The sequence below is a fragment of the Vibrio sp. SCSIO 43133 genome (assembly GCF_023716845.1).
Taxonomy (GTDB): Bacteria; Pseudomonadota; Gammaproteobacteria; order Enterobacterales; family Vibrionaceae; genus Vibrio; species Vibrio mediterranei.
In genome coordinates, this window is the sequence record NZ_CP068024.1 from 288,358 (window position 1) to 749,730 (window position 461,373).

The 461,373-nt window shown below is 44.7% G+C and carries 432 protein-coding genes, 11 tRNA genes, 1 other RNA gene, 1 pseudogene and 1 riboswitch (2 of these 446 cut by a window edge); of the genes and pseudogenes, 286 read left to right on the top strand and 159 right to left on the bottom strand.

The annotated features are described in order from the left end of the window. From hflX to rlmB, 8 genes are all read left to right on the top strand, one after another. Positions 1–158, top strand: partial view of a ribosome rescue GTPase HflX gene (gene hflX / locus JKJ11_RS01450; protein WP_006075247.1) — the 3' end only. It extends 1,132 nt beyond the left edge of the window; the window shows 158 of its 1,290 coding nt (coding positions 1,133–1,290); its start codon lies beyond the left edge, outside the window; its stop codon occupies positions 156–158. A gap of 45 nt (positions 159–203) precedes the next feature. Beyond that, positions 204–1,406: an FtsH protease activity modulator HflK gene (hflK, locus tag JKJ11_RS01455; protein ID WP_031493407.1), complete on the top strand. Its 1,203-nt coding sequence runs from the start codon at positions 204–206 to the stop codon at positions 1,404–1,406. 2 nt (positions 1,407–1,408) lie between these two features. After that, the gene (gene hflC / locus JKJ11_RS01460) at positions 1,409–2,389 is read left to right on the top strand and encodes a protease modulator HflC (protein ID WP_006075245.1); all 981 of its coding nucleotides are present in this window, start codon (positions 1,409–1,411) and stop codon (positions 2,387–2,389) included. A gap of 59 nt (positions 2,390–2,448) precedes the next feature. After that, on the top strand, positions 2,449–2,637 hold the full coding sequence (locus JKJ11_RS01465) for a DUF2065 domain-containing protein (protein ID WP_031493408.1): 189 nt from the start codon (positions 2,449–2,451) through the stop codon (positions 2,635–2,637). A 133-nt stretch (positions 2,638–2,770) separates the two neighbouring features. Next, a complete protein-coding gene (locus JKJ11_RS01470; RefSeq protein WP_006075243.1) occupies positions 2,771–4,087 on the top strand; it encodes an adenylosuccinate synthase in 1,317 nt (438 codons plus the stop codon). Between the two features lie 277 nt (positions 4,088–4,364). Then, positions 4,365–4,967, top strand: coding sequence for a flagellar protein MotX (gene motX / locus JKJ11_RS01475; protein WP_503060907.1), 603 nt, complete (start codon positions 4,365–4,367; stop codon positions 4,965–4,967). Positions 4,968–5,061: 94 nt separating this feature from the next. Then, entirely contained in the window at positions 5,062–7,533 is a 2,472-nt protein-coding gene (gene rnr, locus JKJ11_RS01480; RefSeq protein ID WP_038224554.1) for a ribonuclease R, read from the top strand. 16 nt (positions 7,534–7,549) lie between these two features. After that, positions 7,550–8,287, top strand: a complete 738-nt coding sequence (gene rlmB / locus JKJ11_RS01485) for a 23S rRNA (guanosine(2251)-2'-O)-methyltransferase RlmB (RefSeq protein ID WP_006075240.1) — start codon at positions 7,550–7,552, stop codon at positions 8,285–8,287. Between the two features lie 70 nt (positions 8,288–8,357). Here the strand turns inward: rlmB and JKJ11_RS01490 are convergent, their stop codons facing one another. Both JKJ11_RS01490 and JKJ11_RS01495 read right to left on the bottom strand, forming a co-directional pair. After that, positions 8,358–8,585 carry a SlyX family protein gene (locus JKJ11_RS01490; protein WP_006075239.1) on the bottom strand — a complete coding sequence of 76 codons (228 nt, stop codon included), beginning with the start codon at positions 8,583–8,585 and terminating at the stop codon, positions 8,358–8,360. 5 nt (positions 8,586–8,590) lie between these two features. Next, a complete protein-coding gene (locus JKJ11_RS01495) occupies positions 8,591–9,571 on the bottom strand; it encodes a WD40 repeat domain-containing protein (protein WP_038223262.1) in 981 nt (326 codons plus the stop codon). Positions 9,572–9,731: 160 nt separating this feature from the next. Between JKJ11_RS01495 and fkpA the strand changes: the two genes are divergently transcribed. The 39 genes from fkpA (at position 9,732) to rplQ (ending at position 32,007) form a co-directional block, all read left to right on the top strand. Next, complete coding sequence (gene fkpA, locus JKJ11_RS01500) at positions 9,732–10,517, top strand: FKBP-type peptidyl-prolyl cis-trans isomerase (RefSeq protein WP_038224550.1); 786 nt, start codon at positions 9,732–9,734, stop codon at positions 10,515–10,517. Positions 10,518–10,740: 223 nt separating this feature from the next. After that, positions 10,741–11,415, top strand: a complete 675-nt coding sequence (locus tag JKJ11_RS01505) for a helix-turn-helix transcriptional regulator (protein WP_051647237.1) — start codon at positions 10,741–10,743, stop codon at positions 11,413–11,415. A 1-nt stretch (position 11,416) separates the two neighbouring features. Next, positions 11,417–11,812, top strand: coding sequence for a sulfurtransferase complex subunit TusD (gene tusD, locus JKJ11_RS01510; protein WP_252038666.1), 396 nt, complete (start codon positions 11,417–11,419; stop codon positions 11,810–11,812). Then, complete coding sequence (gene tusC / locus JKJ11_RS01515; RefSeq protein WP_252038667.1) at positions 11,809–12,165, top strand: sulfurtransferase complex subunit TusC; 357 nt, start codon at positions 11,809–11,811, stop codon at positions 12,163–12,165. Before tusD ends, tusC begins: the two co-directional genes overlap by 4 nt. A gap of 10 nt (positions 12,166–12,175) precedes the next feature. Beyond that, the gene (tusB, locus tag JKJ11_RS01520) at positions 12,176–12,439 is read left to right on the top strand and encodes a sulfurtransferase complex subunit TusB (RefSeq protein ID WP_038224546.1); all 264 of its coding nucleotides are present in this window, start codon (positions 12,176–12,178) and stop codon (positions 12,437–12,439) included. A 175-nt stretch (positions 12,440–12,614) separates the two neighbouring features. Beyond that, the gene (rpsL, locus tag JKJ11_RS01525) at positions 12,615–12,989 is read left to right on the top strand and encodes a 30S ribosomal protein S12 (RefSeq protein WP_004399892.1); all 375 of its coding nucleotides are present in this window, start codon (positions 12,615–12,617) and stop codon (positions 12,987–12,989) included. Between the two features lie 97 nt (positions 12,990–13,086). After that, a complete protein-coding gene (gene rpsG, locus JKJ11_RS01530; RefSeq protein ID WP_031493416.1) occupies positions 13,087–13,557 on the top strand; it encodes a 30S ribosomal protein S7 in 471 nt (156 codons plus the stop codon). A 77-nt stretch (positions 13,558–13,634) separates the two neighbouring features. Beyond that, positions 13,635–15,731 carry an elongation factor G gene (gene fusA / locus JKJ11_RS01535; RefSeq protein WP_038224544.1) on the top strand — a complete coding sequence of 699 codons (2,097 nt, stop codon included), beginning with the start codon at positions 13,635–13,637 and terminating at the stop codon, positions 15,729–15,731. A gap of 123 nt (positions 15,732–15,854) precedes the next feature. Next, on the top strand, positions 15,855–17,039 hold the full coding sequence (gene tuf, locus JKJ11_RS01540; protein WP_062462317.1) for an elongation factor Tu: 1,185 nt from the start codon (positions 15,855–15,857) through the stop codon (positions 17,037–17,039). A 183-nt stretch (positions 17,040–17,222) separates the two neighbouring features. Further along, positions 17,223–17,411 (top strand): (2Fe-2S)-binding protein, encoded by a 189-nt coding sequence (locus JKJ11_RS01545; RefSeq protein ID WP_062462315.1) that lies wholly within the window; start codon positions 17,223–17,225, stop codon positions 17,409–17,411. An 82-nt stretch (positions 17,412–17,493) separates the two neighbouring features. Further along, positions 17,494–17,970: a bacterioferritin gene (gene bfr / locus JKJ11_RS01550; protein WP_038228832.1), complete on the top strand. Its 477-nt coding sequence runs from the start codon at positions 17,494–17,496 to the stop codon at positions 17,968–17,970. A gap of 382 nt (positions 17,971–18,352) precedes the next feature. Beyond that, a complete protein-coding gene (gene rpsJ / locus JKJ11_RS01555; RefSeq protein ID WP_031495630.1) occupies positions 18,353–18,664 on the top strand; it encodes a 30S ribosomal protein S10 in 312 nt (103 codons plus the stop codon). Between the two features lie 14 nt (positions 18,665–18,678). After that, entirely contained in the window at positions 18,679–19,308 is a 630-nt protein-coding gene (gene rplC / locus JKJ11_RS01560) for a 50S ribosomal protein L3 (protein WP_006075756.1), read from the top strand. A 16-nt stretch (positions 19,309–19,324) separates the two neighbouring features. Beyond that, positions 19,325–19,927, top strand: coding sequence for a 50S ribosomal protein L4 (gene rplD / locus JKJ11_RS01565; RefSeq protein ID WP_038228833.1), 603 nt, complete (start codon positions 19,325–19,327; stop codon positions 19,925–19,927). After that, positions 19,924–20,226 carry a 50S ribosomal protein L23 gene (rplW, locus tag JKJ11_RS01570; RefSeq protein WP_031495626.1) on the top strand — a complete coding sequence of 101 codons (303 nt, stop codon included), beginning with the start codon at positions 19,924–19,926 and terminating at the stop codon, positions 20,224–20,226. The genes rplD and rplW overlap by 4 nt, the downstream gene beginning before the upstream one ends. Positions 20,227–20,242: 16 nt before the next feature. Further along, entirely contained in the window at positions 20,243–21,067 is an 825-nt protein-coding gene (gene rplB / locus JKJ11_RS01575) for a 50S ribosomal protein L2 (RefSeq protein ID WP_031495624.1), read from the top strand. A 19-nt stretch (positions 21,068–21,086) separates the two neighbouring features. Further along, a complete protein-coding gene (gene rpsS, locus JKJ11_RS01580) occupies positions 21,087–21,365 on the top strand; it encodes a 30S ribosomal protein S19 (protein ID WP_031495622.1) in 279 nt (92 codons plus the stop codon). Between the two features lie 10 nt (positions 21,366–21,375). Further along, complete coding sequence (gene rplV / locus JKJ11_RS01585; protein ID WP_031495620.1) at positions 21,376–21,708, top strand: 50S ribosomal protein L22; 333 nt, start codon at positions 21,376–21,378, stop codon at positions 21,706–21,708. Positions 21,709–21,724: 16 nt separating this feature from the next. Then, the gene (gene rpsC, locus JKJ11_RS01590) at positions 21,725–22,423 is read left to right on the top strand and encodes a 30S ribosomal protein S3 (protein WP_006075724.1); all 699 of its coding nucleotides are present in this window, start codon (positions 21,725–21,727) and stop codon (positions 22,421–22,423) included. 11 nt (positions 22,424–22,434) lie between these two features. Further along, complete coding sequence (gene rplP, locus JKJ11_RS01595; RefSeq protein ID WP_006075723.1) at positions 22,435–22,845, top strand: 50S ribosomal protein L16; 411 nt, start codon at positions 22,435–22,437, stop codon at positions 22,843–22,845. Then, the gene (gene rpmC, locus JKJ11_RS01600; protein ID WP_004736737.1) at positions 22,845–23,036 is read left to right on the top strand and encodes a 50S ribosomal protein L29; all 192 of its coding nucleotides are present in this window, start codon (positions 22,845–22,847) and stop codon (positions 23,034–23,036) included. Before rplP ends, rpmC begins: the two co-directional genes overlap by 1 nt. Next, positions 23,036–23,290, top strand: a complete 255-nt coding sequence (rpsQ, locus tag JKJ11_RS01605; protein WP_006075722.1) for a 30S ribosomal protein S17 — start codon at positions 23,036–23,038, stop codon at positions 23,288–23,290. The genes rpmC and rpsQ overlap by 1 nt, the downstream gene beginning before the upstream one ends. Before the next feature lie 159 nt (positions 23,291–23,449). Next, positions 23,450–23,821, top strand: coding sequence for a 50S ribosomal protein L14 (gene rplN / locus JKJ11_RS01610; RefSeq protein WP_006075569.1), 372 nt, complete (start codon positions 23,450–23,452; stop codon positions 23,819–23,821). 11 nt (positions 23,822–23,832) lie between these two features. Next, positions 23,833–24,150, top strand: a complete 318-nt coding sequence (gene rplX / locus JKJ11_RS01615; RefSeq protein WP_096994896.1) for a 50S ribosomal protein L24 — start codon at positions 23,833–23,835, stop codon at positions 24,148–24,150. A 25-nt stretch (positions 24,151–24,175) separates the two neighbouring features. Further along, entirely contained in the window at positions 24,176–24,715 is a 540-nt protein-coding gene (gene rplE / locus JKJ11_RS01620) for a 50S ribosomal protein L5 (protein ID WP_006075572.1), read from the top strand. A gap of 17 nt (positions 24,716–24,732) precedes the next feature. Further along, entirely contained in the window at positions 24,733–25,038 is a 306-nt protein-coding gene (gene rpsN / locus JKJ11_RS01625) for a 30S ribosomal protein S14 (RefSeq protein ID WP_006075573.1), read from the top strand. Positions 25,039–25,067: 29 nt separating this feature from the next. After that, positions 25,068–25,460, top strand: a complete 393-nt coding sequence (gene rpsH / locus JKJ11_RS01630) for a 30S ribosomal protein S8 (protein ID WP_006075574.1) — start codon at positions 25,068–25,070, stop codon at positions 25,458–25,460. Between the two features lie 12 nt (positions 25,461–25,472). Further along, positions 25,473–26,006 carry a 50S ribosomal protein L6 gene (rplF, locus tag JKJ11_RS01635; protein ID WP_031496829.1) on the top strand — a complete coding sequence of 178 codons (534 nt, stop codon included), beginning with the start codon at positions 25,473–25,475 and terminating at the stop codon, positions 26,004–26,006. Positions 26,007–26,015: 9 nt separating this feature from the next. Beyond that, positions 26,016–26,369 carry a 50S ribosomal protein L18 gene (gene rplR, locus JKJ11_RS01640; RefSeq protein WP_006075576.1) on the top strand — a complete coding sequence of 118 codons (354 nt, stop codon included), beginning with the start codon at positions 26,016–26,018 and terminating at the stop codon, positions 26,367–26,369. 14 nt (positions 26,370–26,383) lie between these two features. Next, complete coding sequence (rpsE, locus tag JKJ11_RS01645) at positions 26,384–26,884, top strand: 30S ribosomal protein S5 (RefSeq protein WP_006075577.1); 501 nt, start codon at positions 26,384–26,386, stop codon at positions 26,882–26,884. A gap of 7 nt (positions 26,885–26,891) precedes the next feature. After that, positions 26,892–27,068: a 50S ribosomal protein L30 gene (gene rpmD / locus JKJ11_RS01650; RefSeq protein ID WP_004410429.1), complete on the top strand. Its 177-nt coding sequence runs from the start codon at positions 26,892–26,894 to the stop codon at positions 27,066–27,068. A gap of 5 nt (positions 27,069–27,073) precedes the next feature. Continuing rightward, entirely contained in the window at positions 27,074–27,508 is a 435-nt protein-coding gene (gene rplO / locus JKJ11_RS01655) for a 50S ribosomal protein L15 (RefSeq protein ID WP_006075578.1), read from the top strand. A 20-nt stretch (positions 27,509–27,528) separates the two neighbouring features. Then, entirely contained in the window at positions 27,529–28,863 is a 1,335-nt protein-coding gene (gene secY, locus JKJ11_RS01660) for a preprotein translocase subunit SecY (protein ID WP_006075579.1), read from the top strand. A 39-nt stretch (positions 28,864–28,902) separates the two neighbouring features. Next, the gene (gene rpmJ / locus JKJ11_RS01665; RefSeq protein WP_000868186.1) at positions 28,903–29,016 is read left to right on the top strand and encodes a 50S ribosomal protein L36; all 114 of its coding nucleotides are present in this window, start codon (positions 28,903–28,905) and stop codon (positions 29,014–29,016) included. 148 nt (positions 29,017–29,164) lie between these two features. Further along, positions 29,165–29,521 (top strand): 30S ribosomal protein S13, encoded by a 357-nt coding sequence (gene rpsM / locus JKJ11_RS01670; protein WP_005450559.1) that lies wholly within the window; start codon positions 29,165–29,167, stop codon positions 29,519–29,521. 18 nt (positions 29,522–29,539) lie between these two features. Next, on the top strand, positions 29,540–29,929 hold the full coding sequence (rpsK, locus tag JKJ11_RS01675; protein ID WP_001118870.1) for a 30S ribosomal protein S11: 390 nt from the start codon (positions 29,540–29,542) through the stop codon (positions 29,927–29,929). Positions 29,930–29,956: 27 nt separating this feature from the next. Next, complete coding sequence (rpsD, locus tag JKJ11_RS01680; protein ID WP_031493229.1) at positions 29,957–30,577, top strand: 30S ribosomal protein S4; 621 nt, start codon at positions 29,957–29,959, stop codon at positions 30,575–30,577. 24 nt (positions 30,578–30,601) lie between these two features. Continuing rightward, on the top strand, positions 30,602–31,594 hold the full coding sequence (locus JKJ11_RS01685; RefSeq protein ID WP_038228852.1) for a DNA-directed RNA polymerase subunit alpha: 993 nt from the start codon (positions 30,602–30,604) through the stop codon (positions 31,592–31,594). A 26-nt stretch (positions 31,595–31,620) separates the two neighbouring features. Further along, entirely contained in the window at positions 31,621–32,007 is a 387-nt protein-coding gene (rplQ, locus tag JKJ11_RS01690) for a 50S ribosomal protein L17 (RefSeq protein WP_031493230.1), read from the top strand. A gap of 98 nt (positions 32,008–32,105) precedes the next feature. Here the strand turns inward: rplQ and JKJ11_RS01695 are convergent, their stop codons facing one another. Together JKJ11_RS01695 and bamJ are read right to left on the bottom strand one after the other, a co-directional pair. Further along, a complete protein-coding gene (locus JKJ11_RS01695) occupies positions 32,106–32,579 on the bottom strand; it encodes a DUF2780 domain-containing protein (protein ID WP_252038668.1) in 474 nt (157 codons plus the stop codon). A 91-nt stretch (positions 32,580–32,670) separates the two neighbouring features. Beyond that, on the bottom strand, positions 32,671–33,294 hold the full coding sequence (bamJ, locus tag JKJ11_RS01700) for a BamJ family beta-barrel-assembly machinery protein (RefSeq protein ID WP_062462312.1): 624 nt from the start codon (positions 33,292–33,294) through the stop codon (positions 32,671–32,673). A gap of 211 nt (positions 33,295–33,505) precedes the next feature. On the opposite strand from bamJ, the gene JKJ11_RS01705 reads away from it, so the two are divergent. Continuing rightward, the gene (locus tag JKJ11_RS01705) at positions 33,506–34,102 is read left to right on the top strand and encodes a LysM-like peptidoglycan-binding domain-containing protein (RefSeq protein WP_252038669.1); all 597 of its coding nucleotides are present in this window, start codon (positions 33,506–33,508) and stop codon (positions 34,100–34,102) included. Between the two features lie 57 nt (positions 34,103–34,159). Here the strand turns inward: JKJ11_RS01705 and JKJ11_RS01710 are convergent, their stop codons facing one another. Beyond that, the gene (locus JKJ11_RS01710) at positions 34,160–34,612 is read right to left on the bottom strand and encodes a GNAT family N-acetyltransferase (protein ID WP_252038670.1); all 453 of its coding nucleotides are present in this window, start codon (positions 34,610–34,612) and stop codon (positions 34,160–34,162) included. 90 nt (positions 34,613–34,702) lie between these two features. Beyond that, entirely contained in the window at positions 34,703–36,664 is a 1,962-nt protein-coding gene (gene cpdB / locus JKJ11_RS01715) for a 2',3'-cyclic-nucleotide 2'-phosphodiesterase (RefSeq protein ID WP_006073211.1), read from the bottom strand. Positions 36,665–36,982: 318 nt separating this feature from the next. On the opposite strand from cpdB, the gene cobA reads away from it, so the two are divergent. From cobA to cysC, 5 genes are all read left to right on the top strand, one after another. Further along, complete coding sequence (gene cobA, locus JKJ11_RS01720) at positions 36,983–37,858, top strand: uroporphyrinogen-III C-methyltransferase (protein ID WP_252038671.1); 876 nt, start codon at positions 36,983–36,985, stop codon at positions 37,856–37,858. Positions 37,859–37,928: 70 nt separating this feature from the next. Continuing rightward, positions 37,929–38,837, top strand: coding sequence for a sulfate adenylyltransferase subunit CysD (cysD, locus tag JKJ11_RS01725; RefSeq protein WP_006073216.1), 909 nt, complete (start codon positions 37,929–37,931; stop codon positions 38,835–38,837). A gap of 18 nt (positions 38,838–38,855) precedes the next feature. Then, positions 38,856–40,268 (top strand): sulfate adenylyltransferase subunit CysN, encoded by a 1,413-nt coding sequence (cysN, locus tag JKJ11_RS01730; protein WP_088876604.1) that lies wholly within the window; start codon positions 38,856–38,858, stop codon positions 40,266–40,268. A gap of 71 nt (positions 40,269–40,339) precedes the next feature. Further along, positions 40,340–42,064 carry an SLC13 family permease gene (locus JKJ11_RS01735; RefSeq protein ID WP_038228867.1) on the top strand — a complete coding sequence of 575 codons (1,725 nt, stop codon included), beginning with the start codon at positions 40,340–40,342 and terminating at the stop codon, positions 42,062–42,064. Between the two features lie 21 nt (positions 42,065–42,085). After that, positions 42,086–42,718, top strand: coding sequence for an adenylyl-sulfate kinase (cysC, locus tag JKJ11_RS01740; protein WP_252038672.1), 633 nt, complete (start codon positions 42,086–42,088; stop codon positions 42,716–42,718). On the opposite strand, the gene JKJ11_RS01745 is transcribed toward cysC, so the two are convergent. From JKJ11_RS01745 to JKJ11_RS01775, 7 genes are all read right to left on the bottom strand, one after another. Further along, the gene (locus JKJ11_RS01745) at positions 42,715–43,617 is read right to left on the bottom strand and encodes a TIGR03899 family protein (protein WP_252038673.1); all 903 of its coding nucleotides are present in this window, start codon (positions 43,615–43,617) and stop codon (positions 42,715–42,717) included. The genes cysC and JKJ11_RS01745 overlap by 4 nt on opposite strands. A gap of 379 nt (positions 43,618–43,996) precedes the next feature. Continuing rightward, a complete protein-coding gene (locus tag JKJ11_RS01750) occupies positions 43,997–44,461 on the bottom strand; it encodes a DUF3299 domain-containing protein (protein ID WP_503060910.1) in 465 nt (154 codons plus the stop codon). A gap of 58 nt (positions 44,462–44,519) precedes the next feature. Beyond that, positions 44,520–45,779: an ABC transporter permease gene (locus JKJ11_RS01755; RefSeq protein ID WP_006073230.1), complete on the bottom strand. Its 1,260-nt coding sequence runs from the start codon at positions 45,777–45,779 to the stop codon at positions 44,520–44,522. Beyond that, positions 45,776–46,465: an ABC transporter ATP-binding protein gene (locus JKJ11_RS01760; RefSeq protein ID WP_062462302.1), complete on the bottom strand. Its 690-nt coding sequence runs from the start codon at positions 46,463–46,465 to the stop codon at positions 45,776–45,778. Before JKJ11_RS01760 ends, JKJ11_RS01755 begins: the two co-directional genes overlap by 4 nt. Before the next feature lie 61 nt (positions 46,466–46,526). Next, on the bottom strand, positions 46,527–47,267 hold the full coding sequence (gene zrgA / locus JKJ11_RS01765) for a zinc uptake protein ZrgA (RefSeq protein ID WP_252038675.1): 741 nt from the start codon (positions 47,265–47,267) through the stop codon (positions 46,527–46,529). Positions 47,268–47,318: 51 nt separating this feature from the next. Then, positions 47,319–47,612 carry a DUF2607 family protein gene (locus JKJ11_RS01770; RefSeq protein ID WP_081411570.1) on the bottom strand — a complete coding sequence of 98 codons (294 nt, stop codon included), beginning with the start codon at positions 47,610–47,612 and terminating at the stop codon, positions 47,319–47,321. 148 nt (positions 47,613–47,760) lie between these two features. After that, the gene (locus tag JKJ11_RS01775) at positions 47,761–48,312 is read right to left on the bottom strand and encodes a YtfJ family protein (protein WP_006073234.1); all 552 of its coding nucleotides are present in this window, start codon (positions 48,310–48,312) and stop codon (positions 47,761–47,763) included. Between the two features lie 279 nt (positions 48,313–48,591). Between JKJ11_RS01775 and JKJ11_RS01780 the strand changes: the two genes are divergently transcribed. After that, positions 48,592–48,792, top strand: a complete 201-nt coding sequence (locus tag JKJ11_RS01780) for a DUF1107 family protein (protein ID WP_006073236.1) — start codon at positions 48,592–48,594, stop codon at positions 48,790–48,792. 75 nt (positions 48,793–48,867) lie between these two features. Here the strand turns inward: JKJ11_RS01780 and msrA are convergent, their stop codons facing one another. After that, the gene (msrA, locus tag JKJ11_RS01785) at positions 48,868–49,488 is read right to left on the bottom strand and encodes a peptide-methionine (S)-S-oxide reductase MsrA (RefSeq protein WP_252038676.1); all 621 of its coding nucleotides are present in this window, start codon (positions 49,486–49,488) and stop codon (positions 48,868–48,870) included. A gap of 166 nt (positions 49,489–49,654) precedes the next feature. On the opposite strand from msrA, the gene tamA reads away from it, so the two are divergent. The 4 genes from tamA (at position 49,655) to JKJ11_RS01805 (ending at position 55,949) form a co-directional block, all read left to right on the top strand. Next, on the top strand, positions 49,655–51,370 hold the full coding sequence (gene tamA, locus JKJ11_RS01790) for an autotransporter assembly complex protein TamA (RefSeq protein WP_031494086.1): 1,716 nt from the start codon (positions 49,655–49,657) through the stop codon (positions 51,368–51,370). After that, the gene (gene tamB / locus JKJ11_RS01795) at positions 51,367–55,128 is read left to right on the top strand and encodes an autotransporter assembly complex protein TamB (protein WP_503060144.1); all 3,762 of its coding nucleotides are present in this window, start codon (positions 51,367–51,369) and stop codon (positions 55,126–55,128) included. Before tamA ends, tamB begins: the two co-directional genes overlap by 4 nt. Positions 55,129–55,219: 91 nt before the next feature. Beyond that, positions 55,220–55,570: a DUF2799 domain-containing protein gene (locus JKJ11_RS01800; protein ID WP_006073240.1), complete on the top strand. Its 351-nt coding sequence runs from the start codon at positions 55,220–55,222 to the stop codon at positions 55,568–55,570. Between the two features lie 22 nt (positions 55,571–55,592). Next, positions 55,593–55,949 carry a DUF2799 domain-containing protein gene (locus JKJ11_RS01805; protein ID WP_252038677.1) on the top strand — a complete coding sequence of 119 codons (357 nt, stop codon included), beginning with the start codon at positions 55,593–55,595 and terminating at the stop codon, positions 55,947–55,949. Between the two features lie 68 nt (positions 55,950–56,017). On the opposite strand, the gene ppa is transcribed toward JKJ11_RS01805, so the two are convergent. Further along, positions 56,018–56,548, bottom strand: coding sequence for an inorganic diphosphatase (gene ppa / locus JKJ11_RS01810; protein WP_006073242.1), 531 nt, complete (start codon positions 56,546–56,548; stop codon positions 56,018–56,020). 131 nt (positions 56,549–56,679) lie between these two features. Beyond that, positions 56,680–57,693, bottom strand: a complete 1,014-nt coding sequence (fbp, locus tag JKJ11_RS01815; RefSeq protein ID WP_006073244.1) for a class 1 fructose-bisphosphatase — start codon at positions 57,691–57,693, stop codon at positions 56,680–56,682. A 282-nt stretch (positions 57,694–57,975) separates the two neighbouring features. Here fbp and mpl point away from each other — a divergent pair, with 282 nt between their 5' ends. From mpl to thiQ, 5 genes are all read left to right on the top strand, one after another. After that, positions 57,976–59,325 (top strand): UDP-N-acetylmuramate:L-alanyl-gamma-D-glutamyl-meso-diaminopimelate ligase, encoded by a 1,350-nt coding sequence (gene mpl, locus JKJ11_RS01820; protein ID WP_124940557.1) that lies wholly within the window; start codon positions 57,976–57,978, stop codon positions 59,323–59,325. Continuing rightward, positions 59,325–59,945 (top strand): flavin prenyltransferase UbiX, encoded by a 621-nt coding sequence (locus JKJ11_RS01825; RefSeq protein ID WP_063604622.1) that lies wholly within the window; start codon positions 59,325–59,327, stop codon positions 59,943–59,945. The genes mpl and JKJ11_RS01825 overlap by 1 nt, the downstream gene beginning before the upstream one ends. 77 nt (positions 59,946–60,022) lie before the next feature. Further along, a riboswitch (TPP riboswitch) is annotated at positions 60,023–60,129 on the top strand. A gap of 84 nt (positions 60,130–60,213) precedes the next feature. Then, positions 60,214–61,182, top strand: a complete 969-nt coding sequence (gene thiB / locus JKJ11_RS01830; RefSeq protein ID WP_252039085.1) for a thiamine ABC transporter substrate binding subunit — start codon at positions 60,214–60,216, stop codon at positions 61,180–61,182. Positions 61,183–61,305: 123 nt separating this feature from the next. Further along, complete coding sequence (gene thiP, locus JKJ11_RS01835; RefSeq protein ID WP_252038678.1) at positions 61,306–62,904, top strand: thiamine/thiamine pyrophosphate ABC transporter permease; 1,599 nt, start codon at positions 61,306–61,308, stop codon at positions 62,902–62,904. Next, positions 62,904–63,608: a thiamine ABC transporter ATP-binding protein gene (thiQ, locus tag JKJ11_RS01840; RefSeq protein ID WP_252038679.1), complete on the top strand. Its 705-nt coding sequence runs from the start codon at positions 62,904–62,906 to the stop codon at positions 63,606–63,608. The genes thiP and thiQ overlap by 1 nt, the downstream gene beginning before the upstream one ends. 63 nt (positions 63,609–63,671) lie before the next feature. Here thiQ and yjgA read toward each other — a convergent pair whose 3' ends face one another. Next, complete coding sequence (yjgA, locus tag JKJ11_RS01845) at positions 63,672–64,199, bottom strand: ribosome biogenesis factor YjgA (RefSeq protein WP_006073257.1); 528 nt, start codon at positions 64,197–64,199, stop codon at positions 63,672–63,674. A gap of 118 nt (positions 64,200–64,317) precedes the next feature. Here yjgA and pmbA point away from each other — a divergent pair, with 118 nt between their 5' ends. Next, a complete protein-coding gene (gene pmbA, locus JKJ11_RS01850) occupies positions 64,318–65,661 on the top strand; it encodes a metalloprotease PmbA (protein ID WP_006073258.1) in 1,344 nt (447 codons plus the stop codon). 57 nt (positions 65,662–65,718) lie between these two features. On the opposite strand, the gene mgtE is transcribed toward pmbA, so the two are convergent. The 12 genes from mgtE to JKJ11_RS01910 all read right to left on the bottom strand — a co-directional run bounded on the left by mgtE (position 65,719) and on the right by JKJ11_RS01910 (position 74,921). Then, the gene (mgtE, locus tag JKJ11_RS01855; protein ID WP_124940562.1) at positions 65,719–67,077 is read right to left on the bottom strand and encodes a magnesium transporter; all 1,359 of its coding nucleotides are present in this window, start codon (positions 67,075–67,077) and stop codon (positions 65,719–65,721) included. A 125-nt stretch (positions 67,078–67,202) separates the two neighbouring features. Continuing rightward, positions 67,203–67,478, bottom strand: a complete 276-nt coding sequence (locus tag JKJ11_RS01860; protein WP_006073260.1) for an HPr family phosphocarrier protein — start codon at positions 67,476–67,478, stop codon at positions 67,203–67,205. Positions 67,479–67,489: 11 nt separating this feature from the next. After that, positions 67,490–68,347 carry an RNase adapter RapZ gene (gene rapZ, locus JKJ11_RS01865; protein WP_124940563.1) on the bottom strand — a complete coding sequence of 286 codons (858 nt, stop codon included), beginning with the start codon at positions 68,345–68,347 and terminating at the stop codon, positions 67,490–67,492. 16 nt (positions 68,348–68,363) lie between these two features. Next, positions 68,364–68,810, bottom strand: a complete 447-nt coding sequence (ptsN, locus tag JKJ11_RS01870; RefSeq protein WP_006073263.1) for a PTS IIA-like nitrogen regulatory protein PtsN — start codon at positions 68,808–68,810, stop codon at positions 68,364–68,366. 1 nt (position 68,811) lies between these two features. After that, positions 68,812–69,099, bottom strand: a complete 288-nt coding sequence (gene hpf, locus JKJ11_RS01875) for a ribosome hibernation promoting factor (RefSeq protein ID WP_006073271.1) — start codon at positions 69,097–69,099, stop codon at positions 68,812–68,814. A 25-nt stretch (positions 69,100–69,124) separates the two neighbouring features. Beyond that, positions 69,125–70,594, bottom strand: coding sequence for an RNA polymerase factor sigma-54 (locus JKJ11_RS01880; protein WP_006073273.1), 1,470 nt, complete (start codon positions 70,592–70,594; stop codon positions 69,125–69,127). A 46-nt stretch (positions 70,595–70,640) separates the two neighbouring features. Further along, the gene (lptB, locus tag JKJ11_RS01885) at positions 70,641–71,366 is read right to left on the bottom strand and encodes an LPS export ABC transporter ATP-binding protein (protein WP_006073275.1); all 726 of its coding nucleotides are present in this window, start codon (positions 71,364–71,366) and stop codon (positions 70,641–70,643) included. Between the two features lie 8 nt (positions 71,367–71,374). Further along, positions 71,375–71,872 (bottom strand): lipopolysaccharide transport periplasmic protein LptA, encoded by a 498-nt coding sequence (gene lptA / locus JKJ11_RS01890; RefSeq protein WP_006073277.1) that lies wholly within the window; start codon positions 71,870–71,872, stop codon positions 71,375–71,377. Beyond that, a complete protein-coding gene (lptC, locus tag JKJ11_RS01895) occupies positions 71,853–72,416 on the bottom strand; it encodes an LPS export ABC transporter periplasmic protein LptC (RefSeq protein ID WP_006073281.1) in 564 nt (187 codons plus the stop codon). The genes lptA and lptC overlap by 20 nt, the downstream gene beginning before the upstream one ends. Further along, a complete protein-coding gene (gene kdsC, locus JKJ11_RS01900) occupies positions 72,413–72,970 on the bottom strand; it encodes a 3-deoxy-manno-octulosonate-8-phosphatase KdsC (protein WP_006073282.1) in 558 nt (185 codons plus the stop codon). Before kdsC ends, lptC begins: the two co-directional genes overlap by 4 nt. Beyond that, on the bottom strand, positions 72,970–73,941 hold the full coding sequence (locus JKJ11_RS01905; RefSeq protein ID WP_086027636.1) for a KpsF/GutQ family sugar-phosphate isomerase: 972 nt from the start codon (positions 73,939–73,941) through the stop codon (positions 72,970–72,972). Before JKJ11_RS01905 ends, kdsC begins: the two co-directional genes overlap by 1 nt. A gap of 8 nt (positions 73,942–73,949) precedes the next feature. After that, positions 73,950–74,921 (bottom strand): calcium/sodium antiporter, encoded by a 972-nt coding sequence (locus JKJ11_RS01910; RefSeq protein ID WP_006073285.1) that lies wholly within the window; start codon positions 74,919–74,921, stop codon positions 73,950–73,952. A gap of 292 nt (positions 74,922–75,213) precedes the next feature. Here JKJ11_RS01910 and mlaF point away from each other — a divergent pair, with 292 nt between their 5' ends. From mlaF to JKJ11_RS01950, 8 genes are all read left to right on the top strand, one after another. After that, complete coding sequence (mlaF, locus tag JKJ11_RS01915; protein ID WP_124940565.1) at positions 75,214–76,008, top strand: phospholipid ABC transporter ATP-binding protein MlaF; 795 nt, start codon at positions 75,214–75,216, stop codon at positions 76,006–76,008. 1 nt (position 76,009) lies between these two features. Next, entirely contained in the window at positions 76,010–76,798 is a 789-nt protein-coding gene (mlaE, locus tag JKJ11_RS01920; RefSeq protein WP_006073293.1) for a lipid asymmetry maintenance ABC transporter permease subunit MlaE, read from the top strand. Between the two features lie 17 nt (positions 76,799–76,815). Beyond that, positions 76,816–77,298, top strand: a complete 483-nt coding sequence (mlaD, locus tag JKJ11_RS01925; protein WP_006073296.1) for an outer membrane lipid asymmetry maintenance protein MlaD — start codon at positions 76,816–76,818, stop codon at positions 77,296–77,298. A 4-nt stretch (positions 77,299–77,302) separates the two neighbouring features. Beyond that, complete coding sequence (gene mlaC, locus JKJ11_RS01930; protein ID WP_006073300.1) at positions 77,303–77,944, top strand: phospholipid-binding protein MlaC; 642 nt, start codon at positions 77,303–77,305, stop codon at positions 77,942–77,944. Then, positions 77,941–78,243 carry an STAS domain-containing protein gene (locus tag JKJ11_RS01935; RefSeq protein WP_420883067.1) on the top strand — a complete coding sequence of 101 codons (303 nt, stop codon included), beginning with the start codon at positions 77,941–77,943 and terminating at the stop codon, positions 78,241–78,243. The genes mlaC and JKJ11_RS01935 overlap by 4 nt, the downstream gene beginning before the upstream one ends. 9 nt (positions 78,244–78,252) lie before the next feature. Further along, positions 78,253–78,507, top strand: coding sequence for a BolA family iron metabolism protein IbaG (ibaG, locus tag JKJ11_RS01940; RefSeq protein WP_006073308.1), 255 nt, complete (start codon positions 78,253–78,255; stop codon positions 78,505–78,507). Positions 78,508–78,516: 9 nt separating this feature from the next. Continuing rightward, complete coding sequence (gene murA / locus JKJ11_RS01945; protein ID WP_006073309.1) at positions 78,517–79,785, top strand: UDP-N-acetylglucosamine 1-carboxyvinyltransferase; 1,269 nt, start codon at positions 78,517–78,519, stop codon at positions 79,783–79,785. A gap of 71 nt (positions 79,786–79,856) precedes the next feature. Beyond that, a complete protein-coding gene (locus JKJ11_RS01950; RefSeq protein ID WP_006073311.1) occupies positions 79,857–80,585 on the top strand; it encodes a 1-acylglycerol-3-phosphate O-acyltransferase in 729 nt (242 codons plus the stop codon). Positions 80,586–80,634: 49 nt separating this feature from the next. Here JKJ11_RS01950 and JKJ11_RS01955 read toward each other — a convergent pair whose 3' ends face one another. From JKJ11_RS01955 to arcA, 5 genes are all read right to left on the bottom strand, one after another. Beyond that, complete coding sequence (locus JKJ11_RS01955; RefSeq protein ID WP_038228906.1) at positions 80,635–81,024, bottom strand: RidA family protein; 390 nt, start codon at positions 81,022–81,024, stop codon at positions 80,635–80,637. Between the two features lie 105 nt (positions 81,025–81,129). Continuing rightward, positions 81,130–81,591, bottom strand: a complete 462-nt coding sequence (pyrI, locus tag JKJ11_RS01960) for an aspartate carbamoyltransferase regulatory subunit (RefSeq protein ID WP_006073314.1) — start codon at positions 81,589–81,591, stop codon at positions 81,130–81,132. Positions 81,592–81,603: 12 nt separating this feature from the next. Then, positions 81,604–82,533 carry an aspartate carbamoyltransferase gene (gene pyrB / locus JKJ11_RS01965; RefSeq protein WP_006073315.1) on the bottom strand — a complete coding sequence of 310 codons (930 nt, stop codon included), beginning with the start codon at positions 82,531–82,533 and terminating at the stop codon, positions 81,604–81,606. A 300-nt stretch (positions 82,534–82,833) separates the two neighbouring features. After that, the gene (argF, locus tag JKJ11_RS01970) at positions 82,834–83,838 is read right to left on the bottom strand and encodes an ornithine carbamoyltransferase (protein ID WP_006073317.1); all 1,005 of its coding nucleotides are present in this window, start codon (positions 83,836–83,838) and stop codon (positions 82,834–82,836) included. Between the two features lie 123 nt (positions 83,839–83,961). After that, positions 83,962–85,182, bottom strand: coding sequence for an arginine deiminase (arcA, locus tag JKJ11_RS01975; protein WP_006073318.1), 1,221 nt, complete (start codon positions 85,180–85,182; stop codon positions 83,962–83,964). Positions 85,183–85,745: 563 nt separating this feature from the next. Here arcA and rraB point away from each other — a divergent pair. Further along, positions 85,746–86,162 (top strand): ribonuclease E inhibitor RraB, encoded by a 417-nt coding sequence (rraB, locus tag JKJ11_RS01980; RefSeq protein ID WP_038228909.1) that lies wholly within the window; start codon positions 85,746–85,748, stop codon positions 86,160–86,162. Positions 86,163–86,282: 120 nt separating this feature from the next. Continuing rightward, positions 86,283–87,083, top strand: coding sequence for a glycosyl hydrolase 2 galactose-binding domain-containing protein (locus JKJ11_RS01985; protein WP_252038680.1), 801 nt, complete (start codon positions 86,283–86,285; stop codon positions 87,081–87,083). A gap of 139 nt (positions 87,084–87,222) precedes the next feature. On the opposite strand, the gene mutS is transcribed toward JKJ11_RS01985, so the two are convergent. Further along, positions 87,223–89,784: a DNA mismatch repair protein MutS gene (gene mutS, locus JKJ11_RS01990; protein WP_252038681.1), complete on the bottom strand. Its 2,562-nt coding sequence runs from the start codon at positions 89,782–89,784 to the stop codon at positions 87,223–87,225. 135 nt (positions 89,785–89,919) lie between these two features. On the opposite strand from mutS, the gene pncC reads away from it, so the two are divergent. The 22 genes from pncC to luxS all read left to right on the top strand — a co-directional run bounded on the left by pncC (position 89,920) and on the right by luxS (position 108,344). After that, positions 89,920–90,420 (top strand): nicotinamide-nucleotide amidase, encoded by a 501-nt coding sequence (gene pncC / locus JKJ11_RS01995; protein ID WP_006073327.1) that lies wholly within the window; start codon positions 89,920–89,922, stop codon positions 90,418–90,420. Between the two features lie 197 nt (positions 90,421–90,617). Further along, positions 90,618–91,655, top strand: coding sequence for a recombinase RecA (recA, locus tag JKJ11_RS02000; RefSeq protein ID WP_006073329.1), 1,038 nt, complete (start codon positions 90,618–90,620; stop codon positions 91,653–91,655). A 75-nt stretch (positions 91,656–91,730) separates the two neighbouring features. Next, positions 91,731–92,195 (top strand): recombination regulator RecX, encoded by a 465-nt coding sequence (recX, locus tag JKJ11_RS02005; protein WP_038228916.1) that lies wholly within the window; start codon positions 91,731–91,733, stop codon positions 92,193–92,195. Between the two features lie 147 nt (positions 92,196–92,342). Next, positions 92,343–94,928, top strand: coding sequence for an alanine--tRNA ligase (alaS, locus tag JKJ11_RS02010; protein ID WP_124940572.1), 2,586 nt, complete (start codon positions 92,343–92,345; stop codon positions 94,926–94,928). Between the two features lie 217 nt (positions 94,929–95,145). Then, entirely contained in the window at positions 95,146–96,333 is a 1,188-nt protein-coding gene (locus JKJ11_RS02015; RefSeq protein ID WP_252038682.1) for an aspartate kinase, read from the top strand. A 92-nt stretch (positions 96,334–96,425) separates the two neighbouring features. After that, on the top strand, positions 96,426–96,623 hold the full coding sequence (gene csrA / locus JKJ11_RS02020) for a carbon storage regulator CsrA (RefSeq protein ID WP_004415691.1): 198 nt from the start codon (positions 96,426–96,428) through the stop codon (positions 96,621–96,623). Positions 96,624–96,832: 209 nt separating this feature from the next. Beyond that, positions 96,833–96,925 (top strand) — tRNA-Ser (locus tag JKJ11_RS02025). A 45-nt stretch (positions 96,926–96,970) separates the two neighbouring features. Then, positions 96,971–97,047, top strand: a tRNA-Arg gene (locus JKJ11_RS02030). A gap of 26 nt (positions 97,048–97,073) precedes the next feature. Further along, positions 97,074–97,166 (top strand) — tRNA-Ser (locus tag JKJ11_RS02035). Positions 97,167–97,235: 69 nt separating this feature from the next. Next, positions 97,236–97,312: transfer RNA gene (locus JKJ11_RS02040), tRNA-Arg, on the top strand. 88 nt (positions 97,313–97,400) lie between these two features. After that, positions 97,401–97,477 (top strand) — tRNA-Arg (locus JKJ11_RS02045). 76 nt (positions 97,478–97,553) lie between these two features. Further along, positions 97,554–97,630, top strand: a tRNA-Arg gene (locus JKJ11_RS02050). Between the two features lie 76 nt (positions 97,631–97,706). Continuing rightward, positions 97,707–97,783 (top strand) — tRNA-Arg (locus tag JKJ11_RS02055). A gap of 76 nt (positions 97,784–97,859) precedes the next feature. Further along, positions 97,860–97,936 (top strand) — tRNA-Arg (locus tag JKJ11_RS02060). A 411-nt stretch (positions 97,937–98,347) separates the two neighbouring features. Further along, positions 98,348–98,605, top strand: a complete 258-nt coding sequence (locus JKJ11_RS02065) for an oxaloacetate decarboxylase subunit gamma (protein WP_006075158.1) — start codon at positions 98,348–98,350, stop codon at positions 98,603–98,605. A gap of 32 nt (positions 98,606–98,637) precedes the next feature. Continuing rightward, positions 98,638–100,425, top strand: a complete 1,788-nt coding sequence (gene oadA / locus JKJ11_RS02070; protein ID WP_252038683.1) for a sodium-extruding oxaloacetate decarboxylase subunit alpha — start codon at positions 98,638–98,640, stop codon at positions 100,423–100,425. A gap of 9 nt (positions 100,426–100,434) precedes the next feature. Further along, positions 100,435–101,565, top strand: a complete 1,131-nt coding sequence (locus JKJ11_RS02075; protein ID WP_006075160.1) for a sodium ion-translocating decarboxylase subunit beta — start codon at positions 100,435–100,437, stop codon at positions 101,563–101,565. A 194-nt stretch (positions 101,566–101,759) separates the two neighbouring features. Continuing rightward, positions 101,760–102,710: an NADP-dependent oxidoreductase gene (locus tag JKJ11_RS02080; RefSeq protein WP_252038684.1), complete on the top strand. Its 951-nt coding sequence runs from the start codon at positions 101,760–101,762 to the stop codon at positions 102,708–102,710. After that, positions 102,704–103,159: a YqaA family protein gene (locus JKJ11_RS02085; RefSeq protein ID WP_031495418.1), complete on the top strand. Its 456-nt coding sequence runs from the start codon at positions 102,704–102,706 to the stop codon at positions 103,157–103,159. The genes JKJ11_RS02080 and JKJ11_RS02085 overlap by 7 nt, the downstream gene beginning before the upstream one ends. 9 nt (positions 103,160–103,168) lie before the next feature. Next, the gene (locus tag JKJ11_RS02090) at positions 103,169–106,027 is read left to right on the top strand and encodes a M16 family metallopeptidase (RefSeq protein ID WP_252038685.1); all 2,859 of its coding nucleotides are present in this window, start codon (positions 103,169–103,171) and stop codon (positions 106,025–106,027) included. 111 nt (positions 106,028–106,138) lie between these two features. Further along, entirely contained in the window at positions 106,139–107,731 is a 1,593-nt protein-coding gene (gene gshA / locus JKJ11_RS02095) for a glutamate--cysteine ligase (protein ID WP_252038686.1), read from the top strand. A 94-nt stretch (positions 107,732–107,825) separates the two neighbouring features. Then, on the top strand, positions 107,826–108,344 hold the full coding sequence (luxS, locus tag JKJ11_RS02100) for an S-ribosylhomocysteine lyase (protein ID WP_031493706.1): 519 nt from the start codon (positions 107,826–107,828) through the stop codon (positions 108,342–108,344). A 90-nt stretch (positions 108,345–108,434) separates the two neighbouring features. Here luxS and ruvX read toward each other — a convergent pair whose 3' ends face one another. The 8 genes from ruvX to metK form a co-directional block, all read right to left on the bottom strand. Beyond that, on the bottom strand, positions 108,435–108,860 hold the full coding sequence (gene ruvX / locus JKJ11_RS02105; protein ID WP_006075166.1) for a Holliday junction resolvase RuvX: 426 nt from the start codon (positions 108,858–108,860) through the stop codon (positions 108,435–108,437). 42 nt (positions 108,861–108,902) lie between these two features. Then, a complete protein-coding gene (locus JKJ11_RS02110) occupies positions 108,903–109,472 on the bottom strand; it encodes a YqgE/AlgH family protein (RefSeq protein ID WP_031493705.1) in 570 nt (189 codons plus the stop codon). 17 nt (positions 109,473–109,489) lie between these two features. After that, positions 109,490–110,437, bottom strand: coding sequence for a glutathione synthase (gene gshB, locus JKJ11_RS02115; protein WP_124940578.1), 948 nt, complete (start codon positions 110,435–110,437; stop codon positions 109,490–109,492). Between the two features lie 13 nt (positions 110,438–110,450). After that, a complete protein-coding gene (gene rsmE / locus JKJ11_RS02120; protein WP_006075169.1) occupies positions 110,451–111,182 on the bottom strand; it encodes a 16S rRNA (uracil(1498)-N(3))-methyltransferase in 732 nt (243 codons plus the stop codon). Between the two features lie 80 nt (positions 111,183–111,262). Beyond that, positions 111,263–111,973 carry an endonuclease gene (locus tag JKJ11_RS02125; RefSeq protein ID WP_031493704.1) on the bottom strand — a complete coding sequence of 237 codons (711 nt, stop codon included), beginning with the start codon at positions 111,971–111,973 and terminating at the stop codon, positions 111,263–111,265. Between the two features lie 97 nt (positions 111,974–112,070). Continuing rightward, positions 112,071–112,580 (bottom strand): SprT family zinc-dependent metalloprotease, encoded by a 510-nt coding sequence (locus JKJ11_RS02130; RefSeq protein WP_006075171.1) that lies wholly within the window; start codon positions 112,578–112,580, stop codon positions 112,071–112,073. An 82-nt stretch (positions 112,581–112,662) separates the two neighbouring features. After that, complete coding sequence (locus JKJ11_RS02135; protein ID WP_006075172.1) at positions 112,663–113,457, bottom strand: DUF2189 domain-containing protein; 795 nt, start codon at positions 113,455–113,457, stop codon at positions 112,663–112,665. Between the two features lie 357 nt (positions 113,458–113,814). After that, entirely contained in the window at positions 113,815–114,966 is a 1,152-nt protein-coding gene (gene metK, locus JKJ11_RS02140) for a methionine adenosyltransferase (RefSeq protein ID WP_236112000.1), read from the bottom strand. A 307-nt stretch (positions 114,967–115,273) separates the two neighbouring features. Between metK and tkt the strand changes: the two are divergent. After that, positions 115,274–117,285 (top strand): annotated as a pseudogene (gene tkt / locus JKJ11_RS02145) (transketolase). A gap of 67 nt (positions 117,286–117,352) precedes the next feature. Here tkt and JKJ11_RS02150 read toward each other — a convergent pair. Continuing rightward, on the bottom strand, positions 117,353–117,583 hold the full coding sequence (locus tag JKJ11_RS02150) for a hypothetical protein (protein WP_063605860.1): 231 nt from the start codon (positions 117,581–117,583) through the stop codon (positions 117,353–117,355). A 189-nt stretch (positions 117,584–117,772) separates the two neighbouring features. Between JKJ11_RS02150 and epd the strand changes: the two genes are divergently transcribed. The 4 genes from epd to mscS all read left to right on the top strand — a co-directional run bounded on the left by epd (position 117,773) and on the right by mscS (position 122,455). Beyond that, positions 117,773–118,798, top strand: a complete 1,026-nt coding sequence (epd, locus tag JKJ11_RS02155; RefSeq protein ID WP_124940581.1) for an erythrose-4-phosphate dehydrogenase — start codon at positions 117,773–117,775, stop codon at positions 118,796–118,798. A gap of 152 nt (positions 118,799–118,950) precedes the next feature. Then, positions 118,951–120,114 carry a phosphoglycerate kinase gene (locus tag JKJ11_RS02160; protein WP_006075685.1) on the top strand — a complete coding sequence of 388 codons (1,164 nt, stop codon included), beginning with the start codon at positions 118,951–118,953 and terminating at the stop codon, positions 120,112–120,114. Positions 120,115–120,250: 136 nt separating this feature from the next. After that, positions 120,251–121,327: a class II fructose-bisphosphate aldolase gene (fbaA, locus tag JKJ11_RS02165; protein ID WP_031494713.1), complete on the top strand. Its 1,077-nt coding sequence runs from the start codon at positions 120,251–120,253 to the stop codon at positions 121,325–121,327. 261 nt (positions 121,328–121,588) lie between these two features. Then, positions 121,589–122,455, top strand: a complete 867-nt coding sequence (mscS, locus tag JKJ11_RS02170) for a small-conductance mechanosensitive channel MscS (protein ID WP_124940583.1) — start codon at positions 121,589–121,591, stop codon at positions 122,453–122,455. A gap of 37 nt (positions 122,456–122,492) precedes the next feature. Here the strand turns inward: mscS and JKJ11_RS02175 are convergent, their stop codons facing one another. Next, positions 122,493–122,996 carry a YbaK/EbsC family protein gene (locus tag JKJ11_RS02175; protein ID WP_006075600.1) on the bottom strand — a complete coding sequence of 168 codons (504 nt, stop codon included), beginning with the start codon at positions 122,994–122,996 and terminating at the stop codon, positions 122,493–122,495. 2 nt (positions 122,997–122,998) lie between these two features. Next, positions 122,999–123,619: a LysE/ArgO family amino acid transporter gene (locus JKJ11_RS02180; RefSeq protein WP_038228950.1), complete on the bottom strand. Its 621-nt coding sequence runs from the start codon at positions 123,617–123,619 to the stop codon at positions 122,999–123,001. Positions 123,620–123,761: 142 nt separating this feature from the next. On the opposite strand from JKJ11_RS02180, the gene JKJ11_RS02185 reads away from it, so the two are divergent. Further along, a complete protein-coding gene (locus JKJ11_RS02185) occupies positions 123,762–124,658 on the top strand; it encodes a LysR family transcriptional regulator ArgP (protein ID WP_006075602.1) in 897 nt (298 codons plus the stop codon). 104 nt (positions 124,659–124,762) lie between these two features. Continuing rightward, positions 124,763–125,458, top strand: a complete 696-nt coding sequence (locus tag JKJ11_RS02190; RefSeq protein ID WP_252038687.1) for an oxidative stress defense protein — start codon at positions 124,763–124,765, stop codon at positions 125,456–125,458. Positions 125,459–125,504: 46 nt separating this feature from the next. Here the strand turns inward: JKJ11_RS02190 and serA are convergent, their stop codons facing one another. The 5 genes from serA to JKJ11_RS02215 form a co-directional block, all read right to left on the bottom strand. Then, on the bottom strand, positions 125,505–126,734 hold the full coding sequence (gene serA, locus JKJ11_RS02195) for a phosphoglycerate dehydrogenase (RefSeq protein ID WP_252038688.1): 1,230 nt from the start codon (positions 126,732–126,734) through the stop codon (positions 125,505–125,507). 291 nt (positions 126,735–127,025) lie between these two features. Beyond that, complete coding sequence (gene rpiA, locus JKJ11_RS02200) at positions 127,026–127,682, bottom strand: ribose-5-phosphate isomerase RpiA (RefSeq protein ID WP_006075606.1); 657 nt, start codon at positions 127,680–127,682, stop codon at positions 127,026–127,028. A gap of 151 nt (positions 127,683–127,833) precedes the next feature. Continuing rightward, a complete protein-coding gene (locus tag JKJ11_RS02205; protein WP_236109194.1) occupies positions 127,834–128,427 on the bottom strand; it encodes a 5-formyltetrahydrofolate cyclo-ligase in 594 nt (197 codons plus the stop codon). A 3-nt stretch (positions 128,428–128,430) separates the two neighbouring features. Further along, positions 128,431–128,614: non-coding RNA, 6S RNA (ssrS, locus tag JKJ11_RS02210), on the bottom strand. A 1-nt stretch (position 128,615) separates the two neighbouring features. Beyond that, positions 128,616–128,927, bottom strand: coding sequence for a cell division protein ZapA (locus JKJ11_RS02215; RefSeq protein ID WP_240206453.1), 312 nt, complete (start codon positions 128,925–128,927; stop codon positions 128,616–128,618). Positions 128,928–129,212: 285 nt separating this feature from the next. Between JKJ11_RS02215 and JKJ11_RS02220 the strand changes: the two genes are divergently transcribed. The 3 genes from JKJ11_RS02220 (at position 129,213) to JKJ11_RS02230 (ending at position 132,250) form a co-directional block, all read left to right on the top strand. Further along, the gene (locus JKJ11_RS02220; RefSeq protein WP_006075507.1) at positions 129,213–129,794 is read left to right on the top strand and encodes a YecA/YgfB family protein; all 582 of its coding nucleotides are present in this window, start codon (positions 129,213–129,215) and stop codon (positions 129,792–129,794) included. A gap of 71 nt (positions 129,795–129,865) precedes the next feature. Next, a complete protein-coding gene (ubiH, locus tag JKJ11_RS02225; RefSeq protein ID WP_242456528.1) occupies positions 129,866–131,020 on the top strand; it encodes a 2-octaprenyl-6-methoxyphenyl hydroxylase in 1,155 nt (384 codons plus the stop codon). 9 nt (positions 131,021–131,029) lie between these two features. Next, entirely contained in the window at positions 131,030–132,250 is a 1,221-nt protein-coding gene (locus JKJ11_RS02230) for an FAD-dependent 2-octaprenylphenol hydroxylase (RefSeq protein ID WP_031494012.1), read from the top strand. Positions 132,251–132,380: 130 nt separating this feature from the next. Here JKJ11_RS02230 and JKJ11_RS02235 read toward each other — a convergent pair whose 3' ends face one another. The 3 genes from JKJ11_RS02235 to ygfZ all read right to left on the bottom strand — a co-directional run bounded on the left by JKJ11_RS02235 (position 132,381) and on the right by ygfZ (position 134,710). Next, the gene (locus JKJ11_RS02235) at positions 132,381–132,587 is read right to left on the bottom strand and encodes a DUF1107 domain-containing protein (RefSeq protein ID WP_006075511.1); all 207 of its coding nucleotides are present in this window, start codon (positions 132,585–132,587) and stop codon (positions 132,381–132,383) included. A 683-nt stretch (positions 132,588–133,270) separates the two neighbouring features. Further along, entirely contained in the window at positions 133,271–133,735 is a 465-nt protein-coding gene (locus JKJ11_RS02240) for an aminoacyl-tRNA deacylase (protein ID WP_006075512.1), read from the bottom strand. Positions 133,736–133,738: 3 nt separating this feature from the next. Next, on the bottom strand, positions 133,739–134,710 hold the full coding sequence (ygfZ, locus tag JKJ11_RS02245) for a tRNA-modifying protein YgfZ (RefSeq protein WP_031494013.1): 972 nt from the start codon (positions 134,708–134,710) through the stop codon (positions 133,739–133,741). A 178-nt stretch (positions 134,711–134,888) separates the two neighbouring features. Here ygfZ and JKJ11_RS02250 point away from each other — a divergent pair, with 178 nt between their 5' ends. Next, entirely contained in the window at positions 134,889–135,149 is a 261-nt protein-coding gene (locus tag JKJ11_RS02250; RefSeq protein WP_006075514.1) for an FAD assembly factor SdhE, read from the top strand. Between the two features lie 440 nt (positions 135,150–135,589). Here JKJ11_RS02250 and nadB read toward each other — a convergent pair whose 3' ends face one another. Next, positions 135,590–137,212: an L-aspartate oxidase gene (gene nadB / locus JKJ11_RS02255; RefSeq protein ID WP_006075515.1), complete on the bottom strand. Its 1,623-nt coding sequence runs from the start codon at positions 137,210–137,212 to the stop codon at positions 135,590–135,592. Between the two features lie 372 nt (positions 137,213–137,584). On the opposite strand from nadB, the gene rpoE reads away from it, so the two are divergent. The 11 genes from rpoE to acpS all read left to right on the top strand — a co-directional run bounded on the left by rpoE (position 137,585) and on the right by acpS (position 146,726). After that, positions 137,585–138,163, top strand: coding sequence for an RNA polymerase sigma factor RpoE (rpoE, locus tag JKJ11_RS02260; RefSeq protein ID WP_038228970.1), 579 nt, complete (start codon positions 137,585–137,587; stop codon positions 138,161–138,163). Between the two features lie 26 nt (positions 138,164–138,189). After that, entirely contained in the window at positions 138,190–138,792 is a 603-nt protein-coding gene (locus tag JKJ11_RS02265) for an RseA family anti-sigma factor (protein ID WP_038228972.1), read from the top strand. Then, positions 138,789–139,769: a sigma-E factor regulatory protein RseB gene (rseB, locus tag JKJ11_RS02270; RefSeq protein ID WP_006075274.1), complete on the top strand. Its 981-nt coding sequence runs from the start codon at positions 138,789–138,791 to the stop codon at positions 139,767–139,769. The genes JKJ11_RS02265 and rseB overlap by 4 nt, the downstream gene beginning before the upstream one ends. Continuing rightward, positions 139,766–140,236: a SoxR reducing system RseC family protein gene (locus tag JKJ11_RS02275; protein WP_252038689.1), complete on the top strand. Its 471-nt coding sequence runs from the start codon at positions 139,766–139,768 to the stop codon at positions 140,234–140,236. Before rseB ends, JKJ11_RS02275 begins: the two co-directional genes overlap by 4 nt. 124 nt (positions 140,237–140,360) lie before the next feature. Then, positions 140,361–142,154: a translation elongation factor 4 gene (gene lepA, locus JKJ11_RS02280; RefSeq protein ID WP_006075276.1), complete on the top strand. Its 1,794-nt coding sequence runs from the start codon at positions 140,361–140,363 to the stop codon at positions 142,152–142,154. Positions 142,155–142,255: 101 nt separating this feature from the next. Next, the gene (gene lepB, locus JKJ11_RS02285) at positions 142,256–143,152 is read left to right on the top strand and encodes a signal peptidase I (RefSeq protein ID WP_031493910.1); all 897 of its coding nucleotides are present in this window, start codon (positions 142,256–142,258) and stop codon (positions 143,150–143,152) included. 10 nt (positions 143,153–143,162) lie between these two features. Next, positions 143,163–143,840 carry a ribonuclease III gene (gene rnc / locus JKJ11_RS02290; protein WP_006075278.1) on the top strand — a complete coding sequence of 226 codons (678 nt, stop codon included), beginning with the start codon at positions 143,163–143,165 and terminating at the stop codon, positions 143,838–143,840. Beyond that, on the top strand, positions 143,833–144,822 hold the full coding sequence (era, locus tag JKJ11_RS02295; protein ID WP_006075279.1) for a GTPase Era: 990 nt from the start codon (positions 143,833–143,835) through the stop codon (positions 144,820–144,822). Before rnc ends, era begins: the two co-directional genes overlap by 8 nt. Before the next feature lie 60 nt (positions 144,823–144,882). Beyond that, a complete protein-coding gene (recO, locus tag JKJ11_RS02300; RefSeq protein ID WP_006075280.1) occupies positions 144,883–145,587 on the top strand; it encodes a DNA repair protein RecO in 705 nt (234 codons plus the stop codon). 17 nt (positions 145,588–145,604) lie between these two features. Continuing rightward, on the top strand, positions 145,605–146,339 hold the full coding sequence (gene pdxJ, locus JKJ11_RS02305) for a pyridoxine 5'-phosphate synthase (RefSeq protein WP_006075281.1): 735 nt from the start codon (positions 145,605–145,607) through the stop codon (positions 146,337–146,339). 6 nt (positions 146,340–146,345) lie between these two features. Then, positions 146,346–146,726 (top strand): holo-ACP synthase, encoded by a 381-nt coding sequence (gene acpS / locus JKJ11_RS02310; protein ID WP_006075282.1) that lies wholly within the window; start codon positions 146,346–146,348, stop codon positions 146,724–146,726. Between the two features lie 15 nt (positions 146,727–146,741). Here the strand turns inward: acpS and barA are convergent, their stop codons facing one another. After that, the gene (gene barA, locus JKJ11_RS02315) at positions 146,742–149,561 is read right to left on the bottom strand and encodes a two-component sensor histidine kinase BarA (protein ID WP_252038690.1); all 2,820 of its coding nucleotides are present in this window, start codon (positions 149,559–149,561) and stop codon (positions 146,742–146,744) included. 197 nt (positions 149,562–149,758) lie between these two features. Between barA and rlmD the strand changes: the two genes are divergently transcribed. From rlmD to JKJ11_RS02345, 6 genes are all read left to right on the top strand, one after another. Beyond that, complete coding sequence (gene rlmD, locus JKJ11_RS02320; RefSeq protein WP_252038691.1) at positions 149,759–151,072, top strand: 23S rRNA (uracil(1939)-C(5))-methyltransferase RlmD; 1,314 nt, start codon at positions 149,759–149,761, stop codon at positions 151,070–151,072. Positions 151,073–151,141: 69 nt separating this feature from the next. Then, entirely contained in the window at positions 151,142–153,364 is a 2,223-nt protein-coding gene (gene relA, locus JKJ11_RS02325; RefSeq protein WP_252038692.1) for a GTP diphosphokinase, read from the top strand. A gap of 95 nt (positions 153,365–153,459) precedes the next feature. Continuing rightward, complete coding sequence (gene mazG / locus JKJ11_RS02330) at positions 153,460–154,266, top strand: nucleoside triphosphate pyrophosphohydrolase (protein ID WP_031493536.1); 807 nt, start codon at positions 153,460–153,462, stop codon at positions 154,264–154,266. Positions 154,267–154,428: 162 nt separating this feature from the next. Then, positions 154,429–156,069: a CTP synthase gene (gene pyrG, locus JKJ11_RS02335; protein WP_038228988.1), complete on the top strand. Its 1,641-nt coding sequence runs from the start codon at positions 154,429–154,431 to the stop codon at positions 156,067–156,069. A 75-nt stretch (positions 156,070–156,144) separates the two neighbouring features. Continuing rightward, positions 156,145–157,446 (top strand): phosphopyruvate hydratase, encoded by a 1,302-nt coding sequence (gene eno / locus JKJ11_RS02340; protein WP_063605881.1) that lies wholly within the window; start codon positions 156,145–156,147, stop codon positions 157,444–157,446. 198 nt (positions 157,447–157,644) lie between these two features. Next, positions 157,645–158,820 carry an Ldh family oxidoreductase gene (locus JKJ11_RS02345; protein ID WP_006075619.1) on the top strand — a complete coding sequence of 392 codons (1,176 nt, stop codon included), beginning with the start codon at positions 157,645–157,647 and terminating at the stop codon, positions 158,818–158,820. Positions 158,821–158,844: 24 nt separating this feature from the next. Here the strand turns inward: JKJ11_RS02345 and JKJ11_RS02350 are convergent, their stop codons facing one another. Beyond that, positions 158,845–159,897, bottom strand: coding sequence for an AraC family transcriptional regulator (locus JKJ11_RS02350; protein ID WP_006075618.1), 1,053 nt, complete (start codon positions 159,895–159,897; stop codon positions 158,845–158,847). Between the two features lie 113 nt (positions 159,898–160,010). Here JKJ11_RS02350 and JKJ11_RS02355 point away from each other — a divergent pair, with 113 nt between their 5' ends. Continuing rightward, complete coding sequence (locus JKJ11_RS02355; protein ID WP_006075617.1) at positions 160,011–161,150, top strand: arginase family protein; 1,140 nt, start codon at positions 160,011–160,013, stop codon at positions 161,148–161,150. An 88-nt stretch (positions 161,151–161,238) separates the two neighbouring features. Here JKJ11_RS02355 and JKJ11_RS02360 read toward each other — a convergent pair whose 3' ends face one another. The 3 genes from JKJ11_RS02360 to JKJ11_RS02370 all read right to left on the bottom strand — a co-directional run bounded on the left by JKJ11_RS02360 (position 161,239) and on the right by JKJ11_RS02370 (position 164,957). After that, complete coding sequence (locus JKJ11_RS02360; RefSeq protein WP_252038693.1) at positions 161,239–162,378, bottom strand: glycerate kinase; 1,140 nt, start codon at positions 162,376–162,378, stop codon at positions 161,239–161,241. A gap of 9 nt (positions 162,379–162,387) precedes the next feature. Then, positions 162,388–163,653 (bottom strand): GntP family permease, encoded by a 1,266-nt coding sequence (locus JKJ11_RS02365; protein WP_031495021.1) that lies wholly within the window; start codon positions 163,651–163,653, stop codon positions 162,388–162,390. Between the two features lie 161 nt (positions 163,654–163,814). Further along, positions 163,815–164,957, bottom strand: a complete 1,143-nt coding sequence (locus JKJ11_RS02370) for a sugar diacid recognition domain-containing protein (protein ID WP_107306340.1) — start codon at positions 164,955–164,957, stop codon at positions 163,815–163,817. 93 nt (positions 164,958–165,050) lie between these two features. Here JKJ11_RS02370 and JKJ11_RS02375 point away from each other — a divergent pair, with 93 nt between their 5' ends. The 6 genes from JKJ11_RS02375 to JKJ11_RS02400 all read left to right on the top strand — a co-directional run bounded on the left by JKJ11_RS02375 (position 165,051) and on the right by JKJ11_RS02400 (position 171,103). Continuing rightward, positions 165,051–165,422 (top strand): YacL family protein, encoded by a 372-nt coding sequence (locus tag JKJ11_RS02375; protein ID WP_031494037.1) that lies wholly within the window; start codon positions 165,051–165,053, stop codon positions 165,420–165,422. Between the two features lie 207 nt (positions 165,423–165,629). Next, positions 165,630–165,968 carry a P-II family nitrogen regulator gene (locus tag JKJ11_RS02380; RefSeq protein ID WP_038229080.1) on the top strand — a complete coding sequence of 113 codons (339 nt, stop codon included), beginning with the start codon at positions 165,630–165,632 and terminating at the stop codon, positions 165,966–165,968. An 18-nt stretch (positions 165,969–165,986) separates the two neighbouring features. Continuing rightward, positions 165,987–167,216: an ammonium transporter AmtB gene (locus tag JKJ11_RS02385; RefSeq protein WP_038229081.1), complete on the top strand. Its 1,230-nt coding sequence runs from the start codon at positions 165,987–165,989 to the stop codon at positions 167,214–167,216. Between the two features lie 136 nt (positions 167,217–167,352). Next, a complete protein-coding gene (locus JKJ11_RS02390; RefSeq protein WP_038229082.1) occupies positions 167,353–168,363 on the top strand; it encodes a Fe(3+) ABC transporter substrate-binding protein in 1,011 nt (336 codons plus the stop codon). An 83-nt stretch (positions 168,364–168,446) separates the two neighbouring features. Then, positions 168,447–170,072 carry an ABC transporter permease gene (locus tag JKJ11_RS02395; RefSeq protein WP_038229083.1) on the top strand — a complete coding sequence of 542 codons (1,626 nt, stop codon included), beginning with the start codon at positions 168,447–168,449 and terminating at the stop codon, positions 170,070–170,072. Next, complete coding sequence (locus tag JKJ11_RS02400; RefSeq protein WP_252038694.1) at positions 170,072–171,103, top strand: ABC transporter ATP-binding protein; 1,032 nt, start codon at positions 170,072–170,074, stop codon at positions 171,101–171,103. Before JKJ11_RS02395 ends, JKJ11_RS02400 begins: the two co-directional genes overlap by 1 nt. A gap of 209 nt (positions 171,104–171,312) precedes the next feature. On the opposite strand, the gene JKJ11_RS02405 is transcribed toward JKJ11_RS02400, so the two are convergent. The 16 genes from JKJ11_RS02405 to rpsU all read right to left on the bottom strand — a co-directional run bounded on the left by JKJ11_RS02405 (position 171,313) and on the right by rpsU (position 192,057). After that, positions 171,313–172,725 carry a phosphoglucomutase/phosphomannomutase family protein gene (locus JKJ11_RS02405; RefSeq protein WP_239920158.1) on the bottom strand — a complete coding sequence of 471 codons (1,413 nt, stop codon included), beginning with the start codon at positions 172,723–172,725 and terminating at the stop codon, positions 171,313–171,315. 60 nt (positions 172,726–172,785) lie between these two features. Then, entirely contained in the window at positions 172,786–175,191 is a 2,406-nt protein-coding gene (locus JKJ11_RS02410) for a glycoside hydrolase family 94 protein (RefSeq protein ID WP_239920159.1), read from the bottom strand. A gap of 21 nt (positions 175,192–175,212) precedes the next feature. Next, positions 175,213–177,183 carry a beta-N-acetylhexosaminidase gene (locus JKJ11_RS02415; protein WP_252038695.1) on the bottom strand — a complete coding sequence of 657 codons (1,971 nt, stop codon included), beginning with the start codon at positions 177,181–177,183 and terminating at the stop codon, positions 175,213–175,215. Positions 177,184–177,192: 9 nt separating this feature from the next. Beyond that, the gene (locus tag JKJ11_RS02420; protein ID WP_198557292.1) at positions 177,193–178,071 is read right to left on the bottom strand and encodes a glucosamine kinase nucleotide-binding domain-containing protein; all 879 of its coding nucleotides are present in this window, start codon (positions 178,069–178,071) and stop codon (positions 177,193–177,195) included. Continuing rightward, positions 178,064–179,785, bottom strand: coding sequence for a glycoside hydrolase family 9 protein (locus tag JKJ11_RS02425; RefSeq protein WP_252038696.1), 1,722 nt, complete (start codon positions 179,783–179,785; stop codon positions 178,064–178,066). Before JKJ11_RS02425 ends, JKJ11_RS02420 begins: the two co-directional genes overlap by 8 nt. Before the next feature lie 53 nt (positions 179,786–179,838). Next, a complete protein-coding gene (locus JKJ11_RS02430; protein ID WP_031494295.1) occupies positions 179,839–180,831 on the bottom strand; it encodes an ABC transporter ATP-binding protein in 993 nt (330 codons plus the stop codon). A gap of 52 nt (positions 180,832–180,883) precedes the next feature. Next, entirely contained in the window at positions 180,884–181,873 is a 990-nt protein-coding gene (locus tag JKJ11_RS02435) for an ABC transporter ATP-binding protein (RefSeq protein ID WP_252038697.1), read from the bottom strand. Between the two features lie 2 nt (positions 181,874–181,875). Further along, entirely contained in the window at positions 181,876–182,901 is a 1,026-nt protein-coding gene (locus tag JKJ11_RS02440) for an ABC transporter permease (protein ID WP_006075061.1), read from the bottom strand. A 2-nt stretch (positions 182,902–182,903) separates the two neighbouring features. Further along, on the bottom strand, positions 182,904–183,890 hold the full coding sequence (locus JKJ11_RS02445) for an ABC transporter permease (protein WP_006075062.1): 987 nt from the start codon (positions 183,888–183,890) through the stop codon (positions 182,904–182,906). A gap of 149 nt (positions 183,891–184,039) precedes the next feature. Then, positions 184,040–185,722: an ABC transporter substrate-binding protein gene (locus tag JKJ11_RS02450; protein WP_252038698.1), complete on the bottom strand. Its 1,683-nt coding sequence runs from the start codon at positions 185,720–185,722 to the stop codon at positions 184,040–184,042. A gap of 696 nt (positions 185,723–186,418) precedes the next feature. After that, entirely contained in the window at positions 186,419–187,114 is a 696-nt protein-coding gene (locus tag JKJ11_RS02455) for a VC0807 family protein (RefSeq protein WP_252038699.1), read from the bottom strand. A 241-nt stretch (positions 187,115–187,355) separates the two neighbouring features. After that, positions 187,356–187,431 (bottom strand) — tRNA-Ile (locus tag JKJ11_RS02460). Between the two features lie 141 nt (positions 187,432–187,572). Continuing rightward, positions 187,573–189,423 carry an RNA polymerase sigma factor RpoD gene (gene rpoD / locus JKJ11_RS02465; RefSeq protein WP_006075065.1) on the bottom strand — a complete coding sequence of 617 codons (1,851 nt, stop codon included), beginning with the start codon at positions 189,421–189,423 and terminating at the stop codon, positions 187,573–187,575. 100 nt (positions 189,424–189,523) lie between these two features. Then, positions 189,524–191,290 carry a DNA primase gene (dnaG, locus tag JKJ11_RS02470; RefSeq protein WP_006075066.1) on the bottom strand — a complete coding sequence of 589 codons (1,767 nt, stop codon included), beginning with the start codon at positions 191,288–191,290 and terminating at the stop codon, positions 189,524–189,526. A gap of 81 nt (positions 191,291–191,371) precedes the next feature. Further along, positions 191,372–191,815 (bottom strand): GatB/YqeY domain-containing protein, encoded by a 444-nt coding sequence (locus JKJ11_RS02475; RefSeq protein WP_006075067.1) that lies wholly within the window; start codon positions 191,813–191,815, stop codon positions 191,372–191,374. Between the two features lie 26 nt (positions 191,816–191,841). After that, positions 191,842–192,057: a 30S ribosomal protein S21 gene (gene rpsU, locus JKJ11_RS02480; RefSeq protein WP_001145625.1), complete on the bottom strand. Its 216-nt coding sequence runs from the start codon at positions 192,055–192,057 to the stop codon at positions 191,842–191,844. Positions 192,058–192,299: 242 nt separating this feature from the next. Between rpsU and tsaD the strand changes: the two genes are divergently transcribed. Together tsaD and JKJ11_RS02490 are read left to right on the top strand one after the other, a co-directional pair. Next, positions 192,300–193,319 (top strand): tRNA (adenosine(37)-N6)-threonylcarbamoyltransferase complex transferase subunit TsaD, encoded by a 1,020-nt coding sequence (tsaD, locus tag JKJ11_RS02485; RefSeq protein ID WP_252038700.1) that lies wholly within the window; start codon positions 192,300–192,302, stop codon positions 193,317–193,319. Positions 193,320–193,430: 111 nt separating this feature from the next. Next, positions 193,431–194,243 (top strand): alpha/beta fold hydrolase, encoded by an 813-nt coding sequence (locus JKJ11_RS02490; protein ID WP_252038701.1) that lies wholly within the window; start codon positions 193,431–193,433, stop codon positions 194,241–194,243. Between the two features lie 78 nt (positions 194,244–194,321). Here JKJ11_RS02490 and plsY read toward each other — a convergent pair whose 3' ends face one another. Next, on the bottom strand, positions 194,322–194,918 hold the full coding sequence (gene plsY, locus JKJ11_RS02495; protein ID WP_038229101.1) for a glycerol-3-phosphate 1-O-acyltransferase PlsY: 597 nt from the start codon (positions 194,916–194,918) through the stop codon (positions 194,322–194,324). Between the two features lie 105 nt (positions 194,919–195,023). Between plsY and folB the strand changes: the two genes are divergently transcribed. The 3 genes from folB to JKJ11_RS02510 are packed head-to-tail and all read left to right on the top strand — an operon-like array spanning position 195,024 to position 196,679. Continuing rightward, a complete protein-coding gene (gene folB, locus JKJ11_RS02500; protein WP_006070968.1) occupies positions 195,024–195,383 on the top strand; it encodes a dihydroneopterin aldolase in 360 nt (119 codons plus the stop codon). Continuing rightward, complete coding sequence (gene folK / locus JKJ11_RS02505) at positions 195,380–195,862, top strand: 2-amino-4-hydroxy-6-hydroxymethyldihydropteridine diphosphokinase (protein ID WP_198557296.1); 483 nt, start codon at positions 195,380–195,382, stop codon at positions 195,860–195,862. Before folB ends, folK begins: the two co-directional genes overlap by 4 nt. 13 nt (positions 195,863–195,875) lie before the next feature. After that, positions 195,876–196,679, top strand: coding sequence for an undecaprenyl-diphosphate phosphatase (locus JKJ11_RS02510; RefSeq protein ID WP_252038702.1), 804 nt, complete (start codon positions 195,876–195,878; stop codon positions 196,677–196,679). A gap of 11 nt (positions 196,680–196,690) precedes the next feature. Here the strand turns inward: JKJ11_RS02510 and JKJ11_RS02515 are convergent, their stop codons facing one another. Beyond that, positions 196,691–197,917, bottom strand: coding sequence for a multifunctional CCA addition/repair protein (locus tag JKJ11_RS02515; RefSeq protein WP_252038703.1), 1,227 nt, complete (start codon positions 197,915–197,917; stop codon positions 196,691–196,693). A gap of 86 nt (positions 197,918–198,003) precedes the next feature. Here JKJ11_RS02515 and JKJ11_RS02520 point away from each other — a divergent pair, with 86 nt between their 5' ends. Beyond that, positions 198,004–199,668, top strand: a complete 1,665-nt coding sequence (locus JKJ11_RS02520) for an AAA family ATPase (RefSeq protein ID WP_124940610.1) — start codon at positions 198,004–198,006, stop codon at positions 199,666–199,668. Next, positions 199,665–200,267 carry a general secretion pathway protein GspB gene (locus tag JKJ11_RS02525; RefSeq protein ID WP_252038704.1) on the top strand — a complete coding sequence of 201 codons (603 nt, stop codon included), beginning with the start codon at positions 199,665–199,667 and terminating at the stop codon, positions 200,265–200,267. Before JKJ11_RS02520 ends, JKJ11_RS02525 begins: the two co-directional genes overlap by 4 nt. A 54-nt stretch (positions 200,268–200,321) precedes the next feature. On the opposite strand, the gene JKJ11_RS02530 is transcribed toward JKJ11_RS02525, so the two are convergent. The 4 genes from JKJ11_RS02530 to JKJ11_RS02545 form a co-directional block, all read right to left on the bottom strand. Beyond that, entirely contained in the window at positions 200,322–202,073 is a 1,752-nt protein-coding gene (locus tag JKJ11_RS02530) for a PglL family O-oligosaccharyltransferase (RefSeq protein WP_286036744.1), read from the bottom strand. 70 nt (positions 202,074–202,143) lie between these two features. Further along, the gene (gene uvrA / locus JKJ11_RS02535) at positions 202,144–204,972 is read right to left on the bottom strand and encodes an excinuclease ABC subunit UvrA (RefSeq protein WP_252038705.1); all 2,829 of its coding nucleotides are present in this window, start codon (positions 204,970–204,972) and stop codon (positions 202,144–202,146) included. Between the two features lie 158 nt (positions 204,973–205,130). Continuing rightward, positions 205,131–206,000 (bottom strand): UTP--glucose-1-phosphate uridylyltransferase GalU, encoded by an 870-nt coding sequence (gene galU / locus JKJ11_RS02540; RefSeq protein ID WP_006070978.1) that lies wholly within the window; start codon positions 205,998–206,000, stop codon positions 205,131–205,133. Positions 206,001–206,175: 175 nt separating this feature from the next. Next, complete coding sequence (locus JKJ11_RS02545; protein ID WP_006070980.1) at positions 206,176–206,826, bottom strand: LuxR C-terminal-related transcriptional regulator; 651 nt, start codon at positions 206,824–206,826, stop codon at positions 206,176–206,178. A 260-nt stretch (positions 206,827–207,086) separates the two neighbouring features. Here JKJ11_RS02545 and JKJ11_RS02550 point away from each other — a divergent pair, with 260 nt between their 5' ends. From JKJ11_RS02550 to tldD, 26 genes are all read left to right on the top strand, one after another. Further along, the gene (locus JKJ11_RS02550; protein ID WP_006070982.1) at positions 207,087–207,638 is read left to right on the top strand and encodes a single-stranded DNA-binding protein; all 552 of its coding nucleotides are present in this window, start codon (positions 207,087–207,089) and stop codon (positions 207,636–207,638) included. Between the two features lie 263 nt (positions 207,639–207,901). Beyond that, entirely contained in the window at positions 207,902–209,893 is a 1,992-nt protein-coding gene (gene csrD, locus JKJ11_RS02555; RefSeq protein ID WP_006070984.1) for an RNase E specificity factor CsrD, read from the top strand. 12 nt (positions 209,894–209,905) lie between these two features. Next, positions 209,906–211,414: an MSHA biogenesis protein MshI gene (locus tag JKJ11_RS02560; RefSeq protein ID WP_124940614.1), complete on the top strand. Its 1,509-nt coding sequence runs from the start codon at positions 209,906–209,908 to the stop codon at positions 211,412–211,414. Then, entirely contained in the window at positions 211,411–212,061 is a 651-nt protein-coding gene (locus tag JKJ11_RS02565; RefSeq protein ID WP_124940615.1) for a type II secretion system protein GspM, read from the top strand. Before JKJ11_RS02560 ends, JKJ11_RS02565 begins: the two co-directional genes overlap by 4 nt. After that, positions 212,054–212,380 (top strand): hypothetical protein, encoded by a 327-nt coding sequence (locus JKJ11_RS02570; RefSeq protein ID WP_038229124.1) that lies wholly within the window; start codon positions 212,054–212,056, stop codon positions 212,378–212,380. The genes JKJ11_RS02565 and JKJ11_RS02570 overlap by 8 nt, the downstream gene beginning before the upstream one ends. 15 nt (positions 212,381–212,395) lie before the next feature. Beyond that, a complete protein-coding gene (mshL, locus tag JKJ11_RS02575; protein WP_252039086.1) occupies positions 212,396–214,075 on the top strand; it encodes a pilus (MSHA type) biogenesis protein MshL in 1,680 nt (559 codons plus the stop codon). 48 nt (positions 214,076–214,123) lie between these two features. After that, positions 214,124–214,963, top strand: a complete 840-nt coding sequence (locus JKJ11_RS02580) for an ExeA family protein (protein ID WP_006070992.1) — start codon at positions 214,124–214,126, stop codon at positions 214,961–214,963. Positions 214,964–214,965: 2 nt separating this feature from the next. Continuing rightward, the gene (locus tag JKJ11_RS02585; protein WP_252038706.1) at positions 214,966–216,039 is read left to right on the top strand and encodes a tetratricopeptide repeat protein; all 1,074 of its coding nucleotides are present in this window, start codon (positions 214,966–214,968) and stop codon (positions 216,037–216,039) included. Then, a complete protein-coding gene (locus tag JKJ11_RS02590) occupies positions 216,029–217,753 on the top strand; it encodes a GspE/PulE family protein (protein WP_031496801.1) in 1,725 nt (574 codons plus the stop codon). Before JKJ11_RS02585 ends, JKJ11_RS02590 begins: the two co-directional genes overlap by 11 nt. A gap of 29 nt (positions 217,754–217,782) precedes the next feature. Beyond that, positions 217,783–219,006: a type II secretion system F family protein gene (locus JKJ11_RS02595; RefSeq protein WP_006070996.1), complete on the top strand. Its 1,224-nt coding sequence runs from the start codon at positions 217,783–217,785 to the stop codon at positions 219,004–219,006. A 6-nt stretch (positions 219,007–219,012) separates the two neighbouring features. Continuing rightward, positions 219,013–219,480, top strand: a complete 468-nt coding sequence (locus tag JKJ11_RS02600) for a hypothetical protein (RefSeq protein ID WP_252038707.1) — start codon at positions 219,013–219,015, stop codon at positions 219,478–219,480. 89 nt (positions 219,481–219,569) lie between these two features. Then, positions 219,570–220,106, top strand: a complete 537-nt coding sequence (locus tag JKJ11_RS02605; protein ID WP_412104842.1) for a prepilin-type N-terminal cleavage/methylation domain-containing protein — start codon at positions 219,570–219,572, stop codon at positions 220,104–220,106. A 17-nt stretch (positions 220,107–220,123) separates the two neighbouring features. Next, a complete protein-coding gene (locus tag JKJ11_RS02610) occupies positions 220,124–220,600 on the top strand; it encodes a type II secretion system protein (RefSeq protein ID WP_006071001.1) in 477 nt (158 codons plus the stop codon). A gap of 147 nt (positions 220,601–220,747) precedes the next feature. Next, positions 220,748–221,221 carry a prepilin-type N-terminal cleavage/methylation domain-containing protein gene (locus JKJ11_RS26010; protein WP_006071003.1) on the top strand — a complete coding sequence of 158 codons (474 nt, stop codon included), beginning with the start codon at positions 220,748–220,750 and terminating at the stop codon, positions 221,219–221,221. Further along, a complete protein-coding gene (locus JKJ11_RS02620) occupies positions 221,211–221,789 on the top strand; it encodes a type IV pilus modification PilV family protein (protein ID WP_006071004.1) in 579 nt (192 codons plus the stop codon). Before JKJ11_RS26010 ends, JKJ11_RS02620 begins: the two co-directional genes overlap by 11 nt. Beyond that, entirely contained in the window at positions 221,789–222,517 is a 729-nt protein-coding gene (locus tag JKJ11_RS02625; protein ID WP_252038708.1) for a PulJ/GspJ family protein, read from the top strand. Before JKJ11_RS02620 ends, JKJ11_RS02625 begins: the two co-directional genes overlap by 1 nt. Next, positions 222,507–222,980 carry a hypothetical protein gene (locus JKJ11_RS02630; RefSeq protein WP_252038709.1) on the top strand — a complete coding sequence of 158 codons (474 nt, stop codon included), beginning with the start codon at positions 222,507–222,509 and terminating at the stop codon, positions 222,978–222,980. Before JKJ11_RS02625 ends, JKJ11_RS02630 begins: the two co-directional genes overlap by 11 nt. Then, the gene (locus JKJ11_RS02635) at positions 222,977–226,951 is read left to right on the top strand and encodes a DUF6701 domain-containing protein (protein ID WP_252038710.1); all 3,975 of its coding nucleotides are present in this window, start codon (positions 222,977–222,979) and stop codon (positions 226,949–226,951) included. Before JKJ11_RS02630 ends, JKJ11_RS02635 begins: the two co-directional genes overlap by 4 nt. Positions 226,952–227,102: 151 nt before the next feature. Further along, entirely contained in the window at positions 227,103–228,146 is a 1,044-nt protein-coding gene (locus JKJ11_RS02640) for a rod shape-determining protein (RefSeq protein WP_006071009.1), read from the top strand. A gap of 61 nt (positions 228,147–228,207) precedes the next feature. Next, positions 228,208–229,071, top strand: coding sequence for a rod shape-determining protein MreC (mreC, locus tag JKJ11_RS02645; protein WP_006071010.1), 864 nt, complete (start codon positions 228,208–228,210; stop codon positions 229,069–229,071). A 17-nt stretch (positions 229,072–229,088) separates the two neighbouring features. Continuing rightward, positions 229,089–229,577, top strand: coding sequence for a rod shape-determining protein MreD (gene mreD / locus JKJ11_RS02650; protein ID WP_006071011.1), 489 nt, complete (start codon positions 229,089–229,091; stop codon positions 229,575–229,577). Positions 229,578–229,581: 4 nt separating this feature from the next. Then, positions 229,582–230,151: a Maf family protein gene (locus JKJ11_RS02655; RefSeq protein WP_252038711.1), complete on the top strand. Its 570-nt coding sequence runs from the start codon at positions 229,582–229,584 to the stop codon at positions 230,149–230,151. A gap of 18 nt (positions 230,152–230,169) precedes the next feature. Then, complete coding sequence (gene rng / locus JKJ11_RS02660) at positions 230,170–231,639, top strand: ribonuclease G (protein ID WP_006071014.1); 1,470 nt, start codon at positions 230,170–230,172, stop codon at positions 231,637–231,639. A 10-nt stretch (positions 231,640–231,649) separates the two neighbouring features. Next, entirely contained in the window at positions 231,650–235,543 is a 3,894-nt protein-coding gene (locus tag JKJ11_RS02665) for a YhdP family protein (protein WP_252038712.1), read from the top strand. Positions 235,544–235,547: 4 nt separating this feature from the next. Further along, the gene (locus tag JKJ11_RS02670) at positions 235,548–236,372 is read left to right on the top strand and encodes a carbon-nitrogen hydrolase family protein (protein WP_006071019.1); all 825 of its coding nucleotides are present in this window, start codon (positions 235,548–235,550) and stop codon (positions 236,370–236,372) included. A 26-nt stretch (positions 236,373–236,398) separates the two neighbouring features. After that, positions 236,399–237,838, top strand: coding sequence for a metalloprotease TldD (gene tldD, locus JKJ11_RS02675; RefSeq protein WP_006071021.1), 1,440 nt, complete (start codon positions 236,399–236,401; stop codon positions 237,836–237,838). Positions 237,839–237,902: 64 nt separating this feature from the next. Here tldD and JKJ11_RS02680 read toward each other — a convergent pair whose 3' ends face one another. Beyond that, entirely contained in the window at positions 237,903–239,279 is a 1,377-nt protein-coding gene (locus JKJ11_RS02680) for a PhoH family protein (RefSeq protein ID WP_038229151.1), read from the bottom strand. Between the two features lie 491 nt (positions 239,280–239,770). Between JKJ11_RS02680 and rapA the strand changes: the two genes are divergently transcribed. The 3 genes from rapA to JKJ11_RS02695 are packed head-to-tail and all read left to right on the top strand — an operon-like array spanning position 239,771 to position 244,472. Further along, positions 239,771–242,680, top strand: coding sequence for an RNA polymerase-associated protein RapA (gene rapA / locus JKJ11_RS02685; protein WP_252038713.1), 2,910 nt, complete (start codon positions 239,771–239,773; stop codon positions 242,678–242,680). A 59-nt stretch (positions 242,681–242,739) separates the two neighbouring features. After that, positions 242,740–243,477: a bifunctional tRNA pseudouridine(32) synthase/23S rRNA pseudouridine(746) synthase RluA gene (rluA, locus tag JKJ11_RS02690; protein ID WP_006072876.1), complete on the top strand. Its 738-nt coding sequence runs from the start codon at positions 242,740–242,742 to the stop codon at positions 243,475–243,477. A gap of 32 nt (positions 243,478–243,509) precedes the next feature. Continuing rightward, entirely contained in the window at positions 243,510–244,472 is a 963-nt protein-coding gene (locus JKJ11_RS02695) for a D-2-hydroxyacid dehydrogenase (protein WP_198557313.1), read from the top strand. Between the two features lie 35 nt (positions 244,473–244,507). Here JKJ11_RS02695 and JKJ11_RS02700 read toward each other — a convergent pair whose 3' ends face one another. From JKJ11_RS02700 to argR, 4 genes are all read right to left on the bottom strand, one after another. Further along, positions 244,508–244,948, bottom strand: coding sequence for a universal stress protein (locus JKJ11_RS02700; RefSeq protein ID WP_006072878.1), 441 nt, complete (start codon positions 244,946–244,948; stop codon positions 244,508–244,510). Between the two features lie 125 nt (positions 244,949–245,073). Then, the gene (locus JKJ11_RS02705) at positions 245,074–247,653 is read right to left on the bottom strand and encodes a TRAP transporter permease (protein ID WP_006072879.1); all 2,580 of its coding nucleotides are present in this window, start codon (positions 247,651–247,653) and stop codon (positions 245,074–245,076) included. A 254-nt stretch (positions 247,654–247,907) separates the two neighbouring features. Continuing rightward, positions 247,908–248,876 (bottom strand): TAXI family TRAP transporter solute-binding subunit, encoded by a 969-nt coding sequence (locus tag JKJ11_RS02710; protein ID WP_006072880.1) that lies wholly within the window; start codon positions 248,874–248,876, stop codon positions 247,908–247,910. Positions 248,877–249,210: 334 nt separating this feature from the next. Beyond that, complete coding sequence (gene argR / locus JKJ11_RS02715; protein WP_006072881.1) at positions 249,211–249,681, bottom strand: transcriptional regulator ArgR; 471 nt, start codon at positions 249,679–249,681, stop codon at positions 249,211–249,213. Between the two features lie 338 nt (positions 249,682–250,019). On the opposite strand from argR, the gene mdh reads away from it, so the two are divergent. Together mdh and JKJ11_RS02725 are read left to right on the top strand one after the other, a co-directional pair. Beyond that, a complete protein-coding gene (mdh, locus tag JKJ11_RS02720) occupies positions 250,020–250,955 on the top strand; it encodes a malate dehydrogenase (RefSeq protein WP_038229161.1) in 936 nt (311 codons plus the stop codon). 105 nt (positions 250,956–251,060) lie between these two features. Then, positions 251,061–251,252, top strand: a complete 192-nt coding sequence (locus tag JKJ11_RS02725; protein WP_031496916.1) for a hypothetical protein — start codon at positions 251,061–251,063, stop codon at positions 251,250–251,252. Positions 251,253–251,308: 56 nt separating this feature from the next. Here the strand turns inward: JKJ11_RS02725 and ispB are convergent, their stop codons facing one another. Next, positions 251,309–252,280: an octaprenyl diphosphate synthase gene (gene ispB, locus JKJ11_RS02730; RefSeq protein ID WP_031496914.1), complete on the bottom strand. Its 972-nt coding sequence runs from the start codon at positions 252,278–252,280 to the stop codon at positions 251,309–251,311. A 272-nt stretch (positions 252,281–252,552) separates the two neighbouring features. On the opposite strand from ispB, the gene rplU reads away from it, so the two are divergent. From rplU to folA, 7 genes are all read left to right on the top strand, one after another. Continuing rightward, the gene (gene rplU / locus JKJ11_RS02735; protein ID WP_006074830.1) at positions 252,553–252,864 is read left to right on the top strand and encodes a 50S ribosomal protein L21; all 312 of its coding nucleotides are present in this window, start codon (positions 252,553–252,555) and stop codon (positions 252,862–252,864) included. 21 nt (positions 252,865–252,885) lie between these two features. Beyond that, the gene (gene rpmA, locus JKJ11_RS02740; protein ID WP_004409945.1) at positions 252,886–253,143 is read left to right on the top strand and encodes a 50S ribosomal protein L27; all 258 of its coding nucleotides are present in this window, start codon (positions 252,886–252,888) and stop codon (positions 253,141–253,143) included. A 268-nt stretch (positions 253,144–253,411) separates the two neighbouring features. Further along, a complete protein-coding gene (gene cgtA, locus JKJ11_RS02745) occupies positions 253,412–254,578 on the top strand; it encodes an Obg family GTPase CgtA (RefSeq protein ID WP_038229165.1) in 1,167 nt (388 codons plus the stop codon). 140 nt (positions 254,579–254,718) lie between these two features. Next, positions 254,719–255,774, top strand: a complete 1,056-nt coding sequence (locus JKJ11_RS02750) for an FUSC family protein (protein WP_006074833.1) — start codon at positions 254,719–254,721, stop codon at positions 255,772–255,774. A 109-nt stretch (positions 255,775–255,883) separates the two neighbouring features. Continuing rightward, a complete protein-coding gene (locus JKJ11_RS02755) occupies positions 255,884–256,651 on the top strand; it encodes a threonine/serine exporter family protein (RefSeq protein WP_031493074.1) in 768 nt (255 codons plus the stop codon). Further along, positions 256,651–257,124, top strand: coding sequence for a threonine/serine exporter family protein (locus tag JKJ11_RS02760; protein ID WP_006074835.1), 474 nt, complete (start codon positions 256,651–256,653; stop codon positions 257,122–257,124). Before JKJ11_RS02755 ends, JKJ11_RS02760 begins: the two co-directional genes overlap by 1 nt. Before the next feature lie 19 nt (positions 257,125–257,143). Beyond that, positions 257,144–257,623: a type 3 dihydrofolate reductase gene (folA, locus tag JKJ11_RS02765; protein WP_088876694.1), complete on the top strand. Its 480-nt coding sequence runs from the start codon at positions 257,144–257,146 to the stop codon at positions 257,621–257,623. 47 nt (positions 257,624–257,670) lie between these two features. On the opposite strand, the gene JKJ11_RS02770 is transcribed toward folA, so the two are convergent. The 6 genes from JKJ11_RS02770 to lptD all read right to left on the bottom strand — a co-directional run bounded on the left by JKJ11_RS02770 (position 257,671) and on the right by lptD (position 264,431). After that, complete coding sequence (locus JKJ11_RS02770) at positions 257,671–258,477, bottom strand: symmetrical bis(5'-nucleosyl)-tetraphosphatase (protein ID WP_252038714.1); 807 nt, start codon at positions 258,475–258,477, stop codon at positions 257,671–257,673. An 8-nt stretch (positions 258,478–258,485) separates the two neighbouring features. Continuing rightward, entirely contained in the window at positions 258,486–258,866 is a 381-nt protein-coding gene (gene apaG / locus JKJ11_RS02775) for a Co2+/Mg2+ efflux facilitator ApaG/CorD (RefSeq protein WP_006074838.1), read from the bottom strand. Between the two features lie 89 nt (positions 258,867–258,955). Then, entirely contained in the window at positions 258,956–259,762 is an 807-nt protein-coding gene (gene rsmA / locus JKJ11_RS02780; RefSeq protein ID WP_006074840.1) for a 16S rRNA (adenine(1518)-N(6)/adenine(1519)-N(6))-dimethyltransferase RsmA, read from the bottom strand. After that, positions 259,759–260,745, bottom strand: coding sequence for a 4-hydroxythreonine-4-phosphate dehydrogenase PdxA (gene pdxA, locus JKJ11_RS02785; protein ID WP_038229171.1), 987 nt, complete (start codon positions 260,743–260,745; stop codon positions 259,759–259,761). The genes rsmA and pdxA overlap by 4 nt, the downstream gene beginning before the upstream one ends. After that, positions 260,735–262,039, bottom strand: coding sequence for a peptidylprolyl isomerase SurA (surA, locus tag JKJ11_RS02790; protein ID WP_038223090.1), 1,305 nt, complete (start codon positions 262,037–262,039; stop codon positions 260,735–260,737). Before surA ends, pdxA begins: the two co-directional genes overlap by 11 nt. A gap of 73 nt (positions 262,040–262,112) precedes the next feature. After that, on the bottom strand, positions 262,113–264,431 hold the full coding sequence (gene lptD, locus JKJ11_RS02795; RefSeq protein ID WP_252038715.1) for an LPS assembly protein LptD: 2,319 nt from the start codon (positions 264,429–264,431) through the stop codon (positions 262,113–262,115). Between the two features lie 159 nt (positions 264,432–264,590). Between lptD and djlA the strand changes: the two genes are divergently transcribed. Continuing rightward, entirely contained in the window at positions 264,591–265,439 is an 849-nt protein-coding gene (gene djlA / locus JKJ11_RS02800; protein ID WP_038229178.1) for a co-chaperone DjlA, read from the top strand. Then, a complete protein-coding gene (locus JKJ11_RS02805; RefSeq protein ID WP_252038716.1) occupies positions 265,439–265,981 on the top strand; it encodes a DUF924 family protein in 543 nt (180 codons plus the stop codon). Before djlA ends, JKJ11_RS02805 begins: the two co-directional genes overlap by 1 nt. Positions 265,982–266,021: 40 nt before the next feature. Here JKJ11_RS02805 and JKJ11_RS02810 read toward each other — a convergent pair whose 3' ends face one another. The 5 genes from JKJ11_RS02810 to leuA form a co-directional block, all read right to left on the bottom strand. Further along, a complete protein-coding gene (locus JKJ11_RS02810) occupies positions 266,022–266,801 on the bottom strand; it encodes a DUF547 domain-containing protein (RefSeq protein ID WP_503060912.1) in 780 nt (259 codons plus the stop codon). Positions 266,802–266,930: 129 nt separating this feature from the next. Continuing rightward, positions 266,931–267,533 carry a 3-isopropylmalate dehydratase small subunit gene (leuD, locus tag JKJ11_RS02815; RefSeq protein ID WP_006074847.1) on the bottom strand — a complete coding sequence of 201 codons (603 nt, stop codon included), beginning with the start codon at positions 267,531–267,533 and terminating at the stop codon, positions 266,931–266,933. 13 nt (positions 267,534–267,546) lie between these two features. After that, positions 267,547–268,947 (bottom strand): 3-isopropylmalate dehydratase large subunit, encoded by a 1,401-nt coding sequence (gene leuC, locus JKJ11_RS02820; RefSeq protein ID WP_252038718.1) that lies wholly within the window; start codon positions 268,945–268,947, stop codon positions 267,547–267,549. Between the two features lie 60 nt (positions 268,948–269,007). Next, positions 269,008–270,096: a 3-isopropylmalate dehydrogenase gene (leuB, locus tag JKJ11_RS02825; RefSeq protein ID WP_252038719.1), complete on the bottom strand. Its 1,089-nt coding sequence runs from the start codon at positions 270,094–270,096 to the stop codon at positions 269,008–269,010. 120 nt (positions 270,097–270,216) lie between these two features. Continuing rightward, the gene (gene leuA / locus JKJ11_RS02830; RefSeq protein ID WP_252038720.1) at positions 270,217–271,764 is read right to left on the bottom strand and encodes a 2-isopropylmalate synthase; all 1,548 of its coding nucleotides are present in this window, start codon (positions 271,762–271,764) and stop codon (positions 270,217–270,219) included. Positions 271,765–272,168: 404 nt separating this feature from the next. Between leuA and JKJ11_RS02835 the strand changes: the two genes are divergently transcribed. The 7 genes from JKJ11_RS02835 (at position 272,169) to JKJ11_RS02865 (ending at position 282,487) form a co-directional block, all read left to right on the top strand. Continuing rightward, a complete protein-coding gene (locus JKJ11_RS02835) occupies positions 272,169–272,825 on the top strand; it encodes a TetR/AcrR family transcriptional regulator (protein WP_006074851.1) in 657 nt (218 codons plus the stop codon). Between the two features lie 15 nt (positions 272,826–272,840). After that, a complete protein-coding gene (locus tag JKJ11_RS02840) occupies positions 272,841–274,142 on the top strand; it encodes an efflux RND transporter periplasmic adaptor subunit (protein ID WP_252038721.1) in 1,302 nt (433 codons plus the stop codon). Continuing rightward, positions 274,139–277,240 carry an efflux RND transporter permease subunit gene (locus JKJ11_RS02845; RefSeq protein WP_252038722.1) on the top strand — a complete coding sequence of 1,034 codons (3,102 nt, stop codon included), beginning with the start codon at positions 274,139–274,141 and terminating at the stop codon, positions 277,238–277,240. The genes JKJ11_RS02840 and JKJ11_RS02845 overlap by 4 nt, the downstream gene beginning before the upstream one ends. Before the next feature lie 160 nt (positions 277,241–277,400). After that, positions 277,401–277,934 carry a phosphatase PAP2 family protein gene (locus JKJ11_RS02850; protein ID WP_038229191.1) on the top strand — a complete coding sequence of 178 codons (534 nt, stop codon included), beginning with the start codon at positions 277,401–277,403 and terminating at the stop codon, positions 277,932–277,934. Between the two features lie 12 nt (positions 277,935–277,946). Continuing rightward, complete coding sequence (locus JKJ11_RS02855) at positions 277,947–278,990, top strand: MJ1255/VC2487 family glycosyltransferase (RefSeq protein WP_252038723.1); 1,044 nt, start codon at positions 277,947–277,949, stop codon at positions 278,988–278,990. A 521-nt stretch (positions 278,991–279,511) separates the two neighbouring features. Further along, positions 279,512–280,471 carry a transcriptional regulator LeuO gene (gene leuO, locus JKJ11_RS02860; RefSeq protein WP_006074856.1) on the top strand — a complete coding sequence of 320 codons (960 nt, stop codon included), beginning with the start codon at positions 279,512–279,514 and terminating at the stop codon, positions 280,469–280,471. A 204-nt stretch (positions 280,472–280,675) separates the two neighbouring features. Then, positions 280,676–282,487 carry an AMP-dependent synthetase/ligase gene (locus JKJ11_RS02865; protein ID WP_038229195.1) on the top strand — a complete coding sequence of 604 codons (1,812 nt, stop codon included), beginning with the start codon at positions 280,676–280,678 and terminating at the stop codon, positions 282,485–282,487. An 84-nt stretch (positions 282,488–282,571) separates the two neighbouring features. Here the strand turns inward: JKJ11_RS02865 and shyC are convergent, their stop codons facing one another. After that, positions 282,572–283,861: a peptidoglycan DD-endopeptidase ShyC gene (gene shyC, locus JKJ11_RS02870; RefSeq protein ID WP_062456770.1), complete on the bottom strand. Its 1,290-nt coding sequence runs from the start codon at positions 283,859–283,861 to the stop codon at positions 282,572–282,574. 129 nt (positions 283,862–283,990) lie between these two features. Between shyC and tyrS the strand changes: the two genes are divergently transcribed. Then, positions 283,991–285,178: a tyrosine--tRNA ligase gene (gene tyrS / locus JKJ11_RS02875; RefSeq protein WP_062456773.1), complete on the top strand. Its 1,188-nt coding sequence runs from the start codon at positions 283,991–283,993 to the stop codon at positions 285,176–285,178. Positions 285,179–285,430: 252 nt separating this feature from the next. Here the strand turns inward: tyrS and grcA are convergent, their stop codons facing one another. Then, positions 285,431–285,808, bottom strand: coding sequence for an autonomous glycyl radical cofactor GrcA (gene grcA / locus JKJ11_RS02880; RefSeq protein WP_031494358.1), 378 nt, complete (start codon positions 285,806–285,808; stop codon positions 285,431–285,433). 372 nt (positions 285,809–286,180) lie between these two features. Between grcA and nfo the strand changes: the two genes are divergently transcribed. From nfo to JKJ11_RS02895, 3 genes are all read left to right on the top strand, one after another. Beyond that, positions 286,181–287,032: a deoxyribonuclease IV gene (gene nfo / locus JKJ11_RS02885; RefSeq protein ID WP_171391490.1), complete on the top strand. Its 852-nt coding sequence runs from the start codon at positions 286,181–286,183 to the stop codon at positions 287,030–287,032. 347 nt (positions 287,033–287,379) lie between these two features. Continuing rightward, positions 287,380–288,054, top strand: a complete 675-nt coding sequence (gene ung, locus JKJ11_RS02890; protein ID WP_096441801.1) for a uracil-DNA glycosylase — start codon at positions 287,380–287,382, stop codon at positions 288,052–288,054. Positions 288,055–288,154: 100 nt separating this feature from the next. Then, on the top strand, positions 288,155–288,706 hold the full coding sequence (locus JKJ11_RS02895) for a hemerythrin domain-containing protein (protein WP_006075429.1): 552 nt from the start codon (positions 288,155–288,157) through the stop codon (positions 288,704–288,706). A 61-nt stretch (positions 288,707–288,767) separates the two neighbouring features. On the opposite strand, the gene JKJ11_RS02900 is transcribed toward JKJ11_RS02895, so the two are convergent. The 10 genes from JKJ11_RS02900 to JKJ11_RS02945 form a co-directional block, all read right to left on the bottom strand. After that, positions 288,768–289,955, bottom strand: a complete 1,188-nt coding sequence (locus JKJ11_RS02900) for a tetratricopeptide repeat protein (RefSeq protein ID WP_124940645.1) — start codon at positions 289,953–289,955, stop codon at positions 288,768–288,770. Then, entirely contained in the window at positions 289,952–290,578 is a 627-nt protein-coding gene (locus JKJ11_RS02905) for an energy transducer TonB (protein WP_063605963.1), read from the bottom strand. Before JKJ11_RS02905 ends, JKJ11_RS02900 begins: the two co-directional genes overlap by 4 nt. Next, complete coding sequence (locus tag JKJ11_RS02910) at positions 290,578–290,982, bottom strand: ExbD/TolR family protein (protein WP_006075432.1); 405 nt, start codon at positions 290,980–290,982, stop codon at positions 290,578–290,580. Before JKJ11_RS02910 ends, JKJ11_RS02905 begins: the two co-directional genes overlap by 1 nt. Beyond that, a complete protein-coding gene (locus JKJ11_RS02915; protein WP_062456778.1) occupies positions 290,979–291,557 on the bottom strand; it encodes a MotA/TolQ/ExbB proton channel family protein in 579 nt (192 codons plus the stop codon). The genes JKJ11_RS02910 and JKJ11_RS02915 overlap by 4 nt, the downstream gene beginning before the upstream one ends. Continuing rightward, entirely contained in the window at positions 291,547–292,890 is a 1,344-nt protein-coding gene (locus tag JKJ11_RS02920) for a MotA/TolQ/ExbB proton channel family protein (protein ID WP_503060913.1), read from the bottom strand. Before JKJ11_RS02920 ends, JKJ11_RS02915 begins: the two co-directional genes overlap by 11 nt. A gap of 14 nt (positions 292,891–292,904) precedes the next feature. After that, positions 292,905–293,687, bottom strand: a complete 783-nt coding sequence (locus JKJ11_RS02925) for a DUF3450 domain-containing protein (protein ID WP_252038724.1) — start codon at positions 293,685–293,687, stop codon at positions 292,905–292,907. 319 nt (positions 293,688–294,006) lie between these two features. Continuing rightward, complete coding sequence (locus JKJ11_RS02930; protein ID WP_038225553.1) at positions 294,007–294,747, bottom strand: siderophore ferric iron reductase; 741 nt, start codon at positions 294,745–294,747, stop codon at positions 294,007–294,009. 6 nt (positions 294,748–294,753) lie between these two features. After that, positions 294,754–296,898 (bottom strand): TonB-dependent siderophore receptor, encoded by a 2,145-nt coding sequence (locus JKJ11_RS02935; RefSeq protein ID WP_206379133.1) that lies wholly within the window; start codon positions 296,896–296,898, stop codon positions 294,754–294,756. Between the two features lie 133 nt (positions 296,899–297,031). Then, positions 297,032–297,949, bottom strand: a complete 918-nt coding sequence (locus JKJ11_RS02940; protein WP_252038725.1) for a helix-turn-helix domain-containing protein — start codon at positions 297,947–297,949, stop codon at positions 297,032–297,034. A gap of 151 nt (positions 297,950–298,100) precedes the next feature. Further along, positions 298,101–298,286 carry a DUF3545 family protein gene (locus JKJ11_RS02945; protein ID WP_006075440.1) on the bottom strand — a complete coding sequence of 62 codons (186 nt, stop codon included), beginning with the start codon at positions 298,284–298,286 and terminating at the stop codon, positions 298,101–298,103. A gap of 704 nt (positions 298,287–298,990) precedes the next feature. On the opposite strand from JKJ11_RS02945, the gene JKJ11_RS02950 reads away from it, so the two are divergent. Both JKJ11_RS02950 and yaaA read left to right on the top strand, forming a co-directional pair. Further along, a complete protein-coding gene (locus JKJ11_RS02950; protein WP_038225549.1) occupies positions 298,991–300,427 on the top strand; it encodes an alanine/glycine:cation symporter family protein in 1,437 nt (478 codons plus the stop codon). A 107-nt stretch (positions 300,428–300,534) separates the two neighbouring features. After that, positions 300,535–301,308 carry a peroxide stress protein YaaA gene (gene yaaA / locus JKJ11_RS02955; protein ID WP_038225586.1) on the top strand — a complete coding sequence of 258 codons (774 nt, stop codon included), beginning with the start codon at positions 300,535–300,537 and terminating at the stop codon, positions 301,306–301,308. Between the two features lie 99 nt (positions 301,309–301,407). Here yaaA and srmB read toward each other — a convergent pair whose 3' ends face one another. Both srmB and JKJ11_RS02965 read right to left on the bottom strand, forming a co-directional pair. Continuing rightward, on the bottom strand, positions 301,408–302,631 hold the full coding sequence (gene srmB, locus JKJ11_RS02960) for an ATP-dependent RNA helicase SrmB (RefSeq protein WP_252038726.1): 1,224 nt from the start codon (positions 302,629–302,631) through the stop codon (positions 301,408–301,410). A gap of 99 nt (positions 302,632–302,730) precedes the next feature. Beyond that, positions 302,731–303,453: a tRNA1(Val) (adenine(37)-N6)-methyltransferase gene (locus JKJ11_RS02965; protein ID WP_252038727.1), complete on the bottom strand. Its 723-nt coding sequence runs from the start codon at positions 303,451–303,453 to the stop codon at positions 302,731–302,733. Between the two features lie 297 nt (positions 303,454–303,750). Between JKJ11_RS02965 and brnQ the strand changes: the two genes are divergently transcribed. Further along, entirely contained in the window at positions 303,751–305,061 is a 1,311-nt protein-coding gene (gene brnQ / locus JKJ11_RS02970; RefSeq protein ID WP_252038728.1) for a branched-chain amino acid transport system II carrier protein, read from the top strand. A 75-nt stretch (positions 305,062–305,136) separates the two neighbouring features. On the opposite strand, the gene fldB is transcribed toward brnQ, so the two are convergent. After that, complete coding sequence (gene fldB / locus JKJ11_RS02975; protein WP_252039089.1) at positions 305,137–305,655, bottom strand: flavodoxin FldB; 519 nt, start codon at positions 305,653–305,655, stop codon at positions 305,137–305,139. 156 nt (positions 305,656–305,811) lie between these two features. Here fldB and xerD point away from each other — a divergent pair, with 156 nt between their 5' ends. The 8 genes from xerD to JKJ11_RS03010 all read left to right on the top strand — a co-directional run bounded on the left by xerD (position 305,812) and on the right by JKJ11_RS03010 (position 314,458). Continuing rightward, a complete protein-coding gene (xerD, locus tag JKJ11_RS02980; RefSeq protein WP_038223315.1) occupies positions 305,812–306,720 on the top strand; it encodes a site-specific tyrosine recombinase XerD in 909 nt (302 codons plus the stop codon). A gap of 29 nt (positions 306,721–306,749) precedes the next feature. Further along, positions 306,750–307,535, top strand: coding sequence for a bifunctional protein-disulfide isomerase/oxidoreductase DsbC (gene dsbC, locus JKJ11_RS02985; RefSeq protein ID WP_038225545.1), 786 nt, complete (start codon positions 306,750–306,752; stop codon positions 307,533–307,535). Between the two features lie 42 nt (positions 307,536–307,577). Then, the gene (gene recJ, locus JKJ11_RS02990; RefSeq protein ID WP_252038729.1) at positions 307,578–309,317 is read left to right on the top strand and encodes a single-stranded-DNA-specific exonuclease RecJ; all 1,740 of its coding nucleotides are present in this window, start codon (positions 307,578–307,580) and stop codon (positions 309,315–309,317) included. Between the two features lie 104 nt (positions 309,318–309,421). Further along, positions 309,422–310,520, top strand: a protein-coding gene (gene prfB, locus JKJ11_RS02995; RefSeq protein WP_252038730.1) for a peptide chain release factor 2 whose coding sequence is annotated in 2 segments (ribosomal slippage) — positions 309,422–309,496 and positions 309,498–310,520 — 1,098 coding nt in all. Because the reading frame shifts where the segments join, the coding sequence is not laid out codon by codon here. Positions 310,521–310,554: 34 nt separating this feature from the next. Next, positions 310,555–312,072 (top strand): lysine--tRNA ligase, encoded by a 1,518-nt coding sequence (gene lysS / locus JKJ11_RS03000; protein ID WP_006075403.1) that lies wholly within the window; start codon positions 310,555–310,557, stop codon positions 312,070–312,072. Between the two features lie 216 nt (positions 312,073–312,288). Then, on the top strand, positions 312,289–313,617 hold the full coding sequence (locus JKJ11_RS03005) for a sigma-54-dependent transcriptional regulator (protein ID WP_006075402.1): 1,329 nt from the start codon (positions 312,289–312,291) through the stop codon (positions 313,615–313,617). 350 nt (positions 313,618–313,967) lie between these two features. Continuing rightward, positions 313,968–314,093: a hypothetical protein gene (locus JKJ11_RS26015; RefSeq protein ID WP_256200709.1), complete on the top strand. Its 126-nt coding sequence runs from the start codon at positions 313,968–313,970 to the stop codon at positions 314,091–314,093. Positions 314,094–314,206: 113 nt separating this feature from the next. Beyond that, entirely contained in the window at positions 314,207–314,458 is a 252-nt protein-coding gene (locus JKJ11_RS03010; RefSeq protein WP_236109133.1) for a DUF1127 domain-containing protein, read from the top strand. A gap of 52 nt (positions 314,459–314,510) precedes the next feature. Here JKJ11_RS03010 and JKJ11_RS03015 read toward each other — a convergent pair whose 3' ends face one another. Continuing rightward, positions 314,511–315,545, bottom strand: a complete 1,035-nt coding sequence (locus JKJ11_RS03015) for an NADP(H)-dependent aldo-keto reductase (protein WP_252038731.1) — start codon at positions 315,543–315,545, stop codon at positions 314,511–314,513. Between the two features lie 146 nt (positions 315,546–315,691). Between JKJ11_RS03015 and JKJ11_RS03020 the strand changes: the two genes are divergently transcribed. Then, positions 315,692–315,997 (top strand): DUF6482 family protein, encoded by a 306-nt coding sequence (locus tag JKJ11_RS03020; RefSeq protein WP_006075661.1) that lies wholly within the window; start codon positions 315,692–315,694, stop codon positions 315,995–315,997. Between the two features lie 20 nt (positions 315,998–316,017). Here the strand turns inward: JKJ11_RS03020 and mutH are convergent, their stop codons facing one another. Beyond that, complete coding sequence (gene mutH / locus JKJ11_RS03025) at positions 316,018–316,683, bottom strand: DNA mismatch repair endonuclease MutH (RefSeq protein ID WP_031493629.1); 666 nt, start codon at positions 316,681–316,683, stop codon at positions 316,018–316,020. A 628-nt stretch (positions 316,684–317,311) separates the two neighbouring features. Between mutH and rppH the strand changes: the two genes are divergently transcribed. The 5 genes from rppH to JKJ11_RS03050 are packed head-to-tail and all read left to right on the top strand — an operon-like array spanning position 317,312 to position 322,607. Beyond that, positions 317,312–317,830, top strand: a complete 519-nt coding sequence (rppH, locus tag JKJ11_RS03030) for an RNA pyrophosphohydrolase (RefSeq protein ID WP_038225527.1) — start codon at positions 317,312–317,314, stop codon at positions 317,828–317,830. 2 nt (positions 317,831–317,832) lie between these two features. Continuing rightward, a complete protein-coding gene (ptsP, locus tag JKJ11_RS03035) occupies positions 317,833–320,082 on the top strand; it encodes a phosphoenolpyruvate--protein phosphotransferase (protein ID WP_124940656.1) in 2,250 nt (749 codons plus the stop codon). A 21-nt stretch (positions 320,083–320,103) separates the two neighbouring features. Further along, entirely contained in the window at positions 320,104–320,895 is a 792-nt protein-coding gene (locus JKJ11_RS03040; protein ID WP_006075641.1) for a sulfite exporter TauE/SafE family protein, read from the top strand. Positions 320,896–320,928: 33 nt separating this feature from the next. Continuing rightward, a complete protein-coding gene (gene lgt / locus JKJ11_RS03045; RefSeq protein WP_006075640.1) occupies positions 320,929–321,744 on the top strand; it encodes a prolipoprotein diacylglyceryl transferase in 816 nt (271 codons plus the stop codon). An 11-nt stretch (positions 321,745–321,755) separates the two neighbouring features. Further along, positions 321,756–322,607 (top strand): thymidylate synthase, encoded by an 852-nt coding sequence (locus JKJ11_RS03050; RefSeq protein WP_006075639.1) that lies wholly within the window; start codon positions 321,756–321,758, stop codon positions 322,605–322,607. A gap of 41 nt (positions 322,608–322,648) precedes the next feature. On the opposite strand, the gene JKJ11_RS03055 is transcribed toward JKJ11_RS03050, so the two are convergent. Together JKJ11_RS03055 and JKJ11_RS03060 are read right to left on the bottom strand one after the other, a co-directional pair. Continuing rightward, positions 322,649–323,389: an SDR family NAD(P)-dependent oxidoreductase gene (locus tag JKJ11_RS03055; protein WP_252038732.1), complete on the bottom strand. Its 741-nt coding sequence runs from the start codon at positions 323,387–323,389 to the stop codon at positions 322,649–322,651. A gap of 113 nt (positions 323,390–323,502) precedes the next feature. Continuing rightward, entirely contained in the window at positions 323,503–323,826 is a 324-nt protein-coding gene (locus JKJ11_RS03060) for a YMGG-like glycine zipper-containing protein (RefSeq protein WP_006075637.1), read from the bottom strand. 245 nt (positions 323,827–324,071) lie between these two features. Between JKJ11_RS03060 and JKJ11_RS03065 the strand changes: the two genes are divergently transcribed. Beyond that, positions 324,072–324,641 (top strand): Slp family lipoprotein, encoded by a 570-nt coding sequence (locus JKJ11_RS03065; RefSeq protein WP_252038733.1) that lies wholly within the window; start codon positions 324,072–324,074, stop codon positions 324,639–324,641. Between the two features lie 68 nt (positions 324,642–324,709). Here JKJ11_RS03065 and JKJ11_RS03070 read toward each other — a convergent pair whose 3' ends face one another. Continuing rightward, positions 324,710–325,855, bottom strand: a complete 1,146-nt coding sequence (locus tag JKJ11_RS03070; RefSeq protein ID WP_031493676.1) for a Na/Pi symporter — start codon at positions 325,853–325,855, stop codon at positions 324,710–324,712. A 406-nt stretch (positions 325,856–326,261) separates the two neighbouring features. Here JKJ11_RS03070 and nhaR point away from each other — a divergent pair, with 406 nt between their 5' ends. After that, positions 326,262–327,155: a transcriptional activator NhaR gene (gene nhaR / locus JKJ11_RS03075; protein WP_006075376.1), complete on the top strand. Its 894-nt coding sequence runs from the start codon at positions 326,262–326,264 to the stop codon at positions 327,153–327,155. A gap of 177 nt (positions 327,156–327,332) precedes the next feature. Beyond that, complete coding sequence (locus JKJ11_RS03080; protein ID WP_006075375.1) at positions 327,333–327,632, top strand: ArsR/SmtB family transcription factor; 300 nt, start codon at positions 327,333–327,335, stop codon at positions 327,630–327,632. A 64-nt stretch (positions 327,633–327,696) separates the two neighbouring features. Here the strand turns inward: JKJ11_RS03080 and rpsT are convergent, their stop codons facing one another. Then, positions 327,697–327,957 carry a 30S ribosomal protein S20 gene (rpsT, locus tag JKJ11_RS03085; protein WP_031493675.1) on the bottom strand — a complete coding sequence of 87 codons (261 nt, stop codon included), beginning with the start codon at positions 327,955–327,957 and terminating at the stop codon, positions 327,697–327,699. Between the two features lie 258 nt (positions 327,958–328,215). Between rpsT and murJ the strand changes: the two genes are divergently transcribed. The 7 genes from murJ (at position 328,216) to JKJ11_RS03120 (ending at position 337,100) form a co-directional block, all read left to right on the top strand. Then, on the top strand, positions 328,216–329,778 hold the full coding sequence (gene murJ / locus JKJ11_RS03090; RefSeq protein ID WP_006075373.1) for a murein biosynthesis integral membrane protein MurJ: 1,563 nt from the start codon (positions 328,216–328,218) through the stop codon (positions 329,776–329,778). 69 nt (positions 329,779–329,847) lie between these two features. Beyond that, positions 329,848–330,783 carry a bifunctional riboflavin kinase/FAD synthetase gene (ribF, locus tag JKJ11_RS03095; protein WP_006075372.1) on the top strand — a complete coding sequence of 312 codons (936 nt, stop codon included), beginning with the start codon at positions 329,848–329,850 and terminating at the stop codon, positions 330,781–330,783. 62 nt (positions 330,784–330,845) lie between these two features. Next, complete coding sequence (ileS, locus tag JKJ11_RS03100) at positions 330,846–333,674, top strand: isoleucine--tRNA ligase (RefSeq protein WP_006075371.1); 2,829 nt, start codon at positions 330,846–330,848, stop codon at positions 333,672–333,674. 115 nt (positions 333,675–333,789) lie between these two features. Continuing rightward, positions 333,790–334,293 carry a signal peptidase II gene (gene lspA, locus JKJ11_RS03105; RefSeq protein WP_031493672.1) on the top strand — a complete coding sequence of 168 codons (504 nt, stop codon included), beginning with the start codon at positions 333,790–333,792 and terminating at the stop codon, positions 334,291–334,293. A 129-nt stretch (positions 334,294–334,422) separates the two neighbouring features. Then, positions 334,423–334,854, top strand: a complete 432-nt coding sequence (fkpB, locus tag JKJ11_RS03110; RefSeq protein WP_038225509.1) for an FKBP-type peptidyl-prolyl cis-trans isomerase — start codon at positions 334,423–334,425, stop codon at positions 334,852–334,854. 29 nt (positions 334,855–334,883) lie between these two features. Further along, positions 334,884–335,840, top strand: a complete 957-nt coding sequence (ispH, locus tag JKJ11_RS03115) for a 4-hydroxy-3-methylbut-2-enyl diphosphate reductase (protein WP_081836341.1) — start codon at positions 334,884–334,886, stop codon at positions 335,838–335,840. A gap of 414 nt (positions 335,841–336,254) precedes the next feature. Continuing rightward, positions 336,255–337,100: a magnesium transporter gene (locus JKJ11_RS03120; protein ID WP_006075367.1), complete on the top strand. Its 846-nt coding sequence runs from the start codon at positions 336,255–336,257 to the stop codon at positions 337,098–337,100. Positions 337,101–337,133: 33 nt separating this feature from the next. On the opposite strand, the gene dacB is transcribed toward JKJ11_RS03120, so the two are convergent. Further along, positions 337,134–338,573 carry a serine-type D-Ala-D-Ala carboxypeptidase gene (gene dacB, locus JKJ11_RS03125; RefSeq protein ID WP_252038734.1) on the bottom strand — a complete coding sequence of 480 codons (1,440 nt, stop codon included), beginning with the start codon at positions 338,571–338,573 and terminating at the stop codon, positions 337,134–337,136. Between the two features lie 472 nt (positions 338,574–339,045). On the opposite strand from dacB, the gene greA reads away from it, so the two are divergent. Continuing rightward, the gene (gene greA, locus JKJ11_RS03130; RefSeq protein ID WP_006075365.1) at positions 339,046–339,519 is read left to right on the top strand and encodes a transcription elongation factor GreA; all 474 of its coding nucleotides are present in this window, start codon (positions 339,046–339,048) and stop codon (positions 339,517–339,519) included. 147 nt (positions 339,520–339,666) lie between these two features. Here greA and yhbY read toward each other — a convergent pair whose 3' ends face one another. Next, positions 339,667–339,963 (bottom strand): ribosome assembly RNA-binding protein YhbY, encoded by a 297-nt coding sequence (gene yhbY / locus JKJ11_RS03135; RefSeq protein ID WP_038225582.1) that lies wholly within the window; start codon positions 339,961–339,963, stop codon positions 339,667–339,669. A gap of 112 nt (positions 339,964–340,075) precedes the next feature. On the opposite strand from yhbY, the gene rlmE reads away from it, so the two are divergent. From rlmE to JKJ11_RS03220, 17 genes are all read left to right on the top strand, one after another. Then, complete coding sequence (rlmE, locus tag JKJ11_RS03140) at positions 340,076–340,705, top strand: 23S rRNA (uridine(2552)-2'-O)-methyltransferase RlmE (RefSeq protein ID WP_038225504.1); 630 nt, start codon at positions 340,076–340,078, stop codon at positions 340,703–340,705. A gap of 106 nt (positions 340,706–340,811) precedes the next feature. Then, positions 340,812–342,791, top strand: coding sequence for an ATP-dependent zinc metalloprotease FtsH (gene ftsH, locus JKJ11_RS03145; protein ID WP_252038735.1), 1,980 nt, complete (start codon positions 340,812–340,814; stop codon positions 342,789–342,791). Between the two features lie 55 nt (positions 342,792–342,846). Next, positions 342,847–343,677, top strand: a complete 831-nt coding sequence (gene folP, locus JKJ11_RS03150; protein ID WP_252039091.1) for a dihydropteroate synthase — start codon at positions 342,847–342,849, stop codon at positions 343,675–343,677. Positions 343,678–343,698: 21 nt separating this feature from the next. Next, complete coding sequence (glmM, locus tag JKJ11_RS03155) at positions 343,699–345,036, top strand: phosphoglucosamine mutase (protein ID WP_006075645.1); 1,338 nt, start codon at positions 343,699–343,701, stop codon at positions 345,034–345,036. 280 nt (positions 345,037–345,316) lie between these two features. Then, a complete protein-coding gene (gene secG / locus JKJ11_RS03160; protein ID WP_006075643.1) occupies positions 345,317–345,652 on the top strand; it encodes a preprotein translocase subunit SecG in 336 nt (111 codons plus the stop codon). Between the two features lie 34 nt (positions 345,653–345,686). Beyond that, positions 345,687–345,770 (top strand) — tRNA-Leu (locus JKJ11_RS03165). A gap of 55 nt (positions 345,771–345,825) precedes the next feature. After that, positions 345,826–345,902: transfer RNA gene (locus JKJ11_RS03170), tRNA-Met, on the top strand. Positions 345,903–346,136: 234 nt separating this feature from the next. Continuing rightward, entirely contained in the window at positions 346,137–346,592 is a 456-nt protein-coding gene (rimP, locus tag JKJ11_RS03175) for a ribosome maturation factor RimP (RefSeq protein WP_006072042.1), read from the top strand. Between the two features lie 33 nt (positions 346,593–346,625). Beyond that, complete coding sequence (gene nusA / locus JKJ11_RS03180; RefSeq protein ID WP_006072040.1) at positions 346,626–348,113, top strand: transcription termination factor NusA; 1,488 nt, start codon at positions 346,626–346,628, stop codon at positions 348,111–348,113. A gap of 22 nt (positions 348,114–348,135) precedes the next feature. Continuing rightward, positions 348,136–350,853 carry a translation initiation factor IF-2 gene (gene infB / locus JKJ11_RS03185; RefSeq protein ID WP_171388989.1) on the top strand — a complete coding sequence of 906 codons (2,718 nt, stop codon included), beginning with the start codon at positions 348,136–348,138 and terminating at the stop codon, positions 350,851–350,853. A gap of 108 nt (positions 350,854–350,961) precedes the next feature. Beyond that, positions 350,962–351,378 (top strand): 30S ribosome-binding factor RbfA, encoded by a 417-nt coding sequence (gene rbfA / locus JKJ11_RS03190; protein ID WP_006072035.1) that lies wholly within the window; start codon positions 350,962–350,964, stop codon positions 351,376–351,378. After that, the gene (gene truB / locus JKJ11_RS03195; RefSeq protein WP_038225493.1) at positions 351,378–352,331 is read left to right on the top strand and encodes a tRNA pseudouridine(55) synthase TruB; all 954 of its coding nucleotides are present in this window, start codon (positions 351,378–351,380) and stop codon (positions 352,329–352,331) included. The genes rbfA and truB overlap by 1 nt, the downstream gene beginning before the upstream one ends. 118 nt (positions 352,332–352,449) lie before the next feature. After that, positions 352,450–352,719 (top strand): 30S ribosomal protein S15, encoded by a 270-nt coding sequence (rpsO, locus tag JKJ11_RS03200; RefSeq protein ID WP_005380094.1) that lies wholly within the window; start codon positions 352,450–352,452, stop codon positions 352,717–352,719. A 311-nt stretch (positions 352,720–353,030) separates the two neighbouring features. Beyond that, a complete protein-coding gene (pnp, locus tag JKJ11_RS03205; protein WP_006072022.1) occupies positions 353,031–355,172 on the top strand; it encodes a polyribonucleotide nucleotidyltransferase in 2,142 nt (713 codons plus the stop codon). A gap of 176 nt (positions 355,173–355,348) precedes the next feature. Next, positions 355,349–356,284 carry a lipoprotein NlpI gene (gene nlpI, locus JKJ11_RS03210; RefSeq protein ID WP_252038736.1) on the top strand — a complete coding sequence of 312 codons (936 nt, stop codon included), beginning with the start codon at positions 355,349–355,351 and terminating at the stop codon, positions 356,282–356,284. A 121-nt stretch (positions 356,285–356,405) separates the two neighbouring features. Continuing rightward, positions 356,406–356,816, top strand: coding sequence for a MarR family winged helix-turn-helix transcriptional regulator (locus JKJ11_RS03215; protein ID WP_252038737.1), 411 nt, complete (start codon positions 356,406–356,408; stop codon positions 356,814–356,816). Between the two features lie 46 nt (positions 356,817–356,862). Further along, complete coding sequence (locus tag JKJ11_RS03220) at positions 356,863–358,203, top strand: MATE family efflux transporter (RefSeq protein ID WP_252038738.1); 1,341 nt, start codon at positions 356,863–356,865, stop codon at positions 358,201–358,203. 45 nt (positions 358,204–358,248) lie between these two features. Here the strand turns inward: JKJ11_RS03220 and JKJ11_RS03225 are convergent, their stop codons facing one another. The 3 genes from JKJ11_RS03225 to JKJ11_RS03235 form a co-directional block, all read right to left on the bottom strand. After that, on the bottom strand, positions 358,249–359,127 hold the full coding sequence (locus tag JKJ11_RS03225) for a U32 family peptidase (RefSeq protein ID WP_031494832.1): 879 nt from the start codon (positions 359,125–359,127) through the stop codon (positions 358,249–358,251). 10 nt (positions 359,128–359,137) lie between these two features. After that, positions 359,138–360,151 (bottom strand): ubiquinone anaerobic biosynthesis protein UbiU, encoded by a 1,014-nt coding sequence (gene ubiU / locus JKJ11_RS03230; RefSeq protein ID WP_252038739.1) that lies wholly within the window; start codon positions 360,149–360,151, stop codon positions 359,138–359,140. Between the two features lie 126 nt (positions 360,152–360,277). Next, positions 360,278–362,317: a sensor domain-containing protein gene (locus JKJ11_RS03235; protein ID WP_006072012.1), complete on the bottom strand. Its 2,040-nt coding sequence runs from the start codon at positions 362,315–362,317 to the stop codon at positions 360,278–360,280. A 179-nt stretch (positions 362,318–362,496) separates the two neighbouring features. Here JKJ11_RS03235 and ubiT point away from each other — a divergent pair, with 179 nt between their 5' ends. From ubiT to JKJ11_RS03270, 7 genes are all read left to right on the top strand, one after another. Continuing rightward, a complete protein-coding gene (gene ubiT / locus JKJ11_RS03240; protein ID WP_006072010.1) occupies positions 362,497–363,024 on the top strand; it encodes a ubiquinone anaerobic biosynthesis accessory factor UbiT in 528 nt (175 codons plus the stop codon). Beyond that, positions 363,008–363,523 carry a GNAT family N-acetyltransferase gene (locus tag JKJ11_RS03245; RefSeq protein WP_006072009.1) on the top strand — a complete coding sequence of 172 codons (516 nt, stop codon included), beginning with the start codon at positions 363,008–363,010 and terminating at the stop codon, positions 363,521–363,523. Before ubiT ends, JKJ11_RS03245 begins: the two co-directional genes overlap by 17 nt. Positions 363,524–363,669: 146 nt before the next feature. Continuing rightward, positions 363,670–364,101 (top strand): DNA polymerase III subunit psi, encoded by a 432-nt coding sequence (locus JKJ11_RS03250; RefSeq protein WP_124940663.1) that lies wholly within the window; start codon positions 363,670–363,672, stop codon positions 364,099–364,101. Continuing rightward, positions 364,094–364,552 carry a ribosomal protein S18-alanine N-acetyltransferase gene (rimI, locus tag JKJ11_RS03255; protein WP_006072005.1) on the top strand — a complete coding sequence of 153 codons (459 nt, stop codon included), beginning with the start codon at positions 364,094–364,096 and terminating at the stop codon, positions 364,550–364,552. The genes JKJ11_RS03250 and rimI overlap by 8 nt, the downstream gene beginning before the upstream one ends. A 170-nt stretch (positions 364,553–364,722) precedes the next feature. Then, complete coding sequence (locus JKJ11_RS03260; RefSeq protein WP_031494731.1) at positions 364,723–365,514, top strand: hypothetical protein; 792 nt, start codon at positions 364,723–364,725, stop codon at positions 365,512–365,514. Positions 365,515–365,717: 203 nt separating this feature from the next. Then, positions 365,718–366,485, top strand: a complete 768-nt coding sequence (locus JKJ11_RS03265; protein WP_031494732.1) for an SDR family NAD(P)-dependent oxidoreductase — start codon at positions 365,718–365,720, stop codon at positions 366,483–366,485. Between the two features lie 13 nt (positions 366,486–366,498). After that, a complete protein-coding gene (locus JKJ11_RS03270; protein ID WP_038167341.1) occupies positions 366,499–366,888 on the top strand; it encodes a YMGG-like glycine zipper-containing protein in 390 nt (129 codons plus the stop codon). Between the two features lie 54 nt (positions 366,889–366,942). Here JKJ11_RS03270 and JKJ11_RS03275 read toward each other — a convergent pair whose 3' ends face one another. Then, entirely contained in the window at positions 366,943–368,598 is a 1,656-nt protein-coding gene (locus JKJ11_RS03275) for a transmembrane adenylate cyclase (RefSeq protein ID WP_124940665.1), read from the bottom strand. A 271-nt stretch (positions 368,599–368,869) separates the two neighbouring features. Here JKJ11_RS03275 and JKJ11_RS03280 point away from each other — a divergent pair, with 271 nt between their 5' ends. Then, on the top strand, positions 368,870–369,994 hold the full coding sequence (locus JKJ11_RS03280) for a BamA/TamA family outer membrane protein (protein WP_006071997.1): 1,125 nt from the start codon (positions 368,870–368,872) through the stop codon (positions 369,992–369,994). A 52-nt stretch (positions 369,995–370,046) separates the two neighbouring features. Here the strand turns inward: JKJ11_RS03280 and JKJ11_RS03285 are convergent, their stop codons facing one another. Next, positions 370,047–371,225, bottom strand: coding sequence for an MFS transporter (locus JKJ11_RS03285; RefSeq protein WP_252038740.1), 1,179 nt, complete (start codon positions 371,223–371,225; stop codon positions 370,047–370,049). A gap of 336 nt (positions 371,226–371,561) precedes the next feature. On the opposite strand from JKJ11_RS03285, the gene prfC reads away from it, so the two are divergent. Beyond that, positions 371,562–373,151, top strand: a complete 1,590-nt coding sequence (gene prfC / locus JKJ11_RS03290; RefSeq protein ID WP_252038741.1) for a peptide chain release factor 3 — start codon at positions 371,562–371,564, stop codon at positions 373,149–373,151. Positions 373,152–373,227: 76 nt separating this feature from the next. On the opposite strand, the gene JKJ11_RS03295 is transcribed toward prfC, so the two are convergent. The 4 genes from JKJ11_RS03295 to JKJ11_RS03310 all read right to left on the bottom strand — a co-directional run bounded on the left by JKJ11_RS03295 (position 373,228) and on the right by JKJ11_RS03310 (position 378,015). Further along, positions 373,228–374,193 carry an ABC transporter permease gene (locus JKJ11_RS03295; protein ID WP_124940667.1) on the bottom strand — a complete coding sequence of 322 codons (966 nt, stop codon included), beginning with the start codon at positions 374,191–374,193 and terminating at the stop codon, positions 373,228–373,230. 2 nt (positions 374,194–374,195) lie between these two features. Then, positions 374,196–375,326, bottom strand: coding sequence for an ABC transporter permease (locus JKJ11_RS03300; RefSeq protein ID WP_006071990.1), 1,131 nt, complete (start codon positions 375,324–375,326; stop codon positions 374,196–374,198). After that, positions 375,323–376,903, bottom strand: a complete 1,581-nt coding sequence (locus JKJ11_RS03305; RefSeq protein ID WP_124940668.1) for an ABC transporter ATP-binding protein — start codon at positions 376,901–376,903, stop codon at positions 375,323–375,325. Before JKJ11_RS03305 ends, JKJ11_RS03300 begins: the two co-directional genes overlap by 4 nt. Before the next feature lie 116 nt (positions 376,904–377,019). After that, positions 377,020–378,015 (bottom strand): BMP family lipoprotein, encoded by a 996-nt coding sequence (locus JKJ11_RS03310; protein ID WP_006071987.1) that lies wholly within the window; start codon positions 378,013–378,015, stop codon positions 377,020–377,022. A gap of 318 nt (positions 378,016–378,333) precedes the next feature. On the opposite strand from JKJ11_RS03310, the gene JKJ11_RS03315 reads away from it, so the two are divergent. The 7 genes from JKJ11_RS03315 (at position 378,334) to deoD (ending at position 385,401) form a co-directional block, all read left to right on the top strand. After that, positions 378,334–378,456 (top strand): DUF5363 family protein, encoded by a 123-nt coding sequence (locus JKJ11_RS03315; protein ID WP_006071986.1) that lies wholly within the window; start codon positions 378,334–378,336, stop codon positions 378,454–378,456. Then, positions 378,446–379,225 (top strand): TatD family hydrolase, encoded by a 780-nt coding sequence (locus tag JKJ11_RS03320; RefSeq protein WP_124940670.1) that lies wholly within the window; start codon positions 378,446–378,448, stop codon positions 379,223–379,225. The genes JKJ11_RS03315 and JKJ11_RS03320 overlap by 11 nt, the downstream gene beginning before the upstream one ends. A gap of 205 nt (positions 379,226–379,430) precedes the next feature. Next, positions 379,431–380,696 carry a NupC/NupG family nucleoside CNT transporter gene (locus tag JKJ11_RS03325; protein ID WP_006071982.1) on the top strand — a complete coding sequence of 422 codons (1,266 nt, stop codon included), beginning with the start codon at positions 379,431–379,433 and terminating at the stop codon, positions 380,694–380,696. Positions 380,697–381,145: 449 nt separating this feature from the next. Beyond that, positions 381,146–381,922: a deoxyribose-phosphate aldolase gene (gene deoC / locus JKJ11_RS03330; RefSeq protein WP_006071980.1), complete on the top strand. Its 777-nt coding sequence runs from the start codon at positions 381,146–381,148 to the stop codon at positions 381,920–381,922. An 85-nt stretch (positions 381,923–382,007) separates the two neighbouring features. Continuing rightward, on the top strand, positions 382,008–383,342 hold the full coding sequence (gene deoA / locus JKJ11_RS03335) for a thymidine phosphorylase (protein ID WP_124940671.1): 1,335 nt from the start codon (positions 382,008–382,010) through the stop codon (positions 383,340–383,342). Between the two features lie 15 nt (positions 383,343–383,357). Next, entirely contained in the window at positions 383,358–384,578 is a 1,221-nt protein-coding gene (locus JKJ11_RS03340; RefSeq protein WP_038225473.1) for a phosphopentomutase, read from the top strand. A 103-nt stretch (positions 384,579–384,681) separates the two neighbouring features. Continuing rightward, positions 384,682–385,401, top strand: coding sequence for a purine-nucleoside phosphorylase (gene deoD, locus JKJ11_RS03345; RefSeq protein ID WP_006071974.1), 720 nt, complete (start codon positions 384,682–384,684; stop codon positions 385,399–385,401). A gap of 96 nt (positions 385,402–385,497) precedes the next feature. Here deoD and JKJ11_RS03350 read toward each other — a convergent pair whose 3' ends face one another. After that, on the bottom strand, positions 385,498–386,097 hold the full coding sequence (locus JKJ11_RS03350) for a YtjB family periplasmic protein (protein WP_006071972.1): 600 nt from the start codon (positions 386,095–386,097) through the stop codon (positions 385,498–385,500). A 107-nt stretch (positions 386,098–386,204) separates the two neighbouring features. Here JKJ11_RS03350 and serB point away from each other — a divergent pair, with 107 nt between their 5' ends. Continuing rightward, entirely contained in the window at positions 386,205–387,173 is a 969-nt protein-coding gene (gene serB, locus JKJ11_RS03355; protein ID WP_006071971.1) for a phosphoserine phosphatase, read from the top strand. Between the two features lie 51 nt (positions 387,174–387,224). On the opposite strand, the gene JKJ11_RS03360 is transcribed toward serB, so the two are convergent. Beyond that, complete coding sequence (locus JKJ11_RS03360; RefSeq protein ID WP_006071969.1) at positions 387,225–389,570, bottom strand: PilZ domain-containing protein; 2,346 nt, start codon at positions 389,568–389,570, stop codon at positions 387,225–387,227. 262 nt (positions 389,571–389,832) lie between these two features. On the opposite strand from JKJ11_RS03360, the gene radA reads away from it, so the two are divergent. Both radA and fusA (JKJ11_RS03370) read left to right on the top strand, forming a co-directional pair. Then, a complete protein-coding gene (radA, locus tag JKJ11_RS03365) occupies positions 389,833–391,212 on the top strand; it encodes a DNA repair protein RadA (RefSeq protein ID WP_006071967.1) in 1,380 nt (459 codons plus the stop codon). A gap of 293 nt (positions 391,213–391,505) precedes the next feature. Beyond that, positions 391,506–393,587: an elongation factor G gene (fusA, locus tag JKJ11_RS03370; RefSeq protein WP_006071965.1), complete on the top strand. Its 2,082-nt coding sequence runs from the start codon at positions 391,506–391,508 to the stop codon at positions 393,585–393,587. 55 nt (positions 393,588–393,642) lie between these two features. Here fusA (JKJ11_RS03370) and JKJ11_RS03375 read toward each other — a convergent pair whose 3' ends face one another. Continuing rightward, entirely contained in the window at positions 393,643–394,584 is a 942-nt protein-coding gene (locus JKJ11_RS03375) for a LysR substrate-binding domain-containing protein (protein WP_252038742.1), read from the bottom strand. A 91-nt stretch (positions 394,585–394,675) separates the two neighbouring features. Between JKJ11_RS03375 and JKJ11_RS03380 the strand changes: the two genes are divergently transcribed. Then, complete coding sequence (locus JKJ11_RS03380) at positions 394,676–394,891, top strand: DUF1127 domain-containing protein (RefSeq protein WP_006071961.1); 216 nt, start codon at positions 394,676–394,678, stop codon at positions 394,889–394,891. Positions 394,892–394,932: 41 nt separating this feature from the next. On the opposite strand, the gene JKJ11_RS03385 is transcribed toward JKJ11_RS03380, so the two are convergent. The 3 genes from JKJ11_RS03385 to chrA all read right to left on the bottom strand — a co-directional run bounded on the left by JKJ11_RS03385 (position 394,933) and on the right by chrA (position 399,284). Beyond that, positions 394,933–396,618 carry an AMP-binding protein gene (locus tag JKJ11_RS03385; RefSeq protein WP_038222495.1) on the bottom strand — a complete coding sequence of 562 codons (1,686 nt, stop codon included), beginning with the start codon at positions 396,616–396,618 and terminating at the stop codon, positions 394,933–394,935. A 204-nt stretch (positions 396,619–396,822) separates the two neighbouring features. After that, on the bottom strand, positions 396,823–397,956 hold the full coding sequence (locus JKJ11_RS03390; protein ID WP_006071957.1) for an HD domain-containing phosphohydrolase: 1,134 nt from the start codon (positions 397,954–397,956) through the stop codon (positions 396,823–396,825). Positions 397,957–398,126: 170 nt separating this feature from the next. Continuing rightward, the gene (chrA, locus tag JKJ11_RS03395) at positions 398,127–399,284 is read right to left on the bottom strand and encodes a chromate efflux transporter (protein ID WP_252039092.1); all 1,158 of its coding nucleotides are present in this window, start codon (positions 399,282–399,284) and stop codon (positions 398,127–398,129) included. A gap of 148 nt (positions 399,285–399,432) precedes the next feature. Here chrA and JKJ11_RS03400 point away from each other — a divergent pair, with 148 nt between their 5' ends. The 6 genes from JKJ11_RS03400 to JKJ11_RS03425 all read left to right on the top strand — a co-directional run bounded on the left by JKJ11_RS03400 (position 399,433) and on the right by JKJ11_RS03425 (position 407,980). Then, positions 399,433–400,377 (top strand): LysR family transcriptional regulator, encoded by a 945-nt coding sequence (locus JKJ11_RS03400; protein ID WP_252038743.1) that lies wholly within the window; start codon positions 399,433–399,435, stop codon positions 400,375–400,377. Positions 400,378–400,631: 254 nt separating this feature from the next. Further along, the gene (locus tag JKJ11_RS03405) at positions 400,632–401,891 is read left to right on the top strand and encodes an ABC transporter substrate-binding protein (RefSeq protein WP_006071952.1); all 1,260 of its coding nucleotides are present in this window, start codon (positions 400,632–400,634) and stop codon (positions 401,889–401,891) included. A gap of 72 nt (positions 401,892–401,963) precedes the next feature. Continuing rightward, the gene (locus tag JKJ11_RS03410; RefSeq protein ID WP_006071943.1) at positions 401,964–402,881 is read left to right on the top strand and encodes a carbohydrate ABC transporter permease; all 918 of its coding nucleotides are present in this window, start codon (positions 401,964–401,966) and stop codon (positions 402,879–402,881) included. After that, positions 402,881–403,696: a carbohydrate ABC transporter permease gene (locus JKJ11_RS03415; protein ID WP_006071941.1), complete on the top strand. Its 816-nt coding sequence runs from the start codon at positions 402,881–402,883 to the stop codon at positions 403,694–403,696. The genes JKJ11_RS03410 and JKJ11_RS03415 overlap by 1 nt, the downstream gene beginning before the upstream one ends. Before the next feature lie 13 nt (positions 403,697–403,709). Then, positions 403,710–406,814, top strand: coding sequence for a beta-galactosidase (locus JKJ11_RS03420; RefSeq protein ID WP_124940677.1), 3,105 nt, complete (start codon positions 403,710–403,712; stop codon positions 406,812–406,814). Positions 406,815–406,894: 80 nt separating this feature from the next. After that, positions 406,895–407,980, top strand: a complete 1,086-nt coding sequence (locus tag JKJ11_RS03425) for an ABC transporter ATP-binding protein (protein WP_006071937.1) — start codon at positions 406,895–406,897, stop codon at positions 407,978–407,980. A gap of 54 nt (positions 407,981–408,034) precedes the next feature. Here JKJ11_RS03425 and JKJ11_RS03430 read toward each other — a convergent pair whose 3' ends face one another. Further along, on the bottom strand, positions 408,035–409,378 hold the full coding sequence (locus JKJ11_RS03430) for an MATE family efflux transporter (protein WP_006071935.1): 1,344 nt from the start codon (positions 409,376–409,378) through the stop codon (positions 408,035–408,037). A 442-nt stretch (positions 409,379–409,820) separates the two neighbouring features. Here JKJ11_RS03430 and mglB point away from each other — a divergent pair, with 442 nt between their 5' ends. The 7 genes from mglB to galM all read left to right on the top strand — a co-directional run bounded on the left by mglB (position 409,821) and on the right by galM (position 418,186). Next, entirely contained in the window at positions 409,821–410,795 is a 975-nt protein-coding gene (gene mglB / locus JKJ11_RS03435) for a galactose/glucose ABC transporter substrate-binding protein MglB (RefSeq protein WP_006071934.1), read from the top strand. A gap of 135 nt (positions 410,796–410,930) precedes the next feature. Beyond that, positions 410,931–412,439 carry a galactose/methyl galactoside ABC transporter ATP-binding protein MglA gene (gene mglA, locus JKJ11_RS03440; protein WP_006071932.1) on the top strand — a complete coding sequence of 503 codons (1,509 nt, stop codon included), beginning with the start codon at positions 410,931–410,933 and terminating at the stop codon, positions 412,437–412,439. Positions 412,440–412,449: 10 nt separating this feature from the next. Continuing rightward, on the top strand, positions 412,450–413,457 hold the full coding sequence (mglC, locus tag JKJ11_RS03445) for a galactose/methyl galactoside ABC transporter permease MglC (RefSeq protein ID WP_006071930.1): 1,008 nt from the start codon (positions 412,450–412,452) through the stop codon (positions 413,455–413,457). A 299-nt stretch (positions 413,458–413,756) separates the two neighbouring features. After that, positions 413,757–414,776, top strand: a complete 1,020-nt coding sequence (galE, locus tag JKJ11_RS03450; protein WP_006071928.1) for a UDP-glucose 4-epimerase GalE — start codon at positions 413,757–413,759, stop codon at positions 414,774–414,776. Positions 414,777–414,827: 51 nt separating this feature from the next. Next, complete coding sequence (gene galT, locus JKJ11_RS03455; protein WP_252038744.1) at positions 414,828–415,880, top strand: galactose-1-phosphate uridylyltransferase; 1,053 nt, start codon at positions 414,828–414,830, stop codon at positions 415,878–415,880. Positions 415,881–415,958: 78 nt separating this feature from the next. Next, entirely contained in the window at positions 415,959–417,116 is a 1,158-nt protein-coding gene (gene galK, locus JKJ11_RS03460) for a galactokinase (RefSeq protein ID WP_062457044.1), read from the top strand. Next, on the top strand, positions 417,113–418,186 hold the full coding sequence (gene galM / locus JKJ11_RS03465; protein ID WP_252038745.1) for a galactose-1-epimerase: 1,074 nt from the start codon (positions 417,113–417,115) through the stop codon (positions 418,184–418,186). Before galK ends, galM begins: the two co-directional genes overlap by 4 nt. 52 nt (positions 418,187–418,238) lie before the next feature. On the opposite strand, the gene JKJ11_RS03470 is transcribed toward galM, so the two are convergent. Further along, positions 418,239–419,255, bottom strand: a complete 1,017-nt coding sequence (locus JKJ11_RS03470) for a LacI family DNA-binding transcriptional regulator (RefSeq protein WP_252038746.1) — start codon at positions 419,253–419,255, stop codon at positions 418,239–418,241. Positions 419,256–419,473: 218 nt separating this feature from the next. Between JKJ11_RS03470 and JKJ11_RS03475 the strand changes: the two genes are divergently transcribed. Both JKJ11_RS03475 and JKJ11_RS03480 read left to right on the top strand, forming a co-directional pair. Next, positions 419,474–420,544: a cellulase family glycosylhydrolase gene (locus tag JKJ11_RS03475; protein WP_171389014.1), complete on the top strand. Its 1,071-nt coding sequence runs from the start codon at positions 419,474–419,476 to the stop codon at positions 420,542–420,544. A 69-nt stretch (positions 420,545–420,613) separates the two neighbouring features. Next, on the top strand, positions 420,614–421,999 hold the full coding sequence (locus JKJ11_RS03480; protein ID WP_252038747.1) for an MFS transporter: 1,386 nt from the start codon (positions 420,614–420,616) through the stop codon (positions 421,997–421,999). A 65-nt stretch (positions 422,000–422,064) separates the two neighbouring features. Here the strand turns inward: JKJ11_RS03480 and JKJ11_RS03485 are convergent, their stop codons facing one another. Then, on the bottom strand, positions 422,065–423,066 hold the full coding sequence (locus tag JKJ11_RS03485; RefSeq protein WP_006071916.1) for a substrate-binding domain-containing protein: 1,002 nt from the start codon (positions 423,064–423,066) through the stop codon (positions 422,065–422,067). Positions 423,067–423,295: 229 nt separating this feature from the next. After that, on the bottom strand, positions 423,296–425,188 hold the full coding sequence (locus JKJ11_RS03490) for a PTS fructose transporter subunit IIABC (protein WP_038225452.1): 1,893 nt from the start codon (positions 425,186–425,188) through the stop codon (positions 423,296–423,298). A 430-nt stretch (positions 425,189–425,618) separates the two neighbouring features. Between JKJ11_RS03490 and JKJ11_RS03495 the strand changes: the two genes are divergently transcribed. Continuing rightward, entirely contained in the window at positions 425,619–426,449 is an 831-nt protein-coding gene (locus JKJ11_RS03495) for a helix-turn-helix transcriptional regulator (RefSeq protein ID WP_006071913.1), read from the top strand. Here the strand turns inward: JKJ11_RS03495 and JKJ11_RS03500 are convergent. Together JKJ11_RS03500 and JKJ11_RS03505 are read right to left on the bottom strand one after the other, a co-directional pair. Further along, positions 426,444–427,238 carry a PTS sugar transporter subunit IIA gene (locus JKJ11_RS03500; RefSeq protein ID WP_038222491.1) on the bottom strand — a complete coding sequence of 265 codons (795 nt, stop codon included), beginning with the start codon at positions 427,236–427,238 and terminating at the stop codon, positions 426,444–426,446. The two genes, JKJ11_RS03495 and JKJ11_RS03500, sit on opposite strands and share 6 nt — an antisense overlap. Before the next feature lie 2 nt (positions 427,239–427,240). After that, positions 427,241–427,552: a PTS fructose transporter subunit IIB gene (locus tag JKJ11_RS03505; RefSeq protein ID WP_038225448.1), complete on the bottom strand. Its 312-nt coding sequence runs from the start codon at positions 427,550–427,552 to the stop codon at positions 427,241–427,243. Positions 427,553–427,808: 256 nt separating this feature from the next. Here JKJ11_RS03505 and JKJ11_RS03510 point away from each other — a divergent pair, with 256 nt between their 5' ends. Continuing rightward, a complete protein-coding gene (locus JKJ11_RS03510) occupies positions 427,809–428,993 on the top strand; it encodes an NnrS family protein (protein ID WP_198557390.1) in 1,185 nt (394 codons plus the stop codon). A gap of 71 nt (positions 428,994–429,064) precedes the next feature. Here JKJ11_RS03510 and asnB read toward each other — a convergent pair whose 3' ends face one another. The 4 genes from asnB to nagA form a co-directional block, all read right to left on the bottom strand. After that, positions 429,065–430,729, bottom strand: coding sequence for an asparagine synthase B (gene asnB, locus JKJ11_RS03515; protein WP_006071905.1), 1,665 nt, complete (start codon positions 430,727–430,729; stop codon positions 429,065–429,067). Positions 430,730–430,956: 227 nt separating this feature from the next. Next, a complete protein-coding gene (locus JKJ11_RS03520; protein ID WP_038225443.1) occupies positions 430,957–432,537 on the bottom strand; it encodes a cation:proton antiporter domain-containing protein in 1,581 nt (526 codons plus the stop codon). A gap of 101 nt (positions 432,538–432,638) precedes the next feature. Then, entirely contained in the window at positions 432,639–433,853 is a 1,215-nt protein-coding gene (nagC, locus tag JKJ11_RS03525) for a DNA-binding transcriptional regulator NagC (RefSeq protein ID WP_006071900.1), read from the bottom strand. Between the two features lie 2 nt (positions 433,854–433,855). After that, positions 433,856–434,992 carry an N-acetylglucosamine-6-phosphate deacetylase gene (gene nagA / locus JKJ11_RS03530; RefSeq protein ID WP_031494860.1) on the bottom strand — a complete coding sequence of 379 codons (1,137 nt, stop codon included), beginning with the start codon at positions 434,990–434,992 and terminating at the stop codon, positions 433,856–433,858. A 466-nt stretch (positions 434,993–435,458) separates the two neighbouring features. Between nagA and nagE the strand changes: the two genes are divergently transcribed. Together nagE and glnS are read left to right on the top strand one after the other, a co-directional pair. Continuing rightward, positions 435,459–437,027, top strand: coding sequence for an N-acetylglucosamine-specific PTS transporter subunit IIBC (gene nagE, locus JKJ11_RS03535; protein ID WP_038222489.1), 1,569 nt, complete (start codon positions 435,459–435,461; stop codon positions 437,025–437,027). A gap of 203 nt (positions 437,028–437,230) precedes the next feature. After that, positions 437,231–438,898 (top strand): glutamine--tRNA ligase, encoded by a 1,668-nt coding sequence (gene glnS, locus JKJ11_RS03540; RefSeq protein ID WP_006071895.1) that lies wholly within the window; start codon positions 437,231–437,233, stop codon positions 438,896–438,898. A 91-nt stretch (positions 438,899–438,989) separates the two neighbouring features. On the opposite strand, the gene fcrX is transcribed toward glnS, so the two are convergent. Next, positions 438,990–439,436, bottom strand: coding sequence for a ferric iron uptake transcriptional regulator FcrX (gene fcrX / locus JKJ11_RS03545; protein ID WP_006071894.1), 447 nt, complete (start codon positions 439,434–439,436; stop codon positions 438,990–438,992). Between the two features lie 191 nt (positions 439,437–439,627). Here fcrX and JKJ11_RS03550 point away from each other — a divergent pair, with 191 nt between their 5' ends. Both JKJ11_RS03550 and JKJ11_RS03555 read left to right on the top strand, forming a co-directional pair. After that, entirely contained in the window at positions 439,628–440,140 is a 513-nt protein-coding gene (locus JKJ11_RS03550; protein ID WP_252038748.1) for a DUF4442 domain-containing protein, read from the top strand. A gap of 74 nt (positions 440,141–440,214) precedes the next feature. Continuing rightward, positions 440,215–440,622, top strand: coding sequence for a hypothetical protein (locus JKJ11_RS03555; protein WP_124940685.1), 408 nt, complete (start codon positions 440,215–440,217; stop codon positions 440,620–440,622). Positions 440,623–440,670: 48 nt separating this feature from the next. Here JKJ11_RS03555 and fldA read toward each other — a convergent pair whose 3' ends face one another. The 3 genes from fldA to JKJ11_RS03570 all read right to left on the bottom strand — a co-directional run bounded on the left by fldA (position 440,671) and on the right by JKJ11_RS03570 (position 442,331). Beyond that, positions 440,671–441,204, bottom strand: coding sequence for a flavodoxin FldA (gene fldA, locus JKJ11_RS03560; RefSeq protein WP_006075773.1), 534 nt, complete (start codon positions 441,202–441,204; stop codon positions 440,671–440,673). 48 nt (positions 441,205–441,252) lie between these two features. Further along, positions 441,253–441,474: a DUF2788 domain-containing protein gene (locus JKJ11_RS03565; RefSeq protein WP_006075772.1), complete on the bottom strand. Its 222-nt coding sequence runs from the start codon at positions 441,472–441,474 to the stop codon at positions 441,253–441,255. Positions 441,475–441,572: 98 nt separating this feature from the next. Further along, on the bottom strand, positions 441,573–442,331 hold the full coding sequence (locus JKJ11_RS03570) for an alpha/beta fold hydrolase (protein ID WP_252039093.1): 759 nt from the start codon (positions 442,329–442,331) through the stop codon (positions 441,573–441,575). 93 nt (positions 442,332–442,424) lie between these two features. Between JKJ11_RS03570 and seqA the strand changes: the two genes are divergently transcribed. The 6 genes from seqA to rlmM all read left to right on the top strand — a co-directional run bounded on the left by seqA (position 442,425) and on the right by rlmM (position 448,115). Beyond that, a complete protein-coding gene (gene seqA, locus JKJ11_RS03575; protein WP_171389018.1) occupies positions 442,425–442,955 on the top strand; it encodes a replication initiation negative regulator SeqA in 531 nt (176 codons plus the stop codon). Between the two features lie 91 nt (positions 442,956–443,046). Continuing rightward, positions 443,047–444,693, top strand: a complete 1,647-nt coding sequence (gene pgm, locus JKJ11_RS03580; protein ID WP_252038749.1) for a phosphoglucomutase (alpha-D-glucose-1,6-bisphosphate-dependent) — start codon at positions 443,047–443,049, stop codon at positions 444,691–444,693. Between the two features lie 400 nt (positions 444,694–445,093). Beyond that, positions 445,094–446,002, top strand: a complete 909-nt coding sequence (locus JKJ11_RS03585) for a transcriptional regulator GcvA (RefSeq protein ID WP_038225434.1) — start codon at positions 445,094–445,096, stop codon at positions 446,000–446,002. Continuing rightward, a complete protein-coding gene (locus tag JKJ11_RS03590; RefSeq protein WP_198557395.1) occupies positions 445,995–446,618 on the top strand; it encodes an alpha/beta family hydrolase in 624 nt (207 codons plus the stop codon). The genes JKJ11_RS03585 and JKJ11_RS03590 overlap by 8 nt, the downstream gene beginning before the upstream one ends. Continuing rightward, the gene (locus JKJ11_RS03595) at positions 446,611–447,027 is read left to right on the top strand and encodes a DUF423 domain-containing protein (protein ID WP_031493794.1); all 417 of its coding nucleotides are present in this window, start codon (positions 446,611–446,613) and stop codon (positions 447,025–447,027) included. The genes JKJ11_RS03590 and JKJ11_RS03595 overlap by 8 nt, the downstream gene beginning before the upstream one ends. Then, entirely contained in the window at positions 447,024–448,115 is a 1,092-nt protein-coding gene (gene rlmM / locus JKJ11_RS03600) for a 23S rRNA (cytidine(2498)-2'-O)-methyltransferase RlmM (protein WP_124940690.1), read from the top strand. Before JKJ11_RS03595 ends, rlmM begins: the two co-directional genes overlap by 4 nt. Positions 448,116–448,128: 13 nt before the next feature. Here the strand turns inward: rlmM and xni are convergent, their stop codons facing one another. The 5 genes from xni to queF form a co-directional block, all read right to left on the bottom strand. Next, complete coding sequence (gene xni / locus JKJ11_RS03605) at positions 448,129–448,911, bottom strand: flap endonuclease Xni (protein ID WP_006075688.1); 783 nt, start codon at positions 448,909–448,911, stop codon at positions 448,129–448,131. A gap of 63 nt (positions 448,912–448,974) precedes the next feature. Then, positions 448,975–450,336, bottom strand: coding sequence for a nucleotide 5'-monophosphate nucleosidase PpnN (gene ppnN / locus JKJ11_RS03610; RefSeq protein ID WP_031496516.1), 1,362 nt, complete (start codon positions 450,334–450,336; stop codon positions 448,975–448,977). A gap of 290 nt (positions 450,337–450,626) precedes the next feature. Then, positions 450,627–452,195: a GGDEF domain-containing protein gene (locus JKJ11_RS03615; RefSeq protein ID WP_031496518.1), complete on the bottom strand. Its 1,569-nt coding sequence runs from the start codon at positions 452,193–452,195 to the stop codon at positions 450,627–450,629. A gap of 104 nt (positions 452,196–452,299) precedes the next feature. Next, positions 452,300–454,564, bottom strand: a complete 2,265-nt coding sequence (locus tag JKJ11_RS03620; protein WP_006075399.1) for a tetratricopeptide repeat protein — start codon at positions 454,562–454,564, stop codon at positions 452,300–452,302. 30 nt (positions 454,565–454,594) lie between these two features. Continuing rightward, the gene (gene queF / locus JKJ11_RS03625) at positions 454,595–455,440 is read right to left on the bottom strand and encodes an NADPH-dependent 7-cyano-7-deazaguanine reductase QueF (protein WP_252038750.1); all 846 of its coding nucleotides are present in this window, start codon (positions 455,438–455,440) and stop codon (positions 454,595–454,597) included. Positions 455,441–455,550: 110 nt separating this feature from the next. Between queF and syd the strand changes: the two genes are divergently transcribed. Both syd and JKJ11_RS03635 read left to right on the top strand, forming a co-directional pair. Next, a complete protein-coding gene (syd, locus tag JKJ11_RS03630; protein WP_038225426.1) occupies positions 455,551–456,096 on the top strand; it encodes a SecY-interacting protein in 546 nt (181 codons plus the stop codon). A gap of 2 nt (positions 456,097–456,098) precedes the next feature. Then, a complete protein-coding gene (locus tag JKJ11_RS03635; RefSeq protein ID WP_031493175.1) occupies positions 456,099–456,875 on the top strand; it encodes a Zn-ribbon-containing protein in 777 nt (258 codons plus the stop codon). A gap of 86 nt (positions 456,876–456,961) precedes the next feature. On the opposite strand, the gene JKJ11_RS03640 is transcribed toward JKJ11_RS03635, so the two are convergent. The 3 genes from JKJ11_RS03640 to metN are packed head-to-tail and all read right to left on the bottom strand — an operon-like array spanning position 456,962 to position 459,506. Then, the gene (locus JKJ11_RS03640) at positions 456,962–457,771 is read right to left on the bottom strand and encodes a MetQ/NlpA family lipoprotein (protein WP_038225424.1); all 810 of its coding nucleotides are present in this window, start codon (positions 457,769–457,771) and stop codon (positions 456,962–456,964) included. Between the two features lie 33 nt (positions 457,772–457,804). Beyond that, positions 457,805–458,482 carry a methionine ABC transporter permease gene (locus tag JKJ11_RS03645; protein WP_252038751.1) on the bottom strand — a complete coding sequence of 226 codons (678 nt, stop codon included), beginning with the start codon at positions 458,480–458,482 and terminating at the stop codon, positions 457,805–457,807. Beyond that, positions 458,472–459,506, bottom strand: a complete 1,035-nt coding sequence (gene metN / locus JKJ11_RS03650; RefSeq protein WP_252038752.1) for a methionine ABC transporter ATP-binding protein MetN — start codon at positions 459,504–459,506, stop codon at positions 458,472–458,474. Before metN ends, JKJ11_RS03645 begins: the two co-directional genes overlap by 11 nt. Positions 459,507–459,705: 199 nt before the next feature. Here metN and gmhB point away from each other — a divergent pair, with 199 nt between their 5' ends. The 3 genes in view from gmhB to treR are tightly spaced (at most 37 nt apart) and all read left to right on the top strand, a layout consistent with a single transcriptional unit that may run on beyond the window. Then, positions 459,706–460,257, top strand: coding sequence for a D-glycero-beta-D-manno-heptose 1,7-bisphosphate 7-phosphatase (gene gmhB / locus JKJ11_RS03655; protein ID WP_240206546.1), 552 nt, complete (start codon positions 459,706–459,708; stop codon positions 460,255–460,257). A gap of 37 nt (positions 460,258–460,294) precedes the next feature. After that, the gene (locus tag JKJ11_RS03660; protein ID WP_051647164.1) at positions 460,295–460,663 is read left to right on the top strand and encodes an MliC family protein; all 369 of its coding nucleotides are present in this window, start codon (positions 460,295–460,297) and stop codon (positions 460,661–460,663) included. Continuing rightward, on the top strand, positions 460,663–461,373 hold the 5' portion of the coding sequence (gene treR, locus JKJ11_RS03665) for a trehalose operon repressor TreR (protein WP_038225420.1). It continues 234 nt past the right edge of the window; 711 of the gene's 945 nt are visible here — the first part of the coding sequence; its start codon is at positions 460,663–460,665; the stop codon falls past the right edge of the window. Before JKJ11_RS03660 ends, treR begins: the two co-directional genes overlap by 1 nt.

Here is a 461,373-nt window from a genome sequence, read left to right on the forward strand (position 1 = left end):
GGCGATTTCGTAGTACATTTTTCCAGATGAATTGTATTCAACGTGAAGAATACGACGAAGAAGGTAACTTGTTGATTGATATTCGGATGCAACAAGTAGATTGGTCTAGACTTGAAAAAAGAGAAGGGGCAGTTTTGAGTGACTTTATAGTTACTTAAAGGACTGCTACAGTATAACGTCATACTAAATGATGGAGCTTCCTAATGGCGTGGAATGAGCCTGGTAATAACAATGGAAACAACGGCCGCGATAAAGACCCATGGGGTAATAACAATCGTGGTGACCGGAACTCCGGTGGTCGTGATCAAGGACCGCCTGATTTAGATGAAGTCTTTAATAAGCTGAGTCAGAAAATCGGTGGTAAGTTTGGTAAACGTGGTGGTAATGGTGGCCCATCAATTGGCGGTGGTGGTAGTGCAATAGGCTTTGGCGTCATTGCATTAATCGCAGTCGCTATTTGGTTCTTTTCTGGCTTCTATACCATTAGTGAAGGTGAGCGAGGTGTCGTTCTCCGTCTCGGTAAATTCGATCGAATCGTCGACCCAGGTCTGAACTGGCGTCCTCGCTTTATCGACGAATACCAACCTGTTAACGTGCAAGCAATTCGCTCGCTTCGTGCATCAGGTACCATGCTGACAAAAGACGAAAACGTAGTTTCAGTTTCAATGGACGTACAGTACCGCGTCTCTGATCCATACAAGTATCTGTTTGTTGTCACTAACGCTGATGACAGCTTAAGCCAAGCAACTGACTCGGCTCTACGTGCAGTAATCGGTGATTCACTGATGGATAGTATCCTGACCAGTGGTCGTCAACAGATTCGTCAAAGCACTCAAGAAACGCTGAATGAGATCATTGATAACTACGATATGGGTCTGTCCATCGTTGACGTCAACTTCCAGTCAGCTCGTCCACCAGAGCAAGTTAAAGATGCATTTGATGATGCGATCGCTGCTCGAGAGGATGAAGAGCGTTTCATTCGAGAAGCAGAAGCGTACAAAAACGAGATTATTCCTAAAGCGACAGGTCGTTCTGAGCGTTTGAAGAAAGAAGCTCAAGGTTATTCCGAGAGAATAACCAACGAAGCGCTAGGTCAAGTTGCTCAGTTTGAAAAACTACTCCCAGAATATCAAGCGGCGCCTGAGGTTACTCGTAACCGTCTGTACCTAGATACGATGGAAGAAGTGTACTCAAATACATCTAAGGTTCTTATTGACTCTGAATCAAGTGGTAACCTGTTGTACTTGCCTATCGATAAGCTAGCAGGTCAAGAAGGTACATCTAAGTCACGTAAGCCAAAGGAAACATCGGCTTATGAACAGATTCAATTGGATCCGTCGTCCAGCGATACTTCTTCAAGCAACAATACGTCTCGCAATAACTCGACGCGTCAAGGGAGATACTAATAATGCGTAAATTGATGATACCAGTATTAGTCGTTGCCTTAGCATTGATGCTGATGTCTTTGTTCGTCATCCCTGAAGGTGAGCGTGGCATCGTAATTCGATTTGGTCGTGTTCTTACCGATGACAACCAAGTATCTCGCATCTACGAACCTGGTTTGCATTTCAAAATGCCACTGTTCGATCGAGTGAAAACATTGGACGCACGTATCCAGACAATGGATGGCCGCGGTGACCGTTTCGTAACGTCAGAGAAAAAAGACGTCATCATCAACACTTATGTTAAGTGGAAGATTGAAGATTTCCGTCAATACTATCTGGCAACGGGTGGCGGTAATGCTCTTACTGCGCAAGCGCTTTTAGAACGTAAGGTTACCGATGTGCTTCGTTCTGAAATCGGTGCTCGTGAGATCAAACAGATTGTGTCTGGTCCTCGTAACAACGATGTACTTCCTGAAAGTGCAGACAGTGAAGAAGTCACCACTGAAGCGGCTAAGCAAGCTCTAGAGATTGATGGCGAACGCGATAAGATCATGAGCAACGTGCTTCGCGACACCCGTGAAAGCGCGATGAAAGATTTAGGTGTTCGTGTTGTTGACTTCCGTATGAAGAAAATCAACCTTCCTGATGAAATCAGTGAATCGATTTATCGTCGTATGCGTGCTGAGCGTGAGTCAGTAGCTCGTAAGCACCGTTCTCAAGGTCGTGAGAAAGCAGAAGTTATTCGTGCTCAAGCTGAGCTAGAAGTGGCAACACTATTGGCTGAAGCAGACAAAACAGCTCGTGTAACTCGAGGTGGTGCAGACGCAAAAGCAGCAGCTATCTACTCTTCGGCGTATAACAAAGACCCAGAGTTCTTTAGCTTCCTACGTTCACTATCGGCGTATAAGACGTCATTCTCGGACAAGAGCGATATCTTAGTTCTTGATCCTAAGAGTGAGTTCTTCCGTTACATGAACGATATGAACGGCGCTCCAGTTAAATAATCTTAAGCTATACCGTAATAGGGCTCCTCAAGGGAGCCCTATTTTTTGGGAGAAAAACAATGTCACAGTCGTTATGGATTGCCTTGGGTTTAGTGTTAGTTGTCGAAGGGTTAGGGCCCTTATTTGCCCCGCGAGGTTGGCGAAACATGGTTTCTCAATTAGCTCAGCAGCCTGATGAGTATTTAAGAAGAATCGGCGGCTGTCTTGTTGTGGCAGGTGCTGTAATTACCTTCATGATGCTAAACTAGCCACAATATCGTTTTTTTATTAGCCAGCATCAGTCACTTACCACAAAGCGGGATTCTAATGCTTAAAAAATGACTGCAAATTTGTGATTTCGATGCTAGAATCCTTTTTTAACTAGCAATCAGATTTGGAAAGATGGGTAATAACGTAGTCGTTCTGGGCACCCAATGGGGTGACGAAGGTAAAGGTAAAATCGTAGACCTTTTAACTGAAGATGCAAAGTACGTGGTTCGCTACCAAGGCGGTCACAATGCAGGTCACACTCTAGTCATTAACGGTGAAAAAACCGTTCTTCATTTGATTCCATCAGGCATTCTTCGCGATAACATTAAGTGTGTTATTGGTAATGGTGTTGTTCTTTCACCAGAAGCACTTCTTAAAGAAATGAAGCCTCTAGAAGAGCGTGGTATTCCGGTTCGCGAGCGTCTTTTCGTTTCTGAAGCTTGTCCTCTAATTCTTCCTTACCACATTGCTATTGACCAAGCGCGTGAAATCGCTCGTGGTAATAAAGCAATTGGTACAACTGGTCGTGGTATCGGTCCAGCATACGAAGACAAAGTTGCACGTCGCGGTCTACGCGTTGGTGATCTTTTCGATAAAGAAGTCTTCGCTGAGAAGCTAAAAGAAGTCATGGAGTTCCACAACTTCCAACTAGAGCACTTCTACAAAGCAGACACAGTAAGCTATGACGAAGTTCTAGAACAATGCATGGGTTATGCAGACCTTCTAACTTCAATGGTTATTGATGTAACTGATGAACTTGATGCAGCGCGTAAGCGTGGTGACAAGATCATGTTCGAAGGTGCTCAAGGTACGCTTCTAGATATCGACCACGGTACATACCCTTATGTAACGTCTTCAAACACTACCGCTGGCGGCGTTGCTGCAGGTTCAGGTTTTGGTCCTCGTCATATCGGTTACATTCTAGGTATTACTAAAGCTTACTGTACTCGTGTTGGTTCTGGTCCATTCCCAACAGAGCTTTACGATGGCCTAGATAAGCAAGACCCAGTAGGTAAACACCTTGGTGATGTTGGTCACGAGTTCGGTGCTACAACAGGTCGTCTACGTCGTACTGGTTGGTTTGATGCAGTAGCAATGCGTCGAGCAGTACAAATCAACTCTATCTCAGGTTTCTGTCTAACTAAACTAGACGTGCTTGACGGTCTAGAAGAGCTGAAAATCTGTACTGGTTACAAGATGAAAGATGGCTCTATCTTGGAAGTTTCTCCAATGGCTGCTGAAGCTTTTGAAGAAGCAACACCAATTTACGAAACTATGCCTGGTTGGTCTGAAACAACATTTGGTGCAACGTCTATCGAGCAACTTCCTCAAGCCGCTCTAGACTACATCAAGCGTATTGAAGAACTGACAGGCGTACCAGTAGATATTATCTCTACAGGACCAGATCGTAACGAAACGATCATTAAGGTTCAGCCATTCGAGGCTTAATCGATTGAAAGTTCCAAAAAGCCAGCATTTACGCTGGCTTTTTTATTGGTGATGAACATTGAGCAAATGTGATCTTGTGCCAAGGTTTTGACGCCTTTGAGCTTCAGTTATTTAAAAGTGGCAATATATTGCCACTTTTCCTATTTTTTCTCTAAAGCGAGGTGAGTAACTGCCGATAAAAGTTAAACCATCCATAAGCTTTGGTTAGCTTTGGTACTTGCGTATGAGGAGTAGTTACACAGTGATTAAGCGACACAAACTAGCAGCACTTGTTTGCATGGCGCTACTTGGCTCTGTAAAAACACTTCACGCCAAAGAAGTGGGGGCTCCGATCCCTATCTATTCTGAAGATGAACTGATTGGTTTAATTGAAGAAAATCGACATCTAGCTCGAGTCAAAGCAGATAACTGTCAGTTGGTTGAAGATATTATGGCGCGCGCGACCCGCATCAACTTACCTTCCTATGAATTTCTTTATGGCGATATGCTCGCTTGGGGTGTTTGTGTGCCCCAAGATGTTGAGTTGGGTCTGTACTACATGGAAAATGCAGCCCATCAAGGGTTACCGGTAGCGCTTGAACAGCTAGGTCGTTATTACTCTCGTGGTACTTTTGTGCAGCAGGATAAAGAGCGAGCCATTCCCTATTTTAGAGAAGCGGCGTCAATGGGCAATATTGATGCGAGGATTCAACTTGCAGAATTGTTGCTTCGAGATTTTGGTAGCCCTCTGGACTACGAAGATGCATATCGTTGGCTCTACAACTCGGTGACTTCCGATAGTCGTAAGCATAAACGTATCTCTATGTTAAGACGTGGCTTAGAGCAACGTATGCCTGAAAACATTATCGCAAGGGCAAAGCGTCGAACGACGTTCTGGTAATCTTTCAGCAATACGAGAAATTCAAAGCATTTCTGTAGCTTATCTGCTCTGTCAGTTATAATCGACGTATCCCTCCTAAAATATAGGTCAGACTATGTCGAACAAGCCTAGCGATATCAAAGTAGACGACCCTTTTGCAGAAAGAGAGTCCCAAAACTACGACAACCCAATTCCAAGCCGAGAATTCATCACCGATTTCTTAGAAAGCGTCAATGTACCAATGAACAGAAATGATCTGTTTGAAGCATTAGGGCTTGAAGGCGAAGAGCATTATGAAGGGCTGCGTCGTCGTTTACGTGCTATGGAGCGTGATGGCCAGTTGGTCTTCACTCGACGCCAGTGTTATGCCTTACCAGATAAATTAGAAATGATTAAAGGCTATGTCATAGGTCATAAAGATGGACATGGCTGGGTGAGACCTGAAGGAAGCATGAATAAGGACAATGATGTTCTGCTTCCTCATCACCAAATGCGTACACTATTGCATGGCGATTTTGTATTAGTACAGCCATCTGGCACCGATAAACGTGGTCGAAAGGAAGGGCGACTCGTACGTGTGTTGGAAGAGCGCAAGACGCAAGTCGTAGGCCGATTTTTCCTGGAATACGGTTACGCCTATGTCGTTGCTGATGATTCTCGTATTAGCCAAGATATCCTAATCCCGAACGAACACCGAGGCGGTGCCCGAATGGGCAATGTTGTTGTGGTTGAAGTGACTGACCGTGGCAGCCGATCTCGTGGAATGATGGGGCAAGTAGTTGAAGTGCTCGGCGAGAACATGGCGCCTGGCATGGAAACCCAAATAGCAATTCGCACTCATCAAATTCCTCATGAGTGGCCAGCTGAAGTTGAAAAGCAAGTTCAGCAATTTGGCGAATTTGTACCTGAAGAGGCTAAAAAGGGCCGCGTCGATCTACGCGAGTTGCCTCTTGTCACGATTGATGGTGAAGATGCTCGTGACTTTGATGATGCCGTCTACTGTGAACGTAAAAAAAGTGGTGGTTGGCGCTTATGGGTTGCGATCGCAGATGTCAGCTATTATGTTCGTCCGGATTCCCCTCTAGATAAAGAAGCCATCGTACGTGGTAACTCTGTTTATTTCCCATCTCAGGTGGTTCCTATGTTACCTGAGGTATTGTCGAACGGATTGTGTTCGCTTAACCCTCAAGTAGACCGTTTATGTATGGTGTGCGAAATGACCATTTCGGAAACGGGCAAACTTTCAGGTTATAAGCATTACGAAGCCGTGATGAATTCCCATGCTCGTCTGACCTATAACAAAGTGAGTGATATTTTAGAGGGTAACGAAGAGTTACGTGAACGCTATAGTGCGTTAGTGCCGCACTTGCATGAGCTCCACAATATGTATCAAGTGCTGAAAGAAGCACGTGACTATCGTGGTGCAATTGAGTTCGAAACAGTAGAAACCAAGTTTATCTTCAATGCAGAGCGTAAAATTGACCGCATCGAACCTGTGATTCGCAATGATGCCCATAAGATCATCGAAGAATGTATGATATTGGCAAATATTGCTTCCGCTTCTCTGGTTGAGAAAGCCAAAGAGCCGGCCCTGTATCGTATTCACGAGACTCCGGGAGAGGAAAGGCTGCAAGGCTTTAGAGATTTCTTGGGAGAGCTTGGCTTAGATTTATCTGGTGGTTTAGACCCGTCACCAACGGATTACGCTGAGCTGATTCGAAAAATCCAGCAGCGCCAAGACAAAGAGTTGATCCAGACCATGCTATTACGCTCAATGAAGCAAGCGGTGTATAACGCAGATAATGCAGGTCACTTTGGGTTAGCGCTCAAACGCTATGCGCACTTTACTTCTCCAATCCGTCGTTATCCAGACTTGTTGCTGCATCGAGCTATTAAGTATCTAATTGCTAAGCAAGAAGGTCGCAACACCGATCGATGGACACCAACCGGTGGCTACCATTATTCCTTCGATGATATGGACTTCTATGGTGAGCAATGTTCGATGACAGAGCGCCGAGCGGATGATGCGACACGTGATGTGGCAGATTGGCTCAAGTGTGAGTACATGCAAGACCATGTTGGCGAAGTTCTTGATGGTGTTATTGCGAATGTCACCGGTTTTGGGTTCTTTGTACGTTTAACGGAATTGCACATTGATGGTTTGGTACATATTTCCTCACTCGCTAATGACTACTATCAGTTTGATCCAATAGGTCAAAGACTTATCGGTGAAAGCTTTGGTGCGATTTATCGATTAGGTGATGCGGTAAAAGTAAAAGTGCTGGCGGTTAACCTTGATGAGAAGAAAATAGACTTTGAATTAGAGGAAACAAGTCGTAAGCTACGCGGCAAAGGAAAAACGGCTAAAAAACGTGTTGCTGAAGCTGAGAAGAAAAAAGCGAAGGCAAAACAACGTGTCGCAGAAGTAAGAGGTAAGCGAGGCGCAAAGGCTAAGCCTCTTGTCGAAGCAACGAAAAGGCCTGACGGACAAGAAGACGTATTGCCGCATAAGCGCAAAAAGTCCAAAGCCGAAAAAGCTCGCAAGAACAAAGCGCGCAGTAAAGCGGGTCGAGCGAAGAAAAAATAGAATTCAAGGTTAAACCATGAGTAACGAATTTATCTACGGCATTCATGCTGTGAAAGCTGTATTGGAAAGAGATCCAGTACGTTTTATAGAAGCGTACGTATTAAAGGGGCGTCAAGATGAGCGCTTGATGCCAGTGCTGAATGAATTGACTCAAATTGGTGTGTCGATTCAGCAAATGAACCGTAAGACGCTTGATGACAAAGCACGTGGTGCCAATCATCAGGGAATCATTGCGAAAGTAAAACCAGCTAAGCAGCTCAATGAGAATGATCTAGACAGTATTCTAAGCCAGCATGCTCAGCCACTATTGCTAATTCTTGATGGTGTGACTGACCCTCATAATTTGGGTGCTTGTTTACGTAATGCCGATGCGGCAGGTGTTGCTGCTGTTATTGTGCCGAAAGATCGCTCTGCGCCGTTAACGGCCACTGTCAGTAAAGTGGCCTGTGGTGCCGCCGAGACCGTTCCTTTGGTTCGCGTAACTAACCTCGCTCGTACAATGCGATCATTGCAAGAGCAAGGAATCTGGATTGCAGGGACTGCTGGGGAAGCGACTCACGATATCTACCAAGCGAAACTTGATGGACCTTTAGCGATTGTTATGGGTGCGGAAGGTGACGGTATGCGCCGTTTAACTCGTGAGACGTGTGACGATCTGATTAAAATTCCAATGGCGGGCTCGGTATCAAGTTTGAACGTTTCGGTAGCATCGGGGATTTGTTTATTTGAAGCGGTACGCCAACGCGCGCTTTAGTGATTTAGCAGGACTTATAGATAATCCAAAAGCCCCAGCATTACGCAGGGGCTTTCTTATATCTGGACAATCAGTAATGAGGAGGGGGCGTTTCTTCTGAAGGATCGGCAAGGTTGGACGTATCCATATTTTTCACTTTACCAACAACATACTTCATTTGATCTTGCATTTTACTGATCAGTAGCTGCTGTTGAGTTAAGGCGTCATTGAGCTCTTCGATGGTCTGCTCTTGGAATGCCATTTTGCATTCCATATCGTTAATTCTCTCTTCGAGAGCCTGAACTTCTTTATTACTCATAATCTCTACTCACTCAAATTCCAAGCCTGCACAACACCGGCAGAAGAGGCTGAGAGGACGCGTTGGTTGCTCTCAAAAGCGGCATCATACACTACTCCTCGAGGCGGACGAACATCTTTTAACATCTCAACTTCGAAGCCTTCTATCCGTTTACCAGATTGCGTGTCCCAGATGACCATTCTAGAAGAGGGAGAGCCGGTGACTAAACGAGTGCCGTCATCGGAAAAGCGCGCAGAGGAGAAGATAAGCTGTCGAGTCCAGCTGCTTAGCTGACTGACCTCTTTGCCAGTTTTCAGATCCCAAATAATGGCATTATTTCCACTATCTGAAGTGAGGGCGTACAAACCATCGCGTTGTAGTTCCACTGTGCCGACCCGTTGCTCATGTTCAAATTGCTGTAATATTTGACCAGATTCGGTGCTCCAGAAGTAAGCATTATGGTCGTTGCCTCCTGATAGTGCGTATTTTCCATTAGGCGATAGTGAAACAGAATTCACTTTTTCTACATGAGCGAGGAACTCTAGGCGCCTTCCAGTGACTAAATCGATGAATATGGCTTTACCATTACTGAGACCAATAAGCACTTCATCGCCATTATTGCCCAAAGCGATGTCTTGTATGAGTCCGTCAGAGATAGACCAAAGTCCGGTAGATTGAGACCAGGCTAAATCCCAGACGGCGAAGTTGGTTTGTGTGGCAGTGACAGCAAAGCGGCCATTATCGCTAAAACGAATGAGGGAAATAATATTCTGCTCAGGATCTTGAATGCCCAAGCGAGCTAACAGTTTGTTTTGGTTGAGGTCCCATAGCTGAAGGTGCTGCTGCTTGGAGTAAAGCAAGGCGAATCTGGCATCGCGGCTTAACGCAATGGCACTGGTTCCCTCTAGCGCTAGGTCCCATTGTCTCTCTGAATCACTGGAGAAAAAGCAGCCATTTAACAGGCTGATGACAATTAACCACAGCACAGAATGAGATATTATTCGCATCATTAGCGTTATTCCACGTTGAGTCTTGAGTTTAAGCTAGTATATTTAAAGCTTGAGCTATGTAGAAATAGTTACTAGATTGAGATAGTTACGCATGCTGCGCTGAAAGACAAGTTTAATAAGTATGAGTAGGCGTTGAATTCCATAATCGGAGAATTAAATGAAATCACTATTTAAAGTGTCGCTACTTGCTGCGACAGTAATGTTGGCAGTCGGTTGTCAAAAAGAAGAACCAAAAGCAGAGCCAGCGGCGCAAGAGCAAGTTCAAGCGGAGACAGGCAAAGCGGTTCACTTTAAGACAGAAGATGATAAAGCAGCTTACGCAATCGGCGTTTCTTTCGCTAACTACCTAAGCACGAGCATTGAAAAACCGGCTGAGTTTGGCATCGAGCTGAAGAAAGAACTGGTTCTTAAAGGTATAGAACAAGCGTTTGCGGGTAAAGCTGAACTGACAGAAGATGAGATTCGTGCTGCACTGGAAGGTTTAGACAAGCGTGTTGCTGAAACTATGCAGAAGCAATCAGAAGAAAAAGCGGCTGCAGCTAAGAAAGCTGGTGACGATTTCCGTGCTGAATTCGAGAAACAAGATGGTGTGACTAAAACAGACTCTGGCTTACTGTACCAAGTAGAAACAGAAGGTACTGGTGCGCAACCAAAAGAGACTGACACAGTAGAAGTACACTACAAAGGTACTTTGATTGACGGCACTCAATTTGATAGCTCATACGATCGTGGTCAACCAGCGACATTCCCGCTTAACCGTGTTATTCCAGGTTGGACTGAAGGTGTTCAGCTAATGAAAGTGGGTTCTAAATACAAGTTCGTTATCCCACCAGAGTTAGCTTATGGCGAGCAAGACACACCAACGATTCCTGCGAACTCTACCTTGGTATTTGAAGTGGAGCTGCTAAAAATCGATGGCGATGACGCTCAAGCAACTCAATAATTAATGCATTGAACGATAAAGACTCACTACGGTGGGTCTTTTTTTAGTTTGATGAAAGCCACGGTAGATAAAAAACTGCACTTTTTTTGCCCTAAATCACTTGTTAGAGACATACTTAGAGGTCAGCTTCAAATTTTCTGATAAACTTACGGTAATTTTTTTAAGTTATCTCTAGGGTCAAAGTACAGTGACTGAAATTACCAATCCCGATGAGCTGCTTGAAATGGAGTCAGTCGATGTGGCGCCATTTAGCGAGCATGACAAAATCATCCTTAAGTCCTATGAGGCCGTGGTCGATGGATTAGCGAGTTTAATTGGTCCATTTTGTGAAATCGTTTTGCACTCACTGGAGTCGTTAAATACTTCCGCGGTGAAAATTGCCAACGGTGAAAACACAGGGCGTCAAGTTGGCTCACCAATAACCGACCTGGCTCTTAAGATGCTCAAAGATATCGAAGGCTCTGAGCGTAACTTCTCTCGCTCATACTTCACTCGCGCTAAAGGCGGCGTGCTGATGAAGTCGATTACTATTGCGATTCGCAATGGTGATAATCGTGTCATTGGTTTGCTGTGTATTAACGTGAACTTAGATGCGCCATTCTCGCAAATCCTTCAATCTTTTATGCCTACACAAGATGCAAAAGATGCCGCATCTTCAGTAAACTTTGCCAGTGATGTAGAAGAGCTAGTAGACCAAACCGTAGAACGCACTATCGAAGACATCAATGCGGATAAATCGGTATCGAACAATACTAAGAACCGCCAGATTGTTATGGAGCTCTACGACAAAGGTATTTTTGATATTAAAGATGCGATAAATCGTGTCGCAGATCGTCTCAATATCTCAAAACACACCGTTTATCTCTATATCCGTCAGCGTAAGACTGAGGACGAATAACGTGTCTGCGTTAACCTATACATTAGTTATCAATGGATCGGTTTATGGGACTCAGTCTGCACGTAACGCGTTGCTCTTTGCTAAGGCTCTTATTGCTAGAGGACATAAGCTAGTGAGTGTGTTCTTTTATCAGGATGGGATTCACAATGCGTCGCGCCTTGTGGTACCTGCGAATGATGAGCTAGATTTGACAGCTGAGTGGCAGAGTTTGGCACAAGATTATGGTGTACGCTTAGAAACGTGCGTTGCCGCCTCTTTGCGACGTGGTGTCTTGGGTGTTGACGAAGCCTCACAACATACGCGCGATGTCGATAACTTAGCTCCAGGCTTTGAACTCGCTGGGTTGGGGAGCCTCGCCAGCGCTATGTTAACGCAAGACAGGGTGGTGCAGTTTTGACAACACTAGCGTTTGTATTTAACTCATTACCACATTCAACAGCAAAAGGGCGTGAAGGACTAGATGCACTGTTGGCGACATCGGCGTTTACTGAAGACATCAAAGTATTCTTTGTTGGCGCAGGTGTTAATCAGCTCAGACAAAACCAACACAGTGCCGACGTGTTATCACGTGACTACATCAGCGCATTTAAGCTGATGGAGTTGTATGACATTGAAGACGTCTTTGTCTGCGAGCAGAGTATGCTGCAATATCAGCTAGACCCCGAGCAACTGGTTATTGGTGCACAAGTAGTTGAAACGGGTGAAATTGCCAAACAGTTGAGTCTTTGTCATAAAGTATTAACGTTCTAGGTCTCCCTTTATGCTTCATATCATCAAAACCGAAATTGGCTACCAACAAGCACTTCGCTATTTATCGCAAGATGACCAAGTAATTTTGGTCGAAAATGCGTGTTATTTAATCACTGACAAAAACTTAACGTTACCTTCGGCGTGTTTCGTGTTGCAACCGGATCTTAGTGCTAGAGGGTTGATGCCTCTAGTATCAGAATCAACTCAAGTTGTGGATTTTAATGGGTTTGTTGAACTCACCGAACGACATGTTAATAGTACTACTTGGGAGTAGTCGTTTCATATCGCTTGCTGTAAACATGAAAACCCGGCAGTTAATCTAAAAAAGATCTGTATATTTCTTGACACACCTCCCACTGCTGCATAGAATTTTGCGTCCCTAATTGCCATTGGCGGTTAGGGCTAGATTTTTCACAAAGCTTACTTTCAAGTAAATCAGGAGCTAGTTAATGGCAACTATTAACCAGTTGGTACGTAAGCCTCGTGCAAAGCAAGTTGTTAAAAGCAACGTGCCTGCACTAGAAGCGTGCCCACAAAAACGTGGTGTATGTACTCGTGTTTACACTACTACACCTAAAAAACCTAACTCAGCACTTCGTAAAGTATGTCGTGTTCGTCTAACGAACGGCTTCGAAGTGACTTCGTACATCGGCGGTGAAGGTCACAACCTTCAAGAGCACAGTGTTGTTCTAATCCGTGGTGGTCGTGTTAAAGACCTTCCGGGTGTACGTTACCACACTGTTCGCGGCGCACTAGACTGTGCTGGCGTAAATGACCGTAAACAAGGTCGTTCTAAGTACGGTGTGAAGCGTCCTAAGTCTTAATGGATTCCGTTAAGTAAGGCCAAACACTAAATTATTTTTAATTTTTGAAGAAACTGTAAAGTTTTGGATAACCTGAAGAAGACAACGGAGAATATCCATGCCACGTCGTCGCGTAATTGGTCAGCGTAAGATCCTTCCAGATCCTAAGTTCAAATCTGAATTGCTGGCAAAGTTCGTTAACATCCTTATGGTTGACGGAAAGAAATCTACTGCAGAGAAAATTGTTTACACTGCACTAGAAGCTATGGCTGAGAAGTCTGGTAAAGACCACTTAGCTGTATTTGAAGAAGCTCTTGAAAATGTTCGCCCAGCGGTAGAAGTTAAATCTCGCCGTGTAGGTGGTTCAACTTACCAAGTACCTGTAGAAGTTCGTCCGGTTCGCCGTAACGCACTTGCTATGCGTTGGTTGGTTGAAGCTGCGCGTAAGCGTGGTGAAAAATCTATGGCTCAACGCCTAGCTGCTGAAATGCTAGACGCGTCTGAGAACAAAGGTACTGCGGTTAAGAAACGTGAAGACGTTCACCGCATGGCTGACGCTAACAAAGCGTTTGCTCATTACCGCTGGTAATACCTTTTCAGTGCTGCGAGGTTCTCTCGCAGCACTTTTCTATACTCTAAGGTTAACCTTAGTAAGAGGATACAATCGTGGCTCGTAAAACTCCTATTGAGCGCTATCGTAATATCGGTATCGTTGCTCACGTAGATGCAGGTAAAACAACCACAAGTGAGCGTATTCTGTTCTACACTGGCCTTTCTCACAAAATCGGCGAAGTTCACGATGGTGCTGCAACCATGGACTGGATGGAGCAGGAGCAAGAGCGTGGTATCACTATCACATCTGCTGCTACTACTACCTTCTGGCGTGGTATGGAAGCACAATTCCAAGATCATCGCGTAAACATCATTGATACCCCTGGACACGTTGACTTTACTATCGAAGTAGAGCGTTCTTTGCGTGTGCTTGATGGTGCAGTGGTTGTATTCTGTGGCTCATCAGGTGTTGAACCTCAGTCTGAAACTGTATGGCGTCAAGCTGATAAATATCACGTTCCACGTATGGTATTTGTGAACAAGATGGACCGTGCAGGCGCAGACTTCCTACGCGTTGTGGACCAAATTAAAAATCGTCTCGGTGCGAACCCAGTTCCAATCCAATTAAATATTGGTGCAGAAGATGAGTTCAAAGGTGTCATCGACCTTATCAAGATGAAAGCAATCAACTGGAACGATGCCGATCAAGGCATGACCTTCACTTACGAAGAGATTCCAGCAGAACTGCAAGATGAAGCTGAAGAGTGGCGCAACAACATGGTTGAAGCCGCTGCAGAAGCAAGCGAAGAGCTGATGGATAAATACCTTGAAGAAGGCGAACTAACGGAAGCTGAAATCAAGGCGGGTCTGCGTACTCGTACACTAAATAACGAAATTGTACTCGCAACATGTGGTAGTGCATTTAAGAACAAAGGTGTGCAAGCGGTACTAGACGCGGTTATCGAATATCTTCCTTCTCCAGTAGACGTACCTGCGATTAAAGGTATCGACGATGATGAGAACGAAGTAGAGCGTCACGCGGACGACAACGAACCATTCGCTGCACTTGCATTTAAGATTGCAACCGACCCGTTTGTAGGCACTCTAGCGTTTATGCGCGTTTACTCAGGTGTCGTAAACTCGGGTGATGCCGTTTATAACTCAGTGAAGCAAAAGCGTGAACGCTTTGGCCGTATCGTTCAAATGCACTCAAATAAGCGCGAAGAAGTAAAAGAAGTTCGTGCGGGTGACATTGCAGCAGCGATTGGTCTGAAAGACGTGACCACAGGTGACACACTATGCGATCAGAACCACAAAGTGATTCTAGAGCGTATGGAGTTCCCTGAGCCAGTTATTCAGATCGCGGTAGAGCCTCGCTCTCAAGCTGACCAAGAGAAAATGGGTATTGCGCTAGGTAAACTGGCAGCAGAAGACCCGTCGTTCCGTGTGGAAACCGATGACGAAACTGGCCAAACGCTAATTTCAGGTATGGGTGAGCTTCACCTAGACATCATCGTTGACCGTATGAAGCGCGAATTCAGTGTTGATTGCAACGTGGGTAAACCTCAAGTTGCGTACCGCGAAACGATTCGCGGCAGCACAGAAGTTGAAGGCAAATTTGTTCGCCAATCAGGTGGTCGTGGTCAATATGGTCACGTATGGCTTAAGCTTGAGCCATCTGAAGCGGGTGAAGGGTTTGTGTTCGTTGACGAGATCGTGGGTGGTGTGGTTCCTAAGGAATACATCAGCTCGGTATCGAAAGGTATCGAAGAGCAGATGAACAACGGTGTTCTTGCTGGCTATCCTGTACTGGATGTCAAAGCAACACTGTATGATGGCTCTTACCATGATGTCGACTCTAGCGAGATGGCGTTTAAGATCGCCGGCTCGATGGCCTTCAGAAAAGGTGCGCTTGAAGCACAACCTGTTCTGCTTGAGCCAATGATGAAGGTTGAAGTAACGACTCCAGAAGATTGGATGGGTGATGTTGTTGGTGACCTTAACCGTCGCCGCGGCATGATCGAAGGTATGGATGACGGCCACGCTGGCCTTAAGATCATCCGTGCACAAGTACCGCTCTCTGAGATGTTTGGTTACGCAACTGACTTGCGTAGTGCGACCCAAGGTCGTGCGTCATATTCGATGGAATTTAGCGAATACGCTGAGACTCCGAAGAATGTGGCGGATGCGATTATTGCACAGCGCAGCTAATCAGCTATTGTTTAGTAATGAATCTGTTGCGTTGAGTAAAATTGACGCATAAAATAGCAAATTCTGGCGCGCCCCGACAAAATTCGTTCTCGGGGCGAATCATAACTAGGAAGGAACACGATCGTGTCTAAAGAAAAATTTGAACGTACTAAACCGCACGTTAACGTTGGTACTATCGGCCACGTTGACCACGGTAAAACAACTCTAACTGCTGCAATCTGTACTACTCTAGCTAAAGTGTACGGCGGTGAAGCGAAAGACTTCGCATCTATCGATAACGCTCCAGAAGAGCGTGAGCGCGGTATCACAATCGCAACTTCTCACGTTGAGTACGACACTCCAACTCGTCACTACGCACACGTAGACTGCCCAGGACACGCGGATTATGTTAAAAACATGATCACTGGTGCTGCGCAAATGGACGGTGGTATCCTAGTTGTTGCTGCAACTGACGGCCCAATGCCTCAGACTCGTGAGCACATCCTACTAGGCCGTCAGGTTGGTATCCCTTACATCATCGTATTCATGAACAAGTGTGACATGGTTGATGATGAAGAGCTTCTAGAGCTAGTTGAAATGGAAGTTCGTGAACTTCTATCTGAGTATGATTTCCCAGGTGATGACCTACCAGTTATCCAAGGTTCTGCACTAGGCGCACTAAACGGCGAAGAGCAGTGGGAAGCGAAAATCGTTGAGCTTGCAGAAGCACTAGACTCTTACATCCCAGAGCCAGAGCGTGCAGTAGACCAACCGTTCCTACTACCAATCGAAGACGTATTCTCGATCCAAGGTCGTGGTACAGTTGTAACTGGTCGTATCGAGCGCGGTATCCTACGCGTAGGTGACGAAGTAGAAATCGTAGGTATCAAAGAGACTACAACTACTACTTGTACTGGTGTTGAGATGTTCCGTAAGCTTCTTGACGAAGGTCGTGCTGGTGAGAACGTTGGTGCACTTCTACGTGGTACTAAGCGTGACGAAGTTGAGCGTGGTCAAGTTCTTGCAGCTCCTGGCTCAATCAACCCACACACTAAGTTCGAGTCAGAAGTATACGTACTTTCTAAAGATGAAGGCGGCCGTCATACTCCGTTCTTCAAAGGCTACCGTCCACAGTTCTACTTCCGTACAACTGACGTAACTGGTGACATCTCTCTACCAGAAGGCGTAGAAATGGTAATGCCAGGTGACAACATCCAAATGCAAGTTGAGCTAATCGCTCCAATCGCAATGGACGAAGGTCTACGTTTCGCTATCCGTGAAGGTGGCCGTACAGTAGGTGCTGGTGTTGTTGCTAAGATCTTCGACTAATATTTAGTTGATAATCGCAATAAACATAAAAAGAGGAGCTTAGGCTCCTCTTTTTTTTGTGCGACTAAATGTATTTCTTGCTCAGTAGGTTAGCTGATTGCTGCCAGCTCAACCAAAAATAGCACTAGTAATGCTAACAATTCTCGTTTATATTTATATCCGTGAATTGTTTAAGGTTGTATTATGTTTGTTTGTCTTTGCCACGGCATCTCTGATAAAAAACTGCGTAAGCTTGCTATCGAAGAGGGTATCAGCGATATGCGCACCATCAGAAAATGCACTTCTCTTGGCTCTCAATGTGGTAAGTGTGTGAAACAAGCTAAAGAAATCTTGAGCGAAACACAGACGCTTCAGCTTGCAAAAGTAAGCTAACCTCAAGACCTTCGTCTGGTCACTTTGACACCTCCCCAATTGGTTCTACAGTTATTAATGAGCCAAAGAGGAGGGTTTTGTCATGAAAGGCGATCCAATCATAATTCAACATCTCAACAAAATACTGGGCAATGAACTCGTTGCTATCAATCAATACTTCCTTCACGCAAGAATGTACAAAGACTGGGGGCTAAAGCATCTAGCCGATAAGGAATACCATGAATCTATCGATGAGATGAAACACGCTGATCATCTTATTGAACGTATATTATTTTTGGAAGGTCTACCCAACCTCCAGGACTTGGGGAAGCTCATGATCGGAGAAGACACCAAAGAGATGCTCGAGTGCGACCTTAAACTTGAGATGGATGCGATACCAGACTTAAAAGATGCTATTGCTTATGCAGAAGATACGCGCGATTTCGTCTCAAGAGATCTGTTCCAAGATATTCTCGAAGATGAGGAGGAGCATGTCGATTGGCTAGAGACTCAATTGGGACTAATTGAAAAAGTCGGAATAGAAAACTACTTACAAGCACAGTTCGTCGACGAAGAATAATGAGGCTAAATGGTTTCCAAGGGCTTAAGCAACCAGCTTGAGCCCTTTTTAAATGACATTTCTGATTAATTTTCCCTCACCCCTTGCATACCTTTTTGTGATCTGTATAATGCGTCGCACTGGTTAAGCCAGTTGTGAACCAATGAGCAAAGAGGAGTAAGTGGATTACCTCGGTAAATCACTTAGTAACGTAGACTCAGCTTATGTTCGCAGTTAATACAATTAACCCGCTATCATTGATAGTAGGCTAATCGAAAATTAGCTGACAATGCGCTCAATTAGAGTGCTACGGTTTCACATAAATCAATCGGCATTCTCTCGCCTTCGCGAGTATGAGTGGCGATATTGTTTGTGTAATAATTAATTATTGGAGCTCTGTCTCATGCAGAACCAACGTATTCGTATCCGCCTAAAGGCTTTCGATTATAAACTAATCGACCAGTCTACTGCGGAAATCGTTGAAACAGCTAAGCGTACCGGCGCACAGGTTCGTGGTCCAATTCCACTACCTACTCGTAAAGAGCGTTTCACTGTTCTTATCTCTCCACACGTCAACAAAGATGCACGTGACCAGTACGAAATCCGTACTCACAAGCGTTTGATCGACATCGTTGAGCCAACAGACAAAACTGTTGACGCTCTAATGCGTCTTGATCTTGCTGCTGGCGTTGATGTTCAAATCAGCCTAGGTTAAGGGAGATTAGAAGAATGATTGGTCTAGTCGGACGTAAAGTGGGTATGACCCGCATTTTTACCGAAGAAGGCGTTTCTATCCCTGTAACAGTTGTTGAGGTTGAAGCGAACCGTGTAACTCAAGTACGTACACTTGATACTGACGGTTATGCAGCAATCCAGGTAACTGCAGGCGAAAAGAAAGCTAGCCGTGTTTCTAAGCCAGAAGCTGGCCACTTTGCGAAAGCAGGTGTTGAAGCAGGTCGTGGTCTTTGGGAATTCCGTTTGGAAAACGGTGAAGAGTTTGAAGTTGGCGCTGAGCTAAACGTAGAACTTTTCAACGACGTAAAAAAAGTAGACGTTACTGGCACATCTAAGGGTAAAGGTTTCCAAGGCGCTGTTAAGCGTTGGAACTTCGCTACTCAAGATATGACACACGGTAACTCATTGTCTCACCGTGCTCCGGGTTCAATTGGTCAATGCCAAACTCCAGGTCGCGTATTTAAAGGCAAGAAAATGGCAGGTCACATGGGTGCTGAGCGTGTAACGACTCAAAACCTAGAGATCGTACGTGTTGACGCTGAGCGCAATCTGCTTCTTATTAAAGGTGCAGTCCCAGGCGCAACTGGCGGCAACGTGATCGTAAAACCAGCTATTAAAGCTTAACGTCTAGGAGTAAGTAATGGAATTGATGGTTAAAGGTGCTGATGCACTAACTGTTTCCGAGACTACTTTCGGACGTGACTTCAACGAAGCTCTTGTACACCAAGTAGTTGTTGCTTTTGCAGCAGGTGCTCGTCAAGGTACTCGTGCTCAAAAGACTCGTTCTGAAGTATCTGGCGGTGGCGCTAAGCCATGGCGTCAAAAAGGTACTGGCCGTGCTCGTGCTGGTACAATTCGTAGCCCTATCTGGCGTACAGGTGGTGTTACTTTTGCTGCGAAACCACAAGATCACAGCCAAAAAGTAAACAAAAAAATGTACCGCGGTGCTATGAAGAGCATTCTTTCTGAGCTAGTTCGTCAAGAGCGTTTAATCGTTGTTGATAACTTCTCTGTAGAAGCTCCAAAAACCAAAGAGCTTGTAGCTAAGCTAAAAGAGCTTGAGCTAACAGATGCGCTTATCGTGACTAGCGAAGTAGATGAGAATCTATTCCTAGCTGCTCGTAACCTATACAAAGTTGACGCACGTGACGTTGCTGGTATCGACCCAGTTTCACTAATCGCGTTCGACAAAGTTGTAATTACTGCAGAAGCAGTTAAGCAAGTTGAGGAGATGCTAGCATGATCACTGAAGAGCGTATCCTAAAAGTTCTACGTGCTCCTCATATCTCTGAGAAAGCAACTATGGCAGCAGAGAAAGCGAACACTATCGTTTTCAAAGTAGCTAAAGATGCAACTAAGAAAGAGATCAAAGCAGCTGTAGAAAAGCTATTTGAAGTTGAAGTTAAGTCTGTAAATACTCTTATTCTTAAGGGTAAGACTAAACGTCAAGGTCTACGTCAAGGTCGCCGCAGCGACGTTAAGAAGGCGTATGTGACTCTGGCGGAAGGTCAAGATCTTGACTTCGTTGGCGGTGCGGAATAACAGGAGTAGTTAAACAATGGCTATTGTTAAATGTAAGCCGACTTCCCCTGGTCGTCGTCACGTAGTTAAAGTTGTTAACGCTGACCTACACAAAGGTAAGCCTTACGCTCCACTTCTAGAGAAAAACTCTAAGAATGGTGGTCGTAACAACAACGGTCGTATCACAGTACGTCACATCGGTGGTGGTCACAAGCATCACTATCGTTTGATTGATTTCAAACGTACTAAAGATGGCATCCCAGCGAAAGTTGAGCGCCTAGAATACGATCCAAACCGTAGCGCAAACATCGCTCTAGTTCTGTACGCAGACGGTGAGCGTCGCTACATCATTGCACCAAAAGGCATCCAAGCGGGTGACTCTATCCAGTCTGGTGTTGATGCGCCTATCAAAGCAGGTAACACTCTGCCGATGCGCAACATCCCAGTAGGTTCTACAGTACACTGTGTTGAACTGAAACCTGGTAAAGGTGCACAAATTGCTCGTTCTGCAGGTGCATACGCACAAATCATCGCTCGCGATGGTGCATATGTAACTCTACGCCTACGTTCTGGCGAAATGCGCAAAGTACTATCTGAAGGCCGTGCAACAATCGGTGAAGTAGGTAATGCTGAGCACATGCTACGCGAACTAGGTAAAGCTGGTGCTAGCCGCTGGCGCGGTGTTCGTCCAACCGTTCGCGGTGTGGTAATGAACCCGGTAGACCACCCACACGGTGGTGGTGAAGGTCGTACTTCTGGTGGCCGTCACCCAGTATCTCCTTGGGGTCAGCCAACTAAAGGCTTTAAGACTCGTAAGAACAAGCGCACTGACAAGTACATCGTACGTCGTCGTAACAAGTAATCTATAAAGAGGAATCGCCATGCCACGTTCTCTCAAGAAAGGTCCATTTATTGACCTACACTTGCTGAAGAAGGTAGAGAAAGCGGTGGAAAGCGGAGACAAAAAGCCTGTTAAGACTTGGTCCCGTCGTTCAATGATCATTCCATCAATGATTGGTTTGACCATCGCTGTCCATAATGGTCGTCAGCACGTACCAGTATTCGTAACCGAAGAAATGATCGGTCACAAGCTGGGCGAATTTGCACCAACTCGCACTTATCGCGGCCACGCTGCTGATAAGAAAGCTAAGAAGAAATAAGGAGTAGATGATGGAAGCTATCGCTAAACATAACTTTGCTCGTATTTCTCCACAGAAAGCTCGCTTAGTTGCAGACCAAATCCGCGGTAAAAACGTGGATCAAGCTCTTGAACTACTAACTTTCAGCAACAAAAAAGCTGCTGTACTAGTTAAGAAAGTTCTTGAATCAGCAATCGCGAATGCGGAACACAACGAAGGTGCAGATATCGACGATCTATCAGTCGCTAAAATCTTCGTAGATGAAGGCCCAATCATGAAGCGTATTATGCCTCGTGCAAAAGGCCGTGCGGACCGTATCTTGAAGCGTTCTTGCCACATCACTGTTGTTGTTGCAGACGCTTAAGACTAGGAGATAAGCAATGGGTCAGAAAGTACATCCTAATGGTATTCGTCTTGGCATCGTTAAGCCTTGGAATGCTACATGGTTTGCTAACACCAAAGAATTCGCTGACAACCTAGACGGCGACTTCAAGGTACGTCAGTTCCTTACTAAGGAACTAGCAAAAGCGTCTCTTTCACGCATCGTTATCGAGCGTCCAGCTAAGAGCATCCGTGTGACTATTCACACTGCTCGTCCTGGCGTTGTTATCGGTAAGAAAGGCGAAGACGTTGAGAAGCTACGCACTGCTGTAGCTAAAATCGCAGGTGTACCAGCGCAAATTAACATCGCTGAAGTACGTAAGCCTGAGCTAGATGGCCAACTTGTGGCTGATAGCATCGCGTCTCAACTTGAGCGTCGTGTTATGTTCCGTCGTGCTATGAAGCGTGCGGTACAAAATGCTATGCGTCTTGGCGCTAAAGGTATCAAAGTGGAAGTAAGCGGTCGTCTAGGCGGCGCTGAAATCGCACGTTCTGAGTGGTACCGTGAAGGCCGTGTGCCTCTACACACTCTACGTGCTGACATTGATTACGCAACTTCTTCGGCTCACACTCAATACGGTGTGATCGGCATTAAAGTTTGGATCTTCAAAGGTGAGATTCTAGGCGGTATGCCAGCAGCTAACGCTGTAGAGCCAAAAGGCGATAAGCCTAAGAAGCAGCGCAAAGGCCGTAAGTAAGGAGTCGACAGATGCTACAACCTAAACGTACTAAGTTCCGTAAGGTTCAGACTGGTCGCAACCGTGGTCTAGCTAAAGGTACAGACGTAAGCTTCGGCACATTCGGTCTTAAGGCTGTTGGTCGTGGTCGTCTTACTGCTCGTCAGATCGAAGCGGCTCGTCGTGCAATGACGCGTCACGTTAAGCGTCAAGGTAAAATCTGGATTCGTGTATTCCCAGACAAGCCTATCACAGAAAAACCACTAGAAGTTCGTCAAGGTAAGGGTAAAGGTAACGTTGAGTACTGGGTAGCCCAAATCCAACCTGGTAAGGTTATGTACGAAATGGACGGTGTACCTGAAGAGTTGGCACGTGAAGCGTTCCGCCTAGCGGCTCGCAAACTGCCGTTCAAAACTACATTTGTAACTAAGCAGGTGATGTGATGAAAGCACAAGATCTACGCGAAAAAAACGTTGAAGAGCTTAACGCTGAGCTTTTGAATTTGCTACGCGAACAGTTCAACTTGCGCATGCAAGCTGCAACTGGTCAGCTACAGCAAACTCATACTCTGAAAGCTGTACGCCGTGATATCGCACGTGTGAAAACTGTTTTGACTGAGAAGGCAGGCGCATAATGAGCGAACAAATCCGTACTCAACAAGGTCGTGTAATTAGCAACAAAGGCGACAAGTCTATTGTTGTTGCAATCGAACGCATGGTTAAACACCCAATTTACGGTAAATTCGTAAAGCGTACGACTAAACTACACGCACATGACGAAAACAACGAGTGTGGCATTGGCGACACAGTTGAAGTTCGTGAGTGCCGTCCACTGTCTAAGATGAAGTCTTGGACTTTGGTTAGCATTGTAGAAAAAGCGAAGATTTAATCGTTTTTTTTATGAAAATCAAGCGGCTCCAAATTTTTTTTGGGGCCGCTTATTTTTTGTCTACCCAATCACAAAAAAGGGTGGTACAATTCGCGTCCCTTTAAAGAGGCAGCCCGACCCGAGAGGGTCTAGTTTTTAATATTTAGCGGAGCACTAACAATGATCCAAATGCAAAGTACACTTGACGCAGCAGATAACTCTGGCGCGCGCAAGGTAATGTGTATTAAGGTTCTGGGTGGCTCACACCGTCGTTATGCACACATCGGCGACATCATCAAAGTTACTGTGAAAGAAGCAATTCCTCGCGGTAAAGTTAAAAAAGGTGATGTTCTGAAGGCGGTAGTTGTTCGCACCCGTAAAGGCGTTCGTCGTCCAGACGGTTCTGTCATTCGCTTCGACCGTAATGCTTGTGTATTGTTAAACGACACTACTGAGCAACCAGTCGGCACACGTATCTTTGGTCCTGTGACTCGTGAACTTCGTAACGCGAAATTCATGAAAATTGTGTCACTAGCACCTGAAGTTCTGTAAGGAGCGTCAACATGGCAGCTAAAATCCGTCGTAACGACGAAGTAATCGTTCTTGCTGGTAAAGATAAAGGCAAGAAAGGTAAAGTAACTAAGGTTCTAGCAACCGGTAAAGTTATCGTTGAAGGTATCAACCTTGTTAAAAAACACCAAAAGCCTGTACCGGCTCTAGGTCAACAAGGTGGCATCGTTGAACAAGAAGCAGCTATTGATGCTTCTAACGTTGCAATCTTTAACGCGGCTACTGGCAAAGCTGACCGCATCGGTTTCCGTATCGAAGATGGCAAGAAAGTTCGTTTCTTCAAGTCTAACGGTGAAACTGTTTCTAACTAATTAGAAAGTAATTTGGAGTTCTACTATGGCGAAACTGCATGATTACTACAAGTCGTCTGTAGTTGCTGAATTGACCAAACAATTCAACTACTCAAGCGTCATGCAAGTCCCTAGGATTGAGAAAATCACCCTAAACATGGGCGTTGGTGAAGCAATCAACGATAAGAAACTGCTAGAAAACGCAGCAGCTGATATGGCAACGATCTCTGGTCAAAAGCCTCTTATCACTAAAGCGCGTAAATCTGTTGCTGGTTTCAAAATTCGTGAAGGCTACCCAATTGGTTGTAAAGTAACCTTGCGTGGCGAACGTATGTGGGAATTTTTAGAGCGTTTAATCTCTATCGCACTTCCACGTGTACGTGACTTCCGTGGCGTTAGCGCTAAGTCTTTTGACGGACGCGGTAACTACAGCATGGGCGTTCGCGAGCAAATCATCTTCCCGGAAATCGACTACGATAAAGTAGATCGTGTTCGCGGCCTAGACATCACTATTACGACGTCTGCTGCAAACGATGAGGAAGGCCGAGCTCTGCTGGCTGCCTTTAACTTCCCATTCCGTAAGTAAGGTGAAGGGTTACTGTTATGGCTAAACAATCAATGAAAGCGCGCGAAGTAAAACGCGCGAAGCTAGTAGCTAAGTTCGCTGAAAAGCGTGCAGCTCTAAAAGCTATCATCAGCGATGTAAACGCATCTGAAGAAGATCGTTGGAACGCGGTTCTTAAACTGCAGACTCTTCCACGTGATTCAAGTGCATCACGTCAGCGCAACCGTTGCAACCAAACTGGTCGCCCACACGGTTACCTACGTAAGTTCGGTCTAAGCCGTATCAAAGTTCGTGAAGCTTGCATGAAAGGCGAGATTCCTGGACTTCGTAAGGCTAGCTGGTAATTGCCACTTAATCATTTGGAGTAAATCTTATGAGCATGCAAGATCCGATTTCGGATATGCTGACCCGCATTCGTAACGGTCAGGCAGCAAACAAAGTTGCTGTTAAAATGCCTTCTTCAAAGCTTAAAGTTGCAATTGCTGCACTACTGAAAGCTGAAGGTTACATCGTTGACTTCGCTGTTGAAGGCGAAGCAAAACCAGAGCTAGAAGTTACTCTTAAGTACTTCCAAGCGAAACCTGTAATTGAGCAAATCAAACGTGTTTCACGTCCTGGTCTGCGTGTCTACAAAAACAAAGACTCGCTACCAACTGTGATGGGCGGTTTGGGTATTGCTGTTGTTTCTACTTCCAAGGGTCTGATGTCAGACCGCGCTGCGCGTAAAGCAGGTCTTGGCGGTGAAATCATCTGTTACGTAGCTTAATAGGAGTAGATTATGTCTCGTGTTGCTAAGGCACCTGTCGCTATTCCAGCTGGCGTAGAGGTGAAACTTAACGGTCAAGAAATTACCGTTAAAGGCGCTAAAGGCGAACTAACTCGCGTTCTAAACAACGCTGTAGTTATTGCGCAAGAAGAGAACAACCTTACTTTCGGTCCACGCGACGGTGTTGCTAACGCATGGGCACAAGCAGGTACTGCTCGTGCACTAGTAAACAACATGGTTGTTGGTGTTACTGAAGGCTTTACTAAGAAGCTAACTCTTAAAGGTGTAGGTTACCGTGCTGCTATCAAAGGCAACGCTGTAGGTCTAACACTAGGCTTCTCTCACCCAGTTGAGCACGAGTTGCCAGCGGGTATTAAAGCTGAATGTCCAAGCCAAACTGAAATCGTGATCACTGGTTGTGACAAGCAACTTGTTGGTCAAGTAGCGGCTGACATTCGTTCTTACCGTGAGCCTGAGCCTTATAAAGGTAAAGGTGTTCGTTACGCAGATGAAAATGTGCGTACTAAAGAAGCTAAGAAGAAGTAAGGTAACACTATGGATAAGAAAGCATCTCGCATCCGTCGTGCTACACGTGCACGTCGTAAGATTGCAGAACTGGGTGCAACTCGCCTAGTAGTACACCGTACTCCTCGTCACGTTTACGCTCAAGTAATCGCAGCGAACGGCTCTGAAGTAATCGCAGCCGCTTCTACGGTAGAAAAAGCAATTCGTGAAGAAGTTAAGAGTACTGGTAACATCGATGCAGCTAAAGCAGTAGGTAAAGCTATTGCTGAGCGCGCGCTTGAGAAAGGCGTATCTGCTGTTGCATTCGATCGTTCTGGTTTCCAATACCACGGTCGAGTAGCGGCGCTAGCAGAATCTGCTCGCGAAGCTGGTCTGAAATTCTAAGGTAGGGTTGGAAGATGGCTAAAGAACAACAACAAGCTAGTGATTTGCAAGAAAAGCTAATCGCAGTTAACCGTGTTTCTAAGACGGTTAAAGGTGGTCGAATCATGAGCTTCACTGCACTAACAGTAGTTGGTGACGGTAACGGTCGTGTAGGTTTCGGTTACGGTAAAGCCCGTGAAGTTCCTGCTGCGATTCAAAAAGCAATGGAAAAAGCGCGTCGTAACATGGTTACTGTAGCGCTAAACGAAGGCACTCTTCACCACCCGGTGAAAGGTCGCCACTCTGGCTCTAAAGTTTACATGCAGCCAGCAGCAGAAGGTACGGGTGTTATCGCAGGTGGTGCGATGCGTGCAGTACTAGAAGTTGCAGGTGTACACAACGTACTATCTAAAGCATACGGTTCTACGAACCCTATCAACATCGTTCGTGCAACGATCGACGCTCTAGACAGCATGAAGTCACCAGAAATGGTTGCTGCTAAACGTGGTCTAACTGTTGAAGCTATTTCGGAGTAAGAACACCATGGCAACTATCAAAGTAACTCAAACTAAGAGCTCAATTGGTCGCCTACCTAAGCACAAAGCGTGTCTAAAGGGTCTTGGCCTTCGTAAAATCAACCACACAGTAGAACTTGAAGATACTCCGTGCGTACGCGGTATGATCAACAAGGTTTACTACATGGTTAAAGTTGAGGAGTAATCAGAATGCGTTTGAATACTCTATCACCGGCTGCGGGTTCTAAGCCTTCTAAGAAGCGCGTAGGTCGTGGTATCGGTTCTGGCCTAGGTAAAACTGGTGGCCGTGGTCACAAAGGCCAAAAATCACGCTCTGGCGGCAGTGTTCGTCCAGGCTTCGAAGGCGGTCAAATGCCTTTGAAACAGCGTCTACCTAAATTCGGTTTCACTTCTCGTAAGAGCCTAGTGTCTGCTGAAGTTCGTCTAGCTGAGCTAGCGAAAGTAACTGGTGATGTTGTTGACCTAAACAGCCTTAAAGCAGCTAACGTTATCACTAAGAACATCGAATTTGTAAAAGTTGTTCTTTCAGGTGAAATCAACAAAGCTGTGACTGTTAAAGGTCTACGCGTGACTAAAGGCGCTAAAGCTGCAATCGAAGCTGCAGGCGGTAAAATCGAGGATTAATCTCGAGGGACGAGGTACAGATGGCTAAGAAACCAGGACAAGATTTTAGTAGTGCTAAGAGCGGCTTAAACGAACTCAAGTCGCGCCTTTTATTTGTAATTGGTGCACTTTTAGTGTTCCGCGCTGGCTCTTTTGTGCCGATTCCTGGTATTGACGCGGCTGTACTTGCCGATTTGTTCGAACAGCAAAAAGGTACCATCGTAGAAATGTTTAACATGTTCTCCGGTGGTGCATTAGAGCGTGCATCTATTTTAGCACTGGGCATCATGCCGTATATTTCGGCTTCGATTGTTGTCCAGTTGCTAACTGTAGTTCATCCAGCGTTAGCCGAGCTCAAGAAAGAGGGTGAGGCAGGGCGTCGTAAGATTAGCCAATATACGCGTTATGGTACGCTTGTACTTGCAACATTCCAGGCAATAGGTATCGCAACTGGCCTTCCAAACATGGTCAATAATCTGGTTGTTATCAACCAAACCATGTTTACGCTAATTGCTACCGTAAGTTTAGTAACTGGTACCATGTTCTTAATGTGGTTAGGTGAACAAATTACAGAGCGTGGAATCGGTAATGGTATTTCCATTCTGATCTTTGCAGGTATTGTTGCTGGATTGCCTTCGGCAATCGGTCAAACAATCGAGCAAGCGCGTCAAGGTGAACTGCACGTACTTCTTCTGCTGTTGATTGCTGTACTTGCTTTCGCAGTTATTTACTTTGTGGTCTTTATGGAGCGTGGTCAACGTCGTATCGTCGTTAACTATGCAAAACGCCAACAAGGCCGTAAAGTGTTTGCTGCACAAAGCACGCACCTACCGTTGAAAATCAACATGGCAGGTGTTATTCCAGCAATCTTTGCATCAAGTATTATCCTGTTCCCAGGAACATTGGCTCAATGGTTTGGCCAAAATGGTGAGAGCAGCGCGTTCGGTTGGTTAACTGACGTGTCATTGGCTCTTAGCCCAGGTCAACCGTTGTATGTAATGCTTTATGCTGCAGCGATTATATTCTTCTGTTTCTTCTACACGGCGTTGGTATTCAACCCGCGTGAAACAGCAGATAACTTGAAGAAGTCTGGTGCGTTCGTACCCGGCATCCGCCCAGGTGAGCAGACAGCTAAGTATATTGATAAAGTAATGACTAGACTTACCCTTGCAGGTGCTCTATATATTACCTTTATCTGTCTGATTCCCGAGTTCATGATGGTCGCGTGGAACGTTCGTTTCTACTTCGGCGGTACTTCACTACTAATCGTAGTGGTAGTAATTATGGACTTTATGGCACAGGTACAGACTCATCTGATGTCACAACAGTATGATTCTGTGTTGAAAAAAGCAAATCTGAAAGGTTACGGCCGTTAATCCGGCGGTAGTCTCAGATTTCATTTACGGAGTTTAGCAATGAAAGTTCGTGCTTCCGTTAAAAAAATCTGCCGTAACTGCAAAGTTATCAAGCGCAACGGTGTTGTGCGTGTTATCTGCAGTGAGCCAAAGCACAAACAGCGCCAAGGCTAATTAAGCAGAAATTTTTACTTGAAATTAAAGGTATGGTCGAGTATATTCCTCGGCCTACCTTTTGCGTGCAAAAGAAGTAGCACTCCGCAGCGTATCCATAACGGGCTTTGCTGCGGCTATTCTTTTTAAGAAACACTAGGAGTGAATAATGGCCCGTATAGCAGGCATTAACATTCCTGATCAAAAACACGCTGTAATCGCACTAACTGCGATCTACGGCATCGGTAAAACTCGCTCTCAAGCTATCCTAGCTGAAGTGGGTATTGCTGAAGATGTTAAGATCAGTGAACTAACTGAAGAGCAGATCGATCAACTGCGTGATGGTGTAGCTAAGTACACTGTAGAAGGTGATCTACGTCGTGAAGTATCAATGAACATCAAGCGTCTTATGGACCTTGGCTGTTACCGTGGTCTTCGTCATCGTCGCAGTCTACCACTACGTGGACAGCGTACTAAAACCAACGCTCGCACCCGTAAGGGTCCGCGTAAGCCGATCAAGAAATAATCGGGAAGGTAGAGTACAATGGCTAAACAACCAACTCGCGCTCGTAAGCGCGTACGCAAGCAAGTTGCAGATGGCGTTGCGCACATCCATGCTTCTTTCAATAACACAATCGTAACTATCACTGACCGTCAAGGTAACGCTCTAGCATGGGCTACTGCAGGTGGTTCAGGTTTCCGCGGTTCTCGTAAGTCTACTCCGTTCGCTGCACAGGTTGCTGCTGAGCGTTGTGCTGAAATGGCTAAAGAATACGGTCTTAAGAACTTGGAAGTTATGGTTAAGGGTCCAGGTCCAGGTCGTGAATCTACTGTTCGCGCACTGAACGCTGCTGGTTTCCGCATCACGAACATCGTTGACGCGACACCAATCCCTCATAACGGTTGTCGTCCACCTAAGAAACGTCGCGTATAACGTTTCTAGGATAATTGGAGAAGAATCATGGCAAGATATTTGGGTCCTAAGCTGAAGCTTAGCCGTCGCGAAGGTACTGACTTATTCCTTAAGTCTGGTGTACGCGCGATCGATACCAAGTGTAAAATTGATAACGCACCAGGTGTACACGGCGCTCGTCGCGGTCGTCTATCTGAGTATGGCGTTCAGCTTCGTGAGAAGCAAAAAGTTCGTCGTATCTACGGCGTTCTAGAAAAACAATTCCGTAACTACTACAAAGAAGCAGCTCGCCTTAAAGGCAACACTGGTGAAAACCTACTTCAGCTTCTTGAAGGTCGTCTAGATAACGTAGTTTACCGCATGGGCTTTGGCGCAACTCGCGCAGAAGCACGTCAGCTAGTTAGCCACAAAGCTATCCTAGTTAACGGTAAAGTTGTAAACGTTCCTTCTTTCAAAGTTGCGGCTAACGACGTTGTTTCTATCCGCGAGAAAGCTAAACAGCAAGCTCGTATTAAAGCGGCTCTAGAAGTTGCTGAACAACGTGAAAAACCAACTTGGATTGAAGTAGATGCTGGCAAGATGGAAGGTACATTCAAGCGTATGCCTGAGCGTTCAGATCTATCTGCTGACATTAACGAACACTTGATCGTCGAGCTTTACTCTAAGTAAGGTTTAAACTAAAGAGAGGACACAATGCAGGGTTCTGTAACAGAATTTCTTAAGCCACGTCTTGTTGACATCGAACAGATCAGCACGACACACGCAAAAGTAACTCTTGAGCCATTAGAGCGTGGCTTTGGTCACACTCTAGGTAATGCACTTCGCCGTATTTTACTTTCGTCTATGCCAGGTTGTGCAGTGACAGAAGTTGAAATCGAAGGCGTTCTGCACGAGTACAGCACTAAAGAAGGCGTTCAAGAGGATATCCTTGAGATACTTCTAAACTTGAAAGGCCTAGCTGTTCGCGTCGCGGAAGGCAAAGATGAAGTGTTTATTACACTGAACAAATCAGGCTCAGGCCCTGTTGTTGCAGGTGACATCACCCATGATGGTGATGTAGAGATCGCTAACCCAGAACACGTTATTTGTCACCTAACGGATGACAACGCTGAGATTTCTATGCGAATCAAAGTTGAACGTGGTCGTGGTTACGTTCCAGCTTCAGCTCGTATCCATACTGAAGAAGATGAGCGTCCAATCGGTCGTTTGCTTGTTGACGCAACTTACAGCCCAGTAGACAAAATTGCCTACGCTGTAGAAGCGGCACGTGTTGAGCAGCGTACTGACTTAGACAAGCTTGTTATCGATATGGAAACGAACGGTACTCTAGAACCTGAGGAAGCTATCCGTCGCGCAGCTACTATCCTAGCTGAGCAATTGGATGCATTCGTAGATCTTCGTGATGTACGTGTTCCTGAGGAGAAGGAAGAGAAGCCGGAGTTCGATCCTATTCTACTGCGTCCTGTAGACGATCTTGAACTAACAGTTCGCTCTGCTAACTGTCTAAAAGCAGAAGCGATTCACTACATCGGTGATCTTGTACAGCGTACTGAGGTTGAGCTACTTAAAACGCCAAACCTTGGTAAAAAATCTCTTACTGAGATTAAAGACGTACTTGCATCACGTGGTCTTTCTCTGGGCATGCGCCTAGAAAATTGGCCACCAGCGTCTATCGCTGAAGATTAATCGATACTAGTTAGAAGGATTAGGTCATGCGCCATCGTAAGAGTGGTCGTCAACTCAACCGCAACAGCAGCCATCGCAAAGCGATGTTCAGCAATATGGCTAGCTCTCTTGTACGTCATGAAGTAATCAAGACTACATTGCCTAAAGCAAAAGAGCTACGTCGCGTAGTTGAGCCTTTGATTACACTAGCTAAGACTGACAGTGTTGCTAACCGTCGTCTAGCATTTGCACGTACTCGTGATAACGAAGTAGTTGCGAAACTATTCAACGAACTAGGTCCACGTTTTGCTGCTCGTCAGGGCGGTTACACTCGTATCCTAAAAGCTGGCTTCCGTGCTGGTGATAAAGCTCCAATGGCTTACATTGAGCTTGTAGATCGCCCAGAAGCATCTGAAGAAGCTGCTGCTGAGTAATCAGTAGGTTCGTAAGAACTGAAAAGCCGAGCATTTATGCTCGGCTTTTTTGTATCTATAGAATTTGCTATCGATAGAACATCGCGTAGCAATGTTGCCTATTCCTGCCATAAGCCACTCAACGAGTTCATTAAGCCACTGCTCGCGCCTTGTGTGCCCAGATAATCCAATATTACTGGCGTGAATTGGGAGATCAAAGCTGGGTCCAATCCTACTGATGCAAAGGCATTTTTAACACTTTCCATATTCTCTACTGAACTGAGTAAACCACTATTTGTGAGTGAACTTAGCCCTGGAATTAGTGAATTCAATTCACTCCCTTGTCCTGAGCCCAACTGATTTTTAGCTAGAGAAAGCAGCGCACCAGTGCCTGTTGCTGCCTGTTGTGGTGAAATCGACAGCTCTTTAACTAAGTTGTCGACAACTGGTGAGTTAGTTTGAGCCAATTGAGAGGCGCTATTTAATAGACTACTCGCAGAGTCAGAACTAACGCCAGATATATCGAATTCGGCGTAGCTATTGAATGAGAAGGTGGTAGTTATCGCTAAGGTTAAAATCACACTTTTAGTCATGCTTTGTCCTATTAATTACTGATAGTTAAAGCATAGCGTAAAAAAAAGCAGCGCTTAATAGCACTGCTTTAGATTCAATTTAAATGTGACATTACGCCAGAATGTCTAGAAGCTCTACTTCAAATACAAGAGCAGCGAATGGAGGGATAGCAGCACCAGCGCCACGCTCACCATATGCTAGGTCTTGAGGGATGTATAGTTTCCACTTAGAACCTACAGGCATTAGTTGAAGTGCTTCAACCCAACCTTTAATTACGCCAGTCACAGGGAACTCTGCAGGCTGACCGCGAGATACTGAGCTGTCGAAGACAGTACCGTCTGTTAGTTCACCGTGATAGTGAACACGTACTGTGTTCTCTGCCGTTGGTACTGTACCAGTACCTTCAGTAATTACTTCGTATTGAAGACCAGACTCAAGAACAGTTACTTCTGAACGTAGAGCGTTGTCTTTTAGGAAAGCTTCGCCGTCTGCTGCCGCTGCTTTCGCCGCTTCTTGACGAGCTGATTCTGCACGAGTGTGAAGCTCTTGAAGAGCTGCATTGATTGCGTCGATTTCGATTTCTGGCATGTCACCAGTTAGCGCAGTTGCAATGCCTTTAGCGATTGCGTCTACGTTTAGGCCTTCAAGGCCGCTACCTGCAAGTTGTTGGCCCATTTGTAGACCAATACCATAGCTTGCTTTCTGTTCTACAGTTTCTAATTTCACGTCAGACATGACGGTCTCTCTTGCTATTCGAATGAAGGTGAAAGGATACCAGTTCTAGTGTGAAACCGAAACGCTCTAACCAACTTTTACTAATTAATTCGTTTTCGTTGTTAAAGTTGTGACATTTGACTGCTATAAAAGGTAATTCCTGCGATTTTCCTATACTCTAAACGCAGGTTTTTTTAAACTGAAGCGGTTGTTTATTAGGAGACGGAATGTAATGAATCGTCGTCAAAGAAAGAAGCAAAAAGTTGACCACGTTCAAGTGCTAAAGGACAAATGGCAGGCTCTCGACTTTTCGAGCTTAAAGAAAATAAATAAGCCTGATGTTTCACAATGGACGTCAAAAATTAAGGCGTTCTGGATGAGACTTCCACGTCTTCATCGACGTCTATTAAGCGTTCTAATTCCTCTATTGGTGGTATTACTACTCATCCCAACCAAAAAGAACGAACCCGCTCAAGCGACTCAGTCCAATCAGCGAATCGCTGTAAGTGTTAATACCGAGTCTCTTAGCGAACAACCCTCCAGCGTACAGTCTGAGCAGTTAGTAGAAACCAATTGGCGTGAGTATACCGTCAAAAAAGGTGACACACTGGCGCAGGTGTTTCGTAAAAACCAGTTATCTATGGCCGACCTGAATTCGTTAGCAAGAATAGAAGGAAGCGACAAACCGTTAAGTCGTATTAAGCAAGGTCAGTTGATTCGGTTCAAATTCAGCCCAGAAGGTAATCTAGATATTCTACAAATTGAACGTGGCGATCAGTCCATCATGTTCTTTAGACTATCAGATGGAGGCTTCGGTCGTAGTAAGTGACAACGAAGTAATTAAGAGCAATTCAATAAACAAAGGGGCCTATATTGGCCCCTTTGTTTATTTTAGAAGTTTCATATCTATATGGGGGATATCGTCTTCCATATACTCTTCAGAGCAAGCTTCAAAACCGTGTCGCGAATAATATTTTTGTAGATGAGATTGTGCGCCAATCTTTATGGTTTCATTAGGCCAAAGACGCTGGCACTCCTGCTTGGCTTGAACAATGAGATCATGACCAAGTCCGCCACCTCTATGTGACGCTTTAGTTGCGACTCTACCGATACTTACATAGTCGTATGTAGTGCCTTTGGGTAATAGTCTTGCACATGCGACAAGAGTGTCGCCATCATAGCCCATTAAATGATGAACTCCGTTAACTTGGTCATGATTATCCAACTCAGGGTAAGGGCAGGTTTGCTCTACGACAAACACGTCGACTCGAAGCTTCAACAGTTCATACAACTCAAGTGTGGTTAGCTGGGTAAAGGTTTTAGTGTTCCAATTAATCATAGTTCTCACTTGTCACTGTTTTTTCTTAGACTAAACGGACAGCAAAAAAAAAGCCACGCATTATGCGTGGCTTAATATCGATTAACTTAATTATTTTTGTAGATCGATTTGGTAAACCGCGAAACCGACATCATCAGTAGCGACTTTCTTCATTGGATATTGACCTTTGTCCTTGATGAACTGTGCCGCTTTATCCGATGGTGATGTTTCAAAACGAACATCTAATGCAACATCCGCTTTGATCGGAGCAAAACGCCAGTTGTTATCTGCGCTTGGTGTGACTTCACCTTTTTCTTGGCTAACTTTAGAGATGTAGTTGGCCACGATAGTACGGTTTTCATCCGGTGAATCAAACGCAATAAAGTCACTGCCTGTACCTGGGAACTTGTTGCTGTATGCACGGTAGTTATTAGTCGCAATGATAAAGGTTTGTTTCATGTCGATTGGTTTACCTTTGTAGGTAAGATCTACGATTCGCTCACTGTTACCGTCAAGTAGTTTGCAGTTACCATCATAACGAGCAGGCTTACTGACATCGACCTGGTAGTTTACCCCGTCCATAACATCAAAGTTATAAGTGCGGAAACCATCCCAATCGATAAGCGATTGAGGCTGGCTTGATGTCACATCAATTTGCTTGAATTGGCCAGCAGAGCACTCAAGCCACTCTTTGACTTCTTTACCGGTTACTTTCAGAGCAACTAGTGTATTTGGATAGAGATAAAGGTCGGCTGCGTTACGGAATGTAAGCTGACCTGACTCTACTTCAGTGAAGTTTGCTGGGTCATTTTTACGACCACCGGCTTTAAATGGAGCTGCAGCAGAAAGTACCGGTAAACCATCTAGGTCCGGATCACCTTGAATCATGGTCTCTACATAGTCTTTTTGCGCTAAGTTGACGATTTGAACCGTAGGATCATCCTGAACTAGAGCAAGGAAGCTGTACATCACGTCATTCGCTTTACCAATAGGTTGATTAACGAAGTCGCGTGTTGCATTGTGATCTTCTTTGACTGCGCTAACGATGCCTTTATCAGCGTCAACAAGTGGTTTCTTATTGGTAGCGTCGAAAATAGGGCGTGCTTCTGTTTGCGCTTCCGCGACTTTCCAGCTATCGCCATCTTGTTCTAACACAAGATCCATCACACCGACGTGGCTACCCCAACGGCCAGGCATAACCGCTGCAACACCGTTAATTGTACCTTTTTGGTTATCAACGCCTTGAATATTGTCAAAACCTTTACCAGGGAATACGGCATGAGAGTGACCAAATGCAATGGCATCAATACCGTCTACTTCAGATAAGTAATAGGTCGAGTTTTCTGCGCCAGCTTTGTAAGGGTCACTTGATACGCCAGAGTGAGGAATCGCAACAATAATGTCTGCGCCTTCCTTTTTCATTTGAGGGACGAGCTTTTCAGCGGTTTCTTTAATGTCTTTGGCGAAAACTTTACCTTCTAAGTTCTTCTTATCCCATACCATGATTTGTGGTGGAACAAAGCCGATATAACCAACTTTAACTTCGTGAGCATTGCCATCAGTGTCTTTGAAGGTGTGTGTTTTGATTAAATAAGGCTTGAAGTAGTGTTCGCCCGTTTTCTTATCAAATACGTTAGCGCTGACGTACGGGAAGTTAGCACCTTCCAATGTTGTCGCTAAAAACTCTAGACCGTAGTTAAACTCGTGGTTACCGATGTTACCCACATCGTAGTCTAATTGATTCATCGCTTTATAGACTGGATGTGTTTCACCAGGCTTGATGCCCTTAGACGCCATATAATCGCCCATCGGACTACCTTGAATAAGGTCACCGTTATCAACGAGAACACTGTTCGTTACTTCATTACGCGCTTCTTTTACTAGTGTGGCAGCTCGAGCTAAACCAATCTTCTGAGTTGGCTTATCTTTGTAATAGTCATAGTCCATGACATTGGTGTGAATGTCAGTTGTTTCGATAATTCGGAGCTTAATTTCATCTGCCATTGCTGGGCCCGCCATCGCTAGCATGCCACCAAGAACTGCAATTGAAATAGGTTTCACTGCCACTTTCATCTTCATATCCTTTGTAGGGGTAATTGATTTTAAACTTGCTAAGTGTAGCAATTTGTTGTGTAAGAAAGTTTACGTATACATAAAAAGTGTGATCTTAAATGCACGCTCAAGTGCAATCTGATACTCATCTCGCAACTTTTGTTTCAAGCCTAGTTCCATTCGTCAAAACCGGGCGGAAGATGGATCAAAAATTCACATTGTTCTGCGCTAATAAAATCTTCTTAGTGACTTTTGGAATAAAAAATGAAATTTTAGAATTTCAGGTAATATAGAGGAGTGGTCATAATGCCATCATTCGACTAGCGAAGGATTGTTATTATGGATTCGTCTCAACCACTCCCAACGGGCAAGGTAGCCACACCAACTTTGGTGAGCAGTTATCGTAAGCCCAAGTTGCCAAGTTCAATATTACGAGCGGGTGAAGTTGCGCTAATTGGTGCAGGCCCTGGCGATCCTGAACTACTGACCCTGAAGGCTCTCAATCTACTTCAACAAGCGGATGTCGTACTTTACGACTATCTGGTTTCTGATGAAATCATGGAGTTGGTTCCAGAAAGTACCATTTTAGTTTGCGTAGGTAAGCGTGCTGGTCATCACAGTGTTCCGCAAGAGAAGACCAATCAATTATTGGTAGAGTTTGCGCAAAGTGGACATAAGGTCGCACGTATTAAAGGTGGTGACCCCTTCGTATTTGGTCGCGGCGGCGAAGAGCTGCAGGTACTCGCGGCAGCAAGCATCCAATTTCAAGTTATTCCTGGTATCACGGCAGCGGCAGGTGCGACAGCGTATGCAGGCATTCCGCTTACTCATCGCGACTACGCGCAATCTGCATTATTTGTTACAGGACATCTAAAGCCTGACGCTGATGATATGGATTGGTCAACCCTAGCTAGGGGTAACCAAACGCTTGTCATCTATATGGGACTGATGAAGTCCGACTACATACAGCAGCAACTGCTTGCGCACGGTCGTAGTAACGCCGTTCCAGTCGCAATTATTGAACGTGGGACTCAGCGCTCACAAAAAGTGTTGCGTGGCCAGTTATCGAATTTACCTGAGTTAGCGCAACAGGCTGAATCACCGGCACTTATTGTTGTAGGAGAAGTCGTCTCTCTTGCTGACGAGCTATCGTGGTTTGAGCGAGAGCATGATGAGGTTCAGCCAAACCAACGAGTCGCAAGTCAGCGCGCCTAATCACAGTCATTATTGAATCAGTCTTGTGTTGGTCACAGTGTGGCCGACATAGAAAAAGGAAGCACAACACATGGACCAAGAAAGACTCACACACCTAAAACAATTGGAAGCCGAAAGCATCCATATCATCCGAGAAGTGGCTGCCGAATTTGATAATCCAGTCATGATGTACTCCATCGGCAAAGACTCTTCTGTCATGCTGCATTTAGCTCGCAAAGCATTTTATCCCGGAAAAATCCCATTTCCGTTGCTGCATGTTGATACCGATTGGAAATTCAAAGAAATGATCGAATTTCGCGATCGCACTGCAGAGAAATATGGATTTGAGCTTTTGGTTCACAAGAATCCAGAAGGGCTTGCGATGGGGTGCAGTCCATTTGTACACGGATCTTCAAAGCACACCGATATCATGAAAACACAGGGACTTAAGCAAGCGTTAAATAAATATGGTTTTGATGCAGCGTTTGGTGGTGCAAGACGTGATGAGGAGAAATCGCGAGCTAAGGAGCGTGTCTACTCTTTCCGTGACAAAAACCATACTTGGGACCCTAAAAACCAACGACCAGAGCTGTGGAAAACCTATAACGGTCAAATCAATAAAGGGGAAAGCATTCGTGTATTCCCACTATCTAACTGGACTGAGCTTGATATTTGGCAATACATCTACTTAGAGAATATCGAAATCGTTCCACTTTATCTTGCAGCCCCGCGTCCCGTTGTCGAGCGTGATGGCATGCTGATCATGGTTGATGATGATCGCATGGAGATTGGTTCTGATGAGACTGTGGAACATAAGAGCGTACGCTTTAGAACATTGGGTTGCTATCCATTAACGGGGGCCGTTGAATCGGAAGCAAATACACTGACAGGCATCATAGAAGAAATGTTAGTGGCCACATCCAGTGAGCGACAAGGGCGAGCGATCGACCACGATCAGTCAGGATCGATGGAGCTTAAGAAACGTCAAGGCTACTTTTAAGGATCGAAGGAACAGATTATGAATAGCGCAGTAGAAGCACAACTTGCTGAACTAGGTATTGAAGGCTACCTGAATCAGCATCAACACAAATCTTTACTCCGATTCCTGACATGCGGTTCGGTTGATGATGGCAAGAGTACTTTAATTGGCCGTTTACTCCACGACTCTAAGCAAATCTATGAAGATCAATTGGCGGCCGTTCACTCTGATAGTCAACGAGTGGGAACAACGGGTGAGAAGCCTGATTTGGCCTTATTGGTTGATGGTCTGCAAGCAGAGCGCGAACAAGGTATTACCATCGATGTAGCTTACCGTTATTTCTCAACTCAGAAACGAAAATTCATTATTGCCGATACGCCAGGGCACGAACAATACACTCGTAACATGGCGACCGGTGCGTCGACCTGTGATCTTGCAGTTATCTTGATCGATGCTCGAAAAGGAGTATTGGATCAGACGCGTCGTCATTCGTTTATTTCGAGCTTGTTGGGTCTTAAGCACTTTATCGTTGCGGTTAATAAAATGGACCTAGTGGACTTCTCTCAGCAGCGTTACGAAGCAATTCGTGATGAATACCTAACGTTTTCGGAAAACTTAGGCAAAGACATCAATATCCAGATGATTCCTATCTCTGCTCTAGAAGGCGATAACGTGGTCGACTTGAGCAACAACATGGATTGGTATCAAGGAGAGCCACTGCTTGATCTGCTAGAAAAAGTCGATATCGACCAAGAGAAGCAGAATGGAGATTTCCGATTCCCAGTGCAATATGTGAATAGACCTAACCTCGATTTTCGCGGTTTTGCTGGCACCATTGGTTCAGGCGAAATACAGGTTGGCGATGAAATCAAAGCACTACCTTCTGGGAAAACATCACGTGTAGAACGTATTGTGACGTTCGATGGTGATTTGCCTCGCGCATTTGCTGGTCAAGCAGTAACGCTGACTTTAAGTGATGAGATCGATATTAGTCGCGGTGACTTGATTGTAAAACAAGACGCGAAAGTGGTGTCGTCAAATCGTCTGCTTGCTGATGTGGTTTGGATGACTGATGAGCCTTTGGCTGCAGGTAAAAGCTATGACATCAAGATTGCAGGTAAGAAAACTCAGGGCCAGCTAGAAGGTGTTCGTCATCAATATGACATTAATACACTGAAGTCTTTTGATACTGACGCTTTGCCTCTCAACGGTATTGGTTTATGTGAGTGGTCACTTACAGAGTCAGTTGCGGTAGATAGTTATGATGCGGTGCAAGATACCGGTGGTTTTATTGTTATCGACCGACTCACTAATGTCACAGTAGGTGCAGGCTTGGTTCGTGAAGCATTAGCTGAAGAACAACGTTCACCTCAAGAGCGCATGGGGGCATTTGAGAAAGAACTGAAAGCACTCATTATGAAGCACTTCCCTGAGTGGGATGCCAATATCTAACGTCTTAGTTAGTTGGAACCATTGTGACGTGAAATCAATGTAACGTAGCATTAAGCAGTAGGGAGAAGGATATGTGGGAACAAGGAGTAGTGCTAGCATTGTTGATGTCTATCATTGCTTGCTTGATCGCGACCCAGATAAAACCGAGCCTTATCTTTGCTGGTGCTGCGTTTATCGCGTTTATTTCCGGTATGTTAGAGCTCAATGCGATAGCGACCAATTTTACGAATTCGTCGCTATTAACATTGGTGCTACTGATTCTTTCATCCGCCGCGTTAGAAAAAACGCGATTGATCAGTTGGGTCAGTCGTTCCATTGCTACAGGCCGTTTAGGCTCAGTGGTGGCAAAGCTTGGGGTCTCTACGGCTTTGCTCTCTTCTTTTACCAACAATACCGCTGTTGTTGTGTCATTAATTGGCGCTATTAAGCGCAACCAGCGTCATGCCCCTTCAAAGCTGCTTATTCCTTTATCTTATGCGGCTATCCTTGGAGGCACACTGACGCTAATTGGTACTTCTACCAACCTTATAATCAATAGCTTCGTCGAAGATGTGGGCTTACCCAGTTTGGACTTTTTCGCACCAACTTGGATAGGACTTAGTGTCTTAGTCGGTGGAGTATTGGTACTGATTCCATTAAGTTATCTTCTGCCTAATTATGATGATGCGAATCAAGATGATTTGCCCTACTTTTTGGAAGCTCGAGTGGAGCCTGGCTCACCACTAGTGGGACGAAGTATCGCAGAGAACAATCTCAGGGCATTACGAAAGTTGTTTTTGGCCGAAGTGGTACGAGATGGTGAAACTCTGGCTTCAGTTGACCCTAACTTTGTCCTTCAAGCTAAGGATCGTCTGCTGTTTTGTGGTGATGTGGAAAGTGTTGCTACTCTTCAAGAAATTCAGGGTTTGACGTTTTTCGGGCAGCACCATCTCAACGGACAGAACCTATTGGAAGTGGTGGTCAGCTCATCGGCGACCTTCTGTAATAACACGCTTAAATCGAGCCATTTTCGTGACCGTTTTGATGCGGTTGTGGTGGCTATTCGGCGTGGTCATGAACGACTGGAAGGTGGTCTCGGCAATATTATCTTACAGGCCGGAGATACATTGGTGTTGGCGCCTGGTAAAGGGTTCGAACAGGCTCGTCGCCAACATCGAAAAGAGTTTGTGCTGGTCAATGACTTAGATTCCAGTGCCAAACTTGATTTTGCTAAATCGAGTTACGTGCTGCTTGGTTTTGTTGCTGTGATTGCGTTAGCACTCACTCACATTCTCCCCATAATTAAGGGGCTAGCACTGTATCTAATTGCCGTTCTGGCCTTTGGCATCGTTAATATCGGCGAGCTAAGGCGTCGCTTTCCGGTCGACATTGTGGTGATTGTTGGCTCGGCGTTGTCTATCGCGCAGTTGATGATATCTACTGGCCTCTCTGAGCGAATGGGAGCGATGTTTATCGAGCTATTCAATGGTTGGGGAGTATTTGGAGCGTTAGTGGCTACTTACTTGGTGACACTTATCCTAACCGAATTGGTGACCAATAATGCAGCCGCGGCATTGGCGTTTCCCATTGGCTACAGTATGGCGGTCGGCTACGGCGTTGATCCCATGCCTTTCATAATGGCTGTGCTGTTTGGTGCGAGCGCGAGTTTTATCTCTCCTTATGGTTATCAGACTAATCTACTGGTTTATAGCGTTGGTAATTACCAACTGAAAGATTACATGAGAATTGGGATACCTATCTCTATTGTCTATTCCGTTTTGGTATTGGCACTTATTCCCTATTTCTTCCCGTTTTAAGTATTTTTACAAGGACTTACTATGTCAAATAGTGCACTGGCAAGCGCCGAAATAAACAAAGATGAAAACGTTATTTGGCATCAGCACCAGGTAACCAAGTCAGAGCGTGCAACCTTAAAAAATCAGCAGCCAGTAGTGTTGTGGTTTACGGGGCTTTCCGGTGCTGGAAAATCAACGGTGGCAGGCGCTCTGGAAACTGAACTTACGCAACGCGGTTATCACACCTATTTGCTAGATGGCGATAATGTGCGACACGGGCTCTGTCGAGACCTAGGCTTTTCTCAGCAAGATAGACGAGAGAACATTCGAAGAGTTGGTGAGCTAACAAAATTGATGGCGGACGCGGGTCTTATCGTGCTCTCAGCCTTTATCTCTCCTCACCGAGAAGAGCGAGCTTTAGTGCGTGAGCTATTACCTCAAGGCGAATTCTTGGAAGTCTTTGTTGATGCGAGCTTGGCGGTTTGTGAAGCGCGGGATCCTAAAGGGTTATACAAGAAAGCACGAGCGGGAGAAATCAAGAATTTCACCGGGATAGATTCTGAATATGAACAGCCCATCGAACCCGAAATTCATTTAAATGCCGACGCATATAAAGTTGAGGAACTGGTTGAACAGTGTATTCAGGCACTGGCTGAGCGAAGTATCATTCGCTAAACCGTATGATGAAACGAGTTGGCCGTGTCACCCTTCACAATGAACTTTCTATTCAGTAACTCTAGCAGTTTATCGCGGTACTGGTTATTGCTACGGTTTCCAAGCAATTGGCACAACTCGTTACCTGTTGGGGTAAATCGGTAGTAGGTTAACGTGATGCCTTTATGCTTTGGCTGCAACGTCATTTCTTTACCTTGATAACCGAGCTTAAGTGCGGGCTCTTTGGTGATTTCACCAGACTCTAATTCGGTGGCGAGCAGGATGCCGAGCTCAACAAGTAATAACAGGCTGGAATAGGGAAATTGAAATTCACCTAGGCTTAGTTCATCAAGGCTTTCGCGTTTAGAAAAGCTAAATAACCCTGCCTGATGGCGAATACCAAGTAGTAGTTTTCGGCTAGTATCGGTACCAAAACTGCAAGCCAAAGAAGCTGCGCGTTGTAGAGTTTGTGCTTCTTTTGGCGTCATGTCTCTAAGGGTTTTTAGAGCTTTCATTGAAGTTGAACCAGGATTGGTCACCTCCCGTTTTAGCACCTGTGCCCATAGCTTTTGCATTGAGCTGTTGTGAATTTCCTTAGCCATGTCGAAATAACGCACCAGCCAGTCAAAGTCTGGCTCTCCTGCCACTTCATTCTTGCACGATGTCAGCGCGGCTTTCACAATTTGTTCTAAGTTCTTTTGTCGCTGCTCTTTACTCTGCTTTTCGCGCAACATGGCGCGTTCAAATAGGCTTTTACTTGGGGTTTCCTCTGCAATCAATGCGTCCAAACTATGTGCTTGAGCAATAGCACGTATTCTGCTGCCACTGTCCTTCATATGGTGGCTTTTTTTGTGAGCCTGTTCGTTCTGCGTGTTTGGCTCGGTAGTTTGTGATTGCTGATCGACAGGTAATTTGCTCATAAAAACGAATTCAAGATAGGCAGTAAAATTGTACGATTGATCATCAATTTAGCGATATTTTATGGTGCTGACTAGTTCTATTTATGTGAGCTATTTTCCGAATTAACAATAACGGCCATCATATTGTAAAAAATGCTGGGATAAATGATAAATTTTTGTTAAATTTGAGGTGTAACTAAGGAGGGCTTTATGAGTCACTCAGGAGAGAATAGAGTTAAAAAACACGTTTCGGTAGCATTATTGCTATGTGTTTATCTCGGAGTGCTAGCTTATCTATCTACTTTCATCAGCTAAGTAGAAGATTGATTGGCAATATGACAAGCTAGCACTGTTAACGAAATGTTTACTTTTAACGCCTCTACGCTATTCAGCGTGCATTCTAACCATCGTCATAATCTTCAATACGGATTCCATCAATCAGATAGGCAGTTTCAGCGAGCTCAGAATTGATGGTTTCCGTCTTCAATGTTCCTACCACGTAAATAACATCCCACAAACGATGTACAGGTGCACCTTCTTTAAACTTTACATAAATGATTTGGTTTGGTGGCGGTGGTGGTACGTGAATACAGGCGCCAAAGTAAGGAACCAATAGAAATTCAGTCACCATGTCTTCATCGCCTTCAAGTGGAATAACAAAGCCAGGGATCTTGACCATACTGCCATTAAGCTCTTGTCGGACAGAGCCCAATTTTGATTGCTCCATTACACCGCCAGAGTGATCAATGGCAGGCATGCCCATCGCATCAAACTGGTTGCGTTCTTTCTCGGGGATCAAATCGATCCAATCGAGTTTTAATAGATCAGATTCATCCTTTGCTAACGCCATATGTGGCATTAGCATGCTTATCGTTAATAATAGAATGCCAACGAGTTTAGGCAGTATTTTCATGTCAATCTCGCTAAATTCGGATGGTCATGCCATCGCTTAATGATTGTCGGTACGCGCGCAGTGCAGGGAAGAATCCAATGATCATTCCTGCGATTTGAACAAACCCTAGCAACATCCACTCATGAGCAGTAATTGCGGTTAGCGCAATATTGATACCGTAGTTTGCAGTGATGATTGGCGCAGCGACCGCTAGCATGGCATACATGCCACCAATACCGCAAATGATACCGACAGAAGTTAGAACGGTGGCCTCACTGACCAACAAGGTGAACACGTGTCGTGGTCTAGCTCCCATGGCACGTAGTATCGCCATCTCTCTTCGTCTCTCTTGTAAACTAGTCAGTAAGCTTGAGAGCATTCCCATCAAACCTGCGACGACAACAAAAATAGAGACGATAAGCAACGCTTGTTCAGCCACGCTCATCATGCCCCATAATTCATGCAAGGCGACACCTGGAAGAATGGCGCTTAGTGGCTCTTGCTTATAGGTATTAATCTGTCTTTGTAGAGCGAAGGTCTGAATCTTGCTCTTAAGACCTATCAACATGGCCGTGATTTGCTTAGGTTGGAAGTCAATCTGTTCCAGCTGTTCTTTGCTTGGTGTGTTACCCAGATTTGCACCAGATTCCCAACCAACATGTATCGCTTCAATTGCTTCAAGAGAAACATGAACGGTTTTATCGACTGGTGTCCCTGTAGGGGCGAGTATACCGACCACTTTGAAAGGGAGGTTTTCATGACGGCTAAAGCCGACATCGCTGATGCCGTGCGCAATAATGATTTCACTGCCAATATCATAGCCTAGGGATTTGGCAACATCGGAGCCCAGCACGGTTTCAAATAGCCCATTAAATTCATGGCCTGAAGAGAAGCTTAAATGTTGCTTCTGTCCATATTGGTAGTGCTCGAAATAGCTGTGATTAGTTCCCATGACTCGAAAACCTTTGTGTGAGTCTCCAAGAGAAATGGGAATTGCCCAGTCAACAGCGCGATGTTGGCTAAACTCTTCATAGCTTTTCCAATCGATATTATTGGTGGCATTACCAATACGAAAGACAGAGTAGAGCAGCAGGTTCACTTGGCCAGAACGACCACCGACGATGAGGTCTGTGCCTGAAATCGTGTTGGCAAAGCTGCTTTTTGCTTGAGTTCGAATACGTTCAACACCCATGAGAAGAATAACCGAAATCGCCACTGTCATAACGGTTAACAATGCGGTGGTTTTTCGGTTGAGAAGACTTTTCCAAGCTAGTTTCAATGTAATACTCATAATGCTCTCGCTTGGTTGATATCCAGTAAATTTTCGCTTCGCGTAAATAGGGATTCGAGCGTCGGGTCGTGGCTGACAAAGATCAGCGTGGAATGAGCTTGGTTGGCTTGTTCCATAAGTAATTCGATAAAAGCTTCTCGGTTATCGTGATCCAAAGCCGAAGTTGGCTCATCGGCAATAAGAAATTCAGGCTGACCAATTAAGGCACGTGCGGCGGCCACACGTTGTTGTTGACCAATACTGAGCTCAATCACCGGTTTGTTGAGAAGGTGTGAAGGCAGCCTTAAGTGTTCGAGCAGCCGCTTGGCTTCTTGCTCTAAAGGGCCCGCTACCTTGTTTTTTCTGACTTGAGAAAACCGGCAAGGTAAAGTGACGTTATCAATGACAGAGAGATACGGCAGCAGGTTAAACTGTTGGAATATATAGCCTATATGATCCGCCCTAAATTTATCTCTAGCACTGGCAGATAATGATTGTAGTGACTGTCCCAGAGCGACAACATTGCCTGAAGTTGCTGTATTGATACCAGTGAGTAGCCCCAATAAGGTCGATTTCCCGCAGCCACTTGGTCCTTTTAAGAATAGATGTTCACCCTGTTCTATAGTGAGTGAAGGAATATCGAGTGTGGGGGCTTGTTCTGGGTGCCATTTGAAAGTGAGATCGGTGAGTTCGATTACTCTAGCCATAATGTCCTCTTATCCAAGAAGATGCCCTAAGAGAGCAAAGCTACTTCTTAGGGCGAGATGCTTACAGTTTAATGACAGTGTTGCCAGAGGTTAGTTCAGTTGCAGATTGTGCTGTGTCCGTTAACAGGTTAACAGAGACTTTTTCAGTTGCAGGGAAGTAGCTAAACCATTTTGTGTCAATTTGGTTTAACTCACTGAAATCACTACAGGTAAATTGGTATTGCACGTTGAATTCACCATGTCCATCATGATGGTCGTGGTCGTGGTCGTGGTCGTGGTCGTGGTCGTGGTCGTGGTCGTGGTCGTGGTTGTCATGACCTTTGTGATCATCGTGTTCTTTATGGTCATGATGGTCGTCATGACCCTTATGATCATCGTGTCCGTCATGGTCATGGTCATGATCGTGGTGGTCGTCGTGACCTTTATGATCATCATGATCTTTATGGTTGTGATGGTCATCGTGGTCATCATGGCCTTGATGAGACTCTAGCGTGTTATCAATATCCGCATCCACGAGCTGGCATCCAGCAGCCTTTGGTAGGATCAGTAGGTTATTTACGTCGTTGAGTGTCGCTTTGGCTTTGGTAAGCGCCGCTTTTTCTGCGTCAGTTTTCGGGGCATGCTCGAAGCCGACTACATCCGCGCCAGGAGCTGTAATCTCCACCAAAAGGTCTTGTCCATCTTGAGCAATATTGAACTCGACATGGCCGTGAACATGAGCATCGTGTTGTCGGAAGTTTTCTTCTGCCACTGCAAATTGGGAGACTACGAGTCCAGCTAATAGAGTCATCTTGAGTTTCATTGGTATTCCTTAAATTTTAGTCTGTGATAACAATAGATGATTTTAGTGAGTCTAGGTAAGCAAAGGCGGCGAGCGTGCACTGATGCACTCCGGCTTTGAATGGCAGACACTATTATCTATATTGATCAATCTTGAATGAGAAACAACCACTGACGCTGCATGGAAAAGACTGACGGGAAGTGAATGGGTGCCTTTGGTAAATAAAGGGCAATGATGTTCCTGGTGGTCGATGTGAGAATCGTAGCTGTGCTCGATGGATAGGGCATTGAGAGCAAGCAGCAGCAAGCTTAAGCACAATGCAGCTCTTAGCTTAGAACCTGTTTTCATCAGTTGAATCAGCGACATGCGACTTGTTCTCGTTTAATTTTGATTTGTTATGTTATAACAAATCAAAATATTTACCAACGTAAACAATGGTCCGCTTTGGGTTTCTAACAGGAAAAAAACAATGGGAGCGACTTTGCTCCCATTATGATTTCAACATAGCGAGAGGTTATAGGTTATCGCTGATCATCGTCAGCACTTCTTGAACCTCACTATCTGTTAAAGCGCCTTCTTTAACATACAGAATCTTGCCTTGCTTATCTTGAACGATAATTGCTGAATTATCTTCTTTGAGTTGCCATGCGTTGGCGACTAGGCCGTGTTTATCGAGCACCATGGATGACCATGGGAATTCTTGCTTGCTGTCTTCAGCTGAAGATTTGACAAAGGAGCTTGTGCCCCACATTGCATCATCTTGGTTGATGATCGTCGTGGTTTGGTAGCTGTCTTCTGGAAATTTCGCATCCGTAATGGCTTTCATTAGTGGGGCATTCATCTCTTTTGAGCTACTACGGCCAGCGATGGCTTGAATAACTCGTACTTTGCCAAGCATATCGTTACTGCTCCACGCTTGGTAAGTAATTGCGTCATTGTTGAGAATAAGCTCACCATGATCCTTCACAGATATTGAGCGCGCGTTGCCACCAACTTGTAAATTCGTGGCCATAGCAAGAGTGGGTAAACACAGCATTGCTATTGTTAGGAGAGGCTTTAGTTTCATTGTAATTGTTTCCATTACTTTGTGTTGAGCGGCATACCATAGGTTAACCTAGGAATTACCACAATGTTATTGGTGCGATTTGACCAAGAGATGTCCTTTACTTGATAAAATCATACCAAGCATAACAGTAATTTATAGTTTGTTGCAAAGATGTTAATTTATCTTTTGTGAACAAATAAATATGCTGTATACTTGTCACGAGCGCAAAAAATATTGCGACAACACTCGCATAAAGCGGGAACATGATGGTTGTACTCAAACGGATATTGAGGTTAGGTTATGCTGCGAAAGTTTACGGTTTATCGTCCGAGACAAATTGCTAAATTTGTTAAAACGCTTTTTAAGGGACAGTTTTTCATTGCGGGTATCGGGGTGTTTCGGTTCGATAACGGCAAAGTGTTACTACCAGAAGTCGGTGACAAACAAAAGCTCGATGCATTTAAAGAAATTAACATCGAGATCGCTGCGCTAGCGATGTAAAATACAAATATCAATAGAATTTTTAGAAACGCTCTTGGTTTAAAGCCAAGAGCGTTTTTGTTATGTGCCGTCTGGTTATTGAGGAGGAAAACAGACGCCTGTGCCACCAATACCACAATACCCATTGGGGTTCTTAGCGAGATATTGTTGGTGGTATACCTCAGCAAGGTAGTAGTGATTGAGTAAGGCAATTTCCGTTGTGATGGAAGTATCGCCAAGTGCCTGTTGGTATTGCTGCTGAGTCTGTTGCGCCGTCAAAAGCTGTTGCTCATCATCAACATAAATAGCAGAGCGGTACTGAGTACCAATATCGTTCCCTTGACGCATCCCTTGCGTTGGGTCGTGTTTCTCCCAAAAGACTTTGAGTATGTCTGTCAAAGAGATTTCCCGACTGTCGAATACAACACGCACCACTTCAGTATGCCCTGTATTTCCAGAACAAACCTCCTCGTAGGTCGGATTTGGCGTGTAGCCACCTGCATAGCCGACGGAAGTCGAGACAACACCGTCCAGCTGCCAAAACACACGCTCAGCTCCCCAAAAGCAACCAAGGCCGATAACGACAGACTGTTGATGCTCTTGAAGTGAGGCATTGAGGTCAGATTGATTGATGAAGTGTGGCTCCATTTTTGCGATGGCATGGTCACGCCCCGGTAGAGCTTGGTCTGCTGATATCATTTCCGTTTTACGCATCATAGGCTCCTTTTTGGACTATTATTGGGTGTACGAAGTTTCTGAAAACCATCAATAAAATAACGCTAATCTGTCATCATGTGGGTGGTGACTACAGACTTCTAAATTGATCGGGGTTATCATTCCAGTTCAATACAAAAACAACGAATCACAGTCTCAACAATAAAGCATGATAAAGAGAGTATTACCACCGCTAATTCTGTTGCTGTCGTCGAGTTTAGCGATGGCAAAAGATGGTGTGTCATTGGATATTAATGGTTTAAGTGGCGCATTGAAGGATAATGTTGACGCCTACATATCCGCTATTGAGCCCAGTGAATACTCAACTTCACTTCGATTTCAATCTCGCCTTACTAAAGAAATCAATACAGCCTTGAATGCTGTAGGTTATTACAATGCCCGCATTGAGTTCTCTGTGGATAATAAGGACTCTGAATTGATTGTTAACGTCAATGCAGGTGAGCCGACGAGAATCAAATTGGTTGATATTGATATCTCTGGTGAAGCGAAGAGCGATGAAGATTTTCTGCGCCTTATCCGACTAACACCACTTAAAGAAGGTGTCATTTTAAACCACAGCCAATACGATGCGATGAAATCAAGCATTCGTAATCTTGCTTTGCAAAAAGGTTACTTCGATGGCGGATATGTGCTGAGCCGACTCGAAGTGGTCCCTGAACTTAACCAAGCTTTTATTCGATTGCATTACGATAGTGGTATCCGCTATCAATTCGGCAAAACCACTATCACCGGCAGTCAGATCGATATTCAAAAAGTAGAATCATTACAACCATATAAAACGGGTGATGATTATCTTGCCTCTAAAGTCGGTATTCATAACCAGAACTTATCTAATACCGAATGGTTTTCATCGGTATTTGTTGAGCCTGACTTATCGCAAGTAGGTAAAGGGCGAGAGTTACCTATGAAGGTGTCACTGGCCCCGCAAGTAAGAAACCAATTTGAAACGGGTCTTGGTTACTCCACTGACGTGGGGGCAAAAGTTAAGTTCAAGTGGAAAAAACCATGGCTGAACGAACATGGCCACAGCTTTAATACTAGTCTTGATCTCTCTATTCCTGAACAACAGGTGACAGCGAGCTACAAGATCCCTTTGGATGATGTGCTGAAAGATTATTATCTCATTCAATATGGTCTAAAAAACGTAAACCGAAGTGATAAAAAGACTTTGGAATCTAACTTGGCCTTCGAGCGTCATTGGGTGCTCGATAGCGGTTGGCATCGCACAGCTTACTTGCGTTATTTGGTGGAGAACTACGAGTTCAATACGCAAGGCGAGTTAGGTCAGTTCGTCTTACCTGGTCTATCGTATTCACGAGTGGTATCTCGAGGTGGTGTACTGCCGATGAGTGGCAACAAACAGACCATCATGTTTGAAGTCGGCGACGAGCGTGCCCTCTCAGAAACTTCCGTGTTCCGTATGCGTGGAACGTCCACATGGATTTCCAGTATTGGTGAAAATCATCGTGGTATTTTTAAAGTGGATGTTGGTGCCAATATTGCTAGCGACCCTTCTAAATTATCACCGTCACTACGATTCTATGCGGGTGGTGATAACAGCATCCGAGGTTACGACTATGAGAGTATTTCTCCCGAGGATGATGTCGGTAATAAGACCGGTGGCCAATACTTGGCGACCAGTACACTAGAGTATCAATATCGTATTACTGGAAACTGGTGGGCAGCGACGTTTTTCGATGTTGGTGATGCATTTAATGATAGTCCAGAGTGGAAACGTGGTGCCGGTTTCGGTATTCGCTGGGTGTCGCCTGTTGGTCCAGTGAAATTTGATTATGCGAAGGGGTTAGATCAGAAACCGCAAGCAGAATGGCGTATTCACTTTAGTTTAGGGCCAGAATTATGATGTTAAAAGTTTGGCGATTGACCAAGTGGATCTCTATCGGCTTTGCGACGTTGATACTACTTATTGTGGCAACGCTGTCCTTCGCTATGTTCACTAATGCTGGGTTGAACAGCATTCTTTGGGGAGTAAACAAAGCGCTGCCTCAGTTACAGGTGTCGGAAGCCAAGGGCTCACTATTCCCCAGGTTTACCCTTAACCAAGTCAGTTTTGTTGACGAGAGTCTCCATATTGATCTTAACGCTCAGTCATTGACGTTGGCCGTTGATCTTAACTGCTTGAGTGATCCTAGGGTATGTATTAATGAACTGGCGATAACAGGTTTGAACTTTTCGATGCCTGAAGTTGCACCAAGTGAGCCTTCTACCGAGCCAAGTGAGCCGCTAACGTCAATCTCAACACCCATTCCAATTGCGATCGGTAAGGTGAATTTTAGTGATATCAATTTGGATATCTTAGGCACTAAAGTGAATTGGGATGTCTTTTCTACGTCTCTTGCAATGACCGGTTCTAAACTCACGGTCGGTGATACCTTGCTAAAATCACCGAGAGTAGCGTTAGCGCCGTCGGATGAGACCAGTGCAGAACCACAAGAGCCTCAACAGGAGAACAAGCCTCAGGCCATTGAGCTGCCAGAAGTGTTAATTCCGCTCTTCGTTAATATTGCGGGAATCGAAATTCAAGACTTTAAACTTGAGCAAGATGAACCTGTCATTGTCAATAATTTGCAGTTGGTGGGCCGAGCAGGTGAACACGATGTTCATGTAGATAAACTGCAGTTAGACATGCCGCAAGTGGATGCCCTTCTTAATGGAGATATCACCTTAAATCAGGGCTACCCATTAGACCTGTTCCTTACGGCTCATCTCAAACAAACAGATTTGGCGGGTCAGAGGTTACGACTAGAGGCTAAAGGAAGCGTTGAAAAGCTATCTCTAGATAGTCAGTTTTCCGGGCTAATCACTGGTGCTTTAAATGGAGAGTTGCAGCCACTGGAACCAACACTTCCGTTTGATGCCACGATCAGTGATGCAAAAGCGACGTGGCCATTAACCGGTAAAAGTGATTATCAAGTTGCTATTGAAAGCTTGAAAGCGAAAGGCTCATTGGAAGGGTATGACGTTGCTCTAAACGCTCAAGCATCAGGTAAGGACATTCCAGATGTGGCAGTCCAGTTGATTGGTAAGGGTGACTTGAAGCAAATTGACCTAAGTGAGCTCTCTATTGATAGCTTAGGTGGCAACATTACTGGTCAGGTTATGGCGAACTGGGAGTCGCCGATAAACTGGAAAGGGGATATTAACCTTACGCACATTCAACCAGGTCTTCAATGGCCGGAGGCAGAAGGTGACATTAGTGGCCATATTGTCACCAGCGGCCAACTTACAGAAGCTGGTGGCTGGGATGTGTCGGTTCCTACACTCGACATTGTTGGTGTACTTCGTAATTACCCTCTAAATGTTAAAGGGCAGCTAGAAGCTGCAGATACTTCGGGCAAGGGCAAGTATAAAGTTAGAACTGAAGGGCTGTCAGTCGCTCATGGCCCAAACCAACTAAGTGCAAAAGGAACGCTTGATAAGGACTGGAATATGGATGTTCGCATCGATTTTCCTGACTTAGCGAAATCGGTTCCAGATCTCACTGGTCTTCTGAAGGGGACTGTGGGCATTAAAGGGGCGATGCTAGAACCTGATATCGCCACCGACCTAAAAGTAGAAAAGGTAAAATGGAAGCAAGAAGCCAGTATCGATAGCCTATCTTTATCCGGTACTGCGAAACCCTTACCTCTTGAGCAAGCTCAGGCGAAACTCTCTTTAAAGGCTTCTGGGATTACTTATCAAGAACAGGTTGTCGAGAGTGTGGAGCTCGCCTTAAGTGGTACCCAAGCAAGCCATACACTGTCATTGGATCTTGTTTCCAACCTCCTGTCTGCAAAGATTGACTTAGACGGTTCTCTTCAGGATAAGCCAAGTCTTGTTTGGACTGGGAGGCTTGCTGATGTTCATTTAGAGTCAGAACAAGGGCCGCTTGATTTAGTGGATCCTATCGATATCAAAGTGGATATCGATAAACAAGTGGCAGATGTCTCGGCGCACTGTTGGGCGCAAGCTGACTCGAAAGTGTGTTTGGAAAAAGATATCCAAGCTGGGACGTCAGGTGAAGCTTTAGTCACCTTGAAGAATTTCAACTTTAAACAGCTTGATGCTTACATTCCTAAAAATACCAATGTAGAAGGGACCGCCAATGTGACGGTGTGGGCCAAATGGGCACCAGAGGCTGCTCCGCAAGTGAAGCTGGATGTGAGCCTGCCTAAGGGTAAGGTCACGCAAACACTAGAAGCCCCTCTTGTTATAGGTTGGGATAAGGTGAATGTATCGGCGAATTTAGCGGATGATAAGCTCGAAGCTAGTTGGTTAGTGGACGTAACAGATAACGGCGATCTTTCTGGTCAAGTGACCTTACCGGATGTGCTTGCGGACAACAAAAAGATAGAGGGTGAGGTTAACCTTTCTACGTTTAACTTGGACTTCCTGCAGCCTGTTATTGGTGAGTTCAATAAGCTCAAAGCGAACCTTGATTCAAACATCAAAATTAAAGGGGATGCTCTACATCCACAGTTGTTTGGTGACTTTTCCATTTCGGATCTTTCCCTTCAAGGTGACATTTCGCCAATTCAAGTGAAGTCGGGTGGTGTGAACATTGCTTTCAATGGCTATGACGCCAACTTAGATGCGAAAATTCAGACTGATGATGGCGAACTGCAATTATCCGGTGAGGGTAATTGGCAGGATCTCAATGCATGGCGCACCAAATTGAGAGTGTTTGCCGATGAGTTGAATGTCGAAGTGCCACCGATGGTGAAAGTTAAGGTTGTCCCGGATATGACCATCGAGGCCAACCCACAGCTGGCGAAAGTAACGGGTACGATAGGCTTGCCCTGGGGACGAATTTTGGTTGAGGAACTGCCCCAGAGTGCAGTGTCGGTATCCAGTGACCAAGTACTACTCAACCCTGATATGACGCCTATCGACAAAGAAGCAGTGGTTCCTTTCAATATCGAAAGTGATGTTGTGATTAACATCGGTAATGATTTTCGTGTATCTGCATTTGGCTTAAAGGGTGACTTAAGAGGGCGATTACAAGTTTCCCAAAAAGATAAAGGGCCATTTGTTCAAGGTGAAGTCAATATCATCAACGGTTCGTATACTTCATTTGGTCAAGACTTGTTGATTGAAGAAGGTAAAATCCTAATGACTGGGCCTGTTGATCAGCCTTACGTCAATATTACCGCGATACGAAACCCAGAGACCACAGCTGATGATGTTAAAGCTGGGGTAAAAGTAACCGGTTTGGCATCAGAGCCTAAAATCGAGATTTTCTCTGATCCAACTATGCCACAAGCAAATGCCCTTTCTTACTTGTTACGTGGCCAAGATATTGATGGCGAAACAGGTGGTAATGCACTAACCACGACCTTGATTGGTTTGAGTTTAGCTCGCAGTGGTAAAGTGGTCGGCGATATTGGCCAAGCTTTTGGTGTACAAGACTTACAGCTTGATACTGCAGGTAGTGGTAATGACTCTCAAGTAACCGTGAGTGGGTATGTTCTGCCAGGGCTACAAGTGAAATATGGGGTAGGTATTTTTAACTCCCTCGGTGAATTCACCATACGCTATCGAATCATTGAAGACTTTTACGTTGAAGCGGTGTCTGGGCTTTATAGCTCTGTAACCTTCCTGTATCAGTTTGAAGTGGATTAACACGAGCCGCTGCTGCGCCGCCGCACAACGTAATCGATTCGCGCTTTTTCTCGTATACTTATGAAGTAACAAGCGGAATAGAGAGGGTAATATGAGGCCTTGGTTGTTGTTAATAATTGGAGGGCTGTTAGCGGGTTGTGTCCAACTACAGCCTCCCACTGACAAGAGTGATATGAGCTGGCAACAGTTTGGCGAGCAATGGGCGTTGAAGGGCTATATTGTTGAACCAGAAACGAAGCTACGCTCTAAAGTGCCTGACGTCACAGCTAGTCAATACAAAGCGTATCTCAAAGGATATCAAGAAGGTAAGAGTGAATACTGTAAACAAGATCCGTTTGTCTTAGGAAGAAATGGAAAAATCTATTACGGTATTTGTAACGATGTAGACCGAATGTATCTCGATGAGTATTGGCGTGGTAAAAATGCTCGCGCTAAGCGCTAGCAATTAGTGCTGGGGGGATCGTATGAGGCTGTTATTCATCATTGGCTTACTAATCATGTCGGGTTGTGCTCAACAAGTTTCTCTTACTTCTGTTATGCCTCAAGACTGGCAGCAGTACGGTCAGGAGCAAGCTCTTATAGGGTATGAGAAACTGTCAGTTCAACAGTTACAATCTTCGACTACCATAGATTTCACGGAAGATTTATACCAGGCCTATTCTAACGGCTATGAGGAAGGTCGTATCGCATACTGTCAACAAGACCCAAGCATTCTGGGAAAGCGAGGGGAAATGTATCGTGGCATCTGTGATGATATCAAACCAACTTTTCGAACCTGGTATAACAATGGCAAAGCTTCTCGTGGCCGCTACGGCTATTAGCTCCTTTACTCTAAGCCAAAGTAAAAAGCTCTCTAATTTAGAGAGCTTTTTAATGTATTCAGCGAGCGTTATTTTGACTTAGCGCGCTCAAAGGAAGTTTCAATCTCTTCTCTTGCCGCTTGAACATCGGCCCAGCCATCGACTTTGACCCACTTACCCGCTTCGAGTTCTTTATAGCGCTCAAAGAACTGTGTGATCTGAGCTTTGAGTAGCTCTGGGATATCATCTACATCTTGAATGTGGTCGTACTCTTTAGAAAGCTTGCTATGAGGTACGGCAAAGACTTTTGCATCTTCACCAGATTCGTCGGTCATCTTAAGTACGCCTACTGGACGGCAACGAATTACTGAACCAGGCATCAACGGATAAGGTGTCGGTACCAACACGTCAACCGGATCACCGTCAAGAGAAAGCGTTTCGTTTACGTAACCATAGTTACATGGGTAAAACATAGGTGCTGACATAAAGCGATCAACGAAAACAGCACCAGAGTCTTTGTCGACTTCGTACTTAATTGGATCAGCGTTAGCAGGGATTTCAATCACTACATAGATATCATCAGGCAATGATTTACCTGCAGGGACATTGTTCAAGCTCATTTTGACTTTCCTTTTCTTTATTCATTATTCCTTTGAGGAGGGAATAGAGGGCTGAAACACGAATCGTTTACAAAGAGTATACTTGGTTAGTTTTAAAACAAAAAGTGCCTCTATTGAGAGGCACTTCGAAGTTATTGGTCTTTATATTCTTCTAGGAAAGATTCGACCTTTTCAACCATTCGGCTTGAGCCAACGAAGAATGGGACTCGCTGGTGTAGTTCGGTAGGTTTGATGTCCATGATACGCTGAGTACCATCCGATGCTAAGCCGCCTGCTTGCTCCATGATGAAAGCCATTGGGTTGCACTCATACAGTAGGCGCAGTTTACCACTTGGGTGACTTTGCGTGCTTGGGTACAAGTAGATGCCGCCCTTAAGCAGGTTGCGGTGGAAGTCAGATACCAAGGAGCCAATGTAGCGAGAGGTATACGGACGCTTCTCTTCTGGCACATTCTCTTGGCAGTATTTGATGTACTTTTTCACGCCCATAGGGAAGCGAATATAGTTGCCCTCGTTAATAGAATAGATGGTGCCATCTTTAGGGATCATCATATTTTCATGAGATAGGCAGAAGGTACCGATCGATGGGTCGTAAGTAAATCCGTTTACGCCTTTACCCGTGGTATAAACCAACATAGTCGACGAGCCGTACACTACATAGCCCGCTGCAACTTGCTTGTTGCCCGGTTGTAGGAAGTCTTCTTGAGTCGGAGGAGTTCCAACCGGTGAAACGCGACGATAGATAGAGAAGATGGTACCTACTGATACATTGACATCAATGTTCGATGAACCATCAAGTGGGTCCATTAGTACAACGTATTTGGCATTTTTGTTGAGCTCTTTGTTAAAGGCTACTGCCTCATCTTCCTCTTCACTGGCAACGCCACAAACTTGGTCACGCGCTTCCAAAGCGGCTTTAAATTTGTCGTTGGCATAGACATCTAGTTTTTGTTGGGCTTCACCTTGAACGTTTTCAGAACCTACAGAACCAGTAATATCAGCAAGGCCAGCCTTGTTAATTTCTCGGTTTACGATTTTTGCAGCGAGTCGAATCGAAGACAAAAGGGAAGATAAATCACCGCTAGCGTGGGGGAAATCAGTTTGTTTCTCAACAATGAATTCGCCAAGGGTGCGCATTTCAGACATGTTATATCCTTAACTTTTCTGCTTATTTTCTTGGGGGTAGTGTGTGAGAGAAATGTGGCAACCAAACGATTGCGTTTATTGGGGGTATTCATCAACACACATGTGTATTGTAGGTGGCAGAACTTTTTAATGGTAATGAAGTAACCCTGACACGCTCCGTTTTGTATGATGAATGTCACATTTATTTCCCTAACCGCTAACTTTCTCGCTTTTGACGCACGCTTTGGGTATATATAGCGACAATAGCGTAAAATTAGACGCAAAGAGTTAAGAGAGCGAACTATGCACATTCATATTCTGGGTATTTGCGGTACCTTTATGGGAGGCGCTGCGGTATTGGCCCAGCAGTTGGGACACCGAGTTACAGGCAGTGATGCTAACGTTTATCCACCAATGAGCACATTATTGGAGTCGGAAGGCATAGAGATTATCGAAGGGTTTGACCCAGCTCAGCTCGATCCTGCTCCAGACCTTGTCGTCATTGGGAATGCGATGAGTCGTGGCAACCCTTGCGTTGAGTACGTGCTTAACCATAATCTGAAATACACTTCTGGCCCACAGTGGTTACAAGAGTTTCTTTTGCATGATCGCTGGGTGCTGGCTGTTTCAGGGACTCATGGAAAAACTACCACATCCAGTATGTTAAGTTGGATTCTTGAAGATTGTGGTTATCAACCGGGTTTCTTAGTCGGTGGGGTATTAGGCAACTTCGGTCAGTCAGCTCGTTTGGGTGAATCTATGTTTTTCGTGGTGGAAGCGGATGAGTATGACAGTGCTTTTTTTGACAAACGTTCTAAGTTCGTTCACTACCATCCACGCACTCTCATTATGAACAATCTTGAGTTCGATCATGCGGATATTTTTGACGATCTTGAAGCCATCAAACGACAATTTCATCATTTAGTTCGCACTGTTCCTGGAAACGGCCGCATCCTTGCTCCACGTAAAGATAAGGCGTTGGGTGACGTACTAGGAAGAGGGTGTTGGAGTGAAGTGGAACACACGGGAGAGAATGCGGATTGGCATGCTAACAAGTTAAAGCGTGATGGTTCGCATTTTGAAGTGTACCTACATGGCAGCAAAGTCGGGGAAGTTAAGTGGGAGCTAGTGGGGGACCATAATGTCGATAACGCCCTGATGGCTATTGCTGGAGCAAGGCATGTTGGCGTGACTCCGGATCTTGCGTGCGAAGCATTAGGCAAGTTTATCAATACCAAGCGACGCTTGGAGCTGAAGGGCGAAGTGAATCAAGTCACGGTATACGATGATTTTGCCCATCATCCAACGGCAATTGAACTGACTTTAGGCGGTTTACGTAACAAGGTCGGCAAGCAGCGAATCCTAGCTGTTTTAGAGCCACGCAGTGCCACCATGAAACGCGGCGTGCACAAAGAGACATTAGCGCAATCGCTCACTCAAGCCGATGCGGTGTTCTTATTCCAACCCGACAATATTGATTGGTCAGTAGAAGAGATTGCGCACTCATGCTCGCAACCAGCCACAGTCAGTGACTCTATTGATGAACTGGTGCAGGCCATTGTTGAACAGGCTCAACCAGGCGATCAAATTCTGGTGATGAGCAATGGTGGCTTTGGTGGTATTCATCAAAAATTATTAGAGGCATTAGCGTAATGAAACCCGTAGAGAAAGCGATCACGCTGGCATTTACTGGTGCATCTGGCGCTCCTTATGGGATGCGCCTCCTTGAGTGTTTGTTAGCTCAAGATTATACCGTGTACTTATTGATCTCTTCCGCTGCGAGAGTGGTGTTGGCGACTGAACATAATATTAAACTGCCGAGCGGTCCGGATGCCGCGCACAAAGCACTAGTACAAAAACTGAATTGCTCGCCAGATAAGCTGGTGGTGTGTGGTAAAGAAGATTGGTTTTCACCAGTGGCTTCCGGGTCAGCAGCGCCTAAACAGATGATCGTCTGCCCATGCTCGGCTGGTAGTGTGGCTGCGATTGCTCATGGGATGTCTGATAACTTAATTGAGCGTGCTGCTGACGTGGTAATGAAAGAGCGTGGTCAACTTCTCCTAGTGGTACGCGAGACGCCATTTTCAACCATACACCTAGAAAACATGCACAAACTTTCGCAAATGGGCGTGACCATCATGCCAGCTGCGCCTGGCTTTTATCATCAGCCAGAATCTATTGAGGATTTAGTCGACTTTATTGTGGCTCGTGTGCTTGACCATATGGGTATCGACCAAACTCTCGTGCCTCGCTGGGGCTACGATCAGCGATAAATCCACATCAATCAAACGAGTTTAGGGATAGATTTGGCGAATCTGTGACGAAAAGGTTACAATTCGCTTTCTAAAGGTTGTGACTCACGGGGTGCACTAGCAGTGGTGCTGAGAGAAGGTAATACCTGACACCCGTATACCTGATCCAGATAATGCTGGCGTAGGGATGAGAACTCCGTTCTATGGAGGCTTTTTCTGGATCATATAATATAAAAATATATATCTAAGGATAGAACCAGTGAAAGTACATCAACTCGCTAAACTTGCTTTGGCAACGACACTTCTAAGTGCCTCTCAACTCGCTGCGGCGAATACACTTACCGTTTATACCTATGATTCGTTTGCTTCAGATTGGGGCCCTGGTCCAGCGATTGAAAAAGCATTTGAAGCTAAATGTGGATGCGATCTCAATTTTGTTGCACTAGATGATGGTGTCTCGATTCTAAACCGCCTGCGTCTAGAAGGCTCCAGCTCCCAAGCCGATGTCGTACTTGGCCTCGATAATAACTTAATGAGTGAAGCGAAAGCCTCTGGCTTGTTGGCTAAACACAATGCTGATCTTTCTGTGCTTGAGTTACCAAACGGCTGGAGTGACGATGTTTTTGTTCCTTTCGATTACGGTTACTTTGCGTTTGTTTACAACAAAGAAAAGGTAAAGAATCCACCGAAAAGCCTGAAAGAGTTGGTTGAGCAACGTGATGACCTTAAGGTGATTTATCAAGATCCTCGCACTTCAACTCCGGGTCAAGGACTCTTACTTTGGATGAAGTCTGTTTATGGTGATGACTCCAGTGAGGCATGGCAAAAGCTCGCGAAAAAGACCGTAACTGTGACCAAAGGTTGGTCGGAAGCGTACTCTATGTTCCTTGAGGGAGAGTCTGACTTGGTTCTCTCTTACACGACCTCTCCGGCTTACCATATTATTGCCGAGCAAGATAAGCGATTTGCAGCCGCAGACTTTTCGGAAGGCCATTACACTCAGGTGGAAGTGGCGGCTAAAGTGGCTAGCAGTGACAAGCAAAAGTTGGCTGATGAATTTATGCAATTTATCGTCTCAGAAGACTTTCAATCAAAAATCCCAACAGGCAACTGGATGTATCCTGTTGTTGAGAGCAAGCTGCCTGAAGGTTTTGAGAGCTTAACCATTCCAAGTGAGGCGCTGACATTTAGTCCAGATGAAGTGGCGAATAACCGTAAGGCTTGGATTCGCGAGTGGCAGTCTGCGCTGATTAAGTAGTATTGGCATCTAAGAAAATCTACAGATTATCGCCCCTGTACAAGCAGGGGCAAGCCAATACTGCACCAGAGCTTCACTGGTGTGACGAATCGTTATCGTGTCTACTTCTCCATTGAGGTTATTGTGACCCAAATACCAAAATCAGGTTTAGTGATTGCTTTGCTCATTGCCATATATGTGCTGGCTTCGTTGTGGACACTGCTTTCCTACTCGTCAATGACTGATATTGCTCTGCTGTTTACGGACCCATACTATCAGCACGTAGCCAAATTTAGCTTTTGGCAAGCAAGTCTATCAACGTTGCTAAGTGTAGGGCTTGCTATCCCAGTGGCACATGCGTTTTCTCGTCGCCATTTTTGGGGAAGATCATGGTTGCTCAAATTGTTTGCGACCACCTTGGTGATGCCAGTACTGGTCGGTGTGTTTGGCATTGTCGCCATTTATGGCAATCAAGGCGTTATTGCTCAATGGTGGCTCACTTCGAACGATTCTATGCCGTTTTCCCTCTATGGCTTGAACGGTATTTTGCTCGCACACGTATTCTTTAATTTGCCTTTTTCAACCCGTTTGCTTTTAGTGACGATAGAAAGTGTTCCACTAGAGCAGCGCAAGTTAGCACTGCACTTGGGAATGAACAGCTGGCAGTGTTTTAGATTAGTGGAGTGGCCACGACTAAAAGCACATTTACCTCATGTTATTGGCTTAGTCTTCATGTTGTGTTTTACCAGTTTTGCAACCGTCATGGCGTTAGGTGGCGGTCCGAAAGCCACTACGATTGAACTAGCGATTTATCAAGCGATCAAGTTTGATTTTGACCTACAAACCGGAGCGGTTCTGGCATTATGGCAAATGTTAATTTGCGCATTACTGGTGCTGTTTATTGGCAAATTCAGTCGAGACTTGGAGGGTAAAACCAATTATAGCGACATGCCAACCATTCAACCTCAAGACTCATGGTTGAAAAAGTGCTGGGATAGCTTTTGGATCATGGCAACCCTAATGCTGGTCATTCCGCCACTTATTGCCATTGTTGCAAGTGGACTGAATGAGAAATTGTGGTCAGTGCTTGCTGATAGCAAGTTCTGGTCGGCAGTTATGACCTCGTTACAAGTGGCAATCATGGCTGCTAGTATCGCGTTAGTGGTTGGCATTGTGCTATTGAGTAGTTCACGAATGTTACGAATAAAGTCTCACTATGGCCGTGCGGATGGCGTGGAGTTTGTTGGTACGGTTATTTTGGTGACACCCGCGTTGGTATTGAGTACAGCGACTTTTCTAATGCTTCGCGGAATGACCAATGTGTTTAGTCTTGCGTTTGGGATCGTTGTCGTTGTGAATGCTTTGATGGCGCTGCCGTATGTTATCAAAACACTTAATCAGCCAATGTTGAGGTTAGCCAAGCAATATCACCTGCTTTGGCAAAGTTTAGGACTGCATGGCATTCGACGATTTTGGTTAATGGAATGGAGAGCAATCCGCGCACCGATATTGCATGCTTTCTCGATTAGCTTTGTCCTTTCCATGGGCGATCTTACCGTTATCGCGCTATTTGGAAGTCAGAACTTTAATACCTTACCGCTTTACCTCTATCAGCTGATGGGCAGCTATCAACTGCAAGCAGCGGCTGTAGTATCCCTAGTGCTGTTTATTTTGAGTATTGGTGTATTTACCTTAACGGAGTCGTTGTTAGGGCCTGTAGCGAACGAGCGAGAGAAATCATAATGTTAACAATGGATCATGTCGATTATCGCTACCACAGTGATTGGTTTCGGTTTTCTATCTCAGTAGAAAAAGGTGATGTGTTGGCGTTGATTGGCCCCAGTGGTGCAGGTAAATCGACACTGTTGGCGCTTATAGCGGGTTTTTGTCAGCCTGAATCGGGAACGATATCTGTCGATGATGAAGAGATTCAATCTAAGCAGCCGCATCAGCGGCCTTTATCAATGTTGTTTCAAGAGCACAACTTATTCGAGCACCTTTCAGTGTTCGATAATATTGCTCTAGGACTCAATCCAGCCCTAAAACTAACCGCAGAAGATCAACAGCGAGTGCGAGATGCGGCAGACAAGGTGGGTCTTATTGATAAGATTCAACGGTTACCGTCTGAGCTTTCCGGTGGGCAGAGGCAGCGAGTGGCTTTAGCTCGTTGCTTTGTTCAGCCTCACCCGATTTGGCTACTTGACGAGCCGTTTTCGGCGTTAGACCCGGTACTTCGTAAAGAAATGCTGTCGGTTGTTCACTCTCTAGCTCAAGAAAAACAAGCGACAGTTATTATGGTGACGCATCACCTTAGTGATGCCAAAGCCATTGCCAACCGGTTTGCCTACCTTAGTCATGGCATCATCACTGCTGAAGGATACATCTCGGCGTTGACGGCGCAGCATGACAATCAAGAGCTCGCGCGGTTTGTAAAAGCGGCGCATTAGCGTTTTGCGGATATAAAAAAGGCAGCTTACGCTGCCCTTATGGTCTTAAATTGAGCGTTGAAGTTAGAATTCTTGTTCTTCTTCGTGCTTAAGTGCTTGGAAAATTTCACGGAATGCTTTCGCAGGCTTTCCAGCTTTCTTTTCTTTGTTGGCTTGACGAGCAAGTTGGCGTAGACGCTGACGGTCGAGGTTTGGATACAACTCAAGTGCATCCGCGATGGCCTCATCGCCTTGTTCTACAATACGATCACGCAGTTGCTCAAGCTTGTGAAGTGCCGCAGTAGACTGTGAGTGCTTGTTACGTACACGGTCGAGAGCCGCTTGAATTGGCTCTGGGTCTTCGGTACGCATCAGCTTACCAATGTATTGCAGTTGGCGACGTCGAGCTTCGTTCTTGAAGCGCTGGGCATCGGCGACCGCTTCTCTCAGATCTTCACTAAGAGGAAACTTATCCAACACAGCAGGCTTTAGTCCAACTAACTCTTCACCGAGTTTTTGCAACTCTTCCATGTCGTTTTTCATTTCGGTTCTGCTCACCCAAATGATTTCTTCTTCCTCTTCCCAAGGCGCTTTCTGATTTTTGCGGGCCATGTTTACTGCCTATATCACTATCTCATTACGAATATTGGCTATTTTAGCAAGAAATCTGGGGAGAATGCGAAAACCTTGTTATTCTAGTCTCAATTAAACGATAAAAGTTAGATGAATTATGGATGTAAGAGAGCAAGTTGCTCAGCAGCAAGCTGAGCTAGAAGCCGCTGTTGCTAAAGCGCTGGATATGGCTTCAGTAAATTCAGATGCCGCTGAGGTCGCTATTACTAAAAGCACTGGCTTAAGCGTCTCCACGCGCATGTGTGAAGTGGAAAACGTAGAGTTTAATAGTGACGGTGCGCTGGGTATCACGGTATACCGTGGACAGCGTAAGGGCAGTGCTTCAACCTCTGATTTGAGTGAAAAAGCCATTGCACAAACGGTAGCTGCTGCACTGGATATTGCCCAGTACACCTCCGAAGACCCATTTGCAGGGCCAGCTCCAAAAGAGTTGTTGGTAACGAATATCCCAGACCTTGATCTCTTCCATCCAGATGAGCCAAATCCCGATGTAGCTGCGCAAAAAGCGATTGCTGCTGAGAAAGCAGCATTAGCTTACAGTGACAAAATAAAGCAGAGTGATGGTGCTAGTTACGACAGCCACTATGGCGTTAAGGTCTATGGTAACTCTCATGGTCTGTTGGCCGGTTATGCGTCTAGCCGTCATAGCATTAGCTGTAGCGTCATTGGCCAAGGCCAAAATGGCGATATGGAGCGTGATTACAGTTATACCCTTGCTCGTCACCGTGATGATTTGTGGACACCAGAATCGGTTGGAGAAAAGGCTGCTATCAAAACAGTTGAGCGTCTAGACCCTAGAAAAGTCAAAACGGGTCAATACCCAGTGCTTTTTGCTAACGATGTTGCGACTGGCCTCATGGGACACTTAGTAATGGGGATTAGCGGCGGTAATTTATACCGTAAGTCGTCATTCTTGCTAGATAAACTGGGTGAACAGATTCTGCCAGATTGGTTTGCTATTGAAGAAAAACCTCACCTACTTAAAGGCTTAGCATCTAGTCCGTTTGATAACGAAGGTGTGGCAACTCAAGATTTAGATATTATCACTGACGGTAAGTTGGCGACCTACTTACTGACCAGTTACGCTGCGCGCAAACTGAATATGACGCCAACAGGGCATGCTGGAGGTATTCATAACTGGTTTGTTAAGTCGACAGGGCAAGATTTTGATGCCATGTTGAAAACGCTTGGCACTGGCCTGCTGGTAACCGAAGTGATGGGGCAAGGGGTAAATATCGTGACTGGTGATTACTCTCGCGGTGCAGCAGGATTCTGGGTCGAAAATGGAGAAATCCAATACCCAGTCTCGGAAATTACCGTTGCTGGTAATCTGGCGCAAATGTTCAAGCAAATTGTAGCAGTTGGCAGTGATGTTGAAACGCGCTCACAAATTCAAACGGGCTCTATTCTGTTGGAATCAATGAAAGTCGCTGGTGAGTAAATCTCAAATAGAGAAAAAGGGCGTAACCTGCTGGTTACGCCCTTTTTGTATCTAGCATTAGCTGATCATTATGGTAGCTAAGCCTAAGAAGACCGAAAGACCAACAACATCGGTAATGGTCGTAAGAGCCATTCCGCCCGCTAAGGCAGGGTCAATATTCATTTTTTTGAGCAGAATAGGGATGGTAACGCCAGCAATGCCAGCAACCAGTAAATTGGTCATCATGGCGGCAGAGATAATCCCGCCTAACATCCAATCACCTTTCCAAGCTACTACGATACCACCGATAATTAGAGCCCAGAGGACACCATTGAGAAAGCCGATGGCGGCTTCTTTGAGTAGCAGTTCTCGACGGTTACTGTCACCGATATGACCCAAAGCTAAGCCTCGGATTACGAGGGCAACGGTTTGGTTACCTGCAACCCCTCCCATGGAAGGTACAATAGTCATCAAGACTGCTATCGCTGCCATCTGCTCTAATGTGGCCTCAAACATATTGGAGACAGATGCTGCTGCTAAAGCGGCAAGTACGTTGGCGCCTAGCCAAACACTGCGTCGACGAGCAGATTTCACAACCGGCGCAAAGGTATCTTCATCGTCATCCATGCCCGCCATACTCATCATTGAGTGTTCGGCGTCTTCTCGGATAATATCGACCACGTCATCGATGGTGATACGACCGACTAGGTGGTGTTCGCTATCGACAACAGGGGCAGAGACCCAGTCGCGTCGTTCAAATAACGAGGCAACGTCCGAATCGCTAGTTTCAACATGGATTGCCTCATCGGCATCGTCCATGACATCGACGACTTTGACATCGGGCTGAGTGGTTAAAAGTGTGGTCAAAGAAAGGTGACCAATCAGCATGTCTTCTTCGTCTATCACATACAGTGCGTCTGTCGCTTCCGGTAGCTCACCTTTCATGCGCAGGTAACGTAGAACCACATCGACATCGACATCGCCACGAATAGTGATTACATCGGTATTCATGATACCGCCGGCGGTATCTTCTGGGTAAGAAAGGGCGGTCTCGACACGCAAACGGTCTGCGGTGTCCATTTGTGACAGGACTTCGCGCGATACGGTATCAGGCAGACTACGTAGGACATAAGCTACGTCATCGGTGTCCATGCCTTCCGTTGCTTCAGCCAGTTTTTCTGGCGCCATTTTGGAGACTAGACTATCTTTGACGTCCTCATTGAGTTCATCAAGGATTTCACCATAGTCTTCAGGGTCGGTGAGTTGCCACAGGACTTCACGACTTTTACGTGGAGAGGCTTCTAGAAGATGGGCAATATCTTCAGGCTCCATGTCCTGAAGTTGTCTTCTTACGTAAACGAAGCGGCCATTTTCTAGCGCTTCACTAACTTCTTGGAGGGTTTGGTGAGCTTGATCGAATTCTATTTGCTCCGCCATGGATGCCCCCTACACTCAACTGCTTTTTAATGTATTGAATAGTAGCTTAATTTTGGGTTCAAGTAACCTACAGGGCGCGAAGAAGTTATCGGAGAGTGGAAATAAAACAGAAAAGTGTGCGGAATCTATTCGTCTTCGTCAAAACGGTGTTCAACCAACTCGCATACCGCTTGCAGAGCATCCTCAGCCTGGTTTCCTGACGCTTTAATGGTGATGTTCTCACCTTGAGCAGACTCGAGCATAAGAAGACCCATCACGCTATCTGCTGTCGCTTCTTTCTGTTCATGATTACAAATCGTCACGGTTGCCTCGAAGCTCTGTGCTAATTCTACTAACTTGACCGCAGCACGAGCATGCAAACCAAGACGATTTTGAATGAGAACAGTGCGAGATAGTGACATTTGGATTCCTGTTAGTTGTTTTTCTCTAGCGATGCGTGACGAATTTTTACTTGATGGCCGAGCTGAGCAAAATATTCACCAATCTGCTGAGTGATATAAACAGAGCGGTGTTTACCGCCGGTACAACCAATTGCGACTGTTAGATAGCTGCGATTGTTCTTTTCCAGTTGAGGTAGCCAACGTTCAACAAAGCCTTGAATTTGTTGTTTCAACTCGATGACGTCAGGATAAGCTTCTAGGAAAGACTTAATCGGTGCATCTAACCCAGTCATAGGTCTTAATTCTGGCTGCCAATGTGGATTGGGGAGAAAACGAACATCAAATACGTAATCTGCATCACTTGGCATACCGTATTTAAACCCAAACGATTGGAAAACCATGACAAGATCTTTCTTCTCTTGGCCTTCTAATTCAAAACGAATAGCTTCGCTTAAGTCGTGTATGGATTGTTCACTCGAATCAATGATGTAGTCAGCATGCTCTTTGATGGGTTTGAGAAGTGTGTGCTCTACATCAATAGCCTGTTCAAGTGACAGTTTATCTTTACGCTGAGAAAGAGGGTGGATACGACGAGTTTCACTGTAGCGTTTTAACAACACTGGCTTTGACGCATCAAGGAAAAGCACTTTGACGTCATGTTGTTTAGACAATTGTTTCAACTTAGAGGTTAAGTTATTCAGGTTGTCAGGCAGGTTACGAATATCAATACTGACGGCAACACTTTGTTGGGAATCTTTCGATGAATCCACAAAGGCTTCTAGTAAATCGATTGGTAGGTTATCAACGCAGTAGTAACCAGAATCTTCTAGCACTCGCAACGCCACACTTTTACCTGCGCCTGAATGTCCACTTACAACGACTAATCGCATTTTTTCTCAGCTTGTTCTAATGGCTAACAATAATATCGTAAAGCTCTTGATCGGATTGAGCATTACGAAGTTGCTTTAGGACAGTTTTATCATTTAATCGCTCTGCCATACATGACAAAGTCTTTAAATGTTCTTTACACTGCGCATCTGGAACTAGCAGTGCGAACATAAGGTCAACTGGGCGGTTATCAATAGAGTCGAAGTCAACGGGCGCTTGGCACTGAAGTAACACCGCAACCGCTTTATCGCTGTCATGCATTCTAGCATGAGGAATAGCAATACCATTGCCAATACCAGTGCTACCCACTTTTTCACGGCTCAACATGCATTCGAACAGTTCAGTAGAGTTTTGACCAGTATGCTCTGCAGCGATTTCGCTAATAATTTCTAAGGCGCGTTTTTTACTCGTACAAGGGACTGCACTTTTGGTGCAGTCCAGAGTTAATACTTCACTTATTTGCATTTTAGTGATTACTTAATTTTTCTTTATGCTTGTTCAATTGTCTGACGAGCTTATCGACTAGCGCGTCAATGGCAGCATACATACTTTCATCATTTGCCGCCGCATGAATTTCAGCTTGATTAACGTGGAGCGTAGCTTCTGCGATCTGGTTTAATTTTTCAACTTTTAATATGACGTTAATGCTATTTATATGATCGAAAAAACGTTCCAGTTTTTGGAATTTACTCTGAACGTAGTCCTGCATTGACTCAGTGACATCGACGTGGTGGCCTTCAATTTGAATTTGCATAGACTTTCCTTCTTAGTTATTGGCCTTAAAGTAGGCGTTTACGCTGACTGGAAGGGGCGATGCCCAACGACTCACGGTATTTCGCTATTGTTCGTCTAGCAACCTGAATTCCTTGGTCAGCTAGTTGCGCTGCGATTTTACTATCGCTCAATGGCTTGGCTGGATTTTCAGCAGCGACAAGCTTCTTGATTAGTGCTCGAATGGCTGTCGAGGAACACTCGCCGCCATTGTCAGTCGATACGTGGCTTGAGAAGAAATACTTCAGCTCAAAAATGCCGCGTGGGGTATGCATATATTTCTGAGTGGTCACTCGAGAAATCGTCGATTCATGCATGTCTACAGCAAGGGCAACATCGTTGAGAACCATAGGTTTCATTGCCTCTTCACCGTATTCAAAAAAGTCATGCTGATGTTCGACAATGCATTTAGCGACTTTGAGTAAAGTTTCATTGCGACTTTCAAGGCTCTTAATCAACCATTTCGCTTCCTGCAAATTAGAGCGAATATATTGGCTGTCAGCACTGTTGCCTGTACCGAGCTTCGCGTATTGTTGATTCACTTTCAGTCTTGGAACACTGTCCGGGTTAATCTGAACTATCCATTTTCCGCGGTCTTTAAATACGGAGACATCAGGCACTACGTACTCAGTTTCATCAGGTGTTATCTTACTGCCTGGTCTAGGGTCAAGCTGTTGGATTAGCTTCAAAACTTCTCGAAGATCCGCTTCCTTAAGCTTCGTCTCTTTAATCACGAGTTTGTAATCACGGTTACCCAGTTGATCGATATGATCAGACAAGACCAACTTAGCTTCAGCGAGCCATGGAGTGTCTTCAGGGAAAGTCGCGAGTTGCAGTAATAGGCAATCTTGCAGATTAAGAGATGCAACGCCTAGTGGATCGAATTGCTGAACGCGTTTTCTTACCGCTTCAATTTCATCAAGCTCAACATCCTCAATATCGACACTATCGAGAATCTCTTCACAGGACAGGGTCAGATAGCCGTAATCATCGACAGCATCAATGATGGCTAAGGCGATGGCACGATCTGTTTCAGTAAATGGCGTGAGGTCTAATTGCCAAACTAAGTAGTCTTGAAGAGACTGTGTGGTTTCACCTTGATATATTGGCATGTCATCATCAGCGGCAATACCCGTGTTACCGGTATTGGCACTATAGACATCATCCCAAGTGGTATCCATTTCAAGTTCTGTCGATATTTCAGAACTTTCAATTTGCTCAGAGCTATCTTTCGGTTCTGGTTCGCTAACTGGCTCTGCAGATACTTCTTCTTTACTTTCAGGGCTCGACTTTTCCTCATTAGAAGGCGGTGCTTCTTCCGCGGTTTCTTCCACGTCAAGTAATGGGTTTGAGTCTAGGGCCTCTTGAATCTCTTGTTGCAGATCGAGCGTCGACAATTGCAGCAAGCGAATTGCTTGTTGCAACTGGGGCGTCATTGCTAACTGTTGACCTAGCTTGAGTTGTAATGAGGGTTTCATGCAGTATTGCTAGCCTATTATTAAAATTTTATCCAAGCCTATTAAATCATAGTCTGAATTGTTCACCGAGATAAACCTGTTTTACGTGTTCATTATTGAGAACATCTTCAGGACTTCCTTCGGCAATTAGATGACCTTGGCTCACAATGTATGCTTTTTCACACACATCTAAGGTTTCACGAACGTTATGGTCGGTGATAAGAACTCCTAAGCCTCTATCGCGTAAGTGCTCGATGATCTTCTTAATATCAATCACTGAAATTGGGTCGACACCCGCAAACGGCTCATCCAGTAAGATGAATTGTGGGTTAGCGGCTAGAGCCCTAGCAATTTCGACACGTCGACGTTCGCCGCCAGACAACGCCATCCCAGCACTTTTTCGAATGTGCTGAATATTGAACTCATCCAGCAGGTCCTCTAGCTTATCTTGTCGCTCTTCTTGAGTGATCTCATTACGAGTCTCAAGCACTGCCATAATGTTGTTTTCAACACTGAGCTTTCTGAAAATGGAGGCTTCTTGTGGCAGGTAGCCAATGCCCATTTTGGCGCGGCTATGCATTGGGAGAATACTAATATCTTCTCCGTCAATAGTGATGGTGCCTTCATCACGGGCAACCAGACCAACAATCATATAAAACGACGTAGTTTTACCTGCGCCGTTAGGGCCCAGCAATCCCACTATCTGACCAGACTCAACCGAAAGACTAACGTCTGAGACCACTTTACGGTTTTTATAGCTTTTTGCTAAATGTGTCGCTTTCAATAACGCCATAAATACAATTACTTCTCTTGAATCTGTTGTGGTTGAAGCACAGTAGATACTCTTCCTTTCGAGTCGCCATCAGCGATGAGTTTTTGTGATGAGATTCTGTACTTAATGACACTGCCACGAATGATACTGTCGTCTTGAGATAGCATCGCTTTATTTGTCATGGTCAATTGATCGTTTTTCAGTGAGTAATGTAACTGTTTTGCTTCACCATATAAGGTTTTGCCGTCGTCAGTAAGTTGCGAAAATGTCGCTAGATCGCCAAAACCTTCGATAACCTGAATTGTGCCCGTTTCTGCTTCACGTGTAACAATCACTTTATCGGCATTGATGTTAATACTACCTTGTTTAAGCTTTACATCGCCTTCGAAGGTTACTTGGTTGCTTTTCATATCAAGCTGCTGAGAGTCAGAGTCAATATACACCGGTTGCTCTGAGTCTGTTGATAATGCCATTGCTGATATAGGTAAAAGTAAGCAAATACCTAAACTAAGGTGTGAGAGTTTCATATCTACTGTTCACTTTGTTATAAACCTCGGCGATATTGTCTGCGAAATTTCCTTTCATCGCTTCGCCGCGTGTTTCAAATTGAGGGCCGAGCATAATGACTTTGGTATCGGACCAAAAGTCTCTGTTGGTTAGTTTAATGCTCATCTTCTGTGTTGATAGTGTATCAAATCCTGACTCTGGTAATAGATTTTGAGCTAGAACATTGTCGTATAAAGTGAGTACTTCATCCTTGTCTAAAATGGCTTTATCTGCGGAAATTTCCCACTCTTTTGTTGTACCATTCGCGTAAATAGACAATACAGGACTTTCAAAAATAGTATTCCCTTTTTGAGCGAAATGTTCCAGATGTACGGAGTTGATCGTATAGCTTCGAATACCGGTATCAGAGTAAGAAATGTTATGGACATTTATTCCACTGAAAGCTGGCAGTTCAATATCAGGGACAATCTGAATCGTGCTCGATTCATCCTTGGTGTACAAATAAACCGCACACCCAATAGAAATAATGGCAAGTAGACTATAAAGAATACGAGACAAACTCATATACTAAGACCTTTGTGAAGCTCTAGTTCGCCCTTTGATTCTAGGATCAGATCACAAACTTCCCTAACTGCACCGCGTCCACCCGGAATCGTAGTGACGTGATCCGCTTTTCTGGCTAGCAGTGGATGTCCATCCGCCACGCAGATGCTTAAGCCGACCTGCGCCATGACAGGCCAATCAATAAGATCATCACCGATGTAAGCCGTTTTCGATGCTGGGATAGCAAGCTTTTGGCAAATATCTTGGTATGCGGTGACTTTGTCATCTTGCCCTTGGTAAATCAAAGAAATACCCAGTGCGGTCATACGATTTTCAACGATCTGTGAGCGACGGCCTGTAATGATGGCTACTTCTACGCCCGCACTCATTAAAGCTTTAATACCGTAACCGTCACGAGTATGAAAGGTTTTGAGCTCTTCACCTTGGTTGCCCATATAAATCAAGCCATCGGAGAAGACGCCATCCACGTCGCAAATCAGGAGTTTGATGTCTGCTGCTTTATCGTAAGTGGATGAAGCCACCAAACCATAGAGCGTTTCAACTTGTTTAGACACTACATTACTCCTGCTTTTAATAAGTCATGCATATTGAGTGCACCCACGACTTTGTTATCATCGAGTAGTACAAGACCGTTAATATTCTTCGATTGCATTAAGTTTAACCCTTCAGCCGCTAGCATATTAGGCGCAGCAGTGGTTGGGTTAACGGTCATGACCTCGCCAATGGTGGTGTCATGAATATCGACTCGTTTATCAAGAATACGTCGCAAGTCTCCATCGGTAAAGATACCTAGCAAGTTCATATCGTTGTCCACGATAGTTGTCATGCCTAGTCCTTTATCGGAAATTTCTAGTAGTGCGTCGCGTACCAAGGTCTGCGGACCGACGACAGGCAGCGCTTTACCTGAATGCATGATATCACTCAGTTTAAGTAGTAACTTACGACCCAATGCGCCGCCCGGATGAGACAGGGCAAAGTCTTCTTCACCGAAGCCACGAGCTTCTAATAAGGCGATGGCTAATGCATCTCCCATAACCAGAGTTGCCGTCGAGCTAGAAGTAGGTGCTAGGCCAAGTGGGCACGCTTCTTTAGGAACAGTGATTTGCAAATGAAAATCAGAGAGCTTTGCCATGTTAGATTCAGGCTTTCCAGTCATACTTACCGTAGTAATACCAAGGCGCTTAAAGACAGGAAACAAACTAATGATTTCGTGTGACTCACCAGAGTTAGAGATGGCGATAACGAGATCGCGAGCTTCAATCATACCCAAATCGCCGTGAGCAGCTTCTCCTGGGTGGACAAAAAACGCTGATGTGCCAGTGCTAGCAAGCGTAGCCGCAATTTTCTTACCAATGTGTCCTGATTTACCCATCCCCATGACAATAACCTTGCCTTGGTGGTTGAGAATCGCATCACATACCGATTCAAATTGCTCGTCAAAGTAGCGCTCAAGGTGTTGAAGTGCTTGTACTTCGGTATCTAAAACACGCTTTGCCGCGCTAACATAATCAAAACCAGACATGATAACCGCTCCTAAGCTGCCATATTAGCGAATAGATAAACCTGATAACCAAGGAATAGCACGAACAAAATAAAGCCTTCGATTCGATTAATGCTCTTAGATTTGCCCAGTGCCATTACAACCAGTAATAGCGAAACGGCCAGCATAACCCAGAAATCACGGCCCATAGCATGTTCACTGAGTATAGAAGGGTTAATGATACCTGGAATACCCATAACGGCGAGGATGTTGAAGACGTTTGAACCTATGATGTTACCTACCGCCATATCATCTTCGCCTTTTAGAACACCAGCAAGAGAAGCGGCCAGTTCTGGTAGGCTGGTACCAATCGCGATAATTGTTAGACCAATAACAAGGTCGCTCATACCAAAATACTGGGCGATCGTTACGGCGCTATCTACCAGTCTATCTGCTGCGATAGGGAGGATGATTAGGCCAATCACCACCCACATGGCTGCTTTAGCGTTACTCACACCTTCTGGAATTTCGGACTCTTGGTCTTCCAGCATGGCGTCATTGTTACCACTCTCTTTTTCTGCTTTGCTGATACGAAGCATGGCAAGGATAAATGCGCCAAATAAGGCAAACAGAATAATACCTTCATAGAAACCAAGGTGGCTATCCCAAAGAATAAGACCCGCGATAAGCGTTACCGCGATCATTAAAGGTAGCTCGCGTCTCAGAACCGCAGATGAAATAGAAAGAGGCTTAATCATGGCCGTAATACCAAGAATAAGCGCAATATTGGCGATGTTGGAGCCTAGTACGTTACCAACCGCAGTATCCGTTTTCCCTTCTAGGGCGGCGGTGGCCGAAACCATCATTTCTGGCGCTGATGACCCCATAGCAAGAATAGTCATACCGATAACTAGTGGCGAAATACCCACATTGCGTGCCAGTGCCGCGGCGCCGAATACTAATTTATCAGCACTCCAAACGAGAAAAACCAGTCCAATTATCAGAAACACTACGGCTTCAAGCATGTTTTTATCCACTTCTATTTTTCTGAGACATTTGGCGGCTAATTTTGACGGTTTGTCGGCCAAAATGGAAGCTAATCAACAAATAAAATAACAATAGTGCGCCGAAGCTAATACGCTAATAGATAGACTAAGGTTAGGAGCGAAGTCATAAATGCGTGTAATGACGCAAGTTTGTTGTAATGGGGTTTGACTCTGTAATTATCCAACCATTTGGATATAAGGGTTTTAATTGTCCGCTTGTATCATTATTATTGTTTAGCATAGGACTACTGTTAGGATGATAAGGAAATGTATGTCAAACAATGACTTGGTTTCCGTTAAGGGACTGACTTTTGCGCGTGGCTCACACGTCATTTTTGATGACGTCGAGTTGCATGTACCCAAAGGTAAGATAACAGCCATCATGGGACCATCGGGAATTGGTAAAACAACATTACTTCGTCTGATCGGTGGACAAATCTCGCCTGACCATGGGGAGATTTGGTTCGAAGGCGACAATATTCCTACGCTTTCTAGAAAACGTCTTTACCATGTTCGCAAGAAAATGAGCATGCTATTCCAATCGGGTGCACTATTTACCGACCTTAACGTCTTTGACAATGTCGCGTTTCCTTTGCGTGAGCATACAGAACTGAGTGAGTCGATGATTCGTACTTTAGTGCTGCTAAAGTTAGAGGCTGTCGGATTACGTGGGGCATCTCAACTTATGCCAAGTGAACTTTCTGGAGGCATGGCAAGACGTGCGGCGCTCGCAAGAGCTATTGCGCTTGATCCTGAATTAATCATGTACGATGAGCCCTTTGTTGGTCAGGACCCTATAACGATGGGAGTGCTGGTGGAGCTTATTGGCAAGTTGAACAAGGCACTAGACCTTACCTCTATTGTTGTTTCTCATGATGTTCCTGAAGTTATGTCCATCGCAGATTGGGTTTACTTGCTCGCTGATGGAAAAGTTGTTGCTTGTGGTACTCCTGATGAATTGAGAAGTAACCCTGATGCTCGAGTCCAACAGTTCTTGCTCGGCGAAGCCGATGGACCCGTTCCATTTCGTTATCCAGCAAAAGCATTAACTGAGGAGCTGTTCTAATATGTCGTTTCCTTCAGTATGGATTCAAAAAGTCGGTCAGCGAACTTTATCTCTTTGCCAATCATGGGGTAGGGCAACCTTTATGCTATTTGGTGTCCTGTTTTCCAAACCACAGCCCAAAAAGCACTTTCCACTATTAATAAAACAGCTGCATAACGTTGGTGTGCAATCATTGGCCATTATTATGGTATCAGGGCTGTTTATTGGAATGGTCCTCAGCCTGCAAGGGTATGTAGTTCTCGTCGATTATGGGGCGGAAGGCAGTTTAGGACAGATGGTGGCGTTATCGCTATTAAGAGAGTTGGGTCCAGTTGTTACTGCACTATTATTTGCTGGGCGTGCAGGCTCGGCACTAACCGCTGAAATTGGCTTAATGAAAGCCACTGAACAGTTATCGAGCATGGAAATGATGGCCGTTGATCCTCTTAAACGAGTGATCTCGCCTCGTTTTTGGGCCGGGGTTATTTCCATGCCGCTATTGGCTATGATCTTTATGGCGATAGGTATTTGGGGGGGCCAACTGGTTGGTGTGGACTGGAAAGGTATCGATCACGGCAGTTTTTGGTCAGCGATGCAATCGTCCGTAGAGCTGGGTCGAGACATTGGTAATAGCGTCATTAAGTGTTTGGTGTTTGCGATTACGGTGACGTGGATCGCGCTATTTAATGGGTATGATGCCATACCGACTTCGGAAGGTATTAGTCAGGCGACAACGAGAACCGTCGTGCACTCATCTTTGGCGGTATTAGGTTTAGATTTTGTGCTTACAGCACTGATGTTTGGCAATTAAGAGTAAAGGACAATTCAATGCAACAAACCAGAAAGTTAGAATTGTGGGTAGGCAGTTTTGTCATCATCGGACTTTGCGCAATCTTGTTTATGATTTTTCAGGTTGCTGACGTGAAAGGGTTGGGCTCAGGGGATACTTATAAGCTGGAAGCAAGGTTCGATAATATCGGTAGCCTAAAAGTTCGTTCTCCTGTGAAAGTTGGTGGCGTCGTTATTGGCCGAGTCAGTGATATTAGTCTTGATAAGGAGAGCTATTTACCGGTGGTAACCTTATCTATTAGCTCGGACTACCGTTTCCCAGATACCTCGAGTGCACAAGTGCTAACATCAGGGTTGATTGGTGAGCAATATATAGGTCTAGTGCCTGGGTTTATCTTTGATGATGAAGGTTATCTAGCCGATGGTGACAGAATTGAAGACACCAAATCAGCGTTGGTGCTCGAAGATATGATAGGTCAAGTGCTCTATAGCATTGGCGGTTCCGATGAGAAAAAGGAGTAAAGTGATGTTCAACAAATGTTTACTGATATTTAGTGCCTTGATGCTCTCATTTGGTCTACATGCTAATGAGATTGATGCCACCAAGCCCTATGACATGATGCAGAAAGTCGCCGATAAAGCGTTTACTCGTTTAGCGAATGAGCAAGAGCAAATTCAGAAAAATCCTGACTATCTTAAGGTGGTAGTCGAAGAGGAACTAATGCCTTACGTGAACGATCGCTATGCGGCGTTGAAGCTACTGGGTCCTAACTTAAAAGGTGCTAAACGAGAAGATGTGTTAGAGTTTGCCAGAGCATTTCGAGAGTACTTGATTACTTCTTATGCGCAAGTTTTAACCCAATATACTGGACAGGATGTTCAATTTGGTCCAGAACCAAAAATTGATGATAAGACGACCATTATCGGTGTTCGTGTGACAATTATGGACTCACCGAGACCTAATATTAATCTCGAGTTTAAACTCAGAAAGGATAAGAAAACAGGCGAATGGAAGGCCTTTGATATGATTGCAGAAGGCATTAGTTTGCTCTCTAGCAAGCAATCTGAATGGAACAGCAAAATTCGTCAAGATGGCATATTAGCGGTAGCAGAAGAACTTGAGCAGTTGGCACAGGCGCCGATTCGTTTTGAAGGCAGCAAAAAATAATGGACACTAAATTAGTGGTTCGTAACGAAGGTGTATTAGAGCTAATTGGTAACGTTGATCGTGATACTGTACCAGAGCTTTGGAATACTATTCAAAGCGTTAATTTTGATGAGCCTGAGATGGAATTGGCGTTAGATAAAGTAAAACGGTTCGATTCTGCGGGATTGGTGATGCTAATTCACTTATTAGAGCATGCAAAAAATCGAAAGTGTCATATAATGCTCAGCTTCGTGCCCGATGAGCTGAAAATACTGTTTCAGCTGTATAACGTTGAATCAGTTATTGAGAAACACATTTAGGAGTATCTTGTGGATAGCACAAAAGTACAGGAACTATTACAAAACGCATTGAACCTAGAAGAGCTACACGTAAAAGGTGAAGGTAGCCACTACGAAGTGATTGCGGTAGATGCTCAATTTGAAGGCATGAGCCGAGTTAAAAAGCAGCAGATGATCTATGGTCCTCTGATGGATTATATTCAGCGTAATGACATCCACGCAGTTTCAATTAAAGCCTATACTCCAGAAGAGTGGGCTCGTGATAAAAAGCTGATGTCTTTGTAAGGTTTATTAATGGATAAGTTTCGAGTTATTGGATCGGATCAGCCGTTATCTGGCGAAGTGTCGATCTCAGGTGCTAAAAATGCAGCACTGCCTATTTTATTCGCTTCTATTCTGGCTGAGGAGCCTGTAGAAGTGGCCAACGTACCACATCTTCGTGACATTGATACGACTATGAAACTACTTAGCCGTTTAGGTGCCAAAGTGCATCGCAACGGTTCTGTTCATGTTGATGGTAGCCAGATTAACGAGTTGTGTGCACCTTATGACTTGGTGAAAACCATGCGTGCATCGATTTGGGCATTAGGTCCACTGGTTGCTCGTTTTGGCAAAGGACAAGTTTCACTTCCTGGTGGCTGTGCCATTGGTGCGCGTCCGGTAGATTTACATATTCATGGTCTTGAGCAGCTCGGTGCCACCATCACATTAGAAGATGGTTATGTGAAAGCGGAAGTGGAAGGTCGATTGAAGGGTGCTCACATTGTGATGGACAAAGTGAGCGTTGGTGCGACTATCACGATAATGTGTGCTGCAACATTGGCTGAAGGTACTACTGTACTTGATAATGCGGCTCGTGAACCTGAAATCGTCGATACCGCTGATTTCTTGAACAAGCTAGGCGCAAAAATCACTGGAGCAGGTACCGATACTATCACTATCGAAGGTGTAGAACGTCTTGGTGGTGGCAAGCACTCTGTTGTTCCAGATCGCATTGAAACAGGCACTTTCCTAGTAGCGGCAGCGGTATCAGGCGGTAAGATTGTTTGTCGCAATACGCATGCTCATCTATTAGAAGCGGCATTAGCTAAGTTAGAAGAAGCTGGGGCTAAGATCGAGACTGGCGATGACTGGATCTCATTGGATATGACCGATAGAGAGCTTAAAGCGGTTTCAATTCGTACTGCTCCACACCCTGGCTTCCCTACAGATATGCAAGCTCAGTTTACTTTGCTTAATATGATGGCAAAAGGTGGCGGTGTGATTACCGAAACGATTTTTGAAAATCGTTTTATGCACGTTCCTGAGCTAATGCGTATGGGCGCAAAAGCAGAAATTGAAGGCAACACTGTGATTTGTGGTGATGTTGAATCATTGAGTGGTGCACAAGTGATGGCGACTGACCTGCGAGCTTCGGCAAGCTTGGTTATCGCTGGTTGTATTGCGCATGGTGAGACAATTGTAGACCGTATTTATCATATCGATCGTGGTTATGAGCGTATTGAAGATAAGCTGTCTGCACTAGGTGCTAACATCACACGTATCGCGGGTTCTGCTGAATAATAACGATAGATTATAAATAGCCGAAATCTTAAGGTTTCGGCTTTTTTTTGAAGCCATTAGCGGAGACCAAAATGGTTGCTTTCCTACGCTGCATTGCAGTGGCGATATTTGCGGTAATTATGTTCGTATTTGGATGTGGTTACTGTTTACTTAGTCCGAGAAATCCTAAACACGTGTTTACGTTTGGGCGTTATTTTGGCGCTATGTCGAAGATCTTTGGTATTAAACTCGATCTTCGTTTACCTGAAGATGCCTACAAACGCGGTCAACACATCTATATCGCTAATCACCAGAACAACTGGGATTTGTTTACGGTATCTTCTGCCGTTACACCAAATGTGGTAACTGTTGGTAAAAAGAGCCTGCTATGGATGCCATTCTTTGGTCAGCTTTATTATTTAACAGGTAATATTCTGATTGATCGTGCCAACCGCAGTAAAGCGAAAGGTACGATTGACCAAGTTGTTGATAGCATGAAGAAAAGTAACCTTTCAGTTTGGATGTTCCCGGAAGGTACACGCTCTCGTGGACGCGGCTTATTGCCATTTAAAACGGGTGCTTTTCATGCAGCGATTGGGGCTAAGACACCAATCATTCCTATTGTGTGTAGCAGTACGAGCCATCTAAAGCTTAATAAGTGGGATAATGGTCATATCATCGTTGAGATGCTGCCACCTATCTCGATCGAAGGCTACGGCAAAGAAGATGTGAGAAAACTGGCGAATGTATGCCGAGAGCAGATGGCAGAGAAGCTAGAGCAGCTTGATGCTGAAGTTGCTGAGTTAAACAGCAAAAAATAACACTAAAAAGGGTTGTCAATGACAACCCTTTTTTAATACATAGCAGAACTTACTTACGTACTGCGATAGCTTCGATTTCAATCTTCACATCTTTAGGAAGACGAGCAACTTCAACACAAGAACGCGCAGGGTAGTTAGCCACTTGGTGCTCGTCAAAGAACTTACCATACACTTCGTTTACTGTACCAAAGTCGTTGAGATCTTTAACGAAAACCGTCATTTTTACGATGTCTGAAACCGTTAGGCCAGATGCTTCAACAACCGCTTTTACGTTGTCTAGAGACTGACGTGCTTGCTCAGCGATATCTTCTGACACTTCACCCGTTTGCGGATTTACTGGGATCTGACCTGAAGTCAGTACCATGTTACCAAGGTCGACACCTTGTACGTAAGGACCGATTGCTGCTGGTGCAGATTCTGTATGAAGTACTTTTGTCATCGTTTTATCCATTGTTCTGTGAATTCAAAGAGAGTCTAGACTGCCTCTAGGCTCAATAAAAATCAAGCCTACAATGTGTAGGCTTGTTTAATAATCGTGTCATTCTTAGCTTTCAGTAACGATCTCACGCGAATAGACTTTTTCGCAGTATTTGCATTTGAGACGAATGTCTTGATGTTTCTCGAACACCTTAAAGCTACTGTCTACGGGTTCATTGTGAGTAATGCAGTTGCTATTAGGGCACTCGAATACTCCCGTGATTGTTTCTGGCAGTTTTAACGCCAGCTTTTTACACACTTCATAGTTTTCAATTTGGTTGACGGTAGCATGTGGTGCATAGAGTGCCAGCTTGTTCGCTTGTTCTTCAGTGATAAACACGTTCTCTATCTTTAATAGATCCTTACAACCTAATGCTGAAGAAGGAAGGTTTAGACCAATCGTGACACGCTGTTTGGATTGATCCATAGCGAACAGTTTGAGAACTTTGATGCCAATGTTTGCTGGGATATGGTCGATAACCGTGCCGTTTTTAATTGCTTCTACTTGCAACTGGGTTTCTTTAGACATGATCAATCCTCCTTAAAGCGTTTCGTTTAGAACTAGAGCGAGTAGAGCTTCACGGGCGTACACACCGTTTTCAGCTTGTTGGAAATAATACGCATAAGGCGTTTTATCTACGTCGACAGTAATCTCGTCAACTCGTGGCAACGGATGGAGCACTTTTAGGTTATCGCGCGCGCCTTTCAATGTATCAGCAGAGAGAATATAAGCCGATTTAATGTGTGCGTATTCAGACTCATCAAAACGCTCTTTCTGTACTCGCGTCATATATAGAACATCCAGTTCAGATACTACACTTTCCATGTCGGTATGCAGGCTAAATTGGATGCCAGCTTCTTCAAGCTCTTCACAGATATAGTCAGGCATCGCAAGTGCATCGGGAGCGATAAAGAAAAAGCGAACGTTATTGAATTTCGCTAGGGCTTGCGTTAACGAGTGTACCGTGCGGCCGTATTTCAAATCACCAACAAAGGCAACGTTGATATCATCTAAACGACCCTGGGTTTCGTAGATGCTGTATAGGTCTAGCAGTGTTTGTGTTGGATGTTGGTTGGCACCATCACCTGCGTTGATAACTGGTACACCGTTTGAGAATTCAGAAGCCAGACGTGCCGCACCTTCTTGTGGGTGACGCATGACAAACGCATCAACATAAGACGAAATAACCTGAACTGAATCTGCCAGTGTTTCACCTTTTTTAGCAAGCGAGGTATTGCCACCGCTATCGAAACCAATCACGTCTCCGCCGATACGTTGAATGGCGGTTTCAAATGACAGACGCGTACGTGTTGAAGGTTCAAAGAAACAGCTAGCAACAACCTTGTTTTTGATGAGTTCAGGTTGAGGGTTTGATTTTAGTTGACCGGCTGTCTGTACAATGAGTTCTAGCTCGTCACGTGACAACTCTGGAATTGAGATAATGTGCTTTTGAAAGAGCGTATTCGCCATGTTTATCTTCCCTATAGTTAAAACCAGACCAGATGGATATTCCAAGTGCGAAAGGCGTACGCTCAATCACAGCTAGGAATGCAGGCATAAAAAAACCCCCCATAATGGGAGGTTTAGTAATCAACAGGAAATAATAACGGTGCGTGATAAGCAAAAAGCTTATCGAGAGCGTGATGTGTTGTAAAACTCGCTTGCGCCATTGATTGTTCCCCAGACAAATTGCGGAGAATTATACGCCTAAAAATCGTGAGCGCAAGCGATTACATCAAAGGTTTATAGTTAAACTGCAAGTGAATTTGACTAGCTGCCTAATGTGGCGACCATGACGGCTTTGATGGTGTGCATTCGGTTTTCGGCTTCATCGAATACGATGGAGTAATCCGATTCGAATACATCATTTGTGACTTCGAGACCATTCAAGCCATATTTTTCGGCGATTTCTTTACCTATTGTGGTTTGGTCATCATGAAATGCAGGTAAGCAGTGCATAAATTTCACATCTTTGTTATTGGTAGCTTTAATCGTATCCATGTTTACCTGATACGGTTTCATTAAGGCAATACGCTCTTCCCACGCCGAGGCTGACTCGCCCATAGAGACCCAAACGTCCGTATACAAGAAGTCACAATCGGCTACACCTTGTTGTACGTCCTCGGTGAGAGTAATCGAAGCACCTGTTGATAGTGCGATAGTTTGACATTCATCAACGAGGCTTTGCTCTGGCCAAAAAGCTTTTGGCGCAACCAAACGAATATCCATTCCCATTTTTGCGGCACCGACCATTAGAGAGTTCCCCATGTTGTTGCGAGCATCCCCTAAGTAGGCAAATTTAATTTGGTGTAATAACTTGCCTTTGCCGTGCTCTAGCATGGTTAAAAAGTCAGCGAGAATTTGCGTTGGGTGGAATTCATTGGTTAAACCGTTCCAAACAGGTACGCCAGCGTGAGCGCCTAGCTCTTCAACGATATCTTGTCCAAAACCACGATACTCAATGCCATCGTACATACGACCTAGTACACGAGCCGTGTCTTTCATCGATTCCTTATGGCCTATTTGGGAGCCGGAAGGGCCGATGTAAGAGACTTGAGCACCTTGATCAAAAGCGGCAACTTCAAAAGCACATCGGGTACGAGTCGAGGCTTTTTCGAAGATCAGTGCGATGTTTTTCCCTACCAGTTTTTTTTGCTCTGTGCCGGCATATTTAGCGGCTTTAAGATCTTTAGACAGGTCGAGAAGAAACTGAATCTCTTTTGGTGAATAGTCGAGAAGCTTGAGAAAATTCCTATTTCGTAAGTTGTAAGCCATGATTCGTACCCTTTTATTTAGTTTCTTGGTTTATTTATACATAAAAATTCTTTTATTGTGAATAAGTATTTTAATTTAATGCAATAAAAGCCCCTAATAGGGGCTTTTGATAAATAATTATGTTTAAATGCCATCTCGTTCGATTGGACAGCTCATACAACGTGCTCCGCCCCGACCACGTCCTAGCTCATTACCTGGGATGGTTAGGACCTGAATGCCCGCTTTGTCATACTTTTCATTAGTATACACATTTCTCTCGTAACCGATAACGACACCGGGTTTGACGGTGAGCACATTGTTAGCATCATTCCATTGCTCGCGTTCTGCTTCGTAGTTATCACCACCCGTAGTGATGATCTTCAATTGATCAACGTTGAGAGCACTTTCTAGGGCTTTAAGATAGTTAGGTAATTTTTCAACTTGCATTTGGCCTTTGCTGTCGGCGGTTAGACGCCAAGTATCAAGTTTGTCGTTGATGATCTCTGGGTAAACTGAGAAGGTATCCACGTCCATATGAGTCATAACGGTATCAAGATGCATGCAAGAGCGATGTTTCGGAAGGTCAATGGCAATGACCTGAGACGCTTGTCCGGATTTAAATAGATTCGCCGCCAAGTTTTCCACGCCCTGTGGGGTGGTGCGCTCAGAGATACCAATTAATACAGCACCTTTACCAATAACAAGAACGTCACCGCCCTCGATGTTGGCGTTATCATAATGAAGATCTTCATCGCCGAAATATTTAATGAAGTCTTGACCTGCGAAGGTTGGATGCCAGCGATAAATAGCTCTTAGATGATTTGTCTCGCGTTGACGAGCGGGCTTCATCATTGGGTTCAACGATACGCCACCATACACCCAGCAAGAGGTATCACGGGTGAAAAGGTGGTTTGGCAGTGGCTCAATGACAAAATCAAGCGGCTTACTCATCTTTTGTAATATAGAAGGGGTTTTTATTGGTAGCTCAGAGTATGCGAGGCCGCCCAACAAAATAGTTGCTAAGTGCTCATCGTCCATTTCTGTCAGATAGTTACGAAGTTCGTTAGCGAAGATAGGACCATAACGGAAATCAGAAATCTGCGTTTCGAGAAGCCATTCCTTCGCTTCAGGGACGGCAAGAGTCTCTACTAATAAATCGTGAAGCAGCAGTACTTCCACATCTTGGCTGCGTAATGTATTGGCAAAAGCGTCATGCTCTTCACCAGCGGCTTCTACAGCCAGTACATCATCAAACAGTAGTTCATGGCAGTTTGATGGCGTGAGGTGGGTTAGGGCGCGTTCTGGACGGTTTAACAATACACGGCGTAATTGGCCTACTTCCGACCCAACGTACAACTTACTCATTGTGATTCCTTTCAGTTTTGATTGCGCTATTTATGACAAGCTTGTTATCAAGATGCAAGTCAAAATGTCAGTGTTTGTTACTGCAAAATCTTAAAATTGCAGTGATATTGTGGATTTAAGTAGAGAAATGCAGATAAATTTTTTATAAGAGAGTTGTGCTAGTTTCTGTGAATTCTTGCTTGAGTATGCAGGCCTCTTGAGCAGTTTTAATGCAATATTCATGAATGATATGTGCATAAAAAAACGTAAATTTGCAGAAAATACTGGGTATTGTGACTAAAGCAAAACCAGGTCAAAGTTAAGAATAGAGTGTTTGATATGCAAAATTGCCTCATAACCTTTCTGGGCGATTGTTGCTGATTAGCTATGGCTTTTGTCTAAGTTTATGCTGAAATCAGAGGTAAGTAATGAAATGTTAAAATTATGTTTCTGTGATCTCGATCTTGCTCGGTTTGAGTTCGATAACTGAAAAATAGTCAGGAAAGATCTCGGTTTGATCTTTCGATTTCAGCTGACTTCTCGTATCATTCATGCCGATAACCTATTTATAGCTGGAGCACTTTATGTCTCAACAAGATGAGTATATGTCCGTTGAAGATTTGATCGAAATTCAAAAGGAAGAAACTCGCGATATCATTCAGGCCTTAATTGAAGATGGAAGTGATCCAGAGGCATTGTATGAGATCGAACACCACCTGTTTGCTGAAGATTTCGATCGTCTTGAGAAGGCGGTTGTTGAAGCGTTCAAAATGGGCTTCGAAGTGCTAGAAGCGGAAGAGACCGAAGACGAAGACGGTAACAAACTGTTGTGCTGCGACGCGACAATGGAATCGACTCTGAATGCAGAGCAGATTGACGCACAAGTTGAAAAGCTAGTGAACTTAGCTGAGAAGTACGACATCATCTATGACGGTTGGGGTACATACTACGAGGGCGAAGATGCTCTTTATACCGATGAAGATGAAGGCGACGAAGAGTAAGCCTTAATTGTTGTTGAAAGGCCAGCTTAGCTGGCCTTTTTGCTATCTGGTGGGTTCAACTATCTTTCGATAACGGATTTGATTATACTGCGCTAAATATGATCTAGGTCAATTCACACCATGAAAAAGAATTTGGCTGGCCTATGGCAGCTGTCCCCACTTACTGATCTCTCTATACCTCAAGATGATCTCTCTTTCCCAGGCGCTTTAAGTCAGGTCTTACCTTCAGAGCTTACCGAAGAAATGATTGCCAACCAAGAATGGCACCTCATGCATGACTTTGAGTTAACGGAAGAAGAGTTGCAGAATCCGGCGGTCGATTTGGTGATCGGTGGTGTTGAGCATTATGCAGAAATTCGTATTAATGGTCGTGCAGTGTTGGATTGTGATGGCAGTGAAGCGACGTATCGTCGCGAAGTAAGAGCCCATTTACAACAAGGACCCAATCGCATTGAAATCTTGTTCTTAGAGTATGATGAAGAAGACTTGTTGATTGATCTTGATGAAGCGCCGCAGTGTTCTTTATCTGTTACCAAACCTGCAATCGAGACACGTATCGGTGTATGGCAAATGCCTTATTTGCAATTTATTCCACATGTTAGGCTAGACCATGTAGCAATGGAACAGATCTGGCACCATGGTGGTGGCTGTGAGTTTAAAGTCGACCTTCATTATCGTACCTACCGTGCAGGTTTAGTATCAGCGTCAGTCAGATTTAACGGTATGACATTACATTTGCCTATTGATGTTCGAGCACATCATGCATCGGCTCTGTTTCAGGTTGAAGCACCTAAATATGCTGATCCGAGTCAGCCTAATCCAGATGACTTGTACAGTCTGATAGTAAATTTAGATGGGCAAGTGCAGGAATTTGATGTGGCGTTAAGTCAATCACTTTGCGTGACTCATGTAGCTATGTAGCTATGTAGCTATGTAGCTATGTAGCGATATAGTCTTATTTGTTATCTGGCATTCAACATTGCTAGTTATGACAATTATGAGTGCATAATCAAGTTTGCTCTCTTGCTAAAAATCTCAACAAGAGAGCAAGTCGTTACTTCTATAACAAACGTTTCAGACGATATAGCTCCTCCAATGCCTGTCTCGGTGTTAGATCGTCAGGGTCGATTTGTGCCAGAGCTTCTTCCACTTCGCTTGGCTCTGGAATCAAACTCAACTGATTGGCAATGTCGACTTGTGGAGAATCGTTGGTCGTTGGCTTTTGACCTAATTGTTCCAACTGAGTGAGTTTTTGTCTCGCATTCTTTATGACCGCTTTTGGTACACCAGCCAATCCGGCGACAGCAAGGCCGTAGGATTTACTCGCCGCTCCTTCTTGAACCGCGTGCATAAAGGCGATGGAGTCACCATGCTCTACCGCATCAAGGTGAACGTTAGCGAGATGTGGTAGCTGGTTTGGCATTTCTGTCAGTTCAAAATAGTGGGTCGCAAACAAGGTCATAGCGCCAACTTTGGTCGCTAGCCATTCAGCACTTGCCCACGCTAGCGATAGACCGTCATAGGTGCTGGTACCACGGCCGATTTCATCCATTAACACCAAGCTGTTTTCTGTCGCATTGTGTAAGATGTTTGCCGTTTCGGTCATCTCGACCATGAACGTAGAACGACCAGAGGCAAGATCATCGGATGCCCCAATACGCGTAAAGATGCGATCCAGTGAACCGATTTCAGCGGACTCTGCAGGTACATAAGAGCCAATGTGAGCCATCAGTGCAATCAGTGCCGTTTGGCGCATATAGGTCGACTTACCACCCATATTCGGACCGGTAATGATTAACATTTTTCGCTCTGGGTTGAGCGAGATAGGGTTGGCAATGAATGGCTCATCCATCACCTGTTCAACGACAGGGTGGCGGCCACCTTGAATCAGAATACCGGCATTGTCACTGAGGGCTGGGCGACAATAATCGAGACTTTCAGCACGCTCAGCTAGGTTTTGCAAAACGTCTAATTGCGATAGCGCTGAAGCTAGATTTTGCAGTTGTTCCAACTGTGGCAGCAACAAATCAAACAGCTCTTCCCATAGCTTCTTCTCAATTGCCAACGCTTTAGACTTAGAGTTAAGCACTTTATCTTCATGCTCTTTTAACTCTGGAATAATATAGCGTTCGGCATTCTTCAAGGTTTGGCGGCGCACATAGTGCGGTGGTACTAGGTGACTTTGACCGCGACTGACTTGAATGTAGAAGCCGTGTACATTGTTGTAACCAACCTTCAGTGTGTCGATACCGTGGCGATCTCGTTCATCATGCTCCAGTTTCTCAAGGTAAGCCGTCGCACCGTTAGCTAAATCACGCCACTCGTCCAATTCGGCATTGTAGCCATCAGCAATGACGCCACCATCGCGAATTACTACGGGTGGGTTTTCTTTGATAGCGCGCTCAAGCAGTTCTGCCATGCTGTCCATAGGTGCGGAGTATTGAGCCAGTTGCAGCAAGTATGGGTGAGCAACGGTTTCAAGACTTAGTGCCAGCTCGGGCAAGAGGTTCAGAGCACTGCGTAATCGAGCCATATCTCGTGGCCTTGCAGAGCGAAGTGCCAAACGTGCCAAGATACGCTCGATATCACCAATTTGTTTCAACGTAGGCGAAAGCTCGGTATACAACGCATCTTGTTTGAGTTCTGAGATAGCATCAAGGCGATAGTTCAAAGTCTTAATACAGCGCATCGGTTGATGGATCCAGCGCTTCAGCATTCGGCTACCCATTGCTGTTGCGGTGTGATCCAAGACTTCGGCTAACGTGTTGTCTTGTCCGCCCGACAAATTCTGAGTTAGCTCAAGGTTGCGACGCGTGGCTGCATCAAGTACTACAGATTGGTCTTGGCTCACTAGCGTCAATGAACGGATGTGTGGTAGAGCCGTGCGCTGAGTATCTTTAACATACTGAATTAAACAACCTGCAGCGCAGAGTCCAAGTTGGCATTTCTCGACCCCAAACCCAATAAGATCTTTGGTACCAAACTGCTGATTCAGTTGCTGCCTTGCCGTATCAATCTCAAACTCCCAAATTGGACGACGGCGATTACCATTGCGGTTAGCCATCAGTTCAACGGGTTCAAAATCCTCAGGGAATAACAACTCTTTAGGTGCCGTGCGTTGCAGTTCTGCCAACATCGCTTCTTCGGTACTAGGTTCACAAAGTTGAAAGCGACCTGAGGTAATATCTAGCGTGGCATAGCCAAATTTACCGTTTTGGTGGTAGATTGCGGCAATTAGGTTATCCAATCGTTCCGATAGTAAGGCTTCATCTGAAACGGTTCCTGGCGTGACAATTCGAACCACGCGACGCTCTACTGGACCTTTACTGGTAGCAGGGTCGCCAACTTGCTCGCAGATAGCGACAGATTCGCCCAGTTGAACCAGTTTTGCTAAGTAGCCTTCCACGGCATGGAAAGGGACACCGGCCATTGGAATAGGCTCGCCCGCGGATGCGCCCCGTTTGGTTAGAGAAATATCGAGCAGTTGAGACGCACGTTTCGCGTCGTCATAAAAGAGCTCGTAAAAATCACCCATTCGGTAGAAAAGCAGGATATCTGGATTCTCGGCTTTGAGTTTCAGATATTGCTGCATCATTGGCGTATGTTTTTGTTCCGCTTTCACTGTCACATCTTTAGCTGCTTGTTTCAATTGCTGCTTAGGATACGTGAAACCGACGTGAGCGAAAAGGGAATATAAAAAAGTGGCTCTATGGCTTGGGGTCGTTGTCAAACATTGAGTTGTTTAGGAGTTTGCTAGATGAACACTATTGAAGAGTTAAGTTTCAACCTAGGCGCGTTACTCGAACAGAAAGATCATATCCTTGTGACCGCGGAGTCTTGTACTGGTGGCGGTGTGGCGACGGCAATCACTGATATTGCTGGTAGCTCTGCGTGGTTTGATCGAGCATTTGTTACTTACAGCAACGACGCAAAAATCGATATGCTTGGCGTCGCAACTGAAACCCTTGGACAGAATGGAGCGGTGAGTGAAGCCGTTGTTGTTGAAATGGCACAGGGTGCGCTGCAGCATTCTAAAGGGACGCTTAGCGTTGCCATTAGTGGAATTGCTGGTCCTGGAGGGGGGAGTGAAGACAAACCGGTAGGAACCGTTTGCTTTGCGTGGGCTTCACAACAAGGTTGGCTCAAGGTCGAAACCTGTTTGTTTGAAGGTGACCGAGCCGCAGTACGTCAGCAAGCTGTAATGCATGCTCTATTGATATTGTATCGTCACGTATTGGAAGACGAGCCTTACTGTTAACAAAATAACACTCGCGGCATCAACGATTTGCTGTTTGTGTCGGAAAAATTTTCATACAGGTATAGACACTGTATGAATCAACAGTATAATAAAACCATATCGCGATGCTTTTATGCATCGCTCACTAATTAGAAAACTGCCAAAGCAAGTAACTTGCGTAGAGCCTATATCCGTAAAGGATAGTTGTGGAGAAAGTAATGGACGAGAATAAACAAAAGGCGTTAGCCGCTGCATTAGGTCAGATTGAAAAGCAATTTGGTAAAGGCTCGATTATGCGCCTTGGTGATAACCGCACCATGGACGTTGAAACCATTTCAACAGGTTCACTTTCTCTAGATATCGCTCTAGGTGCTGGTGGTCTTCCTATGGGTCGTATCGTAGAAATCTACGGTCCTGAATCATCAGGTAAAACAACGTTAACGCTAGAGTGTATTGCCGCGGCACAGAAGCAAGGTAAAACATGTGCGTTTATCGATGCAGAACATGCCCTAGACCCAATCTACGCGAAGAAGCTTGGTGTTGATATTGATTCGTTACTTGTCTCTCAACCAGATACAGGTGAGCAAGCTCTAGAAATTTGTGATGCACTAGCACGCTCTGGTGCTATTGACGTGATGGTAGTCGACTCTGTTGCGGCTCTAACGCCAAAAGCAGAGATTGAAGGTGAAATGGGCGACAGCCACATGGGTCTTCAAGCGCGTATGCTTTCTCAAGCGATGCGCAAGCTAACTGGTAACCTTAAGCAGTCTAACTGTATGTGTATCTTCATCAACCAAATCCGTATGAAGATTGGTGTGATGTTTGGTAACCCAGAAACGACAACAGGTGGTAACGCACTTAAGTTCTACGCGTCTGTTCGTCTTGATATTCGTCGTACTGGTTCTATCAAAGAAGGTGACGAGGTTGTTGGTAACGAAACTCGCATCAAAGTTGTTAAGAACAAGATTGCAGCACCATTTAAACAAGCTGAGACTCAAATTCTATACGGCCAAGGTTTCAACCGTTATGGCGAGCTTATTGACCTAGGCGTTAAGCATAAGCTTGTTGAAAAAGCGGGTGCATGGTACAGCTACAACGGCGATAAGATTGGTCAAGGTAAAGCGAACGCATGTAAATTCCTTCGCGAAAACCCAGAAGCGGCACAAACGATTGATGCGAAGCTTCGTGAAATGCTACTAACACCAGCACTGGAAGAAGCTCCAGAGCAAGGTGAAGCGCCAGCTGAAGAGTTGTAAGCGTTAACAACCTCATTGAGATAAGCCCTGCAGAGCAGGGCTTTGTTGTATCTGTACTTTGTTCGTCGAGTGACTATGTTTCAACGAAAACCACCATCATTGTCAGCGAAAGAAGCCGCGATTCAATTGTTGAGTCGTCGAGACCATGGTGAGTATGAGCTTTATCAAAAACTTGCTTTTAAAGGCTACGAAGAATCTGAAGTAGAAGCGGCGTTAGATTTTTGTCGTGATTGTCGCTATTTGGATGACTTGCGTTTTGCCAAGAGCCAAATTCGTCAGCATGTATACAAGGGTCATGGTGAGCGTAGAATTCGCCAAGAATTAAACCAAAAGCGCGTCTCAGATTCTGTCGTTGATGAAGCGATGTTAGAGGAGCAAGTGGACTGGTTCGAGTTGGCTAAAACAACAGCGGAGAAAAAGTTTCGACTCGGAAAATCAAAAGATCCGAAAGAATACGCCAAACAAGTGCGTTTTTTGCAGTATCGAGGTTACACATTTGAACAGATTAACTATGCACTAAATGCCCTTGAGAATCCTTAGTTCACCTGCAACCACTTGTCCTAACGCGATTAATCTCTAATTTCTTCCAGTTTCCTGCCTTTTTTACCAGAATACTAGGCGAATCCTTACTCATGGGGTTACAATACGTCCCCAAAATCTAACTCGAATTATTTCAGGAAGAGCTGCATGTACATGAGCACAGATGAGGTTCGCAACGCGTTCCTTAAGTTCTTTGAGAGCAAAGGGCACCAAATCGTAGACAGTTCATCGTTGGTTCCACACGATGACCCAACTCTGCTTTTCACCAACGCCGGTATGAACCAGTTTAAAGACTGTTTCCTTGGCTTAGAAAAGCGTAACTACACTCGTGCCACTACGGCCCAGCGTTGTGTTCGCGCTGGTGGTAAGCACAACGACCTTGAGAACGTTGGCTTCACTGCTCGTCACCATACTTTCTTTGAGATGCTGGGTAACTTCAGCTTTGGTGACTACTTCAAAGAAGATGCTATCAGCTTTGCTTGGGAGTTCTTAACAGAAACGTTGAAACTGCCAAAAGATCGCCTACTTGTAACGGTTTATGAAACCGACGATGAAGCGTTTGAAATCTGGAACAAGCAAATTGGCGTGCCAGCGGATCGCATTGTTCGCATTGGCGACAAGAAAGGCGGCAAGCCATACGAGTCAGACAACTTCTGGCAAATGGGTGATACTGGTCCTTGTGGTCCATGTACAGAAATTTTCTATGATCACGGTGAGCACATCTGGGGTGGTCGTCCTGGTACCCCTGAAGAAGATGGTGACCGATTCATCGAGATCTGGAACAACGTATTTATGCAGTTCAACCGTCATGCAGACGGTACTATGGAACCGCTACCTAAACCATCGGTTGATACTGGTATGGGTATTGAGCGTATTTCTGCCATCATGCAAGGCGTTCACTCAAACTACGAAATCGATGTGTTCCAAACATTGATCAAAGCTGCAGCTGAAGTTATTGGTTACCAAGATTTATCAAACCAATCTCTACGCGTAATTGCAGATCATATCCGTTCATGTTCATTCCTAATCGTTGACGGTGTGATGCCATCTAACGAAGGTCGTGGTTACGTACTACGTCGTATCATTCGCCGTGCAGTTCGTCACGGTAACAAGCTCGGTGCGCAAGGTGCATTCTTCCACAAGCTTGTTGGTACTCTTGCCTCTGTTATGGGGAGTGCGGGCGAAGAACTTAAGAAGCAACAAGCCGTTGTTGAAAAAGTACTTCGCATCGAGGAAGAGAACTTCGGGCGTACTCTTGAACGTGGTATGACAATCCTGACAGAAGCTCTTGATAACCTTGGTGATGAAAAGGTTCTTGATGGCGAGACAGTATTCAAGCTCTATGACACTTACGGCTTCCCAGCAGATCTAACTAACGATGTGGCTCGTGAACGTGAGTTTACTATCGATGAAGAAGGCTTTGAGAAAGCGATGGAAGCACAGCGTCAGCGTGCTCGTGAAGCCGGTCAGTTTGGCACGGACTACAATGCTGCGATTAAAGTCGATACTGACACTGAATTCTGCGGTTACACAGGCACAGAAGGTTCAAGTTCTGTTGCTGCTATGTTTGTTGAAGGCGCAGAAGTTGATGCGCTATCAGCGGGCGACAAAGCAATTGTGGTGCTAGAACAAACGCCGTTCTATGCAGAGTCAGGTGGTCAGTGTGGTGATGCAGGTGTACTGAAAACAGCGGCTGGTCTATTCAAAGTAGAAGATACCCAAAAACTGGGCAACGCGATTGCACACCATGGTGAGCTTGTCGAAGGTGTTCTAGCAAAAGGTGATGAAGTCGATGCGATTGTTGATGCACAGCGTCGTGCTGCTATTTCATTGAATCACTCTGCAACTCACTTGTTGCACGCTGCACTACGCCAAGTACTTGGTGAGCACGTTACACAGAAAGGTTCTTTGGTGAAGCCTGATAACTTACGTTTCGACTTCTCTCACTTAGAAGCGATGACGAAAGCAGAGATCAAAGAAGTTGAACGTCTGGTTAACGCGCAGATTCGCACTAACCACGTTATTGAAACTAACGTGATGGATATCGAATCAGCGAAAGCCAAGGGAGCGATGGCTCTGTTTGGTGAGAAGTACGATGATGAAGTTCGTGTTCTATCTATGGGCGACTTCTCAACGGAGCTTTGTGGTGGTATTCACGCAAGCAATACGGGTGATATTGGTCTGTTCAAGATTACATCGGAAGGTGGTATTGCTGCTGGTATTCGTCGTATCGAAGCCGTCACTGGTGAAGCGGCACTAGACGCTATCGAAGCTCAAGCTTCTCAATATGAAGAGAAACTAACTGATGCGGCAAGTAAAGCTAAGTCATTAGAAAAAGAGATTCAGCAACTGAAAGATAAACTTGCAGCGGTTGAAAGTGCCAACATTATGGGCAAAGTAGAAGAGATTGCGGGTACGCAAGTTCTTGTTGCAGCTCTAGAAGGTGCAGATAGCAAGAACCTTCGTACTATGATGGACAATGCGAAAAACCAAATGGGCAGCGGTATTGCGTTTATTGCGAACGTAGCAGATGGCAAAATTGGTTTGATTGCAGGTGTGACGAAAGACCTTACGGGCAAAGTAAAAGCAGGCGACCTTGTTAAGATGGTTGCCGAGCAAGTTGGCGGTAAGGGCGGCGGTCGTCCTGATATGGCGCAAGCAGGGGGCTCTGATGTTGAAGCGCTACCTGAAGCGTTAAAATCGATTCGTAGCTGGTTAGAAGAGCGTCTATAACTCTTTAATCGACATCATAAAATGCCCAATCAATGTACGTTGATTGGGCATTGTTGCTTTTGGTCTCGGTGCATTTAAAGTACCAATTGCATAATACCTGCTGAAGAGCTGATTTAATAAGTGTGCGTGTGGACGTCGCTTAATATAAGGGAGCGGCTAAATTGGCCGTAATTTCAAAAATCGACAACGTAAAGTTGTCTTGGGAAGGTGAAGACTGGTGAAAAGACCACTAATCGTGCAAAAGTTCGGTGGAACTTCTGTTGGCTCTGTAGAACGCATTCATAATGTTGCAGAGCATGTAATTCGAGCTAAAGCGTCGGGCAAACAAGTTGTTGTTGTCGTATCTGCGATGTCAGGAGAAACCAATCGATTGGTTGATCTGGCTAAACAGATCGACAAAGTACCCAATGTTCGTGAACTGGATGTCTTGTTATCTGCTGGTGAGCAAATTTCTATGGCATTACTATCCATGACGTTAAGTAAACTTGGACACGCAGCGGTTTCTCTTACTGGCGGACAGGCAAGAATTACCACTAACAACAACCACAACAACGCAACGATTAGTAGTATTGATACCAGTGTGATTGATGACTATTTGGCTCAGGACAAAATTGTCATTGTGGCGGGCTTTCAAGGCGTGAATGAAATTGGTGACATTACGACTTTAGGTCGAGGTGGCTCTGATACGACGGCGGTCGCGTTAGCCGGAGCGCTTGTAGCTCAAGAGTGTCAGATATTCACAGACGTTGATGGCGTTTACAGTTGCGACCCAAGAATTGTCAGCAAAGCAGAAAGGCTTGATACCATTGATTTTCCTACCATGCATGAAATGGCACACAAAGGGGCGAAAGTCTTACATTTGCCTTGTGTTGCTTATGCATGGAAACATCAAGTGCCGCTTCGTGTGTTGTCGAGTTTCGAACCGGGCGAAGGGACCTTAGTCGCGGGCATGGAATCGAGGCCTGGAATTAGTGGCTTAGCAATACGAAAACAAATAATGGCTCTATGTATGATGGCAGAGCACGCTGATATCGTTGATAAACAGCGCCAAATGCTAGGGGTTGATGATTGCCATTGGGTGACAGATTCCACCTACAAGCAATTGTTTGTGGGGCAAGAGTGTTGCGATAAGCTTCGACTGGTTATTGATGAGAAAGTGGTAGCGACTAAAGAGGTTGCGTTATTGACGCTTGTTGGCGCCGATGCAAAGGCGCAAGCATCACAATATCAACAACTTCTCAACTTATCAGACATATCTGTTCTACACTTTTGTGAGGATAAGCACTCAATTACGTTAGTAATGGAACCGGGAGCTATCGACAAAGCGGCTAACGTACTGCATGATAACTACATTATCACCAGTGAATCCGTTATGAGAGAAGAAAAACAGGTACATTTGGGGTAAATACTTTTCATAAGATAGTTTACGAAAATATAACTTTTGTTGGATAATAAGTTTCGTAGCAAGATAATTAGAGAATACTCAAGGAGCAAAGAATGCTGATTCTGACTCGCCGTGTTGGCGAAACGTTGATGATTGGTGATGAAGTCACTGTTACTGTACTAGGTGTTAAAGGTAACCAAGTTCGCATTGGTGTTAACGCTCCCAAAGAAGTTTCAGTGCATCGTGAAGAAATTTACATGCGCATTCAGGCGGAAAAAGGAAATGGTAACGTTGCTTCAGGCAACTACTAATCCAAACTGAGAGGGCTGGCATTATGCCGGCCTTTTTGTTGCGCAAAATTCGTCGCTTAATAGAGGCACTAAGTCGGATTTTGTGTAGGAAAGCTACGATTAAATGGTGGTTTGGTTAATTTGCCAACGCTTAGTCTGTTTTTTCCTAATTTTGCCAAGAAAATGTTTGACTTATTTTTGGTAAATCGTAATATGTGCCTCCGCAAGACGGTGAGGTGGCCGAGAGGCTGAAGGCGCTCCCCTGCTAAGGGAGTATACGGTTTGTAGCCGTATCGAGGGTTCGAATCCCTCCCTCACCGCCATTCTTGCGAAGTGTTGTATAACGCTGTTCTAATTGAACATATTGCGCGCTCGTAGCTCAGCTGGATAGAGTACCTGGCTACGAACCAGGCGGTCGAAGGTTCGAATCCTTCCGAGCGCGCCATTTCTCTCTTAGGAAAGAAATACTGCGGTGAGGTGGCCGAGAGGCTGAAGGCGCTCCCCTGCTAAGGGAGTATACGGTTTGTAGCCGTATCGAGGGTTCGAATCCCTCCCTCACCGCCATTTATTGACTGTTTCAGTCAATTTTTTTGTTCAAAAAGAAATTAAATGTGATATGCTTCACAACCTTGCGCGCTCGTAGCTCAGCTGGATAGAGTACCTGGCTACGAACCAGGCGGTCGAAGGTTCGAATCCTTCCGAGCGCGCCATTCTTTTCGAATGATAGGTTAGGTAAAAGATTTAAGTGAGACTTAATTCAACACCTGTTACAGCATAAGCTGTACAAAGACTTGTTGCGCGCTCGTAGCTCAGCTGGATAGAGTACCTGGCTACGAACCAGGCGGTCGAAGGTTCGAATCCTTCCGAGCGCGCCATTTATTTAGGTAAAAGATTTAAGTGAAAACTTAATTCAACACCTGTTATAGCATAAGCTGTACAAAGACTTGTTGCGCGCTCGTAGCTCAGCTGGATAGAGTACCTGGCTACGAACCAGGCGGTCGAAGGTTCGAATCCTTCCGAGCGCGCCATTTATTTAGGTAAAAGATTTAAGTGAAAACTTAATTCAACACCTGTTATAGCATAAGCTGTACAAAGACTTGTTGCGCGCTCGTAGCTCAGCTGGATAGAGTACCTGGCTACGAACCAGGCGGTCGAAGGTTCGAATCCTTCCGAGCGCGCCATTTATTTAGGTAAAAGACTTAAGTGAGAACTTAATTCAACGCCTGTTATAGCATAAGCTGTACAAAGACCTGTTGCGCGCTCGTAGCTCAGCTGGATAGAGTACCTGGCTACGAACCAGGCGGTCGAAGGTTCGAATCCTTCCGAGCGCGCCATTATTTAGAAACCTCGCTTAGGCGGGGTTTTTTATTAACAAAAATTTATCATATCAATAACCTTATGATTACAACGTGATGTTTTTTAAGGATAAATCGCGGTAATTTTAAGCCTGTCTCAGTTTTCCAACCCCAGTTTGTTTATGTTGAAATCTATGGTTGAGTCATAGTATGAAGTTCTGTGTAAGTACAAATACACCATAAATTGTCGTGCTCATCATAGTTTTTCATTTGAATGACGTTTTAATGACGACTGTAGATTAAACAAAATTGACAAACTTTCACCAATCGAGATAATCCTAGACCTCTTGCAATGGATCAATGCAAGAACCATTGCTTGTCAATCTGTGTGCAGTGACGCCACGTTTTATGATTGAGTAACTTGTCAGGATGACAAAGAAAGGACGCAACATGACTAATATTGGAAGCCTGCTAGGAGACGCAGCCGCCCTAATGTTCACGGGTATGGCTGTTGTATTTGTATTCCTAACAATCCTCGTTTATCTCGTTCGGTTAATGTCGAAATTGGTACCAGAAGAAGTGCCCGAACCGATCGCAGTTCCTACAAAAATTAAAACACAACAATCCCCCTCAAATGGTGTTAGCCCAAGTGTTGTTGCAGCGATTTCTGCCGCTGTTCATCAATACCGCACTTCGGCCGCTAAATAGATTGAGTTAAAGCTTAAAAGGAGTTAATGAGCATGTCTAAACCACTAGCTATCACGGACGTGGTACTTCGTGACGCCCACCAGTCTCTGTTCGCAACGCGGATGCGTATTGAAGATATGTTACCTATCGCAGCTGAGCTCGATAAAGTGGGGTATTGGTCTTTAGAAACTTGGGGGGGCGCAACCTTTGATGCGTGTATTCGTTTCTTAGGGGAAGATCCTTGGGAACGCTTACGCGAACTTAAAAAAGCCATGCCAAACACGCCAATGCAGATGCTATTGCGTGGACAAAACCTATTGGGTTACCGCCACTATGCTGATGATGTGGTGGAAAAATTTGTTGAACGTGCCCATGCCAATGGTATGGACGTGTTTCGTATTTTTGACGCGATGAATGATGTACGCAACTTTGAAAAAGCAGTAAAAGCTGCTGTTGATGTTGGTGCTCACGCGCAAGGTACACTGTCTTATACAACAAGCCCTGTACATAATACGGATACATGGGTTGATTTAGCCAAGCGCTTAGAAGACTTAGGTTGCCATTCTTTATGTATTAAAGACATGTCTGGCTTACTTAAACCTTATGAAGCCGAAGAACTTATCTCACGCGTAAAATCATCATGTGAAGTGCCACTTGCGCTGCACTGTCATGCAACAACCGGGCTATCAACGGCAACGGCGGTTAAAGCAGTCGAAGCTGGGATAGATATTCTAGATACGGCTATCTCTTCAATGAGTCAGACTTATGGCCACACGCCTACAGAGACCGTTGTGGCAATGCTGCAAGGCACTGAACGTGATACTAATCTTAAGCTCGAGCAGATTGAACCTATCGCAGCGTATTTCCGTGAAGTTCGTAAGAAGTATGCGAAATGGGAGGGTCAACTGAAAGGTGTTGATTCACGTATCCTTATTGCGCAAGTTCCAGGTGGCATGCTGACCAATATGGAAGGGCAGCTAAAAGAACAAGGTGCAGCGGATCGTATTGATGAAGTTCTCGAAGAAATCCCAAGAGTTCGTGAAGATCTTGGCTTTATTCCTTTGGTGACGCCAACATCACAGATCGTTGGTACTCAAGCGGTGATCAACGTATTAACGGGTGAGCGCTATAAGAGTATTACTAAAGAGACAGCTGGTGTGCTTAAAGGGGAATACGGTAAGGCGCCAGCAGAAGTTAACGCGGAACTTCAAGCAAAAGTGCTCGATGGTGCCCAAGCGATTACCTGTCGTCCAGCTGATTTATTGGAAGCGGAACTCGACACATTGACGGAAGACCTACTGCAAAAAGCAAAATCCGATGGTATTTCCCTTGCCGAAGATACAGTGGATGATGTTCTTACTTATGCGCTCTTCCCTCAAGTAGGGCTTAAGTTCTTGAAAAATCGCCATAACCCTGATGCGTTTGAGCCTGCTCCTGGTAAAGAAGAAGCAAAACCTGCTGCCCCTGTTGCAGCTCCAACAGCAAGTGCCGCGGGAATTGAGTCTTATAGCGTGAAAGTCGATGGTCAGGTTTATGATGTTGAAGTGGGTCCAAAAGGTGAGCTTACTTCAGTGACACCTGCGTCCGTAGCACCTGCCACCACTCCAGCACCTGCTGCTGCAACGAATGTTGAAGCGGTTTCTGCTCCGTTAGCGGGGAATATCTTTAAAGTTAATGTTGCATCTGGTGCTCAAGTTCAAGAAGGTGATGTGCTACTTATCTTAGAAGCGATGAAGATGGAAACAGAAGTGCGTGCTGCGCAAAGCGGCGTGGTTCAAGATGTACACGTGAAAGAAGGTGATGCTGTTGTTGTAGGCGCACCTCTTGTTAGCTTAGCGTAAGGGAGCACCATGGAAGGATTGATGACCTTATGGTCAGAAACAGGGATCGCTAACTTTGAATTCGGCCAAATCTGCATGATCTTGGTCGGATGCACCTTGCTGTTCTTAGCGATTCGTAAGGGCTTTGAACCACTACTACTTTTACCTATTGGCTTTGGCGCTATTTTAGCGAACATTCCAAATGCTGGTTTTACCGAGCCGGGTGGTTTGCTGTACTACGTCTATTATATCGGTATTGAGTCTGGCGTCTTCCCATTACTCATCTTTATGGGTGTCGGAGCAATGACTGACTTTGGAGCATTAATCGCTAATCCGAAAACCTTATGGTTAGGGGCTGCGGCTCAGTTTGGTATCTTCGCCACCTTGTTTGGTGCAATTTTGCTGAACTATGTACCGGGTATGGAGTTCTCGATGCAAGATGCTGCTTCCATTGCCATCATCGGTGGTGCGGATGGCCCAACTGCTATCTTCTTAGCAAGCCGACTTTCGCCGGATCTTCTCGGTGCAATTGCTGTCGCAGCATATAGCTACATGGCATTGGTTCCTATTATTCAGCCACCGATTATGAAAGCACTGACCACGCCAGAAGAGCGTACTATTAAGATGGCGCAACTTCGCCATGTTAGTAAAGGTGAGAAGATCTTATTTCCATTGGCCGTGTTATTGATGACTATCTTGTTCCTCCCTTCAGCAACACCTTTAGTGGGTATGTTCTGTCTGGGTAACTTGATGCGAGAGGCGGGCGTTGTCGATCGATTATCGAAAACGGCACAAAATGAGCTCATCAATATTGTGACGATCTTCTTAGGTCTTGGTGTGGGCTCGAAGCTTCAAGCAGAAGAGTTCCTAAATTTTGAGACCTTGGGTATTCTCGCTCTCGGCGCTGTTGCCTTTAGTATCGGTACCGGGGCTGGGGTGTTAATGGCGAAGCTGCTTAACAAATACTCTAAAGAAGATATTAACCCGTTGATTGGTGCAGCTGGTGTTTCTGCGGTACCTATGGCTGCGCGTGTCGTAAATAAGGTGGGCTTACAAGCTAACCCACAAAACTTCCTTTTGATGCATGCAATGGGTCCTAACGTAGCTGGCGTATTAGGCTCGGCAGTAGCTGCAGGTATCTTGTTAGCTCTGGTAGGCTAAATGCGAATCCATATTGTATTAATCGGGGGAGCTTAGGCTCCCCCTTTTTTTTATCTTTGGTTATCAGGCCAAGATAATGAGTCACAAAAGTGATTGAATTTGTTACATACTGGATGTGGGTTGATGAAAAGATAATCTAGACTCAAACAGGTATTTCGTTACTATGGAATCTCAAATTGGAAGAGGAAGCCGCGATGAAGTGTAAACAAATAGTCATCCCAGAATTTGGTTCAGCAGAAGTATTGGCATTTCAGGAGGTCGATATTCCTCAACCAAAAGCCGGTGAGGTGCTGGTAAAAGTCGCCTATGCTGGCATTAATCCTATTGATGTGAAGACGCGTGCTGGATTGGGGTGGGCGGCAGCTGAAAACAAAGATAACTTACCTTGGGTACCGGGTTATGATATCTCGGGCTCAATTGCTGGTTTAGGTAAAGGCGCACAGGAGTTTGAAGTAGGCCAAGAGGTCGTGGGATTTATTGGGTTTCCTCTTCGTGCGGGTGGTTATAGTCAATATGTGTGTGTACCCGAAACAGAGCTTACTGCGTTGCCTAACACGGTTGCCTTAGAGGCAGCAGCAGCGTTGCCATTGGCTGGGCAAACAGCAGCACAAGCAATTAATAAAGCTCAGGTGCAAGAGGGCGAGCGAGTGTTAATCCTAGCGGGTGCAGGTGGCGTTGGTCACATCGCGGTTCAACTAGCAGTGGCGACTAAAGCAGAGGTGTACACCACTTGCAGTGAGCGCAATCTCGATTATTTGGCTACATTAGGCGCTCATGCTATCAATTATGAATTCGCGCCAGCTTCAGAGCGACTAAGCGATGTCGATGTACTGATTGACCTAGTCGGTGGTGATGTCGCGTTAGATGCACTTAAGTGTCTTAAAGATAATGCTAGAGTTATCACCATTCCGACGATTACGGCAGAGCTAGTATGCGAAAAAGCCAAACTTCTTGGTTTTGAAGCGAGTGGAATGCTAGTGTCTCCCGATACCAAACAAATGGAAACCTTACTGTATATGGTAGGTGTTGGACTGTTAAAAACCGAAATTCAGCACGTTTTCCCTTATTCACAAGTGGTTGAGGCTCACCAACAAGTCGAAACCAGCCGCACTCGCGGCAAAGTCCTACTTGATATGCAATGCTAGAAACATTTTCTCAATACCTAGCGGAGTCATGGTTTGCCGACTCCGCACTCGCGGTTCTTTTTATTTCTGGGTTTTTAAGTGCGACCTTACTTCCAGGTGGCTCAGAAGCCGGGCTAGTGGCAACCTTAAGTTTGCAACAATACACTCCGGCCATGGTGATTTTGGTTGCTACCATAGGTAATACTCTTGGAGGGTTAACCAACTACTGGATTGGTATTTGGTTGCCAAATCGAACTCAGGAAGAGAAACATGGTCATAAAGCCATGGCATGGATACAGAAATATGGTTACTGGACGTTATTATTGAGTTGGTTACCCGTCATTGGCGACCCTTTGTGTTTAGCAGCAGGTTGGCTGCGGATGAAGTTTCTGCCATGTGTTGTGCTTATTGCAATTGGTAAAGCGCTACGTTATATCGCGCTGACCGCTATCTTCTACGGTCTTTTCTAAGGAGCATTTATGAAAAAGATCTGGCTCGGCGTTCTATCGCTGGTCTTTCTATACGGTTGCAGTAGTAACGAACCGTCAAATCAAGCCAGTAGTGCTTTACCTAAAGGTGTCACTCTAATTGAAGAGGCCAAAGCTGACCCAGACAAGGTCATGATTCCTTATTCTAAATACCGTTTGGAAAATGGCCTCACTGTTATCTTAGCGCCCGATGACTCGGATCCTTTAGTACATGTGGATGTCACCTATCATGTGGGATCGGCTCGTGAAGAGGTCGGAAAGTCCGGTTTCGCACACTTCTTTGAACATATGATGTTCCAGGGTTCAGAACACGTCGGTGATCAGCAACATTTTAAGATCATTACCGAAGCGGGTGGCACTTTAAACGGTACGACCACGCGCGATCGCACTAATTATTTTGAAACTGTTCCATCTAACCAATTAGAGAAAATGTTGTGGCTTGAAGCGGATCGTATGGGCTTTTTGCTTGGAGCAGTTTCTCAGAAAAAGTTTGAAATTCAGCGTGATACGGTAAAAAACGAACGTGCTCAAAACTACGATAACCGTCCTTATGGCCTGATATGGGAGAAAATGGGTGAAGCCATGTTCCCTGAAGGGCACCCCTATTCTTGGCAGCCAATTGGGTATGTTGAAGATCTTGATCGTGTTGACGTGAATGATCTTAAAGCATTTTTCCTACGTTGGTATGGACCAAACAATGCCGTGCTCACCATTGGTGGTGACATCGATAAAGCACAAACATTGGCATGGGTAGAAAAATACTTCGGTTCTATTCCGAGAGGACCTGAAGTCGACAAAGCACCAAAACAGCCAGCAGTGCTGCCAAACGATCGTTACGTGACGTTAGAAGATCGTATTCGTCAGCCGATGGTAGTGATTGGTTGGCCTACGACGAGCTATCGAGGCGCAAAAGATCAAGCCGTGCTCGAGGCAATGGCTGACGCCATCGGTGGTGGCACCAATAGCTTGTTGTATCAAAAACTAATCAAGACGCAAAAGGCGCTCGATGCTGGGGCATTCAACGATTGTAATGAGCTAGCTTGTAACTTCTACGTGTACGCTATGGGCGCTTCAACAGATAAAGATGGTCTAAAAGCGCTATACAACGAGTTGTTAGCGACGTTAAATGAGTTTGAAAAACAAGGCATCAGTGAAGAGAGGCTGAAACAGATCACAGGCCTTTCTGAATCAGGCGCTGTTTTCGCACTGCAAAGTGTCAAAGGTAAGGTCTCTCAGTTAGCCTCTAACGAAACCTTCTTTGGGCAACCAGATCGCTTAGAACAGCAATTAAAGCAGATACGTGCGGTTACTCCTCAGGATGTGGCTAATGCTTACGACACCTTCATCAACGATAAGCATAAAGTAACCTTGAGTGTGGTGCCTAAAGGCCGTAAAGATATGGCGGTAGAGCCTGCTAACTTCGTGACTCCGCCTAGAACATTACCGAAATATAGCAAAGTGACGGAAGAGCAATTGGTATTCCGACGACCTGTTGACACCTTTGATCGCAGCGTTATGCCTAAAGTAGCGGAAGGGGTTAAAGCTAAGATGCCAGCACTTTACAGCTTGCAGTTTGATAATGGCAGTGAGCTACTAGGTACAGAAACACGAGAAACACCAACGGTGGAGATTCACTTCCAATTGCCTGCAGGCGATCGCTATGTTGCGAAAGGAAAAGAGGGCTTAGCGGGGCTAACAGCTTCCATGATGGAGGAAGGAACCACAACACGCAGCGTGGAAGAACTGCAAGCAGAGCTCGATCGATTAGGTAGCCGAATTGGGTTTAGCGCAGGAGCTTACACCACACGCGTGTCGGTCTCGGCTCTAGCGAAGAACTTGCCAGAGACCTTAGCGCTGCTCGAGGATGCGCTATTCCACCCTGCCATGAAACAGGAAGACTTTGACCGCTTGAAAGCACAAACGCTAGAAGGCTTGGTTTACCAACATCAGAAACCAAGCTGGATGGCATCACAAGCGACAAGAGAGGTGTTGTTTGGAGACTCTGTATTTGGCCGCTCATCTGATGGTACTGAAACGTCGATTGCTTCAATTACGCTTGATGACGTGAAGCGCTTCTATCGCAAGCACTACACACCACAAGGGGCTCAAATAGTGGTGGTTGGCGATATTTCCCAGAAACAGATCAAGAAGCAATTGGCATTTTGGCAGTCTTGGAACGGAGAAGCGGCACCACTGATTCGTCCGGAAGCAGTAGCGCCTTTAACTGGTCAACATATCTTCTTGGTAGATAAGCCAGCTGCACCACAAAGTATTGTACGTTTGGTGCGCCGAGGGTTGCCGTTTGACGCAACGGGCGAGCTGTATTTGAGTCGACTGGCTAACTTTAATTTGGCGGGTAACTTCAATAGCAGGATCAATCAGAATTTGCGAGAGGACAAAGGTTACACCTATGGTGCGAGTGGTTATTTCGCGAGTAATCGTGAAATTGGAGCGATTGTCTTTAGTGCTCAAGTGAGAGCTAACGCGACGATTCCTTCAATTGAAGAGCTCATTAAAGAGTTAAAAGACTACAGCCAAAATGGTATGACCGATGAAGAACTAAAGTTTATGCGCCTTGCTGTGGGACAACAAGATGCATTGACTTACGAAACACCAAGTCAAAAAGCCAGTTTGTTGTCGTCAATTTTAACCTATAGTTTGGATAAGGATTACCTCCAGCAGCGCAATGACATTGTAGAATCGGTCGACAAATCGGTGCTTAATGAGCTGGCTGCGAAGTGGTTCGATCCAAACCAATACCAAATCATAGTTGTGGGAGACGCGAAGAGTCTAAAACCGCAACTTGAGAAACTGAATATTCCAATTGAAGAACTTGAAATCACACAATAGAGTGACCATATAGAAGGGATGGGTGGCATCGGCTCTTGTTTATTCAATAAGATAGCGTGTATGGTGTCCCCAGTCTTCAATTGGAATAACGAACTATAAGCGAATCGCATTGTGACTAAATTTGCTGCGCGACTGGATCAAGTTGCTAAAGACCAAACCATTTTTAAACAGTTTGGACGAGGTGTGGAAAGGGAATCGTTGCGTTATACCGACGATGGCCACTTAGCGACAACGCCGCATCCAGAGGCGCTAGGCTCAGCCCTAACGAACGAATACATTACGACGGATTTCTCCGAGTCACTACTGGAGTTTATTACACCAGTTTCTCGTGATGTTGATACGCTGATCAATCAGTTATCTGATATCCATCATTTTACTCAGACGAAATTAGGCAACGAGAAATTGTGGCCACTGTCTATGCCTTGCTATGTGGGCAGTGAAGATGATATCGCCTTAGCTCAATATGGCAGCTCGAACTCTGGACGTATGAAGACACTTTATCGTCAAGGACTAAAGCATCGCTACGGTAGCTTAATGCAGATCATTTCCGGCGTGCATTTTAACTTCTCATTTCCTGAGTCATTCTGGGATGCGCTATTTGGTGAGCAAGACGAAAAAGCACGCCAAGATGCGAAATCGGAAGCCTACTTTGGTCTTATCCGAAACTATTACCGTTTTGGCTGGTTAATTCCTTATTTCTTTGGTGCGTCACCGGCCATTTGCGCGTCTTTCCTGCAAGGAAAGGAGACTAAACTGCCATTTGAAAAAGTGGGCGGCACGCTCTATTTGCCAAAAGCAACGTCGCTGAGACTGAGTGATTTGGGTTATACCAATAGCGCTCAGAGTGCACTTAAGATTGGTTTTAACAGCCTTGACCAGTACCTTGAAGGGCTAAACCAAGCGATCCACACTCCTTCTGAAGATTTCGCCAAGATTGGCGTAAAAGTGGATGGTGAGTATCGCCAGCTTAACGACTATGTGTTGCAGATTGAGAATGAGCTGTATGCTCCGATTCGTCCTAAACGTGTTGCTCAAAGCGGTGAAAAACCATCAGAAGCGCTATCACGTGCAGGTGTTGAGTACATTGAAGTTCGCTCTTTAGATGTGAATCCATTTAGTCCAATTGGAATTACTGCGGATCAGATTCGTTTCTTAGATCTCTTCTTAACCTGGTGCGTTTTGAAAGACTCTGAGCCTATGGACAATTGTGAACTTGAATGCTGGCGTGAAAACTGGAACAAAGTGATTGTTGAAGGCCGACAAGTTGGTCTTGAACTGAAAATCGGTTGTGACGGTGAAGTGCTTGATAGCCAATCATGGGTAAAACGTGTGTTTGTGGACCTTCGAGAAATCGCTAAACATATGGATGCTGCTCACGGTGGCAACGAATATCAAAAAGTGTGTGACACACTGGAAGCTTGGAACGACGACCCTGAACTGTCCATTTCTGGCCGTTTACTTGAGAAAACAAAGGCATTAGGTGGTCTAGGTAAAGTGGGTTGCGAGCTTGGTAAAGAATACCGCCAGAAGAACTTAGATCATCAATATAATGCTTATTCGTCTGATCTTATGGAAACGGAAGTGATTCGTTCGGTTGAAGTTCAGAAAGTGATTGAAGCTTCAGACAAAGAAAGTTTCGATGATTTCTTAACGAACTATTTTGCGTATCTCACCCCAGAACGTATGCAGGCGATGAACAAGTAAGTGAGGTTGCACCATACGGTGTAGCCACTTACAATCGAGCCACTAATCACTTACTCACTGCGTTAGCGGTGAGTAACGCTAAGGAGAATGAATCATGCCACTACTGGATAGCTTCACGGTAGACCACACAAAGATGCACGCACCTGCTGTACGTGTAGCGAAAACAATGCAAACCCCAAAAGGCGACACTATCACGGTGTTTGACCTACGTTTCACGGCGCCAAACAAAGATATCCTTTCTGAGAAAGGCATCCACACGCTTGAGCACCTATACGCTGGCTTTATGCGTGCACACCTAAATGGTGATGCTGTTGAAATCATCGATATTTCTCCAATGGGCTGCCGTACAGGTTTCTACATGAGCTTAATCGGTACACCTTCAGAGCAACAAGTAGCGGACGCTTGGTTAAGCGCGATGCAAGACGTTCTGAAAGTAGAAAGCCAGAACAAGATTCCTGAGCTGAATGAGTATCAGTGCGGTACGGCGGCTATGCACTCTTTAGAAGAGGCAAAAGCGATTGCGGAAGCGATTATTGCGGCGGGTATTCAAGTAAACAAAAACGACGAACTGGCTCTGCCAGAGTCAATGCTTCAAGAATTGAAAGTCGATTAATTACGTGTTTAATTAATGACCTTAGTAGGTTGAGTAGACATAATCGATTAAAAAGGATGACTCATTGGTCATCCTTTTTTGTTACTGAACTTAAGCCCATTGCGCTTCAAACCAGCTTTCTAAAATCACTACCGCTGACTGACAGTCAACATTGCCCTTCGATAGAGCTTTATAACCGCCCATCTCAAATAATTCTGCTCGCGCTTCCGCGGTGGATAGACGCTCATCGTGCAACTCTACTTGAAGCCCAAATCGGCCATGAACTCGATTAGCAAACTTTTTCGCTCGTGCGGTAATTTCCTCCAGTGCTTTGCCATGCAGATCCGTCGGTAATCCAACAACGATCAGATCTGGTTGCCACTCTTTGAGCATAGCCTCAATATCATCCCAGTTTGGAATGCCGTCTTTGGCTTTGAAGGCTTTCAGTGGACTTGCGGTGCCAGTGACTTCTTGACCAATGGCGCTACCAATACTCTTGGTTCCATAATCGAAGGCGATAATGGTTCTGGATGTCATAGTGTTTTGTCTCTTACGTCGTACAGTAAACGATTCGGGAGGTTAGGCATGCCCGACTTGCGTGGATAACTGGGCAATATCAATGCCAAGCATAGCAACGGCGGTACTCCATCTTTCTTCGACTGGAGTATCAAAAATGATGCTAGGATCAGCTTCAATGGTTAACCAAGAGTTTTCAGCCAACTCAGATTCAAGTTGGCCGGCACTCCATCCAGAGTAGCCGAGAGCCACCAGATAGTTATCAGGCTGAGCATCAGTACCGAGTACCGCCAGAATATCTTTTGAGGTCGTGACAGAAACCTTGTCCGTGATCTGTATGCTTGATTGATATTTATCTTTGGGTTTATGGAGGATAAAACCTCGATCTTCAGACACTGGGCCTCCATTTAGCACCGGCTCATCGAGGCTCTTGCTGTGAGTGGTTTGAGAGGCAATGGGTAACTCGACCTGCACTTGCTTGAGCATGTTGGCAACGGTGACATCAATAGGGGTATTGATCATAATCCCCATTGCGCCTTCTTCATTATGTTCACACACATAAATGACGCTGCGCTGAAAGTAGGGATCTTGCATCCCCGGCATAGCAACAAGAAAATGGTTGGCTAGGTTCATCATGGCCTCTCCCACGGTTACTTCCCTAAACGGCGCTCGATGGCATCCATCAGCTTGCCAGTAATAGAGATGTCAAAGGCGGCCTCAATCTCACGAATGCAAGTTGGGCTGGTGACATTGATTTCAGTTAGTTTGTCGCCAATCACATCCAGACCTACAAATATTAGGCCTTTCTCTTTTAAAGTTGGAGCAACGGCTTCGGCTATTTGCTTATCTGTCTCACTTAAGGGACGAGCTTCACCACGGCCACCTGCAGCCAGGTTACCACGTGTTTCACCTTTCGCTGGAATACGAGCTAAGCAATATGGCATAGGCTCTCCGTCAACGACGAGGATGCGCTTGTCACCATTGCTGATGTCAGGAACAAAAGTCTGTGCCATTGCGTAATTTTGACCGTGATTAGTCAACGTTTCAATAATAACGGACACGTTAGGGTCATCTTGCTTAACGCGGAAAATGGAGGCACCGCCCATACCATCTAGTGGCTTAAGAATAACGTCACCATGCTGGTCACGGAACTGCTTAATCTTCTCGGCTTTGCGAGTCACAATCGTCGTTGGAGTAAGCTCCGGGAACCAAGCTGTGAACAGCTTTTCGTTGCAGTCACGTAGACTTTGTGGCTTGTTAACGATTAATGTGCCTTTCTCTTCTGCGCGCTCAAGGATATATGTGGCGTAAATATATTCAGTATCAAATGGTGGATCCTTGCGCATCAATACGGCATCAAGTTCTGACAGCTCAATAGTTTGCTCAGAAGTGAATTCATACCAACCAGTCGGGTCTTCTTTCAGCGTGACAATCTTGGTATCGGCAACAGCTGTGCCTTGATCTAAATGCAGATCGTTCATTTCCATATAATGGATTTCATAACCACGACGTTGGGCTTCCAACATCATTGCGAAACTAGAATCTTTTTTAATGTTGATGGATGAAATTGGATCCATCACGATACCGAGTTTGAGCATTATTTTTCTCCCGTTAACCTAAATCGCCAAAGCGTACTTGCAGTGCAGTGATGGCCGTTAATGCCGCCGTTTCTGTTCGCAAAACACGAGGACCAAGCAGGGTTTCTTCGAATTGATATTGTTCTGTCATTTCAATTTCTTGCGCCGATAGACCTCCTTCAGGGCCTATAAGCAAGCGAACCTTAGTTACAGGTTCTGGCAAGGTATTGATTGAATATTTCGCTCTTGGATGTAGGTTGAGCTTAAGGGCTTCCGATGGCTCTGCACACCATTGCTCTAACGACATAATCGGTCGAATTTCAGGAATGGTGTTACGCCCGCATTGTTCGCAAGCACTGATAGCAATTTTCTGCCATTGCTGCAGTTTCTTTTCAAAGCGTTTAGCATCGAGCTTAACGCCGCAGCGCTCTGAGATAAGCGGGGTGATGGTATTGACGCCTAACTCAACCGACTTTTGAATAGTGAACTCCATTTTGTCACCACGAGAAATGACCTGACCTAAATGCAGATCTAAAGGCGATTCTATGCTGGTCGACACTTTTTCTTGTATGTCGACATCCACATTCTTTTTACCAATCTGAGTAATAGTGGCTGGAAATTCATGGCCCGAGCCATCAAACAACAACACTTCTTGACCTTCTTTCATGCGCAATACGCGGCCCACATGGCCAGCGGCATCTTCACTTAGTGCAAGAGTCCCTAAAGCGTGGATTGGTTCAGGGTGATAGATACGAGGTATACGCATAAAAACTTCCAAAGAACAAAACTGTATAGAGGTATAAGATGGATGCCCGACCTCAAAATTACAAGGGCTGGCGTCTCGATTTAGCTAGGATTTTTACAGGCTTCTGCCACAAATGGGTTATCGTTGCCTTGAATGCGCTTGATGCGTTCATTGCGAGTGCACTCCCAAGTGTCGACAGGGTAAGTTTTATTCCAAGCTTGCATTAACTGTGTTTGTTGTTTGGACAGCTTAAACCCGTACTCTTTACTCATATATAAGTAGGTACGGGCGATGGAACCTTTAGCTCGGTCTGGTGGCATGACTTTGCGTTGTTTGAAGTTAACTTGCATCTCGCAGCGGCCATAGCTGACGCCATCAATACCATTCCACTGAGAGAAGTTGTAATTGGAGCGGTCGCCATTGACTTCACCGATAGCTGGTGTGAGATTGTGTAAATCCGCCTCCATTAATTTGAACGCTTTATCGTTTCGAGTGCAGTTCTTCCGGCCACCTTCTTGCCAGCATTGACGCTGGTGGCCAAATTGCCATGCGGGTACGACATGTTCCCATTCAATACGACTTGCACGTTTCTGCTGTTTGCGGACTTGATAACCACAAGATGACAGGTCTGGAACGCCTTTTTTTCCTTGCCATTGAATATCACACCCACAGTAAAAACTGATAGGGTGATCCGCATAGATTTTGACGGCTTCTTTCTTCGCTTTGCTAAAGCTACTAGGTGGGGCACTAAGCACCGAGAATGAGGTTAAACCGATGAATAGCGCCAAGATAAAAGATAAATAACGATTCATTGCAAGTCTTTAAAAAGGTTGAGATAACCTAGTTTAACTCGCAAAAAGTGCCCAATCTACCGATAGATATGTAGATTACTCGGCAAAGATCCTCAATTTAACTGAGTTGTTTGCCCGTGAATTCAATTTGGCTGCCACATTTTCGGCAACGATAACTGGCCTGCTGACGCATCACTTTGTTGTGTCTTCTTATGGATACGGGGAAAGTGTCGCACTGACAGCGGTATTCGAAGGTACGACCTTGAACGGATTGAACATTCATAGAATGTGTGGTCTTGGGTGTTAACGAAAAGACTTGGTTCATAACCATTTGCCACTCCATTCCATGTGGGCGCACTCGACCAAAGCAAGCAAACGTAATGAGGTGAGCGACTTCATGTGGAATCACTTCGTTGATAAAAGCTTGTTGGTTCTCGGCAAACAAGACTGGATTTAAACGTATCTCCCACGCTTGCAAGTAGGCTTTTCCCGCCGCTTTGCCACGAAGTTGGTAGTTGAGCGCGGGCATGCGAAAGTCTCGCTCAAAGTAGTGACGAGCCTTTTCGATACATTGTGCTAGTTTTTTTACTGCGAGGTAGTGCAGTTCTTCGGATGGAGATGATTTCATTTAACTCAATCAAAAAATAACGCCCAAATGAGGGCGTTATTCTAGAGACATTGGTTATGTTTGCAATATATTGCTCGTTGGCTTAAGGATGATGTTTTTTCTTAATGGTTTCGTGATAGGCGTGCCATGTACCATAGCCTAGGATTGGCATAGTAATGATCATTCCAATGCCATAGGTAGCGAAGCCAATCAAGATACCGCCACAGATTACTAAAGCCCATACAATCATGGCTGGAATATTCGATTTGACCGCATTGAAGCTAGTAAACACGGCGGTCATCACATCGACGCGTCTCTCCATCATGAGTGGAATCGAGAACGCTGAAATGCTGAAGATAATCGAAGCAATCACAGCTCCAATAACACTACCCGTAATCAAAAATGGTGCAAAATCTGTCAAGGGTGCGCCTTGAACAGAAGGGTAGAGAGCGTGCAACAAGGCTGCGATTCTCATCCAGAAAATCATCGCTACAGCGAGCAAAACGGCAAATGCCCACTGTGAGGTGGAATTTCTACCGATGGCTTTCATGGAGTGGAACAGACTGGGTTTGTGTCCTTTTTCTCTTTCCCATGCTGCGTCATACAACCCAAGTGCCAAAAATGGCCCTATGAGCATATAAACCACCAAACTCGGCATGATGACTAGGTGGGTTCCTTGCCATTGTACTAATAGCACAATCGCGACAGCGGCAGCCGTAAAGCATAAGCCATAAAACGCGCTGATAATTGGCATTCGAATTAGGTCATGCAAACCAAGCGCTAGCCAGTGAAATGGCGCTGATACACTCAGTTGATTGCAAGGAATAGTTTTAGCGTAATCTTGATCCCTGACTTCGTGTTTCTTGTGGAAGTCGTCGGTATTTACAGTTCGAGGCATATGTCCTCCCTGATTTGACAAACTGGCCTACGTTTCTCAGGGATGGCGCTAACGATGCTGGTTATTCAGCACGAACAGTTATAGCAAAGTGTCGTTGTTTAGCGTCTTCCCCTTATAAGTGCTCTATTTACAGTACGAAACTCAGACCCCAAAAGGTCTGTTTGCAAGGGCACTTTTGATTAACTATTAACCGAGTTGCGAGAAAACACAATTTTCAGAAGGGTATAAATTACGTGCCGCAAAGTTCATTTTTAACAATAATGCAACAAAGTGTTTGAAATGGTTAGTAATAAAAACAAAAAAGCCTTCAAAAAATATTTTGAAGGCTTTTTAGAGTATTAGTTCAGAGTTGGCAGATTATAAACCAGCGAAGTCGCGTAGGATTACTGCTTTGTCTGTCGCTTCCCATGGGAACTCTTCACGACCGAAGTGACCGTATGCTGCTGTCTTCTTATAGATTGGCTGAAGAAGGTTTAGCATCTCTTGTAGACCGTATGGACGCAGGTCGAAGTTTTGACGTACTGCTTCGACGATGATGTCGTGAGATACTTTTTCAGTACCGAATGTTTCCACCATGATAGAGGTTGGATCAGCAACACCGATAGCGTAAGAAAGTTGGATTTCACAGCGATCTGCCATGCCAGCAGCAACAATGTTTTTCGCTACATAACGTGCTGCATATGCTGCAGAACGGTCTACTTTTGATGGATCTTTACCAGAGAATGCACCACCACCGTGACGAGCAGCGCCGCCGTATGTATCAACGATGATCTTACGACCTGTTAGACCACAGTCACCCATTGGACCACCGATTACGAAACGACCGGTTGGGTTGATGAAGAAGTTAGTTTCTTTGTTGATCCACTCTGATGGTAGTACTGGTTTGATGATCTCTTCCATCACTGCTTCGCGTAGGTCTGGTGTAGAAATTGAATCACAGTGCTGAGTTGAAAGAACAACGGCATCGATACCAACGATCTTACCTTGATCGTACTGGAACGTTACCTGAGATTTAGCGTCTGGGCGCAACCAAGGTAGAGTACCGTTCTTACGCACTTCCGCTTGTTTTTGAACAAGACGGTGAGAGTAAGTAATAGGAGCTGGCATTAGGATGTCAGTTTCGTTAGTTGCATAACCGAACATGATGCCTTGGTCACCAGCGCCTTGCTCTTTAGGATCTGCTTTATCAACGCCTTGGTTGATGTCTGGAGACTGTTTACCGATAGTGTTTAGTACCGCACAAGAATCAGCGTCAAAGCCCATATCTGAATGAACGTAACCGATCTCACGAACAGTTTCACGAGTCAATTCTTCGATATCAACCCATGCTGAAGTAGTGATCTCACCGCCTACCATCACCATGCCAGTCTTAACGTACGTTTCACAAGCAACACGTGCTTTTGGGTCTTGTTCAAGGATTGCATCAAGTACCGCATCAGAAATTTGGTCAGCGATTTTATCTGGATGGCCTTCTGATACAGATTCAGAAGTAAATAGGTGCTTAGCCATGAGAGCTCCAATTACATTTTAAAGCGAGCATATCGTACTCACTTATAGAAAATTCAATGATATATTGTAGGTGTATCTACATCTAGACGTCTATTCTATTCATCAATGTGCGATTAGCAAGCGATTTTTGCTTTTAAGTTATAGCCAATCGTTTGCCCATTTTTGTCAAAGAAACGCGCTTTAGTACGACATTATCGCGGCAAAAAGCCAAAAAATGACGGTAAAACGTTTGCAGAGAGTATGGGGCTTTGCGACAATAGCGCCGCTGATTATTCGTTCAGCTTATGAAAAACTTGGAATTCGCTTAATGCACTCAGGAGCCTACATGTCTTCTCGTAAACAACTCGCTAATGCAATCCGCGCGCTAAGCATGGATGGTGTTCAACAAGCTAACTCAGGTCACCCAGGTGCGCCAATGGGTATGGCTGATATCGCTGAAGTTCTTTGGCGTTCTCACCTAAATCACAACCCGTCAAACCCAGAATGGGCTGACCGCGACCGTTTCGTACTATCAAACGGCCACGGCTCAATGCTGATTTACTCTCTGCTTCACCTAAGCGGCTACGAGCTATCAATTGACGATTTGAAAAACTTCCGTCAACTGCACTCAAAAACACCAGGTCACCCAGAGTACGGCTATGCACCAGGTATCGAGACGACGACTGGTCCTCTAGGTCAAGGCATTACCAACGCGGTTGGTATGGCGATTGCTGAGAAATCTCTTGCAGCACAATTCAACAAAGAAGGTCACGACATCGTTGACCACTTCACTTATGTCTTCATGGGTGACGGCTGTCTGATGGAAGGTATCTCTCACGAAGCATGTTCTCTAGCAGGTACGCTAGGTCTAGGTAAGCTGATTGCTTTCTGGGATGACAACGGTATTTCTATCGATGGTGAAGTGGAAGGTTGGTTCTCTGATGACACACCTAAGCGCTTCGAAGCATACGGCTGGCACGTAATTCCTGCAGTAGACGGTCACGATGCTGATGCAATCAATGCAGCGATTGAAGCGGCAAAAGCGGATCCTCGTCCAACACTAATTTGTACTAAAACCATCATCGGTTTTGGTTCACCAAACAAAGCGGGCTCTCACGACTGTCACGGTGCACCACTAGGTCACGACGAAATTGCAGCAGCACGTGAATTCCTGGGTTGGGAACACGGTCCATTCGAAATCCCTGCTGACATCAAAGCAGAGTGGGATGCAAACGAAGCGGGTAGCGCAAAAGAAGCAGCTTGGAACGAGAAGCTAGCGGCTTATGAAGCGGCTTACCCAGAACTAGCAGCTGAGTTTAAGCGTCGTGTGAACGGTGAGCTTCCAGCTCAGTGGGAACAAGAAGCAAGCAAGATCATTGCTGATCTTCAAGCTAACCCAGCAAACATTGCATCTCGTAAAGCGTCTCAAAATGCTCTAGAAGCGTTCGGTAAGATGCTTCCAGAATTCATGGGCGGCTCTGCTGACCTAGCACCATCAAACCTCACCATGTGGTCTGGCTCTCAGTCGCTAACGGCTGACGATGCGTCTGGTAACTACATCCACTACGGTGTACGTGAATTCGGTATGACCGCGATCATCAATGGTATCGCTCTGCATGGTGGTTTCGTCCCTTACGGTGCAACCTTCCTAATGTTCATGGAATACGCTCGTAACGCAATGCGCATGGCTGCACTGATGAAAGTGCAAAACATCCAAGTTTACACTCACGACTCTATCGGTCTGGGTGAAGATGGCCCGACACACCAACCGGTTGAGCAAATCGCATCACTACGCGTAACGCCGAACATGAGCACATGGCGTCCATGTGACCAAGTAGAGTCTGCGGTTGCTTGGAAATACGCGATTGAGCGTAAAGACGGTCCAACATCGCTCATCTTCTCTCGTCAAAATCTTGCACAACAAGATCGTGACGCAGAGCAGCTAGCCAATGTTGCTAAGGGGGGTACATCCTGAAAGACTGTGAAGGTACACCTGAGCTGATCCTTATCGCTACGGGCTCTGAAGTTGAGCTAGCAACAAACGCTTACGCTGAACTGACGGCTGAAGGTAAGAAGGTACGTGTAGTGTCTCTTCCTTCTACTGACGTATTTGATGCGCAAGATGAAGCATACCGTGAAGCGGTTCTTCCTGCGGCAGTGACTAAGCGTATTGCTGTTGAAGCAGGTATTGCGGATTACTGGTACAAGTATGTTGGCTTCGGTGGCAAGATTATCGGCATGACAACATTCGGTGAATCTGCGCCAGCGGGTGAGCTGTTTAAGATGTTTGGCTTCACAACTGAAAACGTTGTAAACACAGCAAAAGAGCTACTTGCTTAATTTAGAAGACTCAATAAGCATCGTTAGTACATGAAAAGCCGAGCCCTAGAGCTCGGCTTTTTTATGACTATTCAAATTCACTACCTTTGTTATCCAACTCGCGTCTGCCACAGGTTTGGCAAGTGACATAGCGGTCCATATCATAGTAGTGCCCGCCATTGATAAACGCGTGCAGCAATAACTTAATTCGACCAAGGATCTTTGGGTCTTTGTCATAGCGACTTGGTTTACGTATCAAGACTTCGTTATGAACAGTTTCTTTATTACATGATTGGCAGTAATGCTGACCAGTAAACATGGGACACCTCCTGTGCAGTGAAAACGAGGTCGTTAAATGGCACGAGAGATGAACCCTTTAACCATGGTAGCAGAGTGAATTTTTAGCGGATGGCGTGTTTTGGAGACTTGCCTCGCAACTGTTAATGCGAAATGACAGTTGATCGGTTACTATGCACACCTTCATAACGTGAACTAAGGATGTAGTGCGATGTTAAAAGTGGCTATTAATGGCTTTGGTCGCATTGGACGAAATGTACTTCGAGCAATCTATGAAAGCGGCAAAAACGATAAAATACAAGTCGTCGCGGTCAACGAGCTTGCTCAACCTGAAGCAATGGCACATTTGCTTCAATACGATACTAGTCATGGTCGATTTGCCAAGAAGATCTCTCACGATCAAGAGCACCTGTATGTTAATCACTGCGATGGCAAGTTCGATACGATTCGAATTTTACACTCTGCTGAGATAAATTTGCTGCCTTGGCGTAATTTGGACGTTGATATCGTCTTGGATTGCACCGGGGTATTTGGTTGTCGTGCCGATGGCCTGGAACATATCGCTGCGGGTGCTAAAAAAGTGCTATTTTCTCACCCTGGTTCACACGATCTTGATAACACTATTATTTATGGTGTGAATCATGACTCCTTGACACAAGAGCAGGTTATTGTTTCTAACGGCTCTTGTACCACTAACTGTATTGTTCCTGTCATTCAAGCGTTAGATGAAGCCTTCGGCATCGATTCCGGTACCATTACCACTATTCACTCGGCGATGAATGACCAACAAGTTATTGATGCCTATCACAGTGACTTACGAAGAACGCGTTCAGCAAGCCATTCTATCATTCCAGTTGATACTAAGTTGCATAAAGGTATTGAACGCATTTTTCCGAAATTTTCTAACAAATTTGAAGCAATTTCTGTCAGAGTGCCAACAATTAATGTCACCGCTATGGATTTAAGTGTAACTATAAATACGAATGTGAAAGTTAATGACGTAAATCAAGTCATTATTAACGCATCTCGGTGTACATTAGACGGCATTGTTGACTATACTGAAGCACCGCTGGTTTCGATAGACTTTAACCATGACCCACACAGTGCCATTGTCGATGGGACACAGACCCGAGTAAGCGATGGTCGCTTGGTCAAGATGTTGGTTTGGTGTGACAACGAGTGGGGCTTTGCTAATCGTATGTTAGACACTGCTTTAGCGATGCAGGCGTCCAAGTAGTATCAAGGGCGCAATTTGGGAAAATATTAATTTTGATGCTTGAAATTAATATTCATAAGCCCAATATAAGTAAGCAGTTGATGAATTCCAAAACTTGGCAAGAAGCCGGGTTTTCAAAAACTTTATTTATTTTTTAGTTGAGAGGACTAAACATGTCTGTAATCAAGATGACTGACCTGGAACTAGCAGGTAAACGCGTATTTATCCGTGCGGATCTGAACGTACCTGTGAAAGACGGTAAAGTAACTTCTGACGCGCGTATCCTAGCGTCTCTACCAACCATCAAGCACTGCCTAGAAGCTGGCGCTAAAGTAATGGTTACGTCTCACCTAGGTCGTCCTACTGAAGGCGAGTACGCAGAAGAGTTCTCTCTACAACCAGTTGTAAACTACCTAAACGACGCTCTTGATTGCGAAGTTAAGCTAGCAAAAGACTACCTAGAAGGCCTTGAGCTAAACACAGGTGAACTTGTTGTTCTTGAAAACGTTCGCTTCAACAAAGGCGAGAAGAAGAACGAAGAAGAGCTATCTAAGAAATACGCAGCACTATGTGACATCTTCGTTATGGATGCATTCGGTACAGCTCACCGTGCACAAGCATCTACTCATGGCGTTGGTATGAACGCACCAGTTGCATGTGCAGGTCCTCTACTAGCTAACGAGCTAGAAGCGTTAGGTAAAGCAATGGATAAGCCAGCTCGTCCAATGGTTGCTATCGTAGGTGGTTCTAAAGTTTCTACTAAGCTAACAGTTCTTGAATCTCTATCTAAAATCGCTGACCAACTTGTTGTTGGTGGTGGTATTGCGAACACGTTCATCGCAGCTGCGGGTCACAACGTAGGTAAGTCTCTTTACGAAGCAGACCTAGTAGACACAGCTAAGAAGCTAATGGATGAGTGTGCAATTCCAGTGGCAACTGACGTTGCATGTGCAAAAGCATTCGACGAGAACGCTGAAGCAGAAATCAAACACGTTTCTGAAGTTCAAGACGACGATATGATTTTCGACCTAGGTCCAGACTCAACTGCTGAACTAGCGAAAATCCTAAAAGATGCTAAAACTATCCTATGGAACGGCCCTGTAGGTGTATTCGAGTTTAAGAACTTCGAAGCAGGTACTGAAGGCATTTCTAAAGCGATCGCTGAATCAGACGGTTTCTCTGTAGCAGGTGGTGGTGACACGCTAGCGGCTATCGACAAGTTCGGTATCAAAGCTGACGTTTCTTACATCTCTACAGGTGGCGGTGCATTCCTTGAGTTCGTTGAAGGTAAAGTACTACCAGCAGTAGCAATGCTTGAAGAGCGTGCTAAAGCATAATCATCTTTATAGAGCGGGCTTATTGGTCCGCTTTTATCTATGCTGCAATGGGTGATTAACTTTGATACAATGCCGCCCATTGTGAGCAAACGATTGCCAATTTTTATTTAAAACGACAGAAAATAGGACTTATTCCATGTCTAAGATCTTCGACTTCGTAAAACCAGGTGTTATCTCTGGCGATGACGTTCAAAAAGTATTTGAAGTTGCTAAAGAGAACAACTTCGCTCTTCCTGCAGTAAACGTAGTTAACACTGACTCTATCAACGGTGTTCTTGAAGCAGCAGCTAAAGTTAAAGCTCCAGTTGTTGTTCAGTTCTCTAACGGCGGTGCTGGCTTCTTCGCTGGTAAAGGCGTTAAGCTTGAAGGTCAAGGCGCGCAAATCCTAGGTGCAGTTGCTGGTGCAAAATACGTTCACGCAGTTGCTGAATCTTACGGTATCCCAGTAATCCTTCACACTGACCACGCTGCTAAGAAACTTCTACCTTGGATCGACGGTCTTCTAGATGCGGGTGAAGAGTTCTTCGCTCAAACTGGTAAGCCACTATTCTCTTCTCACATGATCGACCTTTCTGAAGAGTCTCTAGAAGAGAACATCGAAATCTCTGCTAAGTACCTAGCTCGCATGGCGAAAATGGGTATGACTCTTGAGATCGAACTAGGTTGTACTGGTGGTGAAGAAGATGGCGTTGATAACTCTCACATGGACGCATCTGAGCTATACACTTCTCCAGAAGACGTAGCATACGCATACGAGAAACTACACGCTGTTAGCCCACGTTTCACTATCGCTGCTTCTTTCGGTAACGTACACGGTGTATACAAGCCAGGTAACGTTGTTCTAACTCCAACTATCCTACGTGACTCTCAAGCATACTGTGCAGAGAAGTTCGGTATTGCACCTAACGCTCTAAACTTCGTATTCCACGGTGGTTCTGGTTCTACTGAAGCAGAAATCCAAGAGTCTATCGGCTACGGTGTTATCAAAATGAACATCGATACTGATACACAGTGGGCAACTTGGGACGGTATCCGTTCTTACGAAGCTGAGAACCACGATTACCTACAAGGTCAAATCGGTAACCCAACTGGTGAAGATGCGCCAAACAAGAAGTACTACGACCCACGCGTATGGCTACGTGCTGGTCAATCTTCAATGGTTGCTCGTCTAGAGAAAGCATTCGCTGACCTAAACGCTATCGACGTACTATAAGATTAAATCGTATAAGATTTAACTGATAGTCAGATTAAAAAAGTCGCTCTTTAGAGCGGCTTTTTTTGTGTCTGATGAAAATTATGTGATTGTGCTTAAAAAAACTGGCATAAACGTATATGTTTGCGTAACCTTTTGTTAAGTAATGTGTATTGGTATTCATACTCTCAATACATCTCACCAAGTGCACCTTTGCTAATAGTACAGTGGTATTAGCTAAGGTTCGCTACGCACTATTTATATTTTCAAGAGGTAAACAATATGGCCAATGAGTCAGTTGATATCCAAGCACCTATTGTGGATGGATTGTCGAAAGCGGAGCAGTGGTTAACCAACAACTCCGATTTACTTGTTCAATATGGCGTGAATATCATTTCAGCTATTCTGATTCTGTTTATTGGTAATATCGTTGTAAAAGCGGTGGCTAATAGCGTTTCTAAATTGCTGCATAAGAAGAAAATGGATAAGGCCGTTGTTGAGTTTATCCACGGTATTGTTCGCTACACATTATTCGTTATTGTTTTAATTGCCGCATTAAGCCGAATTGGTGTTCAAACTGCGTCAGTGGTAGCGGTAATTGGTGCCGCTGGTTTAGCCATCGGTCTAGCACTGCAAGGTTCACTATCAAACTTTGCAGCAGGTGTCTTGATTGTGGGTTTCCGTCCTTTCAAATCAGGTGACTATGTTGAGATCGGTGGAGTGGCTGGTTCAGTGGACTCTATTCAAATATTCCAAACAATTCTAACTACTCCAGACAATAAGATGGTTGTTGTGCCTAATGCCTCGGTTATTGGCTCACCGATCACGAACTACTCTCGCCATGCCACGCGTCGTATCGACCATGTTATCGGTGTCTCTTACGGTGCAGATCTGAAGAAGACTCAAGAAGTGATTCGCAAAACCCTTGAAGCGGATGAGCGCATTCTAAAAGAGCCAGGCACTACAATTGGTGTCGTCGCCCTTGCAGATTCTTCAGTGAACTTTGTTGTGCGTCCTTGGGTTCGTACCGAGCAGTACTGGGATGTATATTTTGACTCGCTCCAAGCGATCAAAGAAGCATTAGACGCAGAAGGCATCGAAATTCCATTCCCTCAAATGGATGTTCATTTGAACAAAGTTGAAAGCTAATCCGCGTTTTACTGTCAATAAAGCAAAAGGTGAAGCATTATGCTTCACCTTTTTTCATGTCTAGTTCAATGATGTCATTTGGCAGCAGAAACAGTACTCGTTTTAAATCTGCTCCTGACAAACCGAAAGTCCATTCAGGTAAACCTGGTGTGTATAAGACTTCCTGAGCTGAAAACAGAGCCTTATCGACGACAATCATTATCTCTTCTGGTAACCCAATAGGACAAACCGCTCCTGGTACACAACCTATTTGTTCAGTCATATCTTCGTTGCTGCAAATTGAAGTGCGCTTTCCAACCGCTTGCTTCAATAGAGCTTTGTCGAGTCGGGTATCTTTATCGGTGAGAAAGAGTGCAAACCCGCCTCCTTTCTTCTTCAAAAATAAACTCTTACTATGAGTGCCTGTCCATCCTAACTCTTTGGCAATTCGTTCATCAGTGGCAAAGTCAAGAATAGGCTCGTGTTGCCACTGGTTAAATGAAATAGCATGCTCATTGAGTAGGGCAACATTGGTCAAATATATCTGCTGGGTATTATCCATCGTTAGGCCATCAATCCTTTAGTCAGTAGCAAGGCGATAGTAAACATCATAGCGGCCACTGCCAAGTCGATACCTTTCTTCACCTTTGGTTTAGACAAGGTTGGTCCCAGTTTTGCGGCTCCAAGCGATAAGGAATAAAACCAAACAAACGATGCGAGTACTGTGCCAATTGCAAAAGCGATACGATCGTTTCCTTCAAACTGACCACCAATGGAGCCGAGAATGACCACGGTATCCAGATACAGGTGAGGATTTAATACCGTAACCGCTAATGCTCCTAGAACGACAGTGCGGCGACCGCGAGCTAAGACTTCACCTGAAGACTCTTGAGCCGATGGCTTTTTAAAAGCGCTCTTTAGAGAGAGCAGACCATAGCCAGTTAAAAATGCAATGCCGCCTAACGTTACCCCAGTAAGCAACAGTTCATTTTGCGATAATATCGCACCGCCACCGAAGATCCCCAAAGAGATAAACGTCATATCTAGCAGGCTACAAACCGTTGCCGTCGTAAGATGATGATTACGCTTAATTCCTTGATTTAAAACGTAAGCGTTCTGAGCGCCAATTGGGATAATCATTGTCGCGCCCAATCCGAAACCTTGAAGAAGCACCCAAAAATTCACTTTAATTTCCTCACCGCAGCATAAAAGAGAGCGTGAGAATAGCGATTCGTTTATGATTAGGATAGTTAATAATATTAATGAGAAATAAGTCATACTTATGATGTGTGATTTGTAATCAAAGCGATGAAAAAGAGGGCGATTTATGCGCGGATTAGATTACAAATGGATCGAAGCGTTGGACGCAATTGTTGAGCAACGAAGCTTCGATAAGGCGGCAGAGCACCTGTATATTTCTCAGTCTGCCGTGTCTCAACGAGTTAAGCAATTAGAAAAATGGCTGGCTCAGCCTGTCCTTGTTCGAGAGCAACCACCAAGACCGACCGCTGTAGGGAAAAAGCTCTTAGGTTTATATCGTCGAGTGCGGCTACTTGAGCAAGAACTGGTGCCAGAACTCGCGGCTGACTTGGGGGATAAACCGCTTTCAGTGTCATTAGCAACCAACGCTGATAGCTTAGCGACGTGGCTGCTTCCGAGTTTGTTTCCGCTTTTGGAAGCGAAACGAGTTGAGCTCAATCTCATAGTTGATGATGAAGGTCGCACCATCGAAAAGCTCAAAAACGGTGAAGTAGTCGGCGCAATAAGTTTAGAGTCGCAATCTATCCCTGGGTGTGTGGCTGACTATTTAGGGCGAGTCGATTATCTTTGTGTGGCAAGCCCAAGCTTTATTAAACGCTACTTCAGCCAAGGAGTGAACCGAGAAAGTTTAATTAAAGCGCCAGCAGTGGCTTTTGACCAACATGATAAGATGCATCAGCGATTTGTTAATCAACACTTTAATATTATGCCGGGCAGCATACTCAAACATACGGTGCGCAGCTCAGAAGCCTTTGTGAAGCTTGCGGTCGCGGGTGTGGCTTACTGTCTTATCCCCAAGTTACAAATTCAAGATGAACTGGCATCGGGGGCGTTAATTGAGCTTACGCCTAATATTTTGCTGTCTCATCAAATTTATTGGCACCACTGGCAACTTGAAAGTGGGGTGCTTGGTGAGGTTTCAGACGCCATTATTAGTCACGCGAGACAGTATTTGCCTCAGTAGTGGAACGTCATGTTTGTGTCAGTGTTTACTTTTTAGGGAACCTATATTCTCAACTTATGCCTAATCTTGAGTATAAAGGTTAAAAACAGAACGAGGATTCTTCAATGAAACGCTCATTTGCACTAGGTACAATAGTCGTTGCCCTGTTTGCTACGCCAGTTTTTGCAAGCCAACCAGATTTCCCCCATATCTCAACCACGGGTTATGGTGAGATAGAGGCAACACCAGATATGGCAGAGTTTTCGGTGCGAGTTGTACAGTCTCAAATGAATGCTGACCAAGCGAAACAAGGTGTTGACTCTGTGGTAGACAAGTTTCTTTCTGGCTTGATGTCTGAAGGCATCGAAAAGAAAGATATTCAGAGCTCAAACCTGTACTTATCGCCTCAGTATCATTATCCAGAAAAAGGTAAACCTGAGTTGGTTGGCTATCGTGCATCGCGTACAGTGACTGTTCAGGTGATGGACTTAGAGAATCTTAATAACTATCTCGATCTTGCGCTTGAGTCAGGGATTAACCAAGTTGACAACATTCAACTTAAAGTGAAAGACCAAGGTCAGTACCAAGAAGCGGCACGCATCGCGGCCATTAAAGATGCACAAAGCAAAGCTGCTTCGCTAGCGAAAGGATTTGATCAAAATCTTGGCAAAGTATGGCGTATTGAATATCGTCAGCCGATGAACCAACCCGTAGTGATGCGCAGTATGGCGATGGATAGTAAAATGGAGTCTAATAGCTATCAAGACTCGGTAATTACTATTCGTGACCGAGTGGATGTTACCTATCAAATTGGAAAATAAAAAAACGCCCTGACTAGTCAGGGCGTTTTTTTTAGCTGTTGTTAGCTTAGTGCAGAATACGAGCTCGTAGTGTGCCTTCAATCAACTTTAGCTTAGCCAGCGCTTCTTCAGAGCGTGCTGTTTCGACATCAATAACCACATAACCGATATCTGAAGCTGTCTGCAAATATTGACCTGCGATGTTGATACCTTCATCCGCAAAGATGGTGTTTATCTGAGTTAGAATACCTGGGCGGTTTTTGTGAATGTGCAATAGTCGTGAACACTCGGTGTGCTCTGGCAGTGATACTTCTGGGAAGTTCACACTTGAAAGCGTTGAGCCGTTATCAGAATATTTCGCCAGTTTTCCAGCCACTTCTATACCGATGTTCTCTTGAGCTTCTTGCGTAGAACCACCGACGTGCGGCGTTAGGATCACATTGTCGAATTTCATCAATGGAGACTCAAATGGGTCTGCATTGGTCTTTGGTTCTTCAGGGAATACGTCAATTGCAGCTCCTGCAAGGTGACCTGCTTCGAGGGAATCGCAGAGAGCAGGGATATCCACCACGGTGCCACGGGCAGCGTTAATGAAGATGGCGCCCGGCTTCATTCTTTCAAACTCAGCGGCTCCCATCATATTCTTGGTTCCTGGGGTCTCTGGTACATGCAGAGAGATAACATCACACTTATTTAGTAGCTCAGTCATGGTATGAACCTGAGTTGCATTACCAAGTGATAGTTTGTTCTCAATATCGTAGAAGTACACACGCATACCTAAGTTTTCAGCAATAATGCCAAGCTGGGTACCGATGTGACCGTAGCCAATGATACCGAGTCGCTTACCACGCGCTTCGTATGAGTTATCGGCACTCTTCTTCCAGATTCCACGATGGGCAAGGGCATTTTTCTCAGGGATACCGCGCAGTAGTAACAGGATTTGACCAAGAACCAATTCTGCAACACTTCGCGTGTTAGAAAATGGTGCGTTGAAAACAGGGACGCCACGTTTCGCAGCAGCATCAAGGTCAACCTGGTTGGTACCAATACAGAAACAGCCGATTGCGACTAATTTGTCTGCGGCATTAATCACTTCTTCAGTCAGGTTAGTTCGTGAACGAATCCCGATAAAGTGAACGTCTTTAACGGCTTCAATCAGCTCTTCTTCTGGTAAGGAGCCTTTATGATAGGTGATATTGGTGTATCCAGCCGCTTGCAAAACTTCTACTGAAGATGGATGTAAACCTTCAAGTAGCAGAATCTTTATCTTATCTTTTTCCAGTGAAACTTTGGCCATTTAACTCATCCTTAACATGGGAAATTCGGGCTTAATTAGCGCACATTTGACAGTGAGAATATCGAGGAGGGAGCTTCCAACTGCTTGAGGCAAACGTTTTCCTTGTGCGTCTTGTGACCAATAAAGTAACAAAAAAGTTGTACGTTGGGTAAGAAAATTACGGAATAAGGCATAATTTTCTTATAGAAAAACGAAAAAACGGCACCTAAGGTGCCGTTTGTAGTCTAATGACGTAATCGCGTTTAATATATTGACCAGCTTTGCTAGGTGCTATTAGAACCCGTTTAGTCTTTATTCTTCGATTTTTGCACCTTCTGGAGTGCCAGTAATGATCACATCAGCGCCACGGTGTGCAAATAAACCTACCGTTACCACGCCTGCTAGAGCGTTGATTTTGTCTTCCATATCTTTAGCATCAGTGATTTGCATACCGTGTACGTCTAAAATGACGTTACCGTTGTCTGTAATCACGCCTTCACGGTAAACCGGGTCACCACCAAGTTTCACTAGTTCGCGAGCCACGTAAGAACGTGCCATTGGAATAACTTCTACAGGTAGTGGGAACTGGCCAAGAACATCAACAGCTTTAGTACCATCAACGATACATACAAACTTGTCTGAGATAGCGGCTACGATCTTCTCACGTGTTAGTGCTGCACCACCGCCCTTGATCATGTCACGAGTTGGGTTGATTTCATCTGCGCCATCAACGTAAACATCAAGATAAGCCACATCGTTGCAGTCGAAGACTTCAATGCCTAGCGCTTCTAGCTTCTCTGTTGAAGCAATCGAACTGGATACTGCACCTTTGATATCTTCTTTGATTGTGCCTAGTGCATCAATGAAGTGGTTTACAGTTGAGCCTGTGCCAACACCAACAATGCTATCTTTTTCGACATACTTTAGCGCCGCCCAACCAGCAGCTTTCTTCATCTCGTCTTGAGTCATGGTTGAATCCCAGTTTTGATTTAAGGTGAAAATGCGGGCGAATTATATATCAATTTCGACGACAAATGCGCTGAAAAAATAGTGATATGACAAAAAACTGCGAAAAACAGCAATCGATTGCTCTATTTCTCTTTGGAGGTGAAGTAGGAAGCTATTTGTTCCAGTGCCAGATCTTACTTGGTGTGACTATGGTGGCTAGTGGAATGTCCCATGACTCACTAGGCAGTGTGTCTACTCGTTGGCAATCATGCGCAAGGCCAATAGCAGTCGGCCCTAAATCAGTGTTTTCCCAAGGAGCTAACGTTCGATCATAGTATCCACCTCCCATGCCTAAGCGTTGACCTGAATCATCAAAGGCGACCAAAGGAGTAAAGATAATATCCAACTCGGACACAGGACAAATAGCTCGCTGATCAAGCTTGGGCTCTAAAATCTTATATTGATTGAGGACTAAAGGCGTATCTTGAGCGTAGCGTAGGAAAAGTAACTGACCTTTTGAGAAGGGGTGAATTACTGGCAAATAGGTTTCGATACCCTGTTGCCAAAACCATTGAATGGTCGGTAACGTATCCAGTTCACCATCTGTGGCTAGGTACAAAGCGACTTTTCTGGCAGTACTAAGGACGCTCAATTCGCCAACTCTTGTCATTAAGTTATTGGCGTAGATGGCTTGTAGATCTTGGTTTATCGATTGGCGACGAGAGCGTACAAGAGTACGTATTTGTTGTCTTGTAGAAAGAGACATTAGGAATACCCCAGAGTGCCGTTGAGGATTGTGGCCCTTGAACCAGCTGGTTCAAGGCGGATCAGCAATGTTAACCGTAGGCTTCTCGGTACGAGCCGAGCTTGCTCAATAGTTATCAAATACTAACCCTTTGGTATTGCTTATCGGCTCAGGGACTTAAATCCACTGACGTACACCCCAGGGTAAAATTAGGTTTGCTGTCCTTGCTTTACTTTACTAATTGCATCTTCTAGAGATGCGGTGAGCTGTTCCATACGCTCGTTCATTTGTGCCACTTCTTGTTGTGACTCATCGCTACGATTATTGAGTTCATACGACATGTTCAATGCAGCAATGGTAAGCAGTTTAAGCTCGTTGGTTACTTTAGTCCTTTGGGACATTTCTTGCAATCGATTATCTAGGTCTTGGGCTGCTTTAATCAGGGTTTCTCTCTGATCTGGGGGGCAATTCACCCGTGTCAGTTTTCCCAAGATTTCGACTTCGACAGCTTGATTTTCCATAATGACAAGAACTCTTTTAAGTATCACCACATTAGGTAATGTTGAGGAAGAAACTATAGGTAAACGAGCATTAAGATTCAAGCTTTTCTGTAGTGTCGGTGCCAATTGCGTGGCTAACAACACACGAAATCGACAATTCGCACAAAAGCTACTCAGAAACGTGTGGGATGGCGTTTTCGCCAGAGGTGGGAAGTGATAGCATTGCAGGTCAGATTCAAAAATCTATGTTATGAATAGCGAGCTTATTCATAAACATGGTGCTAATTCATTGAAACGAGTATTGCTATGAGTGAAACAACACTACCTAATTACATTACGATTGCTACTGAGCTGCAGCAGGCAGGGTTGGCAGTATCGCCAGCGGAACTTCATGGCTTGCTTGTGGGTATGGTAAGTGGTGGATTAGGGCTGAGCGATGACAGCTGGCAGCCACTTATTTTCGATTACACCAATGATGGTATGGGTTGGCCGCAATCCAATTTGGCTACGGCGAAATCTCTACTCGCTTTTTCAATCAAAGAACTAACGGCAGAACAGGGTTTTGAGCTTTCATTGCTTATCCCTGGAGAAGAGGTTGAAGCAAGTGTCTTTGAAATTGCCGATGGTTTGAGTGAATGGGTAAACCACTTTATTTCCGGACTGGGCTTAATTAACGCGCCTCTAAAAAAGGCATCTGCTGATGCCAAAGAAGCGCTTGCTGATTTGGAAGAAATAGCAAGACTGGGCATCGATGAAGATGATGATCTAGAAGAACAAGCTCAGCTTTTAGAGCAGGTAATCGAGCACGTAAAAGCGTGTGCATTGACCATTCATGCTGAGTTTGGCGTAAAACCAAGTAAACCGTCAGAAACACCGACCATTCACTAATTAGTTCGTCCGTCTTATAAAGGAGAAAGGCAGTGTCAAATAAGTATGATGTTGTAATTGCAGGAGGAGCAATGGCAGGGGCGACTCTAGCTATGGCTCTCGACTACTGCAGTAATCATGCATTGAAGATTGCTGTTATCGAACCATTTCTTTCGGACAGTCAGTCGCACCCTGGCTTTGACGCTCGCTCGATCGCTCTTTCCCATGGGACCGTAGAGATTCTCAAGCAGTATAAGTTGTGGTCGTTGATTCAAGACCATGCCACACCTATTACTCATATTCATGTCTCAGATCGCGGTCACGCCGCCATGACTGACTTCTACGCGGCGAAAGAAGGGTTAAAGGCAATGGGGTATGTGGTCGAACTTGCGGAGCTAGGGCGCCGATTTAATCAAAGACTCACCAGTAGCTCGAACATTGATTTCCTTTGCCCTTGTTCGGTAGAGGATGTGGCTCAACACCAGCATCATGTTGCCGTCTCAGTCAAAGATGAGTCTGGCAGCGTCAGCCTACTTGAAGCAAAACTTCTTGTGGCTGCTGATGGAGCAGACTCAAAGAGCTGTCAAGCTGTAGGTTTAGAGCAGCTGAGTCATGATTTCGGACAAGTTGCGATCATCGCTAACGTCAAAACCAGTGAAGATCCTAATGGCCGCGCCTTCGAGCGTTTCACTGAACATGGTCCGTTAGCCTTGTTGCCTATGTCTGATGAGCGAAGTTCTTTAGTATGGTGTATGACTCCGGAGCGTGCACAGCAAGTCGTGAACCTTCCTGACACTGACTTCTTGTCCCTTCTTCAACAAGAATTCGGCTGGCGCTTAGGTCGTTTTACTAAGGTAGGGGCGGTTGCCAGTTACCCACTTTTGCTACGTCATCGACCACAAATTGTTAAACATCGAGTCGCTGCTGTCGGTAATGCAGCTCAGACGCTACACCCTATTGCAGGGCAAGGCTTTAACCTTGGGATTCGCGATATTGCGACTTTGGTCGATTCGTTGCTTGAAAGCCTTCAAGATGTAGGTGAATACGCTAATCTAAATAGATTCCAAAGCAATCGCCAGCAAGATCGAGAGCTGACGATCACCATGACGTCTGGGTTAGTACACATATTTTCAAATGACTTTTTTGCCCTTCGATTAGGCCGAAATGTAGGTTTAGGGCTAATGGATAATTTTCCACGGCTCAAGTCGCCGATTTTTAATCGAGCACTTGGGGTTGTGAATAGGTAGTACAGAGATATGCAAAGTTTTGACTTAGCCATCATAGGTGGCGGAATGGTGGGCCTTGCTCTCGCCCGCGCACTGAAAGACACCGATCTGCGAATCGCAGTCGTAGAAGGGAATACTCCAGACAAAGATATTTCAGGAGACCCTGATATTCGTGTCTCAGCCTTAAGCCGTGCCAGTGAGACCATATTGAAAAACCTCGGGGCATGGGATGCAATTCAGAAACATCGCTGTGCTCCTTATTACGCTATGGAAGTTTGGGAGCAGGACAGCTTTGCTCGTATTGAGTTCTCTGCTAGTCAGATGTCTCAACCAGACCTTGGCCATATCGTTGAAAATCGTGTCATTCAGTTGGCCTTGTTAGAGCAAGTTGAAGGACAAAATAACGTGACGCTCTTTATGCCGCATCGTTGCCAGTCAATGGCCGTAGGTGAAAGTGAAGTGTGGATGACGTTAGATAATGGGCAGTCATTTACTAGCAAATTGGTAGTGGGTGCAGACGGTGCCAACTCATGGGTGAGAAAGCAGCAAGATATCCCACTTACTCATTGGGATTATGGACACAGTGCCCTAGTTGCGAATATCTCGGTTGATGACTTTCATGATTGTGTTGCGAGACAAGTGTTTACACCGCAAGGGCCGCTTGCATTTCTACCATTAGATGACCGCAGTCTATGTTCTATCGTTTGGTCAACCGAACCACAACGAGCAGAAAAACTTGCCAAAATGTCGGAAGCGGAGTTCAACAAAGCGCTGACCGCTGAATTTGATAGCCGCTTAGGTCTCTGCCATGTGAAGTCTGAACGACGAGTTTTCCCTTTGAAGATGCGTTATGCGCGTGACTTTGTTACCGAGCGAGTTGCACTTGTTGGTGATGCTGCACACACCATCCATCCACTCGCAGGGCAAGGTGTTAACCTAGGATTGCTTGATGCTGCCAGTCTGTCACAAGAAATATTTAAGTTATGGCGCGCAGGAAAAGATATTGGTCGCAAGCGTAACCTGCGTGAATATGAACGTTGGCGCAAAGCGGAGGCGGCTAAAATGATCGCTGCTATGCAAGGCTTTAAAGACCTGTTTGAAGGAGATAACCCTGCGAAGAAACTTATTCGCGGTATCGGTATGAGCTTGGTAGGACAGTTGCCTGGTGCGAAGCAAGAAATTATGAGCCGTGCTTTGGGAATGAGGGGGCACCTACCAGAACTAGCAAAGACAGAAGTCAGTCAGAGTTAACCACTGAGTTAAATTTAAAAACTAAAAAGGGGCAGCGTGGCTGCCCCTTTTGGATGGTTGTAGTTGTTGCCCATCTTGGTGGGCTTAAGTTTAGCGTAGGGTTGTTATCGTTATTCGATTGTAATGTTCTTTAAGCGTATGCGCAGCGAAGTTTCATAACCTCTTGGTTTATCTCTTTTACCGCTTGGAAATGACGCTTTTCGGCGCGTTCAGGAATGATCAATTTACCATTGTCAAACTCAAATCCGCCTAAACCATAAATATAGATTCTGCCTCTGAATAGTCGACTCACATGTTTAGCAATCATACCTGGTGTATAGCGCTTAAACAGTCTCATTTAGCCTTCCTTATAATGTTACCTAGCGAACGAATTATAGTTAAAACCCTAATCTAAATGTGTGATAGCACGGGCTTTACGAGCGTGCTGATACAACCAAGTGAGCGTTTTGTGGAGCGTTTTGCAATTCCATTGCGATGTCACGATATCTCCGTGATATTTAGCACAAAAGCCTCGATTGGGGTCTTCCATTCTCAATTTTTGCTCTATTTGAATAGCTTAGTATGACACTGGTATGAATCGAGCTTTTTAGTCGCCCTGCAATCATCAACCTGTTTGTTCCATTGGCTATTATTAATAGGTACGTATATGTAGACCGACCAAATCAGAAAAAGTTGTCACGAGGACACACTCTTTTACAAAACCTAGACATAAAGGGGAGAGATCGTGTGGAAGGTAGCAAGGGAACTCGAAAAAAAAGCCCGCATAGCGGGCCAAATGTCACAGATGCATTACACAAAAGTGGAGTTACTGCCTGAGCAGAGATTCACTCTAGTGTTGCCACCAGTAGCCTTGAAGTGCTAACTGGTGACAATATGTACAATACCCCAAAAAAACATCAATGACTATTTATGCTTAAAAAATGTATAAAATCTCATTGCATCTAAGTGTTAAATTAGATCCATTTCACGCTTCTATGATCTAAGACGACATTAATTTGCATCGATTGGTTACGGAAACCGCTACCGAGTGATATCCGACCATTGAGGAGAACAGTGAGCAACGAGATCACTGAGCGCGATCTCAAGACCCGCAATGCGTTGCCCACTGCTGATGGTGACTAAGGTATTTTGCTTTAATTCATTATCAAAAATGATAGGCATGGGGTTTTTTAACAGCAAGGGAGTGACTGTGCCAATAGCAAAACCTGTAAGAGCTTCAACTTGTTCACTGGAAACACAGGTCATTCGACGAGTATTCAATAAAGCGCGTACTTTTTTCGGATCCACTTGTTTGTTGCCCTGACAGCAGGCAAGGACAAGTTGGTTATCCATATCTCGCAGTAACAAGGTTTTGACCATTTTGTGAGTTTCGATACCACGTAATTTGGCAGCATCCTCAATGGACACTGCCTCACGGGATTGCATCAAGACTCTATAGGGAATATCACGTTCATCCAGATAGGCAGTTATGCGTGTATCAATCATCCCTTACTCTTGGTCGAGTGGGTAAGGTGGCAATTCTAGGCTCAAACGACTGTTTGGTTGAGAAGCTAAACGGAACTGAGAATCTTCATCGAGATTGTTGGCAATAACCATAGCGGCAACGAATTCGCCATTGCTGTACTGGTAATGTGCCAGTACCTCTCCGGCCTTACGCCAGTTCTCTCCCACTGAACGCTCGATGTCAATAATGTCGTCATCGCTAAGTGGAGAATCGAGTAGACCTCTCACATTTGCCAGCATGCGTTTGTTGATGCCACGATATTTCGCTCTTGCGACGGTCTCTTGACCTGTGTAGCAGCCTTTATTGAAGCTAATGCCATCTAGTGCTTGTAAATTCAAGGCTTGAGGTATGTGTTGATTTTGCTGCTCTGCTTCTAAGATAGGTAGCCCTTGCTCAATATCGAACTTGGTCCATAGTGATTCCGCGACCCAAAGTAACTCAGAATCAGAAGAAAGTAATGATTGCAGGTCACCATCAACTAACAGCATCCAACGCTCATCATTAATTTGAATAGCGGTGCTGCCTTTGTTTTGGCGCACAGCACCAGAGGTTGGGAATTGTTGATCAATCCATTGCTGAGCGCTTGTTCCCATCACACCGATAAGTGGTTTGGTGCTAATAATGAGTTCTACCTTAGAAAAAACGGCATATTTCTTGAGCTCCGTCAGTTCTTTCTCTAGTGCCGATTGAGGTTGAATCATGGCGTATCCGTTCTCAATGTGACACAGTCTAAAAGCACTCCACACTTTACCTTTAGCGTCACAATGCGCTCCAAAGGTGGATTGATTCTGCTCCAGCGAAACCACATCACAGGTAACTTGACCTTGAAGGTAAGACTTACGATCGTCGCCGGTCATTTCGAGAGCACCCCAACGATTCAGTTTGGTAAACAACAAATCGGGTAGTTCTGTGGTAGGTGTTATTTCAATTGCCTGTGTGTTTGGTTGCCAATCCATAGTTCTTGGTCTCGTTGGTAAACATATCACCCATGTTAATCTTCAGGATGGATTTTGTCAGCTGAATGTTGTTGCACGAAATCTTGTGATGAAAGTAGAGTTTGTGTGATGCAGACAGTGGTGAGCGATAAACTTGCTTGTTACACTCGGCCGATATTAGTTGTAGATGGAGAATGGAATGTACTCTAGTGAAGAAAAAGCTCGAATTAAGTGGGCATGTCGTCGGGGTATGTTAGAACTGGACGTAGTGATTATGCCGTTCTTTGAGGAATGCTTTGACACTCTCAACGATCAAGAACAGAAAGACTTTGTCTCTCTGTTAGAGTGTGACGATCCAGATTTATTTACTTGGGTAATGGGCCATGGTCGTAGTGAAAACTTAGGACACGCCTCTATGGTTGATAAAATCGTTGCTCATAACCTCAGCAAGGTCCGCTAAGCTCTTTTCAAGTCATGCAGGTAAGGCTGCGCTCGATAATGCCTACCTGCAGATTCATCCCTCATGTCTCGCTGCGATTATTAATAGTTCACTTACTATTCTAGTATTGGCAACTTGCATCGCGTCGTCCGCCCCGCTTTTACTCACACTTTACGTCATCGCTATATTCGGTCGGACTTATTGGTTGCATCCTGCCTTAAATGGCCAATTAATCTTGAAGTCATCTTTGGTCACATTAAATAATACCGAGCTTAACTCCCCCCGTTACTTTCTTGCTTTTCGCTACTGGCTTATAGGAATTTATGATCAAGACAATGGCTGGCGCTTAATCTGGCGGGATAGTTGTGATGAGTCAGCGTATCGTCGTTTGATTTTGGTAATAAAAAAGCAGTCACATCAGTGACTGCTTCGATATCATGGTGACGAGATAGGTCCCCAGATCAGACCGTTGGAGCTTGGTCTTGAGGCGATAGTATCGTTGGTCCGCTATTTTCTAACATATCAGGGTAGTCGAGAGTATAGTGCAGTCCGCGACTTTCTTTACGCTGCATTGCGCATCTCACCATCAATTCGGCAACTTGCAGTAAGTTACGCAGTTCAAGTAAGTTATTCGACACTTTGAAATTGCTGTAGTACTCATGTGTTTCTTGTTGCAACATTTGAATACGACGAAGTGCTCGCTCTAGTCGCTTGTCTGTGCGTACGATACCCATGTAATCCCACATAAATAGGCGTAACTCGTGCCAATTATGTTGAATAATGACTTCTTCATCAGAACAGCTAACTTGGCTTTCATCCCAAGCTGGAAGACCATCAACCAGAGCTGCATCGTCGAATTTCTCTAGAATGTCATTGGCTGCAGCCCAAGCATAGACCACACATTCAAGTAGAGAGTTTGATGCCATACGGTTCGCACCGTGAAGTCCGGTATAACTTACTTCACCGATGGCGTACAACTGTTCAAGGTCTGTTTTACCAGACTTATCCACCATGACACCGCCGCAGGTATAGTGAGCGGCCGGAACGATTGGAATTGGCTCCTTCGTCATATCGATGCCAAGGTCTTGAAGGCGCATATGGATGGTTGGGAAGTGTTTAATAATAAACTCTTCAGGCTTATGGCTGATATCCAAATACATGCAATCTGCACCGAGACGCTTCATCTCGAAGTCGATAGCGCGAGCCACAACATCACGAGGAGCAAGTTCTTCACGCTCATCGAAATCGGGCATAAAACGCGTTCCATCAGGGCGTTTTAAGTAAGCGCCTTCGCCACGTAAAGCTTCCGTCAACAGGAAGTTTCGCGCGTCAGGGTGGAATAGACAAGTTGGGTGGAATTGGTTGAATTCTAAGTTAGCAACACGACAGCCTGAGCGCCAAGCCATAGCGATACCGTCACCAGAAGAGACATCAGGGTTAGATGTGTACTGATACACTTTTGATGCACCACCTGTGGCTAAGACAACAAACTTAGCGCGTACCGTTTCAACGTGCTCTTTATTGCGGTTCCAAATATAGGCGCCAACCACTTTGTCTTTATCACCGCCAACCTTGTCTTCAGTAATAAGGTCTAGTGCGTTGTAGCGTTCGAAGATTTCGATATTAGGATGGCTATTAACGTTATCTTGCAGAGTGGTTTGCATTGCCATGCCTGTGGCATCGGCGGCATGCAGAATCCTACGATGGCTATGACCACCTTCACGAGTCAGGTGATAACGAGGTTCTTCGTCTTTGGCGGTTTCTACTTGGTCAAAAGGAACACCACCATCGATTAACCATTGCACGCACTCTTTCGCATTTTCTGCGATAAACTGAACGGTGTCTTGTTCACAAAGCCCGGCTCCAGCGATATTGGTATCGTTAACGTGAGACTCGATGCTGTCTGTCTCATCGAATACCGCAGCAATGCCACCCTGGGCGTAGTAGGTCGCCCCTTCACTTCTTGGGCCTTTACTTAATACGATAACTTTAGCGCGTTCGGCGACTCGTAAAGCCAACGATAAACCTGCGGCGCCACTTCCTATGACTAAAACATCACAAAGATGCTCTCGGTTTGTGTTCATAATTACTTTAAAATCCTGACCTATCGTAGAGTAAAATCACTCTACCTAGATAAAAGTGCGCGATAGGAAGCTGCATAGACAGCTGGCGAAGGGCACTTGCATCAAGGATTACCTACCTGAGATAACACGTTGAAAAATCGATTGTGTTAAGGAGCTAAGTAATCCATTCTTGTAAATTGACAACATTGTAGTTGACGCCAAATCACATTGTGAATGATTAATGACAAAAAAACTGAGAAAGTTTTGAACTTTCCTATCTGCCTAGAGTCACAATAGTGCTCATGTTAGCGGTGGTGTCAAGACTACAATATGCATAATTAATACTCATATCTGTGAAGGTAAGGGTAATAACGAATAGGAGTGAACGCTCGCATGAACGAGCAGCCGACCGATCAGGTGTTGATTGAGCGCGTTCAAAGTGGAGATAAACAAGCATTTAACCTATTGGTTTTGCGCTATCAAAACAAGGTTTGCAATCTCATATCAAGATACGTGAGCAATTCGGGTGATGTAGCGGATATCGCCCAAGAAGCGTTTATAAAGGCGTATCGTGCGATCCCGACGTTTAGAGGTGAGAGTGCCTTCTATACTTGGTTGTATCGCATAGCAGTGAACACCGCAAAGAATCACATTGTGGCTCAGAGCCGTAGGCCGCCAGCCAGCGATGTTGATGCAGAAGATGCCGAATTTTTTGAAGCCGGTAACGCTTTGAAAGAAATTTCGAACCCAGAGAACTTAACGTTGTCGAATGAATTGAAGCGAACTGTTTTCGCTGCAATTGAAGCGTTACCTGAAGATTTGAAGACTGCAATGACGCTTCGAGAGCTTGATGGTTTGAGCTACGAAGAAATTGCAGAAGTAATGGATTGCCCAGTAGGAACGGTACGTTCGCGTATCTTCCGTGCTCGTGAAGCGGTAGAGAAGAAGATTAAGCCTCTTCTTCAACGCTAAAACTAGTTACAACTATGGTGAATATAATGGCTGACAAACAGAAGCTTTCAGCATTCATGGATGGAGACCTGATCGATGACGCGCTTATTGAAGCGTTGGAAAAAGATCAGGAGAGCAAAGAAACTTGGCATAATTATCATCTTATTGGTGATGTCATGCGTGGTGATGAGCCACAAAGTTTAGATTGGAATATTGCTGAAAGTGTGGCGTCTGCGCTCGAAAATGAGCCAGCGCATACGAGTGATATCGTAATGCCTATCGAGTCACAACCTACGCCTTCACAAGCGAAGCGCTTATTACCAGCTTGGATAACACAGTTTGGTCAAGTAGCGGTAGCGGCGTGTGTGTCTTTGGCAGTTATTTTAGGAGTACAGCAGTACTCTGGCCAAGATCCAGCACAGCCTGAAGCTGAGCAATTACCTGTTTTGCAGACTATTCCGTTTGCGGGCAGTGCTGAGCCAGTCAGCTTGACACGTGATTCGGTTGCAAAAAGCTCGAATGAAAGTGTCAACGTGCAAGAACAGCGTCGTCGTATCAACGCATTACTGCAAGATTACGAGTTACAGCTAAGACTAAACAGCGAAGATAATGCTTCGCACTCTGCTGATACAGAATCGGTAATTGAATGAAAAAATTTCTGACCAGTTCATTATTGCTGTTCAGTTTATTTGGTACCCAAGCCTTTGCAGAAGAAGAGTCTTCTGCGGAGGCTTTGTTGCATCAAATGAACGATGCCAGCCAGCAATTGAATTATGAACTGTCCTACATCCTTATCAAAAAGAACAGCATAGAGCCGTTACTTTACCGACACGCGAAAAGCGATACTCAACAATTAGCCCATCTTGTTTATCTAAGTGGTCCAGTAAGAGAAGTCATTCGACGTGGTAATGAAGTTAGTTACATCGAACCGGGTGTCGATCCGTTCACGATTGAATCTGGCAAGATGGTGGCCCCGTTGATGCCTTTACTCAACAGCGATGTAAAGCAGCTGAGTGAATACTATGATTACGTTCGAGTAGGCCGTGCGCGTGAAGCGGGAGCGCCGACACAAGTATTTAGAGTCGTTCCAAAAGATGGACTGCGTTACTCTTATGTATTGTGGGTGGATGAAAAGAGCAAGCTTCCGTTACGTGCTGATCTATTGGATCGTGACGGTGAAATTTTAGAGCAGTATCGTGTGATCTCATATGCGGTGAATGATCATATTGCCACAATGTTGAGCTCGCTTGATGACGTGCAGCTTCCGGCGGTTCTATCACTACCGAAAGGTAATATTGAGCAAACATTTTGGCATGTGGGTTGGGTTCCCAATGGTTTTCAACCTAAAGATCTTAATCGCTACCGTATGCTAGCAACTGAAGATGTGGTTGAGAGCCAAATGTTCACTGATGGTTTGTTCAGCTTTTCGGTCTATATCTCTGATCGTGATAGTAATTCTCTAAAAGGTCAGTTGATCCGCCAAGGCCGACGTACGGTTCATAGCATTGTTCTTAATGACAAACAAATTTCAGTCGTTGGTGATATCCCTCCTGCCACAGCGCAGCGTATTGCACAATCTGTTACACTTAACAAAGTAAATAAGGCAGATGAAGGCATTACCCCATGATGACCGCACTCGCGACGGTGACCTCGGTTGAACCCCAGGGTCACCAGTTCCACGTTGAACTAAGCTGTGATCAGCAAACCAGTTGTAGCTCCTGCCAGTCAAAGAGTAGTTGTGGAACTGGTATTGTTAGTAAAGCAGTGGGTAAGAAGCAACTTCATTGGCAGCTTGCTACGTCTAAACCTGTAAAGGCAGGCGATGTGGTTGAAATTGCGTTTCCGGAAAAGAGCTTACTTCAATCCGCAGCGTTGATTTACCTACTACCGCTACTGTTTTTGTTCATTGGAGCTATTGTGGGTCAATTGTGGTTAGCGCCATTATTAGGTGCTGGCGAGCTGGTGGTCATACTGACTTCTGCGTGTTTTGCTTTTATTGGCTTTAGGTTAGCCAAAAAGTGGGTTACCCCAATGGAGCGAGCTTCTTTCCAGCAAGTGAAGTTGGTCAGAGTGCTTGGTGAGTCGATTCTCTAGCCCATTGTCTAAATAAGGTGCGAACCGCATCGAAATTGGGTAGAATCTGCCAACTTAATTGAAATGCGCGTTTTTTCCGCATTTTCTATTCCTTTTTGTTTAAGAGTTTAGCTACATCAAATCTATGAAGCACATTCGTAACTTTTCGATTATCGCCCACATCGACCATGGTAAATCAACCTTGTCGGACCGTTTGATCCAGGTTTGCGGCGGCTTAAGCGACCGTGAAATGGCGGCCCAGGTTCTTGATTCTATGGACCTAGAGCGTGAGCGCGGTATTACCATCAAAGCTCAGAGTGTTACTCTGGATTACACGGCGAAAGATGGGGAAACCTATCAGCTAAACTTTATCGATACTCCAGGGCACGTAGACTTCTCGTATGAAGTATCTCGTTCTCTAGCGGCTTGTGAAGGTGCGCTTCTTGTTGTTGATGCGGGCCAGGGTGTGGAAGCACAAACACTGGCGAACTGCTACACAGCCATTGAAATGGAGCTGGAAGTTGTTCCAGTATTGAACAAAATCGACTTACCAGCTGCGGAACCAGAGCGTGTAGCTGAAGAGATCGAAGAAATTGTTGGTATCGACGCAATGGAAGCAGTGCGTTGTTCAGCAAAAACAGGCCTTGGTGTTGACGATGTTCTAGAAGAAATCGTCAAAGCGATTCCTGCGCCAGAAGGCGATCCAGAAGCGCCACTTCAAGCACTGATTATTGACTCTTGGTTCGATAACTACCTTGGCGTAGTTTCTTTGGTTCGTATTAAAAACGGTAAACTGAAGAAAAACGACAAGATCAAAGTGATGAGTACTGGTCAAGTTTGGGGTGTAGACCGTTTAGGTATCTTCACACCAAAACAGATTGATACGACAGAGCTCAACACCGGTGAAGTAGGCTGGGTTGTTTGTGGTATTAAAGACATTTTAGGTGCGCCAGTTGGTGATACGCTGACTACCGCGAAAAACGGTTGTGAACAAGCGTTACCTGGTTTCCAAAAAGTGAAACCACAGGTTTATGCAGGTCTGTTCCCAGTCTCCTCTGACGATTATGAGAACTTCCGTGATGCACTTGGTAAGCTAAGTCTAAACGACGCATCTCTATTCTACGAGCCAGAGAGCTCTGCAGCACTTGGTTTTGGTTTCCGTTGTGGCTTCTTGGGTATGCTTCACATGGAAATCATCCAAGAACGTCTAGAGCGTGAATACGATCTGGATCTGATTACAACAGCTCCAACCGTAGTCTACGAAGTAGAGAAAACCGACGGTTCACTTCACTACGTGGATAGCCCAGCTAAGCTACCTGCTACCAATGATATTGAAGAGATTCGTGAGCCAATCGCACGCTGTAATATCTTAGTGCCGTCGGACTACCTAGGTAACGTGATTACATTATGCGTTGAGAAACGTGGTACTCAGGTTGATATGGTTTATCACGGAAACCAAGTTGCGGTGACTTACGATATTCCGATGGCAGAAGTGGTATTGGACTTCTTTGACCGTCTAAAATCAACGTCTCGTGGTTATGCATCACTGGACTACAACTTCCAACGTTTTGAAGCGTCAAACATGGTACGTGTTGACGTGTTGCTGAACGGTGACACAGTTGATGCATTGGCGATCATCACTCACAAAGACCAATCACAAAGTCGTGGTCGTCAGCTAGTTGAGAAGATGAAAGAGTTTATCCCTCGTCAGATGTTTGATATTGCGATTCAAGCGGCAATTGGTAACCACATCATCGCGCGCTCTACCGTTAAGCAGCTACGTAAAAACGTAATTGCAAAGTGTTACGGTGGTGACGTGAGTCGTAAGAAGAAGCTGTTGAAGAAACAGAAAGAAGGTAAGAAACGTATGAAGCAGATCGGTAACGTCGAGCTGCCACAAGAAGCGTTCCTTGCAATTCTGCACGTTGGCAAAGACTAATTCTTTGTTTTACGACGACATAATTTAAGTTTGAAGTGAAAGTGCCGTTGTGGTGCTTTCACTTTCGTTATTTTTATAGATACGAAAATTAAGGGAATGAAATGGCAAATACCTTCTCATTGATCCTCGTCATCGTGACGTTAGTGACAGGTGTCGTTTGGGTGCTGGATAAGCTCGTATTGAGAAAAAAACGTGAGCAAAAGCTCGCGGATATCCAAGCTCAAGCTACCCAAATCGATGAAGCAACCGCAAACAAAGCTGTTGCCCCATCATGGTTTGTTGAGAACAGTGTTTCTATTTTCCCTGTTATCGCCTTTGTTTTGGTATTGCGTTCATTCATTTATGAACCATTCCAAATTCCATCTGGTTCGATGATGCCTACGCTTTTGGTTGGCGACTTCATCTTGGTTGAGAAATATGCTTATGGTCTAAAAGATCCAGTATGGCGTACTCAGCTAGTTGAAACCGGTAAACCAGAGCGTGGCGATATTGTGGTATTTAAATACCCACCTCAGCCAAGCATCGACTACATCAAGCGTGTTGTTGGCTTACCAGGTGATACTGTTCGATATAGCGCGCGTAAGGATATTTGCATCCAAACCAAAGGTACATCGACGTGTAAACCGGTGAAGCTATCCAATGTGGAAGATAGCCCATTTGTACAAAATGGTATCCCTCTGATTCAGATGGACGAAAAGCTGGGTAAAGTGGAACACCAAATCTTGGTTAACCCTTTGCGTCGTGACCGTGTTGACCAGTATCAACCACGTAACGGTGTGAATGAATGGGTGGTTCCAGAAGGCCATTACTTTGTAATGGGTGACAACCGCGATAACAGTGCTGACAGCCGCTACTGGGGATTTGTGCCAGAAGGTAACTTAGTGGGCAAAGCTGTTGGTATCTGGATTAGTTTTGAATTTGAACGTGGCGCAGATAGCATTCTGCCTACATGGATCCCAACCGGTGTAAGATTTAATCGCATCGGTGGAATAGACTGAACGAGAGAGCATGAATTCTTCTATTGAACGATTAGAAAAAAAGCTCGGCTATCATTTCAATGATAGCGAGCTGCTCATGTTGGCGCTGACTCACCGTAGCGCCAATGGTAACCATAATGAACGACTAGAATTTCTGGGCGATTCAATTTTAAGTTTTGTCATCGCTGACGATCTTTATCACCGCTTTCCTAAAGTGAATGAAGGGGATATGAGTCGAATGCGTGCCACCTTAGTGAGAGGGAATACTCTGGCTGAACTAGGGCGCGAGTTTGTCTTGGGAGATTACTTAAAATTAGGTCCAGGCGAATTGAAGAGCGGTGGTTTCCGTCGTGACTCAATTTTAGCGGATGCCGTTGAAGCGATCATTGGCGCGATTTATCTCGACAGCGATGTAGAGATGGTTCGTAAAATTGTATTGAGCTGGTATATGACTCGCTTAGAAGCAATTAAGCCAGGTGTTTCCCAAAAAGATCCAAAAACTCGCTTGCAAGAGTTCTTACAAGGTCGAAGAAAACCACTACCAGTCTATACAGTGACTAATATTAAAGGGGAAGCGCATAACCAAGAGTTTACCGTTTCCTGTGAAGTGGCAGGTGTGGATGAACCTGTTATCGGTCGAGGCACCAGTCGCCGCAAGGCAGAGCAAGCGGCTGCGGAACTGGCTTTAGAGAAAGTGACCAATGTCTGATAAACCTGAGTCTGAACAAGAATTCGATATTGATGCATACTTTGCATCATCTGGCGAAGCGACAACCAGCGCAGAAAACCAACACTGTGGTTTTGTTGCGATTGTTGGTCGTCCAAATGTAGGTAAATCAACGCTGCTAAATCATATTTTAGGGCAAAAGATTTCCATCACATCGCGTAAACCGCAAACTACTCGTCACCGTATTATGGGTGTCGATACCGATGGGGATTACCAAGCGATTTATGTGGATACGCCAGGGCTACATATTGAAGAGAAGCGAGCGATTAACCGTTTGATGAATCGTGCAGCTAATAGCTCATTGAGTGATGTGAACCTAGTGTTATTCCTAGTTGATGGCACTCACTGGACTGACGATGACGAAATGGTGCTTAATAAGCTGCGTAAGTCAGACTTCCCAGTCATCCTTTGTATGAACAAAGTCGATAACGTGAAAGATCGTAACGACGTAATGCTGCATATGCATGAGCTGTCGAAGAAGATGGACTTCGTGGATGTAGTGCCTATTTCTGCCAAACATGGTAAGAACACAGATGTGCTTCGTAAGCATGTACGCGAACATCTACCTGAAGCGGTACATCATTTCCCTGAAGAGTATGTCACGGACCGTTCTCAGCGTTTCATGGCGTCAGAAATCCTGCGTGAGAAACTCATGCGTTTTACGGGTGATGAACTGCCTTATTCAGTGACGGTTGAGATTGAGCGTTTTGATTACAACCCAGACACTGATGGCTTCCATATCAATGCTTTGATTCTTGTTGAGCGTAACGGCCAGAAGAAAATGGTTATTGGTAAAGGCGGCGAAAAGATCAAGACGATTGGTCGTGAGGCTCGTCTAGATATGGAAGAGCTGTTCGATCGTAAGGTTTACCTTGAGACTTGGGTAAAAGTGAAATCGGGCTGGGCTGATGATGAGCGTGCTCTGCGTTCATTGGGCTATATCGACGATATCGAAAACAAATAATACTATTAGGTAGCGAGGACGCTGAGCGTCCTGCTCCGAGACCTTAGACAAGATATAGTTATGGATGGATTACAACGCTGTTTTGTTTTGCATCGAAGACCCTACAGTGAGTCGAGTCTTATTCTTGACGTATTCAGTGAAGAGTATGGTCGAGTTACGCTTTTGTCTAAAGGTGCTAGAAGTAAGCGCTCCAACCTTAAAGGGGCGCTGCAACCTTTTACCCCTCTCCTGTTAAAATGGTCCGGCGGCGGTTCCATGAAGACCCTTCGTCAAGCTGAAGCCATCAGCCTTGGGTTACCTTTATCTGGTATCAACCTTTACTCAGCTATGTATGTGAACGAACTCATTGCCCGTGTTCTCGCCAGTGAAATCCCGTTTCCCGCTTTATTTCATGACTATCTTCAAGCTTTAACAGAACTGGCTCACAATACCAATCCTGAGCCCGCTTTACGGCGATTTGAACTCGCTCTCCTTTCTGCAATGGGATACGGTGTAGACTTCCTTCACTGTGCCGGAACAGGTGAACCTATTGAGCCAACGATGACTTATCGTTATCGAGAGCAGAAGGGGTTCATTGCCAGTGTGCGTAAAGACAATCTCACCTTTCTCGGTGAGGAATTGATTGCCATCAGTGAGCGTCGTTTTAACAGTAAAACACAGTTACAAGCGGCAAAACGCTTTACACGCATAGCATTAAAGCCGTATCTTGGCGGGAAACCATTAAAAAGCAGGGAGTTGTTTCTTCCGAGACTGAAACAGCTCTGACCATGGAGTAAACATCGATGAGTTCTATCCTTTTAGGTATCAATATTGACCATATCGCTACGCTACGTAATGCGCGCGGTACTAAGTATCCAGATCCAGTTCATGCAGCAGAAATTGCAGAGCGTGCTGGCGCTGACGGTATTACTATTCACCTTCGTGAAGACCGTCGCCACATCTTAGATCGTGATGTACGCATTTTGCGCGAAACACTACAGACTCGTATGAACCTAGAGATGGCGGTCACCGATGAGATGATCGATATTGCCCTAAAAACTCAACCTGAGTTTGTTTGCTTAGTACCTGAAAAACGTGAAGAGCTGACGACCGAGGGTGGGTTAGATGTAAAAGGTCAGCTTGAAAAAATCAAAGCGGCAACTGAGAAGTTGTCTGCAGCAGGCATTAAAGTGTCGCTATTTATTGATGCCGATCGTGAGCAGATTGATGCCGCTAAAGCAGCTGGTGCCCCATTCATTGAACTGCATACTGGTCATTATGCGGATGCAGAAACTGAAGAAGATCAGCAAGACGAGCTGAAAAAAATCGCGGCAGGCGCAAGCTACGCTGCAGATATCGGCATCACAGTGAATGCTGGTCATGGTTTGACTTACCACAACGTCGCACCTATTGCGGCATTACCTGAGATTTATGAATTAAACATTGGTCACTCTATCATTGGCCGCGCGGTATTCGATGGCCTACATAAAGCCGTTGCAGATATGAAAGCGGTCATGGAATCGGCTCGTCGAGGTTAATGAATCGTGGCAATTCAAGGTCTAGGTACCGATATCGCAGAAATAGAACGTGTTGAGAAAGCCTTAGCGCGTTCAGGCGAGGCGTTTGCGCAGCGTATTTTGACCGATAATGAGCTGGTTCAGTTTCAGCAATTGAAACAGCAAGGTCGCTTTCTTGCTAAGCGCTTTGCTGTAAAAGAGGCGGCATCAAAGGCATTGGGGACCGGGATTGCTCATGGTGTGACTTTCCAAGATTTTGAAGTCTCTAATGACGAAAACGGCAAGCCAATACTCACCCTGACAAAAAAAGCCGCAGAAATTGCGGCTTCAATGGGTGTGACGTCCAATCATTTGTCTATCTCTGACGAGCGTCACTACGCTGTCGCTACCGTCATCTTCGAAAGCTAAACGATAGAACCTAACCTAGTCGTTAGGTTCTCTATTTCCCTTCAAGTAAAGCTCAGACGTTTTTAGCACTTTTTCCATTTCATCTTGCAGTTCAAAGAGCTCTGGCTCGATATCTTCTAAGCTGTCGCCAGCGCACAAGGCTTTCTCTATGGTCGCGCAGATAGATTTAAGTCTCGGTACGCCGCAATAAGAGCAACTGCCATGCAATTTGTGGATTAGATGGATAACCTGTTCCTTATCATCGAAATCAGTGTCCAACACTTGCTCTGAAAGTGCATACACTTCAGGGATAAAGTCGACTAACATTTGCAGCATATCGACGGCTAAGTCTTCTTTGTTAGCGGCTTGTTTGAGTGCCGCTCCCCAATCGATCACCAAATTAGTTTCCGTTTCCGCTTTAGGCTGAATGCTTGGCTCATCAGATGTTATGTCCACTTCATTTGGAGCAACGAAATCTAAGCTGGCATCAGTGTCATGATTGCGAACTGGTACCCATTTGTTGAGTACTTGCAACAACATTTTTTCATCGATAGGTTTGGTGAGGTAATCGTCCATTCCTTCAGATAAAAGTCGGTCTCGTTCACCCGTCATTGCGTGGGCAGTGACGGCGACGACAGGCGTCTGACTGTTCTGCTGGGTCTCTTTAATTAATTTGCAGGCAGTAACCCCATCCATATGAGGCATTTGAATGTCCATAAATACCATATCAAAGTGCTGCTCTTGGGCTTTCTCAACCGATACTTGGCCGTTGGTGCAAGAGACCACGCTCTCAACACGCTCCGACAATAATGCTGTAATGAGCTTGAGGTTGGCAGGGTTATCATCCACTGCCATTACGGTGAGTGCGCGCTTCTCGGTAGACTCAACTTCCATAACAGGTGCGAGTATTGCTGGCTGTTTTTCCACTAACGATTGCAGTAACTTCTTACGTGATAATGGTTTGGTTAAGCACTGTACTTGATGGGTTTGCATCAAGTAGTCAGATAGGGCGAGCTGGGTGCTGGCAGTACCGATGATGATGTTTGATGTAGCTTCCTGACAACGGGTGATCCAACTTTCAATCACCGTCAATGGCACTTCTTCATTGGTAGGCAAACACAAAATGATGTAGTCGAACGCTTCCACTTTATCTGGCAACGTTGAGCGATAGGTCACCATAACCCCTTCATTAGTAAGGGTCTGTTGTAATACCGATGCCGCTTGCATATTTGGTTCAATCAGTAGTAGTCGCTTGTTATGGATGACCGCAGGATCGATAAGGTCGATCATTGGAATATCTGTAGAGTTCAGTTTAACCGTAAACCAGAATGTTGAACCTTGGTGCAGGCGACTGGTTAAGCTAATTTCACCGCCCATTTGTCCAACTAGCTTTTGGGTAATAACCAAACCAAGTCCAGTACCGCCATAACGTCGAGAGATACTGGCGTCCGCTTGACTGAAGGCTTGGAATAACTGCGCTTGTTGTCGCTCTGAGATACCGATACCGGTATCGCGAACCATAAACTGCAGCTCAACACGGTCTTCTTTCTGAGATTTGAGTTCAACGCTGATATCAATGTTGCCACGCTCAGTAAACTTGATGGAGTTACCCACAAGGTTGGTCAAAATCTGTTGAATACGAAGTGGGTCACCAACAAGGCCGCTTGGAATTTTTGAGTCAACTTTTAAGGTTAGTTCCAAGCCTTTTTCATGGGCACTGGTTGCTTGAAGGGCGACAACTTCCTCAAGACTGTCTTGGAATTCAAATGGAATATTCTCAAGTGCCAGTTTACCAGCTTCGAGTTTGGAGAAGTCTAAAATGTCATTGATGATGTTAAGCAGGTTATTTGCCGATTTCTCAATGGTCTGTAGATAGTCTGTTTGACTGTTGGTCAGCTGAGTTTTCAGCATCTGACGAGTAAAACCAATTACACCATTAAGTGGGGTTCTTAGCTCATGAGACATGTTAGCAAGGAACTCTGACTTCACTCGTGCCGCTTCTTGCGCACGCTTTTTGGCGATATCCAATTCAACGTTTTGAATTTCAAGCTGTTCTAATGTCTCACGTAGATCGGACGTTGCTTGGTCGATACTGTGCTGCATTTCCACATGATATTCGGACAGCGAGACTGCCATGGCATTGATACCATTTTTCAACGAGTCCAGCTCGCCGTGCATTTTGCCTTCGATACGAACATCCAAGTGACCACGACGAATACGGTCTACCATGTTTTTCATGTGAGAAATTGGACGCGTCACATCGTACATCAAACGGTAGGCAAAGATTCCCGATAGGATAAGACCAAGAACAAGGACTAGAATCGCAGAGAAGACTTCCTGATATTGTTGTAAACGCAGTGAAGAAAGGTCGAGCTCTACGGCGATATAACCGAGCGTCTTATTGGTTGAGGTCAATTCTCGCGTATCTGATACCAGCTGACTTTCAGCTAGAATAGGGGCTCTCAAAATTAACGTATTGTCGTGAATTTCGTAGGAGCTTAAAAAAGGAATCGGCTGATCTTTCGGGTAGGTTAACGTATCAAAGTTGGGATGAAAGTTTGAGGTTACAAACAGCTCATGAGAAGCATCGAATACCGCAATACTGCGAACGAATTTAGAATTCTTACGGTGGGCGTAACTAATCAGGCGTCTAACCGATTCACGACTTTGGTTGATAAGACCTTGTTCACTGGCAATCGCCAGCGGTTCAATAATGCTAGAGCCGGCGTTAAGTACTTGTGATTCTAGGTCGTGGTAGCGATTGTAAGAGAAGAAGGCACTCAAAAGGAGACCGATAATTAAGGTCGGTGCCAAAGTCAATGTGATTACGCGAGCGCGCAGGCCGTATCTTGTCATTTTAATTCGAAGTCATTATTTGCCAACAGAGTTACATCTGCTGGGTGGATATGGGACAATAGCCAGTATTGCATCCTCAAGATGACGTAAGCTTAATCAAAGCAGCGCTGTTCGACAATCATTCAAATAAAGAATAGTGAAACTCTAACAAATTTTTATCGAAGCAGCGCATTACGCTCTGCTCACTGGGTACAGTAATGGCACGTTTTTTTAAACCAACAAAGAAAACTTCATTCTCAAAAAAGCACCAAGAGGTGAACATTGAACGCATGGACCATCATGGTGCAGGTATTGGTTACTTAAATAACAAACCGGTATTTGTTGAAGGTGCGCTCACAGATGAGAAGGTGTTGGTGCAGTTAACGGAAAGCAAAGCAAAGTTTGCTAAGGCTACCTTGATCAAAGTGCTAGAAGCTTCTGAGCAACGCGTGAAGCCATTTTGTCCTCATTACCATGAGTGTGGCGGCTGCAATCAGCAGCATGTAGAACGTCAGCAGCAGATTGAAAACAAACAAGTAGCCTTATCACAATTGATGAATAAGTTAGCGGGCCAATCCGTGCCGTTAGCTTCTTCTATTACCGGAGAAGGTCTTGGTTATCGCCGTCGTGCTCGCTTAAGTATTCACCTCGATAAGCAGCGCAACTTAGTCATGGGGTTTCGCCGTAAGCAGAGCAATCACATTGTTGAGATTGACCACTGTCCGGTATTGAATGCGCAATTAAACGCATTGATACCGCCATTACGAGACATATTCGCAGGCTTTAAACAGCAACAGTCACTTGGCCACCTTGAATTGGTCATGGGTGATAATGGACCTGTGGTTGTTGTTAGGCACATCAAACCTTTGACTAATCACGATCAAAAACACTTGGTCGATTTTGCTGACAGTCAGGCACTCACGCTTTACCTGATGCCAGAGTCAGGGCAGTTACAACTAATAACGGGTGAACAGCCTTATTATTCGGAAGTAGGGGTTGAATTACCCTTCCTGCCGACACACTTTATTCAAGTGAACCGCGAGATAAATAGCAAAATGGTCGCTCAAGCACTGGAGTGGCTAGCGCCTAAATCCAGTGACAATGTACTCGATCTTTTTTGCGGCTTGGGTAACTTCACTTTACCTTTGGCGAAACTATGTCAACGTGTCGTAGGTGTTGAAGGTATTCAAGATATGGTGGATTGGGCGCAGCAAAATGCCGCGCTTAATCACCTAACGAATGTTGAATTTTATCAAGCAAATCTCGAGCAAGATCTCTCTGAGATGTCATGGGCAAAACAACAGTTTGATAAAATCCTGCTTGACCCTGCCAGAGCAGGCGCAAGCGGCGTGATAGATCAAGTTTCTGCACTAGGAGCAACGCGAGTGCTTTATGTTTCTTGCAATCCTGCTACCCTTGCCAGAGATACTCAAAGCTTGATTGAGCAGGGCTATAAGTTGGTTCGATTGGGTATGATGGATATGTTCCCTCACACCAGTCATCTAGAATCCATGGCGCTGTTTGAGAAGTAGCTGAATTAAAATGAGAACAAGCTAACTGGGATAGGTTAGTTAACCAATAAAACTAGGAAGAAAAAAGAAATGGTTGCGGTAAGAAGCGCGCATTTGAACCCTAACGAACAGTTCGAGCTAGACAAATGGATTGCTTCTCTAAAGCAAGACAAGAACACCTCGAAAAGGCTTAAAGAAGTTTACCGTCAGTGCGAAGATATTGTCGCTGGCAGTGAACAGGGGTCCTTGTTGTTGTGGCGCGGCAGAGAGATGATTGAGATCCTCATTACCCTTTCGATGGATAAAGCCACGCTGGTGGCTGCTCAGTTGTACCCTGTTGTTTCTAGTGGCATCTACGATAGAGAGCAGCTAGAAGAAAACTATGGCAAAGAAACCATTAAGCTGATTGATGGTGTCGAAGAGATGGCGGCTATTGGTCAACTTAACGTGACGCTAGAAGGCTCAGAGGCGTCGGGTCAAGTCGATAATGTCCGCAGAATGTTGCTGGCGATGGTGGATGATTTCCGTTGTGTGGTCATCAAGCTGGCTGAGCGTATTTGTAACCTTCGTGAAGTCAAAGATGAGTCTGACGAAGTTCGCCGAGCCGCCGCTAAAGAATGCGCCAACATATATGCTCCTCTTGCCAACCGTTTAGGGATTGGTCAGCTAAAATGGGAAATCGAAGATTACGCTTTCCGTTATCAGCAACCAGATACTTATAAACAGATTGCTAAACAATTGTCTGAGCGCCGCATTGTTCGTGAGCAATATATCAAAGACTTTGTGGATGATTTGACGGCTGAAATGAAGGTGTCGAACATCCTTGCTGAAGTCAGTGGTCGCCCTAAGCATATCTACAGCATTTGGCGAAAAATGCAGAAGAAAAGCCTCGATTTTGATGAGCTTTTTGACGTGCGCGCTGTACGCATCATCGCTGAGCGACTGCAAGATTGTTATGCGGCACTCGGTGTTGTTCACACCAAATACAAGCACCTTCCTAGTGAATTTGATGACTATGTGGCGAACCCTAAGCCCAATGGTTATCAGTCTATTCATACCGTTATTCTTGGTCCTGAAGGTAAAACGATAGAGATCCAAATCCGAACTAAGCAAATGCATGAGGATTCGGAGCTAGGTGTTGCTGCACACTGGAAATACAAAGAAGGTGCTAGTGGCGGCCGCAGCGGATACGACGAGAAAATTACCTGGTTGCGTAAGCTACTGGATTGGCAGGAAGAGATGTCAGACTCTGGCGAAATGCTGGATGAACTTCGTAGCCAAGTATTTGATGACCGTGTGTATGCCTTTACGCCTCGTGGCGATGTGGTTGATTTGCCTATGGGGGCAACACCACTGGATTTTGCTTACCACATTCACTCCGAAGTGGGACACCGCTGTATCGGTGCCAAAGTGGCAGGTCGCATTGTTCCATTTACTCATAAGCTATCTATGGGTGATCAGGTTGAGATCATTACTGCCAAAGAGCCAAACCCGTCTCGTGACTGGTTAAACCCATCGCTTGGCTTTGTTCACTCTGGTCGTGCGCGCGCCAAAATTAACGCTTGGTTTAGAAAGCAAAGTCGTGAGAAGAACTTAGAAGCTGGCCGTGAAATTCTTGAAGATGAATTAGCCAAAATCGGTGCAACGATCAAAGACGCTGAACAATATGCCTTGAAGCGTTTTAACGTTAACACTCCAGATGAGCTGTATGTTGGTATTGGTAGTGGTGATTTACGAATAAACCAAATCATTAATCACATCAACGCATTGGTTAATAAGCCAACGGCCGAAGAAGAAGATCAACAAGCGCTTGAGAAACTTCAAGAGTCAGAAGGCAAAGCGCCAGCTCAAAGCCGACCGCATAAAGACGCAGTTGTCGTGGAAGGTGTCGATAACTTGATGACGCATTTGGCACGCTGCTGTCAGCCAATTCCGGGCGATCAAATCAAAGGTTATATTACTCAAGGTCGTGGTATTTCGGTTCACCGAGCTGATTGTGAGCAGCTAGAAGAACTCAGCCATCATGCACCAGAGCGTATTATTGATACCGTTTGGGGTAGTGGCTTTGTTGGCTCTTATATTTTGACTATTCGCGTTGAAGCTATGGAACGTGGCGGATTACTAAAAGACATCACCACACTGCTTACTAACGAAAAGATCAAAGTGACCACTATGAAGAGTCGCAGTGATTACAAGCGTCAGTTATCGATTATGGATTTTGATCTAGAGCTGACGAATATCGAGGTGCTGTCACGCGTGACTAAGCGTATTGAACAAATTAAAGACGTCATGAGTGTGAAGCGCTTGGGTTAAGCAAGACTCAAGTGAGCGTTATACTGACGTAATCACATCATGTTGAACAATAATAAAAGGTTGGTTTTCCAACCTTTTTGTTTAGGAATCTAACTATGTCTCAACCCATTGAACAACTTCTCACTATTATGGCTCAGCTTCGAGATGAGCAGCATGGCTGTCCATGGGATCGCAAACAGACCTTCGAAACCATCGTACCGCACACCATCGAAGAAACGTTTGAAGTGGTCGACGCTATTCATAACCAAGACTGGCAAAATCTAAAAGAAGAGCTGGGCGATCTGTTGTTTCAAGTGATTTTTTATAGCCAGATGGCAAAAGAGCAAGGGTTATTTGACTTCAACGAGGTTGTTGAGGGATTGAATGACAAGCTCACTAGACGTCATCCGCACGTTTTTTCTGATGTGGAATTTGCAGATGAAGCCGCTATCAATGCCAATTGGGAAGCTGAGAAAAAGAAGGAAAAGGCTGAGGTAGGCAAAAACGAAGAAAGTATTCTAGACTCAATACCACAATCGTTACCTGCACTTTCAAAGGCCAATAAAATCCAGAAACGTTGCGCTAAATATGGCTTTGATTGGGATGCGTTAGGACCTGTAGTTGACAAGGTTCAGGAAGAAGTTGAAGAGGTGGTTCAGGAAGCGATTCAGGTTGATGTTGATGAAGAGAAGCTGGAAGAAGAGGTCGGAGATCTATTGTTTGCCGTAGTGAATCTTTCTCGACATTTGAAAAAAGATCCTGAGGTTGCGCTGAGAAAAGCGAACAATAAATTTTCTCGTCGCTTTAAAGGTGTTGAGGCAAGGGCTGGCGAAGATGGTAAATCCCTTACAGACTTTAGCCTTCAAGAGCTTGACCAGTTTTGGAATGACGTAAAAAAACAAGAAAAGTCCTCGGATTTGTGAACCGCTTCTCATTGGTGTAAGTTTCTACAATTGATTTGAAGCAAAAAATAAAAATTTTGAATGTGATAAGTTTCACGTTGTGGCGGTAAAGGGCTTCTGGTATATTTGCATCCCGTCCAGAAGAAATCCATTTTCCCTCATTCAACCAACTTCAGGTTAAACATGACGACAAATTATATTTTTGTTACTGGCGGGGTAGTATCCTCTCTAGGTAAAGGTATTGCAGCAGCATCTCTTGCAGCAATTTTAGAAGCACGTGGTCTTAAAGTGACCATGATGAAGCTTGACCCTTACATCAACGTTGACCCGGGCACAATGAGCCCAACTCAGCACGGTGAAGTGTTCGTCACGGAAGATGGCGCTGAAACTGACCTTGACCTTGGTCACTACGAGCGTTTCATCCGTACCAAGATGACAAAACGCAACAACTTCACTGCTGGTCGTGTTTACGCTGATGTTCTTCGCAAAGAGCGTCGTGGTGACTACCTAGGTGCAACTATTCAGGTAATCCCTCACATTACTAATGCTATTAAAGATCGCGTGATCGCTGGCTCTGAAGGCCACGATGTCGCTATCGTTGAAGTTGGTGGTACAGTTGGTGATATCGAATCACTACCGTTTATGGAAGCCATTCGTCAGTTAGCCGTTGAGCTTGGTCGTGAGCGTGCAATGTTTATGCACCTAACTTTGGTTCCTTACCTAGCAGCAGCTGGTGAAGTGAAAACCAAGCCGACTCAGCACTCTGTAAAAGAGCTACTGTCTATCGGTATCCAACCAGACATTCTTGTTTGCCGTAGTGATCGTATGATCCCTGCAAACGAGCGTAAGAAGATTGCGCTTTTCTGTAACGTTCAAGAAAAAGCGGTAATCTCAATGAAGGACGTAGATTCTATCTACAAGATCCCTCAACTAATTAAAGCGCAAGGTCTAGACGACCTAGTATGTTCACGCTTTGGTATCTCTGCTCCAGAAGCTGATCTTTCTGAGTGGGAACAGGTAATTTACGAAGAAGCTAACCCAACGGCTGAAGTAGTTATCGGTATGGTAGGTAAATACATCGAACTACCAGATGCTTATAAGTCTGTAAACGAAGCGCTAAAACATGCAGGCCTTAAAAACCGCCTGAGTGTGAAGATTAAGTACGTTGATTCACAAGACGTGGAAACAAAAGGCGAAGAAGCGCTAGCTGGTCTAGACGCAATCCTTGTACCTGGTGGCTTCGGTGACCGTGGTGTTGAAGGTAAGATCCTTGCTGCAAAATACGCTCGTGAAAACAAAGTACCTTATCTAGGCATCTGTCTAGGTATGCAAGTGGCACTTATCGAATACGCGCGTAACGTTGCGGGTATGGAAGGTGCACATTCAACAGAATTTAACAAAGAGACTAAATACCCTGTGGTAGGCTTGATCACAGAGTGGGTAGATGGTGAAGGTAAAGTTGAAGAACGTACCGAAACGTCTGATCTTGGCGGTACAATGCGCCTTGGTTCTCAGCTATGTCACCTAGAAAAAGGGACAAAAGCGTACGAACTATATGGCAACGCTAAGATCCATGAACGTCACCGTCACCGTTACGAAGTGAACAACGTACTTCGTCCACAGATTGAAAAAGCAGGTCTTAAAGTTTCTGGTCTGTCAGCAGACAAGAAACTAGTTGAAGTGATTGAGAACCCAGCTCACCCATGGTTTGTAGCTGCGCAGTTCCACCCAGAGTTCACTTCAACGCCTCGCGATGGTCACCCGTTATTTACAGGCTTTGTGAAAGCGGCGGGCGAATTCCAGCGCGGTACTGAAGAAAAGTAAAAGGATACGGGCGGTTGCGAAGGTTGTGCGGCTGCCCTTAATTTTGACATTTATATTCAATGAGAGGAAACATTAATGTCTAAGATCGTTAAAGTTCTAGGTCGTGAAATCATCGACTCACGTGGTAACCCAACTGTAGAAGCTGAAGTACACCTAGAAGGCGGTTTCGTAGGTATGGCGGCAGCTCCATCTGGCGCATCTACTGGTTCTCGTGAAGCTCTTGAGCTACGTGACGGTGACAAAGCACGTTTCCTAGGTAAAGGTGTTCTTAAAGCTGTTGAAGCTGTTAACGGTGCAATCGCTGAAGCTCTAGTTGGTAAAGACGCTAAAGCTCAAGCTGAGATCGACCAAGTGATGATCGACCTTGACGGTACTGAAAACAAGTCTAAGTTCGGTGCGAACGCTATCCTAGCAGTTTCTCTAGCAAACGCTAAAGCAGCAGCTGCTGCTAAAGGCATGCCTCTATTTGAGCACATCGCTGAGCTTAACGGCACTGCTGGCGTATTCTCTATGCCTCTTCCAATGATGAACATCATCAACGGTGGTGAGCACGCAGACAACAACGTTGACATCCAAGAGTTCATGATTCAACCAGTTGGTGCTAAGACTCTTAAAGAAGGTCTACGTATCGGTGCGGAAGTATTCCACAACCTAGCTAAAGTTCTTAAGTCTAAAGGCTACAGCACTGCAGTTGGTGACGAAGGTGGTTTCGCTCCTAACCTTAAGTCTAACGCTGAAGCTCTAGAAGTTATCGCAGAAGCTGTTGCAGCTGCTGGTTACGAACTAGGCAAAGACGTTACTCTAGCTATGGACTGTGCAGCATCTGAGTTCTTCGACAAAGAAGCTGGCATCTACAACATGAAAGGCGAAGGTAAGACTTTCTCTTCTGAAGAGTTCAACCACTACCTAGCTGAGCTAGCTAACCAATTCCCAATCGTTTCTATCGAAGACGGTCTAGACGAGTCTGACTGGGATGGCTTCAAGCACCAAACTGAACTACTAGGTGACAAGCTTCAACTAGTAGGTGACGATCTATTCGTTACTAACACTAAGATCCTTGCTGAAGGTATCGAGAAAGGCGTTGCTAACTCTATCCTTATCAAGTTCAACCAAATCGGTTCTCTAACTGAGACTCTAGCTGCTATCAAGATGGCTAAAGACGCAGGTTACACAGCTGTAATCTCTCACCGTTCTGGCGAAACTGAAGATGCAACTATCGCTGATCTAGCGGTAGGTACTGCTGCAGGTCAAATCAAAACTGGTTCTATGAGCCGTTCTGACCGTGTTGCTAAGTACAACCAGCTAATTCGTATCGAAGAAGCTCTAGGTGAAAAAGCACCTTACAACGGTCTTAAAGAAGTTAAAGGTCAAGCTTAATCGCTGATTTTTAAATAGCTTTTGTAAAGCCGCTCTTTATAGAGCGGCTTTTTTTATGCCTGAATATTATTGAATAGGACATCCAACGGGGTAACGAAGGAGTAACAGTATCCAGTATGTTACTTATGAAATAACTCAGATGCGCTAAAGTGATTACAGTTCAATAAAACGTATCCCTACTTACTAGAGGAAAAGATCATGGCTAAAGTGACCAGCCCTACTACTACGTTTAATAACGAGTATTTTTCATTCATTGTTTCTGAGTCATGGAAACACATCGGTGCTGACCAAACTCACGCTGATATCCTTGCTCACAACCTATTGGTTGGTGGCCTACAAGGTAAACTTCACCAAGGTCTTGGCGTTATCGAAGCAGTAACGATTCCATACGAAGCAGGCATCCTAGATCCTACATCGACGCCAGAGCTAGAGTCTGAAGGTGATACTTGGGCAGTATACAACGGTAAGAAATCTTCTGGTCACTACGTTTGTACGCTAATGGCTCAAACGGCTATTGAGAAAGCACGCAAACACGGTATCTCAATCGTATTTGGTTACGACCACTGTGACGGCGGTAACTTCTCTAACTACACACAGATGGCAATGAAAGAAGGCATGTTTGCGATGTCTTCAAACAACTCTGTACCTCTTAATGCACCATTCGGTGGTATGGATCCAGCAATGTCTTGCCCTCCGTTCGATGCAGCTCTAGTTGGTGGTGAAGAACTACCTCTAGTCACATCTATCATGATCGGTGAAGGTTACGACTCTCACATCTGTGACGCTATCGTAAACGACCGCGACCTACACGTTGCAGCGCTTGTTGACCAAGACACTGGTGAGCTAACAGCTGACGCTCGTAAGTGGGGCTCACTAATCGAAGGTTACGGCCGTGTAGCTGACTGTAAAGCACCGTGGACATTCCTAACACCACGCCTTTACTCTCTAAACATCTGGAATGAAGTGATGACGGCAATCATCAACCCGAAAGGTAAGATTGCTCCTGAGCTTCCAGCAGTGCCAAGTGACTTCTTCACGATGGAAGATGCGCCATGTCCAGTAGGCGGTTCTTACATTCTAGTCATCGACCCAAGCCACTTTGGCCCAATCGAAGAAGTGAAACGTAAGAGCGACATGTTCGTGAAAGCGATTAAAGAAAACCGTCCTCGTGCTGGCTTCAACGAAGTTTACATTCCAGATGAATGGGGCTTAAAAGCACTCTCTACGGCAACCGATGAGCACCAAGTTATGGACGCTCACTGGGTTGGTTTCAAAGACTTCCTAAAACGCTCTGGCACTTCTATCGAAGAGTTGAACGCGAAATGGGAAGCGAAAGTTGGCGCTGAACGCGCAGCTGAAACTATCCGCAAATAATTTTAAAATCAGACGCACTTGATTTTATGCCCAGTCTCCCTCGGACTGGGCTTTTTTCGTTTCTAGCTTGAATTGTGAAGGCGAAACCTGATGATAAGCTTTGAACGCACGAATAAACGGTGGTGCCGAGTGATAGTCGAGGAGGTTGGCAATATCGGATAACGATAATGAAGTCTTCAGTAAATACTCATTGGCCATTTGCATTCGAACGTCGAGCACGAGTTGTTTGTAAGTTTTACCTTCATCATGAAGTCGTCGTCGTAAGGTTCTTGCGGTGAAGCCTAAATCTTCAGCCATTTGTTCCATGGTGGGTACTCCGGAAGAGAGAAGAGCGTACAGGCGCATTCTTATCTGATCGCAACTGGTGCTGGCTCGTGATTGCTGGTTCATCTCCGCACTGTGCTTCGCTGCGATATTGGCGACTAAGGATTCATTCGCAGAGATGGGCATATCGATCCACTCAATGGGGAGCCTAATTTGATTACTCGCTGCGTTGAAGGTCGGCATGATACCTAAATACTGGTGATAGAGGTGTTTATAACTTGGCGCGGCATAACTAAGGGAAATTGAGACTTTATCTTTATCAAATTGCTCTCCCAAGAGCTTTTTTATTCCAAGGTAGTAATGACCAATGCTGTCTTCGATAGTGTAGGGCTGCGGCGTCCAAAATGCGGAACGATCTTCGGCAGTGATATAGGCATATTCTCGGTCGTAGGCAATACGAATATCCACATAGTCACTGGTCATCCAGGGTATATGAATGATCGTTTCTAATAGCTGCTTAAGTGTCTTACAGCCTAGCATGGCAAAGCCCAAAGCTCCGGTGTCTTCAATGGTAAGCCTACTTGCGATGCGTAATCCGATACCATCGATGTTCAACTGTTCCATGGACAATTTCATTAACGTCAGCACTTGTTGAGTCGTCATCAATTCATAATGACCATAGCTAATACGTCTGATTTTAGCGCGGCGAAGAAACGGATCGATAGCCAGTGGCTGTTTCGCCAAATCTCTGAGTAATGATTCCCAGTGGCCAACAATGGCTTGCAAAAACTGCTGCTGATGTAGTGAGCTCATGTTGTTGTCCTGAAATGTAATCTCATTGGCCGGAAATGTAATTATAGTAAGCGAGGTGAGTGGATACAATATAGACATCGCTGAAAAGCAGAAAAAACAATGAGGACAATAATATGTTCAAGCCAAAACGTGTAGAAATTTCAAAAGAGAAACTCGAACTTTACCAAGATATTTATTGGAATAAGTCGGATGCAGACTTTTATATCAATGAAGACATCGCTCCAATGCAGCAGCGTATGGCGGAACAAGGTGTAGAAGCATTCAGTTTACTGGGTAAAGAGCATGTTGGTGCATTTGGCGCACCTTATGTGAACAGCTTTGAAAACGCGGACATTGTTATGTATGGCTTGACCATGGATAAGTGTTCACCAAATGCTGGTGGTCATAAATTTGGTCCTGGTGCGATTCGTGATGCCTCTAAAACTGGTATGGGCCTTATTCACCAAGATGGCACGATGCCATTTGAACTATGTAACATCATCGATTACGGAAACTGGGATGGCCTTGGTCAGTTCAACTTAGATGAAGAAATGCGCAATGCGCAGAAAGTGGTTGATGACATGGTGATCAACCACGGCTGTACTCCATTCTTCTTTGGTGGCGACCATACCGTTGCTTACCCAGGGCCTGCGGCACTTGCGAAAGTGCACGGTCCGGTTTCACTTATTCATATTGATGGTCACTTTGACTTGCTCACTCGCGCAGACTTTGATTACGAGTCATATTCAGGTAACTGGTATTGCCGCCTAGCATCAGAAGGTGCTATCGACCCAACGACCAGTGTCAGCATGGGTATGCGCGGTCGCTGGTGTGCATCTCAACAAGGCAAAGCGAAGGCGATTGGCGGTAACTTCTACTTGGCTGATGAAATTTACGATTTAGGCGTGGATTACATTGTAGAACAGATCCTTGAGAAACAAGGTGACGGTCGTCCGGTGTACCTAACCTTTGACTTAGATGGCCTAGATCTTCTTGATCACAGTGCAAACTCAAGCCCAGATCCATTTGGTGTTTCTGCTCGCATGTATTACGACATCTTCCGTAAACTTCGCGCGACTAAGCGCATTAACTTAGTGGGCGCTGATATTGCCGAGTTTGCGCCTCAGAAAAACTCTGACGAGAAAGATGCGCTGCTTACTGCTGCATTCGGTTGGGAGCTTCTAGTATGGCTAGCTGAATGTCGCCACATCCGCGAAGGTAAGAAAAACCCAACAGAATGGCCAATGAGCTTCGGTCGTAACATCGAGTTCTAATAGCATTTCTTGCGCTTAACGCGAAGGTAGGAATGATAATAAAAAATGCCCACTCAATTGAGTGGGCATTTTGTGTTTCTAAAGCGGATTATTTGCTGAAGTTCATCGCCATTGCCGCTGCAATATTACGAGAGGTCATTTCAACGTTGAACGCCGCTTCTTTTAAGGCGGTTGGTAGGTCAGTCGCACCTAGTACTACGCTGTACGCTGCATCAATACCGTGTTCGTGAACCACTGCGCAGTCTTTTGCTGTGCTACCTGCAATGGCTATCACAGGAATGTCGTATTGCTTCGCAGTACGTGCCACACCGATAGGCGTTTTACCATGAATAGTTTGGCTGTCAATTCGGCCTTCACCTGTAATCACAAGATCGGCGTCTTTTACCACTTCGCTTAGGTTCACCGCATCCATCACAATTTGGATACCTGGACGCAGTGATGCATCAAACAAACCAAGTAGCGCTGCACCGAGGCCACCAGCAGCACCGGCGCCTGCGGTATCAATGACATCACGACCGTTAGTAGCTTTGATGACACTGGCATAATGCGCAAGGTTGCTATCGAGGGTTGCCACGATCTCTGGTGTTGCGCCTTTTTGTGGACCAAACACGTGCGAGGCGCCTTTAGGACCACACAGAGGATTATCAACGTCGCACGCGACTTCCAAGTGGATGTCTTTCAGGCGAGCATCAAGGCCTGATAGGTCAATGCTGGCTAGCTTATTGAGTTCTCCACCGCCAAAGCCAAGTTCATTACCTTGTTGGTCCAGCAATTTAGCACCAAGAGCCTGCGCCATACCTATGCCACCGTCATTGGTAGCGCTGCCGCCAATACCAACAATAATGTGCTTCACACCGTGCTCTAGCGCCGCTTTGATTAATTCGCCAGTTCCATAAGTTGTGGTAACAAGCGGGTTGCGTAGCTCAGGTTCAACCAGATGTAGGCCTGACGCCGCAGCCATTTCAATAATAGCTGTTGAACCATCTCCCATAAGGCCATAGAAGCCTTCAACTTGCTGACCTAAGGGGCCAGTAACTTGGCAAGTAACAATCGATCCTTCAGTAGCATCAACCAATGACTGAACCGTACCTTCACCGCCGTCCGCCATTGGAAGTTTGACGTATTCAGCATCGGCAAAGATTTTCTTAAAACCGGTTTCGATCGCTTCGGCAACTTCCATGGCCGTTAAGCTTTCTTTGTATGAATCTGGAGCAATAATAATTTTCATAATAGGACCTTATACAAATAGACCGAACACACCAAAGATCATTACAGAGACAAAGGCGATCACTAGACCAACCGCAGACTCGTAAGGAATGAGTTTGAGACGCTCGCGAATATCCATATGCACAGCGCCACCAGTGGCGTGGAAGAAACTACCGTGTGGCATGTGATCCAATACGGTAGCACCTGAGTGAATCATGGCTGCACCGGCTAATGCTGGAACACCAAGTTCAAGAATTGTGGAACTAAATACACTAGACGCAACGGCGGTACCGGCTGTAGTAGAAGCGGTAGCAAGCGCCATCATTGCACCTGAAATTGGTGCTAATAGATAAGAAGGAAGGCCCGATGCTGTTAAGGAATCGATAAGTACATCTTTCAGACCAGAGTTAGCAATAATGCCAGCTAAGGTACCGGTACCTAATAACATAACTGCGACAGGTGCCATACGTGATAGACCGGAAACGGCAAAATGGTTAGTGTCAGCAAAACGACCCATGACCACGGCACCAAGTAAACCACCTAATGGAAGCGCGATAAGCGGGTCTACGTTAATACCAGCAATAGGGCGAAGAGAAAGTAGAGCGATCGCCACAAGTGGAGCAACAATCGATGCGCCAAATGACGGTAGTCTAGAGTGATCAACAGCAACCACTTCGCTTTCTGCTACTTTAGAGCCTTTGTTGACGAGCTTTTTCGCGAGGAAGTAAGCGAAGATCATGCCGCAAAGTCCTGGAATCACACCTGCAGCCATCACCGAAGTTAGTGGAACGTTGAAAGCGTCAGCTGCTGCAATTGAGTTTGGGTTAGGTGACATGACGTTACCGGCTTTACCGCCGCCAACCATAGCAAGCAAAATTGCTGTTTTAGAGATGTCCGCGCGGCGAGCAATGGCAAGAGCAATTGGAGAAACGGTAATAACTGCAACATCGACGAATACGCCAACGGCAGTCAGAATCATGGTGGCGATAGCCAGAGCAAGAAGGGCGCGAGTCTCACCGACTTTCTTAACGATGGTCTCTGCGATAGAGGTTGCCGCCCCTGATTCAATTAGAACGCCAGCAAGAACACCAGCAGCAAGAATACGCAATACAGCAGTAACAATGCCTTGTGCACCGCCAATCATTAGAGCAACCGTATCGGTTAATGACACGCCACCTACAACACCGCCGATCAGGGCACCGATGATCATGCCATAAGCTGGTGGAACTTTTTTGAGAATAAGGGCAATGGCAACAACAAGAGCTGCGAGTGCGCCTAAGGTAGAGACTTCAATCATGGTTTAGTTTTCCGCTAATTTAATAATTTTTTTATTGGGTGTTTGCACCCTTTATGAGCGGAAGATTAGCTATTCAGGCGAGGATTTTCTTTATGCGAACTGACGAATTTATCATTGTAGGTAATAGATAACTTGTGCAAATGCACAAATTAACGTAATGTTTACAAACATTTTAACGCAAGATAAAGCTGGATTTTGTCATCTAACTTATTGATATCTAAATTTGTTTCTTGTTGTATTTTGTCTAGGCGGTATCGCAAAGTGTTACGATGAATATGGAGGGATTCACAAGTTTGAGCCAGATCGCAATTTTGAGCAAAAAAGGTGCTCAGGGTTTTCAATAGGACCTGTTTGCTGTCGGCTGCCATTAATTTCTCGATGGGTGCTTTAAGCTGAGTAGCTCGCCATGGGTCTTGTTTGATACTGCTGACCAGTACCGAAAGTTTGCGATCTTGATAGAACATGACAGCATCATCATTACTGGTACTACTCTCTATCGTTGCTTTGGCCGTTTCATATGAGCGCGCAAGGCCGATTAGCCCCGGAAAATAATCACCAATCGCCATTTGAATCGAAAAGTCACACTCATTGTCGATGCGTTTTACCAGTTTAGCGACTCGCTTCTGCTCTTCTTTACGATTCCAAGTGTGATTAACAATAGTCACGGGCTTAAGAACCACGATCTCATTCATAGAAACTGAAGCAATACCGACTATATTGTCGCGCTCCGGGTGTTCCAATAGATGAACCAGTTTCTGTAAGTGTTCTAGTGTGACTGGTTCGCCTGCGCGTGGAATTACTTTAATAACAGTGGCGACTCTTGGCTGGGAAAGATCGAGGTCCAGCCTTTGGGCAATGGAGAGCAACTGGCCATCATTCAAGCTCGAGCCTTCGATAAGTTGTAGCAGCAGCTCTTCCCTATGACGTTTATTCCATTGGACCTGAGACATTAATGCCGCTTGTTCGACGATCAGCTCAGCCGTCATTTTAACCAGTTCACCGTAGCTTCTTACCTCTTCCGGTGTCCCAGAAATACCCACTACGCCAATAACATGTTCGCTGTAAATAATAGGGAGGTTAATACCAGTTTTTACGCCAGAAAGAGTGGAGGCAACAGAGTCATTGATCTCAATCGTGCGGTTATCACGAATGGCCAACAGTGCACCTTCGTGTGTTTGATGCAGTCGACTAGGATCGCTTGAGCCAATGATCACGCCATTTTCATCCATAACGTTAATGGAGTAGGCAATGATCTTTTTTGCACGATCAACAATTTGCTTAGCAATGAGAGAGTTAAGTTGCATTGTATTGGCTCTTCTAAGGAATTGTTGTTGAGTATACCTGATTGCTAGTGATTCTGAGGTATAATCGGCGCGAGTTTACAGAGAGAAAAAGTGATGGAATTCGAGTTTATTAAAAACAGTTTCACTGGTGAATATCTGGTGAAGTGCGAAATGGGTCAAGAAGTGATCGCTAGATTACTTCAAGAAGAAGTTAGTACCGACGACCGCACCATCATGGAAATAAAAGCACTGCTATCGAAAGCGTCACAATTTTCTGGTAATGAACACAAGTGGCAGGGCAAAGAGATTTCTTTGAGTATTCTCGAGTCTGAAGTCCATGTGTATGAAAATACGTTAGCTTTTGAGACGTTAACGGAGTCCGAAGAAGAGTTTTCACTGTATGAAAGTGAAAGCTACAGTGAGTGTGGTTTGGAGGATTTCTTGTCTGTTATCGAGCAGTGGGAGCGCTTTATACATAATCGCTAAGTGGATAATACGGTTATTTTGCACATTCTTAGTGCTAATAACATTTAACGCATTATTTTTGTGAATACCTTGCACCAATAAAGTGCAAGGTATTTTCATTTTTATAACATACAAAACTAGAATTCTTATATTTCAATAGGTTAAAAAGTTGGCACGCACCTTGATTGCTGTTTTAAGCAACAGGGATAAAAAGGCGAAGGGGATGCCATGAAACTTATTAACGCAATCATTAAACCATTCAAGCTGGATGATGTAAGAGAAGCACTTGCAGATGTAGGCATTGAAGGGATGACAGTTTCTGAGGTCAAAGGATTTGGTCGTCAGAAAGGTCACACAGAATTATATCGCGGTGCAGAGTATCAAGTGGACTTTCTACCGAAAGTGAAGCTGGAAATTGCAACGCACGCAGACAACGTAGACCGAGTTATAGAAGCTATCACTAATGCGGCTCAAACCGGCAAGATTGGCGACGGAAAAATATTTGTGTACGACCTAGCCCAAGCAGTACGTATTCGTACGGGCGAAATGGATGCTGAAGCACTTTAAGGGATTGGAGAACATATTATGGAATTAGCAACAACAGTCAGCGAACTGCGTTATGCGCTAGACACTTTTTACTTTCTTATTTCAGGCGCGCTCGTAATGTGGATGGCGGCAGGCTTTGCCATGTTAGAGGCTGGCCTAGTTCGCTCAAAAAACACCACTGAAATTTTAACCAAAAACTTTTGTTTGTACGCTATCGCATGTACTTGTTATCTCATTGTGGGTTACAACATTATGTATGTGGACAATGGCGAAGGTGGCTGGCTACCATCGTTTGGTGCGCTAATCGGTACTCAAGGTGAAGGTGCAGACCACTCTCTAGAGTCGGACTTCTTCTTCCAAGTTGTTTTCGTAGCAACAGCAATGTCAGTGGTATCCGGTGCGGTTGCTGAGCGTATGAAGCTTTGGTCTTTCCTTATCTTCTCTGTCGTACTAACGGCATTTATTTATCCTATGGAAGGTTATTGGACTTGGGGTGGTGGTTTCCTATCAGAAGCAGGCTTTAGTGACTTTGCTGGCTCAGGTATCGTTCATATGGCGGGTGCAGCGGCTGCATTAGCTGGTGTTCTGTTGCTAGGTGCTCGTAAAGGCAAGTACGGCAAGAATGGTGAAATCTACCCAATTCCAGGTTCAAATATGCCTTTAGCTACTCTAGGTACGTTTATCCTATGGTTAGGCTGGTTCGGCTTCAACGGTGGCTCTCAATTAATGGTTTCAGATTTTGAGAACGCGACAGCAGTAGGTCAAATCTTCCTTAACACTAACGCAGCAGCGGCAGCGGGTGCCATTGCAGCAATGCTAGTGTGCAAAACAACGTGGGGTAAAGCTGACTTAACTATGATTCTCAATGGTGCGTTAGCGGGTCTTGTTGCTATCACTGCTGATCCTCTATCTCCTTCACCTGTATACTCAGTAGCTATAGGTGCAGTAGGCGGTGCGCTAGTCGTATTCAGCATCATTGGCCTAGACAAGCTTAAGATTGATGATCCAGTTGGTGCTATCTCTGTTCACGGTGTGTGTGGTTTCTTCGGCCTAATGGTAGTGCCACTGAGCAACGGCGATGCAACGTTTGGTGCTCAGCTTTTAGGCGCAGCAGTTATCTTCGGTTGGGTGTTCGCGGCAAGTCTTGCTGTCTGGGCAGTGCTGAAAGCGACAATCGGTATTCGTGTAACAGAAGAAGAAGAATTAGAGGGTATGGACATGCACGATTGTGGTGTAGGTGCTTATCCTGAGTTTGTTAGTGTTAAGTAATGTTTTGTTACAAACTTAATCAAAACCTGCCTTTTATGGCAGGTTTTTTTATATCAGATCATTGTTTTCAGAATTAATATGAATATAATAACGCAACTGATAAACGTTCTCATTATGAATTAAAGGAACTAAAACGATGAAAAAACTGCTAACTCTTTCAGCAATTGCAGCTAGCTTTGCAGCACCAGCGATGGCCGCTGAAGAAGTCAACGTTTACTCTTACCGCCAACCTTTCCTTGTTGAGCCTATGTTTAACGAGTTCACTAAAGAAACGGGCATTAAAGTAAACGTAAAGTTTGCTAAGAAAGGTCTGGCAGAAAAACTTCAGCAAGAGGGCGAATACAGCCCGGCTGACGTAGTGTTAACAACAGATATTAGCCGTCTAGCGGAATTGACTGACAAGGATGTAGTTCAAGCGGTAGATAGTGACGTAATCAACGCTAACGTTCCTGCTCAGTACCGCGATAAAGAGAATGAGTGGTTTGCATTAACACTGCGTACTCGTAACGTATACTCTTCTCGTGACCGCGTAGGCAAACTAGGTAATGATTTTGATTATATCGACCTAGCAAACGCTGAGTACAAAGGCAAAATCTGTACTCGTAGCGGTAAGCATCCTTACAACGTATCTCTTGTGTCTTCTATGATTGCTCACCACGGTGAAGCGGAGACAAAAGAGTGGCTAGAAGGCGTAAAAGCTAACCTAGCACGCAAACCACAAGGCAATGACCGCGCTCAAGTGAAAGCGATCAGCGAAGGCCTGTGTGACGTATCTCTAGGTAACAGCTACTACCTAGGTAAGATGGTTAATGACAAAGAGCAAAAAGCTTGGGCTGATGCGGTATACATTAACTTCCCGAACCAAAACACAACGGGTACTCACGTAAATATCAGTGGTATGGCGATGGCGAAATACTCGCCAAACAAAGACAACGCATTGAAGCTAATGGAGTTCTTAACAGGCGACAAAGCTCAGCAAATGTATGCAGAAGTTAACTATGAGTACCCAGTAAAAGAAGGCGTTAAGCGTTCTGAGCTTGTGGCATCATGGGGTGATTTCAAAGCAGATAAAATTTCGCTCGATGAGATTGCCGAATATCACAGTGCTGCAATCAAATTGTTAGACGAAGTTAAGTTCGACCTATAATCGATAGAAAGGGGGTATAATACCCCCTTTGTTATTCTGGTTAAGAACTTCCGACTTCGTGTCGCCTGCTGTATGTTTAGGCAATGAAAGAAAAAAATGATGTTTGGAAAACCAGTAGTGGAGTGATAACTCTGCTACTGGTTTTGCCTATTTTAGCGATCTTCTACACGGCACTTGGTGAATCAAGTGATCTCTTCTCACACCTCCTTGCGACGGTGATGCCCACCTACATCTCAAATACGGTCAAATTGGTTGCTGGTGTCTTGGTACTCTCTTTGTTTCTGGGGGTCCCTAGTGCATGGCTGATGGCTATGTGCAAACTGCCAAGTGAAAAAGTGTTGCAGTGGGCTTTAGTGCTACCACTTGCCATGCCAGGGTATATCATTGGCTATATTTTTACCGATTGGTTTGACTTTGCTGGTCCCATCCAAATATGGCTACGAGATGTCTTTAGCTGGCAAGCAGGGGATTACTGGTTTCCTGATATTCGCACCGTTGGAGGTGCTACAGTTGTCTTGTCGCTAGTACTGTATCCTTATGTCTATCTGCTGTGCCGCGCGGCATTTATGGAGCAGAACGTCTCACTGTTGCAATCGGCACGTCTGTTAAAGTGTTCTCCGTTGGCAAGCTTTTGGCGCATTTCATTACCACTTGCTAGACCATCGATCGCCGTTGGTTTGTCATTAGTGGCGATGGAGACCATAGGCGATTTTGGTACCGTGAGCTATTTTGCCGTGAGTACTTTAACCACGGCGGTTTACGATACTTGGTTGGGGTATTCTAATTTAAGTGCTGCTGCGAAGATCTCGGCCATGATGATGGTGGTGATCGTGTTGTTACTCGGCGCTGAACGCTATAGTCGACGTAAGCAAAAGCTATTTCAAAGCCAATACAACAGTCACGAAGATTTTCGCTATGAACTATCGGGCTGGAAAAAATGGTTAGCGCTGTTCTGGTGTTGGGGCTTAGTGTCGATTGCATTTATCTTGCCGCTTGGTCAGTTGATGATTTACGCCTACAAGTATTTTGCGCAAAGCTGGACCGAAGAATTTCAGACCTATGCCATGAATAGCCTTAAAGTGTCATTGATGGCAGCGATTATTGGTGTCTTTGTTGCTATCGTCGTGAACTTCTATCGTAGGCTTGCACCAAATAGAAAAAGTGTGGTCTTTATGCGCGCTTCTTCGCTTGGCTATGCCGTACCGGGAACCGTCTTGGCGATTGGGGTTATGGTCACCGTGTTATTTATGGACCACAGCGTCAACGATTTTGCTAAATGGATGGATTGGCAACGCCCTGGATTGATTTTCTCTGGTTCCATGTTTGCACTTGTTTTTGCAATGGTGGTGCGCTTTTCTGCCGTTGCTATCGGTAGTATTGAAACCAGTTTAAGTAAGGTATCGCCGTCTCTTGATATGGCTTCACGCACTATGGGATGTAAGAAGAACCAAATGTTGCTTCGAGTGCATTTGCCGCTTATCAAACGGGGCGTGTTGATCGCTGGTTTACTGGTGTTTATTGAATCCATGAAAGAACTTAATGCAGCCCTGTTATTGCGTCCTTTCAATTTCGAGACTCTGGCTACTTACGTGTACAACTTTGCTTCTGACGAGCACTTAGAACTTGCCGCGATGCCAGCGGTATTGTTAGTGTTGGTCGGCCTACTACCTCTTATTATTGTTAACCGTTCACTGGAGCAAAATCACTAATGACTACGGCTTTGTCTATCAAAAACCTATCTTGCCAATATGATGGTCAGACGATTTTAGAGTCCTTATCGCTTCAGGTTGAACAAGGTGAAATTGTTTGCTTGTTGGGCGCGAGTGGTTGCGGAAAGACCACGCTACTTAAAGCGGTGGCAGGTTTATTGCCTCTTTCTCAAGGTGTGATGACGCTTGGTGAGCGCGTGATCGACAATGGTGAGACATGGCTAGCGCCAGAGCAGCGTAATATCGGTATGATCTTTCAAGATTATGCGCTATTTCCTCACTTAACCGTAGCTCAAAATGTAGCCTTTGGTCTAAAGGGCATGGCTAAGCAAGAACAAGATGCGATTGTCGAGGAGATGCTGACGTTGGTTCATTTGGATCAGTTTAGTGATCGTTATCCTCATCAACTATCGGGTGGACAACAGCAGCGTGTCGCCATTGCTCGTAGTTTAGCTTATAAACCCGATCTACTTCTGCTCGATGAACCATTTTCTAATATCGATACACAAGTACGACATGAGCTGATTCGAGAGATCCGCAAGATTTTCAAAAAGCAGGGTGTAACAGCCATCTTTGTGACTCACAGTCGAGAAGAAGCGTTTGCGTTTGCCGATAAAATGGCGGTGATGAACCAAGGTGTGATTGAGCAGTACGGTACAGCATCAGAGCTGTATTTCTGTCCATCGAGCAAGTTCGTTGCTGACTTTTTAGGTGGCGGAAGCTATCTAGCCGCAACGTACTTGTCAGGCTCTACATTTAATACGGCCATTGGTCAGATAGAAGCATCGTCATGCACCTTGATTGATCAGGGAGCAAAATGCCAGTTGCTTGTTCGACCGCAGCACGTTCAGTTAAGGGCCTCAGATAGCAGCTCGATCGCTATTCTTGAGCAGCACTTCATGGGTGATCATTGTCGCTATGTGGTAGAAATTGAGGGTACTAAGGTATTGGGTACTTCGATGGAAGCCTTGGATGTCGGCCAGAACGTGGCTGTGAGCGTAGAGTCACAAGGTATTGTGGCTTTTGCCTAATTACTCAAGTGTAGTTCATTTGCTCTGCTCAAATACGCACGAAAGGTCACTCTCTTGCAATAAAGTGGCATCCCCAATGACTAGGTACAAAAAAGCCCGGCGACAGTCACCGGGCAAAATGTTCTTCACCTATAGGGAGCTTCTCACTATTTACTTGGATTGAAAGGTGACTCAACCCAATATACGGTAAGAAGACGCGGACGCAGAGACTATAAAGACAAGAAGTCTTTCATCTGCTGAAGAACATATTCTGCTTGCGCTTTATCTTCCATCTCACAAAAAATACGCAATAGTGGCTCGGTACCAGAAAAGCGAGCAATGACCCAACCACCGTTTTTGAAGTAAACTTTTGCTCCATCGGAGTAGCTGACTTTCTCTACCTCATAATCGAACTCAGGCAGAGACTTTTCGACATAAATCTTATGGTAAAGGCTGTCCTTTTGAGCCGGCTTGAAGGTGCAATCACCTTCTGCCGTGTAGGCATAACCGTATTTGCTATAGATCTCATCAAGTAGTTCAGAGAGCTTTTTGTTGGTGACACTAAGCATCTCCACCAATAAGCTAGAAGCAAACACGCCATCCTTACCTTTGATATGGCCACGAATGGTTAAACCGCCGGAGCTTTCACCGCCGATTAATGAGTCGTCTGCCTCCATTTGGGCACTGATGTGCTTAAAGCCTACGGGAACCTCAAAGCTCTTTTCACCATAACTCTGTGCGATTTTATCGAGTAAGTGGGTTGTGGCGATGTTACGCACTACTGAGCCTTTCCAACCTTTGTATTCAAGAAGGTAGTAATAAAGCAGCATTAAGACTTCATTAGGGTGAATAAAATTACCTTTTTCATCAATAATCCCTAAGCGATCAGCGTCGCCATCAGTACCAATACCAATATCGTACCCTTCTGCTGCCACCAAGTGTTTCAGGCGATATAGGGTTGCAGCACTAGGGGATGGCATAAGCCCACCGAAATCAGGGTTCTTCCCATCGTTAATCACATCGACATCACAGCGACCATTAATCAGTACAGTTTGTAGTGCATTTTTGGCTACGCCAAACATAGGGTCGATCAACACGCGTAGATTAGCTTTTTTAATGGATTCAATATCAATAAGCTCAATGATTGAATCGACAAACTCGTTCATTGGGTTTATTTCGATGATCTGTTGTTTGTCCACGGCGTGCTCGAAGTCGATAGATTTGACCTCCGTAGTAGTTAAGGTCGCGATTTGAGACTCTATCTTTTCAGTAATCACTTCATCGGCATCGCGACCACCTTCAATAAATACTTTAATGCCGTTGTAATCAGCAGGGTTGTGAGATGCGGTGATGCAAGCCGAGTAAGCGCAGTTCATGCTCTTGGCTTTAAACATAACGATAGGCGTTGGCACAAACTTATTGATAAAGTGCACTGGGATTTGGTTCGCGGCTAGCACTTCGGCAAACCAGCGGCCCGCTTTGTCCGATAAAAAACGTCGGTCATAGCCGATGATAAATCCTCGTTCTGCGACGTTTTCATCATTGATGATGTTAGCCAGCGCTTGCGCTACCAGTTTGACGTTATCACGAGTGAACTCTTCACCAATAAAAGCGCGCCACCCGCCTGTTCCAAATTTGATCATACATTGCTCCTTGAGAAGAGCCCCGCAGGGCTCATTATTATGGTCAACTCAGGGTTTTGATTAGCCGAGAACAACGTTGACTTGGTTAACGCTACCCGCAGGTTGTGCAGGAATAGCACCTTCAATATCGTCACCGTTTAAGGTGATACTTGTGACGCCTTTGCTGACATGGTTGGGGTTGGTAACTTTGATATGGTAAGTTGCGCCTTGCCATTCTCGAGTGACGTCAAACTCAGGCCAGCTTGTTGGAATGCATGGGTCAACGATAAGACCGTCAAAGCTTAAGCGAACCCCAAGGATGTAATTAGTCGCGGCAAAGTAAGCCCATCCTGAGGTACCGGTTAACCATGGATGATTGGCGCGGCCATGATCCTGATGGTCACGTCCCATAATAAACTGCACATAGGAGTACGGTTCGGTAACTCGAGTTTCAATCATGTCATTCTGGTTATACGGATTTAGAGCGTCATAGAACTTCATCGCTTGATCACCGCGTCCTAACTTAGCTTCGGCGACCCAAGCCCATGGATTAGGGTGAGAGAATATTGCCCCGTTCTCTTTTACTCCTTGGTAAACCCGAGTAACGAAGCCAATATCGTCGTTCGGAGTGGCGAAAGATGGTGCGTTGAGATGTAAGCCATAATCGGAGTAGAGATATTCATCGACCGCGTCCATGGCTTTCTTACCACGTTCTTCGGAGACAGCACCCGATACTACCGCCCAAGTGTTTGATTCTAAATGAACCTTGCCTTCGGTCTGTTCGTTGGTTCCGACTTTATCGCCATTTTTGGTAATACCACGGATGTACCAACCACCATCCTCATCCCAAAGGTGAGTCTCGCAGGCATCTTGAACTTTTTTCGCCATCTGCCCATAGTGCGCCACATCGTCAAGTTGCCCCAATTTACGAGCTAAGTCGACAAACTCTTGCAGCGCCCAGTAGTGAAGGAATGCCACCATGGAGGATTCTCCTCCGCCTAAGTTGAGGCAGTCGTTCCAATCGGCACGCAGACCTTTTGCAATACCAGTAGCACCAACATGTTTGTCTGTGAAATCAAGCGCTGCCTTCATATGCTCATACACAGTGGCATCACCACCATCTGCGTAAGGTATGACGTCATTGAAGAAGTCCATTTCACCAGTTTCCATCACATAGCGGCAGATAGTTGGCACTAACCATAGGTGGTCATCAGAACAGGTATCTGCGATACCGTGGATCTTATCTTCATCACTAGGTGTTGGTACTACCGTCGGTGATTTAGAAGGTTTAACGTCCGCTTTTTCTGGATCGAACCAATCAGGATCGAACAGGTGCAAGCCATAGCCAGCCTTAACTTGGCCACGAAGCAGATCGACAATGCGTTTTTTAGTCATTTCAGGAGCAGAGTGAGGGACGGCCATAGCGTCTTGAGCCGTATCTCGGTACCCCAAGCCAGTGCGACCTCCCACCTCGATAAATGAAGCAAAGCGAGACCAAACCACACAGGTTTCAGCTTGGTACAGAGTCCAAGTATTCAACATGGTATCTAAGCCTTCATTCGGAGAGCTGACTTGGAATTTCGCGCAGCGTGTCTCCCAGTGAGCCTTGATGGCCTCAAAGGCACTATCCACTTCAGATAGGTTTTGATATTTAGCGCGAAGTCTGGCCCCGTTGCCCTTGCCAATACCTAGAATGTAAGCGAAACGAACCTCTTCTCCTGGCTGAATAGTGAATTGTTTATGCAGGGAACCGCAATGGTTATAACAGGTTTGCGTATGATTCGAACAACGTCCTTGTTCAACGGCAATAGGGTTCGATTCATCTCGGTAAGCACCAAGGAAATTATCTCTTTGACCATCGTAGCTATCGGGTTCAAAGGTTGATGCTAGATAGTAGAAGCCTTCAAAATCGTTGGTGTTGTAGAACAAGTCATACTCAATCACACCATCGTTATAATCGGTGCCTGCTGAGTAAAGTGACATCTGGTGGTTTTGGTTATCAGAGGCGATATGACTGAATGAGAACTCAACAAAAGAAAAGGCACTGATAGTGCGAGGCTTATTACTGGTATTACGAATGACAACATCCCAAATCTCAGCATCTTCACCCTTAGGAACAAACAAGGTTTTGGTTGCCTCTATTCCCGCATAGTCACATTTAAATTTCGAGTAAGAAAGACCGTGACGAACCTCATATTGAGCCTCGTCGAGACTCTTTGCTACAGGCTGCCAAGAGATGGACCAGTAGTCTCCGGTTTCATCATCGCGTAGGTACACATAGTGCCCTGGGCGGTCAAAGCTTGCATTTGGTCTGAATTTGGTGACTCGATTGTATTCTGGTGAGTTGTAGAACGAGTAGCCACCGGCATTATGAGAAATCACAGTACAGAATTTTTCAGTACCAAGGTAATTGGTCCATGGCGCAGGAGCATCGGGACGAGTGATGACGTATTCACGATTCTCGTTGTCAAAGTAGCCGTATTGCATGTCTATATCCTTATGGGGAAATTAAATTCTATCGTTGTTATTGTTGTTCGTCTGGAGATGCGCGTTTTCAGTTTCCTCGATCTGAGTCCAAGGATCGCGATATTGAACACCTTGGCGTTGCAACAAGCTAAGGTGAGCTTTCAGTCTTGCTAAAAATGCGCTGTAGTTTTTTCGATTCTCTGGACACCAAGCAGTCTCTGCTAGAGCGAGTAGTCGGGGGAATATCATGTAATCTAGGCGTTGCTGGTGGCTGACTATTTCAGTCCACAGCGCAGCTTGCATGCCTAGTATCCGTTTTTTGATTGGGTCATCAGAGCTCAGCTCAGAGAGAGGTTCATATAGGTAAGCTTGCTCCAGTGTGATGACGTTTGCCCAATCAACACCAGGCTCTGTTGGGCAGTGATCTTGTGCCATATCCAGATAGGTGGTTTGACCCGGCTGCAGTACGACGTCATAGCCGAGTTTGGCGCAGTTAATAGCTGCTTCTTCGCTTAGCCACGAGTATATGACCGTGTCTTTGCTAACTTTGTGTCCAAAGTGTGCTTCTTCCCAGCCCAGCATGCGTTTACCCAGAGACTTCAGTTTGTCTTCAGCGTAACGGAGTAAATGACCTTGCAGCTCTTTAGAGCTGCTGTAGCCGTGAGTCTCCATTAAAGCTTGGCAACTTGGGCTTTTCTCCCAAACACCCACAGGCACTTCATCTGCACCAATATGAACGTAAGGAGCAGGGAATAGCTCGCTAATCTCTTCTAAGACGATATCAAGAAAGTGATAGGTGCCATCGATACCTGGCGACAGCGTATTGTCGTTGTAATGTTGGACACTGCGGTAGATAGAGCGGTCATCAGGATCAACCAGCATATGTGGCAATGACTTGATGGCGGCACGGCAGTGGCCTGGAATATCGATTTCTGGAATCACTTGGATGCCGCGTTGTGCGGCAAATGCGACGACGTCCCTAATCTCTTCTTGGCTATAAAATCCGCCATAACACTGATTGATATGATGAAACTGAGCCTCAAGGGTTTCACTTGGGCCTCGCCAAGCGCCAATCTCAGTGAGCTCAGGTAGCGCTTTTATTTCAACACGCCACCCTTCATCATCCGTTAAATGCCAATGGAAGGTATTCAATTTATAATGAGCAAACAGATTGATAAGGCGTTTGATGTCTTCAACTGATTGGAAGCTACGCGCACTGTCTATCATCATTCCACGATAAGCAAAACGAGGTTTATCATGAATTTGGCAGAAAGGAATGTAGAGAGTATGGCGCGCCGCATCAAAATCCATCAATTGAATTAAGGTCGCTGCACCATAGATAAAGCCAGACTGACCGGTTGACTCAATGACCACACCGTTATCATTGACGATCAGCTTATATTCTTCAGAATCCAGTACTGGTGAGTGTCTAAAATGAATATCTTGCTGACCAATAGACTTGGATTCGATACTGAACAAGCGAGTTACTTCTTCGGCTAACCAATTGGCAGCAGATTGAAACTCACCATTGTCGACGGTTATCTGACTATAACGAGTTAGCTCATAGACACCATTATTAAAGTTAGCTGACATCGGCTCTGGAATAAGCTTATGTCTTGCTGCTTTGACGCTAGGTACTTCAGTTGGTTGGTCGATCGCTTCTTTCAACACAATAGGTGACACAGATACGGTGCATTGCGTACCGGAATCTGTGGTTAGGTACGCTTCTTTTATGCCATCAGAGAGCAGTTTGAATGGTGATGTAGAAATAGCAAACTCTACGTAGCAGTGGTTGTTGGCATAAAGTGGTGTGTTGTTTATCGATAAAGAGCATAGGCTGCCTACTTGCTTCAGCGTTCCATGAGATAAACTGGTTTTCTCAATATGCCTGTCGAAAGCAAAATTGAGTTGCCAATTAGCCACGCTTTTTTCAGAGAGATTGTGCAGTGTAAGCCCAAAACGGCTGCCTTTGGGTAAGATTTCAATCACTGCTAAGTCGATACGAAAGTCCATAGATATACCTCAATCGTAAAGATTGTGACTTGGCTGTCCTGCCATCATCAACGCACCGTCCATTGCATCTCCTTTTGGAGACACTATCCAACGTTGCGCTGCTGGCGATAACCAATCAAAAATACGTTCGGCAATACTGCCCATTAAACAGATGTTTTCTGCCCCACGTTGATGCAAGGCGGTAAGAAACATCTCAATATCACTGGCGGTTTGCATCAGTAATTTTTTTGCAAGAGGATCATTGAGATAGGCATACTCAAAAATCTGTGGTGAAAACTGACCGTAATCTCTAGGCAAGGCGGTCTTTGACCATTCAACAATATTGTCAATGTCATTGTTAAAATGCGTCATTACGATGTCGGCCAAAGGAGAGGAATCCAAAATACCGTCTTGAATAAGCAACACATCTTGAATCAACCTTAGCCCCATGATAGCGCCGCCTCCTTGGTCAGAAATCGGAAACTCGCGCCCACCAACGACGTGCTGCGTTGTACCTGAAATAAACAGACCAACAGAGCCTGTGCCCGCTATCATGATGGCGCCATCTTTGCCTTCATGAGCGCCCAAACATGCACCGTAGCCGTCGGTATTTAGAGTGATACTGGCAAATGGATGCGGGGCTGATAGTAAAGCGAGGTAACTGGCTTTATGCTCTGCGCCTGCTAGTGCTAGACCCACGTCGACTTGGTTAAAGTAGGAGTTATCCAAACCACCTTGTGTCAGCGCAATGGAGATCGCTTCGATGATTGAGGTTAAAGCAACCTCAGCCCCCAACATGATATTGGCGCTACCACTTTTGCCTTCACCGATAATCGTGCCATCTTTATCTAGAACTCTGGCGCGACACGAGGTGCCGCCCCCGTCGATCCCCGCGATGAATCTAGCCATGATGCTCACCTTTGCTATCGCTATGCTTTAGTGCCACGGCCAACAGATACCATGCAGCATGAGGAATCCACTGCTCACCCCAACGCCAGTTTTGCAGCATGTCGTCTTTTTGATTTCTGGGGTTAAATGCAATATCTCGTTCATCGTCAAAGCCGCCAGTAATGCCGTTACAGATACCGCCATGGGCATTGAAAAATCCTAGCTGCGGTAGATAATCGGGGTTATTAAAACCGTAACCGTCTAACATACACATGTCATAGGGGTTCAACCCTAATATCCAGTCGAGGCAGTGAGTAGCATAGCTCTCTAGCTGTTGCTTTAATGAACTGTCCGAGGCTACGTCCTTGGCAATCAAAGCCATGGATGCGAGAGAAGCAATACGGGCATTTTCACCTTGCCACCAATATCCAGATTCGTTGTTATGTGGAATGAAAAAGGCAGAGCGTTTCGGCTCATCAACACCTTTTACATACTGTCTTGGGTAGCTAAAGGGGTTAAATAGTTCAGCGGTTACTGTTAGTTCAAATTGACAGGCTTGTGTGACTAATTGCGCGAAACGTTGTTGACGTTCAAGGTTAGTTTCAATAGCCAGATATTCTGCTAATGCAATGACAGGTAATCCAGCTTCAGCAGCGTGGTAAAACGGTCGAGAACCATCGCTGTCAATAGACCAGAAAAAGTCGTAGTTGTCGTCGGCTTTGGCTCGCAATGCTAATGAGTCCGCCCAGATTCTCGCTTGATCTAAATAAAGGTCTTCACTACTCGCTTTATAAAGCTCGACCGTTGCCAGCAGTGCACAGTACTCATCAATGATATTAGTAATGCCGTCGTTGAGGTATTGCGTATTATGTTGTTGTAAGTGCCAATAGCCTTTTCGGGCTATCTCAATAAAATGCGTTGCTTGAGAAGAGGTGGCCGACTCAGATTGGCTTGCTTTGGCAAGAGCGGCAATAGCGATGCCAGCACCTTGTCTAAAACCCGCTTGATAGTCTTGTTTCTTGTGACCTAATTGAGTCTCGTAGGCACAGATATCGCGCTGTTCGACATCTTTGCTCCACTTATCAAATACGGTCATGTAAAAGTAACCGTCGCTATGTTGCATGCGAGCAAGAAACTCGGCGCCATAAAGCGCTTCCTCTTGTAAACGTGCACGCACAAAGTGTGGGGCGTCTTGTTGTGCAAGCAGGAGATCGTCCGCTTTCAGCATATTCCAAACCACCATTGGAGTTTGCTGTGGATTGAGGTAATTCGCGTAGGAAAGGTGGCTTAGATATTTACTGACATCTCCAGAAGCATCATACCAACCACCGTGCACATCGGCGGTTTCATCGCTGCCGATAATACGCGCCTGCTTATCGTGTTCATCGAATTGTCCACCGCAGCGTTGAGATTTGAAATAATGAATGACATCTGAAAAACTGCGCGTTAATAGGTTATGTTCTTCAATAACAAAATCATGAGAGCGAACGGACTGGTAGCGAAGGTAGTAACGTCCCGCCTGCTGATACTGACTGAAGTCGATAGTAAAAAACACTCCACAATGCCAGTTGTCGACAGATTGTCCGCCTTCGAGTGTGAGCTCTAGAACGGTGTTTTCAGAATACGCATCAACTAAATATGCAGTCGTCACTGGATGATGTGGATCAGTACACATCAACACTGCGCGTTTCGCATTGTTTACCTGATAGCCAATATGATTAGTGAGCAATTGCATCGTTTTTTCATTCACCTGTCGAGAAGAAGCGCTCCCATTACAGGAGCATTTAATTAGTTTTCGTAGAGATAACAACGTACAAAATGGTTGTCGGCGAGTTTGGTCACCGGCGGCAAGGCTTCCGTACATTTACTGGTTGCGTGTTTGCATCGACCCGCAAATGGGCAACCAACGGAGGCTGGTGTCCAGAGTGGAATCTCGCCTTTATTACCTTCCAACTTCTCATGAATAGATTTCTTCGGATCCGGTACCGCAGAAACAAGAAGTTGGGTGTAGGGATGTTGAGGGTTGGCTATGACCTCATCGGTATCGCCCCATTCCACCATATGGCCGACGTACATCACCGAGATATCTTCTGCGATATAGCGAGCGGTTGCGATATCGTGAGTGATGTAAAGCAATGACATTTGTTTCTCAAACTTCATCTCTTCCATCAGGTTGAGAACGCCAGCGCGAATCGAGACATCGAGCATAGAAGTTGGCTCATCAGCCAGGACAACTTCTGCTCCAACCGCAATATTCCTCGCTAAGTTAACACGCTGCCTTTGACCACCTGAAAGCTGGTGAGGGTATTTGGCTGCGGTTTCTTTAGGTGGAATTAAACCCACTTGATCGAGCAGATCGTATACTCGCTCTTCTAGCTCTTTTTTGTTGCTTTTCGACACCTTGTTATGGATCAGCAATGGACGTGCAATATGATGAAAGATCGTGTGTGTTGGGTTTAATGAACCAAACGGATCTTGCCATACCATCTGCACGCCTTCGCGGTATTTCATCAACTCACTGCGCGCTTTGATCTCTTGAATATCACGGCCGCGATATTTAATTTCACCACCACTTGGGGCATACATTTTGGCGATCATTTTTGCCGTTGTTGATTTGCCAGAGCCTGACTCACCAACCACCGCAAGGCCGCGACTTTTGTACATTTTGAATGAGACGTCATTGATAGCACGCATCATTGGTTGTTTTAGCGTATTACTGTTTATTGCGAAATCTTTGACAACATTTTTGCCTTCAATCAGCAGTTCACCATAGTTGCTCATAATGTTTCTCCAGAAATTCCTTGTATAACTTGCTCAGTTCGTTGCTGGTTGCTTATGACAACTCTTGCGATACAGCGATGGTGTCGCCATATAAGTGGCAGTTAGAAAAACGGTTCGGTTCAATTTGGCGTAACTTCGTTGGCACGCGGGTACATGTTTCATGGACACGATCGCACCGTGCTTGGAAGCGACAACCTTGTGGAATCTCCAACAGGTTTAGTGGATTACCTGGAATGCCCGTTAACTTGGTTTTAGGACCTGTTAAAGGAGGGAATGAACTTCCCAGCCCTTTTGTGTACGGATGGTAAGGTGAATCTAAAATCTGTTGTGAAGGGGCGACTTCAATAAGCTCACCGGAATACATGATCCCAATGCGATCTGAGAACTCCACCATGAGTGAAATGTCGTGAGTGATGAACAAGATCGAAAATCCAAACTCCTCTTTGAGGGCATAGATCTTTTGCAGAATCTCACGCTGTACAACCACATCAAGCGCAGTGGTTGGCTCATCCATGATGATCATTTTCGGGTTGAGGGCGAGAGCAATCGCAATCACTAAGCGCTGACGCATACCACCAGAAAACTGGTGCGGGTAGTCGTTTAGACGGCTTGGATGAATATCAACAATCTCCAATAAGCCTTGAGCACGTCTTACGGCCTGTTCACGAGTCATATTGGTATGGCGCATAATAACGTCACAGAACTGCTCTTCCATGGTCAGTACAGGGTTCAAAGCATTCATGGCGCTTTGGAACACCATAGACATTTGGCTCCAGCGGAAAGTTTGCATACGATCATCACTGTATTGAAGGATATCTTCGCCATTGAAGATCACTTCTCCACCTGAAATAAACGCGGGCGGCTTGTGCAAGCGCATTAGTGAGAAGGCAACGGTTGATTTGCCACAACCAGATTCCCCAGCAAGACCAAACACTTCGCCTTTAGCGATATCGAAACTAACATTGTTGCACGCTCGAACATCGCCTGCCTCAGTGATGTAATCTACGCACAAATTGCGGACTGAAATTAGTGGTTCTGACATGATTAACGATCTCCGCTCCAAAGTGCATTTTGTGGCGCGACTTGTACTTCGCGTTCCTGTTTGTCTTGTTCTGCGATTTTCTTCCAGCGTTTAAGGCCTTTGTGAGAACGAAGTTGCGGGTTGGCAATTTCATCAACGGCAAAGTTAAGCAGTGCTAAGCCGGTAACAAGAAGAGTCAACGCGATACATGGAGCTAGAATTTCCCACCATGCGCCAATCAGCATGGCTGAGGAAGTTTGAACGTTATAAAGCATGATGCCCCAGCTGATGGTGTTTGGATCGCCCATTCCCAAGAAAGAGATAATGGCTTCCATCAAGATGGCGTAAGACACTGAGCCGATGAAACTTGCACCAACAATTGAGATTAGGTTTGGTAGCAGCTCAACAAAAATGATGCGTAGTCGTGATTCACCAAGTACTTCAGCCGCTTTTACAAACTCTTTCTCTCGCAGCGATAAGGTTTGTGCACGAATAACCCTTGCTCCCCATGCCCAAGAGATGGAGGCAATAACGACCGCGATGGTCATTGGCCCCGCCTCACCAACGAAAGCGGCAACAACAAAGAGAAGAGGCCAGGGCGGAATCACCAGCATGATGTTCATTGCCGAGGTCAGTACACTATCAACACGGCCGCCAAAGTAACCCGCGGAAATTCCGATTACCGTGGCTAACACGCATACGATTAGGCCAGCACTAAAACCCACCATCAGTGATACGCGAGCGCCGTAAGCTACTTGAGACCATACATCACGCCCCATACGTGTGGTTCCCAATACATGATCTGCCTTTTTCGACATGAGTAACGTTCTACGATCATCCGCTAGATTTTGCGCTACCCAGCCGTCTGGGTTAGCTTGTGCTAACTTAACCACCGCTGATGGGTATTCGTGAGGGTTACCCGTACGCTTGTCTGGTGCATGTTTGGTGACTAGAGGTGCGGCAATGGCCACAAACATAAATAAGCCGATGATGATAAGTCCGATACGCGCAGTGGTGTTACGCCAAACTAAAGAGAGAAAACCTTTCATGACTATTTGCCTCCTTTGCGTAGACGTGGGTCTAGCACGACATACAACATGTCTGCAGCTAAGTTAAAGAACAGCATAAAGAGCGTCATAATAAGAAGTTGTCCTTGCAGTACTTGGTAGTCACGAGCATGAATCGCATTTAGCATGACACTGCCAAGCCCTGGATAGTTGAAGATTATTTCGACAATTAACTGACCACCAATCGCCATACCTAACGCCATGGAAAGCGCGGTGACACTTGGTAGGAGCGCGTTACGCGCTGCGTAGTTGAATACTACGCGGTTTTCACTTAAGCCCTTACCGCGAGCCATGGTGATGTAGTCTTCTCCCAACAAGTTGATCATGTTGTTACGCATGTTCACTAGAAAGCCGCCGATTTGAATGATTGTGGCGCAGAATAGGGGAAGCGCTGCGTGATAAAGCATATCTTTGATAAATGCCCAGCTTGTCCACTCAGGAATGGTGCCTGGGGTATACGCATAGCCCGTAGGAAACCATTTCAGGCCTATCGCAAAGATGAACATAGCTAACATGGCAATAACCACAGGTGGAATCGCCTGAATAATGAGCATTCCAGGGGTAACGAATGTGTCGAAACGAGAACCGCGCTTCCAAGCTGCGAAAATGCCAAGAACCGAGCCGATAGAGAAAGACATCACGACAGCGGTGCCCGCCAGAAACAGTGACCAACCGAATGCGCCGCCTAACAGCTCACTAACTGTTAATGGGAAGAACTGAACCGAAACACCAAGCTCCCAACTTAAAATGTTCTTCATGTACGTTAGATATTGAACGAATAAATTACCGTCAACAAAGCCCAGCAGCTCTCTCATTGCTGCAATACGCTCCGGTGTAATTTGCACCGTTGTATGGGCGAACATCATAGTGACCGGATCGCCCGGCATCGCCCTTGGAATAATAAAGTTGATAGTAGCCGCAACTAATAGTGCTACTGCATATAATGACAAACGTCTTAAAAAATAACCCATAACTCACACCTTAATTACCCAGCTTTTCCTTGGCTGGCTACGCCGCCTCCAAATTAGAGACGAGCAATCCCCTAACGACGAGCGCCAAACATCAAATAGACATAGAGAGGGGAAGAAAGCGGTACGGATGTACCGCTTTTAGTTTGTGTTTACTTAACTGGTTTTAGGTCCAGTACGTGTAATAGACGCTCTGGAATACCTGCCCAGATATTTGGACGACCTTTAGGATTTTGCTCGTTCCACCAACCCGCAAAACGAGTGGTGTTGTATTGGTACATGTAAGCACCTGACATCACTGGAATAGTGACTTGGTCTTGAGCAATGATCTTCTGGATGCCATGAGCAATTTCTAGCTGCTCATCTTTATCTGCCGTCTTGTAGAAGCTATTTAGCAAGTTATCTAGCTCAGCATTCTTATAGAAGTGCATTGCAAAGCGAGGCATACCGTCACCAGCTTGAAGCGTTGAGTTATAACCAGAGTTCCAATACGTGTATGGATCTGCACCGTGGAAGTAGTTGGTATAAGCGACGTCGTAGTTACCTTCTAACATTGCTTGATTATAAACAGAGAAATCAGGCGTACGAGCTTTGGCTTTGATGCCCGCTTCAGCTAGTTGCTCTACAGCAAGTTGAACCGTGTTGTTAAAGTCTGTCCAGCCGTTAGGTGATTGGATAAAGAGCTCAAATGATTTACCTGATGGAGTGTCTACAAAGCCATCGCCATTCACATCTTTAAAGCCTGCTTTTTCTAGCAATGCTTTTGCACCCTCAACATCGTAGCTATTGTAGCCTTTGTATTTATTGTGAATCGCTTCGTCAGACCAAGTGGCGAATGCGTAGCCAAGGCCAGAAGCGAAGTCATTCACAGTACCGCCGCCATAGAAGGCGATGTCGATGATAGTTTGACGGTCAAGAGCCATTGAGAATGCACGACGGAAGTCGACGTTAGTAAGGGCTTCTTTTTTCGCAGCATCATGGTTTTTGAAGTTAACAACAAATGCTTGTGTACCCGCTGGTGGATACCAGTATTGATGGTTTGGAGAAGCGGCAGCATAAGTGCGGTCGATGTCAGGAATGAACGATGATGTCCAATCCATTTCTGAGTTAACAACTTTGCCTAGGAACTGGTCATTGTTAGCAATTTGTGGAACACGCAGACAATCAACCTCTAGGTTGTCGTTGTCCCAGTAGTTAGGATTACGACATTGAACGTATAGCTGTGGAGTGAATGTATCGATCTCAGTAAATGGACCAGAACCTACAGGATTTTCGTTAGTGAAGGTCGTTGGATCTTTAACGTCTTTCCACACGTGCTCAGGAACCACTGGCACTTTAACTATCTCGTATGGGACGTTAGAGTTTGCTTCTGTTAGATAGAACTTCACTTGGTAGTCATTCAGCTTTTCAACTTTCTCTACCCAAGAGTTGATGCCGCTTTGGTCTAGTGCTGGATTTTGCTGCACTAGATTGAATGAGAATAGAACATCATCTGCGTCGAATGTTTCGCCGTCAGACCATTTCACACCTTTACGGATATCAAAGGTCACTGTTTTTAGGTCATCAGACATTTTGAAGCCTTCAGCCAAACGGAATACTGGTTTGTTGCCATGCATTTCGTTGAAAACAACTAAAGGTTCGAATAGGAAATCTGTCGTAGTATGCAGGTTGGTCGCACCCAGATAAGGGTTAAAGTTGCGTACAAAAGTGTTGAACTCTTTCGGGTGGATGGTCAGTTCGCTGCGTTCCGCTGCGACGGTAACAGAGCTAAAGCCTGTTACTGAGGTTGCGATAATTGCTGTCGCTAGTGCTGTTTTTTTAATATGCGCAAGCATAGCTATTCCTTACTATTTGCTTTTGTTTCACTGGAAGGTAAGCCTACCTTCCTCACATTGTGCTAAAGCCTACCTCTTAACATGTGTCCTAAAGAGTGGCCTGTAGGCCTTAGGCGTTATTAAGAAAACACCTTAAAAGATAATTTATCAATTACTGTTCCCGTTAAAAACGTCAAAATAGTATTTTGACACGTCAAAAACGTCAAAAATCGATGGCAATGAGTGTTTTTTGAACAAATTTGGTGGTGGGTAAACATCACATTTTTAAGTGGTAAAAACAGAGTTTGTTAGTGATTACAAACCAGGTGTATCTTTATTTATAAAGCCTTGAATTCAGTTTTAGATTTGCTGTGACTATGATCACTAGGTGAATTTAAACGTTAATTTTTAATGGAAAATTGAGTGAGCTATTTGTTGTGATTACTATCGCAAATTGATGAATAATCCGTTCTTTTGGCCTCCATTATCGCGACGAATACACTCAATTAGATTTGATTAATGTGTTTTTTAATACTTAATTTACAGCGAGAAAATTAAGTGTTTTGCGTCAAAAGATGCTTTAGATTGAAGTGAGCACTGAAGACTTAAGTAACACTAACAGAGAGAATTTTCGAACAGCAGAGGACAGCTTCTGTATGTGAGGGAAAGTTTGTGTGGATGTGCCTGAGAGAAAAACTGCTCTCAGGCGTTGGAGAATTATTCGCTATGGAAGATCTGCTCGGTTTCTAATGACGTCATTTGTCTGATTTGGCGCCACAGGTAGTAGAAGATGCCAACCATCATCAACATACTTGGAACTGCGATGATAGGGTAGCTATATAGTGTGAGCTTACCAAGCTCCTCGTTAAACGCTGGTGTTCCTGCTGGGCTGGTAACAATCCATGTTGCTAAGAAATAGTTCATCGCTGAGGAAAAAGCAAAAGTACTCGCAAATAAGTAGTTTGAGGAGACTAAGCAACGTTCGAAGCCTTCGGTATTACCATTCTCATTCAAGCGCTGTTTGATTAATGACAGATTAAACACGCTGTCATTCAAAATCATCTTTTGCATGAATGGGTAACGAGTAAATGTTGAGCCTAGTACCGCTAAACCGATTAGGCCAGGTATCAGGGCTTCTTTAAAGGCCAACCAGCGCGTGTCTAGTTCTAATAGGCCTATACCACCGGTCAATAGGACGCTCACGAAGCCTAGCGCAGCGATAAAGTTAAACTTATTGTTGCGGATTAGGTCCATGCCACCGTACACGACAGGGAAGAGTAAAGCGACAACCAACGCCATGGTCGTCCCTAGGTGTTCATCACCGCTAAATTTCATCAAAATGAAGGACGGGATGAAAACGTTAAATAGGATTTCAAATAGGGGATTCGACTTTTTAGCCGTCGCGTTATTCATAATATCTTTCAGACTCTACTTTATTGACTGCTAACTACACGTTGCAAGGCAGTGTTCAACGCCAAGAAGCAAGTGTAAAGCGTTAACTGGTTAAGTTATGTAACGATATATTAACTAGCAGGGTTTCGATGCTCATTTGATAACGTTACTCGCTTAGCGTATTGAGTGCTAGTAGTAATTGTTTAGTACGACTGAAAAACGAAAAAGGCGCATGGATTTCTCCATGCGCCTTCTCTAAATTTGGTGGCCCCTCGCAGACTTGAACTGCGGACCAATCGATTATGAGTCGACTGCTCTAACCACTGAGCTAAGGGGCCGATAGGTGGATGATTATAGGGGAAGGGACGCTGGGTGTCTAGACACAATAAGGGGTAATTGCGCTTGCTTTTTAATCACTTAAACCGCATAAAACAAAAAAGGTGAGCTAGTGCTCACCTTTTTGCTAAATTGCTTACGAATTACTCGTCAAGGAAGCTGCGCAGGGTCTCTGAGCGGCTTGGGTGACGCAGTTTACGTAGTGCTTTCGCTTCGATCTGACGGATACGCTCACGCGTTACGTCGAACTGTTTACCCACTTCTTCTAGAGTGTGGTCAGTGTTCATATCGATACCGAAACGCATGCGTAATACTTTTGCTTCACGAGGAGTAAGACCTGCTAGCACGTCTTTAGTTGCCACTCGTAGGCTAGTCATTGTTGCAGAATCAACAGGCAGCTCTAGAGTAGTATCCTCAATGAAATCACCTAGATGCGAATCTTCGTCGTCACCAATTGGCGTCTCCATAGAGATAGGCTCTTTAGCGATTTTTAGTACTTTACGAATCTTATCTTCCGGCATTTGCATACGTTCTGCCAATTCTTCTGGAAGAGGCTCACGGCCCATTTCTTGAAGCATTTGGCGAGAAATACGGTTCAGCTTGTTGATCGTTTCGATCATATGCACTGGAATACGGATTGTACGCGCTTGGTCTGCGATAGAGCGAGTGATTGCCTGACGGATCCACCATGTCGCATAAGTTGAGAACTTATAACCACGGCGATATTCAAACTTATCTACTGCTTTCATTAGACCGATGTTACCTTCTTGGATCAGATCCAAGAACTGTAGACCGCGGTTGGTGTACTTTTTAGCAATCGAAATTACGAGACGTAAGTTCGCTTCAACCATCTCTTTCTTCGCACGACGAGCTTTCGCTTCACCGATAGACATACGACGACTGATGTCTTTGATGTTTTGAACAGAAAGCGATGTTTCTTCTTCAATGATGTCTAGTTTTTGAATCGAACGACGAATGTCATCTTCGTAACGTTTGATTTTCTCTGCGTAAGGCTTGTCAGAGGCAAGTACTTCATCTAGCCAAGCTTCACTTGACTCATTACCAGTAAAGACAGCAATGAAAGACTTCTTAGGCATCTTGCCGTATTCAACAGCTTGACGCATGATCAGACGCTCTTGAGTACGTACACGATCCATAGAAGTGCGCAATTCGTTCACTAGGTGATCAAATTGTTTTGGTGTCAGACGGAATTCTTTAAAGACTTCTTGGACCAACTCATGTGACTTAGCCACCTGTGGGCTGTCGTAACCATATTCGTTGATAACCAGTTGAAGGTCTTGATAGCTATTGCGAAGCGCTGTGAACTTCTCTAGAGCAAGTTCAGGGTCGATACCTGTATCTTCTTCCTCTTCCTCACTATCGTCATCTTCATCAACGTCTTCGTCGTCTTCATCTTCCAGATCTGCTTCAGAAAGCTCAGAACCGATGTGAGTCGCCGTTGGCGCTGTCGTTTCTTCTTCGTTTGGATCGACGAAGCCTGTGATTACGTCGGTAAGGCGAAGCTCTTCAGCTTGAACCTTGTCAAACTGTTCAAGAATATAAGGGATAGTGCCTGGGTATTCAGCTACAGAGCTTTGAACTTGGTTGATACCGTCTTCAATACGTTTCGCAATGTCGATCTCGCCTTCGCGAGTCAATAGCTCAACGGTACCCATTTCACGCATGTACATGCGCACTGGGTCAGTTGTACGGCCGATTTCACTTTCTACACTTGAAAGTGCCGCTGCAGCAGCTTCGGCAGCATCTTCATCAGTGATGTTGTTGTCATCATTCAGAGCAAGGTCATCAGCATCAGGAGCAGTTTCTACTACCTTAATACCCATGTCATTAATCATCTGAATAATATCTTCTACCTGTTCAGAATCGACGATTTCTTCAGGTAGGTGGTCATTTACTTCTGCGTAGGTCAGATAGCCTTGTTCCTTGCCCTTAATGACAAGTAATTTTAGCTGTGACTGCGGATTTTGGTCCATAGACGATATCCAACTTAAGATCTGGTGAAGGAATTTTAGTATGCGAAATGCAAACCACTAATATTAACAAATTTATTCATTGCTGACTAACTGAATTGGGTTACGCTTTTAAGTCTAGCATCAAGGCTAGCAGCTCCCGTTTTTCTTCGACTGATAAGCCGACACTTCTTTCTTTGGCCTGCAGGTTTTCAATTTGTTTTTCGATGCACTGAGACAATATCTTGTCCAATGAATCGATAAATACGTCTTCTTGATTGTCGTCGTCAAGTGGAATAACCCAACTTGCGAGACGAGACAGAAGTGCCTCATTGTTGCTACCACGCCATTGTTCTAATAACTGGCCTGTAGTCATATGGGGATGCGCTTGACATTTATCAACCACTTCCACGAATAAATTCAACCCCGGTAATGATAAATCTCTTACCGTTGAGAGGTCAGGTACCATTTCAGCATAGCTCGGATTTTGCAAAAGGAGAGCTATCACTTCACGCATTGGTGTGCGTTTAATCTCTTTATGAGGCTGAGCTCGCGTTTCTTGTTGGCCTTGTCGGTCAATTAGTTGCTGAAGCTGCCTTTCATCAACAAGCCCAAGTTTGCGTCCGAGAAGTTCTCTCAAGTATAGACGCAGGGTTCCACCTGGCACTTTATCAATGAGTGGAACGGCTAGCGTACTAAGCTTCGCCATTCCTTCTTTTGTTCGGCTATCTACCTGCTGCATTAGCGAGGAGAACATAAAGTCAGAGAGAGGCATTGCATTTTGTACTTCAGTTTCAAATGCCTCTTTACCGTTTTGACGAATGAAGGAATCGGGATCCTCGCCATCCGGCAAAAACATAAATTTTAGTTGTCGGCCATCGTTTAGATACGGCAAAGCATTTTCCATGGCGCGCCATGCTGCATCTCGTCCCGCTCGGTCACCGTCGTAACAGCACACCACGGTGCTTGTTTGACGAAACAAGACCTGAAGGTGATCGCCTGTGGTCGATGTGCCAAGTGAGGCGACGGAGTAATCAACACCGTATTGAGCTAAGGCAACAACGTCCATATAGCCTTCAACAACCAAGACTTGTGGCGGCTCTCTATACGCCTGCAACACTTCATAAAGGCCGTACAGCTCTTTACCTTTATGGAAAATCGGTGTTTCGGGTGAGTTGAGATACTTAGGCGTGTCGTTACCAAGAACGCGTCCGCCAAACCCAATTACTCTTCCGCGCCTATCGCGGATTGGGAACATGATACGTCCTCTAAATCGGTCGTATCGGTTACCTTTGTCGTTCTCAATTAGCATACCGCCGGACACCAACATGTCTTGGGTAGCTTTCTGTTGACCGAAGTTCTTTCGAACACTGTCCCACTCGTCAGGCACATAACCAATGCCAAACTTTTGGACAATTTCTCCAGAGAGTCCACGACCCTTTAAGTACTCTATAGCGGCTTTATTTGATGAAACTTTAAGCTGATCTCGGTAGTACTGTCCGATCGTACCCATGAGATCGTACAAAGATCGTTTCTGCTCACTATTGGCTGTAGGCCCTTTGGAAAAATTGCCTGAGCTGCCATTACGTTGTTCACGAGGGACATCTAACCCAAGTGAAGCGGCCAGCTCTTCGATCGCCTCAACGAACTCAAGGCGTTCATATTCCATAAGAAAATCAATCGCATTACCGTGTACACCACAGCCAAAACAATGATAGAACTGTTTCTCTTGGCTAACACTAAATGACGGTGTTTTCTCGTTATGGAAAGGGCAGCAAGCACCGTAGTTCTTGCCTTGTTTTTTCAGTTTTACGCGCGCATCAATGATGTCGACTATATCGAGACGAGCCAACAGATCATCAATAAAGCTACGAGGGATAATTCCTGCCATAAAACCTTTTTACGAGAGTGAGATACAAACAAGCCGTGCGTTCCAAAGGATAGCACGGCTTGCTGCAATTTGATTGGGAGATTAAGCGAGTTTAGCGCGAACTAGACCACTTACTTTACCCATATCTGCACGGCCTTGAATTTGTGGCTTAAGCACACCCATTACCTTACCCATGTCTTGCATGCCCGCAGCACCAGATTCGGTAATCGCACTTTCAATCAGTGCAGATACTTCCTCGTCAGTCAGCGGTTGAGGCATAAAGTCCTCAAGTACGGCAATTTCAGCTTGCTCAGCTTCAGCAAGGTCTTGACGACCAGCTGCTTCAAATTGCGTAACAGAGTCGCGACGTTGTTTAACCATTTTAGTCAGCACAGCAAGAATGTCGTCTTCGCCCAGAGTAATCTGTTCGTCAACTTCACGTTGCTTAATGGCGGCTAAAGCTAAACGAATAGTGCCAAGGCGCGGTTTGTCCTTGGCTTTCATCGCTAGTTTTTGCTCGTCTTTGAGTTTATCAATCAGAGCCATAACTTAAATCCTATTGGACCTAGTTATTAGTACAGGCGAACGCGACGAGCGTTTTCGCGAGCTAGCTTCTTAGCGTGACGCTTTTGAGCTGCTGCTTTAGCGCGTTTGCGAACTGTAGTTGGTTTTTCATAGTGCTCACGACGACGCACTTCAGAAAGGATACCTGCTTTTTCGCAAGAGCGCTTGAAACGACGTAGTGCAACGTCGAACGGTTCGTTTTCACGTACTTTAACTACTGGCATATGCCTTTCACCTCAGGGGTTAACTATTCATTAATGCTGGCGCTTGTTTGTTAGGTCTAAGACGTTCCTATCGAAGTTCTTAGTTCTAAGCGATAAACCAGCTAGATCAAAAATGGTGCGGAATTTTAATCCGATCAGATGGGCTTTGTAAAGTACTTTGTCGTCTATCTCTTGTACAAAATTTGTTTGAGAGCCAATGACGAGGTAATATTGCGCCAATTTCGAAATATGTCGAGAACAATATGCGCATTTTAGGTATTGAAACCTCTTGTGATGAAACTGGCATCGCAATCTATGAGGATGAGAAAGGATTGCTTTCGCATCAACTATATAGCCAAGTGAAACTGCACGCCGATTATGGTGGTGTGGTTCCTGAACTGGCGTCTCGTGATCATGTTAAAAAAACGATCCCGTTGATCAAAACTGCATTAGCGGAAGCGAATTTAACGCCAAAAGATATTGATGGTGTCGCGTATACCGCCGGTCCGGGTCTGGTTGGTGCACTGTTAGTGGGTACTACGATTGGTCGAAGCATGGCGTACGCGTGGGGAGTTCCGGCTATTCCTGTACATCATATGGAAGGTCATCTGCTTGCCCCAATGTTAGAGGACAACCCACCGCCATTTCCATTTATTGCGCTTTTGGTCTCTGGTGGCCACAGTATGATCGTTGAAGTAAAAGGCATTGGTGAATATCAGATCCTTGGTGAGTCTATTGACGATGCTGCGGGTGAAGCCTTTGATAAAACCGCTAAATTGATGGGGTTGGATTATCCAGGCGGACCTTTGTTGTCTAAATTAGCTGACAAAGGCACACCGGGTCGATTTAAGTTCCCGCGTCCAATGACGGATCGCCCAGGTTTGGATATGAGTTTCTCTGGTTTGAAGACTTTTGCTGCGAATACAATCGCGGCCAATGATGATAGTGAACAAACCCGTGCAGATATCGCTTATGCATTCCAAGAAGCGGTGTGCGATACATTGGCTATTAAATGTAAGCGTGCTCTAAAACAAACTGGCATGAAGCGCATTGTTATTGCTGGTGGTGTGAGTGCTAACAAATTCTTGCGTCAAGAGCTTGAAACTCTCGCGAACAAAATTGGAGGCGAAGTCTATTATCCTCGTACTGAATTTTGTACCGATAATGGTGCCATGATAGCTTATGCCGGTATGCAGCGACTGAAAAATGGTGAAGCCGCTGAGCTATCAGTAGAGGCTACGCCACGTTGGCCAATTGACCAACTAAAGCCGATTAAAGCATAAAGAAAAGGTCACTTAGGTGGCCTTTTTTAACGACATATTTTAACAAAACAGCGAAAGTCTGTGACTTACTATCTGTGTTAACCTGTTAAAAAACATAGGGAATGAACGAATATGAAACAATTCAAGGTTGATGGCCAAACCATGGCATATCAAGATGTGGGTCAAGGACCAGTAGTTCTTTTTGGTCACAGCTATTTGTGGGACAGTGCGATGTGGCAACCGCAAGTGCAAGCGCTAAGCCAACACTATCGCTGCATTGTTCCAGACCTTTGGGCACATGGCGAGTCCGAGGCAGCGCCAACTTCGATGTTGAATCTTAAAGATTATGCGCAACATCTCTTGGCGTTAATGGATGAGCTTGAAATTGATGAGTTTTCTATCGTTGGTTTGTCCGTTGGCGGGATGTGGGGCGCAGAGCTAACCGCATTAGCACCAGCGAGAGTCAAAAGCTTAGTCCTTATGGACACGTTTGTAGGTCTAGAGCCTGAAGTTGCTCATGCTAAATATTTCGCCATGCTAGCAACGATCACCGAGCTTAAAGCCGTGCCAGCGCCAATTGTTGAAGCAGTGGTGCCACTGTTCTTCGCCAATAATGCCAAACAGGTTAATGCTGATCTTGTTGAAGGTTTTGAAGCTAAGTTGTCTGCGTTAAGCGGTGACAGAGCGGTTGAAGTTGCACGGATTGGTCGTATGGTCTTCGGTCGACGTGATTTGTGCGATGAAATTGAGAAATTCGCGCTACCTTCTCTAGTAGCTGTCGGAGCAGAAGATAAGCCACGTCCGGTACTTGAATCGTATTTGATGAATGATTTGATTTCTGGCAGTGCGATCAACGTGATCCCAGAAGCCGGTCATATTAGTAATTTAGAGCAGCCAGAATACGTGACTGCCATGCTGACAGAGTTCTTAGCTCAGCATAGCTAGTAGTAATAGCTATCCATGCTCGAATAGTATTTAGCGGTGCCAATTGGCGCCGCTTTTTGCTTTTTAGTTAGCTGAAAATTACGAGATTTTTTTCTTACCAAGCTTGGGCTCACTCCCATCAAACAATCGGCGAATGTTTTGGTGATGCCTCAGTAAAATAAGACAGCTCAACATAGCAACAGGAAGCGTAAAGAGTGGTCTTGCCATCCAAGTGTAAACTGGTGCAAGCAAAACAGTGACTATGGCCGCTAAGGACGAATAACGAAAGATCACAGCAACCAGTAGCCAAGTGCCAGTGATAAGTCCGGTGAGATCCCAGCCGATAGGTGCAATTGCACCAAGTGCGGTCGCGACTCCTTTTCCGCCTTTGAAGTGAAAGAAAATAGGGTACATGTGCCCAAGACACGCAGCAATCGCAATGACACCAAGAATGACAGGGTCTATCCCCAGATAGTAGCCACTCCAAACCGGAATTGTACCTTTGAGCATATCGCACAATAGTACACCCACCGCAGCCCCTTTGCCTCCGATACGAAGCACATTGGTAGCGCCTGGGTTATTTGAGCCTACTGTTCTTGGATCGGGTAATCGCAGCAAACGACAGATCAGCACTGCACTTGAGACTGAACCAAGTAAGTAAGCTGCGATGATCATAGCAAACGCTAATGGGGTCATTAGGCACCTTTTCGCAAGAAATTATCTAAGGGGACTGATATCATATCGAAAATAGTACGTTTTTTCCCGACAAATGGGTATCCGACCTCTAATAAAGGACAAATCATGGCATTGGATAAAGTATTTATAGAACAGCTTGAAGTCATTACTACTATTGGTGTTTATGACTGGGAACAAGAAATAAAACAAAAGCTTATATTAGATATTGAGATGGCTCACGACAATGCTCCAGCTGGAAAAAGCGACGATGTCATTGATGCATTAGATTACTCAAAGGTGAGCGAAGCCGTACTCAACCATATTGAAAACGGTCGTTTTCTGCTGGTAGAAAGAGTTGCTGAAGAAATTGCTGAGTTAATTCAAACTCAATTTTCAGTGCCTTGGGTGAAAATTCGTTTAGCGAAACCGGGTGCAGTACCACAGGCCAAAAGTGTTGGTGTTGTCATCGAAAGAGGCGAGGCATGATTACTGCCTTTATTGGTGTGGGCTCTAATGTGGATCGTGAAAAACACATTCGCGCTGCGTGCCAAGAGCTATCGCTCATCGCTAGTAACTTAAAGATGTCACCGGTGTATGCTTGTGAATCTTTTGGTTTCTCTGGTAATGATTTCTACAACATGGTGGTTCGTTTAGATACATCGCTGAACTTGGTTGAGTTTAGTGCAGCTCTGAAAGAGATCGAAGTAAAGTGGGGGCGAGATATTGACGCGGCTAAGTTTCAAAATCGCACCATAGATCTCGATATCCTGTTGTTTGGAAATGAAATCTCACAAAAAAAACCGCTTGTTCCACGTGAAGACATTTTTAAATATTCATTTGTAACACAACCTCTGTATGATCTTGCTCCAGATTTGGTCATTCCAAATGATGAGCGCTCACTCTGTCAGATCTTAGCGGCGATTCCAGCTCCTGTGGCTTTAAGAAGAATCGATTTTCAATTTTAGTTGGTAGTTAATAATGAGTTACTTTGAAGCCTTTATATTGGCGCTAATTCAGGGGCTTACTGAGTTTTTGCCTATCTCAAGTTCGGCTCACCTGATTTTGCCTTCAGCGGTTTTAGGATGGGAAGACCAAGGCTTAGCCTTTGATGTGGCAGTACACGTGGGTACGTTAGCTGCGGTGGTTATCTATTTCCGCAAGGAAGTGGTTACCCTGTTTGGCGCGCTAATCTGCTCTATTTTCAAAGGGGAGCGCAGCAAAGAGGCTAAGTTGGCTTGGATGATTGTCCTAGCTACTATCCCAGCGTGTATCTTTGGTTTGCTGATGAAGGACATCGTGGAACTGTATTTGCGCAGTGCTTATGTGATTGCAACAACGACAATTGTGTTTGGTTTGTTGCTTTGGTGGGTGGATAAAAACTCCAAGTTAGCAGACGATGAATACCAAGCGGGGTGGAAGAAAGCGTTATTTATTGGCTTAGCACAAGCTTTGGCGATCATACCTGGTACTTCTCGCTCTGGTGCAACCATCACCGCGGCGCTGTATCTCGGATTTACTCGCGAAGCGGCAGCGCGTTTCTCTTTTCTGATGTCTATCCCAATCATCACTTTAGCTGGTGCTTACCTTGGTCTAAAACTGGTGACAGGTTCTGAGCCCATTCATGTTGGTTTCCTACTGACTGGCATCATCGTGTCTTTTATTAGCGCCTACATTTGTATTCATTTTTTCCTAAAACTGATTTCAAGAATGGGTATGACACCATTTGTGATCTATCGATTGATTTTAGGTGTAGGCCTATTTGCGTTTCTACTAATGAGCTAAGACGACAAAGCCTAAGTCTTGAGGCTTAGGCTTTGTTCTACGGCTTTAACACGACGCTTATCCAGTTCTTCTTTAATCGCTTGACCTTTAAAACCATCTGCTATGATGTCTTGTACTTCCACACTGATTGCCGCTTGGTAGGCTTGCATGAAACGTTCGGCTTGTGGATACGGGTTACTCTCCAGTCCTTTTCGTCCTTTATGGTCGGCTTCACAGCACATCAAAACTTGCTGTAATTTCTCGGGCTTACGCCAGACATCGAGTTGACCAAAAATCTTAATGAAGGTTGCCGGCCTTAGTTCGGCCGCGCGATGAACGTTGGAGTGCTGAGCACAAACCGCAACAGCTAAATCACGGTACTCATTAGGCACACGTACACGACTACAAAGAGACTTTATAGCTTTTTGCCCAGTGTGTGTATGAAGCTTATGGCTTGGCCACTCTTCTGCTGGCGTTAGAGCTTTTCCGAGGTCATGGACTTGAGCGGCAAAACGGACAATTGGCGATGTGCTTAGCAATGCGGCTTGCTGCGCAACCATCAGCGTGTGTATGCCTGTATCGATCTCAGGATGCCACTTTTCAGGTTGCGGAACACCAAACAGTGCGTCTAATTCTGGCAAAACAACCGCAAGAGCACCGCAGGAACGAAGTACATCTAAAAATACCTCAGGATGACGAGTTGTCAGTGATTTGTGCCACTCTTGCCAGACTCGTTCGGCGGTTAAGTGTTGCAACTCTCCATCGTTAACGATGGATTTCATTAAATCCATGGTTTCTGGAGCGACCGTAAACCCTAGATGTCTAAGCTTGGCGGCGAAACGAGCGACACGTAATACTCTAAGCGGATCTTCAACGAATGCCGGTGATACATGACGTAGTACTTTATCTTTTAAGTCTTGTTGTCCGTTGTAGGGGTCAATAATACGCCCTGAATCATCTTGTGCCATGGCGTTGATGGTAAGGTCACGGCGCATTAAGTCCTGCTCTAGAGTGACATCGGGCGATGAAAAGCATTCGAAACCAGTGTAGCCTTTACCAGCTTTGCGCTCAGTGCGAGCGAGTGCATGCTCCTGTTTCGATTTAGGATGTAAGAAGACGGGAAACTCTTTGCCTACAGCTTGAAAGCCGTCAGCCAACATTTGCTCAGGAGTTGCACCAACCACGACCCAATCTTTGTCGTAGACCTCAAGTTTTAGTAATTGGTCGCGCACTGCGCCCCCAACAAGATAGACTTGCAAATTGGCTCCCCTTTTTCGTACTTAGCCGTTGGCATTCATCTAGCTCAATGGTACTTTGCTTTGACTGATATTGTAAGGTTGAATGGATGTATAAGGATTATTTTGGCTTTTACGAGGTGCCTTTTTCAATAGTACCAAGCTCTCGTTATTTATTCTTGAGTCAGCGACATCGAGAAGCAATGCAGCATCTTCAAGCCGGTCTCGGACAAGGTGGTGGATTTGCCATGTTAACGGGGGAAGTTGGGACGGGAAAAACCACTGTAGCCAAAGCTATGTTAGCGTCACTGGATGATAAAACAGCATCTGGATTGATCCTAAATCCAACCTTTTCGAGTCAAGATCTGCTTGAAGCTATTTGCGATGAGTTTTCTCTTAGTTACCCTGAAAAGGCCTCCTTAAAACAGCTCAGTCAAGCCATATACCAGTATCTTATCGATAATGACCAACAAGGTATTAATACGCTGCTTGTAATCGATGAAGCGCAGCATCTCTCTGCGGAAGTTCTTGAGCAGTTGCGACTGTTGACTAATCTTGAAACGGATGATCATAAGTTACTGAAAGTGTTGTTGATTGGTCAACCTGAGTTGCAAGACAAACTGCGTACAACCCAATTACGTCAATTGGCCCAACGAATCACCGGACGTTATCACTTATTGCCGCTTACGGAAGGGGAGACTCGCCAATATATAGAGTTTCGTTTGTCGACGGCTGGCGGTGACACTTCGCTGTTTTCGAAGGGGGCTATCGCTGTGATGAATAAAGCCAGTCAGGGTATTCCGCGTTTGATTAACCTCATCGGTGATAAAGCGTTGCAGTATGCTTATCACTCAGGCGAGAAACAAGTATCTAAGTCCTTGGCACAAAGCGCTTGTGAGGACATTCTTTCGTTCCAAGCTCCTGGTGTAGGACATTCGGTGCAAAATACAAGTGGTGGTTTGTCAGAGTTATTGTCGACGTATGCAATGCCTGCGCTACTAGGTATTGCGATTGCAGGGGGGCTGTACTGGAAAGGCGCCGAAGGATTAGCGTGGTTGTCATCATTATCAAACCAACAGCTTGTTGCTGAGCCAGTCAGTACCTCAAACACTCCCTCCCAAGAAGTGATATTACCTGTTAACAATGTTGCAGAACCTTATCCTAAAGAGCTACTGCAAGATTTGTTTAAACGAAAAGATAAAATATCGGCGATTCAAGAGCTTTACGCGGTTTGGGGCTATAAAGCAGGCGTACTTGATGGCATGTGCGAAGAGTCACCGAGCAGTAGTTTTGAGTGCCAAAAGTATTTAGGTACCTTGTCTCAGATAGAACAACAGAATCTGCCCGTTGTGATGTCTCTGTATTTGGATGGGCAACAAAGCTATGTGGTGCTGTATCAAGTTTCAGACGACCAAGTGCAAGTACTGAATGGTCAGCAACGTATCTCTTTGCCGAAGTCATGGCTTGAGCAGTTATGGACTGGTGAATACTACTCTATCTGGCAACGTGAACTGCAAACGACGCTCCGATTAAATCAACAGGGAGCGCAAGTTCGGTTATTGGATGAAAAACTGTCAAAAGTGCTTGGAGGTACACCTTCTGGTAGCGATATTTTCGATGAAGCACTAAAGCGCAAAGTGGAAATCTTTCAGCGTTGGCAGAATATTGATGTTGATGGTATAGCTGGGCGTAATACGTTACGTAAATTGGAGCTGTTAACCCAGAATAACCCTCCTACTATCGAAGCTAAACAGAACCAAGAGGGGTCACTATGAAATCTCTAATCTGGAGTAGTTTGGTCCTCGTATCTATCGGTGCAATGGCCTCTCAGAATGCACCTGAGGACTCACAACAACTAAGCAAACCATATTCTATTTTGGCATACCCTGATTTTTCGGAGCTTAAACCGTTGCCGCAAGTACGCGTGCCCGTTACTACGACTCAGGTCACTCAAGTCGTAAACACAACGAGTGCCAGTTCACCTATTGACGTTGTGCCAGATACCAACACAGTTTCAGAAAAGCCTTTTGATTTAGAGAACTTAGATCTGAGTGGTTTAGACCCTGAGATTGCTCGCAAGGTTGCATCTGCCATCAATAAGACAGAACCTTCTTTAATACCAAGTAATTCAGATCATATTGCTCTAGAAGATAATCAAGCTCGTTATCGTGGACGTCTGCCTGCCTTGAACTTACAAACTCATATGTATTCGTCTGACGCTCAGCGACGTTGGGTCAAAATCAACGGTCAGGAGTTAAAAGAGGGGGATAGGCTGAATAACATCCAACTACTCGCTATAGAACCTCAGTTTATTACGATTCGCTTTGATAACGATATCATTGATATTCCTGCTCTATATGAATGGGGTGGATAAAAAACGGGACGCTAAAGTAGCATCCCGTTTTCTTAGTCATTGAGCGTATCTAGTTTATAGCTGAGACTTCGCCTGTACTGGTTCGGTAGCAACTAGCTCAAACTGCTGATAAGGGAACAGATACTCCGCTTCGGTTTTTACTTGCTGAGCTTTACTCGTATCTCCTATCCCTTGGTAAGCCAATATGAGATTACGATAAAAGGCAGGACGTGGCTTGTGACGGATAATATCCACAGACCAGTCAATATAAGGTTGAATAAGCGTTTTATCGCCAGTGCGTAACCCGAGCTTTAGATAAGTGCTATAGACATCCCAGTCATAACGAGCTTGCCATGCCATGGGGTTACTGACTTTCTCTAAGATGGTGGCGTCGACTGGGTCAGATTTTTCAAACCTGTTTAATACATAATTGGTATGTAAAGACGCAACCATATAGGTGGTAACCAAAATTGGTATCAAAAGAGACATCACTCGAGTCAGTGTCTTCGTTACACCGGATAACGAAGCTTGTTTTAATCGAGGCGTACGTTGATCTACCCAGTAAATCAGGATGATAAAGGTAATCCAGTGTATCAATGAATGATAAAACGGATACTCCAATTGACTGTGCAGAACAATGGGTAGGAATAGAGCGAATATAGCCAAGCGTGTCCCAGGTTTAGCGGTGTAAATTCGGCTTAGGACGAAAAGAGCCGCGAGCAAAATGCCTAGAATCGGCAGCAATCCCCCCTCAATTCCCCAAAACAACAATTCGTTCTGTGGGTGATCTAGAGCAGGTACCCCAGCAGCAAAATGGTTGTTGAGCTGGTGCTGTCGAGCCGTATACACTATGTACTCAGGTTCAAATTTTCCTAATCCATAGCCAGTAAATGGCTTCTCGATCAGCATATCTATGGACTGGCTGTAAATCGTTGCACGAATGTCGGTAAAGCTGGCTTTTTGTTCGATAAGGTTTTGGCTACTGGTGTTCCCAAACCCAAGCAAAAGTCCTAATGCTACGCCAGCTAAACTAGCAAAAGTCCAGCCTCGAAAGCGCTTCCTAGTCGAGTGTTGGTACAGATAAGGGATAAGCAGCAATGTTCCGATTAGTGCACCTAGCCAGCCAGTTCTTGAGCCTAAAACGACAATTAGAGGTAAGGTAATTACGGGTGTTAAATATAAGATGGAGACATCGCTGATGTGCCAGTTATATTTATGTCGTTGACGTGCGAGCAGATAACCAGATAGAACCAGAGCGGTAGCGAGAAAGCTTGCCATCACATTAGGCTGTTGGAAGATGCCGTAGGGGCGGTTAATGACTACGTCATATCCCATGAAATTATCATCGGACAGCAAGAAATACTGGCCATAGCCAATCGTAGACTCAATCAGAGCCGCTAGGACAACTAACCACAGAAACCGTTGTTTCTGCTTATTGGTGAACTGAAACTGCTGCAAAACAATGAACAACAACATGCCACTCCACAGAGCAATAAAGCGAGGAGCGACGGAAATTATGTCGGGCTTGCTGTAGAACAGTGGAGTACTTAACAGAATACAAGATAGCAACAAACCAATAGTAAGTTTGCTGTAACGCAATATTTGGTTGCTACCGAGTTGATAAAGCCCAATAGCTAAAGCGACGCTAAATGCAATCCATGCTGTGTTATTGAAGGTAAGTGCAAGCCCTAAGCCGCCTGGATTTGGCCAGAAAACATGTGTCGCGATGAGATAAAGCATCGCCATAGCGGCCATGAATTTTCGATTGAGCGGGGGACGAACTCGGTTTTCAGCCAGTTCTGTACCGTTGGTATGAATAATTGCCATGCTTGCTACTAGTTAATGAACAAGAAAGAGAGTGACGTAACCATACGTCACTCTTCTAAGATGCCCTAATTTAACCTTTTAGCATAGGTTTTAGGAAGCGTGCTGTGTGAGAACCTTCGACTTGAGACACATTTTCTGGGGTGCCTTGAGCGATAATTTCTCCTCCTCCTTGTCCACCTTCTGGCCCTAAATCGATGATCCAGTCAGAAGTTTTAATGACATCAAGGTTGTGCTCGATAACCACGACGGTATTGCCATGGTCACGCAGACGATGAAGAACGGACAAGAGTAGCTCTATATCGTGGAAGTGCAGACCGGTTGTTGGCTCATCTAAAATATAGAGTGTTTTACCCGTATCACGTTTAGAGAGTTCTCTAGCCAGTTTAACCCGCTGAGCTTCACCACCTGAAAGTGTCGTCGCAGCTTGACCGAGACGAATGTACGAAAGACCTACGTCCATTAAGGTTTGTAGTTTTCTAGCAATTACAGGAACCGGATCGAAGAACTCACGAGCATCTTCTACAGTCATTTGTAGCACTTCATCAATGGTCTTGCCTTTGTAGCGAACTTCTAACGTTTCACGGTTATAACGCTTCCCTTTACATACGTCACAAGGCACGTATACATCAGGTAAAAAGTGCATCTCTACTTTGATAACGCCGTCACCTTGACATGCTTCACAGCGGCCGCCGCGAACATTGAAGCTAAAGCGACCAGGTTTGTAGCCACGAGAGCGTGACTCTTGAGTGCCTGCAAACAGTTCGCGAATGGGGGTGAAGATACCAGTATAAGTAGCAGGGTTAGAGCGGGGTGTACGACCTATTGGACTTTGGTCAATATCGATCACTTTATCGAAATGCTCTAAACCTTCAATCTTCTTATAAGGGGATGGTTCGGCAGTTGTTGCTCCATTGAGCTGAGTGTGCGCTATCTTAAAGAAGGTATCATTAATCAGGGTGGATTTACCTGAACCGGAAACACCAGTAATACAGCTAAATAGACCAACTGGAATAGTTAAATCGACATTCTTAAGGTTATTGCCTGTTGCACCTTGCAGCTTCACCATCTTCTTGGCATCCATTGGTGTACGCTGTTGAGGAATCGCAATTTCTCGTTTCCCGCTTAGGTACTGACCGGTTAGTGATTCTTCTGATTGGATAATGTCTTCAATAGTACCTTCAGCTACTACAGAACCACCATGTACGCCTGCACCAGGGCCAATATCAATGACGTGGTCTGCCGTTCGGATAGCGTCTTCGTCGTGTTCAACAACCAATACGGTGTTACCTAGGTCTCTTAAGTGCGTTAGCGTATTGAGAAGACGTTCATTATCGCGCTGGTGGAGACCAATAGAAGGCTCATCGAGAACGTACATTACCCCGACTAGACCCGCTCCAATTTGACTTGCCAAGCGGATACGCTGCGCTTCCCCGCCTGAAAGCGTTTCGGCACTGCGTGACAGGTTTAGGTAGTTAAGGCCGACATTAACGAGGAAGTGCAGACGATCATTGATCTCTTTCATGACCTTCTCTGCTATTTGGGCACGTTGTCCCTCAAGCTCTAATGATCGGAAAAAGTCCATGGCACCACTGATGCTCATTTCGACGATTTCTGGCAATGTGGTATCAGCAATAAAGACATTACGAGCTTCTTCACGCAGACGAGTACCGCCACAAGAACCACAGGATTTTGTCGAGATATACTTCGCGAGGTCTTCACGCACTGAGTTAGATTCAGTATCACGATAACGACGCTCAAGGGTATTTAGGATCCCTTCAAATGGATGGCGTTTCACGCGGATATCACCGCGATCGTTAACGTAGTTAAATTCCACCTCTGTGCGACCTGAGCCTGTAAGTACCACATCTTTGATCTTTTTGGGCAGAGATTTAAAGGGCGCGTATAAGTCAAAGTCGTAGTGCTTGGCCAGTGAGGTCAGCATTTGGAAGTAGTAATAGTTCTTCTGATCCCAACCGCGAATCGCACCTTCAGCAATGCTCAGATCTTCATCCATCACGACTCGTGCTGGATCGAAGTATTGCTGGACTCCTAAACCATCACACGTGTGGCAGGCACCTGCAGGATTGTTAAACGAAAACAGGCGAGGCTCAAGCTCTTGCAAACTATAACCACAGTAAGGGCAAGCAAAATTGGCAGAAAAGATGATGTCCTCTTTTTCTGGTTCATCCATCCAAGCAACACCGACGATGCCACCTGAGAGTTCAAGCGCGGTTTCAAAAGATTCGGCAAGACGCTGCTGTAAGTTATCTCGAACTTTAAAGCGGTCGACAACCACCTCAATGGTGTGCTTTTTATGCAACTCAAGTGTCGGTGGATCTGAAAGATCGCAGGTTTCTCCGTCAATACGGGCGCGAATAAAACCTTGAGCTGAGAGGTTTTCTAGAGTTTTAACATGCTCACCTTTACGCTCCTTAACAATTGGAGCTAGTAACATCATTTTAGAGCCTTCCGGTAGCTCTAGAACTTTATCAACCATTTGGCTAACGGTTTGTGCGGCTAATGGTGTTTTGTGTTCTGGACAGCGTGGCTCGCCCACTCGAGCATACAGCAAGCGCAAGTAGTCATAGACTTCTGTGATGGTACCTACAGTTGAGCGAGGGTTATGCGAGGTGGACTTTTGTTCAATAGATATGGCTGGAGACAAGCCTTCGATGTGGTCAACATCAGGCTTCTCCATCAAGGATAAAAACTGTCTTGCATAAGCGGATAAGGATTCCACATAACGACGTTGCCCCTCTGCGTACAGAGTATCAAAGGCAAGTGAAGACTTACCTGAGCCCGAAAGGCCAGTGATAACGGTCAGTTTGTCGCGAGGAATTGTCAGATTGACGTTTTTTAGGTTATGGGTTCGAGCACCCCTAACTTCGATCTTATCCATTGTTGCCACTCATGTAATACTTAGTGTGACAAGTATTACATAGTGTGAAGTTTGTGCAAAGAAATACTGGATAAAAAAACAGGTCCATAAACGTAAAAAGCGCCACTTCTCGATGAAAGTGGCGCTACGGCTTACCGTTTATTCTTTGAGCTCAAGGCTTACGCTTTCTTCGTAGCGTGTTTGCCAAGCTCTGCAGTTTTCTCATCTTTTAGGTAAAGATTCTCAAAGCAGTAGTTCGTTGCTTCGATATAGCCTTCTACGCTGCCGCAGTCAAAACGTTGACCTTTAAATTTGTAGGCCAAAACGCAGCCAGCTTTTGCTTGTTTAAGCAAGGCGTCAGTGATTTGGATTTCACCACCTTTGCCAGGTTCTGTCTGTTCAATTAGCTCGAAAATATCTGGAGTCAGAATATAACGACCAATGATCGCTAGGTTGCTAGGCGCTGTGCCTTGCTCCGGCTTTTCAACCATATCATCTACACGGAAAAGATCGTCTTTAATCATTTCGCCAGAGATAACACCGTATTTGTGCGTTTCATCTTCAGGAACTTCTTGAACCGCAACGATTGAGCAGCGGAACTGCTTGTAGAGCGCGACCATTTGAGCCAGTACACCTTGATCTTCGTTAACACAAAGGTCGTCCGCTAGAACGACGGCAAATGGTTCGTCACCTACAAGCTCACGACCAGTCAAAATTGCATGGCCGAGGCCCTTCATTTCACGTTGGCGAATGTAGGTGAATTGTGCTGAATCAATGATGTCGCGAATATCAACAAGAAGCTCTTCTTTATTAGTGCCACTAATTTGGTGTTCAAGCTCGTAGTTTTTATCGAAGTGATCCATGATGGAGTGTTTACCACGACCTGTAACAATACACATTCCGTCCATTCCCGCTTGAATGGCTTCTTCCACACCGTATTCAATCAGTGGTTTGTTAACCACTGGCATCATTTCTTTAGGCATAGATTTTGTGGCGGGTAGGAAGCGAGTTCCGTAACCAGCTGCCGGGAATAGGCACTTCTTGATCATGATAAAACCCTTTATCTTTATTCGTTTTAATTTGTTGCCACTGACGGGCGATTGGACCTAAGTCTACATAGTATCGTTAGTTTATGACAGTAGAAATGTGTCAGAGTTCGCTCTGTTTTGCGGTGAAAACTCATAGCGAACTCTCTACTTAGAAGAACGTGTATTGTTTATATTGTTAGGAGAGAAGGTTTTGATTAGCCCAAGCTATCGCTTGTAGGCGGTTTTTTACCGAAAGTTTTCTAAATACCTGATAAAGATGGGATTTTACTGTGGATTCAGTAATAAATAGGTCTTCAGATATTTGTAAGTTGCTGGCTCCCGATTGCAGACACCGCAGAATCTCGATTTCTCTGGCTGTCAAATCCACCACAGTGGGAGAGGTGTTTGCTGAGACCACATGGCGATAGTGATGTAACAGTTGGCTGGTTACCTCTCGAGGTAGCCAGTTTTTGCCGTTAATGATTTCTCCTAAACCAATCACGATTTTCTTAGCGTCTTCGTGGCTGTAAAAGAGCCCTTTGATATGACCATATCTAAGGATCTCCTCGGTCGTTAGCCGATGCGGAACATTGATCAGTACGGTCTCAAAATTTTTGCTTGCTAAAGGCAGGTTTAACACTTGTTGGAAAAGATCTAAGGATTCTTCGTAATCAAAGAGCAAAATACGATTACGAGAACCGGAGGTGGTTGAAAGTAGATCCTGAGGAGTGATGGCTTCAATAGCATTAATACTTAGATGGGATAAGCGCTTTACCCTTTTGGTAACTGAGTCCTCTTGATTAAGAGTGACATGTTGAATGACGCGTTGGTAATTATTTCTTCTCATAGCACACTTTTACTCGTGGTTTTTATGCATATTGACGAGTATGTAGTTTATGTTCTAGTGATAAAAAAGTAGTTTGAGAGTGACTTAAAACTATCTAAGTAATTGATATAAATATAAAGTTTATCATTGTTTGCTTCGCTCGTAATAACGAGGGGAAAGGGGTTATTTTGGTATCCTCAGGATAAGCGCTGTTGCGGTACCAGTGGTTCGTGTTATCCTACTGGGCTAATTTGAAACACACTGTGGTTACGGAGCAAAACATGGCAAGCCGTGGAGTAAACAAAGTCATTCTAGTGGGTAACTTAGGTAACGACCCAGAAATTCGTTACATGCCAAACGGCGGTGCCGTGGCGAATATTACAATCGCAACCTCTGAATCTTGGCGTGATAAAGCGACAGGCGAGCAGCGTGAAAAAACTGAGTGGCACCGCGTTGCTCTGTTTGGCAAGCTAGCGGAAGTTGCTGGTGAATATCTGCGTAAGGGCTCTCAAGTTTATATTGAAGGTCAACTGCAAACCCGTAAGTGGCAAGATCAAAGTGGTCAAGACCGCTACACAACGGAAGTCGTTGTTCAAGGCTTCAACGGCGTGATGCAAATGCTAGGTGGCCGCCAAGGTGGTGGTGCTCCTATGCAGGGTGGTATGCAAGGCGGTATGAACCAAGGTGGTGGCATGCAGCAGCAAGCTCCTCAACAACAGGGTTGGGGACAGCCTCAACAACCTGTACAACAACCAGCTCAGCAAAAACCTGCTCAACAGCAGCCGCAGTACAATGAGCCACCAATGGACTTCGATGACGATATCCCGTTTTAATCAGTGCTGAATATCAAGTCAAATTAAGTTCTATTTGATTATTGCATAGAAAAAGCCGCGATGAATTCGCGGTTTTTTTTGTTTCTTAGAGACAACGCATTGCTTGTTGCTTAACGGGTTATAGTAAATTTGATATAACAAACAGTTAACGCGATAGCTTATTTTATATAATGTACGCATGAATCTCTCTTGTTGCATCAACGAGTTGAGTTCGGACGATAAACGTTAATGACATCATCGGTTCAAAAAGGACTTTAGTACCTATGAGGCAAACTCCCACCCTCAAACTGAGCACTCGCTTAGTGGCTTTTGTGACAGTAATTGTCATGAGTGCCGTATTTATTCTGTTTGTTGGCGGAACACTATCCATTAAAAGGATGGGCCAAGAGTACCTCAATCACCACTTGGCTGGCATTGTTCGAGTTATCGATAAAGAATTAGAAGACCCCGATGCAGCCTATATGATGCAGCGTTGGATGCCTAAGATGCTGCAAGCCAGTAATATCATTGAGATGCAGCTGACCTCTTCAGCTGGTGTGGTATACCGATACAAAAACACCTCTCCAACTATAGATCGCACCATTGTGTATCGAGAAGGTTTTGATTTAGAGCGCAATGATGGCTATCGCGTCGAATTTACCGCGCTGCCCCCTTATTTGGATGTGCGTTATTCCATTGAAGCCATGTGGTCGGTCACTTTAGCTTTTGGGTTGATTGTCTTTTGTCTAATGCAAGGGGTGAAGTGGCTTCGTAAACAGCTAGTTGGCTCAGAGTTATTGGAAGAGCGAGGTCGGATGATCTTAGGCGGTCGCGTAGAGCAGTTTGCTAAAGGAGATGAAAGAGAATGGCCTTATACCGCTAGTGAGGCTTTAGACATTCTAATCGAAGAATTGCAAGATGCTCGCCAAGAGCGCAGTCGATTCGACACCTTTATTCGCACGCAAACCTTCCTTGATCCATTGACCGGTAGTGCAAATCGAATGCTATTTGATAGCAAACTAGAATCTGCGATACATGAAAGCGGCGCTCAGGGCGGTGTTATGCTATTTCGAATCGAAGACTGGGATCAAGTACAGGAGGTTCAAGGTAAATCAACGTCAGATGACTTCCTCGTGGAAGTTGGTGAAGTGATTTCCAACGCGGTTCAGAAATATCCTGATGTGATTTTCTCCCGTTACTATGACGCCGATTTTGCCGTATTTATTCCGCATCAAAGCAGCAAAGATGTTGCTAACCTAGCAAACCAATGTATTCGTCAACTTGAAAAGATCACGCCGCCAACGCCTCTTGATGAAGAGAACTGGTGTCACATTGGCGTCAGTATGTATTCCGAAGGTGAGCGCCAAGGGCGCATCATGGAAGAAGCAGAAACGGCGCTGAAAAGTGCTCAACTGCAAAAGGTGAATAACTGGAGCCGATTTAGCAAGCAAGTCCAAAAATTCGATGAGCGTGGCAGTGTGCGTTGGCGTACATTGTTTGATAAAGCGCTTCTGCCTGAGAATCTACTTATTTTTTCGCAGCCCTGTTATTTGTACGAAAAAGGGAAGGAGCTCGACGTACTTCACAAAGAATTGTTTGCACGAATTGAAGATCCGGAACGAGGTATTGTTAAAGCGTCACGATTCCATTCCGCTTTACTTCAAGTAGGTTACGAGTCCAATTTTGATCGTGCGGTGCTCAATAAAGTGTTACGAAACATTAAGAAAAGTCCGGCTATTCTACCGATTTCTATCAATCTTTATGTCGTGCCATTTGCCAACAAAGGTTATTTTAAGTGGTTTCGTGATGAGTTGTTGCAGTTACCTATCGCGGTACGCTCACAACTGAGCTTTGAATTTTCCGAAGCAAGACTAGTTCAACATCTGGACTATATTCGCCCAGTTGTTAGAATGCTGTCCGGTTTAGGGTGCACAGTAATCGTAGGTCAGGCTGGTCGTTCGATTGTGAGTACTCATTACATCAAAGATCTGAAAGTAGATTATCTTAAGTTGCATCGCAGCTTAATTAAGAAAATTGATCAACGGGATGAAAACCAATTGTTTGTTCGCAGCATGGTTGGTGCTTGTGGGGACTCCAAAACACAAGTTATTGCCGTAGGCGTGGAAAATAAAAAAGAGTGGCATACGCTGCTTGATCTTGGTGTTAGCGGTGGTCAAGGACGTTATTTTGCAGCTGAAACACAACTCATGCCAGATCCTAAGCCAAAAGCGGCAATGATAAAGCCTGGACGAAGAAATCGTTGGAAAAGAACCTAACGCGGAAATGTTATGACGTTTAAAAACATCGTTGCTCGATTTAGGTCGAAACAAGCGAATACTTCCCCAATGGTAGTTATTATGCAGTCGGACGGCGTCTTTTTGTCAGAGAAAGGACAGCTTAAGGTTAGTAACTGTGATATTACTGCCAACAATTGGCAAAAGGCGCTTGAGCAACTGCTGCAGCCCAAAGCAACCAAGGGCCAAGGCGTCAATGTTGTCATTGGTAGCGACCTTTATCATACCTATCAAATAGACACGCCAAGAATACCAAAATCTGAATGGCCTCAAGCTCTGCCTTTTTTATTAAAGGATGTTATCAGTGAGCGAGTGACTGAGATTGTTGCCGATGGTCTAGAGCTGCCAAGCTTGAATAAAACAACTGCCTATGTGATTCAGAAATCCTGGCTGTTACAGCTTCGTGGTGTATTAGAAAACTTAGGATTGGAACTGTCTCAAATTATTCCAGAAGAGCTATTTTGGGCAAGAGCTCAAAAAGAGAGTCACAGCGCTGTTTTACTGCAAAGAAGTCGTTTTCATCATTATCGAGTGAGTGCTTTTGTTGAACAATTGCCGATTTTCCATCGAACCATTCGTAGTGTTTCTGGCCCTGTTATTCAAGGTGAAACCATTGGACTTGATGTCGACAGCTTAGCGCTTGAGTTGCAAAGGTCTCTTGATTATCTGTCATCACAATTAAAAACAGGTGGCGTACATGCGTTGCAAGTTTGCTGTGATGAAGAATCGGAAAACCAACTGGCTGAAGCACTCACTGCACGATTGAATGTCAAAGTGAAGCCGCTCGTTTCCGAGCGTACGGGGTGGTCTGGAGCGTTATTAGCTCAAATTGCTAGTGAGCAGTTGGAAGGGCCAGCAGTTAACCTGTATCCATCGTATTTAAAGCCTAAACAAGAACATTTCACCTTAACTAGAGTTGCGTCTGTAATGGCTCTGACAGTAACAGCTGCTGTTGCGGTGTATGGGTATATTTCAGTTTCAACAGTTCAATTAGAAAGCGAGCTAGCACAATCGGAGTCTCGCGCAGACTCATTACACGATGAATTAAGCCAGCAAAAAGCGGCGTTGGAGTCACATCGACCTTCTCCGGTTAAAGTTGCCGCCGTAGAGCGCTTAAAGCAGGAGATCGCCGCGAAAAAAGACGCGTTGGATGCGGTAGATGACTATGACAAAGAGCAGCAAGTTGGCTATTCAAGCGTGATGAACTCGCTTGCGACGTTGGGAAGAAACGACATTTCAATTCAACATATTTACCTTGATAAAAGCAATATTGATATTTCTGGATTAGCACGAAACGCCAGTGTGATTCCAAACTGGGTTGGGCAATTCAAGCAAGAGCAAAGTCTGGTTGGAAGAACCTTTAAGACCTTGAAAATTGGTCGTAATACTAATGATGTCGTGACATTTGAATTGCGTACTAGTCCAGAAAATCGATCTCTAGATACTGTGGTAAATGCGGGTGAAAAAGTGGATGCGACACAAGTATTGGAGGCTCAGCAGTGAAGGACTATTGGCTGAAGTTAGATCAGAAGTTCCTCGCCTTAAGTACAAGAGAAAAATCGTTACTCTCAATCTGTGCTTTCGTCATTGTGGCTATGATGCTTTATCTGCTGTTGCTAGAGCCTAGTTTATTGCAAAAGAACCGTTTGGAACGACAACTTCAACAAGTTTCTAGTGAAAACATGGAATTAGAAGGGCAGCTTTCAGTATTGAGCAGCCAGCTTAAACAAGATCCAGACAAAGACATTAATCTTGAGTTCAATCAGTTAATTGATGAGAGCCAAGCGTTATCAGAACAGCTCTCTGGATTGGTGGATAATCTTATCTCACCGGTCCAAATGACTAACCTGCTTGAATTGGTGTTAAGCAAGAGCCAAGGTTTGAAACTTGTCGCTCTTGAGTCGCTACCACCAGAGCCTATTACTGGCACTGATGGAGCAAGTGAGTACTCCGGTTACTTCGTTCATCCTGTTAAAATTGAATTGACGGGTAACTATTTTGCTATCGCCAAATATCTGTCTGAGTTGGAGCAAATGCCGGTTAAATATTATTGGCGTAGCTTTAAATATGATGTGGAAAAACATCCTAAAGCTCGCTTGATTCTAGAAGTGTACACACTGGGCACTCGCAAGGAGTTTATCGGTGGTTAGAGCAATATTTATCGCCTTATTGAGTGTTTCCATGTCTTCGTGGGCGACCCAAGATCCCACTGCACCTTTAGGGTGGGCGCAGCCAACACAAGTACAAACGAAACCGAAGAAAAAAGTGGTGTACCGATTGCCGACATTGCAAAGCATTGTTTGCGAACAGGCAATGCCGTGTTCAGCCGTGATGAATGACAAAGTGGTTGAAAAAGGTGATGTCATTAACGGTTACAAAGTCGTCAATATCAACAGTGAAAATCTCCTCCTTCAGCGCGCAGGCAAGCAGTGGAAACTTGGCTTATTTGCGATGGACGTAAAAAACTAAGGCTATAAGAATATGATGCGTAAGGTAGTAGTCGGTATATGTATCGCCGCATTGGTGGGATGTTCAATGGGACATCGAGATCCGGTTGAAATAAAGCAAAGTCTCAATGAATCGGTAAACAATGCGAATAACAAGAGCCTAGATGAGTTGCCCCCAACGGTGGAAGCCGACCTAATGCCTGAGCTAGACACTCAGGCAGGCTCACATTCAAGCCGAACGCTGAAGCGTTTCCGAGTACAAGCCAATGGTGTTGAAGCCAAAGCATTTTTCACCAGTTTGGTAAAAGGAACTGAGTATAGCGTGTCTATTCACCCGAGCGTATCGGGTAAAATTACTGCTAATTTGAGTGATGTGACGTTAGATGAAGTGCTGGATAACGTTAGTGATATGTATGGTTATGACATTGAGAAAAAAGGTCGAATCATCCAAGTGTATCCAGCGGGCCTACGCACAGTTTCTATTCCAGTGGATTACTTGCAGTTCAAACGTTCAGGTCGCTCATTAACCTCAATCACGACTGGAACCATCTCCAGCAGAGATTCGAGCAATAACAACAATAGCAGTAATTCAAACAATAACTCGAACTCGAACTCGAACAGCTCAAGTTCGAGCTCGTCCAGTTCATCGAACTCAAATAACGTTAATGGTGGCAATAGCAACAATAATGAGCAAGGTGGTACCCGCATTGAAACCACTAGTGAAAGTGATTTCTGGCCTGCGCTTGAGCAAGCAGTGAGTAAGTTGATAGGTACTGGTGACGGCCGCAGTGTAGTGGTTACCCCTCAAGCCAGTTTACTTACGTTACGCGCTTATCCCGATGAAATTCGTCAGGTTAGAGAATTTTTAGATATGTCGCAGCAGCGACTTCATCGTCAAGTGATTCTGGAAGCAAAGATTCTAGAAGTAACGCTGAGCGACGGTTATCAACAAGGTATTAGCTGGAGCAATATTGGTGCGGCAATTGGTAGTGGTGGTGTGTCTATCTCCCGACCAGCACAAAACCCAGCACCACCTTTAAATCAGATTGGCACCCTGTTGGGTGGGCAAACTAACGTGACCATTACGGACGGACACTTTGAAGCCGTATTGAGCTTTATGGCGACGCAAGGCGATCTCAATGTCCTCTCTAGTCCTCGAATCACCGCCGCTAACAACCAAAAATCGGTTATCAAAGTGGGTACCGATGAGTACTTCGTGACTGATATCTCAACCGTTATTGGTTCTGGTGAAAATGCCAACGTAGCGCCTCAAGTTGAATTAACGCCCTTCTTCTCGGGTATTTCTTTGGACGTGACGCCGCAAATTGATGAAAAAGGTAATGTTCTGCTGCATGTTCATCCTGCGGTTATTGAAGTTCAAGAAGAGAAAAAAGAGATAGAAGTGTTAGGGGATTCTATCATTGTGCCGCTAGCGAAAAGCTCTATTCGTGAATCAGATTCTGTTATCCGTGCAGCTGACGGCGACGTTGTGGTGATTGGTGGCCTGATGAAATCAGCAACTACTGAAATGGTCTCTAAAGTGCCATATCTTGGGGATATCCCTGCACTGGGGCACTTGTTTAGAAATACGCAAAACGTGACAGAGAAGACGGAGTTGGTCATCTTGCTACGTCCGACTGTTGTTGGCGTGAATACATGGCAGAAAGAAGTTGAGCGTTCTCGTGACTTACTTAACGAGTGGTTCCCTGAAGATTAAAAGGCTTAGGGCTTGACGTTTGAGTTGAAGCGATTGGAACGATAAACGGTGTACTTAGACTATTTCGGATTTGAGCAATACCCATTTGCACTGACGCCCAATACTGCGCTGTTTTTTGGTCTGTCGCCGCATTATGAGGCGATACAGACTGTGACGGCGGGCGTGGCACTTGGTGAAGGAGTCCTCAAAGTCACGGGCGAAGTAGGTACTGGAAAAACCTTAGTCTGCCGAATGTTAATCAAACAGCTCGAGGCTGATTACAGCTTAGTTTATCTGCCCAATCCGGTGTTGTCCGGTGCTGAGTTAAGAATTGCTATTGCTAAAGAACTTGGCATAGAGCAATGCCAGCAACATACGTTGCTCGAAGATATTCAGAAAAAACTTATCGAAGCCAAACAGTCCAAGCGACCAGTAGTCGCTTTGATTGATGAAGCTCAGGCCTTATCTGATGAAGCACTAGAGACGCTTCGTTTATTAGGAAATCTAGAAACCGAAGACAGCAAATTGATGCACTTAGTGCTGTTTGGGCAGCCTGAATTGGATACGCGACTTGAACAGCATCACCTAAGGCAATTTAGACAGCGAATCACCTTCAGTGCCACATTGCGTACTATGGCAAAAGCTGAGTGTTTTGCTTATGTCCAGCAGAGAACGATGAGCGCTGGACGTGAAGAACATCTGTTCAGTCATCATCAACTGGCTGCCATATGGCGAGCAAGTAAAGGCGTTCCAAGATTAGTGCACCAAATTTGCCATAAAACACTGTTGTTAGCGTTTGGTGACAACAGCCAGCAGGTATTAAACCGCCACTTGTATCTGGCGATAAAAGATACTTTTGATGCCACCAAACCGATATTCAAATACCCAGTACTCTGGGGATGGAAATAACTATGAGTGCGATTAATAAAGCCTTATCAAATCTGACTAGTAAACCCAATAATTCTCATGTGAATATTGAGCAAGCTGTAATACCCAAAGTGAGAAATACCTCTCCCATTGTGTGGATTGGGGTTGGAATCTTAGTCAGTTTAGCGATGGGAAGCTGGGCGTTTTCTACAGCAAATATGCCACCTTCTATGAGTGTGCCTCAAGAAGGTGCACGCTCTTTAGCGCCGCCTCGTACCCAATTAAACTCACCGACAGCGAATTTAGGCTCCGCTTCTTCTAATGTGTTTGACTTACCAAAGGCAAAGCTGACTGATGTTCAACGTGTATCGTTAGTCAAAGACCAGTCAAAAGCCGTCACTACGATGGCAGATATGCACGTATTGCCGTCCTCTGCTGAACCTATTTTGTTAGCCCAACTATCTCCAAATAAAGTTGAGCCTCAAGCCAACGGTGGAGAGATGGTGGTTGAGCAAGTAGAACTCAGCTCGGAACAGTTAGCGGAAAAGGCCATTCAACGTGCCAAGAAATCGATTGATGCCAATGATATTAATGGTGCACTTGAGAATTATACCGCTGCACTTAGATACGCACCGGAAAACGAGCAAGTGAGACAGCGATTGTCGGCGCTCTACTACGGTAAAGGTCAGACCCGAAAATCGTATGAACTTTTGCAAGAAGGGATTAATCGTAACCCGTCTGGTGAAAGGTTGCGTTTGGCGTTAACGAAATTACTTATCAAAGAGAATCAACAGGAGGCAGCCCTCACGCCATTGGTTTATCTGCCCGAGTATCCATCGATTGAATACTTATCACTAAGAGCCGGTCTCGCGCAGCGAAATAAACAAGCCGATTTGGCCTATCAAAGCTATGAGTTGCTTACCCAACAAGACGGTGAAAATGCTCGTTGGTGGATGGGGCTGGCTATTCAGCAGGAGCGTAAAATGGAGTTTTCACTGGCTAAAAACTCTTATGAAAACGCGCTCGAAAAGATAGGTGTTTCAAGCCAGTCGAAAGCATTTATTCGCGACAGACTTAAGGTCATAGAAAGCCTCGAAGGAAGTAATGATGCAAATTAAACTTCGTAAACGTCTCGGTGATTTACTGGTTGAAGAAGGCATTATCAATGAACAGCAGCTACAGCAGGCTTTGTCGATTCAGCGTAATACAGGCCGAAAGCTTGGTGCAACACTAATAGAGCTGGCTGCCCTGTCCGAACAGCAGATGCTAACGTTTTTGTCGCAGCAATTAGCTTTACCATTGATCGATTTAAGTCGGGCACAAGTTGATGTGGATGCGGTTCAGCTTCTTCCTGAAGTTCATGCAAGACGCTTGCGAGCACTTGTGATTGGTCGTCGAGACGATACATTGCGAGTCGCGATGAGCGATCCTGCGGATCTTTTTGTTCAGGAATCGTTGTTAAACCAACTTGGTCAATACGCTATCGAGTTTGTTATTGCCCCCGAAAAGCAATTGCTTGACGGTTTTGACCGCTACTATCGCCGTACCAAAGAAATCGCTTCATTTGCCGAGCAGCTTCATGCTGAGCATCAGTCGACGGATGTTTTTGACTTCAATATTGAAGAAGATGAAAGCGAAGAGGTGACGGTGGTTAAGCTGATTAACTCTTTGTTTGAAGACGCCATTCAAGTAGGTGCTTCTGATATTCATATTGAACCAGATGCCGACGTGTTGCGTCTTAGACAGCGTATTGATGGCGTGTTACATGAGACGTTATTAAATGAAGTGAATGTTGCGCCAGCAATGGTACTGCGACTGAAGCTTATGGCAAATTTGGACATTTCGGAAAAGCGTCTACCTCAAGATGGCCGATTTAATATTAGAGCCAAAGGACAATCGGTTGATATTCGTATGTCGACTATGCCTGTTGAACATGGCGAATCTGTGGTCATGCGTCTGCTCAACCAATCAACAGGTGTCAGAAGGCTTGAAGAGTCGGGGATTCCAAATGATCTGCTGATTAAATTGCGAAAGCAGTTACGTCGCCCTCACGGAATGATCTTGGTCACTGGACCAACGGGGTCCGGCAAAACCACAACTTTATATGGTGCGCTGACTGAGTTAAATAGTCCTGGAAAAAAGATCATTACTGCAGAAGATCCGGTTGAATATCGTTTGCCTCGAGTCAATCAGGTTCAAGTAAACCCAAAAATTAATTTAGACTTTTCATCGATCCTGAGAACTTTCCTACGCCAAGATCCAGATATTATTCTCGTCGGCGAAATGCGTGACCAAGAAACCGTGGAAATTGGTTTGCGTGCGGCATTAACCGGGCACTTGGTTCTTACAACTTTGCATACCAATGATTCTGTCGACAGTGCGTTACGAATGATGGATATGGGGGCTCCTGGGTACTTAGTTGCTAGTGCCGTAAGAGCGGTCATTGCCCAACGTTTGGTGAGAAGAATTTGCCCCGATTGCAAACGTGAGCATCCAGCGGATGAGCATGTAAAGCAATGGCTGATGACTCGCTTCCCTAATCAAACAGAGATGACCTTCCATAAAGGGCAGGGGTGTCAAAACTGTAATCTAACCGGCTATCGAGGACGGATAGGCGTATTCGAAATGCTGGAACTCGACCAAGGAATGATGGACGCTTTACGGGCGAATGATGCTGTACTGTTCTCACAGCGAGCTAGAGCCTCGAAAGAATATAAACCCTTGCTCGCGTCCGCAATGGAACTCGCAATTCAAGGAACCGTCAGCTTAGATGAAGTGATGGCACTGGGTGAAGGGGATGCTTCCGGTAGCATCGAACCTATTTACATTTAGTTTAATGGTTTATAGCTAGAGATAAGACAATGCCAACCTATCGTTATAAAGGGCGCAATCTTGATGGTTCAGAGATTTCTGGTCATCTAGAGTCTGCCAGTGAAGAAACCGCGGCGGAGATTTTGATCTCTCGTGGGGTGATTCCAACGTCGATCTCACAAGGTGGTAAGTCAACGTCATTTAGCGACAGCCTAAGTGCATTGATAGCGCCGGCGGTACCTTTAGAAGTGCTGGTTATTTTCTGTCGTCAGTTGTTCAGTTTAACGAAAGCCGGTGTGCCATTGTTACGCTCCATGAAGGGCCTGACGCAAAACTGTACTAACAAGCAGTTGAAATACGCCTTGGAAGAAGTCGTTAATGAACTAACTAACGGTCGTAACTTATCGAGTTGTATGCAGCTTCATCCTCGCGTGTTTAGTCCACTTTTTGTTTCTATGATTGCTGTGGGTGAAAATACGGGACGTTTAGACCAAGCATTAGAGCAACTGGCTGCCTATTATGAGCAAGAAGTCGAAACTCGTAAGCGTATTAAGGCGGCAATGCGCTATCCAACCTTTGTGTTGACCTTTATCGTTGCCGCGTTGTTTGTACTGAATATCAAAGTTATCCCTCAGTTTGCTGATATGTTTGCCAGGTTTGGCGTCGATCTTCCTCTTCCCACTCGTATTCTGATTACTACCTCGAACTTCTTCGTCGGTTATTGGCCGCTCTTATTGGGTGCGATGGCTGGCAGTTTGTTTGCGTTTCGTGCTTGGCTTGCTACGGCCGCGGGTAGGGAAAAGTGGGATCATATTAAGTTGAGGCTGCCTATTGTCGGCGGCATTGTAAATCGTGCTCAACTTTCACGTTTCTCAAGAACATTTGCTCTTATGCTTCGTGCTGGCGTGCCTTTGAATCAGTCATTGGCGTTATCGGCTGAAGCAATAGACAACAAGTACTTGGAAAACCGCATTATGGAAATGAAGGCGGCTATTGAGGCCGGAAGCACGGTGTCTTCAACTGCTATTAATGCCAATATTTTCACGCCGCTTGTTATTCAGATGATCTCTGTCGGAGAGGAAACGGGTCGTATTGATGAGCTTCTGTTAGAAGTTTCGGATTTTTACGATCGAGAAGTTGATTATGATCTGAAGACCCTAACCGCCAGAATTGAGCCGATTTTGCTCACTGTGGTTGCTGGAATGGTATTAATACTGGCTCTTGGCATTTTCCTGCCTATGTGGGGCATGCTCGATGCCATGAAAGGAATGTAACGAGCGATGGCTATCAAGAGTGTCTTTTTCCAAAGAGATGCGCTGCGCTGGCTAATTTGGAGTTGTGTGATTCTAGTACTTGTAGGGTTTTTCTTATCTACGGTGAATCGTAATCAAGAAAAAATCACCCGTACTAAAGCGGTAGTGATCGGCAAAGTTATGCAACAGCGCATTAATGAATTGCATCAAGCTTGGTTAATAGAGAAACAACCAAATTATCTACAAGTTGATAATACCGTCGTAAAATTTGACCAAACCGGTTGGATTACCCTATCAAATAATGAAAATAGAAACTGTAAATACTTGTTATCAATACTTTACAACGACGCGGATTCTATAAAACACAATCTATTTATAAAATCAGAGCGAATTGATAAAAAAAACTATAGTTGTGTATACGGTATAAATACTGATATTGAAATTAAAGCAATTAAAATTAATAGCTTGCATATGGAAGTCATTTTTTTGACTTGAGTAAAAAAATTGACGTTAATGCTTTGTAATCATTATTCAACTAGTTATAATTTGGGCAGAAAATCACACTTTTGATATAAATGGATCAAATAATGAAAAAAGCTCAAGGTTTTACACTAGTCGAGTTAGTCGTGGTTATTGTGGTATTAGGCCTACTTGCAGTAGCGGCTCTACCACGATTTGTTGATGTAACAGAAAGTGCAAAAGAATCTAGCGTTGAAGCGGTTGCTGGTGGTTTTGCAACTGGTGTGTTATCAGCTCGCGCGCAATGGGAAGCTAATGGCCGAACTAAGTCAGGTGTAAATAACTACGTTGATTACGATGGTACTCGTTTCTGGTTGACTCGCTCGGAAGATGGCACAACAGGCTTCCGTGATGGTTACCCTAGTAATACTAACGCTAACAATAGCAACAACGTAAATGTCGAAGCGTGCGTATTCCTTATGGAGAACTTACTGCAAAACTCTCCAGCGGTTGAGCAGTATACAAACAGTCCTTCAAAAGGCACTAAGTACTTAGCGCAGGCAGTGAGCAGCACTAAATGTCGCTATACACAAAACGAAAGTAACCGTCATTACTTCGAGTACGATATTCGTACCGGTAAAGTTACTGTTGAACTTAAATAAGTTGTAGGAATATAAAAATGAAAAGACAAAGTGGTTTCACGCTAATTGAAATGGTCGTGGTGATCGTTATTTTGGGTATTCTTGCAGTAACTGCAGCACCTCGTTTTTTAAATCTACAAGGTGATGCTCGTGAATCATCTCTTAATGGTTTAAAAGGTGCGATTTCAGGTGCAAATGGCATTGTTTACGGCAAAGCTGCAGTAGAAGGTGTTGAACAGCAAGCAACGGCTACCATTAATGCGGGTACTAATGAAGCAGTAACGGTTGCATTTGGTTACCCAACTGCTGATGCTGCTGGCCTTGTAAGTGCAGTAGATGGCTTGCAACAAGATTGGATGTTTGCGACTCGTCGTGACGCGCTAATTGCTACCTTTGATGATGGTTCAAATGCTAACTTCCGTACGATTCGTCAATCTAACTGTTTTGTAAGATACGACGAATCAACTCAAGCGGGTACAGCACCTAGAGTAACCGTTGAAGCGTCAGGTTGTTAATTAGCCAAGACGCAAAAAGGTCAGCTCCGGCTGGCCTTTTTTGTGTTGTGATAGGTATTCTGATTTTTAACGATTTCTAATGATAGATAGGTGAGTTAGTACTGTCCTTTTGTATACTATTTATCAATCATTTTCGCAGGTACTACTATGTTAATCCCACAACGTAAGTTATCAGGGTTTACGCTAATCGAACTGATCGTGGTGATCGTTTTAGTTTCGATTGTGTCGGTAGTGGCTGCGAGTCGATTTTTAAACCGTTCGGGCTTTTCCGTCATTGCAGCACAAGAACAAGCTATTGCGATTACTCAGCAAATACAGCTTGGGCGAATGCAATCCAATATCAGCGATATCGGTGAGCTCAATAGCCGCTACCAACTGGCGATTAAAGATGGTTGTTTTGGCTCTCGGTACAGTTGCACTCTTGCGAACCCTGAAGAGCAATCGGATTATTTAGCGTTGGATAACATTCAGGTCTCTGCTCCCACTAGCTTGTTGAATTTTGACTTACTTGGTCGTCCAGTATGTGAATCTTGTACTTACCCCATTACGATTCAATTCACTCAATTTAGTGAATCGGCATCCATTTGTATTAATTCAGAAGGTTTTGTCGATGCGTGCTAGAAAAATGAGTCAAGGGATGACGCTGATCGAAAGCGTACTTGCCATAGTGATCTTGGCTATAGCTTTGATTACATTGACGAGCTTCTTATTCCCTAGTGTGCAGAAAAGCGCTTTACCGCACTACCAAGTACGAGCAGCTTCATTAGGACAAGCGGTGTTGAACCAGATATTAGCTGTGAGTTTTGATGAGCAGAGTGATCGTAACGGTAGCCTATGGCGTTGCGATGAACTTGATAAGCAATGCACATCACCCGCTTCATTAGGTCCGGACAAGAACGAGCAGCCCGCCTTCTATAATGATGTCGATGACTATATAGGCTGCTGGTACGGTGCCAACGCCCAGCAGCAGTGCCAGCAAGGCTTATCTATTACAAGACTTCTCGGTGGTGATGAGCAAGACGACTACCGCAATTTTGTCGTTAATATTCTGGTTAGCTACGACTACGATAACGCACTCGGTGGTCAAGTAACTCCGCATCAAACAAGCTCGTTCAAAAAGATCATTGTCCGTGTGTCAGCGAGTAATTTCACCGAATATGAGTTTGTTGCGTATAAGGGGAATTACTAATGTCATTCTCCGTTAAGCAATCAGGCGGTTTTACCTTACTAGAAATGATCATCACCATGGTGGTGGTTGGAATTCTGTTTTTAGGAATTGCTGGTTTTGTCGAGTTTGGTGCCCGTGGTTATGTGGATTCAGTAGCGCGCACTAAAATCCAGAACCAAGCACAGTTTGTTATTGAGAAAATGTCCCGTGAGCTTAGGCACGCCGTCCCCAACAGCATTCAAACCTCTTTGAACGGTCAATGTGTCTCATTTTATCCAATAACCTTTTCCGGCTTTTATCATTTGGATGAGAAGTTAGGAAAAACTGAGTTTGTGGTGGGTAACATTAACCAATATCCCCATAAATTTGCCAATACCGAAAGGTTGATCATTAATCCAAGTCGACAGCAAGATCTTGAAGGTCGTCGAGCGATAAGTTTGGCAAGGGTCAGCTCTGTGGTCGAAGCACAATATTTTACGTTAAATCAACTACCAGAACAGAACTCGGTTGGGCAGCGTTTGTATATCTACAATTCAGCAAACAAGGTCGATTATTGCATTACCACGTCTGGTCAGATAGAGCGAAACGGTATTCGTGTTGCCACCAATATCGAACCAGTAAAAAGCAGTTTTACTCACCTGGAAGCGTCACTACTTCGCTCAGCTTTAGTTCGTCTAAATTTAGTATTTAATCAAGCGGGAGAAGCGTCTAACTTCCAACATGATGTACAGGTGCTCAATGTCCCCTAGAAAACGTTCACAGCAAGGGAGTGTCTACATCGTTGCCATTTTTGTTGTGGTGGTAATGGGTATGTTGGCAATGAATCTCAATAGAATTCAATGGTCAAGTAACGAGGCGCTATCACGTGAGTTGATTGGTACCAAAGCTTGGTTTTTGGCGAACTCTGGTGTTGAGTGGGCGTTGACGCAGCTCTATCCATTAAATGAATCGAGTCTAACAGAAGAGCTAGAAATCAGATGTAACCAGCTTCAACCATCGTCATCTGTAGCAATGTCTTATTTAATTTCTCAAGTGGGTATTAACTGCCGTAGCCTTTCAGTTCAGTGTGAAACGGTTAATGGTGGCGACCTAGAACTTATTCCAAAACAGCTCAGCTATTTTAAAATTACCAGCACGGCAATATGCGGAGATGGACAAGGGTTTGATATTCAACGTCAGCAAGAAGCTTGGGTAAAAGGATTCTCTGAATGAAGCAATTGATCGCTCTATTTATTAGCTTGTTCGTCGTAGCAAATAGTTATGCAATAGAATATTGCGACTACTTTCCAGAATCAGTTCAAACTAACTATCGCCAAGATGGTTACCCTTACGTCTCTCAAGTGGACTTTTCGGGACATGACCAGACGCTTATTTTTGATGTGGATGGTTTTAAAATGCCATTCAATTATCTAGCGAACAGTCCAGCTTATAGCGGTACAGCGGCCCACTGTTACTATCCAAATGCTCCAACTGATAGTTGTGCAGTGAACCCAACTAATCATGCGCCCACTTTACCAGTTGATTTACCTGTCTTTCCTACGAACCTTGAACCCTCAAGTTGTAGTGATAAGCACTGCTCATTGCCAAGTGGTAGTAAAGTGCAATCTATAACGATGAGGCAAGGTAAGACTCTTACGTTAGAAGGAGGGGAGATTTGGATTGGCTCGTTGACCTTGGAGCATGCAGCAAAAATCAAAGTAAGTGCGCCAACAATCCTGCACTACCGCCAGTTCTACATAAGTGGTCATTCACATATCAATAAAGATGGCGCAATAACTGATCTTATTTTAATTGGACACGGCTCCAACGCAGCTATCAATCTGACGAATCACAATAAGATCTCTGCTGCCCTATACGTAGATCCATCTAGTTTTCAAAAGGGGTTTAGGGTAAGCGGTGAGCACAACGATCTTAATATGAATATTACGGTCAACCATATGTCGGTCACAGGTAAGAAGAATAGCTTTAATTTACCTAAGTTGTGCGATGACACACCACCCCCACCTGAGTTTAAGCTTGATCTTTGCCCTTATTTCAAAGAAGAAGTGCAGACTACCCTTTATGACACATCTGGTTCGCCACAAGGGCTTCTGAATGTGAATAGTGAATATGACAATGATAGAGACGAATGGTTTGATGAATTTGATGTCAACGCTATCGTTTTACCGCGCAATAACACTGGCCTCGCGTTTTCTCGCTTTACTAATAACAGCACTTATGGCGGCTGCTTTTATACGTCTTCATCCATTGGTTTACGTGGCTTTGGTTGGCAAAACTGTCAAGTGGAGCCCACGAAGAGCTTTGAAAACTATCCACCGCAATTGGATGATTTTCCGAGTGGTGACTATTCGAGCGATTTTAAGTGTAAAGACGGCAAAGTATGTCATTTGAAATGGACTAATAATAAGATCAAGAAGTTAGAGGTTAAAGATGACAGTAAGCTTATTATTGACTCTGGCGAGTATTGGGTTAATGAGCATATACATCTGGAAGATGCGGAGATACAACTGATCAATGGGCCAGTTAAGATCAATTATCGAGGAATAAAAGCAAACGGAGAGCTGTATCCGCCTCACTTCAAAGATGAGCTAAAAATCAATACATTAGGAAACAGTGAAGATTTACTTTTTGTCGGGCATGGCGCGGGCAGTGACATTGAAATAGAGAGTGAAGACTCTGTTATCAAAGCCTATTTTTATGTCCCTCCTAAAGCTGCTACTGTCGGAACGCGAGGTTTCTTAGTCAATGGTGAAGACAACTACATCTTTGGTGGGGTTGCTGCCCCAAATGTGACGCTTGGTGAGCGTGACTATGATGATCGGAAACGACATAAAGACAGAGATGATAATGATATTGAAGGTGAAGGTAATGTGTTGTTTGCGCGTATTCCTGCGCAATGTAAAGCGCCACCACCAAGTCAAGACTACTATTTGGAATTAGAGCCATTAAAAGGTATCGCATTGAGTTGTGAAACCCAACGAGTCACGTTTAATGTGGTAGATAAGTACGGTAAGCCTATTGAAGACTACACCAAAGGCGTCAGAATTACAGTGCCTGCCTCTGCCACAATGCAATTGATAGAAGGGATTCGTATTAGCGAGGGGCTATACAACCCAAGTACTAACGGCCGGGTTATATTTGATGTGAGTAGCCAACATATCGAACAGCTCAGCGTGTCCGGTGAATTGGTGGAGAGTGCGAACAATACGCTTGTGACAGGTAACTACGAGTTTACGGCAAACAAGTTTGAATTTACGCCGCAAGCGTCTAGTTTGATTGCTGGAAAATCGGCAACGCTCGAAGTACGCCCTGTGACCTGTAATGTAACGCGTTCAGGTCTGTCCCAAGTTGTAGCAGCAAAAAACTATTCTGGAGTGCAAAACGTTGATATTACAACGACACGTTATCTAGAACCCAAATCTCCAACAGTACAGGCATCAGTTAAAGTCAAAGCTGCACAGAGTAATGATTTTGTGCCAATTCCAGTGACGGATCTCGCACTAGATTTTTCTCATGGCAGCAGCACCCCTGATGCTGGTCGCAGTGCTCTGATGGATATTCAATACGATGAAGCTGGGCGAGTTTCTTTTGAGTTATCTCAGACGCGTTGTGTCAATGAGAGTGAGCATAACCCTTCAGACCAACAAGGTGCGGACGCCGCGAAGCAATGCGTCACATATAAAGGAGTTCACGAGTTAAAAGTAAGGCCGTGGACGTTCGCGATCTGTGATGCATCAAACTACCAATTAGCATTAGATGGTACTTCATCTCAAGGCAGTGGCTATAAAGCAGCAGGGGAACGCTTTAACCTAGATGCCGTTCCAATTCGATGGCAGAAAAATGGCGCGACTCAAGGTGAAATTCCGATATTGCCATCCTTTTGCCAGTCGCAATTTATCACCAAAAATTACTTCGATAATGATGCGCCTGTCTCCAGTGTTTTACTCACTGCCACTGAGAACACGCCTGCAGTTAGACCTGTCGACGAAAGATTCCCTATTAAAATGGATGGTGAGGACGGGTCAACATTTGTTCGTAGTAATCGAGGTAGTAATGGTGCGTTGCCATTTTACGCTCTCTATTGGGAAGATGTCGGAAGTCTTCTAGTACAGACTCAAAGTCAATCGAACTATTTGGGGATGGTAATCAATCCAAGTAGCCGTAGTATCGGCCGCTTCTATCCTCATCATCTTGCTATGGTCTCCAATCAATGGGGCTATGAGTCAGGGCATTCAGGGTTTGCATATATGGGCCAACCAATAAAACCAAGCTTTGTTGTGGAGGCGCGTAATCTAGAAAAATCACCTACCCCTAACTATGGTTATTTTGCCTCCAATTTGATGGTGACCTTAAATCATGTTGCTGCCAATGAAAGTGGTGATAGTTACTTACCGAGAATAAGTGCGACGGCAACGAGTTGGGATAGTGAAGCTTGGAAGTGCGATTCTACTGACTTGTCATGCAGCACTTCACGAGCTCGACTTGAGGCTAGCTTTGGTGATTATGTTTTCTCTAAACGTTATCAACTGGATGGTGTTACCTCGATAAAAGAACTGCCTGTTAAAGGGCACTTTGGGGTACAGTCTAATTTAGTTGACGGTGTAGATTTTGAAAGCCCTTCTTTAACCGTAAGTGGTACCAACGCGAAAGCGTTCCCAATACAACCCGAGTTTCGTTATGGCCGTATGGTGATAGATAACGTTGGTGGCGATTTGACAACGGACATCAATATCCCTTTGAGAACAGAATATTGGACTGAGACTGGGTTTGTGCTCAATGATGAAGACAGTGGTTCTGTATTCAATGGTAAGCACTACTGCCGGCAGATCTTGTGGTCAGGTCAGCTAGAGACAGATGCAAAGCTGTTTAATAAAGACGGCAATACTATAACCACAGAAGATGCTGCCATCAGCCAAGGTAGCAGCAGCCAACTCTTTGCAAGCAACAATAGGATTCGCGAACAAGTTAATTTGTGGTTAAGGCTTGATCAAAGTGCCCCAATTAAACTGAACCAAAACGATAGTGCTGTTAAGTGTTTTGACAGTAATGCCGGTCGTTCCTGGTTGAGATATAACTGGCGCGGTGTGGGTGATGAAGATCCACATGCTGTAGTGACCTTCGGATCACATAGAGGAAATGATAGAGTCATTTATCGAGGTGAGCCACGCCTTATCGGACAATAAATCCTGTGAATTTTTTGCGTTAAGTAAGGAAACTGTAAGAAAATGCGGGTTTCACCCCATGTTTCTGCTTCAATGCCTTGCTGTGATGGCAAGGCATTGGTACATTTAGTGCAATTTTTGTCTTCTCATTCTTGCAGGACGAGCGAAGAATATGTTTAAAAAACTGCGTGGCATGTTTTCTAACGACCTATCGATAGATCTAGGTACTGCCAACACACTGATTTATGTAAAAGGACAGGGTATCGTCCTTGACGAGCCTTCTGTAGTAGCAATCCGCCAAGATCGTGCGGGTTCAGCCAAAAGCGTTGCGGCGGTAGGCCATGCAGCGAAGCAGATGCTAGGTCGAACGCCTGGTAATATTTCTGCGATTCGTCCAATGAAAGATGGCGTTATTGCTGACTTCTATGTGACCGAAAAAATGCTTCAGCACTTTATCAAACAAGTGCACGACAACAGCGTTCTTAAACCAAGCCCACGTGTTCTAGTTTGTGTCCCTTGCGGTTCAACACAAGTAGAGCGTCGTGCTATCCGTGAGTCTGCACTGGGTGCAGGTGCTCGTGAAGTGTATTTGATCGATGAACCTATGGCTGCTGCTATTGGTGCAGGTCTACGCGTTTCTGAGCCAACAGGTTCTATGGTTGTTGATATCGGTGGTGGTACAACAGAAGTTGCGGTTATCTCACTTAACGGTGTGGTTTACTCTTCTTCAGTACGTATCGGCGGTGACCGATTTGACGAAGCGGTTATCAACTATGTGCGCCGAAACTACGGCAGCTTGATTGGTGAAGCGACTGCTGAGAAGATCAAGCACGAAATCGGTTCTGCGTATCCAGGTGATACGGTTGAAGAGATTGAAGTACGTGGTCGTAACCTTGCAGAAGGTGTGCCTCGTAGCTTTAGCCTAAACTCAAATGAAATTCTAGAAGCGTTGCAAGAGCCATTAACTGGTATTGTATCGGCAGTGATGGTTGCGCTTGAGCAATGTCCGCCAGAACTTGCTTCTGATATTTCTGAAAACGGTATGGTACTAACAGGTGGCGGTGCACTGCTACGCGATCTAGACCGATTGCTCACTGAAGAAACTGGTATCCCTGTTGTTATCGCTGAAGACCCACTAACATGTGTGGCTCGTGGTGGCGGTAAAGCTCTAGAAATGATCGACATGCACGGTGGCGATCTATTTACAGAAGAATAATGGTTTCACTCTAGTTTTGGTGTGGCACTGAAACTAGAGTCCACATCAGGATTATGAGTACATGAAACCAATATTTGGTCGAGGTCCTTCTTTACAACTTCGGTTATTTCTTGCTGTTACTTTATCAGCCGGCTTAATGCTGGCTGATAGTCGTTTAGATACATTCTCAAATTTCCGTTACTTATTAAACAGTGCAGTCGCACCGATTCAGTATGCCGCGAACCTTCCTCGTACCATGTTTGATGGCGTCTATGAAAGGCTAAATACTCGACAAGGTCTAGCCGAGCAAAACGTAAACTTAAAACGCGAAGTGTTGCGCCTTAAAAGTGACTTGATTTTGCTTGATCAATACCGTGAAGAGAACCAGCGTTTTCGTGAGCTTTTAGGCTCATCTTTCGTCCGAGATGAAAAGAAGATGGTGACAGAGGTTATGGCTGTGGACACGTCACCATATCGTCACCAAGTGGTGATTGATAAAGGTCGTATCGACGGTGTTTACGAAGGTCAGCCGGTTATTAATGAAAATGGTATCGTTGGTCAAGTGACCTTCGTTGGCGCTCACAACAGCCGTATTATGCTACTGACAGACTCTAACAGCGCAATACCAGTGCAAGTCATTCGTAACGATATTCGAGTTATTGCATCAGGCAATGGGTCTATCGATGAGATTCAACTAGAGCACATTCCAACAAGTACTGACATTCAGAAAGATGACCTGTTGGTGACCTCTGGTCTGGGTGGAATCTATCCCGAAGGCTATCCAGTTGCTCATGTTAAATCGGTACAACGAGACAATCGACGAGAGTTTGCCAGCATTATTGCGGAGCCCGTGGTCGACTTTGATCGACTACGATACTTACTGTTGATTTGGCCGAGTAATGATAGACAGCAACAAGCGGTTGAAGATACGCTGAACGCGCAATAAAGGATTCTCATACTATTATGGCTAATAGTTCATTTCGCAGTCACTTAGTGATCAGTGTGTCACTGATAGTGGCGCTTGTATTGCAAACCATACCTTGGCCAGGCGTGCTAGACTTCGTAAGACCGTCATGGTTATTCTTGGTTTTAGGTTACTGGGTTTTAGCACTTCCGCATCGAGTAAATGTGGGTACCGCATTGATCGTTGGTCTGACTTGGGATCTGCTAGTCGGTTCTACCTTGGGCATTCGCGGGATGATGATGTCGATTGTCATCTATATCGTGGCTCTTAATTTCTTGGTACTTAGAAACATGGCACTTTGGCAGCAGGCTACGATCATGGCCTTGATATCTATGCTGCTAGAAGTGTTTATCTTTTTTGGTGAGTATTTGATCCAAGACGTCACTTTTAATCCGATGTCGCTGTGGAGTGGTCTGATTAATTGTATACTTTGGCCATGGATGTTTTTACTGTTGCGTCGTGTAAGACGGCATTGGCATGTCAGGTAAATCAATGACTACAAAGATAGTATTGGCGTCAACTTCACCAAGACGCAGAGAGCTGTTAAGCCAGCTCGGATACCAATTCTCAGTGGTGAGCCCTGATATTGAAGAAGTGAAACAAGCCCAAGAAAGTGCTCAACAGTACGTTGAGCGCTTGTCGTTAGAGAAAGCGATGGCTGGGCTTGAGCTGAGCGACTCCAGCTCTGTAGTTGTCGGTTCTGATACGGTCGTCGTTTTAAACGAACATGTACTAGAAAAACCCAATGATTTCGAACATGCCAAAGCTATGCTTCAAGGGATGTCGGGAGAAAAACATCAGGTGCTCACTGCTGTCAGTGTTGTATCTAAGAATAAGCAGTCATCGGTCGTGGTAACGACGGATGTATGGTTCAAAACACTTAGCGAAAAAGAAATCGAACAATACTGGTTAAGTGGAGAACCTCAAGATAAAGCTGGCAGTTATGGAATCCAAGGATTAGGGGGACGCTTCGTCACTCGAATCGAGGGCAGCTATTACGCTGTAGTTGGACTGCCACTGTATGAAACTGACCAGCTCTTGCAAGAATTTATAAATAATTAAAAATATTGAGGTGCGCTCATGAGTGCAGAGCTGTTAATAAACGTAACTCCTAGTGAAACAAGGGTTGCCATGATTGAAGGTGGGGTTCTCCAAGAAGTCCACATTGAGCGCGAAGCAAAGCGTGGAATTGTTGGCAACATCTATAAAGGTAAAGTGAGCCGAGTCTTGCCTGGAATGCAGGCTGCTTTCGTGGATATCGGCCTCGAAAAAGCGGCGTTTCTGCATGCTTCCGACATCGTACCGCACACTGAGTGTGTGGCTGAAAATGAAAAGAAGCAGTTTCAAGTCCGTGATATTTCTGAGTTAGTTCGTCAAGGTCAAGACATCATAGTGCAAGTGGTCAAAGACCCGCTTGGAACTAAAGGTGCTCGTTTAACCACGGATATCACCCTCCCATCCCGTTACCTCGTCTTTATGCCTGGCGCGAGTCATGTCGGTGTTTCTCAACGTATCGAGAGCGAAGAAGAGCGTAACCGTTTAAAGAATGTGGTTGCTGACTACTGCGATGAAAACGGTGGCTTTATTATTCGAACTGCAGCAGAAGGAGCGAATGAAAAAGAACTGGCGCAAGATGCTGCATTCCTTAAGCGTTTGTGGACCAAAATCAATGAACGTCGTACTAAATATAAAACGCGTTCAACGTTATATGGTGAATTGGGTCTAGCGCATCGTATTCTTCGTGATTTCGTTGGGACGGAAATTACTCGTGTTCAAGTGGATTCAAGACTGATTTTTGAGAGCTTAAAAGAGTTTACTAGCGAGTTTGTACCTGAACTGGAGAGTTTGCTTGAACTATATGAAGGCGATAAGCCCATTTTCGATATGTACGATACCGAGAATGAGATTCAACGTTCACTTGAACGTAAAGTCGACTTAAAGTCTGGCGGTTACTTGATTATTGATCAAACTGAAGCGATGACAACGGTTGATATTAACACCGGTGCATTCGTAGGTCGTCGCAACTTAGAAGAGACTATCTTCAACACCAATGTCGAAGCAACGCAAGCTATTGCTCGACAGCTTAGACTGCGTAACTTAGGCGGTATCATCATCATCGACTTTATCGATATGGGCCTTGAAGAGCATCGTCAACGTGTGTTGAACTCTCTAGAAGGGGCACTTTCTAAAGATCGAGTGAAGACGAATATCAATGGATTCACCCAGTTAGGGTTGGTTGAGATGACACGAAAAAGAACTAGAGAAAGTATTGAACATGTTCTTTGTAGTGGTTGTCCAACTTGTGAAGGCCGAGGTTCGGTTAAAACCGTCGAAACAGTTTGCTATGAGATTTTACGCGAGATCACGCGTGTTAATCGAGCTTACGATGCCGACAAATTCGTGGCTTATGCGTCTCCTGCTGTTGCTGAAGCACTTGAAGGCGATGAATCTCATGCATTGGCTGAACTGGAAGTCTTTATAGGTAAACAGGTTCGAATTCAAGCTGAGCCTTTATATATTCAAGAACAATTTGATGTTGTTATGATGTAATGAGTAATTTGTGAGTTCTCGCGTTAATCGGGTTGTCCGTTTTTTTCTCTGGTTACTACTGACCGTATTGGTATTACTTGCCTCTGCGGTCACAGTGTTGCGTGTGGGTTTGCCACAGCTAAACAAAATTCAACCAGAAATTGTGACTTGGGTAAACCAAGGAACAGGTCTCAATATTTCTTTGAAAGATGTGCGCGGTTTTTGGCGTAACACTCACCCTTCTATTTCTCTTCAAGGTGTTGTTGTAGGTCTTCCTGAAAGTCCTGAAACCAAATTCGAAGTCGGGAATTTAGAGCTCGAATTTGACTTGATTCAAACCATTATTCAAAGACAGCCTGTCTTAGCGGATATGGTCATTAATGACATGATGTTGGACATTCGTTCGGTCGATTTACTAAAAGCGACCGAGCCAAAAACGGTTCAACAGCCCAAGCAACCCGCAGCGAGTGGCGAGCAGTTGGTCAACCGCCTAGATAACTTGTTATTAAGGCAGTTAGATCGCTTTGCTGTCGCTAATTCAACTGTGTTGTATCAATCTATATCTGGTGAAGAACGTCAGTTAGATATAGAGAATCTGCAATGGCGGAATCAAAAGGCACGCCATTTAGCACAGGGCACCATCTCCATTGCCGATGCAAACTTAAACTCACTAGAAGTGAGAGCGGACTTTATTGATAAAGGCTCGCTGTCGAATGTTTCTGGCGACTTTTACGTCGCTGTGGACCAAATGTCACTGTCCCCGTGGCTGTCTGAAACTCAAAAGCAGCAAACTGGTATTAAAGATGGTGAAGTCAGCTTACGCAGCTGGATTACATTGGATAACAGCACTGCAAAAGAAGCTTATCTTGAAGTGTTACCATCTGAGCTTAGTTGGTCTAAAGATGGCAAAGACCACGATCTATTCGTCGAGTCTGCGGTTATGCATTTATTGCCATCAGATGCTGGTTGGCAGCTAAATGTTCATGAAGTTCAAGCCAGAACTAATGATGTTCCGTGGCCTGAACTGGATATTGCAGCAGAATGGAATCGCCAACAGCAATGGCAAGTGAATATTTCTCAGCTCGATGTGAATGCGTTAAAGCCATTGGCATCACTAAGTCCTGACCCGAGTGTGGAAGAGTGGTTAACTAAACTCAACCCAGGTGGGCTGATTGAAGATATTCGACTGTCCCAAACTAATGGTACTGACTCCCTGAAATATTCGGCACACCTTGAGAATATGTCGATGTCGCAATGGGAACTTTTGCCAGGCTTCTCTCATGTCTCAGGATCGGTGCGCGGTAACATGAAGCAAGCTCATGCCCGCGTTAACGTTATTGATGATCGTTTCCCTTATGGTGATGTGTTTCAAGCTCCACTGAATATTAAGCAAGGTTTGGTTGATATTCATTGGCAAAATAACGGCGAGCAAGGTTGGTCGTTATGGTCTGATAAAGTGACGGCTGCGACGCCAGACTTGCAAGTGCTTGGTGCTTTTAGACTTGATTTCCCTAAGAATGACAGCCCATTCTTGTCATTCTATGCCGAAGCGGATCTTTACAATGCAGGTGAGGTTTGGCGTTATCTGCCAACTTTAGCTATGGGGCAAAGTCTTACAGACTATTTATCGGCAGCGATCCAAGCGGGTCGAGTCAATACATCTAAGCTGTTGTGGTATGGCAAACTGTCAGACTTCCCATATCGAGAACATAACGGCATGTTCCAAGCTTGGGTGGGACTTCGCGATGCTAAATTTAGTTTTGATACCAATTGGCCACCACTGACTGATTTACAACTCGATTTGTTGTTCCAGAATGAGACCATGTATTTGGACTCTCGCTCTGCGACACTGATGAATGTTAAAGGCCAGCGAATTACGGGTCGAATTCCAGTACTCAGTGGTGATGGGCACCTTGAAATAGAAGCGAAGGCAACAGGTCAAGGCAGTGCCGTCAGGGATTATATGACCGCTTCGCCGCTGGTGGACTCGGTTGGTGCCGCGTTAACCGCGGTTCAAGTTAGTGGCGATGTTAATGCCGACTTCCAGTTGTATATTCCGTTTTCTGGCGACGATACTCCGTCCAGAGCTTGGGGGTATGCGGAGCTAAAAGACAATCATGTCGAAATTGATGCTCCCCCGATGACGCTGGAAAAAGTGTCCGGTAGAGTTGAGTTTGACAATGATGTGGTGAAAGCGACAGGGCTGTCTGCAAACTTACTGAACCAGCCGATTTTCCTTGATTTTCAAGGGCAGAATGCTGGCAAAGGTTATTCGGTTGGAATTGATGCGGTTGGAGATTGGAAAACCGCACCTCTAGAGCCTTATGTTGGTGATAAGGTGGTCAGTCGACTGGCAGGGCATTCGCCTTGGAACCTAGACGTGGATATTCAGCTTAACGATGTCGGCTTTACTTACCAGCTTGATCTGAATGCTAACCTTGCAACCATTGCGAGTGACTATCCTTATCCACTCAAAAAAGCGTTTGGTGAATCAGGTAAAGCAAGGCTTCAAGCTTCCGGAAACCAACAAGCTATAACCGCTAGATTGCAGTTACCCTCCGTTAAATACCAAACCGAGATTGATATCACAGGAGAGGTTCCGGTTCTTAAGGCGACTAACTTGGTGTTGGGGAAAGGTGGGTTCAAAATCAGCCCTATAGTTGGCCATCACTTCCAAGTACGGTCCGATAAGTTCAATGTCGACCAGTGGAGCGAGTTGTTTAAAGAGCCGCCGAGTGAAAAGAAAGCATTACTAGATGAGCTGAATAAACCGGAGCTTCCATTACCTAAACGGGTAAACGTGGAAGCGAAAGAACTGATGTTAGGTGGTATTGAGTGGCACGATGTGAACTTCAATGCCAGATACAAAAAAGGTGGCTGGCAGTTCGATCTTGATAGCCAAGAGGCAAAAGGGCAGGCGAGTTACAGCGACAACAACGAGTTGTATGTTGCGTTGAAGCGTCTGCATATCTACGTGCCAGAATTTGATAAGAAGGCACAGGATGATGAGTCGCTGATCACTCAGGAAAACCTTGAAGCACCATTAGTGACTGAGTTTGATAAAACCTTCTTTGATATCATGCCGGATACTCAACTGACAATTGATAACTTCTGGTTCCAAGGTTACAAAGTCGGCAAAGTGGATATGGATGTTGAACGACAAGGTAATAAGCTCGTTTGGAAAAAACTGGACTTATCGAGTGGGACAAACAAAGTACATATTGACGGCAACTGGATGGTCGCTGGTCAGCAAAATAAAACACAGGTCAACCTAGCAGTCAGTGGTGAGAACAACAGTGATCTTATGGAACGATTTGGTATTACCTCTGGTATCCAACGTGCACCATTTGATCTCGACTCAAAGTTAACGTGGGATGGCGCACCATGGTCGATGCGAGTAAATACCGTCAGTGGTGAAATCAGTACTAAGCTAGGTAAAGGTATTATCTCTGATGTGAGCGGTGCCGCACGCTTGCTTGGTTTGTTTAGCTTGGATTCCATTATTCGTAAGATGCAGCTCGATTTTACCGATGTATTTGATAAAGGGATGGCGTTTAACTCAATTACAGGTAGCGGCAAAATCAGAGATGGCGTGTTTGTGACCAATGACATTAAGATGGATGCGGTCGCTGGTGAAATGACGATTAAAGGATTGGCTGACCTCTCGACTCAAACCGTCGACGCTGAAGTAAACTTTACGCCTGACATGACTTCAGGGATCCCTATCATTACGGCTTTTGCGGTGACGCCTCAGACAGCATTGGTTGTGCTTGCCGTGACGACAGTGATATCACCAGTGGTTGAGGTCGTGACACAAGTTAACTACTCAGTTAAAGGTCCACTGGACTCACCAACGGTAAGTGAGATTTCGAGGAGTCAGGGAGAGTATAAGTTACCTGAAAACCTCAAGAAGGAGATTAAGTAACACCATGAGCAAGGAACGCTTTGGCATCATACAAATGACATCAGGACCTGAACCAGAAGAGAACTTCAAGTTCATTGAACATAAGGTTGAGTTTCTTTCTGCTAAGGGGATGAAGTGGATTCTTACCCCAGAGAACTCGCTGGTTTTTGGTTCCCGTGACGATTATCACCGTCACGCGGAATTTTTAGGAAAAGGCAAGTATCAAGACAAGTTATCTGACTTAGCAAGACGCCATCAGATTCACCTTATTATTGGCAGCTTTCCTATTCGGGTTTCTGAAACGGAAGTGACTACAACAACGCTGGTCTTTGACGTAAATGGGCAGCGTATGAATCATTATGATAAGCTGCATATGTTTGATGTAGACGTCAATGATGGTCACAAAAATTACCGTGAATCAGAAACGTTTAAAGCGGGTACAAGCATTGCGATGGTGCCGACTGATTTTGGTGCGGTGGGCTTAACCATCTGCTATGACCTGCGTTTCCCACATCTATTCAGTGCGTTGAGGGCTCAAGGGGCGAGCGTAATTGTTGTGCCTGCGGCATTTACTGCGGTGACTGGAAAGGCACATTGGGAAGTCCTGTTGCGTGCTAGAGCGATTGAAAACCAATGTTGGATAGTCGCAGCTAATCAATGTGGCACCCACCCGTGTGGAAGAGAAACCTGGGGACACTCTATGGTGATATCGCCTTGGGGAGAGGTTCAAGGACAGCTTGAGCAGCAGACAGGTACAATAACCGCCGAACTGAATTTTGATGTTGTTGAAGAAGTGAGACAGAGTATGCCTGTCGCTAAACACATTCGATTTGAACAGCACTTACACTAATTATATTTACTATAAAGAGTAATCATATGGAACGCATAGAAGACGCGCTATTAGGGCCTACAGGTCTGTCTGAGCAAGATATTGAAGCTACGCTTGCGAGCATTGCAACTCGCCAGATTGACTATGCGGATATCTATTTTCAATCCAGCTGGCACGAATCTCTAGTGCTCGAAGACAGCATCATCAAGGACGGTTCATTTAATATCGACCGCGGTGTTGGTGTTAGAGCGGTTGCTGGCGAAAAAACGGGTTTTGCATACTCAGACCAAATCACACTGGATGGTCTGAAGCAAAGTGCAGTAGCGGCAAGAGGCATTGCACAGCAAGGTCAAAGCGCGCAAGTTAACGCGCTTACTCGTCGCGATAATCAAGCTTACTATGCAGCGGTTAACCCATTAGAAAGTTGGGAAAAACAACAAAAAACTGAACTGCTAAAGCAGCTTGATGCCTACATTCGTACTAAAGAGCCTTTAGTTAAAGAAGTCTCTGTCAGCTTAAGTGGCGTCTATGAGCAAATGCTAGTGGCGGCAACCGATGGAACCTTTGCTGGAGATGTGCGCCCATTGGTGCGCTTATCTATCAGTGTATTAGCACAGAAAGGTGACCGTCGTGAGCGTGGTAGTGCCGGTGGTGGTGGCCGCTATGGTTACGATTTCTTCCTCTCAACAGAAGAAGGTCAACAAGTCGCTTACAACTATGCCGATGAAGCCATTCGCCAAGCGCTAGTCAATCTGGAAGCGATTGACGCACCTGCTGGTACTATGCCAGTTGTACTAGGTTCTGGTTGGCCGGGAGTACTGTTACACGAAGCCGTAGGTCATGGCCTAGAGGGTGATTTTAACCGTAAAGAGTCATCAGTATTCTCCGGCAAGGTAGGTCAGCAAGTTACATCAAACCTGTGTACGATTGTTGATGATGGAACACTGCAAGACCTTCGTGGTTCGCTTAACGTGGACGATGAGGGTGTTCATGGACAGTACAATACGTTGATTGAAAATGGCACTCTGAAAGGTTACATGCAAGACAAGCTTAATGCGCGTCTAATGGGAGTAAACCCTACAGGTAACGCACGTCGTGAATCCTATGCCCACTTACCTATGCCTCGTATGACCAACACTTATATGTTGCCGGGTGAGCATTCTCCAGAAGAAATTATCTCTACCGTGAAGAAAGGTCTTTATGCACCAAACTTTGGTGGTGGTCAGGTTGATATTACCTCTGGCAAGTTTGTGTTCTCAGCATCAGAAGCGTATCTCATCGAAGACGGTAAGATTACTGCGCCAGTGAAAGGTGCGACGCTAATTGGCTCTGGTATCGAAGCGATGCAGCAAGTCTCTATGGTGGGTAATGACCTGAGTATCGACCGCGGTGTTGGCGTCTGTGGTAAGGCTGGGCAAAGTGTGCCAGTTGGTGTTGGTCAGCCAAGCTTGAAGTTAGATGCACTAACTGTCGGCGGTACTGACTAAGTTCACAAGTATAAAGCAAAAACTACCGTCATCCCCTTTTTCAAGGGGATGACGTCTCAGCCACTTACAAGTTTTCCTCTGCAAATTCGGCCAATCTACTTCTTACTACACCATTTAAGTGAATGTTGGCACTGCCTCCGAAGTTCTTAAAGCGCTCAACCATATATGTTAACCCTGATGTTACTGGCGTTAAGTACGGGGAATCAATTTGTGCTAAGTTACCCGAGCAGACAATCTTAGTCCCCTCACCACAGCGAGTAATGATGGTTTTAATCTGAGAGGCTGTTAAGTTCTGGCACTCATCGAGTAAAACAAACGCATTTTGGATTGAACGTCCGCGCATGAAGTTAATAGATTTGAACTGAATGTTCGCTTTATCACAGATGTATTTCAGTGAGCCCTCAGTGCAGTGATCGTTCTTGTGTAGCGCTTCGAGTGTATCGGTAATGGCAGCCAACCAAGGCATCATTTTTTCTTCCTCAGTACCCGGAAGAAAACCGATGGACTCGCCAATATCTGGTGTATTTCGGGTGACGATGATCTTATCGAACATACCTCTCTCTATCGTCATCTCTAGCGCTGCAGCCATAGCGAGTAGCGTCTTACCACTACCAGCGGCACCTGTGAGAATCACTAAATCGATATCAGGGTCGAGTAAAGCATCCATGGCCATGCCTTGGTAGATATTCTTAGGGCGAATGTCCCATGCTTGTCGACACAATAGGCGTTCTTGGCTCAGATCTCGAATTGTCACTTTATCACTATCAATGTCGGCTACTCGTCCAGCAAAATCACTACTGTCATCGATCAAGTATTGATTGATAAACGTTGGGTCAATCGCGGCTCTGTCGAAAGTGTGATACGTCTTGTTGGCGAGGGTCTTGGTTTCCACCTCGTCAATATGTTCCCAAAACGCCCCTTCAGATTTTTGAAAACCTTTTGTGAGGTACTGAACATCATCGATTAGTTGATCAGTACGATAGTCTTCAACAAAGCGAACACCTGCTCCTTTAGCTCTTAAGCGCATGTTGATGTCTTTAGTGACTAAAACGACTTCTCGAGGAGAGCGTTTATTTTGCAAGTAGAGCACCGCATTGAGAATCCGGTTGTCGCCTTCCTTGTCGGCGAAAGCTTTGACTGTTTCTTGCAGCACATAGTCTGCCAATATTGAAATGGTTCCTGTTGCTTCCATTTGGTGAGAGAAGGGAATTCCTTCAGAAATTTCATCAGGCGTCGCTTCTTTAAAGATATCTTCAAGAGCTCTAATTGCGACGCGTGCATCACGAGCAACATCGCGTTTGCTGTCCTTAATACGATCGAGTTCTTCAAGTACGGTCATGGGTATGACGACATCGTGTTCTTTGAACGAAAAAATGGCGTGGGGTTCGTGGAGAAGGATGTTGGTGTCGAGAACGAAAAATTTACGGTCGGTATCGCCCATAGAGTCTCCTTGCCGCAACTGGCGCTTGTCCTTTGCGGTTAACTCGGATTGGGAACGAGTCAGACTGGGGTCAATGCTGGCTCGGATTTCCTATCTTAGTGAGTCAACCTTGCTATGTTCAATCGATGGTTAGTCTGATTGAACCTGATACCCTTGTATTCAATTAAAACATGGTTCTTTGGTAACATGTTATTAACGTTTACAATTTGAGTATAAGTGAAAAAACTCACTTTGGTCTTTACATTTGCCACTATTTTTTTGCAGTTTGATGTCAGCCACGACAATACAAAAAAAACTTAGGATTTCCTTGTAATTGGCGTGACCTGCATCACGCCTTCAAGTAAGATTAGCGACCTTTCACCCTAGGGTGAAAATGAGCAATATTTGCTCTATCACCTACTATTATTTGGGCGGGGTTTTGAGCTTAGTTTTCGACTGAGTTACCGTTTGAATGACCAAAAGATATCGATACGAGTTGAGGTAGTCTCTCTATGACATTTGCTTTAGGGCAGCGCTGGATTAGCGATACGGAAAGTGATTTAGGTTTAGGTACGGTCGTCGCATTGGATGCGAGAACAGTGTCTCTTATGTTTGCTGCATCAGAAGAAAACCGTGTGTACGCACGCAGTGATGCGCCAGTCACCAGAGTTATCTTTAATGTTGGCGATGTCATAGATAGCCAAGAAGGTTGGACGCTTCTAGTTGAAGAAGTGCTCGAAGACCAAGGCGTATTAACGTATGTCGGTACACGTCAAGATACAGAAGAGCAGGGCGTTTCATTGCGCGAGATCTTCTTGAGCCATCAAATTCGTTTTAACAAGCCGCAAGACAAATTGTTTGCAGGTCAAATCGACCGAATGGATAACTTTGTACTGCGCTATCGTGCACTAAGTAATCAATACGAACAACACAAAAGTCCAATGCGCGGTCTTTGTGGTATGCGTGCAGGCTTGATTCCTCACCAGCTCTTTATTGCTCATGAAGTGGGTCGTCGTTATGCGCCACGTGTATTGCTAGCTGATGAAGTTGGTCTCGGTAAAACCATTGAAGCAGGTATGATCATTCACCAGCAAGTGCTGTCTGGCCGTGCTCAACGTGTTTTGATTGTGGTACCAGAGACACTACAGCATCAATGGTTGGTAGAAATGATGCGTCGTTTCAATCTGCATTTCTCTATTTTTGATGAAGAACGCTGCATTGAGGCATACGCAGAGGCGGATAACCCGTTTGATACTCAACAGTTTGTCCTATGCTCTTTGGACTTTTTACGTAAGAGTCGTAAACGTTTTGAACAAGCATTGGAAGGCGAATGGGATCTGCTGGTCGTGGATGAAGCGCACCACCTTGAGTGGAGTCAAGACAATCCAAGTCGTCAGTACCAAGTCATTGAAGCGTTGGCCGAAAAGACACCGGGTGTCCTTTTGCTAACAGCAACACCAGAGCAGTTGGGACGCGAAAGCCACTTTGCACGATTGCGCCTTCTCGATTCAGACCGTTTCTTTGATTATGAATCTTTCGTTAAAGAAGAAGAGCAATATGCGCCAGTTGCCGATGCAGTAACAGCTCTGTTCTCAGGGGAAGCGCTGAGCAATGAGGCGAAAAACCAAATTACTGAGCTATTGTCTGAGCAAGACGTTGAGCCATTGTTCAACGTTCTAGAAAGCAATGCCAGTGATGAAGAAAAAACCACTGCACGTCAAGAGCTTATCGACAACCTAATGGATCGCCACGGTACTGGACGAGTGCTGTTCCGAAATACGCGTGCCGCGATCAAAGGCTTTCCAAAGCGTAACGTAAACCTTGTGCCGATGCCGATTCCACAGCAATACACCACCTCTATGCGCGTATCAGGCATGATTGGTGGCAAGATGGCACCAGAAGCACGCGCGATGAAAATGCTTTATCCTGAAGAGATTTTCCAAGAGTTTGAAGGCGAAGACTCTAGTTGGTGGCAGTTCGATTCTCGTGTTAACTGGCTGATTGAAAAGATCACCGCAAAGCGCAGCGAGAAAGTGTTGGTGATTGCATCACGTGCAAGTACCGCTCTTCAGCTTGAGCAAGCGTTGCGTGAACGTGAAGGTATCCGTGCAACTGTGTTCCATGAAGGTATGTCGATTCTTGAACGTGATAAAGCAGCAGCCTACTTCGCTCAAGAAGAAGGTGGTGCTCAGGTCTTGATCTGTAGTGAAATTGGTTCTGAAGGTCGTAACTTCCAGTTTGCGAACCAACTGGTGATGTTTGATTTACCATTCAACCCAGACTTGCTAGAACAGCGTATTGGCCGTTTGGACCGTATTGGTCAGAAGCGTGATATTGACGTGCACGTTCCCTATTTAGAGAACACCTCTCAAGCGATACTGGCACGTTGGTTCGATGAAGGACTCAATGCGTTTGCTGAGACGTGTCCAACGGGTCGTATGGTTTATGACCGCTATGAAGAGAGCATTATAAACATGCTTGCCAGTGGCGATACGACCGAGCTGGATGAGGTGATTGAAGGCTCAAGACATTACAACCTGGAGCTTAAGCATGAACTTGAGCAAGGTCGTGACCGTTTACTTGAGATGCATTCTAATGGTGGTGAAGCGGCGCAAGAGATTGTCGAAAAAATCGCAGCGACCGATGGCGATACTAACCTAGTCACCTTTGCACTGAGTTTGTTTGACACCATTGGATTAAACCAAGATGACAAAGGTGAAAACGCCCTAGTGGTGACGCCTTCTGAACATATGATGGTACCGAGCTATCCAGGCTTACCGTATGAAGGAGCAACCATTACGTTTGACCGCGATACGGCGCTTTCTCGTGAAGATATGAACTTTATTAGTTGGGAACATCCAATGATTCAGGGCGGTATCGATCTTGTGATGAGTGAAGGCGTAGGGACGTGCGCCGTTTCGCTTCTGAAAAACAAAGCACTGCCAGTCGGTACTATCTTATTGGAGTTGGTGTATGTTGTGGATGCGCAAGCACCAAAACAGAGTGGTATTAGCCGCTTCTTACCACCAACACCGATTCGCTTGATGATGGATGCTCGTGGTAATGATCTCTCTTCACAAGTAGAGTTTGAAGGCTTCAACCGTCAACTTAGCCCAGTTAATCGCCATTTAGGCAGTAAATTGGTGACGTCTGTTCAAGCCGATGTTCATCGATTGATTGAATCGGGTAATGAGGTGGTAGAAGAGAAAGTCGTGGCGGTTCGCGAGCAAGCGCATAAAGCGATGTATGCGAGCTTGAATGGTGAACTAGAACGCTTACAGGCGCTAAAAGCGGTAAACCCAAATATTCGTGACGAGGAAATCGAAGCGATTGAAGCTCAAATCAAAGAGCTTGATGGCTATATTGCGAAAGCTCAAGTCCAACTGGATTCACTACGTCTGATCGTTGTCAGCCACAACTAATAACACAAAATAGGGCGCAGATATCTGCGTCCTACGTCATTGTGATGCGGTAAATTATTATGGCCATGCTTAGCTACACACCTCCAACAGATCCTTGGATAGATACTGTATTTGAAGATGAACATATTCTCGCGGTAAACAAACCTTCAGGCTTGTTATCTGTACCAGGGAAAGCGCTCGAGCATTATGACAGTATGTGGAGCCGTCTTGTTGAGGTGTATCCCGAGATTCAAGTAGTGCATCGTTTAGACATGTCGACCTCTGGGCTGATGTTACTAGCGAAAAATAAAGAAGCAGAACGTTCTTTAAAGAAACAATTTCAGTATCGGCTTACTCATAAAGTCTACTATGCGCGAGTTTGGGGAACACCTGATGAATCGGAAGGGTTAATCGATTTACCGCTTATTTGTGATTGGCCGAATCGTCCAAGGCAAAAAGTGTGCTACGAACATGGCAAGCCGTCGCAAACATACTATCAGGTGGTAAAGCAGGAACAACAGACAAGTATTGTGCGCTTATTCCCCATTACCGGACGTTCACATCAACTAAGAGTGCATTTATTGGAACTGGGGCATCCTATCGTTGGTGATGAATTCTACGCCCATGAAGAGGCGATGAGTTTCTCAGATAGATTAGAGCTGCATGCGGCAGAGCTGTGTTTCTACCATCCTGAAACTGAAAAGCTACAATCCATTTTCGTTCCATGCGATTTTCATCAAGTGTCTGAGCCATTAGTGGTGCAACACTTTGACCCCGCGACAGATTTACCGGATTATAAGACCTTGCCTCGGTCATAAAGTGTGTGGCCGTACGACATCAAGGAGAAGTCATGGCCACCAAGAAAATTGTCTTTTTAGATCGTGATACCATTCCAGCATCCATCGCGATTCCCACTCCAAATTTCGTACATCAATGGGTCGAATATCAGTCGACCTCGCCTGAACAAGTGTTAGAACGCATTTATGATGCAGATGTTGTCATTAGCAATAAGGTCTATTTAGGTTCAGACATTCTTGAACAGGCTAAGCAAGTAAAACATATTGCGGTGGCTGCCACTGGGGTTAATAACGTTGAGCTCGATTACTGCGCGCAACGCGGTATTACCGTTACCAATGTCCAAGGTTATGCGACTCAATCGGTGCCTGAACATGTGATTGCATTGCTATTTACTTTGATGCGAAATATTCCTGCTTACCACAACGATATCCGCAATGGTGAGTGGCAACGTCAGAATAAGTTTTGTTTCTTCACTCATCCTATTCAAGATATTGCTCACTCTACCTTAGGTATTATTGGTAGCGGAGCCCTAGGGCAGGCGACAGCGGCGCTTGCTAGAGCAATTGGTATGAATGTGCAGTTCTCCGAACGCAAAGGTGTAACACAATGCCGCGAGGGCTATGTGCCTTTTGAACGATTTTTGAAAACGAGCGATGCCATTGCCCTTTTGTGTCCTTTGACCGAGGAAACGACCAATCTTATCGATAGTGAAGCGTTGTCGAATATGAAGTCTACGGCAGTATTGATTAATACTGGACGCGGTGGCTTGGTTAACGAAGCGGCTTTGGTTTGTGCTTTAAAGGAGAATCACATTGCTGGAGCAGGAGTGGATGTTTTTACAGAAGAGCCAGCGCCTCAAACCAATCCTCTAGTCGAGAATATGGATTTGCCCAATCTCATTTTAACGCCGCATGTCGCATGGGGAAGCCGCTCTTCCATAGAGAAGCTTTGTGAAATATTAGTGAGTAATATTGAAGCGGTAGAACAAGGCAAAACGCAAAATAGAGTGGTCTAGAAATAACTCGCCCCACGTAAAGTGGGGCGAGGAAATTAATCTGCCTGTGGTTTAACGACCAGTACATTGATGGGTGAGTTCTGAACCACTTTACTTGCAACAGAGCCAAGAACTACCTTGTCGATCTTAGAGCGTTTGTGACTTGGCATAACAATTAAGTCTGCGCCTAAGCGCTCCGCATAATCAAGTATAGTTGCATAAGGTTTACCCTCAGCAACATGAACTTTATAGACGACTTCATCAGGGATGTGCTGATCAGCAAATGATTTAAGTTGCGCTTTGACATCATTTTTCATTTGCGAGGCGGCATCTTTAGGGAAATACGTAGCCACCATAGACATATGGATACCCGGCAGAACATTTAGTAAATGCACTTCGGCATTAGAGTGCTTAGCATGCCAGACCGCGATTTCTACAGCTTTGTCTGAAAAGCCTTTATCGTTTAAATCGACAGGAACAAGGATTTGCTTGTACATGTGTTTTCTCTTTTTGGTTTGTACCCTACTAGCATAGGGTAAAGCATACGCTTGGCTAGTTTTATCCGTTCCGTATTAAGGTTTTTAGGCTCTGGGTTCAAAAGCGAGTCCAGAGCCTGATACCTTTATGCGCTCAAGTTTTCACGACGAGCACGACGCTTTTGGTTCATCGCCATCGCGAGAAGCAAGAGCAACGCAGGTACAAATACCCACTCTTTCATTGGTCTATCGGCATCCTGCACAATAGATTTTATTTCCCAGTCAAAGTCTAGACCGGATGCTTCTGCTGGGCTTCCAAACTCAACCATATCGATGATCATTTTATCAGCATCTTTGTCGAGCATTAGTCCCATCGAAGCGATACGCTCTTCTGCGGTGACAGCGCTATCATCAAAAGGTAGTCGAACGGTTTTTTCAACGTACTTACCTTCGAGGGTTTCACCTGCAACACGTAACTCGATGGATTGTCCAACATTTAGCTTCTCAACAACTTGAGCTATCTCAACACCTGGCGAAAGAACTTTCGCAGGGAAAGCCATATCCCACCAAAAACCTGGTCTGAAGAAGGTAAACGTTAATACAAGTAGCAATACAGTCTCCCACCACTTGTTCTTAGTAAACCACCAACCTTGAGTGGCCGCTGAGAAAATAAGCATCGCAATAACCGCAGAGATAACCGTCAGAGCAAGGTGCCACCACGAGTCAATTCCCATCATCAATAATTGAGTGTTAAAGATGAACATGAAAGGCAAAATTGCAGTTCGAATATCGTAGGTGAAGCCTTGAATACCGGTGCGAATTGGATCGGACTTAGCAATTGCAGCTGCGGCAAAAGCAGCAAGACCAACTGGTGGTGTGTCATCGGCTAAGATGCCGAAGTAGAACACAAATAGGTGAACGGCAATCAGTGGGATGATCAAACCGTGTGCTGCACCCAATGTGACGATAACAGGCGCCATGAGAGTTGAAACAACAATGTAGTTTGCTGTTGTTGGTAGACCCATCCCGAGGATGAGAGAGATGACGGCGGTAAATAGCAGCATCAAGATAATGCTACCACCTGAGATAAACTCAACGAAGTCGGTCATTACAAGGCCAATACCCGTTAGTGTAACCACACCCACTACGGTACCCGCAGCAGCCGTCGCCACACCGATACCAATCATGTTGCGTGCACCAGACACTAGGCTTTCTGCCAAATCGACAAAACCAGCTTTGATCTCTGCATTGACATCACTGGTTTTCGACATGATTGCGATCAGTGGACGCTGGGTAATCAGAATGAAGATCATAAAGACCGTTGCCCAGAATGCTGAGAGACCCGGAGAAAAGCGCTCAACAGTCAAACACCACACTAAAACCACGATTGGCAGTAGGAAATGTAAACCAGACTTGATGGTTGGACCTGGATCTGGCACTTCAGTAAGTTCTGCATCAATTTCAATACCACCTTCTTTCGCGTACTTAGCTGAGACACGCAGTAACGCGATATAAGATATCAAGAGAGCAACACCTACGATTGGGGTCGCAGCGTCACCAAACACGTCTTTGGTCCAGCCAATGCCGTAGTACACCACAGCACTAATGACACAAAGACCAAGAATGGTGCCGGTAAATGATAAGAGACTTTGAACAAGCGTCGGGTTATGGCGGCGCGGTAGGCCAGTCATACCCGCTTTGCAAGCTTCAAGGTGAACAATGTAAATCAAAGCGATATAAGAAATCAGCGCAGGTAGTAGCGCCGCTTTGATTACTTCAACGTATGAAATCCCCACATACTCAACCATCAGGAATGCCGCAGCGCCCATGATCGGTGGCGTTAGCTGACCGTTGGTTGATGCAGCAACTTCCACAGCCCCCGCTTTCGTCCCCGGAAAGCCAACGCGCTTCATTAGAGGTATGGTAAAGGTACCTGTAGTTACTACGTTGGCGATGGAAGAACCAGAAACCAAGCCTGACAGACCTGATGCCACAACGGCCGCTTTTGCGGGACCACCACGCATGTGACCTAATAGAGAAAATGCGACTTTAATAAAGTAAGCACCTGCTCCAGCTCGCTCCAACATGGCTCCGAACAAAACGAATAAGAATACAAATGACGTTGAAACACCAAGAGCAACACCAAATACACCTTCTGTCGTTAGCCACAGGTGTGACATCGCTTTGTTTAAGCTTGCGCCTTTGTGAGCGATAACATCCGGCATGTATGGACCGCCAAAGGTATACAACAAGAATACTGCAGCGACGACCATTAGCGGCGGACCTAAAGCACGACGTGTTGCTTCAAGTAGTAGAACCATACCTGTACAGGCAACGACAATGTCCATTGTCGTTGGTGCGCCCGAGCGGCCTGCTAATTGAGTGTAAAAGAGGTAAATGTAGGCAGCAGATAAACTACCTGCCAGTGCTAAAATCCAGTCGATGGCAGGGATTCGATCGCGCGGTGACCCCTTCATTGCAGGATAAGCGGTAAACGCTAGAAAAATAGCAAACGTTAAGTGAATTGAACGTGCTTCTGTGTCGTTTAGTACGCCAAAGTTAAAAATGAACGGCAGTGGGGATGCGTACCAAAGTTGAAATAGCGACCAACATAGTGGAACAAACCAAAGTATTTTTGCGGGAATCCCTTTCGGGCTTCTTGCTCCAGTGTCAGCTTGTGCGACCATTTCTTGCACATCTTGCGACGGTTGTGTTGTCTGCGTCATGTACTTTTTCCTTTATTATTTTATGGTCCAGTGTTTTTCAAACAAAATGAACGAACCATATTTCGCATTTAACATTGTAGTCAATGGATGCAAACGTGTGGTTTTAGTTGTGTTTCTTAAGGCTCTAAAAATGACGGGCTTGGAAAGAGAGCCCAAATAGCCACACCAATTGGGTTAATTGGTGTTGATTGTTTTGAGTGATACTCATATTAGAAAAGTGATAGGGGAAGGGAGCCTTCCCCTACGGAGTCGTCTTACTTAAGAAGACCAACTTCTTTGTAGTACTTCTCTGCACCTGGGTGAAGAGGAATAGATAGGCCTGCTTGTACCATGTCTTCCTTCTTCAGGTTAGCAAATGCAGGGTGCAGACGTTTGAATGTGTCAAAGTTTTCAAACACTGCTTTTGCAACGTTGTAAGCCACTTCATCAGAAACATCTGATGTGGTTACCATTGTTGCTGCTACACCAAAGCTCTTCACATCTTGATCCGTGCCACGGTACATACCCGCTGGTACATTGCTGTACGCGTAGTATGGGTTTGCCGCTACGATCTCATCGATTTGTGCGCCCGTTGCTGGAACTAGCTTAGCATCACAAGATGTTGTTGCTTCTTTGATTGATCCGTTTGGATGACCAACCACATAAACGAATGCGTCGATTTTATTGTCACAAAGTGCTTGAGAACGCTCTGAACCTTTAAGCTCTGATGCAAGTTTAAAGTCTGCGTTGGTCCAACCCATTGCATCCATAACAACGCCCATTGTCGCACGGTCACCTGAGCCTGGGTTACCGATGTTCACGCGCTTACCTTTAAGGTCAGTTACGTTTTCGATACCAGCATCAGTGCGAGCGATAATGTTGAATGGTTCTGTGTGCAGAGAGAACATTGCACGAAGCTTTTTGTAAGGGCCTTGCTCTTCAAATTTGCTTGTGCCGTTGTAGCCGTGATATTGCCAGTCAGATTGAACGATACCGAAATCTAACTCACCAGCACGCATTGTGTTGACATTGTAGATAGAACCACCAGTGGACTCTACTGAACAACGAATATTGTGTTCCTTACGGCCTTTATTCACAAGCTTACAGATTGCGCCACCAGTTGGGTAATAAACACCTGTTACCGAACCTGTACCAATTGTGATGAACTCTTGAGCGTTAACAGCGCCAGTGCCCATAACTGCAGCGGCAATAGCACCAATTTTAACAAGTTTCTTAAATGCCATGAATTTCCCTTCCTTATTCATTATTAGCCCTGAATAACTATAGATGTCTTCAGAGGTTTCCTATGTGGAAACGGCATCTTTTTCAATCCATATGTTGAAAAAGTGGCGCAATCATACCAAAAAAATTGGCAGAAAATTACTGAATTGTTAATGAATATAGGTGAATTGTCTGTGCTAGAGGATTTGGAAGGATAGGGATAGCTAGGGTGTTATTCAATAAAAACAGGCAATTAGGCGTTTTTTGTGGCTTACTTTTCGATTTATCAAGATGTGATATAAATCACGGAACAATCATGTTCCGTGATACTTTATTCTAAATGTTAATGTTTAAAACTTAGCCAGCGTAATCAAATAGATCACATACCGATTCAAACAATTGCTGGGTAGACACACTCAAGGTTGGTGTGATGAAGATGGTATCGTCGCCTGCAACGACCCCTAGAATCCCTTCTGCTTTACCCAAAGAATCGAGCAATCGAGCAATCAACTGTGCAGCACCTGGGCCAGTGTGAATAACGACGATAGCGTTGTTGTAATCTATATCAAGAACCAATTCACGTAGAGAGCTAGAGACAGTTGGAACGCCAAGCTCTGCTGGTAGGCAGTACACCATTTCCATTTTTGCGTTGCGGGTCCTCACTGCGCCAAACTTAGTCAACATGCGTGACACTTTTGATTGGTTGATGTTCTCAAACCCTTCAAGTTTTAATGCGTCGACAATCTCGCCCTGAGAACCAAAACGCTCTTCTTTTAGTAACGCTTTAAACGCGCGAACCAGGTTGTCTTGTTTGTCATTATTGCGCATAAACGCCTCTTATTTTTGTTCAACTAGCAGTGATCCGGCTATTGTGGCACAGAACCTCGATCTTGACCAAATAATCCATGGTTTATGCCAACGGTATCACTATTATCAATGCTGAAGTTAGCGATGATAACCTTATAATTAGCAAGGGGAAAAATGGGTTCTCATCACCCTCTTGTCATGATAGCGTAGTAGCACGTAATCAGTGAGTTGCGCGAGCTCGCAAAGCTGAGGTTAATTGATTGTAATCGATTAGTGATTACTATAACTTTTTAGCTAATCGACGAAAAATTACCCTACAAGACTATTAATAAGAGATATAAATCTCAAGGAGAACTCCCATGAAAGTAGCTGTTATTGGTGCCGCAGGTGGCATCGGCCAAGCCCTAGCCCTATTGCTAAAAAACCGTCTTCCTGCTGGTTCTGATCTAGCCCTGTATGATATTGCTCCCGTCACTCCAGGTGTTGCAGCTGATCTAAGCCACATCCCAACGCCTGTTTCTATTAAAGGCTATGCGGGTGAAGATCCAACACCAGCACTTGAAGGTGCTGATGTGGTTCTAATTTCTGCGGGTGTTGCGCGTAAGCCAGGTATGGATCGCTCAGACCTATTCAATGTCAATGCAGGTATCGTTAAGTCATTGGCCGAGAAAATCGCGGTCGTGTGTCCTACTGCTTGTGTTGGTATCATCACTAACCCTGTTAACACCACAGTGCCTATCGCAGCTGAAGTCCTTAAGAAAGCAGGTGTGTATGACAAGCGTAGACTGTTCGGTGTGACGACGCTTGACGTTATTCGCTCTGAGACATTTGTAGCTGATCTGAAAGCGAAAGATCCAGGTGATATTCGCGTACCAGTTATTGGTGGTCACTCTGGTGTGACTATTTTACCGCTACTTTCTCAAGTTGAAGGTGTTGAGTTTACTGCGGAAGAAGTAGAAGCGTTAACTAAGCGTATTCAAAACGCTGGTACTGAAGTGGTTGAAGCGAAGGCGGGTGGCGGCTCTGCGACCTTGTCTATGGGTCAGGCTGCGTGTCGCTTTGGTTTAGCTCTTGTTAAAGGTCTTCAAGGCGAAGAGAACGTTATTGAGTGTGCTTATGTGGAAGGTGATGGTGAGCACGCTCCATTCTTCGCACAACCAGTTAAGCTAGGTAAAGACGGCGCAGAAGCTATCCTTAGCTACGGTGAACTCAGTGATTACGAGAAAGCAGCACTAGATGGCATGCTAGAGACGCTTAATAAAGATATTGAAATTGGTGTAGAGTTCGCTAAGTAAACTCCTACATTAATTTAAATAGCAAAAGCCGGTCTTTTTAAGATCGGCTTTTTTGATCTATACCCTATAAGACTCCGTAATAAATCGGAGCGGGGAGGAAGGGTCATGGAAATGAAAGATGTAGTAAAAGGTATGTGGGTGGATTCACAACACGGCGCTGGCAGAGTGCTTGTTGTCGACGAGCAGTCACAGTCCGTTTTGGTTGAACCAATAGGAAGCGAGGAGCAGTGGGCACTATCTGTTGACGAAGTTGAAGAAGAGCTGCAGCTTCATAACGGTTGTGATAAATACTACTAGAGCTTAGTGTCAGAAACGAAAAAGGGCAGTGATATAAAATCACTGCCCTTTTGGCTTTATGCCGTTCTTTTCACTGCCATGTAGGCAAGCGCGATTAAGGCTTCTTTATATTCACTGTCAGGCACGATAGAAAGCGCTTCAATGGCCTTATCAGCTTCTTTAAAGGCCATGTCTTCAGTGTACTTTAATGAGCCCACACGATTCATTGTTGCCATAATGGTATCGAGCTTATCAATCCCATTACCTTTTTCAATTGCTTCGCGAATCATCGCACTTTCGTGTTCTTCACCGTGCTGCATGGCGTGGATAAGCGGTAATGTTGGTTTACCTTCAGCTAGGTCGTCACCGACATTTTTACCCATGTCTTCACCCGTAGAGGTGTAATCCATGACGTCATCAATAAGCTGGAACGCGGTTCCAAGGTACTTACCGTAATTCTGTAGTGCAAGTTCGACTTCTGGAGAGGCATCGTTGAGGATAGCTCCAACTTGAGTCGCGGCTTCAAACAAACGTGCCGTCTTAGAGTAGATGACTTGCATGTAGCTTTCTTCAGAAGTATTAGGGTCATTGCAGTTCATTAGCTGCTGAACTTCACCTTCTGCGATGACATTCACGGCATCACTCATAAGCTCTAAAATGCGCAATGAGCCAAGACCCGTCATCATTTGGAAAGAACGAGTATAGATGTAGTCACCTACTAGAACACTCGCAGCGTTACCAAAAGCAGCGTTTGCTGTTGCTTTACCTCGTCGCATATCAGACTCATCTACTACGTCGTCGTGCAATAACGTCGCAGTATGGATGAACTCAATAAACGCAGCAGCCGTTGTATGTGCGTTACCTTGATATCCTAAAGCTTTCGCTGAAAGCAACGCGAGTAGCGGTCTTAAGCGCTTGCCGCCACTACTTACAATATAGAAACCAAGTTGATTGATTAGACTAACTTCTGAGTTTAATTGTGCTTGTATTGTTTCATTCACTTTTGCCATATCATCGGCAGTCAGTGCTTGGATAGCTTTAAAATCCATTACGTACCCGGTTGAGCTTAGAGCCAATAAGGCTTAGTCGTTGGTTATAATCTGTGAATAATACACTAAAAAACGTTGATTAATACATGGTGAAAGGGCATTATTGCCGCACTTTTCATTGGCGATTAGTGTTTCGCCAATTTTTTCAAAATATGGCTTGTCATAGGGTAATCATTCGCGTAGAATCTGCGCCCTATTGATGATTAGTTTAGCGCACACCCTATTTGTTGAAATAACAATCAAAAGGCTGTGCGGAAAAAGCGGAGTAAAATATGTACGCTGTTTTCCAATCTGGTGGTAAACAACACCGTGTAAGCGAAGGTCAAACTCTTCGTTTAGAGAAATTAGACGTTGAAACTGGTGCAACTGTTGAATTTGATAAAGTTCTTCTTGTTGCTAACGGTGAAGACATTCAAGTTGGCGCTCCTCTTGTTGAGGGCGGCAAGGTAGTTGCTGAAGTGGTACAACACGGTCGTGGCGATAAAGTAAAAATCGTTAAGTTCCGTCGTCGTAAGCACTCTCGTAAGCAACAAGGTCACCGTCAGTGGTTCACGGAAGTGAAAATCACTGGCATCAACGCTTAATTCGATTAGGAGAGTTTAACAATGGCACACAAAAAAGCTGGTGGTTCTACTCGTAACGGCCGCGATTCAGAAAGCAAACGTCTAGGTGTTAAGCGTTTCGGTGGTGAGTCTGTTCTTGCAGGTAACATCATCGTACGTCAACGTGGTACTAAGTTCCACGCTGGTACTAACGTTGGTATCGGTAAAGACCATACTCTTTTCGCTCTTACTGAAGGTAAAGTGAAATTCGAAGTTAAAGGTCCTAAGAACCGTAAATTCGTTAGCATCGAAGCTGAGTAATTTTAGCGCTAAGCTAAATTACGAATAAGCTTTCTAGCTGAATTCAAAAGCCCTGCCGAGTCGGCGGGGTTTTTTATTTATATGGGCAGTCGATAGAGACGAGTCTCTAGGCATAGCTATGTTGAAGCAACAAGCTCTGCACCATGGGGAATCGTCTCTGTCATCTGCTAAAATGTAGTGATAATTGATTGAGCCCACAAAGTGATCTTATGTCTTTTCGGCAGGATGGCTTTGGTGGTGGGTAGCGAAGAAGTAGTCGGAGTAAGAGATGAAGTTCGTTGATGAAGCGGTAGTAAAAGTCCAAGCGGGCGATGGCGGTAGCGGTGTCGTTAGTTTTTGGCGTGAAAAATTCGTAGCGAAAGGTGGTCCTGACGGTGGCGATGGCGGCGACGGTGGCGACATCTATATCGAAGCAGATGAGAACCTAAATACGCTCATTGACTATCGCTTCCAACGCTTTTACGAAGCTGAGCGTGGCGAAAATGGTCGCGGTGGTAACTGTACTGGTAAGCGTGGTAAAGATAAGGTACTTAAAGTGCCTGTCGGTACTCGAGCTGTAGATATTCACACTAATGAAATCGTTGCTGAAGTTGCTGAACATGGCAAAAAAGTGATGGTTGCAAAGGGTGGTTGGCACGGCCTAGGTAATACTCGATTTAAGTCATCGGTTAACCGAGCTCCTCGCCAGAAAACACTGGGTACTAAAGGCGAAATTCGTGAATTGCGTTTAGAGCTGTTGCTACTTGCTGACGTGGGTATGCTTGGTTTGCCAAATGCGGGTAAATCAACATTTATCCGTGCAGTTTCGGCGGCTAAGCCAAAAGTAGCCGACTATCCATTTACTACGCTGATCCCTAGTTTAGGTGTGGTTAGCGTTGTTCCTGAGAAAAGCTTTGTTGTGGCGGATATCCCAGGTCTGATTGAAGGTGCCGCAGACGGTGCTGGCTTAGGTATTCGTTTCCTTAAGCACTTAGAGCGCTGCCGAGTATTGCTGCACATGATCGATATTATGCCTATCGATCAAAGTAACCCTATCGAGAACGCACTGACGATTATCGATGAGCTAGAGCAGTACAGCGAAAAGCTAGCGGATAAACCGCGCTGGTTAGTATTCAATAAAGTCGATCTTATGCCAGAAGAAGAAGCGAATGAAGTGATCCAAGAGATCCTCGACGCACTTGGTTGGGAAGATGAGTACTTCAAGATCTCTGCAGTGAATAAGCAAGGAACTAAAGAGCTTTGCTATAAGCTTGCTGACTTTATGGAAACACTGCCACGCGCTGAAGAAGAGATTTCTGAGGAAGAGAAAGTCGACTTTATGTGGGACGATTACCACAAAGATGCAATGTCTGGTAAAGACGTGATTACTGAAGACGATTGGGATGATTGGGACGACGAAGAAGATGACGGCCACGTTGTCTACGTCCGTGACTGATTGTTACCTCAATGATTTAAAAAGCTGCAAAGTTACTTTGCAGCTTTTTTTGTACTCAAATTATTTCAGTGTGGCTTGTACTAAGGCAAACTGATGCAAACTCTCTTTTCTCCCCCTTTATGCTAAAGGAAGCCTTTTAAATGGATTTAAATCGGCGAATTTCGGATGTGGATGCTCTGATATTTAAACACTACCGTGTTGTACATGGCATTCGGATTTCCGTGGCATTCGTTTTAACTCTAGCTTTAACCAGTTATTTTCAGATTCCCGAAAGCACCTGGATACTCATTACGTTAGTAGTAGTGATTGGCCCTATCTCGTATTTAGGTAATGTTTTACCACGAGCTTGGCATCGCACTATGGGAACGATTATTGGAGCATTGTCAGGGATTACCGCCATTTTACTTGGACAATGGTCAATGTTGGCTATGTATGCTTGGTGCGGCGCTGTGATGTTTTGTAGTGCCTATTTTGCGTTAGGTAAACGCCCTTATGTGGGTTTGCTGATTGGTATTACCCTTGCGGTCACTATTGGAGCAGGTAATCACGATATTGAAGTTGCGTTGTGGCGTGGTCTTGATGTAACGATTGGCTGTGTATTAGCGGTGTTGTTTTGCATTATTTATCCGCAAAGAGCGTTTATTCATTGGCGCATGCGTCTAGGCGCCACGCTGGACCGGTTTGCTAAGGTCTATCAAATATCCACATCATTGAACATGCTTGAACAGCCGAACCTTGAGCGCTACCAGCAAACGCTAATGAAGGAGATGGTAACCTTGAGAAGTCTCATTTCTCCTTCAGTTAAAGAGTCAAAGCTAAGTGCACAATTATTAGAAGCGATTCAAGTACAGCTTCGCAACATGCTTTACTCCATTGAACTTTTGAACACCTCTTATTGGAGCGACAGGCACAGTCATTTGAATATGCTTTGGTCCAAACCCCTTAATGATTGCCAGAAAATCATTGAGAAAGAGTTCGAAGCACTTGCAACATTAATAATGACCGGGAAATTAGAGACCGAGCTTTCAGGTAAAGAAATTGCGACAGCAAGAGAGACCTTAAAAAACAGTTTGCCAAAGATTGATGGTGAGGAGACGAGCATCAATGGCTACTTATGGCTTAATTTGAAGCTAATGGAAGACCTTGTAAGCCTAAAACGACTGTTAGTTTATTCGCTGAATCTGTCTCAAGAGTAGTTTTCACAAATTTGTTGTTTTCTGTCAATCGTGCCCCAGTTTTTAGTTCATCAACAATGAAAATGCCCCTAAAATGGATTCAATACTGAATGACCACGAAAAAACTGGAATGGATTCTAAGCAACGAGCCGTCTCTCGGCTGATTGCGCAAGCAGGGCAAATGTTACTTGCTCATGGCGCAGAAAGTACGTTAGTTGGCGATATTACTCGAAGAATGGGTATTGCTGCTTCTATGGACGAAGTAGAAGTATCACTGTCAGCAAGTTCATTAGTGATTACCACGGTTTACAAAGAACATTGTGTTACGACGGCAAGACGAAGCCCAGATCGTGGGCTTAATATGCGTGTTGTGACTCAGGTTCAACGTATCTGTATCATGATGGAGAAAGGCATTCTTGACTATCAACTAGCTCAGAAAAAACTGAATAAGATCAGTCCTGAACGCTATAATCGTTGGCTAGTCGTGGTGATGATAGGGCTATCATGCGCTGCTTTTAGTCGTCTCGCTGGCGGTGACTGGTCAGTGTTTGCAATGACTTTTCTAGCTTCAGCCGTTGGTATGACGGTACGTCAAGAAATCGGCCATCGCCATTTTAACCCACTCTTAAACTTCTCCGTCACGGCGTTTGTTACCACACTTATTTCTGCCCAAGCAGTTATCTATAGCATCGGAGCGCAGCCTCAGCTAGTGATGGCGTCATCAGTGCTCATGTTAGTCCCCGGCTTTCCACTAATTAACTCTGTTGCTGATATGGTCAAAGGTTATGTAAACATGGGGATTGCTCGTTTTGTGTTTGCCAGCTTATTAACCCTAGCAACCTGCTTGGGGATAATTGGTGCCATGAGTCTGACGGATGTTCTAGGGTGGGCTCAGTAATGACAATAGTGGAATTATTATTTGCTCTGCTTAACGACATGTTCTTTGCCGCTATTCCAGCAGTAGGGTTTGCGTTGGTATTTAATGTTCCTCAAAATGCGTTAGCTTATTGCGCGATTGGTGGGGCAGTTGGCCATGGCTCTCGCTTTTTGATGATGCATTATGGTGTTCCGATTGAATGGGCTACTTTTTTTGCCGCAACGATTGTCGGTATGATTGGCGTTCATTGGTCGCATAAGTTTCTAGCTCATCCTAAAGTGTTTACGGTGGCCGCGCTAATACCGATGGTTCCTGGGGTGTTTGCCTATAAAGCTATGATTGCTATGGTGGAAATCAATCATCTTGGTTATACCCCAGAGCTTCTGGCTACTCTAATGGAGAACTTCCTAAAGGCGATGTTTATAATTGCTGGTTTGGCTATTGGTCTTGCCATGCCGGGACTGTTATTCTATCGCAGCCGACCCGTCGTTTAATTAGGAATACAGTACCTCAATGATTATTAGCATGATTGCCGCTATGGCAGACAATCGAGTCATAGGCAAAGATAACCAAATGCCTTGGCACTTACCTGCCGACTTTATCTGGTTCAAAAAGTGCACCATGGGAAAACCCGTTATTATGGGTAGAAAAACCTATGAATCTATAGGACGCCCTTTACCTGGTCGTCAAAACATTGTTGTTAGTCGAAATTCAGAGCTTTGCATAGATGGAGTAGAGACGGTAACGTCATTGGAACAAGCTTTGAGCCTAGTGAGTGATGTGGAAGAAGCGATGATCATTGGTGGTGGCAGCTTTTACGAACACTGTATGCCGATGGCAAACAAACTTTATCTAACCTATATCGATGCAAATGTTGATGGCGATACTCAATTTCCTGATTGGGGAGAAGGCTGGAAACAAGTGCATAGTGAGCAATATCAAGCGGATGAGAAAAACGCGTACGACATGCAGTTCGTCATTCTTGAGCGCTAATAATTGGGTGCCTAAGAGAGGTTTCTTAGGCGTCTTTTATTGAATATTTAGCCCAAGGCTGGTTGTTCAAAAACGGCCTTATCTTCCCAACGAATCATAGTAAGGCTACCTCCCCAAACACACCCGGTATCCAATCCTATAACCTGTTCACTGATGTAGCCACCTAGTGCTGCCCAATGCCCGAATAGTACGGTTTTATTAAGCGGGACACGATTTTCTAATTTGAACCACGGAACATATTCCAGAGGATTTACGTCGCTAGGAGGTAGCTTACAGGCCATATCTAAGCGCCCATCTGGATAACAAAAGCGCATTCGGGTGTAGGCATTAATGATGTAACGCCAACGTTCGAAACCGGTGAGTCCTGATTGCCAGAAGTCGGGGTCATTGCTGTACATATTATGGATGAGTGCTTGCCAACCATCACTTTGTAGTTGTTGCTCAACTTCTCGAGCATTGACTCTCGCCTGTTCTAAAGTCCACTGAGGAGAAATACCTGCATGACAAACGACAAATTCATCATGTTCTAAGAGCAAAGGCTGGTGTCTGAGCCAGTCTAATAAATCTGTCTTGTCTAGAGCTTCTAAAATCGGAAGTGTTTTGTCTTTGGGTTTCGCTTTGTGTACGCCAAGCGATACGGCTAATAAGTGAAGATCATGATTGCCCAGACAGACTTTTGCAGCCTCTCCCATAGCTTTGACGAAGCGGAGTGTTTCCAGTGATTTAGGGCCTCTAGCGACGAGATCTCCGGCAATCCAAAGGGTATCTTTTTGTTTGTCGAAATGACTTTTCGACAACAGTAGTTCCAATTCATCCAAGCAACCTTGAATGTCACCAACAATGTAATTTGCCACAAAAAACCTCAATTTAGAATATTGGGAATAGCTAAGCGGAATGGCTCTATTTCGGTAATGAATTCTTTGCCGTTGGCATCGATCATTATGTAATGACCTTGCATCACGCCAACAGGTGTCTCAATAGCCGTGCCACTGGTATACGTGTACTCATCACTTTTTTCGATTATTGGTTGTTGGCCGATCACACCTTCACCCTCGACACTGATCTGTTTTCCGTTAGCATCAGTAATCAGCCAACGTCGACTCATTAATTGCACAGTTTGCTGACTTAGGTTTTTTATCGTGATGACGTAAGCAAAGACAAAGCGCTTATTGTCTGGGTCAGATTGCTCTTCAACGTATTTGGTATGTACTTGGCATTTCACGCATGGCGAAGTTGTATCCATATGACTCTCCTATGCTGTTGAAAGGGCTGCCTATTCACTATGACAAAAAAAAACGCCCATTAGCAAGCTAGTGAGCGTTTTTTAATGAATTAGTTATGATTTTCATCTAACCAGTTAGCCATGGCTACGAACTGTTGTAATGTTAGATTCTCTGGTCGCATAGAAGGGTTTACGCCCAGTTCTTCCAGCGTTTCTGCCGACATAAGAGACTTGTAGCAATTACGAACGGTTTTACGACGCTGGTTAAAGCCATCACGACAGACTCTATCTAGCCATTTCAAACTAGTCGCAGGATAAGGTAGTTCTTCATAAGGAACCAATCTTACTACCGCTGAATCTACTTTCGGTGGTGGAACAAATGCTGTTGGTGGTACTTCAAGTACTGGAACCACTTTGCAGTAATACTGAGCCATGACCGTCAGACGGCCGTAAGCTTTTGTGCCTGGACCGGCGGCAAGGCGATTCACCACTTCTTTTTGTAGCATAAAGTGCATATCTTGGATGTCTTTATGGAACTCAAATAAGTGGAACATCAAAGGTGTAGAGATGTTGTACGGCAGGTTACCGAAGATACGCAGCTTGTTATTTGGATTAACAAGTTGAGTAAAGTCAAAACGCATAGCGTCACCTTCGTGAATGGTGAGCTTATCTCCCAAATCTGGGTGATTGCGTAGACGTTCCGCAAGATCTCGGTCTAATTCAATAACTGTAAACTTGTCGACTTCTTTGCCTACTGGTTCAGTAATCGCACCAAGACCTGGGCCAATCTCAACTAAGTTTTGACCTGGACGCGGATTAATTGCTGATACAATTCCGTCGATAACGTAAGGATCATTTAGGAAGTTCTGACCAAAACGCTTTCTTGCTTTGTGCCCTAGGTGGACATCATTTCTCATTGTCTGCTCTCTACTAAATCTATTGCGTACGCCAGTGCTGTCTCAAAGCTGCCAAAATCTGCTTGGCCTGTGCCAGCAAGATCCAATGCAGTGCCATGATCGACCGATGTCCTTATAAAGGGTAGACCAAGAGTGATGTTTACTGAACGACCGAAGCCCTTGTATTTAAGTACAGGGAGAACTTGATCGTGATACATGCCTAAGACAGCATCCGCATCGCGTAAATATTTGTCATTAAATATCGTATCGGCGGGTAATGGGCCGATAAGTTGATAATCTTTTTCTGTGCGAAGTTTCTCTAGGGTAGGAGTGATAGTTTCTATCTCTTCCATACCTAAGCAGCCATCTTCACCTGCGTGAGGGTTGAGGCCACAGACATAGATATTGGGTTTGGTAATACCAAACTTGGTGACCAAGTCGTGATGCAATATATCAACAATGCGTGTAACACGATCTTCGGTGATGGCTGCAGGTACTTCCGATAATGGAAGGTGAGTCGTGACAAGTGCGGTTCTTAATCCTTCCGTTGCCAGCATCATGACCACAAGTGGTGTATTTGATACTTCTGCAAAGAACTCAGTATGGCCACTAAAGCTGACACCAGCTCGATTGATCACCCCTTTATGCACAGGGCCGGTGACAATAGCATCAAATTCACCTTTCATACAGCCTTTTGCTGCTTTTTCTAGGGTATTTAACACGTATTGTCCATTCGCTTCGTTTAACTTTCCTGCTTTGGCTGGGGCTTGCAACGGCTCATGTAAAATAACCAAGCGGCCTTTGCAATGTGAATCGTGAACAGTCGGATCATAATCGATTAGGTCGATGTCAATGCCAAGCTGCTGTGCACGCTCGGCAATTAAGGTCTTATCAGCACAGACAACAACCTGATGCGGCCAGTCTCGCTGTGAGAGAGCAACCGCGAGATCGGGGCCTATACCTGCAGGCTCTCCGGCGGTAACAACAATACGCTTAGTTGGCATTGTTATCTTCCTCATCATCGTTCACCATTTCTACGAATGCACTGGCGCGAAGTTCTTGAATCCAGGCCGAAGCTTCTTCATTGAACTTACGATTGAACAAGATGCGGTATGCGCGGTTCTGCATGGCTGAGCCTGTCTTGTCGACATCTCTACGATCTAGAACTTCGACGATGTGCCAACCGTGTACGGTTTTAAATGGTTTACTGATTTGGCCAATAGGTAAGGTTTCAACCTGATGCTTGAACTCCGGAACGTATAGTTCTGGTGTTTGGTAACCCAGTTCGCCGCCTTGGACGGCTGAGCCAGGGTCTTGGCTATATTGCTCGGCCATTTCAGCAAAGGTAGATTCACCAGATTGAACTTTAGCGATGATATTGTTGAGCTCTCTTTGAACCCCTTCATCACTTAAAATAACCGTAGGTTTGATAAGAATGTGTCGTGCGTTCACTTCAGTAACAGACACCGTCTCTAAGCCTTTAACGTCTTCAATTTTTAAGATGTGAAAACCAACACCGCTGCGGAATGGACCAATAATAGTGCCTTTAGTTTGCATCTTAATTTGGTCAGCAAAGATGGTTGGCATCTCTTCTTTACGCATCCAGCCCCAATCACCGCCTTCTAGCGCTTTCGGACCTTTTGAGTAGGTATATGCCATAGTGGCAAAATCTTCGCCTGATTTTAGGCGTGCAACTAGATCCTTCGCTTGCTGCTCTTGAACGCTTTTATCTTCGCCATCATTAAAGCGCAATTGAATGTGACGAATCTTATAGGTCACTGTGGCGTCGCTTTCTTTAGCAAGCAGCTCTGCGAGGTTATCGACTTCAGCTGGTAGAATGTTGATTCGTTGTCTTACCATAGCGTTACGAGCTTCACTGGCGGCGATTTCATCACGAATTTGTTCACGAAATGCTTCCCATGTTAGTCCTTCTTCACGTACGGTTTGGCGAAGTTGCTCGATGGTTTGATTGTTGTTTTTAGCAATATCGTTAAGCGTGCTTTCTAGTCGGTTATCATCGATACGAACACCAATGCGATCAGCTTCTTGTAACTGCAGCTTTTCTAAGATCAGTTTATCGAGGATTTGCTCTTGGATAATATCTGCAGAAGGTAGCTCTTGGTCATTCTTACGAGCGTTGGCAGTAAGAGTCTTAGTGGCAGAATCAATATCACTTTGTAGGATAACGCCATCGTTGACGATAACACGAACGCGATCAAGCTCAACGGGCTCGGCAATGGCATGTAAAGCCATAACCGACAAAAGACATGTTGAAAGGAGTTTGCTTATAAATTTCATCGATATTCCTAGTGAAAACTTCACAGACTAAGAGTCTGTGAAGTTGATAAAGTTCCTAATTTCAGTCTAACGATCAGTTATTCAGGGTAAATGGTCGGCTGTATCTTAGCGCGTTTCCTGTAGGTGATGGTGGCGGAGCAGTACTTCCACCTAAACCAGTAATTCCGAAATTCACTCTAATATTTTGCTCGAATACTGGGTTGTTGCCAATGCCATTCTCCCATGATCTAAGTTGTTTACTAAGGTCAAACCCAAGATACCAGCAATCAGACTCATACTGAATCTGAGCTAGCCATTCCATCGACGTCTTTTCTGTTGTATCGTAAAAATACTGTCCCTTGAAAATCCAATTTGGATTAAGACGATAACCTCCCAATAACCCAATCTGAGAGATTCCATTTTTGGTAATAGAATCAATATTATTCAAACTAACAGTATTCTCTATGTATTCTTTTGTCACATAACGGTAGTTGGCCTGAATGAAATCACCACCAACACGGTACTCAATCGCACTATTACCTAATGACACTTGAGAACTATCAATGTCGTATTGAATACCACCGCGGTAGAATACACGATCATTGTAGTTGAAGTCCGTTTCTATAGCCCAAGCGGAGTAGTTTGATAAGGTATCATCAGATGGTGCATTTGATTGTTTTGTTTCAGAGTCTAAATAGTAAATTTGACCAAACGATACTGCTAGCCTTTCTCTATTCCCCGAATCAAAAAAGCGGCTAGTAGCACCATAGCTTACTTGATTAGCTGCGGCTATTTTGTCCACGCCACTGTATTTTCTCGAGCGGAACAGGCCATAGTAGTCAGTTTGTAATAGTGTCGTGTCATATTCGTAAATGCCACTTTGATCAACTTGTGGCACATATAGGTACTGAGCTTGAGGCTCTAAGGTTTGAGTATAACCACCAATGAAGGATGTATCTCGTTCTAAAATTAAGCCTGCATGTGTTCTAAATTGTGGAATATTACGAAAAACCGTTTCTTCTAAAGGCCTAACGTTACCATTATTATCAAGGACAGGTTTACGTATGTCTTGATCGTAATAGGTAGATAAATAACGAGCTTCTGTTGTCCATGTACCCCAAGTTGTGGCGAGAGGTAGAGTTAGTCCTGGCTCGATATGAACACGGATGGCTTCTGGCTTCCTTTCATCATTTATTGTGAAATGTGAAATATGGCTAACCACGTCAAAATCTAATCCCTTGTAGAAACTAGGTAGGTAATAGTTAGCTTCAAACTGTGGTGCTAGCTGGTAGGGTTGACTATTTTCAACCAAAATTTGGAAATCTCGAACTCTAAGAGCAGTATCCCAATTGGCATTTCTATAGGTAACATCACCTTCTTGTAATAGCTGGCCATCTGAGCGATTACCCAGACTCGAGTCCATATCTGTAAAATAATCGATGTCACTGACTTGAGAGTAATCGACCTTCAGACCCCAGTTGGAGTTAAATCTAGAATTGTTCGTGAATTGACTAGCCCAGCGAGCGCCCTTATCCTCGAACTTCTTATCTTTCCCCAAGACTTCAGCCCGTAATCGACCATTATTGTTTGAAGTTAAGTACCTAAAATCGCCTTTTAATTGCAACCCACGGTTTTGCATATAATTGAAAGTAGTAAGCAAATCGTAGTTTTCAGCTAGATTCCAGTAAACAGGCAGTGCAAACTCAAAACCATTCTTAGAACCAAGTGATGCAGATGGTCGTAACACACCGGTTTTGCGTCTGTCACCAATAGGCATCTGCATATATGGCAAATAAAATATAGGGACGTTCTGAACTTCAACTCTTGAATTATAAAGTGTTGCGACCTCCTCGTCTGGATCAATATCAATACCAGAAGCTAAGAAACGCCATGAGTTGTCTCCTTCTGGGCATGAAGTAATCGAGCCATCTTCAATCTCATATAGCTTTTTACCAGTCTTGGAAACAAATACTGCATCGCCACGGCCTGGGGTACACAAAAATTGATATTGCGTGTTCTCAAGAGTAATTTCATCTTTATTGAGGTTGTTTGTGGCTTTGTCAGAGACTGCTCGGATCTCACCATCATTCATTACCACGTTACCTTCAGCGACAACGATATTTTCTTTTTGATGAAGTGTGACATTATCTGCGGTGATGGTTTTATTGCCTTGAACTACCACTACATCGCCTTTATATGTCGCGCGTTGTCCACTGATCGCTTCCAAAGAGTCCGCTTCTATATTGATTGGCTCTTGATTGGAATCGGAACTTTGTGCAGTATCAACAGAGCACTGCTCTGCTGGTGGCATAGTTTGCCCACTATTTTTCGATGTTTCTTCGGCATGTGCGTAAGACGCTAGCAGCGCAGCACCTATTGAGGCCGCTAGATATGTGCGGGAAAAACGTGACATCGAGTTGTACTATCCTGTTTAACTTGATTCATTCAGTTGAATTCGATTGATATTGAATCGTTTATAAGACGGTCTCTATCATAAAGGAAATTGACCTTAACGACACTAGTAGACTGCGAATCAGCGCAAAAATTCATAAATAAAGAGCACAAAAATCACATGATAGGTAAAATTTTAGGCGTATTTTTCGGCATGTTATTTGGCGGACCGTTAGGTGCGCTGTTCGGTTTATTCATTGGGCACCAGTTCGACAAAGCGAGACGATTAAATCAAGGTGGTTTTGCACGAGGTGGATTTGGCGGTGCAGATCAAGCTAAACGACAAGAAGAATTTCTCACCTCTGCCTATGCTGTGATGGGGCATGTTGCCAAAGCGAAAGGACAAGTCACCAAAGAAGAGATTCAACTAGCGACCATTATGATGGATCGTATGAACCTTAATAGTGAGCAAAAAAGAGCAGCTCAAGAAGCGTTCCGCGAAGGGAAGTCGGCGGATTTTCCGTTAGAACGCATTCTTGATAAGGTCCGTATTTCGTCGGGCGGTCGTCATGATCTGCTTCAGTTCTTTTTGGAATTGCAAATTTCAGCAGCCTTTGCTGACGGAAGTGTTCACCCTGCTGAACGAGAAGTGTTGCACCGGATTGCACAAGGGCTTGGCTTCTCAGCTCAGCAGTTAGAGCAGCGATTACGAATGCAAGAAGCGGCGTTCCGATTCCAACAAGGTGGTAATTTCGGTGGTGGTCACTATCAAGGTGGTCAACAATCAGGAAGTTGGCAGCAAGCGAGCAGTGCGTCGCAGCTTTCTGATGCGTATGATGTGCTTGGTGTGTCTGAAGATGCCGATGCGAAAACGCTCAAACGAGCTTATCGTAAACTGATGAATGAGCATCATCCAGATAAACTGATGGCTAAAGGTTTGCCACCTGAAATGATGAATATGGCAAAAGAAAAATCTCAAGAGATTCAAAATGCCTATGATTTAATTAAGAAGGTGAAGGGATTTAAATAATGCAGACAGACAAGGATGTACTGGACTTTTGGTTTGGTGAATTAACCCCCGCAGATTGGTTCTCGGGCGATGAGGCACTAGATAGCCTTATAGAGCAGCGCTTTTTGGCGCTGCATAATAAAGCCGCGCTCGGTGAACTGTATACGTGGCGTCAAAGCCCACAAGGACGCCTAGCTGAAATCATAGTATTAGACCAGTTTTCTCGGAATTTATATCGCGGTAAGCCTCAGTCATTTCTGTCCGACCCAATGGCGTTGGTACTCGCCCAAGAAGCGGTAGCATTAGGCGAAGATATGAAGCTAAGTGAAGAGCGACGTAGCTTCTTATACATGCCTTATATGCATAGCGAATCTTTGGTTGTTCATGAAGAGGCTGTGCGCTTGTTTAAACAAAGCGGTCTTGAAAATAACCTGGATTTTGAATATCGCCACAAAGTGATTATCGAGCGATTTGGCCGCTACCCACATCGGAATAAGATTTTAGGGCGACAATCTAGTGAGGAAGAGCTGGAATTTCTTACCCAGCCCGGCTCTAGTTTTTGAAATGTAGTAAGGTCTAGGCAAGCAAGCCTGGACCCTAATACTATTTTTTGTTTAAAGCCCAATCGTAATCGTAATCAATTATACCCGCAAACCCTGTTAGCTTAGGGCTGTATTTTGCCATATGAGCAATGACGCCACCTTGAGCTTTGAAGTCCTCAGCAAACCAGTCGTAAATCGACGAAAGTGTTGCCTTGTCACCTTTGATTTTCACGCCTTTATTTGAGTTGATAAAAGTGCTTGCCGCCTGTTCCAGTAACGCTTCTGTATTGCTTGATGTGAATGCTTGAGGTTGCAGGTTTGGACACCCTAAACTGGCGCAGTTAACGGCGTAATGGGTTCTTGGGTCATTCCAAATAGGACGAAGGATTCTATGCTCAATATCATTAAGCGTCAGTGTCTGACCTGTAATTGTAATGACATCATCTCCCCAAGGTCCAAAGCTAAATAAACCACCCAGCTTTGTAATCGATTTTACTGGGTAATTATCCAAAATTAGGTCAACGGTAATCGCATTGTAGAGGTTCACCCAGTAAGCATATTGCTCCGCTTTATTCAGTGTTCTTGGGTCGATGGCTGCGAGTTCCGACAGATAACTTTTTAATTGCTGCTTATCGTTTGGAGAAACTCGAACGTAACGTACCAAGGTGTTATCACCTTCTACTACCAAATACTTATCAAGAAAGGCTTGCCAACTTTGGTGTGACACGTTTTGAAGGTTTGCTTCATTACTTGAATTCCAGTAAGCCCAAAGCTCCGATTTCGGTGCGGAAAACGCAGTAAAACTAAACAATAAGAGAGAAGTCGTGAGTGCTCTAAGCAGTGTTTTAACCATAGCAACGATCCATTTTATGTAAGGCTAATCCATCAGACCTGTAAAGATGCCGAGTTATTTCAATTGAGTGAAAAAAATCCCAGCACTTGGCTGGGATTTATCAATTCGTTTTGGCATTTATTTTAGGAAGCTAGGAATGTTGGCTTCATAAGCTGCAATTTTGTCTTCGTGCTGCAACGTTAGACCAATGTTGTCTAGACCGTTTAATAGGCAGTGGCGACGGAACTCGTCAATCTCAAAGCTGTAAGACTTACCGTTAGCGGTTACTTTCATTGCTTCTAGGTCGACAGTTATTTCTGCACCTTCGTTTGCTTCGACGTATTGGAACAGTTCATCCACCTCTTGCTCCGTTAATCGAACTGGTACCATTTGGTTGTTAATAGAGTTGCCATAGAAGATATCAGCAAAGCTTGGAGCGATCATTACTTGGATGCCGTAATCAGCCAGTGCCCACGGAGCGTGTTCACGCGAAGAGCCACAGCCAAAGTTTTCACGAGCAAGTAAGATGCTAGCGCCTTGATAGCGAGGAGCATTCATGACAAATTCTGGATTGTCTTGCTCGCCTGCGTCGTCCAAGAAGCGCCAGTCGTGGAATAGATGTTTACCAAAACCAGTGCGAGTTACTTTCTGTAAAAATTGCTTAGGGATGATGGCGTCGGTATCGACATTCGCTGCATCTAAAGGTACGACTAAGCCTGTGTGTTGTTTAAATCCTGACATGTGGGTTTCCTTCTTAGTCTAGCTCTCTGATATCAACAAAATGACCTGCGATAGCCGCTGCGACTGCCATTGCAGGACTCACTAGGTGTGTGCGACCGTCACGGCCTTGACGACCTTCAAAGTTACGGTTACTAGTAGAGGCACAGCGCTCCTGTGGGCCTAGGCGGTCATTGTTCATCGCCAGACACATTGAGCAGCCTGGCAAGCGCCATTCAAAGCCCGCTTCTTTAAAGATAGAGTCTAAGCCTTCCGCTTCAGCCTGAGCTTTTACCTGCTCTGAGCCAGGGACAATCAAAGCTTGCACATGACCTGCGACTTTACGACCTTTAGCAACAGCGGCTGCAGCACGCATATCTTCGATACGGGAGTTAGTACAAGAACCTACAAATACTTTGTCTACTGGGTAGTCTTTAAGTGATTTACCCGCTTCTAGACCCATATAAGCCAGCGCTTTTTCTGCAGATGCTTTTTCTACTGGGTCAGCAAAGCTTTCCGGTGATGGAATAGGTTGGTCAACGGCAATAACTTGGCCGGGGTTGGTGCCCCAAGTAACCTGAGGTTTAATATCGGCACCGTTAAGAGTAACGACTGCGTCAAACTTAGCATCGTCATCCGTTTTAAAGGTTTTCCAGTATTCAACGGCAGCATCCCAGTCAGCGCCTTGAGGAGCGAACTTACGGCCTTTTAGATACTCAAACGTCGTCTCATCAGGAGCGATTAGACCTGCTTTCGCACCGAGTTCGATAGCCATGTTACATACCGTCATACGACCTTCCATAGAAAGGTCAGTAATCGCTTCACCACAGAACTCAACGACGTAACCCGTACCACCTGCTGCTGTAGTTTCACCGATAATGGCTAGGACGATATCTTTTGCCGTTACACCGGGAGCTACTTTACCTTTGACTTCAATCTTCATCGCTTTAGCGCGAGATTGTTTTAGTGTTTGAGTCGCTAGGACGTGCTCTACTTCTGAGGTACCAATGCCAAATGCCAATGAACCAAATGCACCGTGAGTAGCCGTATGCGAATCACCACAAACAATGGTCATCGCTGGTAGCGTAATACCAAGCTCTGGGCCCATAACATGAACAATACCTTGGTATTTATGATTGATATCGTAAAGCGTCACCCCGAATTCTTCGCAGTTCTTGGATAGCGTTTCCATCTGGATACGCGCCATTTCACCAGAGGCGTTGATGTCTTTGGTCGTTGTCGAAACGTTGTGGTCCATCGTCGCGAAAGTCTTACCTACTTGGCGCACTTGGCGACCTTTTTCGCGCAGACCATCAAATGCTTGAGGAGATGTCACTTCATGAACCAAGTGACGATCGATATATAGGATTGGGTTTTCACCCTCCGCTTCTACGGCGACGTGTGCATCGTAGACTTTTTCGTATAGTGTTTTTGACATTGCTAAATTCCTTGCTTCTTCCGCCACGCCCCTATAGGCGCAGCGAAGGCGATGTTGTAATTATGGGTTCAATACGTAACTTGCGATCTTGTCACCCATCTCAGAGGTGCTAAGTGCTGGCTTATCGCCTGCTAGATCCGCCGTTAACTCGCCTACAGATAGTGCCTTACTAACTGCGGCTTCGATGTCTTGCGCTGCGGCCTCTTCACCTAAGCTGTAACGAAGCATTAGCGCAGCAGAAAGAATTTGTGCTACTGGGTTAGCAATGTTTTTACCAGCGATGTCTGGTGCACTGCCGCCAGCTGGCTCGTAGAGACCGAATTGACTTTCATTAAGACTTGCTGATGGCAACATGCCCATAGAACCTGTGATCATCGCACACTCATCAGAAATGATGTCACCAAAGATGTTAGAGCAAAGCATGATGTCAAACTGAGCCGGATCTTTGATTAATTGCATGGTCGCGTTATCGATGTACATGTGGTTTAGAGTGACATCTGGGTACTCTTTTGCTACTTCTTCAACGACTTCACGCCATAGGATAGAGCTTTGTAAAACATTCGCTTTATCGATGGAGTAAACGTTTTTGTTGCGAAGACGTGCGGACTCAAAGGCAATCTTGGCAATGCGTTCAATTTCAAAACGGTGGTAGACCTCAGTATCAAACGCTTTTTCTGTCGGGCCTTCACCTTCACGACCTTTTGGCTGACCAAAGTAGATGCCACCTGTTAACTCACGAACCACTACAATATCGAAGCCTTTTGCTGAAATATCAGCACGAAGAGGTGAAAAGTCTTCTAGACCAGCGTGAATTTGCGCTGGACGTAAATTACAGAATAGTTGGAAGTGTTTGCGAAGTGGTAGAAGGGCGCCACGTTCTGGCTGGTCATTGGGTGGAAGGTGCTCCCACTTGGGACCTCCAACTGAACCGAATAGGATTGCGTTTGATTCTTCACAGCCTTTCACTGTGCTCTCTGGAAGAGGGCAACCGTGATTATCGATGGCGATACCACCTACATCGTATTCTTCACGTTCTAGTGTAATGCTGTGCTTCTCTGAAATCGCATCCAACACTTTATGTGCTTGAGCCATAACTTCTGGGCCAATACCATCACCTGGTAGAACTGCAATCTTGTAAGTACCTGCCATGGGGCTAATTTCCTTAAATGTTGTATTTGCTTATATTTCTTAAGCCCCTTGAAAACTATTGTCTGGACAACAACAGCAAGGGGCTAAATTTTCCTGTGGTCTTGGGAATGAACGCTTACCTTAGACCGCTTCTACTTTTTTCTGCTTCATCTCTTCAATCTGATCAGCGCGATGAATACTATTGATAACATGAAGTAGGGCTTGACCAGAAGCTTCAACGATATCCGTTGAGACACCAGTCCCGTGATATTTGCGACCCTTGTAGTTAGCAATAATATCGGCTTGGCCCAAACCATCTTCGCCTTCACCTTTTGCAGTCAAATCAAACTTATCTAGAACAATGTCGTAACCCGTCACGCGATAGATACATTGATAAAGCGCATCAACTGGGCCGTTACCGACGGCCGCCTCGCATTTCTCTTCATCACCACATTGAATCTTGATGCTTGTCGTTGCCATGATGCTACCAGATTGAACGCTTAGATAGTTCAACTTAAAGAAGTCGTCTTCGGCACGCAAGTTCGCAAAGTGCATTAATGCTTCTAAATCGTAATCAAAGACCTGACCTTTACGATCCGCTAGCTTCAAGAAATCCTCATATAGCGTGTCTAGATTGTATTCATTCTCGTTGTAACCCATCGCATCCATATGACTCTTAACAGCAGCTCGACCAGAACGACTCGTTAGGTTCAATGCTTTGTCTTTTAGGCCAATGGATTCCGGTGTCATGATCTCGTAGGTATTTTTGTTCTTCAACATACCGTCTTGGTGAATGCCTGAAGAGTGGCTAAATGCATTCGCACCAACAATGGCTTTGTTGTCTTGAATTGGCATGTTGCATAGCTGGGAAACCAGTTTACTGGTGCGATGGATTTCTTGATGTTGCAGGCCAGTATGAACACCTAGAAGCTCTTGGCGCGTTTTAATAATCATCGCAATTTCTTCTAGAGAGCAGTTACCTGCGCGCTCACCGATACCATTGATGGTGCCTTCAATTTGGCGAGCACCTGCTTGGACTGCTGCGATAGAGTTCGCCACAGACATGCCTAAGTCATCATGGCAGTGCACCGAAATAATCGCTTTGTCGATGTTAGGAACGCGATTGAAAAGGGTTTGGATGATACCACCGAATTCGTTTGGAACCGTGTAGCCTACCGTGTCTGGAATATTGATAGTACTTGCGCCAGCGTCAATAGCGGCTTCGACCATACGGCAAAGATTGTCGATTGGTGTGCGTCCTGCATCTTCACAAGAGAACTCAACGTCGTCGGTATAGTTACGTGCATGTTTCACCGCTTTTACGCCCATCTCGACTACATCGTCATAACTACGACGCAATTTATCTTGAACGTGAACCGTTGAGGTAGAGATGAACGTGTGAATACGGAATGCTTCTGCGATTTTTAACGCTTCAGCGGCGGCATCAATATCTTTAGCCACTGCGCGCGACAATGCACAAACTCGACTGTTTTTGATGTGTTTAGCGATGGTTTGTACTGACTCAAAGTCACCTGGAGAGGAGATAGGGAAGCCAGCTTCAATAACATCAACACCTAGACGCTCGAGCGCATAAGCAATTTGCAGTTTCTCTTTAACTGTCAGACTTGCTGAAAGTGCTTGCTCGCCGTCACGCAATGTGGTGTCGAATATTATCACCTGATCTTTCATAGTTGCTTCCTCTTTGTACAGGTTAATCGTTTACGTCCAGTTCAATCGATATAAAAAAACCCGCTTGTCTAAGCGGGTTTTTTTAGAATTCTTAGTGGTGTTTTTCGTCCACAACCTACCCGCGCGATGTTTTCACGATAAGGAGGAGGTTCAGGAGTAGAGAAAAACGTAATGACACTGTTATGCATTCCACAAAATTAAGTTACAAGATTAGTACCGCACTCAAGCTCATGCGTCAAGGGTTAATCTAATTTTTCTTGGATATCGGATCAGTGAGCACTGCAGTCTCAGCGTTTTCAATAGTAAATTAATCAAATGATTAAATTGTGATGAATTATTGTTCTGCATAAAGCAAAGGTATCAGTCCTATAATTAATCTAGTGATTAATAATTAAGGTTAAATTATGCAGCCTGTGGAACAAGAAAAGAGAAAGGTAGGCCGCCCTAGAAAGCAAACTGACGCGCGACAAAAGCTGCTAGAGCATGCTCGTGAACTGTTTGTTGTCATGCCATACGATAAGGTATCGACTCGCCTGATTGCGCAACGAGCGGGTGTCAATATTGCGATGATTCGTTACTACTTTGGCAACAAAGAGGGGCTCTTCGAAACCATGGTTCGTGAGACCATCGCCCCGATGAAAAACAAAATGGATGAAGTCTTTATGAAAGGCGATCATCGTAACTTGTTTGATTTTATGCGTATTTATTATCACGAAATGAACAAAGTTCCACAGTTCCCGCGTTTAGTCGCTCAAATCATGCATATGCCTCCCTCGGCGACACAGAGACGACTGTTTGAAAAAGTGTTTGTTGATCTTGCTCGCCCAGACCATGACCTGATGTTTGGTCGACTGCAACAGGCAGGATATTTACGTGATGATATTGATCCGAAGCTTTGTAAAGTATCGTTCATATCACTCATGGTGTTTCCGTTTGTCGCGCCACCTGCCATGTTGCAACTACACGGAATCGAACTGAATGAAGCCTTTCTAGATGAGTTGCTCGAACACAACATCTCATTGCTATCACGTGCGCTGTTACGCGACCCTACTAACGACTAATCAGAATGTGACCTTATGACGTCTAAAAATAAAAAGCTGTTGTTTTTTCCTGCCTTTGCAGTTGGTGTAATTGCGCTCATTGCTGCAATAAACCTGAGACCCGATGTGCCAACGAAACCCGCTGGAGATCGCTCAAGAGTCGTGGATACCATGACTCTGGACCCTCAGATGTCAGCGCCTATCGCAATTGGCTTTGGTCGAGCTGAACCGAAAGTTGAGTGGAAGGCCATCGCTGAGGTGACAGGAGCGGTTGTTTACAAGCATCCAAATTTAGAAAAAGGCACCGTGGTAGCGGCGGGAACGGAAATTCTTCGTATTGACCCTTTAGATTACGAACTCAAATTATCACAGGCGATTGCCGACCTTAAATCAAGCGAAACTCAATTGGCTCGTTTAGACCAAGAAGAGGCGAACCTGAAACAAACACTATCTATTGAGATAAACCGCTTACAACTCGCGGAAAACGAATACCAGCGTCGTGTGGACCTCAATAAGCGTGGCTTAACGTCTCAATCTGATGTCGATACTCAAAAACAAAATATGTTGTCGCAGAAAAAGTTGGTTCAAGATATTGAAAACCAATTGGCGTTGATGCCGGATGAAAGAGGTGTCTCCCAAGCTTTGGTGAAAGTGAACCAAGCGAAAGTAGATGAAGCGAAGCGCTCATTGGAAAAGACTCGTATTGTTTTGCCCGTTACGATGCGTGTTTCTGAAGTGGATGCTGAGTTAAACCAAGTAGTGAACTTGCAGCAAACCATGGTTACAGCACACCTAAACGATGTGATGGAAGTAGAAGCGCAGTTGTCGATTCACGATTTGCAGCTGTTGTCGAATACCCTGAATTGGGATGAGAGCCAAAGTGGTAATGTTGAATTAGATAAGCTGCAAGCCACTGTGGAATTGAGTAGCGGAAACCTTACGGCAACGTGGCCAGCTAAAGTGGCACGTGTCAGCGAAACCGTTGATGCCAACCAAGCGACAGCAGGTGTGATTCTGGAAGTTTCTCAATTACCAAGCAACAACGGCCTTGCGGGTACGCCAGTGCTGGTCAATGGGATGTTTGTAAAAGCAACCATTGAAGGACAGAAACAGCCATCTTGGCTCGTGCCTGAACGCGCTTTACACGGCGATAAAATCTATTTAATGAACGATGAAAATCGCCTTGAAATGCGTTCGGTACAAGTCTCTTACCGTAGGGATAATCAAGTGATCATCACTGGTGACCTACAGCAAGGTGAAAAAGTGATTCTGAACGATATTTTGCCCGCTATTGAAGGAATGTTAGTCAGAGAGAGCATCGACGAGGCAAGCCAATGATTCGATTTTTCTCTAAGCACCCAACTGCTGCCAATTTGCTGATGTTAGCATTGTTGATATTGGGTATCTCGTCGTTGTCGACCATAAAACGTGAAACCTTCCCGGAGTTTGATCCGCCTTATATTATGGCAGCTATCACTTATCCGGGGGCATCGCCACAGGAAGTGGAAGAGAGTCTCTGCGTACGAATGGAAGATGCCGTCGATGGCCTATCAAATATTGAAGAAACCAAATGTGAAGCGATTGAAGGTTCTGCGCGTTTAACGCTTAAACTCAATGAGCGAGCAGACATCGGCCGTATGCTGGTGGATGTGCAAACTCAAATTAATGCTATCAACGATTTTCCTGACGAGATTGAATCTCCAGTAGTTCAAGAGCTGGATTGGAATGAGCCTGTGGTAGACGTTGCTATTACAGCGGACACCAGTTGGCCAGAGTTAAAGGCATACGCCGAGCAGCTTAAGCGCACTCTAAAGCTGGATTATGGTGTGTCACTTGTTGATGTGAGCGGTTTCTCGGATCACCAATATCGTGTGGAGTTGAACACTCAAATCATGCGCCAAATGGGGCTCAGTATCAGTGATATCGCGGTACAAATTGGTAATCAGAACATCAAGTTACCGAGTGGTAATGTTGAAACTGAAGACAAAAATTTCTTAATTCGTTTTGATGAACGACGAGTAACCCCGCAAGAGTTGGAGTCTATTGTTGTCGGTTCAAGTCCCAGCGGTGCACTTATTCGCTTGAAAGATGTAGCGACCATTACTGACCGCTTTGAGCTTGATGAGCAAAAGGTACTGTTCAACGGTAAGCCTTCTGCAGTGCTGAAGATCAGTAAAAACAAAGAAGATGATGCACTGCGTGTAAAAGAACAGGTCACCAAATTTGTAGATGCACAGCGACTTATCGCACCAGAAGGCGTGACGTTAGAAATGACCAACGATATGTCATCGGTACTTTGGGATCGTCTGACCATGATGGTCAAAAATGGCTGGCAGGGTATCTTATTAGTCTTTGCGACGATGTGGTTGTTCTTTAGTTTCCGTTATTCGTTTTGGGTTGCCGCTGGCTTACCGGTGGCATTTCTTGGTGGTCTTTTCTTGATGGCTAACCTCGGGCTGTCGATCAATATCATGTCGCTAGTTGGGCTATTAATGGCCATCGGTATCATGATGGATGATGCTATCGTTATCGCAGAGTCGATTCAATCTCACCTTGATCGAGGACAGAGTATCGATGATGCGGTCATCAATGGAGTGAAGAAAGTCCTACCCGGTGTTATCTCCTCGTTTTTGACTACCGTGTGTATTTTCGGCAGCTTGCTCTTCCTGCAAGGAGAAATGGGGGCGGTGCTGCGCGCTGTGCCACAAGTGTTAATTTTGGTGTTGTCGCTTAGTCTGGTTGAAGCATTTTTGATTTTGCCGAATCACTTGTCTCACTCGCTGCATAAGCATAATAAAGATAAGCCTCCCGTGAAGTTCAAGCGCGTATTACTCGAGCGGTTTGAGCATTTTCGCAATACAACATTAGTGAATGCGGTCGACAAAGTTGTTTCCTACCGCTATGCCTTTATGGGCAGTGTCTTTGCGATGTTACTTATCTCGGTAAGCTTAATCGCTGGTGGAGTAGTGAAGTTCCACCCATTCCCTTCATTAGATGGCGATATTGCTGAAGCGAGGATCATCCTGCCACCAGGAGCTTCCTTGTCTCAAACAGAGCGTGTTGTTGATAAAATTGTAGCGTCGGCTGAAAAACTCAATAAGCAGTGGAGCGACGAAATGGAAGGTGGCGAACCACTGGTAAAACAAATTACTAGTCAGTTCAATACCAACCGTGATGCTAACGAATCAGGGCCACATATTGCTACTGTGAGACTGGATTTGCTCAGTGCTGAGCAGCGAAATACCTTGATCGATGATTTTATTGCGGCTTGGAGAGAAGATGTGGGAGAGCTTGCTGATCCGATCTCATTAGTCTTCAAGCAACCGACGATGGGGCCGGGTGGCCGTGCATTGGAAATTCGCATTAAGCATGATGACCTAGACATGCTAAAAGCGGCGTCCGTTGAGATACAACAATACTTGAATGAGTTTGATGGTGTCAGTGGTGTTTTGGACGATATGCGTTTAGGTAAAGAAGAAATTCTGGTCAAATTACGCCCAGGTGCCGAGAGCTTTGGTGTTAATGGTCAGCTGATTGCTAGCCAGCTTCGAGCCGCGTTTTTTGGTCAAACTGCTGATGAAATTCAGGTAGGGGTGGAAAACATTAAAATTGAGGTGAAACTCAATAAGCAAGATATTGGTGATATCCAGCAGTTGGCTAATTTCCCGATTTTCCTGGCGGACGGTTCACAAGTTCCTCTGGCTTCTGTCGCGACGTTAGATTTTCAGCGTAACTATGTGCGTATCCAACGTGTTGATGGTTTGAGAACCGTGAGCGTATTTGGTGATGTTGACGCATCTAAAGCTAGCTCTACCGATATTATCAGCCAGTTCCGCGCTGAAGAAGTCAACAAGCTACAGCAAGAATATCCAGGATTGAGATTCGACTTCGAGGGGGAAACCAAAGACAGTGCAGAAACTGGCGCGTCAATGGCAAAAGGGTTCCTATTAGGATTATTTGGCGTATTCACCATTCTGAGTTATCAGTTCAGAAGTTACCTTGAACCTTTTGTGGTTATGTTGGCGATTCCTTTAGCCTTTATTGGTGTGGTATGGGGGCACTTGCTGTTAGGACACTCAATGAGTATGCCAAGTATTATGGGATTTGTGTCGCTAGCCGGTATTGTAGTGAATGACTCGATTCTATTGGTGCAGTACATACGTCACCATGTGGATGAAGGCGATTCAGTGCATGACTCTGTGGTTAAAGCGAGCCGTGAACGTTTTCGTGCGGTGTTCTTAACCTCAATGACTACGGCGGCAGGTTTATTGCCTCTACTTACCGAGACCAGCTTGCAAGCTCAGGTTATTCAGCCGCTCGTTATTTCGATTGTGTTTGGTATTTTTGCTTCGACGGCCTTGGTGTTATTTATGATTCCATCGGCGTACGCCATATTGGCTGATTGGGGATTGGTCCACAAACACGAAGAAATCTAATTCGCGTAAATATAATATTCCTTACTTCCATTCTACAAGTTAGTGAGCTGAGTTCCTCAGCCACTAACTTTCATCATTTCTCCAATAAATCGTCACCTAATTGTCATTGTTGCTGACTACTTTTTGATCATGAGTTACTCGTTATCACAAGGAGTGAGTTATGAGAACCATTGAGCCAATTGCGCGAATGGATTTAGCCTTTTCATTGTTTTGCTTGCAGCATCGCTTTAATGCCCCGGTCGCTAAGATAAGCCGTTGGGTGTCCAGAACTGGAGATGGTCATCTTTACCTAATATTAGGATTGATGATTTGGTTTATGGACGATGTAGCAGGGCGTTTGTTCTTTGCTGCTGCGTTGCTGGCTTTTGCCATTGAGCTACCTATTTATTGGTTAACGAAGAACAGTTTTAAACGTCGCCGTCCTGAAGAGTTCTCTCATCTTCTTCAGGCCTTCATCACACCTTCTGATCGTTACAGCCTGCCTTCAGGGCATACCGCAGCGGCGTTTCTAATGGCAACAATAATCGGGCACTTCTATCCAGCTTGGTATGACGCTGCTTTGATATGGGCGTTGCTGATTGGTGCGTCACGAATTCTGCTCGGGGTTCACTTTCTTACTGATGTGGTTATTGGTGCTGTATTAGGTGTATCCGCTGCGCATGTATCGATCAGTTACGTGCTTGAGTTAGTTTAAAAGGTGATATTGATGAAGATTCTTTACGGTGTTCAGGGGACTGGAAATGGACATATTGCCAGAGCGAGAGCGATGTCTCAGGCACTGAAGTCTCATGATGTCGAGGTAGATTTTCTATTTTCCGGACGCGACAGAGACAAGTATTTTTCCATGGAGCAATTTGGTGATTACCAAACCCGGCGGGGATTTAGTTTTGTCACCGAGGATGGCAAGGTTAATTACTTGAAAACAGTAATGGAAAATAGTTTAACCAGCTTTTTTAGTGAAGTGAGACAAATGGATGTCTCGGACTATGACTTAGTCATCAACGATTTTGAGCCAATCACGGCTTGGGCAGCACGCTCTCAAAACATACCAACCGTCAGCATCAGCCATCAAAATGCGTTTTTATTTGATGTGCCACAAAAGGGGGCGAACTGGATTGATGACTCAGTCATCCAACATTTTGCACCTTCCAAGTATCAACTGGGTTTGCATTGGTATCATTTTGGCCAACCTATCTTACCGCCTATTGTTCATACCAACGGACATGATGTGACTTCGGAAGACTTCGTATTAATTTATCTGCCTTTTGAAAACACACAAACCATTATCGATGTGCTATTGCGCTTCGTAAATCAAAGCTTTATCTGTTATCACCCTGAGATTATTGAGCAGCAACAAGTCGAAAACATTCTGATGAAGCCGCTGAGTCATGAGCAGTTTCAGCGCGATCTGCACCGTTGCCAAGGGGTAATCGCCAATGGTGGGTTTGAGCTGCCGTCTGAAGCACTGAGCTTAGGTAAGAAGCTATTGGTAAAACCACTTGATGGTCAGTTTGAACAACAAAGTAATGCCGCAACGCTAGAGAGCTTAGGGCTTGCTCAGTCCATGGACTTCCTTGATGCATCGGTCATTCGTGCTTGGTTAGATGAAAAGCAAGCTGAACGAGTAACCTATCCAGATGTTGCTAACGAGATTGCGGAGTGGCTAATAGCTGGAAACTGGGATTGTAGCCAGCAGCTACGTCATCGTTTATGGGAGAAAGTTGATTTTCCGAGCTACGCATCCATTTAACAACCATTGAGGCACTTTATCACTTTAACGAAAAGCCGCATTGAGCGGCTTTTTTGCGATTACAGCCCTGTAATGTGTTGCTGTTGTATTTATACCAGGTATTAATGCCTATTAAATAATAGATATCATGTATCTGTTATTTAAATACTTTGAAAGTTGTTCTATATGGTAGTTAGATACAGATAATGCGTTGGAAACTATGGTAGATATACTCAGTAATTATGGTTTTAGAGTTTGTGACGGACAAAAGTTATTAAAAATGTAATTTATCTTTTTTTATATATAATGTAACTTATTGTTGTTAATGAATAATGTATTTATCTCGATAAAATTTGGTGATTCTTTGTCAAACTTGTTGGTGTTGGGTTTGTTATTAGTAGATAGTTTGTTTTGTCCTCGAACTATGCAGAGGATTAATAGAACGTTGTAAGGTACGTAGTGGTAGCGAGTAAATAACTCCTGTTGCTAACCATTAATCCTTACTCACATATTCGAGATTGAAATTACACGAGGCTTACTAAATGTTAGACAAAAAAGATGCTATGAGCGCTATCGCTAGCTACCGCATGGAAAGCACATTACGCGGCGTAGATCTAAACCTATTGACTGTTTTCGACGCAGTGATGCAAGAGCAGAATATCACTCGCGCGGCACACAATTTGGGTATGTCGCAACCAGCAGTTAGTAATGCCGTTGCGCGCCTTAAAGTGATGTTCAACGATGAGCTATTTATGCGTCAGGGCCGTGGTATTCAACCAACACAACGTGCTCGTCAGCTGTTTGGTCCTGTGCGCCAAGCATTGCAGTTGATTCGCAATGAACTACCGAGTTCTATTTTTACACCAGAAACATCAACTCGCCTGTTCAAAATGGCAATTTGTTCTCCATGTGATATGCGTTTTGCTCCAAAAATCATGCACACTATTTCCGAGCAAGCGCCTCACGTTCAATTGCACTTGGACGCTGAAGCTGACCGTCAATTAGCAGATCGCATGCGTTATCAAGAAATTGATTTTGTCATTGATTACGCTCGTTATGATGCGCAAGGCTTCTCAAGCACAGAGATCTTCCAAGATGAACTGGTTGTAGTTGCTGCCAAGAATCACCCACGAATTCATGGTGTAGTGAGCACAGCTCAGTTAGCACATGAAAAGCACGCTAAGTTATCTAAAGTACACGGTGTTCGCAGCTTCTCTGAGCAAGCATATCGTGAACTGGAGTGCCAAGCATCTTATGAAGGAACCAGTCTAAGCAACGTGCTTTATGTGGTTGGTCAATCTGAGCTTGTGACTATCGCACCACGTTGGTTGGTAGAAAATGCGGTTAATAAAGAGCAGCTACAAGTACTTTCACTGCCATTAGAAAACACCAAAATCAGCGGCTACTTGAGTTGGCATGAGTCGAGTGAGAAAGATAAAGGTCACATCTGGTTGCGTGATCAGTTGATGGTCATCTGCGGCGAAGTTGTCGCGTTGTCATAGTCTATTACAACTTTCTAGAGCAAGCCCTGAACAGTATCTGTACAGGGCTTTTTTAGTTTTTACAGAAAGTTATTATCATTGAATGATTAAACCGATAACTATTATTGATAACTTTGATATAGGTCGGTTGCCTTTTTTACGAGCATAGGTACACTTGTGCGCTCAAAAAGCTTACATGTGTAAGCTAAAAGGTAAAGATAGAACATGGCTAATTTAGATTTCCATATTGTAAAGAAGATTCGTGACCGAATCGCACAAGGTGGCGACAAGATCGCCTTACGACATAAAATCAACAATGTGTGGCAAGGGATTAGCTGGAAGGAGTTTGGGGTAAACGTTGATGCGTTATCTCTGGCTCTACTTGGAAAAGGAATCCAACCTCAAGACAAAATCGGTATCATTTCCAATAACATGCCGAAGTGGACAATTGCTGACTTAGCAGCATTGCAAATTCGCGCGGTAACCGTGCCGCTATACCCTACAAATACCCCAGCTCAAACCAGCTATATCGTTCAGAACGCTGACGTTCGTATCTTATTCGTTGGAGAGCAAGCGCAGTATGATGCGGCTTTATCTATTTATGAAGAGTGCAGTCAGTTAGAGCTTATCGTCGCGATGAGTGATGACATCGTTCTGGCTGAAAATGATTTCAGTGTGAGCTGGCAAAGCTTTATGTCTGATGCCAGCATTGAACAACAGTCCACGCTATCAGAGCGACTAGAACAGGCCAATTACGATGATCTGCTAACGCTGATTTATACGTCTGGTACCACAGGTCAACCTAAAGGTGTAATGCTAGATTACGCTAACATCGCAGCACAGTTGAAAGGTCATGATGCAAGGTTAAGCCTTACTGATCGAGACGTATCATTGTGCTTCTTACCGCTATCACACGTGTTCGAGCGTGCTTGGACGTTCTATGTATTGTATCAAGGCGGTACCAACTGCTATCTACAAGATACAATGCAGGTTCGTGATGCATTGAGTGAGATTCGTCCTACAGTAATGAGTGCGGTGCCTCGTTTCTACGAAAAAATCTTCTCAGCTATTCATGAACGTGTTTCTAAAGCGCCCGTTCATCGCAAGATTATGTTTACCTGGGCGGTCAACATGGGTGCGAAAATGGCACAATGCCGTCAGGACAACGTTGAGCCTTCATTGATTCTTAAGAAGAGTCATGCATTGGCAGACAAGTTGGTGTTGAGTAAGTTACGTGAGCTACTAGGTGGACGTATTAACTTTATGCCTTGTGGCGGCGCTAAACTTGATGAAACCATTGGTCGCTTTTTTCAAGCCATTGGTATCAATGTCAAGCTTGGCTACGGTATGACCGAAACAACGGCAACCGTCTCGTGCTGGGACGATACTTGTTATAACCCAGACTCTATCGGTATGCCGATGCCTGGTGCGGAAGTGAAAATTGGCGAGAACAATGAAATATTAGTTCGCGGACCAATGGTTATGCGTGGCTACTATAAATTGCCGGAAGAAACCGCGCAAACGTTTGATGCCGATGGTTTCCTAAAAACTGGTGATGCGGGTCAATTTGATGAGCGAGGTAATCTGTTTATCACTGACCGTATTAAAGAGCTAATGAAAACCTCAAATGGTAAGTATATTGCCCCACAAGCGATTGAAGGTGCGATTGGTAAAGACCATTACATCGAGCAAATTGCTGTTATTGCCGATACTCGTAAATTCGTGTCGGCGCTGATCGTGCCATGTTTTGATACGTTAGAAGAGTACGCTAAAGAGCTTAATATTAAATATCATGATCGTCTTGAGCTGATTAAGCACAATGAAGTGGTTGAGATGTTTGAGAAGCGTATTACTGAACTGCAAAAAGAGCTGGCAAAGTTTGAGCAGGTGAAAAAGTTCAAGTTGCTGCCGACGGGTTTCTCTATGGATAAAGGTGAGCTGACGCCAACGCAAAAGCTTCGCCGTAAAGTGATCAACGATCGCTACCAAGATGAAATTGAAGAGATGTATCGCGATACCCCAAATAAGCCACACTAAGCTCTAGCGATTAAGCTGCAGTAGTAAAAGAAAAACCCTAGCTATTCGCTAGGGTTTTCTATTTTGGTGTTCCGGCTTTTGAACTTAGTTATTGGCGTACAACAATTCACTGTATCTATCTAAGGTGTTGAGTCGGTTCTCAGCATTGGCTAGGAAGGTCTGCTTAGCTTTACCTGTTAACGACTTAGACTGCGGCAGTTTTACCGTTCTCGGGTTCTTATGGACGCCATTTACTAAGAATTCATAGTGAAGGTGAGGACCGGTTACACGACCTGTTCCGCCAAGTGTACCAATAGTTTGACCTTGTTTTACTCGTTGTCCGGTTTTTACGGTTCGCTTCGTCAAGTGCAAGTACTTGGTGATATACGTATTGCTGTGTTTGATGAATACATAATTACCATTGAACTGGTTATAACTGGACTTCTGGACAATACCGTCACCGGCAGCCCAAATTGGTGTGCCGACTGGCGCGGCATAATCGGTGCCTCGGTGGGCGCGAACTTTTCCGGTCACTGGGTGGCGACGAGTTGGGTTAAAGTTTGAGGTTACACGGCGAAAATCGAGTGGGGAACGCAAGAACGCTTTCTTCATTGCGCGACCATTTTCGTCGTAATAGTTACCCGTCTTATCGTCTAATATCGCCTTGAAGGTATCGCCTTGGTTTTTAAAAATCGCAGCGATAATTTTGCCACGACCGATCACTTCTCCCTCCACGACTTTTTCTTGGTATAGCAATTGAAAACTGTCACCGGAGCGAATATCTAACGCGAAGTCGATATCCCAACCGAAAATACCGGCCAACTCCATAATTTGATTAGCAGTTAATCCAGCTGAAATCCCAGCGTTCCAAAAGTTAGATGAAATTTGTGCTTGTGCGTAATTGTATTGATAGTCGACCTCTTTTTTAGCCCAAGTCGAGGTAAATCCGTCATCAGTACGAGTGATCTTGAACGTTTCATAGTCGTTAATCCTACGTTTTAGCTGGATAAAGTCGCTATTCTCGTCGAATCCGAATGTTAGCTTATCTCCCGGTCTCAATTTCGAGAGCTGCTGTTTAATATCGTTATTGGTATAAATTAACTCATGCAGCAAGCGTGGCGACAGTCCTAAACGTTGAAAGAGAATGGCAGCGCTTTCTCCAGAGCGAACAGTATGCTCTTCCCAATTGAGTACAACGGTTGGTGGAATGGCATCACCAATAGGAAAGGCGCTATTGTCAATCGTTAGGGCGTAATGCTTGCCGACTTCAAGTCGGTCATTCCCATCATCCAGCTCAGTTACGTCTGGCAGGAACAAGGCAACAACGATTAGTGCCGTAAAAAAGGCGATGAGCGCACGGTGAAGCCAAGGCAGGCGCTTAAAAACAGATACCATGAGAGTTCAATTCAACATTATTTTTGAAATTTCCTAAACCAATTAGTCTAACTGGTTTCAAAAAACATCGCTATTCAAGTAAGATGTCCAACTATTATATTTTTGCCAAATCTGTGGGAGTGAACAAGAATGGCGAACCTTGAAGCAGCGTTGGCTGAGATCAAACGTGGTGTTGACGAGCTAATTCCAGAAGAAGAACTGATTGCTAAGTTAAAAGAGGACCGTCCTCTACGCATCAAACTGGGTGCCGATCCTACAGCACCAGATATTCACCTAGGCCACACAGTAATTTTGAATAAGTTACGTGCATTCCAAGACCTAGGTCATGATGTGACTTTCTTAATCGGTGACTTCACTGGTATGGTTGGTGACCCAACGGGCAAAAACACGACGCGTCCACCGCTAACTCGTGAAGACGTTTTGCGTAACGCTGAAACGTACAAAGAGCAAGTGTTTAAGATCCTAGATCCAGCGAAAACGACGATCGCATTTAACTCTGAGTGGCTATCAGAACTGGGTGCTGAGGGCATGATTCGCCTTGCAGCTAACCAAACTGTAGCTCGTATGCTAGAGCGTGATGACTTTAAAAAACGCTATGGCAACAACCAGCCAATCGCAATTCATGAGTTTATGTATCCACTGCTACAAGGTTACGATTCAGTAGCGATGAAAACGGATGTAGAGCTTGGTGGTACAGACCAGAAGTTCAACCTATTAATGGGCCGTGAGCTTCAAAAATCACATGGTCAGAAACCACAGGTTGTGCTGACTATGCCGCTTCTAGTAGGTTTGGACGGCGAGAAGAAGATGTCCAAGTCTGCACACAACTACATTGGTGTCAGCGAAGCGCCGTCAGAGATGTTTGGTAAGATCATGTCTATCTCTGATGAGCTAATGTGGAGCTACTATGAGCTGCTGTCATTCCGTCCTCTAGGCGAGATTGAACAGTTCAAAGCCGATGTTGAGGGTGGCGCAAACCCTCGAGATATTAAGATTCTACTTGCGAAGGAAATCATCGCACGCTTCCATACTGAAGCGGATGCCGATGCGGCTGAGCAAGAGTTCATCAATCGTTTCCAAAAAGGTGCGATGCCGGATGAAATGCCAGAATTCGAATTCGAAGCAGGCCTTCCAATTGGTAACCTTTTAAAAGAAGCAGCACTGGTTAACTCAACATCGGATGCAATGCGCATGATTCGTCAAGGCGCAGTGAAGATCGATGGCGAGAAAGTGGAAGATACTAAGCTAGTACCAGCTGCGGGCCAAGCGGTTTACCAAGTCGGTAAACGTAAGTTTGCTCGAGTGACACTGAAATAATCGGTGATATTGTAAGCGCATTAGTTAGCTCCCTGCCTGCGCAGGGATGACATCTCTAAGATAGAGGAGATGTCTAATATAGATGACATGCCTAAGGTGGATGGCATGATTGAAATATTAGTGTGTGCTTGATGTGCTTTGAAAACCTCCTTCGGGAGGTTTTTTTGTATGTGTCAGACACCATTTTACATACATAAAAAAACAGACGCGCAAGCGTCTGTTTTTCTGTATTTGCTTACATCACGTCTCTAATTATAGAGACTCAGTAAATGTACGAGCGATAACGTCACGTTGTTGTTCTGGAGTTAGCGAGTTAAAACGTACTGCGTAACCAGAAACACGGATAGTTAGCTGTGGGTAGTTCTCTGGGTTAGCAACAGCGTCTTCTAGAGTTTCACGCTTAAGAACATTTACGTTTAGGTGTTGGCCACCTTCGATGCGAGGTGCAGCTTCGATTGCTACTTCGCGGCTTTCGTATTCGCCTAAGTCGCTAACAGAGATAACTTGGTCAGCTTCAAAACCAGCATTTGCTGCAACGCAACGTGCTTCGTTTTTGTCACCGTCGATCAACCAGATTGAGTTTAGTAGATCGTCATTTGCTGCTTTAGTAATTTGGATACCTTGAATCATCACTATCTCCTAATCCACTTTCAGAGTGGCATTTTTGTGGTGTTAATTTTCAATTCTTGTCGAGCTGGCTTATATATAACCCGTTATGGGTATTCTAGTATTGATTTGGATCAAAATACAACAAAAAACATTAATGAAGTTGTGGTTAATTTTTTGATTGAGGTCAATCAAACCTTTAAAAATGGTGCTTTAAAATGATATTTTAATAATTAAAAATTATTTGAATTCCCATTTTGTAGTAATAAAACAACAAAAACACCGTAAGAAGCTAGCTATCTAGGTAAAATCAATGGCTTCCATAACCAAAACTGAAAGTATAAGATCGCTAAATAACAGTTCAAAAACTGTGAACTCGATCAGGTAGTCAATCATATGAAAAAATTTATTGGTGCACATGTCTCCGCCGCTGGTGGGGTTGATAATGTGCCACAAAGGGCAAATGAAATCGGTGCGAACGCATTTGCTCTTTTTACTAAGAATCAGCGACAGTGGGTGGCAAAACCGTTGACCGACGAGGTTATCCAACGGTTTAAATCGGAATGCCAAAAGTACGGCTTCCGTGCGGAACAAATTCTTCCGCACGACTCTTATCTCATTAACTTAGGTGCGCCGGAGTTGGATAAACTTGAAAAGTCTCGAGCTGCTTTTATCGATGAGATGGAGCGGTGCCAACAATTGGGGCTTACACTACTTAACTTTCATCCGGGAAGTCATTTAAAAAAGTTGTCTGAGAGTGATTGTTTAGACCGTATTGCCGAATCCATTAACTTAGCGCATCAAGAAGTACCGGATGTCATCGCGGTCATTGAAAACACCGCAGGTCAGGGCACTAACCTTGGCTGGCGCTTCGAACACTTAGCTCACATCATTGATAAGGTAGAAGATAAATCGAGGGTCGGCGTATGTCTTGATACCTGTCATACCTTTACAGCTGGCTACGACTTACGAACTAAAGAGGCATGCGAGCACACATTTGCAGAGTTTGACCGAATTGTTGGCATGCACTATTTGCGAGCCATGCACCTTAATGATTCAAAGATCCCATTGGGAGGTAAGGTCGATAGGCATCACTCGCTTGGTAAAGGAGAGATTGGATGGGCGTGCTTTGAGTACATCATGCAAGATCAACGATTTGATTCTATCCCACTGATTTTAGAAACAATAGAGCCCACTATTTGGCCTGATGAGATCCAACAATTGAGACATTTTTCAATAAATTGCTGATTTTTTCGTGTGCTACATGGCATTTTGGCATCTTTCTTTCATACTATGTTACATGCATGTTGCATAAATGTGTGATTCGATAAGGTAGGTGCCATTATGACTCGTCCAGTAACTCCTAGACCAAATGCTACGCGTTCTACTCGCTTTCCGACCCCAAACCGACATATTCATGGTCAAGGTCATTACCGAACACCGCAAATAAAGCATCCTAATCATTGAGCGATAAATAATATAATAAGCACTGCCTCTGGCGAGGAAAAGTGCATGGCGACACGCCAAATTGACAGTAGTGGTGACCCTTCGTTGAGTGATAGACTACCTGAAGTATTCATCTTCAGGGACCCACAATGACAACACTCACATGGCACGACGTAATCGGTAATGAAAAGCAACAAGAGTACTTTCAACAAACCATGGCGTATGTTGAAGCACAGCGTACTCAAGGGAAGGCGATTTTCCCTCCTGCTCAAGATGTATTTAATGCATTTCGATTTACTGAGTTCTCGGATGTGAATGTGGTGATGTTGGGGCAAGATCCCTATCACGGACCTAATCAGGCTCACGGACTTTGTTTTTCCGTCTTACCAGGCGTAAAGACACCACCTTCTTTGGTCAATATGTATAAAGAGCTCGCTCAAGATATTGAGGGGTTTGAGATACCTGCGCATGGTTATCTGAAGAGCTGGGCAGAGCAAGGTGTGTTGATGTTAAACACGGTGTTGACTGTGGAGCAAGGGCAGGCACATTCTCATGCTAAATTAGGTTGGGAGACATTTACTGACCGAGTTATAGAAGCTTTGAATCAGAACGGTGAAGGCATTGTCTTCCTGCTATGGGGTTCGCATGCTCAAAAGAAAGGTAAGATGATAGACCGTAGTAAACATCACGTATTGACTGCGCCTCATCCTTCCCCATTGTCTGCACACAGAGGCTTCTTCGGTAGCGGCCACTTTTCTAAAACAAATCAAATACTTCAAAGTATGGGCAAACGACCTGTTGATTGGCAACCACGACTAGATTAAGCAATCTTAGTCAATTGGTGGTTTTTCGAGCATCCTCAAAACATGATCCTACTTTCTCTTATACACTTACAAAGAGTATGGAAAATTAGGGAGAAGGATCATGATGATCGAAAGGATTAGACGGGAGCATGGTTATATGGTGCGATTGCTCGCGATTTTAAATCGAAAATTGCACTTACTAGAAAAAGAGCAGCCAATTAACTACAGTATCGTCAAAGAGATTGTCGATTACTTAGCCAATCATTCTGAAAAAATACATCACCCCAAAGAAGACATTCTCTATCACTACTTTATCGAAAAATACGGTGCTCAAGAACAAGTAGAGAACCTTGAGACAGACCATCTAGATCTATCAGAGAAGACGCATGCTTTTCTAGATGTTGTCGAGATGATTCTCCAAGACTCAGTGGTGCCTCAAGAAGTATTCATGGGGCGTTTATCGGAGTTCATTCAAGACCAAAAACGCCACCTTGATTTGGAAGAACAATCTGTGCTGCCTTTGATAGAAAAACGGTTTACTACCCAAGATTGGCAAGTAGTGGAAAGCCAATGGACGGTGACTGAAGACGACCCGGTCTTTGGTGATACGATAGCTGACCGATACAAACAGCTAGCTGCTCGCGTCAGGCAAAATGATGTCGAAAGTGTTTAGTTTTGACATTTGGAAATGAAAGAACAATAAAAAACCCAAGCTGAGCTTGGGTTTTTTATTGTTAGCGAGGTTGACTCATTTGTTCTAAATACTGCAACCAGTCTGCGGTTTGTGTGGTTGGCTTTTCTCTATGCGCTGCTTGAGCTACCTTGGTCGCCTTGGCGTAATCTTTCAGGCCCACATAGGCTCTCACTTGCAGTAACAGTTTCTCTTGTTGATTAATGCCAGTGACTTTATTGAGCGAACTTAGCGCCTGATTGAATGCGCCTTGCTGAAGCTCCAACCTTGCCACCTCTTCATAGTACTTACCATTAAGCCTTGCTGCAGCTAGCCAAGCCGTTTGAGCGTTGGACCACTCACGAGCCATTTGCCAATGCCTTGCCTGCTTGATAATGGTGTCAATATCGCTCTCTTTAACTTGTAAATTGGCATAGGACTCAGCAGCCTTCTCGGGAATACCTTGCTGAGAATAAAGCTGAGCTTTACTGACCTGAAGATTCTCTGGTAGCTCGATACCAGCGCGTTCGGCGGATACTAAGGTTGCCAGTGCCAATTTGTACTGCCTAGTTTGCATATAGAGTGAGCTCAACTGCTGCCACCACATTAGGTTATCCGGCTGTAACGCCAATAACTTTTGTGTCGTTAAAATCGCATTCTTCAAGCGTTTTAATTGCATCTCACCCGTTAATTGCAAACTTAATGGCTGTAATTTAGGGGTATTGTCACGCCTGTGATATTCATTAATTGCCGCCAATAAAGGTTTCCATTGCTGCAATAAGTAATGAGTTCGCGCTTTATTGAGCCATACTCCGGTGATTTGGTCTTTGCTGATGTTGTTTGCTTCAGCGGTTTTGGTCAGCTGATTGAAGTGCACTAACGCCTGTTCAGGTTTATCTTCAGAGAGTAAAAGTTCTGCCAGCATACGTTCCGTTTGCCAACCTTGTTCATCTTCGAATGCCCCCGTATTCACGGCTATTTGTAGCTGTTTGACGGCTTTGTCAGCTTGTTCAGCTTGCCAATAATAGATGCCTAGCATGCGTGCCACATACGCTTTGTCGTAATTGGCACTCGGCTTTAGTCCTTCTAAAAGCTTAATGGCTTCGCTCAGTTTATCCTCTTGCTCCAGCTCATAGGCCTTGGAAACTTGTGTTGCTGTTCGCATACCAAGTTGCGGGGCAGCAGCTACGCTAGTGGTCACTAAGAGGCTGCTCAGAGCTAGGGCGGAGATAACAAATAGACGCTTTATCATTGATTCAACTTAAACTCTAATTTGACGGTTTGGCCGATGCGCGGAGTCGCTTTGCCATTCACAATCATCGGTTGATATTTCCATTGTTTAAGTGCCACCATTGCCTCACGTTCAAACATTCGTCTTGGTTTGGCTTCTACCACTTGAACATCCGTCGGGCGACCACTTTCATCGATAGTAAAAGACATCACCACATAACCTTCGATATTACGCTGTAATGCACGACGCGGATAGCGAGGCTCCTTACGGTGTAATGGCATGACTTGCTGGTTTTGACCTATATCTGGAACGGTTGGAGCATTGAGCGCCACGCCTGCCACTTGAGTTGAAATGGCGATGTTAGGTAGTTGAGGTGTACTTGGTGTTTGTACACTTGATACTTGTGAGCTTTGTTCTACCACCGCTGCCGAAGGAGGCGTTGAAGGCATTTTGGGTGGCTCAGGGAGCACACGTTGGCGCCTTGCTGTTTCACTATCTGGTTCCACCATAACTAAATCATAACTCAGCCTTGGCTTATCATCAGGCTTAGCTTTAGGCCCAATATCGATCATCCAACTCATAAAAGAGAACAGGGCAAAAGCTAACGCAGCTGCAAGTGGGACACTAGCCAGTAGTCGAACCATTATGGGCTCTCCGTCGCCAACGCAATTTTCGTGACACCTGCTCCTTTAGCGCTGTCCATCACCTCTACCACAGTGCCATTGAAAGCGTGCTTGTCAGCCTGAATTACCATCGAAGCATTAGGTTGTTCTAACAACAGTTTCTCAATTGTTGCTTGCACACGTTCCACGTCCACGCGACGTTTATCAATGTAGATATCGTTAGCGGAAGTAATGGCCACAAAGATCCCTGCATCTTTCTGGCTAACGGCGTGGCTTGCCTGTGGTCGATTAACATCAACACCAGACTCACGAACGAATGAACTGGTGACAATAAAGAAGATCAACATGATAAATACAATATCGAGCATTGACGTCATATCGATATTGGCTTCTTCGGTCTGTTTTCTACGATGACCTAATCTCATTGAGAGTCTCCTGAGTGAGCCGCATTGGAAGACAAGTGACGTTCACTTCTAAGTAACTGTTCAAGTTGAAGTAGGCTTTTGCTACTCCATTTTTGAATACGTGAATAGGCGAGCATGCCTGAGAGTGCGGCGACCATGCCTGCCATAGTCGGAATCGTCGCCATTGAAATACCAGCTGCCATTAAGCGAGGCTGCGCGCTACCTTGAGCGGCCAGAGTATCAAATACTGTGATCATACCGGTGACAGTTCCAAGTAGTCCTAGCATGGGACACAAGCTAAGTAGGCACTTCAGCAAGTTTAAGTTTTGCTTAAGCTTATTCTCTGCTTCACTTAGCATGGCATTGCGCTGTGACTGAGCGTACCAAGAATAATGATCTTGGCGTGCTACCCATTTCTCAACCCAGCTTTTTTTCTCGGTAGGAAAGACCTTGGCGAAATAGATCACTCGTTCAAAGGCCACTAACCAAAAAATAAACACCACCGCGGCGAGCCACCATAATACTGGCCCACCTTGCGTCATAAACTGGTTCAGATGCTCGCTACCGGGTAGCCAACTGAATAGGTTATGCGGCATACGCTTCCTTATGCTCAACGGTTTGAACTTCGGCTTGCTCTGCAACAAGACCAACACTCTGACGTTCTAGGATATTGCGAATCGTTTCGGCCTTAGAACTCAGTAAGTTGTGAGCAAGAAGTAGTGGCATCGCAGTAATCAGACCGAGTACGGTTGTGACCAATGCCATAGAGATACCACCCGCCATGACACGAGGCTCGGCATTACCAAACTGGGTAATAACTTGGAAGGTTTCGATCATACCGGTAACTGTACCTAACAGACCTAGCATTGGTGCCAGAGCTGCCAATAGCTTAAGCATGCTCAGACCACGTTCAAGGTGCTGCTGCTCATCCATGATGGACTCAAGCAGTCGTAGCTCAAGTGCTTCAACATGAAGCTGTTTCTCGCTGTTGTAGACGCTAAGAACACGACCTAGTGGGTTATCTGTAGGGGTGCTCGGTGATTTTAGTTGTTTGTTGATCTTTTGCTCAGTGGTAATCAGAACAGCTGCTCGATATAGAGCGATGATCATGCCTAGAGCAAAGAGCCCTGCAATGATCTTACCGACAATACCACCGTGTTCGAATCGCTCGGCTAAGGTCGGGTTATCCGCCAGCTGCTTGTAGATATCACCACGGCTTGGGTCGATAAGGGCGGCAGTTTGGCCTGTCACAATACCAGCCGCATCTGCTGAGGTGGGAACGTTTTTAGGAAGGCGAGGGAAATCACTGGCCAACTTGCCATCCCAATCAATAGGACCATGGTCCGACAGTAAAGCAAAGTTGCCTAAACGAACCGCATCGAGCTGGGTGATTTCACCGTTACCCGCAACAAAGGGAACTTGGACGTTGGCGTAGGTCGCGCTGGTGGCTATTTGGGCTTGATAAGCACGCCACAGTCCCGTCAGCTCCTGAATGGATGGCAATGTTTTCGCCGCGACGATACCATTGATGTCAGCGATTTGCTTAGCTTGCTCAGTATTGGCGACAGAATGATCGAGTTCCACTTGAAGCTCTTTGGCTGATTGTCTGACTACGCCAAACAGTTCTCCTAAGCTGCCTGTTTCTAAATGCAGCTTCTTTTGTTGCTCTGCTAAGGTACGTTCATTATCAGAAAATGCAGTGCTGAGCGATTCAATGCTTGCGTCCAGTTGAGCTTTACGTTTCTCGAGTTCAGCTTTACGGGCCGCTAGTTGCTGCTCTTGCTTCTTAAACCCAGCTTCACGGTTTGCATTGTGCTGACTCTCTTGTTGCTGAGCAGTTTTGGCTTTTGAAGTTAGACTCTCTGCGGCTAAAGAAGGTTGTGCTAATCCAAGGCTTAGCAGCGCAACCATAAGCGGAAATTTATGCAATGATAACGTACGCATTAGCTAGGATCCTGTGTTTGAGTCGCTGGGGTCAATGATACTGGAAGTTCAACAAGCGATGGAGACGCTTGCTTGTGAGCAATAGCAAAGGCTTTGTCAATCTGTGGGGCTAACGCACTATCAACGGCAACCCAGCGGTTTTGGTTGATATCCCATGACCAATATTGGTTTCTGTCTAGACTGCGAGCGACCAGAGAAAGGCGGCCTAAATAAAGCTGCTCAGCTTCAATGTCGTTGCCAACATGGATAAGGCCTCGGTAACTACCTAGCTTAATGCCGTAGTCCATTTCAATCTGATACGCTTCTAAAATTCGACGGTACTTTTCAGCATCACTGACATCAGCTTGAGGCATCAAAGCCTTCAACTCATCAAGTCTCGTTAGACGTGTATCAATTCGAATCGGTTTGTCCTGCTTAATATGTGCTTCAAGCCCTGCAAGCATTTGATACATCAATGGCACAACACCTTGGCGAGTTGCACTGATTTGCTCTAACTGAGTATCAATACTAGCCATCTCTTCTTCTTGATTAGCAACAACGGCTTGTAAGTGCTTTTCGTATACTTCTAAGTTCGCCACTTCTTGCTCAAGCATCGCGATATCAGACTTCAGTTCAAATGCTTTATCGCTGCTTTTGTTGATGCGAGTTTGGCTTTGTGCACTTTGCGTGATGGTTTGCGCCTCGACATTTCGAGCACTATTAAGATCGTTGGCGGTCGCGAAGCTGCTTACGGACAGCAGTGGGAGCGAACACAAGGTCAGGCGAAGAGCCGTTTTGTTCATTTCAAGAGCCTTCTGCTTTCTAGTAGAAAGTACCAGTTATTTAGTTGAATTCGGGTTCCAAATGTCTGCTACTGATTTGCGGAGTTAACGCAGTGAATCGAGTCAGAAAGAATGGCATTAAACGAGTCGTGTTACCGTTTTCATGTCTGCATTGGAAGCGCGGTTATTGTATTGCAACTGCGTGGAGAAATACAGTCTAAATGATATTGATATGAGTTATCATTTGTTATCTCTTAATCAATATCTTGTAACGAAATATCATCAGTTTTTGGTTAAGGATAAATAACTCATATAAATCAATGTCTTTAATAATGTTATGTTATTTGTTTTGAGGACACCCTTGGCAATAATCACCGTCTGCACGTCGGTAATGCATGCAGCAGGCGCGTCGTTGGACGAAATATTCCCCGTCGATGGAGACATCGAGCCGTCCAAAGCGAGTAAGCGGCAATTCCAGAGCCTGTTGCCAATGCTGAAGTTCATGAGCAAAGGTAGGGTGCAGTTGTTCTTTGGTTAGTAGATTTACGCTAACCATATGATTGAGTCCTCGAAGCAACATTTCCATCACAGTGTCAGCAAGCAGCTTCTCTTGAGTGGCTGGGCTCATTCTGCATACGTCACTGAGTTGTCGCGCTAGATCGGCAATAAGTAATTTTAGCTCTTTGGCGGCAATGGCTAAGCGCTGATGTTGGTCGCCAAGTTGCCAATTGTGTTCAGCAAAATCAAACTGCCCAACAACACCATTATCAAGATTTACCGCTTGTTTCATTGTGCTGATTGGCGGTACGTGTTCGACATAATAAGTAGTGACTAAAGCGATGGTAATTGGCTGCCAAACTAACATGGTCCAAGTACGTGTTTGCCAGTAGACCGCACCAGCTTCGGGATAGTGTTGCTTCCAGTATTGATAAAGCGACTGTACTTCTTGGCGTGATGTTGAATTGGGTTCAATAACGTGTGCTCCCTCTGTCAGTTCAACTAACAGAGGGGAGACTTGTTGTGAGACATGCGTCAACGCCTCAAGGCGTGACGCATGTTGATTAGCGAGTGAGGTTTGCATTAACCATTAAAAACCAAATTTCAACCTAGCAACGATGCGACGTTCGTCATTTGCCCAACAGTTTAATGAGTCATAGCATGTGTATGTTTCGTTATTGAACAAGTTGGTAACCGCAACGGATGCAGATGACCCTTTCATACTGCTTCCTAGTGTGCCTAGGTCATAACCTAAAGATAAGTCGACAACAGTGTATCCCGGAATAGTTCCAGAGTTAGCCGCGTCGAGCTGAGTTTCACCGATGTAGCGCACGCCACCACCAAGAATGGCACCGTCTAGCGCAGTTCCGTAGAAGTTATAGTTAGCCCATAAGTTGGCCATTTGATCTGGTACCCACACCGGTTTTTTACCAATTTGAGTCGGATCGGTATCTTCCGTAATTTCCACATTTTGGTAGGTATAGTTAGCCGCGAGATCTAAACGATCCGTCGCGTACCATTTACTTTCAACTTCGACCCCTTTAGAAACGCTTTCACCGACCTGTATTTGATGCTGCGGTAACGAGCCATTTGGATCTTTGACTAGTGCACCTTTCTTAGTGATATGGAACGCAGCAATATTTAGCATCTTGGTCATGTCGGCAGAGTTATACTTCACACCCGCTTCCCATTGATGACCTGTGGATGGCTTGAAGGCATTACCGTCTTTATCCGTTCCTGCAACAGGCTCAAAGCTATCTGCGTAGTTGATGTATGGCGATATACCGTTGTCGAACTCGTACAAAGCACCAACACGATATGAGGTGTTATTTTGGTCTAGGGTAGTTGTCGCGCCTGTTGAGTTGGCTGTTGTATCGCTCTTGTAATTGTCAAATCGAACACCAGCGATCATAACAAGGCGGTTAAGACGCATCTGATCTTGTAAGTACAGTCCCAGCTGTTTCGAATCGACTTGGTTGCCGTAATTCGTTGCACTGGCCATCTGCTTTTTGATCTCTTCCTCACTTAGCTGATTATTGTTAGGGTTATAGATATCAATGGTCGATGTGGCAACGTCAAAGTAGTCCACTTTTGAATCTAGCTGCTGATAATCCAAACCAATAAGCAAGTTGTGCATCAAGTTGCCAGTATTAAAATTACCGTTTACCTGTGCATCAGACACCCAACCTTTGGACTTTTCATCGGTTAGATAGGCGTTACGACTCAAGGTTCGACCGTCGGCAGCTAAGCCAGTACCGTAGGTATTGTGCTGTAGAGCCGAGCCATCCATGTAGCGAGTATTTACCAATAAGGTCCAGTCATTACTGAATTCATGATTCAGTTTAACCCCGTAGAGACCAACTTCTTTTTCAAACTTGTTCCAGTTTTGATCGCCGGTGAAGAGATTTTTGCTGAGATCACCGTTTGGATTAGGCAGTACCGTTCCGTAGCCTGGCATAGAAGTATAAATGCCCGCTTTAGGGTCATTTTGATAGTAGGCATTAAAGTTAATCAGTGTTTTGTCACTGACGTTCCAATCGACAGAAGGTGCGATTAAGTAACGCTCTTCTTCGGAAGTATCTGCCATACCGTCTCTTTTTAGAGCTTTTCCTAAGAAACGGTAATTAAAGTTGCTATCGCCAATCTGGCCGCGAGAATCGATAGTGAACTCTTTGTGAGCGTGAGAACCACCCGCTACGCTAATGTCTGTAGCGCGCTCTTGTGTTGGTCTCTTGGCCACTAAGTTGACCATACCACCAGGAGGCATCGCTCCATAGAGCACGGATGTTGGACCTTTAAATACTTCGATTTGCTCAACAGCGAACGCGTCCACTTGAGGTTGAAGGTTCCATGCATTGTATTGGAGTTGGAGACCGTCGTAATAATTTTGGTAGTTGGTAAAACCGCGTATATTAAATAGGTCCAGACGACCTACTGCGCCGCCACGCAGCTGAGTATGTACCCCTGGCGTATAACGTAGGGCCTCAGCAACGGAGTTAACGCCGCGCAGATCGAGTGTTTCTCGATCAATGACTGAGATGCTTTGCGGTGTCTCTTCCGGCGTCAATGAAGTTTTAGTGGCAGTATTACGATAAGTCTTACCCAGTACTGTCATTTGCTCGTCGGTTTGAGGTGTTTGACTTGTCTGGTTATCTTCTGCAACTGAAAGTGTAGGCACGGCAATTAGCATGCTTACGGCCACTGCAATTGGGCTAAGTTTTGTTTTTAACATCATAGAAAAAGATTCTTAAAGAGTATGTAAATGTTATTGATAATTACTTTCATTTACAATTCTAAGGATTTTGATTCTGTGATACTTAACAATTTGGTGCAAGTTTTTTCTTGGAAACGATTTGTCGAAAGTACTGCTATAACGATTGAATAGGTAACCAAAACTCCATTTTGGCTTCGTGGCTCTCCAGTTGATAATCTCTTGGATAACATTCTAGCTCAAATCCCTCTAGACCCATGTAACCGGAGCTTGGTAGCCAACTTTGCAGTACCCACTCGAGTGTTTTTGGAAACGTAGCGGCAGGCCCTACGTGGGTAATGACGGCATACATCTGTGCAGGGATGGTAACGTGCTCAAGCTGTGAAATTTGAGAAAATGCTGGGTTATCACTGGCTGCCCAATACACTAGCTGTGAGTTGGGCAATACTCGCACTGTATCGACAATACCGTAATAGAAGTGATTTGGGGCGATCGAATGTTGCAGTGCGATTTGAGTAAAGGTGCCCCAAATATCGAGAACTTGCTGACTAAATTGTGGATTCGCTGCATAGATGGAGTCGATGGGCCCATACACGCCCCAAAACTGAGTTTCTGGTTTACTTTCTATTCTAACGACTTGCGTTGCGGCTTGCGCAAGAGGCAATTCTGGGCTCATTACTAGAGGCAGCCTGATACCATTAAGTTTGCCTACTAGGCGATATTGTCTTGGAGAGATGGCAAAAAGCTGCTTGAAGGCACGGCTAAAGCTCACTTCGGAATTAAAACCAAAATCGAGCGCAATGTCGGTGACCTTTTGGTCACTCTTTAAAAGTTGCTCTGCTGCGCGGCTGAGCTTTTGTTCTCGCACGTACTGGGCAAGGTTGTGATTGGTTTGCTCTTGAAACACACGTTGTAACTGCCAGCGAGACCAGCAACTTATATCGGCAAGTTCAGTGACCGTAAGCGGTTTATCTAAATTCTGATGAATATAATCAACGATCTTTTCGACGCGATTTAGATGAATAGGTTTTCGCTTTGAGACCATAACCGAAGTCAACGTGGTTAAACATTGCACTATCTTGACATTTTTGTCACCGGAGGTCGAATACAACGCACATTTGAGAAAAAACAAAACCCTCTATAAAGAGGGTTTTGTATGTTATCACTCATGAAGTTTCAGGCTCTTCACAAGCGAAAATTCTTATTGAGATTGAATCAGTGGTGGTTTAGAGATCAACGTCATCAAGTGAGAAGTCGAGTCCGATATCCATATCGTTCAGTTCTTTTTGTAAGCGCTGTCTGTCTTTAATAGCTTCAATTTCTCGCCATTTCCTTTTTACCGGTTTAGAGCGTCCTGCGCGAGCACGTGGAGCACCTAGTTCCGCAATGTCATCCAGTTCAAAGCCTTCCATAAGCTACCTCTACTATTGTTATTCTCCTCACGGAGACCTTTTAGTACCACATTACAAGGCAGACTAACTTTGATTTGTTTCTCATTTGTTTCGCAAGTATGAAGTTTTTATGCCATTTTGAATGCAACCTCACACTTTTTAGTAACGCATTTGTCTAAAAAACAACCGATTGAATCACATTATGAAAAAGAAATTGTTCAGTGAGATTGTTAATACCGTGTGCTGAGAAGGGAGTAGATAGCGAATCGTGTGCTACGAGAAAGGTTCTCATTGCGTGATAATGTCTAAAAAGTATTCCATTTGGTAAAACAACGTTCATCCGTTGCCATGTCTAGGCTTGCCCGCAAACAAGCGAATGCAAAGATGATTACTTGCTATGCTTATCTATTGTTAATAAAACAAGTCGAATTTGATAACGGTAAGTGACCAAGTTGCTTTGTAAAGTGTTAACTTTTCGTGATTTTATGGTGAAAAATAACAATAATATACCACTTGTTGCGTATTGATTTTTGCGCGCCATGACTGCAAAATCCGCCCGTCAAAAAATAAGCCGACTTGTGTGTCGTTCCCAATGGGTAAGAAATACAAGCTAAGTTGCAGTGAAAAACAGTGAAATTAACAAAACCACATGGATGGGATAACCACGCAATTTAGGACGCACTTGGATGTGCAGCTCGGTACTCTAACTTTAAGTGAGGTTTAAAGTGACAGACGTTATTAATCTAATGAATGATCTTCTTTGGGGATCGATTCTGGTTTACTTACTCGTAGGTGTGGGGATTTACTTTACAGTACGCCTAGGGTTTATTCAGTTCCGCCATTTTGGTCACATGTTCAGTGTGCTAAAGAACAGCCGCAAAGCAGACAGCGCTGGTATCTCTTCTTTCCAAGCTCTTTGTACCAGTCTTGCAGCACGTGTTGGCACCGGTAATATGGCAGGGGTTGCCGTTGCGCTAACCGCAGGTGGCCCAGGTGCAATCTTCTGGATGTGGCTCATTGCCATGCTAGGTATGGCGACATCATTTGCTGAAAGTACGCTTGCACAGTTATACAAAACCAAAGATGACGACGGCAACTACCGTGGTGGTCCTGCTTACTACATGGAAAAAGGTTTAGGCATGCGCTGGATGGGCGTGTTGTTCTCAATCTTCCTGATTATTGCTTTTGGTTTGGTATTTAATGCCGTACAAGCGAATGCTATTGCAAACGCAATGAACACGGCATTTGGCTTCGACCCTATGATTGTTGGTGTTGCCATAGTACTTATATCTGCGTTCGTTATTTTCGGTGGTGTTCGCAAGATTGCTCGTACTGCTGAACTTATCGTTCCAATTATGGCGCTGGCTTATCTTGCGCTTGCGATTGTGGTAATGGTAATGAACCTTGAGAAGGTTCCAGAAGTTATTGCGTATATCTTCAAGAGTGCTTTCGGTCTGCAAGAAGCAGCTGCTGGTGGTCTAGGCTACGCCATTGCACAAGCGATGATTCAAGGTATCAAGCGAGGTCTGTTCTCAAACGAAGCTGGTATGGGTTCTGCGCCTAATGCTGCAGCGTCTGCTACGCCTTATCCGCCACACCCTGCGTCACAAGGTTATGTGCAAATGCTTGGTGTGTTTACCGATACCATCGTAATTTGTAGTGCAACAGTAGCGATTATCCTGATGTCAGGAGAGTACGTGCCTCACGGAGAAGTGACAGGTATTGAACTGACTCAACGTGCATTGAGTTCACAAGTAGGTGAGTGGGGTGGCATTTTTGTTGCTGTAGCGATTTTCTTCTTCGCATTCACATCAATCATTGCTAACTACTCTTACGCAGAAACCAACCTTATCTTCCTAGAGCACAACCACAAAGCGGGTCTTGGCCTGTTCCGTATTATCGTACTAGGTATGGTGATGTTTGGTTCAGTGGCGACGCTGCCAATGGTGTGGGCTTTAGCGGATGTTTCGATGGGCTTGATGGCTATCGTTAACTTGATTGCGATTATCTTACTATCGGGCATCGTGATTAAGCTTGCTAAAGATTACAACAGACAGCTAAAAGCGGGCAAAGTGCCTACATTTGATGCTAACGACTACCCTGAGCTTAAGTCTCAACTTGAGGAAGGTATTTGGTATAGCAAAGAGACAGATAACAAGTAATCACTTTTACCTATCTCAAAAATAGATTAAGCCATGCACTATTTGATTGAAGAAAGTGCATGGCTTTTTTTATACTGGGTAAAACCATTATTAAAAAGAGTATAGTCATGCTTATCGTTGTTTCACCAGCAAAGACCTTAGATTACGAGTCACCACTCGCAACTGAGCGATTCACTCAACCAGAACTTGTCGAGCAGTCTGCGGAGCTTATCGAAGTGTGCCGCAAGCTAACGCCTGCTGATGTATCAGCATTGATGAAAGTCAGCGATAAGATCGCAGGGCTGAATGTGGCTCGATTTGAACAATGGTCTCCGACATTCACTACCGACAATGCTCGTCCAGCCATTCTGGCTTTCAAAGGCGATGTGTACACGGGCTTAGCCGCAGAGACGTTATCTGAAGATGATTTTGACTACGCACAGCAGCACCTGCGTATGTTGTCTGGTCTTTACGGTCTTTTAAAGCCATTAGACTTAATGCAGCCATATCGTCTAGAGATGGGAACCAAGCTCGCTAACGCACGTGGGACCAACCTTTATCAGTTCTGGGGCAATATTATTACAGATAAGCTGAATGAAGCTTTGAATGCTCAAGGTGATAATGTGTTGATCAATCTTGCCTCGAACGAATACTTTAAAGCGGTAAAGCCTAAGCAGTTAGACGGCAAAGTTATTACTCCGGTCTTTAAAGACTGTAAGAACGGTCAATATAAAGTGATCAGTTTCTACGCTAAAAAGGCGCGAGGCATGATGGCTCGTTATATCATTGACAACCGCATTGACTCTATTGAAAAACTCACCGCATTTGATGTGGCGGGTTACTACTTTGTTGAAGAAGAGTCGACGGCAACAGAGTTAGTTTTCAAGCGAGAAGAGCAGTAAGTTTCTTTTCCTGCTTCGCGTGATTACAGGTTACAACAATGAAAAAAGGCTCTAATGTTTCATCATTAGAGCCTTTTAGATTATTGAGAGAAAGTTAACTTACTTCTTCTTGCCATTTTTCTTTTTCACGGCTTTTTTCTTGTCTTCTTTCTTCTTCTTTTTCTTAAACACAGGCTTTTTGTGTGTAGGACGTAAGCCATCAATAAAGCGCTCTTTTATCAGCTCTTTAGTGTAACGACCTACACGATCCATCATTGGCTGGTCGTGAGCTTCCACAATAGAGATTGCTGTACCTTTTTTACCAGCACGTGCAGTACGGCCAATACGGTGCAGATAAACATCAGCACTGCGTGGTAGGTCGTAGTTGATCACGTGTGAAACGTCGGGAAGGTCAATACCACGAGCAGCAACATCAGTTGCCAGTAGGATATTCACGCTACCGTCACGGAAACGGCTGATCGCATTGTTACGGCGATCTTGAGGCATTTCACCTTGAATCCATGAACATGGGATTTGTGCACTGTCTAGTTGCTGACGAAGTTCACCTAAGCGTTCACGGGTCTTTAAAAATACGATAGTGCGCTGAGCTTGTTCAGTGAGTATATGCTTGAGCAATGCCAGTTTGTGCTCAGCATTGTCGGCACGGTGATACCACTGAGTGATTTTTTTACGTTCACGCGTTGATGGCTCTGCAGAAATCTCAGCAGGAGCTTTCAGTAGATCGGCAGTGAAGCCTTCTACACCACGACCTTCCAATGTGGCAGAGAACAGTAACGTTTGCTTGCGCCATCGGCATTCTGCAGACAAGCGGTCTACGGTTGGCCCAAAACCAAGGTCGAGCATACGGTCTGCTTCGTCCAATACCAACCACTCAATCGCGCGGCAATCAAAACGCTCTGATTCGATGTATTCCATCAGACGTCCTGGTGTCGCTACCACGATATCTTGGGTTTGAGCGAGCGTGTCAGCATGAGTGTCGTAAGTCACGCCACCAGTAATGGTCGCAACCTTTAGACGAGTGTGTTTTGCCAGATCTTTGGTGTGCTCAGCCACTTGCATCGCTAGTTCACGCGTTGGCGTTAAAACTAGAATACGTGCAGGGCCAGCTTTTTTGCGTGGAAAATCCAGCAGATATTGAATCGCTGGAATAGCAAAGGAAGCCGTTTTACCAGTCCCTGTTGGCGCTGAGGCTAAGATGTCTTTGGCATCAAGTGCTTGTGGGATAGCCTGTGCTTGGATCTCTGTAGGGCGGCTATAGCCCATTTCCTCTATCGCTTCTAAAAGGACAGGATCTAAATCTAATTCAGCGAAGGTTCTGATCACTATGGTGTCTCCACAAGACGTAAGTTAGCCCTGAGCAAAAAAACAGCAATCAGGGGAAAAGTAGGGCGGCTATTATACTCAAACAGAGCCAGAGCGCACTTACATTTTAAGGTAAAAGTCTTTGGTTAGGGCAATAAAGTCTTTGGAATAGCCCCCAGTCTCGGAATGAATGATCAAATGCTCTGTATTTAATGAAATTGCCTGTTTGCAAAGGGTAAATAGAAGTCGGTTACACGGCTTTTTTGTTGTCGATTGAATTTGGCAAATTCGGTTTAATTGCCAGCCTTTTTGTTGTGCGATAGCAATAAACTGTTCCCCCTCTACTTTAGGCAGAACAAAACTGGCTTCGCCCTCATCTGATAACAGATTAAAACAGGCGTCGAGTAATTGATCGTGAGAGAGTGTATCAGTGTGGCGGGCTGTTGCTCGGTGCTGGTTCTTAGATTGCTCACCACTATTAAAATAAGGTGGGTTGCAGATAATGCCACTAAATGACTCAGGAAATGGTGTAGTTAATACGTCACTATGAAGAAGAGAGACTCGTGAATGCCAAGGTGAGCGATTGATATTGATTTCGGCATCTTGAATCGCCACTGCATCGATATCGATAGAGGTGATTTGAGCGTTGCTATATCGCTGAGCAATCATTAAGGACAGTAAACCTGTTCCCGTTCCAATATCCAAAATATGTGTTGAATCGCGGTATTGTGCCCACGCTCCTAATAACACTCCGTCGGTGCTCACGGGCATACCGGAATGACCATCGAAGATGGAGAACTGTTTGAACTGAAAGCCTTTGGTTTTTGTTGTGCTAGAAGTCATGGTTTATTTTGTTAATCGTTTGCTTTTGAGTAAATATCACTATTGTTAAATAATTGAGTAGTGATATGTTCTGTCTGTGATCGACTTGTTTTAATTTTTGGTCAGTATAAATAATTGCTTATTTGTTTTAATCTAGAGAATCTAACTGCTTTTTAAAGGTCAAAGCAAATTAATGTAGTGTTTATTTCTATATCTATTGCTTATTGACTAGTGATTCGTCATCATGCCCGCCTTATTTTTACGGTAGAGCAAAGACTCTTCCGGCTAACACACAACATAACAAGTAAGGGCATATCTGTGAAACAGACGTTGAAAACAACAGATATTATAGCAGTCGGCTTTATGCTGTTTGCATTTTTCCTTGGCGCGGGAAACATCATCTTCCCTCCATTGGCAGGTCAATTAGCGGGTGATCATTTATTACCAGCAATGACTGGCTTCCTTCTCACTGCTGTAGGTCTTCCTCTTATTACCATTATTGCCGTTGCAGTGGCTGGGGGCTCATGGGAGCACTTGACTAAGGATCTTCCTAAACGAGCGGCAACATTGATTGCTGTACTCATCTTTATCATTATTGGACCTGCATTTGCAGCGCCACGTACTGGCTTAGTGGCTTATGAAATGGCCGTTCGTCCATTCTTTGCTGACGCTGCTCAAATGCACCTGACTGTGTTCTCAATCCTGTTCTTTGCTATCGCCATGGCATTTGCTTGGTCTCAAGGCAAGTTGATTGATGTGATTGGTAAAGTGCTAACGCCTGTGCTGTTTGTTGGTTTGATTGTGTTGGCTGGCGCGGTATTCATTGATCCCCAAGGTGAAATGATTGCACCGGTAGGCGATTATCTAACTCAACCTCTGACTAAAGGTTTCCTAGAAGGTTATAACACCATGGATACGTTTGGTTCACTGATGTTCGGTATGTTGATCGTCGATGCGCTTCGCAAGAAAGGCATTACGGAACAAGCGGCAACGACTAAGTATTTAATCAGCTCAGCGCTTATTGCTGCGGCTGGTCTGGCGTTTGTTTATATCTCTCTATTCTACTTAGGCGCGACCAGTGCGACAGTGGCAGCAGGAGCTGACAACGGCGGTGCGATTCTAAGTCAATATGTTCAAGCGCTATTTGGTCCATACGGTCAAATCGTGTTATCAGTAATTGTATTACTGGCTTGTTTAACAACAGCAATTGGCCTGATCTCTGCGTGTTCTGATTACTTCAGCTCACTCACGTCTATCAGCTATCACAAGTGGGTCATCATTATCGGCGTTGCTTGTGCAACCGTGGCGAACATCGGCCTAGCTCAGCTTATTTCGCTGTCTGTACCGGTTCTGTTTGCACTTTACCCAGTAGCTATTGCATTGGTTGCCTTGACGTTTGCACGCAAGAAACTAGCAAACCCTAAACTGGCGTATCGTGTGGTGGTACTTGTTGCACTGACCTTCGCACTGATTGATGCTGCAAAAGTATCGGGTATCGATGTATCGTTATTCAACGTGCTACCACTGTTTAGTGTTGGTATGGGTTGGGTAATGCCAACATTTGCAGCTATTATCTGTATGTGTTTCATTGGTCGAAATGATCAAGAATTCACGCAAGAAACAGCGTAGTTTACTGATTGATTACAAAAATGGCGCTTCTTATGAAGCGCCATTTTTTATGCGTGAGAATGTACAAGGTAGGACTTACAGCAGCGCTTGGTATTCCACTAAGATCTGTTCACACCAAGTTGCAATGCGTTCGTCACTGAGCTCGTATTGAGAGTCTTCATCTAATGCTAAACCAACAAACTGGCTGCCATCTTCCGTTAAGGCTTTTGACGCATCAAATTCGTACCCAACATTAGGCCAGTAGCCAACGAATTTCGCTCCGGTGATCTTTAGTTCATCGTGAAGCATGCCCATTGCATCAAGGTACCATTCGCCATAGCCTTCTTGATCGCCAAGACCGAATAGGGCAACCACTTTTCCTTGCAGTGATACGCCAGAAACTTGATCCCAAATCGCGCCCCAGTCTTCTTGAATTTCACCAAAGTCCCAAGTCGAAATACCAAGAATTAACAGGTCATAGTCGCTCATATTAGAAATAGGCGTATCTTTTACGTTGAAAATGTCGACGATGTCTGGACCTATAATCTCGCGAATTTTCTCCGACGCCATTTCGGTATAGCAGGTTGACGAACCGTAAAACAAACCTATTTTCATCATTCTTTCTTGCTGTCGTTCTATATGATTCGAGATTCTACCCTTAATCTGACCATCTTTGCAGCGCTTATTCATCTTCTATAGGTTTTTTATGGCATTATCGTTTCTTCTCGCATACTCTGTTGAAAGTACTGTATAAACATCCAAGAGGCGGTTGTGAGCGACGTAAATATCCAAGATCAAGGCTTAGTGGAGCAATTTTTAGACTCCATGTGGATGGAGCGAGGGTTGTCTGAGAATACCCTTTCTTCGTATCGAAATGATCTCTTTAAGCTATTGAAATGGATGAATGAGCACAATTACCGACTAGACTTTATTAGCCTGTCGGGATTGCAGGAGTATCAAACGTGGTTAATGGATCAGAATTATCAGCAGAGCTCACGGGCAAGAATGCTCTCTGCTATTCGTCGTTTGTTTCAATACCTTCATCGTGAAAAGCTGCGCTCCGACGACCCAACGGCACTATTGGTGAGCCCTAAGTTACCCAAACGATTACCGAAAGATTTGACGGAAGATCAGGTGACAGCTTTATTGGAAGCGCCAGATCCTAATGACCCCATTGAACTTCGTGATAAGGCGATGCTGGAGCTGTTGTATGCTACGGGGCTACGTGTGACTGAACTGGTTAGTCTAACTATGGAAAACATCAGTTTGCGTCAAGGCGTGGTGCGAGTGATTGGTAAGGGCAATAAAGAGCGCTTGGTGCCAATGGGTGAAAATGCGATTGATTGGATTAGCGAGTTTATTGAAAAAGGGCGTCCGGCATTACTCGGAGATAAAACCTCTGACGTTGTATTCCCAAGTAAACGTGCAAGGCAAATGACCCGACAAACCTTCTGGCACCGTATTAAGTTTTACGCCGTATTGGCGGATATTGATACCGAATTGCTTTCACCGCATGTTCTTCGCCACGCTTTCGCGACGCACTTATTGAACTATGGCGCTGATCTTCGTGTCGTACAGATGTTGTTAGGGCATAGTGACTTATCGACCACACAAATTTATACTCACGTAGCAACAGAACGATTGAAAAATATTCATAGCCAGCATCATCCAAGGGCTTAACTTAACGTTTTTATACAAAGGTGATTTTAATGAGCGTAATGCGCCGTTTGACTCTACTTACTCTTCCACTTTTTGTAACTGCTTGCGGTGCGGAAGAAACACAAGCGACTCCTCAGAAAGCGGAAACGATGGCGGTTGCTGCCGTGCAGGCTGATGAGGCTGCTATTAAGGCTCGATTTGCCAAGATCGGTATTGAAGTTGATGAGATTGTTGCTTCAGACATTAATGGTTTGGTTGAAATACGCACTGCTGGAGGTGTTCTGTTTGCTTCGCCAAACGGTGAGCACTTTATTGCTGGGACACTGTACTCTTTGGATGAAAACGGTAACTACAAAGACGTCATTGCTGAGCGTCAGGCTCCAATCAATGCAGAAAAAATCGCGCAGTTTAGCGATAGCATGATTGAGTACAAAGCCAAAGACGAAAAATACGTTGTGACCATCTTTACTGATATTACTTGCGGCTACTGCGTTCGTCTCCACAGTCAAATGCAGGGTTATAACGATCTAGGTATCACAGTACGTTATCTTGCTTATCCACGCCAAGGCGCAACAGGTCCAGTGGCAGAGCAAATGGCGAAAATCTGGTGTTCAGAAGACCCTGCAGCGGCAATGCATGATGCTAAAGTCAACCGTCAAGAGCCTCAGTTTGATGGCGACCTAAAACAGTGCAAAGAAACAATAGCTAAACATTACAACTTAGGGCGTGAGCTAGGCATTAGCGGTACACCTGCTATTTTCCTACCAAACGGTGAAATGGTTGGTGGTTACTTACCACCAGCTGACCTTCTTAAGCGCCTAGAGCAAATCAAATAACTATTAGGATAAGGGCTCGATAATACGAGCCCATTTTTGTTTATGATAGAAATTCAACGTCGTCCTGAAGTCGATATTTCCGCTTTACCTGATTCTATTCCTTCGCTGCTAAGACGCCTGTATTTATCGCGAGGTGTTACCGATGTTGCTCAGCTAGAAAAAACAGCACGCGGCCTTATTTCATACCAACAATTGGCTGGTATAGATGCGGCTGTCGCTTTACTGTTTGAGGCGATTAAGCAACAAAAACGCATCATCGTTGTGGGTGATTTTGATGCCGATGGCGCAACGAGCTCCGCGTTATCAGTTCTAGCTCTGCGAATGCTAGGCAGTCGAAATGTCGATTATTTGGTACCAAACCGCTTTGAAGATGGCTATGGTTTGAGCCCTGAAGTAGTGGACCAAGCAATCGAAATTGGCGCCGAAGTGATCATGACCGTTGATAATGGTGTGTCTTCGATTTCTGGCGTGCAATACGCTAAAGACAATGGCTTACAAGTGTTGGTCACCGACCACCATTTACCAGGGGCAGAACTTCCCAATGTGGATGCCATGGTGAACCCAAACCTTAATGAATGCGGCTTCCCTTCTAAGGCATTAGCTGGTGTTGGCGTGGCATTTTACCTCATGATGGCGCTTTGCGTGTTCATGCGTAAACAAGGTTGGTTTGCCAAGCAAGGTATGGCGGAACCTAAGCTGATGGAGCTCATTGATTTAGTTGCGCTTGGTACAGTCGCAGACGTAGTGCCATTGGATGAAAATAACCGAATTTTGGTGCATCAAGGTTTGCAGCGTATTCGTGCTGGTAAGGCTCGTCCCGGTATACAAGCGTTAATTGAAATCGCCAAACGCGATGCGCGTAAATTGGTGGCATCAGACTTTGGTTTTGCGTTAGGGCCAAGAATTAATGCCGCAGGACGACTTGATGATATGTCGTTTGGCGTTGAATTGCTGATGTCCGATAACATTCATGCAGCACGACGTATGGCGAGTGAACTTGATGGTTTGAACCAAACTCGTAAAGACATTGAAGAAGGCATGAAGCAAGAGGCGCTGGCGTTTTGTGAGCGTTTGCAAATCAGTGATAAATCCGAGCTTCCTTACGGCTTAGCCCTGTTTCAGCGAGATTGGCACCAAGGCGTTATTGGAATTCTAGCATCTCGAATTAAAGATAAATTTCATCGACCTGTTATTGCGTTTGCTGATGGCGGAGAAGGAACCATCAAAGGCTCTTGCCGTTCCATCCAAGGATTACATATGCGAGACGCTTTGGATCGAATCGATACGCAAAATCCGGGACTTATTTTGAAGTTTGGTGGGCACGCGATGGCGGCCGGTCTGACTATCATGGAGAAAGACTACGAACGTTTCAGTAAGTTGTTCGATGAAGTGGTTCGTGCTGAGTTAGGGGATACCGCACTAAAAGGCATTATTTTGTCTGATGGCGAGTTAACACCTGAAGAGTTTTCTATGCACACGGCGGAGCAGCTTCGTGCCGGTGGACCTTGGGGTCAAGCGTTCCCCGATCCGTTGTTTGATGGTGAATTTAAAGTGCTCCATCAAAAGCTGGTGGGCGAAAAACACCTAAAACTGATGGTTGAGCCAATGCACAAAGGGTTTGGCACTCATATTATGTTGGATGCAATAGCCTTCAACGTAGATTTACGCCGCTGGCCAGATGCTTCAGTGAAAACGGTTACGTTGGCATATAAATTGGACATTAACGAGTTTCGCGGAAACCAATCGTTACAGTTGATGGTAGACCATATAGAACCTCGCTAGAGCTGGATATTTTAGGTCAAGGAAGTTCGATATTTTTCTGTATCTTCGTCACATTTTTGAGTAGAATTCTTCGGTTAAATTCTACTCATAAATGCTGAGCAAATATGTTTGAAATCAATCCAATTAAAAACCGCCTACAGGATGTGACCGAGCGCACTAATATCCTGAGGGGGTATCTTTGACTATGACGCCAAGAAAGAGCGTCTAGAAGAAGTTAATGCAGAACTAGAGCAACCGGATGTATGGAATGAACCTGAGCGTGCTCAAGCGCTAGGTAAAGAGCGTGCATCACTTGAAGCTGTCGTAGAGACTATCGACCAACTTGACCAAGGTGTTGAGGATGTTGATGGCCTTCTAGAGCTTGCGGTTGAAGAAGAAGACCAAGAAACCTTCGACGAAATTGAACCTGAACTTGCTGAACTGGAAGCCAAGTTGGCTAAGCTTGAGTTCCGTCGTATGTTCTCGGGTGACCATGACGCATCAGATTGCTATATCGACTTGCAATCTGGTTCTGGTGGTACGGAAGCACAAGACTGGACCAACATGATGCTACGCATGTACTTGCGTTGGGCTGAAGCGAAAGGCTTCAAGACCGAAGTGATTGAAGTATCTGAAGGTGAAGTCGCAGGTCTAAAAGGCGCAACAGTAAAGATCTCTGGTGAGTATGCTTATGGCTGGCTTCGTACTGAAACGGGTGTACACCGTTTAGTTCGTAAATCACCTTTTGATTCTAGTGGTCGTCGTCATACTTCATTTGCCTCTGCATTTGTTTATCCTGAGATTGATGACAACATTCAAATCGATATTAACCCTTCTGATCTTCGTATTGACGTATACCGCGCTTCGGGCGCAGGTGGTCAGCACGTCAACACGACAGAATCTGCGGTACGTATTACTCACGTTCCAACCAATATCGTAGTGCAGTGTCAGAATGACCGTTCTCAGCACAAGAACAAAGACCAGGCGATGAAACAGCTTCGCGCAAAACTGTTCGAATTTGAACTTCAAAAGCAAAATGCTGAGAAGCAAGCGAACGAAGATGCGAAATCTGACATCGGCTGGGGTAGCCAAATTCGTTCGTACGTTTTAGATGACTCGCGCATCAAAGACTTACGTACAGGTGTCGAAAATCGTAACACTCAAGGAGTACTTGATGGCGATCTAGACAAGTTTATCGAAGCTAGCCTTAAATCAGGCCTTTAAGCTTTTCACCAATTTAAAACGGGATACATCGAAAATGACTGATGATGTTCAAAATGAAAACCTACAAGAAGAAAACAAGCTGATTGCTGAGCGCCGCGCTAAATTGGAACAAATCCGAAAGAGCTGCAAGGCGAACGGACATCCGAACGATTTCCGTCGTGATGCGCTTGCTGGTGATCTGCAAAAAGAATTTGGTGAAAAGAGCAAGGAAGAGCTGGAAGCACTAAACCATGTAGTGTCAATTGCTGGCCGTATCATGGCGAAACGTGGTCCATTCCTTGTGATTCAAGAAACTTCTGGTCGTATTCAAGCGTATGCTGCAAAAGACGTTCAGAAAGAACTTAAAGAAAAATACCAAGGTCTAGATATCGGTGACATCATCGGTGTGAAAGGCGCGCTTCACAAATCAGGTAAAGGCGATCTTTACGTAAACATGGAAGAGTATGAGTTGCTAACTAAAGCACTTCGTCCACTTCCTGAGAAGTTCCACGGTCTGACTGACCAAGAGATGCGCTACCGTCAGCGTTATGTTGACCTGATCGTAAACGAAGATTCTCGCCAAGCGTTTATTGTACGTTCTAAGCTTGTGTCATCGATTCGTAACTTCATGAGCTCTAAAGGTTACCTAGAAGTTGAAACGCCAATGATGCACGTGATCCCAGGCGGTGCGACGGCTCGCCCATTCATCACGCACCATAATGCACTGGATATCGACATGTACCTACGTGTTGCGCCTGAGCTATACCTTAAGCGTCTAGTGGTTGGCGGTTTTGATCGCGTATTCGAGATCAACCGTAACTTCCGTAACGAAGGTCTTTCTCCTCGTCACAACCCAGAATTCACAATGATGGAATTCTACCAAGCTTACGCAGACTACAAAGATTTGATGGATCTTACTGAAGAAATGCTGAGCACAGTTGCGATGGATGTTCTAGGTTCGACTTCAATGCCTTACGGTGATGAGACGGTAGAATTTGGTGGTAAATATGCTCGTATGAGCATGTTTGATGCGATCAAACACTACAACCCTGAGCATGAGCAAATTCAAGCGCTAACAGAAGAAGACCTAACTAATCGTGAGCTTATGGTTTCTATCGCGAAATCAGTACACGTTGAAGTGGAAACGTTCTGGACATGTGGTCAGCTTCTAGAGGAAATCTTTGGTGAAACGGCAGAACCAAAACTGATTCAGCCAACCTTCATCACGGGTTACCCAGCGGATATTTCTCCATTGGCTCGTCGTAGCGATGATAATCCATTCTTCACAGACCGTTTCGAGTTCTTTATCGGTGGTCGTGAAGTAGCTAACGGTTTCTCTGAGCTTAACGATGCAGAAGACCAAGACGCTCGCTTTAAAGCACAAGTTGATGCAAAAGACGCTGGTGATGATGAAGCTATGTATTACGATGCAGACTACATTACAGCGCTAGAGCACGGTCTACCGCCAACAGCAGGTCAAGGTATTGGTATTGACCGTCTGGCAATGCTGTTTACTAACACGCACACGATTCGTGACGTGATTCTGTTCCCAGCAATGCGTCCACAGCAATAAGCTGAAACGGTGACTCATTCTTACAAAGCCTCTCATTGAGAGGCTTTTTTCATGCCATATTTCTAAAAATGTTTATAGAAAAGTCATAAATCGTGCACTAGTCTTAATTATGAGACAGTAGCGATTGTGTTAATTGCGATAGTTCTATTTGATAGCTATGACGAATTCAATAGAATTAACAAGTTGAATCTAAAAGCAATAATAAGGAATGATGTAATGGGAACCGAGTTTCGGATGGATTCTATCCCCGGCTCTTTAGTCGTAGTGGGTGGAACCTATGAGCCATGGCTATCTGTATTGGAGCAGGCTGGATGGCGATGCACGCAATGTTCCGACTTGCGAAAAGCCGATGCCTTGTTTTCAGAAATAGGCCCTTGTATTGGGATTGTAGACTTAACGAGGGATGATTTTAGCCTTAATGGCATTGCGAAACTTGTAAGTACACACAAGCAAGTTCGTTGGATTGCGTTTATCCGTGAGTCGCAGCTGAGTTCGGATACTATTTGCCAATTTATAGTTAATTTCTGTATTGATTTTTTCACTACGCCTATTCCTGATTCCCGTTTAATGAGCACGATAGGTCACCAGTTAGGAATGCTAAAACTGGAACAAAAAGTGTGGCCTCATAATGGAAATGACAATGACCTTGGTTTGGTTGGTCAGTCATTACCAGTGAGACGGTTGCGTGATCAAATTAGACGTATCGGCCCCACCGATGTCAGTATAATGATTCATGGCGAAGTTGGATCTGGCAAGGAGTCAGTAGCTAAAGCCATTCATCGCTGTTCTGCGCGTTCTCAAAAACCCTTCATCGCCGTCAACTGCCGAGCATTTTCCGACGCGCGTTTTGAAAATGAATTCTTTGGCATGCATGATGCCGACCGAGCATCGCTTTTAGATCAAGCCTCGGGCGGAACCATTGTTCTAAATGACATTTTTACCTTACCTCCCAAACAGCAACTTAACCTGCTTAAGTTTTATCAAGATGGTCAAATAGAGACGGCAAAGGGCATCAAAGAATTTGATGTGCGTATTTTAGCAGCGGATACATCAGATATTGAAAAAGCACTAGGCGATGGCATGTTCAACGAAGAGCTATTCCATTGCATAAATGTTCTTCGTATCAATGTACCAAGCCTTAAAGAGCGTGCGACGGACATTGGTTTGCTGGTCAGTCACCATATCGGTCAGTTTGCTAAAGAGTTTAATTCTCCAGTCAAATCTATCGATGATGATGCTCTGAAAACGCTGACGTATTACCATTGGCCTGGAAATGTGAAAGAGCTGATGAATCAGGTGAAACGTGCGGTGCTGATGACGGAAGAAGAAGTGCTGACTAAAAAGCATTTTGAGCTGCCCGGTACTTTCTCTGGCAAGCGCAGCTTGAAGAGTATTCGAGAACGTTCTGAGCGTGATGCGTTGATCTTAGTGCTAGATAGCCACAATGGACAAGTTACACTAGCTGCCAAAGAGTTGGGCATTTCTAGGGCGACGATGTATCGTTTGCTCAATAAGCATAATTTGATTACTGAAGAGACGGTGTAGTCGTTGTTCATGATTAAAAAAAGGCGCGGTCGCGCCTTTTTTAGTTTCTGTCGGGATATTTGGTATTACTGTTAATTAAGTGATGTGAATCGAAAGATTACAGAGTCATACAATATCTAGTTGTTTTATTTGGAAATAAAACGAATCACTAACACAAGCTATTTCTACAGTTCAATACATTGGGTATAAGTTATTACAACGGAATATATTGAAATATTCCTTTGTTTTTTACATTTCTTGTTACATGTCTGTTGAAATTATCATCAATTTGCATAAGAATTACCCCTGAGCACTACGCTCAACCTTTCAAATTTATTTCGGATTATTAAGTGAGTATGGAGGCACAGAAAATGATGAATCGTATTTCTTTTATCAATATTTGTGCTGGCCGTTTTACTCATGCGGATCGAATCGCGACTGATCTATCTACTGCAATGGCAGCGGATAAACCGTCAATCGATACAGCACACGCTTAATTAGTCCGTAACCTCAAGAGGCTGCGGAAATAGCAGTCAACTGAGGAATCACAATATTTCTCCTTATATCCTGACCGCTATTTCTCTCCTCAAATTATTTCTAGGAGAAAACTATGCGTACTTCAATTTACTTAACTGTTGCAACTTGGCTTATTAAAGCAGACATCCAAAAAGAAGAGCGTGAGTGGAGACGACGTTACCGTCGCAATGCACACCACTTGCCACTTCACAATGAGCACTTGTTAAAGGACATTGGTTTGGATAGACATGGCCGTCCACTTGGTCAAGTTGCTCCACCTCACATTGTAGCGAAACGTAAAGCTCGTCACCTTCGTCGAGAATTACACTCTAGAATCGCTACGTAAAAAAAGGGCAGGTCGCTTATCGCGACCTGCCCATACTGTGTGAAAAACCTATTTAGGGGCATGGGTTAGAATATTTAGCCCCTATTTCTTGAAGTCCATTCAAGAGTTCATCAGAGAGTTCTACATCGATGCTGTTTATGTTGCTTTCTAGCTGCTTAAGATTGGTTGCACCAATAATATTAGAAGCGACAAATGGACGTTGATTAACAAATGCCAATGCCATCTGAGCGGGGTCTAGGTTATGCTCGCGAGCTAGGTCCACATATGCTTGTGTTGCTTCAATGCCTTGTGGAGTAAAGTAACGGACAAATCGCTCAAATAGACTGCAACGCGCTCCCTCTGGACGTTGCCCATTGAGATATTTTCCGCTCAAACAGCCGAAAGCGAGTGGTGAGTAAGCGAGTAATTCCACACCTTCGTGGTGGCTAATTTCAGAAAGGCCGACTTCAAAGCTACGGTTGAGTAGGTTGTAAGGGTTTTGAATCGAGACTATTCTTGGCAAATCATGTTTTTCGGCCAGTTTAAGTAGCGTCATAACTCCCCAAGGCGTTTCATTAGAGACTCCGATATAGCGTATTTTTCCAGCTTTGATGAGTTCGTTTAGTGCCTCTAATGTTTCGATTAGTGTAACTTCTTCATTTCCTTCAGGGTAAGGGTAGTTTAGTTGTCCAAAACAATTGGTTTTTCTTTGTGGCCAGTGCAATTGGTATAAATCGATATAATCGGTTTTTAAACGGCTTAAACTATCGTCTACTGCTAAATGTATATTACGTCTATCTAGACTCATATTGTCGCGGATATAAGGAATATTTCGCGGTCCAGCGACTTTAGTCGCTAACACTACTTTTTGTCTTTTATCTGAATGCGAAAGCCAATCGCCAATATGTTGTTCAGTTTTTCCTTGAGTCTTAGCACTTGGAGGAACGGGATACATCTCTGCAGTATCAATAAAATTAACACCGCGTTCTAGAGCAAAATCGAGCTGACTGAATGCTTCCTGCTTGGTGTTTTGCTCACCAAACGTCATTGTCCCTAAAGCTATCTTGCTGATTTCTAGCGAAGAGTGCGGGAGGTTATGATATTTCATTGAGCCTTCCTTGTTTGTTGTTGTTTTTATCCACTATACCTCGTTTTGGTAAAAGATCTGCTTGTTTAGTACCTAATGCGATTATTTTTACTAAACTGACTTTTATCAGTAACGCATTATCCACAAAAATAGTAAGGGGGTGGAATATGCAAAAACATCAGCTCGATCGTTGGCTACATGGGTATCACAAAGACACTTATAAACAACCCAAAGTTTTTGTGATTGGTTGTGCTGATATTTCACACTATCTGTTAGCAGTGGAATACAAACATAAATTAGAACCAATTAAACAAGATGATGAGCCAATTCATTTTGAGTCGTTGGACTCGGTGAAAGAGGAGTTGCATCGATTAGGTATCGAAAAAGCGTACCTTAGGTTGCATAACGCTTACGATGAATGTGGCAGTGCAGAAATGAATCGTTATTGTGATATCGAACTAAAACTTCATTAACTGGTTCGAAAATCTTCTGTTTAGACAAAGTACTGTTCAAGTATATGAGCAGTAAAGCGTGCTCTGAGGTAGAAACCTCGGGGCAGGGTACGTATTTTTTGTCCTGACGTACCGTAAGCTTCTGTTTTCACACGGCTATTGGCTGCTTTAGGGCGAATTTGTAACACCTCGCCGGTATGGGCCGTGATCTGATTGATTTGACCTAATGAAATAAGCTCCATCAATTCTTCCCAATCATTTTTCAACATGGTTTCTTCCTCTGGAGATGGGCTCCAGATTAGTGGAGAGCCAACATGTCGCTCTGCAACGGGGATCTCTCGTTCACCCTCAACCGGTAGCCAAAGGACACGAGACAGCTTATTGCGTATATGGCTAGTTTCCCACGTTACTCCATGAATGCCGGTAAGCGGTGCAACACAAACGAAAGTTGATTCTAAGGGCTTGCCGGTATGGCTAATAGGGAGGCTCTTGAGCTCAATACCAATGTCGGGAAAGTCTTGAACTGGCTTACTACCGGCCTTTGCACCTAAGTGCCACTCAAGTAGTTGTCCTACCCAACCTTTATCGCGCTTAAGATTATCTGGTACACACATGCCTGCCTGTGCAGCGAGTTCGCCAAATGTTAATCCTGCGATATCACGAGCGCGTTGTAATAGTTCTGTTTCGGAGGTCGGAGTTGGTTTCATAAATACGTTGCAGGTTAATTTAGGCCCAATAGGGAGCTAACTATTCTATCATGGCGATGAAGAATTTATCGGTATAAAAAAAGATCAGTCTGTTTGAGATTTGATCTATTCATGACTTATCCACAGAGAATTTATTCTCTAAGTTGAATTTGCCATGTGCTGTATGAATAATCAGTATTTTAACGCGGATTAACACTTGATAAATCGAGGTTTGTTTGAAACTCGACAGTTTCAGTGTGGATAAAATAGCCATAGGTTGATCTTTGACCGATCTGAGTGTGTGTATTTATTTGTAGTAAATTAGAGACTTTTACTTGATTGATTTGATTTTAAGTTTATGAAAATTATAAGTTTAATTTTCTCGCGTCGATCTTGGAAAAATTCGGCTTGGTAGAAAAAGAACCAAAAACTCGTAAAGATCATAGATTCTTCACATGGTTATTCACAGAAAAGGTGAATAAATGTGGGCTGGGTCTCATTGTTGTGTTGATAACTAAGGCTTTGCGCGAAACTTATCCAGTATGGCAGCATTTAATGGTAATTGTTCAAATTTACGGGCGACTAAGTTTGCTCAACTTGGGGATATGTGGAAAAATCAGGGTAATGAAAATTTAATTGAGGTTGGCCAGTGATAGATGGCGATGGTTACCGACTTAATGTTGGTATTGTGATTTGTAACAACCATGGTCAGGTCTTCTGGGCTAAGCGATACGGACAACATTCATGGCAGTTTCCTCAGGGCGGCATTGACGATGGTGAATCCCCTGAGCAAGCCATGTATCGAGAACTTTATGAAGAGGTGGGATTAACCAAGAACGACGTCAAAATCGTTGCAGTTAGTCGCCATTGGCTGAGATATAAGTTACCCAAGCGATTAGTACGCTGGGATTCGAAGCCAGTCTGTATTGGGCAAAAACAGAAATGGTTTTTACTGCGTTTAGATTGTGATGAATCTAAGATCAACATGCAGCGTGGTAATACCCCTGAATTTGATGGTTGGCGCTGGGTAAGTTATTGGTATCCAGTCAGGCAAGTGGTTTCTTTTAAACGGGATGTGTATCGACGTGCGATGAAAGAGTTTGCATCATTGGCAATGCCGTTTAAGGAACGTAAATTTAAAGGCAAGAGAAAGCATCGAAGAGGGTAAGTATGCTATCGCAACTAAGGGATATAGTTGAGCACGTTTCAAAGGTTGAAGATGTGCACGCCGCCCTCGAAATTCTTGTTCAACAAACTTGTGCAGCTATGCATACTGAATGCTGCACAATTTATTTGGCAAATAACGATAAACAGCGTTTGGAGTTAATGGCTACACAGGGCCTGACCTTCAAGGGCGACACTATCCATATCGATTTTAACGAAGGTCTAGTCGGCCTCGTAAAACGAACTGCCGAACCGATTAACTTGGCAGAAGCCGCCAAACATCCCGCATTTAAATTCTTCCCAGAACTTGGTGAAGATATCTACCATTCTTTCCTCGGTACACCGATTATTCATCGTAAACAGGTCCTTGGCGTTTTGGTTATCCAGCAAAAAACGTCGCGTCAGTTTAGCGAGATGGAAGAGTCTTTCTTAGTCACACTCGCAGCTCAGATAGCGGTTTTGATAGCACATGCAACTGCGCAAGGGCATGGCTTCTTTGACGATAATAAAACGGCGGTGATTAAAGGGATTGGGGCATCATCGGGAGTAGCTATTGGCCCAATCTGGTGGGACAACACTCAACCTGACTTAAGCAATGTATTTCCAGCTTCCGCGTTGGATATTGCGCGTGAACACGAAACGTTATCGGTCGCCATCGAAAATGCATTGGCTGACTTTAAGCGCATGCGTAAGAAGTTGGATCTTGAATTAAATAAAGATGCACTAGCAATATTTGATCTGTTCACTCACTTACTAAATGATCCTATGCTGCGCAATGATTTAAAAGCGCAGATACAAAAAGGCGATCGAGCAGACTGGGCTTTGCGCCAAGTAGTAGAAAGTTATGCGAACCGTTTTGCCAAGATGTCTGATGTATACATGCGCGAGCGTGCTCAAGATGTCAAAGAACTTGGCCAACGTTTGCTGTTTTTCTTGCACAATACTGAGCAGCCTATTCATGAATTCAACGAGCCTGTTATTCTTGTTGTGCGTGAACTTACTGCGTCCATTCTCGCTTCAGTACCCAAGGAACAGCTACTAGCTGTGGTGTCTCTTGAGGGGGCGGCGAACTCTCATGCGGCTATCTTATCCCGGGCGATGGGAATTCCTGCCGTTATGGGAGTGAACACTAACCCTGAGCTCCTAAGTGGCAAGGTTGGTATTGTGGATGGGTATAGCGGTGAGATTTTCCCTGATCCTAGTAATGAATTACTACTTGAATACCAAGAGTTAGTGACAGAAGAGACTGAGTTGTCTCGAATGGTTGAACAAACCGTTGATCTTGAAGCAAGTACAAATGATGGTAAACGCATCCAAATTATGCTGAATGCTGGCCTTAGCGCTGATACTAGTATTTCTTTGAATAAGAATGTCGATGGTGTGGGGTTATATCGAACCGAAATTTCCTTCTTGCTTCAGCAGCAGTTCCCTTCGGAAGAAGAACAGGTGCATCAGTATCGTTCGGTGCTCGGTGCTTATCCGACGAAGCGTGTTGTGATGCGTACGCTTGATATCGGCGGCGACAAGCCTTTGCCTTATCTGCCTATTGATGAAGACAATCCTTTCTTAGGTTGGCGCGGTATCCGCTTTACTCTCGATCATCCTGATATTTTCTTGATTCAGTTGCGCGCTATGCTTCGTGCGAGCGAGGGATTAGATAACTTAAGCATTCTTTTGCCTATGGTGTCGTCGGTACAAGAACTTGACGGAGCGACGGCGCTTATTGAGCAAGCTTATCAAGAAGTATCCGCAGAACATCCGAAGGTAAAACGCCCGGAAATTGGCGTTATGATCGAAGTACCTTCTATGCTGTATCTCTTACCATTTATGGCACAGAAGGTGGATTTTGTATCGGTTGGAACGAACGACTTAACGCAATATTTATTGGCTGTTGACCGCAACAACGCTCAGGTGGCCGATATTTACGAAACCCTGCATCCTTCCGTATTGGCGGCAATGAAACATATTTTTGAAACTTGTCAGTCGTATCATCTTCCTGTTTGCATTTGTGGTGAGCTGGCGGGTGACCCTATTGGTGCATTGCTGCTGGTGGGGCTTGGTTACGATACTTTAAGTATGAACACGTCGAACGTCGCGAAAGTGAAGTACTTACTCAGACAAACCTCACAGCAGGAGCTTAAATTACTTGCTGACAAAGCATTGATGCAACCGTATGGTGAAACCATTTATAATCAAATGCGTGATTACTTTGAGGATAAAGGACTAGCTGGCTTCATCCGTGCCGGTAAGTCTTAAACCAACCCTTTTGGAATACATGTGAACTACGAACTGATCTTATTACTACTGTGTCTTGGCGCAGTAGTCGGCACTATGTCCGGGTTGCTCGGCATTGGTGGGGGACTTATTGTTGTCCCAGCGCTGGCTTTCATCCTACCTAAATTTGGTATCGCGAGTGATATGGTTATGCATATTGCACTGGCGACTTCCTTAGCCTCTATCATTATTACATCAGGCTCTTCGGCAGTTAACCATCTTAAACTGGGTAACGTTGATTTGTTTGTTATTAAATGGCTTATGCCCGGCGTGGTGATTGGCGGATTTGCGGGCTCCAATGTCGCAGAGTGGATTCCTTCTCACTATCTACCGAAGGTGTTTGCTGTCATTGTACTGCTTCTAGCAATTCAGATGTTTTTGTCTATCAAATCGCAAGTGACGCGTAATCTCCCTAGTCCTTTTATCACAACATGTTGTGGCGCGGGAATCGGTATGGTATCGAGCTTAGCGGGGATTGGTGGGGGATCAATGTCGGTTCCTTTTCTTAGTAAACATGGCGTTGAGATGAGAAAAGCGGTAGGCTCTTCGTCAGTATGTGGTTGCGTGATCGCGATCGCAGGTATGATTGGCTTTATTATGCATGGCGCTAAAGTACAAGGACTACCGGAATACAGTATCGGCTATGTCTACTTGCCGGCTTTACTGTCCATTGCTGCTACCTCAATGTTAACAACGAAATTTGGTGCAAAATTGGCGACAACTATGCCAACACCGAAACTAAAGAAGATTTTTGCAGTCTTCTTATTATTCGTTGCATTTTCAATGATGTTTTAATCTCAATACTCAAACCTGATAAGTGAGCGTTTTATGTCTCAGGGATATATCCAGTTTCCTAATATCGACCCAGTTCTTGTTGAATTAGGTCCCATTTCTATTCGTTGGTACGGCTTGATGTATCTTGTCGGCTTTGCATTCGCGATGTGGTTAGCTAATCGTAGAGCCGACAAGCCAAACTCAGGATGGACGCGCGAGCAAGTATCAGATCTGTTGTTTGCAGGTTTCTTAGGGGTGGTGCTAGGTGGCCGCATAGGATACGTCCTATTTTATGGTTTTGATGAACTGCTACGTGACCCGCTCTACTTGTTCAAAGTATGGACCGGTGGTATGTCGTTCCATGGTGGCTTGTTAGGCGTTATTACCGCTATGTTCTGGTATGGCAGAAAGAACGGACGCACGTTTTTTAATGTCGCAGACTTCATCGCGCCTCTTGTTCCTTTTGGTCTAGGTATGGGGCGTCTAGGTAACTTTATGAACAGTGAGCTTTGGGGACGAGTGACTGATGTGCCATGGGCGATCATCTTCCCTAATGGTGGACCTTTTCCACGTCACCCGTCTCAACTGTACGAATTTGCCTTAGAGGGTGTTGTACTGTTCCTAATTTTGAATTGGTTTATCAAGAAACCTCGCCCAGAAGGGGCTGTGTCAGGTTTATTCCTTCTGGGTTATGGTACATTTAGATTCTTGGTCGAGTTCGTACGTGAACCGGATGCACAATTAGGACTGTTTGGTGGCTTTATTTCTATGGGCCAAATCTTGTCTTCACCAATGATTATCCTTGGTGCACTAATGATTGCATGGGCATACAAAGTCAACGGACCGAAACTACAAAAAGTATCAAAGTAATAGGAATTGTCGTGAAGCAGTATTTAGACTTATGTCAGCGAATCGTTGACGAAGGCGTTTGGATTGAAAATGAGCGTACGGGTAAACGTTGTTTAACCGTAATCAACGCAGATCTGACCTATGATGTCGCCAACAACGCATTTCCTCTAGTTACTACAAGAAAGAGCTTTTGGAAAGCAGCCGTAGCTGAGCTATTGGGATATATTCGTGGCTACGATAACGCGGAAGACTTTCGCAAGTTAGGAACCAAAACATGGGATGCTAACGCGAACTTAAATGAAGCGTGGCTGAACAATCCTTACCGTAAAGGTGAAGATGATATGGGCCGTGTCTATGGTGTGCAGGGCCGTGCATGGGCTAAGCCAGATGGTGGTCATATAGATCAACTTCGTAAGATTGTGGATGACTTAAGCAAAGGGATCGATGATCGTGGTGAGATCTTAAACTTCTACAACCCAGGCGAGTTTCATATGGGGTGTTTGCGCCCATGCATGTACAGTCATCACTTTTCGCTATTAGGTGATACGCTGTATTTGAACAGTACGCAACGTTCATGTGACGTACCCCTTGGTTTAAACTTCAATATGGTTCAAGTCTATGTGTTCTTAGCGATTATGGCTCAGATTACCGGTAAAAAACCGGGACAAGCATTTCATAAGATCGTTAATGCGCATATTTATGAAGATCAACTGGAGTTGATGCGAGATGTTCAGCTAAAACGTGAACCACTGGCTGCTCCGACGTTCCGTATCAACCCAAAGATTAAGACGCTTGAAGATTTAGAAACCTGGGTGACGCTTGATGACTTTGAAGTAGAAGGTTACGAGTGCCACGAGCCTATTCGCTATCCATTTTCTGTCTGAAAATAAGGCCGAGCATTGCTCGGCCTTATTTTTGACGAGAGCTACCAGTTAATTTTCTCTCTTTCACTAAAGAATCCCGCTGTTGGTCCATCGGCATCGAGCGTTGCTAACCAAATGGCTGTATCTGCACCTTCTTTAGGGGACTTTAATCGAATATGTTCACCATAATCAGGCAGATCATCCAAATTCATTCCTGAATCAACCCATCCAGGACAGTATGAATTTACTTTAATTCCAAATGGCTCTAGCTCTTTTGCAAACAATACTGTGTTGGCATTTACACCAATCTTCGAGGATTGATAGGCCGCGCATACATCGTCTTTAATCGGCGAGGCCATGTCAGAAAGTTGAGTAAGTTGACCTGCTTGACTGGAGACATTGACTATTCTGGCTTGAGAAGACTTTTTGAGGAGTGGTGTTAGAGCACGAGTCAGTAAGAAAGGGCCAATCTGGTTGACCTCAATCACTCGGCGGTAGGTATCCTCATCTATAAGAGAAGGATGTCTACCAAGATCGACTAAGATAGCTGCATTATTAACGAGTACATCAAGACGACCAAACTGCTCTTCTATCTTATTAGCAACCGCAGGAAAGACCGATGACATGGCAAGGTCCAATTTAAGATGGGAGGCGGTATAGCCTTTCTGGCGAAAATCATTAACTAATGCTGAGCAGGATTGAATGTCGGCCATGATGACATGAAAGCCTTGTTCCATTAATAACTCAGAGGTGGCTAAGCCGATACCCTGATAAGCACCGGTGACTAAGGCAATTTTCTGCATGACTGACCTTTTTGTTGACTACATTTAGGCCAGTCTATCGATGGGGCTATCAAAAGGGGAGTAACAAGGGGAATGTTACTCTGTCCCATACGTTATGCTGTCAATGGTAATGCTTAGTCGTAATAGGCATCCTCGATAATTTCTTCTTCAACGATTTCTTCTTCAATAATCTCTTCTTCTACAACGACATCCGTCGCCACTTCACAGGCTCCTTCATCGTATGCACCGTCGATGGTTCCCGCCACTGCGCCAGCACCGCCACCAATAGCTGCTCCAGCAGCAGCGCCGGAACCACCATCTACAATACCGCCAACGACTGCGCCAGTAATCGCCCCGTCGACTGCACCATCAATAGCGCCTTCAGCGGTTTGGTCACAGTAATAGGCATAACTCGGTGAAGATAAGATTAGAGCTAGGGCAAAGAACTTGAGTTTCATGGTTTATTTCTCGATTGATGAGTTTGCCTATTAGCCTAAGTGATTGAATTGGTTATTATAAGTAACATCTCGTCAAACCTTGGTTAGTTTAGAGTGTGTTTATTGTTGAGAGTAATTAACAGAAGGGAACGGATTTTTCTCACTGATAGTATCGTTAATAAATCCAGAGAAGGAGTTATAAGGTACTTGCGAGATAGTAAATAAGTCACTCATACTTGAGCTAAAAGAACCTGTGGAGACGGAACATGCGATTACTAGGGATAGCGTTGAGTCTTATATTAATAGGATGCAGCGGTGCGCCTAACGAAATCAAAGTTGCTGATGAGAAGTTATTGATTGAGTTTAATCAAGCGGTAAAAGAGGCGACACCGTATGTCGGCCAGCCAGCTAGATGGGGTGGAGTGATTGCAAATTTGATCAATTTAACCCCTAACACCAGTGAGCTACAAATTAGTCAATTTGCATTGGACTCAAAAGGTCGTCCTGATGATACTCAACAGGACAGTCAACGATTTGTCGTCAATGTCGATAGGTTCTTAGACCCTGAGGTGTTTACTCAAGGTAAATCAATGACATTTGTTGGTGTTATAGAAGGCATGACTTCAATTACGGTTGGGCAACAGGAGCTTAAGGTTCCGGTATTAAAAGCCTCAAACTACTATCTTTGGACTGAAGATAAACGCATTAAAACTTATTATGTTGGTGACCCATATTATAACTACTATTACGACAGCTATTATTACTGGGATGATATCGACGACGCCGATTTGATCGAGCACTATGATGACTTTGATTATGACTACGGTGATTTCTAGATAGTAAAAGGCCCAGCTACATGTAGCTGGGCCTTTTTAGTAGAGCTTAGCGTCTGGCTGCTTAGTGTCTATGCTGTTAGCGCTAGAATAGTGCCTGGAATAACAACAAAGATAGAAGCGAGGTAACCAGCGACGACGGCTTTGTTCTTGATAGCCATGTCCGAGATATAGTCTGCACCTTTCACTGGCAGTTCTCTCAAGAATGGAATACCGAAGATAAAGACGGTTGCCATGATATTGAATACCAGGTGCACCAGCGCGATTTGCAATGCGAATACTGCGTATTCTCCAGAAACTGCTGTCGCTGCTAATAAGCCAGTGATACACGTACCGATATTAGCACCTAGTGTAAATGGGTAAACATCACGAACTTTCAGCGCACCTGAGCCAACGAGAGGCACCATTAAGCTGGTCGTTGTTGATGAAGATTGCACAAGAATCGTAACGATAGAGCCTGATGCGATACCATGTAGCGGACCACGACCAATAGCGTTTTTCAAAATTTCACGTGCACGACCAACCATCAAGCTCTTCATTAGCTTACCCATAACAGTAATCGCCACGAAGATAGTTGCAATACCAAGAACAATCAGTAGTACGCCACCTGTTACGCTGCCAAATGAGCTTAATGGCTCCTGAATCGCACTTACTACAGGCTTGGTGATTGGCTTGATGAAGTTCAGGCCTTTCATGCTCATGTCACCTGTTGCTAGCATTGGTGATACAAGCCAGCTAGAGATTTTGTCTAGAATGCCAAACATCATCTCCAATGGAAGGAAGATAGCAACGGCTAGCAGGTTAAAGAAGTCATGGATCGTTGCACTTGCAAAGGCACGTTTAAACTCAGTGTTACAACGAACGTGACCCAAACTTACTAGTGTATTGGTAACCGTAGTACCAATGTTTGCACCCATGATCATAGGGATTGCTGTCGTTACAGGTAAACCACCAGCAACCAAACCAACAATAATCGAAGTGACGGTACTAGAAGACTGAATTAGTGCAGTAGCAACTAGACCAATCATTAACCCAGCTACAGGGTGTGAGGCAAATTCAAATAGTACTTTTGCATGTTCACCTGTTGCCATTTTAAAGCCACTACCCACCATTGAAACAGCAAGTAGCAATAAATAAAGCATGAACGCCAAGTTAGCCCAGCGTAACCAACGCGTCGTATTCGACATTGGAGTCGCAGCTGTTGTTGCTTGGTTCATCATAGTTTTCTCCATTTGGCCGTGTAATTCGTAAGTTGGCCTGTTGTTGAATCTGAGGCGATATTAGATCTCAAATATTACAGAAATATGACGTTTCTATTTCTGTGTTAATTAACTGCGATGTTTGCTTGGTTTTTGTATTTGTTGGTATTTTTTGTTTGTGTAAATTATTGATTTTTAAAGACTGTTTTCTTTGGGAGAAAAAGAGATTAATTTGCCGTCATCAATGAATAAATTCGATTTAGAGCGAGTATTATGATGCTTATATGACATTGAGGTGGCTAATGTGACAATGTAATTTTCGGAAAAATCATCTAATTTTAATTGTAACGTAAGTTTTATCGAATATTGTCGCTTGAGGCAGATTTTGCTATAAATGAAACACACTCATTTTAGGCGATATCGCATGTCACACCTTAACTATAATCACCTCTATTATTTCTGGATGGTCTGCAAACAGGGTTCAGTTACGAAAGCTGCCGATGCGTTATTTTTAACGCCTCAAACAGTAACAGGGCAGATTAAAGCATTAGAAGAGAGAATGGACGGTAAGCTCACTAAGCGAAATGGACGTAGCGTTGAGCCAACTGAGTTAGGGCAGTTGGTATATAAGTATGCTGACCGCATGTTTGGTTTAAGCTATGAAATGTTGGATATCGTAAACTATAGCCAGCGTTCGAATGTACTGTTCGATGTTGGTGTGGCCGATGCTCTTTCTAAACGTCTGGTCAGTAAAATATTGATGACCACTATCCCGCCAGACAACAGTATTCATCTACGCTGTTTTGAATCCACTCACGAAATGTTGCTGGAGCAATTGGCTCAGCATAAATTGGATATGATCCTATCGGACTGTCCTGTGGATTCAAGTCAAAGTCCTGGTTTGTTTAGTAAGAAGTTAGGTGAGAGCCGCATGAGTTTCTTTACGTCGGGCTATATCGATAATGTGAGTTTCCCTGAGATTCTTGAACAAAGACGTTTGCTGATACCCGGTAGTCGTACCTCGATGGGACGTAAAGTACTGCAGTGGTTTGATCAACAGGGTATTCAACCGAATATTCTTGGTGAATTTGATGATGTCGCATTGATGAAAGCCTTCTCAATGTATAAAGAGGATGTCATTTTTCTTGCTCCAAGTATTTACATGTCAGAGATGAGAGACAAACGCCACCTTCAACTGATCGGCGATATTGAAGATCTGAAAGAAGAATATTACGTTATTTTTGCTGAGCGAATGATTCAACATCCGGCGGTAAAGAGTGTTTGTGAGGCAGATTTCACCGATTTGTTAGCGTTTTAAGATTTGTGTTAGGTAACAAATTGGTAAAGAGAAATACACTATTTTAAACAAAGCGCTACTAACAACATTTTTATCCATGTAAAATGTGATGAGATTTATGGATTTATTACGAGAAAGATGGTTAGTGTCTAAGTGATAAAGAAGTAAATAAAGACGGATAAAACATAGAGGTAAAGTATGAACTTGCAGGAGATGGAAAAAAACGCATCACAAGCGGTAGTTCTCCTTAAGGCGATGGCTAATGAGAGACGCCTGCAAATTCTGTGCATGCTCCACAATACAGAGTTATCAGTAGGGGAATTGTGTACTCGATTAGAACTCAGTCAGTCAGCATTGTCACAGCATTTGGCCTGGCTGCGTCGAGATGGCTTAGTGTCGACGAGAAAAGAAGCGCAAACGGTCTACTACACATTAAGTAGTAAAGAAGTTCGTCAGTTGATTGAACTATTACACGGCCTTTATTGCAGCTCAGAATAGTGTGATTTACAGATACAAAAAAACCGGCATTAGCCGGTTTTTTTAACACAATACAAAGTCTAAATTATAGAGCTTTGATTGCAGCAGAGAAGCGTGCCTTGTGACGAGCTGCTTTATTCTTATGAATAAGGCCTTTAGTCGCCATGCGGTCAAGGATTGGAGTAACTTCTGCAAATGCTGAAGTTGCTGCTTCTTTATCGCCAGCTGCGATAGCTGCGATTGTTTTCTTCATGTAAGTGCGCATCATAGAGCGACGGCTAGCGTTGTGCTGACGACGTTTCTCAGCTTGGATAGCGCGCTTCTTAGCAGATTTACTGTTTGCCAAGGGTCTAACTCCCAAAAACTTAGTTCGGTGACAATTTAAGGGCGAGGAATATCCCTCATTTGCGCTTAATTGTCAAATGATTTGTGCAAAAACCCGACGATACAAAACAACTTTTGATATCTGTGGGCTATCGCGGTTAAGATGGCGGGGATTCTAACAGTATTTTTCGACCAATGCTAATACTAATCCTCTCTTCAATAACAAACGCTATTGAATCCGATAAATAGCAGGCATTGGCTAGGTAATTCAGAGGTTATTGTGAGTAAACGCCTTCTTAAGTCAGGCATGATTGTTAGTGCCATGACGCTGGTGTCTCGTGTATTGGGACTCGTTCGAGACGTTGTAGTTGCCAACCTTATGGGGGCAGGTGCAAGCGCAGATGTTTTCTTCTTTGCTAATAAGATTCCTAATTTTCTACGTCGTCTGTTTGCTGAGGGGGCTTTTTCCCAAGCATTTGTTCCGGTGTTAACGGAGTATCACGCATCAGGAGATAAAGATAAAACTCGTGATTTAATAGCGAAAGCGTCAGGTACCTTAGGCGTCATTGTGACAATAGTGACGCTATTAGGTGTTATAGGGTCAAGTGTTGTCACGGCACTATTTGGTTTCGGTTGGTTCTTAGATTGGCTAAATGATGGGCCTGCTGCGCCTAAGTTTGAGCTTGCCAGTTTGATGCTTAAGATTACCTTTCCTTACTTATGGTTCATCACCTTTGTGGCGTTATCTGGGGCTATTCTCAATACCTTAGGTAAGTTTGCTGTTTCTTCTTTTACCCCTGTTTTTCTAAACGTCATGATTATCCTCTGTGCGTGGTTTATTTCTCCAAACCTTGCCCAGCCGGAAATTGGCTTAGCCATTGGCGTATTTTTAGGTGGTTTTGTCCAGTTTGCCTTTCAATTGCCTTTCTTAATAAAAGAGGGCGTATTGGTAAAACCTAAGTGGGGCTGGCGCGATCCTGGCGTAGTGAAAATCAGAACTTTGATGATTCCAGCATTATTTGGTGTGTCGGTTAGCCAGATTAACCTGCTTTTTGACACCTTTATTGCTAGTTTTCTTGCCACGGGGTCGATCAGCTGGCTTTACTATTCCGATAGACTACTTGAGTTCCCTTTGGGCTTGTTTGGAATCGCTATCGCGACGGTTATTCTTCCTGCGCTGTCACGCAAACATGTAGATGCGCATAGTGAAGGATTCGCTAGCACGATGGATTGGGGAGTTCGAATGGTTATCCTGTTAGGTCTTCCAGCCATGTTAGGACTGATGGTGTTAGCCAAGCCGATGTTGATGGTCCTGTTTATGCGTGGTGAGTTTACTCCTCACGACGTTCATCAAGCCTCATTGTCACTGTTAGCTTACGCATCTGGCCTGCTTAACTTTATGTTGATTAAGGTGCTGGCTCCGGGTTACTACTCGCGTCAGGATACCAAAACACCAGTGAAGTATGGCATTGTAGCCATGGTGTCTAATATGATCTTCAATGCTATTTTTGCTTACTTCTATGGATATGTTGGACTAGCGATGGCAACCGCGTTGTCGGCATTTATCAATATGGCGTTGTTATACCGAGGGCTACACCTACAACGTGTTTACCAGATTAGCCGTCAGACTATCGGCTTTGTGGCACGTTTAGTGGTGGCGGCCGTGGTTATGGTGCTAGTGCTTCGTTGGCAGTTACAAGATATGCAGCAATGGCTGACTTGGGGCTTAACAGAGCGTGTGTATACCTTGATCGGATTGATTTTGATGGGTGCTGTGAGTTATCTAGTTAGTCTATTTGTTCTTGGAGTTCGAGCTCGAGATCTAAAAGCAGCGACAGATTAACAATGATTGGTTATAATCCGTCGGTTTCACACTAGTATTATTTCATTAAGCAGGTGGTTTAGTCGTTTCATGGAACTCATTCGAGGCATACATAACCTAAAAAATCAGCACCATGGCTGTGTGTTAACCATCGGAAACTTCGATGGTGTGCATTTGGGGCACCAACGTGTACTCGAACAGGTGAAGAAGAAAGCATTGCTTTTGGGTTTGCCTGCTGTAGTAATGACTTTTGAACCGCAACCGATGGAATTGTTTGCTAAGGATAAAGCGCCGGCTAGACTGACTCGTCTTCGTGATAAGTTTGAATTGCTTGAAGCAATGCACTTGGATCGTTTGTTGTGCGTTAACTTTAACCGTCGCTTTGCCAGCATGTCACCGGAGTCTTTTATCAAAGACTTGTTGGTGAATAAATTGGGTGTTAAGTTCCTTGTTATCGGTGATGATTTTCGCTTTGGCAAAGGGCGAGAAGGCAACTTCGATATGCTCAAAAAAGCCGGTGAAGAGTTCGGCTTTGAGGTGGTGAATACCGCTAGTTTCTGTGTAGAAGACACACGTGTGAGCAGTACGGCGATTCGCCAAGCACTAGCTAGTGATCATCTTGATGAGAGTGCAGAAATGTTAGGGCGTCATTATACGCTGTCTGGGAGAGTGGCTCACGGTCAAAAATTGGCGCGTGATTTTGGTTTTCCAACTGCTAACATTTCTTTGAAACGCTATGTGTCACCTGTTCGTGGTGTATACGCTGTGCAGGTGTATGGGGTTGATAGTCAACCGTTACCTGGCATTGCTAATGTTGGTAAAAAGCCAACCGTAGCAGGGACTACCCCAGATTTAGAAGTGCATATTTTCGACTTTGAAGGCAACCTTTATGGCAAGCAAATTGAAGTCGCTTTATTGCATAAAATTCGTGATGAGAAAAAGTTCGAGTCACTTGAGCTGCTTAAGCAGCAAATAGAATTGGATGCTGATGTAGCAAGGGTGTGGCTACGTCAGTTTAAGGGTTAGCGGAAGATTCCACCGCTAACATAATGTCTAACTTTCGCCCAATACAACGGAATTAAGAATCGATGAGTGAGTATAAAGATACCCTGAACCTACCTGAAACAGGGTTTCCTATGCGCGGCAATCTGGCAAATCGTGAGCCAGAAATGCTTAAGCGTTGGTATAAAGAAGATCTTTACGGTGAGATCCGTAAAGCTAAGAAAGGCAAAAAATCCTTCGTGCTGCACGATGGACCTCCATACGCGAACGGTGACATTCACATTGGTCACGCACTAAATAAGATTCTTAAAGACATTATTATTAAATCCAAAACACTTTCAGGTTTTGACGCCCCTTATATTCCTGGTTGGGATTGCCACGGTCTACCAATTGAATTAATGGTAGAAAAGAAAGTAGGCAAACCAGGTCAGAAGGTAACGGCTGCTGAATTCCGCGAAAAATGTCGCACTTATGCGGAAGGCCAAGTTGAAGGTCAAAAAGAGAGCTTCAAACGTCTAGGTATTCTTGGTGAGTGGGATAAGCCTTATCGCACAATGGACTTTGATACTGAAGCGAACATTATTCGTGCGCTTGGCAAAATTGCTGATAAAGGTCACCTATTGAAAGGCTTCAAGCCTGTTCACTGGTGTACAGATTGTGGCAGCGCACTAGCAGAAGCAGAAGTAGAATATAAAGATAAAGTTTCTCCTTCTATTGATGTACGTTTTAAAGCGGCTGATGAAAGCGCGCTTATCTCTAAATTCTCATTGAATGAAGGTCATGAAGGTCAAGGTGATATTTCAATCATCATCTGGACAACAACACCTTGGACTCTGCCAGCAAACCGAGCAGTCTGTCTACGTGATGACTTAGAGTACGTATTGATTCAAACAGAAGGCGACAACCCAGAGCGTATTATCGTTGCGTCTGAGTTAGCAAAAGATGTGATGGATCGTGCTGGTATCGAGCACTTCCATAATCTAGGTTTTGCGAAAGGTGCAGATCTTGAGTTATCTCAGTTCAACCACCCATTCTATGACTTTACAGTACCAGCTATTCTTGGTGATCACGTAACTACCGATTCTGGTACTGGTGTGGTGCATACAGCACCTGGCCACGGCCAAGAAGACTTTGCAGTAGGCCAAAAATATGGTCTAGAAGTTGCGAACCCTGTAGGTTCTAACGGTGTTTATCTACCTGACACTGAGCTATTTGCTGGTCAGCATGTATTTAAAGCTAACGACGCTGTGGTAGAAGTACTTAAAGAAAAAGGTGCGCTACTGCATCACCATGCTTACGAGCACAGCTACCCACACTGCTGGCGTCATAAAACGCCAATCATCTTCCGAGCAACACCACAATGGTTCGTATCAATGGACCAAGCTGGCCTTCGTGCTAAAGCACTAGAGTCAATTAAAGGTGTTGAGTGGATGCCTGAGTGGGGCCAAAGCCGTATCGAAGGTATGATTGAAGGTCGCCCTGAGTGGTGTATCTCTCGTCAGCGTACATGGGGTGTGCCAATTGCTTTGTTTGTTCACAAAGAAACTGCTGAGCTTCATCCGAATTCGCTAGAGCTTATCGAAAAAGTAGCTCAGCTTGTTGAACAAAAAGGCATTCAAGCTTGGTGGGATGTTGAGCCTGCTGAACTATTAGGTGATGAAGCCGACAACTACGAGAAAGTGCTTGATACACTAGACGTATGGTTCGACTCAGGTGTGACACACTACTCTGTTGTGGATGCACGTGAAGAATATAACGGCAATAGTGCTGACCTATATCTAGAAGGTTCTGACCAACACCGTGGCTGGTTCCAATCGTCGCTAATTACGTCTATTGCGATGAAAGACGAAGCACCATACAAGCAAGTGCTGACTCATGGCTTTGTGGTTGATGGTCACGGCCGTAAGATGTCGAAATCTATCGGCAACGTTGTAGCTCCAAAAGATGTTACCAACAAACTGGGTGCGGATATCCTTCGTCTGTGGGTAGCTTCAACAGACTACACTGGTGAAGTGGCGGTTTCTGATGAAATCCTTAAGCGTTCCGCTGATGCTTATCGTCGTATTCGTAACACAGCCCGTTTCTTCCTAGCGAACCTAAATGGCTTCAACCCAGAAACGGATCTTGTTCCTGCTGATGAAATGGTAGCGCTTGACCGTTGGGCGGTTGGTCGTGCGCTAGCTGCACAAGAAGAGATTGTAAAAGCTTACGGTGAGTACAACACACACGCCGTAACACAGCGTTTAATGCAGTTCTGCTCTATCGAGATGGGCTCTTTCTATCTTGATGTGATCAAAGACCGTCAATATACAGCGAAACTTGGTGGTCACGCACAGCGTAGCTGTCAAACTGCTCTTTACTACATCGTAGAAGCTCTGGTTCGTTGGATGGCGCCAATCATGTCGTTCACAGCAGACGAAATCTGGAATGAAATGCCGGGTCAACGTGACAAGTTTGTGTTTGCAGGTGAGTGGTTCGATGGCCTATTTGGCCTTGCTGAAGGCGAAGAGCTAAGCAACGAATTCTGGACTGAAATCCAGTCAGTTCGTAACGCGGTGAACAAGCAACTTGAATCTGCACGTGCAGAAAAGATCATCGGTGGTGCACTGCAAGCAGAAGTCACTCTATATGCAGACGATACGCTGACGGCAACCATCAACAAGCTTGAAGATGAGCTTCGTTTTGTGCTTCTTACTTCAGCAGCAACAGTTAAGCCGCTATCAGAGAAAACTGACGCTGCGAAAGAGACGGAAGTTGAAGGTCTGTTTGTTGAAGTTAAGGCAACGGAAAACGAGAAATGTGACCGTTGTTGGCACCACACTCCAGATGTAGGCACGATCGAAGGTCACGAGAAGATTTGTGGTCGCTGTGTTTCGAACATCGCAGGTGAAGGTGAAGTTCGTAAGTTTGCTTAATTGACAGTAAGTCAACGGAACTTTTAACTAATATGATAGCCCCAGTTTTTACTGGGGCTATTTTTAGCTAGTACTTTTCTTATGCTTGTTTAAGCATGACAATTTAAGGATTGGAATGAGCGAAACAACAATTACCTTTAAGCAATCGGGTGTGCGCTGGCTTTGGTTAGCCATTGTCATTTTTATTGCCGACATTAGCATCAAGCTGGTTGTTATGGACAACATGGGATATGGCTGGGCAAATCGCATTGAAATCCTGCCATTTTTCAATTTATTGTACGTTCACAACTATGGCGCTGCGTTTAGCTTTCTAAGCGAACAAGCGGGATGGCAACGTTGGCTGTTCACTGGTATTGCGTTTATTGTTACGGGGCTATTAACCTATTGGATGAGCAAGCTACCAGCGAAAGAAAAGTGGAACAATATTGCGTATGCCATGATCATTGGCGGGGCGGTTGGTAATGTTTTTGACCGTGTTGTACATGGTTTTGTTGTTGATTACCTAGACTTTTACTGGGGAACATACCATTGGCCAGCTTTCAATTTAGCTGATATGGCTATCTGTATCGGTGCCGGTATGATTATCATCGATAGCTTTCGCAACAAAGAGGCTAAGTAATAATTGCCAATAACCTTAAGCGCTGTGCGTTGATATGCACGGCGCTTTTTTATATAACAATAGCGATAACGAAACGACAAATAACAAAGAGCAATACTAAGACTCTTTGAGAGCAAAGGAAGCAGTAACGTGAGTAAAATTTCCCAAGATAGTGCGGTCACTCTACATTTTACCATTAAATTGAAGGATGGCTCAGTCGCAGATAGCACCCATAATATGGGCAAGCCCGCTAAATTTATTATTGGTGATGGAAGTTTAAGTGAGAACTTTGAAAGTTGCCTGATCGGTTTATCAGTAAACGAGAACAAAGCTATCGAGTTGAAAGCAGAAGACGCTTTTGGTATGCCGAATCCAGACAATATTCATCATATGGACAGAGCGAAGTTTGTGGGTGACTCTGAGGTGGAAGTCGGTACAATAATGGCCTTCTCTGGTCCTGATGGTATGGAAATTCCAGGTATTATTACCGATATCGCAGGTGATTCTGTAACGGTTGATTTTAATCACCCGTTGGCCGGACAAGACGTGACATTTGAAGTGGAAATTCTCGAAGTAGAATAGCAAGCAGAGTAAGTAGAAGCGGTTGATCAATGAGTAATGAAATGAAAATTAAATTAGCTAACCCACGAGGCTTTTGCGCCGGCGTAGACAGAGCGATCAGTATTGTGGAGCGTGCTTTAGAAATGTATCAGCCGCCAATTTATGTTCGTCATGAAGTGGTTCATAACCGATTTGTGGTAGAAGGTCTAAAACAGCGTGGTGCGATCTTCGTGGAAGAGCTCAGCGAAGTGCCAGACGATAACATTGTTATATTTTCTGCTCATGGCGTCTCCCAAGCGGTTCGTAAAGAAGCTAAGCAACGTGCTCTCACTGTGTTTGATGCGACGTGTCCTCTGGTAACGAAAGTTCATATGGAAGTAGCACGCGCCAGTCGTAAAAGTATGGAAGTTGTTCTTATTGGTCATGCTGGTCATCCAGAAGTGGAAGGCACAATGGGTCAATACTCTAGTGAGACAGGTGGCATGTACCTTGTTGAGCGACCAGAAGATGTTCTTACACTTAAGGTAAACGATCCAACCAACCTTCATTATGTAAGCCAAACGACCTTATCTGTGGATGAAACGGCCGATGTGATTGAAAAGTTGCGTGAAGTGTTCCCTGAGATTCAAGGGCCTCGCAAAGATGATATTTGCTACGCGACACAAAACCGTCAAGATGCAGTCCGAGAGCTAGCACAAGCAGTGGATGTGATGGTTGTTGTTGGTTCAACAAACTCATCGAACTCCACTCGTCTTAAAGAACTTGCGGAAAAGCTAGGGACACCGGCTTATCTCACTGATACTCCAGACTTGATTGAGGCGTCTTGGTTTGAAAGTAAGGGGTTAGTGGGCGTAACGGCGGGCGCTTCAGCTCCTGAAGAGCTCGTGAATCAGATCATTGATAAAATTAAAGACTTGGGTGCTGATGATGTTGAAGAAGTATTAGGCAGAGAAGAAAACATGTTCTTTGAAGTCCCTAGAGAGCTGCAAATCAAGCAGGTTGATTAATAAAAAAACGCCGCATCATAATGCGGCGTTTTTTTATTAATTATTGACATTACCATGGCGGCTTTCTAAAGCATTGCGTAAAGATTACGAAAGGTAAAAAATCGTTTCAACTACGATAATCACCTTTACTCATTGACGAATTTTGGTATCCTAGCGCCGCTATCGAATCGATAGTTTTTTCGGAGATAACTATGAACAATACCGACCATCCTCCTAGTATCAAGGGAGAAAAGTAACAACTCGTCGGTAATTGCGATCTTCGTACCTACCTTCGAGGTAGGGCTCCTTTCCTTTTAATAACTTATCGTTATTTTTCTCCTTTCTGCTATTTCGTTAAGACGTCTGCACATTCGCGTGTAAGGCTATTATTTTGACGTTTGATGGTCGTTACCAACGCTAATCGGGAGATTCGCCATGACGGTAATGAACAATACTTATATTGAGAATGCACCACTGTTTTCAGAAGAAGAAATTAGTGCAGCAACTCAAGCATTTTTGAAATACGACACACCACAGCAATTGAACCTATTGACCGTGATGCCAATAGACGAAGCCGTTGGCGTGTTGCAACACTGTGCTTTAGGGCAGGTGCAATATTTAATCGAACAACTCGACTTACAAGGCCATGATAGACGAGCCAGGCATTTTGCTCACCAATTGGGACTGATTCACTCTGAAGCAGAGACCACTGGTGGGTATCTGACAACAGGTGTTATGGAACACGTAAAGCAACGCATTGGTTGGATCATTACGTTGGCACTGTTAGGGATTGTCTCGGGTCTTATTATAGCTCAGTACGAAGATACGCTTAGCCAGCTAGTACTGCTAGCGGTCTATATGCCTGTAATAGCCGCAGCTGGTGGTAACACTGGTACTCAAGCGGCGACATTGGTGATCCGCGCTCTAGCAACAGGAGAGCTAAGAAAGCGTCAGTGGCTAGAGGTACTTTGGAAAGAAAGCCGAGTTGCAGTCTGTCTTGCGGCGGCGGTTGCTTTAGTTATGGTTGGCCGAATTCTCGTCTTCGGTGATGTGAACTCAGCCGGTGGCTTTGACATTCATTTAATTGCCATGGCCATTGCAGTGGCGTTGTTTATTCAGGTAACGGTATCAACGACCCTAGGTGGTGTGCTGCCTATTATTGCTCGAGTCTTTAAACTAGACCCAGCAGTACTGGTGAGCCCAGTACTGGCTTCGATTGTTGATATTTCAGGGATGTGGATTTACTTCACTGTTGTGAATCACTTCTTAGGTTTATCTTAAATCTGCCTAAAGAGTCACTTAAGTAAAGCGCAGCTAAGGCTGCGCTTTGTTTTTTGAACGTCCCAAAGAGTAGCTATAGTCTACTACTTGACGATAGTAGCTCTGCTCAAACTGCGTTAACGGTGAAATAGTGGGAGTTTTAGTTTTTGTTTTTTGAGGGTGATAGTCGGTGACAAACTGCACAAATAGACTCTCTGGTTTCCCCTTATCATCAAGGCCATATCCCATCATATTGTAAGTTCCGAATAGCGACCCACTTTTGGCGATAAGCGCGCCTTTGATAGGAGCCTTTCTCATACTAGAGCGATATTTCAATGTGCCATTGTTACCGGAAACGGGCATAAGCTTGATGAGTTTTAACGTGCTGTCATTATCATAGATGTAGCGCAATACTTGCTGCATCTGGTTGGCTGTAAGGCGATTATTGCGTGAAAGCCCAGAGCCATCTTCAAGCACGGCAGATTGAATGTCGATACCTGCTTTAGTCTTCAAAATCTCTTTAATTGCCGCTGTTCCGTTATTAAATGAGCCCGCTTGCCCATAATAGCGAGCGCCGAGTGTTTTGGTGATATTGTCGGCATAGAGGTTGTTGGAGTCCTGAAGCATCACTGCCAATAACTCAGGAAGAGGTTTTGAGCGTTGGATAAATAGTGGCTGCTCATTCGCTATCTCAGGATTACCCATCTTTATTTCACCTTTAAGATTCATTCCTAAACGCTTGAGCTCTGTTTTGATGACTTCTGAGGTAAATAAATCGGGTGAGGCGACAGCAAATTTAAGTGGTAAGGGCGAGCTCCTATTGACCACACAGCCATCAATTGAGTAATGATTTTGTCCATCAAATTTAAGTTCGAGGTCGCAGTGAGCTTGTTCTTGATCTTGTTTAGAAAGACTAACGGCAGAAGTAGAGACAGTAATAGGCTGATGAGCAGGAACATTTACCCGCGTAGTGCCATCTTTATTGGTATAAAGTGCACCTTGGACACAGTTGCCATCTAAGGTGATCGCTGAAGATGGGGCACTATAACAGACACCAAGAATATCCCATGGCCACCCTACAGCTCTTTCGTATCCACTGAACACTGTATCATCAAGCCATATCGTATCGATGTTCTTGCCGACACTTGATTTAGCTTCTTTTAGCATCGTTCTTAGTGCTTCGCGACTAAAAGTTGGATCGCCTGTATAGCGAATAATTAAGGTGTTTTTAGAGTGTGATAACACTGTTTCAAAACGAAAATCATTGGGTAGCGCCAGCTTTGCTGCGAGCGCAGTGACCACTTTAAGCGTGCTAGCGGGAGGAAAAAACTGGTCGGCATCTAGTGAGATGAGCGTTTCTGTTGGTGAATGTAATGGCGCCAAAAGTAATGCGTTGCGGCTACCATCTGGTAAGTACTGAGTCGCGTCGACACCAGTAGCGAAAGAGGAAAAAGGTAGCATCATTAATGCAGTGAGCAAGCATTTGGATTTCATAAGTCGGTTCGTTAAGTTGGGCTTATTTTTAATGTAGGCTAACAACCTATTAAGTCGAGATAAAGTGATAAATTATCAAAGAAATCTATGAAGTTTTTATCTCAAGATAGACAGTGAAATACGATATGCATTTGTTGACAATATAAGTCTCAACTTAGTTGAGTTGACCTTGCGTATGCTAAGAGACCTAAGCTATATTGTCTTGCTGACCAGTAAGCTTTCGAACTTAAGGCAGAATAGAGCCAGTGTTCACTTCGAAACACACAGGAAACACACAGATAGTCGTCGCAATTGTGAATTTTAAGATGACTGATTGTTTCTAGCATCAATGAACGAATGTGTGAATTTCAGTGATTTGTATACGCACTTTGATTACACTAGGCTTAATCCAGTTATTTTTTTAAATTGTACTCAGGCTTGCCTGAGTAGGGTTTTATTGTCCAAAGTCTGCTTTGGAAAAGAGGTTGTTAAAATGGAAAAGGTTCCAATGACTGTACGTGGCGAACAAAAGCTACGTGAAGATTTAGATCGTCTACTTAAGCTTCGCCCACAAATTTCTGAAGCTATCGCTGAAGCTCGTGAGCTAGGTGACCTAAAAGAAAATGCTGAGTACCATGCTGCGCGTGAAGAGCAAGGCATCTGTGAAGCTCAAATTCGTGATATTGAATATAAACTCTCTGTAGCTCAAGTTATTGATGTGACGAAGCTAGATAACTCTGGCAAGATCATCTTCGGCTCTACAGTGACTTTGATTGATATCGATACTGACGCTGAACAGACTTACCAAATCGTTGGTGATGACGAAGCTGACATTAAGTCAGGCCGTATTTCAGTGAGCTCCCCAATTGCACGTGGATTGATTGGCAAAATGGAAGGCGATGAAGTGACTATCGTGACTCCAGGCGGTCAAAAAGATTTTGAAATCGATAAAGTTGCTTATATTTAAGCTGATTTCACAGAGAAAAAGTCGCCAAGAGCGGCTTTTTTTGTAGATGAGATACGAGTTCAGGATGTAAGAAAAATGAAAAGGCCGCTGTTGCGACCTTTTCCACTTTGAAACAAAATGTTTCAATCAAATCAAACGGTGGGCAAATTATTTGCGTGGCAGTTCGATTTTCTTTTGCTCTGACTGACGGTAAAGAACAAGCGTCTTACCGATAACTTGAACTTTTTCAGCTTTAGTTTCGCGCACAATCGCGTCGATAATCAGTAGCTTAGTTTCACGGTCTTCTGATGCCACTTTCACTTTAATCAGTTCGTGGTGGTCAAGAGCGATTTCTACTTCCGCTAGAACAGCCTCTGTTAGTCCATTTGCGCCTAGAAGCACGACAGGTTTAAGTGCGTGTGCTAGGCCTTTTAGGTGCTGCTTTTGTTTGGTGCTTAGGTTCATAACGCGGCCAAATTTATTTACTATTAGGGTTGAAAAGTCGTATTTTAACGCCATCTAATGACGAAGACTATACTTTATTCTGAGGGCGTGCCCTTATTGAGTTGGAATTTGAATGAGTAAGCAAAAACATTCGGCCAGTTCTGGTCGTTGGTTGAAAGAGCATTTTGATGACAAATATGCGAATGAAGCCAGAAGAAAAGGTTACCGCTCTCGTGCTATCTTTAAGATTGAAGAGATTCAAAATAAAGATAAGCTACTGAAACCTGGGATGACAGTGGTTGACTTAGGCGCTGCTCCCGGTGGGTGGTCTCAATACGCCGCAAAGGTTTTAGGTGATGAAGGGCAGGTAATTGCTTGTGATTTATTGCCGATGGATCCAATATCAGGTGTAAGCTTTCTTCAAGGGGACTTTCGAGAAGAAGCAGTTCTAAATGCACTACTCGAAAGAATCCAACCGGATATGGTCGACGTAGTAATGTCTGATATGGCTCCTAACATGGCAGGTAACTTATCTGTCGATCAGCCTAGAGCAATGTATCTTGTTGAACTAGCATTAGATATGTGTCATCAAACTTTGGCACCAGGCGGCAGTTTCGTAGTGAAAGTGTTCCAAGGTGAAGGATTTGATGAGTACGTCAAACAGGTGCGCGATGCCTTTAAAGTAGTGAAGATTCGCAAACCAGACTCATCTAGAGCTCGCTCTCGTGAGGTGTTTATTGTAGCTAATGGTTTCAAAGGCTGAACATTAGTTTACAAAGACAAAATTAACAATGTAGCTACAGCCGAAAAACTGTAGTACCCTACCTTTAATTACAATTAGTTATCGAGAGGCTGACACCTTGAGTGACATGGCAAAGAATTTAATTTTGTGGTTAGTCATCGCCGTTGTGTTGATGTCGGTATTCCAAAGCTTTGGACCAGGCGAAAGCAACGGTCGAGCGGTAGATTACACCACGTTCGTACAGGAAGTTGGCAATGGCCAGATTCAAGAAGCTCAATTTAAAGACAGCGAGATAACCTTTACTCGCCGTGGCGGTGGCAGTCGCTTTGTGACTTACATGCCAGTTTATGATCAAAAGCTACTTGATGACCTAATTAACCAAAACGTAAAAGTTTCAGGGACACCACCAGAAGAACAAAGCCTGTTGGGCACTATCTTTATCTCATGGTTCCCAATGATTCTTCTTATTGGTGTTTGGATTTTCTTCATGCGTCAAATGCAAGGCGGCGGTGGTAAAGGTGCCATGTCGTTTGGTAAGAGCAAAGCTCGTATGATGAGTGAAGAGCAGATCAAAACCACGTTTGCTGATGTTGCAGGTTGTGATGAAGCAAAAGAAGACGTAAAAGAGCTGGTAGATTACCTACGTGATCCAAGCCGATTCCAGAAATTGGGCGGTAAGATCCCAACTGGTGTTTTAATGGTTGGTCCTCCAGGTACTGGTAAAACGTTGCTTGCTAAAGCTATTGCTGGTGAAGCAAAAGTACCGTTCTTCACTATCTCAGGTTCAGATTTCGTTGAAATGTTCGTTGGTGTGGGTGCATCTCGTGTACGTGACATGTTCGAGCAAGCGAAGAAAGCTGCACCTTGTATTATCTTCATCGATGAGATCGATGCGGTAGGTCGTCAGCGTGGCGCTGGTGTTGGTGGTGGTCACGATGAACGTGAACAAACATTGAACCAAATGCTAGTAGAAATGGATGGCTTTGAAGGTAACGAAGGTATCATCGTTATCGCAGCAACTAACCGTCCTGACGTACTTGACCCAGCACTACTTCGCCCTGGTCGTTTTGACCGTCAAGTTGTGGTTGGTCTACCAGATGTACGTGGTCGTGAGCAGATTCTTAAAGTTCATATGCGCAAAGTACCTCTAGCGTCAGACGTAGAGCCATCTTTGATTGCACGTGGTACTCCGGGCTTCTCTGGTGCAGACCTTGCAAACCTAGTTAACGAAGCGGCACTATTTGCGGCGCGCGGTAACAAGCGCAATGTATCTATGGTCGAGTTCGAATTAGCGAAAGATAAGATCATGATGGGTGCAGAGCGCCGCTCTATGGTGCTTTCGGAAGAAACCAAAGAGTCGACGGCATACCACGAAGCGGGTCACGCGATCGTTGGTCGTTTGGTTCCTGAACACGATCCAGTGTATAAGGTTTCCATCATTCCACGTGGTCGAGCACTGGGTGTGACTATGTATCTGCCAGAGCAAGATCGTGTGAGTATGTCTCGCCAACACCTAGAGTCTATGATCTCAAGCCTATACGGCGGTCGTCTTGCTGAAGAGCTTATTTACGGCAAAGACAAGGTATCTACAGGTGCATCAAACGATATTGAACGCGCAACAGATATCGCTCGTAAAATGGTTACTCAATGGGGTTTCTCTGAGAAACTTGGGCCTCTTCTGTATGCAGAAGATGAAGGCGAAGTATTCTTGGGTCGCAGTGTAACTCAGACTAAACATATATCTGGTGAAACAGCGAAACTGATTGATGAAGAAGTTCGTTTGATCATCGACCGCAACTATGACCGTGCGAAGAGAATTCTTGAAGAGAACATGGACATCATGCACTCGATGAAAGATGCACTTGTTAAGTACGAAACCATCGACGCGGGTCAAATCGATGACCTAATGGAACGTAAAGATGACATTCGTGAGCCAGCGGGTTGGGGTGACCAAGCTAAATCTCAGCAGGAAAGTGCTCTAGAGCCAAAAGCGGAAGCGAAACCGCAACAAGCTGAGCCTAAAGTAGAAGAGTCTGCACCAGCGGTTGACTCCGATGCTAAGGCTGAAAAAGTAGATTCTGAAACTACGAAGAAAGATTCAGAATAAGCAGTAATAAATAAGCCCCGAGTTTTGCTCGGGGCTTTTCTTGTTTATGGCAACTATGATTTTAAAAGCAAACAATAAATCCCTCCCTTTGGATCGCCCACATGTCATGGGTATCGTCAATGTTACCCCTGATTCGTTTTCTGATGGCGGTAAATTCAATTCTATCGATGCAGCTTTGACTCAGGTTGAATCTATGATTCAAGCCGGTGTATCGATCATTGATATCGGTGGCGAGTCAACACGTCCTGGTGCGCCAGATGTGACACTTGAGGAAGAATTATCACGCGTAGTTCCGATTATACAAGCGATTCGTGAACGCTACGATGTCTGGGTCTCAATCGATACCAGTAAAGCTGAAGTGATGCAAAAGGCAATTGAAGCGGGTGCGGATATCATCAATGACGTTCGAGCACTGCAAGAACCCGGAGCGCTTCAAGTTGCAGCTGATGCTGGCGTTCCTATTTGCTTAATGCATATGCAAGGTCAGCCTAGGACAATGCAAACGAATCCAACTTATAACGATTTACTTGGAGACGTCGCTGAGTTTCTAGAACAGCGCATCAAGGCTTGTGAGGAAGTGGGAATCAAAAAAGATCAATTGATTCTTGACCCTGGATTTGGTTTTGGTAAAACGCTAGAGCATAATTATCACCTTCTGGCTCACCTGGAGAAATTTCACCAGTTTGGTCTGCCAATACTGGCGGGCATGTCGAGAAAGTCGATGATCTTTAAATTACTTGATAAAGCACCAGCAGACTGTCTTGCTGGGAGCTTAGCTTGCGCGACGCTTGCCGCAGCTAAAGGTGCGCAAATTATTCGTGTGCACGATGCAGAAGAAACCATCGAAGCGATGAAAATCGTCCAGATGATGCAATCAAATATATAAGAATAAAATTAGGGAAATACTATGTCACAACGACGTTATTTTGGTACTGATGGTATTCGTGGAAAGGTCGGTCAATTTCCGATCACTCCAGACTTTGTACTAAAACTCGGTTGGGCTGCCGGCCGAGTACTTGCGAAACAAGGCACTAAAAAGGTTATCATCGGTAAAGATACTCGAATCTCTGGCTACATGTTGGAGTCTGCCTTGGAAGCTGGTCTTTCTGCGGCGGGTCTAAAAGCTATTTTCACAGGCCCATTGCCAACGCCAGCCGTTGCATACCTTACTCAGACGTTTCGTGCCGAAGCTGGTATCGTGATTTCAGCGTCACACAACCCATATTACGACAACGGTATTAAGTTCTTCTCTTCGGAAGGCACGAAATTGCCGGACGCGATTGAACTGGCTATTGAAGAAGAGCTCGACAAAGATATTGAATGTGTTGAATCTGCTGAGTTGGGTAAAGCAAGCCGTCTAAATGATGCCGCTGGCCGTTATATTGAGTTTTGTAAAAGTACTTTCCCACATGATCTGAGCCTAGCGGGATTAAAAATCGTTCTAGATTGTGCTCATGGTGCGACGTACAAAATTGCACCGTCTGTATTTGCCGAATTAGGTGCTGATATCATTACGATGGGTGTTGAGCCAAATGGAACGAACATCAACCACGAAGTAGGTGCAACGGATGTACGTGCCTTACAAGCTCGAGTGGTAGCTGAAAAAGCAGATATTGGCTTAGCGTTTGATGGTGATGGTGACCGTATTATTATGGTTGATCACCTAGGCAATAAAGTCGATGGCGACCAAATCGCTTATATTATTGCTCGCGATGCACTGCGCCGCGGTGAACTTAAAGGCGGTGTTGTTGGTACATTGATGACCAACTTAGGGATGGAAAACGGTCTTAAGCAGTTAGGAATTCCTTTTGTTCGCGCAGCAGTTGGTGACCGTTATGTAATGGAGCAACTGTTAGAGAAAGGTTGGCGTATTGGTGCTGAAAACTCTGGGCACGTTATTCTACTTGATAAAGTCACCACTGGTGATGCGATTGTTGCGGCACTGCAAGTACTGGCTTCTATCGTTGGTGCGAAAATGTCACTCAATGAACTAGCAAGTGGCATGATGCTTTATCCGCAAGTACTGATTAATGTTCGTTTTAGCGGTGATGCAAATCCATTGGAAGCGGATGCTGTTATTGCTGCGGTGAAGAAAGCAGAAGCAGATCTAGGTGATAAAGGTCGAGTACTTCTGCGTAAATCAGGTACTGAACCTCTGCTGCGAGTTATGGTTGAAGGTGAGGACGAAACTTTGGTTAACGATTCAGCTCAGTACATTGCCGATATTGTAAAAGAAAACTGCTAACCTTCGCAGGCTATTGTATTTAACAAGAACCAAAAATTGCTTTTGGTTCTTGTTTGTTTTCTATATGATTAACCGCTTCTTCTTTACGATAATTGAGCTTTCGCCTTTTTTTTGAGCGGTTAACGGCTCGGCGAAAGATTTTTGTCATTTTTCTCTTGTCAGTCAGTGCGGCATTCGCTAGTATTGCCACCGCCTTCTCTTAGGAGGTCATAGCCAGGTTTTCAATGCATGTAGCAATGAAAGCGGCGCTGGCTCAACAATTTGGAACATAGGTGGACAAATGATTCAAGTTCTACTTGTGATTTACCTGTTGGCTGCGCTTGGTGTTATTGGCCTAGTGTTAATTCAACAAGGTAAAGGCGCAGATATGGGAGCCTCATTCGGTGCTGGCGCGTCAAACACTGTGTTTGGTGCTAGTGGCTCAGGGAATTTCCTAACCCGAATGACTGCAATTTTTGCAATCGTATTTTTTGTTATCAGCTTAGTACTTGGCAACATGTACACTCACAAAGGTGAGTCTCAATGGGTTGACCCTTCTCAAGGTCAAGTTGTTGAACAGCAAGTTGATGCAGCGAGTGATGTTCCTGCTAAAAGCAGTGATGAAATCCCTCAATAAGTTAATTGCTATTTATTAGACGATTAACTTAAATGCCGAGATGGTGAAATTGGTAGACACGCTAGCATGAGGTGCTAGTGCCTTTGGTGTGAGGGTTCGAGTCCCTCTCTCGGCACCATTATTTATAAACTTGTAATACAGTTTGGTGAGCGTATAATGCTCAGCAAGTCGGACGCGGGGTGGAGCAGCTTGGTAGCTCGTCGGGCTCATAACCCGAAGGTCGTCGGTTCAAATCCGGCCCCCGCAACCAATACTTTCTAAGTGTTGATGGATTGCAAGTTTAGCAGTGTGAAAAAATCACTGCACACTAAGAAAACACTGACTACTATGTGTAGAGTGTTAATTTTTCTTAGTGATCAGGGTCCAGCAACAAACAACCCCGACTTTCGGGGTTTTTTGTTATTTGAGCTTTTTGAAACGCTCGAATAAATGCTTGGAATTTAAATTGGGCTATATGCCCTTTTTTTGTTTCTGGAGTGGTTAAATGACTGGTTTAGAAAGACAACTTACAGAATTGCTCGAAGCGCCTGTTGAGGCACTTGGCTACGAGCTTGTTGGTTTAGAGTTCATCCGTGCTGGTGAGCATTCTACCCTTCGTATCTATATCGACCATGAAGATGGTATTACTGTTGATGCTTGCGCAGAAGTAAGTCATCAAGTAAGTGCAGTAATGGATGTTGAAGACCCAATTACGGTGGCTTATAACCTAGAGGTGTCTTCACCAGGCTTAGAAAGACCACTTTTCAAAGCAGCACACTACGAACAATTTATTGGTCACGAGGTCAGCATCGTTCTGAAAATGGCTGTGGGTAACCGTCGTAAATGGAAAGGTACAATCCAATCTATTGAAGGCGAGACTGTCACAATCATTGTTGACGGCAACGAAGAAGAAATGGCACTGAGTAACATTTCTAAAGCTAACCTGATCCCTAAATTTTAGGTCCCTAATAATAAAAGCTTAGAGGCTAGATAAATGAGTAAAGAAATTTTAGCGGTAGTAGAAGCAGTTTCTAACGAGAAAGCTGTTCCTCGTGAGCGTATTTTTGAAGCGCTAGAAATTGCGCTAGCAACATCAACGAAAAAGAAACACGAAATCGAAATTGATGTACGCGTAGCTATCGATCGTAAAACGGGCGAATTCGAAACATTCCGCCGTTGGATGGCAGTAGAAGAAGTTGAGTTCCCAACAAAAGAAATCTCAATTGAAGCAGCTCAATTCGATGATGAATCTATTCAGGTTGGTGACTTTGTAGAAGAAGAAATCGATTCTGTAACGTTTGACCGTATTACGACTCAAACTGCTAAACAAGTTATCGTGCAAAAAGTACGTGAAGCTGAGCGCGCACAAATCGTTGAGCAGTTCATTGATAACGAAGGCGATCTAGTGACTGGTGTGGTTAAGAAAGTTAACCGTGACACTATTATCCTAGACCTTGGTAACAACGCTGAAGCGGTTATTTTGCGTGATGATCAATTACCTCGTGAAAACTTCCGTCCGGGCGACCGTGTACGTGGTCTTCTATACAAAGTTGCACCAGAAGCTCGCGGTTTCCAACTATTCATTACTCGTTCTAAGCCTGAAATGCTTGCAGAGCTATTCCGTGTTGAAGTGCCGGAAATTGCAGAAGAGCTAATTGAACTTAAGGGCGCAGCTCGCGATCCTGGTTCTCGCGCTAAGATCGCCGTGAAAACTAACGACCGTCGTATTGACCCTGTGGGTGCGTGTGTTGGTATGCGTGGCGCGCGTGTTCAAGCTGTTTCTGGTGAACTTGGCGGTGAGCGTATCGATATCGTGCTTTGGGACGATAACCCAGCACAGTTTGTTATTAATGCAATGGCTCCAGCGGATGTTGCTTCTATCATCGTTGATGAAGACGCGCACTCTATGGATATCGCTGTTGAAGCAGACAACCTAGCACAAGCTATCGGTCGTAGCGGTCAAAACGTACGTCTAGCGTCTCAACTAACGGGTTGGGAACTGAACGTAATGACGGTTGCAGACCTACAGAAGAAACACCAAGAAGAAGCTATCGCTTCTATCGAAAACTTTATGAAGCACCTCGACATCGAGCAAGACTTTGCAGAAATGCTGGTTGAAGAAGGCTTCTCAACACTAGAAGAAGTGGCATATGTGCCAGTGAATGAGCTTCTAGAAATCGACGGCTTAAACGAAGAGCTTGTAGAAGAACTTCGTAGCCGTGCAAAAGATGCCCTTACTACACTTGCGCTTGCTCAAGAAGAGTCATTTGAAGGTGTTGAACCAGCAGAAGACCTACTAGCACTAGAAGGTCTTGAGCGTGAAATGGCATTTAAACTAGCTGCCAAAGGTGTAGCTACGCTTGAAGATCTTGCAGACCAAGGTGTAGACGAGTTAGAGGGTATTGAAGGGCTAACAGAAGAGCGCGCAGGCGAGCTAATCATGGCTGCACGTAACATCTGTTGGTTCGGCGACGAAGAATAATAATCAGCAAGGAGGTAGTTGCATGACAAAACTTACGGTTAAAGCACTTAGCGAAGAAATTGGTACGCCAGTGGATCGCCTAATTGAACAACTTGCTGATGCTGGTCTTAACAAATCAGAGAGCGATCAGGTGAATGATGAGGAGAAGCAAACGCTTCTTACTCACCTGAAAAAAGAACATGGTGATACATCGGGCGATGCTGAGCCTACACGTCTTACACTACAACGTAAGACTCGTAGCACGTTATCTGTTTCTGCAGGTGGCGGTAAAAGCAAAGATGTACAGGTAGAAGTGCGTAAGAAGCGCACTTATGTAAAACGCAGTGCGATCGACGAGCAAGCAAAACGTGAAGCTGAGGAAGCAGCAAATCGTGAGGCGGAAGAGCGTGCACAACGTGAAGCCGAAGAGCTAGCCAAACGTGAAGCTGCAGAAAAAGCACAGCGCGAAGCTGAAGAGAAAGCGAAGCGAGAAGCCGAAGAAAAACGTTTAGCTGAGGAAAAAGCAAAACGTGAAGCGGATGAGAAACGCAATGCAGAATCAACAGCAGAAAAGCGCGACGAAGCGGAAAAGGCTAAGAAACAAATGAACGCAAAGAATGCTGAAGCGAAGAAAGAAGCGGACGAGCTGAAGCGCCGTCAAGAAGAAGAGGCGCAACGCAAGGCAGAAGCTGAAGCGGCTCGTCTAGCAGAAGAAGCTCGTAAACTAGCTGAAGAAAATGCAGCTCGTTGGTCTGAGGAAGAGAAGAAGTCAAAAGACAGCGAAAAAGCTGACTATCACACAACGACTTCAACTTACGCTCGTGAAGCGGAAGACGCTCAAGACCGCAGCGAAGAGAAAGCACCTCGTCGTCGTAAGAAGAAATCTGCACAAGAGCGTGATGATTCACGTGGTGGTCGCGGTGGTCGTAACCAACGTGGCAAGAAAGGTAAGTTGGCTAAACCAACTTCTATGCAGCACGGCTTCGATAAGACAGCAACCGTTGCTAAGCAAGACGTTGTAATTGGTGAGACAATCGTGGTTTCTGAGCTAGCTCAGAAGATGTCAGTTAAAGGTACTGAAGTCATCAAAGTGATGATGAAGATGGGTGCAATGGCGACAATCAACCAAGTGATTGACCAAGAGACAGCTCAACTTGTTGCTGAAGAAATGGGTCACAAAGTTGTTCTTCGTAAAGAGAACGAACTGGAAGAAGCAGTACTGTCTGATCGTGACGCAACGTCTGAAGCCGTATCTCGTGCGCCAGTTGTTACTATCATGGGTCACGTTGACCACGGTAAGACTTCAACACTTGACTACATTCGTCGTACACACGTTGCTTCTGGCGAAGCGGGTGGTATTACACAGCACATCGGTGCATACCACGTTGAAACTGAAAACGGTATGATCACCTTCCTTGATACTCCAGGACACGCGGCGTTTACTGCTATGCGTGCTCGTGGTGCTCAAGCGACAGATATCGTTGTTCTTGTAGTTGCGGCGGACGATGGCGTAATGCCACAAACGGTTGAAGCTATCCAGCACGCGAAAGCAGCAGGTGTACCTCTAATCGTTGCTGTAAACAAGATCGATAAAGAAGACGCGAACCCAGATAACGTTAAGAACGAGCTGGCACAGTACGATGTTATTCCTGAAGAGTGGGGCGGTGAGAACATGTTCGTTCACATCTCTGCGAAACAAGGTACTAACATTGACGGTCTTCTAGAAGCGATCCTACTTCAATCAGAAGTACTTGAGCTAACAGCGGTTGCTGACGGCATGGCATCTGGTGTGGTTGTAGAATCATTCCTAGATAAAGGCCGTGGTCCAGTTGCTACAGTCCTAGTTCAATCTGGTACGCTACGTAAAGGCGACATCGTACTATGTGGTCAAGAATACGGCCGTGTGCGTGCAATGCGTGATGAACTAGGTAAAGAGGTAACAGAAGCTGGTCCTTCTATTCCTGTAGAAATCCTAGGTCTGTCTGGTGTGCCATCGTCAGGTGATGAAGCAACTGTAGTACGTGATGAGCGTAAAGCTCGTGAAGTAGCAAACTACCGTCAAGGTAAATTCCGTGACGTGAAACTTGCGCGTCAGCAAAAAGCGAAACTAGAAAACATGTTCTCTAACATGACAGCTGGTGATGTTGCTGAGCTTAACGTAGTACTGAAAGCAGACGTACAAGGTTCTGTAGAAGCAATTGCAGACTCGCTACTGAAACTGTCTACTGATGAAGTTAAAGTAAACATCGTAGGTTCTGGTGTTGGTGGTATTACAGAAACTGATGCAGTACTTGCAGCAGCATCTAACGCTATCATCCTAGGTTTCAACGTACGTGCTGACGCATCTGCTCGTCGTGCCGTTGAAACAGAAAACCTAGACCTTCGTTACTACTCAATCATTTACCAATTGATTGATGAAGTGAAACAAGCAATGGGCGGTATGCTTGCTCCTGAGTTCAAGCAAGAAATCATCGGCCTTGCAGAAGTACGTGACGTATTTAAGTCTCCAAAACTTGGCGCAATCGCTGGTTGTATGGTGACAGAAGGTACTATCAAACGTAACAACCCAATCCGCGTACTGCGTGATAACGTTGTAATCTACGAAGGTGAGCTAGAATCTCTACGCCGCTTCAAAGATGACGTTCAAGAAGTTAAGAACGGTTACGAATGTGGTATCGGCGTTAAGAACTACAACGATGTTCGCGTTGGCGACCAAATCGAAGTATTCGAAATCGTTGAAATCAAACGTACTCTAGACTAATTGACAAAATCGTTACTCAGTTTTTAACTTGAGTATTAATGGTTGTTGAATACGCCATGGGGGGCTGGTTAATACCATCCCCCCATTCTTTCTATAGTGAGAAAAGAAATGTCAAAAGAATTTAGCCGCACACAACGTGTTGCGCAGCAACTACAAAAAGAGCTTGCTCTTATTCTTCAACGCGAAGTTCGTGACTCTCGCCTAGGTATGGTGACGATTTCAGACGTAGAAGTCTCTCGTGACCTCGCATACGCGAAAGTATTCGTTACTTTCCTATGTGTTGGTGAACAGACTCCAGAATCGAGCCTAGCAGCCCTTCGTGAACACGAAGCTCACATTCGCATGATGCTAGGTAAGCGCATTCGCCTACGCCTAACACCGGAAGTACGCTTCCACTATGACAACACGCTTGTCGAAGGTATGCGTATGTCTAACCTAGTGAGTGAAGTGGTTAACGAAGATAAGCGTAAGCAAGACGAAGCAGGTCGCAGCGAAGAAAACGGTGCAGAGGGAGAAGAGCAGTAATGGCTAGACGTCGCAAGGGACGTCCAGTCAACGGCGTTATCCTTCTAGATAAACCTACCGGAATCTCATCGAATGATGCTCTACAAAAAGTAAAGCGCATCTACTTCGCTGAGAAAGCAGGGCACACTGGTGCACTTGACCCATTAGCAACTGGCATGTTGCCAATTTGCTTGGGCGAAGCAACTAAGTTTTCTCAATTCTTGTTAGATTCAGACAAGCGCTACCGTGTTATCGCTAAACTTGGTGAGCGTACCAATACCTCTGACTCTGATGGTGAAGTGGTAGAAACTCGCGATATCAATGTAACACCTGAGCTTCTTGATGAGTGCATAGACAAGTTCCGTGGTGAATCTGATCAAGTGCCGTCAATGTTCTCTGCACTGAAATACCAAGGTAAGCCACTATATGAGTACGCTCGTCAAGGTATCGAAGTTCCTCGTGAAGCGCGCAAAATTACCGTGTATGAAATTGTCCTACATCGCTTTGAAGGTGATGAAGTAGAGATGGAAGTACATTGCTCGAAAGGCACTTACATCCGCACTATCGTCGATGACCTCGGTGAAATGTTAGGCTGTGGTGCGCACGTAACTATGCTACGTCGTACTGCTGTTGCTAAGTATCCTTATGAGAACATGGTGACCCTAGAGCAGCTTAACGAGTTATTTGAGCAGGCAAAGCGAGAAGAGCGTCAGCCGCGCGAGTTGCTTGATCCACTGCTAATGCCAATGGACAGCGCAGTACAAGATCTTCAAGAAGTGAATGTATCACCTGAGCTTGGTGACTTGCTTCAGCATGGTCAGCCGGTGCAGGTTTCAGGCTTACCAGTCGATGCACCAGTACGCATGACCATGGGTGAAGAGCGTTTATTCATCGGCGTTGGCGCTATGAATGACGATGCTAAGCTTGCACCCAAGCGACTCGTTGTTTTCCGTGAGGAAGAAAGTGCTCAATAGAGCCACGAATACTCCTTGCTCTAGCTAGAATTATTCCCTATAATTCGCGCTTCGCGTAGCGGCTGAATCAGAGATTGGCTGCTACAACTTTTAAACTTACTCTTATTAGGAGAGAATTATGTCTCTGAATGCAGAAACTAAAGCAGCAATCGTTGCGGAATACGCACAAGGCGAAGGCGACACTGGTTCACCAGAAGTACAAGTAGCTCTACTTACAGCTTCTATCAACCACCTACAAGGTCACTTCAAAGCACACAAAGGCGATCACCACAGCCGTCGTGGTCTTCTACGTATGGTTTCTCGTCGTCGTAAGCTTCTAGATTACCTAAAAGGTAAAAACCTAGCTCGCTACCAAGACCTAATCAAACGTCTAGGCCTACGTCGCTAATCAGCGTCTGCATAGAAAGTTTGTTAAAAGGGGCTATATGCCCCTTTTTTGTTAGCTAAATTTCTTAGTTAATAGCAAAACTTCCACTAAGTAGTTTATACTACGTCCCGTCTAAACTGAGTTGTGAAGAGCAAGCACGTTTAGTCACAATTTGTTCAGTACATTACAGTCCATTTAGTCGACCTCAGGGTCGCGACTATTCCAAGCACACTTACTTTTTTCAAGTGAAGTTTGTTTGAACTAGTCGCGATTTGTAATGCATTGAGCGCACAATCAATTATCTGGAATGATTCCAGAAAAAAGGAAATACAATGTTCGAAAAACCAGTTGTTAAGTCGTTCCAATACGGCAACCACACTGTGACGCTAGAAACTGGCGTTATCGCACGTCAAGCTACTGCAGCTGTAATGGTAACAATGGACGATACGTCAGTATTCGTTTCTGTTGTTGGTAAGAAAGAAGCAGTAGAAGGTCAAGACTTCTTCCCGCTAACAGTAAACTACCAAGAGCGTACTTACGCTGCAGGTAAAATCCCTGGTGGTTTCTTCAAACGTGAAGGTCGTCCTTCTGAAGGCGAAACACTGACTGCACGTCTAATCGACCGTCCAATTCGTCCTCTTTTCCCAGACGCATTCAAAAACGAAGTTCAGGTAATCGCGACAGTAATGTCTGTAAACCCGAACGTTCAGCCAGACATGGTAACAATGATCGGTACTTCAGCTGCTCTTGCTATCTCTGGTATTCCGTTCAACGGTCCTATCGGTGCAGCACGTGTTGGTCATATTGATGGTCAACTTGTACTGAACCCAAGCAACACTGAGCTAGAAAACTCTAAACTAGACCTAGTAGTTGCTGGTACTGAAGGCGCTGTTCTTATGGTTGAGTCTGAAGCAGACAACCTAACAGAAGAAGAGATGCTATCAGCAGTGGTTTACGGCCACGACCAACAGCAAGTTGTTATCAAAGCAATCAACGAATTTGCAGCTGAAGTTGCTACTCCAGCTTGGGATTGGGTTGCTCCAGAAGAGAATACTGCTCTTAACAACCGCATCGCTGAGCTAGCAGAAGCTAAGCTTGTTGAAGCGTACCAAATCACTGAGAAGATGGCTCGTTACGATCGCATTCACGCGATTGCAGCAGAAGTTAACGAGGTTCTTCTTGCTGAAGATCCAGAAGCGAACACTAAAGAAATCCACACTATCTTCCACGATCTAGAGAAGACAGTAGTACGTCGCAGCATCATCGCGGGTAACCCACGTATTGATGGCCGTGAAAAAGACATGGTTCGTGCACTAGATGTACGCACTGGCGTTCTTCCACGTACTCATGGTTCTTCACTGTTCACTCGTGGTGAAACGCAGGCAATCGTAACTGCGACTCTTGGTACGCAGCGTGATGCTCAAATCATCGATGAGCTAACAGGTGAGCGTAAAGATCACTTCCTACTACACTACAACTTCCCTCCATACTGTGTTGGCGAAACTGGTTTTGTAGGTTCTCCAAAGCGTCGTGAAATCGGTCACGGTAAATTGGCTAAGCGCGGTATCGCAGCAGTAATGCCTTCTGTTGAAGAATTCCCATACACAGTACGTGTTGTATCGGAAATCACTGAATCTAACGGTTCATCTTCAATGGCATCTGTATGTGGTACGTCTCTAGCGCTTATGGATGCTGGTGTTCCAATCAAGTCTTCTGTTGCGGGTATCGCAATGGGTCTTGTTAAAGAAGGCGACGATTTCGTTGTTCTTTCTGACATCCTTGGTGACGAAGACCACCTAGGTGACATGGACTTTAAAGTAGCAGGTACTAACACTGGTATCACTGCACTTCAGATGGACATCAAGATCGAAGGTATCACTAAAGAGATCATGCAAATTGCTCTTAACCAAGCGCAAGGTGCACGTAAGCACATCCTTTCTGTAATGGATGAAGCTATCTCTGGTGCTCGTGAAGAGATCTCTGAGTTCGCTCCACGTATCCACACAATGAAGATCAGCGCAGACAAGATCAAAGACGTTATCGGTAAAGGTGGCGCGGTTATCCGTCAGCTAACTGAAGAAACTGGTACGACTATCGAGATCGAAGATGATGGTACTATCAAGATCGCTGCAACTGACGGTGACCAAGCGAAAGATGCGATCGCTCGTATCGAAGCTATCACTGCAGAAGTTGAAGTGGGTAAGATCTACACGGGTAAAGTTGCTCGTCTAGCAGACTTCGGTGCATTCGTAACGGTTCTTCCTGGCAAAGATGGTCTAGTACACATCTCTCAAATCGCTCATGAGCGTGTTGAGAAAGTGACTGACTACCTAAAAGAAGGTCAAGAAGTTCAAGTTAAAGTACTTGAAATTGACCGCCAAGGTCGTGTACGCCTAAGCATGAAAGAAGCAATGGAAAAGCCTGAAGCGAAAGCTCCAGCAGCGGATGAAAATTCAGCGTCTGACGCAGAATAATTCGCTTTTCTAGACCATTACGTTAAAAAGCGTGCTATAAAGAGGGGGCAATAGCCCCCTTTTTTAATGCGCGAAGGATAATTCCCGCTACTACGCATTACGCTGTGCAACTATAACGATACTTTAAATGTTGCCAATAATAGCGACGCCATAGTGGGTACAAGGAGAATGATATAGTGAAGTTGTTTCGAATCTTAGGATTAAGCTTAGTGGTGGCAGTGACTGGTTGTGCTACCAACTCGTCAACACAAGATGAACAATGGTTGAACCCACCAATGGCTGTGCCATTACAGGCAAATGTTCAATACGAAGTTCAAGTCGCCCGATTGACACAGCTTCTGCAGCGCAGTGACCTTGAGAATGACGTCAGAGCAAAAATGCACTTCGAGCGAGGCTCTTATTACAACAGCCTCGGATTACGTGACTTGGCTCAGTTAGACTTCAATCAGTCATTACAACTTAACCCAGCGCAACCTGTCGTTTTTAACCAAGTCGGACAGTACTTCACCCAAATTGGCGATTTTGACTCTGCGTATGAAGCCTTCGATTCGAGTTTAGAGCTTGACCCTTCAAACTCTTATGCACTAAGAAACCGTTCTATTGCGCTTTACTATGGTGATCGTATCCCATTAGCGATTGAGGGCATGACGCGTTATTACCAAGAGAACCCTGCCGATCCGTATCGTGCACTTTGGCTCTACATCATTTCTCGTGAGGCAGGTCCACTGGATGCCGCTATTGCACTAGAGAAGCGCTACCAAGCACGTAATAATGATTGGGGCTGGATCCTGGTTGCGTTGATGTTGGATAAAGTCTCTGAAGAACAGGCGTTTAAAGCGATTCTTGCTAGCAGCCGAGACAATAACGTGTTAGCGGAAAGACTCACTGAAGTCTACTTCTACTTGGCAAAACGTCATCAAATAGATGGCAATTATCCAGCAGCTGTCTCTCTATATAAACTGGCCATCGCCCAGAATGTCTACGATTATGCCGAGCATAAGTACGCATTTCTTGAGTTAACTAAAATCTTTGAAATTGTGAGAGCACAACAAGCAGAGCAGGCTAAGCAAGAAGCTAAGCAAGCAGCAGAGAGAACCACCGACTCACAGTAATGTGAACTTTTCACAATCATCGCTAAAAAAACACCAGCCTAGCGCTGGTGTTTTTTTATCCGTTGACTCTAGTTCTAATTTAGCTAAACTAGTTAGCTATGCTAATTAATAGTTAATATGAATGACTATAGAAACTAATTTAGAGAAGATGGAGCGGCTGACGTCGAAAGTATGGCGTAGCTACAGCAAAGAAGACCCACTAGGGCACCTGAGCTTCAATGAATACGATTATTTAAAAGCAATACAATCTTCAGCAGAGCCGATTCGATTAACCGATCTGGCAAAAGAATTAGAGGTGTCCAAACCCTCAGCAACCAATATGGTAAAAAGACTTGAGCGTAAAGGTTTGGTGAAGCGATTATCGTGTACCGAAGACGCGCGTTCAAAGCGAGTGACCTTGACGGAGAAATCACGATTACCGCTAGTGTCGGAAGCTGAGATATACAGTGTGGTAGCGGAAAAACTGCGGGCACATTTAGACGAGCAGGAGTTCGCCTTGCTTGACACGTTATTGACCAAAGCACTGAGATAAAAATTTAAGGATTTAGTTAGCCAAGATAACTAACTATTTGGATGATATGACTGAGAAATCAATCTATAAACAATTCTGGCGCTATGCCATTCCGACCGTTGCGGCTATGTTGGTTAATGGTCTTTACCAAGTGGTCGATGGCATCTTTATTGGACAATATATGGGAGGGGATGGCCTAGCCGGCATTAACCTCGCGTGGCCAATTATCGGTACGATTCTTGGTCTAGGTATGATGGTCGGCGTGGGCACTGGTGCGCTGGCCTCGATTAAACAAGGCGAAGGTAAGCTTACAGATGCTAAGAATGCTCTGGCTACTGGATTAATTGCGCTTGTGGCCTTAAGTCCTGTTATCGCTGTGATTTTATGGCAATACTCAGATGTATTTCTAAGCATTCAAGGTGCTAAAGGGCGAGTACATGACTTGGCTATGCAGTACTTGGACATCTTGATTATTGGTGGTGTGTTTACTCTGGGCTCGATAGCAGTGCCATTTTTGCTACGTAATGATGATAGTCCTAACACCGCTACTATGTTGATGGTACTGGGGGCCATTATTAATATTGCCTTGGACTATTGGTTTATCGCGGTTCTTGATTGGGAGTTGCGTGGTGCCGCGTTAGCGACAGCGATTGCTCAAGCGGTAGTGACACTGCTAGGTTTTGCCTACTTCTTCTCAGATCGAGCTAAGATGCGCTTATCGTTAGCCGATCTTAAGTTCCAATTTAGTATGCTGCCATCAATCATATCTATTGGTTTGGCGAGTTTCTTTATGTATGCCTATGGCTCGTTTATGGTCGCGCTACACAATGGATTGTTTGCTGATTATGGTTCGGTAACCTTAGTGGGAGCCTATGCAATATTGGGTTATATCGTCGCGTTTTACTATCTTGTGGCTGAGGGACTGGCGAATGCTATGCAGCCATTACTGAGCTATAACTATGGTGCGAGAAGACAAGATAATATGCGCAAGCTATTTAACATTGCGACTTTGAGTGCGGTATTAGGTGGTGCCATTTTTGTCACTGTGCTAAACCTGTTCCCATATCAAACAGTATCAATCTTTAACTCGAGTGAGCCATTGCTGATTGAGCACACCGTAAACGGGATTCGTCTCCACTTATTCTCAATGTTCTTAGATGGCTTTATCGTGGTGGCTGCTGCGTACTATCAAGCGATCAGTCATAGTCGCAAAGCGTTGTTCGTGACGCTGGGTAATATGTTGGTTCAGTTGCCATTCTTGTACATTATGCCCAAGCTATGGGGAGTGGATGGTATTTGGGTAGCATACCCACTTTCCAACATCGCGATCAGCTTGGTAGTCGGTGTGATGATATGGCGTGACATTAGTAAGCTTGATAGAACGGCTTTAAAGCCGATCACGGCATAAAAAAGACCTCGCGTATCAGCGAGGTCTTTTCATTTAAAGTCGGGACTAAATCTGCTTGATATCGAGCCCAGCGATTTGATGCCAGTAGCCGTTACATTGTCTATCCAATATTTTGGCCGGTTGTGTGCCATCTTCGTTCGCTTTAAAGCGATCAACTTCAGCGAAGGTATCCAACCCTAGCGGGCTAAGCCTAACCACATCTACCAAACCTTGCATAGATTTCAGGTCATTGATCAGGTTGTATTGGTAACCAGATTGAGTCTGAATACCATTGAGATTAAAGACTGACTGACCTTCTTGGCTCTCCACTTGAAGACCCGTTGGATACTTAATACAGCAAGTTTCGCAATCGTCTTTTGCTCGGTTCTCTGCACGAGCAGTAAAGCAGCGTGCGGAATAAGCTAGCGGTAGATAACCGTGACTAAAGACCTCTACCTCAAATTGATCGCGGATACCAATATTGTCGGCTTGCTCTAGAGCGTTGCTTAACCACTCACGCGATAACTCAACAGGCATACACCAGCGAATCATGCCTTGTTTGGCAAATAGCTTCAGTGTGTGGGCATTGTAGGTATTAACGGCAGGACCAACAACAAATGGAACTTTGTGTTCACTTGCTAGTTGAATCGCTGAGACATCATTGGCTTCGATCGCAAAGTCACCATTATCGATGTACTTTTTCATGATGTTAACTTCGCTTGGTGCTTCTAGCAGTGCCATTGTTGACAGAACTACCTGCTTGCCTGCTAGATTTAGCTCCTTAGCGATATCTAACCAGTGTGCTGGTTTCATCTCTCTGCGTTTTGAGCACACGGTTTCTCCAAGATACACGATATCTGCGGAGCTCGATTTAGCTTGCTCATAGAAACTTTCAACGTCTTGTTTTGGCCAAAAGTACAGTAATGGGCCTAATGCGTATTTCATAAGTTGCTCCTTACTGCCATTTTCTATGGTATGCACCCAATGTGGTTTGGGTTCCTTCAGAGACATTTGCCAAGGCCTGATCCCAGCTTGGTTTCACTTGATAGTTCTCAGGGTTACGTTGATACGCATCGATGGCTTCACGCCAAGTTCGAGTGACTTGTTCAACGTAAGCTGGACTGCGCTGACGTCCTTCAATTTTCACCGACGCGACATTAGCGGCGAACAGTTCAGGAAGCATAGACAAAGTGTTCAAACTGGTTGGCTCTTCAAGTGCATGGTAGCGCTTACGCTCTCCTTCTATTTCGGCTTCAAAGCGGCCTTTACAGAGTGTCGGATAGCCTGCATTTTCGCCCTGAGCGTAGCGGTCAATAAGAATGTCATTTAGACGAGACTCTAACCCTTGCTCAGTTTCTTGCCAACGCACGTATTTCGCTGGAGAACACGCACCAACCGTATTAGGTGATTCACCGGTCAAGTAGGACGACAAATAGCAGCGCCCTTCAGACATAATACAAAGACTGCCGAACGCGAATACTTCAAGCTCGACATCAGAGGTAATGTTTCTAGACAGTTGTTTTACCTGATGAATAGACAGCACTCGAGGTAACACAACGCGCTTTACATTAAAGTTTTTATGGTAGAAGTCTACAGCAGCCACATTAGTTGCTGAGGCTTGTACTGAGAGGTGTAACTCTAGCTCTGGATACTTATTGGCAGCGTAATCCAATACAGCAATATCAGCGACAATCAATGCATCGACACCAAGATCGGCAGCTTGGTCGACGGCATTAGTCCAGCGCTCAAAGCCATTAGGGTGTGCGAAGGTATTCAACGCGATATGTAGCTTTTTATTGCGATCGTGAACATATTGAGCCGCACGCTCGAGTTTCTTTCCCGTAAAGTTCAGACCAGCGAAATGACGCGCGTTGGTATCATCTTTGAAACCGATGTAAACCGCATCCGCACCGCAATCAATTGCAGTTTTTAGAGCAGGTAAATTCCCTGCTGGGCATAAGAGTTCCATATGCTCATTACCATATTTCTGACAGTAGCCCGCATTTTATGAACAATTATGAACAGCGAATTTGATGTAAGGCAGGTTTACCTTAATAAACACGTAATTAACACCAAAGAGGTAACGTTAACATGGTCAATTTCGATGACGACGGTTTTGCGCAAATAGTGCTTCGACTTCGTGTTTAGGCTGTGGTCGGTGGAAGTGGAAGCCTTGAATGGAGTTACAGTTAAGATTGGAGAGTAGTGTTGCTTGGTGGCGTGTCTCCACGCCTTCGGCGACCACAGAGAGATTGAGTGATTTACCGAGGTTGATGATGTTTTCGATAACGGTGAGCTGTTTTGGTAATGTATCGATATCCATGATAAAGGCACGGTCGATTTTTAGTTCATCTATTGGAAAGTGCGCTAAGTAGGATAGCGAAGAGTATCCTGTACCGAAGTCGTCAATAGACAACGCAAAGCCGAGTTTCTTAATGGCATCGAGCATTTGCAATGTGTGTTCACTGTTGCTCATTACCGCACTTTCAGTGAGCTCGAACGTGATACAGCTAGGGTCCAGTCCTGTGCTGCGTAATAAGCGCTCCATGTAATCGATAAGCTTAGGGTTGCCAAATTGTTCTGGAGACAAGTTGATCGCCACGCGACCTGGTAAGATACCTTGTAGTTTCCAGCGTTTGACGGTATTGAATACATCACGCATGACCACGCGGCCAAGGCTTTCGATCAGTCCTGCTTGTTCTGCCACTGGGATGAACGAAGCCGGGCTTATATACCCTTCGACGGGGTGCTTCCATCGAACTAGCGCTTCTGCACCGTTGATACTAAAGTCACGGGCATTGACCTTGGGTTGATACCATACTTCCAAGCCATTTTGCTGTAGCGCTTTTTGCAGTTCTATTTCCAACCAAAGGCGCATGCGCGCTTCTTTGTTCATTTGGTCATTGAACTTAACAAGACGGTTCCTACCTCTGGCTTTGGCTTCATACATGGCCGTATCGGCATTTTGCAGCAGGATACGCGCATCATTTCCATCGTTTGGGTAATGAACACTGCCAATGGAGCAAGCAAGGCGTTTGCTGAAGTGGTGTAAATCGAAAGGTTGGTTGATGAGCCCAATGATTTTCTCAGCCAACATTTCTACCGTGCTGTTGCTTTCCGGCTCTGGGAGAATAATCCCAAACTCATCACCGCCTAAATGGGCCAGGACCGATTGTTGAGGAAGATGACGCTTCAGTCTAGAAGATACCTCCTGAATCACTCGGTCGCCAATGTGGTGTCCTAAAGAGTCATTGATGTTCTTAAAGTTATCAATGTCGAGGTACAGCATGACGAGCGGAGTTTTATCTTGAATAAAATGATCCAAGCAACGGGTGAAACCTAGTCGGTTGTACAGCTTCGTCAGAGTATCAATGTTGACGTCTTCATTGCTGTTTTGAGCCACTGGGTTTGGCTTTTCGTCCATATCTTGAATTAGGACTAAGTGAGCGCTATTGCCAAACAGATTAGCGTCATCGACATGCAGTGACAGTCGGCGCTGCGTTCCGCAGTACTCACTGGTCAAAAAGTGCAGTGGTGTGCCGTTAACGATATTGGCTAAATCGAGTTGCACACGATTGTTATTTTTCTCGTTACTTAGTAAGCGATTTAACGACTCACCTAGTAAATCGGTACTTTTTGCGTAACCAAATAGACGTGCAGACGCAGGGTTGGCCGATAAAATACAATCGTCTTCAACCAGAATTAATCCATCTGGGATAAGCTGAGAAAGTTTGAGGAATTTGCTTTCTGATTCTTCGAGAGAGCGGGTTAGGATCTGTTTTTCGGATGTGTCTATGGCATGGAATACGATGTATTCGATGACGCCGTCATTGAGAATTGGCGACACACTGAAATGCAGGCTGGATTCGACATCTGACTCATCGAGTGTCACTTCCGCCTCAATCGACTCGCCTTGTAGCGCTCGATCGTAATAGGGTTTTAACTGGTTATAAAAACGCTCACCTAGTATTTGCAAGTCATTCATGCCAACTAAGTCGCTGTGTGTTAACCCTGCCACATCACAATAACGGTCGTTGACCATACAGTAATGATGTTCGTCATCCAAAATAGCAAAAAAGAAGGGGCTATTGGATGTTAACTTAGCAAAGTATTCCTTTAACATTTTGGATGACATCAATGTACTACCAGTTCTCCGGAGAGCTTATATATCAGTAACCCCAACACTATAACTGTGATTTATCAGTTAGAAAAGGGCAAAGGCGAAAGCAAAAAATTTTTGATGCACAACAGGATTTTTTTTGTACTAATGCCGTATTATTAGCCTTCTGAACTACAAATTAACGGAAAAACCGCGTGTTAGACAAGATTCGAAGTCAACTAGTTAAAAACGCAGCACAAATTTTGCGATCTCCAGTCCACTTTCTGCCAACTAAAATCCAGAATAGAGCTTTGCTTGAAGGACTAAAAACCGTTTTTAAAGAAGCACTTGAGGACGGTGACTTTGAATTTCTCGAAGAAAAATGGTTAAAAGTTCATATTCGTGATCTAAACCTCAGTTGGTATATTTCTTACAGCGATGAACAGCTGGTGGTTTCTGAAACTGTCGAGCAGGAAGATGTCAGTTTTAGCGGTAATTTAAATGACTTAGTGTTGATTGCGGGTCGTAAAGAAGACCCAGATACTTTATTCTTCCAACGCCGCTTGAGTATTGAAGGTGATACCGAGTTAGGCCTAGAAGTGAAGAACTTGATGGATAGCGTTGATCTTGACGCATTACCGAAACCAATGCTTTCAGCATTGACTCATTTAGCGGATTTTGTTCAGAAAGGCATGCAGCCTGCAACAAATCCTAACGAGGTAGCGAATGCTTATTCGAACTGAAGCGCCGGCCGATATACTTGCCATTGACCGATTACTCAAATCGGTATTTGATACGGATGCAGAAGCCAATTTAGTAATGGCACTGAGAGAAAATGGTCGTCTAACGTTATCTTTGGTAGCGTGCTCTGATGAAGGTGAAGTCATTGGGCATCTGTTGTTTACACCTGTCACTATCGATGGCGACGACTTATCATGGCAAGGTTTAGCACCTTTAGCGGTTGCCAAGGAACACCAGGGTCAAGGAGTAGCATCTGCACTCGTTGAAGAGGCATTCACCACTTTACCTGAGTTCGGTTATCCCGCTTGTGTGGTGCTTGGAGACCCAAGCTATTACGGACGATTCCAGTTTTCTGCTGCAGCTGACTATGATCTTCATTGTCAGTGGGAAGTACCAGAAGGTGCATTCCAAGTTCGTTCATTGACGGAAGATTCGGTGGCCGAACAGCTTGCGGGCCGTAAAGGGTTGGTGGATTACTGCCCTGAGTTTAACGGTCTGTAATAGCGTTCAAAGTGAAATATCAAGCCTAGCGCTGTGTCATCACCGCTAGGCTTTGCTTTATCCGCACGTTGATATCTTGGTAATCAAATAGAGCTCTGCTAAACTGCGCGTCATTATGACGGCGAATTACTTGGCGCAAATCAATCATGCAAGACAGCATAAAACTACAGTTAATGGGCGTTCAAACATGGGAACTAACTCACCCTGAGCGTATTCCTGTGCGTAGTAGCCCTTCGTTGTCACTTCGGCCTGACTGTCGACTCTTGTTTGTGTCATCAGTAAAGCCGCAAGGCGATAATGTGCTGTTCTATCAGAAGATCCTTAAAGCGATGAAGTTGGATCTTAGTGAGACGCTACATATTGTTCCAGAACAATTACTTAGTCTTGATGGTCAACATATACCAGAATGGATATGGTTTGCTGGAGAAGAACAGGCAAATGAGCGCTTTGCTCAATTAACGCAACAGTATCAATTCACCTCGTCCCCGAAAAAACTCGTTTCTCCGCAACTGTCTAACATTGATGGTAATGATATGGAAAGACGTGCACTTTGGAATCAAATCCGCAGCTATGGCTAATCTTACCTTTGCAATCATGGATACTGAGCACTTAGATGCCATCTTATCCATAGAAAATATGGCACACTCCCATCCTTGGAAAGCCTCCATGATTACCGAATTGAATGGGCGCGGAGCTTTCAATTATGTGCTATTGGCCGACGAACGCGTTGTTGGCTACTTTTATGCACAGAACATTGTAGGTGAAGTTTCGTTGCTTAATATTGCGGTCTCACCGAGCGAGCAAGGCAAAGGCTACGGTAGGGCATTGCTGAATCACTTTTTAGAACAGTGTGAATCTCGTGAAGCAGAAAGTGCTTGGCTAGAGGTTCGAGAAAGTAACCAAGCCGCAGTTTCTTTGTATCTTGATGAAGGGTTTAATGAAGTTGACAGACGTCGTGATTATTACCCATCAGACCAAGGTCGAGAAGACGCCGTTATCATGAGTTATTATTTTTTATTCTCAAGTTAATTCTGCTGTCTATTTCTAAATCACGAGGGTAGTGACCTATCCGCATGGACCTCTATAAAGCAAGGTAATCTAGTCGTTCTGTAAATAGGTTACATTACCCGTAGTTACTTCGATAAAAAATCGATTTCCTCATACTTCCTATTAGTTATTGATAACAATAGGAATAGAATATGAAACACTTCTCTGTACTTTCTGCTGCCTTATTGAGTGTTACTAGCGCTCAAGTAATGGCAGATGAGGCACAAGTGAATGATCCTGCCGATGTAACCCGCCCCCAAACTTATCTTAAAGTTGATTCTGGCGCCAAAGGTAAAGATGGTATGACTCGCCTACAGTTAAACATGGCGGGCTCATACAGCGAAGATATTGGCTATTTAGGTCAGTTCGAAACAGACTTTCAAACTAATCTGGATGCGCAGCCAGGCAAATCTAAAGACTTTGGTTTGTCGCGTATTCGAGCTCGTTATTTTCAAGTGCACGCAACGGGCTTAGAGGTACTCCCAGAAATAGGTTTCTCATTGGACTACATCAGCTATGGCTCTAACTGGGTAGCTAAGAACTCAGGCACAGAGCAAACTGCTGCTATTGGTGCCGTGGCTAAAGTGATTACGCCATTTGAAAATTGGGTCTCTTATCCAAATTTGGCTGTAATGAAGAATGAGTACGACAATGGTCGCTCAGAAAATGGCTGGCAAGCGAATTGGTTTAACTCTTTCTATCTAACTGAAAAAGGGTCTTACATCACAGTAAACCCACAGTACGCTAACTATAACAATGCTATCGGTAAGAACGAACAATCTCTTGAATTGAACTTTGAAGGTGGTATTCCACTTACCAATGACGGCAGCATCTGGGGTAACGTGACCTATTCTGAACACTTCTTTAAAGCGGCAGGTGAATCGCGCATGAAACACTTAGACGGTAACCGAGAAGTTCGCATTGGTGCGACTTGGTTCTTCTAATCTCATCGCTTTACTCAGTTTAAGGCACGGAAGCCTTTATTCATCCTCTCTAATTGTTTCTTACTTTTTTCTCCGTGTTACTGGATCGATTCCAGTTAATAACTCAACAGCTGTTATCGGTCGAGATAGAGTGCATTTTGACTTTATACCCACGTTACTCAGCTCGTTTAATCTCAGTGTGAAAAATAGAAGAGAGGCTAATAATGAAAGTGCCATTTCAGCTAACAGATAGAGTTGTTGTCATTATTGGCGGCACCTCTGGTATCGGAGAGGCGATTGCTCATCGTTTTAGCTCTGCGGGTGCAAAGCTGGTCATCGCTGGAGTTAATGCATCAGACAAAGAATTGCAGTCACTAGAAGCCCTTTATATTCATGCGGACGTGACGGATGAGCTGTCACTGAGTGAACTGATGGCTATTACCTTCGAGAAGTTTGGCAAAATCGACGTGTTAGTGAATTGCGCGGGTTCGACTAATGGTTACAGCACCATAGTGGAATCGAAAAAAGATGAGTATGAAGCCAATTTTTCCGTCAACGCACTAGGGACAGCATTGTCGATGAAGCATGCGGTGCCCTATATGCCCAAAGGCAGCAGTATCATCAATATTGCTTCGGTGTCAGGAACTCAGGGTGTGCCTTATCTTGGCGCGTTAGCTAGTTCAAAGTGGGCAGTGCTTGGCATTACTCAAACGGCAGCTTTGGAGCTTGGCAGTAAACAGATTCGTGTCAATGCCGTTTGTCCCACCTCTGTCGATACCCCTCGTGCTTATGCCAAAGGAGGCGAACCTCAACTGAGAATGGAGAGACGTTCGATCCCGATGGGAAGAATTGCTCAGCCTGAAGAAGTGGCGGCCGTTGTCCACTTCTTGGCCTCTGAAGACAGCAGCTTTGTTAATGGTCAATCTATCGGGGTGGACGGTGGCTTTAGCGCAGGTATGAGTATCGAAGCCTACAACCAACTTGCGCAGTAATTGAGAGCAAATAATGAAAAAACACATTCAAATCACTTTAGCATTACTATTATCAGCCAGCTTTAACAGCTACGCTTACTACTGTGACCAAACCGCGGAAGGTACCATAGTAGGTGCCGTGGATGGGGCAATAACCGGCGCCATCGTTGGTGGTATTGTTGATGGTGGCGAAGGCGCGAAAACTGGTGCAGTTATTGGTGGTGGCGCTGGGGCAGTCGGTGGGGCTATCGATGGCGCTTATTATGAGGGCGCTTGTGAGATGGCAACTGACGCTATTGTTGAAGATGAGATCATCGCTGAAGAGTATATTGCTGAGGAATATATCGAAGAAGAATACATTGCCGAAGAAATCGTGGAAGAAGAGATTATCGAAGAGGAAATGTATGATGATTATTACGATTAGAATCTAAATAAAAAAGAGAGCAAACTGCTCTCTTTTTTATTAGTATCAATGAGGTTAAAGCCTGCCTAAAGCGTCGAGTAGCTTTGATTTTATCTCTGGACTCGCAATATAAGCGCTGAGATAGTGCTCTTCATTATTCTCAAAATCTGGCTGCATTTGCAGCATTTCTTTATAGCTGGCTTGAGCCTGTTTGAACTCACCTTTGTATACTTGAATGATCGCTTTTAGCATCGGAATCCAAAATACACGGCGTAAAGACAGCTTGCTAATGGCTTTATCGGCACCCTCAAAATCATCAAGCATGATCTTGTGAATAATAGAGGCCACAGAGAACCATGGCGGTCTAAATGGGTTCAGAGCTTTTGAGTCTTGGATAAGTTGCAATCCTCGGTCAAATTCCCCTGCCATGCATAATGCCCAACCGGATAAGCCAATCTGATAGGCGGCATTGGGGTTAATCGCAATCACTTTGTCGACAGTCTCGATGACGCTATTGACGTCTCCAGCAACTTGGTGCGCCATTAACATCGCTATTTGAGATTCTTGGTTAGTCGGCTCTAGCTCAACCGCTCGTTTGGCATAGTTAAGAGCTGTTTCGACAGCACTGTCGACCTTATTCATTCCTAACATGTCAGCATCAAAGTAAAGCACAGCTAACATAGCATGCAGCAACGCAACATCAGGTTCATTTTGTACAGCGCTCAACAAGGCTTGAGTGGCCTGCTGGTGGGTATCTTCCGAGAGCGTCATTAAGTAGTGACGATAACGCAGTGTCGCTTCATAGGTAGAGAGATGCTCAATCTTTTTCTGGTTACAGCTTTGATAGATTTCTCTGTGAATAATGCCAAAGCTGGAAGCCAGCTCAGCGACGACTTCCGCAATGATGTCATCTTGAACAGAAAATAGATCGTCGGTTGCTAAATCACAGGTGTACTTCTCAGCCCAAACTTGCTCACCGGAGTCAGTGCGATACAGCTTGGCATAGATTCTCACCTTATTACCTAGTGCCTGCATGGTGCCAGAGGTAATAAACGACACACCTAGCTTTTCGCCTAAACCTTTGACATCGGCAGAGGTTCGAGGATCAATGCTCGTTTCACCGAGAGCATGCATTGAGACGACTTTGAGCATATCAAAGCGCGCAAGCTCAGTGGCTAACTCTTCGCCGAAACCTTCAGCAAAAAAGCGTTTCTCAGGATCATCTGACAGTGAAAGAAACGGTAATACCGTCAAGGTAGGGCTTAAGGATTTCTGAGTTTCACGTGCAAACTGAGCCAAGGATGCTGTTTGTCTTGCTGCTTGAGGCGCTTGCGGCGTAAATAGTGGACTATAGCGCCCTTTTGGAATTGACAGGACAATGGGGTCATTGACACCTTCGGTAAGGTAGTAGGTTTCTAGAGTTCGGCGAACTCGCCCTGCTTGAATTCGAACGATAGGATCAGCTTGGTGGTCAAAATCGGCATCACGATCAAACACTTCAGTTGCGATCGTAAACTGTTTTAGACGATCACCGTTACCAACGAGAGTCTGCTCGACAACAAAAGACAGTAACTCTTTCATCTTCGGGCTTTGATCAAATGCTTTACTCGAAAGAATGCGGTTAAGCTGATCTTTGACTCGAGTTTGGTTCTCTTCTATTCGAATATCTAATGGAGCTTGTTCTGACACCGTAGTTAACTCTCTTATCGTAGGATCTGGGTATTTTGCCATTTTAAGACAGCTAAAAATAGTAATGAGTTCACTATTTGCGACTGCTCACCTGTGTTATTTAAGGTTAGCATCAAATGACTGAGACCTTAGCTAGAAAGCGTTGAAGTGTAGGGTAAGTCCGAGGTTTGTTGATAGATCTTGTCAAATTGCCTTTGTGTAGTAGCAAGTTTTTGAAATGATGTATATTTAGTTGGATAATTGTTAAAACATATAACTAGTGAGCCTTTCATTGTTTTGATGGATCGGTTTGCATAGCGTTCAAGGAAGAAGTATGAAGAAGCTACCAGTATGGTTGTTAGGTGGTATGGCAGCGGCGTCTTCTGTCTCTGCGATGGAACAGTTCCTCGACCCTAAAGATGGCATGTTCGATGCCAGTAAATGGGTACTTGATAATGCGGTTGGCTTTATGCCTGTACCCATAATTATCACCGATCCCGCTGTTGGGGCTGGTGGTGGTGCAGCGTTGCTGTTTTTCCACGAATCAGAAAAACGTAAGCAACTGCGTGAGGAAAATCCCGATGAAGTCGTGGGATTGCCGCCGAGTGTGACGGCGGTTGCCGCTGCTGCGACAGAAAATGGCTCGTGGTTAACTGGGGCGTTTCACTTTGGCTCATGGCAGGAAGATACGTGGCGTTATCAAGGTGGTCTGTTCTATGGCTCATTCAACCTAAAATATTACGAAGGTGATATTCCTTTCGATTTCAATATCGATGGCTTGTACTTCATGCAGGATATTGATTATCGCATTGCTGGTAGCGATTGGTTTGTCGGTGCCAAATATTCCATCCTCTCTTCTCAAAGTACTTTTGATATTGGCAATATAATTCCAGGTATACCGCCTATCGATTACGACATGAACGATGCGGGGGTTGAATTGAAAGTCACTTATGACAGCAGAGATACTATTTTCACACCGAATGACGGCCTGAAAGCTAAGTTGAGCGTCGATTTTCATAATTCGGCTTTTGGTGGCGATGTGGACTACCAAAAAGGACGCTTTCAAACCAACTATTTTGCACCGTTAACCAATGATTTTGTCTTGGGGCTACGTGGCGATTATCAAACCGTTTCCAATGATGCACCATACTATGCTCGTCCATTTATCAGCATGCGTGGTATTCCAGCAATGCGCTATCAAGGTGATGATATGGCTTTGGTTGAAGTGGAGGCTCGCTATGATCTTACCCCTCGTTGGTCACTAATTGGTTTTACTGGCACTGGCAAAGCGTTTGATGAAGGTGATAGTTTTTCAGATGCCAAATATCAAAATGTTGTCGGCGGAGGTTTTCGCTATTTGGTGGCGAGACAGTTAAACATGCGAGCTGGTGTCGATGTTGCAAAAGGTCCTGAAGAGTGGGCGTATTATATTACCGTTGGTCATGCTTGGCAGTTGTAATGAACAAGAGAAAGGCTGGATTCATCCAGCCTTTCTTCATTAATGTGGATATTTACTTACGTTTAAACAACAAAGTAGCGAATGCTAGCACTAAGGTCACAACGATACTTGCCGCGCAATAATCCACGACTGACACAAAACCTTCAACGTCAATGAGCTGACCTGCAATGTAAGTACCCACTCCAAACCCTATTGCCATTGCAAACATCAGAATGCCTTGTGTGAGTGCAGGTGTGCTTGGGCTGAGCTCTTCTGCAATCGCTGGTATTACCATATCGAACCAAGATATTGCTTGCATCAGTAGTACTATCAATAGAATAGGGACAAGGCTTGGAATGTTCGTTCCTATCGCCAGCCATAGACCAATTGAGGTTACTGCATAGCAAGCCAGTGACGCCACCCAGATGAGATAAGGGCTGCTTTTTTCTGCGAGGCGACCAGCTGGCTCAAGGAGTATCATGGTTAATACCGCGGAGCCTGCGAGACCAAACGCAGAATGTCCAAGGTCGACGTTAAACACCTCTTTGATGATGATTGGTCCAGTTTCCATCAAGTTACTGGCGGTAAACATGGAAATGAACACTGTTGCCAAGAACATCACGAATGCAATGGAGGTGCGTTTGTTGCTCTTCTTAGTTAGTGATTCATCGTCGCTTTGCTGTTCAACCTCAGGCACTTTGACTTTCGGTGGCGGTGCAATAAATACAGTAACAATAGAAACGCAGACCAGAGTCATAAGCATCAGTAGCTTTTGTTCACTTGTCCAACCCAATAGACTTACCACTCCGAGGAGCGAGCCCGCAATCACCACACCCAAAAACTGGAACTGAAATAGACGACTTAGTCCACGCGCTTGCTCATTTTCTGGTAGAGAATTTAGGACAAATGTTGGGTTCAGTACCAATTGAGAGACAGTACCAATACCGATGGTAAGTCCGACTAACAAGTAGGTGTAGGTTTCAGTTTGCGCAAAATAGAGTAGCACCAGCGAAAGTAAGTGAGAGAACAACGCCACTTTTTGCATTTGACGGTGGATACCATATTTATCTGCAAGCCAACCAATGAGCGGTGCGCTGATGCCAAATAGGCCAATCAGAGACATTACGCTGCCCATAAGAGAGCCGCTGCCTGTGCGTTCGATAATAAGCGGTGTCAGCATCAGGGCAATGCCCGCCCACTGAACCACGCCGTTTGACATCTGTGCGATGTACCAAGGTTTAAGAGTTTTCATGGAGTGTTCCCCAAATTAAAGACCTTAAGGTCAAAAGAAATGAAATTGCGATAGGTAAAACCACAGGAAAATGCTCTTATTTATCGAAACTCTGTTTAAGGTAAAAAAGTATATGGGAGGCGATTTACGATGAGCAGTGTGTAACCCGTTGTTACTTAAGGGGAGCAAGTAAGTTACTGAGTCACTGAGTGGTTAGTCAGTAGCTTGAAGAAACTAGTGATTGAGAATCGAAGCCAGATCGGTGAAAATAGCGCCCATTATTTTTTCGACGCCTTCGAGTAGTAGTTGAGCCAATACTCTCAAACGCTATTCTACAAACCAAGAAGATCGAGATTCATGTCAAATCCTCAATTTCAGCAACAAGTTTCTAAGCGCAGAACTTTTGCGATCATCTCTCACCCGGATGCGGGTAAAACCACCATTACTGAAAAAGTACTGTTATTCGGAAACGCGATTCAGAAAGCAGGCACAGTAAAAGGCCGTGGCAGTGCGCAGCACGCCAAGTCAGACTGGATGGAAATGGAAAAAGAGCGTGGTATCTCGGTAACAACGTCCGTGATGCAGTTTCCTTATAACGACTGTTTGGTTAACCTACTTGATACTCCTGGACACGAAGACTTCTCGGAAGATACTTATCGTACGCTTACCGCTGTTGACTCATGTTTGATGGTGATTGATGCGGCAAAAGGTGTCGAAGACCGTACCCGTAAATTGATGGAAGTAACTCGTCTTCGTGACACGCCTATCGTGACCTTCATGAACAAATTGGACCGTGATGTACGCGACCCAATGGAAGTGCTAGACGAAGTAGAAAGTGAACTGGGTATGATGTGTGCCCCTATCTCTTGGCCAATTGGTTGTGGTAAAGAGTTTAAGGGTGTTTATCACATTCACCGTGACGAAACGATTCTGTACGAATCTGGCCATGGTCATGAAATCCAAGAAGTTCGTATCATCAAAGGGTTAGATAACCCAGACCTTGATGACGCGGTAGGTGCTGATCTAGCAGAAAGCGTTCGTGAAGAGTTAGAGCTAGTAATGGGCGCATGTCCTGAGTTTGATCTTGATTCTTTCCTTAAAGGTGAGCTAACTCCAGTATACTTTGGTACTGCACTTGGTAACTTTGGTGTTGACCATATGCTAGACGGCCTAACTAAGTGGGCACCAGCACCGCAAACGCGTCAAGCGAATGAGCGTGATGTTGAAGCAACGGAAGAGAAGTTTTCTGGCTTTGTCTTTAAGATTCAGGCAAACATGGATCCAAAGCACCGCGACCGTATCGCCTTTATGCGTATTGTATCTGGTACCTATTCTCAAGGTATGAAGATGAACCACGTTCGCACCAGCAAAACAGTCAGCATTTCTGATGCGGTTACGTTTATGGCGGGTGACCGTTCTCGCGCCGAAAAAGCGTATGCTGGTGATATCATTGGTCTTCATAACCACGGTACCATTCAAATTGGTGACACCTTTACTCAAGGTGAAGCGCTCAAGTTCTCTGGCATTCCAAACTTTGCACCGGAGCTATTCCGTCGCATTCGTCTAAAAGATCCATTGAAGCAGAAGCAGCTACTAAAAGGTTTGGTTCAGCTTTCTGAAGAGGGTGCTGTTCAGGTATTCCGTCCGCTACAAAATAACGACCTTATTGTTGGTGCGGTTGGTGTGCTTCAGTTTGACGTGGTTGTTGCTCGTCTAAAATCTGAGTACAACGTTGAAGCGATTTATGAAAGTGTTAACGTTGCAACAGCTCGTTGGGTTGAGTGTGATGATGACAAGAAGCTTGAAGACTTCAAACGTAAGAACCAGCAAAACCTTGCGCTTGATGGTGGTGACAACTTGAGCTACGTAGCACCAACTATGGTTAACTTGAACCTAGCGCAAGAGCGTTTCCCGGATATTAAATTCCGCGCAACACGTGAGCACTAATCTATAGTTGCTAATACTAGATAATAAAAAACCGCTCGTTTGAGCGGTTTTTTTTCGGTCTGCATATCGCATCCGGTTATTCGCGTTCTTTAGTGTAAGGCACGCCGATAGCTTTTGGTGCTACCGCCTTACCAATAAAGCCCGCGAGTAGGAATACGGTTAACACGTAAGGTACCGCTTCAATCGCTTGTACCGGAATAGGGAAGTCACCAATGGTCACGCCTTGCATACGAATAGCTAGTGCATCCAAGAAACCAAAGAGCAAACATGCACCCATTGCGGTAAACGGACGCCACTTACCAAAAATAAGTGCGGCCAATGCCATATAACCTTTACCTGCACTCATGTTTGGAATGAACTGAGCCGTTTGCGCTACCGATAAGTAGACGCCGCCAATACCCACTAATACCCCACAGATTGCAACGGCAGCGTAACGCATACGCACTACAGAGATACCTGCAGTATCCACTGCTGATGGTGACTCACCTACAGCACGTAAGCGCAAGCCAAAACGAGTTCGGAACAGTAGGTACCAACAAGCAGGAACGATAAACACCACAAGGTATACCAAAATGGAGTGTCCACTAATCAGCTCAGAGTAGATATCGCCCAAAATAGGCACGTCCGCAACGGCATCAGCACCAGGGAAGGTAATCGGTGCGAAACGAGCGTCACCAGATAGCGCTGGAGTTTGACCACCTTGTTGGAACCAGTGGCGACCTAACGTAATGGTTAAGCCTGCGGCAAGAATATTGATTGCCATACCACTGACGACTTGGTCACCTCTGTGGGTGATACAAGCGAAGCCGTGAAGCAAGGCGAGAAGCACCGAGATACCTACACCAGCAAACAAACCTAGCCACGCTGAACCGGTGACATGGGCTGTAGCAGCACCAGCAAATGCAGCGGCCAATAGCTTACCTTCTAGTGCAATGTTCACTATCCCTGAACGTTCACAGAACATACCGGCTAACGAGGCAAGTATCAGTGGCGTTGCCACACGTAAGGTGGCATCAAGCATGAGAATAATCGTTTCAAACATAATCAAGCGACTCCTTTCTCTGCTTGTTGCTCATTGTTTTTGCTACCAAAAAGTTTGAGGTAAGTACGTTCTAGTGAAGGACGGAACATGTGCTCTAGTGCTCCTGAGAAGAGAATCACCAGACCTTGCAATACCACAACGATATTTCGGTCAACGCCGTACTCAAAACTTAGCTCAGCACCACCTTGATATAGGAAGCCGAACAACAAACTTGCTAATAGAACACCGATAGGGTGGTTACGCCCCATTAAAGCAACCGCAATACCAGTAAAGCCAAAACCTTCAACGAAGTTGAGTTTGATTTGATGCAGTTCGCCTTGTAATACATTCAAACCAAAGAAGCCCGCTAACATGCCTGAGATAAGCATGGTAAGGACAATGATTTTTACATATTTAATACCTGCATAGCTTGCAGCTGATGGATTTGAGCCGACAGAGCGGATTTCGTAACCCCAACGTGAGTGCCACATAAATAGCCAGACAAACACACAACACAAGAGCGCAAAAATGAAGCTCAAGTTCATTGGGCTTGGTGCCATTTCAATACCGACCACAGCGAGCATTTCATGCATCTTTGGTAACCAGCTTGAGACTGCGAACACACGGCTTTCTGTTGCCATCGTGTTTTCAGGCTTCAAGATATCAACTAGTAGATACGCCATTAACGAAGAGGCGATGAAGTTGAACATGATAGTCGTGATTACGATATGGGAACCGCGTTTTGCTTGAAGGTAAGCGGGAATGAACGCCCACGCAGCACCAAATAAACCGCCAGCAATGATGGCAACTGGGAAGACGATATACCACGGTGCGTATTCACCTAGAGTCAAACAGACCAAGCCAACGCCCAAACCACCGATATACGCTTGCCCTTCACCCCCAATATTGAATAAGCCAGCATGGAAGGCGACGGCCACAGCAAGACCGGTAAAGATAAAGCCTGTCGCGTAGTACATAGTGTACCCAAAGCCTTCTGCGTAGCCAAAGGCTCCCGTCCACATGACTTTTGCCGCGTCAATTGGGTTAATATCAATATAAATAAACAGCAGAGCCGACACCAAAAACGCAACTAATACGTTGATGGCTGGCAGCAGTGCCACGGTTACCCAAGCGGGTACTTTAGCTTGGCTCATGCGCTTTCTCCTTGTGGCTCTGCGTGTTCCTTGGATGCTTTAAGATGCTCAGGCATGATATTGGCCATCATTAATCCCAGCGTTTTCTCATCGGCATCTTCAATGGATACTTCACCCACGATAGAGCCATCAAAGACCACTAAAATGCGATCAGATAGGCTTAGGATTTCATCTAGCTCAACCGAGACCAGCAAAACAGCTTTGTCTTCATCACGTGCAGCAATGATTTGCTGGTGGATGTATTCGATAGCACCGATATCTACCCCACGAGTTGGTTGGCCGACCAAAAGCACATCTGGGTTCTGTTCCATTTCGCGCGCGATGACTAGCTTCTGTTGGTTACCACCGGAAAAGTTTGCGGTTTTTAATGTGGTGTCGTTAGGACGAACATCCCACTTATCCATGCTGTTCTGGCAACACTCTTTAATGGCTTGCTTATCTTGCAGTAAGCCTTTGTTGTATTGTGGTAAGTGGTGGTAGCCCAGGATATACGCTTCTTGAGCTTCAAATTTGTTGATAAGACCCTGCTTATGACGGTCTTCAGGAATATGACCTACACCAATAGCACGTACCTGTTGAGGATCGAGAGGGTGATGTTTGTCGATATGGCTACCGTTAATGTCAATGCTGCCGGAATAAGGCTTAATAATCCCAGATAGCAGGCCAAGTATTTCTGATTGACCATTACCAGAAACACCAGCAATACCAACGACTTCACCCTGTCTGACACCAAAGCTGATACTTTTGACACGCTCAACACCTGCGTCATCAAAAAACTGTAACTGATCAACTTTGATAAGCTCTTTCTTCGGATTCGCTTCAGATTTATCCACTTTTAGGCGAACCTTGCGTCCCACCATTAGTTCTGCCAGTTGCTCTTTGTTCGTTTTCGCCGTCACCACGTGCTCGACCATTGTGCCTTGGCGCATTACCGAAATATTGTCGGTAATCGCTAGGACTTCACGCAGCTTATGCGTGATGATCATGATAGTAGTACCTTGAGCGCGAAGTTTATCTAAGATGCGGAAAAGGTGATCGGCTTCTTGTGGAGTGAGTACACCTGTTGGCTCATCAAGAATCAGGATTTTTGCGCCACGATACAGCGCTTTTAAGATTTCGACACGTTGCTGAAGACCAACAGGTAGCTCGCCTACAACGGCATCAAGGGGAACTTCGAGCCCGTAATCCTGTGCTAGCGCTTTCAGCTTTTTGCGCGCTTTACCTAAACTTTCATTTAGCTGCCATCCATCTTCGGCACCGAGAACAATGTTCTCTAATACGGTAAATGTTTCCACTAACATAAAGTGTTGGTGGACCATGCCAATTCCTGCTTTGATTGCTTCTTGAGAGTTAGCGGGCTTGTAAGGAGCGCCGTTCACTGTCATTTCACCAGCATCAGCATGATAAAATCCGTAAATAATACTCATAAGAGTGGACTTGCCAGCACCATTTTCACCAATGATGCCGTGAATCGTGCCCTGAGGAACTCTAAGATCGATAGCTCGGTTAGCGTGAACGGCTCCAAAGCGTTTATCTATCTGCTTAAGTTCAATGGCAATAGATTGTCCGTTTGTCACTAGATACTGCCTTATAATTATACGCCGCTGTTTTTAGGCAGCGGCGTTGTTATGTTTACTCAGCTTATTGATAATAAACCAAAATAAGCTGAGTCTTTCATTCTGAGCTAGAACGCTTAGAAGTTACACGTGTTGTCAGACATGTAGTCGTGAACTTCGATCTTGCCAGCGATGATGTCCGCTTGAAGCGTATCTAGGTATGATTTCATTTCAGGTGTGATTAGGTCTTTGTTGTACTCGTCGTAAGCCCACTCAACTGCGCCTTCTTTTAGGCCTAGTACTTTGATGCCTGCTTCCCAAGTACCGTTTTCAGCGTCGTCCCAAGTGTTGTATGCAGCAACACCGACTTTCTTAACCATAGACGTCAGCATAGTGCCTGGTTGAAGGTGGTTTTGGTTTGAGTCAACACCGATTGCGTATTTACCAGCATCTTTAGCTGCTTGGTATACACCCATGCCAGTACCGCCAGCTGCTGCGTAGATAACGTCAACGCCTTTAGAGAATTGAGATTTAGCAAGCTCTGAACCTTTCGCAGGGTCAGCGAAGGCTGCAGGAGTAGAACCTGTCATGTTTTGGAATGTTTCGATTTCTGGGTTCGCGTATTGTGCACCTTGACGGTAGCCACATTCGAACTTACGAATCAATGGGATATCCATGCCACCAACAAAGCCTACTTTGCCAGTTTTAGAAGCTTTCGCTGCCAACGCACCTACAAGGAAAGAACCTTCGTGTTCTTTAAAGACGATAGATTGAACGTTTGGCTTATCAACGACCATATCGATGATTGTAAATTGAATATCAGGGAATTCAGTGGCAACTTTTTCTACAGCTGATGCCATGTTGAAGCCAACAGCAACAATAGGAGTGAAGCCACGGCTTGCAAGGCGACGAAGGCCTTGTTCACGTTGCGCTTCGTTTTGAGGTTCAAATTCACGAACTTTAATGCCTTTGTCCGCATTAAATACTTTTACACCGTTCTGGAAAACAGCTTCGTTGAATGATTTGTCAAATTTACCGGCTGTATCGTATACCACTGCTGGTTTCGCTGCGAATGCACCAAATGAAGCTACTGCTACTGCGAGCGCAGACATTTTTAGAATAGTTTTTTTCACGATCAATTCCCTTGTAGTGTCGAATGATAGAGCATCATTGACGATTCGATAGGCTAGGCTCATTCCAGTTTTTAGGTGCCTAGAAAATGGTCGCATGTAAACGACACAGAAATGACGATAGAGACAATTTGTGTGGTTTACAAACAATAGGCAACATTTTATCGTTTGCGTATATGAAAAAAAACCGCTTCTATCACAGCATTGAGGGGTAAGTCACAACTTAGTGATAAAACTCTAACTATTGCGCTATCCTTTGTAACATAAGGATTTGAGATAATATCGATTGCAATCGATTACATTTATTTAGGTAAATTTACCATGGTTGAATTGCTCAAAAAGTGGCTTAAAAAATACGATGATTGGTGTGCCTCATTAGGACTCACTCCAGAGAATAAACGTAGTTGCGTGCCTTACCGAAAAGAGCCAAAAGATGGTGATTGATAGCCATTGCCACCTCGATCTATTGGCAAAGAAAAAAGACATAAACCAAGTACTATTAGAGGCAGCAAAGGCTCAAGTTGCCGCTATCGTTGTACCTGGTATTAATGAGCAAAATTGGCTGGCCATAAATAAGTTAGCCAGTGAGCATGCAATGGTGTATTTCGCTTTAGGGTTTCATCCTTTGTTTCTTGAGGAAGTGGATGATGGCTCTATTGCTCGCCTAGAGCAACGTGTTGCTGAGTTGAAAAACAACCAAAAGTTTGTCGCATTAGGAGAGTGTGGTCTCGACTTCTATCAAGGTAGAGAAAACGAGCTTCTACAAAAATCACTTCTTAGTGAGCAAATTCGTATTGCCAACCAGTACCAACTACCCATTATTCTTCATTGCAGGAAAGCACACCAAGAGCTTATTGCCTTATTGAAACAGAACCCTCCTCTATATAGTGGCGTTATTCATGGATTCAGTGGCAGCTACCAACAAGCGATGGATTACGTCAATCTCGGTTTAAAAATAGGTGTCGGTGGTGTCATTACCTACGAAAGAGCGCAAAAAACACGCTCAACTATCATTAATCTTCCACTAGAAAGTTTGTTACTAGAGACGGATGCGCCTGATATGCCTCTTTATGGATATCAAGGTCAGCCTAATGAGCCCAAAATGGTAAACATGGTTCTATCATCGTTAAACATGCTGAGAAGTGAAAATGAGCAAACGGTTACGTCACAGCTACTAAAAAATAGCAAATTGACGTTTAATTTTTGTGACTAAATGTGCTGTTAATTGTGAATTCGAAAACGTTTGCAGAGATGAATTGTGATCATGATCGCAAAATGACGTGTATCTTTTATGTGTTCAAGACGAAAGTGTGAGGGGGGTACTACTTTCTTTTCTGTGGGTTTGTATAATCGCCCCCGCTTTTGAGCTTCAAATTTTGTTACACGCCAAATTATTAAATATAAGGAAGTCATAAACTATGAGCCTGTTTATGAGCCTGGTTGGTATGGTTGTACTGATTCTTATCGCAGTACTTCTATCGGATAACCGCAAAGCTATTAATATCAGAACTGTGGCTGGCGCTTTTGCTATCCAATTTGCACTTGGTGCGTTTGTTCTTTATGTACCTTGGGGTCAAGAGATCCTACGTAGCTTCTCTGACGCTGTATCTAGCGTGATTAACTACGGTAACGATGGTACGTCATTCCTATTCGGTGGTCTTGTTTCTGACAAGATGTTCGAAGTATTCGGCGGCGGCGGTTTCATCTTCGCATTCCGTGTACTACCGACACTGATCTTCTTCTCTGCGCTTATCTCGGTACTTTACTACCTAGGTGTAATGCAGTGGGTTATCAAGATTCTTGGTGGCGGCCTGCAAAAAGCACTAGGTACATCTCGTGCGGAATCTATGTCTGCTGCGGCAAACATCTTCGTAGGTCAAACTGAGGCTCCACTTGTTGTACGTCCTTTCGTGCCTAAGATGACTCAATCTGAGCTATTCGCCGTAATGTGTGGTGGTCTAGCTTCTATCGCTGGTGGTGTACTAGCGGGCTACGCATCAATGGGCGTGCCAATTGAATACCTAGTAGCGGCATCATTCATGGCAGCTCCAGGTGGTCTTCTATTCGCTAAGATCATCAAGCCTGAAACTGATGAACCTGTTGAGCAGCTTCACAGCATGCAAGCTGAAGGTGAAGACAAGCCAGCTAACGTTATCGACGCAGCAGCGGGCGGTGCATCAGCAGGTCTTCAACTAGCTCTTAACGTAGGTGCAATGCTAATCGCATTCATCGGCCTTATCGCCCTAGTTAACGGTATGCTTGGCGGCATCGGTGGCTGGATCGGTATGCCAGAACTACGTCTAGAAATGATTCTAGGTTGGATCTTCTCACCACTAGCATTCCTACTAGGTGTGCCATGGTCTGAAGCGACAATCGCTGGTGAGTTCATCGGTATGAAGACTGTTGCGAACGAATTCGTAGCATACGCGAACTTCGCACCATACCTAGGTGACGCAGCACCAGTTGTTCTTTCTGAGAAAACTAAGGCAATCATCTCATTCGCTCTATGTGGTTTTGCGAACCTTTCTTCTATCGCAATCCTTCTAGGTGGTCTGGGTAGCCTTGCGCCTAAGCGTCGTGGTGATATCGCACGCATGGGTGTGAAAGCAGTAATCGCAGGTACGCTATCTAACTTGATGGCAGCAACGATTGCTGGTTTCTGTCTAAGCCTAGCTGGCATGTAATTGCTCGCGTAAAGGTTATTAGTATATAGACGCCGTATTAAATCGCCCCGTAGCAAGAAATTGCTGCGGGGCTTTTTTGGTTTTAGGAGCCAGATAATTCCTAATGAATCGTTACTGGATAAGCGATTCAACGACTGAATGGAAGTTTTTTGAGAAGCAAACCGTTTGCGTTTTAATCAGCTCTACCGTTTTGAACGAGAGTCCTATACTGTATAGGCTACTAAGTAATTCTTTCGTGTTTTCGCGAAGCTTTATGTAGCCAGAGCCAGTTCTCACCAAGATAGGAATCAGGTGATTTTAACGAGCAGGTACTGTGCGGTGACAAGGATAGCAATTGGTATTCAGCTTTAACCTAATAGCTGAACCGAGTCTTCAAGGAACCAAGTCCGTTCATTTATTGCTGACGAGTTTGTCAGGTAATTAATTGAATATATTGACCGGAGATAGAAATGAGCGATTTAAAAGCAGCAGCTCTACGTGCACTAAAACTTATGGATCTAACCACGCTAAATGATGACGACACTAATGAAAAAGTGATCGCACTATGTCATGACGCAAAATCGCCAGTGGGTAACACGGCGGCGATCTGTATTTATCCTCGCTTTATTCCTATTGCAAAGAAAACGCTACGCGAACAAGGTACACCAGAAGTACGTATCGCAACTGTGACTAACTTCCCTCACGGTAACGATGACATTGAAATTGCGGTAGCTGAGACTAAAGCAGCTGTTGCATACGGTGCAGACGAAGTGGACGTTGTATTCCCATACCGCGCACTGATGGCAGGCAACGAAGAAGTAGGCTTCGAACTTGTTAAGCAATGTAAAGAAGCGTGTGGTGATATCCTTCTAAAAGTGATCATCGAAACTGGTGAGCTTAAAGAAGAAGCGCTTATCAAGAAAGCTTCAGAAATCTGTATCAAAGCAGGCGCGGATTTTATCAAAACATCAACAGGTAAAGTGCCAGTTAACGCTACTCCTGAGTACGCGCGCATGATGTTAGAAGTGATTCGCGATATGGGCGTTGCTGAGAAAGTTGGCTTCAAGCCAGCTGGTGGCGTTCGTACAGCGGAAGATGCTGCTGCTTATCTAGCAATGGCTGATGACATTCTAGGTGCAGATTGGGCAGACAACATGCACTACCGCTTTGGTGCCTCTAGCCTTCTAACTAATCTCCTGAATACATTAGAAGTAACAGACGAAACTGCAGATCCATCTGCATATTAATCTGAATCTTTTTGTTGGTGGCTGATTTCCAGCCACCACTATTCCCTCTATCCCTACAACCCAAGCTTAGACTGGGGAGGTACTAATGTATTTACCACAAGAAATTATTCGTAAAAAACGTGATGGCCAAGAGCTAACTGCTGAAGAAATTAACTTCTTTATCCAAGGTGTTGCCAAGGACACCGTATCTGAAGGCCAGATTGCTGCCTTTGCAATGACCATCTTTTTTAATGAAATGACTATGCCAGAGCGTATTGCTCTCACGTGCGCAATGCGTGATTCTGGCATGGTTATCGATTGGGGCCACATGAACTTTGGTGGCCCGATTGTTGATAAACACTCAACAGGTGGTGTTGGTGATGTAACATCACTGATGCTTGGTCCTATGATTGCTGCATGTGGTGGCTTTGTACCGATGATTTCTGGCCGCGGTCTGGGTCATACAGGTGGCACGCTGGACAAACTAGAATCTATTCCTGGCTATGACATTACGCCAACCAATGACGTGTTTGGTGAAGTGACTAAAGACGCTGGTGTAGCGATTATCGGTCAAACTGGCGATCTTGCGCCGGCTGATAAGCGTGTTTATGCGACTCGTGATATCACTGCAACGGTTGACAATATCTCTCTGATTACTGCGTCTATCTTATCGAAGAAACTGGCGGCAGGTCTTGAATCACTAGTGATGGATGTAAAAGTCGGTTCTGGTGCTTTCATGCCAACTTATGAAGCATCAGAAGAGTTAGCCAACTCTATCGTTGCCGTAGCTAACGGTGCTGGCACTAAGACTACGGCTATCCTTACCGATATGAATCAAGTGCTTGCTTCTTCTGCAGGTAATGCAGTTGAGGTTCGTGAGGCTGTACAATTCTTGACGGGTGAATACCGCAATCCACGTTTGTATGAAGTGACGATGGCACTTTGTAGCGAAATGTTGGTGTTAGCGAAGTTAGCTGAAGACACTGAGCAAGCAGAAGCTAAGCTGAATGAAGTACTTGATAACGGTAAGGCTGCTGAGTGCTTTGGTAAAATGGTCAAAGGTTTAGGCGGCCCTGCAGACTTCGTTGAAAGCTACGATAATTATTTAGAGAAAGCAGAAATTATCAAGCCAGTATACGCTGACAATGAAGGTATTGTTTCAGCGATGGATACTCGAGCGATTGGTATGGCTGTAGTTGGCATGGGCGGTGGTCGCCGCGTGGCAACAGATACCATCGACTACGCGGTAGGCTTTGATCAATTTATTCGATTAGGCGAGACGGCAAGTGCAGACAAGCCACTAGCTGTTATCCATGCGCGTAATGAAGCGCAATGGCAAGAAGCAGCAAATGCATTGAAAGCCGCAATGACAATCGGTGAGCAAGCTTACGTAGAAACGCCTTGTGTGTACCGCCAAATTCGAGCGGAAGATCTCGCATAAGCGTGAGGAGAAATTATGAAACGCGCATTTATTTTAGTATTAGATTCATTTGGTATTGGCGCAGCAGCCGATGCTGAGCAATTTGGTGATGTAGGCTCAGATACACTGGGTCATATTGCAGAGCAGTGTGCAAAAGGTTTGGCTGATAACGATCAGCGCAGCGGTGAGCTAAAGCTACCGAATTTGAGCAAGCTCGGCCTAGCCATGGCGCATAAAGAGTCTACAGGTGCTTTGGCACAGGGCCTTCGTGATGACGTCGAAATTGTCGGTGCTTATGGTCACGCAGCAGAGTTATCGTCAGGTAAAGATACTCCGTCTGGTCACTGGGAAATTGCTGGTGTTCCTGTTTTGTTTGATTGGGGCTACTTCACGGATAAGCAAAATAGTTTCCCGAAAGAGCTGACCGACCGCATTCTAGAACGTGCAGGTTTAGATGGCTTTTTAGGTAACTGTCACGCATCAGGGACTCAAGTACTTGATGACCTGGGCGAAGAGCATATGAAGACGGGCAAACCTATCTTCTATACGTCAGCGGATTCAGTTTTCCAGATTGCATGTCATGAAGAAACTTATGGTTTAGATCGTCTGCTTGAGCTTTGCCAAATCGCTCGTGAAGAGCTTGAGGATTACAATATTGGTCGTGTTATCGCGCGTCCATTTATTGGTCCAGGTAAAGGGCAATTTGAGCGCACGGGTAACCGTCGTGACCTTTCTGTTGAACCGCCAGCGCCAACCGTGTTGTCGAAGCTTGTTGAAGAGAAGCAGGGACAAGTGGTATCTATCGGTAAGATTGCTGATATTTACGCGAACTGCGGTATCACTAAGAAAGTGAAAGCCACAGGCATTCCAGCGCTATTTGAAGCAACCAAAGAGCAAATCAAAGAAGCGGGCGACAACACGATCGTTTTCACTAACTTTGTTGATTTTGATTCAGCGTATGGTCACCGTCGTGATGTGGCGGGTTATGCAGCTGCGCTTGAGTACTTCGATTCTCGTATTCACGAAGTAATTGAACTGATGGAAGAAGACGATGTTCTTATTCTGACGGCTGACCATGGTTGTGACCCAACTTGGCCAGGTACTGACCATACACGTGAACACATTCCTGTTATCGTTTATGGTCACAAGGTTCCAGCAGGTTCTTTAGGCCTTCGTGATAGCTTTGCTGATATTGGTCAAAGCCTTGCAAGCTACTTTGGTACATCCTCAATGGATTACGGAAAGAACTTCCTATAATCATTAACGAACAACGCTCAAGTCTCACTTGAGCGTTGTACATTTAACATATCTCTAGGCACTAAGTCCTAGGAACAAGCACTGAGAATAAAGGGAAACAGTCATGGCTACTCCTCACATTAATGCGGAAATGGGTGATTTTGCAGACGTAGTATTGATGCCGGGCGATCCACTGCGCGCAAAATACATTGCTGATACGTTTTTGGATGATGCAGTACAAGTGTGTGACGTACGTAATATGTATGGCTATACAGGCACTTACAAAGGTCGTCGTATCTCTGTAATGGGTCACGGTATGGGTATTCCATCATGCTCTATTTACGTTACTGAACTGATCAAAGATTTTGGTGTTAAGAAGATTATCCGTGTAGGTAGTTGCGGTGCGGTTAATGAAGACATCAAAGTGCGCGACGTTGTTATTGGTATGGGCGCATGTACTGATTCTAAAGTGAACCGTATTCGCTTTAAGAACCATGACTTTGCGGCGATTGCTGACTACAACATGGTGAAGAACGCTGAAGAAGCGGCAAAAGCTCGCGGTATCAACGTAAAGGTGGGTAACCTATTCTCTGCTGAGCTGTTCTACACTCCTGATCCTGAAATGTTCGATGTAATGGACAAATATGGCATTGTTGGTGTTGAGATGGAAGCGGCAGGCATCTACGGTGTTGCAGCAGAATACGGTGCAAAAGCACTGGCTATCTGTACCGTATCTGACCATATCAAGACTGGTGAGCAAACGACCTCTGATGAGCGTGCAACCACATTTAATGAAATGATGGAGATTGCTCTAGATTCTGTTTTGCTAGGTGACGCAGAATAAGCAAGACGCTTAATAAAGTATGTAAAAAAGCCTCGCTTGTGCGAGGCTTTTTTGTATCTGGGAATGGCTTATGTTTTCAAAAGGTACACGAGCATTCTATTGCTTGAGCAGTAAATTCTCGCCTTTGGTTTTTGGTTGTTTTCTAAGGATGACCATCAGTAACACACCAGAGATAAAACTCATCAAGATCATCATATACATAAAGCGATCACTCTTGCGGTAGTGATGATCGGAAATTGCGGTTACCTTACCAGTTTCAAAGGTGATTCGAACAAAACCTATGATGGTATGATCGTTGATGATCGGCTCGACTAGCTGTTGGCGGCCAATGCTGGCAGTTGAGAGTGGAGTATCGAGCCCTAGGACTTCGCGCGCCGTTTTGGCGTCTGTACTGGCGGCAATTTTGACCCCTTCAGAATCATAAACGGTTGCATCTAACACCAGACGTTCTTGTGCTAACTGGTTGGTCAGAGCGCCTAAACGCTCTTGGTCTTGATCAATCAGCATCTGTCTAGCAGAGAGTGAGGCCTGAGAAATCAGAACTTTAGAAAGCACTTCTAACTGATTCGCTTGAATGCGCTCGTTACCTTTACTGATAACAAAGCTATTTGTTGTGATGAAGAACACCATAGCAGCGATTAAGCAAAGCGCTACTAACCTCAAAAAGTTGCGAAATGAAAACAGCGAACCGTCCATATAAGTTTAAAAGTACTATGAAATTACTGATTGGTTCATATTGATGCTTGCACAACCAAATTGCAATAGGTTAACGTTTTAGGAGCTTTTTAAAGGAAGGATTAGCCATGGACGCTGTAAAGCCGTTAGCGATTACCAAACGTATTCCATTGAAGGAACGTTTCCCTGAGACACTCATGTCTCATCAACTGGAGAAAAATAAAGCCAGTTGGATTATGTATTCTCATTATTTGTCTCCTGATATTTTCAATGATATGGATTTCTACATCGGTGAAACTAGCCGAATTCTCGACATTTGGCAGGTCGGGCAATATGAAGTGGCACTGATGGATGGCCAGTTAACCGCCGACCATAAAGTGATTCTGAATGAGCTCAAAGTGGATTGCGCAGCACTGTATGATGTTCCCGACCTCAATAAGCCGGGTGTGATTGTCTTGGATATGGACTCGACCGCCATTCAGATTGAGTGTATTGACGAGATCGCCAAACTTGCTGGAGTAGGTGAGCAGGTTGCAGAAGTAACAGAGCGAGCGATGCAAGGAGAGTTGGATTTTGAGGCGAGTTTGCGCCAACGTGTTGCAACATTAAAAGATGCAGATGAAGCGATTCTTGAGAGCGTTCGTTCACAGTTGCCGTTGATGCCAGAGTTAGAAGAAATGCTAAAAACTCTTCAGTCTTATGGCTGGAAAACGGCGATTGCGTCTGGTGGATTTACCTATTTTTCTGATTTCTTAAAGCAGAAATTAAATTTGGATTTTGCTCAATCAAATACGTTGGCGATTGAAAATGGCAAACTGACTGGCGAAGTACTTGGGGATGTCGTCTCAGCACAAACTAAAGCAGACATCTTGCTAGAGTTAGCGGAAGAGTATGATGTTGAGCCGCATAACACCATTGCCGTGGGTGATGGTGCCAATGACTTGGTGATGATGGCGGCGGCTGGTTTAGGTATTGCGTATCACGCAAAACCTAAAGTTGAAGCTCAGGCACAGGTAGCCATTAACCATGCAGGTTTAGGTGGGATTGTGTGTGTGCTGTCAGGGTTACTCGCAAGACAAAAACGAATCAACTGGTAAGTGAAAGATAACAAAGGGCGCATTGAGCGCCCTTTGTTTTATGGATGAAGCTTAATGATTTAGCTCTAAGCGAATTAATACTTCTTCTGTAATGTCGATAAGCTCGCAATAGCCGCAAATTGATGTCATCTCATTTTCTAAGTTGCGAGCGTGGCTCAAACTCAACGAAAGCAGTTCATTGATGTCTTTCTTCATCAAGGTTGTCAAAGCATCATACACCGGACCAGAGGAAATTCTTAACACGTAGAGTTCGCCCATACTTAGCGCATCTTTAATGAACTTAATCCGGCTTTGGGTGGACTCAAAGTCTTCGCGTAATTTGGTATGAATCGACTGAATACGTTGCCCTAGTTTCAATACTCCAATATACAGTTCGTGATAGACCGGCTTTGCTCCGGGCTTCTTCTTCATCGGTTCTGCAATTAACGTATTGCTGCGTCCTTTAAAAATAGGTTCTAAGGCAAATTTTTGATTGTGGCCAATTCGCTCCAAGAACTGCATATAGCCTGGCAGAGGGAAATTGACGCCAACAGTGCGACTCTTTATTGAGGTCCCTCGTTTATCGATATAGATAGGTGTTGAGACCATTTTAGCCAATAAGACGTTATGCAATGATTCCAGTAAAGCGGGACTTGGAAGCAGCTCTTGTTTAGCGATCAGCTTATCTTGGTTGTTATCAATCATGCCATTGAAAAAGGCGATGGTCTTGATGGTTTTGCCGGATTCGACAATCGATAAATGTACGGTTTTGCGATCCTGGGATAACCGAACCACCTCATAGGGGACTCGGTTCAATGGCAATCTGTCGTTATAGCGTTTCAGCTCCAAGTAATCTATCGAGATTAATGCCCCTGTTTTGACAGGCAACGGTTCCAATAGCTCTATGCTTGCACCACGTTTAGACAAGTCGAGCGTTTTTCCACGAATAACAGTGTTTTCATCACATTGAACAAACAGCGGCGTGCTGAATTGATATCGCGGTTCTTTTCGTCTGGATTGCGCATCGAAATACAACCCTCTTGGCTGGCTTTCTACTTTTCTTGGGTGTCTAAAGCGATTTAGACTGTTAGCCGGAAGACGAGGCTTTTCTGTAAATAGGTAGTCAGCGGCTGAATTAGCATCACTGATCTCCTGCAGAATACCGAAGTGAGTCAATTTTTCATTACCATTCACGAGATCGCTGTAGTTGTGCGAAATCGTGGTGACGTCTTCTTCGGACAGCTCGAATACGGAGAGACGAAACGCTTTCCAACTATCTCGACGTCCGCCAATATGCCAGAACAATTGACGTTCTTGACGATCTGCCTCTGGCATCATCATGGAATAAAACAGTTTCATCCCCTGATGTTCGTGGGTAAAGGTATAAAGTACGTTGCTACAGCCTTTGATGCCTGCTTTGACCAGTAAATCCATTCTCTCTCGAGAAAACAAAGCCCCCAGCGATTGTTGATTACGCTCATCATGCCAGTAGTGCCAAATGTCTTGGTTATTTTCTGTTAGCAGTGCCACCTTCAGTTCATTACCGCTAAAAAACAGCGGTAGGTTACAGGCGTGTTTAAGATAACTGTGTTCGAAACCTCGAGTACGAGCTCGGGTAATCCTATCTTGGTTATCGTGGCGGATTTTTTTTGATTCAGTATTCAGTAGCTTTTCAACCACCATTTCGACCGCATTAGTGCGCGACAATCTTAGTGTTCTTAGATACTTAACCGGGGATACACCGTGTAGACCATCGACACCGAGTACACGGTATTCGATCGGTTTGGTGATTTCCTTAACTTGACTGGTTTGGGCGAGTTCGTCAAAGCTAACACTAATCACTTGGCCTAAGTCGTAATCAAAGGTACCTGGCACTTTGAATTTGGCACCTGAACTGGAGAGATCGACACTAAGCCCAGTGACTACGTCTCCATTTTCCAATTGAATAGATACTTGAGATTCGAGTTTAAGGCGATTTTCTTTACGCTTCAGGTCGTAACCTAAGTTAATGGCGTCCGCCAGATAAGGACTTTGTGGATCGGTCAACTCGCCCTCATGCGCGGCGCGTTGCTCATCACCAAGATTGCTCAAGGTTTTCTTATTAACTAACGATTCCCATACGCCTTCGGTGTAGCCGCCAAATTTCTTGGTCAGTTTGTGGTAACTATCAAATGCACGGTCATCAAGCCAGTGAGCGAGTCCATTAAGTTGATACTCGTGGCAATTGCTGGTGACTCGACCACGAAGGTCAATACGCTTATGGCAAGGGGCCATAAGGCGATTGAGTTCCATTTTTACCAGGAGTTTTGTCGAGGGAGATTCACCCTCGGTCACTTGACTAAGTACATAATCAAAGTCATCAGCGTGATACGCCGAAATCAAGCGTTCTGCGATGGAAAGTATTTCAGGTTGCTGCATGAGTTTTGTTAAAGTGTCCCTTTGAGATGATGAGTGTCATCAAGAAATAGCACAGCGTGAAGCTATTATATCGGCTACCATGCCGAAAACCTTAATGTTATCTACTGATAAATATAAGGTAATTATCGGATCTATTTTTAGATTCTTGTCGATTCTTGACAAATTTTATCGCCGAACATTTTCGAAAATTAATACATTTCTCAATAAAAGGTGCAATGGATTGCATTTGTTTGAGTAATTATCGTGACGGGTTGAGTTAAAAATGGCAAAAGCGAAAAGAGCTTATGTATGTAATGACTGTGGGGCTGACTTCCCTCGTTGGCAGGGGCAATGTAATGCATGTGGTAGTTGGAACACCATCAGTGAGGTTCGTTTAGCGGCATCACCTCAAGTCGCTCGTAATGAACGCTTGACCGGTTACGCAGGCAGTTCCACGGAATCTAGCGTCCAAACCTTATCTGAGATTGACTTACAAGAGGTCCCTCGATTTACCAGTGGTTTTAAAGAACTTGACCGTGTACTTGGTGGCGGGGTGGTCCCTGGGGCAGCTATCCTCATTGGTGGTAACCCAGGGGCAGGTAAATCGACACTGCTTTTACAAGCAATGTGCTGGCTATCGTCGCAAATGCCAACCCTTTACGTAACGGGTGAAGAATCCTTGCAGCAGGTTGCCATGCGAGCATCTCGTTTAGGTTTGCCAAAAGAGCACCTAAAAATGCTGTCTGAAACCAACGTTGATCGTATTTGCCAAGTGGCAGAGAAGGAACAACCGAAGCTGATGGTTATTGACTCCATCCAAGTTATGCATGTGGCTGATGTTCAATCGTCGCCAGGCAGTGTGGCTCAGGTAAGAGAGTCGGCAACCGCATTAACTCGATATGCTAAACAGAATAACGTTGCTATCTTCATTGTTGGTCACGTGACTAAAGATGGAACGTTGGCAGGTCCTAAGGTTCTTGAACATATTATTGACTGTTCGGTGTTGCTCGACGGTGGAACGGACAGCCGATTTAGAACGTTACGTAGCCACAAAAACCGTTTTGGTGCGGTCAATGAGCTAGGCGTATTCGCCATGACGGGACAAGGTTTGAAGGAAGTGAGTAACCCTTCGGCGATTTTCCTCTCTCGTGGTGAAGAAGAAACGTCAGGCAGCTCGGTTATGGTGGTGTGGGAAGGTACGCGTCCACTATTGGTTGAGATTCAAGCACTGGTTGATTATAGCCAGCTAGCAAACCCACGCCGAGTTGCAGTTGGCTTAGAGCAAAATCGCCTGTCTTTATTGCTTGCTGTTTTGCATAAACATGGCGGTCTGCAAATGGCTGATCAAGATGTATTTGTGAATGTGGTTGGTGGTGTCAAAGTGACCGAAACCAGTGCTGACCTTGCCTTGGTGATGGCCTTGCTTTCAAGCTTTAGAGACCGTCCACTACCTAAAGATGTCGTCGTGTTTGGTGAAGTTGGGCTGGCGGGTGAAATTCGTCCGGTTCCAAGTGGTCAAGAGCGATTAATGGAAGCGTTTAAGCACGGTTTCAAAAAAGCCATTGTACCAGCGGCAAATATGCCAAAAGGCGGTATTGAAGGTATGCAAATCCACGGAGTTAAGAAGCTATCTGAAGCGATTTCTGCTTTCGATGAACTTTAATGATGGTTTTTGTGAAAAATTAGGTAGAATGTCGCCAACAAAATGTATGATTTTACGAAATGACATCGAAAAATCACGAAGAGCAGCTAAAATTAACTGCGAACTAACAACAGTAGCCAACACGGATGAAGCTAGGTGTAACAAGCATTTAGAGGCAGTTTTGCTCTATTTGGCACCTTAATACGCCGCGAAGGCATAACTTTTTTTTAATACGAATGCACGCAAAGCTATCCGTCTTGACAGATTGTGATATACTCTGCGCGCATTTTATATCCTATTAACAGAGTAAAACGATGACTGATTTATCAAAATACAGAAATATTGGTATTTTCGCGCACGTTGATGCGGGTAAAACCACAACAACTGAGCGTATCCTAAAACTGACTGGCCAAATCCATAAGACTGGTGAAGTTCATGATGGTGAATCAACTACTGACTTCATGGAGCAGGAAGCTGAGCGTGGTATTACTATCCAATCAGCGGCAGTTAGCTGTTTCTGGAACGATCACCGTCTAAACGTTATCGATACTCCTGGACACGTTGACTTTACAGTTGAAGTATATCGTTCTCTGAAAGTACTAGATGGTGGTATCGGTGTATTCTGTGGTTCTGGTGGTGTTGAGCCTCAGTCAGAAACTAACTGGCGCTATGCGAACGAATCAGAAGTATCTCGTATCATCTTCGTTAACAAACTTGACCGTATGGGTGCAGACTTCTTCAACGTAGTTGATCAAGTTAAGAACGTTCTTGCTGCAAACCCACTAGTAATGGTTCTTCCAATCGGTCGTGAAGACGACTTCGTTGGTGTTGTAGACCTACTAAGCCGTAAAGCATACGTATGGGATGACTCTGGTCTTCCAGAAAACTACGAAGTTAAAGACGTTCCAGCTGACATGGTTGACGACGTTGAAGCTTACCGTGAAGAGCTTATCGAAACTGCTGTTGAGCAAGACGATGACCTAATGGAAGCGTACATGGAAGGTGAAGAGCCTTCAATCGAAGACATCAAGCGTTGTATCCGTAAAGGTACTCGTGACCTAGCATTCTTCCCAACATTCTGTGGTTCTGCATTTAAGAACAAGGGTGTTCAGCTAGTTCTTGACGCAGTTGTTGACTACCTACCATCTCCAACGGAAGTAGATCCTCAGCCTCTAACTGATCCAGAAACTGGTGAACCAACTGGCGAAGTTGCAACTGTATCTGCTGATGAGCCACTACGTGCTCTAGCATTTAAGATCATGGACGACCGTTTCGGTGCTCTAACGTTTATCCGTATCTACTCAGGTGTAATGAACAAGGGTGACACAATCCTTAACTCTGCAACTGGTAAAACTGAGCGTATCGGCCGTATGGTTGAGATGCAAGCAGATGAGCGTAACGAACTAACTACTGCACAAGCTGGTGACATCATCGCTGTTGTTGGTATGAAGAACGTTCAAACTGGTCACACTCTATGTGATCCTAAGCACGAGTGTACTCTTGAGCCAATGATCTTCCCTGAACCAGTAATCTCTATTGCTGTTTCTCCTAAGGACAAAGGTTCTACAGAGAAAATGGGTATCGCGATCGGTAAGATGGTTGCAGAAGATCCATCATTCCAGGTTGAGACTGACGAAGATTCAGGTGAAACTATCCTGAAAGGTATGGGTGAACTTCACCTAGACATCAAAGTAGACATCCTGAAGCGTACTTACGGCGTTGAGCTTGAAGTAGGTCAACCACAGGTTGCTTACCGTGAAACTATCACTCAAGCAGTTGAAGATAGCTACACGCACAAGAAACAGTCTGGTGGTTCTGGTCAGTTCGGTAAGATTGACTACCGTATCAAACCAGGTGAGCCAAACTCTGGCTTCACGTTCTCTTCAACAGTTGTTGGTGGTAACGTACCTAAAGAATTCTGGCCTGCAGTTGAGAAAGGTTTCGCATCTATGATGGAAACTGGTGTTCTAGCTGGCTTCCCAACGCTAGACGTTGAAGTTGAACTATACGATGGTGGTTTCCACGCAGTTGACTCGTCTGCAATCGCATTCGAAATCGCAGCGAAAGGTGCATTCCGTCAATCTATGCCAAAAGCTGGTGCTCAACTTCTAGAGCCAATCATGCACGTTGACGTGTTCTCTCCAGAAGACAACGTTGGTGATGTAATCGGTGACCTTAACCGTCGTCGTGGTATGATCAAAGACCAACAAGCTGGTGCTACTGGTGTTCGTATTAAAGCTGACGTTCCTCTATCTGAGATGTTCGGCTACATCGGTCACCTACGTACAATCACTTCTGGTCGTGGTCAGTTCTCTATGGAGTTCTCACACTACAGCGCTTGTCCAGCAAACGTTGCTGAAGAAGTTATTGCTAAAGCAAAAGAAGAGAAGAAGTAATTCGTCTTTTCCTTTGACTGATAAAACCCGCCTTATGGCGGGTTTTTTATTGCCTTTATAACGGCCTGAGTACGTAGTCGGTGTCGATAATATCTAAATGAGACATATCGCACTGCTTAAAGTCAGCGACTTCTTGCTGTAGCCATTGAATAAAGATTTTGAGTTTAGGTCGATTGAAGTAATGCTCTGGAGCACACAGGTAATAGGCAAATTTAGGCTTGAGTGCGTAATTGCCGATTCGCACTAGGGTTCCTTCTTTGATATAGCGATAGGCTAGGCTGTGTTTGATAAGCCCAACGCCTTGAACAGACAGTGCGCCTTCGACAACGAAGTGCGAGCCGTTATATTGTAGCGTTCGATTGCCTACAGGCGCACCGACATGTTGTAGCCACAAGTTCCAATCCATATCCGGCCAAGTATCTTCAATCAGGTCGGCTCGATGCAAATCTTGAACATCATAAATCTGGTGTTGCTGTTGGTACAGCGGGTGGCACACAGGGTAGATAATATCTTTCATAAGTAAGTGGCTTTGCACGCCCTCATAGATACCTTCACCATAACGTAGACAAATATCAACGGATTGATCCTGAAAAGCGACCAATTGGTTATTAGGCTCGATCAAAAGTGCAATATCAGGGTTTTGCTGACGAAAGCTTTGTATTCTCGGCACCAACCAGTGTTGAGCAAATGATGGCAATGTCGAGATGGACAAACGATTGGGGTTAGGATCTTGGTTGACACTCTGAACTCCGGTGAATATATGTTCAAAGCCCTTGGCAAGTTCTCTATATAGTTGTTGGCCCTCTGGCGTTAATAACACTTTCCTGTGCTGCCGATAAAACAAATGACAACCTAGGCTCTCTTCCAACTGTCGAATTTGTTGACTTACTGCAGCCGCTGAAACAAACAGGCGATTGGCGGCCACCTTAAAGCTGCCTAGTTCAGCCGCTTTATAGAAATAGTAAAGTCCTTGAAGGGGAGGCAGTTTTTCTTTCACTTAAGTTTTCCTTAACTCAAAGTCAAAATAGATCGTTTGTCACATATTGATGTTTTGCATAAAAATTATACAAAACAGAGGAGGATAGGCAATGGATAAAACAATCAACTCCGATCAATATGTACAAGATAGAGCGGTGAAAGGTTCGTTGACTAAGTTAATCTTAACTTACGTCAGGCAATGGCGTCAGAATCAACGTACTAGAAAAGTGTTATCGGAAATGCCAGATCATTTGTTAGAAGACATTGGAGTGACTAGAGAACAGGCCAATCGAGAAAGTCGAAGACCATTTTGGCAATACAAATAAAAAAGGCGACTAACGTCGCCTTTATCTAGTATGCATGGGTGTTACTCTTCCCAAACGACCAGCTTATCTTTAGGCCAGCTATGGCCGACTTCATGATACTTCTGTTCAAGCAAATGGCGTTTTATTTTCAGTGTTGGTGTCAGTAACCCGTTCTCAATACTCCATGGTTCCTTAACCATTAATACACCTTTGATTTGCTCATGAGACTCAAGTTCTTGATTCATGCGCTTAACGACACGCTCAGCGGTACGTGCGTAGCGTGCTTTGTCAAAGTTAGGGAAGTCGTGAGGCACAACGAGTAAGATTGGAGCTGGTAAGCCTAAACCGATTAAACACATCATTTCGACACGGCTGTATTCCGCCAGCTTTTTCTCAATAGGTACAGGTGCGACAAACTTACCTTTAGCCGTTTTGAAGGTGTCTTTCTTACGACCCTGAATGGTTAGATAACCTTCGCCATCAATAGCGCCGATATCGCCAGTATGTAACCATCCTTCGCTATCAAATGCTTCTTGAGTCGCAATGTCATTTTTGTAGTAGCCCGAGAAGAGACCTTGTCCTCGAACCATGATTTCATCATCCTCAGCAATCTTAAGCTCAATACCTGGGCCTGCGTTACCAACAGTACCTATTTTGTCGGCCCTAAATGGGTAGTTAATGGTACTGTAAGCGAAAGATTCGGTCATGCCCCAGGCTTCAGTAATATTCAGCCCGACGCTGTGATACCAATCTAATAGAGCTGGAGGCACTGGAGCGGAACCACAACCAAGTACTCGTGCTTGGTCAAGTCCTAAGCCGTCTGCCAACTTCTTCTTAATCAATGAATTGACAAACGGTATCTTAAGTAGAATGTTGAGTTTCTTCTGTGGCAGCTTATCTTGAATACGCTGCTGGAACAGAGTCCATAGTCGCGGCACTGAAATAAATAGTGTTGGACGCTGCATCTTCACATCTTCGATAAAGGTGTCTAGTGACTCTGGGAATGCAGTCTGCACGCCTCCTACTACTGATGAACCAAAGATGTACACTCGCTCAGTAATATGAGCTAGCGGTAAATAAGAGAACAGACGATCGTTGGGTTCAATGCCAATATGGTCGATAAGTCTTTGTACCGACCAGCTAAATGCGCCATAGGTCAACATGGCACCCTTTGGTAGCCCCGAGGTACCAGAGGTATAAACCAATGACATTAGCTTGTCGTCATAGTGAACAGGGCGCTCTTCACTTGGCTTGCTATCAGCGATCAATTGATTAAATGTGTGCTGGCAATCTGGCGCGGTATCGTAAGGCAGGGAAATCGTGATTAGATCACCAAGAGACTCAATGACAGAGGTGGTGGCTTTAGCATCATCAAGTTTACCTGCAATCAACACCTTACTTTCACTGTGTGTTAGACAGTATTCAATGGTATCGGCACCAGCGGTTGGGAAAATTGGTACACTGATGTAGTCGCCAAGCATCATCGCTAAGTCGCAAATAAACCACTCTGCGCAGTTTTTGGAAATGAGCGCGACCTTTTCGCCTGGCTGTATGCCAAGACCACGAAGAGCAGAAACAAGACGTAATGCTTTATCTGCTACGTCAGCATAAGTGAATTCGACGAACTCACGATTGATAATTTGTTTTAAGTAAACTTCATTCGGTCTTTCTTGCGCCCACTTTAGGATCATCTCGTTGGGCGGCGGTAGGGTACAACTTGAGAGAGTGCTTTCATTAGGCAGTATCATTCCTGAACTCCGTTTTCGTGTAGAACGATAATTTATAGTTATTGTAATGTTAATGTGTTGTTAACATTACAATACTAGTCACAATGGGTAAGTACCGCAAGATGCTAATGACGGATTATTGTGGGCTCAAGCACATTATTGGAGCAAAAGCTCCAATAATGTGAGTTAAGTGGAATATAAGGATTTAGATTGTCCAATAAGATTTTAATGCCAAGGAATATGTGTGGAATACATAACAAGCTTGATTGCGTCTTGCTGGCAGCGCAATGCGTGCACACAATTGCTATCAATCTTGCCGAGTGCGACCATCTTTTCTAGTTCCAATAATGCATGGATCAAGGACCAAGATTCACTGTAATGACGTTGACTGGTTAGGGCATCAAAAATGTTAGCAACGGTAACAATACGAGCAGCAATCGGAATTTCGGCATGACTTAGTCCGTTTGGCGCACCTGAACCATCTAAATATTCATGATGATATTGGATGATATCTGTTAACAGTGTCATGCTGGTTGGCTTCCGATCGTGGATCTGTTTTGCGAGCTGGTTGACTAAGTTCAGCCCTTGTTGAATTTGTCCTTGCATTGCGACATTGCTATGCCACATTTCTTGCCACGGAGAGCTCTGTTTCGAACTCAATGAAGAGTACTTACCTATGTCGTGTAACTCTGCAAAGTGCACGATATAGTCGATGGTTTCATCATCGAGTTGATACAGTTCAGCCACTTGCAGCGCAATGAGCCTTGCGTACTGACCGACTCGGTAAGCATGATCGAGGCTCTCATCTAGATGTTCGAAATTGGTACTACGAACGGTATAGCCCATATCAGCCATGGCATTGACGTAGCTGCGCTGTTCGTTGACCGCTTTAGCGAGCTCATTGGTACAAGAGGTTAATTGTTCAACCGTAGTATTGTCGAAAAACTGAGGTTGATTTGCATCTAAAAATAGTAACCCAGTAAAGTGACCATCGTTGAGGACGGGTAAGGTTAATGAGGCCGCATAAGGCTGTTGTAACAACCAACGCGAGTGTTGCGATGAGTTGGTAATGGTTGATGAAAGGTCATTAATGACGCGATGTTTATGCTTGCAGGCCAGTTGCCCAAGCGCGGAGTTAGCGCTAATAGGAGCACTGTATCGAAGCAGGGGCTCTCCTTGTAATGTACTATGTGCAAATGTACTCAACCTAGCATGCTGGGCATCGAAGAGCGCGACAGAGATTCTAACGATTTCGGGAGCATGAAGGCTAATAGCATGATGGGCACGTTTTAATTCATCATTAATAGAGCCTCGGCTCGAACTCCGATGATGGCTCCCAATAGAGCAGTCCTTTCTCATAACTCACCCCCTGTTTGTGTAGGTGTTTTAGCACCTAATCACTGCTTGTCGATATAAAACCCTTTTATTGAATTGAAACAGCAATGAGGGGAGCTCCCCTCATTAATTAGTGTATGACTAAGCTGAAAATCTGACGAGAAATATTACCTAAAATCAGAGTGATAATTGATTTAGATTAAACTTACCACGGCTGGTGATAGTAACCCTGCAAAAGCAAAGAACACCACCATCCAAGCGATAGGCAGTTTAAACTGCTTCATAAGGAGTGCACCTAAAAGCACCCAAGCAAGATCCATTGCACCAAAAACAGCGCTAACAAAGACAGGCTGGTAGAGGGCAGACAATAACAAACCAACTACGGCGGCGTTTACGCCCACCAATGCACCAGAAATCGCCGGTATTTTAGCGAGCTGCTGCCAGTTTTTTAACACGCCGATAAGGAGCAAAAAGCCAGGAACAAATACACCAAGTGTTGCAACAATCGCTCCCCATACTGGTGCCGAAGGCATTAGCTCATAACCGATGTAAGTAGCAAAAGTGAACATTGGCCCTGGCACTGCCTGCGCTGCGGCATAACCCGTCAAGAAAGCGTCTTGCGTTAATTGATCGCCCACAATATTTTGTAACAGAGGAAGAACTACGTGACCGCCACCAAATACCAAACTGCCTGCTTGGTAGAAATCGGAGAAAAGTGCTATCGATGACGACCATTGACCTATAAATGGTAGGGCGATAAGAAGTACGACGAAGCTGACTAATGGCAATACCGAGAAAGACAGTTTACTGGAGGTATTTACGATTTCTGTATTTGCGAGATATCGAACGCCTAGCAGAGCAGCTACAACTAAAACCAGAATTTGCGCTGCAATACTTTGGAACAAAAGCAGTGTAATGGCAGTAGCGATACAAATAGAAACAGTGAGTTTAGATTTGCAGAAATTCTTATACATACCCCAAGTGGCGTCAGCGACGACTAACACGGCGAGAAGTTTCAGACCGTGCACCACATTCTGAAAGTAACTGGATTCAGTGAGCTGACTGCTCAAGACTGCAAGAGCAAGCATGAGAATTACTGATGGCAGTGTGAAGCCAAGAAATGCCATGATACCACCGCCAATACCTGCGCGTTGATAACCGACAGCAAAACCGACTTGGCTTGAACCTGGACCCGGTAGAAATTGGCTTAAAGCAACAATTTGAGCGTACTCTTCATCGCTTAGCCAATTGAGTTTCTCAACAAAGGTATTGCGGAAATAACCTATATGAGCTGCGGGACCACCAAAGCTGACCCATCCTAGAGCGAAAAAGATCTTAAATATAGCAAACAATGACTCATTGCTGTTTGAGTGGTTGTTTGTGGTTTCTTTGCTTAACGTAGACACCAGCGCACCTATCTTATGAAAATAACAATTTCGATTAGCGCCGATGCTACTGACTCATCTATAATGATTCAAATTAATAGATTTGATAGATACTATGAGTGAAACTGGACGAGAGAAGATTGATTGGAAACGCATTGATTTAAATTTGTTGATCGTATTCTTTCACCTTTACCAAACACGCAGTGTGTCTGTAGCGGCAGAGAAGAGCTTTGTCAGCCAGTCAGCAATGAGTCACAGTTTATCTAAGTTACGAACTTTGTGTGGGGACCGACTTTTTGAACGCAAAGGTCATCAAATGGTACCGACAGAGCGAGCTGCAGAGCTGTATCCAACGGTAGAACAGATATTAAATCTGGTGCAATTTAACGTGTTACCCACAGAACAATTCTTGGCAAAGAATTATCGCGGAATCTGCAAAATAGGATTAACTGATTACGCGGAGTTTATCTTTGCTCCAACTATTTATGACGCCATAGTGTCACAAGCCCCTGGCGCGAAAGTCAGTTTCATCAATGTTAATCGACACAATTATCGTTCAGTCAGTGAGCAGGAAAACTTAGACATCATCATCGGTAGTATTCCCGATTTAGAGCAGCAGTTTAGTGCGCAAAAGCTCTACACTGAAAAACACGTCTGTATCTATGACAGTAGTTTGGTGAAGGTTGGCGAATTGGATATCGAGACCTTCGCCTCTCTGCCGCATTGCTTAGTCAGTCCGGAGGGTAACTTCACGAGTAACGTCGATAAGCAGCTAGAGTCAATTGGATTATCCCGTGAAGTCACTGCCGTCTCGCGAAACTTTCTGACGATAGGGCGTTTAGTTACTGGTCGTGAGATGTTTGCGATAGTGCCCGAAAAAATGGCCAAGATTAACCTGATTCAAACTAACCTTACATCCGCTCCACCACCAGTGCCCGTGGCTGATTTTGATATCTCTATGATTTGGAAGAAGCAGTCGCACATGAGCGATAAAATTCATTGGCTAAAAGACACCATATATGAAGCCATTTTATCGTCGCTGCATGAAACCACACTTTAGTGGTAAGGATTACACAAGTTTGCGCTGTAACAATTGTTAACGTATCCAAATTTAGCAGTTAGTTGCATATGGAGGCTAACTGCTAACAATTCTGTTAAGAAAGTGATCAGACCCACAACCTAAGCAATTTCTAGCGACAATAGATCAAAAATCCCATCTCTCCCCCTTTAATTCTAAAAAATAAATGCTAATTTCTCTGTGTAAACGTTTCCAAATGGAAGCAAAAACCCCTACAAAAAATGAGAATAACAGTTATGAAGAAGCAAATGGTTAAAGGATTAGTGGCCTCTGCAGTAGGTTTAGCTTGTTTCAGTCAAACAGCATTCGCGAAAGACATCACGGTGTGGGCATGGGATCCAAACTTTAATGTGGCCATCATGCAAGAAGCTGCCGAGAAATACGAAGCGAAGCATGAAGATGTAAACATTAAAGTCGTTGATTTTGCGAAAGCGGATATCGAACAGAAGCTGCATACTATGCTAGCGTCTGGAATCACGTCGGCATTGCCTGATGTGGTATTGATTGAAGATTACAATGCTCAGAAATACTTACAGTCATATCCTGGCTCATTTGCTCCTATGACAAATGTCGTTGATTACACTAAGTTTGCTCCGTACAAAGTGAATGTAATGACCGTCGGCGACGAAGTATATGGCCTACCATTTGATACTGGGGTATCAGGCCTTTACTACCGTACTGATATTCTTGAAAAAGCAGGCTTCAGCGCTAAGGACATGGAAAATATTACTTGGGACCGTTTCATTGAAATTGGCAAACAAGTGAAAGAGAAAACTGGTGTTTCCATGCTAGGTAATAATCCATCTGACCTTGGTTTGCTGCGCGTCATGATTCAAGGTGCAGGCAGTTGGTACTTCAACCAAGACGGTAGCCTAAACATTGCTAACAACAAAGCGCTTGAAGAAGGCATTAAGATTTTCCGTGATCTTCATACGACAGAAATCGCGCGTCCTACCATTGGTTGGTCTGAGTGGGTTGGTTCGGTAAATAGCGGCGCCGTTGCTTCTATTACGACTGGTGTTTGGATTACAGCATCAGTGAAAGCTGGTGAAGGTCAAGAAGGTAAATGGGCGGTCGCACCAACACCACGCTTGAATGTAGAAGGAGCAGTGAACAGCTCTAACCTTGGTGGTTCAAGCTGGTATGTATTGAGTGCATCGAAAGAAGCAGATACAGCCATCGACTTCTTAAATCAAACTTTTGGTTCAGACAAAGAGTTCTACAACGAAATTCTTAAGAAGCAAGGTGCAGTAGGTTCTTACTTACCAGCTGGTAACACACAAGCCTACCAATATGAAGATAGCTACTTCAATAACCAAAAGATTTACGCAGACTTCAACAAGTGGGCTGCTGAAATTCCAGCGGTTAACTATGGTATGTACACCTATGAAGTCGATGCTGCGATTGCAGCGCAGATGCCTTCAATCATGCAAGGTGCACCAATCGACAAAGTCTTAGAAAGTGTTGAGCAACAACTGAAATATCAAATTCAATAATCGTTTTTCCTTTGCCCCCATCTCTGCTGCGAGTCAGGGTGGGGGCCTTTTCTTCTCTTTGTTGGTGTCATTATGAGTGAATTAGTCAAGACGATTAAGTCTAACTCCAAAAACAATAAAAATAGCTTTCAGCGTTTTTATGATATTAATGGCTGGGGTTTCGTTTTACCTGCCGTCATATTAGTGTCCTTATTTATGATCTACCCAATAGTGAATTCACTTTGGATGGCCATGCACTCTGGACGTGGTGTTATTATGGAGTTCGTTGGTTTTGGCAACGTAACTCGTTTATTTAACGATCCTGTATTTTTAAAAGCACTCTCGAATACGTTTATTTTCTTGATTATTCAAGTGCCTATTATGATCTTGCTTTCGTTAGCATTATCGTCTTGTTTAAACTCACCAAATCTTAAATTCAGAAGCTTATTCCGCTTAGCGATTTTCCTACCATGTGTTACTTCCTTGGTAGCTTACTCGATTCTATTTAAGAGTATGTTTGCGTATGAAGGTATTGTGAACTCATTCCTTATGTGGACAGGCATTGTAAGCGACCCAATTCCATGGATGGCTGACCCATTTTGGGCCAAAGTAACCATTATTATTGCGATTACGTGGCGCTGGACTGGCTATAACATGATCTTCTTCTTGTCTGCAATGCAGAACATAGATAAGTCAATTTATGAAGCTGCGCGTATTGAAGGTGTGAGTCCTATTAAACAGTTCTTCTTTATTACGGTTCCCTTGCTTAAGCCAGTAATCCTATTTACTACGGTTATGTCGACCATTGGTACATTGCAGTTATTTGATGAGGTGGTGAATATTACCGCTGGTGGTCCTGCGAATGAAACTCTAACGTTATCTATGTATATCTATGACCTGTCATTTAAGTTTGTTCCAAACTTCGGTTATGCAGCAACGGTATCGTACGTCATCGTATTCTTTGCCGCTATTCTAGCAATGCTTCAATTTAGAATTGCGAGGGATAAATAATGAACAATAAAAACAAAGCGATGCGTGGTTTAATGTACGCATTTCTATCAATATTCTCGTTAGTCTCATTATTTCCGTTTTATTGGATGATTGTGTCCAGTACTAACACAACGACTCAGGTTAATACGGGTAAATTCACTTTTGGTGACCAATTACTGATTAACTTAGCTAAATTGAATGAGCAAATTGACCTTTGGCTAATTTTCTACAATACCTCGAAGATTGCCATTATTAGTACGCTGTTTACGCTGCTAATCTCATCCATGGCTGGTTATGGTTTTGAAGTGTATAAGAGCAAGGTTCGTGACCGTGTTTACAGTGCCATGCTGCTGACAATGATGATTCCATTTGCCGCGCTGATGATTCCACTGTTCACACTAATGGCGAAGGCAGGTCTGTTGGATACTCACCTTGCAGTGATGCTACCGACCATTGCTTCAGTATTCATTGTGTTTTATTTCCGCCAATGTACTAAAGCGTTCCCATCAGAACTTATTGATGCGGCGCGAGTTGATGGTGTGAAAGATTGGAAAATCTACCTGTTTGTTTATATGCCCGTGATGAAAACCACGTACGCGGCTGCCTTTATTATCGTCTTTATGACGTCGTGGAATGCCTTTTTATGGCCGTTGATTGTATTGCAATCTGCCGAACTAAAAACAATTAACTTAGTGCTGTCCTCTTTGTCGTCAGCCTACTTCCCTGATTTTGGCATCATTATGGTGGGGACTGTGGTGGCAACCATTCCAACCCTAGCCGTATTCTTTTTGATGCAGAAGCAATTTGTGGCCGGTATGACTGGCTCTGTGAAATAGTGAGATGTTTAGAATGAGAACTTTCGATCAAGTAATTTCCGCTAGAGAGTGGGAAAACCAGCATGTAACGCATCATAACGTTCTGGACGCACATGCGCCGCTTAATGCGTTTCACAGTGAAGTTGCTGCAAAAGAGAACCAACCGTCTGAGAATATGCGCTCGCTAAACGGTGAATGGAAATTTAAGTTGTTCTCTCAACCGGAGCAGGTTGAAGCATCGTGTGTTGAAACTGAGTTTGACGACAGTCAATGGGACGCGATTCAAGTGCCAAGTAACTGGCAACTGCAGGGGTTTGATAAACCTATCTATACCAATGTTAAGTATCCGTTTGCTGATACCCCACCAATCGTGCCGCAGGATAACCCAACAGGGTTGTATCGTGTGTCATTCACACTCGACAGCATCAAAGCTGATGAGCGCCAAACCGTGACTTTCGATGGTGTGAACTCGGCATTTCATATCTGGTGTAATGGAGTATGGGTTGGTTATTCTCAAGACAGTCGTCTAGCGGCTGAGTTCGACCTGACTGACTTTGTCGTTGAAGGTGAAAACCAATTATCAGTGATGGTTCTTCGTTGGTCTGACGGTTCGTATCTCGAAGATCAAGATATGTGGTGGCTGAGTGGAATTTTCCGTAACGTTACTCTGCGCACTAAGCCAAAAACAGCCATTGCTGATGTACAGGTTAACACTGAGCTTGATGCGTGCTACCGCGATGCAGTGCTAAACGTCACCACTAAGCTTACTGAGAAAGCCTCACCATTTAGCGTCAATATTGAGCTGTTTGATGAATTGGGCAATAGCATCTTTGGGCGCAAGTCTGCACTATGTGGTCAGCGCATCATCGATGAGAAAGGTCCGTGGCAAGAAGTCGCTGAGCATCAGGTTGCTATTGAAAACCCGAAAAAATGGAGTGCTGAAGAGCCGAATCTTTACCGTCTAGTGGTTTCTCTTAATGACGAAGATGGTCAGTTGGTGGATTGTGAAGCATACAACGTTGGCTTCCGCAGCGTTGAGATCACTGACGGTCAATTGAAGGTGAACGGTAAGGCACTGTTGGTGCGCGGGGTTAACCGTCACGAACATCATCCAGAAATGGGTCACACTATGACTCGTGAAGGCATGATTGAAGACATCAAACTGCTGAAACAATACAACTTCAATGCAGTGCGAACCGCACACTATCCAAATGATCCACTTTGGTATGAGTTATGTGACGAATACGGCTTATACCTAGTTGATGAGGCCAACATCGAAACGCACGGTCAGTTCCCAATGTGTCGTCTGTCAGATGATGTCACATGGATGAACGCGTATATGCGTAGAATGACTCGTTTGGTTGAGCGCGATAAAAACCACCCATCCATTATCATTTGGTCTTTAGGCAATGAGTCAGGTATTGGTAACAACCATCATGCAATGTACCAATGGACTAAACTTCGCGATCCATCACGTCCGGTACAATATGAAGGTGGCGGTTCCGATACGGCAGCAACCGATATTATCGTGCCGATGTATGCTCGTGTGGACAGCGATCAGCGTCATCATATCGACCCAACGGTCACTCCAAAACTTGCCATCAAAAAGTGGCTTGGAATGCCGGGTGAAGAGCGCCCGCTTATCCTTTGCGAATACGCACATGCGATGGGGAACAGTTTAGGTAGCTTCGACAAATACTGGGATGTGTTCCGTGAGTACCCACGCTTACAAGGCGGCTTTATTTGGGACTGGGTAGACCAAGGTTTGACTAAGACCGACGAAAACGGTACTCAGTACTGGGCATATGGCGGTGATTTTGGTGATGACATCAATGACCGACAGTTCTGTATCAATGGTCTCATTTTCCCTGACCGCACCGTGCATCCTACTTTGTTTGAAGCGAAAAAGGCGCAGCAATTCCATCAAGTTACTCTTCGCTCTACTGAGCCTGTAGTGATTCGAGTACAAAGTGAGTACCTATTTACATCGCCAAGCGATGAGGTATTAAACTGGACTATTACAGAAGATGGTTTTGCCATTGCTCAAGGCTCTACGGAGTTAATTATCTCTCCAGAAGGTCATCTTGATATTCAGTTAGCTGAAGCATTACCAGAAACTAAGTTAGGTAGTGATTACCATCTTAATGTTGAGATTGTAAAAACCTCAGCAACCACATGGTCTGAAGCTGGTCATCTTGTGTCAGCTGAGCAAATAACCCTACCTGCGAAGTTTGGTCTAGCACCGCGACTAAGTAACGATTCTGGTTTGCCTGATGCTGTAGTGAAAGGTGATACTTTGACGCTGACCGCGGGTGAGCAATCTATTACGTTTGATAGCGCAACAGGGTATCTAACGTCTTGGTTAGTGGCAGGACAAGAGTCGTTACTGCAAGCTCCAAAAGATAACTTCTACCGTGCGCCATTGGATAATGACATCGGCACCAGTGAAGCTGACCGAGTGGATCCAACAACATGGCTAGCTCGTTGGGATGCGGCAGGTCTGCCATCGTTGACGGCCGAGTGTATTGGCTTTGACCACTTTGCTCGTGGCAAATACCACCAAGTAGAATCTCGCTACGCTCATACGTTTGAAGGGCAGTTAGTGTTTGAAACACTATGGACTTATCAAGTCTTCAATGATGGTGAAGTCAACGTAGATGTAACGGTCAACGCGGCTAAAGGTCTGCCATCACTGCCTCGAGTCGGTATGGAGTTAGCACTTGCTAACACAATCGATTCAGTTAGCTGGTATGGACGTGGTCCTTTTGAAAACTACAGCGATAGAAAACTGGCGGCGCATATGGGACGTTATCAAGCGTCTATTGAAGAGATGCATACGCCCTATATATTCCCAACTGATTGTGGCCTACGCAGTGATGTTAAACAGAGCCAAATTGGCGCGTTATCGATTACTGGTGAGCACCACCTCTCCGTCAGTCGCTATAGCACTGAAGTGATGAAAGCAGCGAAACATACCAATGAATTGGTGGACAGCGGAAAACTGTTTGTGCGCGTCGATGGCTTCCATATGGGCGTGGGCGGTGATGACTCATGGACACCAAGCGTTCATGAAGAATTCAAGTTGCTTGCTGAACAATATCGCTATCAGTTGACGCTGCGTATGTCAGCGCACGCATAGCGTTTCATCATTCATAGAGATTGAACTTCGCTTGCTAAGTAGACGCTTAGCAAGCGAACAAAAAGAATAAAGGATAGAACATGGCAGATATTAAACTTTCCAATGTAGTGAAGCGCTATGGTGATGCAACCGTTATTCACGGTGTGGATCTTGATATCAAAAAAGGCGAATTCGTTGTTTTTGTCGGTCCATCGGGCTGTGGTAAATCAACGCTACTACGTCTAATTGCTGGTCTAGAAGAGATCACCGATGGTGTTTTAGAAATTGATAACAAAGTGGTGAACCATGTTGACCCGGCTGAGCGTGGAATTGCGATGGTATTCCAATCGTACGCGCTATATCCGCATTTAACGGTTGAGGAGAACATGGGCTTTGGGATGAAGATGAATGGCTTCCCTAAAGACGAAATCAAAACGCGAGTAGACCGCGCAGCAAAAGCCCTACAACTTGATCATCTAATGGATCGCAAACCTAAAGATATGTCAGGTGGTCAGCGTCAGCGTGTGGCGATTGGGCGTGCGATTGTTCGTGATCCAAAAGTATTCTTGTTTGACGAGCCTCTATCAAACCTTGATGCCGAACTGCGTGTAGACATGCGCTTGCAAATTGCCAGTTTGCACCGCGAGCTTGATACCACGATGATCTACGTTACCCACGATCAGGTAGAGGCGATGACCCTAGCTGATAAGATTGTCGTATTACGTGATGGTCAAGTAGAGCAAGTGGGTTCTCCGCTTGAGCTCTACAACAGTCCAGCTAACGAGTTTGTAGCTGGTTTTATCGGTTCGCCAAAGATGAACATGCTACCTGCACACGTTACCAGTGTTGGTGATGATAGCATTACCATTTCATTACCAGATGAGCAGTCTATTAAGGTCAAGGTGGATACGTCTAAAGTAAAAGAAGGCGATAAGGTGAGCTTTGGTCTGCGTCCTGAGCATATTGCTTTGGATAACTCTGGTGAGCAGAAGCTTCATTTCTCAACACAAGCAGTAGAGCGCTTGGGGAACAGCACATACCTGTTTGGTATGGTAGCGGGCTTTGATAACTATCGAGTGCACGTTTCAGGTGACTTTGAAGTTGTTCGTGGTGATGAGTTGGATCTGAGTTTCAATGTAGAAGATTGCCATATCTTCTTAGATTCACTTTGTATTTCGAACATCTAACTAAAATGGGCTAGCAATCGCTAGCCCATTTTTCTATCCGCTACTTTTTATCCGCTACGTCAAGGCGAAGCGTGTCCATACTTTAGAGCGCCAGCGTCGAATCATTACGATACCGCGAACCCACTCATCCATACCAATAGCAATCCAAGCGCCTATTACGCCATAGCCCCAATGAATGCCAAGCAGATAGGCAAACAGAACCGCAATACCCCACATGCTCAAGATCCCCATTTTTACAGGGAACTTGATATCGCCAGCACCTTTGAGTGCGGCGATGAATATTAAGTTGGATACGCGTCCAGACTCGACAAATATTGATCCGCCAATAAGCAGTGCCACTAAAACAACAATTTCGCTATCTTGTGTGAACAGATCAATCAATGGATAACGGAACAGAAACAGCAGTACAACAATACCAGTCGATGCGATTAGGCCCACTAAATAGTATTTTTGAACTCGGCCTAAGATGTCATCGATCCAGCCTTTACCGATAAAGTAGCTGGCCTGAATTTGTCCGGCTTGCCCAAGAGCTAATGCAAAAGCAAACGACACGCGAGTGATGTTCTGTGCGTAAGTGTAAGCGGCAAGGGAAGAGGTTCCCATCTGCACCACAAAATATACGATGGTCATTTGCGCCATGTTGTAAGAGAGAATTTCTCCGGCGTTCATGGCACCGATCTTCATAATCTTTTTGTACAGTGCTTTAGGGATCTCGCGCCATTGGTTAAATGGCAGCTCAATGCGTTTTTTACGAACGACCCAGATCATCAATAAGGTACCGATCACTTGGCTGACTACTGTCGCAGTTGCAACGCCACTAACGCCAAAGACTGGCAACCCAAATGGTTGGTACAGCGCGACATAGTTACCGGCGATATTAATCACCCCAGCGATGAGGTTGATGACCATAGGGGATCGTGAGTAACCATGACTACGCAATATTGTAGTCAGTACTATGCCTATGGTGACATTGAACGTCATGGAGCCGCTGATGATCAGGTATTCGTAACCAAAGGCTGCTACTTGATCTTCAAGGCCAAATAGCGCGATAAAATGTTCCGCCCCTAAAAACAGTGACAGACTGAGAACGCCACCGACCACTACCGCTAACAAGATACTAGCAACACCAGTTTGTGCAGACTCGCTGAATTTGGATGCGCCGTTGTATTGAGCGATAAGTATTCCTGTACCACTGCTTACCATCATGGAAACAACAATCAAGAAGAAAGTAATTTGGGTAATAACACCAACAGCGGATACCGCTAAGTCGGAGTACCCACTGAGCATAAACACATCCGTGGTATTAAGTGCGGTTCTTAGCAAAACTTCAATAAAGATTGGCCAAGTCAACGCTACGATATTCATTCGTTTGTTGAGCGCTGAAGCATTTTCAGACATTCGATTACGCCTAATTAAATAGAGGAGCTGATTAAAGGGGCGGCAAGTGTACTCTCAAATAGAGTAAACGCAATACCACTAGTAAAGGTAGGGGATAGTTTGACATATTCCGAACTATTGTAAACGTTCTCATAGAAGATCGAGAATGCGTAAGAATTACAGCAGCAAAATTCGGTAAAAAAGGAGACCAAGATCTCGATGTTACACTATGAAACGTTCAGAGAGCTTGTTTTTACATGATGTGTTAACCATTTCAAACAAATTAAACAACTCGTTACAGATGTTGTTACGTTTGTAAATTTTTTTAACTTCCTCACATTAATTGTTCATTTTATCACTATACTCTGGGTTAAACGTTTTCACTTTGAATGCAATTTAGTCAAACAATAACGTTTTTATCCCCTACACAAACACTATAAAATTAACAAATAGGACTTGTTCAATGAAAAAGTTAACTCTTCTAGCTGCGCTATGTGCTGGTATGGGCTTCGGAACTCAAGCAGTTGCAAGCACAACAGTAGGTTTTACTATCTACAAGTACGACGATAACTTCATGTCTGTAGTTCGCCAAGCTATCGAGAAAGAAGCAGGCCAAGACAGCGATACTCGCATCCTGATGAACGATTCTCAGAACAGCCAGTCTATGCAAAATGACCAAGTTGATGTAATGCTTGCTCGTGGCGTTCAAGCGCTTGCTATCAACCTAGTTGACCCTGCAGCGGCACCAACCATCATCCAGAAAGCGAAAATGGATGACGTGCCAATTGTTTTCTATAACAAAGAACCAAGTGCTAAAGCACTAGCAAGCTATGATAAGGCTTACTATGTAGGTACTGACTCTAAAGAGTCAGGCATCATCCAAGGTGACTTAATTGCTCAGCAATGGAAAGCGAATCCATCTTGGGATAAGAACGGCGACGGCGTTCTATCTTATGTTCTTCTTAAAGGCGAACCAGGTCACCCAGATGCAGAAGCACGTACTACGTACTCTGTAAAAACTATCAATGACAACGGCATCAAGACTGAAGAGCTACACATGGATACAGGCATGTGGGATACAGCGATGGCGAAAGATAAGATGGACGCATGGTTGTCTGGCCCTAACGGTAACAAGATTGAAGTGGTTATTGCTAACAACGACGGTATGGCAATGGGCGCAGTAGAAGCGCTGAAAGGTGCGGGTGCTGATATCCCTGTGTTCGGTGTTGATGCTCTAGCGGAAGCACTAGCGCTTATCAAGTCTGGTGAAATGGCGGGTACTGTGCTTAACGATGCAGACTCTCAAGCAAAAGCAACATTTGAATTGGCTCGTAACCTAGCAAATGGCAAAGCGGCAACTGAAGGCACTCAGTGGGAACTGAACAACAAAGTTGTACGTGTTCCTTATGTTGGCGTTGATAAGTCAACTCTAGAATAATCTCGCAAATAAGGGAGAAGTGATAACTTCTCCCTTAATCCCTACCAAGCATATCGATACCAATCATTAAAATTATTGGTATGGGATTGTTTTGTCTGATTTCTACCTAATACCAGATAATTAATAAGTGATGCCATGGAAAATCAACAGCATGAATTTCTGTTAGAAATGACAGGGGTGAGTAAGTCTTTCCCAGGGGTTAAGGCATTAGACAAGGTAAATCTTAAAGTTCGACCACACTCTATTCATGCGTTAATGGGTGAGAATGGGGCGGGTAAGTCGACGTTACTAAAATGCCTATTCGGAATATACGAAAAAGATGAAGGCGATATTGTTTTCCTAGGAAAGCATGTCGATTTTCAATCATCAAAAGAAGCATTGGAATCTGGGGTTTCAATGGTTCACCAAGAATTGAACCAGGTACTTCAATGTACCGTTATGGATAATATTTGGCTTGGCCGCTATCCAAAGAAAGGCCTCTTTGTCGATCACGACAAAATGTACCATGATACCAAAGAGATCTTTAAAGAACTCGACATCAATATTGATCCTAAAGTGAAAGTGAATACCTTATCGGTATCACAAATGCAGATGTTGGAAATCGCTAAAGCGTTCTCTTACGATGCAAAAATCGTGATCATGGACGAGCCAACCTCCTCTCTGACTGAGAAAGAGGTAAACCACCTGTTTACCATCATCAAGAAATTGAAAGATAAAGGGTGCGGCGTTGTTTATATCTCACACAAAATGGAAGAGATCTTTGCCATTTGTGATGACATCACCATTCTCCGTGATGGTCAATGGGTCGATACGCGCCCTCTTGAAGGTCTCACTATGGACTCTATTATCGCCATGATGGTAGGTCGTGAACTGACGCAGCGTTTCCCAGAAAAAAGTAATGTACCTAAAGAAACGATTCTTGAGGTCAAAAATCTCACCGCACTTAACCAACCTTCTATTCAAGATGTTTCATTTGAACTTAAAGCCGGCGAAATCCTAGGGGTTGCAGGTTTGGTGGGTTCAAAACGAACTGACATCGTAGAAACCATTTTTGGTGTTCGAGAGCGCAGCGAAGGCACCATTTTGCTTAACGGCAAAGAGATGCGAAATCGAGATGCGCATGAGGCGATCAACAATGGTTTTGCTTTGGTTACCGAAGAGCGTCGCTCGACCGGTATCTACGGCAATCTTGATATTACCTTTAACTCCTTAGTGGCGAACGTTGAGGAATACAAAACCAAGTCTGGTTTGCTAAGCAATAAGAAAATGAAAAGTGACACTCAATGGGTGATTGATTCAATGAGCGTGAAGACGCCGGGTCATGAAACGGCGATTGGATCACTGTCTGGTGGTAACCAACAAAAGGTCATCATTGGTCGCTGGTTGTTAACGCAACCTGAAATTCTCATGCTTGATGAACCAACTCGTGGTATCGACGTTGGTGCGAAGTTCGAAATCTATCAACTTATTTTAGAGTTAGCGAAGAAGAACAAAGGCATCATCATTATCTCTTCAGAAATGCCGGAACTATTGGGTATCACCGACCGAATTCTTGTGATGAGTAATGGTCGTGCTGCTGGTGTCGTCGAGACGAAGAATACTACTCAGAATGAAATTTTAGAGCTGGCCTCTCGTTACCTCTAGGAAAAATATTATGGACTCAGTAAAAACATTTGCACTAAAGCACCTCAAAGAAGGGGCTATTTATGCGGTTCTTTTTATCTTGTTAGCGGTAATCGTGATTCAAGAACCGTCTTTCTTAAGTTTACGTAATTTCAGTAACATCCTGACTCAGTCCTCGGTGCGTGTCATTATCGCTCTGGGTGTGGCTGGCTTGATTGTGACTCAGGGTACTGACCTTTCTGCAGGCCGTCAGGTTGGTTTAGCAGCGGTGGTCTCCGCGACGTTACTGCAATCCGTTGATAACGTAAACAAGGTTTTCCCAAGCATTGGTGAAGTGCCAATTGTTGCGGTTATCCTTGTTGTTTGTGCTATCGGTGCAATCATCGGTTTAGTGAACGGTATCATCGTTGCTTACCTCAAAGTAACACCGTTCATCGCTACTCTAGGTACGATGATCATCGTTTATGGTATTAACTCTCTTTACTACGACTCTGTAGGTGCATCACCGATTGCAGGTTTCGATGAGCGCTTTTCTGTGTTCACGCAAGGTTTTATACGGATGGGAGATTTTAGGTTCTCCTACATAACCTTCTACGCCATTATCGCCATCATCTTTATGTGGATTCTATGGAACAAGACGGTCTTTGGTAAAAACATCTTTGCAGTGGGTGGTAACCCGGAAGCTGCGAAAGTATCGGGCGTTAACGTACCAATGACGCTGTTAAAAGTGTACGCGTTGTCTGGTGTATTCTACGCTTTCGGCGGTATGTTAGAAGCAGGCCGTATCGGTAGTGCCACCAACAACTTAGGTTTCCTCTACGAGCTTGATGCCATTGCGGCCTGTGTGGTGGGTGGTGTGTCCTTTGCAGGTGGTGTCGGTAGTATCGCCGGGGTCGTTACCGGTGTTCTTATCTTTACCGTTATCAACTATGGTATGACTTATATTGGTGTGAGTCCGTACTGGCAGTACATCATTAAAGGTTCCATCATTATCTTCGCGGTCGCACTTGACTCAATGAAGTACGCGAACAAGAAGTAACTTCCAATAGGCGTCCATTTCGGGCGCCTTTTTGTTTCCTTTTCACAGCTATTGGTTAAATTTGTGTAATCGTTTAACTTTGGTTTTTGGGTTTAGGGTCCTTAACTAAAGGTGTTCATATCCACTTTTACGCTATCAGTAGCTGTTTTTTATTGAAATTAGTGTAAACGTTTACACTTTTTGCGCTTGATCACAGATCGATCTTGCTGGCTATTGCTACAATTTCCTCAGTTTGAGAATAACGAGCGTATTCGCGTAACAACTCGCTCAATAATCAGAGTTTAACGTAGGAGTGTAATGTGAAAGTACTAGTGACGGGTGGAATGGGCTATATCGGCAGTCATACCTGCGTTCAAATGCTGGAAAGTGGTATCGAGCCTATCATCATCGATAACTTGTGTAATGCGAATCAAGCCGTGCTATCACGCATTGAAGCATTAACGGGTCAAGCACCGACATTTTATCAGGGTGATATTCGCGACGAAGCACTACTTGACCGTATTTTTGAGGAAAATGAAATTCAGTCGGTGATCCATTTTGCTGGTCTCAAGGCTGTGGGTGAGTCTGTTGCCAAACCTATCGAGTACTATGACAACAATGTGAATGGCACATTAGTACTTGCACGTTCAATGAGAAAAGCAGGCGTGAAGAGTATTATCTTCAGCTCTTCTGCCACAGTCTATGGTGATCCAGAAGTAGTACCTATCACCGAAACGTCTCCTGTTGGCAATACGACTAATCCGTATGGCACCAGCAAGTTTATGGTCGAGCGCTGCCTAAGCGATGTATTCACATCGGACGAAGAGTGGAGCATCACCTTACTACGCTACTTCAATCCAGTTGGCGCACATCCCTCGGGCACTATGGGCGAGGATCCAAAAGGTATTCCGAACAACCTAATGCCATTTATTGCTCAAGTAGCTGTTGGTCGCCGTGAAAAGTTAGCGGTGTTTGGTAATGATTACCCAACACCAGACGGTACTGGCGTTCGCGATTATATTCATGTCATGGATTTAGCGGATGGTCACATCGCGGCGTTGAAAGCCGTTGGCCTTAAGTCTGGATTGCATATCTATAACCTTGGTACCGGCAAAGGCAGCAGTGTACTAGAGATGGTGGATGCTTTTGCGAAAGCCTGTGGTAAGCCTATTCCTTATGATTTGCAGCCGCGCCGTCCTGGTGATATCGCAGAGTGCTGGGCAAGTACGGCCAAGGCAGAAGCCGATTTAAACTGGAAAGCAACACGTACATTGCAAGACATGACCGCTGATTCATGGCATTGGCAGTCAAACAATCCTAATGGTTATGACAGCGAATAGACCGCTTTGTTATCCAATTGATTTTTAGAATTTAACTATTGAGTAAGCATTATGTCGAGCATTGAATTTAACCCAGTAGATCACCCACATCGCCGTTATAACCCTCTCACAGGCCAATGGATCCTAGTATCGCCACACCGTGCTAAGCGCCCTTGGAGTGGTCAGAATGAAGAGGTCTCTCACGTTCAATTACCAACTTACGATGAGAAATGCTTTTTGTGTCCGACCAACGAGCGCATTTCTGGTGATGTAAACCCAGATTACCAAGGCACTTACGTGTTCGGTAACGACTTTGCGGCTTTGATGCCAGATTCTCCGGATGCTCCTGAATCAGACAATCCGTTGTTTAAAACCCAAGGGGTACGCGGTTTAAGTCGCGTTATCTGCTTCTCGCCAGACCACAGTAAAACGCTTCCTGAGCTTAGCCCCCAAGAGCTTCGTTGTGTCGTTGATACTTGGAATGAGCAAATTGAAGAATTGGGCAAAGAATACCTTTGGGTTCAAGCATTTGAAAACAAGGGTGAAGCAATGGGCTGCTCACAGCCGCACCCTCATGGCCAAATTTGGGCGAACAGCTTTCTTCCTAATGAAATTGAGCGAAAAGACCGCTTAATGCGCGAATACTATCAGCAACAAGGCTCAAACCTGCTAGTGGACTATGTCACTGCAGAGATGCAAGACGGTTCCCGTACGGTAGTAGAAACAGAGCACTGGCTTGCCGTGGTCCCATACTGGGCGGCGTGGCCATTCGAAACGATGTTGCTCCCTAAGACACACATTCGTCGCATGAGTGAACTTAGTGAAGAACAAAAAGACGATTTAACGGTAGCAATTAAGAAGCTGACGTCTCGTTACGACAACTTATTTGAGTGTTCATTCCCTTATTCCATGGGTTGGCACTACGCGCCATTCTTTGATGAAGGTGAGAGCACAGAGCATTGGCAGCTGCATGCTATTTTCTATCCACCATTATTGCGCTCTGCAACCATTCGTAAGTTTATGGTGGGCTATGAAATGCTGGCCGAATCACAACGTGATTTAACCGCTGAGCAAGCAGCAGAGCGTCTAAGAGCATTGAGCGACGTTCATTACAAACAACAATAATTTAAGAATTTGATGTTGCTGCGTACCGAACGCATTAGTTGGTACGCAAACCAACATCAGGTATTGAGAGACGAAAACATGAAAGACCTAATCCAAAACGTAGCGAACTCTTTTGAAAACGTACTGGGCTACAAGCCGACACACGTTATCCAAGCTCCTGGTCGTGTAAATCTGATTGGTGAGCATACCGACTATAATGACGGTTTTGTCCTACCGTGTGCCATTAACTATCAAACGGTAGTTGCGGCCGCTAAGCGTGACGATAATCTCGTCCGTGTTGTGTCTGTGGATTACCAGGATGCTACTGACGAATTTGATATCACTAAAGAGATTACTTTCCAACAAGACAAGATGTGGGCGAACTACATTCGCGGTGTGGTTAAGTTCTTAATGGCTCGCGGTTATCAAATTGGTGGCGCGGACATTTCTGTGTCTGGCAATGTACCGCAAGGCGCAGGTCTGAGCTCTTCTGCGGCACTAGAAGTGGTTATCGGTCAAACATTTAAAACGCTTTATAACTTAGAGATCACGCAAGCTGAAGTCGCACTTAACGGCCAGCAAGCAGAGAATGAATTTGTGGGCTGTAATTGCGGCATCATGGATCAACTTATTTCTGCTGAAGGCAAAGAAAATCACGCATTGTTGATTGACTGTCGTAGCTTAGAGACTCAAGCAGTCTCAATGCCAGAAGATATGGCGGTTGTGATTATTAACTCCAACAAAAAGCGTGGCTTAGTAGACAGTGAATACAACACTCGTCGTGAGCAATGTGAAGAAGCAGCTCGCATTTTTGGTGTGAAAGCGTTGCGTGATGTCACTATTGAGCAATTTAATGATCGTGTCTCTGAGTTGGATGAGATGGTCGCTAAACGTGCTCGTCACGTTATTACTGAAAACGATCGTACGGTTGAGGCGGCAAAAGCACTAAGTACTGGTGATATGAAGCGTATGGGTGAGCTAATGGCACAGTCTCATGCATCGATGCGCGATGATTTTGAAATCACAGTGAAAGAGATAGACACCATTGTTGATATCGTTAAAGCGGTAATCGGCGACCAAGGTGGTGTGCGTATGACTGGCGGTGGTTTTGGTGGTTGTGTGGTTTCTCTTATCCCACCAACGCTTGTAGAAGCAGTTACGACGGCTATTGCAGAGCAATATGAAGCGGCTACAGGTTTGAAAGAGTCGATTTATGTCTGCCAAGCAAAAGATGGCGCAGGAGTTGTCTCACAATGATCACCACAAGCGAGCATTTTAGTACGATTGAAGACGCTATGACCCAATCAGCGTCATTTGATGGACTGCCTGCAAAGGTGATCCACCTTAAAAATGCATCTGGTATGACGGCTTCTTTTATGGATATCGGAGCAACGTGGCTGAGTTGCTCGCTCCCCTTGCCAGGGGAACAACGTGAAGTGTTGTTACGTTCGCCAAATATGGCTGAGCACATGAGGCAAGGGGCTTATTTTGGTTCAGTGGTGGGGAGATACGCCAATCGAATTGATAAAGGGCAATTCGAGATAGGTGGCACGTCGTATCAAGTCACTTGTAATAATGGCGAAAACGCTTTGCATGGGGGTGTAGAGGGTTTTGATAAGCGTCGTTGGAGTATCGACTCGCACACTGAATCAACTCTTGTTATGTCGTTACAGTCGGAAGATGGTGATCAAGGTTTCCCTGGTACGGCTAAGGTTCAAGTTGAATACCAGCTAACTGACGATAATGCGTTGATGATTACTTATCAGGCGTCTTGTGATAAGACAACGCCGATGAACTTGACCAATCATGCGTATTTCAACCTAGCTGGCGAATCTAGCACGGCGAAGAGCACGGATCATAAACTGCAAATGTGTGCTGATGCCTATCTACCTACTAGAGAGGATTTGATCCCTCTTGGTGAGCTAAAACCGGTAGAGGGAACCAGCTTTGACTTCACAGTGCTGAAGCAAGTGGGTCGAGACTTTTTGTCGGAGCAGGACCAAATCACAGCAGGTGGTTACGATCATGCGTTTGTGTTTGACGCCAAGCTCACTGATGGCTGCGCTGCGGTGGCGACATTGGAATCCCCTGAGCAAGATGTCTTGATGGAAGTCCAGACCACCAAGCCTGCAGTACAATTCTATTCGGGTAATTTCCTTGATGGCACACCTGGCTTAAGCCGCACTTACGATAAGCTTGATGGTTTAGCTCTTGAGACCCAGTTCTTCCCTGATGGGCCAAATCGCCCAGAATGGGGGAGCAGTAATGGTGTACTTGAAGCGGGAGAGAACTACCAACATCAAACCACTTACCGTTTCAAGTTTTAGTGTATTGGTGAAGTAACTCGTCTGGTAAAAAGTGAGCAGCTGCTCACTTTTTTTATGCCTTAGTGGAAGAGGCACGAACAATCAGTTCGCCTTCAACTTTTCGGATTTGCGACAGCAACGGCTGTTCTTGGATTTGTGCAAGGATATTATCTACAGCCAGCCTACCCATGTCAGCGTAAGGCAGTTCAATAGAAGAAAGTGCTGGGAAGCTCTCTGAGGCAATTTGTTGGTTGTCATAACCAACAACTGCAATGTCTTTAGGGATTTTTAATTGACGTTCAGCAATCGCTTGGTAACAGCCCATCGCCATATAATCACTACTACAAAATATAGCTTCGGGCGGAATAGCCAAATCCAGTAAACGATTTGTTTGCTCGTAAGCTTCTTTGAGGGACCAGTTGGCCTCTAAGACGTAATCCTCGTTAGGAATAATATCCGCATCAATAAGCGCTTGTCTGTAGCCATCAATACGTTGTGTCGATGCATACATCCAACTCTCTCCAGCTAACATAGCAATTCGTCTGTAGCCTTGATTCGTTAAGTGCTTGATGGCTTTATAAGCTCCGATCATATCTGCTGGTAGGATGGATGGCGTGTTTTGCTGATCGCTTATGGTGCAATTGAGTAAAACCGTCGGTAGGTGAGTTTGTACTCTTTGCGTTGAAAGCTCACGTGTCATGCTCGATGCATAAATAAGCCCCGCATAATCACCGTTATTGATCTCTGTTTCTATTTTATTGGCGAGTATTTCATCGTGATTGTAGCTAAAGGTAATCAGTAGATAGTCGTTGTTCCACGCTTCTTCTCTCGCCGTATTGACAGCGTCTATGAAAGGATCGTAACTGGTTAGCCCATTGACGACCATAGCAATTTTCTTCGACCTTCCTAACGCATGAGCGACCTTCTTGCTTTGATAGCCCAATTCTTTCGCAGTATCGAGAACTTTGCGCTTCGTTGCTTCTGAGATTTTTACCGTTTGAGAGCCATTGAGAACTAACGACACGGTAGGTTGTGATACGCCCGCTGCTGCAGCAATGTCACTCATAGTGATCTTTTTACTTTTCGTCATCTTGTCTCTGCCAATATTTTTATTAGCTATATATTAGCGAATTGCCTACTTAAATGCATCTTAGAAAGATCACGATCACAGAATGCTTTAATGATCCTCTAGTAGATGTGACGCATAACACGTATTCATTGCCTTTGTCTTTAATTGAAGTTATTAATAAATATATTAGCTAATATTATTAGTTAAGTTATTAATCTTATTAATTCAAGGTGAGTAAGATGCAAAGATGGTCTGAAGAGAAAGCGTGGCAATGGCAAGAAACCCATGGTTGGTTGCGTGGCTTTAATTATTTACCTCGTACTGCTGTGAACTGGACGGAAATGTGGCAGGCAAACACTTTTGACCCTGAGGTCATGGAGCAAGAGATCGAGTGGGCGGCAAGCGTGGGGTATAACACGCTAAGGACCAATCTGCCGTTTATTGTGTGGCAAGTCGATCGTGAAGGTTTACATCAAAGAATTGACCGTTTCCTTGATATTTGTGAGCGAAACAAAATCAAAGTAATGATGACTCCAATGGATGATTGCGGTTTCTCTGGTGACCATCCATATCTTGGCGAGCAGAAGTTACCTGTACCAGAGCTTCACAATAGCCAAGCAGCAGCAAGTCCAGGCCGTAATGTTGTTATGGACAAGTCTCAATGGGGAGAGGTTGAAGCGTATATTCGTGACATTATCTCAACTTACAATACCGATGAACGCATCGTTATTTGGGATTTATATAACGAGCCAACTAACCGAATGATTTTTACCACCTCTGGTGAGCTTGCTTTCGATGAAGAGATGGAGCGTTATAGTCATGAATTGATGGAAAAAGCATTCCAGTGGGCGCGTGAAGAACAACCCGTACAACCTTTGACGGTTGGTGCTTGGCACGCTCCAAGTATTCTTGACCTATCTTTGCCTCTCTATGAACACCCAACAGACCTTAAAGCGATGGAGCTATCTGACATCATCACTTTCCATGCCTATTTGCCTCTTGAACAGTTCAAACAAGCTGTCGAAATCGTTAAACAACATAACCGACCAATGATGTGTACCGAATGGTTAGCGCGTCACGCTGAGTCACATCTTCTTGAACAGCTGCCAGTGTTTCAGGCGGAACAAATCGGTTGCTATCAATGGGGGCTAGTTAAGGGCAAAACACAAACACACTTACCATGGCCTGAGATTAAGCGTAGTGATGAGAACTATGCGCAACGCTGGTTCCATGATCTGCTTAATGATGATGGCACCCCCTATGACCCAAAGGAAGTTCACCTAATTCAATCGCTAGCAACATTGGACTGAGGCTAGTGTTCGCCAGTGGCTTAAAGAAGCAACTGGCTTTACTATAATAATTCTGGATGAGTACACATTATGAATACCCTACAAAACAAACTCTCGAATAAGGAACTGATGTCCTATTTTGGATATGGCGTAGGCCAATGCTTTAGCTTTGGTCTCGTGGGTTCCTTTATCCTCTACTTTTATACTGATATTTTGGGCATTTCTCCCATCGCGGCGAGTACCATATTTCTAATTGCTCGAGTGTGGGATGCGGTGAATGACCCTATCATCGCCGGATACATGGATACCTTAGAGTCTCGCTTTGGTAAATTCAGACCCTATATGTTGTTTACGCCAATACTCATCGTATTGGTGACTATTGCGTCGTTCTACAATATAGATGCCGATACATCTACAAAAGTAATGTACGCCGGTATCACCTATATTCTTTGGGGCACGTTATACACTATTTCGGATGTTCCATTTTGGTCGATGTCTTCTGTTATGACAGATGAACCACAAGAGCGTGCAAAAGCAGCAACATGCGCAATGCTAGGTGTTAATGCAGGTATTGGCGCAACACTGGTGCTATTTCCTAAACTGAGCGCTTACTTTGCTGACGGCCGCGCGGACCAAGGTTATTTACCTGCAGTTATTGTCCTGATGGTGGCTGGTTTGCTGTTCATGTGGAATGGCTTCTATAACACCAAGGAACGAATTTCTACGGCGAGTGAGAAGGTTACACTTAAACAGACATTCCAAGCAGTGCGCAAGAATAAACCGTTGTTTTTTATTCTTGCTGCGTTCTTTATGAATGTGTTCTTTAACTTAGTTAATGGTCTGTATATTTTCTTCTTCACTTACAACATGGGTGATGCTGGACTAGTCTCACTGATCGGTACGATTACTTTAGTTAGTGCGATTGCCTGCTTAGCGACGCCAGTGTTAACGAAGCGCTTTAAGAAACGTGACATTTTTATCACGCTATGTGTATTAGAAATTATTGCACGTGTTGGTTTCTACATGACCGGTTACGATAACCCGACGGTTGTGATGTCATGGCTAGCCGTGATTACCGCTATCTTTATGATGACTAACCCCCTGGTTTCAGCAATGATCGCTGACACCGTAGAGTATTCGTACTATCACAGTGGTAAGCGTACAGCGGCGATTACTTTCTCTGGTCAAACGTTTACTGGCAAATTATCTGTAGCGGTTGCTGGTGGGTTAACAGGCCTTATTTTAGCTTCGATAGGGTATGTACCTAATGCAGAGCAGACTGAGACAGCGCTTGATGGCATGTTCTTCTGTATTGCGTTATTGCCTGCACTGGGGGCGCTGATTCGAATCTTTATTATGTCGAAATACACGTTTACGGAAGATCAGCATGCAATACTTCGTGAAAAATTACAGCGTGGTGAGTTTGCTGAAGGTGTTAATGTTGAAACGGTTAACGCACAGCAAGTAACAAACTAACGAGTTGATAAGCAATAAAAAACACGGCAAAAGCCGTGTTTTTTCGTTTATGCATTGGAATCAAATTAGTTCTTACGAGCTACAGATGCTCGCTGTACCAATGTTGGTGAGTAAATCATTGGGTCGGTTTCAACCGATTCACTTTTTGATAATGCCAAAGCGATTTGCGCTGCTTTTTCGGCCATCATTTGAATTGGGTAGCGGATCGTGGTGAGTTTTGGGTGAAGGTATTTGGCAATCAAACCATCATCAAAGCCGATAATGGACATTTGATTTGGCAAGGCATATTGGTTTTCTTCAAGCACTGATAGAGAACCCGCTGCCATATTATCGTTGTAAGCCACCACAGCAGTAATTGGCAGTGATTTCGTTAGTAGATTGGTCATGGCGATTTCGCCGCCATCACTGTCTGGAGAGCCGTATTCAATATAGCTGGCGGACAGCTTTATATTATTGGCCTTAAGGGCATCTCGATAGCCTTCTAGTCGCTGATCTACGTCTTCGATATTGTGTGAAGATGCTACACAAGCAATGTTGGTATGTCCGTTACGAATGAGATGCTCGGTCGCGATATAGGCTCCTTTATAGTTATCTAGCGAGATACAACGACCAGGGAGTTGAGGGATGTCGCGATTAATGTAGACCAAGCCTTTTACTTCTTCAGCGTATTGAATGAGTTCTTCATCAGACAAGGCTTTGGAATGTATCACCAAGGCATCACAGCGGCTGTTGATGAGCAGTTCAATTGCTTTACGCTCTTCTTCAGCATCGTGATAGCCATTACCCACTAAGATATGTTTTCCATGTTGGTGTGCAACTTTGTCTACGGCTTTCACCATGGTGCCAAAGAATGGGTCAGACACATCACTCACCAAAACACCTACAGTATTGGTACTTTGACTGACTAAAGCTCTAGCGTTTGCATTTGGGCGGTAGCCTAACTTTTTCATTGCGCTGGTGACGGACTCAATTGATGCCGCGCTTGCTTTTGGGGACTTGTTGATTACCCGGGAAACCGTTGCTACTGAAACGCCAGCTTCCTTTGCTACGTCTTTAATCGTTGCCATTTGAAACCTCTCATTCGATATGACTTCATTAGACTCCTATCGTGTAAATATCGCAATGTAAGTTTCACAAAGTTAGACATTTTGTGATGTGTAACGCCTTGTAGATATTGAACTTGATGCCAATGTAAACGTTTCGCACTTTGAGGGAGTTATATATCGTTCTAGAACAAAAAAAGCCCCGAGTCGGGGCTTTAAAGATAGGCGCAGGGGGCACCTTTAGGAGCTCGGGTTATGCAACAGCCATTTCTGCTTTTGCTGCACGCATTTTCTTCAAGCTGATACAAACTAGTGCTGTCACAACCGTACCTGCTGCCATACAAACTAGAGCAAGTAGAGGCTTGTTCATTGCGCCAAGTAGAGCCACAACTGGACCACCGTGTGCCACGCTGTTAGTAATACCGAATGAGAACGCCATGACTGCCGCAACCATTGAACCAACGACGTTTGCAGGAATTACTGACATTGGGTCTTGTGCAGCAAATGGGATAGCACCTTCAGAGATACCAACTAGACCCATTGCGCCAGCAGCTTTACCAGCTTCAAGTTCAGACTCTTCGAATAGGTTGAACTTACGGCCTAACACAGTCGCTAGTCCCATACCAAGTGGCGCAACTGGGATAGCACATGCCATCGCACCCATGAATTGAGTTTGACCACTTGCAATCATGCCAACAGAGAATAGGAACGCTACTTTGTTGAATGGACCACCCATATCAAAGCCAGCCATACCACCAAGTACGATACCGAGAAGAATAACGCTACCTGTACTCATGCTGATAAGCATCGCATTTAAGCTGTCCATAAGGCTTGCAATTGGCGCGCCGATAACGAAGATGAACAGTGCTGAGATGAAGAGAGAGCCAGTAATAGGTGCAATCATAATCGGCACAAGTGGTTGAATAAACTTGTGATAGTTACGAGTGACAACCCATTTGACGAAGTAACCGACAAGTAGACCAGCAACGATAGCGCCGATAAAGCCTGTACCTGCCTCAGCACCATAGAATGAACCGTTGTTTGCAATCCAGCCACCAATCAAGCCAGGGGCAAGTCCAGGGCGGTCGGCAATAGCGTAAGCAATATAACCGGATAGAACAGGAATCATTAGAGTGAACGCGACGACACCGACATCAAGTACTTTCTGCCACATGCTGCCTTCAGGGATAGCCATGCCAGCTTCGCTAGGTTGACCACCCACCGCAAGAGCCAAAGCAATCAAGAGACCACCAGTTACAACAAACGGGATCATGTGTGATACGCCGTTCATCAAGTAACGGTATAAGTCAGAACGCTTCGAAGAATTGTCTTCCGATTTGGCTGCTTTGGCATCAGCAACAAATTCAGGCGCTTCAAGCGCTTGGTTGATAACAGCTTTTGCATCGCTGATAGGGGCTTTAACGCCAGTTTCGATCAATTTCTTACCCGCAAAGCGATTCATATCCACTTGCTTGTCTGATGCGACGATGATGGCATCAGCGCGAGCAATTTCATCAGCACTTGGTGAATTTTTCACGCCGATTGAGCCATTTGTTTCTACCTTGATTTGATAACCAAGCTCGGCTGCGCCTTTTTCTAATGCTTCTGCTGCAAGGTAAGTATGTGCGACGCCCGTTGGGCAGCCTGTTACGCCGATAAGAAAGCCTTTGTTTGCTTCCAGCTGATTAGCTGGTGCTTCAGATTTAGCCAGCAGCAACTCTAACGCTTGCTGCTCTGTTTCTGCCTTTAGGAAATTCTCAATAAAACCATCTTCAATTAGTTTGGAAGATAATTCAGCAAGCACTTCAATATGATGATCAGAGCCGCCATCTGGAGAGGCGATCATGAAAAAGAGTTTTGACGGTTGACCATCTTCAGCGCCGTAGTCGATCCCAGATTGGCTCACACCAATCGCAACGGCTGGTTCAACAACCGCCTTACTTTTCGCGTGCGGTAGCGCAACACCATCTTCAAATCCGGTATTGCCAATTTCTTCACGAGCATAGATATCGGTTAGGAATTGTGCTTTATCGCTAATTCTGCCTTGAGCATGGAGCAACTGCGCCATTTCTGCGAATACTTCGTCCTTGCTCGTTGCTTTTAGATTTAGGCAGATCAGTTTTTCATTAATGAGATCCGTAATCATAATGATTGTCCTATTGACCATTGTAGGTGGAGGTTGGACTACACGATTTCTCATTTACAACATACTGACATCCCGGTAGTGGGGTGACCGATTCGCTGAGAAGTGATGTAGTCATTCGATAGGGTAATTATCGGTGGCTTTGGCAAGAAATTTTAGAGCACCATAAAGGCTTTTACTGGATTATTGTACCTATGGAATTTTAATGTGAACTGGCTCAATATTTTATATAACCCATTTTTGGTAAGTGAACAGTGTTAAACTTTTTATTTATCAATTACATATTTATTTGTTTCTAGTTGTTATTATTGTCGTAATTATCATTATGTTAGACTTGGCTAGAGCTTTGTAACCTCCTGAATGTCGCAGAAATGCATGACGCAGCTCACGAAAAGAGCTCATATTTCTATTTGGTCGCTGGAGAAATTCGCCAATGTTCCACAATTTAATTGAAACGTTAATTGCCGAAAGGGAGCATTTCAACCGAATCTGGTTTGCTGCCGATCAGCTCACGCCACCACCGTTTAGCTATCAAGTTAATTTCCCAAGGCTTGAGTTGGTAATTAGTGGAGAGTATGAGAATGAACTTGAAGATCCTGAACAGGGTATATCCTCAATCAAGGTATTATCGGGTGATGCGTTGTACATTCCTCCGAACTGCTGGAACAAACCAAATTGGCAAGGGGACTGCTCAGTATTAAGTTTGCTGTTTGGGAAGCGCCAACTAGGCTTTAGCTTGGTGAGTAAGAGACAGGGTGAAACTGGGTTTTACGATATCCAAAAACACAGTGTGCAAACACGTACGGGTCATGCCATTGACCATATTCTCGAGGCGCTCAATGCGATAGCAAGAGAGCCGAAGAAGTCCCCAATGGATGAGCACTTGCTCATGGCGTTACTTTCCTATAGCCAGTCTATGGTGTCAGAACCATCGGATAACTTACGAAGTGGCGACCTGTACCAGGGTATCTGTATTTACATTCAGGAGAATTTCCACCGCACTATTACTCGCAGTAGTATTGCGAAGAGATTTCATATTAGTCCTAATCACCTATCGAGACTGTTCCGCCAGCAAGGGCACATGACTTTAGCGGACTACATCACATGGGTGAGAATGGAACGCGCGAAGTTTATGCTGAAAAAATACGACTTTAAGCTGCAGGAAGTGGCAACACGCTGTGGCTATCAAGATGTGAATTACTTTTTTAGAGTATTTAAGTCAAGAACAGGGCAAACGCCAAGCGAGTACCGGCAGGTATTATAAGGCATTTGCCCGTTGACCTTTGACCAGCTGATGAATCAATATCGCTTTTATTGCTTCAGGCTCTCTACTGGAGGTCAGCAGTTGACAAAACTCCTCATCCAATAGCGATTTGGTGAGATGAGTAAAACTCACTAATAGCGAGCGCTCCGGAGGAGAGGGGAGTATTAGGGCAATAACCAGAGTAACGGGTCCTAGTTTAGGTGCTTGCCAATCGACAGGGTTCTCACACTTAATGACGGTCAGCGATGCTTTATCTACGTCACTAGTGAGTATGTGTGGTAATGCGATCATTTTACCCGTTGCAGTTGACGAATACTGTTCTCGTTTCAGTAAGTTCTGTGTCATCTCTGCGGAGTTAACTTGGGCTGTCAGATTAGCGACTTGCTCAAGAATGGCGGTTTTATCGTTGCTGCTATCACGAGCAAAATGGTAGTCGATTTCAAATGGTAACCGGAAGGTGCTTAATCCTCTCAATAACGATAGATTGGCGTGTTTATTGGAGCGATGAGCCGTATTCACCAACATAAAGTGTTCAGCAATAAAGTCCATCAAGACCATACAAGCAAGCTCAGCATCTGAGCCTTCAATGTGCAGCTGGCAAAGGTCATCTTGTTTGCCTGCTAGTGAAAGAATACGCAGTGGATGCTCTATATTAGCACTATCCCAGCAGGTTAAATTACGCAGAATCACCACTGAGCGAAACATGTTACTCAGTGTTTTTAATCGATTGATTTTCCATCCAGAAAACCCGTCTTCCGGTAGGACAAAGGTGATTCTACGTTCTATCAAGGTTAACCTCTAACAAGCCCCATGCAACGCTGTATAACCGAATCAACATCAGTCAGAACCTCTTCGATTGTGACGCAGTGTATTTTACTACCCGTAAATCGAGCTCGGTGCTCAACTTCAATATCGGAAGCAATGAGGACAAGATCGGCATTAGCGATATCTTGGGTGCTCAGTTGTCCTTCAATACCCATTGCACCTTGAGTCTCTACTTTGATGCCTATATTTTCTTTTTGAGCCGCTTTTCGAATAGCGTCAGCTGCCATATACGTATGAGCAATACCAGTTGGGCAAGCCGTGACCGCAACCATTTTCATTGTCTATTCTCTATATTATCAACCAGAATAAAGTGAGCGTTAGAGTACTAATTTGTCATTGATTCGTATAGCAAAGAGATCAAATTCTGGATGATTTAAATTGAACCTATATGAGTCATAATGACTTGTATTTTAGCTGTGTCCATTTGACTTTATTTTAAGTGATTTGGACTCGTGGTGCCCGAAATATGGGGCCTTTGTTACTTGGTATGATTTGTGCACTTACACAAATGTATGTCATTTTAAGTGAGTCGTTATGCTAAATATTACTGATAAAAAGGTTGAAGAGAAGATACCAGCTTGGCTTCGTCTTGGTTTTCGTCCTTTTTTCTTACTCGGAAGCGTTTATGCCATCTTTGCGGTGGTGGCCTGGGTCATCATGTTCCAAAAAGGTCAGCCCGAAGCGTTGCAAGTCCCCGCGTTATGGTGGCATGCCCATGAAATGATATTCGGTTTTGCGATGGCAATCGTGGTCGGTTTTGTCCTAACAGCAGTGCAGACATGGACCGGAGTTAACGGAACTAAGCATTATCGCCTATTATTGCTCGTTACACTGTGGGGGCTAACACGTGTTTTGTTTTGGACACCAGTACCGTTGTGGTTGACGTCTAGTATTGAGTCGTTGTTCATCCTGCTAGCCGCATACGAAGTGGGTTTTAGGGTTTACCAGTCAAAAGGCTGGAAGAACTTGTTTTTTGTGCCTTTGTTTTTGTTAGCTATTTTTGCCAACTTTGCCAGTTATGCCACTGTTAAAGGAATGCCTCCATTTAGTTCAAGTGCGGTATGGGGCGCGATGATCTGGTGGTTCACTATCCTGATCTCAGTAATGGGCGGTAGAGTGATTCCGTTTTTCTCTTCGCGCCGATTCCAGTTTGATAAACCCCAGCCATTAGTTTGGCTGGAGTGGCTAGCGACGCTGCCTCTGATGGGGTTATTTGTGTTGAGTTTCTTCCCGTTATCATTTGCTGTGCTGGGTAAACCGCTTATGTTGATTGCAGGGCTGTTTCAATTAGTGCGTTGGTTGCGTTGGAAGCCTTGGCTGACGCTTTCTGAACCTTTAGTTTGGTCATTAATGCTGACTTATTTATGTCTGCCATTAAGCCTGTTGTACCGAGGAATGCTAAGCGATGCTTTTGCATCACACGCTATGCTGCACTTGTTTGCGGTAGGCGCGTTAGGTGGCGTAGTTTTATCTATGATCAGTCGCGTGACGATGGGGCATACCGGTCGTGCTATCTATAAGGGCCCTAATATGACATGGGCATTTGTCGCTATTATTGTTGCAGCAGTCATTCGTAGTATTGGTGTGGCCGTGTGGCCACAGCACATGTTCCTGATGATTGATATTAGTGCGGGGCTTTGGGCCTTTGCGTTCGGTATGTATGTATACCACTTTGGCAAAATGCTAGTTACTCCAAGAGTGGATGGTCACCCGGGCTAACGTCAATTTAGTGTTCAAATAAAAAAACCAGCCGTGAGGCTGGTTTTTTTGGATTAGGTTAACTTTGACACTTAGTAAGAGTCGTTGTGAACTGCTTGAACAGCTCGACCTGAAGGATCAACACAGTTCTGGAAAGATTCATCCCATTCAAGTGCTTTTGCAGAAGAGCACGCTACCGACGGGCCACCTGGAACACATTGGGCCGCAGATTCGAGTGGGAACAGCTCTTCGAAGATTTCACGGTATGCGTAACCTTCTTTTGTTGTTGGCGTGTTGTATGGGAAGCGGAATGCTGCGGTTTCCATTTGTTGGTCAGTCACTTTCGCTTCAGCCACTTCTTTTAGTGTATCAATCCAGCTGTAACCTACACCGTCAGAGAACTGCTCTTTTTGACGCCATGCGATTGACTCTGGAAGGTAGTGTTCAAAACACTCACGCAGGATGTGTTTTTCCATCTTACCGTTGCCACACATTTTGTCTTCAGGGTTTAAGCGCATTGCTACATCGATAAACTCTTTATCTAAGAAAGGTACACGGCCTTCAACGCCCCATGCTGCAAGTGATTTGTTGGCACGTGCGCAGTCAAACATGTTCAATGCAAGCAGTTTACGAACTGTTTCTTCGTGGAACTCTTTTGCGTTTGGCGCTTTGTGGAAATACAGGTAGCCACCAAAGATCTCGTCTGCCCCTTCACCAGAAAGAACCATTTTAATACCCATTGCTTTGATCTTACGTCCCATTAGGAACATAGGCGTTGAAGCACGGATTGTGGTGACGTCATACGTTTCGATGTGGTAGATAACATCGCGAATCGCATCCAAACCTTCTTGAATGGTATAGGTCATCTCGTGGTGAACGGTACCGATTTGGTCAGCCACTTCACGAGCGGCTTTGAGATCTGGAGCGCCTTCGAGGCCAACTGCAAATGAGTGAAGTTGAGGCCACCATGCCGCTGACTTTTCATCGTCTTCAATACGCATTGCTGCGAAACGTTTTGCGACAGCAGAAGTGATAGAAGAGTCAAGACCACCAGAAAGTAGTACGCCATAAGGTACATCTGTCATTAGTTGACGTTTAACCGCTGCTTCTAGTGCTTCAGTCAGCTCTTCTTTGCTTGTACTATTGCCTTGCACTGCTGCGTATTCGTTCCAGTCACGAATATAGTAACGCTGCGGCTCTGCATCTTTAGAGCCATAGTAACTGCCTGGAGGAAATTCGCTAATAGTCTTACAAACAGGAACTAGCGCTTTCATTTCTGACGCAACATAGTAGTTACCGTGTTCGTCATAGCCCTGGTAAAGCGGGATGATACCAATATGGTCACGGCCAACAAGATACTCATCTTTCTCTTCATCATAAAGGACGAAAGCGAAAATGCCGTTTAGCTCTTCTAGTAGGTCTGCACCCATGTCTTGGTATAGCGCTAGAATGACTTCACAATCTGAGTCAGTTTGGAACTCATATTTGCCTTCATAGCGAGCACGAATTTCTTTGTGGTTGTAGATTTCACCATTAACAGCAAGGATGTGTTTTTTATCTTGGCTGTAAAGTGGTTGAGCACCACTATTAAGGCCAACGATAGCCAGGCGCTCATGCGCAAGAATTGCTTTGTCTGAAGCATAGATACCAGACCAATCTGGTCCACGATGACGAAGCTTTTTAGACATCTCTAACGCGACTGGACGTAGAGCGGCTGCATCACTTTTTATGTCTAAAATGCCAAATACTGAACACATACAACTTCCTTTTAGATGAAATTTAACGCTGTTGAGTTCAATTTGCCATCTGCTCAAAAAAAAGCAACCGTGATGAACGAAAAAGATGATAAAAGTGAGGTTTGATTAAATATTTTTTAATTGAATGGCCTTTTTGGTATATGGCATTTAGATATTGGTGCTTTGATGGTCAATTAACCACAAAAAAAGCCGGATTGACCGGCTTTTAATTATGTTTGTAGAGGTTGCTATTTGAGGTTAGGTTGCAGCTGATCGCATACATGGCGTGCGAAACCACTACCTGCTTCGCTGTAGATATTAAATGCCGCATTGACACCCATCTGCTCCAACTCATCCAATTGATCTGGGTAAGCGGCGATAGCAGCAATTTGCCCTTTAAACTGCTTTTGGTGAAGTAGGTCTAACGCAGTTTGATTACCTTGATGGTGGGGCATTGCCAGCAATACCAACTTTACATGAGCTGTGTCGAGAATACGTTCCCAGAAATCAGGGTCGGTGGCATCGCCGGCTATAACATTTCTGCCTTCCTCTCGATGTTGCTTAGCGGCTTCTTCGCGCACTTCAACACCTAGGCTAACTTTTCCATATCGTTGGTAGAGCTCGTCATAAGCACCAGTGCCGATTCGTCCCATGCCAAGAATCAGAACCTGAGCTTCGCCTGGATTGATGAATTGGTCGCGGGTATTGATCTTCTCTGCTGCTTGTTCCTTTAGCCACTTCGCACTGCGCAAGTAAATGCTGTGCCCAATTCGGTTTAGAGGGGCAGAAACGATAAAGGACAACGATACGGCAATGGCTAACGCGACTAAGATGTCACCGGAAATCCAACCCAGTTTGTAAGCCAAGCCACCGACAATGAGACCGAACTCACTGAAGTTAAACAGAGTGAGTGTAGTTAGAAGGCACGTACGGACACGGAATTTAAATGCGTTGATGACCACGAAGTAAAGAATGCCTTTCAGTGGCAGTAACAAGAGGAGCAATGCACCGAGCACAAAACCTTCGATTGTCGGCTGATCAGCAAGACCAATATTGAGGAAAAAGCAGACTAAGAACAGCTCTTTTAAATTGAAAAGTGATTTTGACAGCTCAGAAGCTTTAGAATGTGAAGCTAACAGCATACCCAAGATAAGCGCACCCAAATCCGGCTTCATTCCAACCAATTCAAATAACCCTGCACCCATGACGAGTGCGAAGAAAATGCCGCTTAATACGAGCATTTCGCCATGTCCGGCTTTATTTAATAGCTTGAACATGATGGGACGAAGGAGAGGAAGAGCAAATAGTCCGATGGCATACCATTCTGGGAACTTGCCTGTTGATGCTGTTAAAAAGATGACCGCGAAGATATCCTGCATAACCAGAATACCAATGGCGAGAGTGCCATAGGTAGCATTCATCTCACCTTTTTCTTGTAAGGTTTTTACTGCAAATACAGTACTTGAGAAGGAAAGAGCAAAGCCCAACAGAATAAGTTGCTCAACGTCGAGCGTAGCAAGGCTAGAAACACCCAGAATTTTCAAACCAAGTAACAAAACGGCGAACAAAAGTGTCGAAAGCAGATTATGAATGGTTGCGCCGGCCCAAATCTCTTTGGACAACAAAGTTTTAATGTCGAGCTTTAAGCCAATAGTAAACAGTAGAAGTGTCACACCAAGGTCTGCAAGAGTGGTAATAGTATCGGTCGATTCAAAACCAAAGTGATGCAGAATAAACCCAGCAAGTAGAAAACCTACTAAGGGTGGTAGTTGACATTTCAATGCGAGGAAACCCGCGATGAAGGCGACGGTTATAAGGATCAGTTCCATAGTATTTTTTATTATCTGAAGACAAAAAGACCACACCGAAGTGTGGTCACATATTCTACATAATTTATGTAAGGGTTTGTTTGTTATTTCAATACATTTTCTCAATCTTCGAGTAGTTTTTGTAACAAAACCCCATTTAGCATGGCGCGTTTGATCATAGCGAAGGCACCCATTGTAGGTTGCTTATCGATTTCTGAAGCAACAATTGGTAGCTCTGTGTGGAATGTCGTTAACGACTGGTTTTCGACATTACGACGAATCGCTGGGAAGACAATCTCTTTTGCCATGGTAATGTCACCAGCAATAATAATTTTTTGCGGGTTGAACAGGTTAATAGTGATTGCGATGGCTTTGCCGAGTTGGTTGCCTACTCGAACCAAGCTCTGTTTGGCTAACTCGTCGCCATTTAATGCGTGTGAGCAAACATCTTCAATAGTTATGTGCTCTTTTAGAGCAAGTGTTGACTCATACCCTTGTTCAATCAGCTTTTTAACGCGTTTGACAATTGCTGGGTTAGCCGCAACCGTTTCTAAGCAGCCAAAGTTGCCACATTGGCATTGTTCACCTAGCGGATCGATTTGGATGTGACCAATTTCACCCACATTGCGGTTGTGCCCTAAGAACACTTGGCCATTGACGATAATACCAGCACCAGTACCACGGTGAACACTGACCAATATGGAATCTTGGCAGTCGCGGCTTGCGCCAAAGTAATGTTCTGCCAGAGCTAAACCACGAATATCGTTACCTACAAAACACTCTACTTTGAACTGAGCACGAACTAAGTCAGCGAGCTCGAGTTTGTCGATGTCGGTATTTGGCATGTATTCAACAACACCCGTAGTCGGGTTAACCAGCCCAGGTAGGGTAATGCCAATAGCAATAAGCTGTTCGATTTTAGGGCTGTGTTCTTTTAGAAATTCGCGAAGCGATGTCACCAAGCCTTCGCTAAGTTCACTTTGATTGGTGTAGTAAAAATCATTATGGGAGAAGGCCATTTCACGGCCACCCAAATCGTAAAGAGAGAACTGCACATAATCTCGACCGAGACGTACAGCGACAGAGTGGAAAGGCTCCACAGCTGTCGTTAGAGAGATGGCTCTGCGTCCACCTGTTGAGGCTTGTTGAGCGACCTCTTTGATAAGGCCGCGCTCCAATAATTGGCGGGTAATTTTGGTAACGCTTGCAGGTGCCAGCTGGCTAACATCAGCAACTTGAATGCGAGAAATAGGCCCTTGTTGGTCTATTAAACGGTAAACCGCTGCACTGTTAAGTTGTTTTACTAAATCTACGTTACCTATTTGTCCGCCATTCATGCTCAATTTTGCTCGTATTGTCCGTTAACAATTGTGCCTTGGACATTATAATCTCTATCGAATACGGTCAAGTTAGCAATCATGCCTTTCTTAATGCGGCCAAGCTTGTCTTCTAAACCCATTGCTTTAGCAGGGTAAAGCGTCGCCATTCGTAGAGCTTCGTCCAAAGCGATACCAGCGTGTTCAACTGTGTTCTGAACCGCCTCAATCATTGTAAGTGCGCTGCCACCTAGTGTGCCGTTTTCATCCACGCACTTACCATCCTTGTAATATACTTTCTTACCGACAAAAATAAAGTAATCCATGTCAGCACCCGCTGGAGCTGTGGCGTCCGTCACTAATACTAACTTTTCACCTTTCACTTTATGCGCGATGCGAATGTTCGCATAGTCAACATGGAAACCATCGGCAATCACACCGGCGTAGACATCTGGCGTATCGTAAATAGCACCAACAACGCCCGGCTCACGACCTGTCATTGGCGTCATCGCATTAAATAAATGCGTTGCGAATGTAATGCCAGATTCAAAACCTTTACGGGCTTCTTCGTAAGTGGCATTAGTGTGGCCAATTGAGACCACAATACCTGCTTTACGTAGCTTTTCGATATGCTCTGGTGCGTTTTGTTCTGGAGCTAAGGTCACTTTTGCGACGAGGTCGCGGTTTTCACAGATAAGGTCGATCATTGCATCGTCAGATTGACGAATGAAGTCAGGGCTATGAATGCCTTTTTTCGCAACGTTTAGGTAAGGACCTTCTAGGTGTAGGCCAAGAGAGTGGTTTTGGTTCTGGCTGTGGTATTCGCGAGCTGCGGTCAATGCTTGGCGCATATTGTCATCAGATGAAGTAATCAGCGTAGGTAAGAAGCTAGTACAGCCTGACTTAAGGTTAGCTCTATGCATGGTATGGATAGTGTCGGCGGTTATTTCGTCATTGAACATCACACCGCCACAGCCGTTTAGCTGCAAATCAATAAAACCCGGGCTTAGGTTTGCGCCGTTTAAATCCACGCACTTAATGTCACTTGGAAGCTCTGCGCTAGGCAGAACCGACTCGATTTGGTCACCATTGATTAGCACCGCATGATTGGTGAGAACGTCACTACCCGTGAAGATCTTACAGTTAGTTAATGCATACATAGTTAGCGAATCCTTGTGTTGTATTCTCTTTAGCTCATTGCGGTTATCGAAACAGTGAAGATTCGACTTAGTTTTCTGCTTGTAGCAATGAGACGGATTTAGTAGTCAGCAAGTTTTAATTAGATAAAATAGTCAAAGTAACTTAATGATAATGAGGGAGTTATTGTTATTTTATGTGTAGTCATTACATTGGAAAAGTTGATTCCAATCGCAAAATAATCGCTACTTAGTGCAACTCTCTCAGGCAAAATCCTACTTAGATTTTGCTATTTTTTCGTATGATAAAATAAGTTTTATGATCTAGCTAGCAAAAAGCCTCTATTTTGGCAAAAACTGGTGATTATGATCACAAATGGTGAGGTTTTAATTTGCGGAGCAAAATTAATTTCATAAACTGAATAGGACTAAATTGAACGGCTAAAATAAGTCGTCCAACAAAATTCAAATCCTATAGGGGGAACTTAAGGTGAATATGCTAGGATATGCACAGAAGCTAGGTAAAGCGTTAATGCTACCTATCGCAACGCTTCCGATTGCGGCGCTTCTACTACGTTTGGGTCAAGGCGACCTTTTAGACATTCCATTTATGGCGCAAGCTGGTGGAGCGATTTTCGGTCAACTGCCTCTGCTATTCGGTCTAGGTATTGCGATTGGTCTTTCTAAAGACGGTAACGGTGCAGCAGGTCTTGCTGGTGCAGTTGCTTACTTCGTTCTAACTGCGACAGCAACAACAATCAACGCTGACGTTAACATGTCATTCTTCGGTGGTATCTTCGCAGGTATCATTGCAGGTCACTCTTACAACGCATTCCATGCGACTCGTCTTCCAGAATGGTTGGCATTCTTCGCAGGTAAGCGTCTAGTTCCTATCATGGCTGGTCTATTTGCTCTAGTAGCAGGTGCGATCTCAGGTGTGGTTTGGCCTAGCATCCAAGGTGGTCTTGACGCTCTAGCACACGCAGTATCAACTTCTGGCGCAATTGGTCAGTTCGTTTATGGTACGCTTAACCGTGCACTTATCCCTGTAGGTCTTCACCACGTTCTTAACTCATACTTCTGGTTCGGTATGGGTACGTGTCAAGAAGTTCTAGTTACTGGCGCTCAAGCTGCTGGTCAAGCGCTTCCTTCTCTACAACAGCTTTGTGTAGACCCAGCTCTTGCTAAGACTCTAGTAGCTGGTCAAGCTCATACATTCGAGTTTGCTAACTCTGTAACTCCTGAAATCACAGCAACAGTTAAAGAAGTTACTGAAACAGTGAAAACTGGTGACCTACACCGCTTCTTCGGCGGCGATAAGAGCGCTGGTGTATTCATGAACGGCTTCTTCCCTGTAATGATGTTTGGTCTACCAGGTGCAGCACTAGCAATGTACCTAGCAGCACCTGCTGAGAAACGCAGCCAAGTTGGTGGTGCACTATTCTCTGTAGCATTCTGTTCATTCCTAACTGGTATCACAGAGCCACTAGAGTTCATGTTTGTATTCCTAGCACCTGCACTATATGCAATGCACGCAGTATTTACTGGTCTAGCTCTAGTTGTTGCTAACATGTTTGGTACGCTACACGGCTTCGGCTTCTCTGCTGGTCTAATCGACTTCGTATTGAACTGGGGTCTAGCTACGAAACCATTCACACTACTACTAATCGGTCTAGGCTTCGGTGCTCTATACTTCTTCACATTCAGCTTCGCAATCCGCGCTTTCAACCTGAAGTCGCCTGGTCGTGAAGACGATGATGTAGAAGTAGAAGTTGACGGTGACGTGAAAAACGGTGACCTAGCTCGCCAATACCTAAAAGCCCTAGGTGGTCACGATAACCTAACTTCAATCGATGCTTGTATCACACGTCTACGTCTAACGCTTAAAGACCGCTCTGTTGCTGACGAAGCTGTACTTAAAAAGCTAGGTGCGAAAGGTGTAGTGAAACTAGGTGAAAATAACCTACAAGTTATCCTAGGCCCACTAGCTGAAATCATTGCCGGTGAAATGAAGTCTATCGGTGCTGGTGAAGACTTATCAGAAGTAAAACTTCCATAGTCTAGCTACTCATTGATTTCCATAGTAAAGCCTCTCATTTGAGAGGCTTTTTTTATGCCTCTTTTCTTCTGCTTTTTCACCGTTCAAGTTTCAGTACTAAAATAATCTTGTGAAAATGCGAGTTCTTGTTGAGGTTTCGCAAGGAATTGTGGATCATTAGCGTTTATATATCTGACAATACTTAAAACATAGAGGTGTTATAGATGAGTGAAGCTGAGGCTCGTCCATCGAACTTTATTCGCCAAATCATTGATAAAGATTTAGCGGATGGCAAGCATACTAGCGTGCATACTCGTTTTCCGCCGGAGCCAAATGGTTACCTGCATATCGGTCACGCAAAATCTATTTGTTTAAACTTCGGTATTGCTCAGGACTATCAGGGACAATGTAATCTTCGTTTTGATGATACAAACCCTGAAAAAGAAGACGTTGAATACGTTGAGTCGATTAAGAATGATGTAAGCTGGTTAGGCTTTGAGTGGTCTGGTGACGTGTGTTATTCATCAAACTACTTCGATAAGCTTTACGAGTATGCGGTTGAATTGATTAATAAAGGCTTAGCGTATGTTGACGAGCTAAGTCCAGAGCAGATCCGCGAGTATCGAGGAACGCTTACCGCACCTGGTAAACCAAGCCCATATCGTGATCGTTCAGTTGAAGAGAACTTAGCGCTATTCGAAAAAATGCGTGATGGCGGCTTCGAAGAGGGTACAGCTTGTCTTCGTGCCAAGATCGACATGAGTTCATCATTTATGGTTATGCGCGATCCTGTGCTTTATCGTGTTCGTTTCGCTCACCACCATCAAACAGGTGACAAGTGGTGCATTTATCCGATGTATGACTTCACTCACTGTATTTCAGATGCGCTTGAGGGCATTACCCACTCGCTATGTACGTTAGAGTTCCAAGATAACCGTCGCTTGTACGACTGGGTTCTTGAAAACATCACTATTGATTGCCAACCGCATCAGTATGAGTTCAGTCGTCTGAACTTGGAATACACAGTGATGTCAAAGCGTAAGCTTAACCAACTGGTGACTGAGAAACTGGTTAACGGCTGGGATGACCCGCGTATGCCAACGATTTCTGGTTTGCGTCGTCGTGGATTTACGCCTGCTTCAATTCGTGAATTCTGCAAACGTATCGGTGTGACAAAACAAGAGAACATGATCGAGTTTGGTTCTCTAGAGTCATGCGTTCGCGATGATTTGAATGAGAACGCTCCTCGTGCAATGGCTGTTTTAGATCCTGTGAAAATTGTGATCGAAAACTACCAAGGTGAAGGTGAAACCTTATCAATTGCAAATCACCCGAATAAACCAGAAATGGGTACACGTGAAGTACCATTTACTCGTGAAGTTTGGATTGAACGTGAAGATTTCCGCGAAGAAGCCAACAAGAAGTATAAGCGTCTTGTTTTAGGTAAAGAAGTTCGTTTACGTGGTGCTTATGTGATCAAAGCAGAGCGCATTGAGAAAGACGAAGCTGGCAATATTACTACGATTTTCTGTAGTTACGATGCTGATACGCTAGGTAAAAATCCAGCTGACGGTCGTAAAGTGAAAGGCGTTATTCACTGGGTATCAGCGGATAAAGGTCTACCTGCTGAGATTCGCCTGTATGATCGCTTGTTTACTGTTGCTAACCCTGCGGCGGCGGATAACTTTGCTGAAACCATCAATCCAGAGTCTCTAGTTGTGTCAAAGGGCTTTGTAGAGCCAAGTTTGGCAGCAGCAGATGCTTCTCAAGGTTACCAATTTGAGCGTATGGGTTACTTCTGTGCGGACATCAAAGACTCTAGTGCTGAATCTTTGGTTTTCAACCGTACCGTTGGTCTACGTGACACTTGGGCTAAGGTCGAAGCAAAATAATCACTTTAAGCCTCTCTTTTCTGAGAGGGGCTTTAGATACTAAAAAACCAGCCACAATGGCTGGTTTTTTTAATTCTACCCATTTAGCGTGTTAACGAGGTTCGTGCGCTTTAGGGTTATCTTTGCATGCACCACCAATGCACTTACCATAGAGGTAAAGGCTGTGGTTGGTGAGTTCGATATTATAACGAGCTGCAATCTCTTTTTGACGAGTTTCAATCACATCGTCAGAGAACTCGATAACCTCACCACAATCTAGGCACACAAGGTGATCATGATGGTGCTGAGTAGAAAGCTCAAATACCGATTTACCACCTTCGAAGTGATGGCGTGTAACAATACCCGCATCATCAAATTGGTTTAGAACACGGTAAACCGTTGCTAAACCGATCTCTTCTCCAAGATCGATGAGCTTCTTGTACAGATCTTCTGCACTGATATGTTGGTACTCTGGCTTCTGCAGTACTTCTAAAATTTTTAGTCGCGGCAGCGTGACTTTCAGTCCCGCGTCTTTAAGTGCCTTATTGTTGTCTGACATAAACTTTCCTGTAATGATCTGCAGCAATAAACAGATTTCAGTAATCTATTCATTATAGGGTACTACAGCGTAACAATAAACCTCGAACTTCAAAGGGTTACTAAGTATTAACATAGAAGGCGAACAATGTCACTTTACAAACACGTCTGACCAGTTACAATTCGTTTACATATGAAGTTGGATTGCGAGTTATGGATAAACGATTAGCGAAAATTTATAAACCCAAATACGTGAAGTTTGCATTGAACATCTGGCCACCTTTTTGGGGAGCCGGGATAAAAATCACTGAGATCAGTGAGGATTTTCGTTCAGTTAAAGTGCGATTAAAACTGAGGTGGTGGAACAAAAATGCCAATCGTTCCCAGTTTGGCGGCAGTATTTTCGCCATGACTGATCCTATCTATTCGTTGATGTTGATGGGAATTCTTCGCGAGCAATATTATGTTTGGGATAAAGAAGCCAGTATCGATTTTATCAAGCCAGGTTTTTCTGACTTAAATGCTGAGTTTGTAGTGAGCCAAGATATGTTGGACGGCATTCTACACAGTACGGCAACAGGGGATAAGTGCTTTCCAGAGTTTGTCACCCACATTCACAACCAGCATGGTGAGGTCGTCGCCACCATTCAACGTAAACTTTATATTCGTAAGAAGCCTAAATACCGCGCAGAAACAGAAAATGATACTACGTCGGTGCAAGCTTAGTTTTTGCCAGTAGTACACAACACGGTTATGGTTTGGTTTATTATTAACTGAATTAATGATGTAGTGAGGTGTCAGTGAAGCGTTTAGTCATTTTAGGTTTAACAGTGCTCTTTAGCGGCACTGTACTTTCAGAAACCTTAACACCTGAAATTTTGAGACAGCTCAACGACGATCTTGCTCATATTAAATTTAAGCAAGTTGACCCTAAAATCACAATCTCTGATATGCATCTTGCGCTCAATGATGGGATTTTGTTTAGAACGACCACATATCGATATGCGGGAGACCCTGAAACAGAATCAATGACTACCTGGATGCTAGAGGCGATGACTCAGCAAGTCTGTCAGCAACTGATGCCTATACTTAATGGACGGTTTAGCAATGTTAGCCAAATTGCTGCGACAGAGTCGATTGAGTTTGAAACAGGGCAAATTGCTTCAAAAACCCGAATTTGTAGTATTTCTGATACACAATCAAAATAAAAAAACCTCCGAAATGGAGGTTTTTTTGCATTCACTTTGGCGAGTGAATTAATCTTCTAGCTCAGCTAAGCACATTTCTTCATAAAGTTGCTTAGTCCAGTTAGATACACGCTCGTCAGTTAGTTCTGGCTGGCGGTCTTCGTCGATACATAGGCCAACGAATTGTGACTCATCGCCTTCAACAAGTGCTTTAGAAGCTTCAAACTCGTACCCTTCAGTTGGTGTGTAACCAATGATAGTACCGCCTTTTGCTTCAACGATGTCACGTACTGTACCCATAGCATCACAGAAGTACTCTGCGTAGTCTTCTTGGTCACCACAGCCAAAGATAGCAACAAGCTTAGTTGAGAAGTCAATGCCTTCTAGCTCTGGGAAGAAATCATCCCAATCTGCTTGAGCTTCGCCGTAATACCAAGTTGGGATACCTAAAAGCAGTAAATCGAAATTGTCGATATCTTCTTTGCTGCTTTTTGCAATGTCTTGAACGTGAACGAGCTGTTTACCCAATTGTTTTTGGATCATCTTTGCAATAGCTTCTGTGTTGCCAGTATCGCTACCAAAGAATAGACCTACACTTGCCATAGATTCAGTACCTTTTCATTGTCTGTGTTGGATTAAGGAACCGGAACGTTAGCCGAGTCCTGTGCCTTCCCAGCTGAGCTGAATAATGCCTTTTGCGACAAAACCTGCACACCCTAAGAACAGCACAAGCCATACAATACGTCGACCAAAAACAGGAACATTACCTTGTTTGAGGACATCTTTGATTGCCATACCGATCAAAAAGAAGATCGCTGCAAACAGTAGATCCAAACCAATAGATTCCAGTTTGTTTATGTAGTCGTAAAGCATGGTATTCCTTTATGCCAATATGCTTGCGCGGAACTATACCACTGTTGTTCGATAAAGTTAATGCGTGCTCGCAGTCGAGTAATGGTTTGACGTCAAATTTAGATAAATTTGCGTATAGCTCTTAGTACTTCTGCCGGTTTTTCTGCATGAAGCCAATGCCCAGTATTGGCAATAACATGCGCTTTGGCATTTGAAAATTGAGCTTGTATCAAAGGCTGATGTTCGGCCGTGAGGTAATCTGAGTCTCCGCCTTTAATAAATAAAATCGGAACATTACTTTTCTCAATTGGTTGCCAGCTCAAGATAGCTAAGTAGTTACGCTTCAAACTCTCAACATTAAAACGCCAAGCAATATAGTCATCCTGTTTATACAAAGATTTACCAAGAAATTGGCGAACCCCTTCCATTTCGATGTGTTGACTCATCAGTCCCATAGCATCCGCGCGCGACGTTGGCTTACTGGCAATCACCGCGTCTAGTCCAGACAATACATTGTCATGTCTGCGCACAGTGTACTCGACTGGAGACATGTCCATCACAATCAGTTTTGAAAGTGGATAATCAAAATCACACAAACGCATAGCAACTTTGCCACCCATTGAATGACCGATGACAATTGGCTTAGTGATATCTAATGACTCAAGCAGTTGCACCACATCTTGAGCCATCAAGGTGTAGTTATGATCATCGCTATGGAAAGAACGACCATGGTTACGTAGGTCGATACTAATGACATCGAAGTCTTGTTTTAGGTCTCTAGCCAAAACACCAAGGTTGTTCAAGTCTCCGAACAGACCGTGGATGAGGACGACAGGTAAGCCTTGACCTTCTCTTTTATAGTTCAATAAAGCTGACATTTTTCTGTTATTCGTGATGTGTTTAACGTAGAGGTTCATCGCGGAACTCGTTATAATCACCCAGAGTTTAAACATAGAGACTGTGAAAAGCGAATGAAAACAATTGAGGTTGATGAGGATCTATACCGTTATATTGCAAGCCAGACCCACCACATTGGCGAAAGTGCTTCAGATATCTTACGACGTTTATTAAAGGTAGATGCAGCCGAAACGGAACAGAAACCAGCTGCCGCTAAAACTATCGTCGTTAGTAAAGAGAACCCTCAGGTAGAGGCGGTAGATTCAGTAAAAGAAATGCGCTCACTGCTGATTTCTGACGAGTTTGCTGGATTGAAAAAAGCTATCGATAGATTTATGTTGGTACTATCAACTCTGCATCGCTTAAATCCAGAAGGCTTCTCTGAAGCTTCACAAGTTAAAGGTCGCAAACGCGTTTATTTCGCAAATAATGAAGCGGCTTTGCTAGAAAGCGGCAATACGACTAAGCCGAAAGCAATTCCTAATACCCCTTTCTGGGTTATCACCAACACTAATACCAGTCGTAAAAGGCAAATGGTGGAGCAGGTGATGACCATGATGGATTATCCCGCCGAACTCATCGAAAAAGTGACGGCATCCATCTAAGATTTCGATTCAAACCTCATAATGTTCATATTGAAACGAGTATTATGAGGTTTTTTTTATTTTTAAGCTTAATTTTGAAAGGACGTCTGTTATGGCTATACACCCACGCGCGGGCCAAAAGGCTCAGCAAGAAGACCTGCATAATATTCCTGCGCTCGTTGCTAATTACTTTTTAATTCAACCTGAAGCTGGCAACCAAGCACAAAGTGTGCAATTTGGTACTTCCGGTCACCGTGGTTGCGCTGACAAAGCAACCTTCAATGAAAACCACATTTTAGCAATAGCGCAAGCTGTTGCTGAAGTTCGTGCAGAAAAGGGCACTACAGGTCCACTTTTCGTAGGTAAAGATACTCACGCATTGTCAGAGCCTGCATTCTCAACTGTCGTTGAAGTGCTTGTAGCAAACGGCGTTACTGTTATCGCTCAAGAGAACAATGGCTACACCCCAACACCGGGTATTTCTCACGCTATTCTTACTCATAACTTAGCAAATGCGGATAAAGCGGATGGTATTGTTATCACACCATCGCATAACCCACCGCAAGATGGTGGCATCAAGTACAACCCAACGCATGGCGGTCCAGCAGAAGCAGAACTTACTCAGGCTATTGAGGATCGTGCTAACGACATCATTGCTAATGAAATGAAAGACGTGAAACGTCTTCCTATTGCAGTAGCAAAAACTCAGCCTTTATTCCAAGAGCGTGACCTTGTTAAGCCGTACATCGATGACTTGGTAAATGTGATTGATATGGAAGCGATTCAGAAGTCAAACCTGAAAATCGGCGTTGATCCATTAGGTGGTTCAGGTATCGATTATTGGCGTCAAATTGCCAGCGCTTACAACTTGGATCTGACGTTAGTCAGCGAAGCGGTAGACCCATCATTCCAGTTTATGTCTTTAGATAAAGACGGCGTGGTTCGCATGGACTGTTCATCACCTTATGCGATGGCGGGATTACTGGCGCTTAAAGATGACTACGATTTAGCATTTGGTAATGACCCAGATTATGACCGTCACGGTATTGTGACGCCAAAAGGCCTAATGAACCCGAACCACTATTTGGCTGTTTGTATCGACTATCTGTACCGTCATCGTAGCCAGTGGCGTGACGATGTGGCAGTAGGTAAGACGCTAGTATCGAGTGCGCTAATTGACCGTGTGGTTGCCGACCTTGGCCGTACACTGTGTGAAGTACCTGTGGGCTTTAAGTGGTTTGTTGATGGTCTGTATAACGGCGAGTTTGGCTTCGGTGGTGAAGAAAGTGCTGGTGCGTCCTTCTTACGTAAAGACGGAACGCCATGGTCAACGGACAAAGACGGTATCATCCTTTGCTTGCTAGCTGCTGAAATTACCGCGGTAACGGGTAAGAATCCACAAGAGTACTACGAAGAGCTGGCAGCGAAGCACGGTGAATCTAAGTACAACCGTATTCAAGCTGTTGCCAACACTGAACAAAAGAATGTACTTAAGAAACTGTCTCCAGAAATGGTAGCGGCAGAAACGTTAGCTGGTGATGCCATCACAGCTCGTTTGACGCACGCTCCAGGTAACGGTGCTGCAATCGGCGGTCTGAAAGTGACGACAGAAAACGGCTGGTTTGCGGCTCGTCCGTCAGGCACAGAGGACATCTATAAGATTTATTGTGAAAGCTTCAAAGGTGAAGAGCATTTGAAACTGATCGAGGCAGAAGCGCAAGAAATCGTCAATCAGGTGTTTGCCGCGGCAGGTCTGTAATCTTAATCTGATAGATTAACGATTAGTTCTACTATTAATAATATTGTAATAAGCGGTCGCAAATTGCGGCCGTTTTTTTATGCAATAGTTTCGAATAAAACGCAGATAAAAAAACACCGCCATTTAGGCGGTGTAAGAAAATTTGACAGACAGGTCAAAAATACAGGAAGTACACACATCGACTAGGGGATAACTAGCCAAAGTGTGGTGGTAGAATCTACCTAACTCGAAAATCGAGATTGCAAACACAACATCGCAAGCGCAAGTCAATTGATTCTACAGAGAATCAAGCCGTTCAGACTCGCGTTTGCGGGATGAAATATAGAATTTCTCTGGCTGTTCGGCAATGGACAATTTATAATGTTTCAGATTAAAAAAACTAATGCTTTAGAGAGTCGCTATGTCTAGACGTTTGCCTCCACTTAACTCGCTAAAAGTTTTCGAAGCTGCAGCGCGCCATTTGAGTTTTACTCGCGCAGCCGAAGAACTGTTTGTGACCCAAGCTGCGGTCAGTCATCAGATTAAAGCCCTTGAAGAATTCTTGGGATTAAAACTGTTTCGTCGCCGTAATCGTTCATTATTACTTACCGAAGAAGGGCAAGGGTATTTTCTTGATATCAAAGATATATTTACCTCTTTAGCCGAAGCGACAGATAAGGTGTTAGAGCGAAGCGAAAAAGGTGCGTTGACCATCAGCTTACCGCCGAGCTTTGCGATTCAGTGGTTGGTTCCTAGGCTTGCTGACTTTAATGAGCAAGAACCTGACATTGATGTGCGCATAAAGGCGGTGGACATGGATGAGGGTTCGCTAACGGATGACGTTGACGTAGCGATTTACTACGGTCGCGGCAATTGGCCTGGTTTACGTGCTGATAAGCTCTATCAGGAGTTTTTGGTGCCACTCTGCTCTCCAGCACTGTTACTTGGCAATAAGCCTTTAGATGCGCTATCCGATTTGTCAAAACACACCTTATTGCATGATACCTCTCGTAAAGACTGGAAGCAGTTTGCGAAACAAAACGAGATTGATGGCGTAAATGTGAATCATGGCCCGATATTCAGTCACTCGACTATGGTGCTGCAAGCTGCGGCACATGGGCAAGGGATTGCTTTAGGGAATAACGTATTAGCCCAACCCGAGCTTGATGCTGGGCGATTGATTGCTCCGTTTGATGAAGTACTGGTCACCAAGAATGCGTTTTACGTCGTGTGCCATGATAAACAAGCAGATATGGGACGTATCGCGACCTTTAGAGATTGGATGTTAGCTAAGGCACAGAGTGAGCAAGAGGAACTTCTGGATGAATAATGTTGTGTTTGATGGCCCAGAAAATGGACCACTGTTCTTATTTGCTCACGGTGCGGGCGCTGGAATGGACCACGAGTTCATGCAAGATGTCACCACGCGTTTGGCTGAAAAAGGGGTTCGCGTTGCTCGTTTCAATTTTCCTTATATGGAAAAACGTGCAATAGATGGCAAAAAACGCCCACCTGATCGTGCGCCTAAACTGTTAGAGGCGATGACTGCAGTCATAGAGGAAGTTGCTGGTGGTCAGCCGATAGTGATTGGTGGTAAGTCGATGGGAGGACGTATGGCATCCATGCTATCTGAACATCCCATGGTTCAATCCATTGCTTGTCTAGGTTTCCCATTCCATCCTCCTGGTAAACCAGAGAATTATAAAGGCACACATTTAGCGACGATCGATAAACCGATTCTTATTATCCAAGGAGAGCGAGATACGTTTGGGAAATTTGAAGAATTCGAACAGTTCGAGTTTTCAGACCAAGTCTCAACCAGCTTTATTCCCGATGGTGATCATAGCTTTAAGCCTCGCAAGTCTTCGGGGTTCACGGAAGCCCAAAATAGACAGTTAGCCGTAGATCGTCTCGCGTTGTTTATCAAAGGGATCTCTGATGTCTAGCCGCTTTCTTGTCATAGTCGCTTCTATTTCGGGGCTGTTGAGTGTTGCGCTTGGAGCGTTTGCTGCCCACGGTTTGAAAAAGATACTGTCGCCTTATCTTATTGGCGTTTTCGAAACGGGCGTGACTTATCAGTTTATTCATACTTTAGCTATCTTACTGTGTGCTTTGTTGGCAACGATCGTTAGCAACCCTAATTCTCGAAAGGCATTTCATCGTGCTGCGATTTGCTTTATCATCGGCATCCTTTTCTTTAGCGGTAGTCTATACGCCTTAGCGCTAACTGGGGTGAAGTGGTTTGGACCTATCACTCCAATGGGCGGCGTGATGTTTATGGTAGGTTGGGTATTTCTCGCCTACGCTGGATATCAGATGACTGACGAAACAACCAAAGATGGAGTCAATCAGTGAAACAAGTAATGCTTTATTGCCGCTCTGGATTCGAGAAAGAGTGTGCAGGTGAGATTCAAGACAAAGCGAATGCCATTGAAGTATTCGGCTTCCCTAGAGTGAAGAATAACTCTGGCTATGTGATATTTGAATGTTACCAAGCAGGCGATGCAGATAGATTGATTCGTGAGATCGATTTCCAATCACTGATTTTTGCTCGTCAAATGTTTGCCATCGCGAGTGAACTAGAGTCACTCCCAGCAGAAGACCGTATTACGCCGCTACTTGAGTCATTGGAGTCCATTGAGCAATTTCCTCGCTGTGGGGATTTACGTATTGAAACTCCTGATACTAATGAAGCGAAAGAGCTACTTAAGTTCTGTCGTAAGTTCACGGTGCCGGTTCGCCAAGCGATGCGTGGTAAAGGTTATCTGTTCAATAAAGAGCATAGTAAGAAGCCAGTGCTGCATATTTGCTTTATTCGTTCAGGACATTGCTTTGTTGGTTACTCCTATCCAGAAAATAGCTCCGCGTTTTTCATGGGTATCCCTCGTCTTAAGTTCCCGGTGGATGCGCCAAGTCGCTCAACATTAAAGCTTGAGGAAGCATTCCATGTCTTTATCCCTAAAGAAGAGTGGGATACTCGATTAGCATCAGGCATGTGGGGCGTTGATCTAGGTGCCTGTCCAGGCGGTTGGACGTATCAATTAGTGCGTCGTTCGATGTTTGTTCATGCTATCGATAATGGCATGATGGCAGACAGCTTAATGAATACTGGTCAAGTGAAGCATCATCAAGTCGATGGTTTTAAGTTTGAGCCACCACGTAAAAACGTTACTTGGTTGGTGTGTGATATGGTTGAGAAACCAGCTCGTGTTGCTCATCTGATGGGCGAGTGGTTGATTCGTGGTTGGGCGAAAGAGACTATCTTTAACCTGAAGTTGCCAATGAAAGGTCGCTATGACGAGGTTCTTCAGGATATTGAAAACCTTAAGGTATTCTTAATCGAGAACAAGGTGAAGTTTAAGCTTCAAGCTAAGCACTTGTACCACGACCGTGAAGAAATCACAGTGCACATCCAAGTGCTATCCAACATCTCGCCTCATTAAAGCGTATGGGGGCTTAAGACTGAGCGCTTGAGCCCTCGAATCTGATATCTTGTAAATTAAAGCCTAACTCAATGTCGGTTTTTAGTGCGGCAACCTGCTTACACTTTCTCGCCATTTCAATATGCTCATCTAACTTCTTACGGTATTTAGCTGCGAGGTCATCCGAGGTATAAGCCGACTCAATATCGGTGAACTGATTAAGGATTTCCTTGGCCGCTTTAGGTCCTACCCCAGCAACCCCAGGTACTTGTGATGAGCTGATTCCAGTTAACCCCCAGTAGTCGGCAAGTTGTTCCGGTTTGACCCCAAACTCTTGCTCAACAAATGGTGCGTCTAGCCAACGGTGTTGGAAATAATCGCGAATTTGTAATGTTGGCGAAAGTATCTGGCAATAGCCTTTATCTGTAGAAATAATGGTGACTTTCTCGTTGTGACTGGCTACTTTTACCGCCAAGGTCGCGACCAAGTCATCAGCTTCATCGCCTTCAGAAAGCAAGGAATCGATTCCTAATTGCCACCAAGCATCTTGTATTTTTTCCAAACCATTGAATAAAGGCTCAGGCATGGGTTTACGGTTTTGCTTGTATTCAGGAAGGATGTCAGCGCGCCAACCTCGATCCTGTTCATGATGGTCAAACACGGCAATGATATGCGTGGGTTTGGACTCGTCTAAAATGCGATGTAAGGTTCTCGACGTGGTTTGAATGGTTCTATCGATATCTGTTGGGTCGGGTTGAACCGCATGTACTCGGCGGATGAGATTGAGTGCATCGATGATAACGAGATGAATTGACATAAATTTAAGGCCACTTGAGAACGTGGCCTTATTGTAAATAATCTTCAGTTGAGTTTCAGTGTTTTATTCGCCGTTGGCGATTCGATAACATGGAACATACTCAGAACCCGGTAATTTCATGCGTTGTTGCGCCACGAAATCAGCTAACAATCGGTCCATTTTCTTCATTAATGATTTATCACCGTCAATGATAAATGGTCCATGTTTCTCTATCTCTTTGATGCCTTCAGCTTTAACGTTACCAGCCACGATGCCAGAAAACGCTTGGCGCAGGGCGGCTGCTAGGTTTTCAGGTCTTTGGTTAAGATGTAAATCTAACCCTGCCATATTTTCATGAGTGGGGTCGAACGGAAGTTGGAACTCAGGTTCAATATGCAGTGACCAGTTGTAGCTGTATGCATCGCCCGTTTTTTTACGATGTTCTTTTACCGTTGGCATCGCCTGTTTCATGATTTGTGCAGCTTTCTCTGGATTATCAATAATGATCTGATAATACTTCGTCGCTTCTTCGCCAAGGGTCGAACGGACAAACTCATCAATGGAGCGGAAGTAGGCTTCGCTCTCTTTTGGACCTGTCAGGACGATTGGCATTGGCTGGTCGGCATTATTCGGATGCATCATGATACCAAGGATATATAGTAGCTCTTCCGCTGTCCCTGGACCACCTGGGAAAATAATAATACCGTGGGCAATTCGAACAAACGCTTCCAAGCGCTTTTCAATGTCGGGCATGATAACCAGCTCATTGACGATTGGGTTTGGTGGCTCGGCCGCAATAATTGATGGTTCGGTTAAACCTAGATAACGCTGCTCAGTATAACGCTGTTTGGCGTGACCAATCGCGGCTCCTTTCATTGGTCCTTCCATTGCGCCTGGACCACAACCAGTGCAGATATTAAGCTCTCGTAGACCAAGTTCGTTACCGACTTCTCGAGTGTACTGGTATTCTGTTGGGTTTATGGAGTGTCCGCCCCAACAGACAATCAAATTAGGTTCGATACCTGGAATCAATGTGCCCGCATTACGTAAGATACCAAACACTAAGTTAGTGATATGGGTAGAGTTGGTCAGGTTAAGTCGCTGACTATCGGCCAAGTGCATGTTGACGTATACGATGTCACGTAACACAGAGAAGAGGTGTTCTTGGATACTTTTGATAATATGACCATCCACGAATGCATGTTCTGGTGGATTGGCTAGTTCAAGTTTGATGCCGCGTTCACGGCGCATGACATTAACATCAAAAGTCTTATATTTGTCGAGCAGCTCTTTTGAGTTGTCGGTGTGGCTGCCGGAATTGAGTACCGCTAAGGTACAATTGCGATACAGTTGATAAAGGTCACTAGATGCGGTTTTTTTAAGACGCTCTACTTCTAGCTGAGACAGCAGGTCCATACTCCCTGCTGGGCTAATATGCGTGATCATAAGCATTTCCTTTTCTAGAACCGAAAGCGATTCATGTCTCGCTACTGTCTGTATTTGTTGGCTGAAAGCTTAAGAGTCAAATATCAGACAGTGAACCAATCGCCTTAGTTATTCGTGTTGTTATAGTTATTTGCGTTGCTATAGTTACTCGCGCTTTGCAGTCGGTCGCGTAGTTTTAGTTATTGGCTGTGGACTTAGTTCCAGCAATAGCTTCGGTTAAGTACACAGATAACTATTAGATTAGCAAATGTGACACAAGTTTCTATAACTATTTGAAAAATAAAAGAGGACTAGGGCTTCCAAGCCAATTGGTTAGGACCGAGTTTTTGAGTGTGTGCGATCGTTTTGTGTAAACGCTCAAGCACTTCATCTGGGGTGTCATTGTGACTAAAGGCCGTACTTGCTGCTGATAAAGTGATAGTGATCAGTTGGTCACGGAATTTGAATGGTAAGTTGCTGATTTTAGTTTGTATTTCTCTAACTTTAGCTTGGCAATAAGCTTCATTTTGCTCAGGCATAATCAGTACAAACTCTTCGCCAGAGAAGCGAGCAACGGTATCTGTCTTTGAAACTGTGCTTGAAATGGTTTTAGCGATGATTTTAAGAGCCTTATCTCCAGCGCTATAGCCAAAGTTGTGGTTTATGCTCTTAAACTTATCGATATCAAAGATAATAACCCAGAGTGGATGCTGATTCTTAAGCCAGCGACGATATTCGATCTCAAGTTTATCCAGCAAAGCGGTACGATTGTAGACCTTAGTAAGGGGGTCTAACAGCATGCGTTTGGATTGATCCTCTAGGCGGCGTCGATAGTCTTGAGTGACATCGTAAAGTGACTCAAGCTGATTATTGCTGTGCGTCATTCTTTCTAACAAGGCTTGTTCACGAGCTTCGGCATGTTGCAGGCGCTCGGTTAGGGAAGCTAGTTGAGCAAACAATGGATTCATGGTTCGCTTAGCATCTTCTAAGTCTTGCAAGTTGGCGATACTGTTTTGTCCCGTAGTCACTAAATCACTGAGTTCTTTACTCATGATTTGTCGCTGCTCAAAGTAGATTTGATTCTGATCGAGGTTTTGAGCATTGCTTTTTAGTGAGGACGAAAGTGACGTATTTACTCGTTCTAAAAATTGCTCTGAGGTGCGACGCTCATATTTGGTGGCATCAATAACCAAACGTAGTACTTGTAAGGTCAGCTCGAGCAAGTTATTGCCGGAGGCGTCAGTAAGCAGCTTAGAGCGAATTTCAAACAGTTGCTCCCCAGGCTCACCGTCAAAATCAAGTTCTGTAATCAGGTTCTGAAGCTCGTCACCTAAGGTTAACAGTAAAGCGGAATCCGCACTGATTTCTGGTTCTTTGGAGGTTAACGCAGAGTTTGAGGTAATAATCTTGATGGCACGTTCATAAATTGCCAGCAGTTTCACCGCGTTATCAGTGAGTTTTAGTGAGTTGTTGTCGTTGTAAGCAAGGATAGAGCGCAGGTCACGCTTGATTTGAGCGGGTAGGCCAGCAACGCGCTGCAACGTTTCGCCACTGCGTCGAGTCTGCTCTTCCAATGAGCTTTGTTGTTTTTCCATGGCAACTGCCTTTTGACCGATCAGGCGCTCCAAAATAGCAAACTTTGGCACCAAACTACTGATGTCTTTGTTATGCTCTAACTCATGGCGTAATTCAATCAGTTTGTCATCAATTCGCGAGTGCGAACCAATATGGGCGTGACTTAAGGTACCAATAAAGCGTTTTAGAATGGTTTGCTCACGACGAGATTTCAGCGATGCATCTCGTTGAGCAACGCGTAATTGCTCCAACTGCATTCTAAGCTGATGGAGATTCTCCATTGTCTCGCTATCCTGTGAGCCCATAAATCCTATAAAAACAAACTAGTTGTCAAACTTATTGATGTATTGATTGATAATATCAAAAAACATCACAACGTCACGTAATCTTGCGTTCAAGTGCCGTATTTTTACTCACTAGTCAGTATTTTTTTGAACCCGTCCTCATTCTGAGAGGATGAGTGCACTTTTATTAGTCCTTGTTTTATAGCGGTTCGACATGCTTGTCGGATATCTTCAGTCGCTAAACTTGCAGCAGGTGCATTATCTATCGCCTTCAAATAAACCCAATGACTTTTACTTTCTTTCATACTGACATCACGTGCCATATGCGTGGCGATGAGTAAGATGTCAAGCAGCTCTTTATCATTGATGGCGGTGTAGGCTCGTGGCAAGAAGGGGTAGTTGGCCATGCCGACTCGGACGATACGATTGATGTTTCGATTTGGCTCAAATTCGTCCACCCAACTTTGAATTTCTTCGAATAAACTCTCTGCGGTTCGCGGCTTAATACTCGGCTCAATGTAGAGTAAGTTCGCGTCGGAGAAATGATAGATACGAGCGGGGCTTTCTATTTTGCTACGGATAAATTCACCAAATGCTCGTTCTAGTTCGAGACCCGATTTGTAACCGTTTTGAAGGTACATGTTTCTTAGGAACGGTACATCGATCATGACAAAACGAAGACGATCGCTTAGTGGCTCGTTAATGAGCTCACCAACCTGCCACTGTTCAAAGTAGCTTTGGGTACGCTGTAAAGAACTTGGTAAGTTAGCGTTCAATAAACGTAGGTTCGGTAAACCAGAGCGAGCATGGGTAAATAACGTGTCATTAAGTTCTTTTAACTCGGTTTTGTTACGTCGATAAACATAGAACAATCTCAGCCCCATCAGTGCCATGACAGAGAGGGCACAGAACAGACCAAAAGCGACTTTCTGGAACTTTTTCTGTTGCAGCAGTGCATCTTTGAGCTCTTGTTTTTGCGTTTCGTAGTGTAGGCCCTGTTCAACAAACTGTTTTTGTTGCCTGAAGGCGTCTTCACTTATTTGATTAAGCTGATCTTGCTGGTAAATGCGCAGCGAATTAGCTTTCTTAATTTCATCGAGTGCTTGTTGGTAGTGGCCTTGCTGTTCATGGCCTAACGCTAACAACTGGTATGCTTGCTGTTCTAGCGATGTTTGATTCAGGGATTTACTCAGCTCAAGTGCCTTGGTGGCATGTTCAATGACTTTGTCATTTTCTTGCTGGTGGTAAGCTAGTCCTGCGTACAATAGTGATGCACGCGCCTTAAGCGCCGGGTAATCGGCATAACTTAATAGGTTTTCTGCTCGGGTAAGATACTGCTCGGCAAGCGGATAGTTGTAGAGTTGCAAATACGTGGATGCCAAACTAATTCTAATATCGATGACTTTTTCGATATTTTTATCGGTTGCTTGGTGGTCGATAACATTAAAGTAATGCACTAAAGCCAAGTTGTATTTCCCTTGAAGGAAATAAATATCCCCCATGAGCTTTAACACATCCGCGAGGATAGGGGACTCAGGGTAATTGCCATAAAAATCGGCGGCTTGTGACAAGTGTTCAAGCGCTTTATCCAGTACCTGACGCTGCATGAATAACTGCGCTAGCAATTGGTTAATATGTGCCAGCTGATCGCTACTGTTCAGCTCGATTGCGGTCCAATAAGCGAGCAAGAGCTCAGATAGCGCTTCGTTGTAGCGTCGGTAGCGGAGGAAGTGGGTGCCATAAGCGGTATGATATTCAACTTCCCATTTCGAAAGTTTATCTTGCGGTACGAATTCATTCGCCTTTTGATACATATGATTCGCGAGATCGTATTCATTTTCCGCCGAAGCTATCTCTGCTTGTAAGATTTTGATGCGGTAGCTGGTGCGGTTAGCAATGCTTTGGCCTTTACGAATCGCCTCAAGGTCTTTTTCTATAGTCTTGAGCGCATCTAACGCCTTTGCCCCTTCGCTGTCTGTCAGCCACAGTAAACGTGTCTTGAGGATGCGTACATCCAGCTCTAAAAACAGCAAGTGATATTGCTTGGTCATTGACTCAGCTTTATCTAAGCCTTGCAAGGCCTCTCGGACTCGCCCCAAGTTAAACTGGGCTTGAGAAGCGATGATTAACGCATTCACCGTACTTAATGGCGTTCGAATGCGTTGGTCGGTATCGTCACGAGATAGGTTTGGAAGGCGATCATCATTGGGCTCTGCAAAACTGCGGTTTGTCAGGTAGTCGGTCGCGATTTCTAGCGCTTTGCTGGGCTCAATTTCGACCAACTTATCCGCCTCAACCAAGAGGGGAGAAGTAAAAGACGACGTTGCATTCGCCACACTACTTAGAAGCGCTGCAAAAATCCCTAATACAACCCAAAATTTAGAGCCCATGAAAGTGTCCATTTCCTGAAGTTTAAAAGGTTACTGTCTTGCCATACGAGCATTATGCTCAGGTGCTTGATATTGATTAGAACGGTATGGGTTGATGTCTAAACCACCGCGACGAGTGTATCTTGCATACACAGTTAACTTAGTTGGATTACAGTATTGCATCAAATCAGTGAAAATACGTTCGACACACTGTTCGTGGAATTCGTTGTGTTCGCGGAAGGACACTAAGTAGCGCAGTAACGCTTCTCGATCTATCTTTGCGCCTTGATATTGTATTTCCACGCTGCCCCAATCTGGCTGATTAGTGATCAAGCAATTTGATTTTAGCAGATGGCTATGAAGCGCTTCCTCAACGATTTCATCACCCGCAGCGTCTTTAAGAAGCTCTGCATCAAATTCGTAGTTATCGATGGCAATATCCTGGTCATCAATACATTCGCCTGCCATACCTACGATTTTGGTATTTTCGAAATCCGCGACAGGGGTCAGTTTGACACTGACCGTTTCGCCTGCGCAGTTAGACAGATCAGTTACAATTGTGGACTGCACTTGCTCCCAAGTTGCAAATCGCGTTTGATTGTAGCTATTCAAATACAGTTTGAATGACTTCGACTCGATAAGGTTTGCACTCGTAGCTGGAATGGACACTTCACCGACCGCGACTTGAGGTAAACCTTTAGCATTGAGCCATGAGATTTCATATAGCGTCCAAATATCACACCCTTGGAATGGCAGAGTTTTCCCTAGTTCAAGGTCATCACGATTTAAGCTTCTCGGCACTGGTTGCAATAAAGTGGCATCGTAGTGATTGGCGTACTCGGTTTTTTGGCCGAGGGTGAGACCTGAAAGCTCTTTAGCGTTGGAATATTTGCTCATAATTGTGTGATATTTCGATTAGAATAAGCTGAATTTTACGAGATCCCTGAATAGCTGTCATCCTTTGTCGTGGTAAAACGCGTTGTAAGCGAAGGATAACTGGAGAGAATATGAATCAAAGTGTACAACAAGCTTTGGAGGCGTTTTCAAAACGCTATCAACAAGCATGGCAAGAAAAACATCAAACACTTCCTGCTAGTGAAGAATTGCATGGATTAGTTTCCCCATGTATTGATAGCAAAGACGAGCAACAGGTTTATTGGACACATTGTCTTCGCGATGCTCCTGAGATGCTCGAAAACATCGAGCAAGGTATTGAGTTGAGCCTTCACGATGACATTAAAGGTTTTTACGGCCATCAATATAGTGCTGATATGGAAGCAACTTGGCAGGGTAACGAACTGACCTTACTGCAAGTTTGGAGTGACGATGATTTTACTCGTTTGCAAGAAAATATCTTGGGCCACTTGGTGACACAAAGAAGGTTGAAGCTTAAGCCTACGGTATTTATCGCGGCAACCGATGCCGATATGGACGTGATTTCAATCTGCAACATCACTGGAAATGTCATTCTGGAGCGTTTGGGTACCGATAGAAGAGATGTGATTGCTGAAGATATCGTCACTTTCCTCGATGGATTGGAGCCTAACGTTTAATTATGTATGTTGTTGAGCTTCATTTTGAGTGTTTTGATAACACCACCATCAGCGCAGTAGAAAAAGGTATTAATGGCCTGATGGATGCGCTGCGATATAACGGTCAGGTATTAGGGCGTGAATTTCCCATAGTGATGGGGGAAGGGGAGTTTTTTGTACGAGCTGTGTGTCCTGAACAAGAAAGCCTACATCCCAAACATCACTCTGATTTTGTGAAAGTCTGCCTCAAGCGTTTATCAGAGGCATGCCTGCTCGCACCTAAAGTAAGATTATTGGGACGCGATATTAACTCAGAGCAAGCGGCAGAAGATGAAGTACCAAGTTGGCAAGTGCTTTATACCACCTATGTGCACACTTGTTCTCCACTTCGAAGTGGTGAGACCTTATTGCCTATTCCGCTCTACCGAAACCCTCCGACTCTAAATGGAGACCATAAGTCGGTCATTAAATGGCAAACCGAATGGCAAGCTTGCGATGAGATTCAGATGGCAGGAGGATGTAAAGCTGAGCATGCCGCATTACGAGAGCTATCGGACATTGGTAGTGATATTTTCCGTCGTGGTTGGGATATTCGTGGCCGCATTGAGTACATTACACAAATTCCAACCTATTACTATCTCTACAAAGTTGGTGGTAAGGATCTAGCAGAAGAGAAAGCTCGCAAATGCCCTAAATGTGGTGGTGAATGGCTACTTGATGAGCCTTTGCATGACATTTTCTACTTCAAATGCGATACCTGCCGAATAGTGTCGAATATTTCTTGGGATCATCTGAAGTAAAACAGTTTGAACGCAGGGTTTAGAACGTAAAAAAGGTTGAAGCGAGATGCTTCAACCTTTTTTGTATCTGAATTAAAAGCGAGTCATTACCAGCCTTTAACAACACCACCTTGGAAGATATCAGAAGCGGCGTTGTAGACTTCGTCAGTTTGGTATGCTTTAACGAAGTTTTGTACATTTTCAGCGTTTACATTGTCTTCACGAGCTACGATAAGGTTTACGTATGGCGACTCTTTATCTTCAACAAATACGCCGTCTTTTTGAGGTGTTAGGTTGATAGAGCTAGCGTACGTAGTGTTAATGACTGACAGCGCAACATCGTCGAGTGAACGTGGAAGTTGAGCAGCATCAAGCTCAACGATGGTGATGTTTTTCGGATTGCTCTCGATGTCACGAACGGTAGCCAGTAGACCAACGCCATCACGTAGCGTGATCAGACCTTGTTGCTCAAGAAGCAGCAGAGAACGACCTAGGTTTGTTGGATCGTTTGGTACTGCAATGCGAGCACCATCTTGGATTTCATCCACAGACTTTACTTGCTTAGAGTAGCCTGCGATAGGGTAGACAAATGTGTTACCTGCAACAGTCAGCTTATAGTTGCGGTCTGCAATTTGTTGATCCAAATATGGCTTATGTTGGAATGCGTTGATATCAATAGAGCCATCATCTAACGCTGCGTTTGGCGTCACGTAATCTGTGAAGGTAACTAACTCAACATCAAGGTTGTATTTTTCTTTTGCTACTTTCGCTGCTACTTCTGCTACCTGTGCTTCTGCACCGGCCATAACACCAACTTTGATTTTGTTAGTATCGGCTTCTTTCTCACCACAACCGGCTAGAACGAGTGCAGACGCTGCTGCTGCGATTGCGAGTAAATTCTTAACGTTGAATTTCATGACTCTCTCCTTGTTATAAATCTAAAACTTCAATTATCTGTGGTCTACGCGGCGCACAATAGTGTCGCCAATAGACTGAATAATTTGTACTAATACGATGAGCATGACGACAGTAACTGCCATGATAACCACATCATATCGGTGGAATCCGTAACGTATCGCGACATCACCAAGACCACCGCCACCGACTGTGCCAGCCATTGCTGAGTAGCTTACAAGTGTCACTAATGTAATTGTCACTGAATTGACAATAGTCGGTAATGCTTCAGGAAGCAGCACTTTGGTAATAATTTGATAAGGGGTAGCACCCATTGACTGCGCCGCTTCCACTAAGCCCGTTGGAACTTCAAGCAAGGCGCCTTCAATTAAACGAGCGACAAATGGAATAGCCCCTACTGTTAATGGCACGATGGCTGCAGTTGTACCAATAAAGGTACCGATGAGCATTTTGGTCACTGGAATGATGGCGACCATTAACACTAAGAATGGTACAGAACGGCCTACGTTGACTATGGCACCTAGCACACTATTTAGGCGTGGATTTTCCAGCAAGCCACCTTTCTTCGTCGTATGGAGAATCACCCCTAGCGGAATACCTACTGCGAAGCCAACAATGCCAGCAACAGCGACCATGTAGAGCGTTTCCCATGTCGCGCCGAGCAGTAGATTGCCATTAAGTGATAGCCATTCAGAGACAGTATTAAAGGACATAGCCAAGTACCTCTACTTTTACATTGTGGTCACGAAGGTATTGGATTGCTGCATTATCATCGCTTTCATTACCGAATAACTCAGCAACCATCATGCCAAATTTAACCCCACCGGCATAATCAAGATCTGAGCTGAGAATGCTTACATCAATGTTGTATTTGCGCGCAATTTGCGTCATTAGCGGTGCGTCAACGGTTGCTCCAGTGAACTCAAGGCGTACCAGTGGGTAACTGCCTTCAACTCGTTCGGTTTGCAAGCGAGCTTGATAATCTTCCGGAATAGAAAGATCCAGTGTGGAGCGAATAAATTCGTGCGCGAGCTCGGTTTTAGGATGAGCGAAGATTTCGCCCACAGTGCCTTTCTCTACAAGGTGACCATCACCAATGATTGCTACTTCATGGCAGATGCTTTTCACCACATCCATTTCATGAGTAATAAGTAACATGGTGATTTTAAGTTTACGGTTAATTTCTTTGAGCAGTTCAAGAATAGACTGAGTCGTCGCTGGGTCTAGTGCGCTCGTCGCTTCATCGCATAGCAGAACTTTAGGGTCAGAAGCTAAGGCTCGAGCAATGGCGACGCGCTGCTTTTGTCCGCCACTCAGGTTAGCCGGATATGTGTCACGCTTGTCGGCAAGGCCTACTAATTTAAGCAGTTCAGAGACTTTGTTCTCAATATCAGAACTTGCTTTACCTGCAAGTTCAAGTGGTAACGCGACGTTCTCAAATACGGTACGAGATGAAAGCAGATTAAAGTGCTGAAAGATCATGCCAATATTGCGGCGCGTTTCGCTTAGCTCTGACTTGGACAGTTTAGTCAGGTCAATACCATCAACAATGACTGCTCCAGACGTCGGTGCTTCTAGCATGTTAACGCAACGAATCAGGGTACTTTTCCCTGCACCGGACGAGCCAATCACACCAAAGATGGTGCCTTCAGCAATATGAAGGTTAATATCAGACAAAGCGTTGATTTCCTTTGTCCCTTGATAAAACACTTTGTTTACCTGATTAATTTCGATCATCTAAGCAACCTAAACCCAATGAGTAGCATAAAAGTTTGAACTACATCTCAATTGATAGAAGATGCTATGGGTTTCACCGATTTGTGTCAATAGATATTTTTACGTCTAGACGTCTAAACGGCATTTTCATAGTGATGTGGATATAAAAGCATGTAATAATTCATGTCATTAGCACTTATCTAGAGCAAGAGAGTAACCTGTGGCAAAACCAGCTGTGTTTTTAGACCGTGATGGCGTAATCAATATCGACCATGGCTATGTAAGCGATGAACATGACTTCGAATATGTTGAAGGTGTGTTTGAAGCGACCAAGAAGTTACAAGATATGGGCTACATGCTCGTGCTAGTAACGAACCAGTCAGGGATCGCTCGTGGGATGTTCTCAGAAGACCGCTTTTTGTCTCTAACTCAATGGATGGACTGGAACTTCTCAGATAATGGTATCGAATTTGATGGTATTTACTACTGCCCTCATCATCCAGAGCACGGAGTTGGTGACTACAAACAAGATTGTGACTGTCGTAAGCCAAAACCGGGGATGTTCATTTCGGCAAGAGATTTTCTCAAGATAGACATGGCTAAATCCGTTATGGTGGGTGACAAAGCTGAAGATATGATGGCGGCTGAAGCGGCTGGTGTGGGTACTAAGATTTTAGTTCGTACAGGTAAGCCTGTTACTGAGCGCGGCGAGTCCATTGCGACTACGGTTCTTGATAGCATCCGCGACGTACCAGCGTATCTTGCTAAATAGACACATACTGAATGGGTGTTGGCCTTAAAGAGGAGAAATGATGCTTTCAATTGCAAAAAAAACGTTGTTACCCGTTTTATTGGTGAGTGGATTGGCGGCATGCAGTAGTGGCGGACAAACGGAATCCACAGCTGGTAGTTATCATGTGCTCCAATATGAGTGTGATAGTCAAAATTTCCAGGTCACTCAACTTTCCAGTGAACAAATCCTTTTGCTGATAGACAAGACGGAATATCCGTTGCATAGAGTCCCCTCAGCATCCGGCGTGCGCTATACCTTGGATGGTGAATCGCAAACCGATTCTAATATTGAGTTGTTCAGTAAAGGTCGAGAAGGCATGCTAACAATGAATGGTGTCACTGATAAGTCCTGCCGTATGACCACACGCAGTATTCCTAAAGGCTAATGACTAAAAAACTGACCATACTTGATATCGCGAAACTATCGGGAGTCGGCAAATCGACCGTCTCTCGAGTGTTGACCAATGACCCCAAAGTTAAGCCTGAGACTCGCGAAAAGGTAGAGCAGGTGATCGCGGAGCATGGTTATGTTCCGTCAAAATCGGCTCAGTCTATGCGAGGTGGTGGAGCTCAGAACGTGATTGGTGTGATCATTTCTCGACTGGATTCCCCTTCTGAAAACAAAGCCGTCAGCAGCATGCTTAATGTACTCTATGCGGCAGGCTATGACGTTGTGATTATGGAAAGCCAGTTCGATCCGGTGAAAACTAATGAACATCTTAACGTGTTGCGAAAGCGAAATGTGGATGGGGTAATAGTGTTTGGTTTTACCGAGTTGGATCTGGATGCCGTGGCAGATTGGGATGAAAAGGTAGTTGTGATTGCGATGGATACCGATCGAGTGTCGTCGATCAATTACGACAATGCCGGTTTGATCCACGCGGTTCTGAATAAGCTTAAAGATCAAGGCGTGAGTGATCTGGCGTTTATTGGTGTAGATCCTGAAGATAAAACTACAGGCTTAGCTCGCTTAAACGCTTATCAAGTTTGGTGTGAAGAGCAGCAATTGCCGGCTCGGTTTCGTACCGGAGCACTTCATCATGAGAGTGCATATTCACTAGTGGATGATGTGGTGAGTGATTCCCTGCAAGCCATT

Excerpts from the sequence above, each read along its gene's own strand:
- JKJ11_RS02160 (WP_006075685.1), top strand. The coding sequence starts at position 118,951 with ATGTCTGTAATCAAGATGACTGACCTGGAACTAGCAGGTAAACGCGTA.
- rpsK (WP_001118870.1), top strand. The coding sequence starts at position 29,540 with ATGGCTAAACAACCAACTCGCGCTCGTAAGCGCGTACGCAAGCAAGTT.
- alaS (WP_124940572.1), top strand. The coding sequence starts at position 92,343 with ATGTACATGAGCACAGATGAGGTTCGCAACGCGTTCCTTAAGTTCTTT.
- serA (WP_252038688.1), bottom strand. The coding sequence starts at position 126,734 with ATGGCCAAAGTTTCACTGGAAAAAGATAAGATAAAGATTCTGCTACTT.
- JKJ11_RS02895 (WP_006075429.1), top strand. The coding sequence starts at position 288,155 with ATGATGATCGAAAGGATTAGACGGGAGCATGGTTATATGGTGCGATTG.
- JKJ11_RS02365 (WP_031495021.1), bottom strand. The coding sequence starts at position 163,653 with ATGATTGAAGTCTCTACCTTAGGCGCACTCGCAGCTCTTGTTGTTGCC.
- rpsC (WP_006075724.1), top strand. The coding sequence starts at position 21,725 with ATGGGTCAGAAAGTACATCCTAATGGTATTCGTCTTGGCATCGTTAAG.
- JKJ11_RS03490 (WP_038225452.1), bottom strand. The coding sequence starts at position 425,188 with ATGATTACGGATCTCATTAATGAAAAACTGATCTGCCTAAATCTAAAA.
- JKJ11_RS03270 (WP_038167341.1), top strand. The coding sequence starts at position 366,499 with ATGAAAAAACACATTCAAATCACTTTAGCATTACTATTATCAGCCAGC.
- JKJ11_RS02065 (WP_006075158.1), top strand. The coding sequence starts at position 98,348 with ATGACTAATATTGGAAGCCTGCTAGGAGACGCAGCCGCCCTAATGTTC.
- rpsD (WP_031493229.1), top strand. The coding sequence starts at position 29,957 with ATGGCAAGATATTTGGGTCCTAAGCTGAAGCTTAGCCGTCGCGAAGGT.
- cysD (WP_006073216.1), top strand. The coding sequence starts at position 37,929 with ATGGACCAAGAAAGACTCACACACCTAAAACAATTGGAAGCCGAAAGC.
- tsaD (WP_252038700.1), top strand. The coding sequence starts at position 192,300 with ATGCGCATTTTAGGTATTGAAACCTCTTGTGATGAAACTGGCATCGCA.
- rseB (WP_006075274.1), top strand. The coding sequence starts at position 138,789 with ATGAAAAAATTTCTGACCAGTTCATTATTGCTGTTCAGTTTATTTGGT.
- JKJ11_RS02695 (WP_198557313.1), top strand. The coding sequence starts at position 243,510 with ATGGCCACCAAGAAAATTGTCTTTTTAGATCGTGATACCATTCCAGCA.
- rpsL (WP_004399892.1), top strand. The coding sequence starts at position 12,615 with ATGGCAACTATTAACCAGTTGGTACGTAAGCCTCGTGCAAAGCAAGTT.
- deoC (WP_006071980.1), top strand. The coding sequence starts at position 381,146 with ATGAGCGATTTAAAAGCAGCAGCTCTACGTGCACTAAAACTTATGGAT.
- JKJ11_RS03660 (WP_051647164.1), top strand. The coding sequence starts at position 460,295 with ATGATGCTTTCAATTGCAAAAAAAACGTTGTTACCCGTTTTATTGGTG.
- rpsO (WP_005380094.1), top strand. The coding sequence starts at position 352,450 with ATGTCTCTGAATGCAGAAACTAAAGCAGCAATCGTTGCGGAATACGCA.
- JKJ11_RS02760 (WP_006074835.1), top strand. The coding sequence starts at position 256,651 with ATGACAATAGTGGAATTATTATTTGCTCTGCTTAACGACATGTTCTTT.
- lptC (WP_006073281.1), bottom strand. The coding sequence starts at position 72,416 with ATGAGTTTGTCTCGTATTCTTTATAGTCTACTTGCCATTATTTCTATT.
- JKJ11_RS02755 (WP_031493074.1), top strand. The coding sequence starts at position 255,884 with ATGGATTCTAAGCAACGAGCCGTCTCTCGGCTGATTGCGCAAGCAGGG.
- rplP (WP_006075723.1), top strand. The coding sequence starts at position 22,435 with ATGCTACAACCTAAACGTACTAAGTTCCGTAAGGTTCAGACTGGTCGC.
- tamB (WP_503060144.1), top strand. The coding sequence starts at position 51,367 with ATGATGTTAAAAGTTTGGCGATTGACCAAGTGGATCTCTATCGGCTTT.
- JKJ11_RS02265 (WP_038228972.1), top strand. The coding sequence starts at position 138,190 with ATGGCTGACAAACAGAAGCTTTCAGCATTCATGGATGGAGACCTGATC.
- lgt (WP_006075640.1), top strand. The coding sequence starts at position 320,929 with ATGTCTCAGGGATATATCCAGTTTCCTAATATCGACCCAGTTCTTGTT.
- JKJ11_RS03640 (WP_038225424.1), bottom strand. The coding sequence starts at position 457,771 with ATGAAATTCAACGTTAAGAATTTACTCGCAATCGCAGCAGCAGCGTCT.
- JKJ11_RS01825 (WP_063604622.1), top strand. The coding sequence starts at position 59,325 with ATGAAACCCGTAGAGAAAGCGATCACGCTGGCATTTACTGGTGCATCT.
- mscS (WP_124940583.1), top strand. The coding sequence starts at position 121,589 with ATGGCCAATGAGTCAGTTGATATCCAAGCACCTATTGTGGATGGATTG.
- mlaD (WP_006073296.1), top strand. The coding sequence starts at position 76,816 with ATGCAACAAACCAGAAAGTTAGAATTGTGGGTAGGCAGTTTTGTCATC.
- rimI (WP_006072005.1), top strand. The coding sequence starts at position 364,094 with ATGGCTAATCTTACCTTTGCAATCATGGATACTGAGCACTTAGATGCC.
- rplV (WP_031495620.1), top strand. The coding sequence starts at position 21,376 with ATGGAAGCTATCGCTAAACATAACTTTGCTCGTATTTCTCCACAGAAA.
- rapA (WP_252038713.1), top strand. The coding sequence starts at position 239,771 with ATGACATTTGCTTTAGGGCAGCGCTGGATTAGCGATACGGAAAGTGAT.
- JKJ11_RS26010 (WP_006071003.1), top strand. The coding sequence starts at position 220,748 with ATGTTAATCCCACAACGTAAGTTATCAGGGTTTACGCTAATCGAACTG.
- metK (WP_236112000.1), bottom strand. The coding sequence starts at position 114,966 with ATGGCTAAGCACCTATTTACTTCTGAATCTGTATCAGAAGGCCATCCA.
- mlaE (WP_006073293.1), top strand. The coding sequence starts at position 76,010 with ATGTCGTTTCCTTCAGTATGGATTCAAAAAGTCGGTCAGCGAACTTTA.
- JKJ11_RS03320 (WP_124940670.1), top strand. The coding sequence starts at position 378,446 with ATGGTGATTGATAGCCATTGCCACCTCGATCTATTGGCAAAGAAAAAA.
- tldD (WP_006071021.1), top strand. The coding sequence starts at position 236,399 with ATGGAACGCATAGAAGACGCGCTATTAGGGCCTACAGGTCTGTCTGAG.
- JKJ11_RS02385 (WP_038229081.1), top strand. The coding sequence starts at position 165,987 with ATGGAATTAGCAACAACAGTCAGCGAACTGCGTTATGCGCTAGACACT.
- JKJ11_RS02585 (WP_252038706.1), top strand. The coding sequence starts at position 214,966 with ATGAGTGCGATTAATAAAGCCTTATCAAATCTGACTAGTAAACCCAAT.
- lptA (WP_006073277.1), bottom strand. The coding sequence starts at position 71,872 with ATGAAACTCTCACACCTTAGTTTAGGTATTTGCTTACTTTTACCTATA.
- rbfA (WP_006072035.1), top strand. The coding sequence starts at position 350,962 with ATGTCAAAAGAATTTAGCCGCACACAACGTGTTGCGCAGCAACTACAA.
- lspA (WP_031493672.1), top strand. The coding sequence starts at position 333,790 with ATGAGCGAAACAACAATTACCTTTAAGCAATCGGGTGTGCGCTGGCTT.
- JKJ11_RS02925 (WP_252038724.1), bottom strand. The coding sequence starts at position 293,687 with ATGAACAAAACGGCTCTTCGCCTGACCTTGTGTTCGCTCCCACTGCTG.
- JKJ11_RS03280 (WP_006071997.1), top strand. The coding sequence starts at position 368,870 with ATGAAGAAGCTACCAGTATGGTTGTTAGGTGGTATGGCAGCGGCGTCT.
- JKJ11_RS01505 (WP_051647237.1), top strand. The coding sequence starts at position 10,741 with ATGGAGTCAGTCGATGTGGCGCCATTTAGCGAGCATGACAAAATCATC.
- greA (WP_006075365.1), top strand. The coding sequence starts at position 339,046 with ATGGAAAAGGTTCCAATGACTGTACGTGGCGAACAAAAGCTACGTGAA.
- era (WP_006075279.1), top strand. The coding sequence starts at position 143,833 with ATGTCTGATAAACCTGAGTCTGAACAAGAATTCGATATTGATGCATAC.
- rpsJ (WP_031495630.1), top strand. The coding sequence starts at position 18,353 with ATGCAGAACCAACGTATTCGTATCCGCCTAAAGGCTTTCGATTATAAA.
- JKJ11_RS03300 (WP_006071990.1), bottom strand. The coding sequence starts at position 375,326 with ATGAGCCAAGCTAAAGTACCCGCTTGGGTAACCGTGGCACTGCTGCCA.
- rsmA (WP_006074840.1), bottom strand. The coding sequence starts at position 259,762 with ATGAGAAATGATGTCCACCTAGGGCACAAAGCAAGAAAGCGTTTTGGT.
- arcA (WP_006073318.1), bottom strand. The coding sequence starts at position 85,182 with ATGAGTAAGTTGTACGTTGGGTCGGAAGTAGGCCAATTACGCCGTGTA.
- JKJ11_RS02150 (WP_063605860.1), bottom strand. The coding sequence starts at position 117,583 with ATGTTTACTGGTCAGCATTACTGCCAATCATGTAATAAAGAAACTGTT.
- JKJ11_RS02125 (WP_031493704.1), bottom strand. The coding sequence starts at position 111,973 with ATGAATCGTTATTTATCTTTTATCTTGGCGCTATTCATCGGTTTAACC.
- djlA (WP_038229178.1), top strand. The coding sequence starts at position 264,591 with ATGATAGGTAAAATTTTAGGCGTATTTTTCGGCATGTTATTTGGCGGA.
- ubiH (WP_242456528.1), top strand. The coding sequence starts at position 129,866 with ATGGCAGGGGCGACTCTAGCTATGGCTCTCGACTACTGCAGTAATCAT.
- JKJ11_RS03400 (WP_252038743.1), top strand. The coding sequence starts at position 399,433 with ATGAGTGAAACTGGACGAGAGAAGATTGATTGGAAACGCATTGATTTA.
- JKJ11_RS03340 (WP_038225473.1), top strand. The coding sequence starts at position 383,358 with ATGAAACGCGCATTTATTTTAGTATTAGATTCATTTGGTATTGGCGCA.
- JKJ11_RS03265 (WP_031494732.1), top strand. The coding sequence starts at position 365,718 with ATGAAAGTGCCATTTCAGCTAACAGATAGAGTTGTTGTCATTATTGGC.
- JKJ11_RS02945 (WP_006075440.1), bottom strand. The coding sequence starts at position 298,286 with ATGGAAGGCTTTGAACTGGATGACATTGCGGAACTAGGTGCTCCACGT.
- rplQ (WP_031493230.1), top strand. The coding sequence starts at position 31,621 with ATGCGCCATCGTAAGAGTGGTCGTCAACTCAACCGCAACAGCAGCCAT.
- fkpA (WP_038224550.1), top strand. The coding sequence starts at position 9,732 with ATGAAATCACTATTTAAAGTGTCGCTACTTGCTGCGACAGTAATGTTG.
- JKJ11_RS02520 (WP_124940610.1), top strand. The coding sequence starts at position 198,004 with ATGTATAAGGATTATTTTGGCTTTTACGAGGTGCCTTTTTCAATAGTA.
- JKJ11_RS03360 (WP_006071969.1), bottom strand. The coding sequence starts at position 389,570 with ATGCAGCAACCTGAAATACTTTCCATCGCAGAACGCTTGATTTCGGCG.
- JKJ11_RS02600 (WP_252038707.1), top strand. The coding sequence starts at position 219,013 with ATGGCTATCAAGAGTGTCTTTTTCCAAAGAGATGCGCTGCGCTGGCTA.
- rpmJ (WP_000868186.1), top strand. The coding sequence starts at position 28,903 with ATGAAAGTTCGTGCTTCCGTTAAAAAAATCTGCCGTAACTGCAAAGTT.
- rplR (WP_006075576.1), top strand. The coding sequence starts at position 26,016 with ATGGATAAGAAAGCATCTCGCATCCGTCGTGCTACACGTGCACGTCGT.
- JKJ11_RS02405 (WP_239920158.1), bottom strand. The coding sequence starts at position 172,725 with ATGATCAAATTTGGAACAGGCGGGTGGCGCGCTTTTATTGGTGAAGAG.
- rplX (WP_096994896.1), top strand. The coding sequence starts at position 23,833 with ATGGCAGCTAAAATCCGTCGTAACGACGAAGTAATCGTTCTTGCTGGT.
- JKJ11_RS02855 (WP_252038723.1), top strand. The coding sequence starts at position 277,947 with ATGAAGATTCTTTACGGTGTTCAGGGGACTGGAAATGGACATATTGCC.
- msrA (WP_252038676.1), bottom strand. The coding sequence starts at position 49,488 with ATGATGCGTAAAACGGAAATGATATCAGCAGACCAAGCTCTACCGGGG.
- dnaG (WP_006075066.1), bottom strand. The coding sequence starts at position 191,290 with ATGGCAGGAATTATCCCTCGTAGCTTTATTGATGATCTGTTGGCTCGT.
- infB (WP_171388989.1), top strand. The coding sequence starts at position 348,136 with ATGACAAAACTTACGGTTAAAGCACTTAGCGAAGAAATTGGTACGCCA.
- JKJ11_RS02355 (WP_006075617.1), top strand. The coding sequence starts at position 160,011 with ATGTTCAAGCCAAAACGTGTAGAAATTTCAAAAGAGAAACTCGAACTT.
- JKJ11_RS02620 (WP_006071004.1), top strand. The coding sequence starts at position 221,211 with ATGCGTGCTAGAAAAATGAGTCAAGGGATGACGCTGATCGAAAGCGTA.
- pdxJ (WP_006075281.1), top strand. The coding sequence starts at position 145,605 with ATGAGTTCTATCCTTTTAGGTATCAATATTGACCATATCGCTACGCTA.
- pdxA (WP_038229171.1), bottom strand. The coding sequence starts at position 260,745 with ATGCCAACTAAGCGTATTGTTGTTACCGCCGGAGAGCCTGCAGGTATA.
- JKJ11_RS02640 (WP_006071009.1), top strand. The coding sequence starts at position 227,103 with ATGTTTAAAAAACTGCGTGGCATGTTTTCTAACGACCTATCGATAGAT.
- queF (WP_252038750.1), bottom strand. The coding sequence starts at position 455,440 with ATGAGCAAATATTCCAACGCTAAAGAGCTTTCAGGTCTCACCCTCGGC.
- JKJ11_RS02905 (WP_063605963.1), bottom strand. The coding sequence starts at position 290,578 with ATGGTTCGACTACTGGCTAGTGTCCCACTTGCAGCTGCGTTAGCTTTT.
- JKJ11_RS03010 (WP_236109133.1), top strand. The coding sequence starts at position 314,207 with ATGCGTACTTCAATTTACTTAACTGTTGCAACTTGGCTTATTAAAGCA.
- csrD (WP_006070984.1), top strand. The coding sequence starts at position 207,902 with ATGAGGCAAACTCCCACCCTCAAACTGAGCACTCGCTTAGTGGCTTTT.
- JKJ11_RS02425 (WP_252038696.1), bottom strand. The coding sequence starts at position 179,785 with ATGCAATTGCTCACTAATCATATTGGCTATCAGGTAAACAATGCGAAA.
- leuD (WP_006074847.1), bottom strand. The coding sequence starts at position 267,533 with ATGTCAGGATTTAAACAACACACAGGCTTAGTCGTACCTTTAGATGCA.
- JKJ11_RS03380 (WP_006071961.1), top strand. The coding sequence starts at position 394,676 with ATGGATAAAACAATCAACTCCGATCAATATGTACAAGATAGAGCGGTG.
- pncC (WP_006073327.1), top strand. The coding sequence starts at position 89,920 with ATGAACACTATTGAAGAGTTAAGTTTCAACCTAGGCGCGTTACTCGAA.
- galU (WP_006070978.1), bottom strand. The coding sequence starts at position 206,000 with ATGATCAAGAAGTGCCTATTCCCGGCAGCTGGTTACGGAACTCGCTTC.
- cysN (WP_088876604.1), top strand. The coding sequence starts at position 38,856 with ATGAATAGCGCAGTAGAAGCACAACTTGCTGAACTAGGTATTGAAGGC.
- JKJ11_RS02275 (WP_252038689.1), top strand. The coding sequence starts at position 139,766 with ATGATGACCGCACTCGCGACGGTGACCTCGGTTGAACCCCAGGGTCAC.
- JKJ11_RS02595 (WP_006070996.1), top strand. The coding sequence starts at position 217,783 with ATGCCAACCTATCGTTATAAAGGGCGCAATCTTGATGGTTCAGAGATT.
- mglC (WP_006071930.1), top strand. The coding sequence starts at position 412,450 with ATGGACTCAGTAAAAACATTTGCACTAAAGCACCTCAAAGAAGGGGCT.
- JKJ11_RS03055 (WP_252038732.1), bottom strand. The coding sequence starts at position 323,389 with ATGCAGAAAATTGCCTTAGTCACCGGTGCTTATCAGGGTATCGGCTTA.
- rplC (WP_006075756.1), top strand. The coding sequence starts at position 18,679 with ATGATTGGTCTAGTCGGACGTAAAGTGGGTATGACCCGCATTTTTACC.
- secG (WP_006075643.1), top strand. The coding sequence starts at position 345,317 with ATGATTCAAGTTCTACTTGTGATTTACCTGTTGGCTGCGCTTGGTGTT.
- ung (WP_096441801.1), top strand. The coding sequence starts at position 287,380 with ATGACAACACTCACATGGCACGACGTAATCGGTAATGAAAAGCAACAA.
- rpiA (WP_006075606.1), bottom strand. The coding sequence starts at position 127,682 with ATGACTCAAGACGAGATGAAGAAAGCTGCTGGTTGGGCGGCGCTAAAG.
- ptsP (WP_124940656.1), top strand. The coding sequence starts at position 317,833 with ATGCTATCGCAACTAAGGGATATAGTTGAGCACGTTTCAAAGGTTGAA.
- JKJ11_RS03235 (WP_006072012.1), bottom strand. The coding sequence starts at position 362,317 with ATGTCATCCAAAATGTTAAAGGAATACTTTGCTAAGTTAACATCCAAT.
- JKJ11_RS02380 (WP_038229080.1), top strand. The coding sequence starts at position 165,630 with ATGAAACTTATTAACGCAATCATTAAACCATTCAAGCTGGATGATGTA.
- epd (WP_124940581.1), top strand. The coding sequence starts at position 117,773 with ATGTTAAAAGTGGCTATTAATGGCTTTGGTCGCATTGGACGAAATGTA.
- JKJ11_RS02900 (WP_124940645.1), bottom strand. The coding sequence starts at position 289,955 with ATGATAAAGCGTCTATTTGTTATCTCCGCCCTAGCTCTGAGCAGCCTC.
- JKJ11_RS02090 (WP_252038685.1), top strand. The coding sequence starts at position 103,169 with ATGAAAAAGATCTGGCTCGGCGTTCTATCGCTGGTCTTTCTATACGGT.
- yjgA (WP_006073257.1), bottom strand. The coding sequence starts at position 64,199 with ATGGCCCGCAAAAATCAGAAAGCGCCTTGGGAAGAGGAAGAAGAAATC.
- JKJ11_RS01910 (WP_006073285.1), bottom strand. The coding sequence starts at position 74,921 with ATGCTTGAAGCCGTAGTGTTTCTGATAATTGGACTGGTTTTTCTCGTT.
- JKJ11_RS03285 (WP_252038740.1), bottom strand. The coding sequence starts at position 371,225 with ATGAAAACTCTTAAACCTTGGTACATCGCACAGATGTCAAACGGCGTG.
- dacB (WP_252038734.1), bottom strand. The coding sequence starts at position 338,573 with ATGAAATCCAAATGCTTGCTCACTGCATTAATGATGCTACCTTTTTCC.
- JKJ11_RS01685 (WP_038228852.1), top strand. The coding sequence starts at position 30,602 with ATGCAGGGTTCTGTAACAGAATTTCTTAAGCCACGTCTTGTTGACATC.
- ubiU (WP_252038739.1), bottom strand. The coding sequence starts at position 360,151 with ATGGAACTCTTATGCCCAGCAGGGAATTTACCTGCTCTAAAAACTGCA.
- JKJ11_RS01955 (WP_038228906.1), bottom strand. The coding sequence starts at position 81,024 with ATGACAAAAGTACTTCATACAGAATCTGCACCAGCAGCAATCGGTCCT.
- mglB (WP_006071934.1), top strand. The coding sequence starts at position 409,821 with ATGAAAAAGTTAACTCTTCTAGCTGCGCTATGTGCTGGTATGGGCTTC.
- JKJ11_RS02430 (WP_031494295.1), bottom strand. The coding sequence starts at position 180,831 with ATGAGCAACTATGGTGAACTGCTGATTGAAGGCAAAAATGTTGTCAAA.
- rimP (WP_006072042.1), top strand. The coding sequence starts at position 346,137 with ATGACTGGTTTAGAAAGACAACTTACAGAATTGCTCGAAGCGCCTGTT.
- JKJ11_RS03505 (WP_038225448.1), bottom strand. The coding sequence starts at position 427,552 with ATGAAAATGGTTGCGGTCACGGCTTGCCCAACTGGTATTGCTCATACG.
- JKJ11_RS02250 (WP_006075514.1), top strand. The coding sequence starts at position 134,889 with ATGTACTCTAGTGAAGAAAAAGCTCGAATTAAGTGGGCATGTCGTCGG.
- JKJ11_RS03615 (WP_031496518.1), bottom strand. The coding sequence starts at position 452,195 with ATGGGCTCACAGGATAGCGAGACAATGGAGAATCTCCATCAGCTTAGA.
- JKJ11_RS01985 (WP_252038680.1), top strand. The coding sequence starts at position 86,283 with ATGAAAAAGAATTTGGCTGGCCTATGGCAGCTGTCCCCACTTACTGAT.
- JKJ11_RS02750 (WP_006074833.1), top strand. The coding sequence starts at position 254,719 with ATGGATTTAAATCGGCGAATTTCGGATGTGGATGCTCTGATATTTAAA.
- folA (WP_088876694.1), top strand. The coding sequence starts at position 257,144 with ATGATTATTAGCATGATTGCCGCTATGGCAGACAATCGAGTCATAGGC.
- secY (WP_006075579.1), top strand. The coding sequence starts at position 27,529 with ATGGCTAAGAAACCAGGACAAGATTTTAGTAGTGCTAAGAGCGGCTTA.
- lptB (WP_006073275.1), bottom strand. The coding sequence starts at position 71,366 with ATGGCGTTATTGAAAGCGACACATTTAGCAAAAAGCTATAAAAACCGT.
- JKJ11_RS02135 (WP_006075172.1), bottom strand. The coding sequence starts at position 113,457 with ATGCCTCGAACTGTAAATACCGACGACTTCCACAAGAAACACGAAGTC.
- JKJ11_RS26015 (WP_256200709.1), top strand. The coding sequence starts at position 313,968 with ATGATGAATCGTATTTCTTTTATCAATATTTGTGCTGGCCGTTTTACT.
- JKJ11_RS03120 (WP_006075367.1), top strand. The coding sequence starts at position 336,255 with ATGACGGTAATGAACAATACTTATATTGAGAATGCACCACTGTTTTCA.
- pgm (WP_252038749.1), top strand. The coding sequence starts at position 443,047 with ATGGCTATACACCCACGCGCGGGCCAAAAGGCTCAGCAAGAAGACCTG.
- JKJ11_RS02805 (WP_252038716.1), top strand. The coding sequence starts at position 265,439 with ATGCAGACAGACAAGGATGTACTGGACTTTTGGTTTGGTGAATTAACC.
- yaaA (WP_038225586.1), top strand. The coding sequence starts at position 300,535 with ATGCTTATCGTTGTTTCACCAGCAAAGACCTTAGATTACGAGTCACCA.
- JKJ11_RS02670 (WP_006071019.1), top strand. The coding sequence starts at position 235,548 with ATGAGCAAGGAACGCTTTGGCATCATACAAATGACATCAGGACCTGAA.
- fcrX (WP_006071894.1), bottom strand. The coding sequence starts at position 439,436 with ATGTCAGACAACAATAAGGCACTTAAAGACGCGGGACTGAAAGTCACG.
- JKJ11_RS03510 (WP_198557390.1), top strand. The coding sequence starts at position 427,809 with ATGCTAAATATTACTGATAAAAAGGTTGAAGAGAAGATACCAGCTTGG.
- JKJ11_RS02475 (WP_006075067.1), bottom strand. The coding sequence starts at position 191,815 with ATGGCTCTGATTGATAAACTCAAAGACGAGCAAAAACTAGCGATGAAA.
- nagC (WP_006071900.1), bottom strand. The coding sequence starts at position 433,853 with ATGAATGGCGGACAAATAGGTAACGTAGATTTAGTAAAACAACTTAAC.
- JKJ11_RS03005 (WP_006075402.1), top strand. The coding sequence starts at position 312,289 with ATGGGAACCGAGTTTCGGATGGATTCTATCCCCGGCTCTTTAGTCGTA.
- JKJ11_RS03590 (WP_198557395.1), top strand. The coding sequence starts at position 445,995 with ATGAATAATGTTGTGTTTGATGGCCCAGAAAATGGACCACTGTTCTTA.
- dsbC (WP_038225545.1), top strand. The coding sequence starts at position 306,750 with ATGAGCGTAATGCGCCGTTTGACTCTACTTACTCTTCCACTTTTTGTA.
- leuC (WP_252038718.1), bottom strand. The coding sequence starts at position 268,947 with ATGTCAAAAACACTATACGAAAAAGTCTACGATGCACACGTCGCCGTA.
- JKJ11_RS01950 (WP_006073311.1), top strand. The coding sequence starts at position 79,857 with ATGGTTGCTTTCCTACGCTGCATTGCAGTGGCGATATTTGCGGTAATT.
- JKJ11_RS02590 (WP_031496801.1), top strand. The coding sequence starts at position 216,029 with ATGCAAATTAAACTTCGTAAACGTCTCGGTGATTTACTGGTTGAAGAA.
- rpsH (WP_006075574.1), top strand. The coding sequence starts at position 25,068 with ATGAGCATGCAAGATCCGATTTCGGATATGCTGACCCGCATTCGTAAC.
- mazG (WP_031493536.1), top strand. The coding sequence starts at position 153,460 with ATGTCTCAACCCATTGAACAACTTCTCACTATTATGGCTCAGCTTCGA.
- cysC (WP_252038672.1), top strand. The coding sequence starts at position 42,086 with ATGTCAAATAGTGCACTGGCAAGCGCCGAAATAAACAAAGATGAAAAC.
- galK (WP_062457044.1), top strand. The coding sequence starts at position 415,959 with ATGAAAGACCTAATCCAAAACGTAGCGAACTCTTTTGAAAACGTACTG.
- glnS (WP_006071895.1), top strand. The coding sequence starts at position 437,231 with ATGAGTGAAGCTGAGGCTCGTCCATCGAACTTTATTCGCCAAATCATT.
- recX (WP_038228916.1), top strand. The coding sequence starts at position 91,731 with ATGTTTCAACGAAAACCACCATCATTGTCAGCGAAAGAAGCCGCGATT.
- rluA (WP_006072876.1), top strand. The coding sequence starts at position 242,740 with ATGGCCATGCTTAGCTACACACCTCCAACAGATCCTTGGATAGATACT.
- hflC (WP_006075245.1), top strand. The coding sequence starts at position 1,409 with ATGCGTAAATTGATGATACCAGTATTAGTCGTTGCCTTAGCATTGATG.
- JKJ11_RS01880 (WP_006073273.1), bottom strand. The coding sequence starts at position 70,594 with ATGAAACCCTCATTACAACTCAAGCTAGGTCAACAGTTAGCAATGACG.
- hflK (WP_031493407.1), top strand. The coding sequence starts at position 204 with ATGGCGTGGAATGAGCCTGGTAATAACAATGGAAACAACGGCCGCGAT.
- JKJ11_RS01745 (WP_252038673.1), bottom strand. The coding sequence starts at position 43,617 with ATGAGCAAATTACCTGTCGATCAGCAATCACAAACTACCGAGCCAAAC.
- deoD (WP_006071974.1), top strand. The coding sequence starts at position 384,682 with ATGGCTACTCCTCACATTAATGCGGAAATGGGTGATTTTGCAGACGTA.
- JKJ11_RS03565 (WP_006075772.1), bottom strand. The coding sequence starts at position 441,474 with ATGCTTTACGACTACATAAACAAACTGGAATCTATTGGTTTGGATCTA.
- JKJ11_RS02845 (WP_252038722.1), top strand. The coding sequence starts at position 274,139 with ATGATTCGATTTTTCTCTAAGCACCCAACTGCTGCCAATTTGCTGATG.
- folK (WP_198557296.1), top strand. The coding sequence starts at position 195,380 with ATGATTACTGCCTTTATTGGTGTGGGCTCTAATGTGGATCGTGAAAAA.
- mdh (WP_038229161.1), top strand. The coding sequence starts at position 250,020 with ATGAAAGTAGCTGTTATTGGTGCCGCAGGTGGCATCGGCCAAGCCCTA.
- mlaC (WP_006073300.1), top strand. The coding sequence starts at position 77,303 with ATGTTCAACAAATGTTTACTGATATTTAGTGCCTTGATGCTCTCATTT.
- JKJ11_RS02510 (WP_252038702.1), top strand. The coding sequence starts at position 195,876 with ATGAGTTACTTTGAAGCCTTTATATTGGCGCTAATTCAGGGGCTTACT.
- rplE (WP_006075572.1), top strand. The coding sequence starts at position 24,176 with ATGGCGAAACTGCATGATTACTACAAGTCGTCTGTAGTTGCTGAATTG.
- recJ (WP_252038729.1), top strand. The coding sequence starts at position 307,578 with ATGATAGAAATTCAACGTCGTCCTGAAGTCGATATTTCCGCTTTACCT.
- folP (WP_252039091.1), top strand. The coding sequence starts at position 342,847 with ATGATTTTAAAAGCAAACAATAAATCCCTCCCTTTGGATCGCCCACAT.
- rlmE (WP_038225504.1), top strand. The coding sequence starts at position 340,076 with ATGAGTAAGCAAAAACATTCGGCCAGTTCTGGTCGTTGGTTGAAAGAG.
- JKJ11_RS03585 (WP_038225434.1), top strand. The coding sequence starts at position 445,094 with ATGTCTAGACGTTTGCCTCCACTTAACTCGCTAAAAGTTTTCGAAGCT.
- JKJ11_RS02530 (WP_286036744.1), bottom strand. The coding sequence starts at position 202,073 with ATGGCAATTATTCATACCAACGGTACAGAACTGGCTGAAAACCGAGTT.
- pyrB (WP_006073315.1), bottom strand. The coding sequence starts at position 82,533 with ATGGCGAATACGCTCTTTCAAAAGCACATTATCTCAATTCCAGAGTTG.
- ppa (WP_006073242.1), bottom strand. The coding sequence starts at position 56,548 with ATGAGCTTGAACAATGTCCCTGCAGGTAAATCATTGCCTGATGATATC.
- glmM (WP_006075645.1), top strand. The coding sequence starts at position 343,699 with ATGTCACAACGACGTTATTTTGGTACTGATGGTATTCGTGGAAAGGTC.
- JKJ11_RS02840 (WP_252038721.1), top strand. The coding sequence starts at position 272,841 with ATGACGTCTAAAAATAAAAAGCTGTTGTTTTTTCCTGCCTTTGCAGTT.
- JKJ11_RS03325 (WP_006071982.1), top strand. The coding sequence starts at position 379,431 with ATGAGCCTGTTTATGAGCCTGGTTGGTATGGTTGTACTGATTCTTATC.
- JKJ11_RS02110 (WP_031493705.1), bottom strand. The coding sequence starts at position 109,472 with ATGAACCTAGCCAACCATTTTCTTGTTGCTATGCCGGGGATGCAAGAT.
- bamJ (WP_062462312.1), bottom strand. The coding sequence starts at position 33,294 with ATGTCTGACGTGAAATTAGAAACTGTAGAACAGAAAGCAAGCTATGGT.
- JKJ11_RS03225 (WP_031494832.1), bottom strand. The coding sequence starts at position 359,127 with ATGAAATACGCATTAGGCCCATTACTGTACTTTTGGCCAAAACAAGAC.
- JKJ11_RS02705 (WP_006072879.1), bottom strand. The coding sequence starts at position 247,653 with ATGACGCAGACAACACAACCGTCGCAAGATGTGCAAGAAATGGTCGCA.
- JKJ11_RS02445 (WP_006075062.1), bottom strand. The coding sequence starts at position 183,890 with ATGGGTTATTTTTTAAGACGTTTGTCATTATATGCAGTAGCACTATTA.
- rplO (WP_006075578.1), top strand. The coding sequence starts at position 27,074 with ATGCGTTTGAATACTCTATCACCGGCTGCGGGTTCTAAGCCTTCTAAG.
- tyrS (WP_062456773.1), top strand. The coding sequence starts at position 283,991 with ATGGCGAACCTTGAAGCAGCGTTGGCTGAGATCAAACGTGGTGTTGAC.
- JKJ11_RS02490 (WP_252038701.1), top strand. The coding sequence starts at position 193,431 with ATGAAACAATTCAAGGTTGATGGCCAAACCATGGCATATCAAGATGTG.
- JKJ11_RS02360 (WP_252038693.1), bottom strand. The coding sequence starts at position 162,378 with ATGAAAATTATTATTGCTCCAGATTCATACAAAGAAAGCTTAACGGCC.
- rplB (WP_031495624.1), top strand. The coding sequence starts at position 20,243 with ATGGCTATTGTTAAATGTAAGCCGACTTCCCCTGGTCGTCGTCACGTA.
- ispB (WP_031496914.1), bottom strand. The coding sequence starts at position 252,280 with ATGGATTTTAAAGCTATCCAAGCACTGACTGCCGATGATATGGCAAAA.
- oadA (WP_252038683.1), top strand. The coding sequence starts at position 98,638 with ATGTCTAAACCACTAGCTATCACGGACGTGGTACTTCGTGACGCCCAC.
- JKJ11_RS03470 (WP_252038746.1), bottom strand. The coding sequence starts at position 419,255 with ATGACGAAAAGTAAAAAGATCACTATGAGTGACATTGCTGCAGCAGCG.
- truB (WP_038225493.1), top strand. The coding sequence starts at position 351,378 with ATGGCTAGACGTCGCAAGGGACGTCCAGTCAACGGCGTTATCCTTCTA.
- motX (WP_503060907.1), top strand. The coding sequence starts at position 4,365 with ATGGCGCTACTTGGCTCTGTAAAAACACTTCACGCCAAAGAAGTGGGG.
- mglA (WP_006071932.1), top strand. The coding sequence starts at position 410,931 with ATGGAAAATCAACAGCATGAATTTCTGTTAGAAATGACAGGGGTGAGT.
- JKJ11_RS03425 (WP_006071937.1), top strand. The coding sequence starts at position 406,895 with ATGGCAGATATTAAACTTTCCAATGTAGTGAAGCGCTATGGTGATGCA.
- cobA (WP_252038671.1), top strand. The coding sequence starts at position 36,983 with ATGGATTCGTCTCAACCACTCCCAACGGGCAAGGTAGCCACACCAACT.
- lysS (WP_006075403.1), top strand. The coding sequence starts at position 310,555 with ATGACTGATGATGTTCAAAATGAAAACCTACAAGAAGAAAACAAGCTG.
- JKJ11_RS03250 (WP_124940663.1), top strand. The coding sequence starts at position 363,670 with ATGCAAGACAGCATAAAACTACAGTTAATGGGCGTTCAAACATGGGAA.
- fusA (WP_006071965.1), top strand. The coding sequence starts at position 391,506 with ATGACTGATTTATCAAAATACAGAAATATTGGTATTTTCGCGCACGTT.
- prfC (WP_252038741.1), top strand. The coding sequence starts at position 371,562 with ATGTCAAATCCTCAATTTCAGCAACAAGTTTCTAAGCGCAGAACTTTT.
- fldA (WP_006075773.1), bottom strand. The coding sequence starts at position 441,204 with ATGGCAAGTGTAGGTCTATTCTTTGGTAGCGATACTGGCAACACAGAA.
- relA (WP_252038692.1), top strand. The coding sequence starts at position 151,142 with ATGGTTGCGGTAAGAAGCGCGCATTTGAACCCTAACGAACAGTTCGAG.
- rapZ (WP_124940563.1), bottom strand. The coding sequence starts at position 68,347 with ATGCGATTAGTCGTTGTAAGTGGACATTCAGGCGCAGGTAAAAGTGTG.
- JKJ11_RS03495 (WP_006071913.1), top strand. The coding sequence starts at position 425,619 with ATGTTCCACAATTTAATTGAAACGTTAATTGCCGAAAGGGAGCATTTC.
- uvrA (WP_252038705.1), bottom strand. The coding sequence starts at position 204,972 with ATGGATAAGATCGAAGTTAGGGGTGCTCGAACCCATAACCTAAAAAAC.
- leuO (WP_006074856.1), top strand. The coding sequence starts at position 279,512 with ATGTTAGACAAAAAAGATGCTATGAGCGCTATCGCTAGCTACCGCATG.
- ileS (WP_006075371.1), top strand. The coding sequence starts at position 330,846 with ATGAGTGAGTATAAAGATACCCTGAACCTACCTGAAACAGGGTTTCCT.
- apaG (WP_006074838.1), bottom strand. The coding sequence starts at position 258,866 with ATGGATACAACTTCGCCATGCGTGAAATGCCAAGTACATACCAAATAC.
- JKJ11_RS03595 (WP_031493794.1), top strand. The coding sequence starts at position 446,611 with ATGTCTAGCCGCTTTCTTGTCATAGTCGCTTCTATTTCGGGGCTGTTG.
- JKJ11_RS02370 (WP_107306340.1), bottom strand. The coding sequence starts at position 164,957 with ATGCAACTTAACTCTCTCATTGCTAAGCAAATTGTTGATCGTGCAAAA.
- grcA (WP_031494358.1), bottom strand. The coding sequence starts at position 285,808 with ATGATTCAAGGTATCCAAATTACTAAAGCAGCAAATGACGATCTACTA.
- JKJ11_RS01800 (WP_006073240.1), top strand. The coding sequence starts at position 55,220 with ATGAGGCCTTGGTTGTTGTTAATAATTGGAGGGCTGTTAGCGGGTTGT.
- JKJ11_RS02610 (WP_006071001.1), top strand. The coding sequence starts at position 220,124 with ATGAAAAGACAAAGTGGTTTCACGCTAATTGAAATGGTCGTGGTGATC.
- JKJ11_RS03480 (WP_252038747.1), top strand. The coding sequence starts at position 420,614 with ATGAATACCCTACAAAACAAACTCTCGAATAAGGAACTGATGTCCTAT.
- JKJ11_RS03635 (WP_031493175.1), top strand. The coding sequence starts at position 456,099 with ATGTATGTTGTTGAGCTTCATTTTGAGTGTTTTGATAACACCACCATC.
- nusA (WP_006072040.1), top strand. The coding sequence starts at position 346,626 with ATGAGTAAAGAAATTTTAGCGGTAGTAGAAGCAGTTTCTAACGAGAAA.
- JKJ11_RS02390 (WP_038229082.1), top strand. The coding sequence starts at position 167,353 with ATGAAAAAACTGCTAACTCTTTCAGCAATTGCAGCTAGCTTTGCAGCA.
- ispH (WP_081836341.1), top strand. The coding sequence starts at position 334,884 with ATGAGTAATGAAATGAAAATTAAATTAGCTAACCCACGAGGCTTTTGC.
- rlmD (WP_252038691.1), top strand. The coding sequence starts at position 149,759 with ATGGCACGTTTTTTTAAACCAACAAAGAAAACTTCATTCTCAAAAAAG.
- luxS (WP_031493706.1), top strand. The coding sequence starts at position 107,826 with ATGCCACTACTGGATAGCTTCACGGTAGACCACACAAAGATGCACGCA.
- JKJ11_RS03245 (WP_006072009.1), top strand. The coding sequence starts at position 363,008 with ATGCTTATTCGAACTGAAGCGCCGGCCGATATACTTGCCATTGACCGA.
- JKJ11_RS01860 (WP_006073260.1), bottom strand. The coding sequence starts at position 67,478 with ATGTCACTATCTCGCACTGTTCTCATTCAAAATCGTCTTGGTTTGCAT.
- xni (WP_006075688.1), bottom strand. The coding sequence starts at position 448,911 with ATGTCAATTCATCTCGTTATCATCGATGCACTCAATCTCATCCGCCGA.
- rpmC (WP_004736737.1), top strand. The coding sequence starts at position 22,845 with ATGAAAGCACAAGATCTACGCGAAAAAAACGTTGAAGAGCTTAACGCT.
- JKJ11_RS03520 (WP_038225443.1), bottom strand. The coding sequence starts at position 432,537 with ATGGAACTGATCCTTATAACCGTCGCCTTCATCGCGGGTTTCCTCGCA.
- rnc (WP_006075278.1), top strand. The coding sequence starts at position 143,163 with ATGAATTCTTCTATTGAACGATTAGAAAAAAAGCTCGGCTATCATTTC.
- JKJ11_RS02910 (WP_006075432.1), bottom strand. The coding sequence starts at position 290,982 with ATGAGATTAGGTCATCGTAGAAAACAGACCGAAGAAGCCAATATCGAT.
- ribF (WP_006075372.1), top strand. The coding sequence starts at position 329,848 with ATGGAACTCATTCGAGGCATACATAACCTAAAAAATCAGCACCATGGC.
- JKJ11_RS03430 (WP_006071935.1), bottom strand. The coding sequence starts at position 409,378 with ATGTCTGAAAATGCTTCAGCGCTCAACAAACGAATGAATATCGTAGCG.
- JKJ11_RS02835 (WP_006074851.1), top strand. The coding sequence starts at position 272,169 with ATGCAGCCTGTGGAACAAGAAAAGAGAAAGGTAGGCCGCCCTAGAAAG.
- rplN (WP_006075569.1), top strand. The coding sequence starts at position 23,450 with ATGATCCAAATGCAAAGTACACTTGACGCAGCAGATAACTCTGGCGCG.
- rplW (WP_031495626.1), top strand. The coding sequence starts at position 19,924 with ATGATCACTGAAGAGCGTATCCTAAAAGTTCTACGTGCTCCTCATATC.
- JKJ11_RS02725 (WP_031496916.1), top strand. The coding sequence starts at position 251,061 with ATGGAAATGAAAGATGTAGTAAAAGGTATGTGGGTGGATTCACAACAC.
- JKJ11_RS01495 (WP_038223262.1), bottom strand. The coding sequence starts at position 9,571 with ATGCGAATAATATCTCATTCTGTGCTGTGGTTAATTGTCATCAGCCTG.
- thiQ (WP_252038679.1), top strand. The coding sequence starts at position 62,904 with ATGTTAACAATGGATCATGTCGATTATCGCTACCACAGTGATTGGTTT.
- JKJ11_RS01490 (WP_006075239.1), bottom strand. The coding sequence starts at position 8,585 with ATGAGTAATAAAGAAGTTCAGGCTCTCGAAGAGAGAATTAACGATATG.
- JKJ11_RS01780 (WP_006073236.1), top strand. The coding sequence starts at position 48,592 with ATGCTGCGAAAGTTTACGGTTTATCGTCCGAGACAAATTGCTAAATTT.
- JKJ11_RS02230 (WP_031494012.1), top strand. The coding sequence starts at position 131,030 with ATGCAAAGTTTTGACTTAGCCATCATAGGTGGCGGAATGGTGGGCCTT.
- ruvX (WP_006075166.1), bottom strand. The coding sequence starts at position 108,860 with ATGACATCCAGAACCATTATCGCCTTCGATTATGGAACCAAGAGTATT.
- JKJ11_RS02545 (WP_006070980.1), bottom strand. The coding sequence starts at position 206,826 with ATGAGAAGAAATAATTACCAACGCGTCATTCAACATGTCACTCTTAAT.
- galM (WP_252038745.1), top strand. The coding sequence starts at position 417,113 with ATGATCACCACAAGCGAGCATTTTAGTACGATTGAAGACGCTATGACC.
- metN (WP_252038752.1), bottom strand. The coding sequence starts at position 459,506 with ATGATCGAAATTAATCAGGTAAACAAAGTGTTTTATCAAGGGACAAAG.
- rpsG (WP_031493416.1), top strand. The coding sequence starts at position 13,087 with ATGCCACGTCGTCGCGTAATTGGTCAGCGTAAGATCCTTCCAGATCCT.
- JKJ11_RS01760 (WP_062462302.1), bottom strand. The coding sequence starts at position 46,465 with ATGGCTAGAGTAATCGAACTCACCGATCTCACTTTCAAATGGCACCCA.
- JKJ11_RS02935 (WP_206379133.1), bottom strand. The coding sequence starts at position 296,898 with ATGATGTTAAAAACAAAACTTAGCCCAATTGCAGTGGCCGTAAGCATG.
- rpsE (WP_006075577.1), top strand. The coding sequence starts at position 26,384 with ATGGCTAAAGAACAACAACAAGCTAGTGATTTGCAAGAAAAGCTAATC.
- zrgA (WP_252038675.1), bottom strand. The coding sequence starts at position 47,267 with ATGAAACTCAAGATGACTCTATTAGCTGGACTCGTAGTCTCCCAATTT.
- pnp (WP_006072022.1), top strand. The coding sequence starts at position 353,031 with ATGTTCGAAAAACCAGTTGTTAAGTCGTTCCAATACGGCAACCACACT.
- surA (WP_038223090.1), bottom strand. The coding sequence starts at position 262,039 with ATGAAATTTATAAGCAAACTCCTTTCAACATGTCTTTTGTCGGTTATG.
- lepA (WP_006075276.1), top strand. The coding sequence starts at position 140,361 with ATGAAGCACATTCGTAACTTTTCGATTATCGCCCACATCGACCATGGT.
- JKJ11_RS02525 (WP_252038704.1), top strand. The coding sequence starts at position 199,665 with ATGAAATCTCTAATCTGGAGTAGTTTGGTCCTCGTATCTATCGGTGCA.
- nhaR (WP_006075376.1), top strand. The coding sequence starts at position 326,262 with ATGTCACACCTTAACTATAATCACCTCTATTATTTCTGGATGGTCTGC.
- JKJ11_RS01755 (WP_006073230.1), bottom strand. The coding sequence starts at position 45,779 with ATGAGTATTACATTGAAACTAGCTTGGAAAAGTCTTCTCAACCGAAAA.
- eno (WP_063605881.1), top strand. The coding sequence starts at position 156,145 with ATGTCTAAGATCGTTAAAGTTCTAGGTCGTGAAATCATCGACTCACGT.
- murA (WP_006073309.1), top strand. The coding sequence starts at position 78,517 with ATGGATAAGTTTCGAGTTATTGGATCGGATCAGCCGTTATCTGGCGAA.
- rpmD (WP_004410429.1), top strand. The coding sequence starts at position 26,892 with ATGGCAACTATCAAAGTAACTCAAACTAAGAGCTCAATTGGTCGCCTA.
- plsY (WP_038229101.1), bottom strand. The coding sequence starts at position 194,918 with ATGACCCCATTAGCGTTTGCTATGATCATCGCAGCTTACTTACTTGGT.
- hpf (WP_006073271.1), bottom strand. The coding sequence starts at position 69,099 with ATGCAAATTCAAATTGAAGGCCACCACGTCGATGTCACTGAGTCAATG.
- JKJ11_RS01770 (WP_081411570.1), bottom strand. The coding sequence starts at position 47,612 with ATGTCGCTGATTCAACTGATGAAAACAGGTTCTAAGCTAAGAGCTGCA.
- JKJ11_RS02205 (WP_236109194.1), bottom strand. The coding sequence starts at position 128,427 with ATGTCTCTTTCTACAAGACAACAAATACGTACTCTTGTACGCTCTCGT.
- rpsN (WP_006075573.1), top strand. The coding sequence starts at position 24,733 with ATGGCTAAACAATCAATGAAAGCGCGCGAAGTAAAACGCGCGAAGCTA.
- rpoD (WP_006075065.1), bottom strand. The coding sequence starts at position 189,423 with ATGGACCAAAATCCGCAGTCACAGCTAAAATTACTTGTCATTAAGGGC.
- JKJ11_RS01750 (WP_503060910.1), bottom strand. The coding sequence starts at position 44,461 with ATGCTAATGCCACATATGGCGTTAGCAAAGGATGAATCTGATCTATTA.
- JKJ11_RS03485 (WP_006071916.1), bottom strand. The coding sequence starts at position 423,066 with ATGGCAACGATTAAAGACGTAGCAAAGGAAGCTGGCGTTTCAGTAGCA.
- JKJ11_RS03620 (WP_006075399.1), bottom strand. The coding sequence starts at position 454,564 with ATGGGCTCTAAATTTTGGGTTGTATTAGGGATTTTTGCAGCGCTTCTA.
- ygfZ (WP_031494013.1), bottom strand. The coding sequence starts at position 134,710 with ATGGATTGGCAACCAAACACACAGGCAATTGAAATAACACCTACCACA.
- radA (WP_006071967.1), top strand. The coding sequence starts at position 389,833 with ATGGCAAAAGCGAAAAGAGCTTATGTATGTAATGACTGTGGGGCTGAC.
- pyrI (WP_006073314.1), bottom strand. The coding sequence starts at position 81,591 with ATGTCTAAAGAAACCCAGTTGCAAGTAGAAGCAATTAAAAACGGCACG.
- JKJ11_RS02185 (WP_006075602.1), top strand. The coding sequence starts at position 123,762 with ATGCGCGGATTAGATTACAAATGGATCGAAGCGTTGGACGCAATTGTT.
- JKJ11_RS03260 (WP_031494731.1), top strand. The coding sequence starts at position 364,723 with ATGAAACACTTCTCTGTACTTTCTGCTGCCTTATTGAGTGTTACTAGC.
- JKJ11_RS02865 (WP_038229195.1), top strand. The coding sequence starts at position 280,676 with ATGGCTAATTTAGATTTCCATATTGTAAAGAAGATTCGTGACCGAATC.
- JKJ11_RS02080 (WP_252038684.1), top strand. The coding sequence starts at position 101,760 with ATGAAGTGTAAACAAATAGTCATCCCAGAATTTGGTTCAGCAGAAGTA.
- argR (WP_006072881.1), bottom strand. The coding sequence starts at position 249,681 with ATGCGCAATAATGACAAACAAGACAACCTGGTTCGCGCGTTTAAAGCG.
- JKJ11_RS02625 (WP_252038708.1), top strand. The coding sequence starts at position 221,789 with ATGTCATTCTCCGTTAAGCAATCAGGCGGTTTTACCTTACTAGAAATG.
- JKJ11_RS02930 (WP_038225553.1), bottom strand. The coding sequence starts at position 294,747 with ATGCAAACCTCACTCGCTAATCAACATGCGTCACGCCTTGAGGCGTTG.
- JKJ11_RS03220 (WP_252038738.1), top strand. The coding sequence starts at position 356,863 with ATGACTGAGAAATCAATCTATAAACAATTCTGGCGCTATGCCATTCCG.
- JKJ11_RS01705 (WP_252038669.1), top strand. The coding sequence starts at position 33,506 with ATGAATCGTCGTCAAAGAAAGAAGCAAAAAGTTGACCACGTTCAAGTG.
- nfo (WP_171391490.1), top strand. The coding sequence starts at position 286,181 with ATGAAAAAATTTATTGGTGCACATGTCTCCGCCGCTGGTGGGGTTGAT.
- JKJ11_RS03420 (WP_124940677.1), top strand. The coding sequence starts at position 403,710 with ATGAGAACTTTCGATCAAGTAATTTCCGCTAGAGAGTGGGAAAACCAG.
- JKJ11_RS03415 (WP_006071941.1), top strand. The coding sequence starts at position 402,881 with ATGAACAATAAAAACAAAGCGATGCGTGGTTTAATGTACGCATTTCTA.
- JKJ11_RS03020 (WP_006075661.1), top strand. The coding sequence starts at position 315,692 with ATGCAAAAACATCAGCTCGATCGTTGGCTACATGGGTATCACAAAGAC.
- JKJ11_RS01470 (WP_006075243.1), top strand. The coding sequence starts at position 2,771 with ATGGGTAATAACGTAGTCGTTCTGGGCACCCAATGGGGTGACGAAGGT.
- rpsU (WP_001145625.1), bottom strand. The coding sequence starts at position 192,057 with ATGCCAGTAGTTAAAGTACGTGAAAACGAACCGTTCGACGTTGCACTA.
- JKJ11_RS03080 (WP_006075375.1), top strand. The coding sequence starts at position 327,333 with ATGAACTTGCAGGAGATGGAAAAAAACGCATCACAAGCGGTAGTTCTC.
- JKJ11_RS03350 (WP_006071972.1), bottom strand. The coding sequence starts at position 386,097 with ATGGACGGTTCGCTGTTTTCATTTCGCAACTTTTTGAGGTTAGTAGCG.
- JKJ11_RS03390 (WP_006071957.1), bottom strand. The coding sequence starts at position 397,956 with ATGAGAAAGGACTGCTCTATTGGGAGCCATCATCGGAGTTCGAGCCGA.
- rlmB (WP_006075240.1), top strand. The coding sequence starts at position 7,550 with ATGAGTAACGAATTTATCTACGGCATTCATGCTGTGAAAGCTGTATTG.
- deoA (WP_124940671.1), top strand. The coding sequence starts at position 382,008 with ATGTATTTACCACAAGAAATTATTCGTAAAAAACGTGATGGCCAAGAG.
- mgtE (WP_124940562.1), bottom strand. The coding sequence starts at position 67,077 with ATGGCGGAGCAAATAGAATTCGATCAAGCTCACCAAACCCTCCAAGAA.
- JKJ11_RS02635 (WP_252038710.1), top strand. The coding sequence starts at position 222,977 with ATGAAGCAATTGATCGCTCTATTTATTAGCTTGTTCGTCGTAGCAAAT.
- pmbA (WP_006073258.1), top strand. The coding sequence starts at position 64,318 with ATGGATGTAAGAGAGCAAGTTGCTCAGCAGCAAGCTGAGCTAGAAGCC.
- JKJ11_RS02085 (WP_031495418.1), top strand. The coding sequence starts at position 102,704 with ATGCTAGAAACATTTTCTCAATACCTAGCGGAGTCATGGTTTGCCGAC.
- ptsN (WP_006073263.1), bottom strand. The coding sequence starts at position 68,810 with ATGCAAATAAGTGAAGTATTAACTCTGGACTGCACCAAAAGTGCAGTC.
- seqA (WP_171389018.1), top strand. The coding sequence starts at position 442,425 with ATGAAAACAATTGAGGTTGATGAGGATCTATACCGTTATATTGCAAGC.
- JKJ11_RS02220 (WP_006075507.1), top strand. The coding sequence starts at position 129,213 with ATGAGTGAAACAACACTACCTAATTACATTACGATTGCTACTGAGCTG.
- nadB (WP_006075515.1), bottom strand. The coding sequence starts at position 137,212 with ATGAACACAAACCGAGAGCATCTTTGTGATGTTTTAGTCATAGGAAGT.
- JKJ11_RS02215 (WP_240206453.1), bottom strand. The coding sequence starts at position 128,927 with ATGGAAAATCAAGCTGTCGAAGTCGAAATCTTGGGAAAACTGACACGG.
- JKJ11_RS03315 (WP_006071986.1), top strand. The coding sequence starts at position 378,334 with ATGGTTGAATTGCTCAAAAAGTGGCTTAAAAAATACGATGATTGGTGT.
- shyC (WP_062456770.1), bottom strand. The coding sequence starts at position 283,861 with ATGGTATCTGTTTTTAAGCGCCTGCCTTGGCTTCACCGTGCGCTCATC.
- fldB (WP_252039089.1), bottom strand. The coding sequence starts at position 305,655 with ATGAAAATAGGTTTGTTTTACGGTTCGTCAACCTGCTATACCGAAATG.
- JKJ11_RS01805 (WP_252038677.1), top strand. The coding sequence starts at position 55,593 with ATGAGGCTGTTATTCATCATTGGCTTACTAATCATGTCGGGTTGTGCT.
- JKJ11_RS01545 (WP_062462315.1), top strand. The coding sequence starts at position 17,223 with ATGTTTGTTTGTCTTTGCCACGGCATCTCTGATAAAAAACTGCGTAAG.
- rng (WP_006071014.1), top strand. The coding sequence starts at position 230,170 with ATGAGTGCAGAGCTGTTAATAAACGTAACTCCTAGTGAAACAAGGGTT.
- csrA (WP_004415691.1), top strand. The coding sequence starts at position 96,426 with ATGCTGATTCTGACTCGCCGTGTTGGCGAAACGTTGATGATTGGTGAT.
- JKJ11_RS03015 (WP_252038731.1), bottom strand. The coding sequence starts at position 315,545 with ATGAAATATCATAACCTCCCGCACTCTTCGCTAGAAATCAGCAAGATA.
- recA (WP_006073329.1), top strand. The coding sequence starts at position 90,618 with ATGGACGAGAATAAACAAAAGGCGTTAGCCGCTGCATTAGGTCAGATT.
- JKJ11_RS02190 (WP_252038687.1), top strand. The coding sequence starts at position 124,763 with ATGAAACGCTCATTTGCACTAGGTACAATAGTCGTTGCCCTGTTTGCT.
- JKJ11_RS02345 (WP_006075619.1), top strand. The coding sequence starts at position 157,645 with ATGGCTAAAGTGACCAGCCCTACTACTACGTTTAATAACGAGTATTTT.
- JKJ11_RS01695 (WP_252038668.1), bottom strand. The coding sequence starts at position 32,579 with ATGACTAAAAGTGTGATTTTAACCTTAGCGATAACTACCACCTTCTCA.
- fbaA (WP_031494713.1), top strand. The coding sequence starts at position 120,251 with ATGTCTAAGATCTTCGACTTCGTAAAACCAGGTGTTATCTCTGGCGAT.
- JKJ11_RS03065 (WP_252038733.1), top strand. The coding sequence starts at position 324,072 with ATGCGATTACTAGGGATAGCGTTGAGTCTTATATTAATAGGATGCAGC.
- JKJ11_RS02850 (WP_038229191.1), top strand. The coding sequence starts at position 277,401 with ATGAGAACCATTGAGCCAATTGCGCGAATGGATTTAGCCTTTTCATTG.
- JKJ11_RS03215 (WP_252038737.1), top strand. The coding sequence starts at position 356,406 with ATGACTATAGAAACTAATTTAGAGAAGATGGAGCGGCTGACGTCGAAA.
- JKJ11_RS03405 (WP_006071952.1), top strand. The coding sequence starts at position 400,632 with ATGAAGAAGCAAATGGTTAAAGGATTAGTGGCCTCTGCAGTAGGTTTA.
- nagA (WP_031494860.1), bottom strand. The coding sequence starts at position 434,992 with ATGTATGCATTAACTAACTGTAAGATCTTCACGGGTAGTGACGTTCTC.
- JKJ11_RS02400 (WP_252038694.1), top strand. The coding sequence starts at position 170,072 with ATGACTACGGCTTTGTCTATCAAAAACCTATCTTGCCAATATGATGGT.
- JKJ11_RS01775 (WP_006073234.1), bottom strand. The coding sequence starts at position 48,312 with ATGAAACTAAAGCCTCTCCTAACAATAGCAATGCTGTGTTTACCCACT.
- ftsH (WP_252038735.1), top strand. The coding sequence starts at position 340,812 with ATGGCAAAGAATTTAATTTTGTGGTTAGTCATCGCCGTTGTGTTGATG.
- JKJ11_RS03410 (WP_006071943.1), top strand. The coding sequence starts at position 401,964 with ATGAGTGAATTAGTCAAGACGATTAAGTCTAACTCCAAAAACAATAAA.
- rpmA (WP_004409945.1), top strand. The coding sequence starts at position 252,886 with ATGGCACACAAAAAAGCTGGTGGTTCTACTCGTAACGGCCGCGATTCA.
- rpoE (WP_038228970.1), top strand. The coding sequence starts at position 137,585 with ATGAACGAGCAGCCGACCGATCAGGTGTTGATTGAGCGCGTTCAAAGT.
- tamA (WP_031494086.1), top strand. The coding sequence starts at position 49,655 with ATGATAAAGAGAGTATTACCACCGCTAATTCTGTTGCTGTCGTCGAGT.
- JKJ11_RS02655 (WP_252038711.1), top strand. The coding sequence starts at position 229,582 with ATGACTACAAAGATAGTATTGGCGTCAACTTCACCAAGACGCAGAGAG.
- rpsS (WP_031495622.1), top strand. The coding sequence starts at position 21,087 with ATGCCACGTTCTCTCAAGAAAGGTCCATTTATTGACCTACACTTGCTG.
- mlaF (WP_124940565.1), top strand. The coding sequence starts at position 75,214 with ATGTCAAACAATGACTTGGTTTCCGTTAAGGGACTGACTTTTGCGCGT.
- yhbY (WP_038225582.1), bottom strand. The coding sequence starts at position 339,963 with ATGAACCTAAGCACCAAACAAAAGCAGCACCTAAAAGGCCTAGCACAC.
- JKJ11_RS01735 (WP_038228867.1), top strand. The coding sequence starts at position 40,340 with ATGTGGGAACAAGGAGTAGTGCTAGCATTGTTGATGTCTATCATTGCT.
- rnr (WP_038224554.1), top strand. The coding sequence starts at position 5,062 with ATGTCGAACAAGCCTAGCGATATCAAAGTAGACGACCCTTTTGCAGAA.
- JKJ11_RS03385 (WP_038222495.1), bottom strand. The coding sequence starts at position 396,618 with ATGATACTGCCTAATGAAAGCACTCTCTCAAGTTGTACCCTACCGCCG.
- JKJ11_RS03475 (WP_171389014.1), top strand. The coding sequence starts at position 419,474 with ATGCAAAGATGGTCTGAAGAGAAAGCGTGGCAATGGCAAGAAACCCAT.
- JKJ11_RS02415 (WP_252038695.1), bottom strand. The coding sequence starts at position 177,183 with ATGGACTTTCGTATCGACTTAGCAGTGATTGAAATCTTACCCAAAGGC.
- JKJ11_RS02395 (WP_038229083.1), top strand. The coding sequence starts at position 168,447 with ATGAAAGAAAAAAATGATGTTTGGAAAACCAGTAGTGGAGTGATAACT.
- rplU (WP_006074830.1), top strand. The coding sequence starts at position 252,553 with ATGTACGCTGTTTTCCAATCTGGTGGTAAACAACACCGTGTAAGCGAA.
- cgtA (WP_038229165.1), top strand. The coding sequence starts at position 253,412 with ATGAAGTTCGTTGATGAAGCGGTAGTAAAAGTCCAAGCGGGCGATGGC.
- JKJ11_RS02630 (WP_252038709.1), top strand. The coding sequence starts at position 222,507 with ATGTCCCCTAGAAAACGTTCACAGCAAGGGAGTGTCTACATCGTTGCC.
- rpsQ (WP_006075722.1), top strand. The coding sequence starts at position 23,036 with ATGAGCGAACAAATCCGTACTCAACAAGGTCGTGTAATTAGCAACAAA.
- JKJ11_RS02420 (WP_198557292.1), bottom strand. The coding sequence starts at position 178,071 with ATGGCTAGATTCATCGCGGGGATCGACGGGGGCGGCACCTCGTGTCGC.
- JKJ11_RS03570 (WP_252039093.1), bottom strand. The coding sequence starts at position 442,331 with ATGTCAGCTTTATTGAACTATAAAAGAGAAGGTCAAGGCTTACCTGTC.
- rraB (WP_038228909.1), top strand. The coding sequence starts at position 85,746 with ATGTCTCAACAAGATGAGTATATGTCCGTTGAAGATTTGATCGAAATT.
- gshB (WP_124940578.1), bottom strand. The coding sequence starts at position 110,437 with ATGCTCAAACTCGGTATCGTGATGGATCCAATTTCATCCATCAACATT.
- leuB (WP_252038719.1), bottom strand. The coding sequence starts at position 270,096 with ATGGCAGGTACTTACAAGATTGCAGTTCTACCAGGTGATGGTATTGGC.
- JKJ11_RS03295 (WP_124940667.1), bottom strand. The coding sequence starts at position 374,193 with ATGTTTGAAACGATTATTCTCATGCTTGATGCCACCTTACGTGTGGCA.
- galT (WP_252038744.1), top strand. The coding sequence starts at position 414,828 with ATGTCGAGCATTGAATTTAACCCAGTAGATCACCCACATCGCCGTTAT.
- rpsM (WP_005450559.1), top strand. The coding sequence starts at position 29,165 with ATGGCCCGTATAGCAGGCATTAACATTCCTGATCAAAAACACGCTGTA.
- JKJ11_RS02175 (WP_006075600.1), bottom strand. The coding sequence starts at position 122,996 with ATGGATAATACCCAGCAGATATATTTGACCAATGTTGCCCTACTCAAT.
- JKJ11_RS03550 (WP_252038748.1), top strand. The coding sequence starts at position 439,628 with ATGGATAAACGATTAGCGAAAATTTATAAACCCAAATACGTGAAGTTT.
- leuA (WP_252038720.1), bottom strand. The coding sequence starts at position 271,764 with ATGAAAGATCAGGTGATAATATTCGACACCACATTGCGTGACGGCGAG.
- JKJ11_RS01710 (WP_252038670.1), bottom strand. The coding sequence starts at position 34,612 with ATGATTAATTGGAACACTAAAACCTTTACCCAGCTAACCACACTTGAG.
- JKJ11_RS02450 (WP_252038698.1), bottom strand. The coding sequence starts at position 185,722 with ATGCTTGCGCATATTAAAAAAACAGCACTAGCGACAGCAATTATCGCA.
- JKJ11_RS03275 (WP_124940665.1), bottom strand. The coding sequence starts at position 368,598 with ATGGCAAAATACCCAGATCCTACGATAAGAGAGTTAACTACGGTGTCA.
- JKJ11_RS02075 (WP_006075160.1), top strand. The coding sequence starts at position 100,435 with ATGGAAGGATTGATGACCTTATGGTCAGAAACAGGGATCGCTAACTTT.
- JKJ11_RS02700 (WP_006072878.1), bottom strand. The coding sequence starts at position 244,948 with ATGTACAAGCAAATCCTTGTTCCTGTCGATTTAAACGATAAAGGCTTT.
- fbp (WP_006073244.1), bottom strand. The coding sequence starts at position 57,693 with ATGTCTGAAATGCGCACCCTTGGCGAATTCATTGTTGAGAAACAAACT.
- mreC (WP_006071010.1), top strand. The coding sequence starts at position 228,208 with ATGAAACCAATATTTGGTCGAGGTCCTTCTTTACAACTTCGGTTATTT.
- folB (WP_006070968.1), top strand. The coding sequence starts at position 195,024 with ATGGCATTGGATAAAGTATTTATAGAACAGCTTGAAGTCATTACTACT.
- JKJ11_RS02240 (WP_006075512.1), bottom strand. The coding sequence starts at position 133,735 with ATGATTGATACACGCATAACTGCCTATCTGGATGAACGTGATATTCCC.
- mshL (WP_252039086.1), top strand. The coding sequence starts at position 212,396 with ATGCGTAAGGTAGTAGTCGGTATATGTATCGCCGCATTGGTGGGATGT.
- JKJ11_RS03060 (WP_006075637.1), bottom strand. The coding sequence starts at position 323,826 with ATGAAACTCAAGTTCTTTGCCCTAGCTCTAATCTTATCTTCACCGAGT.
- tusB (WP_038224546.1), top strand. The coding sequence starts at position 12,176 with ATGCTTCATATCATCAAAACCGAAATTGGCTACCAACAAGCACTTCGC.
- rsmE (WP_006075169.1), bottom strand. The coding sequence starts at position 111,182 with ATGCGTATACCTCGTATCTATCACCCTGAACCAATCCACGCTTTAGGG.
- ppnN (WP_031496516.1), bottom strand. The coding sequence starts at position 450,336 with ATGATCACGCATATTAGCCCAGCAGGGAGTATGGACCTGCTGTCTCAG.
- JKJ11_RS02350 (WP_006075618.1), bottom strand. The coding sequence starts at position 159,897 with ATGAGCTCACTACATCAGCAGCAGTTTTTGCAAGCCATTGTTGGCCAC.
- serB (WP_006071971.1), top strand. The coding sequence starts at position 386,205 with ATGGACGCTGTAAAGCCGTTAGCGATTACCAAACGTATTCCATTGAAG.
- asnB (WP_006071905.1), bottom strand. The coding sequence starts at position 430,729 with ATGTGTTCAGTATTTGGCATTTTAGACATAAAAAGTGATGCAGCCGCT.
- JKJ11_RS02375 (WP_031494037.1), top strand. The coding sequence starts at position 165,051 with ATGGAATTCGAGTTTATTAAAAACAGTTTCACTGGTGAATATCTGGTG.
- pyrG (WP_038228988.1), top strand. The coding sequence starts at position 154,429 with ATGACGACAAATTATATTTTTGTTACTGGCGGGGTAGTATCCTCTCTA.
- JKJ11_RS02965 (WP_252038727.1), bottom strand. The coding sequence starts at position 303,453 with ATGACTTCTAGCACAACAAAAACCAAAGGCTTTCAGTTCAAACAGTTC.
- cpdB (WP_006073211.1), bottom strand. The coding sequence starts at position 36,664 with ATGAAAGTGGCAGTGAAACCTATTTCAATTGCAGTTCTTGGTGGCATG.
- JKJ11_RS02680 (WP_038229151.1), bottom strand. The coding sequence starts at position 239,279 with ATGGGCGATACCGACCGTAAATTTTTCGTTCTCGACACCAACATCCTT.
- lepB (WP_031493910.1), top strand. The coding sequence starts at position 142,256 with ATGGCAAATACCTTCTCATTGATCCTCGTCATCGTGACGTTAGTGACA.
- lptD (WP_252038715.1), bottom strand. The coding sequence starts at position 264,431 with ATGTCACGTTTTTCCCGCACATATCTAGCGGCCTCAATAGGTGCTGCG.
- recO (WP_006075280.1), top strand. The coding sequence starts at position 144,883 with ATGGATGGATTACAACGCTGTTTTGTTTTGCATCGAAGACCCTACAGT.
- JKJ11_RS02550 (WP_006070982.1), top strand. The coding sequence starts at position 207,087 with ATGGCAAGCCGTGGAGTAAACAAAGTCATTCTAGTGGGTAACTTAGGT.
- JKJ11_RS02235 (WP_006075511.1), bottom strand. The coding sequence starts at position 132,587 with ATGAGACTGTTTAAGCGCTATACACCAGGTATGATTGCTAAACATGTG.
- JKJ11_RS02560 (WP_124940614.1), top strand. The coding sequence starts at position 209,906 with ATGACGTTTAAAAACATCGTTGCTCGATTTAGGTCGAAACAAGCGAAT.
- barA (WP_252038690.1), bottom strand. The coding sequence starts at position 149,561 with ATGACAAGATACGGCCTGCGCGCTCGCGTAATCACATTGACTTTGGCA.
- JKJ11_RS02915 (WP_062456778.1), bottom strand. The coding sequence starts at position 291,557 with ATGCCGCATAACCTATTCAGTTGGCTACCCGGTAGCGAGCATCTGAAC.
- JKJ11_RS02435 (WP_252038697.1), bottom strand. The coding sequence starts at position 181,873 with ATGTCAGAACCACTAATTTCAGTCCGCAATTTGTGCGTAGATTACATC.
- mutH (WP_031493629.1), bottom strand. The coding sequence starts at position 316,683 with ATGAAACCAACTCCGACCTCCGAAACAGAACTATTACAACGCGCTCGT.
- JKJ11_RS02440 (WP_006075061.1), bottom strand. The coding sequence starts at position 182,901 with ATGAAAGGTTTTCTCTCTTTAGTTTGGCGTAACACCACTGCGCGTATC.
- JKJ11_RS02410 (WP_239920159.1), bottom strand. The coding sequence starts at position 175,191 with ATGCAATACGGCTACTTTGACAACGAGAATCGTGAATACGTCATCACT.
- mpl (WP_124940557.1), top strand. The coding sequence starts at position 57,976 with ATGCACATTCATATTCTGGGTATTTGCGGTACCTTTATGGGAGGCGCT.
- JKJ11_RS02130 (WP_006075171.1), bottom strand. The coding sequence starts at position 112,580 with ATGAAATCATCTCCATCCGAAGAACTGCACTACCTCGCAGTAAAAAAA.
- JKJ11_RS01465 (WP_031493408.1), top strand. The coding sequence starts at position 2,449 with ATGTCACAGTCGTTATGGATTGCCTTGGGTTTAGTGTTAGTTGTCGAA.
- JKJ11_RS02455 (WP_252038699.1), bottom strand. The coding sequence starts at position 187,114 with ATGAATAACGCGACGGCTAAAAAGTCGAATCCCCTATTTGAAATCCTA.
- syd (WP_038225426.1), top strand. The coding sequence starts at position 455,551 with ATGAATCAAAGTGTACAACAAGCTTTGGAGGCGTTTTCAAAACGCTAT.
- rplD (WP_038228833.1), top strand. The coding sequence starts at position 19,325 with ATGGAATTGATGGTTAAAGGTGCTGATGCACTAACTGTTTCCGAGACT.
- JKJ11_RS03070 (WP_031493676.1), bottom strand. The coding sequence starts at position 325,855 with ATGAACCAAGCAACAACAGCTGCGACTCCAATGTCGAATACGACGCGT.
- rplF (WP_031496829.1), top strand. The coding sequence starts at position 25,473 with ATGTCTCGTGTTGCTAAGGCACCTGTCGCTATTCCAGCTGGCGTAGAG.
- JKJ11_RS02710 (WP_006072880.1), bottom strand. The coding sequence starts at position 248,876 with ATGGCATTTAAGAAACTTGTTAAAATTGGTGCTATTGCCGCTGCAGTT.
- argF (WP_006073317.1), bottom strand. The coding sequence starts at position 83,838 with ATGGCTTACAACTTACGAAATAGGAATTTTCTCAAGCTTCTCGACTAT.
- bfr (WP_038228832.1), top strand. The coding sequence starts at position 17,494 with ATGAAAGGCGATCCAATCATAATTCAACATCTCAACAAAATACTGGGC.
- mreD (WP_006071011.1), top strand. The coding sequence starts at position 229,089 with ATGGCTAATAGTTCATTTCGCAGTCACTTAGTGATCAGTGTGTCACTG.
- JKJ11_RS03645 (WP_252038751.1), bottom strand. The coding sequence starts at position 458,482 with ATGTCCTTTAATACTGTCTCTGAATGGCTATCACTTAATGGCAATCTA.